Annotated in this window: 503 protein-coding genes, 6 tRNA genes and 1 riboswitch (2 of these 510 running past the window's edge); of the genes, 228 read left to right on the forward strand and 281 right to left on the reverse strand. The window is 64.4% G+C overall.

Annotated features, from left to right (window positions below; genetic code table 11):
* The 4 genes in view from G570_RS05535 to rsmI are tightly spaced (at most 31 nt apart) and all read right to left on the reverse strand, a layout consistent with a single transcriptional unit that may run on beyond the window.
* Window positions 1-159 carry the 5' portion of a DedA family protein gene (locus G570_RS05535; protein ID WP_037499971.1) on the reverse strand. Its footprint begins 453 nt before the window's first position, so only the first 159 of its 612 coding nucleotides appear in the window; the start codon lies at window positions 157-159; its stop codon lies off the left edge, out of view.
* Window positions 156-1,121: a glutathione synthase gene (gene gshB, locus G570_RS05540; RefSeq protein ID WP_037499973.1), complete on the reverse strand. Its 966-nt coding sequence runs from the start codon at window positions 1,119-1,121 to the stop codon at window positions 156-158. Before gshB ends, G570_RS05535 begins: the two co-directional genes overlap by 4 nt.
* 31 nt (window positions 1,122-1,152) lie before the next feature.
* Complete coding sequence (locus G570_RS05545; RefSeq protein ID WP_037499975.1) at window positions 1,153-1,503, reverse strand: YraN family protein; 351 nt, start codon at window positions 1,501-1,503, stop codon at window positions 1,153-1,155.
* Window positions 1,500-2,339, reverse strand: coding sequence for a 16S rRNA (cytidine(1402)-2'-O)-methyltransferase (rsmI, locus tag G570_RS05550; protein WP_037499977.1), 840 nt, complete (start codon window positions 2,337-2,339; stop codon window positions 1,500-1,502). Before rsmI ends, G570_RS05545 begins: the two co-directional genes overlap by 4 nt.
* Window positions 2,340-2,354: 15 nt before the next feature.
* Here rsmI and G570_RS05555 point away from each other — a divergent pair, with 15 nt between their 5' ends.
* The gene (locus G570_RS05555; protein ID WP_037499980.1) at window positions 2,355-3,506 is read left to right on the forward strand and encodes a penicillin-binding protein activator; all 1,152 of its coding nucleotides are present in this window, start codon (window positions 2,355-2,357) and stop codon (window positions 3,504-3,506) included.
* Here the strand turns inward: G570_RS05555 and hemW are convergent.
* A complete protein-coding gene (hemW, locus tag G570_RS05560) occupies window positions 3,503-4,678 on the reverse strand; it encodes a radical SAM family heme chaperone HemW (protein ID WP_245600259.1) in 1,176 nt (391 codons plus the stop codon). The two genes, G570_RS05555 and hemW, sit on opposite strands and share 4 nt — an antisense overlap.
* Here hemW and G570_RS05565 point away from each other — a divergent pair.
* Both G570_RS05565 and G570_RS05570 read left to right on the forward strand, forming a co-directional pair.
* The gene (locus tag G570_RS05565; protein WP_245600260.1) at window positions 4,677-5,231 is read left to right on the forward strand and encodes a CAP family protein; all 555 of its coding nucleotides are present in this window, start codon (window positions 4,677-4,679) and stop codon (window positions 5,229-5,231) included. The two genes, hemW and G570_RS05565, sit on opposite strands and share 2 nt — an antisense overlap.
* Before the next feature lie 48 nt (window positions 5,232-5,279).
* A complete protein-coding gene (locus tag G570_RS05570; RefSeq protein WP_051504063.1) occupies window positions 5,280-5,906 on the forward strand; it encodes a CAP domain-containing protein in 627 nt (208 codons plus the stop codon).
* On the opposite strand, the gene rdgB is transcribed toward G570_RS05570, so the two are convergent.
* Together rdgB and rph are read right to left on the reverse strand one after the other, a co-directional pair.
* A complete protein-coding gene (gene rdgB / locus G570_RS05575) occupies window positions 5,886-6,491 on the reverse strand; it encodes an RdgB/HAM1 family non-canonical purine NTP pyrophosphatase (RefSeq protein WP_037499985.1) in 606 nt (201 codons plus the stop codon). The two genes, G570_RS05570 and rdgB, sit on opposite strands and share 21 nt — an antisense overlap.
* The gene (gene rph / locus G570_RS05580) at window positions 6,488-7,219 is read right to left on the reverse strand and encodes a ribonuclease PH (protein WP_037499988.1); all 732 of its coding nucleotides are present in this window, start codon (window positions 7,217-7,219) and stop codon (window positions 6,488-6,490) included. Before rph ends, rdgB begins: the two co-directional genes overlap by 4 nt.
* Window positions 7,220-7,289: 70 nt before the next feature.
* On the opposite strand from rph, the gene G570_RS05585 reads away from it, so the two are divergent.
* Genes G570_RS05585 through G570_RS05605 form a run of 5 tightly spaced genes read left to right on the forward strand, consistent with a single transcriptional unit; the run spans window position 7,290 to window position 10,650 of the window.
* On the forward strand, window positions 7,290-7,847 hold the full coding sequence (locus G570_RS05585; protein WP_037499991.1) for a hypothetical protein: 558 nt from the start codon (window positions 7,290-7,292) through the stop codon (window positions 7,845-7,847).
* A 32-nt stretch (window positions 7,848-7,879) separates the two neighbouring features.
* Window positions 7,880-8,911 carry a heat-inducible transcriptional repressor HrcA gene (hrcA, locus tag G570_RS05590; RefSeq protein WP_037499995.1) on the forward strand — a complete coding sequence of 344 codons (1,032 nt, stop codon included), beginning with the start codon at window positions 7,880-7,882 and terminating at the stop codon, window positions 8,909-8,911.
* Window positions 8,908-9,456: a nucleotide exchange factor GrpE gene (gene grpE, locus G570_RS05595; protein WP_037499997.1), complete on the forward strand. Its 549-nt coding sequence runs from the start codon at window positions 8,908-8,910 to the stop codon at window positions 9,454-9,456. Before hrcA ends, grpE begins: the two co-directional genes overlap by 4 nt.
* A gap of 37 nt (window positions 9,457-9,493) precedes the next feature.
* The gene (locus G570_RS05600; RefSeq protein WP_037500000.1) at window positions 9,494-9,892 is read left to right on the forward strand and encodes a hypothetical protein; all 399 of its coding nucleotides are present in this window, start codon (window positions 9,494-9,496) and stop codon (window positions 9,890-9,892) included.
* Between the two features lie 41 nt (window positions 9,893-9,933).
* Window positions 9,934-10,650: a DsbA family protein gene (locus G570_RS05605; protein ID WP_037503887.1), complete on the forward strand. Its 717-nt coding sequence runs from the start codon at window positions 9,934-9,936 to the stop codon at window positions 10,648-10,650.
* Window positions 10,651-10,653: 3 nt separating this feature from the next.
* Here the strand turns inward: G570_RS05605 and G570_RS05610 are convergent, their stop codons facing one another.
* The 3 genes from G570_RS05610 to G570_RS05620 all read right to left on the reverse strand — a co-directional run bounded on the left by G570_RS05610 (window position 10,654) and on the right by G570_RS05620 (window position 15,133).
* On the reverse strand, window positions 10,654-11,925 hold the full coding sequence (locus tag G570_RS05610; protein ID WP_084607550.1) for an FAD-dependent oxidoreductase: 1,272 nt from the start codon (window positions 11,923-11,925) through the stop codon (window positions 10,654-10,656).
* Window positions 11,926-11,929: 4 nt separating this feature from the next.
* Complete coding sequence (locus G570_RS05615) at window positions 11,930-14,575, reverse strand: TonB-dependent receptor (RefSeq protein ID WP_156930333.1); 2,646 nt, start codon at window positions 14,573-14,575, stop codon at window positions 11,930-11,932.
* Between the two features lie 90 nt (window positions 14,576-14,665).
* Window positions 14,666-15,133: a hypothetical protein gene (locus G570_RS05620; protein ID WP_037503891.1), complete on the reverse strand. Its 468-nt coding sequence runs from the start codon at window positions 15,131-15,133 to the stop codon at window positions 14,666-14,668.
* 89 nt (window positions 15,134-15,222) lie between these two features.
* Here G570_RS05620 and G570_RS05625 point away from each other — a divergent pair, with 89 nt between their 5' ends.
* The 3 genes from G570_RS05625 (at window position 15,223) to mltG (ending at window position 17,790) form a co-directional block, all read left to right on the forward strand.
* Window positions 15,223-15,459 (forward strand): acyl carrier protein, encoded by a 237-nt coding sequence (locus G570_RS05625; RefSeq protein WP_037500005.1) that lies wholly within the window; start codon window positions 15,223-15,225, stop codon window positions 15,457-15,459.
* Between the two features lie 103 nt (window positions 15,460-15,562).
* On the forward strand, window positions 15,563-16,822 hold the full coding sequence (fabF, locus tag G570_RS05630) for a beta-ketoacyl-ACP synthase II (RefSeq protein ID WP_037500007.1): 1,260 nt from the start codon (window positions 15,563-15,565) through the stop codon (window positions 16,820-16,822).
* Between the two features lie 5 nt (window positions 16,823-16,827).
* Window positions 16,828-17,790, forward strand: coding sequence for an endolytic transglycosylase MltG (mltG, locus tag G570_RS05635; RefSeq protein WP_037500009.1), 963 nt, complete (start codon window positions 16,828-16,830; stop codon window positions 17,788-17,790).
* On the opposite strand, the gene G570_RS05640 is transcribed toward mltG, so the two are convergent.
* The 3 genes from G570_RS05640 to G570_RS05650 all read right to left on the reverse strand — a co-directional run bounded on the left by G570_RS05640 (window position 17,787) and on the right by G570_RS05650 (window position 19,986).
* Window positions 17,787-18,164: a hypothetical protein gene (locus tag G570_RS05640; protein WP_051504065.1), complete on the reverse strand. Its 378-nt coding sequence runs from the start codon at window positions 18,162-18,164 to the stop codon at window positions 17,787-17,789. The two genes, mltG and G570_RS05640, sit on opposite strands and share 4 nt — an antisense overlap.
* Entirely contained in the window at window positions 18,088-18,471 is a 384-nt protein-coding gene (locus tag G570_RS05645) for a MarR family transcriptional regulator (protein ID WP_342665225.1), read from the reverse strand. The genes G570_RS05640 and G570_RS05645 overlap by 77 nt, the downstream gene beginning before the upstream one ends.
* A gap of 120 nt (window positions 18,472-18,591) precedes the next feature.
* Window positions 18,592-19,986 carry a leucyl aminopeptidase family protein gene (locus G570_RS05650; protein WP_037500010.1) on the reverse strand — a complete coding sequence of 465 codons (1,395 nt, stop codon included), beginning with the start codon at window positions 19,984-19,986 and terminating at the stop codon, window positions 18,592-18,594.
* A gap of 50 nt (window positions 19,987-20,036) precedes the next feature.
* Here G570_RS05650 and G570_RS05655 point away from each other — a divergent pair, with 50 nt between their 5' ends.
* Window positions 20,037-20,549, forward strand: a complete 513-nt coding sequence (locus G570_RS05655) for a hypothetical protein (protein ID WP_156930334.1) — start codon at window positions 20,037-20,039, stop codon at window positions 20,547-20,549.
* A gap of 28 nt (window positions 20,550-20,577) precedes the next feature.
* On the opposite strand, the gene rimO is transcribed toward G570_RS05655, so the two are convergent.
* Window positions 20,578-21,990 (reverse strand): 30S ribosomal protein S12 methylthiotransferase RimO, encoded by a 1,413-nt coding sequence (gene rimO, locus G570_RS05660; protein ID WP_037500016.1) that lies wholly within the window; start codon window positions 21,988-21,990, stop codon window positions 20,578-20,580.
* 126 nt (window positions 21,991-22,116) lie between these two features.
* Between rimO and G570_RS05665 the strand changes: the two genes are divergently transcribed.
* Together G570_RS05665 and G570_RS05670 are read left to right on the forward strand one after the other, a co-directional pair.
* Window positions 22,117-23,433 (forward strand): UDP-glucose dehydrogenase family protein, encoded by a 1,317-nt coding sequence (locus G570_RS05665; RefSeq protein ID WP_037500019.1) that lies wholly within the window; start codon window positions 22,117-22,119, stop codon window positions 23,431-23,433.
* A 4-nt stretch (window positions 23,434-23,437) separates the two neighbouring features.
* Window positions 23,438-24,727, forward strand: a complete 1,290-nt coding sequence (locus tag G570_RS05670; protein ID WP_051504066.1) for a sugar transferase — start codon at window positions 23,438-23,440, stop codon at window positions 24,725-24,727.
* A gap of 2 nt (window positions 24,728-24,729) precedes the next feature.
* On the opposite strand, the gene G570_RS05675 is transcribed toward G570_RS05670, so the two are convergent.
* The 3 genes from G570_RS05675 to parE all read right to left on the reverse strand — a co-directional run bounded on the left by G570_RS05675 (window position 24,730) and on the right by parE (window position 28,428).
* Window positions 24,730-25,599, reverse strand: coding sequence for a serine hydrolase (locus G570_RS05675; protein WP_084607552.1), 870 nt, complete (start codon window positions 25,597-25,599; stop codon window positions 24,730-24,732).
* 192 nt (window positions 25,600-25,791) lie between these two features.
* Window positions 25,792-26,418, reverse strand: coding sequence for a DUF6445 family protein (locus G570_RS05680; protein WP_051504067.1), 627 nt, complete (start codon window positions 26,416-26,418; stop codon window positions 25,792-25,794).
* Between the two features lie 24 nt (window positions 26,419-26,442).
* The gene (gene parE / locus G570_RS05685) at window positions 26,443-28,428 is read right to left on the reverse strand and encodes a DNA topoisomerase IV subunit B (protein WP_156930467.1); all 1,986 of its coding nucleotides are present in this window, start codon (window positions 28,426-28,428) and stop codon (window positions 26,443-26,445) included.
* A gap of 125 nt (window positions 28,429-28,553) precedes the next feature.
* On the opposite strand from parE, the gene G570_RS05690 reads away from it, so the two are divergent.
* On the forward strand, window positions 28,554-29,066 hold the full coding sequence (locus tag G570_RS05690; RefSeq protein ID WP_037500025.1) for a hypothetical protein: 513 nt from the start codon (window positions 28,554-28,556) through the stop codon (window positions 29,064-29,066).
* Between the two features lie 46 nt (window positions 29,067-29,112).
* Here the strand turns inward: G570_RS05690 and G570_RS05695 are convergent, their stop codons facing one another.
* Window positions 29,113-29,790 (reverse strand): GcrA family cell cycle regulator, encoded by a 678-nt coding sequence (locus G570_RS05695; RefSeq protein ID WP_037500028.1) that lies wholly within the window; start codon window positions 29,788-29,790, stop codon window positions 29,113-29,115.
* A gap of 71 nt (window positions 29,791-29,861) precedes the next feature.
* Between G570_RS05695 and G570_RS05700 the strand changes: the two genes are divergently transcribed.
* From G570_RS05700 to queE, 10 genes are all read left to right on the forward strand, one after another.
* Window positions 29,862-30,689, forward strand: a complete 828-nt coding sequence (locus G570_RS05700; RefSeq protein WP_037500031.1) for an ABC transporter permease — start codon at window positions 29,862-29,864, stop codon at window positions 30,687-30,689.
* Between the two features lie 224 nt (window positions 30,690-30,913).
* A complete protein-coding gene (locus G570_RS05705) occupies window positions 30,914-31,426 on the forward strand; it encodes a hypothetical protein (protein WP_037500033.1) in 513 nt (170 codons plus the stop codon).
* A gap of 179 nt (window positions 31,427-31,605) precedes the next feature.
* Window positions 31,606-32,793, forward strand: a complete 1,188-nt coding sequence (locus G570_RS05710; protein ID WP_037500035.1) for an aspartate aminotransferase family protein — start codon at window positions 31,606-31,608, stop codon at window positions 32,791-32,793.
* Complete coding sequence (gene argF, locus G570_RS05715) at window positions 32,790-33,719, forward strand: ornithine carbamoyltransferase (RefSeq protein WP_037500038.1); 930 nt, start codon at window positions 32,790-32,792, stop codon at window positions 33,717-33,719. Before G570_RS05710 ends, argF begins: the two co-directional genes overlap by 4 nt.
* A 21-nt stretch (window positions 33,720-33,740) precedes the next feature.
* Window positions 33,741-34,538 (forward strand): SDR family NAD(P)-dependent oxidoreductase, encoded by a 798-nt coding sequence (locus tag G570_RS05720; protein WP_037500041.1) that lies wholly within the window; start codon window positions 33,741-33,743, stop codon window positions 34,536-34,538.
* Window positions 34,539-34,577: 39 nt separating this feature from the next.
* Window positions 34,578-35,477 (forward strand): Hsp33 family molecular chaperone HslO, encoded by a 900-nt coding sequence (hslO, locus tag G570_RS05725; RefSeq protein WP_037500044.1) that lies wholly within the window; start codon window positions 34,578-34,580, stop codon window positions 35,475-35,477.
* Window positions 35,478-35,529: 52 nt separating this feature from the next.
* Complete coding sequence (locus G570_RS13145) at window positions 35,530-35,928, forward strand: DUF3617 domain-containing protein (RefSeq protein WP_051504068.1); 399 nt, start codon at window positions 35,530-35,532, stop codon at window positions 35,926-35,928.
* Between the two features lie 140 nt (window positions 35,929-36,068).
* A complete protein-coding gene (locus tag G570_RS13990) occupies window positions 36,069-36,419 on the forward strand; it encodes a DUF3147 family protein (protein WP_037500047.1) in 351 nt (116 codons plus the stop codon).
* Window positions 36,416-37,090: a 7-cyano-7-deazaguanine synthase QueC gene (queC, locus tag G570_RS05740; protein ID WP_037500050.1), complete on the forward strand. Its 675-nt coding sequence runs from the start codon at window positions 36,416-36,418 to the stop codon at window positions 37,088-37,090. The genes G570_RS13990 and queC overlap by 4 nt, the downstream gene beginning before the upstream one ends.
* Window positions 37,087-37,719: a 7-carboxy-7-deazaguanine synthase gene (gene queE, locus G570_RS05745; protein WP_037500053.1), complete on the forward strand. Its 633-nt coding sequence runs from the start codon at window positions 37,087-37,089 to the stop codon at window positions 37,717-37,719. Before queC ends, queE begins: the two co-directional genes overlap by 4 nt.
* A 78-nt stretch (window positions 37,720-37,797) precedes the next feature.
* Here queE and G570_RS05750 read toward each other — a convergent pair whose 3' ends face one another.
* Both G570_RS05750 and lipB read right to left on the reverse strand, forming a co-directional pair.
* Window positions 37,798-38,040, reverse strand: coding sequence for a hypothetical protein (locus G570_RS05750; protein WP_037500056.1), 243 nt, complete (start codon window positions 38,038-38,040; stop codon window positions 37,798-37,800).
* Window positions 38,041-38,126: 86 nt separating this feature from the next.
* Window positions 38,127-38,786, reverse strand: a complete 660-nt coding sequence (gene lipB / locus G570_RS05755) for a lipoyl(octanoyl) transferase LipB (protein ID WP_037503904.1) — start codon at window positions 38,784-38,786, stop codon at window positions 38,127-38,129.
* A 95-nt stretch (window positions 38,787-38,881) separates the two neighbouring features.
* On the opposite strand from lipB, the gene G570_RS05760 reads away from it, so the two are divergent.
* Complete coding sequence (locus G570_RS05760) at window positions 38,882-39,682, forward strand: hypothetical protein (protein ID WP_037500059.1); 801 nt, start codon at window positions 38,882-38,884, stop codon at window positions 39,680-39,682.
* A gap of 1 nt (window position 39,683) precedes the next feature.
* Here G570_RS05760 and hemF read toward each other — a convergent pair whose 3' ends face one another.
* Together hemF and G570_RS05770 are read right to left on the reverse strand one after the other, a co-directional pair.
* Window positions 39,684-40,526: an oxygen-dependent coproporphyrinogen oxidase gene (gene hemF, locus G570_RS05765; RefSeq protein ID WP_037500061.1), complete on the reverse strand. Its 843-nt coding sequence runs from the start codon at window positions 40,524-40,526 to the stop codon at window positions 39,684-39,686.
* Window positions 40,523-40,972 (reverse strand): tRNA (cytidine(34)-2'-O)-methyltransferase, encoded by a 450-nt coding sequence (locus G570_RS05770; RefSeq protein ID WP_037500064.1) that lies wholly within the window; start codon window positions 40,970-40,972, stop codon window positions 40,523-40,525. The genes hemF and G570_RS05770 overlap by 4 nt, the downstream gene beginning before the upstream one ends.
* 170 nt (window positions 40,973-41,142) lie before the next feature.
* Here G570_RS05770 and petA point away from each other — a divergent pair, with 170 nt between their 5' ends.
* From petA to G570_RS05790, 4 genes are read left to right on the forward strand one after another with little or no spacing between them, the layout of a single operon-like run.
* Window positions 41,143-41,709, forward strand: a complete 567-nt coding sequence (gene petA / locus G570_RS05775) for a ubiquinol-cytochrome c reductase iron-sulfur subunit (protein WP_037500067.1) — start codon at window positions 41,143-41,145, stop codon at window positions 41,707-41,709.
* A 14-nt stretch (window positions 41,710-41,723) separates the two neighbouring features.
* Window positions 41,724-43,025 (forward strand): cytochrome b, encoded by a 1,302-nt coding sequence (locus G570_RS05780; RefSeq protein WP_051504069.1) that lies wholly within the window; start codon window positions 41,724-41,726, stop codon window positions 43,023-43,025.
* A gap of 15 nt (window positions 43,026-43,040) precedes the next feature.
* Complete coding sequence (locus G570_RS05785; protein ID WP_037500069.1) at window positions 43,041-43,904, forward strand: cytochrome c1; 864 nt, start codon at window positions 43,041-43,043, stop codon at window positions 43,902-43,904.
* Between the two features lie 20 nt (window positions 43,905-43,924).
* Window positions 43,925-44,461 carry an adenine phosphoribosyltransferase gene (locus G570_RS05790; protein WP_037500071.1) on the forward strand — a complete coding sequence of 179 codons (537 nt, stop codon included), beginning with the start codon at window positions 43,925-43,927 and terminating at the stop codon, window positions 44,459-44,461.
* Here the strand turns inward: G570_RS05790 and G570_RS05795 are convergent.
* Window positions 44,458-44,910, reverse strand: a complete 453-nt coding sequence (locus G570_RS05795; protein ID WP_037503906.1) for a MaoC family dehydratase — start codon at window positions 44,908-44,910, stop codon at window positions 44,458-44,460. The genes G570_RS05790 and G570_RS05795 overlap by 4 nt on opposite strands.
* Window positions 44,911-45,004: 94 nt before the next feature.
* On the opposite strand from G570_RS05795, the gene G570_RS05800 reads away from it, so the two are divergent.
* The 3 genes from G570_RS05800 to G570_RS05810 all read left to right on the forward strand — a co-directional run bounded on the left by G570_RS05800 (window position 45,005) and on the right by G570_RS05810 (window position 50,979).
* A complete protein-coding gene (locus G570_RS05800; RefSeq protein WP_245600261.1) occupies window positions 45,005-46,594 on the forward strand; it encodes a tetratricopeptide repeat-containing sulfotransferase family protein in 1,590 nt (529 codons plus the stop codon).
* A 114-nt stretch (window positions 46,595-46,708) separates the two neighbouring features.
* Window positions 46,709-49,282: a TonB-dependent receptor gene (locus tag G570_RS05805; protein ID WP_037503909.1), complete on the forward strand. Its 2,574-nt coding sequence runs from the start codon at window positions 46,709-46,711 to the stop codon at window positions 49,280-49,282.
* A 98-nt stretch (window positions 49,283-49,380) separates the two neighbouring features.
* On the forward strand, window positions 49,381-50,979 hold the full coding sequence (locus G570_RS05810; RefSeq protein WP_051504071.1) for a M20/M25/M40 family metallo-hydrolase: 1,599 nt from the start codon (window positions 49,381-49,383) through the stop codon (window positions 50,977-50,979).
* A gap of 278 nt (window positions 50,980-51,257) precedes the next feature.
* Here G570_RS05810 and ychF read toward each other — a convergent pair whose 3' ends face one another.
* A complete protein-coding gene (gene ychF / locus G570_RS05815; RefSeq protein ID WP_037500073.1) occupies window positions 51,258-52,358 on the reverse strand; it encodes a redox-regulated ATPase YchF in 1,101 nt (366 codons plus the stop codon).
* A 113-nt stretch (window positions 52,359-52,471) separates the two neighbouring features.
* Between ychF and G570_RS05820 the strand changes: the two genes are divergently transcribed.
* The gene (locus G570_RS05820; RefSeq protein WP_037500075.1) at window positions 52,472-53,272 is read left to right on the forward strand and encodes a hypothetical protein; all 801 of its coding nucleotides are present in this window, start codon (window positions 52,472-52,474) and stop codon (window positions 53,270-53,272) included.
* Here the strand turns inward: G570_RS05820 and G570_RS05825 are convergent.
* Complete coding sequence (locus G570_RS05825; RefSeq protein ID WP_037500076.1) at window positions 53,269-53,862, reverse strand: TIGR02466 family protein; 594 nt, start codon at window positions 53,860-53,862, stop codon at window positions 53,269-53,271. The genes G570_RS05820 and G570_RS05825 overlap by 4 nt on opposite strands.
* A 63-nt stretch (window positions 53,863-53,925) precedes the next feature.
* Between G570_RS05825 and G570_RS05830 the strand changes: the two genes are divergently transcribed.
* Window positions 53,926-54,543, forward strand: coding sequence for a TIGR02466 family protein (locus G570_RS05830; protein ID WP_037500077.1), 618 nt, complete (start codon window positions 53,926-53,928; stop codon window positions 54,541-54,543).
* Between the two features lie 4 nt (window positions 54,544-54,547).
* Here the strand turns inward: G570_RS05830 and G570_RS13150 are convergent, their stop codons facing one another.
* From G570_RS13150 to G570_RS05865, 7 genes are all read right to left on the reverse strand, one after another.
* Window positions 54,548-55,249: a hypothetical protein gene (locus G570_RS13150; RefSeq protein ID WP_156930335.1), complete on the reverse strand. Its 702-nt coding sequence runs from the start codon at window positions 55,247-55,249 to the stop codon at window positions 54,548-54,550.
* A gap of 4 nt (window positions 55,250-55,253) precedes the next feature.
* On the reverse strand, window positions 55,254-55,826 hold the full coding sequence (gene pth, locus G570_RS05840; protein WP_037500079.1) for an aminoacyl-tRNA hydrolase: 573 nt from the start codon (window positions 55,824-55,826) through the stop codon (window positions 55,254-55,256).
* Window positions 55,827-55,908: 82 nt separating this feature from the next.
* A complete protein-coding gene (locus tag G570_RS05845) occupies window positions 55,909-56,589 on the reverse strand; it encodes a 50S ribosomal protein L25/general stress protein Ctc (protein ID WP_037500080.1) in 681 nt (226 codons plus the stop codon).
* Between the two features lie 156 nt (window positions 56,590-56,745).
* Complete coding sequence (locus tag G570_RS05850) at window positions 56,746-57,651, reverse strand: TraB/GumN family protein (RefSeq protein WP_051504074.1); 906 nt, start codon at window positions 57,649-57,651, stop codon at window positions 56,746-56,748.
* 61 nt (window positions 57,652-57,712) lie between these two features.
* Window positions 57,713-57,916, reverse strand: a complete 204-nt coding sequence (locus G570_RS05855) for a helix-turn-helix transcriptional regulator (RefSeq protein WP_037500082.1) — start codon at window positions 57,914-57,916, stop codon at window positions 57,713-57,715.
* Window positions 57,913-58,299: a hypothetical protein gene (locus G570_RS05860; RefSeq protein WP_037500085.1), complete on the reverse strand. Its 387-nt coding sequence runs from the start codon at window positions 58,297-58,299 to the stop codon at window positions 57,913-57,915. The genes G570_RS05855 and G570_RS05860 overlap by 4 nt, the downstream gene beginning before the upstream one ends.
* A gap of 27 nt (window positions 58,300-58,326) precedes the next feature.
* The gene (locus G570_RS05865) at window positions 58,327-58,815 is read right to left on the reverse strand and encodes a hypothetical protein (protein ID WP_037500089.1); all 489 of its coding nucleotides are present in this window, start codon (window positions 58,813-58,815) and stop codon (window positions 58,327-58,329) included.
* A 171-nt stretch (window positions 58,816-58,986) separates the two neighbouring features.
* Between G570_RS05865 and G570_RS05870 the strand changes: the two genes are divergently transcribed.
* The gene (locus tag G570_RS05870) at window positions 58,987-59,859 is read left to right on the forward strand and encodes a glycine--tRNA ligase subunit alpha (RefSeq protein WP_037500092.1); all 873 of its coding nucleotides are present in this window, start codon (window positions 58,987-58,989) and stop codon (window positions 59,857-59,859) included.
* A 47-nt stretch (window positions 59,860-59,906) separates the two neighbouring features.
* On the forward strand, window positions 59,907-62,138 hold the full coding sequence (gene glyS / locus G570_RS05875) for a glycine--tRNA ligase subunit beta (protein ID WP_051504527.1): 2,232 nt from the start codon (window positions 59,907-59,909) through the stop codon (window positions 62,136-62,138).
* 52 nt (window positions 62,139-62,190) lie between these two features.
* On the opposite strand, the gene G570_RS05880 is transcribed toward glyS, so the two are convergent.
* The 8 genes from G570_RS05880 to G570_RS05915 form a co-directional block, all read right to left on the reverse strand.
* Window positions 62,191-62,601, reverse strand: a complete 411-nt coding sequence (locus G570_RS05880) for a hypothetical protein (protein ID WP_037500098.1) — start codon at window positions 62,599-62,601, stop codon at window positions 62,191-62,193.
* Window positions 62,602-62,740: 139 nt separating this feature from the next.
* Complete coding sequence (locus G570_RS05885; RefSeq protein WP_037500100.1) at window positions 62,741-63,736, reverse strand: type II secretion system F family protein; 996 nt, start codon at window positions 63,734-63,736, stop codon at window positions 62,741-62,743.
* Window positions 63,737-63,750: 14 nt separating this feature from the next.
* Window positions 63,751-64,722 (reverse strand): type II secretion system F family protein, encoded by a 972-nt coding sequence (locus G570_RS05890; protein ID WP_037500103.1) that lies wholly within the window; start codon window positions 64,720-64,722, stop codon window positions 63,751-63,753.
* A gap of 65 nt (window positions 64,723-64,787) precedes the next feature.
* Window positions 64,788-66,074, reverse strand: coding sequence for a pilus assembly protein CpaE (locus G570_RS05895; RefSeq protein ID WP_037500106.1), 1,287 nt, complete (start codon window positions 66,072-66,074; stop codon window positions 64,788-64,790).
* Window position 66,075: 1 nt separating this feature from the next.
* Window positions 66,076-66,708 (reverse strand): CpaD family pilus assembly protein, encoded by a 633-nt coding sequence (locus G570_RS05900; RefSeq protein WP_037500110.1) that lies wholly within the window; start codon window positions 66,706-66,708, stop codon window positions 66,076-66,078.
* 23 nt (window positions 66,709-66,731) lie between these two features.
* Window positions 66,732-68,126 (reverse strand): type II and III secretion system protein family protein, encoded by a 1,395-nt coding sequence (locus G570_RS05905; protein ID WP_051504076.1) that lies wholly within the window; start codon window positions 68,124-68,126, stop codon window positions 66,732-66,734.
* A 1-nt stretch (window position 68,127) separates the two neighbouring features.
* On the reverse strand, window positions 68,128-69,192 hold the full coding sequence (cpaB, locus tag G570_RS05910; protein ID WP_084607556.1) for a Flp pilus assembly protein CpaB: 1,065 nt from the start codon (window positions 69,190-69,192) through the stop codon (window positions 68,128-68,130).
* Between the two features lie 45 nt (window positions 69,193-69,237).
* Window positions 69,238-69,711 (reverse strand): A24 family peptidase, encoded by a 474-nt coding sequence (locus G570_RS05915; protein WP_037500113.1) that lies wholly within the window; start codon window positions 69,709-69,711, stop codon window positions 69,238-69,240.
* A gap of 49 nt (window positions 69,712-69,760) precedes the next feature.
* On the opposite strand from G570_RS05915, the gene G570_RS05920 reads away from it, so the two are divergent.
* Window positions 69,761-70,858: an NAD(P)/FAD-dependent oxidoreductase gene (locus tag G570_RS05920; protein ID WP_037500117.1), complete on the forward strand. Its 1,098-nt coding sequence runs from the start codon at window positions 69,761-69,763 to the stop codon at window positions 70,856-70,858.
* Here the strand turns inward: G570_RS05920 and rnhA are convergent.
* The gene (rnhA, locus tag G570_RS05925) at window positions 70,855-71,298 is read right to left on the reverse strand and encodes a ribonuclease HI (protein ID WP_037500119.1); all 444 of its coding nucleotides are present in this window, start codon (window positions 71,296-71,298) and stop codon (window positions 70,855-70,857) included. The genes G570_RS05920 and rnhA overlap by 4 nt on opposite strands.
* Before the next feature lie 9 nt (window positions 71,299-71,307).
* A complete protein-coding gene (gene ispH / locus G570_RS05930; RefSeq protein WP_037500122.1) occupies window positions 71,308-72,255 on the reverse strand; it encodes a 4-hydroxy-3-methylbut-2-enyl diphosphate reductase in 948 nt (315 codons plus the stop codon).
* 91 nt (window positions 72,256-72,346) lie between these two features.
* Between ispH and G570_RS05935 the strand changes: the two genes are divergently transcribed.
* From G570_RS05935 to G570_RS05975, 9 genes are all read left to right on the forward strand, one after another.
* Window positions 72,347-72,979, forward strand: a complete 633-nt coding sequence (locus tag G570_RS05935; RefSeq protein WP_245600262.1) for a hypothetical protein — start codon at window positions 72,347-72,349, stop codon at window positions 72,977-72,979.
* Window positions 72,980-73,070: 91 nt separating this feature from the next.
* Window positions 73,071-73,165: riboswitch (glycine riboswitch) on the forward strand.
* Window positions 73,166-73,331: 166 nt separating this feature from the next.
* The gene (gene gcvT, locus G570_RS05940) at window positions 73,332-74,453 is read left to right on the forward strand and encodes a glycine cleavage system aminomethyltransferase GcvT (protein WP_037500124.1); all 1,122 of its coding nucleotides are present in this window, start codon (window positions 73,332-73,334) and stop codon (window positions 74,451-74,453) included.
* Window positions 74,454-74,456: 3 nt separating this feature from the next.
* Window positions 74,457-74,828: a glycine cleavage system protein GcvH gene (gene gcvH / locus G570_RS05945; RefSeq protein ID WP_037500126.1), complete on the forward strand. Its 372-nt coding sequence runs from the start codon at window positions 74,457-74,459 to the stop codon at window positions 74,826-74,828.
* The gene (locus G570_RS05950; RefSeq protein WP_245600263.1) at window positions 74,813-75,574 is read left to right on the forward strand and encodes a class I SAM-dependent methyltransferase; all 762 of its coding nucleotides are present in this window, start codon (window positions 74,813-74,815) and stop codon (window positions 75,572-75,574) included. Before gcvH ends, G570_RS05950 begins: the two co-directional genes overlap by 16 nt.
* Complete coding sequence (gcvPA, locus tag G570_RS05955) at window positions 75,575-76,933, forward strand: aminomethyl-transferring glycine dehydrogenase subunit GcvPA (protein ID WP_037500132.1); 1,359 nt, start codon at window positions 75,575-75,577, stop codon at window positions 76,931-76,933. It begins immediately after the preceding gene.
* Between the two features lie 38 nt (window positions 76,934-76,971).
* Entirely contained in the window at window positions 76,972-78,525 is a 1,554-nt protein-coding gene (gcvPB, locus tag G570_RS05960; protein ID WP_174377465.1) for an aminomethyl-transferring glycine dehydrogenase subunit GcvPB, read from the forward strand.
* Window positions 78,526-78,528: 3 nt separating this feature from the next.
* Window positions 78,529-79,044 (forward strand): CcdC protein domain-containing protein, encoded by a 516-nt coding sequence (locus G570_RS05965; protein WP_037500137.1) that lies wholly within the window; start codon window positions 78,529-78,531, stop codon window positions 79,042-79,044.
* On the forward strand, window positions 79,041-79,517 hold the full coding sequence (locus tag G570_RS05970) for an ABA4-like family protein (RefSeq protein ID WP_037500140.1): 477 nt from the start codon (window positions 79,041-79,043) through the stop codon (window positions 79,515-79,517). The genes G570_RS05965 and G570_RS05970 overlap by 4 nt, the downstream gene beginning before the upstream one ends.
* The gene (locus G570_RS05975; protein WP_245600264.1) at window positions 79,510-80,157 is read left to right on the forward strand and encodes a DUF938 domain-containing protein; all 648 of its coding nucleotides are present in this window, start codon (window positions 79,510-79,512) and stop codon (window positions 80,155-80,157) included. The genes G570_RS05970 and G570_RS05975 overlap by 8 nt, the downstream gene beginning before the upstream one ends.
* On the opposite strand, the gene G570_RS13155 is transcribed toward G570_RS05975, so the two are convergent.
* Window positions 80,131-80,751: a phosphatase PAP2 family protein gene (locus G570_RS13155; protein WP_051504079.1), complete on the reverse strand. Its 621-nt coding sequence runs from the start codon at window positions 80,749-80,751 to the stop codon at window positions 80,131-80,133. The two genes, G570_RS05975 and G570_RS13155, sit on opposite strands and share 27 nt — an antisense overlap.
* 53 nt (window positions 80,752-80,804) lie before the next feature.
* Between G570_RS13155 and G570_RS05985 the strand changes: the two genes are divergently transcribed.
* A complete protein-coding gene (locus G570_RS05985; RefSeq protein ID WP_037500142.1) occupies window positions 80,805-81,218 on the forward strand; it encodes a PilZ domain-containing protein in 414 nt (137 codons plus the stop codon).
* A gap of 7 nt (window positions 81,219-81,225) precedes the next feature.
* On the opposite strand, the gene G570_RS05990 is transcribed toward G570_RS05985, so the two are convergent.
* Window positions 81,226-81,879, reverse strand: a complete 654-nt coding sequence (locus G570_RS05990) for a PilZ domain-containing protein (RefSeq protein ID WP_169731731.1) — start codon at window positions 81,877-81,879, stop codon at window positions 81,226-81,228.
* A 194-nt stretch (window positions 81,880-82,073) separates the two neighbouring features.
* Between G570_RS05990 and G570_RS05995 the strand changes: the two genes are divergently transcribed.
* Entirely contained in the window at window positions 82,074-83,030 is a 957-nt protein-coding gene (locus G570_RS05995) for an aspartyl protease family protein (protein WP_037503919.1), read from the forward strand.
* A 63-nt stretch (window positions 83,031-83,093) separates the two neighbouring features.
* Here the strand turns inward: G570_RS05995 and G570_RS06000 are convergent.
* Both G570_RS06000 and folK read right to left on the reverse strand, forming a co-directional pair.
* Window positions 83,094-83,169 (reverse strand) — tRNA-Lys (locus G570_RS06000).
* Window positions 83,170-83,193: 24 nt separating this feature from the next.
* Complete coding sequence (folK, locus tag G570_RS06005) at window positions 83,194-83,685, reverse strand: 2-amino-4-hydroxy-6-hydroxymethyldihydropteridine diphosphokinase (RefSeq protein WP_037500144.1); 492 nt, start codon at window positions 83,683-83,685, stop codon at window positions 83,194-83,196.
* 23 nt (window positions 83,686-83,708) lie between these two features.
* On the opposite strand from folK, the gene G570_RS06010 reads away from it, so the two are divergent.
* Genes G570_RS06010 through G570_RS06020 form a run of 3 tightly spaced genes read left to right on the forward strand, consistent with a single transcriptional unit; the run spans window position 83,709 to window position 86,150 of the window.
* Window positions 83,709-84,401: a uracil-DNA glycosylase gene (locus G570_RS06010; RefSeq protein WP_051504085.1), complete on the forward strand. Its 693-nt coding sequence runs from the start codon at window positions 83,709-83,711 to the stop codon at window positions 84,399-84,401.
* A gap of 7 nt (window positions 84,402-84,408) precedes the next feature.
* Window positions 84,409-85,665, forward strand: coding sequence for a diaminopimelate decarboxylase (gene lysA / locus G570_RS06015; protein WP_037500147.1), 1,257 nt, complete (start codon window positions 84,409-84,411; stop codon window positions 85,663-85,665).
* A complete protein-coding gene (locus G570_RS06020) occupies window positions 85,656-86,150 on the forward strand; it encodes a GNAT family N-acetyltransferase (RefSeq protein WP_037500150.1) in 495 nt (164 codons plus the stop codon). The genes lysA and G570_RS06020 overlap by 10 nt, the downstream gene beginning before the upstream one ends.
* Here G570_RS06020 and G570_RS06025 read toward each other — a convergent pair.
* The 3 genes from G570_RS06025 to G570_RS06035 are packed head-to-tail and all read right to left on the reverse strand — an operon-like array spanning window position 86,147 to window position 88,367.
* Window positions 86,147-86,542 (reverse strand): SMI1/KNR4 family protein, encoded by a 396-nt coding sequence (locus G570_RS06025; RefSeq protein WP_037500153.1) that lies wholly within the window; start codon window positions 86,540-86,542, stop codon window positions 86,147-86,149. The two genes, G570_RS06020 and G570_RS06025, sit on opposite strands and share 4 nt — an antisense overlap.
* Entirely contained in the window at window positions 86,542-87,393 is an 852-nt protein-coding gene (gene aguB / locus G570_RS06030; RefSeq protein ID WP_037500156.1) for an N-carbamoylputrescine amidase, read from the reverse strand. The genes G570_RS06025 and aguB overlap by 1 nt, the downstream gene beginning before the upstream one ends.
* Window positions 87,390-88,367: an agmatine deiminase family protein gene (locus tag G570_RS06035; protein ID WP_037500158.1), complete on the reverse strand. Its 978-nt coding sequence runs from the start codon at window positions 88,365-88,367 to the stop codon at window positions 87,390-87,392. The genes aguB and G570_RS06035 overlap by 4 nt, the downstream gene beginning before the upstream one ends.
* A gap of 116 nt (window positions 88,368-88,483) precedes the next feature.
* Here G570_RS06035 and G570_RS06040 point away from each other — a divergent pair, with 116 nt between their 5' ends.
* Complete coding sequence (locus G570_RS06040; protein WP_084607558.1) at window positions 88,484-90,472, forward strand: S9 family peptidase; 1,989 nt, start codon at window positions 88,484-88,486, stop codon at window positions 90,470-90,472.
* A 61-nt stretch (window positions 90,473-90,533) separates the two neighbouring features.
* On the opposite strand, the gene rpsD is transcribed toward G570_RS06040, so the two are convergent.
* Complete coding sequence (rpsD, locus tag G570_RS06045) at window positions 90,534-91,148, reverse strand: 30S ribosomal protein S4 (protein WP_037500163.1); 615 nt, start codon at window positions 91,146-91,148, stop codon at window positions 90,534-90,536.
* Window positions 91,149-91,298: 150 nt separating this feature from the next.
* A complete protein-coding gene (locus G570_RS06050; RefSeq protein ID WP_037500165.1) occupies window positions 91,299-91,610 on the reverse strand; it encodes a hypothetical protein in 312 nt (103 codons plus the stop codon).
* Window positions 91,611-91,739: 129 nt separating this feature from the next.
* Here G570_RS06050 and G570_RS06055 point away from each other — a divergent pair, with 129 nt between their 5' ends.
* Window positions 91,740-92,051 carry a chorismate mutase gene (locus G570_RS06055; protein ID WP_037503921.1) on the forward strand — a complete coding sequence of 104 codons (312 nt, stop codon included), beginning with the start codon at window positions 91,740-91,742 and terminating at the stop codon, window positions 92,049-92,051.
* On the opposite strand, the gene G570_RS06060 is transcribed toward G570_RS06055, so the two are convergent.
* The 9 genes from G570_RS06060 to murI all read right to left on the reverse strand — a co-directional run bounded on the left by G570_RS06060 (window position 92,048) and on the right by murI (window position 98,843).
* Window positions 92,048-92,773 (reverse strand): RNA methyltransferase, encoded by a 726-nt coding sequence (locus G570_RS06060; RefSeq protein ID WP_051504086.1) that lies wholly within the window; start codon window positions 92,771-92,773, stop codon window positions 92,048-92,050. The genes G570_RS06055 and G570_RS06060 overlap by 4 nt on opposite strands.
* On the reverse strand, window positions 92,770-93,249 hold the full coding sequence (gene nrdR, locus G570_RS06065) for a transcriptional regulator NrdR (protein WP_037500170.1): 480 nt from the start codon (window positions 93,247-93,249) through the stop codon (window positions 92,770-92,772). The genes G570_RS06060 and nrdR overlap by 4 nt, the downstream gene beginning before the upstream one ends.
* Window positions 93,250-93,567, reverse strand: coding sequence for a hypothetical protein (locus tag G570_RS06070; protein ID WP_037500173.1), 318 nt, complete (start codon window positions 93,565-93,567; stop codon window positions 93,250-93,252).
* 2 nt (window positions 93,568-93,569) lie between these two features.
* Window positions 93,570-94,883, reverse strand: a complete 1,314-nt coding sequence (gene glyA / locus G570_RS06075) for a serine hydroxymethyltransferase (RefSeq protein ID WP_037500176.1) — start codon at window positions 94,881-94,883, stop codon at window positions 93,570-93,572.
* Window position 94,884: 1 nt separating this feature from the next.
* On the reverse strand, window positions 94,885-95,316 hold the full coding sequence (rpiB, locus tag G570_RS06080) for a ribose 5-phosphate isomerase B (RefSeq protein WP_037500178.1): 432 nt from the start codon (window positions 95,314-95,316) through the stop codon (window positions 94,885-94,887).
* Window positions 95,317-95,373: 57 nt separating this feature from the next.
* Window positions 95,374-96,414: a M64 family metallopeptidase gene (locus G570_RS06085; RefSeq protein WP_037500180.1), complete on the reverse strand. Its 1,041-nt coding sequence runs from the start codon at window positions 96,412-96,414 to the stop codon at window positions 95,374-95,376.
* Window positions 96,415-96,482: 68 nt separating this feature from the next.
* Window positions 96,483-96,758, reverse strand: coding sequence for a YdeI/OmpD-associated family protein (locus G570_RS06090; RefSeq protein ID WP_037500182.1), 276 nt, complete (start codon window positions 96,756-96,758; stop codon window positions 96,483-96,485).
* Between the two features lie 4 nt (window positions 96,759-96,762).
* A complete protein-coding gene (gene hemA, locus G570_RS06095; RefSeq protein ID WP_037500184.1) occupies window positions 96,763-97,983 on the reverse strand; it encodes a 5-aminolevulinate synthase in 1,221 nt (406 codons plus the stop codon).
* Between the two features lie 71 nt (window positions 97,984-98,054).
* The gene (murI, locus tag G570_RS06100; protein WP_037500185.1) at window positions 98,055-98,843 is read right to left on the reverse strand and encodes a glutamate racemase; all 789 of its coding nucleotides are present in this window, start codon (window positions 98,841-98,843) and stop codon (window positions 98,055-98,057) included.
* 75 nt (window positions 98,844-98,918) lie between these two features.
* On the opposite strand from murI, the gene plsY reads away from it, so the two are divergent.
* Genes plsY through topA form a run of 3 tightly spaced genes read left to right on the forward strand, consistent with a single transcriptional unit; the run spans window position 98,919 to window position 103,137 of the window.
* Window positions 98,919-99,509: a glycerol-3-phosphate 1-O-acyltransferase PlsY gene (plsY, locus tag G570_RS06105; protein WP_037500188.1), complete on the forward strand. Its 591-nt coding sequence runs from the start codon at window positions 98,919-98,921 to the stop codon at window positions 99,507-99,509.
* Window positions 99,506-100,606, forward strand: coding sequence for a DNA-processing protein DprA (gene dprA / locus G570_RS06110; protein WP_037500191.1), 1,101 nt, complete (start codon window positions 99,506-99,508; stop codon window positions 100,604-100,606). Before plsY ends, dprA begins: the two co-directional genes overlap by 4 nt.
* 56 nt (window positions 100,607-100,662) lie before the next feature.
* Window positions 100,663-103,137, forward strand: a complete 2,475-nt coding sequence (gene topA / locus G570_RS06115; protein ID WP_051504088.1) for a type I DNA topoisomerase — start codon at window positions 100,663-100,665, stop codon at window positions 103,135-103,137.
* Here the strand turns inward: topA and G570_RS06120 are convergent.
* From G570_RS06120 to G570_RS06140, 5 genes are read right to left on the reverse strand one after another with little or no spacing between them, the layout of a single operon-like run.
* Window positions 103,082-103,837, reverse strand: coding sequence for a HesA/MoeB/ThiF family protein (locus G570_RS06120; protein ID WP_037500193.1), 756 nt, complete (start codon window positions 103,835-103,837; stop codon window positions 103,082-103,084). The genes topA and G570_RS06120 overlap by 56 nt on opposite strands.
* A 4-nt stretch (window positions 103,838-103,841) precedes the next feature.
* A complete protein-coding gene (gene dut, locus G570_RS06125) occupies window positions 103,842-104,282 on the reverse strand; it encodes a dUTP diphosphatase (protein WP_037500194.1) in 441 nt (146 codons plus the stop codon).
* Window positions 104,283-105,476 (reverse strand): bifunctional phosphopantothenoylcysteine decarboxylase/phosphopantothenate--cysteine ligase CoaBC, encoded by a 1,194-nt coding sequence (gene coaBC / locus G570_RS06130; RefSeq protein ID WP_037500196.1) that lies wholly within the window; start codon window positions 105,474-105,476, stop codon window positions 104,283-104,285.
* A 44-nt stretch (window positions 105,477-105,520) separates the two neighbouring features.
* A complete protein-coding gene (locus G570_RS06135) occupies window positions 105,521-107,194 on the reverse strand; it encodes a DUF885 family protein (RefSeq protein WP_051504090.1) in 1,674 nt (557 codons plus the stop codon).
* Window positions 107,195-107,248: 54 nt separating this feature from the next.
* Window positions 107,249-107,677, reverse strand: coding sequence for a winged helix-turn-helix transcriptional regulator (locus tag G570_RS06140; RefSeq protein ID WP_084607560.1), 429 nt, complete (start codon window positions 107,675-107,677; stop codon window positions 107,249-107,251).
* Between the two features lie 51 nt (window positions 107,678-107,728).
* On the opposite strand from G570_RS06140, the gene G570_RS06145 reads away from it, so the two are divergent.
* Entirely contained in the window at window positions 107,729-108,271 is a 543-nt protein-coding gene (locus tag G570_RS06145; protein WP_037500201.1) for an FMN-dependent NADH-azoreductase, read from the forward strand.
* A gap of 99 nt (window positions 108,272-108,370) precedes the next feature.
* Window positions 108,371-108,838 (forward strand): nuclear transport factor 2 family protein, encoded by a 468-nt coding sequence (locus G570_RS06150; RefSeq protein WP_037500203.1) that lies wholly within the window; start codon window positions 108,371-108,373, stop codon window positions 108,836-108,838.
* A 3-nt stretch (window positions 108,839-108,841) separates the two neighbouring features.
* Here the strand turns inward: G570_RS06150 and G570_RS06155 are convergent, their stop codons facing one another.
* From G570_RS06155 to G570_RS06185, 8 genes are all read right to left on the reverse strand, one after another.
* Window positions 108,842-109,696 carry an FtsW/RodA/SpoVE family cell cycle protein gene (locus tag G570_RS06155; RefSeq protein WP_037500205.1) on the reverse strand — a complete coding sequence of 285 codons (855 nt, stop codon included), beginning with the start codon at window positions 109,694-109,696 and terminating at the stop codon, window positions 108,842-108,844.
* Window positions 109,696-110,970 carry a dihydrolipoamide acetyltransferase family protein gene (locus G570_RS06160; RefSeq protein WP_037500207.1) on the reverse strand — a complete coding sequence of 425 codons (1,275 nt, stop codon included), beginning with the start codon at window positions 110,968-110,970 and terminating at the stop codon, window positions 109,696-109,698. The genes G570_RS06155 and G570_RS06160 overlap by 1 nt, the downstream gene beginning before the upstream one ends.
* Entirely contained in the window at window positions 110,970-112,001 is a 1,032-nt protein-coding gene (locus G570_RS06165) for an alpha-ketoacid dehydrogenase subunit beta (RefSeq protein WP_037500210.1), read from the reverse strand. Before G570_RS06165 ends, G570_RS06160 begins: the two co-directional genes overlap by 1 nt.
* Window positions 111,998-113,281, reverse strand: coding sequence for a 3-methyl-2-oxobutanoate dehydrogenase (2-methylpropanoyl-transferring) subunit alpha (locus G570_RS06170; protein WP_037500212.1), 1,284 nt, complete (start codon window positions 113,279-113,281; stop codon window positions 111,998-112,000). Before G570_RS06170 ends, G570_RS06165 begins: the two co-directional genes overlap by 4 nt.
* A gap of 134 nt (window positions 113,282-113,415) precedes the next feature.
* A complete protein-coding gene (locus G570_RS06175; RefSeq protein ID WP_037500214.1) occupies window positions 113,416-113,625 on the reverse strand; it encodes a helix-turn-helix domain-containing protein in 210 nt (69 codons plus the stop codon).
* A complete protein-coding gene (locus G570_RS06180; protein WP_037500216.1) occupies window positions 113,625-114,149 on the reverse strand; it encodes a DUF2975 domain-containing protein in 525 nt (174 codons plus the stop codon). The genes G570_RS06175 and G570_RS06180 overlap by 1 nt, the downstream gene beginning before the upstream one ends.
* 29 nt (window positions 114,150-114,178) lie before the next feature.
* Window positions 114,179-114,304 carry a hypothetical protein gene (locus G570_RS14070; protein WP_281169503.1) on the reverse strand — a complete coding sequence of 42 codons (126 nt, stop codon included), beginning with the start codon at window positions 114,302-114,304 and terminating at the stop codon, window positions 114,179-114,181.
* Window positions 114,305-114,458: 154 nt separating this feature from the next.
* Window positions 114,459-117,809, reverse strand: coding sequence for an amidohydrolase family protein (locus G570_RS06185; RefSeq protein ID WP_051504091.1), 3,351 nt, complete (start codon window positions 117,807-117,809; stop codon window positions 114,459-114,461).
* 110 nt (window positions 117,810-117,919) lie between these two features.
* Between G570_RS06185 and G570_RS06190 the strand changes: the two genes are divergently transcribed.
* Complete coding sequence (locus G570_RS06190) at window positions 117,920-118,195, forward strand: DUF3297 family protein (RefSeq protein WP_037500218.1); 276 nt, start codon at window positions 117,920-117,922, stop codon at window positions 118,193-118,195.
* A gap of 45 nt (window positions 118,196-118,240) precedes the next feature.
* Here the strand turns inward: G570_RS06190 and G570_RS06195 are convergent, their stop codons facing one another.
* Window positions 118,241-118,438: a hypothetical protein gene (locus G570_RS06195; protein ID WP_037500220.1), complete on the reverse strand. Its 198-nt coding sequence runs from the start codon at window positions 118,436-118,438 to the stop codon at window positions 118,241-118,243.
* Between the two features lie 225 nt (window positions 118,439-118,663).
* On the opposite strand from G570_RS06195, the gene G570_RS14075 reads away from it, so the two are divergent.
* The 5 genes from G570_RS14075 to G570_RS06215 all read left to right on the forward strand — a co-directional run bounded on the left by G570_RS14075 (window position 118,664) and on the right by G570_RS06215 (window position 121,304).
* A complete protein-coding gene (locus G570_RS14075; protein ID WP_281169504.1) occupies window positions 118,664-118,798 on the forward strand; it encodes a hypothetical protein in 135 nt (44 codons plus the stop codon).
* Between the two features lie 109 nt (window positions 118,799-118,907).
* Window positions 118,908-119,567, forward strand: coding sequence for a PspA/IM30 family protein (locus G570_RS06200; RefSeq protein ID WP_037503925.1), 660 nt, complete (start codon window positions 118,908-118,910; stop codon window positions 119,565-119,567).
* A 24-nt stretch (window positions 119,568-119,591) separates the two neighbouring features.
* Window positions 119,592-119,978 carry a PspC domain-containing protein gene (locus G570_RS06205; RefSeq protein WP_218915874.1) on the forward strand — a complete coding sequence of 129 codons (387 nt, stop codon included), beginning with the start codon at window positions 119,592-119,594 and terminating at the stop codon, window positions 119,976-119,978.
* Window positions 119,978-120,208 carry a hypothetical protein gene (locus tag G570_RS06210; RefSeq protein ID WP_037500225.1) on the forward strand — a complete coding sequence of 77 codons (231 nt, stop codon included), beginning with the start codon at window positions 119,978-119,980 and terminating at the stop codon, window positions 120,206-120,208. The genes G570_RS06205 and G570_RS06210 overlap by 1 nt, the downstream gene beginning before the upstream one ends.
* A 121-nt stretch (window positions 120,209-120,329) precedes the next feature.
* The gene (locus tag G570_RS06215; protein WP_051504093.1) at window positions 120,330-121,304 is read left to right on the forward strand and encodes a cation diffusion facilitator family transporter; all 975 of its coding nucleotides are present in this window, start codon (window positions 120,330-120,332) and stop codon (window positions 121,302-121,304) included.
* On the opposite strand, the gene G570_RS06220 is transcribed toward G570_RS06215, so the two are convergent.
* From G570_RS06220 to G570_RS06245, 6 genes are all read right to left on the reverse strand, one after another.
* Window positions 121,305-123,398, reverse strand: coding sequence for a TonB-dependent receptor (locus tag G570_RS06220; RefSeq protein WP_037503927.1), 2,094 nt, complete (start codon window positions 123,396-123,398; stop codon window positions 121,305-121,307).
* A 251-nt stretch (window positions 123,399-123,649) separates the two neighbouring features.
* Window positions 123,650-125,539, reverse strand: coding sequence for a TonB-dependent receptor (locus G570_RS06225; RefSeq protein WP_051504094.1), 1,890 nt, complete (start codon window positions 125,537-125,539; stop codon window positions 123,650-123,652).
* Window positions 125,539-125,856, reverse strand: coding sequence for a 2Fe-2S iron-sulfur cluster-binding protein (locus tag G570_RS06230; RefSeq protein WP_037500228.1), 318 nt, complete (start codon window positions 125,854-125,856; stop codon window positions 125,539-125,541). Before G570_RS06230 ends, G570_RS06225 begins: the two co-directional genes overlap by 1 nt.
* A gap of 7 nt (window positions 125,857-125,863) precedes the next feature.
* A complete protein-coding gene (locus G570_RS06235; RefSeq protein WP_037500231.1) occupies window positions 125,864-127,093 on the reverse strand; it encodes an NAD(P)/FAD-dependent oxidoreductase in 1,230 nt (409 codons plus the stop codon).
* Window positions 127,090-128,265: an acetyl-CoA C-acetyltransferase gene (locus G570_RS06240; protein WP_037500234.1), complete on the reverse strand. Its 1,176-nt coding sequence runs from the start codon at window positions 128,263-128,265 to the stop codon at window positions 127,090-127,092. Before G570_RS06240 ends, G570_RS06235 begins: the two co-directional genes overlap by 4 nt.
* A 19-nt stretch (window positions 128,266-128,284) precedes the next feature.
* A complete protein-coding gene (locus tag G570_RS06245) occupies window positions 128,285-129,439 on the reverse strand; it encodes an acetyl-CoA acetyltransferase (protein ID WP_037503929.1) in 1,155 nt (384 codons plus the stop codon).
* A gap of 38 nt (window positions 129,440-129,477) precedes the next feature.
* On the opposite strand from G570_RS06245, the gene G570_RS06250 reads away from it, so the two are divergent.
* The gene (locus tag G570_RS06250) at window positions 129,478-129,834 is read left to right on the forward strand and encodes a Zn-ribbon domain-containing OB-fold protein (protein WP_037500237.1); all 357 of its coding nucleotides are present in this window, start codon (window positions 129,478-129,480) and stop codon (window positions 129,832-129,834) included.
* 2 nt (window positions 129,835-129,836) lie between these two features.
* Here G570_RS06250 and G570_RS06255 read toward each other — a convergent pair whose 3' ends face one another.
* Entirely contained in the window at window positions 129,837-131,030 is a 1,194-nt protein-coding gene (locus G570_RS06255; RefSeq protein ID WP_037500240.1) for a CaiB/BaiF CoA transferase family protein, read from the reverse strand.
* Between the two features lie 68 nt (window positions 131,031-131,098).
* On the opposite strand from G570_RS06255, the gene G570_RS06260 reads away from it, so the two are divergent.
* On the forward strand, window positions 131,099-131,830 hold the full coding sequence (locus G570_RS06260) for a ThuA domain-containing protein (RefSeq protein ID WP_037500242.1): 732 nt from the start codon (window positions 131,099-131,101) through the stop codon (window positions 131,828-131,830).
* Here the strand turns inward: G570_RS06260 and G570_RS06265 are convergent.
* Window positions 131,827-132,474, reverse strand: a complete 648-nt coding sequence (locus G570_RS06265; RefSeq protein ID WP_037500245.1) for a TetR/AcrR family transcriptional regulator — start codon at window positions 132,472-132,474, stop codon at window positions 131,827-131,829. The genes G570_RS06260 and G570_RS06265 overlap by 4 nt on opposite strands.
* 114 nt (window positions 132,475-132,588) lie before the next feature.
* Between G570_RS06265 and G570_RS06270 the strand changes: the two genes are divergently transcribed.
* From G570_RS06270 to G570_RS06305, 8 genes are all read left to right on the forward strand, one after another.
* A complete protein-coding gene (locus tag G570_RS06270; RefSeq protein WP_037500247.1) occupies window positions 132,589-133,350 on the forward strand; it encodes a glucose 1-dehydrogenase in 762 nt (253 codons plus the stop codon).
* Between the two features lie 65 nt (window positions 133,351-133,415).
* Entirely contained in the window at window positions 133,416-134,162 is a 747-nt protein-coding gene (locus tag G570_RS06275) for an SDR family NAD(P)-dependent oxidoreductase (protein ID WP_037500250.1), read from the forward strand.
* 9 nt (window positions 134,163-134,171) lie between these two features.
* The gene (locus G570_RS06280; protein ID WP_037500253.1) at window positions 134,172-134,933 is read left to right on the forward strand and encodes an SDR family NAD(P)-dependent oxidoreductase; all 762 of its coding nucleotides are present in this window, start codon (window positions 134,172-134,174) and stop codon (window positions 134,931-134,933) included.
* Between the two features lie 10 nt (window positions 134,934-134,943).
* Window positions 134,944-136,275, forward strand: a complete 1,332-nt coding sequence (locus G570_RS06285; protein ID WP_037500256.1) for an aromatic ring-hydroxylating oxygenase subunit alpha — start codon at window positions 134,944-134,946, stop codon at window positions 136,273-136,275.
* Window positions 136,272-137,246: a thiamine pyrophosphate-dependent dehydrogenase E1 component subunit alpha gene (locus G570_RS06290; protein ID WP_037500259.1), complete on the forward strand. Its 975-nt coding sequence runs from the start codon at window positions 136,272-136,274 to the stop codon at window positions 137,244-137,246. The genes G570_RS06285 and G570_RS06290 overlap by 4 nt, the downstream gene beginning before the upstream one ends.
* 1 nt (window position 137,247) lies before the next feature.
* Window positions 137,248-138,261 (forward strand): alpha-ketoacid dehydrogenase subunit beta, encoded by a 1,014-nt coding sequence (locus G570_RS06295; RefSeq protein ID WP_037500261.1) that lies wholly within the window; start codon window positions 137,248-137,250, stop codon window positions 138,259-138,261.
* Between the two features lie 5 nt (window positions 138,262-138,266).
* Window positions 138,267-139,622 carry a dihydrolipoamide acetyltransferase family protein gene (locus tag G570_RS06300; protein WP_037500263.1) on the forward strand — a complete coding sequence of 452 codons (1,356 nt, stop codon included), beginning with the start codon at window positions 138,267-138,269 and terminating at the stop codon, window positions 139,620-139,622.
* Complete coding sequence (locus G570_RS06305) at window positions 139,619-140,149, forward strand: VOC family protein (protein WP_037500266.1); 531 nt, start codon at window positions 139,619-139,621, stop codon at window positions 140,147-140,149. The genes G570_RS06300 and G570_RS06305 overlap by 4 nt, the downstream gene beginning before the upstream one ends.
* On the opposite strand, the gene G570_RS06310 is transcribed toward G570_RS06305, so the two are convergent.
* The 4 genes from G570_RS06310 to G570_RS06325 are packed head-to-tail and all read right to left on the reverse strand — an operon-like array spanning window position 140,146 to window position 143,721.
* Complete coding sequence (locus tag G570_RS06310; protein ID WP_037500267.1) at window positions 140,146-140,442, reverse strand: putative quinol monooxygenase; 297 nt, start codon at window positions 140,440-140,442, stop codon at window positions 140,146-140,148. The two genes, G570_RS06305 and G570_RS06310, sit on opposite strands and share 4 nt — an antisense overlap.
* Window positions 140,439-142,079, reverse strand: coding sequence for a class I adenylate-forming enzyme family protein (locus G570_RS06315; protein ID WP_037500271.1), 1,641 nt, complete (start codon window positions 142,077-142,079; stop codon window positions 140,439-140,441). The genes G570_RS06310 and G570_RS06315 overlap by 4 nt, the downstream gene beginning before the upstream one ends.
* Window positions 142,079-142,369 (reverse strand): putative quinol monooxygenase, encoded by a 291-nt coding sequence (locus G570_RS06320; RefSeq protein ID WP_037500273.1) that lies wholly within the window; start codon window positions 142,367-142,369, stop codon window positions 142,079-142,081. Before G570_RS06320 ends, G570_RS06315 begins: the two co-directional genes overlap by 1 nt.
* Window positions 142,369-143,721 carry an aromatic ring-hydroxylating oxygenase subunit alpha gene (locus G570_RS06325; protein WP_037500277.1) on the reverse strand — a complete coding sequence of 451 codons (1,353 nt, stop codon included), beginning with the start codon at window positions 143,719-143,721 and terminating at the stop codon, window positions 142,369-142,371. Before G570_RS06325 ends, G570_RS06320 begins: the two co-directional genes overlap by 1 nt.
* Before the next feature lie 242 nt (window positions 143,722-143,963).
* Here G570_RS06325 and G570_RS06330 point away from each other — a divergent pair, with 242 nt between their 5' ends.
* Together G570_RS06330 and G570_RS06335 are read left to right on the forward strand one after the other, a co-directional pair.
* Window positions 143,964-146,672, forward strand: coding sequence for a TonB-dependent receptor (locus G570_RS06330; protein ID WP_281169505.1), 2,709 nt, complete (start codon window positions 143,964-143,966; stop codon window positions 146,670-146,672).
* 34 nt (window positions 146,673-146,706) lie between these two features.
* A complete protein-coding gene (locus G570_RS06335; protein ID WP_156930469.1) occupies window positions 146,707-148,599 on the forward strand; it encodes an outer membrane protein assembly factor BamB family protein in 1,893 nt (630 codons plus the stop codon).
* Here G570_RS06335 and G570_RS06340 read toward each other — a convergent pair.
* The 3 genes from G570_RS06340 to G570_RS06350 are packed head-to-tail and all read right to left on the reverse strand — an operon-like array spanning window position 148,596 to window position 151,292.
* Window positions 148,596-149,153 (reverse strand): carboxymuconolactone decarboxylase family protein, encoded by a 558-nt coding sequence (locus tag G570_RS06340; RefSeq protein WP_156930339.1) that lies wholly within the window; start codon window positions 149,151-149,153, stop codon window positions 148,596-148,598. The two genes, G570_RS06335 and G570_RS06340, sit on opposite strands and share 4 nt — an antisense overlap.
* Window positions 149,154-149,172: 19 nt before the next feature.
* Window positions 149,173-150,081 carry an SDR family oxidoreductase gene (locus G570_RS06345; RefSeq protein WP_037500282.1) on the reverse strand — a complete coding sequence of 303 codons (909 nt, stop codon included), beginning with the start codon at window positions 150,079-150,081 and terminating at the stop codon, window positions 149,173-149,175.
* Window positions 150,078-151,292, reverse strand: coding sequence for an aromatic ring-hydroxylating oxygenase subunit alpha (locus G570_RS06350; RefSeq protein ID WP_037500284.1), 1,215 nt, complete (start codon window positions 151,290-151,292; stop codon window positions 150,078-150,080). The genes G570_RS06345 and G570_RS06350 overlap by 4 nt, the downstream gene beginning before the upstream one ends.
* A gap of 127 nt (window positions 151,293-151,419) precedes the next feature.
* Between G570_RS06350 and G570_RS06355 the strand changes: the two genes are divergently transcribed.
* Genes G570_RS06355 through G570_RS06365 form a run of 3 tightly spaced genes read left to right on the forward strand, consistent with a single transcriptional unit; the run spans window position 151,420 to window position 153,534 of the window.
* Window positions 151,420-152,580, forward strand: a complete 1,161-nt coding sequence (locus G570_RS06355) for an acyl-CoA dehydrogenase family protein (RefSeq protein WP_037500287.1) — start codon at window positions 151,420-151,422, stop codon at window positions 152,578-152,580.
* A gap of 1 nt (window position 152,581) precedes the next feature.
* Entirely contained in the window at window positions 152,582-152,902 is a 321-nt protein-coding gene (locus G570_RS06360; RefSeq protein ID WP_037500290.1) for a Rieske (2Fe-2S) protein, read from the forward strand.
* Window positions 152,899-153,534, forward strand: a complete 636-nt coding sequence (locus tag G570_RS06365; protein WP_051504096.1) for an FMN-dependent NADH-azoreductase — start codon at window positions 152,899-152,901, stop codon at window positions 153,532-153,534. Before G570_RS06360 ends, G570_RS06365 begins: the two co-directional genes overlap by 4 nt.
* On the opposite strand, the gene G570_RS06370 is transcribed toward G570_RS06365, so the two are convergent.
* On the reverse strand, window positions 153,506-153,961 hold the full coding sequence (locus tag G570_RS06370; protein ID WP_037500292.1) for a MaoC/PaaZ C-terminal domain-containing protein: 456 nt from the start codon (window positions 153,959-153,961) through the stop codon (window positions 153,506-153,508). The genes G570_RS06365 and G570_RS06370 overlap by 29 nt on opposite strands.
* Window positions 153,954-154,499 carry a nuclear transport factor 2 family protein gene (locus tag G570_RS06375; protein ID WP_156930340.1) on the reverse strand — a complete coding sequence of 182 codons (546 nt, stop codon included), beginning with the start codon at window positions 154,497-154,499 and terminating at the stop codon, window positions 153,954-153,956. Before G570_RS06375 ends, G570_RS06370 begins: the two co-directional genes overlap by 8 nt.
* A 38-nt stretch (window positions 154,500-154,537) precedes the next feature.
* Here G570_RS06375 and G570_RS06380 point away from each other — a divergent pair, with 38 nt between their 5' ends.
* Entirely contained in the window at window positions 154,538-155,305 is a 768-nt protein-coding gene (locus G570_RS06380; RefSeq protein WP_037500296.1) for an enoyl-CoA hydratase/isomerase family protein, read from the forward strand.
* A 57-nt stretch (window positions 155,306-155,362) separates the two neighbouring features.
* On the opposite strand, the gene G570_RS06385 is transcribed toward G570_RS06380, so the two are convergent.
* Window positions 155,363-155,437 (reverse strand) — tRNA-Thr (locus tag G570_RS06385).
* Window positions 155,438-155,815: 378 nt separating this feature from the next.
* Here G570_RS06385 and G570_RS06390 point away from each other — a divergent pair.
* Window positions 155,816-157,126 carry a tyrosine-type recombinase/integrase gene (locus G570_RS06390; RefSeq protein WP_037500298.1) on the forward strand — a complete coding sequence of 437 codons (1,311 nt, stop codon included), beginning with the start codon at window positions 155,816-155,818 and terminating at the stop codon, window positions 157,124-157,126.
* Window positions 157,127-157,167: 41 nt separating this feature from the next.
* Here G570_RS06390 and G570_RS13605 read toward each other — a convergent pair whose 3' ends face one another.
* Window positions 157,168-158,064 carry a hypothetical protein gene (locus tag G570_RS13605; RefSeq protein ID WP_156930341.1) on the reverse strand — a complete coding sequence of 299 codons (897 nt, stop codon included), beginning with the start codon at window positions 158,062-158,064 and terminating at the stop codon, window positions 157,168-157,170.
* A gap of 94 nt (window positions 158,065-158,158) precedes the next feature.
* On the opposite strand from G570_RS13605, the gene G570_RS06395 reads away from it, so the two are divergent.
* The 4 genes from G570_RS06395 to G570_RS06410 all read left to right on the forward strand — a co-directional run bounded on the left by G570_RS06395 (window position 158,159) and on the right by G570_RS06410 (window position 160,568).
* Window positions 158,159-158,416, forward strand: coding sequence for a helix-turn-helix domain-containing protein (locus tag G570_RS06395; RefSeq protein ID WP_037500300.1), 258 nt, complete (start codon window positions 158,159-158,161; stop codon window positions 158,414-158,416).
* A 24-nt stretch (window positions 158,417-158,440) separates the two neighbouring features.
* Complete coding sequence (locus G570_RS06400) at window positions 158,441-159,196, forward strand: hypothetical protein (protein WP_037500301.1); 756 nt, start codon at window positions 158,441-158,443, stop codon at window positions 159,194-159,196.
* 218 nt (window positions 159,197-159,414) lie between these two features.
* Window positions 159,415-159,654, forward strand: a complete 240-nt coding sequence (locus tag G570_RS13610) for a hypothetical protein (RefSeq protein WP_156930342.1) — start codon at window positions 159,415-159,417, stop codon at window positions 159,652-159,654.
* A gap of 329 nt (window positions 159,655-159,983) precedes the next feature.
* Window positions 159,984-160,568 carry a tyrosine-type recombinase/integrase gene (locus tag G570_RS06410; protein ID WP_037503933.1) on the forward strand — a complete coding sequence of 195 codons (585 nt, stop codon included), beginning with the start codon at window positions 159,984-159,986 and terminating at the stop codon, window positions 160,566-160,568.
* 26 nt (window positions 160,569-160,594) lie between these two features.
* Here the strand turns inward: G570_RS06410 and G570_RS06415 are convergent, their stop codons facing one another.
* The gene (locus G570_RS06415) at window positions 160,595-161,476 is read right to left on the reverse strand and encodes a S1 family peptidase (protein WP_051504098.1); all 882 of its coding nucleotides are present in this window, start codon (window positions 161,474-161,476) and stop codon (window positions 160,595-160,597) included.
* A gap of 30 nt (window positions 161,477-161,506) precedes the next feature.
* Window positions 161,507-162,991, reverse strand: coding sequence for a TM0106 family RecB-like putative nuclease (locus G570_RS13365; protein ID WP_169731732.1), 1,485 nt, complete (start codon window positions 162,989-162,991; stop codon window positions 161,507-161,509).
* A gap of 104 nt (window positions 162,992-163,095) precedes the next feature.
* Here G570_RS13365 and G570_RS13615 point away from each other — a divergent pair, with 104 nt between their 5' ends.
* Window positions 163,096-163,386: a hypothetical protein gene (locus G570_RS13615; protein WP_169731733.1), complete on the forward strand. Its 291-nt coding sequence runs from the start codon at window positions 163,096-163,098 to the stop codon at window positions 163,384-163,386.
* Between the two features lie 123 nt (window positions 163,387-163,509).
* Here the strand turns inward: G570_RS13615 and G570_RS06430 are convergent, their stop codons facing one another.
* Genes G570_RS06430 through G570_RS06440 form a run of 3 tightly spaced genes read right to left on the reverse strand, consistent with a single transcriptional unit; the run spans window position 163,510 to window position 167,005 of the window.
* Window positions 163,510-164,364 carry a hypothetical protein gene (locus tag G570_RS06430; protein ID WP_037500312.1) on the reverse strand — a complete coding sequence of 285 codons (855 nt, stop codon included), beginning with the start codon at window positions 164,362-164,364 and terminating at the stop codon, window positions 163,510-163,512.
* The gene (locus tag G570_RS06435; protein ID WP_051504100.1) at window positions 164,361-165,665 is read right to left on the reverse strand and encodes a mechanosensitive ion channel; all 1,305 of its coding nucleotides are present in this window, start codon (window positions 165,663-165,665) and stop codon (window positions 164,361-164,363) included. The genes G570_RS06430 and G570_RS06435 overlap by 4 nt, the downstream gene beginning before the upstream one ends.
* A gap of 11 nt (window positions 165,666-165,676) precedes the next feature.
* Window positions 165,677-167,005 (reverse strand): replication-associated recombination protein A, encoded by a 1,329-nt coding sequence (locus G570_RS06440; RefSeq protein ID WP_037500314.1) that lies wholly within the window; start codon window positions 167,003-167,005, stop codon window positions 165,677-165,679.
* Between the two features lie 96 nt (window positions 167,006-167,101).
* Here G570_RS06440 and G570_RS06445 point away from each other — a divergent pair, with 96 nt between their 5' ends.
* Window positions 167,102-167,713 (forward strand): PadR family transcriptional regulator, encoded by a 612-nt coding sequence (locus G570_RS06445; protein ID WP_037500317.1) that lies wholly within the window; start codon window positions 167,102-167,104, stop codon window positions 167,711-167,713.
* On the opposite strand, the gene G570_RS06450 is transcribed toward G570_RS06445, so the two are convergent.
* On the reverse strand, window positions 167,710-168,897 hold the full coding sequence (locus G570_RS06450; protein WP_037500320.1) for a glycosyltransferase family 4 protein: 1,188 nt from the start codon (window positions 168,895-168,897) through the stop codon (window positions 167,710-167,712). The two genes, G570_RS06445 and G570_RS06450, sit on opposite strands and share 4 nt — an antisense overlap.
* 75 nt (window positions 168,898-168,972) lie before the next feature.
* Between G570_RS06450 and G570_RS06455 the strand changes: the two genes are divergently transcribed.
* Together G570_RS06455 and G570_RS06460 are read left to right on the forward strand one after the other, a co-directional pair.
* The gene (locus G570_RS06455; protein WP_037500322.1) at window positions 168,973-169,278 is read left to right on the forward strand and encodes a hypothetical protein; all 306 of its coding nucleotides are present in this window, start codon (window positions 168,973-168,975) and stop codon (window positions 169,276-169,278) included.
* Between the two features lie 13 nt (window positions 169,279-169,291).
* Window positions 169,292-169,822 carry a sterol desaturase family protein gene (locus G570_RS06460; RefSeq protein ID WP_037500325.1) on the forward strand — a complete coding sequence of 177 codons (531 nt, stop codon included), beginning with the start codon at window positions 169,292-169,294 and terminating at the stop codon, window positions 169,820-169,822.
* Here the strand turns inward: G570_RS06460 and G570_RS06465 are convergent.
* The 3 genes from G570_RS06465 to crtY are packed head-to-tail and all read right to left on the reverse strand — an operon-like array spanning window position 169,791 to window position 173,328.
* Window positions 169,791-170,714, reverse strand: a complete 924-nt coding sequence (locus G570_RS06465) for a phytoene/squalene synthase family protein (RefSeq protein WP_037500328.1) — start codon at window positions 170,712-170,714, stop codon at window positions 169,791-169,793. The genes G570_RS06460 and G570_RS06465 overlap by 32 nt on opposite strands.
* A complete protein-coding gene (locus G570_RS06470; RefSeq protein WP_037500331.1) occupies window positions 170,711-172,180 on the reverse strand; it encodes a phytoene desaturase in 1,470 nt (489 codons plus the stop codon). Before G570_RS06470 ends, G570_RS06465 begins: the two co-directional genes overlap by 4 nt.
* On the reverse strand, window positions 172,177-173,328 hold the full coding sequence (crtY, locus tag G570_RS06475) for a lycopene beta-cyclase CrtY (RefSeq protein WP_037500334.1): 1,152 nt from the start codon (window positions 173,326-173,328) through the stop codon (window positions 172,177-172,179). Before crtY ends, G570_RS06470 begins: the two co-directional genes overlap by 4 nt.
* A gap of 47 nt (window positions 173,329-173,375) precedes the next feature.
* Here crtY and G570_RS06480 point away from each other — a divergent pair, with 47 nt between their 5' ends.
* From G570_RS06480 to chrA, 14 genes are all read left to right on the forward strand, one after another.
* Entirely contained in the window at window positions 173,376-174,155 is a 780-nt protein-coding gene (locus G570_RS06480; protein ID WP_037500336.1) for a sterol desaturase family protein, read from the forward strand.
* Complete coding sequence (locus G570_RS06485) at window positions 174,124-174,522, forward strand: DUF2141 domain-containing protein (protein ID WP_051504102.1); 399 nt, start codon at window positions 174,124-174,126, stop codon at window positions 174,520-174,522. Before G570_RS06480 ends, G570_RS06485 begins: the two co-directional genes overlap by 32 nt.
* A 159-nt stretch (window positions 174,523-174,681) precedes the next feature.
* Entirely contained in the window at window positions 174,682-175,818 is a 1,137-nt protein-coding gene (locus G570_RS06490; RefSeq protein ID WP_037500339.1) for a patatin-like phospholipase family protein, read from the forward strand.
* Entirely contained in the window at window positions 175,815-177,914 is a 2,100-nt protein-coding gene (locus tag G570_RS06495; protein ID WP_037500342.1) for a gluzincin family metallopeptidase, read from the forward strand. The genes G570_RS06490 and G570_RS06495 overlap by 4 nt, the downstream gene beginning before the upstream one ends.
* Entirely contained in the window at window positions 177,911-179,413 is a 1,503-nt protein-coding gene (locus tag G570_RS06500) for an MBL fold metallo-hydrolase (protein ID WP_051504103.1), read from the forward strand. The genes G570_RS06495 and G570_RS06500 overlap by 4 nt, the downstream gene beginning before the upstream one ends.
* Complete coding sequence (locus G570_RS06505) at window positions 179,410-180,183, forward strand: hypothetical protein (protein WP_037500345.1); 774 nt, start codon at window positions 179,410-179,412, stop codon at window positions 180,181-180,183. The genes G570_RS06500 and G570_RS06505 overlap by 4 nt, the downstream gene beginning before the upstream one ends.
* A gap of 883 nt (window positions 180,184-181,066) precedes the next feature.
* Window positions 181,067-181,486, forward strand: a complete 420-nt coding sequence (locus G570_RS06510; protein ID WP_037500348.1) for an RrF2 family transcriptional regulator — start codon at window positions 181,067-181,069, stop codon at window positions 181,484-181,486.
* Between the two features lie 114 nt (window positions 181,487-181,600).
* Window positions 181,601-182,623, forward strand: coding sequence for a sulfate ABC transporter substrate-binding protein (locus G570_RS06515; protein WP_037500351.1), 1,023 nt, complete (start codon window positions 181,601-181,603; stop codon window positions 182,621-182,623).
* Complete coding sequence (gene cysT / locus G570_RS06520) at window positions 182,623-183,465, forward strand: sulfate ABC transporter permease subunit CysT (protein WP_037500354.1); 843 nt, start codon at window positions 182,623-182,625, stop codon at window positions 183,463-183,465. Before G570_RS06515 ends, cysT begins: the two co-directional genes overlap by 1 nt.
* Window positions 183,462-184,304 (forward strand): sulfate ABC transporter permease subunit CysW, encoded by an 843-nt coding sequence (cysW, locus tag G570_RS06525; protein ID WP_037500357.1) that lies wholly within the window; start codon window positions 183,462-183,464, stop codon window positions 184,302-184,304. Before cysT ends, cysW begins: the two co-directional genes overlap by 4 nt.
* A complete protein-coding gene (locus tag G570_RS06530; protein WP_037500360.1) occupies window positions 184,301-185,281 on the forward strand; it encodes a sulfate/molybdate ABC transporter ATP-binding protein in 981 nt (326 codons plus the stop codon). Before cysW ends, G570_RS06530 begins: the two co-directional genes overlap by 4 nt.
* Window positions 185,278-185,448, forward strand: a complete 171-nt coding sequence (locus G570_RS13370) for a DUF2292 domain-containing protein (protein WP_084607566.1) — start codon at window positions 185,278-185,280, stop codon at window positions 185,446-185,448. Before G570_RS06530 ends, G570_RS13370 begins: the two co-directional genes overlap by 4 nt.
* 72 nt (window positions 185,449-185,520) lie before the next feature.
* Window positions 185,521-187,971 (forward strand): TonB-dependent receptor, encoded by a 2,451-nt coding sequence (locus G570_RS06535; RefSeq protein ID WP_037503938.1) that lies wholly within the window; start codon window positions 185,521-185,523, stop codon window positions 187,969-187,971.
* Between the two features lie 42 nt (window positions 187,972-188,013).
* Entirely contained in the window at window positions 188,014-189,222 is a 1,209-nt protein-coding gene (gene chrA / locus G570_RS06540; RefSeq protein WP_051504107.1) for a chromate efflux transporter, read from the forward strand.
* 49 nt (window positions 189,223-189,271) lie between these two features.
* Here chrA and cysI read toward each other — a convergent pair whose 3' ends face one another.
* Genes cysI through G570_RS06560 form a run of 4 tightly spaced genes read right to left on the reverse strand, consistent with a single transcriptional unit; the run spans window position 189,272 to window position 194,908 of the window.
* The gene (cysI, locus tag G570_RS06545; RefSeq protein ID WP_037500363.1) at window positions 189,272-190,966 is read right to left on the reverse strand and encodes an assimilatory sulfite reductase (NADPH) hemoprotein subunit; all 1,695 of its coding nucleotides are present in this window, start codon (window positions 190,964-190,966) and stop codon (window positions 189,272-189,274) included.
* Between the two features lie 8 nt (window positions 190,967-190,974).
* Complete coding sequence (locus tag G570_RS06550) at window positions 190,975-192,765, reverse strand: assimilatory sulfite reductase (NADPH) flavoprotein subunit (protein WP_037500366.1); 1,791 nt, start codon at window positions 192,763-192,765, stop codon at window positions 190,975-190,977.
* On the reverse strand, window positions 192,762-194,135 hold the full coding sequence (cysG, locus tag G570_RS06555; RefSeq protein ID WP_169731734.1) for a siroheme synthase CysG: 1,374 nt from the start codon (window positions 194,133-194,135) through the stop codon (window positions 192,762-192,764). Before cysG ends, G570_RS06550 begins: the two co-directional genes overlap by 4 nt.
* Window positions 194,135-194,908, reverse strand: coding sequence for a phosphoadenylyl-sulfate reductase (locus G570_RS06560; RefSeq protein WP_051504109.1), 774 nt, complete (start codon window positions 194,906-194,908; stop codon window positions 194,135-194,137). The genes cysG and G570_RS06560 overlap by 1 nt, the downstream gene beginning before the upstream one ends.
* Window positions 194,909-195,121: 213 nt before the next feature.
* On the opposite strand from G570_RS06560, the gene G570_RS06565 reads away from it, so the two are divergent.
* Window positions 195,122-195,580: an Lrp/AsnC family transcriptional regulator gene (locus G570_RS06565; RefSeq protein WP_037500371.1), complete on the forward strand. Its 459-nt coding sequence runs from the start codon at window positions 195,122-195,124 to the stop codon at window positions 195,578-195,580.
* Between the two features lie 262 nt (window positions 195,581-195,842).
* Here the strand turns inward: G570_RS06565 and G570_RS06570 are convergent, their stop codons facing one another.
* Window positions 195,843-197,066 carry a threonine synthase gene (locus G570_RS06570; protein WP_037500374.1) on the reverse strand — a complete coding sequence of 408 codons (1,224 nt, stop codon included), beginning with the start codon at window positions 197,064-197,066 and terminating at the stop codon, window positions 195,843-195,845.
* A 23-nt stretch (window positions 197,067-197,089) separates the two neighbouring features.
* Here G570_RS06570 and G570_RS06575 point away from each other — a divergent pair, with 23 nt between their 5' ends.
* Window positions 197,090-197,353, forward strand: coding sequence for a hypothetical protein (locus tag G570_RS06575; protein ID WP_037500377.1), 264 nt, complete (start codon window positions 197,090-197,092; stop codon window positions 197,351-197,353).
* Between the two features lie 5 nt (window positions 197,354-197,358).
* Here the strand turns inward: G570_RS06575 and G570_RS06580 are convergent, their stop codons facing one another.
* The 4 genes from G570_RS06580 to G570_RS13380 all read right to left on the reverse strand — a co-directional run bounded on the left by G570_RS06580 (window position 197,359) and on the right by G570_RS13380 (window position 200,417).
* Window positions 197,359-197,544 carry a hypothetical protein gene (locus G570_RS06580; RefSeq protein ID WP_156930345.1) on the reverse strand — a complete coding sequence of 62 codons (186 nt, stop codon included), beginning with the start codon at window positions 197,542-197,544 and terminating at the stop codon, window positions 197,359-197,361.
* Window positions 197,545-197,970: 426 nt separating this feature from the next.
* The gene (locus G570_RS06585) at window positions 197,971-198,162 is read right to left on the reverse strand and encodes a hypothetical protein (RefSeq protein ID WP_156930346.1); all 192 of its coding nucleotides are present in this window, start codon (window positions 198,160-198,162) and stop codon (window positions 197,971-197,973) included.
* A gap of 1,314 nt (window positions 198,163-199,476) precedes the next feature.
* The gene (locus G570_RS14105) at window positions 199,477-199,797 is read right to left on the reverse strand and encodes an MliC family protein (protein WP_084607568.1); all 321 of its coding nucleotides are present in this window, start codon (window positions 199,795-199,797) and stop codon (window positions 199,477-199,479) included.
* A gap of 8 nt (window positions 199,798-199,805) precedes the next feature.
* Window positions 199,806-200,417, reverse strand: coding sequence for a beta/gamma crystallin-related protein (locus G570_RS13380; RefSeq protein ID WP_084607570.1), 612 nt, complete (start codon window positions 200,415-200,417; stop codon window positions 199,806-199,808).
* 506 nt (window positions 200,418-200,923) lie between these two features.
* Between G570_RS13380 and G570_RS06590 the strand changes: the two genes are divergently transcribed.
* The 3 genes from G570_RS06590 (at window position 200,924) to G570_RS06600 (ending at window position 203,545) form a co-directional block, all read left to right on the forward strand.
* Complete coding sequence (locus G570_RS06590) at window positions 200,924-202,297, forward strand: MFS transporter (protein WP_245600266.1); 1,374 nt, start codon at window positions 200,924-200,926, stop codon at window positions 202,295-202,297.
* 371 nt (window positions 202,298-202,668) lie between these two features.
* Window positions 202,669-203,175: a hemerythrin domain-containing protein gene (locus tag G570_RS06595; protein ID WP_425423550.1), complete on the forward strand. Its 507-nt coding sequence runs from the start codon at window positions 202,669-202,671 to the stop codon at window positions 203,173-203,175.
* 7 nt (window positions 203,176-203,182) lie between these two features.
* On the forward strand, window positions 203,183-203,545 hold the full coding sequence (locus tag G570_RS06600) for a low affinity iron permease family protein (RefSeq protein ID WP_084607572.1): 363 nt from the start codon (window positions 203,183-203,185) through the stop codon (window positions 203,543-203,545).
* Window positions 203,546-203,757: 212 nt separating this feature from the next.
* Here the strand turns inward: G570_RS06600 and G570_RS06605 are convergent, their stop codons facing one another.
* Together G570_RS06605 and G570_RS06610 are read right to left on the reverse strand one after the other, a co-directional pair.
* Window positions 203,758-204,444 (reverse strand): hypothetical protein, encoded by a 687-nt coding sequence (locus tag G570_RS06605; protein WP_037500390.1) that lies wholly within the window; start codon window positions 204,442-204,444, stop codon window positions 203,758-203,760.
* Entirely contained in the window at window positions 204,441-205,025 is a 585-nt protein-coding gene (locus G570_RS06610; protein WP_156930347.1) for a hypothetical protein, read from the reverse strand. The genes G570_RS06605 and G570_RS06610 overlap by 4 nt, the downstream gene beginning before the upstream one ends.
* A gap of 330 nt (window positions 205,026-205,355) precedes the next feature.
* Here G570_RS06610 and G570_RS06615 point away from each other — a divergent pair, with 330 nt between their 5' ends.
* The 7 genes from G570_RS06615 to G570_RS13625 all read left to right on the forward strand — a co-directional run bounded on the left by G570_RS06615 (window position 205,356) and on the right by G570_RS13625 (window position 211,112).
* On the forward strand, window positions 205,356-205,853 hold the full coding sequence (locus G570_RS06615) for an Hsp20 family protein (protein ID WP_037500396.1): 498 nt from the start codon (window positions 205,356-205,358) through the stop codon (window positions 205,851-205,853).
* On the forward strand, window positions 205,853-206,119 hold the full coding sequence (locus tag G570_RS06620; protein ID WP_037500399.1) for a DUF6894 family protein: 267 nt from the start codon (window positions 205,853-205,855) through the stop codon (window positions 206,117-206,119). Before G570_RS06615 ends, G570_RS06620 begins: the two co-directional genes overlap by 1 nt.
* Before the next feature lie 119 nt (window positions 206,120-206,238).
* Entirely contained in the window at window positions 206,239-206,655 is a 417-nt protein-coding gene (locus G570_RS06625) for a hypothetical protein (protein ID WP_051504113.1), read from the forward strand.
* 584 nt (window positions 206,656-207,239) lie between these two features.
* Entirely contained in the window at window positions 207,240-207,575 is a 336-nt protein-coding gene (locus tag G570_RS06630) for a hypothetical protein (RefSeq protein WP_037500400.1), read from the forward strand.
* 474 nt (window positions 207,576-208,049) lie between these two features.
* Window positions 208,050-210,053, forward strand: coding sequence for a PAS domain-containing protein (locus tag G570_RS06635; RefSeq protein ID WP_218915875.1), 2,004 nt, complete (start codon window positions 208,050-208,052; stop codon window positions 210,051-210,053).
* 130 nt (window positions 210,054-210,183) lie between these two features.
* Window positions 210,184-210,348 (forward strand): hypothetical protein, encoded by a 165-nt coding sequence (locus tag G570_RS13620; RefSeq protein ID WP_156930349.1) that lies wholly within the window; start codon window positions 210,184-210,186, stop codon window positions 210,346-210,348.
* Between the two features lie 539 nt (window positions 210,349-210,887).
* Window positions 210,888-211,112 carry a hypothetical protein gene (locus G570_RS13625; RefSeq protein ID WP_156930350.1) on the forward strand — a complete coding sequence of 75 codons (225 nt, stop codon included), beginning with the start codon at window positions 210,888-210,890 and terminating at the stop codon, window positions 211,110-211,112.
* 114 nt (window positions 211,113-211,226) lie between these two features.
* Here G570_RS13625 and G570_RS06640 read toward each other — a convergent pair whose 3' ends face one another.
* Together G570_RS06640 and G570_RS14110 are read right to left on the reverse strand one after the other, a co-directional pair.
* A complete protein-coding gene (locus G570_RS06640; protein WP_084607574.1) occupies window positions 211,227-211,664 on the reverse strand; it encodes a JAB domain-containing protein in 438 nt (145 codons plus the stop codon).
* Complete coding sequence (locus tag G570_RS14110; protein ID WP_084607576.1) at window positions 211,665-212,144, reverse strand: winged helix DNA-binding protein; 480 nt, start codon at window positions 212,142-212,144, stop codon at window positions 211,665-211,667. It lies immediately after the preceding gene.
* Between the two features lie 229 nt (window positions 212,145-212,373).
* Here G570_RS14110 and G570_RS13630 point away from each other — a divergent pair, with 229 nt between their 5' ends.
* The gene (locus tag G570_RS13630) at window positions 212,374-212,574 is read left to right on the forward strand and encodes a hypothetical protein (RefSeq protein WP_156930351.1); all 201 of its coding nucleotides are present in this window, start codon (window positions 212,374-212,376) and stop codon (window positions 212,572-212,574) included.
* On the opposite strand, the gene G570_RS06650 is transcribed toward G570_RS13630, so the two are convergent.
* Window positions 212,563-214,302, reverse strand: a complete 1,740-nt coding sequence (locus tag G570_RS06650; protein ID WP_084607578.1) for a sensor domain-containing diguanylate cyclase — start codon at window positions 214,300-214,302, stop codon at window positions 212,563-212,565. The two genes, G570_RS13630 and G570_RS06650, sit on opposite strands and share 12 nt — an antisense overlap.
* Before the next feature lie 401 nt (window positions 214,303-214,703).
* On the opposite strand from G570_RS06650, the gene G570_RS06655 reads away from it, so the two are divergent.
* From G570_RS06655 to G570_RS06665, 3 genes are all read left to right on the forward strand, one after another.
* Window positions 214,704-215,273, forward strand: a complete 570-nt coding sequence (locus G570_RS06655) for a sigma-70 family RNA polymerase sigma factor (RefSeq protein ID WP_037500411.1) — start codon at window positions 214,704-214,706, stop codon at window positions 215,271-215,273.
* Window positions 215,263-215,955 carry an anti-sigma factor gene (locus G570_RS13160; RefSeq protein WP_051504114.1) on the forward strand — a complete coding sequence of 231 codons (693 nt, stop codon included), beginning with the start codon at window positions 215,263-215,265 and terminating at the stop codon, window positions 215,953-215,955. Before G570_RS06655 ends, G570_RS13160 begins: the two co-directional genes overlap by 11 nt.
* A gap of 165 nt (window positions 215,956-216,120) precedes the next feature.
* Window positions 216,121-216,591, forward strand: coding sequence for a fasciclin domain-containing protein (locus G570_RS06665; RefSeq protein WP_245600323.1), 471 nt, complete (start codon window positions 216,121-216,123; stop codon window positions 216,589-216,591).
* A gap of 225 nt (window positions 216,592-216,816) precedes the next feature.
* Here G570_RS06665 and G570_RS13390 read toward each other — a convergent pair whose 3' ends face one another.
* Complete coding sequence (locus tag G570_RS13390) at window positions 216,817-217,716, reverse strand: LysR family transcriptional regulator (protein ID WP_084607580.1); 900 nt, start codon at window positions 217,714-217,716, stop codon at window positions 216,817-216,819.
* A gap of 102 nt (window positions 217,717-217,818) precedes the next feature.
* Here G570_RS13390 and G570_RS06670 point away from each other — a divergent pair, with 102 nt between their 5' ends.
* The 4 genes from G570_RS06670 (at window position 217,819) to G570_RS14100 (ending at window position 221,741) form a co-directional block, all read left to right on the forward strand.
* On the forward strand, window positions 217,819-218,511 hold the full coding sequence (locus G570_RS06670; protein ID WP_051504116.1) for an isochorismatase family protein: 693 nt from the start codon (window positions 217,819-217,821) through the stop codon (window positions 218,509-218,511).
* 407 nt (window positions 218,512-218,918) lie between these two features.
* A complete protein-coding gene (mauJ, locus tag G570_RS06675) occupies window positions 218,919-220,235 on the forward strand; it encodes a methylamine utilization protein MauJ (RefSeq protein WP_037500416.1) in 1,317 nt (438 codons plus the stop codon).
* 296 nt (window positions 220,236-220,531) lie between these two features.
* Window positions 220,532-221,131 (forward strand): hypothetical protein, encoded by a 600-nt coding sequence (locus tag G570_RS06680; protein ID WP_156930352.1) that lies wholly within the window; start codon window positions 220,532-220,534, stop codon window positions 221,129-221,131.
* Between the two features lie 403 nt (window positions 221,132-221,534).
* Entirely contained in the window at window positions 221,535-221,741 is a 207-nt protein-coding gene (locus G570_RS14100; RefSeq protein ID WP_342665226.1) for an SOS response-associated peptidase family protein, read from the forward strand.
* A 71-nt stretch (window positions 221,742-221,812) separates the two neighbouring features.
* On the opposite strand, the gene G570_RS06690 is transcribed toward G570_RS14100, so the two are convergent.
* The 4 genes from G570_RS06690 to G570_RS06700 form a co-directional block, all read right to left on the reverse strand.
* Entirely contained in the window at window positions 221,813-222,085 is a 273-nt protein-coding gene (locus tag G570_RS06690) for a hypothetical protein (RefSeq protein ID WP_037500426.1), read from the reverse strand.
* Entirely contained in the window at window positions 222,072-222,395 is a 324-nt protein-coding gene (locus G570_RS13635; RefSeq protein ID WP_156930353.1) for a hypothetical protein, read from the reverse strand. Before G570_RS13635 ends, G570_RS06690 begins: the two co-directional genes overlap by 14 nt.
* A 193-nt stretch (window positions 222,396-222,588) precedes the next feature.
* Window positions 222,589-222,798, reverse strand: coding sequence for a cold-shock protein (locus tag G570_RS06695; protein ID WP_037500428.1), 210 nt, complete (start codon window positions 222,796-222,798; stop codon window positions 222,589-222,591).
* Window positions 222,799-223,153: 355 nt separating this feature from the next.
* Entirely contained in the window at window positions 223,154-223,735 is a 582-nt protein-coding gene (locus G570_RS06700) for a hypothetical protein (protein ID WP_156930354.1), read from the reverse strand.
* Between the two features lie 163 nt (window positions 223,736-223,898).
* Between G570_RS06700 and G570_RS13640 the strand changes: the two genes are divergently transcribed.
* Entirely contained in the window at window positions 223,899-224,117 is a 219-nt protein-coding gene (locus tag G570_RS13640) for a hypothetical protein (RefSeq protein ID WP_156930355.1), read from the forward strand.
* Between the two features lie 158 nt (window positions 224,118-224,275).
* On the opposite strand, the gene G570_RS06705 is transcribed toward G570_RS13640, so the two are convergent.
* Complete coding sequence (locus tag G570_RS06705; protein WP_245600267.1) at window positions 224,276-225,115, reverse strand: DUF2306 domain-containing protein; 840 nt, start codon at window positions 225,113-225,115, stop codon at window positions 224,276-224,278.
* Between the two features lie 79 nt (window positions 225,116-225,194).
* Here G570_RS06705 and G570_RS13395 point away from each other — a divergent pair, with 79 nt between their 5' ends.
* From G570_RS13395 to G570_RS06725, 5 genes are all read left to right on the forward strand, one after another.
* Window positions 225,195-225,665, forward strand: coding sequence for a helix-turn-helix domain-containing protein (locus G570_RS13395; protein WP_169731736.1), 471 nt, complete (start codon window positions 225,195-225,197; stop codon window positions 225,663-225,665).
* Between the two features lie 334 nt (window positions 225,666-225,999).
* Window positions 226,000-227,208: a nucleotidyltransferase domain-containing protein gene (locus G570_RS06710; RefSeq protein WP_037500433.1), complete on the forward strand. Its 1,209-nt coding sequence runs from the start codon at window positions 226,000-226,002 to the stop codon at window positions 227,206-227,208.
* The gene (locus tag G570_RS06715) at window positions 227,205-228,935 is read left to right on the forward strand and encodes a ThiF family adenylyltransferase (RefSeq protein WP_037500436.1); all 1,731 of its coding nucleotides are present in this window, start codon (window positions 227,205-227,207) and stop codon (window positions 228,933-228,935) included. The genes G570_RS06710 and G570_RS06715 overlap by 4 nt, the downstream gene beginning before the upstream one ends.
* On the forward strand, window positions 228,932-229,396 hold the full coding sequence (locus tag G570_RS06720) for a M67 family metallopeptidase (protein WP_037500439.1): 465 nt from the start codon (window positions 228,932-228,934) through the stop codon (window positions 229,394-229,396). The genes G570_RS06715 and G570_RS06720 overlap by 4 nt, the downstream gene beginning before the upstream one ends.
* An 11-nt stretch (window positions 229,397-229,407) precedes the next feature.
* Window positions 229,408-230,574, forward strand: a complete 1,167-nt coding sequence (locus G570_RS06725) for an SAVED domain-containing protein (protein WP_037500442.1) — start codon at window positions 229,408-229,410, stop codon at window positions 230,572-230,574.
* Window positions 230,575-230,965: 391 nt separating this feature from the next.
* Here the strand turns inward: G570_RS06725 and G570_RS06730 are convergent.
* From G570_RS06730 to hrpB, 4 genes are all read right to left on the reverse strand, one after another.
* Window positions 230,966-231,041, reverse strand: a tRNA-Glu gene (locus G570_RS06730).
* A 40-nt stretch (window positions 231,042-231,081) separates the two neighbouring features.
* A complete protein-coding gene (wecB, locus tag G570_RS06735; protein ID WP_051504118.1) occupies window positions 231,082-232,212 on the reverse strand; it encodes a non-hydrolyzing UDP-N-acetylglucosamine 2-epimerase in 1,131 nt (376 codons plus the stop codon).
* A gap of 63 nt (window positions 232,213-232,275) precedes the next feature.
* A complete protein-coding gene (locus G570_RS06740; RefSeq protein WP_037500447.1) occupies window positions 232,276-232,557 on the reverse strand; it encodes an NADH dehydrogenase ubiquinone Fe-S protein 4 in 282 nt (93 codons plus the stop codon).
* 32 nt (window positions 232,558-232,589) lie between these two features.
* Window positions 232,590-235,046 (reverse strand): ATP-dependent helicase HrpB, encoded by a 2,457-nt coding sequence (gene hrpB, locus G570_RS06745; protein WP_037500450.1) that lies wholly within the window; start codon window positions 235,044-235,046, stop codon window positions 232,590-232,592.
* Between the two features lie 95 nt (window positions 235,047-235,141).
* Between hrpB and G570_RS06750 the strand changes: the two genes are divergently transcribed.
* Genes G570_RS06750 through G570_RS06765 form a run of 4 tightly spaced genes read left to right on the forward strand, consistent with a single transcriptional unit; the run spans window position 235,142 to window position 239,271 of the window.
* Window positions 235,142-235,651 (forward strand): CvpA family protein, encoded by a 510-nt coding sequence (locus tag G570_RS06750; RefSeq protein ID WP_037500452.1) that lies wholly within the window; start codon window positions 235,142-235,144, stop codon window positions 235,649-235,651.
* On the forward strand, window positions 235,648-236,985 hold the full coding sequence (gene cysS, locus G570_RS06755) for a cysteine--tRNA ligase (protein ID WP_218915877.1): 1,338 nt from the start codon (window positions 235,648-235,650) through the stop codon (window positions 236,983-236,985). The genes G570_RS06750 and cysS overlap by 4 nt, the downstream gene beginning before the upstream one ends.
* A 10-nt stretch (window positions 236,986-236,995) precedes the next feature.
* A complete protein-coding gene (locus G570_RS06760) occupies window positions 236,996-237,433 on the forward strand; it encodes a hypothetical protein (RefSeq protein ID WP_051504120.1) in 438 nt (145 codons plus the stop codon).
* Entirely contained in the window at window positions 237,430-239,271 is a 1,842-nt protein-coding gene (locus tag G570_RS06765; RefSeq protein ID WP_051504122.1) for a monovalent cation:proton antiporter-2 (CPA2) family protein, read from the forward strand. The genes G570_RS06760 and G570_RS06765 overlap by 4 nt, the downstream gene beginning before the upstream one ends.
* Here G570_RS06765 and G570_RS06770 read toward each other — a convergent pair.
* Entirely contained in the window at window positions 239,233-240,291 is a 1,059-nt protein-coding gene (locus tag G570_RS06770) for a 3-dehydroquinate synthase family protein (protein ID WP_037500455.1), read from the reverse strand. The genes G570_RS06765 and G570_RS06770 overlap by 39 nt on opposite strands.
* A complete protein-coding gene (locus G570_RS06775) occupies window positions 240,288-240,827 on the reverse strand; it encodes a shikimate kinase (RefSeq protein ID WP_037500458.1) in 540 nt (179 codons plus the stop codon). The genes G570_RS06770 and G570_RS06775 overlap by 4 nt, the downstream gene beginning before the upstream one ends.
* A 91-nt stretch (window positions 240,828-240,918) precedes the next feature.
* Between G570_RS06775 and G570_RS13645 the strand changes: the two genes are divergently transcribed.
* The 5 genes from G570_RS13645 to G570_RS06795 all read left to right on the forward strand — a co-directional run bounded on the left by G570_RS13645 (window position 240,919) and on the right by G570_RS06795 (window position 246,266).
* Window positions 240,919-241,059, forward strand: coding sequence for a hypothetical protein (locus G570_RS13645; protein WP_156930356.1), 141 nt, complete (start codon window positions 240,919-240,921; stop codon window positions 241,057-241,059).
* A complete protein-coding gene (locus G570_RS06780) occupies window positions 241,040-242,848 on the forward strand; it encodes a hypothetical protein (RefSeq protein ID WP_037500463.1) in 1,809 nt (602 codons plus the stop codon). The genes G570_RS13645 and G570_RS06780 overlap by 20 nt, the downstream gene beginning before the upstream one ends.
* Window positions 242,845-243,729, forward strand: a complete 885-nt coding sequence (locus tag G570_RS06785; protein ID WP_037500465.1) for a tyrosine recombinase — start codon at window positions 242,845-242,847, stop codon at window positions 243,727-243,729. Before G570_RS06780 ends, G570_RS06785 begins: the two co-directional genes overlap by 4 nt.
* A gap of 49 nt (window positions 243,730-243,778) precedes the next feature.
* The gene (locus G570_RS06790; protein WP_037500467.1) at window positions 243,779-244,720 is read left to right on the forward strand and encodes an acetyl-CoA carboxylase carboxyltransferase subunit alpha; all 942 of its coding nucleotides are present in this window, start codon (window positions 243,779-243,781) and stop codon (window positions 244,718-244,720) included.
* Window positions 244,721-244,796: 76 nt separating this feature from the next.
* Complete coding sequence (locus G570_RS06795) at window positions 244,797-246,266, forward strand: M48 family metalloprotease (RefSeq protein ID WP_037500471.1); 1,470 nt, start codon at window positions 244,797-244,799, stop codon at window positions 246,264-246,266.
* Between the two features lie 4 nt (window positions 246,267-246,270).
* Here G570_RS06795 and G570_RS06800 read toward each other — a convergent pair whose 3' ends face one another.
* Both G570_RS06800 and G570_RS06805 read right to left on the reverse strand, forming a co-directional pair.
* Window positions 246,271-246,453 carry a Flp family type IVb pilin gene (locus G570_RS06800; RefSeq protein ID WP_037500473.1) on the reverse strand — a complete coding sequence of 61 codons (183 nt, stop codon included), beginning with the start codon at window positions 246,451-246,453 and terminating at the stop codon, window positions 246,271-246,273.
* An 86-nt stretch (window positions 246,454-246,539) separates the two neighbouring features.
* On the reverse strand, window positions 246,540-247,319 hold the full coding sequence (locus G570_RS06805) for a class I SAM-dependent methyltransferase (RefSeq protein ID WP_051504124.1): 780 nt from the start codon (window positions 247,317-247,319) through the stop codon (window positions 246,540-246,542).
* A 44-nt stretch (window positions 247,320-247,363) separates the two neighbouring features.
* Between G570_RS06805 and G570_RS06810 the strand changes: the two genes are divergently transcribed.
* From G570_RS06810 to G570_RS06855, 10 genes are all read left to right on the forward strand, one after another.
* On the forward strand, window positions 247,364-248,110 hold the full coding sequence (locus tag G570_RS06810) for a ComF family protein (protein WP_037503950.1): 747 nt from the start codon (window positions 247,364-247,366) through the stop codon (window positions 248,108-248,110).
* 28 nt (window positions 248,111-248,138) lie between these two features.
* Window positions 248,139-248,396 (forward strand): glutaredoxin 3, encoded by a 258-nt coding sequence (grxC, locus tag G570_RS06815; protein WP_037500476.1) that lies wholly within the window; start codon window positions 248,139-248,141, stop codon window positions 248,394-248,396.
* A 2-nt stretch (window positions 248,397-248,398) separates the two neighbouring features.
* On the forward strand, window positions 248,399-249,220 hold the full coding sequence (locus G570_RS06820) for a carbon-nitrogen hydrolase family protein (protein ID WP_037503951.1): 822 nt from the start codon (window positions 248,399-248,401) through the stop codon (window positions 249,218-249,220).
* A 40-nt stretch (window positions 249,221-249,260) separates the two neighbouring features.
* A tRNA-Arg gene (locus tag G570_RS06825) sits at window positions 249,261-249,337 on the forward strand.
* Window positions 249,338-249,358: 21 nt separating this feature from the next.
* Window positions 249,359-249,589 carry a DUF6356 family protein gene (locus G570_RS06830; RefSeq protein WP_037503952.1) on the forward strand — a complete coding sequence of 77 codons (231 nt, stop codon included), beginning with the start codon at window positions 249,359-249,361 and terminating at the stop codon, window positions 249,587-249,589.
* 3 nt (window positions 249,590-249,592) lie between these two features.
* Window positions 249,593-250,210, forward strand: coding sequence for a GTP cyclohydrolase I FolE (gene folE / locus G570_RS06835; RefSeq protein ID WP_037500479.1), 618 nt, complete (start codon window positions 249,593-249,595; stop codon window positions 250,208-250,210).
* A gap of 98 nt (window positions 250,211-250,308) precedes the next feature.
* Window positions 250,309-251,820, forward strand: coding sequence for a PAS domain-containing protein (locus G570_RS06840; RefSeq protein ID WP_245600269.1), 1,512 nt, complete (start codon window positions 250,309-250,311; stop codon window positions 251,818-251,820).
* 68 nt (window positions 251,821-251,888) lie between these two features.
* A complete protein-coding gene (locus tag G570_RS06845) occupies window positions 251,889-253,238 on the forward strand; it encodes an FAD/NAD(P)-binding protein (RefSeq protein WP_051504126.1) in 1,350 nt (449 codons plus the stop codon).
* 165 nt (window positions 253,239-253,403) lie between these two features.
* Window positions 253,404-253,733 carry a hypothetical protein gene (locus G570_RS13165; RefSeq protein WP_051504127.1) on the forward strand — a complete coding sequence of 110 codons (330 nt, stop codon included), beginning with the start codon at window positions 253,404-253,406 and terminating at the stop codon, window positions 253,731-253,733.
* Between the two features lie 108 nt (window positions 253,734-253,841).
* Window positions 253,842-254,156 carry an OmpA family protein gene (locus G570_RS06855; RefSeq protein WP_037500485.1) on the forward strand — a complete coding sequence of 105 codons (315 nt, stop codon included), beginning with the start codon at window positions 253,842-253,844 and terminating at the stop codon, window positions 254,154-254,156.
* A 16-nt stretch (window positions 254,157-254,172) separates the two neighbouring features.
* Here G570_RS06855 and uvrA read toward each other — a convergent pair whose 3' ends face one another.
* The gene (gene uvrA / locus G570_RS06860; RefSeq protein ID WP_037500487.1) at window positions 254,173-257,085 is read right to left on the reverse strand and encodes an excinuclease ABC subunit UvrA; all 2,913 of its coding nucleotides are present in this window, start codon (window positions 257,083-257,085) and stop codon (window positions 254,173-254,175) included.
* A gap of 68 nt (window positions 257,086-257,153) precedes the next feature.
* Window positions 257,154-257,708: an RNA 2',3'-cyclic phosphodiesterase gene (gene thpR / locus G570_RS06865; protein WP_037503955.1), complete on the reverse strand. Its 555-nt coding sequence runs from the start codon at window positions 257,706-257,708 to the stop codon at window positions 257,154-257,156.
* Between the two features lie 114 nt (window positions 257,709-257,822).
* On the opposite strand from thpR, the gene G570_RS06870 reads away from it, so the two are divergent.
* Window positions 257,823-258,554, forward strand: coding sequence for a Bax inhibitor-1/YccA family protein (locus G570_RS06870; RefSeq protein ID WP_037500489.1), 732 nt, complete (start codon window positions 257,823-257,825; stop codon window positions 258,552-258,554).
* A gap of 51 nt (window positions 258,555-258,605) precedes the next feature.
* On the opposite strand, the gene G570_RS06875 is transcribed toward G570_RS06870, so the two are convergent.
* From G570_RS06875 to G570_RS06895, 5 genes are all read right to left on the reverse strand, one after another.
* Window positions 258,606-259,475, reverse strand: a complete 870-nt coding sequence (locus G570_RS06875; protein ID WP_037500492.1) for a dienelactone hydrolase family protein — start codon at window positions 259,473-259,475, stop codon at window positions 258,606-258,608.
* On the reverse strand, window positions 259,475-260,104 hold the full coding sequence (locus tag G570_RS06880; RefSeq protein WP_037500495.1) for a glutathione S-transferase N-terminal domain-containing protein: 630 nt from the start codon (window positions 260,102-260,104) through the stop codon (window positions 259,475-259,477). The genes G570_RS06875 and G570_RS06880 overlap by 1 nt, the downstream gene beginning before the upstream one ends.
* 17 nt (window positions 260,105-260,121) lie before the next feature.
* Window positions 260,122-261,804: a M28 family metallopeptidase gene (locus G570_RS06885; protein ID WP_037500497.1), complete on the reverse strand. Its 1,683-nt coding sequence runs from the start codon at window positions 261,802-261,804 to the stop codon at window positions 260,122-260,124.
* A gap of 57 nt (window positions 261,805-261,861) precedes the next feature.
* Entirely contained in the window at window positions 261,862-264,204 is a 2,343-nt protein-coding gene (clpA, locus tag G570_RS06890; RefSeq protein ID WP_037500500.1) for an ATP-dependent Clp protease ATP-binding subunit ClpA, read from the reverse strand.
* An 80-nt stretch (window positions 264,205-264,284) separates the two neighbouring features.
* Window positions 264,285-264,482: a DUF1192 domain-containing protein gene (locus G570_RS06895; protein ID WP_037500502.1), complete on the reverse strand. Its 198-nt coding sequence runs from the start codon at window positions 264,480-264,482 to the stop codon at window positions 264,285-264,287.
* A gap of 73 nt (window positions 264,483-264,555) precedes the next feature.
* Between G570_RS06895 and G570_RS06900 the strand changes: the two genes are divergently transcribed.
* The 8 genes from G570_RS06900 (at window position 264,556) to queA (ending at window position 270,384) form a co-directional block, all read left to right on the forward strand.
* A complete protein-coding gene (locus G570_RS06900) occupies window positions 264,556-265,560 on the forward strand; it encodes an NAD(P)H-quinone oxidoreductase (RefSeq protein ID WP_037500505.1) in 1,005 nt (334 codons plus the stop codon).
* On the forward strand, window positions 265,557-266,174 hold the full coding sequence (locus G570_RS06905; protein ID WP_037500507.1) for a glutathione S-transferase family protein: 618 nt from the start codon (window positions 265,557-265,559) through the stop codon (window positions 266,172-266,174). The genes G570_RS06900 and G570_RS06905 overlap by 4 nt, the downstream gene beginning before the upstream one ends.
* A gap of 86 nt (window positions 266,175-266,260) precedes the next feature.
* On the forward strand, window positions 266,261-266,953 hold the full coding sequence (locus G570_RS06910) for a DUF1013 domain-containing protein (RefSeq protein ID WP_051504129.1): 693 nt from the start codon (window positions 266,261-266,263) through the stop codon (window positions 266,951-266,953).
* Between the two features lie 31 nt (window positions 266,954-266,984).
* A complete protein-coding gene (locus G570_RS06915; protein ID WP_037500510.1) occupies window positions 266,985-267,227 on the forward strand; it encodes an exodeoxyribonuclease VII small subunit in 243 nt (80 codons plus the stop codon).
* 7 nt (window positions 267,228-267,234) lie between these two features.
* Window positions 267,235-268,128: a polyprenyl synthetase family protein gene (locus G570_RS06920; RefSeq protein ID WP_037500512.1), complete on the forward strand. Its 894-nt coding sequence runs from the start codon at window positions 267,235-267,237 to the stop codon at window positions 268,126-268,128.
* Window positions 268,128-268,625, forward strand: a complete 498-nt coding sequence (gene coaD, locus G570_RS06925; protein ID WP_037500514.1) for a pantetheine-phosphate adenylyltransferase — start codon at window positions 268,128-268,130, stop codon at window positions 268,623-268,625. Before G570_RS06920 ends, coaD begins: the two co-directional genes overlap by 1 nt.
* Window positions 268,626-268,681: 56 nt before the next feature.
* Window positions 268,682-269,359 (forward strand): peptidylprolyl isomerase, encoded by a 678-nt coding sequence (locus G570_RS06930; protein ID WP_037500517.1) that lies wholly within the window; start codon window positions 268,682-268,684, stop codon window positions 269,357-269,359.
* Window positions 269,359-270,384, forward strand: coding sequence for a tRNA preQ1(34) S-adenosylmethionine ribosyltransferase-isomerase QueA (gene queA, locus G570_RS06935; protein ID WP_037500518.1), 1,026 nt, complete (start codon window positions 269,359-269,361; stop codon window positions 270,382-270,384). The genes G570_RS06930 and queA overlap by 1 nt, the downstream gene beginning before the upstream one ends.
* Here queA and G570_RS06940 read toward each other — a convergent pair.
* The gene (locus G570_RS06940; RefSeq protein WP_037500519.1) at window positions 270,376-271,371 is read right to left on the reverse strand and encodes a sulfotransferase family protein; all 996 of its coding nucleotides are present in this window, start codon (window positions 271,369-271,371) and stop codon (window positions 270,376-270,378) included. The two genes, queA and G570_RS06940, sit on opposite strands and share 9 nt — an antisense overlap.
* A 14-nt stretch (window positions 271,372-271,385) precedes the next feature.
* Entirely contained in the window at window positions 271,386-272,141 is a 756-nt protein-coding gene (locus tag G570_RS06945) for a TSUP family transporter (RefSeq protein ID WP_051504544.1), read from the reverse strand.
* 63 nt (window positions 272,142-272,204) lie between these two features.
* Between G570_RS06945 and G570_RS13400 the strand changes: the two genes are divergently transcribed.
* A complete protein-coding gene (locus tag G570_RS13400; protein ID WP_037500521.1) occupies window positions 272,205-272,771 on the forward strand; it encodes a methyltransferase family protein in 567 nt (188 codons plus the stop codon).
* A gap of 39 nt (window positions 272,772-272,810) precedes the next feature.
* Entirely contained in the window at window positions 272,811-273,941 is a 1,131-nt protein-coding gene (gene tgt, locus G570_RS06955) for a tRNA guanosine(34) transglycosylase Tgt (RefSeq protein WP_037500522.1), read from the forward strand.
* On the opposite strand, the gene G570_RS06960 is transcribed toward tgt, so the two are convergent.
* Window positions 273,938-275,311 (reverse strand): DEAD/DEAH box helicase, encoded by a 1,374-nt coding sequence (locus tag G570_RS06960; protein WP_037500523.1) that lies wholly within the window; start codon window positions 275,309-275,311, stop codon window positions 273,938-273,940. The genes tgt and G570_RS06960 overlap by 4 nt on opposite strands.
* A 104-nt stretch (window positions 275,312-275,415) precedes the next feature.
* Entirely contained in the window at window positions 275,416-275,844 is a 429-nt protein-coding gene (locus G570_RS13175; RefSeq protein WP_156930357.1) for a hypothetical protein, read from the reverse strand.
* Window positions 275,845-276,054: 210 nt separating this feature from the next.
* Here G570_RS13175 and G570_RS06970 point away from each other — a divergent pair, with 210 nt between their 5' ends.
* Window positions 276,055-276,855: a SapC family protein gene (locus G570_RS06970; RefSeq protein WP_037503958.1), complete on the forward strand. Its 801-nt coding sequence runs from the start codon at window positions 276,055-276,057 to the stop codon at window positions 276,853-276,855.
* Window positions 276,856-277,034: 179 nt separating this feature from the next.
* Here G570_RS06970 and G570_RS06975 read toward each other — a convergent pair whose 3' ends face one another.
* Window positions 277,035-277,874, reverse strand: a complete 840-nt coding sequence (locus tag G570_RS06975) for an N-formylglutamate amidohydrolase (protein WP_051504135.1) — start codon at window positions 277,872-277,874, stop codon at window positions 277,035-277,037.
* 101 nt (window positions 277,875-277,975) lie between these two features.
* On the opposite strand from G570_RS06975, the gene cpdR reads away from it, so the two are divergent.
* Both cpdR and G570_RS06985 read left to right on the forward strand, forming a co-directional pair.
* Entirely contained in the window at window positions 277,976-278,353 is a 378-nt protein-coding gene (cpdR, locus tag G570_RS06980; protein ID WP_037500525.1) for a cell cycle two-component system response regulator CpdR, read from the forward strand.
* Between the two features lie 119 nt (window positions 278,354-278,472).
* Window positions 278,473-278,547, forward strand: a tRNA-Val gene (locus G570_RS06985).
* A 24-nt stretch (window positions 278,548-278,571) separates the two neighbouring features.
* On the opposite strand, the gene G570_RS06990 is transcribed toward G570_RS06985, so the two are convergent.
* The 87 genes from G570_RS06990 to G570_RS07370 form a co-directional block, all read right to left on the reverse strand.
* On the reverse strand, window positions 278,572-279,780 hold the full coding sequence (locus tag G570_RS06990) for a magnesium transporter CorA family protein (RefSeq protein WP_051504137.1): 1,209 nt from the start codon (window positions 279,778-279,780) through the stop codon (window positions 278,572-278,574).
* 151 nt (window positions 279,781-279,931) lie between these two features.
* Window positions 279,932-280,177, reverse strand: a complete 246-nt coding sequence (locus tag G570_RS06995) for a DUF2312 domain-containing protein (protein ID WP_037500528.1) — start codon at window positions 280,175-280,177, stop codon at window positions 279,932-279,934.
* 97 nt (window positions 280,178-280,274) lie between these two features.
* A complete protein-coding gene (locus G570_RS07000) occupies window positions 280,275-281,255 on the reverse strand; it encodes a metallophosphoesterase (protein WP_037500531.1) in 981 nt (326 codons plus the stop codon).
* A complete protein-coding gene (locus tag G570_RS07005; RefSeq protein ID WP_037500534.1) occupies window positions 281,245-281,859 on the reverse strand; it encodes a hypothetical protein in 615 nt (204 codons plus the stop codon). The genes G570_RS07000 and G570_RS07005 overlap by 11 nt, the downstream gene beginning before the upstream one ends.
* On the reverse strand, window positions 281,856-282,452 hold the full coding sequence (locus G570_RS07010; protein WP_037500545.1) for a 3'-5' exonuclease: 597 nt from the start codon (window positions 282,450-282,452) through the stop codon (window positions 281,856-281,858). The genes G570_RS07005 and G570_RS07010 overlap by 4 nt, the downstream gene beginning before the upstream one ends.
* Entirely contained in the window at window positions 282,449-282,856 is a 408-nt protein-coding gene (locus tag G570_RS07015; protein ID WP_037500548.1) for a hypothetical protein, read from the reverse strand. The genes G570_RS07010 and G570_RS07015 overlap by 4 nt, the downstream gene beginning before the upstream one ends.
* Window positions 282,843-283,064: a hypothetical protein gene (locus tag G570_RS07020; protein ID WP_037500550.1), complete on the reverse strand. Its 222-nt coding sequence runs from the start codon at window positions 283,062-283,064 to the stop codon at window positions 282,843-282,845. Before G570_RS07020 ends, G570_RS07015 begins: the two co-directional genes overlap by 14 nt.
* Window positions 283,065-283,144: 80 nt before the next feature.
* Window positions 283,145-283,309: a hypothetical protein gene (locus G570_RS13650; RefSeq protein ID WP_156930359.1), complete on the reverse strand. Its 165-nt coding sequence runs from the start codon at window positions 283,307-283,309 to the stop codon at window positions 283,145-283,147.
* Between the two features lies 1 nt (window position 283,310).
* Window positions 283,311-283,610 (reverse strand): hypothetical protein, encoded by a 300-nt coding sequence (locus G570_RS07025; protein ID WP_037500553.1) that lies wholly within the window; start codon window positions 283,608-283,610, stop codon window positions 283,311-283,313.
* A complete protein-coding gene (locus G570_RS07030; protein WP_037500556.1) occupies window positions 283,607-286,279 on the reverse strand; it encodes a DNA polymerase in 2,673 nt (890 codons plus the stop codon). The genes G570_RS07025 and G570_RS07030 overlap by 4 nt, the downstream gene beginning before the upstream one ends.
* Entirely contained in the window at window positions 286,251-286,424 is a 174-nt protein-coding gene (locus G570_RS13655) for a hypothetical protein (protein WP_156930360.1), read from the reverse strand. Before G570_RS13655 ends, G570_RS07030 begins: the two co-directional genes overlap by 29 nt.
* A 50-nt stretch (window positions 286,425-286,474) precedes the next feature.
* A complete protein-coding gene (locus G570_RS07035) occupies window positions 286,475-287,287 on the reverse strand; it encodes a hypothetical protein (protein ID WP_037500559.1) in 813 nt (270 codons plus the stop codon).
* Window positions 287,284-287,508, reverse strand: coding sequence for a hypothetical protein (locus tag G570_RS07040; protein WP_037500561.1), 225 nt, complete (start codon window positions 287,506-287,508; stop codon window positions 287,284-287,286). The genes G570_RS07035 and G570_RS07040 overlap by 4 nt, the downstream gene beginning before the upstream one ends.
* Entirely contained in the window at window positions 287,501-287,839 is a 339-nt protein-coding gene (locus G570_RS07045; protein ID WP_037500563.1) for a hypothetical protein, read from the reverse strand. The genes G570_RS07040 and G570_RS07045 overlap by 8 nt, the downstream gene beginning before the upstream one ends.
* On the reverse strand, window positions 287,839-288,540 hold the full coding sequence (locus G570_RS07050; protein WP_037500564.1) for a hypothetical protein: 702 nt from the start codon (window positions 288,538-288,540) through the stop codon (window positions 287,839-287,841). The genes G570_RS07045 and G570_RS07050 overlap by 1 nt, the downstream gene beginning before the upstream one ends.
* Window positions 288,541-288,645: 105 nt before the next feature.
* The gene (locus tag G570_RS07055) at window positions 288,646-290,349 is read right to left on the reverse strand and encodes a helicase-related protein (protein ID WP_037500565.1); all 1,704 of its coding nucleotides are present in this window, start codon (window positions 290,347-290,349) and stop codon (window positions 288,646-288,648) included.
* On the reverse strand, window positions 290,336-290,650 hold the full coding sequence (locus G570_RS07060) for a hypothetical protein (RefSeq protein ID WP_037500567.1): 315 nt from the start codon (window positions 290,648-290,650) through the stop codon (window positions 290,336-290,338). Before G570_RS07060 ends, G570_RS07055 begins: the two co-directional genes overlap by 14 nt.
* The gene (locus G570_RS07065) at window positions 290,643-290,825 is read right to left on the reverse strand and encodes a hypothetical protein (protein WP_037500570.1); all 183 of its coding nucleotides are present in this window, start codon (window positions 290,823-290,825) and stop codon (window positions 290,643-290,645) included. The genes G570_RS07060 and G570_RS07065 overlap by 8 nt, the downstream gene beginning before the upstream one ends.
* Window positions 290,825-291,022 (reverse strand): hypothetical protein, encoded by a 198-nt coding sequence (locus G570_RS07070; protein ID WP_037500573.1) that lies wholly within the window; start codon window positions 291,020-291,022, stop codon window positions 290,825-290,827. Before G570_RS07070 ends, G570_RS07065 begins: the two co-directional genes overlap by 1 nt.
* A complete protein-coding gene (locus tag G570_RS07075) occupies window positions 290,997-291,242 on the reverse strand; it encodes a CBU_0592 family membrane protein (RefSeq protein WP_037500574.1) in 246 nt (81 codons plus the stop codon). Before G570_RS07075 ends, G570_RS07070 begins: the two co-directional genes overlap by 26 nt.
* Window positions 291,243-291,848: a nucleoside triphosphate pyrophosphohydrolase family protein gene (locus tag G570_RS13180; RefSeq protein WP_051504138.1), complete on the reverse strand. Its 606-nt coding sequence runs from the start codon at window positions 291,846-291,848 to the stop codon at window positions 291,243-291,245. It abuts the gene before it with no gap.
* Window positions 291,845-292,405 (reverse strand): hypothetical protein, encoded by a 561-nt coding sequence (locus G570_RS07085; RefSeq protein WP_051504140.1) that lies wholly within the window; start codon window positions 292,403-292,405, stop codon window positions 291,845-291,847. The genes G570_RS13180 and G570_RS07085 overlap by 4 nt, the downstream gene beginning before the upstream one ends.
* A gap of 62 nt (window positions 292,406-292,467) precedes the next feature.
* Window positions 292,468-293,478 carry a ribonucleotide-diphosphate reductase subunit beta gene (locus tag G570_RS07090; RefSeq protein WP_051504141.1) on the reverse strand — a complete coding sequence of 337 codons (1,011 nt, stop codon included), beginning with the start codon at window positions 293,476-293,478 and terminating at the stop codon, window positions 292,468-292,470.
* Window positions 293,456-293,917, reverse strand: a complete 462-nt coding sequence (locus G570_RS13930) for an AP2 domain-containing protein (RefSeq protein WP_218915879.1) — start codon at window positions 293,915-293,917, stop codon at window positions 293,456-293,458. The genes G570_RS07090 and G570_RS13930 overlap by 23 nt, the downstream gene beginning before the upstream one ends.
* Window positions 293,908-295,680: a ribonucleoside-diphosphate reductase subunit alpha gene (locus G570_RS07100; protein WP_084607594.1), complete on the reverse strand. Its 1,773-nt coding sequence runs from the start codon at window positions 295,678-295,680 to the stop codon at window positions 293,908-293,910. Before G570_RS07100 ends, G570_RS13930 begins: the two co-directional genes overlap by 10 nt.
* An 86-nt stretch (window positions 295,681-295,766) precedes the next feature.
* Entirely contained in the window at window positions 295,767-295,961 is a 195-nt protein-coding gene (locus tag G570_RS13660) for a hypothetical protein (protein WP_156930362.1), read from the reverse strand.
* The gene (locus tag G570_RS07105) at window positions 295,946-296,395 is read right to left on the reverse strand and encodes a hypothetical protein (RefSeq protein WP_156930363.1); all 450 of its coding nucleotides are present in this window, start codon (window positions 296,393-296,395) and stop codon (window positions 295,946-295,948) included. The genes G570_RS13660 and G570_RS07105 overlap by 16 nt, the downstream gene beginning before the upstream one ends.
* 25 nt (window positions 296,396-296,420) lie before the next feature.
* A complete protein-coding gene (locus tag G570_RS07110) occupies window positions 296,421-296,624 on the reverse strand; it encodes a hypothetical protein (protein ID WP_156930364.1) in 204 nt (67 codons plus the stop codon).
* A 261-nt stretch (window positions 296,625-296,885) separates the two neighbouring features.
* Entirely contained in the window at window positions 296,886-297,203 is a 318-nt protein-coding gene (locus tag G570_RS07115) for a Fic family protein (RefSeq protein WP_037500581.1), read from the reverse strand.
* A 96-nt stretch (window positions 297,204-297,299) separates the two neighbouring features.
* A complete protein-coding gene (locus G570_RS07120) occupies window positions 297,300-298,088 on the reverse strand; it encodes a GP88 family protein (protein WP_037500584.1) in 789 nt (262 codons plus the stop codon).
* A 33-nt stretch (window positions 298,089-298,121) separates the two neighbouring features.
* Window positions 298,122-298,343: a hypothetical protein gene (locus G570_RS07125; protein ID WP_037500587.1), complete on the reverse strand. Its 222-nt coding sequence runs from the start codon at window positions 298,341-298,343 to the stop codon at window positions 298,122-298,124.
* A gap of 53 nt (window positions 298,344-298,396) precedes the next feature.
* The gene (locus tag G570_RS07130) at window positions 298,397-298,648 is read right to left on the reverse strand and encodes a hypothetical protein (RefSeq protein ID WP_037500590.1); all 252 of its coding nucleotides are present in this window, start codon (window positions 298,646-298,648) and stop codon (window positions 298,397-298,399) included.
* Window positions 298,641-298,838 carry a hypothetical protein gene (locus G570_RS07135; protein WP_037500593.1) on the reverse strand — a complete coding sequence of 66 codons (198 nt, stop codon included), beginning with the start codon at window positions 298,836-298,838 and terminating at the stop codon, window positions 298,641-298,643. Before G570_RS07135 ends, G570_RS07130 begins: the two co-directional genes overlap by 8 nt.
* Entirely contained in the window at window positions 298,828-299,202 is a 375-nt protein-coding gene (locus tag G570_RS07140; protein ID WP_037500595.1) for a hypothetical protein, read from the reverse strand. The genes G570_RS07135 and G570_RS07140 overlap by 11 nt, the downstream gene beginning before the upstream one ends.
* The gene (locus G570_RS07145; RefSeq protein ID WP_037500597.1) at window positions 299,195-299,395 is read right to left on the reverse strand and encodes a hypothetical protein; all 201 of its coding nucleotides are present in this window, start codon (window positions 299,393-299,395) and stop codon (window positions 299,195-299,197) included. Before G570_RS07145 ends, G570_RS07140 begins: the two co-directional genes overlap by 8 nt.
* A gap of 172 nt (window positions 299,396-299,567) precedes the next feature.
* On the reverse strand, window positions 299,568-300,641 hold the full coding sequence (locus G570_RS07150; RefSeq protein WP_037500599.1) for an ATP-dependent DNA ligase: 1,074 nt from the start codon (window positions 300,639-300,641) through the stop codon (window positions 299,568-299,570).
* Window positions 300,638-300,865 carry a hypothetical protein gene (locus tag G570_RS07155; protein ID WP_037500602.1) on the reverse strand — a complete coding sequence of 76 codons (228 nt, stop codon included), beginning with the start codon at window positions 300,863-300,865 and terminating at the stop codon, window positions 300,638-300,640. Before G570_RS07155 ends, G570_RS07150 begins: the two co-directional genes overlap by 4 nt.
* Window positions 300,865-301,254 (reverse strand): DUF3085 domain-containing protein, encoded by a 390-nt coding sequence (locus tag G570_RS13185; RefSeq protein WP_051504144.1) that lies wholly within the window; start codon window positions 301,252-301,254, stop codon window positions 300,865-300,867. Before G570_RS13185 ends, G570_RS07155 begins: the two co-directional genes overlap by 1 nt.
* Window positions 301,254-301,460 carry a hypothetical protein gene (locus tag G570_RS07165; RefSeq protein ID WP_037500604.1) on the reverse strand — a complete coding sequence of 69 codons (207 nt, stop codon included), beginning with the start codon at window positions 301,458-301,460 and terminating at the stop codon, window positions 301,254-301,256. Before G570_RS07165 ends, G570_RS13185 begins: the two co-directional genes overlap by 1 nt.
* A gap of 50 nt (window positions 301,461-301,510) precedes the next feature.
* Window positions 301,511-301,792 carry a hypothetical protein gene (locus G570_RS07170; protein WP_051504145.1) on the reverse strand — a complete coding sequence of 94 codons (282 nt, stop codon included), beginning with the start codon at window positions 301,790-301,792 and terminating at the stop codon, window positions 301,511-301,513.
* Window positions 301,789-303,024 carry a hypothetical protein gene (locus tag G570_RS13190; RefSeq protein ID WP_051504147.1) on the reverse strand — a complete coding sequence of 412 codons (1,236 nt, stop codon included), beginning with the start codon at window positions 303,022-303,024 and terminating at the stop codon, window positions 301,789-301,791. The genes G570_RS07170 and G570_RS13190 overlap by 4 nt, the downstream gene beginning before the upstream one ends.
* Window positions 303,024-305,162: an ATP-binding protein gene (locus tag G570_RS07180; RefSeq protein WP_037500606.1), complete on the reverse strand. Its 2,139-nt coding sequence runs from the start codon at window positions 305,160-305,162 to the stop codon at window positions 303,024-303,026. Before G570_RS07180 ends, G570_RS13190 begins: the two co-directional genes overlap by 1 nt.
* Window positions 305,163-305,240: 78 nt before the next feature.
* Window positions 305,241-305,435, reverse strand: coding sequence for a hypothetical protein (locus G570_RS13665; protein ID WP_156930365.1), 195 nt, complete (start codon window positions 305,433-305,435; stop codon window positions 305,241-305,243).
* A gap of 2 nt (window positions 305,436-305,437) precedes the next feature.
* Window positions 305,438-305,719: a hypothetical protein gene (locus G570_RS07185; RefSeq protein ID WP_037500608.1), complete on the reverse strand. Its 282-nt coding sequence runs from the start codon at window positions 305,717-305,719 to the stop codon at window positions 305,438-305,440.
* Window positions 305,712-306,149: a hypothetical protein gene (locus G570_RS07190; RefSeq protein ID WP_037500609.1), complete on the reverse strand. Its 438-nt coding sequence runs from the start codon at window positions 306,147-306,149 to the stop codon at window positions 305,712-305,714. Before G570_RS07190 ends, G570_RS07185 begins: the two co-directional genes overlap by 8 nt.
* Window positions 306,142-306,525, reverse strand: a complete 384-nt coding sequence (locus G570_RS07195; RefSeq protein ID WP_037500610.1) for a hypothetical protein — start codon at window positions 306,523-306,525, stop codon at window positions 306,142-306,144. Before G570_RS07195 ends, G570_RS07190 begins: the two co-directional genes overlap by 8 nt.
* Complete coding sequence (locus G570_RS07200; protein WP_037500615.1) at window positions 306,522-306,716, reverse strand: hypothetical protein; 195 nt, start codon at window positions 306,714-306,716, stop codon at window positions 306,522-306,524. The genes G570_RS07195 and G570_RS07200 overlap by 4 nt, the downstream gene beginning before the upstream one ends.
* Window positions 306,709-306,903, reverse strand: coding sequence for a hypothetical protein (locus tag G570_RS13195; RefSeq protein ID WP_051504149.1), 195 nt, complete (start codon window positions 306,901-306,903; stop codon window positions 306,709-306,711). The genes G570_RS07200 and G570_RS13195 overlap by 8 nt, the downstream gene beginning before the upstream one ends.
* Window positions 306,900-307,190, reverse strand: a complete 291-nt coding sequence (locus tag G570_RS07205; RefSeq protein ID WP_037500617.1) for a hypothetical protein — start codon at window positions 307,188-307,190, stop codon at window positions 306,900-306,902. The genes G570_RS13195 and G570_RS07205 overlap by 4 nt, the downstream gene beginning before the upstream one ends.
* A complete protein-coding gene (locus tag G570_RS07210; protein WP_051504150.1) occupies window positions 307,187-307,645 on the reverse strand; it encodes a hypothetical protein in 459 nt (152 codons plus the stop codon). The genes G570_RS07205 and G570_RS07210 overlap by 4 nt, the downstream gene beginning before the upstream one ends.
* Window positions 307,642-307,914 (reverse strand): hypothetical protein, encoded by a 273-nt coding sequence (locus tag G570_RS07215; RefSeq protein ID WP_037500619.1) that lies wholly within the window; start codon window positions 307,912-307,914, stop codon window positions 307,642-307,644. Before G570_RS07215 ends, G570_RS07210 begins: the two co-directional genes overlap by 4 nt.
* Window positions 307,911-308,267, reverse strand: a complete 357-nt coding sequence (locus tag G570_RS07220) for a hypothetical protein (protein WP_037500621.1) — start codon at window positions 308,265-308,267, stop codon at window positions 307,911-307,913. The genes G570_RS07215 and G570_RS07220 overlap by 4 nt, the downstream gene beginning before the upstream one ends.
* Before the next feature lies 1 nt (window position 308,268).
* On the reverse strand, window positions 308,269-308,694 hold the full coding sequence (locus G570_RS07225) for a hypothetical protein (RefSeq protein ID WP_037500625.1): 426 nt from the start codon (window positions 308,692-308,694) through the stop codon (window positions 308,269-308,271).
* Between the two features lies 1 nt (window position 308,695).
* Window positions 308,696-308,977 carry a hypothetical protein gene (locus tag G570_RS07230; protein ID WP_037500627.1) on the reverse strand — a complete coding sequence of 94 codons (282 nt, stop codon included), beginning with the start codon at window positions 308,975-308,977 and terminating at the stop codon, window positions 308,696-308,698.
* On the reverse strand, window positions 308,974-309,378 hold the full coding sequence (locus G570_RS07235) for a hypothetical protein (protein ID WP_156930366.1): 405 nt from the start codon (window positions 309,376-309,378) through the stop codon (window positions 308,974-308,976). The genes G570_RS07230 and G570_RS07235 overlap by 4 nt, the downstream gene beginning before the upstream one ends.
* Before the next feature lie 34 nt (window positions 309,379-309,412).
* Complete coding sequence (locus G570_RS07240) at window positions 309,413-309,652, reverse strand: hypothetical protein (protein ID WP_037500632.1); 240 nt, start codon at window positions 309,650-309,652, stop codon at window positions 309,413-309,415.
* A complete protein-coding gene (locus G570_RS07245; protein ID WP_037500634.1) occupies window positions 309,649-309,846 on the reverse strand; it encodes a hypothetical protein in 198 nt (65 codons plus the stop codon). Before G570_RS07245 ends, G570_RS07240 begins: the two co-directional genes overlap by 4 nt.
* Complete coding sequence (locus tag G570_RS07250) at window positions 309,843-310,151, reverse strand: hypothetical protein (RefSeq protein ID WP_037500636.1); 309 nt, start codon at window positions 310,149-310,151, stop codon at window positions 309,843-309,845. Before G570_RS07250 ends, G570_RS07245 begins: the two co-directional genes overlap by 4 nt.
* Window positions 310,148-310,501 carry a hypothetical protein gene (locus tag G570_RS07255; RefSeq protein WP_037500637.1) on the reverse strand — a complete coding sequence of 118 codons (354 nt, stop codon included), beginning with the start codon at window positions 310,499-310,501 and terminating at the stop codon, window positions 310,148-310,150. The genes G570_RS07250 and G570_RS07255 overlap by 4 nt, the downstream gene beginning before the upstream one ends.
* Complete coding sequence (locus G570_RS07260; protein WP_037500639.1) at window positions 310,488-310,700, reverse strand: hypothetical protein; 213 nt, start codon at window positions 310,698-310,700, stop codon at window positions 310,488-310,490. The genes G570_RS07255 and G570_RS07260 overlap by 14 nt, the downstream gene beginning before the upstream one ends.
* The gene (locus G570_RS07265; protein WP_037500648.1) at window positions 310,700-311,092 is read right to left on the reverse strand and encodes a DUF7831 domain-containing protein; all 393 of its coding nucleotides are present in this window, start codon (window positions 311,090-311,092) and stop codon (window positions 310,700-310,702) included. Before G570_RS07265 ends, G570_RS07260 begins: the two co-directional genes overlap by 1 nt.
* A gap of 164 nt (window positions 311,093-311,256) precedes the next feature.
* Window positions 311,257-311,559, reverse strand: a complete 303-nt coding sequence (locus tag G570_RS07270; RefSeq protein ID WP_051504152.1) for a WYL domain-containing protein — start codon at window positions 311,557-311,559, stop codon at window positions 311,257-311,259.
* Window positions 311,556-311,705 carry a hypothetical protein gene (locus G570_RS13670; RefSeq protein WP_156930367.1) on the reverse strand — a complete coding sequence of 50 codons (150 nt, stop codon included), beginning with the start codon at window positions 311,703-311,705 and terminating at the stop codon, window positions 311,556-311,558. The genes G570_RS07270 and G570_RS13670 overlap by 4 nt, the downstream gene beginning before the upstream one ends.
* A gap of 58 nt (window positions 311,706-311,763) precedes the next feature.
* Window positions 311,764-311,907: a hypothetical protein gene (locus tag G570_RS13675; RefSeq protein WP_156930368.1), complete on the reverse strand. Its 144-nt coding sequence runs from the start codon at window positions 311,905-311,907 to the stop codon at window positions 311,764-311,766.
* Window positions 311,907-312,131, reverse strand: coding sequence for a hypothetical protein (locus G570_RS07275; RefSeq protein WP_037500650.1), 225 nt, complete (start codon window positions 312,129-312,131; stop codon window positions 311,907-311,909). The genes G570_RS13675 and G570_RS07275 overlap by 1 nt, the downstream gene beginning before the upstream one ends.
* Window positions 312,124-312,468: a hypothetical protein gene (locus G570_RS07280; RefSeq protein WP_037500652.1), complete on the reverse strand. Its 345-nt coding sequence runs from the start codon at window positions 312,466-312,468 to the stop codon at window positions 312,124-312,126. Before G570_RS07280 ends, G570_RS07275 begins: the two co-directional genes overlap by 8 nt.
* The gene (locus G570_RS07285; RefSeq protein ID WP_037500653.1) at window positions 312,461-312,826 is read right to left on the reverse strand and encodes a hypothetical protein; all 366 of its coding nucleotides are present in this window, start codon (window positions 312,824-312,826) and stop codon (window positions 312,461-312,463) included. Before G570_RS07285 ends, G570_RS07280 begins: the two co-directional genes overlap by 8 nt.
* The gene (locus G570_RS13680; RefSeq protein WP_156930369.1) at window positions 312,823-312,993 is read right to left on the reverse strand and encodes a hypothetical protein; all 171 of its coding nucleotides are present in this window, start codon (window positions 312,991-312,993) and stop codon (window positions 312,823-312,825) included. The genes G570_RS07285 and G570_RS13680 overlap by 4 nt, the downstream gene beginning before the upstream one ends.
* Window positions 312,990-313,277: a hypothetical protein gene (locus tag G570_RS07290; protein ID WP_037500654.1), complete on the reverse strand. Its 288-nt coding sequence runs from the start codon at window positions 313,275-313,277 to the stop codon at window positions 312,990-312,992. The genes G570_RS13680 and G570_RS07290 overlap by 4 nt, the downstream gene beginning before the upstream one ends.
* Entirely contained in the window at window positions 313,267-313,653 is a 387-nt protein-coding gene (locus G570_RS07295) for a hypothetical protein (protein WP_037500655.1), read from the reverse strand. The genes G570_RS07290 and G570_RS07295 overlap by 11 nt, the downstream gene beginning before the upstream one ends.
* Window positions 313,646-313,861: a hypothetical protein gene (locus G570_RS07300; RefSeq protein ID WP_037500658.1), complete on the reverse strand. Its 216-nt coding sequence runs from the start codon at window positions 313,859-313,861 to the stop codon at window positions 313,646-313,648. The genes G570_RS07295 and G570_RS07300 overlap by 8 nt, the downstream gene beginning before the upstream one ends.
* A complete protein-coding gene (locus G570_RS07305; protein WP_037500661.1) occupies window positions 313,858-314,055 on the reverse strand; it encodes a hypothetical protein in 198 nt (65 codons plus the stop codon). Before G570_RS07305 ends, G570_RS07300 begins: the two co-directional genes overlap by 4 nt.
* Window positions 314,052-314,450: a hypothetical protein gene (locus tag G570_RS07310; protein ID WP_037500664.1), complete on the reverse strand. Its 399-nt coding sequence runs from the start codon at window positions 314,448-314,450 to the stop codon at window positions 314,052-314,054. The genes G570_RS07305 and G570_RS07310 overlap by 4 nt, the downstream gene beginning before the upstream one ends.
* Entirely contained in the window at window positions 314,450-314,620 is a 171-nt protein-coding gene (locus G570_RS13685; RefSeq protein ID WP_156930370.1) for a hypothetical protein, read from the reverse strand. The genes G570_RS07310 and G570_RS13685 overlap by 1 nt, the downstream gene beginning before the upstream one ends.
* On the reverse strand, window positions 314,610-314,945 hold the full coding sequence (locus tag G570_RS07315; protein ID WP_037500667.1) for a DUF6197 family protein: 336 nt from the start codon (window positions 314,943-314,945) through the stop codon (window positions 314,610-314,612). Before G570_RS07315 ends, G570_RS13685 begins: the two co-directional genes overlap by 11 nt.
* Window positions 314,938-315,276 carry a DUF6197 family protein gene (locus G570_RS07320; RefSeq protein ID WP_037500670.1) on the reverse strand — a complete coding sequence of 113 codons (339 nt, stop codon included), beginning with the start codon at window positions 315,274-315,276 and terminating at the stop codon, window positions 314,938-314,940. The genes G570_RS07315 and G570_RS07320 overlap by 8 nt, the downstream gene beginning before the upstream one ends.
* Entirely contained in the window at window positions 315,269-315,454 is a 186-nt protein-coding gene (locus G570_RS07325) for a hypothetical protein (RefSeq protein ID WP_037500677.1), read from the reverse strand. Before G570_RS07325 ends, G570_RS07320 begins: the two co-directional genes overlap by 8 nt.
* Window positions 315,451-315,765 carry a phage tail protein gene (locus tag G570_RS07330; RefSeq protein WP_037500680.1) on the reverse strand — a complete coding sequence of 105 codons (315 nt, stop codon included), beginning with the start codon at window positions 315,763-315,765 and terminating at the stop codon, window positions 315,451-315,453. Before G570_RS07330 ends, G570_RS07325 begins: the two co-directional genes overlap by 4 nt.
* Entirely contained in the window at window positions 315,765-316,064 is a 300-nt protein-coding gene (locus G570_RS07335; protein WP_037500683.1) for a hypothetical protein, read from the reverse strand. Before G570_RS07335 ends, G570_RS07330 begins: the two co-directional genes overlap by 1 nt.
* Window positions 316,065-316,287: 223 nt before the next feature.
* Complete coding sequence (locus G570_RS07340; protein WP_037500686.1) at window positions 316,288-316,659, reverse strand: hypothetical protein; 372 nt, start codon at window positions 316,657-316,659, stop codon at window positions 316,288-316,290.
* A gap of 22 nt (window positions 316,660-316,681) precedes the next feature.
* A complete protein-coding gene (locus G570_RS07345) occupies window positions 316,682-316,945 on the reverse strand; it encodes a hypothetical protein (RefSeq protein ID WP_037500689.1) in 264 nt (87 codons plus the stop codon).
* A 124-nt stretch (window positions 316,946-317,069) separates the two neighbouring features.
* A complete protein-coding gene (locus tag G570_RS07350) occupies window positions 317,070-317,267 on the reverse strand; it encodes a hypothetical protein (protein ID WP_037500692.1) in 198 nt (65 codons plus the stop codon).
* The gene (locus tag G570_RS13690; protein ID WP_156930371.1) at window positions 317,260-317,409 is read right to left on the reverse strand and encodes a hypothetical protein; all 150 of its coding nucleotides are present in this window, start codon (window positions 317,407-317,409) and stop codon (window positions 317,260-317,262) included. Before G570_RS13690 ends, G570_RS07350 begins: the two co-directional genes overlap by 8 nt.
* 66 nt (window positions 317,410-317,475) lie before the next feature.
* Window positions 317,476-317,958 (reverse strand): hypothetical protein, encoded by a 483-nt coding sequence (locus G570_RS07355; RefSeq protein WP_037500695.1) that lies wholly within the window; start codon window positions 317,956-317,958, stop codon window positions 317,476-317,478.
* Between the two features lie 98 nt (window positions 317,959-318,056).
* Window positions 318,057-318,770 carry a hypothetical protein gene (locus G570_RS07360; protein ID WP_037500698.1) on the reverse strand — a complete coding sequence of 238 codons (714 nt, stop codon included), beginning with the start codon at window positions 318,768-318,770 and terminating at the stop codon, window positions 318,057-318,059.
* A gap of 458 nt (window positions 318,771-319,228) precedes the next feature.
* Window positions 319,229-321,676 (reverse strand): phage/plasmid primase, P4 family, encoded by a 2,448-nt coding sequence (locus G570_RS07365; protein ID WP_037500702.1) that lies wholly within the window; start codon window positions 321,674-321,676, stop codon window positions 319,229-319,231.
* Between the two features lie 3 nt (window positions 321,677-321,679).
* On the reverse strand, window positions 321,680-322,207 hold the full coding sequence (locus G570_RS07370; RefSeq protein WP_037500706.1) for a hypothetical protein: 528 nt from the start codon (window positions 322,205-322,207) through the stop codon (window positions 321,680-321,682).
* A gap of 128 nt (window positions 322,208-322,335) precedes the next feature.
* Here G570_RS07370 and G570_RS07375 point away from each other — a divergent pair, with 128 nt between their 5' ends.
* The 12 genes from G570_RS07375 (at window position 322,336) to G570_RS07430 (ending at window position 333,352) form a co-directional block, all read left to right on the forward strand.
* Window positions 322,336-324,078 (forward strand): phage terminase large subunit family protein, encoded by a 1,743-nt coding sequence (locus tag G570_RS07375; protein ID WP_037500709.1) that lies wholly within the window; start codon window positions 322,336-322,338, stop codon window positions 324,076-324,078.
* Complete coding sequence (locus G570_RS07380; protein WP_037500712.1) at window positions 324,075-325,568, forward strand: hypothetical protein; 1,494 nt, start codon at window positions 324,075-324,077, stop codon at window positions 325,566-325,568. Before G570_RS07375 ends, G570_RS07380 begins: the two co-directional genes overlap by 4 nt.
* A gap of 3 nt (window positions 325,569-325,571) precedes the next feature.
* Window positions 325,572-326,156, forward strand: a complete 585-nt coding sequence (locus tag G570_RS07385) for a DUF4376 domain-containing protein (RefSeq protein WP_037500715.1) — start codon at window positions 325,572-325,574, stop codon at window positions 326,154-326,156.
* A gap of 45 nt (window positions 326,157-326,201) precedes the next feature.
* A complete protein-coding gene (locus G570_RS07390; RefSeq protein ID WP_037500717.1) occupies window positions 326,202-326,534 on the forward strand; it encodes a hypothetical protein in 333 nt (110 codons plus the stop codon).
* Window positions 326,531-328,666: a hypothetical protein gene (locus G570_RS13200; RefSeq protein ID WP_051504155.1), complete on the forward strand. Its 2,136-nt coding sequence runs from the start codon at window positions 326,531-326,533 to the stop codon at window positions 328,664-328,666. Before G570_RS07390 ends, G570_RS13200 begins: the two co-directional genes overlap by 4 nt.
* A 1-nt stretch (window position 328,667) precedes the next feature.
* A complete protein-coding gene (locus G570_RS07400) occupies window positions 328,668-329,069 on the forward strand; it encodes a hypothetical protein (protein ID WP_037500718.1) in 402 nt (133 codons plus the stop codon).
* Window positions 329,070-329,134: 65 nt separating this feature from the next.
* A complete protein-coding gene (locus tag G570_RS07405) occupies window positions 329,135-330,274 on the forward strand; it encodes a hypothetical protein (protein ID WP_037500720.1) in 1,140 nt (379 codons plus the stop codon).
* Window positions 330,275-330,286: 12 nt separating this feature from the next.
* A complete protein-coding gene (locus tag G570_RS07410) occupies window positions 330,287-330,679 on the forward strand; it encodes a hypothetical protein (protein ID WP_037500722.1) in 393 nt (130 codons plus the stop codon).
* Window positions 330,680-330,694: 15 nt separating this feature from the next.
* Window positions 330,695-331,903 carry a phage major capsid protein gene (locus G570_RS07415; protein ID WP_037500724.1) on the forward strand — a complete coding sequence of 403 codons (1,209 nt, stop codon included), beginning with the start codon at window positions 330,695-330,697 and terminating at the stop codon, window positions 331,901-331,903.
* 114 nt (window positions 331,904-332,017) lie between these two features.
* Window positions 332,018-332,338: a hypothetical protein gene (locus tag G570_RS07420; protein ID WP_037500727.1), complete on the forward strand. Its 321-nt coding sequence runs from the start codon at window positions 332,018-332,020 to the stop codon at window positions 332,336-332,338.
* An 11-nt stretch (window positions 332,339-332,349) separates the two neighbouring features.
* Window positions 332,350-333,042: a hypothetical protein gene (locus tag G570_RS07425; RefSeq protein ID WP_156930373.1), complete on the forward strand. Its 693-nt coding sequence runs from the start codon at window positions 332,350-332,352 to the stop codon at window positions 333,040-333,042.
* Window positions 333,043-333,058: 16 nt separating this feature from the next.
* Window positions 333,059-333,352 carry a hypothetical protein gene (locus G570_RS07430; protein WP_037500732.1) on the forward strand — a complete coding sequence of 98 codons (294 nt, stop codon included), beginning with the start codon at window positions 333,059-333,061 and terminating at the stop codon, window positions 333,350-333,352.
* Here the strand turns inward: G570_RS07430 and G570_RS07435 are convergent.
* Window positions 333,349-333,798 carry a hypothetical protein gene (locus tag G570_RS07435; protein WP_037500735.1) on the reverse strand — a complete coding sequence of 150 codons (450 nt, stop codon included), beginning with the start codon at window positions 333,796-333,798 and terminating at the stop codon, window positions 333,349-333,351. The two genes, G570_RS07430 and G570_RS07435, sit on opposite strands and share 4 nt — an antisense overlap.
* Before the next feature lie 28 nt (window positions 333,799-333,826).
* Here G570_RS07435 and G570_RS07440 point away from each other — a divergent pair, with 28 nt between their 5' ends.
* From G570_RS07440 to G570_RS13845, 17 genes are all read left to right on the forward strand, one after another.
* Window positions 333,827-334,780: a hypothetical protein gene (locus tag G570_RS07440; protein WP_037500737.1), complete on the forward strand. Its 954-nt coding sequence runs from the start codon at window positions 333,827-333,829 to the stop codon at window positions 334,778-334,780.
* Between the two features lie 78 nt (window positions 334,781-334,858).
* Window positions 334,859-335,095, forward strand: coding sequence for a toxin-antitoxin system HicB family antitoxin (locus G570_RS07445; protein ID WP_037500741.1), 237 nt, complete (start codon window positions 334,859-334,861; stop codon window positions 335,093-335,095).
* Entirely contained in the window at window positions 335,092-335,520 is a 429-nt protein-coding gene (locus G570_RS07450) for a hypothetical protein (RefSeq protein ID WP_037500744.1), read from the forward strand. The genes G570_RS07445 and G570_RS07450 overlap by 4 nt, the downstream gene beginning before the upstream one ends.
* Window positions 335,521-335,636: 116 nt before the next feature.
* A complete protein-coding gene (locus G570_RS13695; protein ID WP_156930374.1) occupies window positions 335,637-335,810 on the forward strand; it encodes a hypothetical protein in 174 nt (57 codons plus the stop codon).
* A gap of 220 nt (window positions 335,811-336,030) precedes the next feature.
* A complete protein-coding gene (locus tag G570_RS07455; protein ID WP_037500747.1) occupies window positions 336,031-340,701 on the forward strand; it encodes a phage tail tape measure protein in 4,671 nt (1,556 codons plus the stop codon).
* 37 nt (window positions 340,702-340,738) lie between these two features.
* Window positions 340,739-341,104 (forward strand): hypothetical protein, encoded by a 366-nt coding sequence (locus G570_RS07460; RefSeq protein WP_156930375.1) that lies wholly within the window; start codon window positions 340,739-340,741, stop codon window positions 341,102-341,104.
* Window positions 341,105-341,106: 2 nt separating this feature from the next.
* Window positions 341,107-341,658, forward strand: coding sequence for a hypothetical protein (locus tag G570_RS07465; protein WP_037500751.1), 552 nt, complete (start codon window positions 341,107-341,109; stop codon window positions 341,656-341,658).
* 99 nt (window positions 341,659-341,757) lie between these two features.
* Window positions 341,758-342,597, forward strand: coding sequence for a hypothetical protein (locus G570_RS07470; RefSeq protein WP_037500753.1), 840 nt, complete (start codon window positions 341,758-341,760; stop codon window positions 342,595-342,597).
* A gap of 107 nt (window positions 342,598-342,704) precedes the next feature.
* On the forward strand, window positions 342,705-343,199 hold the full coding sequence (locus G570_RS07475) for a phage minor tail protein L (protein ID WP_037500756.1): 495 nt from the start codon (window positions 342,705-342,707) through the stop codon (window positions 343,197-343,199).
* Window positions 343,196-343,669 carry an NlpC/P60 family protein gene (locus tag G570_RS07480; RefSeq protein WP_051504156.1) on the forward strand — a complete coding sequence of 158 codons (474 nt, stop codon included), beginning with the start codon at window positions 343,196-343,198 and terminating at the stop codon, window positions 343,667-343,669. Before G570_RS07475 ends, G570_RS07480 begins: the two co-directional genes overlap by 4 nt.
* Window positions 343,644-343,991 carry a M67 family metallopeptidase gene (locus G570_RS07485; protein ID WP_037500759.1) on the forward strand — a complete coding sequence of 116 codons (348 nt, stop codon included), beginning with the start codon at window positions 343,644-343,646 and terminating at the stop codon, window positions 343,989-343,991. Before G570_RS07480 ends, G570_RS07485 begins: the two co-directional genes overlap by 26 nt.
* On the forward strand, window positions 343,988-344,533 hold the full coding sequence (locus tag G570_RS07490) for a tail assembly protein (RefSeq protein WP_037500762.1): 546 nt from the start codon (window positions 343,988-343,990) through the stop codon (window positions 344,531-344,533). Before G570_RS07485 ends, G570_RS07490 begins: the two co-directional genes overlap by 4 nt.
* Before the next feature lie 8 nt (window positions 344,534-344,541).
* Window positions 344,542-345,765 (forward strand): hypothetical protein, encoded by a 1,224-nt coding sequence (locus tag G570_RS07495; protein ID WP_037500765.1) that lies wholly within the window; start codon window positions 344,542-344,544, stop codon window positions 345,763-345,765.
* A 49-nt stretch (window positions 345,766-345,814) separates the two neighbouring features.
* Entirely contained in the window at window positions 345,815-348,949 is a 3,135-nt protein-coding gene (locus tag G570_RS07500; RefSeq protein ID WP_037500769.1) for a phage tail protein, read from the forward strand.
* Between the two features lie 23 nt (window positions 348,950-348,972).
* Window positions 348,973-349,113 (forward strand): hypothetical protein, encoded by a 141-nt coding sequence (locus G570_RS13840; protein WP_169731737.1) that lies wholly within the window; start codon window positions 348,973-348,975, stop codon window positions 349,111-349,113.
* The gene (locus tag G570_RS07505) at window positions 349,110-349,538 is read left to right on the forward strand and encodes a DUF4376 domain-containing protein (RefSeq protein ID WP_037500773.1); all 429 of its coding nucleotides are present in this window, start codon (window positions 349,110-349,112) and stop codon (window positions 349,536-349,538) included. The genes G570_RS13840 and G570_RS07505 overlap by 4 nt, the downstream gene beginning before the upstream one ends.
* On the forward strand, window positions 349,535-349,894 hold the full coding sequence (locus G570_RS13845; RefSeq protein WP_169731738.1) for a DUF1353 domain-containing protein: 360 nt from the start codon (window positions 349,535-349,537) through the stop codon (window positions 349,892-349,894). The genes G570_RS07505 and G570_RS13845 overlap by 4 nt, the downstream gene beginning before the upstream one ends.
* Here G570_RS13845 and G570_RS07515 read toward each other — a convergent pair.
* From G570_RS07515 to G570_RS07530, 4 genes are all read right to left on the reverse strand, one after another.
* Window positions 349,845-350,753, reverse strand: coding sequence for a hypothetical protein (locus G570_RS07515; protein ID WP_156930379.1), 909 nt, complete (start codon window positions 350,751-350,753; stop codon window positions 349,845-349,847). The two genes, G570_RS13845 and G570_RS07515, sit on opposite strands and share 50 nt — an antisense overlap.
* Window positions 350,754-350,779: 26 nt before the next feature.
* Complete coding sequence (locus G570_RS07520; RefSeq protein WP_037500781.1) at window positions 350,780-351,604, reverse strand: thymidylate synthase; 825 nt, start codon at window positions 351,602-351,604, stop codon at window positions 350,780-350,782.
* Entirely contained in the window at window positions 351,601-351,987 is a 387-nt protein-coding gene (locus G570_RS07525; RefSeq protein ID WP_037500788.1) for a hypothetical protein, read from the reverse strand. The genes G570_RS07520 and G570_RS07525 overlap by 4 nt, the downstream gene beginning before the upstream one ends.
* Before the next feature lie 101 nt (window positions 351,988-352,088).
* Window positions 352,089-354,005 carry an AAA family ATPase gene (locus tag G570_RS07530; protein ID WP_037500791.1) on the reverse strand — a complete coding sequence of 639 codons (1,917 nt, stop codon included), beginning with the start codon at window positions 354,003-354,005 and terminating at the stop codon, window positions 352,089-352,091.
* Between the two features lie 68 nt (window positions 354,006-354,073).
* On the opposite strand from G570_RS07530, the gene G570_RS07535 reads away from it, so the two are divergent.
* Genes G570_RS07535 through G570_RS07555 form a run of 5 tightly spaced genes read left to right on the forward strand, consistent with a single transcriptional unit; the run spans window position 354,074 to window position 356,174 of the window.
* On the forward strand, window positions 354,074-354,757 hold the full coding sequence (locus G570_RS07535; protein WP_037500795.1) for an N-acetylmuramidase domain-containing protein: 684 nt from the start codon (window positions 354,074-354,076) through the stop codon (window positions 354,755-354,757).
* Complete coding sequence (locus G570_RS07540; protein WP_156930380.1) at window positions 354,757-355,101, forward strand: hypothetical protein; 345 nt, start codon at window positions 354,757-354,759, stop codon at window positions 355,099-355,101. Before G570_RS07535 ends, G570_RS07540 begins: the two co-directional genes overlap by 1 nt.
* Window positions 355,094-355,567, forward strand: a complete 474-nt coding sequence (locus G570_RS07545) for a hypothetical protein (RefSeq protein WP_037500801.1) — start codon at window positions 355,094-355,096, stop codon at window positions 355,565-355,567. Before G570_RS07540 ends, G570_RS07545 begins: the two co-directional genes overlap by 8 nt.
* A complete protein-coding gene (locus tag G570_RS07550; RefSeq protein WP_156930381.1) occupies window positions 355,564-355,857 on the forward strand; it encodes a hypothetical protein in 294 nt (97 codons plus the stop codon). The genes G570_RS07545 and G570_RS07550 overlap by 4 nt, the downstream gene beginning before the upstream one ends.
* Entirely contained in the window at window positions 355,854-356,174 is a 321-nt protein-coding gene (locus G570_RS07555; protein ID WP_037500809.1) for a hypothetical protein, read from the forward strand. Before G570_RS07550 ends, G570_RS07555 begins: the two co-directional genes overlap by 4 nt.
* Window positions 356,175-356,368: 194 nt before the next feature.
* Here the strand turns inward: G570_RS07555 and G570_RS07560 are convergent, their stop codons facing one another.
* Window positions 356,369-357,226 carry a LysR substrate-binding domain-containing protein gene (locus tag G570_RS07560; RefSeq protein ID WP_037503974.1) on the reverse strand — a complete coding sequence of 286 codons (858 nt, stop codon included), beginning with the start codon at window positions 357,224-357,226 and terminating at the stop codon, window positions 356,369-356,371.
* A gap of 96 nt (window positions 357,227-357,322) precedes the next feature.
* Here G570_RS07560 and G570_RS07565 point away from each other — a divergent pair, with 96 nt between their 5' ends.
* Genes G570_RS07565 through G570_RS07575 form a run of 3 tightly spaced genes read left to right on the forward strand, consistent with a single transcriptional unit; the run spans window position 357,323 to window position 361,478 of the window.
* The gene (locus G570_RS07565; protein ID WP_156930382.1) at window positions 357,323-358,657 is read left to right on the forward strand and encodes a proton-conducting transporter transmembrane domain-containing protein; all 1,335 of its coding nucleotides are present in this window, start codon (window positions 357,323-357,325) and stop codon (window positions 358,655-358,657) included.
* 10 nt (window positions 358,658-358,667) lie between these two features.
* Window positions 358,668-361,115, forward strand: coding sequence for a putative inorganic carbon transporter subunit DabA (locus G570_RS07570; protein ID WP_037500812.1), 2,448 nt, complete (start codon window positions 358,668-358,670; stop codon window positions 361,113-361,115).
* A 24-nt stretch (window positions 361,116-361,139) separates the two neighbouring features.
* Entirely contained in the window at window positions 361,140-361,478 is a 339-nt protein-coding gene (locus G570_RS07575; RefSeq protein WP_037500815.1) for a DUF190 domain-containing protein, read from the forward strand.
* A 130-nt stretch (window positions 361,479-361,608) separates the two neighbouring features.
* On the opposite strand, the gene G570_RS07580 is transcribed toward G570_RS07575, so the two are convergent.
* From G570_RS07580 to G570_RS07640, 13 genes are all read right to left on the reverse strand, one after another.
* The gene (locus G570_RS07580; RefSeq protein ID WP_037500818.1) at window positions 361,609-364,800 is read right to left on the reverse strand and encodes an autotransporter outer membrane beta-barrel domain-containing protein; all 3,192 of its coding nucleotides are present in this window, start codon (window positions 364,798-364,800) and stop codon (window positions 361,609-361,611) included.
* 69 nt (window positions 364,801-364,869) lie between these two features.
* On the reverse strand, window positions 364,870-367,260 hold the full coding sequence (locus tag G570_RS07585) for a TonB-dependent receptor (protein ID WP_037500820.1): 2,391 nt from the start codon (window positions 367,258-367,260) through the stop codon (window positions 364,870-364,872).
* Window positions 367,261-367,274: 14 nt separating this feature from the next.
* Window positions 367,275-368,204, reverse strand: coding sequence for a FecR family protein (locus G570_RS07590; RefSeq protein WP_037500823.1), 930 nt, complete (start codon window positions 368,202-368,204; stop codon window positions 367,275-367,277).
* A gap of 28 nt (window positions 368,205-368,232) precedes the next feature.
* Window positions 368,233-368,862, reverse strand: a complete 630-nt coding sequence (locus G570_RS07595; protein WP_051504160.1) for an RNA polymerase sigma factor — start codon at window positions 368,860-368,862, stop codon at window positions 368,233-368,235.
* 101 nt (window positions 368,863-368,963) lie between these two features.
* Window positions 368,964-370,472 carry a TadA family conjugal transfer-associated ATPase gene (locus G570_RS07600; protein ID WP_037500826.1) on the reverse strand — a complete coding sequence of 503 codons (1,509 nt, stop codon included), beginning with the start codon at window positions 370,470-370,472 and terminating at the stop codon, window positions 368,964-368,966.
* A gap of 96 nt (window positions 370,473-370,568) precedes the next feature.
* A complete protein-coding gene (locus G570_RS07605; RefSeq protein WP_051504161.1) occupies window positions 370,569-371,693 on the reverse strand; it encodes a glycosyltransferase in 1,125 nt (374 codons plus the stop codon).
* A 55-nt stretch (window positions 371,694-371,748) separates the two neighbouring features.
* Window positions 371,749-373,236, reverse strand: a complete 1,488-nt coding sequence (locus G570_RS07610; RefSeq protein WP_051504163.1) for an ArnT family glycosyltransferase — start codon at window positions 373,234-373,236, stop codon at window positions 371,749-371,751.
* Between the two features lie 64 nt (window positions 373,237-373,300).
* Window positions 373,301-373,561, reverse strand: a complete 261-nt coding sequence (locus G570_RS07615) for an ATP synthase F1 subunit epsilon (protein WP_037500829.1) — start codon at window positions 373,559-373,561, stop codon at window positions 373,301-373,303.
* A gap of 4 nt (window positions 373,562-373,565) precedes the next feature.
* On the reverse strand, window positions 373,566-373,751 hold the full coding sequence (locus G570_RS07620; RefSeq protein ID WP_037500832.1) for a glutathione S-transferase: 186 nt from the start codon (window positions 373,749-373,751) through the stop codon (window positions 373,566-373,568).
* Window positions 373,752-373,756: 5 nt separating this feature from the next.
* Complete coding sequence (atpD, locus tag G570_RS07625) at window positions 373,757-375,268, reverse strand: F0F1 ATP synthase subunit beta (protein WP_156930384.1); 1,512 nt, start codon at window positions 375,266-375,268, stop codon at window positions 373,757-373,759.
* Between the two features lie 27 nt (window positions 375,269-375,295).
* Window positions 375,296-376,183: a F0F1 ATP synthase subunit gamma gene (locus G570_RS07630; protein ID WP_037500835.1), complete on the reverse strand. Its 888-nt coding sequence runs from the start codon at window positions 376,181-376,183 to the stop codon at window positions 375,296-375,298.
* A gap of 24 nt (window positions 376,184-376,207) precedes the next feature.
* Window positions 376,208-377,737 (reverse strand): F0F1 ATP synthase subunit alpha, encoded by a 1,530-nt coding sequence (gene atpA, locus G570_RS07635; RefSeq protein WP_037503980.1) that lies wholly within the window; start codon window positions 377,735-377,737, stop codon window positions 376,208-376,210.
* 3 nt (window positions 377,738-377,740) lie between these two features.
* Window positions 377,741-378,295 carry a F0F1 ATP synthase subunit delta gene (locus tag G570_RS07640; RefSeq protein WP_037500837.1) on the reverse strand — a complete coding sequence of 185 codons (555 nt, stop codon included), beginning with the start codon at window positions 378,293-378,295 and terminating at the stop codon, window positions 377,741-377,743.
* A gap of 207 nt (window positions 378,296-378,502) precedes the next feature.
* Here G570_RS07640 and G570_RS07645 point away from each other — a divergent pair, with 207 nt between their 5' ends.
* Window positions 378,503-378,982 (forward strand): DUF1203 domain-containing protein, encoded by a 480-nt coding sequence (locus tag G570_RS07645; protein WP_037503981.1) that lies wholly within the window; start codon window positions 378,503-378,505, stop codon window positions 378,980-378,982.
* Here G570_RS07645 and G570_RS07650 read toward each other — a convergent pair.
* The gene (locus G570_RS07650; protein ID WP_218915880.1) at window positions 378,961-379,386 is read right to left on the reverse strand and encodes a GNAT family N-acetyltransferase; all 426 of its coding nucleotides are present in this window, start codon (window positions 379,384-379,386) and stop codon (window positions 378,961-378,963) included. The two genes, G570_RS07645 and G570_RS07650, sit on opposite strands and share 22 nt — an antisense overlap.
* 92 nt (window positions 379,387-379,478) lie before the next feature.
* Here G570_RS07650 and G570_RS07655 point away from each other — a divergent pair, with 92 nt between their 5' ends.
* Both G570_RS07655 and G570_RS07660 read left to right on the forward strand, forming a co-directional pair.
* Complete coding sequence (locus tag G570_RS07655) at window positions 379,479-380,528, forward strand: bifunctional transcriptional activator/DNA repair enzyme AdaA (protein ID WP_174377467.1); 1,050 nt, start codon at window positions 379,479-379,481, stop codon at window positions 380,526-380,528.
* A gap of 24 nt (window positions 380,529-380,552) precedes the next feature.
* On the forward strand, window positions 380,553-381,734 hold the full coding sequence (locus G570_RS07660) for a sulfotransferase family protein (RefSeq protein ID WP_084607598.1): 1,182 nt from the start codon (window positions 380,553-380,555) through the stop codon (window positions 381,732-381,734).
* Here G570_RS07660 and G570_RS07665 read toward each other — a convergent pair.
* The 6 genes from G570_RS07665 to G570_RS13710 form a co-directional block, all read right to left on the reverse strand.
* The gene (locus tag G570_RS07665) at window positions 381,677-383,281 is read right to left on the reverse strand and encodes a cryptochrome/photolyase family protein (protein WP_037500844.1); all 1,605 of its coding nucleotides are present in this window, start codon (window positions 383,279-383,281) and stop codon (window positions 381,677-381,679) included. The genes G570_RS07660 and G570_RS07665 overlap by 58 nt on opposite strands.
* A gap of 23 nt (window positions 383,282-383,304) precedes the next feature.
* Window positions 383,305-385,473: a primosomal protein N' gene (locus G570_RS07670; protein ID WP_037500847.1), complete on the reverse strand. Its 2,169-nt coding sequence runs from the start codon at window positions 385,471-385,473 to the stop codon at window positions 383,305-383,307.
* 9 nt (window positions 385,474-385,482) lie between these two features.
* A complete protein-coding gene (gene purC / locus G570_RS07675; RefSeq protein ID WP_037500857.1) occupies window positions 385,483-386,265 on the reverse strand; it encodes a phosphoribosylaminoimidazolesuccinocarboxamide synthase in 783 nt (260 codons plus the stop codon).
* A gap of 93 nt (window positions 386,266-386,358) precedes the next feature.
* Complete coding sequence (locus G570_RS07680; protein WP_037500860.1) at window positions 386,359-389,184, reverse strand: M16 family metallopeptidase; 2,826 nt, start codon at window positions 389,182-389,184, stop codon at window positions 386,359-386,361.
* A gap of 179 nt (window positions 389,185-389,363) precedes the next feature.
* Window positions 389,364-389,528 carry a hypothetical protein gene (locus tag G570_RS13705; protein WP_156930385.1) on the reverse strand — a complete coding sequence of 55 codons (165 nt, stop codon included), beginning with the start codon at window positions 389,526-389,528 and terminating at the stop codon, window positions 389,364-389,366.
* Between the two features lie 24 nt (window positions 389,529-389,552).
* Entirely contained in the window at window positions 389,553-389,717 is a 165-nt protein-coding gene (locus tag G570_RS13710; protein WP_156930386.1) for a hypothetical protein, read from the reverse strand.
* Window positions 389,718-389,862: 145 nt separating this feature from the next.
* Between G570_RS13710 and G570_RS07690 the strand changes: the two genes are divergently transcribed.
* The gene (locus G570_RS07690) at window positions 389,863-390,789 is read left to right on the forward strand and encodes a LysR substrate-binding domain-containing protein (protein WP_037500867.1); all 927 of its coding nucleotides are present in this window, start codon (window positions 389,863-389,865) and stop codon (window positions 390,787-390,789) included.
* 103 nt (window positions 390,790-390,892) lie between these two features.
* On the opposite strand, the gene G570_RS13205 is transcribed toward G570_RS07690, so the two are convergent.
* The gene (locus G570_RS13205; protein WP_051504167.1) at window positions 390,893-391,537 is read right to left on the reverse strand and encodes a hypothetical protein; all 645 of its coding nucleotides are present in this window, start codon (window positions 391,535-391,537) and stop codon (window positions 390,893-390,895) included.
* A gap of 268 nt (window positions 391,538-391,805) precedes the next feature.
* Window positions 391,806-393,077 carry a serine/threonine-protein kinase gene (locus tag G570_RS13410; RefSeq protein ID WP_169731739.1) on the reverse strand — a complete coding sequence of 424 codons (1,272 nt, stop codon included), beginning with the start codon at window positions 393,075-393,077 and terminating at the stop codon, window positions 391,806-391,808.
* Window positions 393,078-393,136: 59 nt separating this feature from the next.
* On the opposite strand from G570_RS13410, the gene G570_RS13715 reads away from it, so the two are divergent.
* From G570_RS13715 to G570_RS07715, 4 genes are all read left to right on the forward strand, one after another.
* Window positions 393,137-393,472 carry a hypothetical protein gene (locus G570_RS13715; RefSeq protein ID WP_156930387.1) on the forward strand — a complete coding sequence of 112 codons (336 nt, stop codon included), beginning with the start codon at window positions 393,137-393,139 and terminating at the stop codon, window positions 393,470-393,472.
* A gap of 134 nt (window positions 393,473-393,606) precedes the next feature.
* On the forward strand, window positions 393,607-395,868 hold the full coding sequence (gene parC / locus G570_RS07705; RefSeq protein WP_037500873.1) for a DNA topoisomerase IV subunit A: 2,262 nt from the start codon (window positions 393,607-393,609) through the stop codon (window positions 395,866-395,868).
* 104 nt (window positions 395,869-395,972) lie between these two features.
* A complete protein-coding gene (locus tag G570_RS07710; RefSeq protein ID WP_051504169.1) occupies window positions 395,973-397,649 on the forward strand; it encodes a putative bifunctional diguanylate cyclase/phosphodiesterase in 1,677 nt (558 codons plus the stop codon).
* 69 nt (window positions 397,650-397,718) lie between these two features.
* Window positions 397,719-397,997 carry a PilZ domain-containing protein gene (locus tag G570_RS07715; RefSeq protein WP_037500876.1) on the forward strand — a complete coding sequence of 93 codons (279 nt, stop codon included), beginning with the start codon at window positions 397,719-397,721 and terminating at the stop codon, window positions 397,995-397,997.
* Here G570_RS07715 and G570_RS07720 read toward each other — a convergent pair.
* From G570_RS07720 to G570_RS07730, 3 genes are read right to left on the reverse strand one after another with little or no spacing between them, the layout of a single operon-like run.
* Complete coding sequence (locus G570_RS07720; protein WP_037500879.1) at window positions 397,991-399,169, reverse strand: CCA tRNA nucleotidyltransferase; 1,179 nt, start codon at window positions 399,167-399,169, stop codon at window positions 397,991-397,993. The two genes, G570_RS07715 and G570_RS07720, sit on opposite strands and share 7 nt — an antisense overlap.
* Window positions 399,166-399,741 (reverse strand): CoA pyrophosphatase, encoded by a 576-nt coding sequence (locus G570_RS07725; RefSeq protein WP_037500882.1) that lies wholly within the window; start codon window positions 399,739-399,741, stop codon window positions 399,166-399,168. Before G570_RS07725 ends, G570_RS07720 begins: the two co-directional genes overlap by 4 nt.
* Window positions 399,738-400,301: a DUF1285 domain-containing protein gene (locus G570_RS07730; protein ID WP_037500885.1), complete on the reverse strand. Its 564-nt coding sequence runs from the start codon at window positions 400,299-400,301 to the stop codon at window positions 399,738-399,740. The genes G570_RS07725 and G570_RS07730 overlap by 4 nt, the downstream gene beginning before the upstream one ends.
* Before the next feature lie 48 nt (window positions 400,302-400,349).
* Between G570_RS07730 and G570_RS07735 the strand changes: the two genes are divergently transcribed.
* The 8 genes from G570_RS07735 (at window position 400,350) to G570_RS07770 (ending at window position 405,574) form a co-directional block, all read left to right on the forward strand.
* Window positions 400,350-401,078, forward strand: coding sequence for an SDR family oxidoreductase (locus tag G570_RS07735; RefSeq protein ID WP_037500888.1), 729 nt, complete (start codon window positions 400,350-400,352; stop codon window positions 401,076-401,078).
* Window positions 401,075-401,494 carry a dihydroneopterin aldolase gene (locus tag G570_RS07740; protein ID WP_037500892.1) on the forward strand — a complete coding sequence of 140 codons (420 nt, stop codon included), beginning with the start codon at window positions 401,075-401,077 and terminating at the stop codon, window positions 401,492-401,494. Before G570_RS07735 ends, G570_RS07740 begins: the two co-directional genes overlap by 4 nt.
* Window positions 401,495-401,706: 212 nt before the next feature.
* Window positions 401,707-402,375, forward strand: a complete 669-nt coding sequence (locus G570_RS07745; protein WP_037500895.1) for an energy transducer TonB — start codon at window positions 401,707-401,709, stop codon at window positions 402,373-402,375.
* Between the two features lie 52 nt (window positions 402,376-402,427).
* Window positions 402,428-403,177 (forward strand): MotA/TolQ/ExbB proton channel family protein, encoded by a 750-nt coding sequence (locus tag G570_RS07750; RefSeq protein WP_037500898.1) that lies wholly within the window; start codon window positions 402,428-402,430, stop codon window positions 403,175-403,177.
* A gap of 80 nt (window positions 403,178-403,257) precedes the next feature.
* Window positions 403,258-403,743: an ExbD/TolR family protein gene (locus G570_RS07755; RefSeq protein ID WP_037500901.1), complete on the forward strand. Its 486-nt coding sequence runs from the start codon at window positions 403,258-403,260 to the stop codon at window positions 403,741-403,743.
* Window positions 403,744-403,758: 15 nt separating this feature from the next.
* Complete coding sequence (locus tag G570_RS07760; RefSeq protein WP_425423553.1) at window positions 403,759-404,193, forward strand: ExbD/TolR family protein; 435 nt, start codon at window positions 403,759-403,761, stop codon at window positions 404,191-404,193.
* 110 nt (window positions 404,194-404,303) lie between these two features.
* Complete coding sequence (locus G570_RS07765; protein WP_037500908.1) at window positions 404,304-404,744, forward strand: ExbD/TolR family protein; 441 nt, start codon at window positions 404,304-404,306, stop codon at window positions 404,742-404,744.
* Between the two features lie 56 nt (window positions 404,745-404,800).
* Window positions 404,801-405,574, forward strand: a complete 774-nt coding sequence (locus G570_RS07770; protein ID WP_037500911.1) for a hypothetical protein — start codon at window positions 404,801-404,803, stop codon at window positions 405,572-405,574.
* A 21-nt stretch (window positions 405,575-405,595) separates the two neighbouring features.
* Here the strand turns inward: G570_RS07770 and G570_RS07775 are convergent, their stop codons facing one another.
* Complete coding sequence (locus G570_RS07775) at window positions 405,596-407,710, reverse strand: M13 family metallopeptidase (RefSeq protein ID WP_037500914.1); 2,115 nt, start codon at window positions 407,708-407,710, stop codon at window positions 405,596-405,598.
* Window positions 407,711-407,865: 155 nt separating this feature from the next.
* A complete protein-coding gene (gene msrB / locus G570_RS07780) occupies window positions 407,866-408,372 on the reverse strand; it encodes a peptide-methionine (R)-S-oxide reductase MsrB (RefSeq protein WP_425423554.1) in 507 nt (168 codons plus the stop codon).
* A 93-nt stretch (window positions 408,373-408,465) separates the two neighbouring features.
* Here msrB and G570_RS07785 point away from each other — a divergent pair, with 93 nt between their 5' ends.
* Window positions 408,466-409,134: a hypothetical protein gene (locus G570_RS07785; protein ID WP_037500917.1), complete on the forward strand. Its 669-nt coding sequence runs from the start codon at window positions 408,466-408,468 to the stop codon at window positions 409,132-409,134.
* Here the strand turns inward: G570_RS07785 and G570_RS07790 are convergent.
* Complete coding sequence (locus G570_RS07790) at window positions 409,131-410,903, reverse strand: ABC transporter transmembrane domain-containing protein (RefSeq protein ID WP_037500920.1); 1,773 nt, start codon at window positions 410,901-410,903, stop codon at window positions 409,131-409,133. The two genes, G570_RS07785 and G570_RS07790, sit on opposite strands and share 4 nt — an antisense overlap.
* Window positions 410,904-411,038: 135 nt before the next feature.
* Here G570_RS07790 and G570_RS07795 point away from each other — a divergent pair, with 135 nt between their 5' ends.
* Entirely contained in the window at window positions 411,039-412,268 is a 1,230-nt protein-coding gene (locus tag G570_RS07795) for a polyhydroxyalkanoate depolymerase (protein WP_037500923.1), read from the forward strand.
* Here G570_RS07795 and G570_RS07800 read toward each other — a convergent pair.
* From G570_RS07800 to G570_RS07810, 3 genes are all read right to left on the reverse strand, one after another.
* Window positions 412,265-412,891, reverse strand: coding sequence for a DUF4126 domain-containing protein (locus G570_RS07800; protein ID WP_156930388.1), 627 nt, complete (start codon window positions 412,889-412,891; stop codon window positions 412,265-412,267). The two genes, G570_RS07795 and G570_RS07800, sit on opposite strands and share 4 nt — an antisense overlap.
* 181 nt (window positions 412,892-413,072) lie before the next feature.
* A complete protein-coding gene (locus tag G570_RS07805; protein WP_037500929.1) occupies window positions 413,073-414,257 on the reverse strand; it encodes an acetyl-CoA C-acyltransferase in 1,185 nt (394 codons plus the stop codon).
* Between the two features lie 13 nt (window positions 414,258-414,270).
* Window positions 414,271-414,726 carry a MaoC family dehydratase gene (locus G570_RS07810; RefSeq protein ID WP_037500932.1) on the reverse strand — a complete coding sequence of 152 codons (456 nt, stop codon included), beginning with the start codon at window positions 414,724-414,726 and terminating at the stop codon, window positions 414,271-414,273.
* 170 nt (window positions 414,727-414,896) lie between these two features.
* On the opposite strand from G570_RS07810, the gene G570_RS13415 reads away from it, so the two are divergent.
* Window positions 414,897-415,952 carry a DUF2167 domain-containing protein gene (locus G570_RS13415; protein ID WP_169731740.1) on the forward strand — a complete coding sequence of 352 codons (1,056 nt, stop codon included), beginning with the start codon at window positions 414,897-414,899 and terminating at the stop codon, window positions 415,950-415,952.
* Here G570_RS13415 and G570_RS07820 read toward each other — a convergent pair.
* Window positions 415,856-417,124 (reverse strand): mechanosensitive ion channel family protein, encoded by a 1,269-nt coding sequence (locus G570_RS07820; RefSeq protein ID WP_051504171.1) that lies wholly within the window; start codon window positions 417,122-417,124, stop codon window positions 415,856-415,858. The genes G570_RS13415 and G570_RS07820 overlap by 97 nt on opposite strands.
* Window positions 417,125-417,155: 31 nt before the next feature.
* Window positions 417,156-418,184: a DNA topoisomerase IB gene (locus tag G570_RS07825; RefSeq protein WP_037500938.1), complete on the reverse strand. Its 1,029-nt coding sequence runs from the start codon at window positions 418,182-418,184 to the stop codon at window positions 417,156-417,158.
* 89 nt (window positions 418,185-418,273) lie between these two features.
* Here G570_RS07825 and G570_RS07830 point away from each other — a divergent pair, with 89 nt between their 5' ends.
* Entirely contained in the window at window positions 418,274-418,816 is a 543-nt protein-coding gene (locus G570_RS07830; protein ID WP_037500941.1) for a type 1 glutamine amidotransferase domain-containing protein, read from the forward strand.
* Between the two features lie 25 nt (window positions 418,817-418,841).
* Window positions 418,842-419,333, forward strand: a complete 492-nt coding sequence (locus G570_RS07835) for a hypothetical protein (protein WP_156930390.1) — start codon at window positions 418,842-418,844, stop codon at window positions 419,331-419,333.
* 8 nt (window positions 419,334-419,341) lie between these two features.
* Here G570_RS07835 and G570_RS07840 read toward each other — a convergent pair whose 3' ends face one another.
* On the reverse strand, window positions 419,342-419,674 hold the full coding sequence (locus G570_RS07840) for a hypothetical protein (RefSeq protein WP_051504173.1): 333 nt from the start codon (window positions 419,672-419,674) through the stop codon (window positions 419,342-419,344).
* Window positions 419,671-419,844, reverse strand: a complete 174-nt coding sequence (locus G570_RS13850; protein ID WP_169731741.1) for a hypothetical protein — start codon at window positions 419,842-419,844, stop codon at window positions 419,671-419,673. Before G570_RS13850 ends, G570_RS07840 begins: the two co-directional genes overlap by 4 nt.
* 97 nt (window positions 419,845-419,941) lie before the next feature.
* On the opposite strand from G570_RS13850, the gene G570_RS07845 reads away from it, so the two are divergent.
* The gene (locus G570_RS07845; RefSeq protein ID WP_037503989.1) at window positions 419,942-420,592 is read left to right on the forward strand and encodes a S24 family peptidase; all 651 of its coding nucleotides are present in this window, start codon (window positions 419,942-419,944) and stop codon (window positions 420,590-420,592) included.
* A gap of 1 nt (window position 420,593) precedes the next feature.
* On the opposite strand, the gene G570_RS13720 is transcribed toward G570_RS07845, so the two are convergent.
* Window positions 420,594-420,764 carry a hypothetical protein gene (locus G570_RS13720; protein WP_156930391.1) on the reverse strand — a complete coding sequence of 57 codons (171 nt, stop codon included), beginning with the start codon at window positions 420,762-420,764 and terminating at the stop codon, window positions 420,594-420,596.
* 114 nt (window positions 420,765-420,878) lie between these two features.
* Between G570_RS13720 and G570_RS07850 the strand changes: the two genes are divergently transcribed.
* The 3 genes from G570_RS07850 to G570_RS07860 all read left to right on the forward strand — a co-directional run bounded on the left by G570_RS07850 (window position 420,879) and on the right by G570_RS07860 (window position 427,353).
* The gene (locus tag G570_RS07850; protein WP_425423555.1) at window positions 420,879-421,088 is read left to right on the forward strand and encodes a hypothetical protein; all 210 of its coding nucleotides are present in this window, start codon (window positions 420,879-420,881) and stop codon (window positions 421,086-421,088) included.
* A 79-nt stretch (window positions 421,089-421,167) separates the two neighbouring features.
* Window positions 421,168-423,189 (forward strand): autotransporter assembly complex protein TamA, encoded by a 2,022-nt coding sequence (locus G570_RS07855; protein ID WP_156930392.1) that lies wholly within the window; start codon window positions 421,168-421,170, stop codon window positions 423,187-423,189.
* Window positions 423,190-427,353 carry a translocation/assembly module TamB domain-containing protein gene (locus tag G570_RS07860; protein ID WP_037500950.1) on the forward strand — a complete coding sequence of 1,388 codons (4,164 nt, stop codon included), beginning with the start codon at window positions 423,190-423,192 and terminating at the stop codon, window positions 427,351-427,353.
* On the opposite strand, the gene G570_RS07865 is transcribed toward G570_RS07860, so the two are convergent.
* The 5 genes from G570_RS07865 to G570_RS07880 all read right to left on the reverse strand — a co-directional run bounded on the left by G570_RS07865 (window position 427,350) and on the right by G570_RS07880 (window position 430,974).
* Entirely contained in the window at window positions 427,350-428,282 is a 933-nt protein-coding gene (locus tag G570_RS07865; RefSeq protein ID WP_037500953.1) for a PilZ domain-containing protein, read from the reverse strand. The two genes, G570_RS07860 and G570_RS07865, sit on opposite strands and share 4 nt — an antisense overlap.
* A gap of 23 nt (window positions 428,283-428,305) precedes the next feature.
* Window positions 428,306-428,461: a hypothetical protein gene (locus tag G570_RS13725; protein ID WP_156930393.1), complete on the reverse strand. Its 156-nt coding sequence runs from the start codon at window positions 428,459-428,461 to the stop codon at window positions 428,306-428,308.
* A gap of 97 nt (window positions 428,462-428,558) precedes the next feature.
* Window positions 428,559-429,971 (reverse strand): type I glutamate--ammonia ligase, encoded by a 1,413-nt coding sequence (gene glnA / locus G570_RS07870; RefSeq protein ID WP_037500957.1) that lies wholly within the window; start codon window positions 429,969-429,971, stop codon window positions 428,559-428,561.
* A gap of 287 nt (window positions 429,972-430,258) precedes the next feature.
* A complete protein-coding gene (locus G570_RS07875; RefSeq protein ID WP_037500960.1) occupies window positions 430,259-430,480 on the reverse strand; it encodes a helix-turn-helix domain-containing protein in 222 nt (73 codons plus the stop codon).
* Between the two features lie 155 nt (window positions 430,481-430,635).
* Window positions 430,636-430,974 carry a P-II family nitrogen regulator gene (locus G570_RS07880; protein WP_037500963.1) on the reverse strand — a complete coding sequence of 113 codons (339 nt, stop codon included), beginning with the start codon at window positions 430,972-430,974 and terminating at the stop codon, window positions 430,636-430,638.
* A 142-nt stretch (window positions 430,975-431,116) separates the two neighbouring features.
* On the opposite strand from G570_RS07880, the gene G570_RS07885 reads away from it, so the two are divergent.
* Together G570_RS07885 and G570_RS07890 are read left to right on the forward strand one after the other, a co-directional pair.
* Window positions 431,117-431,875 (forward strand): phosphocholine cytidylyltransferase family protein, encoded by a 759-nt coding sequence (locus G570_RS07885; RefSeq protein WP_037503991.1) that lies wholly within the window; start codon window positions 431,117-431,119, stop codon window positions 431,873-431,875.
* A 210-nt stretch (window positions 431,876-432,085) separates the two neighbouring features.
* The gene (locus tag G570_RS07890; protein ID WP_037500966.1) at window positions 432,086-432,499 is read left to right on the forward strand and encodes a MerR family transcriptional regulator; all 414 of its coding nucleotides are present in this window, start codon (window positions 432,086-432,088) and stop codon (window positions 432,497-432,499) included.
* 11 nt (window positions 432,500-432,510) lie between these two features.
* On the opposite strand, the gene map is transcribed toward G570_RS07890, so the two are convergent.
* Complete coding sequence (gene map / locus G570_RS07895; RefSeq protein WP_037500969.1) at window positions 432,511-433,338, reverse strand: type I methionyl aminopeptidase; 828 nt, start codon at window positions 433,336-433,338, stop codon at window positions 432,511-432,513.
* Window positions 433,339-433,385: 47 nt separating this feature from the next.
* On the opposite strand from map, the gene G570_RS07900 reads away from it, so the two are divergent.
* Window positions 433,386-434,138 (forward strand): competence/damage-inducible protein A, encoded by a 753-nt coding sequence (locus G570_RS07900; RefSeq protein ID WP_037500972.1) that lies wholly within the window; start codon window positions 433,386-433,388, stop codon window positions 434,136-434,138.
* Here the strand turns inward: G570_RS07900 and G570_RS07905 are convergent.
* The 4 genes from G570_RS07905 to G570_RS07920 form a co-directional block, all read right to left on the reverse strand.
* On the reverse strand, window positions 434,135-435,358 hold the full coding sequence (locus G570_RS07905) for a TCR/Tet family MFS transporter (RefSeq protein ID WP_037500975.1): 1,224 nt from the start codon (window positions 435,356-435,358) through the stop codon (window positions 434,135-434,137). The genes G570_RS07900 and G570_RS07905 overlap by 4 nt on opposite strands.
* Window positions 435,359-435,449: 91 nt before the next feature.
* A tRNA-Gly gene (locus G570_RS07910) sits at window positions 435,450-435,523 on the reverse strand.
* A gap of 109 nt (window positions 435,524-435,632) precedes the next feature.
* Window positions 435,633-438,260, reverse strand: a complete 2,628-nt coding sequence (locus G570_RS07915) for a TonB-dependent receptor (RefSeq protein WP_051504550.1) — start codon at window positions 438,258-438,260, stop codon at window positions 435,633-435,635.
* Between the two features lie 238 nt (window positions 438,261-438,498).
* Window positions 438,499-438,828: the 3' portion of a queuosine precursor transporter gene (locus G570_RS07920; protein ID WP_037500981.1), read on the reverse strand. 321 nt of this gene lie beyond the right edge of the window; 330 of the gene's 651 nt are visible here — the last part of the coding sequence; its start codon lies off the right edge, out of view; it ends in the stop codon at window positions 438,499-438,501.

Below are 438,828 nucleotides of genomic sequence, written 5' to 3' on the forward strand. Positions count from 1 at the left end.
GACCCACGCATAACTGAGCTTGCCCTGTCCGGCAGCAACGCCGGCAATCGACATGATGACCTCGCTCGGGATCGGCGGGAACACCGTTTCCAGGAACATGAGGAAGCCGACACCGAGGTAGCCCGACTGTTCGATCAGCCTGATAATCCAGTCGGTCACGCATTCGCCTTTCGTGCCGCGACCTTCGCTTCGATCGCGTCCCAGATCAGGGCGGGCGTGTCGCTGCCGTTGAACTGGTCGATGGCGACGATGCCGGTGGGCGAGGTGACGTTGATTTCGGTCAGCCACTTGCCGCCGATGACGTCGATACCGACGAACAGCAGGCCGCGCTTCTTCAGCTCCGGCCCGAGCGCGTCGCAAATGGCGCGCTCGTCATCGGTGAGGTCGGCCTGGTGCGCCGTGCCGCCCGCGGCGAGGTTGGAGCGGAACTCCCCCTTGCCCGGCATGCGGTTGATCGCGCCCGCGACCTCGCCGTCGACCAGCACGATGCGCTTGTCGCCGTTCGCCACTTCCGGGAGGAAGGCCTGGGCGATGAACGGTTCTTTCCAGATCGATCCGAACAGTTCGACCAGCGCGCTCATATTCTGCCCGTCGGGGCCGACGCGGAACACGCCTTCGCCCGCCTTGCCGTGCAGCGGCTTGACGACGATGTCGCGATGCTTGGCGTGGAAGGCACGGATGTCGGCCAGGCTGCGCCCGATCATCGTCGGCGGCATGAAGCGCGCGAAGTCGAGCACGAACAGTTTTTCCGGCGCGTCCCGGACGCTGCGCGGATCGTTGACCACCAGCGTCTCCGCTGCGACCCGTTCGAGCAGGTAGGTGGCGGTGATGTAGCCGATGTCGAATGGCGGATCCTGCCGCATTAGCACGGCATCGACCTCACGACCTAGGTCGAGCTTCATCGCCTCGCCCGCATCGAAATGATTGCCCTCGACGCGGCGCACCGTGACGGGCTTGGCCAGCGCATAAACCCGGCCGTTCTCATAGCTGAGGTCGCGCGCGAGATAATGATAGAGCTTATGCCCGCGCTCCTCAGCCTTCAGCATCAGGGCGAAGGTCGAATCGCCCTTGATGGCGATGGTTTCCAGCGGGTCCATCTGGACGGCGACGGTCAGGCTCATGCGCCGCGCCTAGGCCAAGACGCGGCGCTTGTCACCCGTGCCAGACGTTGGCGAGGTGGCGGGGCAGGCGGCGCGGCACGATGAAGATCGCATCGATGCGGATGTCATCGCCGGCGCCGGCGTAACGCGGTGCGAGCCGCTCGGCCGCCACTGCCACCCGTCGCAGGCGATGCTGGTCGAGGCTCCACGCCGCCGCATCCTCGCTGGCCCGCTGCTTTACCTCGACAAAGGCGACGGTCCGGCCCCGCCGCGCCACCAGATCGACCTCGCCGCCCGGCACGCGTGCGCGCCGATCGAGGATGCGCCAGCCGTGCAGGCGCAGCCACCCGGCGGCGAGACTTTCCGCCTTGCGACCGCGCGCTTCGGCCTGCTGCCGGGTCAGTCGCGGCCCCCAAGTTCGAGCGCGCGGGCATAGGCGCGCTTTTTCGGGATGCCGAGCGCAGCGGCGACATCGGCGGCAGCGCGGCTGGGCGACAGGCTTTCCAGCGCCTTGGTGAGCGCCACATCGAGTTCGGCGTCACTCGCCGCCTCGCGCTCCGGCGGCGGGCCGATGACGATGACGATTTCGCCCTTGGGCGGCGCGTCGCGATACCGCTCGGCAAGCTCGGCCAGCGTGCCCGTCACCGTTTCCTCGTGGAGCTTGCTGATCTCGCGGATTACTGCTGCGTCGCGGGTTCCGAGCCCCGTCGCCAACGCGTCGAGGCTTTCGCCAAGGCGCGGCCCGCTTTCGTACAGCACGAGACTGGCGCGGATGGCAGCGACCTCGGCGATGGCGTCGGCGCGGGCCTTGGCCTTGGCGGGGAGGAATCCCAGGAACAGGAAACGATCGGTCGGCAGCCCCGCTAGCGTAAGCGCCGCAATCGCCGCGCAGGGCCCCGGCAGCGTGTGCACCGCCAGCCCGGCTTCGCGTGCGGCACGCACCAACTTGTAGCCAGGGTCGCTGATCAGCGGCGTTCCCGCATCACTGATCAGCGCGATCGCCTTCACCGACATTTCGGCGAGCAGCTTTTGGCGCAGCCCCTCGTCGCTATGGTCGTGGTAGGCGGTCATCGGTGCCGTCGCCCCGACATGGGCGAGCAGCTTCGCGCTTACCCTTTTGTCTTCGGCAAGCACGCGATCGACCCGGCATAGCACGTCCGCCGCGCGTGACGTCATGTCGCCAAGGTTGCCGATTGGGGTGGCGACGATATAGAGGCCAGGGGGAAGGGGCTGGTGCATAGGAGAGTAGAGGACATGGCATTTTCCCTTGATGGTCGGCAAGCGCGTCGCGCATTTCTGCTGGTTCTGGCAGGCGGCGCGCTGACCCTTGCGGGCTGTCAGACCCGCCCGGGCGGACCGGTCGGACCGGAGACCGGACCGACGCCGCCACCGGTGAAGCCCAGCGAAACCCAGCGCAACATGGTCGCGGTGATCGTGCCGTTGACCGGCGGCGACGCGGCGGTCGGCCAGTCGATCGCCAACGCCGCCAACCTTGCGCTGCTCGATACCGGCGAGAAGTCGATCCGCATCACCGTCTATGACAGTGCCGGTCCGGGCGGAGCGGCCGCAGCCGCGAGCCGTGCCATCGGCGAGGGCAACAAGCTGATCCTCGGCCCGCTGCTGGCCGACGACGTTCGCGCTGCCGCGCCGGTCGCGCGGGCCGCCGGTGTACCGGTCATCGCTTTCTCGAACGATGAAGGCGTGGCGGGCAACGGCGTCTACATCATGGGGTTCACGCCCGACCAGTCGATCGGCCGGGTGGTCACCTACGCACGGGGTCGCGGTGCCAGCCGTTTCGCCGCTTTGGTCCCGACCGGCCTCTATGGCCAGCGCGCGGCGCAATCGATGATCGGCGCGGTGCGCAAGGCGGGCGGCACGATGGGCGCGGTGGAGACCTTCAATCGCACGCCTGCCGCCGTCACCGCTGCCGCCCGGCGGCTCAGCGCCAAGGGCAATTTCGACGCGGTTCTGGTCGGCGACAGCGGTCGTATCGCAGCGGTCGCGGCACCCGGGATCAAGACCGGCACCCGCGTCCTCGGTACCGAGCTGTGGGCGAGCGACAATGCGCTGGGCAAGACCGCGGCGCTGCGCGGCGCCTGGTATGCGGCACCGACCGACGTCCAGTTCGACAAGCTGACCGCCCGCTACCGCGCGCGGTACGGGCGCGCGCCGTTCCGCCTGGCTAGCCTCGGCTATGACGCGGTGCTGCTTGCGGTGCGCAGCGCGCGCAGCTGGCCGACCGGCAAGGCCTTCCCGGCGAAGAGCCTCGTCGATCCGGACGGCTTCGCGGGCGTCGACGGCAGCTTCCGCTTTGGTCGCGACGGCATTGCCGATCGCCTGCTCGAAGTCAGGCAGGTGACCGCGACGGGCGAAACCACGGTCTCGCCCGCGGCCAACCGCTTCTAAAGCGCGACCTCGGCAAGGATAGAATCGAGCAGGAGGCGACCGGCGACGGTCGTCCCGATGCGGTCGCCGTTGCGCCATAGCAGGCCATGCGAGGCGAGGCGGGTTACCGCCGCATCGGCGACCAGATCGTCGACGCCAAGTCGGTCGGCGATGGCGGCGACGTCGATTCCTTCGGCAAGGCGCAGGCCCATCACCAGCGCCTCGTGCGCCGCTTCCTCGCGGGTCAGCGCCTCTTCCTCCACCAGGCCGTGGCCGTTGCGCGCCACGGCGCCGAGGAAATTTTCCGGCTTTCGGTGCCGCACGGTGCGCATCCCCAGCCGACGCCCATGCGCACCAGGGCCGACCCCGGCATAATCGCCGTAGCGCCAGTAGGTAAGGTTGTGGCGGCTCTCCGCGCCTGGGCGGGCGTGGTTGCTGATCTCATAAGCCGGCATGCCGGCCGCAGCGGCGCGCGCTTGGGTATGCTCGAAAAGTTCGGCCGCGCGTTCGGCGTCGAGCGGGTCGAAATCATGCTTTGCCACCATCGTCGCGAAACGCGTGCCGGGCTCGATCGTCAGTTCGTAGAGCGAGAGATGTTCGGTCCCGAGGCCGAGCGCGCGGTCGAGGTCGCGGCTCCAACCCTCCAGCGTGTCGCCGGGCAGCGCATAGATGAGGTCGAAGCTCACCCGGTCGACCGCCGATTGCGCTGCCGCCAACGCCCTCTGCCCCTCGTCGGCGCTGTGGGCGCGGCCGAGGAAGCGGAGCGATGCGTCGGAAAAACTTTGCAGACCAAGGCTGATCCGGTTGACCCCGGCTTGGGCGAGGTCGGCGAAGCGCGCGGCCTCGGCGCTGTTCGGGTTTGCTTCCAGCGTGATCTCGACATCGTCGGTCGGCGCCCAGTGTCGGGTCGCCGCCGCGATCACCGCTTCGACCGTCGCCGGGTCCATCAGCGAGGGCGTGCCGCCGCCGAAGAAGATACTGCTCAGCCGCCGTCCGGGCAGCAACGCCGCTTCATGCGCCAAATCCTTGAGCAATGCCCCGCGCCACTCGGCCTGGTCGACGCTGTCGCGGACATGGCTGTTGAAGTCGCAATAAGGGCATTTGCTGACGCAGAACGGCCAGTGGACGTAGAGCGCGAGCGGGTCGCCCGTTCTTGCGGCGTTCAGCATGTCGAGGCTAGCGGTGGCGGCCATGATCCGCGCGCTCCTTACGGCGATGGCCGTCACGATACCAGTCGCCGCGCTGGCGACCCCCATTTCCGGCGTCTTGCCATGGAACGATACCCGCCCGGCCCCGCGCGGCAAGGCGCTGCTCATCGACGCGATGATGCAGGGGCACAACCTCGCCCGATCGCGCTACGGCGTCGCGCCGCTGGTATGGGACGAAGCGCTGGCCAAGGATGCGCAGCGTTATGCCTCGATCCTCGCCCGGTTTGGCCGGTTCGAACATGACCCGCAGGTCGGCCGCTATCCCAAGCAGGGCGAAAACCTGTTCATGGGCACCCGCACCGCCTACCGCTACCAGGAGATGGTGAAGGGCTGGGTCGACGAGCGGCGCCAGTTCCGCGGCGGTCGCTTTCCCTACGTCAGCAAGACTGGCGACTGGTCGGCGGTAGGCCATTACACGCAAATCATATGGCCGACGACCAAGCGAGTCGGCTGCGCCTCCGCATCCAACCAGTCCGACGATTACCTGGTCTGCCGCTACTGGCCCGCCGGGAACGTCGTCGGAACGGTGCTGCGTTAAGCATAACTGCGAGGGCAGGCTTAACCAATTGCGGCGCATTTTCGCCGCATGTTTCGCGCGCTCGTCCTTGCCAGCCTGATCGCTGCCCCAGCGGCCGCGGCCAATCTGCCCAGCCCGAACTGGCCGGCACCGGCCGATCGCGGTGAGGCGCTGCTGCGCAAGGTCGTTCTGAAGGCGCATAACGATGCCCGCCGCGACTTCGCCATGCCGCCAGTGTCGTGGAGCGCAGAGCTGGAGGCGGGCGCGCTGGCCCACGCTCAATATATGGCCGCGACCGGGATTTACGGTCACGACCAGACGCCTGGCCGCCGCAAGAAATCGGGTGAGAATCTATGGCGCGGACCGAAGGGCGTCTTTTCCTACGACGTGATGATCGGAACGATGGTCGCCGAAGCCAAGGTCTTCCGTCCAGGTGCCTTTCCCGACAATTCGGTCAACGGCGACTGGCATTCGGTCGCGCATTATACCCAGATCGTGTGGCCGACGACGACCGAAGTCGGCTGCGCGGTGGCCAGCAGCGCGACCACCGATTATTTCGTCTGCCGCTATGCACCGACCGGTAACAAGGATGGGTTGATGCTGGCGCGCGGCCTGATGCCCGCGCGAAAACCCGCCGCGCCCGCCGACCCGCTCGCCCCACTTGGCGGCGTGCAGTTAGCCCAGGGCGGCCGTTAGCTTCTTGAACGCCTCGGCCCGGTGGCTGATGGCGTGCTTTTCCGCTGGATCGATCTCAGCGAAGGTCTCGGTCATGCCGTTGGCGATGAACATCGGGTCATAGCCGAAGCCCTTGTCGCCACGCGGCGGCCAGGTCAGCGTGCCATGCACCTTGCCTTCGAAGCTTTCGATGCTGCCGTCGGGCCAGGCGAGCGAGAGGACGCAGACGAAGTGGGCGTCATGGCCCGCGTCCGGACCCGCCGCCTCGACCTCGCGCCACACCCGCTCCATCGCGCGGCCGAAGTCGCGGTTGCCGGCCTGGTCCTCGGCCCAGCGGGCGGAGAAGATGCCGGGGTTGCCGTGGAGCGCATCGACGCTGAGTCCGCTATCGTCGGCAAGGGCGGGGAGGCCGGCAAGGTCTGCCGCCTGCCGCGCCTTAAGCTCGGCATTGTCGACGAAGCTGTTTCCCGTTTCCTCCGGCTCGGGCAGGTCGAGTTCGGCGGCGCCAAGGCATTCGATCCCATATGGCGCGAGCAGGTCGCGGATTTCGCGCAGCTTGCCCGCATTATGGGTCGCGATGACCAGTTTGGGGCCGACCGCCTTCACGCTGTTTGTCCCTCTGGCCGCGTCGCTTTCAACTGCGCCGCGAAAATGTCGGTGCAGCCGATGCGGGCGAGGCGGAGCAGGCGCAGCAGCGCTTCCTCGTCGAACGTCGCCCCCTCGGCGGTCAGCTGTGCCTCGACGATGTTGCCGTCGCCGGTCAGCACGAAATTGCCGTCCGAATGGGCCGATGAATCCTCGATATAGTCGAGGTCGAGCACGGGCGTGCCGTTATGAATGCCGCAGCTCACCGCTGCGACCTGCGTGGTGATCGGATCGTCTTTCAGCGCGCCCGAGGCCAGCAGCTTGTCGATGGCGATGCGCAGCGCGACCCAGGCGCCGCTGATCGAGGCGGTGCGGGTGCCTCCGTCGGCCTGGATGACGTCGCAGTCGACCACGATCTGCCGCTCGCCGAGCTTCTGCAAGTCGACCACGGCGCGGAGCGAACGACCGATCAGACGCTGGATTTCCTGCGTCCGGCCCGACTGCTTGCCCTTGGCCGCCTCGCGGTTGCCGCGGGTGTGGGTGGCGCGGGGCAGCATGCCATATTCCGCGGTAACCCAGCCCGACCCCTTGCCGCGCAGGAACGGCGGCACCTTGTCCTCGACCGAGGCGGTGACCAGCACACGGGTCTCGCCGAAGCTGACGAGGCAGCTTCCTTCGGCATGCTTGGTGAAACCGGGTTCGAACGACAGTTCGCGCATCTGGTCGGGGGCGCGGCCGCTGGGACGCATAGGTCACTCTCCTCATAATGGTGTGGCGCGTGCCCTAGACCTTGGCCGCCGAGAATCCTAGCCTTGGGCCATGGTCAATCGCGTCAATCTGCCCCTCTTGGTTGCCGTGCTGATTTCGCTCTTTATGGCGGGATGCAAACAGCCGACCGAAACCCCGGAAGCGACTGTTGGTGACAATGCCATTGAGCTTTCGATTTCAGTTAGCGGTTTTATGGAAGGCGCCCGATCGGTAGATATCAAGCCCGGTCAATATGCTGTCTTGTTTGACGAACGATGCCCCGACCGACCGAAGCCACCCAATGGTCAAACGGACGGACAATTTTGCCTGGTCAGCATTACCGAAGAGCAGTCGCGACAGCTGGAAGCGGCAATGGCACCTTTCCTAAAGTCTGCGGTGCCGCTCTCAAGTTATTCGGTGGCGCAGTACGCCAACCGCCCCGATGGCAAGCCCTGCAAGTCTCGGGCCACAGACGGCACAATGATCGGGTTTATCTGGATGCGGGCCGATCGATCGCAAATTGCGACCTTTGACTCTAATTGCGATCCTGACGAATTCCGCGACTTCTATCGGCAGGCGCTAGCCGTGATCGATCTGGTCCCATCGGCCAGCGTATCGCGCGCCCATTGAGGGAAGCGGGGTTAGGTCCTACATCCGCCAGCATGAGCGAGCCGATCGGCGACCTGTCCAACCGCATGCGCGACATCTTCCGGCTGGTGGTGGAGGCCTATCTCGACCGCGGGCAGCCGGTGGGGTCGAAGGCGCTTGCCGGGTCGGTCAGCCTGTCGCCCGCCAGCATTCGCGGCGTGATGCAGGAGCTTGAGGAGCGCGGGCTTCTGACCCATCCGCACACCAGCGCCGGACGAATTCCCACAGAAATCGGCCTGCGCTTGTTCGTCGACGGGATCATGCATTCGTCGCTGCCGCCGGCGCGCGAGCGGCAGGCGATTGAGGCGCAGCTCAAGGACCGCAGCATCGAGGATGCGCTGGAGGCCGCCACCGCGACGCTCAGCGGCCTGTCCGCCTGCGCGGGCGTGGTGCTGGCGCCTAAGAACGAGCTTCGTCTCAAGCAATTGAGTTTCGTCCCCATCGCCGCCGACCGCGCGCTGGCAGTGCTGGTGGGCATGGACGGCAGCGTCGAAAACCGCGTCGTTCCGCTCGCGCCCGGCACAAGCCCGATCGCACTGCACGAAATCGGCAATTACATCACCGCGCGTCTGAGCGGGCTGACGCTGGGCGAAGCGCAACTCCGCCTGCGTGCCGAAATCGCGGAGCGGCGCGAGGCAATCGATGCCGCTGCCGCCGAATTGATCGCCGCCGGCCTTGCCGCGTGGAGCGAGGACCTCGACCAGCGGCCGGTGCTGATCGTACGCGGGCAAGCCAACCTGATCGACGAGAGTGCGGCGGCCGATCTCGAACGGGTGCGCAGGCTGCTCGACGAGCTCGAAGACCGGCAGGAAATCGCCCGACTGCTCGACGGGGCAAGGGACGGCGAGGGCTGCCGCATTTTCATCGGTAGCGAAAACCGCATGTTCGCCCTATCTGGCAGCAGCGTGATCGCCGCGCCCTACCGCGGGAGCGATGGGCAGGTGGTGGGCGTTGTGGGCGTGATCGGCCCGACGCGATTGAACTATGCCCGGGTCGTCCCCATGGTGGATTTCACGGCCCAGGCCCTGACGAGATATATGAGATGAGCGACGAAAAAGACTTTCACGACGAAGCCGAAGCGATCCGCGCGGAAACCGCGGCGGATGCGCCCGAACTCGCCGAGCACGACCTGGTTTCCGAGCTTCAGCAGAAGCTGGAAGAAGCCAATGGCAAGGCGCTTTACGCCGCTGCCGAATTGCAGAATTCGCGTCGGCGCATGGAAAAGGAAATGGCCGACACCCGCGCCTATGCGGTGACCGGCTTCGCCCGCGACATGCTGGCGGTGCGGGACCATCTCGACCGCGCGCTGGGCCATGTGCCTGCCGAAGCCCGCACCGATGAAAAGTCGAAGAGCTTTATCGAGGGTATCGAAGCGACCCTGCGCGAACTGGATTCGATCCTGACCCGCAACGGCGTCACCAAGGTGGAATCGGTCGGCCATCCGCTCGACCCGCACAAGCACCAGGCGATGATCGAAATCGCCACCGACAGCGCCGAACCCGGCACGATCGTCGAGGAAATGCAGTCGGGCTATATGATCAAGGACCGCCTGCTGCGCCCGGCGCTGGTCGGCGTCGCCAAGGCTGGCTGATCCGTTCGACCGTTCGCTGGCGCTGATCGCGGAAGCGATGGCGCCGGCGCGCGATCGGTGGTGGATCATCGGCAGCGCGGCGGTGGCGCTTCACGGCGCCGATCCGGACAGCATCGACGACATCGACATTGTGCTGGGCGTTGCGGACGCCGAGCGCATATTGCCGTCGCTAGGCGTAGCGCCGGCAGCCGGCGGCAGCGACGGGCAGTTCCGCTCCGCCATCTACAATCGCTGGACCAAGCCGCCGCACCCGGCCGAATATATGGCGGGTTTCGAGCTGTGCGAGGATGGCCGCTGGTCGCCGGTGACCTTTGCCACCCGCGTCGAGGTCCGCCCCGGCATCTTCGTGCCGTCGCGCGACGAACTCCACGCCCTGCTGCTGCGCTTCGGTCGACCCAAGGACTTGCGGCGCGCGGCAAGCTTGCGTTCAGCCTGACCCTGCGCAAAGAAGCGCGGCCTATTCGCATCGAGGACATGATGAAGAAACTCGCCCTGCTTGCCTGCCTGACCGTGACGACCCTTGGCGTTTCCGCTGCCGCGCAGGCCGCGCCGGCGAAAAAGGCAACCGCGGCCCCGGCCGCCGCGCACGACTGGTCGCGCACGGTGATCAAGACGGCCGAGGGCGGCTTCCAGATCGGCAACCCCGCGGCGAAGGTGAAGCTGGTCGAATATGGCTCGATGACCTGCAGCCACTGCGCCCATTTCGACGAAACCGGCTACAAGCCGCTGATCGCCAACTATGTGCGCACCGGCAAGGTGGCGTTCGAATTCCGTAACTACGTCCGCGATCCCTACGACCTGGCCGCCGCGCTGACCGCGCGCTGCGGGGGAACGACGCGCTTCTTCGCGCTCACCAACGGCCTGTTCGCGACCCGCGAAACATGGATCGGCAAGATCCAGGCCGGGCAGGAAAAGCTGAAAGCCTATGAAGGCAAGCAGCCGGTCGAGTTCTTGCCGGCAGTCGGCAGCCTTGCCGGCTTCGACGCCTTTGCCGCCGCGCGCGGCGTGCCTGTGGCCAAGGTCAAGGCTTGCCTCGCCAACAAGGCGGAGATCGACCGGCTGATCGCGATGCACAACAAGGCCAGTTTCGTCGAGGGCACCCCGACTTTCCTGCTCAACGGCAAGCCGCTGACGATCACCGTCGATCGCGAAAGCTGGGACCAGGTCGAAGATGCGCTGAAGGCGGCGCTGTAACGCCTAATGGACCTCGCGGGCCTGGCGATCGCCTTTGGTCGCGAGGGTAAAGCGGGGTTCCTTCTGCGGTGCGCCAAGCGCCAGTGAGGCGGCGATGCGGCCGACTTCCGGCCCGTGCTTGAAGCCGTGGCCGGACCCGCCGCCGACCAGCACCACATTGGCCAGGGTGGGATGACGGTCGATCAGGAAGTCGCCGTTCGAGCTATTCTCATATTGGCAGACGCGGGTTTCGGTCAGCGGCGCGCCGCGCAGTAACGGGAAGCGACGGTCGCGAAAGGCGACGATCTCGGCCAGCGCTGCTTCGGTCCGCTCGCGCGACTGGGTGTCTGGGTCGACCTCGACGCCGTGGGCGTCATGCGCGAACTTCACCCCGCGGCCTTCGAGGTCGGGGAAGCCGTAGAAGATGTCGCCGCCGTTGAAGTCGGCCCAGCCGGGCATGGCGCCGGGCAGGAAGCGGCGGTCGCCCTGCGGCGGCGCGAAGAAGAAGACTTCTTGCCGGGTCGGCACGATCTTCTTGCCCAGTAGATCGGGGAATAGCTTCGGCAGCCACGGGCCGAGCGCGAAGACGAAGCGATCGGCCGCGACGCGCTCGCCATTGTCGAGGCGAACCTCGTGCAGCCGCGCGTCGGCGGCGGGCGTAGCGACCTTGCCGGTGACGTATCGACCGCCGCCGGCGACGAAGCGCTGGACCAGCGTGCCGACCGCGCGCCGCGCCATCAGCGCGCCGAACTGGGGTTCGAAGATGCCGAACTTGACGTCGCTGAAGTCGATGGCCGGGAAGCGGCGCTGCATCTGGCCGGCGTCGAGCTGTTCGATCGGCAGGCCAAGTTCGCGGTTCACGCGGATCGACTGGGTGAAATAATCGTCCGGATTGGCACTGAAGAAGAGCACCCCGCACGGATGGAAGATCGGCAGGCCCGATACGGCGCTCAGCGTCTTCCACTGCGCCAGGCTGTCGCGTGCCATGCGGGTATAGATGGCGTCCTTGCCATAGCCGGCGCGGGTCATTCGGCTTTCGCCGCCGCTCGACGCACGGTTGTTGGCCGGCCCCGCCATGTCGACCAGCGTGACGCGGTGGCCTGCCGCCAGCAGGTGATGCGCGGTCCATGCCCCGAACACGCCGGCACCGACGACGCAGACATGCGCCTTCGACCCGGGCGCGGCGCGGGTCATCGCTGCCGTAGAAACGGCGACGCCGCCCGCTCCGCGAAGGAGCGAGCGGCGGTCAAAGTGGGGGGACAGGCCGCTGGAAGGCGAACCGTCCCCCTTGGTCATGATGTTAGCCCCGTTCCGGCGCCGGCGGCGGCGGCGGCGGCGGCGGCGGCGGCGGGGGCGGCGGGCAGGCGTCCGTCGCCAGGATCACCGATCCGTCCGCACAGGTCTGCGTCGCAGGCGGCGGAGGCGGCGGGGGCGGCGGCGGCGGCGGTGCCACTTCCACGGCCCGCGGTTCCGACAGCTTCATGCGCAGCGTCATGCCGATCGTCCGCGGCTGGCCGATGTTGTAGCCGAGACGGGCACGACCGCCACGTTCGCGATCGAACGAGAGCAGCGCATTCTTGTCGAACAGGTTGTTGACGTAGGCGATGACCGACAGGCCATTGTCGAAGTCGATCCCGGTCGACAGGTTGACGAGGTTGTAGGACGGCAGCTGCAGGTCGACGACCGTTGCGCCGGTTCCGGTCGCGCCGTTGAACGGCAGGCCCGAAATGAAGGTGCGCGGGTTGTTTTCCTGGTCCGCCGGCTGGGTGTAGCGGTTGCCGACGTGCTGGAACGAACCGGTGACGTAAATGTCGGCATTGTCGGTCAGGCGGGTCGTATAGGTCGCCGCAGCCGCCATCTGGAACTTCGGCACCGTCGGCAGGCGATTGCCGCTGCGGATACCGGTGTTGGTCGCCAGCGGTTCGGGCAGCGTGGTGTCGAATTCGGCCGAAACGAGGCTGCCGGACAGCGAGAGGTCGAGCCCGCGCGCGGGACGCACGTTGAATTCGGCTTCAAGGCCGGTCGTGTGCGCCTTCGGAACGTTGAAGACGATACGCGACGAGCAGCTGCCGGCATCGAGCGTGACCTGGAGGTCGCGGATCCGGGTGTGGAACAGCGCGGCGTTGAACGAAATGGGGCCATGCCCGTACTTCACGCCGGCTTCGTAGTTCCACAGCGTTTCATCGTCATATCCGCCCGCGAACGGACCGAAGATCGCTTCGTCAGCGTCGGAGCACAGCGGAAGGTTCAGCGGATCGTTGACGCCGCCCAGACGGAAGCCCTTGGCGGCCTGAATGTTGAAGCTCAGGTCGCGATTGGGTTCGTAGGTCAGGATGACGCGCGGGCTGATGCCGCTCGACTTGGTCTTGTCGCCGATGCGGCGGTCGCCATTGGCGAACAGGCCGCCCGAGATGAAGTCGCGCGTTTCGTTGAACTTGTACGCGCGGGCACCAGCGGTCAGCTTGAACTGGCCGAAGTCGTAGCTCGCTTCGCCGAACAGAGCCTTCTGACGTATGTCGTAGGGAAGATCGGCGTTGTACGGGCTGTTGGCCGGGAAGCCGTTGGCCAGATCGGCCGCGGTCAGCGGGATGTCCGGCGTCGGCGACGGGTTGTCCACGGCGCAGTCCGCAGGGTCGGCGGCGCAGGCCGCAGCGAAGAACGCATCGGTATAAGCGTCATAACCCGGGGTGGGCAGGCGCTGCGAATAGAGTCTCTTCACCTTCGAATAGAAGCCGCCGAACACCCACTGGAACGGGCCGCTACCGGTCGAGGCGAGACGCAGTTCCTGGCTGAACTGCTTCATGTTGGTCGTGTCGCGCAGGTTCGACGGCAGGTTGACCGCCGCCGTCGGGAAACCGAGGTCGACCGACACCGAACCCGTCAGCGCCGACGCATCGCGCGAGACGAGGATGTCGCGCTTGATGTGGCTGGTGACCGAGGTCAGCTCGACGCCGCCGAAATCGTAGGCGACGGTGAGGTCGGCGATGTCGGTCTTGTCGCGGAACGCTTCGCGCAGGCGCAGATACTGCTGGCGCTCCTCATAGATCCGCGGCGGGGTGGTGAATTCGTTCGAATAGAGGTTGAAGAATTCCTGCCGGTTGAAGCCGTCGGCGGTCACCCGCTGGTAGACGTAGCGCGGCGTGATCTTCAGTTCCGGGATCGGCTGCCACAGCAGCGAGGCGCGGAAGCCGATGCGGTCGCCGTCATTGACGTCCTTGCCCTTGGCCGGACCGACCGCGTCGACGAAGCCGCCGAACTTCTGGTAATAGCCGACGATGCGCGCGGCGAGCGTTTCGCCGATCGGCACGTTGACCGCGCCCTTGGTCGCCCAGCCCATGCCGCCGTCCTTGAGGAAATTGATATTTCCTTCGAACAGGCCTTCGACGGTATTCAGCTTGGGCTGGTTGGTGATGTAGCGGACAGTTCCGCCGACGCTGCCGGCGCCGAACAGCGTGCCCTGCGGACCGCGCAGCGTTTCGACGCGATTGAGGTCGAACAGGTCGAGGTCGGGGGTGAACAGCGACAGCGAAACGACGCTTTCGTCGAGGTAAATGCCGACCTGTTCCTTTACGCCCGGCTGGTCGCGGACGATCTGGCCGGCGGAAACGCCGCGGACCGACACCTGGCTCTGGCCCGGCCCGAGGTTCTGGACGGTCAGGCCCGCAACGTTGCGGCTGATGTCTTCGATGGTCGACGCATTGGCCTTCTGGATGTCTTCCTGCGTCTGGGCGTTGATCGAGAACGGCACGTCCTGAAGCGTCGATGCGCGCTTCGTGGCGGTGACGATGATTTCCTGGCCATTGTCGCCGGCCTGCCCATTTTGGTCGCTGTCGTTAGCGGCCTGGGCCTGGGTTTCTTCTGCCGTTTGCGCCCAGACAGGCGCGGCAACGGCCAGCGCGGCGGCACCGAACAGCAGGCTTCGAACAGCTCGCTTGCGAATGTGCATGATATTTCCCCTGTTGAATCGCACAACTGCAGGGAGACTATGCTCTTTGGCGGCGGCGAAAAGGGGGGCAATCGTTTCGGTTAACGACTGTCACGATTCGGCAACAGTGGGCCCGAACGGCAGAAGTCCGGCATCAGGCCGTTGCGCCACCGCGACACCACGGTCGGCGAGGAAGCGATGGCGAACGATTTCCGCCTGCTGTTCCAGCCCGTAGCGATCGAACGTTTGGCCATCCCGCAGCGCATAGGCATAGCGGCAGAAGGGGTGGCGCATCAGGACCAGGTAGAAGCGTCCCTTGGCCTGCGCCTGCCAGACGTGCGTCATCTCGTGGATGAACAGGCCCTGCAGCGCCATCCTCTCGCGGCTGAAATCGTCCGACCACAGCGGGCTGTCGGGATGGAAGTGGATGTTGCCGGTCGGGGCCATCACGATTCCCTTCGGCTGGAACGGCCACCATTTGCGGCGCACCAGCCGGACTCGCCCGCTGTCGACGGAATCGCCGAACATCGACCGGACAAGTTCGACCTCTCCGTCGGTCAAGGGACGTGCATCGTTCATCGCATCGCGCAAGGTAGGGCGTCACACGACGCTTGCCCAGTGGCGCATCCGACGCTAGGGCAGCGCAAATTCTAACGGAGGAAGTCCACATGAGCGAGACCGCCGATCGCGTGAAGAAGATCGTCGTCGAACATCTCGGCGTCGAAGCCGAGAAGGTCACCGAAGAAGCGAGCTTCATCGACGATCTGGGTGCCGACAGCCTCGACATCGTCGAGCTGGTGATGGCGTTCGAAGAAGAATTCGGTGTCGAAATCCCGGACGATGCGGCCGAGAAGATTTCGACCGTCAAGGACGCGATCGACTTCATCGACGCGAACAAGGGCTGATCGGGACCGATCGGCTGCCGCCCGCCCGATGAGGCGGCACGAACGGCTTCCCGTATGACGCGGGAGGCCGTTTGCATTTGAAGGGATTGCAGAGGGGAATCGCATGCGCCGTGTGGTGGTAACGGGTCTGGGTCTGGTCACGCCGTTGGGGGCGGACGTCGAAACGACATGGGCCAACATCCTGGCATCCAAATCGGGCGCAGGGCCGATCACGCGGTTCGATGCATCCGACCAGAAGTGCAAGATCGCCTGCGAGGTAAAGCCTGCCGACCATGAATATGGCTTCGACCCCAACAAGCGCGTCGACCACAAGGTCCAGCGCCAGGTCGATCCGTTCATCATTTACGGCATCGATGCGGCGGGCCAGGCGCTGGAAGACGCCGGCCTCACCGAAATGGACGAGGACACCAAGCTGCGCGCCGGTGTGTCGATCGGCAGCGGCATCGGCGGCCTGCCGGGCATCGAAAGCGAAAGCCTGCTGCTCGCCGAAAAGGGTCCGGGCCGGGTCAGCCCGCACTTCGTCCATGGCCGCCTGATCAATCTCATCTCGGGCCAGGTTTCGATCAAATATGGCCTGAAAGGCCCGAATCACGCGGTCGTCACCGCCTGCTCGACCGGCGCCCATTCGATCGGCGACGCCGCGCGCATGATCAAGGATGACGATGCCGACATCATGCTGGCGGGCGGCGCGGAATCGACCATTTGCCCGATCGGCATCGCCGGATTCGCCCAGGCGCGCGCGCTCAACATGAGCTACAACGACCGGCCGACCGAGGCGAGCCGCCCCTATGACAAGGACCGCGACGGCTTCGTCATGGGTGAAGGTGCGGGCGTGGTCGTGCTCGAGGAATATGAGCATGCCAAGGCACGCGGCGCGAAGATTTACGCTGAGGTCGTCGGTTACGGCCTGTCGGGCGATGCCTATCACGTCACCGCCCCCGACCCCGAAATGGACGGCGCCTTCCGCTCGATGAGCGCGGCGCTGAAGAAGGCGGGGATGAGCCCGTCGGACATCGACTACATCAACGCGCACGGCACCTCGACCATGGCCGACACGATCGAGCTTGGCGCGGTGAAGCGGCTGTTCGGCAATGCGATGGGCAATGTGTCGATGAGCTCGACCAAGTCGGCCATCGGCCACCTGCTGGGCGGCGCGGGCGCGGTTGAGACGATCTTCTGCATCCTCGCCATCCGCGACCAGATCGTGCCCCCGACGCTCAACCTCGACAATCCGGACGAAGGCACCGATGGCGCCGACCTCGTCCCCAAGGTCGCCAAGAAGCGCACCGTTCGCGCGGCGCTCAACAACAGCTTCGGCTTTGGCGGCACCAACGCCTCGCTGATCGTCAAGGCGGTCGACTGACCGCCATGCTCCGGCGGCTGACCTGGCTGGCGGGGCTGGCCCTGCTGACGGCGCTGGCCGCGACATGGCTGTTGTGGTGGAGCGCGGGCGAGAAGCCCGGGCCGAACCGCGTCAAAATCGCCGAAGGATCCAGCCTGTCGTCGGTCGCCGACCAGCTGGCGGCGGAAAAGCTGATCCCCGGCACGGCGACGACCTTCAAGGCCTTTGCCAAGCTGTTCGGCTCAAGCGACCCGATCCAGGCCGGCGAATTCGACCTGCCCAAGGGGGCGAGCGCTGCCCGGATACTCGACATTCTGCAACACGGCCGGGCCGCGGTGCGGCTGGTGACGGTTCCCGAAGGAATGCCGTCGATCCTGGTGCAGGAAAAGCTGGCGGCGGTGAAGGAACTGACCGGCGACGCGCCGTTGCCCGCCGAAGGATCGGTCCTCCCGAACAGCTACGACTGGCAGCCGGGTGAAAGCCGGGCAGCGGTCGTGGCGCGGATGCAGGCGGCGATGGCCAAGGCACTGGCCGAGGAATGGGCCAAGAAGGGGCCCCGATCGGTGGTGAAGACGCCGCAGGAGGCGATCATCCTTGCGTCGATCGTCGAAAAGGAAACGGGCAAGGCCGACGAACGGCCGATGGTGGCAGGGGTCCTGTCCAACCGCATCCGCATCGGCATGGCGCTGGGCGCCGATGCGACCAGCATCTATCCGATCACCAAGGGCAAGCCGCTGGGGCGGATGATCAAGCGATCCGAACTGCTCGCCGACAACGGCTACAATACCCGCACCAAGCTGGGTCTGCCGGCCGGTCCGATTACCAATCCCGGGCGGGCAAGCATCGCCGCTGTGCTCAACCCCGCCGAGACCAAGGCGCTCTACTATGTCGCGGACGGCAGCGGCGGGCACGCCTTTGCCAATACGCTGGCGGAGCATAACGCCAACGTCGCGAAATGGCGGCAGTACCGGAAGGAAAAGGGAATCTAGATTCCCACCGCGTCGGACCGGACATAACCGACCAAGCCGTCCGGCCCATAGCCCCAGGCCCATCCGCGACTGTTGTCGAGCATCCGCAATTCGGTTCCGGCATCGAGCGATGCAATGACTTCGGATGTGTCGTTGGCGGAGACGTAAAAGGGCGACGCCTTGACCAGATGTCGGACTAGCGGTTCGGCATAGTGCGAGGCGATGACCCGGCCGGCGAGCGATGCGTCGGCCAGGTCCTTGCGATAGGCGTGGGTGCGCGGATCGGGCAGCAGGCTGGTGCCGGTAAGCCCGAAATCGTCAACCAGCGGCGAGCGCCGGCTCTGCGATGCGGACGGCGCCGTTCCCGCGTTGCTGCTGTTCGTCCTGCCCGGCACGGACATATCGCTGGAATCCGTCAAGAAATTCTGCCCCGTCGTTGGTGCGGACGACAAACACGTTGCGCCTGTCATCCTGGTCTCGTTCGCGGCGCAGATAGCCCAGCGTGCCCAATGTATTCAAGGCGCGCGTGACGACCGGCTTCGATACGCCCAACGTCTGCGCAAGACCGCGCACGGTGTGCGGGCCCGGCGTCAGGTAGACGAGCATCAGAAGGGCCATTTGCCGATTGGTGAGGTCGGGCTGCCCGGATCGCACATATCCGATCAGGGCTCGCATCCAGCCCGACAACTTATTGTCGGCCATGATTGTGAAAACTCCTTTGTCGTATAGTCGACAAAGGAAACCGCGCAAACCGCCTTTGGTTTCGTGCTTTTCCAGATTTTCCGTCAATATCGGGGATTTAACCCCCGAAAATGTGGCGGATCATTTGCTCGCAAAGCGGTCCGAAAGGTAGTGGAACGCCGCGCGCAGCCCCATCGCTTCGCCGCCTTTCGGCCGGCCGGGGCGGCTGGCGGGTCGCCAGGCGAAGGTGTCGAAATGCGCCCACGGCGTGGTCGGCGGCACGAAGCGGCGCAGGAACAGCGCTGCCGTCACCGCGCCGGCCATCGGCGAATCCGCGCCGTTGGCAAGGTCGGCGATGTCCGACTTCAGCATCTCGTCATAGCCGTCCCACAGCGGCATCCGCCACAGCGGGTCGCCGACGAACTTCGCCGCCGATTCCAGCCCTGCCGCCAGATCGTCGTCATTGGCGAACATGGCGGGAAGATCCGGGCCGAGCGCGACCCGTGCCGCGCCGGTGAGCGTCGCAAAATCGATGACCAGTTCAGCCTCGCCCTCGATCGCCTTGACCAGCGCGTCGCCCAGCACAAGCCGCCCTTCGGCGTCGGTATTGTCGATTTCGACCTTCAGGCCCTTGCGGCTGTCGATGATGTCCCCTGGGCGGAAGGCGGTGGCGGAGACGCTGTTTTCGACGGCGGGAATCAGCAGGTGCAGCCGGACCGGCAGCTGCGCCGCCATCACCAGCTTGGCCAAAGCCAGCGCATGGGCGGCGCCGCCCATGTCCTTCTTCATCAGCCGCATGCCGCTGGCCGGCTTGATGTCGAGCCCGCCGCTATCGAAGCATACGCCCTTGCCGACGATCGCGACCCGCGGCGCGTTCTCCTTACCCCAGTGAAGTTCGATCAGCCGCGGCGCGCGGTCGCGCGATGCGCCCTGGCCGACCGCCGCGATCATCGGATAGCCTTGCGCCAGCGCATCGCCGCCGGTCACCTCGACCTTGGCGTGATGCACCTTTGCGACGTCGCGCACCGCGGCCTCCAGCTCGGCCGGTCCCATGTCGGCGGCGGGCGTATCGACGAGGTCGCGGACCAGCGCGGTGGCTTCGGCCTGCCTGACGATCGTGTCGATGTCCGCCGCCTGCTTGACCAGCAGCACGCGCGGCCCGCGATCGTCGGCCGGGCCGGTCTTGTAGCGGACGAGCTTGTGCTGGCCGAGCAGCCAGCCGAGCGCCGCGATACCCGCATTGTCCCCGGCCAGCCGATACTTGCCCTCGGGCAGCGCTTCGCCGAGCCGCGCGAGGCACCATGGCGTCAGCGTTCCAGTATCAGCCACGGCAACAACCACTTCGAAATCATTTTCGACCGGCAGCGCCAGAAACTGGCCTGCCGATTTGCCGTCGAACCGGGCTGCGGCCAGCAGCGCCTGCCGCTGCGGGGACTGCCGCTTGGCCCAGTCGGGGAAGCCGTCCTTGTCGACGAGATGGATGGTCCGCGCGGCTTCGCCGCGGTCGGGCTGGAGCATCGAAGCGAAATCGGTCATGATAGGGACTTAGGGCGTCGCGGGGGCGACGACCAGAGGGGAGGGCGACCATGTTTGTCATCGCGTTGTTGATGGCGGCCGCTGCGCCGTCGGAGTCCATCCTGACCGACGATGCGGTCCAGCAGTTGACGATGGTCGCCAGGAGCCGCGAGGCCGATGCGGCTGGGCGCGCCGGCATGCTGAAACGCCAGGAGCTGGAAGTCGCCCTGCGCGGCGCGCTGACGGGCCGGACGCGGGCGGTCAGCATTCCGGGTCACGGCATCTATGTCGTCTACAATAGCGCCGACGGCAAACTCTACGCCTGGTTCCCGGGACAGCCTTCGGTCGTCAGCGGGACATGGGGGGTGCAGAAATTGAGCCGCAAGGTCAGCGTCGCCTGCCAGCGGTTCGACCGGCCGGGCGCGACGCCGCGCACCGGACCCTATCTGCCGCAGGAATGCATGCCGGCGGAAAAGACGCTGGGCGATCTCGACGTCCTCGAAAGTTGGGACGGAGACCCGTTCCTGCTGTCCAGCGGACAACTGCCCTTCATCAAGCAGCCGATGGGCCTGCCCAGACCCTGACCGTCAACCCGTTACGTTCAGTCTTCGATCAGGCGACGGGGACGCCAAACAGGTCGTGCTCGTCCGAATCCTCGATCAGGACCTTGCAGAAGTCGCCGGCCTTGAGGTGACCCGCATCGCGCAGATGGACTTCACCGTCGATTTCCGGCGCGTCGGCCTTGCTGCGACCGGTCGCGCCGACATCGTGATGATGCGGCGCGTGGGGCGCATCGAAATGCTGGCGGTCGGGGCCGTCCTGTGACGCGACCTCGTCGACGCGGTCGATGATGACGTCGATCGTCTTGCCGACCTTGGCGGCGAGCTTTTCGGCGCTGATCCGGGCGGTCATTTCCATCACCCGGGCATAGCGCTCTTCCTTGACCGCTTCCGGCACCGGGTCGGGCAGGGCGTTGGCCGCAGCACCTTCGACCGGTTCGAAGCGGAACGCGCCGACGCGGTCGAGCTGCGCTTCTTCCAGCCAGCCCAGGAGATACTGGAAATCCTCCTCGGTCTCGCCGGGGAAGCCGACGACGAAGCTGGAACGGATCGCAATATCCGGACAGATGGCGCGCCAGTTCTTCAACCGCTCGAGCACCTTGGCCTCGTTCGCCGGGCGCTTCATCAGCTTGAGCACCTTGGGGCTCGCGTGCTGGAAGGGAATGTCGAGGTAAGGCGTAATCTTGCCCTCGGCCATCAGCGGGATGACCTGGTCGACATGCGGATAGGGGTAGACGTAATGCAGCCGCACCCACGGCTGCTCGCCCGCCGGCGTGCGCAGTTCGCCCAGCGCCTGCGCCAGGTCGGTCATGTGCGCGCGAACCTCGCGGCCATGCCACTCGCGTGGCTGGTGACGGATGTCGACGCCATAGGCCGACGTGTCCTGGCTGATGACCAGCAGTTCCTTGGTCCCCGCCGCGACCAGCTTTTCGGCTTCGCGCAGGATCGCGTCCGGGCGGCGGCTAACGAGGTCGCCGCGGATCGAGGGGATGATGCAGAAGGCGCAGCGATGGTTGCAGCCCTCGGAAATCTTCACATAGCTGTAGTGGCGCGGGGTCAGCTTCAGCCCGGCCTCGGGCACCAGGTCGATAAAGGCGTTGGGTACCGGCGGCGCCGCTTCGTGCACCGCGCTCACCACTGCCTCATACTGCTGAGGGCCGGTGACGGCGAGCACGTCGGGGAAGCGGGCGCGGATCACCTCGGCCTCGTTGCCCATGCAGCCGGTGACGACCACGCGGCCGTTCTCGGCGATGGCCTCGCCGATCGCTTCCAGGCTTTCTTCCTTGGCGCTGTCGAGGAAGCCGCAGGTGTTGACCAGCACGACGTCGGCGCCGGCATAGTCGGCGCTCATCTGGTAGCCGTCGGCGCGCAGTTTAGTGAGGATCCGTTCGGAATCGACCAGCGCCTTGGGGCAGCCGAGCGAAACCATGCCGACCTTCGGCGGAGTGGGAAGTTTGGTAGCCATGGGAGGCCGCGCCCTTAGCGGGATTCGCCGCGAAATGCGAGCGTTGCGACGGGGCGGTAGAATTGGTTGGCCATCATCGCTAAAGCGCGCTCAAACCACCCTCAAGAGCAGCAAGAGATTCAGCCCATGCGTATCGCCATGATCGGAACAGGATATGTCGGCTTGGTATCGGGCACATGCTTCGCCGATTTCGGTCATCATGTGACGTGCGTGGACAAGGACCAGGGCAAGATCGACGGCCTCCTGGCGGGCAGGATGCCGATCTGGGAACCGGGTCTCGACGCGCTGGTGAAGCAGAACGTCGATCGCGGCAGGCTCGAATTCACCACCGATCTGGGCGCTGCCGTGAAGGGCGCCGATGCGGTGTTCATCGCGGTCGGCACCCCGACCCGCCGCGGCGATGGTCATGCCGACCTCAGCTATGTCTATGCGGCGGTGAAGGAACTGGCGCACACGCTCGACCATCCGGTGGTCGTCGTCACCAAGTCGACCGTCCCGGTCGGCACGGGTGACGAAATTGCGCGGATCCTGAAGGAAGAAGGCGCGCCGGAAGGCACGACCGTCGCCTCCAACCCCGAATTCCTGCGCGAAGGTGCGGCGATCAGCGACTTCAAGCATCCCGACCGCATCCTGGTCGGTGCCGAGGACGAACGCTCGCGCGAAGTGCTGGCGGAGATCTACCGCCCCTTGTTCCTCAACAAGGCGCCTTTGCTGTTCACCAGCCGCCGCACGTCGGAACTGACGAAATATGCCGCCAACGCCTTCTTGGCGATGAAGATCAGCTTCATCAACGAAATGGCGGACCTGTGCGAAGCGGTGGGCGCGGACGTGCAGGAACTGGCGCGCGGCATCGGCCTCGACAATCGCATCGGCGCCAAGTTCCTTCATGCCGGGCCGGGTTATGGCGGCAGCTGCTTCCCCAAGGATACGCTGGCGCTGCTCAAGACCGCCGAGCAATATGACGTGCAGCAGCGGATCGTCTCGATGGTGGTCGAGGTCAACGACACCCGCAAGAAAGCGATGGCCGACCGGGTCAGCGATGCGCTGGGCGGCGATCTTGCCGGCAAGTCGGTCGGCGTCCTCGGCCTCACCTTCAAGCCCAACACCGACGACATGCGCGATGCGCCGTCGATCCCGCTGATCGAAAAGCTGGTGGCGGGCGGGGCCAAGGTCACCGCGTACGACCCGGTCGGCCGCGAACAGGCCGAACCGCTGCTCCCCGCCATCACCTACGCCGACAAGCCCGAACAGGTCGCCGACGGTGCCGACGCGCTGGTAATCGTGACCGAATGGGATGAATTCCGCGCGCTCGACCTCAAGGACCTGAAGGCGCGGATGAAGGGCGACTGGCTGATCGACCTTCGCAACATCTACGACCGCGCCGACGCCGAGCGGGCGGGCCTCCACTATCGCGGCATCGGCCGTCCGGGCTCGCAAGCCTGACGCGATGAACAACAGCAGCCCGGCGCGGCTGACCCGGAAGAAGAGCATCTACACGCGCCAGCGGTTCTTCCTGCTCGGCGCTTTCGTTGCCGCCGTGCTGTTACCGCTGGCGATCCGGGCGCTGCTTCGCGGCGGTGAATTCATCGAAGAGCAGACGTGGAACGCGCTGGCGGCCAACAGCCTGGCGGTGCTGCTGTCGATGTGGTTCAGGGCATCGATCGACCAATATCCGGGCAATCGCGCGTCCTATCTGCTGTTCCCGTCGATCGTCGCAGGGCATGCCTTCAACGCGGTCGCCTTCCTGTTCACGCGCGTCGGCTACGACCGACTGGTCCTGCTGCTCGGGCTGACCGGGCACCTTGTCTTTGCCTATGCCTTGTTGATGCTGCTCCGCCGCCACCAGCGGAGCGTCATCGGCATCGTGCCGGGCGGCGAAACGGCCAAGGTTCGCGACATCCCGACGATCGACTGGGTCGACGTCGAAGCGCCGTCACTGGACGCCGCGCGCGAGTGCGACGCGCTTGTCGCGGATTTCTCGGCAGAACTCGGCGATGAATGGGAGCGGTTCCTGGCCGATGCCGCGCTCGATGGCCGCATCGTCTACCAGGTGAAGCAGTTGGCGGAATCGCTCACCGGGCGCGTCGAAATCGAGCATCTGAGCGAAAACAGCTTCGGCAGCCTCGTCCCCAGTCGCGGCTATTTCTATTTAAAGGGCGTGGCCGACTGGGTTGCTGCCCTCATCTCGCTACCCGTCGCGTTGCCGATGATGCTGGGTGCGGCGGTCGCCATCAAGCTCGACGGCAAGGGACCGATCCTGTTCCGCCAAACGCGTGTCGGCCATGCCGGCAAATTGTTCACCGTCTACAAGTTTCGCACCATGCTGCCGGCCGCAGAGGCAGCCGCCGTCGACGATCGGACTGCGGCGATGACGGGCGAGCGCGACCCGCGCATCACCCGCGTCGGCGCCGTGCTGCGCCGGTCGCGGATCGATGAATTGCCGCAGATCTTCAACGTTCTGCTGGGCCAGATGAGCTGGATAGGCCCGCGGCCCGAAGCGCAGGCGCTGTCGTCCTGGTACACCGGCGAAATCCCCTTCTACCGCTACCGACATGTGGTGAAGCCGGGGATCAGCGGCTGGGCGCAGATCAACCAGGGCCATGTCGCCGACGTCGACGCGGTTCACGCCAAGCTTCAGTACGACTTCTTCTACATCAAATATTTTTCGCCCTGGCTCGACCTGCTGATCGCCGCGCGGACGGTGCGGACGATGCTGACCGGCTTCGGGTCGAAATAGGCTTAGTGGGATGCTCCGACGACCGCGGCGGCGGTGGTCGAGGGGACGACGCGGAACGGCGAGGTCACGAAATTGACGAAGCCGTCGTAGACCGCGCGGGCGGCGGTCGCGATCGTCGCCGGGCGGTTCGCGCCATATCGGGCGAAAACGGCGATGGCGACACGGCGACCGTCTGGCAGGGTCAGATAGCCGACGTCGGTGGTCAGGCCGGTCAACGTGCCGGTCTTGTGCTGCACCTTCACGCCCGACAGCAGGCCGGGGATGCGGTTCTTGCCTGTGGCACACTGCGCCATCAGGTCGAGGATATAGTCGCGGCTCGACGGGCGCAGCATCGCGCCGCTGTCCAGCTTCTGCAGCATCGTGACCATCGCCTTGGGCGTGGCACTGTCGCGAACATCCTTGAGATCGCGCTTGGCGGCAAGCAGGCTGGCGATGGTGCGGTCGATCCTGAGGCCGGTGATACCGTGCTGGTCGATCCACGCCTGTACCGGTGCGGGTCCGCCCAGATTGTTGAGGATCATGTCGGTCGCGACATTGTCGCTGTGGATCAGCATCCGCGCCATCAGGCTGCGCACCGGCTGCCCGCCGATGGTTGCGTCGAGGCTGCGGCGACCGGCTTCGACCTGGCTCATGTAATTGGCGGCGATCGCGACCTTGACGGTGCTGGCCATCGGGAAGGCATCGTCGCCATAGACGGAAACCAGCTGGCCGGTTTTCAGGTCCAGCGCAGCGACGCCGATGTTGCCCGGATTGGCGTTGGCGATCGAGAAGAGGCGCTGTTCGAGCGGCTTGAGGAAGACAGGCGCTTCGGCGGCGGCCGGCGTCGCGAAGAAGGCGGCCAGTCCAATCGCGAAACCCGTCAGTCTCTTCATTCTGCTCCCACCCCCGGTACGATCCGAAAATGCTTTCCGATCAGATCACGATCCAATGGTTAATAAAGGATGAAAGCCACCATGAGGCGCAAGAGGCGTGCGATGAGTCGAGTCGCTGTGCCGACGAGCCGTTCGCAATCAGGACGTTCTACGTCCGCGGCGGTCGTATTTCTGCGGCTGGCGGCGCTGCGCCTAAGAGCCGGTCCGCGACACGCCCGGCCCATGTTTGAAGAACATCAAATAGACCAGTCGCCCGTTTTCGGGGCAGTCGCCGAAGGACGGCCCCGCGGTGTGCCAATATTGGGCCTGCAGCAGGACAAGCCGGTTGAACCGCATCGGTACCCGCATCGACAGTTCCCATTTCGATCGGTCGAGCGCGTCGATGTCGAGGATCTGGTGCTGCAGCGTTTCGTAATCGGGGAAGCCTAGCGCCTGGACCCCCTCGACCGTCATCGGCACACGATCGGTCATCGTGGGCCGGTGGCGGTAAAATTCGGTTCCACCTTGGCAGTCCTCGTCAAGCGTCAGGTAGAGGACCCCCGTCCAGTCGCTCTCGTCGATATGGATGCGCGCGGGCGCGCCGTCGCTGGCCAGTGCCAGGCGGCAGCATTGGTGGGAATAGTCGCTGCCCCAAGGCGCGTGAACCGGCGCACCGACGATGCGTCCGATCGCCTGTTCCAGCCAGTTGATCTCCACCTTCTGATGGCTGTTTTGTCCCGGATAGCGGCCTTCCACACCGTAGTTGAAGCTCAATGCGCGCTGGCGCAACCGATACGGGTTGGGATGGAAGTCGTCGATCACGAAGACGCATGGGATCATCGACCGTCCACTCCCGCTAGTCCTTCAAGCGTCGATCGCTTCGTCATCCAGCGACGCCGCGCGGGCCTGGATGAAGTTGAAGCGGTGCTCGGGGTTCTTGCCCATCAACCGATCGACCAAATCCTTCACCGGCTGCCGGTCCTGATATTCGCTCGGCAGGGTGATGCGGATCAACGAGCGGGTCGCGGGGTCCATCGTCGTTTCCTTGAGCTGGTTGGGGTTCATTTCGCCCAGCCCCTTGAAGCGGGCGACCTCGACCTTCTTGCCCTTGAATTCATTGGCTTCCAGCTCGGCGCGGTGGGCGTCGTCGCGGGCGTATAGCGACTTCGAGCCCGAAGTCAGGCGGTACAGCGGCGGCTGGGCGAGGAACAGGTGTCCGCGCCGCACCATCTCCGGCATTTCCTGGAAGAAGAAGGTCATCAGCAGCGTCGCGATATGCGCCCCGTCGACGTCGGCGTCGGTCATGATGATGATGCGTTCGTAGCGCAGCGCAGCTTCGTCGAACTTGTCGCGCGTGCCGCAGCCCAGCGCCTGGATGAGGTCGGCGATTTCCTGGTTGGCGCGGATCTTGTCGGCGGTGGCCGAGGCGACGTTCAAAATCTTGCCGCGGATCGGCAGGATGGCCTGCGTCTTGCGGTTGCGCGCCTGCTTGGCGCTGCCGCCGGCGCTGTCGCCTTCGACGATGAACAGCTCGCTGCCTTCGGCGTCGTCATTGGCGCAGTCGGTGAGCTTGCCGGGCAGCCGCAGCTTGCGCGCGCTGGTCGCGGTCTTGCGCTTCACTTCGCGCTCGGCGCGGCGCTTCAGGCGCTCGTCCATCCGCTCCATGATCGCGCCCAGAAGCGCGCGGCCACGGTCCATATTGTCGGCGAGATAATGGTCGAAATGGTCGCGGACCGCGCCTTCGACAAAGCGCGCGGCCTCGAGCGACGTAAGCCGATCCTTGGTCTGGCTCTGGAAATGCGGATTGCGGATGAATACAGACAGCATCAGCTCGGCGCCGTCCATCACGTCGTCCGGGATGATGTCCTTGGCCTTTTTCTGCCCGACCAGCTCGGCGAAGGCGCGCACCCCCTTGGTCAGCGCCGCGCGCAGGCCCGCCTCATGCGTGCCGCCGTCGGGCGTGGGGATGGTGTTGCAGTAATAGTCCTTGGCGTCGCCCTCGGTCCAGATCGGCCAGGCGACCGCCCATTCGACCCGACCCTGCCCGTCCGGGAAATCCTGGTTGCCGGTGAAGGCGGGCGTGGTGAAGCATTCGCGGCCGGTGAGCGTCTCGGCCAGCTGGTCGGCAAGGCCGTTGTCATATTGGAAGACCGCCTGTTCGGGCACCTTCTCGCTGGCCAGCGACGGGTCGCAGCGCCAGCGGATTTCGACGCCCGCGAACAGATATGCCTTGGACCGCGACAGCTTGAACAGCCGCTCCGGGCTGAAAATCGCATCCGCCCCGAAAATCTCAGGATCGGGGGTGAAGGTGACGGTGGTGCCGCGCCGGTTGGGGGCTGCGCCGACCTCTTCCAGCTGCGACGTCGCATTGCCCTTGGCGAAGGCCTGGCGGTAGAGCTTCTTGTCGCGCGCGACCTCGACGATCGTTTCGGTCGACAATGCGTTGACGACGCTGACGCCGACGCCGTGCAGGCCGCCCGAGGTCGAATAGGCCTTGCCCTCGAACTTGCCGCCCGAATGCAGCGTGGTGAGGATGACTTCCAGCGCCGACTTGCCCGGATATTTGGGATGCGGGTCGACCGGGATACCGCGGCCGTTGTCGGCGACGGTCAGCTTGTTACCGGCATGCAGCGTCACCTCGATCCGCGATGCATGGCCCGCGACCGCTTCGTCCATCGAATTGTCGATGACCTCGGCGGCGAGGTGATGCAGCGCGCGCGCATCGGTGCCGCCGATATACATGCCGGGACGACGGCGAACCGGCTCCAGCCCCTCGAGAACCTCGATGGCGGATGCATCATAATCACCGGACGACGTGGGCTGGCTGGAGTCAAACAAGTCGGACATTATGCGAACAGCTATAGGGGGCACAAACGCCTGCTGCCAAGCGCGGGGTGTTGGCAAATTTGCCACAACCGCGCATGATCGGAACCGCTCGGGGGGAGACGGTTATGCGGTTTGTTGCATTGGCCTGGATGGCATTTCTGGCTGCGGCGGCAACGCCGGCGGCGGCACAGAGCGGGGATGGCGGGCCGCAAGGTGGCTTCACCACCCCCAACGTCGATCATTCGCTGCAGAATTCGGCGTGCGGCTCGATGGAAAGCTCGGCCAACTCGATTTGCAAGAACGGCATGGTGTTCAACAAGCAGGGCGACGTTGCGCGCAAGGACGAAGTCCGCGCCCGCGCCATGGCCGAAGTTCACACGGTGTCGCTGCAGCGCGAAGAGGCGGCGCGGAAGCTCGCCGATCGTGTGCGTGCAGGCGCCGAAGTGCCCCCTGCGCTGGTCGAGCAGGTGCGGGCCGGCCTTGGCCGCGACCTCGAACTGTGGCGCGCCGAATATGGCGTGAACGACAAGGAATGGACTGCCGCCAGCGCGCGATGGATGCGCGATGCCGCATCGCTCACCCCGGCCGAATGGGTGTTGTGGCGGGAAGCCTGGTTCGACGAGCGCAACAAGTGGCTGGCGGCGCGACCACGGCAAAACTGACCAGATAGCAAAAAGCCCCGGAAGCGATCGCTGCCGGGGCTTTCGTTTATCGGACGCGCGGACCGCCGAAAGGCAGCGGCGGCGGCGGGCGCCGGTCGCGGCGCGGCAACTGCGCCTGGTAGGCGACGCCGCAATGGGCGACGCAATAGGGATAGCCCGGGTTCGACGGCTGGCCGCAGAAATGGAAGTCGGGCTCGCCCGGGTGGCCCATCGGCCAGCGGCAAACGCGATCGTTGAGATCGAGCAGACTGGTCTTGTCGGCAACCTCGGCGCTCGGCTTGGCCGGAACCAGGCGGCGCGGCGGTGCGGGCGGGATCGGCGCCTGCATGTCGCCCGGTCCCTGGCGGATGAAGCCACCGGGGCCGACCGAGCGATACTGCATCGTCTGCGCATCGAGCGGGGGCGATGCCGGGGCCTGCGTCGGCGCGGCGGCGCGTTCGGCGCGCGGCTCGGCCGGTGCCGCAGCCTTGGGCGCCGGTGCGGGCTTGGGCGCGGGCGCAGGCTTGGCGGCCTTGGGCGCGGCGACCTTGGGTGCCTTGGCCTTCTTTTCCTTTTCCTCGCCCGCCTTCACCGGCGAAGGACGCGACTCGAGGCCAAGGCGGTGCGCCTTGCCGATCACGGCGTTGCGGCTGACGCCGCCCAGTTCCTCGGCGATCTGGCTGGCGGTCGAACCGTCGGCCCACATGGTCCGCAGCCGTTCGATGCGCTCTTCGGTCCAGCTCATGAAATCTCTTGCTCCGTCGGGTTCAAAGCCCCGGTTGTCTAAACTCGCGACAGCCGATAGGCGATTGTCGCGTGAACGACCAGACTCCATCTTGGGTATCGAAGGAACCCGGCCAACCGGTTTTAAGCGGGATCAACTGGGGCGGCCTTAAGACCCTCTATATCAAGGAGGTAAGGCGGTTCTTCAAGGTCCAGCTGCAAACCGTGTGGGCGCCGGCGGTCACGACCATGCTGTACCTGATCATTTTCACCGTCGCGCTCGGTCGCGGCGGCAAGATGGTACTGGGCGTGCCGTTCCCCGATTTCATCGCGCCCGGCCTGATCGTGATGGCGATGCTGCAGAACAGCTTCGCCAATTCAAGCTTCAGCCTGCTGGTCGGCAAGATGCAGGGGACGATCGTCGATTACCTCATGCCGCCGCTGTCGACTGGTGAATTGATCGCCGGGTTGGTCGGCGCCGCCGTCACCCGCGCCTTCCTGGTCGGCTTCGCGGTCTGGTTCGTGATGCTGTGGTGGCCCGGCGTGCACGTCGGCATGGCGCAACCGCTGTCGGTCTTCTTCTTCGGCCTGATGGGCGCGATGATGCTCGCCTTCTTCGGCTTGATCACCTCGATCTGGGCGGAGAAATTCGATCATGCCGCCGCCATCACCAATTTCGTCGTCGCGCCTTTGTCGTTGCTCAGCGGCACCTTCTATTCGGTCGACGCGCTGTCGCCTGCCTTCCGGGCGATCAGTCACGCCAATCCCTTCTTCTATATCATCTCCGGTTTCCGCCACGGCTTCCTGGGCGAAGCGGATTCGCCGGTCGCGCTCGGGGCTGCGGTGCTGGTGGCGATCAACCTCGCCTTGTTCGCGACCTGCTACGCCCTCCTCAAGAGCGGCTGGAAGATCAAAAACTGATTCGGGTTAGTGCCTGCGATTCGGGCGCAGTTTGCTGACAGGCATGCGGTCGGTTCGTCTCATGTTGCCTGCGGTTCATCATTAACCTGGGACGACATCCGGACATTACAGCCACTTGCGCCGTTTTGCCTCCTGAACGGTCGATAACGGGCGTGTTCAGCATCTCCTCAAGGCGGGGGGTGCAGAACCGTCCAATCGAAAGACCTCAGTTGAGGAGAGTGAATATGCGTAAGGTTTTTATTTCCGCCGCCCTTGCCGCTTCGACGCTGGCCGTTGCGGCCCCCGCCGCCGCCCAGTGGGCGCCGCCGCAGCCGCAGGGCTATGCCTATGGCTACAACAACTATGGCCAGGCGCGTCGCCTTCAGGCCCGGGTCGACAACCTGCAGCGCCAGATCGTCCAACTCGATCGTCGCAACATCCTGTCGAACCGTGAAGCGGCGATGCTGATGAATGAATCGCGCGGCATCGAATATCGCCTTCGGCAGTCGGCCTACAACGGGCTGAACTACCGTGAATCGCGCGAACTCGAATATCGCGTCGCCCGTCTCGAAAATCGCATCTACCGCGAAGCGCGCGACGGCAACCGTTATGGCAATTACGCCTACAACAACAACGGTTACTACGGCCGCGATTACGACCGTGACGGCATCAACGATCGCTACGACAACCGTATCGGCCGCGACCGCGACGGACGCGACGACCGTTGGGAAGACGACCACGGTCGGCATCACGACTAAGCCAGTCGGCCAGTAGGCCCGGTGAAGCGTAAGTCAGGGGCGGCTCCCATCGCGGGGGCCGCCCCTTTCTCTTTGCGGGGGTTCCGTTTGTTTAGGGGCGGCGGTATAGGCGGCGCGGGCGGTCCTGACGGGCTGCCCTTTGCCGTTGCACACCGATCAAACCAAAGAGGAATGCCCCCATGGCCATCACGCCGCTCATGCCCGTCTACCCGCGTTGCGCCGTGCGGCCGGTCCGAGGGGAGGGGCTCTACCTCTACGGCGAGAATGGTCAGAAGTATCTGGATTTCGCGAGCGGCATCGCGGTCAACCTGCTCGGCCACGGCCATCCGCACCTGACGCAGGCGCTGCAGAAGCAGGCGGAAACGCTGATCCACGTTTCGAACCTCTATGGCAGCCCGCAGGGCGAAAAGTTCGCGCAGCGCCTCGTCGACCTGACCTTCGCCGACACCGTCTTCTTCACCAATTCGGGCGCCGAAGCGGTCGAATGCGCGATCAAGACCGCGCGCCGCTATCACCATGCCAAGGGCAACGCCCACAAGCATGATCTCATCACCTTTTCCAACGCCTTCCACGGCCGCACCATGGCGACCATTTCGGCGACCAATCAGGAAAAGCTGCGCGACGGCTTCGCACCGCTGCTGCCGGGCTTCAAGGTCGTCGAATTCGACAACCTCGAACAGGCGCTGGCCGCGATCGACGAACATACCGCCGGCTTCCTGCTGGAACCGGTCCAGGGCGAAGGCGGTATCCGCCCGGCGTCGAAGGAATTCGTCCAGGGCCTGCGCAAGGCCTGCGACGACAATGACCTGATGCTGGTGTTCGACGAAGTGCAGTGCGGCGTCGCCCGTACCGGCACGCTCTACGCCTACGAACAATATGGCGTGACGCCCGACATCATGGCTTCGGCCAAGGGGATCGGCGGCGGCTTCCCGATGGGTGCCTGCCTCGCAAGCGAAAAGGCGGCGGCCGGCATGGTCGTCGGCACCCATGGTTCGACCTATGGCGGCAACCCGTTCGCCATGGCGGCGGGCGAAGCGGTGTTCGACGTTGTCGCCAATCCCGAATTCCTCGCCCATGTCACCAAGATGGGCGAGCGCCTCCGCTCGGCGCTGGAACAGATGATCCCCAATCACGATCACCTGTTCGAAAGCGTCCGGGGCATGGGCCTGATGCTCGGCATCAAGATGAAGACCGACAGCCGCGCGTTCGTGAACTGGCTGCGCGACGAGGGCATCCTGCTGGTCGCGGCGGGCGACAATGTCGTTCGCGTCCTGCCGCCGCTGGTCATCGAGGAAGCCGACATCCGCACCTTTGTCGACGAACTGTCGGCGGCCGCCGCCAAGTACAAGGTCCCCGAAGCGGCGTGAGCGTCCGGCATTTCCTGAACCTTTCTGACGCGGGGATTGAAGGAGTCTCGGCAATTCTCGGCGAGGCGATGGCGCGCAAGGAACGGCGCGCCGGCTGGCCGAAGGGCAGGGTCGATCCCGACAGGCCGCTCGACGGCTTCATATTGGCGATGATCTTCGAAAAAAGCTCGACCCGCACCCGGGTCAGCTTCGACCTTGCCATGCGCCAGCTCGGCGGCAGTGCCATCATCCTCGACAGCGGATCGTCCCAGCTTGGCCGGGGCGAAACCATCGCCGATACGGCCCGCGTGCTGTCGCGCTTCGCCGATGCGATCATGATCCGCACCGACGATCATGCGAAGGTCGAAGAACTCGCCCGCCATGCCAGCGTCCCGGTGATCAACGGCCTCACCGACCTGTCGCATCCCTGCCAGCTGCTCGCGGACATGCAGACGGTGATCGAACATCGCGGCAAGCTGGTCGGATCCAGCTGGGCGTGGGTCGGGGACGGCAACAATGTCTGCAATTCGCTGATCGAGGCGGCGGCCATGATGGCCTTCGCCCTCAGGATCGCGACGCCCGAAGGGCATGCGCCGGACGAGGCGTTCCTCGATCGCGCGGCACGCGGGCCGGGGGCCGTCGCCTTGGTATCAACGCCCGAACAGGCGGTCGCAGGGGTCGATGTGGTGGTGACCGACACCTGGGTGTCGATGGGCGAGGAAGACGCCGGCAAGACGATTGCCACCTTTGAGCCGTTCCGCGTCGACGACGCGCTGCTCGCCAAAGCTGCGCCCGGCGCCACCTTCCTCCATTGCCTGCCCGCGCATCGCGGCGAGGAAGTGACCGATGCCGTCATCGACGGTCCCCAGTCGGCGGTGTGGGACGAGGCCGAAAACCGCCTGCACGCACAAAAGGCGTTGCTGATGTGGTGCCTCGGCAAGCTATAGGCTGGGCCGAAGGAGGCCGGCATGGGCAGGCTGAGTGGAAAGATCGCGCTGGTCACCGGCGCGGCGCAAGGGATCGGCGAGGGCATCGCGCGTTCTTTCGCGGGCGAAGGGGCGACCGTCTGGGTTACCGACATCAATGAGGACGGCGCGCGCGCCGTGGCGCAATCGCTCGGCCCGGGTCATCGCGCGATGCGGCTCGACGTCGCCGACGAAGCGGAATGGGACGCAGCGATGGCCGCGCTTTTGTCCGTTCACGGCCGCCTCGACATCCTGGTCAACAATGCGGGCATAACCGGTTTCGAAGAAGGGGAGGGGCCGCACGACCCCGAACATGCCAGCCTCGACGAATGGCACCGCGTCCACCGCGTCAACCTCGACGGCACCTTCCTTGGTTGCCGCCATGCGTTGCGAGCGATGCGGCGGACGGGCGAGGGGGCGATCATCAACATGTCGTCGCGCAGCGGGCTGGTCGGCATCCCGGGCGCGGCGGCCTACGCCTCGTCGAAGGCGGCGATCCGCAACCATTCGAAGTCGGTCGCGCTTTATTGCGCGCAGCAGGGCTGGAAGGTCCGCTGCAATTCGGTCCACCCCGCCGCGATCCTCACCCCGATGTGGGAGACGATGATCGGCGATGGGCCGGACCGGGAGGAAAGGATGAAGGCCTTCGTCGCGGACACGCCGTTGCGCCGCTTCGGCACGGTCGAGGAAGTGGCCGCGCTGTGCGTCTTCCTCGCTTCCGACGAAGCGCCCTACATCACCGGCAGCGAGTTCGACATCGACGGCGGCCTGCTGGCCGGATCGGCCGCCTCGCCGGGCTGAGGTTGCCTTTCGCCACCCGAATGCCCATCTGGCGCGACAATGACCGACATTTCGCTTCTTGAAGATGTGGCGCTTGGCGTCACCGTCCCTTCGCGGCACGCCCGTGGCCGCGCCGCGCGGATCGGGCCGACGCTCGACCGCATCCTTGCCAACCACAATTATCCGCCGGCGATCGAGAAGCTGCTGGCCGAAGCGCTGGTGCTGACCGCGTTGCTCGGCTCTCTGCTGAAAGACCCGACCGGCCAGCTGACGCTGCAGGCCCAGACGGATGCCGGCGCGGTCGAACTGCTGGTGTGCGATTACAAGGCGGGGGAACTGCGCGGATATGTTCGCCACGACAAGGGGCGGCTGGCCGACGCAGGCCCGAAGCCGTCGCTCTTCTCGCTGTTCGGCAAGGGCTATCTCGCCATCACTTTCGACCAGCCGGCGACCGACGAGCGCTACCAGGGGATCGTCCCGCTGGAAGGCGAGAGCCTGGCCGAAGCCGCGCAAAGCTATTTCGCCCAGTCCGAGCAAATTCCGTCGATCGTCCGCCTGTCGGTCGCGAAGGGCGCGGACGGGTGGGTCGGGGGCGGACTGATGTTCCAGCACCTGCCCGAGGGCGAGGAAGGCCGCGAACGGCTTCACACCCGGCTCGACCATCCCGAATGGCCGCACGTCGCGACGCTGGTCGGTTCGGTGACGGACGATGAACTGACCGACCGGACGCTGCCGCTCGACGACCTCGTTTGGCGGCTGCTGCACGAGGAAGAGGAAGTCCGCACGCTCGCGCCCGTGCGCCTCAGCCGTGGCTGCCGCTGCAACCCGGACTATATCGCCTCGGTCATCGCCAAATTCCCGGTCGAGGAACAGGCCGAGATGGTCGGCGACGACGGGTTCATCCGAGTCGACTGCGCCTTCTGCGCGACCAGCTTCCCCATTTCGCCGGTCCAGGCCTGACGCCCGTCGAAGCGTTAGCGCCCGTTAACCCCACTGTGGTAAATGGGCGGCCATGAATCGCGGGACGCGAATCACGCTGGCGATCGCCGCAATTGCCGCTTCGGCCGTCGCCGTGGCGGCCGCAGGGCCGCGTGCGTTGGCGCCCGCGACGGGCGGCCTGTGGGAAGTCAGCCGCAACGCGCAGGGGCAGAATGCCCAGCGGCTATGCGTTCCCGATCCGGCCGCACTAGCCCAATATGAACATCTTGGGCAGCAGTGCACGCGCGTCGTCATCGCCGACCACGGCACGCAGGCGGTGTTCCATTACACCTGCGCCGACGGCGGGTTCGGGCGGTCCGATGTCACCCTGATCACCCCGCGCACCCTGCGGGTCGACACGCAAGGCATCAACCGGGGGCTGCCGTTCCATTACCAGCTGCACGCGCGCCGGGTCGGCGAGTGCAGCCGGTAGGCCTTTGTTAACCATATCGGCGTAGAGGTTGGGACGTGCCCTTCTTCGGCACGCTTTCCTCCCTAGGGCCTGCGAGGCCCAAACTGGGTCGCTGCGGCGGCCCTATTTTTTTGCGGCCCAAGGCGGTAGGGGCGCGCATCATGTTGTCATTCCTTGCCAAAGCCGGTTTTGCCGGCCTGACGGTCGCGCTGGTGACGGTGGTGGCCAAGCGCTATCCCGGATGGGGCGGCCTGCTCGCCGCGCTGCCGATCACATCGTTGCTGGCGATGAGCCTGCTTTACGCCGAAACCCGCGATGCCGAGCAAGTCGGCCAGTTGTCGACGTCGATCCTGGCGTTCATCGTTCCGTCGATCCCGCTGTTCATCGCGCTGCCGCTGCTGCTTCGGTCGGGCGTGAATTACTGGATGGCGCTGGCGATAGTCATGGCGGGGACGATGGCGCTCTACGCGGCCGCCTTCTGGGCGCTGCCGCGGCTGGGGGTGAAGCTGTGACGAAACAGGCCGTCATCCTGCTGTCGGGCGGGCTCGACTCGATGGTGTGCGCCGCCCTGGCGCGCGAGGCCGGGTTCGGCGTCCTTGCGCTGACCATCGATTACCACCAGCGCCACCGGGTAGAGCTGGAAGCGGCGAGGCGCATTGCCGCCGAACTGGCCGACCGGCACATCGTCCTGCCGCTCGACCTTTCCGCGTTCGGCGGATCGGCACTGACCAGCGACATCGCCGTGCCCAAGGGCGGCGTGGAAGAGGGGATCCCGGTCACCTACGTCCCCGCCCGCAACACAGTGTTCCTCAGCCTCGCGCTGGCTTGGGCCGAAGCGGCGGGCGCGCGGGACCTGTTCGTCGGGGTCAACGCGCTCGACTATTCGGGCTATCCGGACTGCCGCCCCGAATTCGTCGAAGCGTTCGAAGCGCTGGCCAACAAGGCGACCAAGGCGGGGGTGGAGGGCGATCCCTTCACCATCCATTCGCCGCTGCTGCACATGACCAAGGCCGACATCGCGCGCGAGGCCCATCGCCTGGGGCTCGACGCGGGGATGAGTCATAGCTGCTACGACCCCGCGCCCGACGGCGGCGCCTGCGGACTTTGCGACGCCTGCCGCCTGCGCGCCAAGGGGTTCGAGGAAGCGGGCCTGCCCGACCCGACCCGCTACGCGGCCCGATGAGCTACGCGGTCAAGGAAGTCTTCCTGACGCTGCAGGGCGAAGGGGTGCAGGCCGGCAGCCGCGCGGTGTTCCTGCGCTTTGCCGGGTGCAATTTGTGGACTGGGCGCGAGCAGGACCGGGCCAAGGCCGTCTGTCAGTTCTGCGATACCGACTTCGTCGGCACCGACGGTCCGGGCGGGGGCAAGTTTGCGACGGCCGACGCGCTGGCCGACCATGTCGCGTCGATGTGGGGCGAGGGCAAAACGCGCCGGCTGGTGGTGATCACCGGCGGCGAGCCGATGCTGCAGCTCGACGTCGCGCTGGTTGAAGCGCTGCATGATCGCGGCTTCCGGGTCGCGGTCGAAAGCAACGGAACCATCGCCGCCGTTCCCGGCATCGACTGGCTGTGCATCAGTCCCAAGCCGGGCAGCGAAGTCGTCCAGCGCAGGGGCGACGAATTGAAGCTGGTCTGGCCGCAGGCGGGGATCGACCCGGCCGGGCTGGAGCAGTGGGATTTCGCCAACTTCCTGGTCCAGCCGATGGACGGCCCAGCGCTGGATCGTTCGATCGAGGCGGCAATCGCGCTGGCGATGGAACGGCCGGTCTGGCGGCTCAGCCTTCAGGCGCACAAGGTCGCCGGCCTCAAATAGGTAAAGAAAAAGGGGCCGCCGGGCGGACCGGCAGCCCCTTGAAACCGTGGAAGCCGCACCAGGCAGCTTCCAGCGCGATTACATCGCGTTGGTGGTTTCGGCAGTCGCGTTGGCGTCGGTCGCGTTGGCGTCCGTCGCATTGGCGTCGGCGGCCATCGCGCCGTCGGTCGCATTCGCGGCGTCAACAGCCATGGTGTCGTTGGCGACGACGTTTTCGGTCGTCAGCGTTTCGTCGACGTTCATCGTGTTTTCGGCGGCTTCGTTCTTGCTGCAAGCCGAAACAGCCAGGGCCGCGGCGGCGACCAGGATCAGAGCACGCATTCAGTAAACTCCCTTGATTATGAGATTTGCTGTCAGGCTCCCCCTCCCGCAAATCGCGCGCAACATAGAGGCGCGATGCGGGGCGCTCAAGCGACTTGTTGGGAAACGTGCAAGCGGTTGAGAAACCGCGGTAAATTCCGGTTAAATGCTGCGTCCACGGCCTCCATGCCCTGATTCTTGCCAAGCTGCTGCAAACTGGTCACGCCGAAGTCGGCAAGGCCGCACGGCACGATCCCGCCGAAGTGGGTAAGATCGGGCGCGACGTTGATCGAAAAGCCGTGCATCGTCACCCACCGCTTCACGCGTACGCCGATGGCGCCGATCTTGGCTTCCTCGGCGCCTTCGCCTGTCCAGATGCCGATGCGCCCGGCCTCCCGCCGCGCCGACACGCCGAGTTCGGCGAGGGCGTCGATCATCCAACCTTCAAGGGCATGGACGAAGCAGCGGATATCCTTGCCCCGCTTTTCAAGGTCGAGGACGAGGTAGCCGACCCGTTGTCCCGGTCCGTGATAGGTGTAGCGCCCGCCGCGTCCGGCGTCGTACACCGGAAAGCCCATCGGGTTGAACAGTTCAGCCGGATCGGCGCTCGTCCCCGCCGTGAACAACGGCTCATGTTCGAGCAGCCAGATGAGCTCGCGCGCGTCGCCGGCACGAACCGCCGCGGCCCGCGCTTCCATTTCGGCCAGCGCGTCGGGGTAGGGCACCAGTCCCTCGCTTACCCGCCATTCGATGTCGTCAGCACTCATCGCGAGCGCCATGCCCCCGCCGCCTGGCCATCGCAAGGGCGATTGCGCCCGAACGAGCGCGGCCCCATAGGAAACCCGAACATGGGGGAGTAGCAATGTCGCCGTTATCGATCAGCAAGTCCTGGGAAGAAACCACAGCCTTCCTGGCCCGCGAATCCCGCTTGGTGGCGCCGATCGCGCTGGCGCTGGTGGCAATTCCCGCGACGGTGCAGGCGTGGATCGATCCGGCCAAGGAAGGCGGGTCGAGCGGCTTCGTCGGCCTGATCCTGATGATCGTGTCGATGGCCGGGCAGCTGGCGATCGCCCAGCTCGCCATCGGTTGGCGGGGCAGCATCGGCGAAGCGATCGGCAAGGCGTTCCGCCGACTGTGGGCGGTGATCGGCGCGGGCATCGCGATCTACGGTCCCCTCGTGCTGCTTGCCGTGTTCATGCTTGGTGCATCGCTGGGCATGGACGGCATCGCCAGGCTGGAAACCATGTCACCCGAGGAATTGGTGCGGGTCAAAGGCGTTGCCGTCACCCTGTTGCTGGTGGCGGTGTTGGGCATCTTCCTGTCGGTGCGCTTCCTGCCGATGATCGGGGTCGCGATGGGTGAGGACGCCGGGGTATCGGCGATCATCCGGCGCAGCTGGGCGCTCACCCGCGGACACTTCGGCAAGCTGTTCCTGGTGATCCTGCTGCTCGGGCTGGCCAGCATTCTCTTGTCGACCGCGATCATGACGGTGGTCGGCACGCTGGTCGCGCTGGCGGTTGGACCGCTGGAGCCGCTCAGCCTCAGCGCGCTTATCACCGGCCTGTTGAACGGCCTGCTGGCCGCGCTGGTCTCGGCGGTCTATTCCGCGCTCGTCGGACGGATTTACGTCAATCTTGCCGACCGCGGGGCACCGGCCGCCTGACCTATTTCCAGCGCGCCAGCGGCGGCAGGCTCATCAGGATCGCGTCGATGTTGCCGCCGGTCTTGAGCCCGAACAGCGTGCCGCGATCGTAGAGCAGGTTGAATTCGACGTAGCGGCCGCGGAATTCCAGCAGCTGTTCCATGTCGGCGTCGGTGAAGGGCATGTTCATCCGCTTGCGGACGATCTGCGGAAAGATGTCTAGGAACGCTTCGCCGACGTCGCGGGTGAAGGCGAAATTCTCGTCGAAATGATCTTCCAGCCGGTCGTAGAAGATGCCGCCCACGCCGCGCGACCGGGCCCGATGGGGTAGCCAGAAATATTCCTCCGCCCACTGCGCGAAGCGTTCGTAATAGGTCGGATCGTGCGCAGCGCAGGCCGCGCGCAGGCGGGCATGGAAGGCGTCGGTGTCTTCCTGATAGGGGATGGCGGGATTGAGGTCCGCGCCGCCGCCGAACCAGCGCCGCGTCGTCGTCAGGAAGCGGGTGTTCATGTGCACCGCGGGCACATGCGGGTTGGCCATGTGGGCGACGAGGCTGATGCCGGTCGCAAAGAAGCTGGGGTCGTCCTCCGCCCCCGGGATCTGCTTGGCGAATTCCGGGCTGAAGGTGCCGCCGACGCTCGATACGTTGACGCCGACCTTTTCGAAGACCTTGCCGTTCATCTGGCTGCGGACGCCGCCGCCGCCCGGTTCGCCGCTGTCGTCGGTCCGGTCCCACGGCGTATATTCGAAGGCCGCGTCGCTGCCCGCTTCGCGCTCGATCGCTTCGAACTCGGCGCAGATTCGGTCGCGCAGCGATTCGAACCAGGTGCGGGCGGCCTGCTGCTGGCTGTCGAGCGGTTTCATCGGGGCAATTCTCCGGTCTGGCGCAGTGCTTCGCCTAGGGCGAGCGCTGCCGAGGTGGCAAGGTTGAACGAACGCACGCCCGCACGGATCGGGATTCGCAGGACGGCGTCCGCCTGCTGGGCGACGTCGGCGGGAACGCCCGCGCTTTCCTTGCCAAACATCAAAATATCGTCGCGCTCGAAGGAAAATTCGTAAGGCGATTTGTCCCCCTTGGTGCTGAACAGCACCAGCCGGCCGGGTCGGGCGGCGCGGAAGGTCGCAAAGTCCGGATGGCGGCACACCTCGACATGGTCGATATAATCCATCGCCGTGCGGCGCACCCGACGGTCGTCCCATTCGAATCCCATCGGTTCGATCAGGTCGACCGCGACCCCCATGCAGGCGCCGAGGCGCATGACCGCCCCGACGTTGCCGGCGATCTCGGGCTGGTAGAGTGCAATGCGCATCCCGTTCGCGATAGTCGCGAAGCGGCTTGCCGCACAAGTCGGGCAATTTGACCATTTGCAACCTTGTGCGGAGGCGCTATCAGGCCCGCCAATCGTCCCGGCCCGAGGCTGGGTGCGATGTCGTATCCGATGCCTTTCGGCATCCGCGAAATTCGGGCTTAAGGGTGAGCATGGCCACGCTGGAAGAAAACAACGCCGCGACGGTGGAAGGCGATCACAGCCTTCGTCGCCGCGACTTCATCAATATCGCTGCCGTCAGCTTCGCCGGGGTCGGCGCGGTTGGCGTCGCCATCCCGCTGGTTCGCCAGATGAACCCGGCCGCCGACGTGCTGGCGCTGGCGTCGACCGAAGTCGACATCAGCAAGATTGCGCCGGGCCAGGCGATCAAGACCCAATGGCGCAAGCAGCCTGTCTTCGTCCGCAACCTGACGCCGCAGGAAATCCAGGCCGCCAAGGCGGTTCCGCTGAGCGAACTGCGCGACCCGCAGTCGCTGGAAGAGCGGACCAAGCCGGGCAAGGAAAACTGGCTGATCACGCTGGGCGTCTGCACCCACCTGGGCTGCGTGCCGCTGGGTACCGGCGAAGGCGAAAACCGCGGCCCGTTCGGCGGTTATTTCTGCCCGTGCCACGGCTCGGCCTACGACACCGCGGCCCGCATTCGCCAGGGGCCGGCACCGCTCAACCTGCAGGTGCCAGATTATGAATTCACGTCCGACACTGTCGTGACGATCGGCTAAAGGGAACGACGCAGATGAGCTTTGCCTGGGCCAAGCCCTACGAACCCAAGACCGACCTTGGCCGCTGGGTCGACCAGCGCCTTCCGCTTCCGCGCCTGGTCTACGGTGCGATCGGCGGCGGTTATCCGGTGCCGCGCAACCTGAACTATGGTTGGAATTTCGGCGTCCTCAGCGGCATCTTCCTGATGGTGCAGATCGTCACCGGGATCATCCTGGCGATGCACTATTACAGTTATGCCGACGGCGCGTTCAGCTCGGTCGAGCATATCATGCGCGACGTCAACGCGGGCTGGCTGCTGCGCTATGCCCACGCCAACGGCGCCAGCTTCTTCTTCATCGTGGTCTACATCCACATCTTCCGCGGCCTGTTCTACGGATCCTACAAGGCGCCGCGCGAAATGGTGTGGATGCTCGGCCTCGTCATCTACCTGCTGATGATGGCGACCGCCTTCATGGGTTACGTCCTGCCCTGGGGCCAGATGAGTTATTGGGGCGCGCAGGTCATCACCGGCTTCTTCTCCGCCTTCCCGCTGGTCGGCGAGACGGTCCGCGTCTGGCTGCTCGGCGGCTATGCACCGGACCAGGCCGCGCTGACCCGCTTCTTCTCGCTTCACTACCTGCTGCCGTTCGTGATCGCCGGCGTGGTCATCCTCCACATCTGGTCGCTTCACATCCCGGGTTCGTCGAACCCGACCGGCGTCGAGGTGAAGACCGAAAAGGACACGCTGCCGTTCCACCCGTTCTACACGGCCAAGGACGGCTGGTTCGCCGGACTGTTCCTGATGTTCTACTGCGCCGTGGTGTTCTTCGCGCCCAACGCGCTGGGCCATCCGGACAACTATATCCCGGCCAACCCGCTGGCGACGCCGGCGCATATCGTCCCGGAATGGTATTTCTGGCCGTTCTACGCGATCCTGCGGTCGTTCACCGTCGACTTCATCCTGCCCGCGAAGCTGTGGGGCGTGCTGGCCATGTTCAGTTCGATCCTGCTGCTGTTCTTCCTGCCGTGGCTGGATCGTTCGCCGGTCCGCTCGGGCCACTACCGCCCGGTGTTCAAGCGCTTCTTCTGGATCCTGCTGATCGACGTCGCCATCCTCGGCTATGTCGGCGGTGCGGAAATCAGCGCGCGCAACATCGCGCTGGGCCAGCTCGCGGCGGCTTATTATTTCGCGCACTTCCTCATCATCCTGCCGCTTATCTCGAAGTTCGAACGGCCGCTGCCGCTGCCCAATTCGATTTCGGAAAGCGTGCTCAAGGGTGATGCGCCGGAACGCGCACCTTACGGGCTCGACACGACGCCCGCAGCGGCCAACTAAGGGGATATCGGGGCCATGGTCCGCATCATTGGATTTCTCGTCGGTCTCGGTTTTGCCGGCGTCCTCCTCATCAGCATGATCGTCAACCTGGTGGGCTATTTCCAGAGCCCGCCGGAACCGACGGCCGAGCATGAATTTCACCTTCACCCGAAGGAGCTTCATCTCGCGTCGGACGGGCCGTTCGGCAATTTCAAGGACACGGCGCAGCTGCAGCGCGGCTTCCAGATCTACAAGGAAGTCTGCTCGGGCTGCCACAGCCTCAATCGCGTCGCGTTCCGTGACCTCACCGGCATCGGCTACAACGAAGGCCAGGTGAAGACGATCGCCAGCGAGTGGGCGACCGAAGTGCCGTCGATCAATCCGGAAACCGGCGAACCGGCGACCCGCAAGGCGACCCCGGCCGACCATTTCCCGAGCCCCTATGCCAACGAAACGGCGGCGCGGGCTGCGAACAACAATGCACTTCCGCCCGACCTGTCGCTGATCGTCAAGGCGCGTGAAGGCGGTGCGCCGTACGTCTATTCGATCCTGACGGGTTACCAGGAACAGCCGGCCGAGCTTCTGAAGAAGTTCCCGGCGGCCAAGACCCCGCCGGGCCTGCACTACAATCCCTATTTCGCGAACCTCAACATCGCGATGCCGCAGCCGCTGGTGTCCGACGGGCAGGTGACCTACGGTCCGGGCAATCCCAAGCCGACGGTCGACCAGATGGCCAAGGACATTTCGGCCTTCCTGGTGTGGGCGGCAGAACCCAAGCTGGCGGTGCGCCACCAGTATGGCATCGTCGTCCTGATCTTCCTGCTGATCGCCACGACGCTGGGCTTCCTCAGCTACCAGAACATCTGGGCCGGCGTGAAAGGCAAGAAGGCCGCGGCCTGAACCGACGGAAGGGTGGGACGATGACCGGCGCTGACGACCTGAAGGCGCTGGTCCGCACCATCCCGGATTTCCCGAAGCCGGGAATCCAGTTTCGCGACATTACGACCTTACTTCTCGACCGTTCGGGTTTCGCCCGGACGGTCGAATTGCTTGCGGCCAGCGTCGGCGGCCCGGTCGACCTCGTCGCGGCGATCGACGCCCGCGGCTTCGCGATCGGCGGCGCGCTGGCCGAAAAGCTTGGGGCTGGGCTGCTATTGGTGCGCAAGGACGGCAAGCTGCCGGGTGCGTCCATCGCCGAGGATTATGCGCTGGAATATGGCAGCGACCGGCTGACCATCCACGTCGATGCCTGCACGCCGGGCGCGCGGGTACTGGTCGTCGACGACCTGATCGCGACCGGCGGGACGGCCGCCGCCACCGTGCGGCTGGTGCGGCGGGCAGGGGGCAATGTCGTTGGCGCCCGCTTCGTCATCGACTTGCCGGATCTCGGCGGCAGCGCCGCGCTACGTGCCGACGGGGTCGACGCGGTCAGCCTGATGTCGTTCGACGGCGATTAGGCCGCGGCGGGTCGCCGAAGCATCAGCACGATCGAGGTGAAGCTCATCACCACCTGGTCGTGCTGGTTCTTGACCGTCATCTCGGTCCGGACGCTGCCCAGGTTCGGTTTCGACCGGGACGGCGTCACCTCGACCAGCTTGCCGTACACGTGCAGCGTATCGCCGGGATAGACCGGAACCTTCCAGCGCAGCTCGTCGCAACCGGGCGAGCCAAGGCCGGCCTGCGGGTCGCGCTGCAGGTAGCTGACCAGCACCGACATGGTCATCGCGCAGGTGTGCCAGCCCGACGCCGACATCCGCCCGAAGTGGGTCTTGGCCGCCGCCTCGTCGCTCAAGTGAAATGGCTGGGGATCATATTTGCGCGCGAATTCGAGCACTTCCTCGCGCGTGACCGCATAGTCGCCGAAATGGACTTCGGACCCGACCACCATGTCTTCGAGATATTTCATCATTGCAGGCTAGCGGATCGGTATCGTTTCGCAACCCTTTGTAGCCCGATCGTGCCCGCTTGGCGGCGGCAGGCCATCGTGTAAGGTCGGCGCCGTGAATCGACCGCCTTCCCCATCGCACTGGAATCCGCGCCTGATACAGGCCGCCATCGCGCTGCACGACAATCGCCTCGAAATCGCCGAGCCATTGCTCAAGGCGCATCTCAAGGACGACCCGTTCGACGCCAAGGCGATCCGCATGCTGGCGGAACTCGCGTGGCGGATCGGCCGGATGAAGGACGCCGAACATCTGCTGCGCCGCGCGGTCGAATTGGCTCCGGGTTTCACGGCTGCGCGTGCCCAGCTGGCGCTGGTGTTGGGGCGGACGGGGCGCCCGCAGGAAGCGTTGCCGCTGCTCGACCTGCTGTTCGAACAGGATGGCGAGGATATCGGCCATTGGAACCTGAAGGCGGCGACGGTCGCGCGGCTGGGTGATTTCGACGCCGCCATCGGCCTCTACGAGCAGGTACTGGAAAAGGCGCCCAAGCAGCCCAAGGTGTGGATGAGCTACGGCCATATGCTCAAGACCGTCGGGCGGCAGGACGACGCCATCGCCGCCTACCGCCGCTCGATCGAACTGGCGCCGCAACTGGGCGAGGCATGGTGGAGCCTTGCCAATCTGAAGACGGTCCGGTTCGACGAGGCGGATATCGCGGCCATGACGCAGGCGCTTCAAACAAGCGACCTGCGCGACGAGGACCGCTTCCACCTCGATTTCGCGCTTGGCAAGGCGATGCACGATGCGGGGCGGTCGGACGAAGCCTTCGCCCATTACGCGTCGGCCAACCGGCTGCGGCTGAAAAGCCAGCCCTATAGCGCCGACGACACGGCCAAGGCGGTCGACCGGGCCATCGCGACGTTCGATGCCGATCTGCTGCGCCACGCCACCGGCGGCTGCGACGCGCCCGATCCCATTTTCATCGTCGGCATGCCGCGCGCCGGCTCGACCCTGGTCGAACAGATCCTCGCTTCGCACAGCCAAGTCGAAGGGACGTCGGAACTGCCCGACCTGCCCGCCGTGGCGCGCAGCGTCGAAGGCTACCCGGCGGCCGTTGCCAGGCTCGATGGCGATGCGCTCCATAGCCTTGGCCGGACCTATCTCGACCGGGCATCGGTCCAGCGGCGGACCCAGCGCCCCTATTTCATCGACAAGCTGCCCAACAACTGGCTCTACGTCCCGTTCATCGCCATGGCGCTGCCGAACGCGAAGATCATCGACGCCCGGCGCCATCCGCTCGGCTGCTGCCTGTCCAACTTCCGCCAGCATTTCGCCCGCGGCCAGGCGTTCACCTATGCGCTGGCCGACGTCGGCCGCTATTATGCCGACTATGTTCGCCTGATGGCGCATGTCGACGATGCGCTGCCGGGCAAGGTCCACCGCGTCATTTACGAACGGATGGTCGACGACACGGAGGCCGAGGTGCGCGCGCTGCTATCCTACTGCGGGCTCGAATTCGAAGACGCTTGCCTGTCGTTCTACAAGACCGAGCGCGCGGTCCGGACCGCCAGTTCGGAACAGGTGCGCCAGCCGATCTACCGCGACGCGACCGACGAATGGCGGCGATACGAGGCGCATCTGGACCCGCTCAAGACTGCGCTGGGATCGGTCCTCGACGCCTATCCGGACGCGCCGAGCGGCTTTTGAGCCACGCCCCGCCGACAATCTAGGGCTGTATTGCGGTGGCGTAACACTATCCCGATTGACATCGGATTCCGCCTAGTGTCGCATGGCCGTCATATCCATCTGATGGGGGCATCGATGACTGACCGGACTTTGCGTTCCTTTACCATGGGGCTGCTGGCGACGAGCGCGCTGGCCTTCCCGGCCTTTGCGCAGGACGCTGCGCCCGCCGATCCGGCCGACACGCCGTCGACCGCTACCGCGGCGCCCAGCGACGTCGACAGCAACGAAATCGTCGTCACCGCGCAAAAGCGTGAAGAGAGCCTGCAGGACGTTCCGATCAGCGTTCAGGCGATCGGGACCAAGCGTCTCGACCAGCTCAACATTTCCAACTTCGAAGATTACACCAAGCAGCTGCCGTCGGTCAGCTTCCAGACCGCGCAGCCGGGCATCACTGTCGTTTACATGCGCGGCGTCGCGACCGGCGGCGACGGCAACCACTCCGGCTCGCTGCCGTCGGTGGGCACCTATCTCGACGAACAGCCGGTGACGACCATCGGCGGCACGCTCGACATCCACATTTACGACATCGCACGTATCGAAAGCCTCGCCGGCCCGCAGGGCACGCTCTACGGCGCGTCGAGCGAGGCGGGCACCATCCGCATCATCACCAACAAGCCCGAACTGGGCGTGACCAGCGGCCGCATCGATGCCGAGCTCAACACGGTCGCGCACGGCGAGGTGGGCGGCAAGCTGGAAGGCATGATCAACCTGCCGATCGCGGATCGCATCGCCTTCCGCGGCGTCGCATACTACCAGCGCGACGGCGGCTATATCGACAATGTCTTCGGCAGCCGCACCTATTACATTTACGACGACGACGTTCCCGACGTCACGGTCGACAACAGCGACCTCGTCAAGAAGAACTTCAACGACAATCGCGTCTATGGCGGCCGCGCCGCGCTGAAGGTCGACCTCGACGACAATTGGACGGTGACGCCGACCATCCTGCACCAGGACATGAAATCCAACGGGGTGTTTTTCTACGACCCCAACATCGGCGATCTGAAGATCGACCGCATGTTCAAGGACCTGCGCAAGGACAAGTTCACGCAGGCCGCGCTGACGATCGAAGGCAAGATCGGCAATTTCGACATCACCTATGCGGGTGCCTATCTCGACCGCAAGACGCTGACGCTGTCGGACTATACCGACTATGCCGACGCGTACGACGCCCTCTACGCCGACTACAACCCCGACTATGCGGGCCTGGCCTATTTCTATTACCAGGACAGCGCGGGCAACTACATCGACCCGCGCCAGCACATCGCGGCCAGCGACCACTTCAAGAAGCTGAGCCAGGAACTGCGCATTGCCTCGCCGGCGGACAAGCCGTTCCGCGTCATCGCGGGCGCCTTCTTCCAGCGCCAGTCGAACGACATTTTCCAGAACTACATCATCGACAACCTCGATCCGAACCTGTCGGTCAACGGGCGCCCCGAAACGCTGTGGCTGACCAAGCAGGAACGCGTCGACAAGGACTATGCGCTGTTCGGCGAAGCCAGCTATGACGTCACGCCGAAGCTGACGCTTACCGCCGGTGGTCGTCTGTTCAAATATGACAACAGCCTCATCGGCTTCTTCGGCTTCGGCCGTAATCCGGGCGGTCAATATACCGACAGGCCGTTCAACGGCGCGGGCAGTTCGCGCACCGGCGTCGCCGGCTGCTATCTCGCCGACGGCCGCACGTTGCGCGAAACTTACCTCGCGGGCGATCCGATCGTGAACATCCTGCCGGGTTCGGTGCCCGGCACCTTCTGCACCAACCTGGCCGAATTCAAGAACGGTAAGCTGGTGCCCAAGCGCGCCAAGGGCAGCGGTTTTACCCATCGCCTGAACGCGCAGTATAAGGCGTCGGACGATGTCATGTTCTACGGCACCTGGTCGCGCGGTTTCCGGCCGGGCGGCATCAACCGCCGCGGCGACGTGCAGCCTTACGATCCCGACTATCTGACCAACTTCGAAATCGGGTGGAAGACGACGCTGGCCGACGGCCGGGTCCGCTGGAACGGCGCCGTCTATCACCAGGTGTGGAAGAAGTTCCAGTTCAGCTTCCTCGGCGCGAACAGCTTCACCGAAATCCACAACGGCAACGATGCGCGCATCAACGGCGTCGAAACCGATTTCAACTATTCGTCGGGCGGTCTCAACCTGACCGCGGCCGCGGCCTATACCGATGCCAAGACCACCGGCACCATCTGCGCCGCCGACGGCGACCAGCCGCCGTGCCCGGGCAGCTTCGTGTCGGCACCCAAGGGCACGCGCCTGCCGGTGACGCCGAAGTTCAAGGCATCGGCGACGGCGCGTTACAGCTGGCCGGCGTTCAGCACGGCCAGGGCGCATGTCCAGGCCGGCGTTGCCTACCAGAGCTCGGCGCCGTCATCGATCCGCACCAACGTCCTGCTGGTGCCGTCGGGGCTGCTCAACTTCCAGAATCCGAACGAGTTCATCGGCAAGATCCGCGGCGCGACGCTGGTCGACCTGGCGACCGGGCTCGACTGGAAGAAGTTCAACGTCGAACTGTACGTCAGCAACCTGTTCGACAAGCGCAACGACCTGTCGCGCGGTGTGAACTGCGGCAGCTGCACCCGCGCCGTCGTGGTGTCGGGTACGCCGCGGACGATCGGCCTGCGGATCGGTACCAAGTTCTGACCGGTCGGCGGGTCGTCCCGCCGTTCGTCGAACAAGCGATTGACCCCCGGCCTCGCTTCGGCAGGGTCGGGGGTAATCGTTTCTGTCAGGGGACCATCATGAACCGTTTCGTCCGTGCGGGGATGCTCGCCGCCACCATTTTCGCCTCGCCCGCGCTCGCCCAGTCGGAACCCGCGCGGATCATCGACGAGGGGCTCAATCGCAGCCACGTCATGCTGACCGCGTCGGAACTGATGGACGGCATTGGCCCGCGCCTCACCGCGTCGCCCAATCTGGCGCGCGCGGAAAATTGGGCGATCGGCAAGTTTACCGAATATGGGCTGACCAACATCCATCGCGAGCCCTTCGCCTTCGGCCGCGGGTGGGAGATTGTCTCCTCGTCGGCGACGATGGTGACGCCGCGTCGGGTTGCGATGACCGCGATCCCGGTGGCGTGGTCGCCGCCGACCGACGGCACGTTGCGCGCCGAAGTCATCGTTGCGCCGATGTCGAAGCGTGAGCATTTCGCCAAGTGGAAGGGCAAGCTCGCGGGCAAGATCGTCATGGTGACCCTGCCCGACACGCAGACCGCCGACACCAAGGACCCGGTTTTCCAGCGCTACGACGATGCCGGGCTGAAGGAAGAAGATACGTTCCGCCTGCCCAACTACGATCCGGACGCGATCAATTTCCGCAAGCAGCGCCGCGACTTCCCGCGCGAACTGGATGCCTTCCTGAAATCGGAAGGCGCGGTCGCGTGGATCAAGAAAAGCTATCGCGACGGCATGCTGGTGCACGGAGAAGGCTATAATTACGGCCAAGGCGAAACGCTGAACCTGCCGGTGATGGAGGTCGCGGCCGAGGATTATCGGCGCCTCGCGCGCCTCGCCAAGACCGGCCCGGCGCCGGTGATCGAACTCAACAGCAACGTCCGCTTCATCGACGGCGACGGCAACGCCAACAATATCATCGCCGACATTCCCGGCACCGATCCCAAGGCGGGTTACGTCATGGCCGGCGCCCATTTCGACAGCTGGGTCGCGGGTGACGGGGCGGCGGACAATGGCGCCGGCAGCGCGGTCGTGATCGAGGCGGCGCGCATCCTGAAAGCCATCGGCGCGCGCCCGAAGCGCACCATCCGCTTCGCGCTGTGGGAAGGGGAGGAGCAGGGCCTGCTCGGCAGCCGCGCCTATATCGAGCGCCACTTCGTCGATCGCCCGGTCGACCAATCGTTGCGCGGCGCGGAGGCTTATTACAGCTGGACCGAGGCCTATCCGATCACCCGCAAGCCCGGCTATGGCGAGATGAAGGCCTATTTCAACATGGACAACGGGTCGGGCAAGTTCCGCGGTATCTACGCCGAACAGAATAGCGCGGCGGTTCCGATCCTGCGCGAATGGCTGTCGCCCTACAATGCGCTGGGCGCGGACCGGATCGTGATCGGCAAGACCGGCGGTACCGACCATGTCTACATGCAGGCGGTCGGAATCCAGGGCTTCCAGTTCATCCAGGATCCGCTCGATTACGAAAGCCGCGTCCATCATTCGAACCTCGACACGCTCGACCATATGCGCGGCGACGACATGCGGCAGGCGGCGGTGGTGATGGCTGGCATGCTGTTGGCCGCGGCGAACAGCGACAAGGTGCTGCCGACCATGCCGATCCCGCAAAAGCCGGTCGATACCGACCCGTTCGACTATCAGGATCCTAACAAGTGAGGTTGAGCCACCGAGCGAAGTGAGGCCGGCGCAACGCGCCGCCCGAACAGCGCGAAGAGCTGGCGAATTCCGGCCGACGGGTCGCCGCTAGGCGAGCCCGATCGACGTCACGGGATTCACTCCCGTGACGGCACTCAACCCCGAATGTCGCTGTCGGCCTGAAGTAAATTTAGGCCGTCGGTCCTGTCCGCTGGCCCGGCAGGCCGTCCGCGGTTCGCCGTCTCTCGCCTAGTGCTGGCGTCGCGCTGCGCGCGTCGACAGCACTAAGGCTCGGCGGCTCACACGTTAAACTTGAAGTGCAATACGTCGCCGTCCTTGACGACATAGTCCTTGCCTTCCTGGCGCAGCTTGCCCGCGTCGCGCGCGCCGCTTTCGCCGTTCAGCGCGACATAATCGTCATAGGCGATGGTTTCGGCGCGGATGAAGCCGCGTTCGAAGTCGCTGTGGATTTCGCCGGCCGCCTGCGGAGCCTTGCTGCCCTTTTCGACCGTCCACGCCCGCGCTTCCTTCGGGCCGACGGTGAAGAAGGTGATGAGGTGGAGGAGGTCGTAGCCCGAGCGGATGACGCGGGCGAGGCCGGTTTCGTGCAGCCCCATTTCCTCGAGGAAGGCGATGCGCTCGTCCATCTCCATGCCGACGAGATCGGCCTCGATCGCGGCCGAGACGATGACCGCGTTGGCACCTTCCGCCTTGGCCTTTTCAAAGACGGCGGCGCTGTGGGCGTTGCCCTCGGCGGCTTCGTCCTCGTTGACGTTGCAGACGTAGAGCACCGGCTTGGCGGTGATCAGCTGGGCCTGCGCGAAGACGCGCGCTTCCTCGTCGTCCTTGGGCTGGGTCAGGCGGGCGGGCTTGCCTTCGCGCAGCAGGTCGAGCGCCTGGCCGAGCACGCTGGCGGCGATCTTCGATTCCTTGTCGCCCTGCTGCCCGCGCTTGACGAGGTTGGGGACGCGCTTTTCGAGGCTTTCAAGGTCGCTCAAGAGCAGCTCGGTCTCGACCACTTCGGCATCGGCGATCGGATTCACATGATTGTCGACATGCTGGATGTCGTCATTTTCGAAGCAGCGCAGGACGTGGACGATGGCGTCCACTTCGCGGATGTTGCCGAGGAACTGGTTGCCGAGGCCTTCGCCCTGTGACGCGCCTTTTACTAGGCCCGCGATGTCGACGAAGGCGAGCTGGGTCGGGATGATCTTGGCCGACCCGGCGATCTTCGCCAGCGTGTCGAGCCGCGGATCGGGAACCGCGACCTGTCCGACATTGGGCTCGATAGTGCAGAACGGGTAATTCGCCGCCTGCGCCGCCTGCGTTTCGGTCAGCGCGTTGAAAAGGGTCGACTTGCCCACGTTCGGCAGGCCGACGATGCCGCATTTAAAGCCCATGTCGCTCTCTGATAAGGAAGATTTGCGGACCCACTATCGCGCGGGCGATGATTTTACCAGTCTTTCACTCGGCGCGCGTAATGAGCGTCGGCGGATTGGGGGAGTAAGCGCGTATGTTCGGACGGAAAGGGCTCGGCACCGCAGGCCAGAAGCAGCCGCAGGACGGCCGGGCATGGGTAGACGGCCAGCTCGCGAAATATGATCGCCCGGGATCGATGGAATTCGCCCAGCACATCGGTCTGAAACTGTTCGACGCCAGCTATCATGCGATGAAGGACGATCGCGGCGTGCGCATCGAAGCCATCGTCGCGATGTTGTCGTCGGTTGGCGGATACCTGTGCCTGCTGCCGATCCTGAAGCAGTTGAAGGCCGAAGGGCTGAACCCCGCCGACATCGGCATGGTGACCATCCGCGGCAACGACGGTCGAATCTACCAGTTCGGCGACGCGCCCAATCGCTTGCTGTGCGAACATCCGATGTCGTTGATCAGCCTGGTCTTCGGCGCGGCGCACGCACATGGCGCCGCGGTCAGCCTGGAAATGGTCAACCAGGAAATGAGCTTCATCGCCAGCCGTGTCGGCACCGACGACTATATGTCGCTCGACCTTCCGCCTGCGCACCAGGTGGATGCGCCCGATGCGTGGTTGCGCCATTTCCTGCCGTTCGTACTCGATTCGATCAGCGCCGCTTATCTGGCCGACCTGCAGCGGCAGGGCATGCCGATCGACGTCGATACCATGCCGGCCGACGCAAAATTGCCGCCGCCCTTCATGCTCGCGCGGATCGTCGCCTTCGCCATCCAGCAGGCGATCGACGTCGGGCACCAGGCGCTGGACGCCACCATGCTGGCGCGGATTTCGATGCAGTGCGCGATGCGCACCGCCAAGGTGGATACCAGCTGGCTGGACGCCTAGGCGAAGTTGAAGCTGACGCTCAGCCGTTCGCCCTTGCCGGCGTTCGGCATCACCTCGTGACGCAGCCAGCTTTCCCACAGCAGGATCAGGCCGGGGCGCGGTGCGACGCGGGCGTAGGGCTGGAGATGCTCCGGCGCATCATCGCGGCGGACCGGGGCGGCCATCATCAGGCCCGAGCGCGGATCTTCGAAGCGAATGTCGCCGCTACCCTTGGGCACCTCGACATAGAGCGTGCCGCTGAGGATCGAATGGGGGTGGATGTGGCCGCTGTGGTGCCCGCCGCCCTTCAGCAAATTGACCCACAGGCTGTCGAGCTTCGGCTTCACGTCCCACGCAAGGTCTTTGGCGAACTTGGCGGCGTGGCGGGTCAGGATTCGCTTCAGATCGTCGAACGCCGGATCGCGGCGCGGCAGGTCGTTGAGGCTGGCGTAGCTCGTGTAGCCCCTATAGCCCTTGTCCGCGCTCCATCGCTGCCCGGCGACATCGTCCTCCGCCAGCATGCGGATCGAATGCGCCAGTTCGGCCAGCAGGGCATCGTCGGCCAATTCCGCTTCGTACAGCGGCGTCGCGAACAGGGTGCGGATCGTCATTGGCGCTGCTTAGCCTCTTGCCTGCCGCCATGCGAGCGGCTTTGAAGGGGCCGAGGGCAGCAGATGGCATTTGCAATCAAGTCGATCGACAATCTCTTCCCGATGCCGATCATCCGCGTCGACATCGCCGATGCGGCTGCGCTCAATGAGCGGCTGTTGGCCGAAATCTCGGCGCGGCGCGCGGCGGAAGCGGGGGTGGCGCGCAGCAACAAGGGCGGCTGGCATTCGGCGGCCGATTTCTTTTCGCGCAAGGAACCGGCACATGCCGCGCTCGCGCTCGACCTGTTGCGGATCATGGCCGAAAGCACGCGCAAGTTCGATCCGGACGCGGATTATTCGAAGCTGAGGCTGATCCCCGACGGGTGGGTCAACGTGAACCCGCCCGGCGCCTACAACAGCCCGCACGATCATCGCAGCGCCTTTTGGTCCGGGACCTATTATGTCGACGTGCCCGACGGCGAGGGCTCGTCGGGCATGATCGAATTCTACCACCCCGGCACCCCCTTGCCGCAGGACGGCGGGATCGGTGGGCCGCTGACCGCCGAAAGCTATTGCACGCGGCCCAGCGCCGGGACGGTGCTGCTGTTTCCTGCCACGATGAAGCATTGGGTCCACCCGAACGGCGGTACGCGCGACCGGGTGACGATCGCCTTCAACGGCCGCTTCGAAGTGAAGCGGTAGGCGATCAGCGATCCGGCTGGTCGTCGAAAATAGGCAGCGCCAGGTCGCGCTGGTCCTTGGGCAGGCGCACCCAAACCGAAAGCAGCGTCGGATCATCGCCTTCGTCGACGATGGTGTGGAGGACATCGATCGACAGCGGTCCGGGCGACAGGCGGCTGGCCGTGCCGGCGCCGGTTTTTCCTGCGGAGGTCACCAACCGGATTGAGGTTGGCGATCGCGATACGATTATATCGCCGGGATAGGGTCCTGAGGGGATGTCGCTGGCTTCGACCAGTTCATCAGCCCGGGACTGGTCTACGAATGCGCGTTTGGACGGGAAATAGCGGGCGATTGCGTCAATCACTGCGAAGCGCCCCGACGTGCCGCCGATACTGTAGGCTGCGACCACCGCCGGGCCTGCGATGCCGGCGGCATCGGAATCGAACAAGCGCTCCGTCGGAATGGCGTCGGGCGTGACGATCAAAAGCGATCCGTTAGAACCGTAAAGGCCGATGCATTGCCAGCCGTTGGGAGCCAGCACTGCCGGTCCATCTTGACTGACATACAGCGTCAGACGTGCGGCGTCCTTTGGCTTCAGGCGCGGTCCGGTCGGCAGTCTTGCGGGAGCCTCCAAAGGCCCTTGCTGACCGTCCGACGCGCAACCCACCACTGGGACCGATACCGCCGTGCTGGCCGCCGCAAGGGGGATGAGGAACGGGAAGACCATGGCGTCAATCCTGCTGGAGCCGCAACGCGATGTCGCTCATGAACCGGGCGTCGTCGCCGTCGGCGAGCCATGGCGCTTCCGAGGCGATGGCGGCGAGCATGTCGGCGAGCACGTCCATCTCGCTCTTGGCGTAATTGCCCAGCACATGGCCGGTGACGCGGGACTTGTCGCCGGGGTGGCCGATACCGATGCGGACGCGGCGGAAATCGGGGCCGAGCGAGGCGTTGATCGAGCGCAGGCCATTGTGCCCGGCAAGGCCCCCGCCGACCCGCGCCTTGACCTTCATCGGTGCGAGGTCGAGCTCGTCATGGAAGACGGTGAGCGCGTCGACATCCAGCTTGTAGAATTTCAGCGCTTGCTGAACGCTGTCTCCGCTGTCGTTCATATAGGTCTGGGGTTTGAGCAGCAGCACCTTGTGGCGGCCGATGCGGCCTTCGCTGATCAGGCCGCGGAATTTCTTCGACCAGGGGCCGAAGCCGTGCACCTCGGCGATGGCGTCGAGCGCCATGAAGCCGACATTGTGGCGGTGCAGCGCATATTGTGCGCCGGGATTTCCAAGGCCTGCCCAGATCTGCATGGCGTGGGTTCCTGCCAGCAAAAACGCCCACCCTGCAAGCAGGATGGGCGTCCTTGTTCCGTAATCGGGAAGGGAAGGGGCCTTAGGCCTCTTCGCCACCTTCCGAAGCTTCGCCTTCGTCGGCCGCGGCTTCGTCGCCAACGGTCGGGACGGCGCCCGCATCGGCCTGGGTGGTGTCGCCTTCTTCCGACTTCATCGCCGACGGCGCGACGACGGTAACGACGGTGAAGTCGCGATCGTCGATCGCCGACTTGACGCCCTTCGGCAGGGTGACCTGCGAAATATGGACGCTGTCGCCGATGTCGAGGCCGGTGAGGTCGATTTCGATCTGGTCGGGGATGTGCGCCGCGTCGCAGACCAGTTCGAGGTCGTGACGGACGACGTTCAGCACGCCGCCGCGCTTGATGCCCGGGGCCGCGTCTTCGTTGGTGAAGGCGACCGGCACGTTGACCTTGACTTCAGCATGTTCGCTGATGCGCAGGAAATCGACGTGGATCGGGCGGCTCGTCACCGGGTGGAAGTCGACTGCCTTGGGCAGCGTGCGGGTGGCCTTGCCACCGACTTCGACCATGACGACCGAATTCATGAAATGGCCGGTGCTCAGCATCTTGGCGAGGAGCTTTTCCTCGACATGGACCGAAACCGGATCCTTCTTGTTGCCGTAAATCACGGCGGGTACCCGACCTTCGCGGCGGAGTTCACGGGAGGCTCCCTTGCCAGCCCGTTCGCGCGCTTCGGCGGGCAGCGTCAGCTGTTCGCTCATGTTCGCTATTCCTTCAATTATGTGCGGCCCCGCCACGCCTCCAGGGATGACCATGGGTGGACCAGCGCGCGCCAATAGCGGCGCAAGGGCCGTTTGGCAAGCGAAGGGCGCCCGCGCAAAGCCCGCGGGCGCCCCTCAAGTTTTGTCGGGCCGCGATTATTCCTTGTGCGGCACCCGGGCGCTGGCAATGCCTTTGGCCTTCAGCAGAGACTGGACGCTGTCCTTGCCCGCCAGGTGGCCCGCGCCGACCGCGACGAACACAGTGCCCGGCTGGTCGAGCCGCTTGCTGATCCAGGTGGCCCAATTGGCATTGCGGTCGGTGATCAGCACCTTGTGCAGCAGTTCGCTGTCGGCGTCGTCCGCTTCCATGATCCTGCCGACGGTTTCCGTATCGGCCTTGCCCCATGCGTCGACCAGCTTGCCGACCTTGGCCGGGACTTCGGCGCTTTCCTCGAGACCCTTTTCGAGCATGCGAACCTGCTCCGCTTCGGGCAGCGCGCCGAACAGTCCGAGCTGATAGTCCGCGGTTTCAAGCGCGCTCGTCTTCTTGTTGGCAGCCTTGGCGGCGGTGGTCAGCACCTTTTCCGCGCCGTTTTCCGGGCCCATGCCCATCTTCTGGAACTGCAGCGTGGTCAGCGTGATCGATGCCAGGAACGGCTTCATATAATCGAACGCCGTCGCCGGCAGGCCGGACTGTGCGATCGCGGCCGACAGGTTCTTCTGCCCTTGCGGCGACAGCTTCGACGGCAGCGTCTTGCCCGACAGGTCGATGCCATATTTCATGACGAGCGGCTGCAGCTCTTCCGGTTTTTCCGGCATGATGATTTCGGTCACCAGTTCGTCGGACTTGTCGAAGCTGGCCTTCACCTCGTCGTTGAACCAGTCCTTCTTGCCGTCCAGCGCATGGACGGTGCCGAACAGATAGATGGTGGTGTCCTTGTCCTTCACGACCCACACCGCCGGATCGAGGTCGGGGCGGGCAGCGGCCTTGTCGGCAGCGCAGGCAGGGGTCGCCAGCAGCGCGACGGGGACCAGGAACGGAACGAACTTCTTGAACGACATTTTACTCTCCCACTCTCAAATGCATTGATGGAAAATTCAGTGTGACGAAGCGGTTAACGGGTCAGCCGAGCGCCGCACCGTCGTCGAAAATTTCTTCGATACGCAGGTCGAACAGCCGGGCCAGCTTGAAGGCGAGGGGCAGCGACGGATCGTGCTTGCCGGTCTCGATCGCGTTCACGGCCTGCCGCGACACCCCGATATGACCGCCAAGATCGGCCTGGCTCCATCCGCGTTCGGCGCGCAGCACCCGAAGGCGATTGTTCATGCGCGGCTCCTCCACATTTCGACGTGAAAGCCGATGAAGAAGGCGGCGAGCGCGATGATCCCGATCCAGGTCGGCGTCGGCTGCCAGCTGAAACCCGCCTCCTCCAGCCGGTGCGACAAGGTCGGAAATGCTTCCGCCCAAAAAGTCACCGCAATCGTCGCGAAGAAGGCCAGCGCGGTGCCGGCGCTCCACAGGCTCCTGGCATAATCGTCGCGGAATTTCTGGCGGAACAGCACCAGAACGATGACGACCAGCATGCCGACGATGAAGCCCTGCCAAAAATCCGGCGCGCCGAACCAGTAGGCAAGGCCGAGCGTCGCCAGCAGCGCGGCGCCGCTGTGGGCCGCGACATAATAAAGCTGTTCCTTGGGCATTTTGGACATCGGATCGCAACCTTGGATGAAAGGGGTTCAGCGGGGTTCGTCTTCGCTATCGGCGAGTTCGCTCGCAGACTGGCGGTTCCAGACGAGAAAGAAGGTCGGCAGCAGGCTGGCGTAGAGGAAAATGCCCCAGAACAGCGCGTTGAAATGATCGTAGGTTCGCGGGATCCACAGGCCGGCTTCGCCGCCGATCGCGAAGTAGAGCACCGCCAGCAGCGATAGCGCCGTGAAGGTCGCATAGGCCGTGGACATGGCGCGCTGGCGCAATTTCAGCTCGAATTCGTCGAGCAGATGGACCTGCTCGCCTACGATCTTCTGAACGTGAGATCCGTAGACGGGCAGGGCGAAAGCAAGCGACGCCGCGATCACCAGCAAGCCGCTGATCTTCGCGGCCGGATGATCGACCGTCATGATGGCACCGCCGATCGGGTAGGCGGCTAACGACAGGGTGGTGAGCGCGCGTACGGCCTTGATGGACAGGCCCTTGCCGTCGCCGTTCGTGGACCGATAGAAAATCATCGTCTCATTCCGTCAGTTCATGCTGACACAATGTCAGCTTGTCCTGACTTTATGTCGCGATTCGCTGACAATGTCAACATGACCTTACATTTGGTCATGATATGCTGACTTTTCAGAGGGAAATTGGCCGCGGCATTGACGCGTTTCCGCCCTTCCGCCAAAGCCCGCCGCATGAGCGAAAAAGCGCCGCTGAGCTTCCAGGACCTGATCCTGACCCTGCACCGCTATTGGGGCGACCAGGGCTGCGTCATCCTGCAGCCCTATGACATGGAAATGGGCGCGGGGACCTTCCACCCGGCGACCGTGCTGCGTGCGCTCGGCCCCGATCCGTGGAACGCGGCCTTCGTCCAGCCCTGCCGCCGCCCGACCGACGGCCGCTATGGCGAAAACCCCAACCGGCTCGGCCATTATTACCAGTATCAGGTGATACTGAAGCCGAGCCCTGCGAACTTGCAGGAACTCTACCTCGGTAGCCTCGACGCCATCGGCATCGACCCGCTGAAGCACGACATTCGCTTCGTCGAGGACGATTGGGAAAGCCCGACGCTGGGCGCCTGGGGCCTTGGCTGGGAAGTGTGGTGCGACGGGATGGAGGTGACCCAGTTCACCTACTTCCAGCAGGTCGGCGGCTTCGACTGCAAGCCGGTCGCGGGCGAGCTTACCTACGGGCTCGAACGCCTCGCCATGTATATCCAGGGCGTCGACAATGTCTTCGACCTGAAATTCAACAATGCGGGCGTGACCTACGGCGACGTCTTCCTCGACAATGAAAAGCAGATGTCGAAGTGGCATTTTGAGGTGGCCGACACCGACGCCTTGTTCGACCTGTTCAAGAAGGCGGTCGCGGAGAGCGAAAACAGCTTGAAGAACGGCGTGCCGATCGCGGCCTATGAACAGGCGATCAAGGCCAGTCACGTCTTCAACACGCTCCAGGCCCGCGGCGTCATTTCGGTCGCCGAGCGCCAGGCCTACATCGGCCGCGTCCGCGACCTCGCCAAGGGCGCCTGCGCCGCGTGGATGGATTACAAGGGGTATGCCGCGTGAGCGCCGATTTCCTGCTCGAACTCCTCAGCGAGGAAATCCCGGCGCGGATGCAGGCCAAGGCCCGCAACGACCTGTCGCGCCTGTTCGCCGAAGGGCTGGCCGCGGCCGGCCTTACCCATGACGGCATCGTCACTTACTCGACCCCGCGCCGCCTCGCGCTGATCGCCAAGGCGCTGCCCGGCGCGACGCAGGCGGTGAGCGAGGAACTGAAGGGCCCGCGCACCAGCGCGCCGCCGCAGGCGCTCGAAGGGTTCCTGCGCAAGACCGGCCTCACGCAGGACCAGCTGGAAGATCGCGACGGCGTCTGGTTCGCGGTGATCGACAAGCCCGGTCGCGCCACCAGCGAGGTGTTGGCCGAGCTGATCCCGCAGATCGTTCGCGAATTCCCCTGGCCCAAGTCGATGCGCTGGGGTGCACCGTCGCTCTCGACCGCATCGATGCGCTGGGTGCGCCCGCTCCATTCGATCGTCGCGCTTTATGGCGAGACCATCGTCGATGTGCAGATCGAGGGCGTGGCGTGCGGCGCGACCACGCTCGGCCATCGTTTCCACCATGCCGGCCCAATCACCATCGGCGGTGCAGGCGATTATGTCGAAAAGCTGCGCGCCTGCCATGTGCTGGTCGACCAGGAAGAGCGCGAGCGCATCATCCGCGACGGCGCGCGCAAGCTGGCCGATGATGCGGGGTTCTTCCTTGTCGAGGACGAGGGGCTGGTGGTCGAAAATGCCGGCCTCACCGAATGGCCGGTGCCGCTGCTCGGCTCGTTCGACCATGACTATCTGGATGTGCCCGAAGAGGTCATCCAACTCACCGCGCGCATCAACCAGAAATATTTCGTGCTGCGCGGCGGCGACAACAAGCTCGCGCCGCACTTCATCTGCACCGCCAACATCGACGCCAGCGACGGCGGCGCGGCGATCGTCGCGGGCAACGAACGCGTGCTCGCCGCGCGGCTGAGCGATGCGCGCTTCTTCTGGGAGCAGGACCTGAAAGTCCCGCTGGAAGAGCAGGCGAACAAGCTCGAGCAGATCGTCTTCCATGAAAAGCTCGGCACCGTCGCCGACAAGGTCGAACGCGTCGCGAAACTGGCCCGCTGGCTGGTCGAGGAAGGCATCGTCAAGGGCGCATCCGCCGACGACGCCGAACGCGCCGCGCGCCTCGCCAAGGCCGACCTCGTCACCGGCATGGTCGGCGAATTCCCCGAGCTTCAGGGCGTCATCGGCGGCTACCTCGCCGCAGCCCAAGGCGAAAAGCCCGAAGTCGCCGCCGCCATCCGCGACCATTACAAGCCGGTCGGACAGGGCGACGAAGTGCCGACCGCGCCGGTGACGGTGGCGGTGAGCTTAGCGGATAAGCTGGATACCCTTGTTGAGTTTTGGTCAGCAGACGAAAAGCCGACGGGAAGCAAAGATCCATTTGCCCTGCGTCGGGCAGCGTTGGCGATTATTAGGACATTTTTGGATCGCGGAATTCGTGGATCACAAAAGGATCTGTTCCTCGAGGCACGGACGAATTCACTCCAACAGGATTTTGAGCAAACCGTTGATCGAATGTGGCCTGCCATTCTCGCTGAGCAGGATAACGCTCGCCAAAGTGTCGCAGAGTTGATGGCGGTTCAGGAGGGCGAAGTTCATCACATCGCCGCCATTTGGCAACAAATGGAAAGGCAAGAGTCGTCATTTCGCATGACGGAAGCTCAAGCGAAGGACATTGCTTCAGCCTATGCGGCTCGTGAGATGCAGGTCGAGCACCAGATTAATTGGAAAATTTGGGAAGACTTTGAAGCGTTCTTCACCGATCGCCTAAAAGTCCAGCAGCGAGAAGCGGGGGTTCGCCACGACCTTATCGACGCGGTGTTTGCGCTCGGCGGAGAGGACGACCTCGTTCGTCTGCTCGCCCGAGTGAAAGCGCTTCAGGCGTTTGTGGAGACGGGTGAGGGGACCAACCTGCTGGCTGGCTACAAACGCTCAGCGAATATCCTCAAGAAGGAAGAGTGGGATGCGGCCGTCGCCTCGACCTCCGCGGTCGAGACGGAGGAACAGGCGCTGATCGATGCCCTCGACATCGCCGAGCCCAAGGCCCGCGTGGCGGTCGAGGCGGAGGATTTCACCGCCGCCATGGCCGCGCTCGCCTCGCTGCGCGCGCCGATCGATGCCTTTTTCGACAAGGTGACGGTCAACGCTGACGATGCGGGCGTCCGCGCCCGCCGCCTGAACCTGCTCGCCCGCTTCCGCGATGCGGTTCACACGGTGGCCGACTTCTCGAAAATCGAGGGCTGACGGGCGCCGGCGTGTCCGGGGGACAGGCCGAGCACGTCAGGAGCCCCAACGGTCAGGCGCGGGTGCTGTCGTCCGGGTCGCGGTCGGCGCTGTCCTTCACCCCGTCGCCATCGCGGTCGCGGCCGAGGATGCGGTCGACGAAGCCGACCGGCTTTTCCGCCGGGGTGACGACGCCGTCATTGTTGACGTCGCGCGGATCGCCGGTGGCAACGACCGGCGCTGCGGCAACCGTACGATTGCGTTCGGCATCGCGCAGGGCGGCGGCGCGAAGCGCGTCCTGCTCACGCCATTCCTTTTCACGGGCGCTGTGCGTCGTTTCCAGTTCGCGCCGGCGGTCGACCTCGGCGTTGTAGCGGTGCTTCCACTTGCGGCCACCGCCCGAAAACAGGAAGCCGCCGACCAAGAGGCCGAGCACGAAGACCAACATGACGATAACCCATTGGTCGGTGGTGAAGTCGAGCATCGCTTATCCCCTGTGACTGTTCGTCAGGGTCAATGCGCGCCGCAATCGTTTCGTTCCCGCGAAAACGGAACCGCCGCCGGCTCCAGCGAGGGAACCGGCGGCGACCTTCTCCCCCACCAGGAGAATGGGTTGAAGACGCTTAGGTCTTGAACAGGTTGTCGCTGATCGAACAGGCCGCCGGGCCAAGGATCACGACGAACAGGGTCGGAAGGATGAACAGGATCAGCGGGACGGTCATGATCGCCGGCAGACGCGCCGCCTTTTCTTCCGCGCGCATCATGCGCTCGTTGCGGAATTCGGCCGACAGCACGCGCAGCGCCGAGGCGAGCGGGGTGCCATATTTTTCGGTCTGGATCATGGTCGTCACCACGCCGCGGATCGATTCCAGGTCGACGCGGTTGGCGAGGTTTTCGAACGCCTGGCGACGTTCGCTGAGGAAGCCCAGTTCGATCGCGGTCAGGCCGAATTCGTCGCCCAGTTCCGGATAGGCCTTGCCCAGTTCGCGGGCGACGCGGTTGAAGGCGGCGTCGACGGTGAGGCCGGCTTCGGCGCAGATGACCAGGAGGTCGAGCGCGTCGGGCAGGCCCTTGCGGACCGCATGGCTGCGCTTGGTCACCTTGTTCGACAGCCACAGGTCAGGCGCCTTGTAGCTGAGCAGGAAGGTGCCGGCGACGAAGGCATATTGTTTGAACCAGCCCCAGGTCGGGAAATAGTCGAAGACGTAGACCAGCAGCACCGCCGACGTGCCGAGCACGATCGGCAAGACCATGCGCGCGAAGATGATGAAGAAGGCCAGGTCCTTGGTGCGGATGCCGGCCTGCATCAGGCGCAGCTGGGTCTTCTTGATCTGGTCTTCCTGCAGCACCTTGAAGCTGGACAGGATGCCGCGCACGCGGTCGGCAGCGACATTCTTGTTGGTCAGTTTCTTGCGCTTGTTGGTCGACGCGACGATGCCGGCCTTCAGCTGCTCGCGGCGTTCGTTGAGCGCCTTGACGCGGCGGGCCATCGGGTCGCGCACCGTGGTCGCGGCATAGATGGCGACGAGGACGGCCATCGTGGCGACCGCGCTCAGCAGGGTCGCGACCCAGATGACGTCAACGCCGAGAAGGGTAGGTCCGGAGGTGGGAGCTGCCATGACTTATCGCTTCCTCAGATCTCGAAGTTGACCATTTTGGCCATGATGGCGACGCCAATGCCCATCCACAGCAGGCCGCCCATGCCGGCGATCATCAGTCGCTGGTCGCTGAAGAAGCCGGCCATGTAGGCAGGGTTCACCATGTAAACGAGGCCGAAGACGATGAAGGGCAGCGAGCCGACGATATAGGCCGAGGCCTTGGATTCAGAGCTCATCGCCTTGATCTTCAGCTTCATCTGGCCACGCTTGCGCAGCACATCGGCAAGGTTGGACAGGGTTTCTGCCAGGTTGCCGCCGGTTTCGCGCTGGATCGCCAGCGTGATGACGAAGAACTGGAATTCCGGCGTGCCGAGGCGGTCTGCGGTTTCCTGCAGTGCCGCTTCCATGGTGCGGCCGATCTTCATCTTGTCGGCGACCGTGCGGAATTCGTCCTGAACCGGGCCCTGGATTTCGCTTGCGACGATACCCAGCGTTTCGGTGATCGGCAGACCCGAGCGCAGCCCGCGAACCATCAGTTCAATCGCGTCCGGGAAATTGTTGGTGAAGGCGGCAATACGGCGCTTGATCAGGAAGCCGATGGCCATGTGCGGCAGGCCAAGTCCGATCATCAGGCCGATGAATAGGGCCAGCAGGAAGGGCGCACCCTTCAGCAGCAGCAGTGCCATGATGAACAGCGCCGTGCCGAGCGAGAACATCATATATTTGGAAAGGCTGATGTCTTTGCCCGTCTGTTCAATCCGCTTGCGCAGCAGGGCGGGCTTGGGAATCAAGGTCGACGCCAGGCTTTCCATGCGCGCCGCGCGGGCGGCGTTGAGCTTGCGGATCTGGGCCTGCGCGGCCGCAGCGAGCGAGCCTTCGAGGTGGCGTTCCTTGACCGCCTCCATGCGCCGCTTTGCCGCCTTGCGCGGGTTGGGGCCGGACATGGCGCTGACGCCCATGAACAGCACCGCCGCCAGTCCCACTGCCAATAGGAGGATGTAAAGCATGATCCGTCCCGTCGTCCTTCATGGCCGGCGGGCAGGCATCAGCCCGCGCCGCCGTCCGTCCTAGTTCAAGCGGCCTTGTCTTTCGGCTTGGCCAGCATGCCCTTCAAATTGCCCATCAGGCCGCCCTTGGCGCCGGCGCCATTGCTGCCTGCGCTGCTCGACTTGCCTTCCGATGCACCTTCTTCGCTGGCATGGCTCAGCACCATGTTCAGCAGCTGGGTGAAGGGCTGGCCGACCTTGCCGGTCGCGATTTCGGCGACCGGTTTGCCAAGCTTCGCAGCCTGTGCGGCGACCTTGCGATCGTCGACGAAGACGATGTCCACGTTGCGTTCGATCGACTGCTCGAAATCCTTTTTGCTGATTTCGAGCGCACCGCCGGCCGACACGCGGTTCGCCGCGACGATGACCTTGGTCTGGGGCGCATTGGCCTTCAGCCAGGCAAGAACGCGGATCGTGTCGCGCGTCGCTGCCAGCGTCAGTTCGCTAACCACCACCGCGACATGGGCGTCGTGCACCATGTGCGGATACTGGATCAGCATCTGCCGCGGCAGGTCGACGACCGTCGCTTCGAAGGCATTCTTCATTTCTTCCTGAAGCTGGAAGAAGGCCGTGCCGTCGGTCATCAGCGGCTGATTGATCGGCGCTTCGGCCGACAGCACACTGAGGCGCTCGTTGGCGCGGATCATGGCGCGTTCGATGAACAGGCCGTCGATACGGCTCGGGTTCTCGATCGCGTCGGTCAGGCCGCGGCCCGGCTCGAGGTCGAGCGCGAGCGCACCGGTGCCGAAGTGGACGTCGAGGTCCAGCAGCGCCGTGGAGCGGCTGGCCTTGGCGCCCATCAGCCACGCCAGGCTGGTGGCGACAGTGGACGCGCCGACGCCGCCGCGAACGCCGATCACGGCCGTCATGACATGCGGCTTGTCGGCCTGCGCTTCGCCGCGCGGTCCCGACAGGATCGCCTGGGCATGCGCGAAGGTGTCGCGCAGCTGGTCGACCGTGAACGGCTTCAGCAGATAGTCGTGGATGCCGCTGGCGACGAGGTCGCGATAGAGGCGGACATCGTTAACCTGGCCGGCCGCGATCACGATCGTGCCCGGCTCGCAGACTTCCGCGAGGGCGTTGATGTCGTTCAGCGGATCGGCCGATTCCGACAGGTCGACGAACAGGATGGTCGGGCTCGCCGAGACCGACAGGGACTGGACCGCGTTGCGCAGACCGCCCTTGTTCACCTTTTCGGGCGACCAGCCATGCTCGACCGCCACCGGGCGCAGCATGTCCGCCGTCGCATCGTCACAGACGAAGGCGGTGAAGGGGTCACGCAGACCCGCTCGTGCCTGGAAGGGGGCGTTCATCTTATTTATCCTCCTTGGTGGAGACGGACTGCAGCTTGCCGGAGCCGGTCGGAACCTGCTTGCGGTAGACGTCGACGGCCTTGGCGGCGGTCCGGGCATCGACGACGCCCGAGCCTTCGCGGCCGTGAACCAGGTCCTCCGGATTGGCGATCATGGCGGCATAGGCGCCGTTCACGGCACAGCCGAAGTTCGAATACATCGTGTTGTCGAGCGTACGTTCCGACCGGTCGGACCAGTTCGGGCAGTTCGGCACCGATGCGCGGGTGCGGCTGACGACGACGCGAACCGCGCCGGGTGCAACCTGTCCTTCGGTCACCGGGGCGCCGTCGCTGACCATCATGCCGTAGCGACCGGCAACCCGGGCAACGTCGCGGCGCGCCGCATCGCTGTAGGGGCCGTCGACGTAGATGCTGTCGCCGTAGCCGAGCTGGAGACCGGCGAACCAGCCGTCGAGGCGGGCCTGTTCGGTCGAACCCAGCGATCCGTCGGGGGCCGCCGCATCGAACACATAGGTCGATTTGGAAACCACCGGCACGTTGAGCGATTCCACGCCGCGGGCGGGGATGTTCGCGTCGGTATGGACGCAGCCGGCCAGGCTGGTCGCCGCGGCAAGGATGAGAAGAGTCTGTTTCATCGATATTCTCCCTTGTCCGGCGATTACATCTTGAACCCGGGCGCGACGGCCGCGCCGACCGGGGCAGGGGCCGACGCAACGGGAACGGTCCCGTAGGTCTTGCCTTCCAGCACCTGGTCGGTGGCCGACGGGGCACGGTAGCCGTTGGTCGGAAGCGGCAGCTGGCCCGACACCGGACGCACCAGATAGGGCGTGACGATGATCACCAGTTCGGTTTCCGCGCGGCGATAGCTTTTCGACCGGAACAGTGCGCCAAGGATCGGCAGGTCGCCGAGGAACGGCGCCTTTTCGATGCTGTTGGTGTTGGCGTTGCGCAGCAGGCCGGCGATCATGAAGCTTTGGCCGCTGCCCAGCTCGACCGTGGTTTCGGCACGGCGGGTGGTCAGCGCCGGGACGTCATAGCCGCCCAGCTTGATCGAGCCTTCGTTCGACAGCTCGCTGACTTCCGGGCGGACGCGCATCGAAATGCGGCCGTCGGCCAGCACGATCGGCGTGAAGGCCAGGCCGACGCCATATTGCTTATATTCGATGCTGATCGACGAATTGCCCTGGCCAACCGGGACCGGGAATTCGCCGCCGGCCAGGAAGCTGGCGGTTTCACCCGAAAGTGCGGTCAGGTTCGGTTCGGCGAGCGTCGTCACCAGGCCGTCATTTTCGGCCAGCTGGAGGGTACCCAGCAGGTCGAGGCCGAACAGCTTGCCCGCAGCGCCGAGCGTCGTGCCGGTGCTGCCGATCTTGAACGTACCGTCGGTGATCGAACCGGCGTTGCCCTGTCCGATTCCGAACTGGAAGCCGCCGGTGGTGTCCTGCGACAGCAGGTTGACGCCGATGTTGCGCGTCACCGACCGGTTCACTTCGGCGATCTTGACCTTCAGGTTGACCTGCAGCGGCGTCGCCGACTTCAGGCGGCTGACGACCTGCGTGCCTTCGCCGACATAGGCCTGCACCAGGCGCTGCGCCTCGGCGGCATCGTCGGGCGAGGCGACCGTGCCGGTAAGGAGCACGAGGCCGTTCATCGGGGTCGCGTCGATCCGTGCATCCGGCATCGCCATCCGCAGCATCTCGTCGACCGAGCCGACATTCTGGCCGACGCGGACGTTGGCGGCATAGACCACCCGGCCGTTGCGATCGGTGGCGTAGATGGTGGTTTCACCGGCGCCCTTGCCGAACACATACAGCTGGGTCGAGCTGCGCACCTGCACGTCGGCGACCGTGTCGTTGGCGACGAACAGGTCGGCCATCGGAGCGCTCAACCGCACCAGCGTGCCGGTGTTCTTCGAAAGGTTCAGCGTTTCCGACGGGCGGGCCGACTGGGCCGCGACGGCGGGGGTGCTGATTGCCACCGGGCCGAGGCCCATGGTCAGCGCGGCGAGGGCAACGCCCAGGCGAACGCTTTTCTGTTGCTTGAAGCTGGTCATCTTAGAACGCTCCCATCGCGGAGGTGGCCTTCGAAATGCGGCGACCGGCATCGGCAGTGCTGCCGCGGGTCACGGGCACAATGGTGACATTGCCGCCGCGCGACACGCGAACCACCGGGCCGGTCGGCGCCGCGACACCGACAGGTGCCTGGGCGGCTCCGCCCGTTTCGGTGGGCGAGGTACGGGTCGGGACGCTGCTGCGCTGGAAGCGCGACACATCGCCGCCGGTCACGAAGGTGGTGTTGCTGTCGGTCGGGCGGTTGGCCGCGCTGGACAGCAGCTGGCGTTCCTGGGCGGCGTTGGCGCCGGCCGGGACCTTGACGTCGCCCGATGCAATGGCTCGGTCGAGTTCGGCAGCGTTGTCCGTCAGCGACCGCAGGGTCAGGGTCAGCGTGCCGACCGACTGGGCGACCGCGATCTTTTCGGCGATGCGCGGGGTGACTTCGACGGTCACGTTGCTGGCGGTGCGGACGACGACCTTGCCGTCTTCATCCTTGTTGTCGACGCGCTGGTCGGTCGCAAGGACGCGGATGTTGCGGACGATGGTTTCCGACACTTTCAGCGCCGGGCCGTCGCCGCCGCCCCGGACTTCCTGGGTCAGGACCATGTCGACATGGTCGCCCGGGAAGATGAAGCCGGCGACGCCCGAAGACGCCGACACGGGGACGGTCACGGCGCGCATGCCCGGCCCCAGCGCCGCGGCGAGGAAGCCACGATCTTGCGGACCGACCAGGACACCATGGGTCAGCGGCTGACCGGCGGTGATCGGGTTGCGGACGACCGTACCGATCAGCTTGGTCATGTCCGCGTCAGGCGAGCCTTCCGTATAGTAGGCATCCTGGATCAGTTCCTTCGGCCAGGCCTGGAAGGAAAGGCTTTCCGCGTCGATGATGGTGCCGACCGGAAGCGCCTTGCGCGCCACCAGGACTTTCGGTCCCAGCGGAACGACGGGCGCGGCGGCGGCCTGTTCGGCCCCAGCCCCGGTGAACATGTTCTTGGCCATGAAGGCGGTGACTACCGCGATGACCAGCGCTCCAACGAGCAGCGCAACCTTTTTAACGTCCATGGCGAATACGCCTCCCCAAGTGGGTCCCCTCAATGGTCATGACCATCAGGCAAAATGGTTAAGAAAGCGTTGGGCGAGTAACCATAGTCCGCCGAACGCGATTGCGACGCCGTACGGAACCTCCGGACGGCCTTCCTTTTTGCGGATTTTCGTCTCCGCCAGCACGATGATGGTCAGCGCCCCGCCGGCCAGCGACATCATCACCAGCATCTGCAGCGTTTCGTAGGGCGTAAACCATAGCGCCAGCGCGCCGGCGAGCTTGACGTCCCCGCCGCCCATCGCGCCGACGTGGAACATCAGCGCGAACAGGACGAACACGCCGATCGCCACCCCGACGCGGATCGCGGCATCGGGCCACAGCCCGACTCCGCTGGCCCACCAGAATAGCGGCGCCATCAGCGCAATGGCGATGTTGATGCCGTCGGCGATGGTGAAGGTCTTGATGTCGACCACCGCAATCCAGACCAGCAGGATCCCGAGAACGGCGAGCAATGCGAAGGTGAATGTGGGATTCATCATCCAACCCCTCTAGACGCAAGGCCTTTCCAAACCGTAACCAGCCCGCGACATGGCCATAACCGACATCCTGATTGTGGGCGGCGGCATCGCCGGGGCGAGCCTTGCGGCGCGGCTGGCGGGCGAGCGAAAGGTCACGCTGATCGAGGCCGAGGATTTGTGCGGGCGCCATTCGACCGGGCGTTCGGCGGCCTTCTGGCAGGCCAGCCTCGGTGCGGGGACGCCCGAGCGGACGTTAAGCCTGCTGTCCAAGCCCTTCTTCGACGCAAACTGGCCGTGGGGCGACGTGCCGCTCTTGCGCCGTCGCGGCACGCTGCACCTGATCCACGAGGAGGGTCAGCGCCTGCGCGACATCGAAAGCAGCGGCGAATTTGCGCTCGACTATCTTGATCGCGCCGCGCTCGACGCGAAACTGCCCGGCCTGCGCGACCAGTGGATCGGCGCCTGGTGGGAACCGAGCTGCGCCGACATCGAAGTCGCCGCCTTCCACGCCGCCTGCCTCGCTGCGGCCCGGCGCAAAGGGGCCGCGATTCGCACCGACCATCAACTGCGCACCGCGACCAGGCAGGGCGACGGGTGGCGTGTCGAAACCAGCGGCGGCGACATCGAGGCCGGCATCATCGTAGACGCAGCCGGCGCCTGGGGCGACGAGGTCGCTGCGCGTTGCGGCGTCGGGGCGATCGGCCTGACCCCCAAGCGGCGCACGGTCGTCCAGCTGCGCATCGGGCGCGGCGATTGCCGTGACATCCCGATGGTCACCGACCTTCACGAAAGCTTCTACTTCAAGGGCGAGGGTGAGCGCAGCGTGTGGGTCTGCCCGCTGGACGAGACCCCGGTCGAACCCTGCGATGCGGCCCCAGAGGAACTGGACGTGGCGATTGCCATCGACCGGTTCGAAAAGGCGGTGCGCTGGCCGGTGGAAGCGGTCGAGCGCAAATGGGCGGGCCTCAGGACCTTCACGGCCGACAAGCGGATGCGATTCGGCTTCGACCCGGACGAGCCCGGCTTCTTCTGGTGCGTCGGGCAGGGGGGCATGGGCATCCAGACCGCGCCCGCGGCATCGTTGCTGTCGGCACGACTGATCCTTGGCCAGCCGCTGGGCGACGAATTGGCCGGTCTCAGCGCGAACGATTTCGCGCCGAAGGCCTAGCGGCGTTTCTCCGCCTCGGCGCAGGCGAGCGCGTCTGCGCGCTCATTTTCCGGATGGCCGTTATGGCCGCGGACCCAGTGCCAGTCGATTCGGTGCGGCTTCACCGCTTCCACCAGCGCCTGCCACAGCTCGGCATTCTTGACCGGCTTCTTGTCGGCAGTCTTCCAGCCGTTGCGCTGCCAGCCGTGGACCCACTTGGTGATCCCGTCGCGTACATAATTGCTGTCGGTCGTCAGGCTGACCTGGCACGGCTTCTTCAGCGCGTTCAGCGCCTCGATCGCGGCCATCAGTTCCATGCGGTTGTTGGTGGTCGGCGACTCGCCGCCCGACAGTTCGCGTTCCTTGCCGGCGGACCGCAGGATCGCGCCCCAGCCGCCGGGTCCCGGGTTGCCCTTGCAGGCGCCGTCGGTGAAAATCTCGACCAGCGGAAGATCGGTCATCGCGGCGGATCAGGCCACCAGTTCGCGCGGCAGCTTGAACACCATGTCCTCGTTGACGTGCGCCGCTTCCTCTTCGGTCACGTCGAAGCGTTCGGACAGGGCGTCGACGACTTCGCGGACCAGCAGTTCGGGCGCCGATGCGCCGGCGGTGAGCCCCAGTGTTTCGGGATAGCCGAGCCAGTCCCAGTCGATGTCCGACGCACGCTGGATCAGCCGCGCGGGGATGGCCATGCGCTCGGCCACTTCGGCGAGGCGCAGCGAGTTGCTGCTATTCGGGGCGCCGATGACGAGCATCTTGTCGGCGCGGTCGGCGATCGTCTTGACCGCGCCCTGGCGGTTGGACGTGGCGTAGCAAATATCTTCCGCCTTGGGCCCGCGAATGTCGGGGAAGCGGTTGACGAGAGCGGCGACGATCTGCCGCGTGTCGTCGACCGAAAGGGTGGTCTGCGTAAGATAGGCCAGCCGCTCCTTGCCGGTCGGGTCGAAGGCCGCGACGTCGTCCAGCGTTTCGATGAGGCTGATCGATCCTTCTTCGACCTGCCCCATGGTGCCGATCACCTCGGGGTGACCGGCATGACCGATGAACAGGATGTGGCGGCTGTCCTCGATCAGGCGCTGGGCCTGGCGGTGGACCTTGCTGACTAGCGGGCAGGTGGCGTCGAGATAGTCGAGCCCGCGCGCCTCGGCCGCCGCGGGAACCACCTTGGGCACGCCATGGGCGCTGAACACTACGGGTCGGCCGTCGGGCACTTCGTCGAGTTCGTCGACGAACACCGCCCCCATCCCGCGCAGCCGGTCGACCACGAACTTGTTGTGGACGATTTCGTGGCGGACATAGACCGGCGGGCCGTAGCGCTCGATCGACAGTTCGACGATCTTGATGGCGCGGTCGACGCCTGCGCAAAAGCCGCGGGGACTGGCGATCAGGATGTGGAGCGGGGGTTTAGGGGAAACCATGGGCGCGATGTAGGCTATTGCTTGCAGCACGCCAAGGCGCTTCCTATGACAGCGTGCAATCGACCCTGACTTTATCAAGGATATCGCCATCGTGAAGCTGCGTCTTACCGCCCTTGCCCTGGTCCTCCTCGCCACGGCCTGCTCGAGGGAAGGGCAGATCCAGGACGGCGGCATCTACATCACCCGTTCGGTGTGCCCGCAGGTCGGCATTCCCGCCGCGACCGGCGACATCACCCTGTTCAACCCGTCGAATCGCACCGATGCCGCGGCGCTGGACGTCAGCGCGACGATCACCAACCTTCGCCCCAGCTGCGACGACACCGGCGCCAACGTGATTTCGACGGTGACGTTCGACGTCGTCGCGACGCGCCGGTCGGCCGACGGCGACCGCACCGTCGTGCTGCCCTATTTCGACGTCGCCATGCAGGGCGGCTCGAACGTCATTGCCAAGCGGGTCGGCCGGGTCGCGCTGCAGTTCCCGGCAGGCCAGCTTCGCGCCCAGACGCAGGGCCAGGCCACGATCCAGGTCAACCGTGCCTCGGTCACCTTGCCCGAAGATGTGCGCAAGGAACTGACGCGCGAGCGCAAGTCGGGCGACGCCGACGCGTCGATCGATCCGCTGTCGAAGCCGGAAATTCGCGACGCGGTCGCCAAGGCCACGTTCGAACATCTGATCGGCTTCCAGCTGACGCAGGAGCAGCTTCGCTACAACGCGACGCGTTAATCCTTCACATCGGCCCTGCGGCGCGTTGACTCGGCGCGTCGGCACGGCCACAGCGATGCCGTCGCCCGGTGCCGGATTCTTCCGGCGACGGAAGGCAGACGCGGGAGAGACCTGCCCATGCCGGGGCAGGCGCCGAAGGAGCAACCGCCCCCGGAATCTCTCAGGCAGAAGGACCGCGTCCGCCCGACACTCTGGAAAGCGTTTCGCGCCGTCGTGCGCGGGACCACCGAAGGGGTAAGTCACGGACCCGCGCCGCGACGAAAGCTCTCAGGTTGCCGAGACAGATGGGGGCCCGTTTCAGCGGCGCAGGGCGGAGCCTTGTGCCATCGGGCTTTAATCAAGGGCGGCACAGATGAGCGATTCCACCGAAACTTTGGCCCAGCTGCCGCTCGATGCCTGGCATCGCGCGAAGGGCGGCCGCATGGTCCCGTTCGCGGGTTATGAAATGCCGGTCCAGTACGAAGGCATCATGGCCGAGCATCTGTGGACCCGCGAGTATGCCGGCCTGTTCGACGTCAGCCATATGGGCCAGTTGCTGTTCCATGGCCCGGACCTCGACACCGAGCTGGAAACGCTGCTGCCGGGCGACCTCAAGGCGCTGAAGGACGGCCGCCTGCGCTATTCGATGCTGCTGACCGAAGACGGGGGCATCATCGACGATTTGATGGCGACCCGTCGCGGCGAGCATTTCTACCTGGTCGTCAATGGCGCGACCAAGCATGGCGACATCGACCAGTTCCGGAGCCGTCTGCCTTCGACCATCGTCATGGATCATATGAAGGAGCAGGCGCTGCTGGCGCTGCAGGGTCCCAAGGCGGTCGATGCGCTCGACGCGCTCGTGCCCGGCGTTTCCGAACTGAGTTTCATGCAGGCGGGCCTGTTCCATTGGGACGGCAAGCCGCTGTGGATCAGCCGCTCTGGCTACACCGGCGAGGACGGATTCGAAATTTCGGTGTCGAGCCGCGACGTCGAAGCGTTGGCCGACGCGCTCTCCGCCGACGAGCGGGTCAAGCCGATCGGCCTCGGCGCGCGCGATTCGCTCCGCCTCGAAGCGGGCCTGCCGCTCTACGGCCACGACCTCGATACCGAGACGACACCGGTAGCCGCCGACCTGACCTTCGCGATCGGCAAGCGCCGCCGCAACGACGGCGGGTTCGCCGGTGCCGACCGCATTCTTGCCGAACTGGCGAGCGGCGCGATCAGCAGGCGCGTCGGCCTCAATGTCGAAGGCCGCCAGCCGGTCCGCGAGGGCGCAATGGTGCTCGACGCCGAAGGCAATGAGGTCGGCAAGGTGACCTCGGGCGGCTTCTCGCCGTCGCTGCAGCGGCCGATCGCGATGGCCTATGTGCCGGTCGCGCTGGCCGAAGCGGGCACCGCCATCACCCTTTCGCAGCGCGGCAAGCTGTTCCAGGCGACCGTCGCACCGATGCCTTTCGTCCCCCACCGCTATCACCGCAAACCGCAGGGAGCCTGATCGATGAGCCTCTATTTCACCAAGGACCATGAATGGATCCGCGTCGAGGGCGACGTGGCGACCGTCGGCATTTCCGACCATGCGCAGGCTGCGCTGGGCGATATCGTCTTTGCCGAAGTCCCCGAAGCGGGCCGCACCCTGTCCAAGGGCGATGACGCCGCGGTGGTCGAAAGCGTCAAGGCCGCCAGCGACGTCTATGCCCCGGTGTCGGGCGAAGTCGTCGAAGGCAATGCCGCCATCGCCGACGAACCTTCGCTGATCAACAGCGACCCGCAGGGCGCGGGCTGGTTCTTCAAGATGAAGCTCAGCGATGAAAGCGAGCTCGGCGGCCTGATGGACGAAGCCGCCTACCAGGATTGGTGCAAGACGCTGTGAAGCCCGACGCGCCGACCTCAACCAGCCAGTGGGACGCTGCCGACTATGCCAAGGTCGGCGGTTTCGTGCCCGCGCTGGGTCAGGCGGCGCTCGACCTGCTCGATCCGCATCCGGGCGAGGAAATCCTCGACGTCGGCTGCGGCGACGGCACGCTGACGCTCAAGATTCGCGAAGCGGGTGCCAGCGTCGTCGGCATCGACAATAGCGAAAGCATGATCGCCGCCGCCCGCGCCAAGGGCCTCGACGCGCGGCTGATGGACGCGTCGGAAATGCGATTTTCCGAGGCGTTCGACGCGGCCTTTTCCAATGCCACGCTGCACTGGATCCTTGCCAAGGATCGCGCCGCCCGCGCCATTTGGTTCGCGATTCGCCCCAGCGGGCGCTTTGCCGGGGAAATGGGCGGGGAGGGTAATCTTGCCCGCCTGCGCGAGGCGCTGGACGATGTGCTCGTCCTGCGCGGCTACGGACCACCGACCTATGCCGCCAACTGGTATCCCAGCGTCGACGATTTCGTCGAAACCTATGAGGCCGCGGGCTTCCGCGACATCGACGCCCGCCTGATCGAACGGCCGACCCCGCTGGCACACGGTGTCGCCCCCTGGGTGCTGACCTTCCGCGCCGGCTGGATGGACCGTGCCGGGGTGCCGCTGTCCGAACGTCAATCCATTGCCGACGAGGTCGCCGACCGCGTCGGAACTACCACCGCAGACTATGTCCGCCTCCGCTTCTGGATGAGGAAACCTTAAATGCGTTATTTGCCGCTGAGCGACGCCGATCGCTCGGACATGCTGAAGACCATCGGCGCGGGCAGCGTCGACGAGCTGTTCCGTGACGTTCCCGAAGAAGCCCGGCTGACCGGCCCGATCCGCGGCCTGCCGATGCATGCGCCGGAAATGGCGGTCGAACGCCACCTCGGTGCGCTGGCCAAGAAGAACATGGTCGCGGGCGAGGTGCCCTTCTTCCTCGGTTGCGGCGCCTACAAGCACCATGTGCCGGCCAGCGTCGACCACCTCATCCAGCGCGGCGAATTCCTGACCGCCTACACGCCCTACCAGCCGGAAATCGCGCAGGGCACGCTGCAGATGCTGTTCGAATTCCAGACGCAGGTCGCACGGCTGCTCGGCTGCGAGGTCGCCAATGCGTCGATGTACGACGGCTCGACCGCCTGCTGGGAAGCGATTGGTATGGCCGGGCGCGTGACGCGGCGGAAGAAGGCGATCCTGTCGGGCGGCCTTCACCCGCATTATGTCAGCGTGTGCAAGACGATGGCCAAGTTCACCGGCGACACGCTGGTGACGGCCGAACCGCGCCTTGAAGCCGCCACCGATGTTGACGAACTGATCGCGCAGATCGACGGCGATACCAGCTGCGTCGTCGTCCAGTACCCCGATATCCTCGGCCGCATCACCGACCTAGCCCCCATCGCCGAAGCGGCGCAGGCCAAGGGCGCGTTGCTGGTCGCGGTAGTCACCGAGCCGGTGGCGCTCGGCCTCATCAAGGCGCCGGGCGAAATGGGCGCGGACATCGTCGTCGGCGAAGGCCAGTCGATCGGCGTCGGCCTGCAGTTCGGCGGGCCCTACGTCGGCCTGTTCGCGACCCGCGAAAAATATGTCCGCCAGATGCCGGGGCGTTTGGCGGGCGAGACGGTCGATGCCGAGGGCAAGCGCGGCTTCGTGCTGACCCTGTCGACCCGCGAACAACATATCCGCCGCGAGAAAGCGACGTCGAACATCTGCACCAATTCCGGCCTCTGCGCGCTGGCCTGGTCGATCCACATGACACTGCTCGGCGAAAAGGGGCTGACCGAGCTTGCCAAGGTGAACCATGCCAAGGCGGTGAAGGTGGCAGAGCGGCTGTCGGCTGTCCCTGGCGTCCGCCTCGTCAACGATGCCTTCTTCAACGAATTCACGCTCGAACTGCCGGTCGAAGCGCGGCCCGCGGTCCATGCGATGGTCGAAGCGGGCGTGCTGGGCGGGGTGTCGCTTGGGCGGCTCTATCCCAGCGTCGACGCGCTCAAGAACGGACTGGTCGTGGCGGTCACCGAAGTGGTCAGCGATGCGGATATCGACGCGCTGGAAGCGGCGCTGAAGGAGGCGGTGAAGTGAGCTCGGTCAATCCTTCAGGCTGGCGCCCGGAAGCGCCAATGGCAGGTGAAAGCGCTGCGACCGGCACCACCACCGGCAACCGCGCGCTGATGCTCGAAGAGCCTTTGCTGTTCGAAATCGGCCGCCGCGACCAGACCGGCGTCGATATCGACACGGTCGAGCTCGGCAACGCGCGCCTTGGCGGCCTCGAACGCGATGGCGTCGACCTGCCGGGCCTGAGCGAACCCGAAACGGTGCGCCACTACACCCGCCTGTCGCGGCAGAACTACGCCATCGACCTCGGCCTTTTCCCGCTCGGATCGTGCACGATGAAGCACAACCCGCGCCTCAACGAGAAGATGGCGCGCCTGCCCGGCTTCGCCGACATCCACCCGATGCAGCCGCAGGAAACGCTGCAGGGCGCTTTGGGCCTGATCGACGAGCTGGCGCACTGGCTGGTGACGCTGACCGGCATGAGCGCGGTGGCGATGAGCCCCAAGGCCGGCGCGCATGGCGAGCTGTGCGGCTTGCTGTGCATCCGCGCCGCGCTGGAAGCGCGCGGCGATGCCCGTTCGGTCGTGCTGGTGCCGGAAAGCGCGCACGGCACCAACCCGGCGACCGCTGCCTTCTGCGGCTACAAGGTCGAAAATATTCCGGCCACCAAGGAAGGCCGCGTCGATCTCGAAGCATTGAAAGCCCGCCTCGGTCCCGATGTCGCCGCGGTGATGATCACGAACCCCAACACTTGCGGTCTGTTCGAACCGGACATGAAGGCGATCAGCGACGCGGTCCATGCCGCAGGCGGCCTGGTCTATTGCGACGGCGCGAACTTTAACGCGGTGGTCGGCAAGGTCCGCCCTGGCGACCTTGGCGTCGATGCGATGCACATCAACCTGCACAAGACCTTCTCCACCCCGCACGGCGGCGGCGGTCCGGGTTCGGGTCCGGTCGTGCTGTCGGAGGCGCTCGCGCCCTTCGCGCCGCTGCCGATGGTGATGAAGACCGCCGACGGCCTGCGCCTGGTCGAAGAGGAAAATGCCGGCGCAGATCATCCGCAGAGCTTCGGCCGCATGGTCGCCTTCCACGGACAGATGGGCATGTTCACGCGCGCGCTGAGCTATATCCTCAGCCATGGTGCCGACGGCCTCGCGCAGGTCGCGGAGGATGCGGTGCTCAACGCCAACTATATCCTCAGGAGTCTGGAAGACGTGCTCGACGCGCCGTTCGCGTTCAGCGGGCCGTGCATGCACGAAGCGATCTTCAGCGATAAGGGTTTCGCCGACGGTTTCTCGACCATCGACGTTGCGAAAGCGCTGATCGACGAAGGATTCCACCCGATGACCATGTATTTCCCGCTGGTCGTCCATGGCGCAATGCTGGTCGAGCCGACCGAGACCGAATCCAAGGCCAACCTCGACCAGTTCATCGCCGCGCTGCGCTCGATCGCGGAAAAGGCGAAGGCGGGCGATCCGGCGCTGAAGGCCGCGCCAATCTACGCACCGCGTCGCCGGCTCGACGAAACGCTGGCCGCGCGCAAACCAATACTTGCCTACAAGACGCCCGCGCCCGATGGTGCTGGCACCGGCCTGGGGGCCAAGTACGGCGGGGGTTAATTTATGGACGCAGCGTTTATCCAGTCAGTCATGCCGATCGTGGTCGTCGCGATCGTGCTGGCGCTCAGGATCCGGTCCATGTCGAAGGAACGGCCGCTGAAATCGGGAACGCTGTGGGTCCTGCCCCTCATCCTCGTCGCGCTGGGCGCGGTCAGCCTGTTCGCCAATCCGCCGACGGTCATCGGATGGGCGATCTGCATTGCAACCTTTGCCATCGGCGCGGCCATCGGCTGGCAGCGCGGCAAGATGATCCACATCTGGCGCGATCCTGCCAACGGCCAGCTGATGCAAAAGGCGTCGCCCGCCGCGATGCTGCTGCTGGTCGGCGTCATCGCCACGCGCTTCGCCATCCGGTCCTACTATGGGGTCGATCCGGCAGCCGGCGACCATCTGAGCGGGCAGGCGCTGCTGGTCACCGACGCGCTGCTGACCTTCGCGATCGGGTTGATCGGCTTTACCCGGGTCGAAATGGCCTTGCGTGCCAAGCGGATCGACGCGGGCGAGGAGCAGCCGGCATGAACTGGGATGCGATCTTCGGGTTCACCAATATCGTCGCGCTGATCGCGTGGGCGATGCTGCTGCTGATGCCGCGCGGGCCGAAGACGATGGCGATGATCCTGTATCTCGGTGTCGGTTTGCTGTGTTTCACCTACCTCGCGCTGATCGTGTCGATGCACGCCGGCTGGCTCAACGCCAACCGCCTGCCCGGCGCGCCGCCGCCCAATTTCCTCGACTATAATATCGCGGGCCTCCGCAACCTTTTCATGAGCGACGGCGGGCTGGTGATGGGCTGGACCCATTACCTCGCCTTCGACCTGTTCGTCGGCCAGTGGGTGGCCAAGGACGCCGACCACAAGGGCTTTTCGCGGATCGTCCAAGTGCCGTTCCTGCTCCTGATCTTCATGGTCGGCCCGGTCGGTTTCTTCATCTGGCTGCTGGTTCGTGACCGGCGCGCGCGCAAGCTTGCGCCGACCGACGGCAAGCGTGGCTGAACCCAGCCTGCCGCCCTACGGCGTCGGCGACCTGCCGGGGGCCGGCAAGCGCGAGGCACCGGCCGCGGCACGCAACATCGGACCCATCGGCGACGTCCTTGCCGACTGGCTGCCGGAAGCGGGCACGGTGCTGGAAATCGCCAGCGGCACCGGCGAACATGCGTTGGCCTATGCCCGCCGCTTTCCCGGATTGGACTGGCTGCCGACCGACCCGGACACCGAAGCCATGGCCTCGATCGCCGCATGGCGCGATGAGGGCCCATCCAACCTCCTGCCCCCGCAGCGCATCGACGCCACCGACGCCGCTTGGCCGGTCGCGACGGCCGACGCCATCCTGTGCATCAACATGGTGCACATCAGCCCGTGGGACAGCGCGGTCGGCCTGGTCGCAGGCGCTGCGCGGACCTTGCGCCCGAGCGGGCGCCTGATCCTATACGGCCCGTGGCTTGAGCGGGGCGTCGAACCGGCGCCGTCGAACATCACGTTCGATGGCTGGTTGAAGGAACGCGATCCGCGCTTCGGCCTGCGCGAGGTCGAGACGTTCGCCGACCTCGCGTCGCTTCACGGCCTACGCCTTGTCGAGCGCCGGACCATGCCGTCCAACAACCTGATGCTATTGTTCGAACGGGCGGGCGCCTGACCGGCTGCCTGCCCAGAGGAATATCCACACCGCGATCAGCGCCAGCGCCCAGCCGCCGATCACGTCGGTCGGCCAATGAACGCCAAGGAAGGGCCGGGTCAGCCCGGCGGCGATCCCCATCGCACTGGCCGCAAGCACGGCCGGAACTCGATAACGGGCGGGAGCGAGGGTGAGCGCGATCATTAGGTAGATCGCAAGGCTGTTGGCGCTGTGACCGCTGGGAAAGCTGCTGCTGCTGGTGGCGACGGCGGGAAGGTCGAAATTGGGACGCGGGCGGTCGAACAGCAGCTTCAACCCGTCCGCCGACAATCGTTCGAGCGCGATGCCCCCCGCCAGCCATCCGGCGAGAACCAACCGCCGCCGCACGACCAGCCACAGCGCCGCCAGCAGCCCGAAGCCGATGGTCGCATAGGCGCTGCCGAAAAAGGTCACCGCAATCGCGAACTGGGTCAGGCCGGGATGCGCCAGCCGCAGCTTCAGCAGCGCGGTGTTGGCGGCAATGTCCCACGGATTGGTGACGCCCCCGATCCATGCCGCCACGGCGAAGATCGCCACCAGCAGGGCAAGGGTCCAACCCGATCGAAAAATCGTCATGCGCACCGCCCCTGTTAAAGCCTGCTTTACCCGAAAAGTTTAGTTCATAACGGATGGACCAGTCCGACGTACCCCAGAATCGCAAATCGCAGCGTGCCAATGTGCTGATGCAGGCAAGCATCGAAGTGTCCGGCACTTCGCTGCCGGTCAAGTTGCGCAACCTGTCGTGCGATGGTGCGCTGGTCGAATCCGACAAATTGCCGGTCGAAGGGTCGGCCGTTGTTTTTCGTCGCGGCGACCTCGCCGTGCCGGGGCGCATTGCCTGGACCAGGACCCGCCATGCCGGCGTCAGCTTCAACCGCAAGCTGGACCCCGAACAGGTTCTGCGTCATGTGCCGCAGCCGCGCGCACGGGTCGCGCCGTCGTTTCGCCGCCCCGGCCTCAAGTCGCAAAGCCTGAGCGCGCAGGAACGCAAGTTCGGCGAGATGTGGTTGCAGAGCGGGGCGATCGCGCCGCTGGGCGACTGACCGACGCCTAATTGAGGGATTGGCGCTCGCCGCGCTGGACCTTCAGCCAGTGCACCATTTCGGCGAGCGGCAGCAGCCGGTTGAAGCTGACGCCGACATTCTCGCCGTCCGACCAGCATGCCACCCCGGCAATCGGCGCCAGGCCAGGTACCGTCAGCACCACAGGCGTTCCCGCCGCGAGGACCAGTTTGCACCGGATCTTGGCACCGCCCTGGCTGATGTCGCTGACCCATACGCGGTGCGGCGTCGCGCCTTCGCGCAGCGTCGCCGGGCAGTCCGCCTCGACCCGCGGCATGCGCGGGCGGGGGCCGGATTGCGAGGCGCTGAGGATGTCGATCACGTCAACCGGCTGGTCGAAGGCGACACCGGCATAGGGTTCCTTGGCCCAGCTCACCGTCCCGCTGACCGGTTGTCCGCACTTCAGCTCGACCGTCAATCGTCGGCCCGGTTGCAGGTCGCAATAGGAACGGATCATCATGCCACCGGCAGAGATGTTCTTGATCAGGCAAAGCTCGCGCCTGCCGTCCATGTCGAACGACCCCACGCGGAACAGCGTCATGTGCCGCTCACCGGTGCGTCGATTGGCGGCATCTTCGGTCGGGACATCGTTCGACAACGACAGGACCGTCGTTTCGAACGGTTCAACAGCGTCGCTACGCATCGGATTCGCCATCGTGCAGACTCACCTCTTCAGACCGAGCGGCAACAGGGTTAGCCCGAGGGCCTTACCAAGGTGTTGACGCATTCGCCGAATTGGAACGGCCGTTCGCAGTCACTTATGTTGCCGTCGCAACGAACCAGGCGTAGCTTGTTCGCCAACGCCGACCTGCGGCGTTGCAGGCCAGGATGACGCCGATGATCCTTTTGCCGTTCCTTTCCGTGCTGGCGGCCGCCGCTACTCCCGCGCCTGTCGCAGTGCCGCAAACGGCGAACGATGCAGACGCGCTGTCGAGGACCGACGAGGTCGCCATCCGCCGCGACGACCGCGACCGCATGACCGTTGCCGTGACGGTGAGCGGCAGCGGGCCGTATCGCTTCCTCGTCGATACCGGGGCCGAACGCACCGTCATCTCGCGCCAGCTCGCGGCGCGGCTGAAGCTCGACAGCGGTGAGCAGACGGTGCTGCACAGCGTGATGGGCCCGAACCGCGTCCAGACCGTTTTCATCCCCGACCTCAAGGTCAGCAGCGAAAGCATGTCGGTGGTCGATGCGCCGGCGCTCGAAGCGGCGAACATCGGCGCCGACGGCATGCTCGGCATCGACAGCCTGCGCTCGCAGCGCGTGACCTTCGACTTCAAGGCCAAGACCATGGCCATCACCTCCGCCCTCGAACGGCAAGGACGTGAAGATGGCGACGTTGTCGTGGTTCGGGCCAAGTCGCGCAAAGGGCGCCTGATCTTCACCGATGCGGTGGTCGACGGGGTCAAGGTCAACGTCGTGGTCGACACCGGATCGCAAGTGACGATCGGCAACCAGTCGCTCGAGGAAGCGCTGGTCAAGCGCCGGCACCTGCCGCTCACCGAGCCGATCGAGGTGGAGTCGGTGACGGGCGAGCGGATGGGCGCGCATGTGGCGACGCTGCAGCGGGTCGAAGTCGGCGGGATTCACATCGACGGCCTCGCCATCGCCTTTGCCGACGCGCACATCTTCCACCAGCTCAAGCTCGCGGACGAGCCGACGATATTGCTGGGCATGAACGCCATGCGCGCCTTCGATCGCATCACCATCGATTTCGCCGCGCGCAAGGTGCGCTTCAAGCTGCCGGGCACGAGCATGCGCGACGGGTATAGGCTGGCGCTATTGTCGCGGTAGGAAGCTGGCCGCTTTGCGAGCCAGACATTTTCATCGTCCCCCGGGACGATAAAAATGTCTGGCTGGTGAGCCGTGCTGGATTCGAACCAGCGACCTACTGATTAAAAGTCAGTTGCTCTACCGACTGAGCTAACGGCCCGTGACCAGCCAGACGCCATGCCCGTTAGCGGGCCGGGCGGCGCTTGCCAAGGCGTGCAGCGACATGGGCCGCATTTTGCCAGCCGCTGAGCCGCCAGCGGGGCGCAATTGCGGCCAACGGCCCGGCGACGAAGCTGCGCTCGGCGAGGCGCGGGTGCGGAATCGTCAGGCCATGGGCCCGGACCGGGGGGCCGTCCCAGTCGGCGATATCCAGGTCGAGCACGCGCTCGCCCCAGCGTCGTCCCGAGCGGCGCCCATATTCACGCTCGATCGCCTTCAGCGCGCTGAGCATTTCGACGGGGGCGAGGTCGCTTTCCAGCAGCAGCACCGCATTGGCAAAATCGCGGCCCGCGCCGCCGATGGCCTTGTTGAGGATGATCGGGCTGGCGTCGAACAGGCCGAAGTCCGCATCCAGCCGCGCGATGGCGGATTCGACCACGCCCGCGGGCCGGCCATATCGGCCGTGGCGGCGGTTCGACCCGATCGCGATGGCGTAAAGATGCGTTGCGCCGCTCATGCCCGCCCGCCTAGGCTGATCCGATGCTTTTCACCAGTCCCGCCGCCAGCCAGTCCCCCGCCGACCTGTCGCCCCTGCCGCGGGCCGAGCCGATGCGCGACTGCCCGCTATGTCCGCGGCTGGTCGCCTTCCGCCTGCAGTGCCGCGCCGAATATCCCGACTGGTACAATGCGCCGGTCCCCGCCTTCGGCGACCCGGACGCCTGGCTGGCCATCGTCGGCCTTGCGCCCGGCAAGCATGGCGCCAATCGGACCGGGCGGCCCTTCACGGGCGACTATGCCGGCGATCTGCTGTTCGCGACCTTTGCCCGCTTCGGCTTCAGCGAGGGCGAATATCGCGCCGACCCCGCCGACGGTCTCAGGCTGAAGGGCGCAGTGATCGTCAATGCCGTCAAATGCCTGCCGCCCGCGAATAAGCCGGAGCCGGGCGAAATCCACAATTGCCGCCCCTTCCTGCAGGAGGGGCTAGCCCAGCTCGCCAATGTCCGCGTGCTCATCGCGCTCGGCCAGATCGCGCACAACAGCGCCTGCAAGGTGCTGGGCATCCGGCCATCGGCGGCCAAGTTCGGCCATGGGGCGGAACATGATGCGCCCGACGGTCGTATCCTGATCGATAGTTATCACTGCAGCCGCTACAACACGAACACCGGCCGTCTGACCGAGGCGATGTTCCACCAGGTGTTCGAACGGGCGCTGGCGCTGCAGGCCCAAGGCTAGGGACGACATGGACCATTTTGATTTGAACGATGGCGCGTTGCATTGCGACGGCGTCCCGTTGGAAACCATCGCAGCCGAGGTAGGCACGCCGGTTTACGTCTATTCGCACGCGACCCTGGTGCGGCACGCCCGAGTGCTGAAGGAAGCGCTGGCGGCGCTTCACGACCCGCTGGTGGCCTTTGCGGTCAAGGCCAACCCCAATCCCGCCGTACTGGCGACGCTGGCCGGCGAAGGGCTGGGGGCGGACATTGTGTCGATCGGCGAATATCGGCTGGCTCGCGCGGCGGGCATGCCCCCGTCGACCATCCTCTTTTCCGGGGTGGGCAAGGACGCCGCCGAAATGGCCGAGGCGCTGGCGGGGGACGTGCTCCAGTTCAACCTCGAATCGGTCGAGGAGGCGCATATGCTGTCGGTGGTCGCGGTGGCCGCCGGCCGAACCGCCCAGGTCGCCTTCCGCCTCAATCCCGACGTCGACGCCGGAACCCATGCCAAGATCACGACCGGCAATGCCGACAACAAGTTCGGTATTCCCGCATCGCAGGCGCTCGACGCATTCCGTGCGGCCCGCGACCTGCCGGGTCTGGAGGTCACCGGAGTCACCGTCCACATAGGCAGCCAGCTGACCCGGCTCGACCCGCTGGAGGCGGCGTTCCAACGGTTGGGGGAGTTGATCTCCACGCTGCGCGCCGACGGTTTCGACCTCAAGATCGCCGACCTCGGCGGCGGGCTTGGCGTGCCCTACGGTCCGGGCCAACCCGAGCCGCCAACGCCCGAAGCCTATGGCGCGATGGTCGCGCGGGTGACCCGCGACTGGAATATCAGGCTGGCGTTCGAGCCGGGGCGCCTGATCAGCGGCAACGCCGGCGTGCTGCTGACGCGCGTCGTGCGGGTGAAGCCGGGCGAAAAGCACCCTTGGGTGATCGTCGACGCCGCGATGAACGACCTGATGCGGCCCGCGCTCTACGATGCCTACCACCATATCGCGGCGGTCCGCCCGTCCGGCCGCCGATGGACCGCCAACGTCGTCGGACCCGTTTGCGAAAGCGGCGACACCTTCGCCCTGGCGCGCGAGATGGATGCGGTCGCCCCCGGCGACCTGATCGTCTTCCGCACGGCCGGCGCCTATGGGGCAGCGATGTCCAACGGCTATAACAGCCGCGAACTGACCCCCGAAGTGCTGGTGAAGGGCGACAAGTGGGCGCTGGTCCGCCGCCGGATCAACATCGCCGATGCCGCGGCGGCGCCGGTCCCGTCATGGCTGTGATCCGCACCGCGCGGCTGATGCTGCGCCGCGCGACGATGGACGACCTCCCGGCCATTCATTCGATCATGAGCGATCCCGAGGTCATGCGCTTCTGGTCCGAACCGCCGCATCCCGACCTGGCGCGGACCGCCGAGTGGCTGCAGTCTATGGTCGACGCCGACCCTGCGACCAGCGACGATTATGTGATCGAACGCGACGGTCGCGTGGTCGGCAAGATCGGCTGCTGGAAGCTGCCGGACATCGGCTACCACATTGCCCGCGACCAGTGGGGGCAGGGCGTGGCGAGCGAGGCGATGGCAGCCTATCTCGACCGTCGCCGCGCCATCGGAACGCCGTCGCGCCTCACTGCCGACGTCGACCCGCGCAACGCGGCGTCGATCGCATTGCTCACGCGTCACGGCTTCGTCGAAACCCACCGCGCCAAAGGCACGTGGCAGGTCGGCGACGAATTGTGCGACAGCGTCTACCTGGCGCTCGACCTCTAGGTGTCGATCAGCGCGAGCAGCGCGTCGAAACTGTCCGCCACCGGCCGGATCTTCGCCGCCTCGTCGGTTGCGCCGACTTCGATGGTGACGATCTGGCCAGCTTCATTCCCTAAGGTGACGAAGGCAAAGGCATCCGCCCCGCCGCTGTCGCCGAACAGGAAATGGCCGGGGAAGTGCGCGGCGAACGCACCGCTGGTCGCGATCTCGATGACCTCCGCGGCGTCATAGATGACCAGCCACAGCGGATCGACCGACAGGCCCGCCTCGGCCCCGTCGCTCTCTGCGAGCAGCGCGAGATAGCTTGCCGGCAATTCGATCGGGCAGATCGCCTTCAGCGTTTCGATCTGCTCCGCGCTCGCGGCATGGTCGGCGCGGCTCAACCACCCCGCCATCAGATATCCTGCGCGAGGCGTCCGTAAAGCTCCGGCCGACGATCGCGGAAGAAGCCGAAGGCGGCGCGGTGGCGCTTGGCGGCGTCGAGGTCGAGCTCGGCCACCAGCACGCCGGTTTCGTCACATCCGAATTCAGCCAGCAAATCGCCGCGCTCGTCGCAGATGAAGCTGTGGCCGTAGAAGATCTGTCCATGTTCGTTGCCGATGCGGTTGGCGGCGACCACGGGAACGACGTTGCTGACCGCATGGCCGATCATCGCCCGGCGCCACAGCCGCGAGGTGTCGAGCTCGGGGTCATGCGGTTCGGTGCCGATCGCGGTCGGGTAGAACAGGATCTGCGCGCCCATCAGCATCATCGCGCGCGCGGTTTCGGGATACCATTGGTCCCAGCAGATGCCGACGCCCAGCGTGGTGTTGAGGCCGTTCCACACCTTGAAGCCGGTGTTGCCGGGGCGGAAATAGAACTTCTCTTCATAGCCCGGCCCGTCGGGAATGTGGCTCTTGCGGTAGACGCCTTCGATCTTTCCGTCCGGGTTGATCATCGCGAGGCTGTTGTAGTGATGCTGGCCGTCCAGTTCGAAGAAGCTGGTCGGGATCCAGATGCCGAGCTCGTTCGCCAGCTTCTGCATCGCGACCACCGAGGGATGTTCGGCGGTCGGCTTCGCGGTCGCGAACAGGCTCTCGTCCTCGACGCGGCAGAAATAGGGGCCTTCGAACAGTTCGGGCGGCAGCACGACCTGCGCCCCCTTGCCCGCGGCTTCGCGGACGAGGTCGGAGACGTTGCGGATATTTTCGGCGGTATCGTCGCCGAAGGCGAGCTGGAGCGCCCCGACCTTGATCTTCTGGCTCATTTCGGCACCTGCTGGCTAAGGCAATGGAAGCTGCCGCCGCCGGTCAGCACATGATCGGCGCGCAAGCCCACAACGCGGCGGTCGGGGAAAATCTCCGCCAGCGCTGCGACGGCGGCATCATCGTTGGGCGCGCCGTAGAGCGGCACCACGACGGTGGCGTTCCCGACGTAGAAATTCATGTAGCTGGCGGGGATCGGCTCGCCGTCCTCATCCTCGATCCGGCCGGGCGAGGGGAGGGCGACGACCTCCAGCTCGGCATCGAGCAGCGCTTCGGCGGCGTCGGCATAGACCTCCATGTTGGGGTCGTCGGCCTCGGCCTCCGGAATGACGACGCGGCCCGGCGCCACGAACCGCGCAAGATTGTCGACATGGCCGTCGGTATGGTCATTCTCCAGTCCGTCGCCGAGCCAGACGACGCGGGTCGCGCCGAGGTCGCGCTTCAGCCGCGCCTCGACCTCGTCCTTGTCGAACCCGGGGTTGCGGTTGGGATTGAGCAGGCATTGTTCGGTGGTGAGGAAGGTGCCCGTGCCATCGCCGTCGATCGCACCGCCTTCCAGGATCCAGTCGGCCTTGGCGTAGGGCAGGGCGGCCTCGTCGGCCAGCCGCTCGCCAATGCTGTCGTCGCCTTCGAGCTGATATTTGTCGCCCCAGCCGTTGAAGCCGAAGCCCTGCGCACGGCGGTCGGCGCCGCTGCCCATCACGATCGCGCCGGTATCGCGCAGCCAGACGTCGCCGAACGGTTCGACGATGACGCGGGCGAAGGGGCACAGGGCGCGGGCGCGGGCAGCAGCGGTTTCATCCGCCGCGACCAGCCAGATCGCTTCGCCCTGGCCATCGGCATGGACGGCGGCGGCGAAGGCGGCGACCTCTTCCTGGGCTGGCGACAGATCGTCTTCCCACAGGTCGGCGGCGCTGGGGAAGCCGATCCACACGGCGTCGTGCGGTTCCCATTCGGCGAGAGGAGGCATGGTCATGGGCCGCGCCCTAGCAAGCGCGGCCGCCGCCGCCAAGAACGGGGCTTGCGTCAGGCCGCGATTTCGCCAAGCTTCGGCTCGCTCGGTGTTTTGATTTTCGAGTTTTGGGGGGAAATATGTCCATGATCTGCCGACGCCTTGCTGCGGGTGCCGTCGCCTTGTTCGCGTCCACTGCACTTTACGCGCAGGCCGCGCCGCTGGCCGATGATGCCAAGTTGTTCGGCGCGCGCCAGAGCGTATCGAACGTCGCCATTTCGCCGTCGGGCAGCAAGGTGCTGATGCTGGCCGCGGGGCCGGGCCGCACCACCGCGGTGCAGGTGTACGACCTCAACGGCGGACCGATGACCACGCCGATCATGTCGCGCGGCGACCCGGAAAGCATCCAGTGGTGCGAATTCGCGACCGACGACCGGCTGGTCTGCCGGTACAGCGGCAATGTGCCGGTAGAGGGCGTGTTGGTCGGGTTCGCGCGGACCGTGTCGGTCAAGACCGACGGCACCGAACTCAAGATGCTGGGCCAGAACCAGAGCTTCTACGACGACGGCATCCGCCAGGACGACGGCTATGTGCTCGACTGGTTGCCCGACGACGGCGGGTCGATCCTGATGGCCCGGGTTTATATCCCCGAGGCGGGACGCACCGGTAGCAACATTTCGCGCACCAAGAACGGCCTTGGCGTCGACAAGATTTCGCTGTCGACCTTGAAGAGCAGCATTGTCGAACAGCCCGACCGGCTGGCGTCGGGGTTCATGACCGACGGTCGCGGCAATCTGCGCATCCGCATCCAGGACGAGACGTCCGACGGCGCGACGCTGACCGGCAAGACCAATTACAGCTACCGCAAACCCGGATCGCGCAGCTGGCAAACGCTCGGCAGCTGGGATCCCAAGGACGGCGATGCCAGCATCTATCCGCTCGCGGTCGAGGGGGATACGAACAGCCTGCTGCTGCTCAAGAAGCTCGACGGGCGCGATGCGCTCTATCGGATGGCGCTCGACGGAACCAATGGCCTGACGCTGGTGGCCAAGAATGCGCAGGTCGACATTGACGGCGTGTCGCGCTTCGGCCGGGGCCAGCGCGTCATCAGCTACGACTATGTCGATGATCGTGCGCGCACCGTCTATTTCGACAAGGAATTCGACGCACTGGCCACTCGCCTGGGGCGCGCGTTGCCGAATGCCGGCGCGATTAACTTCTCCTCGGCCAGCACCGACGGGCAGAAGCTGGTGATCTTCGCCGGATCGGACGTCAGCCCCGGCACCTATTATTATTTCGATCGCAAGACGGCCGAGATGTCGGAACTGGCGAAGGTGCGCCCGGCGCTTGCCAACCGCACGCTGGCGGCGGTGAAGTCGGTGACCTACAAGTCGCGCGATGGCGCCTCCATCCCGGCCTATATCACCATGCCGACCGGGGCGTCGGGCAAGAATATGCCGGCGGTTGTCCTGCCGCACGGCGGGCCCAGCTCACGCGACGAATGGGGCTTCGACTGGCTGCCTCAGTTCCTCGCCGCGCGCGGCTATGTCGTGATCCAGCCCAACTATCGCGGCTCGTCAGGCTATGGCGACGATTTCCAGAACGAAAACGGCTTCCGCAACTGGCAGACCGCGATCGCAGACATCATCGATTCGGCGGATTATCTGGTCGGGCAGGGGATCGCCGACAAGAACCGCCTGGCGATCGTCGGCTGGTCCTATGGCGGCTATGCCGCGCTTCAGTCGGCGGCGGTCGACCCGACCAAGTTCAAGTCGGTCGTCGCAATCGCGCCGGTGACCGACCTCGCGCTGATGAAACAGCAGGCCGACAACTACACCAACTCCAAACTAGTCCAGGATTTCATCGGCAAGGGCGATCATATCACCGCCGGTTCGCCGCTGCGTAACGCCAAGGCGATCAAGGTGCCGGTGATGCTGGCGCACGGCGACCTCGATACCAATGTCGAAGTCGATCACAGCGACCGCATGGCCAAGGCGCTGACCGAGGGCGGCATCAAGGTCGACTATCTGCGCTACAAGGGCCTCGACCACCAGCTGGAAGACAGCAATGCGCGGATCGAAGTGCTGACCCACATGGGCCAGCTGCTGGAACAGACGATCGGCAAATAGGCAAAAAAATAGGGCGGCTCCGGTGTCGGAGCCGCCCCATTTTCGCGTGAAGCCGTGCGGCTTAACGCGAGTAGAATTCGACGACCAGGTTCGGTTCCATCTTCACCGGGTACGGCACCTCGTCGAGGGTCGGCACGCGGGTGAAGGTGACCTTGTGGTCGCCGTCGGCGACGACATAGTCGGGAACGTCACGCTCGGCGAGGCTCTGCGCTTCCATGACCAGCGCCATCTGCTTGGCCTTCGGGCCCAGTTCGATGACGTCGTTCACGTCGCAGCGACGCGAGGCGATGTTGCACTTCACGCCATTGACGCGGATGTGGCCGTGGCTGACCAGCTGGCGGGCCGCCCAGATCGTCGGCGCGAACTTGGCGCGGTAAACGATCATGTCGAGACGGCGCTCGAGCAGGCCGATGAGGTTCTGCGAGGCGTCGCCCTTCATCTTCGAGGCGTGCTGGAAGGTCTGCTTGAACTGCTTTTCGGTGACGTCGCCGTAATAGCCCTTCAGCTTCTGCTTGGCGCGCAGCTGGATGCCGAAGTCCGACATCTTGCCCTTGCGGCGCTGGCCGTGCTGACCGGGACCATATTCGCGGCGGTTGACCGGGCTCTTGGGACGTCCGAAGACGTTTTCACCCATGCGGCGGTCGAGTTTATACTTGGCGCTGCTGCGCTTCGACATATGTCATCCTTCCAATTGTCATGCCGGCCTTGGGGCCAGCGGAACGTCCGGACCGCACCGCCCAGCCTTGCACTGGACGCGATACCCACTTCACCGGACATGCGGGATCAATTGCGCGTGGCGCGCTCCTAGTCAGGACCGATCAGAAAGTCAACGCGGGCCGGCGGCGGCCGCGTCCTGCCCTTCCATCCAGGATCCGCGCGCTTCGACGCCCAGCACTTCGCCGTTGGCCCGGGCCTGCTCGCTGACCCATTCGTCGACGGTGCGGCAAATCCGCTTCGAGGTTCGCGAGCCGGTCAACACCACGCTGCGGCACACTTCCTTGCGGACCAGCTTCTTGCCCGGGGCCGGCGCGGTGGCCGCCTCGGCGGGCTTGGAAGGGTCATCCGCTGCCGACGCGGCGGCCGGAACGGCCAGCAGCAACGGCGCTGCAGCCAGGATTTGCACGATATGACGCTTCATCTTTGCCCCCGATGGTCGAGTGGTACACCTCCGACGCTTGCCACTATAGCGCCGTTGCGATGGGGAGTCGAACATCGGCCCAGATTTGCCGGGTTGAAATGTCGGCCCGGGCAGTCGATGGGTCGGGCCATGATCGATCCCGTCAAAGATCCCGCAGACTGCACCACCATGGCCGACGTCCGCAGCGGCGTCGACGCCGTCGACCGCGAACTGGTCGCGCTGTTGCAGCGCCGCTTCGGCTATATGGACGCGGCCGCCCGCATCAAGCCGGATCGTGGCGCAGTGCGCGACCAGTGGCGCAAGGACGACGTCCACGCCAAGGTCGCCGCCGAAGCAGCCCGCCTCGGCCTACCCGTCGAGCGGCTGCGCGCGGTGTGGGAAGAATTGATGGAGCAGTCGATCGCGTACGAATTCGAACGATTCGACGCCACCCGCGCCTAGCGCCGCCGCCGCTTGTCTGACAGGGCACGGACCATGCCGTGCATCGCCTTCAACTCACGGCTCGACCAGCCGGGCTTGGTCAGCAGCGTGCGGAACGTCAGGCGCGTCGCCTCGGTCCGGTCGGGCGGGAAATAATAGCCCGCCTCGTCCAGTTCGCGGTCGATGCGGCCGATCAGGCTTTCCAGTTCGGCATGCGGCGCGGGCGGTTCGGCATCGTCCTTCCGCGTCGGCTGGACCAGCGCTTCGCCCCGCGACCATTCATAGGCCAGCAGGATCACCGCCTGGGCAAGGTTCAGGCTGCCGAATTCCGGATTGATCGGCACGGTAACGATATGGTTGGCCAGCGCGACGTCGGCGCTCTCCAGGCCCGACCGTTCCGGCCCGAACAGGATCGCCGAGCGGCCGTCCGACGCGCGGATCTGGCCCGCCATTTCCTCCGGCCCCACCACCGACATGACAAGGTCGCGGCGGCGGACGGTGGAGGCATAGACGAGGCTGCAGTCGGCCACCGCCTCGGCCACCGTGTCGAAGACCGCAGCCTTTTCCAGCACGATGTCGGCGCCGCTCGCTGCCGGACCCGCTTCCGGGTTGGGCCAGCCGTCGCGCGGGGCGACGAGGCGCATTTCGGTGAGGCCGAAGTTGAGCATGGCCCGCGCCGCCTTGCCTATGTTCTGGCCAAGCTGCGGACGGACGAGGACGATGACCGGAGCGTAGCCGCTCACAGCAATTTGTCCTGGTTGGCGGGCACGCCTTCCTTTTCGACCCGTTCGGCGATTTCGGCGAAATCGGCCGGGTCGGTGAAGTCGCGGTAGATGCTGGCGAAACGGATGTAGGCGACGTGGTCGATGGTCTTGAGGCCGGCCATCACCGCCTCGCCGATCTGCACGCTGGTGACTTCGTCGCCCTGCGTTTCCAGCTGGCGCTGCACGCCGCTGACCAGCTGGTCGACGCGTTCGGCGGTGACGTCGCGTTTGCGGGTCGAATGGCCGATTGCGCGGCGCAGCTTTTCGCGGTCGAACGGCTCGCGCTTGCCGTCGCGCTTGACCACGGTGAGGTCGCGCAGCTGGACGCGTTCAAACGTCGTGAACCGCGCGCCGCAGCCTTCGCACTGGCGACGACGGCGGATCGAGGTCCCGTCTTCGCTCGGCCGCGAATCCTTTACCTGGCTGTTGTCATGGGCGCAGAAGGGACAGCGCATCTATTTCTTGGTCAATTGCTTGTATGCGACCAGACCACCAACCAGCGCGGCTCCGACACCGACCGTGAGGATGGGCAGTAACGCGCCAGCAGCTCCTCCGAGTGCAGCACCCCCTGCAATTTTCTTGGCAGCCGGATGGCGTGCAGCATCCTTAAATTGCTCCGTGGCTTCTTTGGCGCTGTCGCTGATGAACTCTTTAGCAACGGCAAGCGTGGAGTCTCGCTGTTCAACCGTGAGGCTGGCGCCGCAAGCATCACAGAATTTTGCTTCCGGTTTCCGAGTTTTTGAGCCGCATTTCAGGCAAGTTTGTAACGCCATCGTCAAGCCTCATAGATCGGGAAACGCGCACAAAGCGCGCGGACGCGCTCGTTGACCGCCTGCTCGACCGCCGCATCGCCCGCGCCGTCGGTTTTGGCGACCCCGTCGAGGACGTCGGCGACCATGTCGGCGATGTCGCGGAATTCCGCTTCGCCGAAGCCGCGGGTCGTGCCGGCGGGCGATCCGACGCGGATGCCGCTGGTCTTCATCGGCGGCAACGGGTCGAACGGCACGCCATTCTTGTTGCAGGTGATGCCAGCACGCTCGAGCGCTTCGTCGGCATCCTTGCCGGTGATGCCGAGGGGCCTGAGGTCGACGAGTGCGAGATGGGTGTCGGTGCCGCCCGCGACGAGGTCAGCGCCGCGTTCCTTGAGCCGTCCCGCCAGCTTCCGGGCATTGGCGATGACCGCCTTGGCATAGGTCTTGAAGCCGGGCTCCAGCGCTTCGCCGAACGCCACCGCCTTGGCGGCGATGACATGCATCAGCGGGCCGCCCTGGAGGCCCGGGAAGACTGCCGAGTTGATCTTCTTGGCGATGGCCTCGTCATCGGTCAGCACCATGCCGCCGCGCGGGCCGCGCAGCGTCTTGTGGGTGGTGGTGGTGACGACATGGGCGTGGCCGAACGGGGTCGGATGCTCGCCCGCCGCCACGAGGCCGGCGAAATGCGCCATGTCGACCATCAGCAGCGCGCCGACTTCATCCGCGATGGCGCGGAAACGGGCGAAGTCGAGGTGGCGCGGATAGGCCGAACCGCCCGCGATGATCAGCTTGGGCTTGTTCTCCTTCGCCAGCCGCTCGACCTCGTCGAAATCGACCAAGTGATCGTCTGCGCGCACGCCGTACTGGATGGCGTTGAACCATTTGCCGGACTGGGCCGGGGGGGCGCCGTGGGTCAGGTGACCGCCGGCCGCGAGGCTCATGCCGAGGATGGTGTCGCCGGGCTGGAGCAGCGCCAGCATCACCGCGCCGTTGGCCTGCGCACCGCTATGCGGCTGGACGTTGGCGAATCCGCAGCCGAACAGCTGCCTGGCGCGGTCGATCGCGAGCTGCTCGACGCTGTCTGACGGGTGGCAGCCCTGGTAGTAGCGCTTGCCCGGATAGCCCTCGGCATATTTGTTGGTGAACACCGACCCTTGCGCTTCAAGCACCGCCTTCGAGACGATGTTTTCCGACGCGATCAGCTCGATCTGGTTCTGCTCGCGCTCAAGCTCTTCCTTGATTGCGGCAGCGACGGCGGGATCGGCATTGCCCAGCGTCTCGGTGAAGAAACCCAGCGGTTGCACGTCGGTCAAAGGGCGGTCGGCGATGGTCGCCATTTCAGCATTCTCCAAGCATGTCGACGCGGTGCGTGTGGCGCCCGCCGAGGAAGTCGGTGGTGAGGAAAGCGGTGACGCAGGCCTTGGCCATTTCGATCCCGATCAGGCGCGCGCCGAGCGCGATGGCATTGGCGTCATTGTGCTGGCGGGCGAGCGTGGCGCTCAAGGGCTCGCTGACCTGCGCGCAGCGGCAGGCCGGATTGCGGTTGGCGGCGATGGCGACGCCGATGCCCGATCCGCATACGGTGATGCCGCGCTCCGCCTTGCCCTGCTCAAGCGCCTCAGCCAGCGCCGCGCCGTAACGCGGATAATCGACGCTTTCATGCCCGTGCGTGCCGAGGTCGAGGATGTCGTGCCCCTGCTCGGTAAGCCATTGGGCGAGGGTGTCTTTCATGTCGACGCCGGCATGATCGGCGGAAAGGGCGATGCGCATGGCCACGCTCTAGGGCAAGCGCCGGAGATTCGCCACCCGTCAGATGCGCCTGCCTGTTCAGACTTCCGGCGTGATGCGGGGGACGAAGGCCGGATCGATCGATGCGCGAATCTGGTCGGCGCATACCGGGCAGAATTCCGCCGCCAGCGTTCGCATCTTGCAGTCGACCGTCGGCCGGAAACGGTCGGTAGGGCGATAGCCGGCGCCTTCGAAGGTGCCGACGACGGCACGGCTTCCGGTCCATTTCGTACCCGCCGGGCAGGTCAGCGCGGCTTTGTCCGGGGCGGTCACGATCTGGCGCCATGGCGTCTGGTCGGGTCGCTTGTATCGGCTGATGTTGCGCCACGGTTTGATCGGGTCGACGTAGGGACTTTCATATTCGTCCTGCAGGCCGAAGGCGTGGCCAAGCTCGTGCAGCAGGATCAGCAGCGACTGGGCATGATCGGTCGTCGCCCAGGCGATGCGCGGCTTGGCGACCGAATTGGGAATCGAACCGGCCCCGCCATATTTGGCGCTGTCGATCAGGACGGCGAGGAATTGATACTGGCCGATGGCGCGGCCGTTGGCGGTCAACGCCTTGGCCACCACGCTTCGCACCGGGTCCTCGTCCCCGCACCACAGCTGGTTGGTGCTGCCGTCGATGCAGCACTGGGTCGCGAACAGCGTCGGCTTCAACAGTTCTTGGTTGGCTTGCGACCGGTTGCAGCCGATGTCGACCACCGCGCCGCCCGCCAGCGGGATGAACAGCGCGTCGATCGCGATGATCGCCGCCAGGGATTTGAACGGTTCGATGGAAAGCAGCCCGGCCGCCACCTTTTCGGCGCGATTGAAAAACCGGTCCCGGTCGTCGCCGAAGCCTTCGCTGACGAACAGGAAGGTCGCGCCGGGCGTGGGCGGATGGCGGACCGATCGAAGGACGGCAGGTCCCGTCGGCTGCGAAGGATGCAGCGGCAGGGCGCCAGCCGGCAGCATGCCGAACAGCTGGTCGTCGGGCTTCGGCCGCATAACCTCGGTCCAGACCGGTACCGGCGCACCGTCGACCAGAGGAAAGGCTTCGATGAAATGCGAATCCGATGCAGGGCGCGGCTTGCGAGCCATAGGCTTCACTCCAGCACGGCTCGGCACCAGCCGCGACGCTTATAGCATGATTGGGCGAAGGGTGCGCGTCAGTCGCGAAAGTATTTGGCGGCGGACTCTCGCCGATGCGGGCAGCCGGGCCAGCAGCAGGGTCGGCGCTTGCCCGCCAGCACTTCGTCCTGCAGCCGGGCGAAATGCTTGGCGCGGGTCGCCTCGGTCTTGGGCGAGGTCATCCAGCAGATCCATTCGTTGCGGCCAAGGTCGGTGAGGCCGTCCCATTTCGCGCGCAGCGCCGGGTGGGCGGCGAGCACGGCCTTCAGATCATCGGGGGTGTCGTGGCGGAAGTCTGTATTCGCTTCCGCCATCGGGTCAGGCCGCCTTGACCGCCTGCAGTTCCAGCCGGTCCCAGATCTCGACCAGCGCGCCGGTTAGTTCGTCCATCATGGCTTCGGTGTGGCACGGGCCCGGCGTGAAGCGCAGTCGTTCGGTGCCGCGGGGCACGGTCGGGAAATTGATCGGCTGGACGTAGAGGCCATATTCGGCGAGCAGGATGTCGCTGATCGCCTTGGCCTTGACCGGGCAGCCGACGAGCAGCGGCACGATGTGCGTCACGCTGTCCATCACCGGCAGGCCGGCCTCGGCGAACTTCACCTTCAGCATCGCCGCATGGGCCTGCTGCGCGTCGCGTTCCTCCGACGACGCCTTGAGGTGCTTGACTGCTGCCAGCGCGCCCGCCGCGAGGACCGGCGAAAGCGAAGTGGTGAAAATGAAGCCCGGCGCATAGCTGCGGATGCAGTCGACGATATTCTTGTCGGCCGCGATATAGCCGCCCATCACGCCGAACGCCTTGCCCAGCGTCCCTTCGATGATGGTCAGGCGGTGCGCGGCTTCGTCGCGCTGCGAAATGCCGCCGCCTTGTGCGCCGTACATGCCGACGGCATGCACTTCGTCGAGGTAGGTGATCGCACCATATTTGTCGGCGAGGTCGCAGATCGCGTGGAGCGGGGCGACGTCGCCGTCCATCGAATAGACGCTTTCGAACGCGATGACCTTCGGCGTGTCCGCCGGGATTTCGAGCAGCAGCTGTTCGAGATGTTCAAGATCGTTGTGCTTGAAGACGCGCTTTTCGCAGCCCGAATTCTTGATTCCCGCGATCATCGATGCGTGGTTCAGTTCGTCGGACAGGATTACGCAGCCCGGCAGCAGCTTGCCCAGCGTCGACAGCGTCGCTTCGTTCGAGACATAGCCCGAGGTGAAGATCAGCGCCGCTTCCTTGCCATGGAGCGAGGCCAGTTCCGACTCGAGCTCGACATGGTAATGGGTGTTGCCGCCGATGTTGCGGGTGCCGCCCGACCCTGCGCCGACGTCGTGCAGCGCCTCTTCCATCGCGCCGATGACGGCGGGATGCTGGCCCATGCCAAGATAGTCGTTGGAGCACCATACGGTGATCGGCTTCGGCCCGTTGTGGCCGTGGAAGCAGCGGGCGTTGGGATAATTGCCCTTGGTGCGCAGGATATCGATGAAGACCCGGTAGCGGCCTTCGTCGTGAAGGCGGTCGATCGCCTTCTGGAAGATGTGATCGTAGTTCATCGATAACCCTCGGTTTGGCGGGCCTTTACCGCCGCTTGCGCCAGATTTCCAGCCGCCACTCGACGAACGGTTCAAAGCGTCCGGACCTCGTCCAGTCCGAAGCGGGCAAGGGCGGAGGCGAGCACCGGACGGGGCGGGGCGGTGAAGACCGCGATGCCGCCCGGCGCTTCGACCGGCCAGGGCTGGCCGCGAGTCAGATAGGCGATCCGTCGGGCGATCCCGGCACCGCCATCGACCAGCGCGATACGGGGATAGGCCGCGGCGATTTCGTCGGCGAGCAGCGGGAAGTGGGTGCAGGCGAGGACCATGACGTCCATACCTGCTGCGCCGTCCGCTTCGACCAGCGGGGCGACGGCGGCGCGGACGTCCTCGACGCTGACGGGATCGCCCGCCAGCTTGCGTTCGGCCAGCTCGACCATTTCGGCGCTGCCGTGGCGGATGACCTTGCAGTCGGCAGCAAAGCTCGCGGCGAGGTCGTCGACATAGGGCTGGCGAACCGTCGCTTCGGTGCCGAGCACGCCGATGACGCGGCTCTTCGACAATTCCGCCGCCGGCTTGATCGCGGGCACGGTGCCGACCACTGGAATGTCGAGCGCGGCACGGACATGGTCGAGCGCAATCGTGCTGGCGGTGTTGCAGGCGATGACCGCGAGGCGGGGGTGAAATCGCTCGACCAGCCGCCCGAGCAGCGCCGGCACGCGCGCGGCCAGCTCGGCCTCGCTTTTGGTGCCATAGGGAAATCCGGCGCTGTCGGCGGCATAGACGATGGGCGCAGTCGGCAGCAGGGTGCGCGTCGGCCCAAGCACCGACAGCCCGCCGACACCCGAATCGAAAAAGAGGATAGGCGCGCTGGGGTCCATCGCGCCCTGAGCTAGGGCGGCGGCGGGCCAATCGCAATATTGCGGGACCCGGATGTTCTGCTAGGCAAGGCGGCGATGCAAGGACCGATGATCTGGGCGCTGGCGCTGGGCTATTTGTTGGGATCGATCCCGTTCGGGCTCATCCTGACGCGTTTCGCCGGCAAGGGCGACATCCGCGACATCGGGTCGGGCAACATCGGCGCGACCAATGTCCTTCGCACCGGATCCAAGGGGCTGGCGGCTGCGACGCTGCTGCTCGACGCCCTGAAGGGCGCGGCAGCGGTGATCATCGCCCAGAAACTGTGGTTCGGCGCGGAGCAATATGCCGCGGCGGGCGCGTTCATCGGCCACCTCTATCCGGTGTGGCTCAAGTTCAAGGGCGGCAAGGGCGTCGCCACCTTCCTCGGAATCCTGGTGCCGCTGATGCCGATGGCGGCGCTGGTCTATGCCGTGGTGTGGATCGCCCTGCTGCTGATCGTCCGCATCAGCAGCGTATCGGGCATGGCCGCCGCCGCCAGCGCGCCCTTGTCCGCGATCATCTTCGACCAACGCCAATATTTCCCCATGCTGCTCGGTTTCGCGGTGCTCCTGCTCTGGAAGCACCAGGAAAATATTCGCCGCCTCGCCAGCGGCGACGAACCGCGCGTGGGGAAAAAGAAAGCGTGAACGCACCGCCAGCCGACCTCATCGACCGCATCCGCCTGATCCGATCGCAAGGGATCGGGCCGGTCGCCTTCTCGCAATTGATGCTGCGCTTCGGCACCGCCGCGGAGGCCATCCGCGCGCTGCCCGACCTGGCCCGGCGCGGGCGGGGCAAGGTGCCGACCATCGCCCCCATCGCCGTGGCGGAGCGCGAGGCGGAGGCGGTGGCCCGGCTCGGCGGGCGACATCTCGTGCTGGGGCAGGGGCTCTATCCGCGCGCGCTGGCCGAGCTCGACAATGCCCCGCCGCTGCTGACCGTCATCGGCGACCTGTCGCTCCTCGAACGCCAGATGGTCGCCATCGTCGGTGCCCGCAACGCCAGCGCCGCCGCCTGCCGCTTTGCTCGGGGGCTGGCCCATGACCTGGGGCGCGAGGGCGTCAGTGTCGTGTCCGGGCTGGCGCGCAGAATCGATAGTGCCGCGCACGATGGGTCGCTGGAGAGCGGCACCATCGCGGTCGTCGCCGGCGGGCTCGACATCTTCTATCCGCCCGAGAATGAGGCTCGGCAGCGGGACATTGCCGCGCGCGGCCTGCTCATCGCCGAAATGCCGCCGGGCACCGAACCGCACGCCCGCCACTTCCCCTATCGCAACCGGATCATCGCCGGGCTGGCGGCGGGGACGGTGGTGGTCGAAGCCGCGCCGCGTTCGGGCTCGCTCATCACCGCGCGGCTGGCGGCCGAGGCGGGGCGCGAGGTGATGGCGGTTCCCGGCTCCCCGCTCGACCCGCGCGCGCAGGGCTGCAACCAGCTGATCCGCGACGGCGCGACGCTGATCCAGAATGCTTCCGACGTGCTGGAGGCGGTGCGTACCCTGTCGGGCCGCGTCGCGAGTCCGGTCTACCCGTTCGACCACCATGGCATCGCCACCCCGCTCGACGCGGACGAGGATGTGCGGGCGCGGGTGGAGGGCCTGCTCGGCCCGTCGCCGGTGCCGGTCGACGAACTGGTGCGCCTGTCCGACGCTTCGGCGGGCGAAGTGCAGCTTGTCCTGCTCGAGCTCGACCTGGCCGGGCGGATCGACCGCCATGCGGGTAACAAGGTCAGCCTTGCCGCCGCTTGACGGCCTCCCCAACTAGCCGACAATCGCGCGTGTACACGTAAAGGAACGTCTCACCTGTGAAGCTCGTCGTCGTCGAATCGCCTGCCAAGGCGAAAACCATCGAGAAATATCTGGGCCCCGGCCACCGCGTGCTGGCCAGCTACGGCCACGTCCGCGACCTGCCGCCCAAGGATGGGTCGGTGAACCCGGACGACGGCTTCGCGATGGACTGGGAAACCTATCCCGACAAGGCCAAGCAGCTCAAAGCCATTTCGGACGAAGCGAAGAAGGCCGACGCGCTCATCCTTGCCACCGACCCTGATCGCGAGGGCGAGGCGATCAGCTGGCATGTGCAGGAAGTGCTGCGCAAGAAAAAGGCGCTGCCGCAGACGGTTGAGCGCGTCACCTTCAACGCCATCACCAAGTCGGCGGTGACCGAAGCGATGGCCAGTCCGCGCGAGTTGGACGAGGATTTGATCGACGCCTACCGTGCCCGCCGCGCGCTCGATTACCTCGTCGGTTTCACTTTGTCGCCGATCCTGTGGCGCAAGCTGCCGGGCGCGAAATCGGCCGGCCGCGTCCAGTCGGTCGCGCTGAGGCTGATCGTCGACCGCGAACGCGAGATCGAGCTGTTCAAGGCACAGGAGTATTGGCAGGTCGGCGCGACGTTCGAGGCCGACGGCACGCCCTTTACCGCGCGCCTGGTCCAGCTCGACGGGCAGAAGATCGACCGGCTGACCATCGGCGACGAAGGCAGCGCCAACGCCGCCAAGAAAGTGGTCGAGGACGGCCGTTTTTCGGTCGCGTCCACGGACACCAAGCCGCTCAGCAAAAACCCGCCGCCGCCTTTCACGACCTCGACGCTGCAGCAGGAAGCGGCGCGCAAGCTCGGCTTTTCGGCCAGCCACACGATGCGCCTCGCCCAGTCGCTCTACGAGGACGGGCTGATCACCTATATGCGTACCGACGGCGTGCAGATGGCGGGCGAGGCGATCTCCGCTGCGCGCAAGGCCGTCGCCGACCGCTATGACGCGGGCTACCTCCCCGACAAGCCGCGCCAGTATACGTCCAAGGCCAAGAATGCGCAGGAAGCGCACGAAGCGATCCGCCCGACCGACTTCCATAAGGATCGCGCAGGATCGGGCGACCATGGCCGGCTCTACACGCTGATCTACAACCGCGCGCTGGCGAGCCAGATGGCCTCGGCACGGCTGGAACGCACGACGGTCGAGCTGACCGACGGCGCAGGGCGCGCGACGCTGCGCGCGACCGGGCAGGTCGTGCTCTTCCCCGGCTTTATGGCGCTTTATGATGAAGGCCGTGACGATCCGACCGACGAAGAGTCGGGCCGCATGCCGCTGCTACGCAATGGCGATGCCCCGGCCAAGACCGGCGTCGAGGCGACCCAGCATTTCACCCAGCCGCCGCCGCGCTATTCCGAAGCCTCGCTGGTCAAGCGGCTGGAGGAACTCGGCATCGGCCGCCCGTCGACCTATGCCGCGACGCTGCAGACGCTGAAGGACCGCGAGTATGTGCGGCTCGAAAAGAACCGCTTCTTCCCGGAAGAGAGCGGGCGGCTGGTGACGGCCTTCCTCGAACGTTTCTTCGAACGCTACGTCAGCTACGATTACACCGCCGAGCTGGAAGAAGAGCTCGACGACGTCTCCGGCGGCCGCCTCAACTGGCAGAAATTGCTCGAGGATTTCTGGCGCGACTTCAAGCCCAAGGCGGGCGAAGTCATGGAACAGAAGCCGTCGGACGTCACGGCGGCGCTCGACGAATTCCTCGCGCCCTGGCTGTTTCCGGACAAGGGCGACGGTCACGATCCGCGCACCTGCCCGCTGTGCGGCACCGGCAAGCTCGGGCTGCGTGGCGGCAAGTTCGGCGCGTTCGTGGCCTGCTCCAACTACCCCGATTGCAAATATACCCGCCGCTTCGGCCAGGGCGAGGAGGCGGCGAGCGAAGGGCCGACCGAGCTCGGCAATGGCATCGAGTTGAAGGTCGGGCGCTTTGGCCCGTACCTCGAGCGCGACGGCAAGCGCGCGTCGCTGCCCAAGGACGTGCCGCAGGCCGACCTGACGCTGGAGATGGCAGAGAACCTCCTTTCGCTCCCCCGCGAAATCGGCGCGCATCCCGAGACCGGCCAGATGATCAGCGCGTCGATCGGCCGCTACGGTCCTTATCTGATGCACGACGGTAAATATGCCCGGCTGAAATCGACCGCGGAGGTCTTCGAAACGGGCATGAACGCGGCGGTGGTCAAGTTGGCCGAAGCGGCGGGCGGCGGCAAGGGCCGCGGCGCCTCGCGCGAGCCGATCGCGGTATTGGGCGCGCACCCGGAAAGCGGCAATGAGCTGAAGGTGCTGGAAGGCCGCTTCGGTCCCTACGTCAGCGACGGCACCACCCATGCGACCCTGCCCAAGTCGGCCGATCCCAAGGCGGTGACGCTCGATGAAGCGGTGGCGCTGATCGACGCCAAGGCGGCCAAGGGCCCGGCTACGAAGAAGAAGGGCGCCCGCAAGACCGGCACGAAGGGTCGGAAGAAAGCCTGATCCGCCGCCAGTTGAGGCCCGCTCCGTCGAACAAATGGAGCGTGCCGAACAGGTCGCCGCCGATGCCCGCAATGGCGTTGATCGCCGTCAGCGCGGCGAAGCTGCCGACCGTGGCGGTCAGCGCGCCTAGCACGCCCAGTTCCGCGCACGTGTCGCAATCGTCGGCGTCGAACGCGTCGCCGACGAAGCAGCGATAGCAGGGCTGGGCGGAAAAGAGCGCGACCTGCCCCTGGAACTGCTGCGCCGCTGCGGACAACAAAGGTGTGCCGAGCCGCACCGCCGTATCGCTGACCATCAGCCGGGTCGCGAAATTGTCGGTGCCGTCGATGATCAGATCGTGTCCGCCAAGGAAGGCGTCGGCATTGTCGGCGTTGAGCCGGTCGCTGATCGCGGTCACCCCGACGTGCGGGTTGCGGGCCATGACGAACTGGCTGGCGAGCAGCGCCTTGCCCATGCCGACCTGGCCGGTCTTGTAGAGCTGCTGGCGCTGCAGGTTGCTTTTGTCGACGATGTCGCCGTCGATGATCGTCAGATGGCCGATACCGGCACCCGCCAGCGCCGGGATCACCGCCGCGCCGATGCCGCCCGCACCGACCACCGCGACCCGCGCGGCTTTGAGCCGCATCTGCCCCGCGCCGCCCAGCTGGGGCAGCACGATGTGGCGGGCGTAGCGGTCGAGTTCGTCGTCGCTGAGGCTCAAGGCCTTATTGCCCCGTGCTGCCGAAGCCGCCGGCGCCGCGCTCCGTCTCGCACAGCTCCTCGACTTCCTCGAAGCTTGCCAGCGTCACTGCGGCCGGGACGAGCTGTGCGATGCGCTCGCCGCGGCGGATGGGGAAGGGCTCGCTGCCATGGTTGATCAGCAGCACCTTCAATTCGCCGCGATAGTCGCTGTCGATCGTGCCCGGCGTATTGGGCACGGTGATCCCATGCTTGAAGGCGAGACCGGAACGGGGGCGAACCTGGATTTCATAGCCTTCGGGGATGGCGACGCGAAAACCGGTCGCGACCGCGTGGCGCTGGCCGGGAGCGAGATCGAGATCTTCTGCCGCGACCACATCCATGCCCGCCGCGCCGGGGGTGGCGTAGCTTGGAAGCGGCAGGCCCTCGCCGTGGGGCAAACGCGAAATGCGGATCGAAATCGTCACTCAAAACTCCTCGGAAATACGGTCGATCAAATGGCGCGCGACATCGTCCTTGGCCGCTTCCGGCCAATCCTCGACGCCGCCAGCGCTGACCAGGTGGATGCGATTGTGGCTGCCGCCCATGACGTCACCAGACACGTCGTTAGCGACGATCCAGTCGGCCTTTTTCGATTTGAGCTTGGCCTGTGCGTTGGCGACGACATCGTCGGTCTCGGCGGCGAAACCGATCAGCAGGCGCGGGCGGTCGGGATGGGCGCCCAGCGTCTTCAAAATATCGGGATTGGGCGCGAATTTCAGCTCGGGCGGGCCGCCGCCCTTCTTCATCTTCGACGTCGCGGGGTTTTCGATCCGCCAGTCGGCGACCGCCGCGACCATCACCGCGACATCGGCAGGCAGCGCGGCTTCGACGGCGTCCATCATCTGCTGCGCCGTCTCGACGTCGATCCGCGAAACGCCGGCGGGGGTGGGAAGGGCGACGGGTCCGGCGACCAGCGTGACGCGCGCACCCGCGTCCGCCGCCGCCTTGGCGATGGCGAAGCCCTGCTTGCCGCTGGAGCGGTTGGCGATGACGCGGACCGGGTCGATTGGCTCATGCGTCGGGCCGGCGGTCACCAGCACGTGGCGGCCGGCCAGCTTGCCGCTGGTGACCGCGATCTTGGGCCGGTCGCCCAGCATCGGCTGGATCCGCGCGAAAATATCGTCGGGCTCGGGCAGGCGGCCCGGGCCAAATTCGCCGCACGCCATCGGCCCTTCGTCGGGGTCGAGCACGGTGATGCCGTCGGCTTTAAGCTGGGCCACGTTGCGCTGCGTTGCGGCGTGCTGCCACATGCGGACATTCATCGCCGGGGCGATGACCACCGGCTTGTCGGTCGCCAGCAGCAGAGTCGTCGCCAGGTCGTTGGCGATCCCGCCCGCCATCCGCGCGATGAGGTCGGCCGTCGCTGGGCAGACCAGCACCAGGTCGGCCGAGCGCGACAGCTGGATATGCCCCATCTCGCTTTCGTCCTTGAGGTCCCACAGCGAGGTGTAGACCGGGCTTTCGGCCAGCGCGGCGAGGCTCATCGGCGTGACGAAATGCGATCCGCCTTCGGTCAGCACCGGCGTCACCGCATGGCCCGCCTTGCGGATGGTGCGGATCAGTTCGGCGGCCTTGTAGGCGGCAATGCCGCCGCCGATGATGAGGAGGATACGGGCCATGGCTCAACCGCCTAGCGCGTCAGGCCGCGAAGAGTCGAGCCGTCTCAGCGCAAGCGGTCGGGCAGCTCGCTTTCGACGATCGCGATCGGCACGATCCCGGCGGCATAGATGGCGTCGAAGGTTCGCTTCAGGTCGAACGGCTTGCCGCCGACATCGGCCTGGTGCGACGCATCCGCCAACATGCGGTCGAGCGCCAGCTTGCCGATGATGTAGCTGGGGCCATATCCGGGCTGGCGCGCGTAGAGCAGCTGTTCGAAGCCGACCAGCTTGCTCTTCGCGTCCGACCAGCCGCGCGGGGTCCACGCAGCGTGGAATTTGCCGGCTTCGTCGAGCCCGATTTCATTGGCCTGGACGCGCAGCGACGCCAGCCCGCGCGCGGCGCGATTGGCGAGCAACGCCCACACCAGCTCGCGCCCGTGCGGCAGGCTGTCGTACACGCCCTGCTGCATCGCCACTTCCTCCATTGCCGTGGCGAAGCCTTCGGAGCGGTCGGAGTAATTGTTGAACAGCGGCGCGACCGCGCGGATCGGATTAGCGTTGGGCTCATGCTTCATCCGCGCCAGCTCGATCCAGTGGAACTGGTGGCTCGACAGCGGGACGACGTCGAGCGCCGTCACATGGGTGAAGAAATTGCGCTGCGCCGGCGGGGTGTAGGGATTGAGCTGGGCCAGCAGCGCCGAGCGGAAATAGGGTTTGTCGCTGATCACCCCGGTATCGACCCACAGCCGGTAGAGTTCATCGGCGCGGGCCTGGCTGCGCGCGAAATAGGCGGCCGGATCGCTGACCTCGGCGATCGGCGGTGCGGCGCGGTTGCGGGATTCTTCCAGCCGTAGCGATGCCAGCGACCGGTCGAGCTCGCGCTGCAGAAGCACCTTCTGCTCGTCGAGCGTGTAGGGGCTCAGCAGGACGTTCTTCAGATACCAGTCGTAATTCTCCTTGCCGACGCCCGACGGGCCCTGGTGCCTGGGCGCTTCGGCGCGGACCCAGTCGGCGAAGGCGGCGCTGGCGGCCCGCGCCTGCTCGACCGCCTTCAACAGCGCCGGGCTGGCGCCCTTCAGCGAAACGCTGCGCACCCCGTCGAGGTCGCGCAGGCCCAGTTCGCCTTTCTGCCACGCGGCCAGCGCCTCGGCCTGTTCGGTGAAGGCGCGGTCGCCGTAGGTCCAGAAGTCGTGCGCGGTACTCGGGGCGAGGTTCGCCTTCGCGGCCTCCAGCAGCGCCGGAACCGCACCCAGCTGCGCCGCCAGCTTGGCATCGTCGGCCTTCGACAGCGGGAAGCGATAGGTCCACAGGTCGATATTGGGCTGTGCCGAGGGCCCTTCGTGCGCGGGCACGTCGCTCATTTCGGCAAAGACGTTGGCGTAGAAGGTCGGGTCGCGCTCCCACGGCTTCAGCACGCGCAGGAAGAAGTCGAGGCCGTTCATCTCGGCTCCGATCAGGCGGGCGTCGTTGCGATCGGACAGGCTCGCGCTGCTCAGGTCGACCGCGGCCAGCCGGGCCTTGAACCGCGCAAGCCCGTCCGCCTTTGCCGCGATCGCCGCAGGTCCATAGTCAGCAACGCGGCGCACCAGTGCCGGTTGGTTGAACGCGCGCCAGTCGTTGAACAGCGCGACCAACTGCGCGTGGGTCGAGGCAGGCGCGGCGGCGATCGGCGGGGCCGGCGCGGCGACGGCGGGCAGTGGGCTGGCGAGCAGCAGGAGCGAGACAACGAAGCGGCGCATCGGCACGACCTTTCGATGGAAAGATCGGCAGATTAACGCCTCGCGGCGCGAAGGCTAGGCCTCGTCTTGCGCCTTGTCGTAACGTTCCTGCGCGGCGCGAATGCAGTCGATATGCGCCATTGCCCAAGCGCCGAGTCCCTGAACGGGTTCGCGCAGCGAAATGCCAAGCTCGGTCAGCTCATAGTCGACGCGCGGCGGGATGGTGGGCGTGACGTGGCGGCTGATGAGCCCGTCGCGCTCGAGGTTGCGCAGCGAAAGGGTCAGCATGCGCTGGGAAATGCCCTCGATCGCGCGCTTCAGTTCGGAAAAGCGCTTGGGGCCGTTCGACAGCAGCATGACGATCAGCATGCTCCATTTGTCGCCGACGCGATTGAGCACCGGCGTCACCGACCGGCAGATCGGGCCGTGAATTGCAGCGGCTTCCTCTGCGGTCACATGGCTGTGACTTGGTGACAAATTTTTGCGTTCTTGTGCGTGGTCCATGGATGGTTACTTAAAGCGTCCCGGTAACAAATCAATACCAAGGACAAGAAGATGACCATCCTTCACCTCGACAGCAGCATCACCGGCGACAACAGCGTGTCGCGCCAGATTTCCGCCGCCACGGTGGACCAGCTTTTGAAGGCCGACCCGAGCGCGACCGTCGTTCGCCGCGACCTCGTCGCCGACCCCCTTTCGCACCTGACGCTCGGCGGTTCGGGCGATGAGGACATCCTCGACGAATTCCTTGCCGCCGACACCATCGTCATCGGCGCGCCGCTCTACAATTTCTCGGTGCCCTCGCAGCTGAAGGCGTGGATCGACCGCATCGCGGTGGCCGGCAAGACCTTCAAATATGGCGACAACGGACCCGAAGGCCTGGCCGGCGGTCGCCGGGTGATAATCGCCGTGTCGCGCGGCGGTTTCTATGCGCCCGACAATGCATTCGAACATGGCGAAAGCTATCTGAAGGCGCTGTTCAACTTCATCGGCATCGAACCCGAATTCGTCCGTGCCGAAGGCGTCAACTACGGCCCCGACCAGCGCGAAGCGGGCATCGCCCATGCGCTCGGTGAAGTGGAAAAGCTCGCGGCTTGACCTGACTGCTCCGGGGGCGCAGCGTCGGGTCCGTCCCGCACGCTGCGGCCCCGTGCCGGACAGCTTCACCGTCGGCCGCTTGGGAACAGGGGGTTGATCATGAAGATGTTCGCGCTGGCGGCTTGTGCCGCCGTCCTTGTCGCCGTTCCTGCCGCTGCGGCACCGGTCGATGACGCGGTCGCCACCGTCACCACCACGCTGGACAAGTTCAACGGCGGCGACGTCGCCGCCTTCATCGCCGCGCACCGCGACGGCGCGGTCATCATCGACGAATTCGCGCCGTTCGCATGGGGCGGCAGCGGGTCGGTGCAGGCCTGGCTCGACAGCTACGGAAAGGACGCGGCTGCCCACAAGATCAGCGACGGACGGGTCGACTATGGCAAGCCGCTGCAGGCCAACAGCGATGGCACCTCCGCCTATATCGTGCTGCCGACCGTCTACCGCTTCAAGCAGGACGGAAAGCCGATGGCGGGGAAGAGCACGATGACCTTCGTCATGGTCAAGACCGGCAAGGAATGGAAGATTTCCAGCTGGAGCTATGCGGGCGCTACCGCCGTCCCCGAATAAGGCTCAGCCGAAGGCACGCTGCCGTCTGGCCCGGCGGACGCCCTCCGCCAGCCAGCCGATGGCGATGCCGAATCCGATGAGGTGGCTGGGGCCTGCCCCGGCGATCGGCATCGGAAAGGCCCAGAAGACGGCTGCGATCGCCACGACAGCCAAATAGGCGGCAAGGGCCAGGTCGGCCGGGCTGCCCCGGCTGGCCAGCGCCCAGACCGCAAGCCCGATCGCGCCCGCATGGAGGGCCATGGCGGGCAGGCCGCTCAGCGCCGCGATGCCGACCGTGCCCTCGACGAAGGCGACGGGTGGCGGCGTCTTGATCCCCGCGACCAGCAGGCCGGCAACCGCCAGCGTCATGGCGCCCACCGCGACGATGATCCGCCGCCGCGACCAGCCGCGTCGCGAGTTGCGGCTGGCGCCGATCATCAGCACGGCCACGCCGACCGCCAGCGCGAACGACGTTGCGGCGTCGGGCTGCAGCGCGATCAGCAGCAGCGGCAGCAGCACGAAGGCGCGCCAATGGCGGCCTTCGCGGCTGGCGACGATGGCCAGGATCAGGGGGCACAGGACCAGCGCGGGCTGGACCATGAACGGACCAAGCGGCAGCCAGCGTGTGACCCCGTCCAGTTCGGTCCCGATCGCCAGCACGGCGGCGAGCAGGATGCAGCACAAGCCGAACAGGATCGCCGCGCCATGCCCCCTGTGCGCGACCTTGTGGGCCAGCCAGCCGAGCAGAAGGCCTGCGAGATAGGCGACCACGTTGCGGCTGGCCATACCGGGCAGCGCGCCGACATTCCACAGGAAGGCCGCCCCGCAGGCGACGGCTGCAGTGCCGAGGGCGAGCGGTGCTGCCCCCGAAATGCCCATCAGGCGCTCAGCAGCCGGATCGGGTTTTCAATATAGGTCTTCAGCGTCTGCAGGAACTGTGCAGCATCCCATCCATCGACCACGCGGTGGTCGCAGGATAGCGACAGGTTCATCACCTTGCGCGCTTCGAGCTCGCCATCGACGATCACCGGGATTTCCTGCAGCTTGTTGACCGCGATGGTCGCGACCTGTGGCGGGTTAATCACCGGGGTGGACGCGATGCCGCCCATCGGCCCCAGCGAGCTGATGGTGAAGGTCGGGCCCGAAAGCTCCTCGCGGCTGGCCTTGCCGGTGCGCGCGGCGTCGCTGAGGCGCGAGATTTCGCGGGCGAGCTGCCAAACGCTCATGCGCTGTGCGTCGCGGATCACCGGGACCATCAGGCCGCCGTCGGTCTGGGTCGCGACGCCCATGTGCACCGCGCCGTGGCGGGTGACGACATTGGCATCATCGTCATAGGTGGCGTTGATCATCGGCCAGTCGGCCATCGCCTTCGACATGGCGGTGATGAGGAAGGGCAGCAGCGTCAGCTTGGGATTGTCGCCGCGATCGCGGTTCATCATCGCGCGCGTGTCTTCAAGGTCGGTGACGTCGAATTGCTCGACCAGCGCGAAGTGCGGGATCTTGCGCTTCGCCGCCTGCATATTCTCGGCGATCTTGCGGCGCAGGCCGACGACCTTGATCGTCTCGTCCGCGCGGGCCGGGGCACCGCCGCCGACGCTGCCGCCGTTGTAGAGGAGATAGGCGTCGAGGTCCGCATGGCGGACGCGGTCGCTGGTGGTGCGAACCTGCGACAAGTCAATGCCGAGGTCGCGGGCGCGCTGGCGCACGGCCGGCGAAGCGAGGACCTTGGCGTGGCTGCCAGCGGATTTGGGTTCAGGCGCGGGTGCGGGCGCAGGCTCGGCCTTGGGCGCTGCAGCAGTTGCGGTGACCGGAATTTCCTCGGCCTGCGCCGGGGTCGGCTCGACGATGCCGTCGGCCAGCGGCTGCTGTTCCTCGGTCTCTTCCACCGCCGGAGCCGCCGCTTCCGCGCCACCTTCGGTTTCAATCTCGACGAGCACCGACCCGATCGCGATCTGGTCGCCGACTTCGCCGGCCAGCTTCACCACCTTGCCGGCGACCGGGCTTTCCATTTCGACCGTCGCCTTGTCGGTCATCATGTCGGCCAGTTGCTGGTCTTCCTTGACCATGTCGCCGACCGCGACGTGCCAGGCGACGATTTCCGCCTCGGCGATGCCTTCCCCGATGTCGGGGAGCTTGAACTTGTACGTACCCATCAGGCGGCCATCACTTTCTTGAGTGCGTTCTTCATCCGGATCGGGCCGGGGAAATAAATCCATTCATAGGCGTGCGGGTAGGGCGTATCCCAGCCCGTCACGCGCTCGACCGGCGCTTCGAGGTGGTAGAAGCAGCGCTCCTGCACCAGCGCGGCGAGTTCGGCGCCGAACCCGCTCGTCTTGGTCGCTTCCTGCACCACGAGGCAGCGGCCGGTCTTCTTGATCGACTCCTCGATCGTCTCGATGTCGAGCGGCACGAGCGTGCGCAGGTCGATCACTTCGGCGTCGATGCCATTCTCTTCGACCGCTGCGAGCGAAACATGGACCATCGTGCCGTAGGTGAGGATGGTCAGCGCCTCGCCTTCGCGGACGATGTTCGCCTTGCCCAGCGGCACGGTGTAGTGGCCATCGGGCACCGCGCTCAGCGCGTGCTTCGACCAGGGCGTCACCGGCCGGTCGTGATGGCCGTCGAACGGGCCGTTGTAGATGCGCTTGGGCTCGAAAAAGACCACCGGGTCCGGGTCTTCGATGGCGGCGATCAGCAGGCCCTTGGCGTCATAGGGATTCGACGGGATGACCGTCTTGATGCCCGCGATATGGGTGAACAGCGCCTCGGGCGACTGGCTGTGCGTCTGGCCGCCGAAGATGCCGCCGCCATAGGGGCTGCGGATGACCATCGGCATCGTCCATTCGCCCGCGGTGCGATAGCGGATGCGCGCGACCTCGCTGACGATCTGGTCGTAGCCGGGGTAGATATAGTCGGCGAACTGGATTTCGATCACCGGCTTCAGGCCATAGGCGGCCATGCCGACCGCGGTGCCGACGATGCCGCCTTCGCTGATCGGCGCGTCGAAGCAGCGGGTCTTGCCGAATTCCTTCTGCAGCCCAGCGGTGGCGCGGAACACGCCGCCGAAGAAGCCGACGTCCTCGCCAAACACGACGATGTCCGGGTCCTTGGCCATCATCACGCGGTGCGCGTCGTTGATCGCCTCGATCATGTTGCGACCGGTGGTTTTTACTTCGCTACTCATTTGGGTTCGTGTCCCAGAAATTCGCGTGCCTCGGCCAGCGACTGTTCGCACTGTTCCTTGAGGTGCCACGGCGTGTCGGCAAAGACGTCGTCGAACATCGACGGGATATTTTCGAAGCCCTGGTCGGGCAGGGTGCCGACGGCCTCGGCCTCCTTCTGCGCAGCCCGCACGGTGGCGTCGAGTTCGGCGTCGAGCGCGGCGTCGCGTTCGTCGTCCCATTCGCCCAGCGCCACGAGGTGCGCCTTCAACCGGGCGATCGGATCGCCCAGCGGCCACTGCTCCGCCTCGCCCTTGGCGCGGTAGCCGGTGGGGTCGTCGGAGGTCGAATGGCCCTCGGCGCGATAGGTGAAGAATTCGATCAGCGTCGGGCCGTTGTTGGTGCGGGCGCGTTCGGACGCCCACTTCACCGCCGCATAGACCGCCAGCGCGTCGTTGCCGTCGACCCGCAGGCCCGCCATGCCGTACCCGACCGCGCGGCTGGCGAAGGTCGCCTGTTCGGCGCCGGCAATGCCGCTGAACGAGCTGATCGCCCACTGGTTGTTGACCACCGCCAGGATGACCGGCGCCTGGTAGACGGTGGCGAAGGTCATGGCGTTGTGGAAGTCGCCTTCCGCCGTCGCGCCGTCGCCGATCCAGCCCATGCAGATGCGGCTGTCGCCCTTGATCGCGCTGGCCATCGCCCAGCCGACGGCCTGCGGATATTGGGTGCCGAGGTTGCCGGAAATGGAGAAGAAGCCGTGCTTCTTGTCCGAATACATGATCGGCAGCTGGCGCCCCTTCACCGGGTCTTCGGCGTTGGAATAGATCTGGCACATCATCGTCTTGAGCGGATAACCGCGCGCGACGAGCAGGCCCTGCTGGCGATAGGTCGGGAAGTGCATGTCTTCCGGGTCCATCGCGGTAGCGGCGGCGACCGCGATCGCCTCTTCGCCGGTGCACTTCATGTAGAAGCTGGTCTTGCCCTGGCGCTGGGCGCGATACATGCGGTCGTCGAAGGTGCGGACCGTCTTCATGTCGCGCAGCATCTTGCGCAGCGTATCGGGGTCGAGCTTCGGGTCCCATGCACCGACCGCATTGCCGCTATCGTCGAGCACGCGGACCAGGTGGGTGACGAGCGGGAAGGTCTCTTCCGCTTCCGCCGCGACGTCGGGCCGCGGCGCTTCACCGGCGGGCGGAACCTTGATCGACGAGAAGTCGGGGGTATCGCCCGGCCGGAACGGCGGTTCCGGGACGTGTAGGGCCAGCGCCGGCCGGTTGGGGCGCTTCGTTGCGTCGTTCATCCTCACCTTTCCTGCCGCGTGTCACCATGGTCGGCGCCGCAGCGATATGGAATCGATGACCCCCCTAGACAGGTTCGGCCCGGGCCTCAACTGGTGAAGCCCGGACCGGGGTGGGGAACGCTAGGGAAGGCTGGTTATTCGGCCGCTTCGAAGCCCAGGATGTCGCCCGGCTGGCAGTCCAGCTCGCGGCAGATGGCGTCGAGGGTCGAAAAGCGGATCGCCTTGGCCTTCCCGGTCTTGAGGATCGACAGGTTGGCCAGCGTGATGTCGACGCGTTCGGCCAGTTCGGTGAGGGTCATGCGCTTGGCATAGAGCTGGTCGTCCAGCTTGACGGTGATGGTCATCAGACGGTTCCTTCCAGCTCTTCGCGCATCGCGGCGCCGGTGCGGAACACGCGAGCCAGGATGAACAGGATGAGGCCGAGGATGATCGCGCCGAGGCTGATGCCGACTTCGGTATGCGCCTTGTCGGTGAACTGCTCGATCCAGTGCGCGACGAGGCCCAGCGTCCACATCACGGGCTGGCTGGCGATGGCGAGCCAGCCCATCGAGCGCAGGCGGTCGGCGTTGACCGGGTTGAACGGATCGCCTTCGCCGACGGAACCGATGATGCGCAGCAGGTGGCGCAGGAAGAAGAAGCCGAGCGCCATGACGGCGGCGACAAGGATGAGGATGGCGAGGATCGCGTTGACGCCGTTCGCCGGGATGCCCTCGGCGGCGAGCTTGGCGACCAGGTCCTGTCGCTGGACGGTAAGGATGGCGCCGACGCCCAGGACGACGGCGCCGCCGGCAAAGGCGCAGATCCCCATCAGGAAGCCGATCAGGATGCGCGCGCTGTTCAGCAGCGGATCGGATTTGAATTTCGACATGGTGGTCCCCTGAAATAACGGGTTGGCGGTCAGGCGAAGCTGATGATCGCGACGCTCGACGCGGTGCCGACGGGAAGGGTCATCAGCCACAGCGTGGCGGTGAGGGCGAAGGCGGCCATGAAGCTGGCGGCGGTGCGGGCAGTGGTAAGTGTCATTGTTCGTTCTCCGATAATTCCAATATCGAAATTCAATAAGTCCGATTCGCCTTATTGTCAATCAATAATATCGAAAAACGATATTTTCCTTATCGCTCAACGAAAAAGGCGGGTGGTTTCCCACCCGCCCTTCGCGCGCTCAACCTTGATCGGCTCAGTCGTCCTGATGCGCCTGGTGCGGCAGTCCGTTGCCGGTGCCCGCGGTGTAGCTGCCGCCCGCCTGTTCGCTGAACCAGAAAGGCTTGAAGCCGGTCGGGCTGCCAGCGCTCTGGCCGGCGACGATCTGCAGGTTGCGGTCGAACAGGCGGCCGCCCTGCATCGTCATCGCGACATGGTCTGAGTTGCGGATGTTCTCGAGCGGATTGTCGTCGAGCACGACGAAGTCGGCGAGCTTGCCGGCTTCGAGGCTGCCGAGGTCCTTGTCGAGGCCGAGCGCGCGGGCCGGGTTGATCGTCCCGGTCTTCAGCGCGTCGAGGTTGGACATGCCACCCAATGCAAACATCCACATGTCCCAGTGCGCTCCCAGCCCCTCGCGCTGGCCGTGCGCGCCGATCGACAGCGGAACGCCAAGGTCGTTGACCTGCTTGGCCATGCGCGCGACGTTGATGACATTGTCCTCTTCGGGCGGGTTCATCACGCGGCGGCGGGACCGGGCGTCGAGCAGCGGGCGCGGGACCCATTTCGACAGGATCGGTTCTTCCCAGACATTGGTGTGCTGGTACCAGTAATTCTCCCCGAACGGCCCGCCGTAGGCGACGACCAGCGTGGGGGTCCAGGCGGTGCCGCTGCCTTTCCAATATTGCAGCACGTCGTCGTAGATGTGCTGGACGGGCAGCGAATGTTCGATCGTCGTGTGTCCGTCGGCGATCATCGTCATGTTCATTTCGAACAGCGACCCGCCTTCGGGCACCACTTCCATGCCCAGCTGGCGGGCGGCTTCGATGATCATCTGCCTTTGTTCGCGCCGCGGCTGGTTGTAGCTTTTGACCGACCATGCGCCCGACGCCTTCAGCCGCCGCAGGTGCGACAGCGCATCGTCGAGGCTGTTGATTTCCACCGTGAACGGGGTGGTTGCGCCGTAAAGGATGGTGCCGGTCGAAAAGATGCGCGGCCCGAGGATCTTGCCCGCTTTCTGATATTCGCTGGCGGCGAAGATTTCGAACGTGTCGTTCGACGGGTCGTGGACGGTGGTGACGCCATAGGCGAGCGCCGCCGCGTGGACCCAGTTCTGCTGCGGGATGATCCGCTCCGCCCCCATCGGCCCGTGCCAGTGGGCGTCGATCAGGCCGGGGATGACGGTCTTGCCGCTGGCGTCGACCGTCTGCGTGCCCGCCGGAATGGCCACCCCCGCGCCGATCGCTTCGATGCGGTCGCCGTTGACCAGGATGGTGCCGTTTTCGATCACCTCGTCGCCGCGCATGGTGACGATGCGCGCGCCGGTCAGCGCGACGCGGCCGGTGGGTTTGGCCTCGGCGGCGGCGAAGCTGAGGTTGGCCAAAAGCGGCGCCGTGGCCTGCTTGCCGCCCTTGAAATCGCCCGCGCCGGCTAGCGTCTGGCCGTAGACGGCGGGACCCTGCGTCCAGAACAGCTGGCGGCTGTTGCCCGCCCAATGCAGCCAGTCGCCGGCGTCGGCGCTGACCCGCGATACCGGCAGTGCCTTGGCATCGGGCCCGACCTCGAGTGAGCGGCCCGACCGCACGAACGGCATGACATAGGCCTGGTAGCGTTCGACCCAGCCGACATATTGCTCGTCCGGTGACACGGCGAACTCGCCGGCATTGTCGGTAATGAGGTGCGTGACCTCATCTTTGCCGTCGACGCCGACCGATTTCAGCAGGTGCTTGTCGTCGTCGCCATCGGCCGTGAAGAAGACGCGGTCCCCCGTCACGCCGAAATGCGGCAGGCTGCCGGCCTTGGCGATACGCTTGCCCGCCCCGCCGCGCGTCGAGACGACGTAGAGACCCGGGTCGCGGCCCCACAGCGGGGTCGTCAGGAAGCCGTCCGACGACTTGCGATAGGTGATGAGGCTGCCGTCGGGCGAGAAATTGGGCTCGAGATAATGGCCCGGCTCGCTGGTGACGACGCGGCCTTCGCCGCCGGCCGACCCGACCAGCTTTATCCGGCCCGCCTTGTCGTCGTCCCATGCGACATAGGCGATGCTCTTTCCGTCGCGCGACCAGGCGGGGTAGCTTTCGAATTCCGCCGCCTTGGTCAGCCGCCGCGGCGCGCCGCCCGCGACGTCCTTCACATAAAGATGGCCCAGCGCTTCATAGACGACGCGCCGCCCGTCGGGACTGGTCTTGGCGAAGCGGGCCATCTTCACGTCGAAGCTGGCCGGGGCGACGTCCTTCTGCTGGCGCACCGCGTCCTCGACGAAGCGGGTGCCGGTGACGTGGAAGGGAATGTCGCTGACCTGCCCGCTGGCGACGTCGACGCGCTTGATGCCGCCCTTGGCCCAATAGACGATCGACTTGTTGTCGGGCGTCCAGCTCATCCCCGGATAGACGCCTTGCACCGCCCAGGTTTCCTGCATGTCGCGGTCGAGCCCGCCGGTCAGCGGCGTGATGCGGCCCGACGCGAGGTCGAGCAGCATGATCGTCGATTCGTAGCGGATGCGGCGGATGAAGGCCAAGGTCTTGCCGTCGGGCGAGGGCGTCGGGCGGATCGCGCCGCCGGGGCCACTGACCAGCGTTTCGATGTCGCCGCTCTGCCGGTCCAATCGCTGGATGACGTAGATCTGGCCGTTAACGTCCTTCGAATATTCGAAGGTGCCGCCGGGCGTCGCGTCGTCGCTGAAATAAAGGTAGCGGCCATCGGGCGAGAAGACGGGCTCGTTGCTGTCCTTCTGCTTGGTGCGTGCCTTGGTCATCTGCACGCCGCCGCCCTTGGCCGCGCCGCCCTTGTGATACAGCCACATTTCGCCCGCGCCGAGCGAGCGCGCGGAGGTGAAATGCTTGCGGGCGACGATGTAATTGCCGTCCGGGCTCCATTCGGCCTGGTTCAATAGGCGGAAGTCTTCCTTGGTGATCTGCCGAGTGGCGCCGCTTGCGCGGTCGATGACCCAGATATTGTCGCCGCCGCCGCGATCCGACGTGAAGGCGATTTCGCGCCCGTTGGGCGAATAGCGCGGCTGCATGTCCCACGCGTTGCCGCTGGTCAGCGCCTTCGCGTCGCCGCCGCCGATCGGGATGGTGTAAAGATCGCCCAAGAGGTCGAAGGCGATTTCCTTGCCGTCGGGGGACACATCGAGGCTCATCCACGTGCCGGTGCGGGTATCGATGGCGACGTCGCGGCCGGGACCGTGGCGGGCGTCGACCGACCATTTGCCGTCCTTCTTCGCCTCGGCGGTCGGTGCGGCGGCGATGTTCGCCGGCTGCGGCTGCATGATGGGCGACGCTTCGCCCGGGGTCGGCGGCGGCGGCGCGACCGGCGGGGTCGGCGCTTGGGCCAATGCGCCGGCCGACGCGATCAACGAACATCCAAGGAGGAGGGCAAAGCGGCGCATGGAGGTTCCCCTGTCTGAAATCGGCGCGGACCTTGGGACGATGCGGCGGTACTGGCAACCGCCATTGGTCGAATTGACGCGGGGTGGGGCCAGCGGCTAGGGCGCGCACCATGACCGAAAAGACCCAGCTTCCCGACCGCCTGGCGATGGACCCGCGCAGCAAATACTTCGACGAAGAGCTGCTGATGAAGGGCGTCGGCATCCGCTTCAACGGCAACGAAAAGACCAATGTCGAGGAATATTGCGTCTCGGAAGGCTGGATCAAGGTCGCCGCCGGCAAGAGCCGCGACCGCTACGGCAACCCGATGATGCTGACGCTGAAGGGCAAGGTCGAACCCTATATCGAAAGCGAAGAAAAAGGCTCCGGCGACACCGCCGAAGCCTGATCCTTACGCATACGCATACATATTACGCAGTAACTGGCAGGGCGCTTAGGCCGATACGCGGCGCGCCTTGCGATATTCGTTGAGCTTCTTCACGCCATAGCCTGCGGCCAGCACGAGGCCGAGCGGGCCGAGGCCGCGACGGGCGATGATCGGGACCGCCGCGCCGATCAGCGCGCCGGTGGTCTTGTTGTTCCGGCCGGCGAGCTTTTCGCCCGCGATGGCGCCCAAAATCTTGGCAAGCATCACATGTCCTCTCGAATGGGGTCTTGCCGCTAAAGCGCGCGAGGCGGCCTGATGTTCCGCCGCGAAAAATCTCCCAACCCGTGGTGGGAATTCCCGCCAACTTTCTCCCCGATGAACGGTCTCTCGATAAAAAACGGCAGAAAACCGGAATTGGCACGGCTCTTGTAAAGAGTGAGCCGTGGACCTGAGGTTGTTCCGACGGTCCATGAAAAGGGAGAATGAACCATGTCTGGTCTGAAGTTTCACCGTCATCTGCTTGCGGCCTTTGCGTCGCTCCTGATGAGCACGATTGCGGTTGGTGCCGCGATTTCGCCGACCCCGGTGTCGGCCGCCAATGTGGAAGTTGTCACCTATGCCTGAATTTGAACCGATCGTGGCCCGTCCCGCCGTCCGTATTGCGCGGCAGGAACAGCAGGTTCCGGAAGAAACCGTGCGCTTCGCACCGCTCGCCGGTATCCTGTCGGGCCCGATCTTCACCCGCACCCGCGACATCATTGCGGCGAACGTGACGGAACTGCTCGACCGGTCGGAAGACCCGGCCCGCATGATCCGCATGATCATCGTCGAAATGGAAGAAACGCTGGTCGAGGTGCGGGCCACTGCCGCCCGGTCGATCGCCGACATCAAGGAAATGCGCCGGGCCGTCATGCGCCTCGACGACATGCAGGCAAACTGGACCGAAAAGGCGCAGCTGGCACTGGAAAAGGGCCGCGAGGATCTTGCCCGCGCCGCGCTCCAGGAAAAGCAGAAGGCGGCCGAAATGGCCGAAAGCCTGCACGCCGAGGTCGCCCAGATCGAACAGGTGCTGCGCGGCTATGAAAAGGACATCCAGCGGTTGCAGGCGAAGCTCGCCGAAGCCCGCGCCCGCCAGAATGCCATCGCGTCGCGGATGGAGAGCGCGATGACCCGCGCCCGCACCAGCGAAGTGCTGCACGGCAGCCGGACCGAGGAAGCCTTCGCCAAGTTCGAGATCCTCGAACGCCGCGCCGACTTCGCCGAGGGCCGCGCCGACGCGCTGGCGCTGACCGGCCCGAAGAGCCTGGAAGAAGAAATTGCCGAACTCCGCGCCGAAGAGGCGGTGGATGCCGAACTGGAAGAATTGAAGGCCGCCTTGGCCGCCAAGAACTAAGCGACGCGAAAAGGGGAAAAGACCGTGTCCAACCGTTATTCGATGAACCGCCGTACCAAGAAGCTTGCCGGTGTCTGCTCGCAGCTTGGCGACGTCTTCAACATCGACCCGACCTTCCTGCGCATCGGCTTCGTCGCCGTCGCGATCCTGGTCAGCTGGAAGCTGGCGCTGCTCGGCTACATCGGCGCCGGCGTCTACCTGCACGTCCAGAAGAACCGCGCCAACGAACGCTTCGATCGCAAGTCGGATTTCGACCGCATGGGCGATGTCGGCAAGGGTCGCACCTCGATCCACGACCTGCGCACCAAGCTGGACGAAAACGATCGCCGCATGATGGCGATCGACCATCACCTCAACACCCAGAACGACGAGCTGGCGCGCGAAATCGAAGCGCTGCGGGAGGGCAAGTGATGACCGACGTTTCGACCCTGATCCTGGCCGCAACCTCGCTAGTCGGCCTCGCCCTCGCGGCGGTGGCGAGCCTCAAGGGCTGGCAGGCCTATCTCGACTACAAGCGGCTCGAACTGGCCAGCCATGTCGGCGATGCGCATCTGCCCCCCGCCGGCGGCCGGATCGAAATCGCAGATCTTCGCGAACGTGTCCGCAAGCTGGAAGCGATCGCAGCAGGCATCGACCTCTAACCCCCTCCGCAAGAAGCGCTCCACCCCGCGCTTCTCTCCTGACGGGCGGTCCTTCTTTCGTGAAGGGCCGCCCATTTTTGTCGGCTTGTGCCGTTCCGCGGTTCGGCTAGGCTGAACCGATATGGGCGTGGGACATCATCAGCACGGGCATGATCACGCCCACGGCAGTCATGGGCATCACGGTCACGGTCATCACCATGCCCCGGCCGACTTCAGCCGCGCCTTCATGATCGGCATTGCGCTTAACCTCGGCTTCGTCGCGGTCGAGGCGGGGTACGGCTTTGCCGCCAATTCGATGGCGCTGCTGGCGGACGCCGGGCACAACCTCAGCGACGTGCTGGGGTTGGCGGTTGCCTGGGCCGGTGCCGCACTGGTCAAGCGCAGCCCAAGCCCGCGCTTCACCTACGGCCTCAAGAAAAGCTCGATCCTCGCCGCGCTTGTGAACGCGCTGCTGCTGCTGGTCGCGATCGGCGGTATCGGCGCGGAAGCGATCCGCCGCTTGGTCGAACCCGAAAGCTCGAACGGACAGACGGTGATGATCGTCGCGGCGGTGGGCATCCTGGTCAACGGCATCACCGCCTGGCTGTTCGCGCGCGGCGGCAAGGACGACATCAACATCCGCGGCGCCTATCTCCACATGATGGCCGATGCCGCCGTTTCGGTCGGGGTCGTCGTGGCGGGCGCGCTCATCCTGTGGACGGGCGCGAGGTGGATCGACCCGGTCACCAGCCTTATCGTCGCGGCGGTCATCCTGTGGGGAACGTGGGGCCTTCTGGTCGAAAGCACGTCGATGACGCTGGCGGGCACGCCGCGCGGGATCGATCCCGAACTGGTCGGGCGCGCGCTCGAAAAGCTGCCGGGGGTGACCGGCACCCATCACCTGCACATCTGGTCGCTGTCGACGACGGAAACCGCGATGACCGTCCACCTGCTGGTTGGGGACGAGGTCGATCGCGACGTCATCTTGCGACAAGCGAACGCCTATGTGCACCAGATGTTCGGCATCGACCATTCGACCATCCAGGTCGAACGGGCCTCGGACAGCGACGATTGCGCCGGCGGCCATCCGCACGCCCGCGACTGCGGGCACGGCTGATCAATAATCGAAGCTGAGCGTCAGCCGGACGTCGCGCCCGGCGGCGGGGGCATAATCCTTCAGCAGGCTGGTGGCGTGGCGGACGGTCACATCGAAGATATTGTTGGCCGCCAGCGACACGGTCAGGTCCGGGCGCCGGTCGAACGGCTTCCAGTCCAGGCTGGCGTTGACCAGCGTATAGGCCGGGGTTTCCAGCTCGTTGGTCGCGTTGCGATTTTGCTGCCAGGCATGTTCGACTTCCAGCCGACCGCCGACCGGTCCGGCCTTGCCGACCAGCGCGCCCTGCACGCGTAGCGGCGGGATCAGCGGCGCCGGGCCGAAGCCGCGGATCGTCGCAAAGGTCGCGTCGGCGGTGCCTTCGGCCTCCCATTCGATGCCGCCCGCGCTGCCCAGCGGGACATGCGCCTCGGCCTCGAACCCGCGGTAACGGGCGCGACCCTGGCGGGTTTCGTAGACCGGCAGATCGTCTTCGATCATGCCGGTCGGCGCCTGGTAGATGAAGCTGGCGTAGCGGCTGGCATAGAAGGTCACCGATCCGTCGAATGCGTCGCTGCTGTGCTTCAGCGTGGCTTCGACCCCGACGCTTCGTTCGGTCTTGAGGTTCGGGTCGCCGACTTCGAAGCTGGCGTTCCCGCCGTGCGGGCCGTTGGCGTAAAGCTCTTCCGCCGATGGCGCACGCTGGCTGCGGGTCAGGTTAAGCCCGAGGCTCCACGCGCGCGACAGGGTGTAGCGTCCGCCCGCCGACAGGCTGAGGGTCGAAAAGCTGCGGTTGAGGTTGGGATTGTCCGTCACGATATTGGCGTCGGCGGTCGCTTTCGAATGTTCGAACCTCGCGCCCGCTTCTACCCGCAGCGGGCCTTTTTCGATGTGCTGGACGGTGAACAGGCCGACGCTCTGCTGCTGCACCGGCGGAAGATATTGTTCGTCGCCGTCGATGTGCTGGCGAACATTGAAATATTGCACGCCAGACGCGCCGCCCCAGCCGTCGGCCGTGTCGCGCTGGTCGAGGTCGAGGCGTGCGTCGCCGCCCTTCGAATAGACCTGACTGCCGATATCGCCGTCGGCGCCGATTTCCGCGTGGCGATAGTTGGAATAGCCGCCGCGCAGGCGCACCTTCTTTAGGAAGCCGTCGAGCGGTATTTCGGCGCGCGCGTCATAGCGGGTCTGGTGGACGTCGATATGAGTGTCTTCCGCCTCGATCGCAGGATCGAGCGAGTAGCGCACCGGCACCCCGTAATTGGCGGTGCGGCGGCTGACCGATGCACCGATGTTGAGGTCGCCGTCGACATAGGCCAGCGCCCCAGCCGCCTCGAAGGTGCGGCCGTCGCTGTTGGGCAGCTTGCCCTTGAGGTCGGCCAGTGCCTGAATGTCGGGATCGCCGCTGGCCAGTGCGGCATCGCGCAGCGGCTTGGCCAGCACATGGCCGCCGATGCGCAGATCGTCGTTCCTGGTCCAGCTGACGTCGCCATGGGCGACGAGATGCGCGCCCAGTCCGACGTCGACCGCGCCGCTTGCAAGCCGTTCATTGGCCGCGGTTCCGTAGCCGAGCAGGCCCTTGGCCTTGACGCCGTCGTCGGGAACGGCGCGCGGAATGCGGCTGTCGATGACGTTCACCACCCCGCCGACTGCCGACGAGCCGAACACCAGTGATGCCGGGCCGTGCAGCACTTCGATCGATTGGGCGGTAAGGGGGTTGATCGCGACGGCATGGTCGCTGCTGGAAGCCGAGACGTCGAGACTGCCGATCCCGTCGACCAGTGTGCGGATCCGGTCGCCCGACAGGCCGCGCAGCACCGGCTTCGAAACGTTGGGACCGGACCCGGTCGTACTAACGCCCGGCTGGCTGGCGAGCGTCGCGCCGATGGTCGGTCGCACCGTCGCGAGCAGCTCTGCACCCGACAGGACCTTGACGTCGCCCAGCACGTCGTCGGTGCGACGGCGGTGGGCGGTGACGACGATGTCCTTGTTGTCGTCGGCCGGCACGCTTGCAGACGCATCGGCCGCGGTGGTGCCGGTCTCCGCCAGATCTTCGGCGAGGGCCTGCTTTGAAACCAGCGCCGCAGCGAGCGCAAACAAGCAAATCTTCGGGGTCATCATGCTTCCGCTATAAGGAGTCGACGCTCTCTAGGGCATGATGATACAACATCGCAATCGCTGCGCCGCACAATTGGTCGCGGCAGCCATGTCGTTTGTCGAAGAGGATTGCGGGTCCCGGAAACGAGTAAGGCCCGGTAACCGAAGTCACCGGGCCTCCATGGTTCGCGTCCGAAGATTTGAACCACGTAACTAAAACGACGCAGGCCCGTCATGGTTCCGCGCCTGTCAAAAAAATTTCCGAAAAAAATTCATGGCGCCCGGAATTCGACGTTAAGCCAAAGCGCGCGTGGCGCGCCGAGGTCGATCGAGCCTGCCTGGTTTCGGGTGACGGTGCGACGGTCGAAGGCATTTTCGAGCCGCAGCCTGACGGTTGTGATGCGGCCCAGCTGGCGGCTCGCCACCGCATCGACCGTGGTCGCAGCGGGCAGGCGGTCGAGGTTCAGATCGTCGTCGAATGCCGCGCCCTGATGACGCAGGGTGACCGCGATGCCGCTCCGCTCGTCTTTCCAGCGTAGCGTGGCCGACGCGGTAAAGGCAGGCACCTGCGCCGGGCGCAAGGGCCCGATCCGCGCGCGGAGCCAGCTCAGCGCCCCGTCGAATCCCCATGGTCCGCGCTCGACCGACAGGCCTGCTTCGATACCCTTGGTGGTCAGCGCGTCGACATTTTGGCGCTGGCGCAAGCTAGGGCTCAGGGTAACGTTGGCGATCGCGTCGTGGAGGCGGTTGGCAAACAGGCCGATGTCGGCCCGCACGCCGGGCAGCGGGTGCCAGCGCACCCCGGCTTCCGCGCCGACCACCCGTTCCGGCTTCAACGCGGGGTTGGCGAGTGTGGTGACGGGGAAGACGGTGAAACTGCGATACAGTTCGTTGAGCGTCGGCACGCGGATCCCGCTGCTCGCCGCTGCGTGCCAGTCGAGGGCCTTGCCGCTTTGGCCGATCGACACGCGGCCGGTCAGCGCCCTCCCGCTGCGCCGGTCGAAGGGGGTGGTGCTGAGCAATAGGCCCCCGCCGTCGCGCACGATGCTGCGGCCATCGCTGACGCTCCAGCGGGTGAGCCGCATCGACCCGCCAAGGTCCAGGCCCGCCATCTCGCCATTGGCTTCGGCAAAGGCGCCCAGTTCGGCGATCCGCCCGCCATTGGCGCGGATCGCTGTGACGGCGCCGGTGCTGGCGGACAGCGCCCGCTCATAGGCCGTACCGTCGGTCCAGCGCCCGTCCGCACCGACCGCCAGCCATTTGAATGGCCGCCACTCGGCCATCGCGCCCGCGCCGGTCGCCGGTGTCCGATACTGGTCGAGGACCGGCACGAAGCGCGTGGCGCTGACGACCACATTGGCGAAGTTGCGGCGCTGGCCGTAGACGGCAAGCGTCAGATCGCGGGCCGCGCTGACGTAGCGCAGGCTGGCGTCAATTCCTTCCGACAGGCTGTCCGCACCCTTGAACCGCAAGGTCCGTTCGTCGCGAAAGGCGGCGGCCCGGAATTGCAGTTCGCTGCCGTCCAGCGGCGCGACGAAGCGGCTTTCGACCGAACGCGCATTGAAGGCCGCGCGGGCGCTGGCGGCGACACGCTGGTCGGCCGGCGTCGTCCAGAAGCCGCGGCCCTTGTCCCAGCGCGCGTCGAGGGTGGCGACACTGTCGCCCAGTCGGCCGGTCGCGCCGCCGCCCAGTTGCATCGCATGGCCCGTCGAAACGGCGCCGCCCGCCCGCCAGTCGGGCCGGTCGGCCAGCGCCAGGCTGTCGATGTCGATCGTGCCCGCCACCGCCGAGCCGAACCGCCCGCCGCCCGCGCCCTTGACGATGCTGATGCGCCCGATGCGGTCCGGGTCGAGCGCCGACAAGGGCACGAAACCGAAGAAGGGATCGGCGATGGGGATGCCGTCGAGGAGGACCAGCGTCCGGCTGCTGGCGTTGCCGCCAAGCCCGCGCAGGGTCAGACCCTGCGCCGACGGGTTGGACGAGCGGCTGTCGCTGCGGCGGAAGCTCTGCAGGCCGGGAACGGTGGCGAGCGCGTCCTCGATCCGGCCCGACGCAGCGTCGTCGAGGGTCCGGCGCGCAATGACGACCGCGTCGCGCTCGTCCGCGCTCGGCCGCTGGCCGGTGACGACGATGACCGGCGGCTCGGCCGCGGTTGGCAGCATCAATCTTCGGGCGCGACCGTGACCGACAAGCCGTCGAGCGCGTCGCTGACCGGGATCTGGCACGACAGGCGGCTGTTGGCTTCGCGCGCGCCGCTCGAGTCGAGCAAATCGTCTTCGTCCTCGCTCATCGGCGGCAGCGCCGACAGCCAGTCTTCGTCGACATAGACATGGCAGGTGGCGCACGACAGGCAGCCCCCGCACAGTGCCAGCACTTCGTCGACGCCGTGGCTGCGGAGGTTTTCCATCAGCGACTGGCCGTTGGTGCCTTCGAACGATTTGGCATGGCCGTCGCGGGTGGTGACGTTAATGGTGGGCATGGGGGTGTCAGGCTTCCTGCTGCAATAGGGACTTCAACGGGGTGTCGGCATCGGCGAGGGCCGCCGGGTCGATCGTCGCGCCGGCCTCGACCAGTGCGCGGCCCTGCACATAATCCTTGACGCGATTGACGCAATCCAGCGCGATCACCGCGCCGTCGCGAAGATAGATGACCGAAAAGCTGCGCGTCGCCGGATCGCCGCGCAGCACGGTGGCGTCATGGCCGATCGACAGGCCTACGGTCTGCAGCTTCAGGTCATACTGGTTCGACCAGAACCAGGGTGTAGCGGCATAAGTCGCGTCCTGCCCGCAAAGCTGCTTCGCCACCGTCGTCGCCATGTCGTTGGCGTTCTGGACCGATTCGATCCGCACCGGCAGGCCCGCGGCGAAGCGGCTGCGATGCAGCGCGCAGTCGCCGATCGCGAAGATGTCGGGCAGGGTGGTGCGACAGCGATCGTCTATCGTGACGCCATTGCCGCCATCGGCGCCTGCCTCGAGTAGCGGCAGGATGGCGGGGACGATGCCGATGCCGACGATGACGACATCGGCGGGGATGACGCTGCCGTCGCCCAGCCGGACGCCTTCGACCTTCGTTTCGCCCTCGATCGCTTCGACCGTCACGCCGGTGCGCAGATCCACCCCATGGGCACGATGTTCGGCCTCGTAGAAGCTGCTGAGATGTTCGCCCGCGACCCGCGCCAGCACGCGCGGCAGGGCTTCCAGCAGGGTGACGGGATGGCCGAGCTTAGTCAGCACCGCCGCCGCTTCCAGCCCGATATAGCCGCCGCCGACGATCGCCACCCGCGCGCCGTCGCCAAGGTCGGCCGTCAACGCGTCGACGTCGGCGCGGGTGCGGATCGAATGGACTTGGGGAAGGTCGCTGCCCTTGCAGCCCAATTGCCGGGCATGGCCGCCTGCGGCCCAGACCAGCTTGCCAAAGATGAGCGCTTCGCCGGTGTCGGCGTGGGCGACGTGCGCCTCCGCATCGACCGCGACGATCTTGCGCCCGGGGAGCAGGTCGATCTGCTTTTCCGCCCAGAATGCGGCGGGGCGGATGGCAAGGCTGTCGGCTTCCTTTGTGCCGGCCAGATAATCCTTCGACAGCGGCGGTCGTTCATAGGGCAAGTCGCGCTCTTCGCCGGCCAGCGCGATGCTGCCTGCATAGCCCTGCTGGCGCAGCGCGATCGCGCATTGCGCCCCGGCATGGCCGCTGCCGACGATGAGAACGTCGTGGTTCACAGCGCCTCGATGATCGTCGCGTTGGCGATGCCACCGCCTTCGCACATGGTCTGGAGCCCGAACCGCTTGCCGCGCGCCCGCAGCGCATGGACCAGCGTCGCCATCAGCTTGGTCCCGCTGGCGCCGAGCGGATGGCCGAGCGCGATCGCGCCGCCATTGACGTTGAGCTTGTCCGGATCGGCGCCGAGGTCGTGTAGCCACGCCATCGGCACGGGCGCGAAGGCTTCGTTGACTTCGAACAGGTCGATGTCGCCAAGGGCCCGGCCGCTGCGATCGAGCACACGGCGGGTGGCGGGAATCGGCTCCATCAGCATGATCACCGGGTCGCCCGCGGTCACCGCAAGCGCGTCGATCCGCGCGAGCGGGGTGAGGCCATGCTCTTTCAGCGCGCGTTCCGATACAACCAGCACGCCCGACGACCCGTCGCAGACCTGGCTGGCATTGCCCGCCGTGATCGCGCCGTCTGGCACCAGCGTCTTCAGCGAGCCCAGCCCCTCCAGCGACGCGTCGCGGCGGATGCCTTCGTCATGCGCGTGGCGGATCGCATTGCCTTCCTTGTCGACGCCGTCGACGACGACGATTTCGCGATCGAAAGCGCCCGCGTCGGTGGCAGCGACGGCCTTGCGGTGGCTGTCGAGCGCGAATTGGTCGAGCTGGCCACGCTGGAAATCATAGTTGCTCGCGATCATTTCCGCGCCGGTGAATTGGCTGAACTGGTCGACGCCGTAGCGGTCCTTGATCGACTGCGGCCAAGGACCGATCCCTACGCCGGCCTGCGCGGCGAGGATGGTCGGGGTGCCCATCGGCACGCGGGTCATGCTTTCGACGCCGCAGGCGATGACCACATCCTGCGTCCCGCTCATCACCGCCTGCGCCGCGAAGTGCAGCGCCTGCTGGCTCGACCCGCACTGGCGGTCGATGCTGACCGCCGGGACGCTGTCGGGCAGGTTGGACGCCAGCACGATATTGCGGCCGATGTGGAAGCTTTGTTCGCCGACCTGGCTGACGCAGCCGGCGATGACGTCCTCGACGGCCGCGGGATCGATGCCGCTCCGCTCGACCAGCGCGTTGAGCACCGCCGCGCCAAGGTCGGCCGGATGCCAGTCGCGCAGCGCACCGCCGCGGCGTCCGCCGGCGGTCCGCAAGGCTTCGACGATATAGGCTTGGGCCATGGTCAATCTCTCCGTGTGATCAATTCGTAGCGAGGCTGCTGGGTCCGCCAAGGACCAAAGTCGCCTGGCTCGATAGGGTCCCGCCATTGCCATGGGCAAGGGCAAGTTCGGCGCCTTCGATGGAATTGGCGGCGGTGCCGCGCAGCTGGCGCACCGCCTCGACGATCGCGAACAGCCCGTACATGCCGGGGTGGCAGCAGCTCAGGCCCCCGCCGTTGGTATTGACCGGCAGCGCGCCGCCGGGCGCGATGGCGCCGCTGGCGACGAACGGACCGCCGTCGCCCTTGGCGCAAAAGCCGAGGTCTTCGAGGAACAGGATCGTGTTGATGGTGAAGGCGTCGTAGAGCTGGACGACGTCGATTTCGCCCGCGACGACGCCTGCCATTTCCATTGCGCGCGGACCGCTTTCCGCGGCGGCGGTGCGGGTGAGGTCGGGCATGCAGCTGATCGCGTGATGATGCGTCGCCGCCGCCGCGCCGAGCAGCGCGACGGGCTGCGCTTTGAGGTCGCGGGCGCGGCCGGCGCGGGTCATGACGATCGCCGCCGCGCCGTCGGTGACGAGGCAGCAGTCGGCCTTGCTGAGCGGCGTCGAAATCATCCGCGAGGCCAGGCAATCGTCGATGCTCAGCGGCCCGCGCTCCACAGCCTCGTCATTGGTCGCCGCCCACTGCCGCGCCGCTACCGCCACGGCGGCGAGTTGTTCCCGCGTGGTGCCGAACTCATGCATGTGCCGCGCGGCGGCCAGCGCATAGCCGGTGAGCGGAAAGATCGGCTTGTAAGGCTCTTCGTAGGGCGAGGGCCGGGCAGGGGTCGACAGCTTGCCCCCGCCGCTTTTCTGGTTCGACCCATAAGTGAGCAGCGCGACGTCGATCAGGCGGGCGTCGAGCATCGCGGCCGCAGTCATCGCATGGCTCATCGGGGCTGACCCGCCGGTGCGGTTGCAGTCGGTGAAGGCGGGCTGGATGCCATAATGTTCGGCCAGGCTCAGCCCGGCGAACATGTCGTCGGGCAGGCAGCAGAACAGCGCGTCGACGTCGGACAGCGCGAGGCCGGCGTCGTCGAGCGCGCGCTTGCCCGCCGTCGCCGCCAGCTCGATCGAGCTCCAGCCCGGCATCGCGCCGATGCCGAAGGTCGCCGCGCCGACGATGGCATTCGCGCCCGGCCGCCAGCTCATCCGTTGACCCCGCAGGCGTGCCGCCATAGCCTTGGCGCATGGACGGCCCCGAACAGCAATGGCGCGACGCGCTCGCCGAAGGACGGTTCCTGCTGCCGCGCGACAAGCAAAGCGGTGCCTGTTTTTTCCCGCCGCGCGTCGTCGCACCGGGCAGCGGCAACGACTGGGAATGGGTCGCGGCCAGCGGCAATGGCAGCGTCCATTCGATCAGCGTCGTCCATCCGCGTCCGCCCGAAGCGCCCTATGCCGTCGTTCTGGTCGACCTCGACGAAGGCCCGCGCCTGATGAGCCAGGTCGACGGCATCGACCCTGACGCCATCGCCATCGGCATGAAGGTCGTGGCGCGCATCGACCATGATGGCGGCGAGCCGGTCCTGCGCTTCGATCCCGCCTGACGTCACTTCAGCGCTCCCGCAGCCCTGAGCGCAGCGGCGTCCAGTCCATATTCCGCCAGCACCGCGTCTCCGTCCGCGCCCAGCGGCGGTCCCGGATCGCCCACCGCGCCCGGCGTTTCGGAAAAGCGGGTCGGGATTCCCGGGAAGCGCATCCGGTGCCCGTATTCCTCCCGCTCGACCCAGAAGCCCGCTTCCTCAAGATGCGGATCGTGGAGCAGGCCGGTCGGGGTCAGGATCGGCATCGCCGGCACTTCGATCTGGCGGAACAGGTCCATCCATTCGTCGGTCGTGCGATCGATCAACAGGTCCGACAGCCGCCCCAGCACCGTCCCGATATTCTTCGTCCGCTCGGTGATCGACGCGAACATCGGGTCCTTCGACCAGTTGGGATTGCCGATCGCGTCGAAAAAGGCCTGCCAGTGCCGATCGGTGTAGATCATCAGCGCGATATGGCCGTCGCGGGTCCGATAGGGTCGGCGTTCGGGCGCGACCACGCGGGGGTAAGCGGCCGGCCCCATCGGCGGATCGTAGAGCGAACCGTTGAGATGCTCGGCATACATGAAGCTGACCAATGTCTCGAACATCGGCACTTCGATTTCCTGGCCCTTGCCGCTGCGTTCGCGCTCGAACAGCGCGGCGATGATGGCGTAGGCGCCGGTCAGGCCCGCGACCTTGTCGGCGACGACGGTGGCCAGATAGGCGGGCTCGCCGCCGTTCAGATGCTTCTGGAGGTCGGTCAGTCCCGACGCCGCCTGGACGATATCGTCATAGGCCGGATAGTCGCGATACCGCCCTTTCTCGCCGAAGCCGTAGAGGTTGGCGTAGATAATGCGCGGGTTGCGCGCCCGCACCGCGTCGCCGCCGAGGCCGAGCCGCTTGATCGCCGCCCCGCGCATCGAATGGATGAAGACGTCGGCCTGTTCGACCATCGTCATCAGCGCCTCGACCGCCTCGGGTTTCTTGAGGTTGAGCGCGATGCTCCGCTTGCCGCGGTTCAGATTGACGAACATCGCCCCGCGCAGGGGTTCGGTCGCGGGCGGCAGGTGGCGGGTGGTATCGCCGGTCGGCCCTTCGACCTTGATCACGTCCGCGCCCAGGTCGGCGAAGATCTGCGTGGCGTACGGCCCCATCAGCACGCTGGTGAGGTCGAGCACCTTGATGCCCCTGAGCGGTCCTTGTCCGCGACCCCCGCTCATGCCGCGGCCCTTGCCAGCGGCATTCGGCGCGATACCCTCGCGCGTGTAGGCAGGTACAGGATCGCACCATGCAGGCGCACCTCATTGCGGCGGGCAAATATCACGACATCGACTTCGCGCGGCTGGAGCTGCTCAAGCTCCTCGCCGAGGTACCCGAAATCCGCACCAGCGTCGGCTGCAGCTATGCCGATAGCGACCGCATCGCGGCCTGCGATATCCTCGTCACCTACACGTGCGACCTGGTTCCGACCGATGCCGAGCTGCCGGCGCTCAAGGCGTTCCTCGACAAGGGCGGACGCTGGATCGCGCTGCACGGCACCAATTCGATCATCCGCTTCGCCGCCGACGGCAAGGCGACCACGCCCAACGAAGCGCCAGCGTTCATGGAGATGCTCGGCACCCGCTTCCTTGGCCACCCGCCGATCGAGCCTTTCCCGGTGCGCATCGTTCGCCACGACCATCCGGTGACGCAGGGGCTGCGCGATTTCAGTGTCGAGGACGAGCTGTACGTCAGCGAACGCACCGCCGACATCGACGTGCTGATGGCCGCAAGTTTCGAAGGCGAATGCCCCGACTTCGCCGACGCGCTGGCCGCCGATCCCGACGTGCCGATCCTCTACGAACGGACGGTCGGGCAGGGGGCGATCCTCTATTGCACGCTCGGCCATTGCCGCGGTCATTACGACCTTCGTCCGCTCGCCCGTTTCTGGCCCCATCCGCAGCGCTGCGCATGGAATTACCCGGTGTTCACCGAGATCCTGCGCCGCGCCATCGGCTGGGCCATGCATCGTCCCGCCTAGCCCTTCTTTTTCTTGGGACGGAGCGCGAGGATCTGCGCTTCCAGATTGTCGAGCACCGGGTCGATCATCGCTTCGTCGCAGCCGTGGATCAGGCGGTTGATCGCCATGCCCTCGACCGTGTTCTGGGTGAGTGCGAGAGCGAGGTCGAAGCTCTTGCGGTCCTGCTGCCATTCGGGGAACAGCTGGATCGCAAGTTCATACCAGCGCTGGCGGAACTGCTCCTGCGCGGGCTCGAGGATCCTGGCCAAGTCCTTGTCGGTGCGCGAGGCGATCGCCAGCTCGACGAAGGCGGTAAAGGTCTGGCTGAGCAGCTGCTTCCAATAGGTATGGACCAGCGTGTGGACGTCGGGCGCGGGATTATCGACCGCGCGGCGGAAGGCGCGCAGGCGGCGCTCCATCAATTCGCCGATCGTCGCTTGCATCAGCGCGCCGCCATTTTCGAAATGATGCAGCATCGCGCCGCGCGACATGCCGGCTTCCGCCGCGACCTTCAGCGTCGTGGTGCTGCTGTAGCCATATTTGATCAGGCAGCGGATCGTCGCCTCGATCAGCCGGGCGCGGGTCTGGGCGCTTTTCAGCGCCTGCTGGGTGGGCTCGGCGACCGCCCTTGCGGCGGGGGCCTTGCGAGCGGCGGTGCGCGCCATCTTCAACCTTCCGATGCGAAATTAAAAACAAACATGATTGTTTTTGCTTTGACAAGTCAAGCCGGGTTCGGGCCATAAGCGGTTTGACGGAAAGAACAAGCAGGAGTGGCAGTCATGGGCCGGGTCGATGGCAAGGTGGCGTTGGTGACGGGCGGCGCGTCGGGGCTGGGCAAGGCGGATTGCCGCCGGTTGGCCGAAGAGGGCGCGAAGATCGTCGTCGCCGACATCGATGTGGCGGGGGCGCAAGCGCTGGCCGCCGAACTGGGCGATAAGGCGATTGCGGTGAAGCTCGACGTTTCCTCGCCGGACGACTGGCAGGCCGCGATTGCCAAAACCGCAGAGGCGTTCGGCGGGCTCAACATCCTCGTCAACAATGCCGGCATCGTGGTCGTCGCCGACCCGGAGGAAACGACCATCGAACAGTTCCGCAAAGTCCAGGCGGTGATGAGCGAGGGCGTGTTTTTGGGCGTCAAATATGCCCTGCCGCTAATGGCCAAATCGGGTGCGGGGTCGATCATCAACATGAGCTCGACCGCCAGCCACCTGGGTTATCCGCCCTTCTTCGCTTACTCGGCGGCCAAGGGTGCGGTGCGCTCGATGACCAAGTCGATCGCCATGCACTGCCAGCAGAAGGGTTATCCGATCCGCTGCAATTCGGTGCATCCGGCCTCGATCGAAACGCCGATGATCCAGGGCGCGATGGGCCGGCCGGGCGAGGAGCATGAGGTGCCGGACGGCGTGCTGCCGGCCGGATCGATCGGCGCGCCGAAGGATGTCGCCAACCTTATCCTCTACCTCGCGTCCGACGAATCGCGCTTCGTCACCGGCGCCGAAATCCTGATCGACAACGGCCTGACCATCACCCCGGCGGGCTGAAGAAAAAAACAAGCAGGACTGTTTTTTTCTTGAACCGCGACGAAGGGTGAAGCAAGGGTGAGGGGATGAGCGAGAAGCGCACCGCCGTCGTCCTTGGCGCGTCCAGTCCGGGTGGACTGGGCGAGGCCGTCGCGCGGCGGCTGGCCGGTGACGGTTACCGCGTCGCGGTGGCCGGGCGGCGGATCGAGCCACTGCAGAAACTCGCGGCCAACATCGGCGGAACTGCGCACGCCTGCGACGTCACCGACGAAGCTTCGATCGAGGCGCTGGCAGCGGCGGTCGGGCCGGTCCATGCCGCGGTCAATGCCGCGGGCACGACCGACGTCGGCGGCATCGCCCGGATCAAGCGCGAGCGGATCGAGGCACAATTCGCGATCCACGTCACCGGCAACCTGCTTTTCATGAAGCATTTCGTGGCGCAGATGGGCGCAGGCTCGAGCTTCACGCTGTTTTCCTCGCTGACTGCGCGCGTGCCGGGTACGGGGCTGGCCGCCTATGCCGGGGCCAAGGCCGCGCTCGACCATATCGTACGTATCGCGGCGCTCGAATTCGGGCCGCGCGGGATCCGCGTCAACGCGGTCGCGCCGGGCTTTTCGCGCACGCCGATGACCGAGGCATTTTTGTCGGACGATCGGATCGCCGCTATCTACCGGAATGAAACCGCACTGGGCGGGCTGGTGACGCCGGAGCAGGTCGCCTCGACGGTCAGCTGGCTGGCATCGGACGATTGCTTCGCGACCGGGGAAATCGTCCATGTGTCGGGCGGCGCGCAATTGCTGCGACTGCCGACCGGCGCGGAACTGAAGGGCTAGGAGAGAGCGATGGATCTGGGGCTTCAGGGCAAGAAGGCGATCGTGGTCGGCGGCGCGCGCGGCATCGGCTATGCCATCGCCGAGGTGCTGGCGCGCGAAGGCTGCGACCTCGCCATCAGCGCGCGCAGCGCCGACGCGGTCAAGGACGCGGTCGCCAGCCTGAAACGCTACGACACCAAGGTCGTCGGCGGCGCGGTCGATGTGAAGAAGCCCGACGCGTACAAGAAATGGGTCGAAAAAGCGGTCGATCAGCTGGAAGGCTGCGACATCCTCATTCCCATCACCTCCGCCGGCGGCGGGCTGGGCAGCGAGAAATATTGGGAAAAGGCATTCGAAGTCGACGTGATGGGCCCGGTGCGCGCGGTCGACGCGGTCCTGCCGCACATGGTCAAGCGCCAGTCGGGTTCGATCGTCCTCATCGCCACCACCTCGGCAGGCGAAGCGATGGGCGGGCCACAGCCGTACAATGCGATGAAGGCCAGCCTCATCACCTGGGGCAAGCAGCTGGCGCTCGCCAACGGCAAGGACGGCGTGCGCGTCAACGTCGTGTCCCCCGGCCCGATCGAATTCGAAGGCGGCAACTGGGAAATGATCAAGGACACGATGACGAAATTCTACGACGCGACGCTGCGCCAGCAGCCGCAGGGCCGCTTCGGCAAGCCCGAGGAAATCGCCCGCTGCGTCGCCTTCATCGCCTCGCCCGCGGCGAGCTGGGTCAACGGGTCGCACCTGATCGTCGACGGCGGCTTCACCAACCGGACGCATTTCTGAGGCGCGATAGGTGGACATCAAGCGCCAGGTCAGGATCGAGAGGGTCAGTCCCAAGGCGGCCGGCAACGGCACGCCGGTCGACAAGGCGCCCGATCCCGGCCTCGGCTACGACCTCATTCCCGCCGAACGTTACACCAGCCGCGATTACATGCAGCAGGAATGGCAGCATGTTTGGTCGAAGGTCTGGCTGTTGGGCGGGCGGAGCGACGACATACCGGAAACCGGCGATTACATCTGCACCGATATCGGCAAGGAGAGCGTGCTGATCGTCCGTCAGCCCGACGGGTCGGTGAAGGCGTTCCACAACGTCTGCCTGCACCGCGGCAACCGGCTGCGGCCCGAAGGCATCGGCAAGGGCGCGGAAAATTTCCGCTGCATGTACCACCATTGGGCCTACGATCTCGAGGGCAAGATCGAGCATATCCCCGACCTGTCGAGCTTCCCCCAAGGCTGCCCGCCGGGCGCGCGGATCCAGCCGCTGCCTGCGGGCGAATGGGGCAGCTTCGTCTGGTTCTCGCTCAATCCGGATGTCGAGCCGCTGCAGGATTATCTCGACCCGCTGCCGCGCCACCTCGACCCCTATCATTTCGAGCGGATGCGCTGGGTGCGCGACATCACGGTCGAATGGAATTGCAACTGGAAGGCCAGCGTCGACGCCTTCAACGAAAGCTATCACGTCCAGGGCATCCATCCGCAGCTGATGTGGTACCTCGACGACGTCAACCTGCAGATCGACTGCTACGACCGGCACAACCGCTACCTCATCCCTTTCGGGACGATCAGCCCGCGAAAGGCGCTGCCCAGCCAGATCCCGCCGCCGATCATGTACATGATGGAAAAGGCCGGCATGGACCCCGCCGACTGGGAAGGCCCGATGACCGGCATCCGCAAGGCGATCCAGAAACAGATGCGGAAAGGCGCGAAGAAGAAGGGCCGCGACTATTCGGAGCTGAACGACGACCAGCTGACCGACGATTATCACTATATGATCTTCCCCAACGTGACGCTGAACACGCACGCGGACGATTTGATGCTGTTCCGCCAACGGCCGCACCCCGACGATCCTGACAAGATGTTTTACGACATATGGATGTTCGAGCTGCCCGATGCCGAAAAGGACGATCCGGAGCGCGAGCATCGCCGTCCCAAGCACCAGTTCTTCAAGCATGGCGACAAGTCGATCGGCCTCGTCCTCGACCAGGACGCGTTCAACCTGCCCAACGTCCAGAAGGGCATGCATTCGAGCGGCTTTCCCGGCCTGTGGCTGGGCGACCAGGAATTGCGCATCCGCCACTTTCACAAGGTCATTGACGATTATTTTGCGAAAGGGGGAGCGGCATGAGCCAGCTCGGCCGTGAGGCGCTGCTCGACGCGTACGAAAAGATGGCGACCATCCGCGCCTTCGAGGAGCGGCTGCACGAGGAGATAAAGACCGGCGAAATCCCGGGCTTCACCCATCTTTATTGCGGGCAGGAGGCGGCCGCGGTCGGCGTCTGCGCGCATCTCGACGATGACGACTATATCGTCTCGACGCACCGCGGCCACGGCCATTGCATCGCCAAGGGATGCGACGTCGTCGGCATGATGAAGGAAATTTACGGCCGCGCCGATGGCCTGTGCAAAGGCAAGGGCGGGTCGATGCACATCGCCGACGTGTCGGTCGGCATGCTGGGCGCCAACGGCATCGTCGGGGCGGGCGCGCCGCTCGCGGTGGGCGCGGCGATCAGCGCCAAGATTGACGGCCGTGGCAAGGTGTCGGTTGCCTTCTCCGGCGACGGCGCCTGCAACCAGGGCACGACGTTCGAAGCGATGAACATGGCGGTGGTGACCAGGGCGCCCGCCATCTTCGTGTTCGAGAACAACCATTATTCCGAGCATACCGGGGTCGATTATGCGGTCGGGACCGCGGGCGATATCGCCAGCCGCGCCGAGGCGTTCGGGATGAAGGTCTGGCGTGCCGACGGCTGCGACTTCTTCGCCACCTATGACGCGATGCGCGACCTGCTCGACCATGTCCGCGGCGGCGGCGGACCGGCCGCGATCGAACTCGATACCGAACGGTTCTACGGCCATTTCGAAGGCGACCCGCAGCGCTATCGCGGCAAGGGCGAACTCGACCGTATCCGCGAACAGCGCGATTGCCTCAAAGCCTTCCGCAAGACGGCGGGCGAGCGGGGCCTGCTCGACGCTGCCGACCTCGACGCGATCGACGCGAAGGTTGCTGCGCTCATCGACCGCGCCGTCACCGAAGCCCGCGCCGCGCCGCCTCCCAACCCCGACGACGTCCATGCCGACGTCTATGTGAGTTACTGACATGGCGGTGATGACCATCCGCGACGCGATCAACGCGACCCTCCATCAGGAGATGGAGCGCGACGATAGCATCATCGTGCTGGGCGAGGATGTCGTCGGCGGCATGGGTACCGCGGGCGGGCCGGAAGCCATCGGCGGCATCTGGGGCGCGACCGGCGGGCTCTACGCCAAGTTCGGCGCCGACCGCGTCATCGACACGCCGATTTCCGAAAGCGCCATCGTTGGCGCGGCGGCGGGCGCGGCGCTGGCCGGCAAGCGCCCGGTGGCCGAGCTGATGTTCGCCGATTTCGTCGGCGTTAGCCTCGACCAGCTGTGGAACCAGATGGCCAAGTTCCGATACATGTTCGGTGGCAAGACGCGCTGCCCGGCGGTCATCCGCCTGATCTACGGCGCGGGCATGAACACGGCGGCGCAGCACAGCCAGTCGGTCTATGCGATGATGACGTCGATCCCCGGCCTCAAGATCGCGCTGCCCGCGACGCCCGCCGACGCCAAGGGCCTGCTGACCGAGGCGCTACGCGGCGACGACCCGGTGCTATTCTTCGAACATAAGGCGCTGTTCGGCGCCAAGGGCGAAGTGCCCGACGGCGAATATCGCGTGCCTTTCGGCCATGCCCGCATGGTGCGCGAGGGCGGGGACGTGACCATCGTCGCCTGCGGGCGGATGGTGAACTTCGCGCAGAAGGCGGCGGACAAGCTGGCGGAGGACGGCATCGGCTGCGACCTCATCGACCTCCGCTCGACCAGCCCGATGGACGAGGAAGCGATCCTCGACAGCGTCGAGGAAACCGGGCGGCTGGTCGTGGTCGACGAAAGCCCGCCGCGCTGCAGCCTTGCCGCCGACATCGCCGCGCTGGCCAGTTTGAAGGCCTTCACCGCGCTCAAGGCACCGCCGCAGATGGTGACCGGCCTGCACACCCCGATCCCGTTCGCGCGCGAATTGGAACGGGCGTGGCTGCCTTCGCCCGCGAAAATCGAGGAGGCGGTGCGCACCACGCTCGCCTTCCGGAGCTAGGCCGCATGGCGCTCAAGGCCTTCACCATGCCCAAATGGGGCATCGAAATGTCCGAAGGCATGATCGGCGAATGGATGGTCGCCGAAGGGGAGGCGTTCGCCAAGGGCGATGTGCTGGCGCTCATTGAAACCGACAAGATCACGAACGAGGTGGAGGCGGAGGCCGACGGCCGCTTCCTGCGCATCGTCGCGGCAGCGGGCGAGACCCATCCGGTCGGCGCATTGCTGGCGGTGCTCGGCGAGCCGGGCGACGAGGCCGGACTCGACGCCTTCGTCGGCTCCTTCAAGGCCGCCGACACCCGATTCTCCACGGACGACGACGATGCACCCGCACCGGCGCCCGCACCTGAGCCCGCGCCAGCGCCGGCATACGTCATTGCCGACACCGTCGCCATCAGCCCCGCCGCCCGCGCCCGCGCCAAGGAAGCGCGGCTCGACTTGTCGAGCCTAAGCGGCAGCGGTCGCGGCGGGCGGATCATGCTGATCGACGTCGACCAGGCGCTCCGCCCCGAAGCGCGGCCGAACCTGAAAGGACCCTATCCCGACACCGGCGGCATGGCCTTCGCCTCGCCGATGGCGCGGCGGCTGGCGGCGCGGCATGGGGTGGCGCTGGAAGGGTTGAAGGGCAGCGGTCCTCGCGGCCGCATCTGCAAGGCCGACGTGCTCGCCGCGGCGGGCGTGTCCGCGACCCCACCGTCAGGCGAGGTCGAGATCGTCGCCATGACCCCGATGCGCAAGGCGATCGCGCGGCGGCTGACCGAGGCCAAGCAGAATATCCCGCATTTCTACCTGCGCCGCCGCGTCCGCGCCGACCGGCTGATGGCCGCGCGCGAAAAGGCGGGCAAGGTCGCGAGCGTCAACGACTATCTCGTCCGAGCCGTCGCGCTTGCGCTGCGCGAAGTGCCGGCGGTCAATATCCAGGTGCATGGCACCGATATCCACCGCCTGCCCACCGCCGACATCGCCGTCGCGGTGGCGACCGACAAAGGACTGCTTACCCCGGTCCTGCGCGCGGCAGAACGCTTGTCGCTGACCGAGATCGCCGCCGCCACTGCCGACCTCGCGGCGCGGGCGCGGGCGTCGAAATTGCGCCAGGAGGAAATCGACGGCGGCAGCTTTTCGCTGTCCAACCTCGGTCCCTATGGAGTCGAGCAATTCGATGCGATCATCAACCCGCCGCAGGGCGCGATCCTGGCGGTCGGTGCGGCGCGGCCCGAACCGATCGACGAGGATGGTGCGATCCGCATCGTGCCGGTGCTGCACCTCTCGCTGAGCTGCGACCATCGCGCGATCGACGGCGCCGACGGCGCGCGCTTCCTGGCCGCTCTTGCGCGGCTGATCGAACAACCGGAGGCGCTATGATCCTGCCCGGCGCGAAGATCATCCAGATCGCCTGGGTGGTCGACCATCTCGAGACCGCGGCGGAGAAGATATCGCGCTCGATGCAGTGTGGTCCGTTCCTGATGTTGCGCCACATCCAGCTCGACGATCCGCACCATCGCGGGCGGCCGCAGCGGACCGACTTCAGCCTGTGCCTCGCGCAGGCCGGCGACGTGCAGATGGAGTTGGTCGAACAGCATGACGACACGCCGTCCGTCTATCGCGATGCCTTTCCCGACGGCCCGCCGGGCGGCATGGCCTTCCACCACGTCGCGGTGATCGTGCCCGACGTGTTCGCCGAAACGCAGCGCTACAACGACCTCGGCTTCCAGACCGCGTCGAGCGGTCGCTTCGGCAGCATCGATTTCACCTATGTCGACACGCGCACCGCGGGCGGCTTCATGGTCGAGGTGCTGCCCGACGTGCCCGAAATGCACGCCTTCTTCGGCAAGGTCCGCCGCGCGGCGGACGAATGGGACGGCAAGGCGCCCTGGCGCGAATTCGCCTAGCTAAGCGAGCGGTAGAAGCCCAGTTCCATATCGCTCGCCAGGCAGTCGAGGATCGGCGGCACCAGCCGGTCGTGGAAGTCGATCCCCATATGATGGTCGAACGCCGCCTGGTCCTTGAACGTCGCGACGCAATAGAAGGTGTCGGGGTCGTCTTCCGACTGTAGCAGCTCATAGACCTGCGCGTCGGGCTCATGCTGGAACACCAGCCCCTTCAGCTCGGTCTGCAGCGCGATGAATTCGTCGCGGCGATCGGGCTTCACGACCAGCTTGGCGATAAACGACTTGGCACTCATGCATCGGCTCCCTGGGCGAGTTCGGCGGCGAGGTCGTCGCGCAGCTTGAACTTCTGGATCTTGCTGGTCGACATCGGCCATTCGCGGACGAAGCGGACGTGGCGCGGCATCTTGAAGCGGGCGAGTTGGCCGTCGCAATGGGCGATCAGCTCGGCCTCGGTCGCGCTGGCGCCCGCGTTCAGCTCGACGAAGGCGGCGGGGACCTCGACATAGCGGGGGTGGGGGATGCCGACGACCTGCGCCAGCTTCACCGCCGGGTGGGTTTGCAGCACCGCTTCAATTTCCGCCGCCGCGACATTTTCGCCGCCTACCTTCAGCATGTCCTTGGTGCGGCCGTGAAACATGATGTGGCCATGCTCATTGATCGACCCGATGTCGCCGGTATGCAGCCAGCCATCGCGGATGCTTTCGGCGGTCTTTTCCGGCGCGTTGTAATAGCCGGCCAGCATGTTCGGCCCGCGCGCGACGATTTCGCCCTGCTCGCCGGTCGCCTTTTCCTCGCCGGTTTCTGGGTCGACGATCTTCACTTCCCAATCCTTCAGCGGCACGCCGAGGCGGTAGACGCGCTGGTCGTAGGGGTCTTCGGGCCGGCTGGTGCAGATCGTGCCGCTGCCTTCGGTTAGGCCGTAGGTGCCGACCTGGATGGTATGCGGCATGGCAGCGGTCATCTTGTCGCGAATCCAGTCCGGCTGCACCGCGAAATTGCTGTTCATCAGCCGGACGCTGCTGAGGTCGGTGGTCGCGAAGCGCGGATGTTCGATCAGGTCCTGCATGATGGTGACGAAGCAGGGGAAGGCGTGGGTCGCCTTCTCGCGCTCCAGCATCTCCAGCGCCACGCCCGCATCGAACGCGGGAATGGTGAGGTAGCTGCCGCCGCGATCGATGACCGCGACCATCGGCAGGATGCCGGCAATGTGGAAGATCGGCAGCGGCGACCAGAAACGGTCGCCCTGTTCCATGCGGTAGCGGTCGGCGAGGTTGCGGCTGTTGCCGACGATGCCGCGGTGGCGGATCAGGCAGCCCTTGGGATTGGCGGTGGTGCCCGAGGTGTAGAGGATGAGGCCGGTCGATTGCGGATCGGTGGCGTCGATGCGCCGGTCGATCTCCGCTTCCTCGACCGCGTCGCCCGCGGCCAGCGCCTTGTCGCGCGGTAAGAGGCCCTCGCTGCACGGCTCGTCGATGCAGATGACCTGCCGCAGCTTCGGGGCCTCGGGCAGGGACAGGGAACGGGCATCGCCGGCGGCTGCGAGAGAGGGGAGTGCGCTGTGCAGCCGCGCGGCGAAATCGAGGTTGTCGGCGACCTTGCCGGTGGTGATCAGCGCGACGAGGTCGGCGTCCTTGACGAGGTAGGCGAGCTCGCCCGGCTGGTAGCGCGCGTTGACCGGCACCGCGACCGCGCCGGCCATGGCGATGCCGAACAGCAGCTCGACGAATTCGGGGCGGGTGGTCAGCAGGATGCCGACATGTTCACCCGGCCGGACGCCCAGCCCGACCAGCGCCTTCGCCCAGCTCCGCGCCGCGGCGTTGAGCTGATTGTGGGACTGGCGACGTTCGGGAAAGACCAGTGCGTCGCCGTCGCCCGCCGCGGCGGCGCTGTCGCGCAGCAAGGCGCCGAGGGTCAAAGAGGTGCCGGTCATCAGCCCTTCACGTCGTACAGCATTTCGCGGACGTAGCCGCCGTCGATGATCTCGATCATCCGCGCGATGATGCCTTGCGTCGCGGGATTGGCCTGGTGCGCCTTGTCCGCCGCTTCGTCGGTAAAGCTTTCGTACACCGCGTAGCCCCCGTCCTGGTCGAGTCGGTAGAATTTATAGGCCAGCGTATCGGCCTCGGCCGCGGCATGCGCTTCCATCTGGTCGATCAAGGCGACGAATTCGTCGTCATGTTCGGTCTTGATCCGGAAACGCGACAGGAAGCTGTAGGCCATTACTTCTCTCCGGAAAGGTAGCGGTCGAGTTCGGTATGGAAGTGGCGCAGCCGCCCTTCCTGGTAGCTCCAGAGCGGGCCCTTGAAGCCGCGCGACTTGGCGCCCTGTTGGACGATCGGCAGCAGTTCGCTGTCCTGGTCGAGCACTTCGCCAAGTTCGGGCGGCACGCCCAGCGGCACGCGGGCGATGTCGGGGCGGATCATGCCGGTCGTATCGACCTCGTCGCCAAGACCCATCCACGCGGGTGCCTTGTATCCAGGCGCGTCGACGTGGCGGAACAGGATGAGGTTATCGTAGGTGAACTGTTCCGGGTCGGTCGGGTGCGGCAGGAAGCGGTGGATGAACAGCGCCTCCGGGTGGCAGCCGATCTGCACGTTGGGGAAGATGCCGTAGATCGTGCTGTCGCTCAGCTGCGTGTCCGAGAATTTGTCATAGTCGAGGCCGTATTTGGCGGCCCGTTCCCGCTTCGCGGCCTGGATTGCGGCGCGGCTGTCCTGCGCGGTGCCTTCGAAGCTTTCGGGATCGATCCCCGCGTCGGCCAGCATCATCTGGATGCCCGGGTTGACCGTTTGCTGGTCGGGGTAACGCGGGCTCGGCTGGGCGAAGGGCACGAACTGGCGGCTCATGCCGTTGGGGTAGAGGTCGATCTGGGTGCGGTCGTCCATCACGCATTGCGTTTGCGGGTGCACCGAATGGAGGTGGTAGAGCTCGTAAAAGGCGTCGACCCCGCCCTTCCAGTTGGCGCCCCAGTCGGACTGTTTGTGGTGGATGACGTTCATCGACGCCGGATCGTAGAGCGCGAGGTGGTCGGCGACCGGGCCCAGCCATTCGCGCACCGGCAGCAAATCGTCGCGCATGGTGATGAACACCAGCCCCGCGACCGTTTCGCAGCGGACCGACGTCAGGTCGGTGCCGTGGCACAGCACGGCCGGTTCGAACGTTTCGGCATCGGTGACGCGGGTGTTCTGGCCGTCGAGGTCGAACTGCCAGCTGTGGAACGGGCAGGTGAAGCCGTCGAGCGAGCCGAAATCGCTGAGCACCAGCCGGCTGCCGCGGTGCGGACAGACGTTGTAGTGCGCCTTGATCGTGCCGTCCTCGGCGCGGACGACGATGAAGCTTTCGTGGCCGATGTCGAAGCGCACGAAATCGCCGGTCTCGCGCAGGTCGGCCTCGACCGCGGCGAGCAGCCAGGTGCGGGTCCACACCCGGTCCCATTCGGCCGCCATGATGTCCTTGTCGTAATAGCGTTTGGGATCGGGCCGCGCGGTGCCGTTGTCGATCTCCGGCGCGCGATCGTTGAAGGGGTGGGGCGCACCGATGTGGATGTCCCAGCCGCGAAAACCCACGGTCATATCGACTCTCTCCGATCCTTCTAATTGCGACTTATAAAAAACAATCATGACTGTTTTTCAATAGGCTATGGGACACGCCACCGTAAGGGCGCGACGAACGGTGTTGCACCGCTACCCGACCATGACAGAAAAAAACAAACATGATTGATTGTTTATCGGACATGTGCCAGCTTCGTCCCGACCTCGATCGACGAGGGTCTTTCGGACGCCGCGCATAAGATGCGGCGCCGGGGAGAGGGAGGATGAAGATGGTGCCGAATCGTCTGCTGAGTTCGTGCGCGTTCCTGGGCCTGATGGCCCTGCCGACCACCGCCATGGCGCAGGACGCCGCGCCGCCGCCGGTTGAGCCGGCCGCGACTTCGCCGACCGACCAGCCGCAGGCCGAGCCGGCGCAAGGCGGCATCAACGACATCGTCGTCACGGCGACGCGCCGCGATACAAGGCTGCAGACCACCCCGATCGCGGTGTCGGCGATCGATTCGAACCTCATCCAGCAGGCCAGCCCGAACAATATCGGCGACCTGGCGCTGTTTGTCCCCAACTTCTCAGCCGAAACCATCACCGGCTTCAACGCCGCCAGCTTCGCGATGCGCGGCGTGGGGCAGAACAACATCATCGTCTATTTCGAACCGCCGGTGGTGGTGCTGGTCGACGACTTCGTCATGCCGTCGGTCCAGACCCAGCTGCTCGACACGTTCGACGTCCAGCAGGTCGAAGTGCTGCGCGGTCCGCAGGGAACCCTGTTCGGCAAGAACAGCTCGGGCGGCGCGGTCACGGTCCGCACGAAGCGCCCGCTGCTCCACAAGACCTTCGTCGAGGGCGAGCTCAGCGCCGGCAGCTTCGGCACGCGCCAGGCCAAGGGCGCGTTCAACCTGGCACTTGGCGACATCGCCGCGCTGCGCGTCGTCGCCGGATATGAAAAGAGCGACGGCTATTACAAGAACAAGGCCTGCTACGGCCCCGTCTACAACCTCAGCGACGATCCCGAAACGGCCGCCTTCGATCCCGCTTTCCCGTCGAAGTTCGACGGCGTCCAGGGCTGCCTCAACGATGGCCGGGTCGGCGGCAAAGACGTCTTCAACGGCCGCGTGAAGCTGCTGGTCGAACCGACCGACAGCGTCCGCGCGCTGTTCCAGTATGAAATGCTGCGCGACCGGTCGGATACCGTGCCGTCGGTCAACGAGAATGAGATCTACACCGGCAATGTCGGTTTCCTCACCGACTTCCTCGGCCTCAACGTGCCCAATGGCAGCAACGATCCGCTCAACAACAGCGGCATCACGCTGCGCAACGACACGTTCCAGCGCAACATCCAGCGGATCAACGTCGACGGGCTGTACGCCAACCTCGACTTCGACGCGCAATATGGCACCTTCACGTCGGTGACCGGCTGGCGCAAGCAAAGCTCGCGCCTGCCCAACAGCTATGCCGGCGTCACCGCCGTCGCGCCCGACGGCGATCGCCTGTCGGTGTTCGACGCCAGCCGCGACGACGACCGCAAGACGTTCCAGCAGGAATTCCGCTTCGCCAGCAAGCTCAACGGGCCGTTCGATTTCGTCGTCGGCGCCTTCTACCAGCACGACGCAGTCGATTTCTGCGTGTCGCAGCTGCTGGGCTTCCTCGACCTCGTGTCGGGTCCGCTGCCGTTCGGCAACTGGAACGATACGCCGTACATCCTGTGCAATGCGCAGAAGGCGAAATCGACCGCCATCTTCGCCGAAGGCAATTACAAGATCACCGACCGGCTGACCTTCACCGCGGGCGTTCGCCAGACGTGGGACAGCAAGGTCTGGCGCGGCCGCCAGCAGGTGTTCATCCCGCAGCTTGAAGGCGGCTTCGACCTCGGCATCTCGATCGACCACCCGCTCGACGCCAGCGTCTATAATTACCCGGCCGGCGTCATCAAGCTGAACGACAAGTCGAAAAAGCTGACCTATCGCTTCAGCCTGGGCTATCAGGCGACCGACGACGTCTTCCTCTACGCCACCCATTCCACCGGCTATAAGGGCGGCGGGTTCAACGATCAGATCGGCGGCTTCGCACCGTTCACCGACGCCAATACCGGCGTCACCGACTATGACGCGTTCCGCGCGGCCGCCAAGGCGACCAAGCCGGAAACCGCCAGCAGCTGGGAAGCGGGCGTCAAGGCAGACTTCGCCGACCACCGCGTCCGGGCCAACGTCACCGGTTTCTACGTCAAATACAATGATTTGCAGAAGCAGCTGAACGTCCCGCTGGTCGTCAACGGTGCACCCAACCAGGTCACGATCTTCGTCAACGCAGCCTCGGCGACGGTCAAGGGCATCGAAGCCGAACTGACCGCCAAGCCGACCGACGGGCTGACGCTGCGCGGCGTGGTCGGGTATCAGGACGCCAAATACGGCACATATGATGCGCCGGGCGCGGGTTACGACCTCAGTTCCTCGCCGCTCGATCGCGCGCCGAAATGGCAGTGGACGCTGGCCGGCAACTATGTCGTGCCGATGGGCGGCCACAAGCTGGTGTTCGATGCCAGCGTTGCGCATCAGGACCGCAACCTGTTCACCCAGTCGATCACCGATCCGCAGGGCAATACCTACCTCAATGCGCGCACGCTGGTCGACGCGTCGATCACGCTGGCCGACATTGCCGATCGCTATTATCTGCGGCTGATCGGGCAAAACCTGACCGACAAGCGCTACCGCACCGCATCGCAGAACGTCGCCGGGCTGTGGCTGAACAGCCAATATGGCCCGCCGCGTTACTTCGGTGTCCAGGCCGGCTTCAAGTTCGGCATGGACCGGGCTGCGCCGCCGCCGCCGCCGCCGCCGCCTCCGCCGCCGCCGCCTCCGCCGCCGCCGGCGACGCAGACTTGCCCCGACGGATCGACGATCCTGGCGACCGACGCCTGTCCGCCGCCGCCGCCACCTCCGCCCCCGCCGCCGCCCCCGCCGGAACCGGAACGCGGCTGAGGATCGTCAGGTAGGGAGTATCAGCGTGCCGACCATGTGCCAGCGCCTCGGGGCAATCATCCTTGCTTCGGCGCTGGCCCTTGGCCTTTCCGCCTGTGCGCAGGGCACCCCTTCGTCACCCGATGCGGGCGGTGACCGGGTCAAGTCGCGCGATGAATTCCAGAGCCGGATCGGCACCGCGATCGATCCGGAAAAGCATCCCGGCAAGGCGCTGTTCGAAGCCAATTGCGCGGGCTGCCACGATGGCGGCGTCTACAAGGCACCGAGCACCGTCTGGCTGGAGATGATGGCGCCCGACGCGGTGCTCGACGCCATGAACAACGGCGTGATGAAGGCAATGGCCAAGAACCTGTCGCAACAGCAGCGGGTGCAGGTCGCCGAATATCTCGCCAAGGTGTCGCTCGCCGATTACAAGCCGCCCGCGCCGCCGCCGGCCTGCCCGACGCCGCAGCTTGCCGGCGGTCCGCCGCCCGCCGCCGTCGGCTGGGGGCATGACAACAGCCGCTTCATCCCCGCGTCGGTCGCGGGGCTGGCCAAGGGCGACGTGCCGCGGCTCAAGCTCAAATGGGCCTTCGCCTATCCCGGCGCCGTTCGCGCGCGCTCGCAGCCGTCGATCGGCTGGGGCACGGTGTTCGTCGGCGGGCATGACGGCACGCTCTACGCCTTCGACCTTGCCACCGGCTGCGCCCGCTGGACCAGCCGCAAGTCGGCGGAGGTTCGCACTGCCATCGTTGCCGATGCGGCGACCAAGCGGCTCTACTTCGGCGACATTCTAGGCCGCGCCTATGCGGTCGATGCAATGACCGGAAAGACCTTATGGTCGGTGAAGGTCGATGACCATCCCAACGCCACCATCACCGGCACGCCAACGATCGGCGGGGGACTGCTCTACGTTCCTGTCTCCTCGCTCGAAGTGACAGCGGCGGCCGATCCCAAATATGCCTGCTGCACCTTCCGCGGATCGGTCGTCGCGCTCGATCCGGCGACCGGCGCGATGAAATGGCGCGCCTACACCGTGCCCAACCCGGCCAAAAGCCAGGGCAAGACCCCTGCAGGCACCGACGTGATGGGCCCGTCGGGCGCGCCGGTGTGGAACAGTCCGACCTATGACTCGGCGCGCGGCCGGCTCTACTTCGGCAGCGGGGAGAATTATTCCTCGCCCGCCGACGGGAACAGCGACGCGGTGATCGCGGTGGATGCGCAAAGCGGCAAGCGGCTGTGGATCGCGCAGCTGACCGCGAAGGACGCGTGGAACGTCGGCTGCATGGTCGGCAACGACAATTGCCCGACCGAAAAGGGCCCCGACCTCGACGTCGCGGCCTCGCCGATCCTGGTCAAGGCGGGCGGCAAGGACGTCATCGTCGCCGGCCAGAAGTCGGGCGTCGCCCATGGCATCGACCCGATGACCGGCAAGATATTGTGGCGCACCCGGCTCGGCCATGGCGGGACGCAGGGCGGGGTGCATTTCGGCATGGCCGCCGAAGGCAGCCGCGTGTTCGTGCCGATCAACGACATGGCCGACACTAAGGACGGCCGCACGTACGACGCGAAGATCGCCGGCCCCGGGCTGCACGCGGTCGACGCCGCGACCGGCAGGATTTTGTGGCGCAACATTGCCAGGAACAATTGCGGCGATACGCCCAATTGCGATCCCGGCATCAGCGCCGCGGTGACCGCCATTCCCGGCGTCGTATTCGGCGGCCACCTCGACGGCATGCTCAACGCCTATGACAGCGCGACCGGCAAGATCCTGTGGGCCTACGACACCAAGCAAGAGGTCAAATCGGTCAACGGCGCGACCGGCAAGGGGGGCGGCATGTCAGGGCCGGGCCCGACCCTGGCACAGGGCTATCTGGTGCTGAATTCGGGCTATGGCCTCTACTACCACATGCCCGGCAACGTGCTGCTGGTGTTCTCGGCCAATTAGGCCGGGGCGAGGGCGCAGACCGGTTCGCGTTCGACAAGGTCGAGGACGAAGGCCATCTTGGCCATCCCGCCGATGAAGCCCGCGACCACCGCCAGCTCGCAAATCTGTGCATCGTCGAAGTGGCGCTTCAGCCGCGCGTGAAGATCGGGCGTCAGGCGTCCCGCGCCGTTGGTCATCACCATCTCGTCGGCGAAGTCGAGCACCGCGCGCTCGGCCTCGTCGAAGCTGGCGCGGTCGCCTTCGATCGAGGTGATGGCCGCATCCGAATAGCCCGCGCCGCGGGTGCCCACGACATTCTGCAGATTGCAGCTGCGGCAGCCATGGGCGAGGCTGAGGCGCAGGCGCAGCAGCTGCTTGTATTTCTCCGCCACCCGGCCCCCGAAGAAGATCCCGCCGTAGAAATCCTGCATCACGAATTTCAGCAGCTCCGGCGCCGCGGCCATCGCTTCGATGAAGGCGGGTTCGCCGGTCAGGCCGTTGAGCATGTCCCACGCCTGCTGGAAATCCGCGGGCAGCGCCTCGCGCGGGGTGCGGGTCATCGGGGTATCGGGCATCGCGCCGCCTCCTTGCAGGTCAGGCGCCGCCGGGCACCTTGAAATAATCGGGCATGCCGCCGGGCCACACCACGCCCCATTGCGCCATGCCGCCGTCGACCGTGATCACTTCGCCGGTGACGAAATTGCCGCTCGGCGCAGCGAGGTAGACGACCGCTTCGGCGACGTCCCAGCCGTTGCCCAGCTTCTTCATGGGATTGGCCTCGTGAAAGCGCTGGAGCGCTTGCGGCGGATAGACGCGGAAGCCTTCGGTTTCGATCGTGCCTGGCGCGACGCAATTGACGCGGATGCGGTGCGGCGCCCATTCGGTCGCGACCGTCTTCGACAAATAGATGACGCCGGCGCGCGCGGCGCAGGTGTGCGCAGCCTGCGGCATGCCGCGTTCGACATTGGCGACGATGTTGACGATCGACCCTTCCTGGCCCCGGTCGCGCCAGCGCCTGGCGGCTTCCTGCATCATCCACCAGGTGCCGTTCAGATTGAGGTCGATCACCGCCATCCAGCCCTTGCGGCTGAAGTCGATGGCGTCCTGCGGGAATTGCCCGCCGGCATTGTTGACCAGGCAGTCCAGCCGCCCGAAGCGCGCGAACACGTCGTCGAGCATCGCCTCGACCGCTTCGGGTTCGCGGATCGACATCGGCACCGCCAGCACGTCACCGCCGGTGGCTTCGTCGATCGCCTTCTTGACCGTATCCAGTTTGTCCTCGGTCCGGCCGCAGATCACCACCTGCGCGCCCAGCCGCGCGGCGAGGAAGGCGGTCGCCTTGCCGATCCCGCTGCCCCCGCCCGACACCAGCACCACCTGGCCTTTCAGCAGGTCGGGCCGATAGACGGTGTCGCGCGTCGCCAATTGTTCGAGCGTCAGCCCGAACAGGCGGTCGTCGTCACGAGGGTCGGCGCGCGTCGCCGTCGCGGTGGGGCTGGTCATGCGGGATCGACCCACTGCTCCAGTTTGGGTTCCACGCGCAAGTCGGCAGGCACGCGGTTCAGACCGATCTTGCGATCCAGCTCCTCATGATAATGGTAGATGCGCCGTTCCTGGTAGCACAGCGTCATTCCCTTGAAGCCGGGGCTTTCGAGCGATTCCTGGATCTGCGGCGCGAACTGCAGGTCCTCGTCGAGGATGCGTTCGAAATTGGCGATGCGCTTGTCCCACAGCGGGCTGCGGCCTTCGGGGCCGAAGGGCGGGCTGAACCAGTGGCATTCGATCCGCATCGTTCGCTTCGACGTCGGCCAGAACACCAGCATCGGCATCCCCGATGCCGAGGGCGGCATGACGATGTTGGGGAAGATGTAATAGCTGACGTTGCTGGTCCGCGGGATTTCGGTGACGGTCGGGATTTCCGGCATGCCGATGGTGCCCGGATCGACCCAGTCGGGGCGGCGGTTGGGGGTCGTCATCCGGCTATGCCCGCCCGGCCACAGGGTGATGGTCGTGCCGCGATGGTCGAGGAAGCGGTCGACCGTGTCCTGGTGGATCGATTTCAGGTGATAGACCTCAAGGAAGGCGTCGAGCAGCACCTTGACGTTGCATTCGACGTCGTACCCGCGCGAATCCACCAGCGTCAGATTGTCCGGCTGGAACTGCTGCAGTTCCTTCGCCACCGGGCCGAGCGAGGTGACGAGGTCGTCGGCGTCGGGATCTTCGTTCACGAAAATCCAGCCGCCCAGCGTTTCGCAACGGACCGGGATCAGCGACTTGCACGAAAAATCCAGCCCGACGAAGTCGCGCTTGTCGCGCACCGCGACCAGCTTTCCGTCGAGCGTGTAGCTCCACCCGTGATAGCCGCAGACGAAGCCGCGATCGTTGCCCTTGTCGGCCTTGACCAGCGGCGCGCCGCGATGGCGGCAGGTATTGTAATAGGCGCGGATCGTCCCGCCCATGTCGCGCGCGATCAGGATCGGCGAACCGGTCGACCGGTTGAGGATCCAGTCGCCGGGGTTGGGCAACTGGTCGCTGTGACCGGCGTATAGCCAGCTGCGCTTCCACAGCCGTTCGTCCTCCAGATCGAGGAAGTCGGAATTGGTGTAACGGCCCGCCGGGATGTCGGGCAGTTCCGGAAATCCCTCGGGCGGCGCCTTGCGCTGCGCTTCGAAGGCCATGCCTTCGCGGATGCGTTCGATGGTTGCCGAATCCACCCTGTTCCCGTCCTTTGCCTGTTCGCCCCGAAGGCTAGCGCCAATGCAACTAAAAAACAATCATGTTTGACTTTTTTATGGCGAAAGGGGAAAGCGGAACCGACGACAATCGCAAACCGGGGCAGTCATGGATTTCCGCCTTTCCGACGAACAGCAGGCCCTGCGCCAGGCCGCACGCGATTTCGCCCGCAGCGAACTGCCCGAAATCGCCGCCGTGTGCGAAAGCCAGAACCGCCCGCCCTCGCGCGAACTGGTCCGCCGCTATGCCGAAATGGGCTTCCTTGGCATCAACGTGCCCGAAGAATTGGGCGGTCTCGGCCTCGGCAATCTCGATGCGCTGATCGTCCTGGAAGAATTCGCCAAGATCAGCTCGGCAGTCGCTTTTCCGATCTTCGAATCGATGGTCGGCCCGGTCCGCGCCGTCGAACGCTTCGCCAGCGACAGCCTGAAGCAGCGCATCGTCCCCAAGGTGTGCGCGGGCGAGATGGTGGTCGCGGTCGCCATGTCCGAACCCGAAGCGGGCAGCGCGCTGACCGACCTTCGCACCCGCGCGCGGATCGAGGGCGACGAAATCGTCATCAACGGCACCAAGCGCTGGTGTTCGGGCGGCGGGCATAGCGATGCCTATGTCGTCTATTGCCGGCTCAGCGACGATCCGGGCGCTAAGGGCATCGGTGCGGTGCTGGTCGAACGGACGGCGCGGGGGTTGAGCTTCGGCCCGAACGAGAACCTCATGGGTTTTCGCGGCGTACCCTCGGCCGATCTCAACTTCGACGATTGCCGCGTGCCGCTCGATAATCTCGTCGTGCCCGCGGGCGGGTTCAAGAAATTGATGGAAGCTTTCGACCTTGAACGGTGCGGTAACGCGACGATGGCGCTGGGCCAGGCTTCGGGCGCGCTCGAGGACGTCATGGAATATGTCCAGGACCGCAAGCAGTTCGGCAAGGCGCTGGCCGAATTCCAGGCGGTGCAGATGAAGCTCGCCGAAATGCAGATGAAGGTCGAAGCCGCGCGGCTCCTCATCTGGCGCGCCGCGGCCAATGCCGAGGACGGCCTTCCTTCGGTGCTCGACTCGTCGGTCGGCAAATGCTTCGCCAACACCATCGCGCGCGAAGTCACCGGCGATGCGATGCAGCTGATGGGCGCTTATGGCTATTCCAAGGAATTCCCGATGGAACGGCGGCTGCGCGACAGCTGGGGCTGGGGCATCGCCGGCGGCGCGATCGACATCCAGAAAGTGAATATCGCAAGCGCCATGCTCGGCCGCCGCTTCGACCAAAGGCGCTAGCGTGGCGAAGACCACCGTCTGCGCGCTGGACGATATTCCGGACAACGGCAATCGCGCGTTCGATGTGGGCGGCACCAAGGTCCTGCTGGCCCGAACGTCGATGGGCCTGTTTGCCGTCGGCGCGATCTGCAGCCACCAGTATAGCGAGCTGGAAGGGGCCAAGCAGAAGGCCTGCTTCCTCTTCTGCCCGCTTCACGGCCTGCGCTTCGACCTGCGCAGCGGCAAGCCGGCGGGGACGCTGACCGACCAGCCGCTGCCGACCTATGCCGTGGGGATCGAGGACGGGATGGTCTGGGTCGATCCCGACAAGGCTGGGGCATGAAGATCCTCCACGTCGCTGGAAGCCCTCGGAGTCGATCCCGCTCGCGGCGGCTGGCAAAGGCGTTTCTCGACGCACTCGGGGAAGAAGATGTCGACACGCTCGACGTGTGGACCGCGACGCTGCCCGACCTTGGCGGCGACACGGTCGAAAGCCGTTATCGCCTGATCCACGGCCTGCCGGTCGAGATGGATCATACGCGCCGCTGGGGCGAAATCCGCCGCGTCGCCGACCATGCCATGGCCCATGACCTGTGGCTGATCTCTACGCCGATGTGGAATTTCGGCCTGCCTTACCGGCTGAAACACTGGGTCGACTGCATCGTCCATCCCGGCATGACCTTTACCAACGACGCATCGGGCGCGGTGACCGGGCTGGCAAAAGGCAAGACCGCGGTGCTGGTCGGGGCCGGGGCGCTGGACTTCACCGACGGCGTGCCCGAAGCGGTCTACGACCACCAGATGCGCTACCTCGACCTTATCCTGCGCTTCATCGGGATGGAGGACGTGCATATAGTCCGTGCCGCGCCGACCTTCGGGCCGGAAGAAACGGTGGCGGCGGCGGAAGCAAAGGCGGAGGCCGAGCTTCGCGCCATCGCCGAGACGATCAGGACCCGCGCCGGTGCACCAGGTTGATCGACTTGAACGACAGGATGGTGTCGCCGCGATCGTTGACCATTTCGTAGGCAGTGATCGCCGTGCCGCGGTCGGTGCGCCGTGTCGACGGATGAAGCTCGAGGATCTCCGAACGCACCTTGACCCGGTCGCCGGCGCGCAGCGCGGTTTTCATGCGGTAATCGTCGAAGCCGACGCCGCAGACGAAATCGATGTCGCTGTTGATGCCATGGTCGAGCTGGCGCCAGATGGCGAGCAGTTGCACCCCGCTGGCGACGACCTGTCCAAAGGTCGATGCCTTGGCCGCTTCGGGGTCGGTATGGAACCATTGCGGGTCGTACTGGCGGGCGAAGTCGACGATTTCCTGTTCGCTGATTTCCCGCCAGCCGGATTCGCGGGTTTCGCCCACGGCAAGGTCCTCGAACTTGCGGGGCGGACGTTCATGCATCGCGATAATCCTTCCAGCCCGGCAGCCCTTCGGGATAGTCGGCCGGCCGCCGGTCGCCATAGGCGCGCATCCGGTCGGGCTGGCCCAAGATGCCGGGATATTCGGCTAGCGGGACGTAATAGAGGAAATGCAGTTCCCGCTCGGCGAACAGCCATTCGCCTTCAACGCGACGATAGCGGTCGTGGTAGCGGAGCGCCGTCACCATCGGCGTGTCGTTGCGATACAGTTCGGCATGCGCCGACAGCAGCCCTTCCGCCGCGTCCGGATCGTCGCCGAAGCGGATCCAGTGGTCGTGGCTGACATGGTTGGATGGCCCCAGCACCGCGAACCGCCCTTCATACTGGCGCACGATCGCATCGCGCCCGACGGCATCCATCACGCCGTCGCGGCTCCGCACCCGCGCATCGTCGGTGAACAGGGCGGCGACTGCGCCAAGGTCATGGTCGTCGATCGCGAAGCAATAGCGGGCGGCGAGGGCGCGGATCGCGCTTTCGGCTTCCAACCGGTCGATCCGGGCGGCAAGATCGGGCTCGTGCACGACACGATCATGGCGGGGCATCACGGAAAGGGCAATCGATGAGCGAACGGGTGTTGATCGAGGTGACGGACGGCGTGGCGCGATTGACGCTCAACCGCCCCGATGCCGCCAACGCCATCGATGTGCCGATGGCCGATGCGATCATGGAGGCCGCAGTCACGGTCGCCGAAGACCGCGACGTGCGCGCGGTCGTGCTGACCGGTACGGGCCGGATGTTCTGCGCGGGCGGCGACATCATGGCCTTTGCCCAGGATCTCGACCAAGCCCATGCCGTCATCGCCCGCATTACCGCGCCGCTCCACGCCGGCATCGCGCGGTTGGCGACCATGGACAAACCGCTGGTGATGCTGGTCAACGGACCTGCCGCGGGGGCAGGGCTGGGCCTCGCGCTGCTGGGCGACATCGTCGTCGCCAGCACCGCCGCGCACTTCACGTCGGCCTATACCGCCATCGGCATGAGCCCCGATGCCGCGACCAGCTGGCTGCTGCCGCGCGTGGCAGGCCTGCGCCGGGCGCAGGACATGGTGCTGACAAACCGCCGCGTCCTGCCGGAAGAGGCGCTGGCGTGCGGCATGGTGACCGCGGTAGCGGCACCGGACGAGGTGGAGACGGTCGTCGCGTCCTACCTCGACAAATTGCGCGCCGCGCCGCCCGGCGCACTGGGCGTGTCGCGGCGGCTGTTGGCAGAAGCGCTGTCGAGCGGCCTGTCGGGCCATCTCGAGCGCGAAGCGGCGGGCATCGTCGGCCGCGCCGGGTCGGACGACGGCAAGGCCGCGATCCGGGGTTTCTTCGATCGGAAGGAGTAACGTGCGGCGGAAGATCATCTTGGAAGACCAGTCCCCCGGACTGGCCTTTCAAGATGATGGTGCCGGCTGAGGGATTTGAACCCCCGACCTTCGGTTTACAAAACCGCTGCACTACCACTGTGCTAAGCCGGCGCTCCGTTTGCCCCGATAGGGACAGGCGAGGTCGGCTTCAAGGTCCAACGCCCTCTGGCGGGTAACGAAATTCGACTTCGCCCGGATTACTGATCACCTAATTGGACAGCGGGTAAGCTGGGTCGACCGGGAGCGCTATAAATCGGGTTATAGGACTTTGAACGACGGGTGGCCGGTTAGATCGACCAAATGCGATTTTCTCGCCGGGGCGAATCGGGCGGCATCTTCCACAAAACTCGCCAGATTATTTGCCGGAATTGGAGCCGAAATTGCATAAGAAAAGCGGCATAATTCCGCTTCCACTATGCCGAAAATCCAACCTTATCCCACTGAAAGATAGTGCTTTTTGGTCCATCGGACTGACCATATACTAATGGCATGAAGATTGACCGACAACTTAATCAGCAGCAGCGAACAACACCGGTGCCAATTCGCCCCGGTCTATCGCTCTATCGCCAACCGAAACGACCCGGTGCCGGAAGTCCATATTGGTACGCTCGTGCGAGGATTAATGTCGGTGGAAAGAAGCTCCATACGAAGTCGACCGGAACGACCGACATTCGGCTCGCTGTAGAGCGGGCTGAGGACCTCTACACCGAGCTTCAAATTCTCAAGCGGGGAGGGGCGGCGGTTGCCCAGATTACCAGCGGTAAGCTGGCCGAGCGTTGCTATCGGTTCGATGTGGTCGCCGACGGATTCCTAGATGCCCTTTTGGGTGCTGCTGGTAACGACGAGCGACGACAGCAACGATATCGGGATCACCGAGCCATCTTGACGGCCCCCAATGGCCTGAATGCATTCTTTAAGGGGCAGGACGTGCGGACCATCACTCCTGGCAAAGTTCGGGACTACCTTCGTTTTGCAGAGAAACGAAGCCGCAAGGGGTCGCTCCGGCCCACAACCCAACGGAACATGCTTGCCACGCTTCGCCTTGTGTTGGGCTATGGTGTCGATGAGGGGCTTTTGGATCGTGTTCCCAAGATGCCTTCCGTTCGGATGATCGATAATCCTCGGCCAAGTTTCAGCCGTGACGAGCTGGATCACCTTGTCGCTACCTGTCGTCGGCTTGCTGACGAGGCCAAAAGCGAGAGCGAGCGGAATCGGTGGCTGGAAATGCTAGACTTCATCGACTTCATGGTCGGGTCGTTTCTACGCCCTAGCGAGTGGGTCGATCTCACCCATAGCCAGATCAAGATCGTCGAGAGCGATCAAACTCCTCACCTCGAAATTGCAGTGGCAAGAGGCAAGACAGGTAAGCGCAAGGTCTGTTCGATGCCTGAGGCTGTTACAGCTTATAAAAGGCTCGTGGGTCGCCATGGGGGCCAGCCGTCGGAATTCGTCTTTGTAAGGGGACGTAATTCCCGAGACGGGGCCATTGCATGGATGAGGAAGCTATTCGAATCGCTGCTCGAAGCTGCTGACCTTGAAAACGACGAGTTCGGAGCCAAGCGGGTCATTTACAGCCTTCGCCATACGGCATTGTCGCTTCGGATCATCGAGGGCGACAAGGTCAACCTCATCCTGCTCGCCAAGAACGCTGGGACGAGTGTCGAGATGCTCGAACGCTTCTACCTCAGTCGCCTCACCCCAACGGACGATCTTCAGAATCTCCAGAGCAGGAGGCGGTCTCGGCCCAAAATCACCGGAACACACTCGAGCGTCCTGCTGTGCACCATGGCGTTCAATTAGCGGTTGGATTTACCTGACGACGATTGGTTCAGAGCGTGGCGTCAGTTCGGCAATCGAATCGTTACCCGGTGCCCAATCAGACCGGATGGAACGTTGGTGGGCCAGCATTGGCGAATTCTGATGCCAATTTGCTCGTTGTCGCCGAAGTCGGAATTGACGTTTGCCGGACCTTCCGACCTGACATCAAACCCAACTTGAGGGGTCGCCCCTGAACCACCCAGACCCGACGATGTAAGGCAATCTGCCAACTCTGCCCGAAGCTCCTCGCTTTGCTGTTTAAAAGCGACCGCCTTTGCCATTTCGGCCGACTTTGCTTCAATTCGCATCTGGAGCTCGTCCGATGTGGCTGAGCATTGACCGAGAACGTCCTTGATTGCTCCCGATTGCTGAAGGTCGATAAATGCATCACCACTTGCTGTTCGGATTGCCAGCCTCACTCGGTTAGCAAGGGCCATTCGGACAGCCAAAAGGCTGCCTTCGCCCGCCGTCATGTTCAAAGCTCTTGTATCAGCTAACCAATCGAGATCTCGGCCTACGTCTTTGGCTGTTATGCGAACTTGGTTGGGAAATCTCCGGTCGGTTTGTATCGTCGCTTGTTCGGGTGAAGCTTCATCCAATCGAATTTGCACGGCAGCACTTCGCCCGAAGACTCCAACGTCGTCAGTTCGGTCGGATAGGTCGAAGACATACTCCAAGGACTTTCCCGACATGCAGCTGACCGAAACCTTAGCTCCGTTCAAAACACCGTTGGTTTCGACCCCTCTCTCGTCAGTTAAGCGGTCAACAATTTGGGTGAGTTTCCATTCCCCATCGCTTTCGACGCCATCCGGTTGCCCTGCCATCGATTCCGTTGGCTTGACACTAGGTTCCTGCATCTCAGTTGGCTTTTGACAGGCGGTGGCGAGCAAAAGAACAAAGGCGAACGGAGCCAATTTCATCGCCACCCCCAAAGAAAGCCGGCAAAATATCCAGAAAATGCATATGTAGTTTCAGCATGTAGCTCAAGGCCAGTCGCTTTTGACTGGGGAGCAAATGCCGAAGTCGATCTTCACCGATGCCAATCAGGTGGTGGTCGATGCTCTTGTTTCGGCCCGAAAGGCAGCAGGTCTTCGGCAGGAGGATCTGGCTAGTAAGCTGGGCAAAAACCAAAGCCTGATTAGCAGAATTGAAAGCGGTCAACGGCGCCTCGATGTCGTGGAGTTTTATGCTGTAGCCACGGCTATCGGGGCCGACCCGGTCGAATTGTACGGGAGCATCGTCAAATGCCTTCCCCAGAAGGTCGAGATTTAGGCGAGTTGAATCTATGATGGCGGAATGAATGGCGACTGGACAGAAGATGCTCGGCTCCTGTTGGCAAGGGCCAAGCTTCATCTAGCGGAACTGCACAGAATCATTGGCGACACCGATCACGAGCTGTTTTCGATCGATGAAACGAAGAACGAAAACGGTACTTACACCTATGCCGTTGTCGTCAATTCAGGTCGGCTAAAAATGGCTAAACCCGTGGCTGCTGACGTCGCCAACAATCTCGTCCATACCCTTGACCAGGCAGTGGGGGCACTTGCCCGACTTCGTGGCCACGATCGGAATCGAGATATCTATTTCCCTTGGTCGTTGGACGATGCCAATTTCCGAGCATCGCTAAATCGTCTCGAACCCTTCATCGGGACAGAAGCAGTCGACCATGTGCTTGAAGCGAGGGAACGTAACCGAACCAGACTCCCTCATGCCCAAATGGTCAAGGAGGTTTCGAATTCCGGAAAGCATTGGTCGCTAATTCCTTCGAACGCTACAGTTCGGGCAGTTGCTGTTAATCGACCGGGGCAGGGACAGAAAATTTGGGACGTTAGGGATGACGACCTTGAGGACGGCCATTATCCGTTCTTGAATTCTGACGTTCCTATGACGGGAGTGCCGTTCCAATTGCTGGTTGGTATTCGATTTTCCGGGGTCGACCCGCTTGTGGCAGCTAGTCCCGATATGATTTTCGATCAGACGTTGCACTTTGTTGAAGACATGGTCGTAACCCTTTGTGGACCGGACGTTGGCCAAGACGAATTGGGTCTCTAACTTTAGGCAATTCTCAGCCAAGGCCTTCGGGCGACGCCCGCAAAGCTGGAAGGGAATTTAGGGTCGGGAACGTTGTCGAGAAGGGGACTCAGTCGGCCACGGCATCTCTAGAAGCTGATCGTTTCGACCAATAGCGCTTCGGTTCCGTCTTTCAGGATGTAGTTGACCCAAGGGCCAACGATGGGCTCGATTTTGACATCCGGCATAGCCCATTCACAATGCTGCCACTGATCCCGGATCATCTTGTCCATATCGACTGGGTCGATGTGGTCAGGGCATCGAATGGCTCCATGCAGATGAAGGCGTTTGGTTTGGCCGTCACCTTCAAGGCTGGCGAAGCCCGGAATCAGCTTTCCATGTCGCCGATAGGCATGGGGGAACGCTTGTTTGCTCAACCGACGAACGAGCTGGATGAACGCTTTGCCATATTGGACTTCGTCGCCTTGCACCCAAGCTAGGTCCTTCCCGTTGAACGTGCTGATCCTTTGCTTCAACGTCATAGTCATTGCTAGGTTGGGTTCGATCCTCCCTAGCCAATTGGCAGTCACATGTCGGTTAAACTGTCGGTTTGAATTAAGTCTGATTGTGTTCATGGAATATTTATCGGTTGATCGACAGCAGAAATGCTGACGAAATAAGAGTCATTATTAAATCGTGATTTCCAAATGAGTCCGTCCAACCTGTTGAAACTGGTTGTGGAATTACTGGACCAATTCGGCCTTTAGGCCAGACTCATTTGAAATTATATTTGGTGGCGATTTTCCTAATAACCGCAAGGGGATTCTTGATGGCTGGAAAGCAGGCCAAATTGCTGACGCTCGCCCAAGTTCGGTTGGTCGAAGCCCACCTGACGACGACCCGGCATCCCGATCGAAATCGGGTCATCTTCCTTCTGTCGCTGAGGGCCGGATTACGTGCGAAGGAAATCGCTGGACTCACGTGGGGCATGGTCACCGATGCCGAAGGTCGGCTCGGCGATGTCATCCGGTTACCCGACGCTGTCGCCAAAGCCGGGTCGGGAGGAGCATTGCCAATGGCCAAGGACCTCCGACTCGCCCTAGGCCGATTGTGGGAATCGGCGAAATTACCGCAAGCGGATTTTCACGTCGTTAGGACGGAGCGATCGACCAAGACCTCGGCCCAAGCGATCATCAACATGTTCCGGGGCTGGTATCGGGCCCTTGGGTATGAGGGCTGCTCGAGCCATTCGGGACGACGAACCTTCATCACAATGACGGCAAGGAATATTGGTCGCTTCGGAGGCAGCCTTCGGGACGTACAAGCCTTGGCCCGCCATCGGTCCCTGGCCATGACTCAGCGGTATATCGAGATCGACAGCCGAGCGATGATCAGGGTGGTAGATGGCTGGTAGGGCGAAATCTTGATGATAAGGTCCGTTCATTCGGCGCTAGGCAGTTCGGTCGCTTCGCTTGCGGCGATTTGGTCGAGGCGAGCTTCAACTAGATCGTCGATGTCGGTCATCATGGTTGACCTCATCACTTGGCCTAAATGCATCATCGCAGCCACCTCGATCCTCGGCTGGCTACCAAGGACAATCCGACCCTCATTGTTGATTATCGGGCCGGCATACAGAATGCCGAGGAAGAAGAAGCGCCCTTTGCCCATCATGTAGGTGTTGGTTTTTCGGTCGACGAAGCCGTTGGCATTGTACATGAAAACTGGAGAGCCGGATGAACCCGGAAAGCAGGCCATATCGACGAGGAACTCGTCCCGTCCTTCATAGCGTTTGGATAGTGGGGTGGCGGTCGTTCCTCGCCGGACGATCGGCAAGTTGTTGGCTTGGTCATAGATGCCCCGTGGGCAGCCGATCATCAGCACCTCCTCAAAGGCATCGAAAAGCGACCAATCCTCCTCCGAGGGAATGGCTGCTGCAGCAATGGATTGAATGAATAGTGGTGTGCCTGCACCCACGGCCTCGTTTATGATCGCAGTGAAATTCAGGCCCACCAGGTCGATCGCTGGATTGGGATGGGGAAAGACGTCTACGGTCGACAGTTCAATTCGGCAGTTCGCAAATTGTCCTGACGGCTTATCCGACGTGCTAGCGTCGGCCATATGGACGATGACGACTAAGGAATCAGCCCCTTCAAGGACATGCTTGTTCGTTACGAGAAGGAACATGCTTCGATCATTCACCGCTCTGCTCTGCCAAAAGAACCCGGTGCCCGAACCAACGGCACTGCCCTGCCGGACGGTGTTAATTTTGACGGTGCAGTAAAGCATCCGCTCGGCGAGCGTCATCTCAAGGACTTCGGTCATAATTGGCCTCGGTATGGTGGAAATTAATAGTCAAACAGCCAATCGGCGAATGCCGTCGAGGAGCACTGCCGTGGCTCGGCAATCGTCCTCGTTGTAATCAAGAATTCGCTGTTTGATGGCATGATCGCCAGATTCAACAAATCGCTGGTACCATTCAATCGAGGCCGCTCCAGACGGATCGGTGTCACGCCATGCAAACCCGAGAAACTTGGCCAGAGTTTTGATGGAATGGTCGTTCGTCGGCCATTCGGTCGCCCGAAAGACGACGTCAAAATAAAGGTCGACCGATCGAGGTGGTGTGAAAAGCGCTTCGACATCGTCGGCTGAACAGACATCGGGATAACGTGCACAAAGCTTTCGGTACATGGTCCGTTCGTATTTCGAATAGTAATAAACGGCAGCATCTGGACGGTCTTTCAGCCATGCCATTGCATTTCTGAAAGCCTCTCGCTCACCTTCAGCGTCGTTAGTTTCAGCGAAAAAGGCAGTGAAGGTTTCAGTGGCCGGGTCCTGATTTCGACGCTCCACAAAGCCGTGAAGGTAGACGATGTCATTCATAGGGTCGGCTTCAATGTCGAAGAAGATTTCGAGCTCGACAGGCGGTAACTCTACAACATCTCGAAGGAATGGAGCTGCTCCACTTTCGGTCAGAAGTCTTGCTCGTCGGTGGAACAATCGGAGCCTGTCGGCACCCAACCTTGGGATGCTGGTCTTAGACCCATCTATGAACGCCTCCGGGTCACAAGCTGCAAAATCGGAGAGGGAGGTCAGATGATCGCTCATGCCGTCCCGTAGAGCCCGACCGAGGTAGGGGATCAGAGTCAGATCCCCGGCAGCTGTTAGTTCACCCCTGCAGAAGCTGTACCAATGGCAAAGCTTACAAGCCGATGCCAAAGCCCCACGGGTTGGACTTCCGCCTAGAATTGCTCTCACCGATCCCAAGGCACCGACGTAAACGTCCCACCAAGTCTCGGTCGTCCTGCTGTGACGGGGACTGTCCAAATCGTAGGGGACGTGGTCACCCTTTACGTCCCAGATTTCAGCATGGTGGCCGATGCCGAAGCCGAGTTGAAGGAGGATGTCGGTGTAAAGGGCAACTTGGACAGCATAGTGAGGTTTCAGCTTGCCGTCGTCTTCGTCAGGGTCCCCTTCTTCGCCACGGCCCGATTTGATGTCGGCTGCTATATATCCCCCGTCTCGCTTGATCAGCAGGTCGGGTTCGCCCAGCAAATCGCCAGCAGCAATTCGACCGCCATATATGAGCGGAATTCCATTCTTCATGGCTGAAATGGTCGCTGCTTCCCGGTCCGATGGGGGTAGCTCCCGGACAGAAACGAATTCACCTTCCTTTAGTCGTCCAACTACCTCGGCCTCGTAGGACGTGCCTCGCTCCCAAAGCAGTTGGACGAATGGGCTGATTTCATCCCGATCAGACGGATCACCAAATTGGTCGAGGTGAACTCGATGAGAGCAAGCTACAAGGTCGTAAAGATGTGCTGCAGTTACTATCGGCATGCTCGCTCCCCAGAACATTGGACGTTATAGTCGCATCTGACCGAGCGATGTCAGAATTAGCCCGATAATTTGGAGGCAAGCAAGTCATGAGAATTATGAAGGCGATGGTTGCCATCGCCGAACAAGGCCTTTGCGAAATGGACGTCATTGAACACGACGGGGAACATTGGCTCGTGCCGGAATGGCTCCAGCACACAAAGGAAGGCTGGATGACCCCAATCCGAATCATTCGATTGATTGGGCTTCAGCATCAGCGAGGAACAGTTTGGGGTGATTTTCTCGTCAATGACCCCATTCCCGAAGCCGTGATTGAAGGTCGTCTGCCGAAAGGTCCAAGTCGATATACGGTTGTGGAGCGCCCTGATATTCGGGTGCCGACAGGTGGGGTCCAATAGGTTCAGAGCGCTATAATCGGCTCAATAGACGATCTGAAAATCAAGCTTTATCAACGATCTGACCAAGTTACAAAACCGCTGCACTACCACTGTGCTAAGCCGGCGCGCCGCCCGCCCTTTGCGTCAAGTGACGCCGAACGTCCAGCCCTCGGTTCGCGCGACGTGCGGGGTAAGGCCCGGCGGATCGAAGGCGGCCGGGTCGTCGAGCGCGCGCAGCATCCCCGCCGCCGTCACCAGCGCATCCGTCTCATGATCGCTTAGCCAGCGGCTCGCTGCCATCGCCGGAACGTCGAACGCCGCCAGCGCCTGGTTGAGCGAGTCGAGGTCGCGGAGCTTGCGGCCTGAAAGCCCCGCGCGGCGGATGAAGGCGCGGCCGTAAATCTCGACGATCGCGCTGCGGCCCGGCTCAGCCGGGTCGAACGGCCACACCGGGACGTGCGCCGCCGCGCGGTGGAGCAGGCGCATGCCCGCGAAGCTCGCCTTGGCGACCTGCGCTGCACCGATGGCGTCATAGACCGTCGCCGCCTTGCCCCCGCCGCCGGCGTTGAAGCGCTGCTCGCACTGGCGAAAATGCATGTAGTCCGCCTTCCGCCCGTCGGCCGCGCCGAAGTAGAAATGGCGGCGGTGTGCTCGCTCGAGGAAGCTCGCCGCGCCCAGGTCCTCGTCGTCGCTCAGCGCGTCGACATAGGCCCAGAAGGCCTTGGCCTCGCCCGGCACGCCATGTTCGCCCGGAAGGTAGGCGCCCCGCTCCGCGAAGGGCGGGGCGAAGCTGAAGTCGAACCCGAACAGGGTGGGCTCGCGGGCCGCTTCCCCGACCAGCCAGTCGAGCACCGCCTGCCGCGACCAGACATGCCCTTCACGCACAAGGCGCGGGGGGTTGCCCTCCCGCGCCTCGGCAATGGCGATGCCCTTGTGACGGCTGCCCTTGGCCCCCGACCAGTCGATCGCGACCGTGCGGGTGAACCCTTGGCGGCTCACACCAGCGGCGGCTGGCTGTCGTCGGCCGGGGTCGCTTTCTTCAGCCGCGGCGGTACGCGCGGCGGTACCGGGGGATTGGCGCTATGGTGCCATTCCTCCAGCAGCCGCGCGGCATAGTCGCGCCCGCCAAGGCCGAAGGCGATGGCGCTGGCCACCGCGACCGACCCCAGGATCAGGCCGAACGCCAGCATCACGATCTGGTCGGCGAGGCCCATGAAGGTCAGGCCGATGGCGGTGAACAGTGCGATGATCGCATATTTGACCACCGTCTGCGCATAGCCGCCTTCGCCGGTCGAGCTACCGACCAGGTTGGAAATGATCCGCGCCAGCACGAAGCCGACGACGATCACCAGCGTGCCGAAGATGACCTTGCCGCCCAGTTCGGTGACTTGGATCATCAGCGCGGCGGTCTGGTCGCCGCCAAGGCGATGCAGCGCCTCGATCCCCGCCACCAGCAGGATGGTGGTCATCGCCAGCGATCCCATCACCCGCGACGGCGAAATGCTGCGCGGCATGGCGCCCAAAGAATGGACATAATTGTCGAAGCCGAGGCTCGGCAGCACGGTTTCCAGCAGGCTCTTGACCCACTTGGCGATCAGGAACGCGATCGCCAGCCACAGCAGCGCCGCGAGCACGTTGGGGATCGCCAGCGCGATCATGTTGAGCATGTTCTTGGCCGGTTCGCTGACGGCGTCGATCTTCAAAATGTCGAGCGCGGCGATGGCGGCGAAGATGATGATCACCGCCGACACCGTCATGCCGACCGCGCGGGCGATGGTGCTGCGGACAGGGGCGACGCCTTCACCCGCGACGCCGGCGGCGTCGACGGCCACCGGCTGCTCGCCGAGGTTGAGGCCGGCGCGGCCCGCCAGCTTTTCGAGGTTGAGCGCGCCCAGCGCCGCCTCGACGATATGACGCACGATCCGCGCCAGGATCAGGCCTGCGAAGAAGAACAGGCCGGCGCCGAGCAGGCGCGGCAGGAAGGCGAACACTTCGTTGGTGAGCGCGGTGACCGGGGTCAGCACCCCCGACAGGCCGAGCGGCTGCAGCGCCGCGATCAGGCCGACCAGCCACACCAGCCAATAGCCGAGACGGCCGAGTTCGGTCCCGATGCTGTCGCCGCCGATGCCCGGATTGCGCTTCAGGATCGGCAGGCGGTCGATCAGCTTGGCGACGCCCCACTGCACCGCCTTGGCGACGAAATGGGTGACGATGAGGATCAGGACGGCGAACAGGACCTTGGGCCCCCATTCGACCAGCTGCTGCTGCCAATAATGGGCCGGTTCGGTAGTTTGGTACATGACTCTCCCCTTCAGTCCTTCGCCTGCCGTTCTCGCCGAAGCCCGTCCCAATAGGCAAGACGTTCCGCGATCTTGGCTTCGAACCCGCGATTGACGGGCTCGTAAAATGCTTGCGCCCCCATGCCGTCGGGCCAGTAATCCGCGCCCGAAAAGCCGTCGTCGGCGTCATGGTCGTAGGCGTAGCCGCTGCCGTAGCCGATGTCCTTCATCAGCTTGGTCGGCGCGTTGAGGATGGACTGCGGCGGCATCAGCGACCCGGTGTCGCGGGCGGAACGCCACGCCGCCTTCTGCGCCTTGTAGGCGGCATTGGATTTGGGGGCGGTCGCGCAATAGAGGCAGGCCTGGACGATCGCCAGTTCGCCTTCGGGCGACCCGAGGAAGTCGTAGGCGTCCTTGGCGGCAAGGCATTGCACCAAGGCCTGCGGATCGGCGAGGCCGATGTCTTCCGAGGCGAAACGGACGATGCGGCGCAGGACGTAGAGCGGCTCTTCGCCCGCCACCAGCATCCGCGCCAGATAGTAAAGCGCCGCCTGCGGATCGGACCCGCGCAGCGATTTGTGGAGCGCGGAGATAAGATTGTAATGTCCCTCGCGGTCTTTGTCGTAGACCGCAACGCGCCGCTGCAGCAGCCGGGCGAGCCCGGCCGGGTCGAGCTTCTCCTCCAGCCCGAGATCGAACAGCGTTTCGGCCTGGTTGAGCAGGAAGCGCCCGTCGCCGTCGGCACTGGCGACCAGCGCGGCGCGAGCATAGTCGTCGAGCGGAAGCGGCTGGCCGGCCAGCGCCTCGGCGCGGTCGAGCAGCTGGCTCAGCGCTTCTTCGTCCAGCCGGTGCAGGATCAGCACCTGCGCGCGGCTAAGCAGCGCGGCATTGAGCTCGAAGCTGGGATTCTCGGTCGTCGCCCCGACCAGCGTGATGGTGCCGTCCTCGACGAAGGGCAGGAAGCCATCCTGCTGGCTGCGGTTGAAGCGATGGATCTCGTCCACGAACAGCAGGGTGCGCTTGCCGGTGCGGGCGAACTCCTTCGCCTCGGCAAAAGCCTTCTTGAGGTCGGCGACGCCCGAAAACACCGCCGACAAGGCGACGAAGCGCAGGCCGACCGCATCCGCCAGCAGCCGCGCGATGCTGGTCTTGCCGGTACCGGGCGGTCCCCACAGGATGATCGAGCTCAATTTCCCCGCCGCAACCATCCGCCCGATTGCGCCCTCGGGGCCGGTCAGATGTTCCTGTCCCACCACCTCGTCCAGTGCGCGCGGGCGCAGCCGGTCGGCCAGCGGACCGTCGGGGGAAGGGGCGCCTTGAGCCGCCTTGGCGGCGCTGTCGTCGGCGAAGAGGTCGGCCATCTGCGCTGTCATAGGCCGACCAAAAAAAACTTTCACCTGCCCTTGTTTGCGATAGCACTAAGATATATCTTCGACCTATCGTAAGAAAGGAATAAAATGCGATTTCACTTCCACCGCGGCCACGGCCGCCATCATGGCCTTCACGGCCAGTTCGCCATGCCCGGCCGGTTCGGCTTCGACAGCGGCGACTTTCATTTCGACTTCGGCGAAGGCGGGCGCTTCGGCCATGGCCATGGCGGCCGTCGCGGCCGTCGCCGCGTGTTCGAAAGCGGCGAGCTAAGGCTGACGCTGCTCAAGCTGCTCGCCGACCAGCCGCGCCACGGCTACGAGCTGATCAAGGCGATCGAGGAGATGACCGGCGGCGATTATGCCCCGTCGCCCGGCGTGGTCTATCCGACGCTCTCGATGCTCGAAGACTTGGGTTACATTGCCGAAACCGCGTCGCCCGATGCCAAGCGCGTCTATGCGGCGACCGACGCCGGCCGCGCCCACCTCGCCGACAATGAGGCCGAGGTCGCAGCGCTGATCGAACGGCTCGGTGCGATCGGCAAGCGTCGCCAGGCGCCCAAGCCCGAAATCGGCCGCGCGGTCGCCAATATGATGGCGGCGCTGCGCAATCGCGTCGGGCGCGACGGCTGGACCGACGAACTGCTCGGCGAGGTCGTCGACATCCTCGACGAGGCGGCGAAGAAGATCGAGCGGATCTAGCTCGGCAGCCAGCGCGGGCCGAAGCTGGCCTGCAGCCGCTGGCGTCGTTCGATGACCCGGTCGTACAGCTTCAGCATCACCGAATTGATGTTGTCCCAGTCTCGGGTCCTGGCGAATTCGATGCCGGCGGCGCCGTGGCGCGCGCGAAGGGCCGGGTCTTCGGCATAGCGCTTCAGCGCCGCGCCATATTGGTCGATCTCCATCGGGTCGACCAAGGTGCCCGACACGCCGTCCTGCACCAGGCTGGTGGCGCCAGTGGCGGCCGCGGCGATGACCGGCAAGCCCGACGACAGCGCTTCCTGCGTCACATTGCCGAACGCCTCGGTAATCGACGGGTTGAGGAAGACGTCGGCGCTGGCCAGTGCCCGGCCGAGGTCGGTGCCGGTCTGCGACCCGACGAACACTGCCGACTTCGGCAGATGCTCTTCGAACCAGGGGCGAGCAGGGCCGTCGCCGATGACCAGCACGCGCAGCGGCACCTGCATCCGCTCGGCCGCCGCGATGGCGTCCGAAAAGACGTCGAGACCCTTTTCCATGACGATGCGGCCTAGGAAGGCGACGACCATTTCGCCATCGCCGATGCCGTGGCTGCGCCGCCATTCCATGTCGCGGCGCGCCGGATTGAATTGGTCGCGGTCGACTCCGCGGCTCCAAATGGTGATGTCACGGTGCATGCGCTGGGCGCGCAGCACCGCGGCGGTCGAATCCACCGGTGCGACAATCGCGTCGCAGCGGCGATAGAAGCGGCGCAGCAGCGCACGCAGCGCCGGTTCGAGCAGCCCCAAATGATAATATTGCAGGTAGGTCTCGAACCTCGTGTGCACCGACGCGACCACCGGGATTTGCTTGCGCCGCGCCCAGCTGACCGCGCGATGGGCGACGACGTCAGGGCTGGCGACATGGACGATGTTGGGCGCAAAGGCTTCGAGGTCGGCCAGCGCTTCGCCATTGAGCGCGATCGGGATCCGATATTCCTCGCGCCCCGGAATCGCGACGCTCGGGACGTTGACGAGGTCGCCGGTCGGCGGGAAGGCGGGATGCTCGACCACCGGGGAATAGACGCGGACGCTAGCGCCCTGGCGCAGCAGATATTCCACCAGCCGGTTCAACGCCTGATTCGCCCCGTCGCGGACATAATTATAGTTGCCCGAGAACAGGGCGATGCGGAGCTCTTCCGGCTTCATGGGCAACGCCCTTAGCGGCAATGGGGGTTTTCCGGCAATGCTTGCGCTTCCGCGCGACTGTGCCACAGTGGGTCCATGAGCGAGACGATCGACGATATCGACGACGAAAACGAAGATGGCGACGACGCGCTGACCATCGTCGACGAGGCGCTGGTGGCGGGCAATATCGCCAACACCAACGGCCTGCTGGTGATCATCGCCAAGCTGGTCGCCAAGGGCATTTTCGATGCCGACGACCTGCGCGCTTTTTCCGACAGCTATTCCAAGCCGCTCGACCATGAAAATATGCGCGAGAACGAGCTGATCAGCCAGATGCAGGACCAGATGGAAGCGACGCTGGCCCAGCTGATGCATTTCCTCGCCGACAAGGGTCACGACTGATATAGGCGCGGCCATGTCGTTGATTCTGGGATTGCTGCTGTTCCTCGCCACGGTCGCCTTCATGGAAGGCTTCGCCTACGTCATGCACCGCTGGGTGATGCACGGCCGGCTCGGCTGGGTGCTGCACGAAAGCCATCACCGCCCGCGCACCGGGTTGTTCGAACTCAATGACCTCTACGGGGTCATCTTCGCAATGCCGTCGATCTTCCTGATCTGGATGGGGGTGCAGGAGGACTGGGGCTGGGTCGCGACGTCGATCGGGGTCGGCATCGCCGCCTATGGCGCCATCTACTTCGGCTTCCACGACGTCATCGTCCACCGCCGTGTGCAGCACCGGATCGTGCCGCGCAGCGACTATTTCAAGCGCATCGTCCAGGCGCACCGGATGCACCATATCGTCGAAAGCCGCGAAGGCACGGTCAGCTTCGGCTTCCTCTACGCGCCGACCATCGATGCGCTGAAGGCCGAGCTGGCGCGCAACGAGGAAGCGCGGGTGCGCACGCCGCGCGGGCCTAAGGCCGCGTCCACAATCCTTCGCGACTGACCTTCGGCGCGGGCAGCAGGGCGTCGGCGAACGCCCACAGCACCAGGCCGAACTTCTCCGCCTTCGACACTGAAATCCTTTTATCCCATGCCCGTTCGCCAAGCTCCGCCGCACGGACCGCGACTTCGCCGTAGATGCGCGCGGCGCTGAGGACGGCCCAGCGGCTGCGGAACGGCAGGCGTGCCGCACCGACCCGGCTCGACCGGCGATACAAGGCGGCAAGGTCGGTCAGCTTGCGCGTCACGCGGGCGAGGGCGGAGCGGTGCGCCGGATCGGTCAGGTCGGCGCCGGCCAGCCCTTCTTCCGCCAGCCACTGGCGCGGCAGATAGGTGCGCCCGACCTTCGCATCCTCGACCACGTCGCGCGCGATGTTGGCGAGCTGGAAGGCGATGCCGAGGTCGCTCGCTCGGTCGAGCGTGTCGCGGTCGGATGGGTCGACGCCCATGACATGCGCCATCATCACGCCGACCGCGCCGGCGACCTGGTAGCAGTAGCTGAGCAGGTCCTCGCCCGTTTCCGGCTGCCACCCGCTCGCGTCGCGGGCAAAGCCGCCGAGGTGGTCGTGCGGCAGGTCGGCGGGGATATGGGTTTCCGCTGCCACCGTCGCCAGCGCATCGAACGGGACATATCCCGTCGCTTCGCCCGCCAGCGCCTTGTCGGTTTCGGCGCGGATGAAGGCCAGCCGCTCTTCGGGATTGTCGGTCGCCTTGGCATCATGGCCCAGCGTCTGGCCGTCGGTAATATCGTCGCAGGCTCGGCACCAGCAATAGAGCAGCCAGCTGCGCTCGCGCGTTTCCAGCTCGAAAATCTGGCTGGCGAAGCGAAAGCTTTTCGAGCCCGCCGCGATGGATTTTCCAGCCGCTTCTACCAGGCGGTCGCGGTCGTCACTCATCCCAGCATCAGCTCCGCGGTCGCTTCGGCCGATCCGACCACGCCCGGAATGCCCGCGCCCGGATGGGTGCCCGCGCCGACGAAATAGAGGTTTTGGATGACATCGTCGCGGTTGTGCTGGCGGAACCAGGCCGACTGCCACAGCACCGGTTCCAGGCTGAACGCGCTGCCGAGATGCGCGAACAGGTCGTGCTGGAAGTCGCTCGGCGCATAGTGGAAGCGGGTGCGGATGCGGCTGCGGATATCGGGGATCAGCCGCTTCTCCAGTGTGTTGATGATCACCTCGGCATATTTCTCGCCCTCTTGCGCCCAATCGACCGGCGCCTTCTTCATGTGCGGCACCGGCGCCAGCGCGTAGAAAGTGGAGCAGCCCTCCGGCGCCATCGACGGGTCGGTCGCGGTCGGGTGGTGGAGGTAGAGCGAAGGATCGCTCGCCAGCACGCCGCGGTCGTAAATGTCGCCGAGCAGCCCGTCGTAGCGCGGGCCGAACAGGATCATGTGGTGCGGAATGTCGGGCGAGGGGCCTTCCAGCCCGAAGTGCAGCACGAACAGCGAGGGCGAGTAGCTTTTGCGCTTGAGTTGCTTCACGCGGTTGGGCCCGCGCGGATGGTCTTCGATCAGGCCGTAGCTGGCGACCACGTCGCCGTTCGACGCGACCATGTCCGCTTCGCCGCGCCAACCGGACGCGGTGCGTACCGCGACCGCCTTGCCGTCCTTGACGTCGATCGCGGTGGCAGGGTCGGCGAGGCGGATGGTGCCGCCCAGCCGCTCGAACAGCGCGACCATGCCCGCGATCAAGCGGTTGGTGCCGCCCTTGGCGAACCAGACTCCGCCGTCCCGCTCCAGCTTGTGGATCAGCGCATAGATCGACGAGGTTGTCATCGGATTGCCGCCGACCAGCAGCGTGTGGAAGGATAATGCCTGCCGCAAATGTTCTTCGCGCACAAACTTTGAGACAATGGAATAAACCGATCGCCATGCCTGGTATTTGGCGAGCGCCGGTGCGGCCTTGAGCATATCGGTAAAGCTCAGGAACGCCTTGGTGCCCAGCTTAACATAGCCTTCTTCGAAAACCCCGCGGCTATAGTCGAGGAAGCGCTTGTAGCCTTCGACGTCGGCCGGATTGAGCTTTTCGATCTGCGCGAACAGATATTCGTCGTCGTTCGTGTAGTCGAACCGTGTCCCGTCGGGCCAGTCGAGCGCATAGAAGGGCGTCACCGGCACCAAGTCGACGTCGGTGGCGATGTCCTGTCCGGACAGCGCCCACAGCTTTTTCAGGCAATCAGGATCGGTGATGACCGTCGGGCCGCCGTCGAACACATGGCCGTCGCGTTCCCAATAATAGGCCCGCCCGCCCGGTTTGTCCCGCGCCTCGACAATCGTGGTGGAAACGCCTGCCGATTGCAGGCGGATGGCCAACGCCAGTCCGCCGAACCCGGAACCGATGACAATCGCCGTCTTGCTCACATTCGCTCCATGATGGCGCTTAGGCCGCGGTGGATAGGGATGGGCGGCTTGCCGACCAGGATCCGCAAGCGGTCAAGGACGGTAAGTCGGCCGGCATAGAAACGCGCGATCAGCGCCGCCGGCAAGCGGTAGAATCGTTCGAGAATGCGAAAGCGTTCCGTCGGCGCCGCGCCGAGGAACAGCATCCGGACCAGCATCCGGTCGTAACCGCCGCGCGACCAGGCGCTGCGGGCAACTTTGCGGGTCTGGGCGGCCAGCGATCCGTCGAGCGTCGCGTCACTGGCCAGCCAGCTGGCAAAGCGGACGGCATCGGGCAGCGAATAGCTGGTCAGCTGGTGGAACAGCCCGGCCCGAACCCCGCCGCGCGCCAGCGGGTCGTCTGCCGGCCAAAAGCGGTCGAAATCGCCGTCCATCACCACCGGCAAAACCCCGGTTTCCTCGCGGCTTACCCGCGATACCTGCCAGCCCTTGGCGGCGGCGTAAGCCGCGATCCGCCGCGCCAGTTCGTCGCGGTCGAGGTCGGGCGTGTCGCTGTAATAAGTGTCCTCGACGAACAATTCGGTCGGCGAAAAGGGCAGGCAGTAGACGAAGCGATAGCCGTCGGACTGGTCGACGCACGCGTCCATCACAATGGGGCGTTCAAGCCCGTGACCGGCCGGGATGCTCAGCAATTGCCCGCAGAATTTCTGCCAGCCGCAGCGCATCGCCGACGGTGCCGCACCAAGTCCGCGGCAATCGAGCACCGCGCCGGCGCCGATCGTCCGCCCGTCGGCCAGCAGCACTTCCTCCGGCCCGGCCTCGACCACACGGACGCCGACCAGCGCATCGTCGCCCAGCGCGGCGCGCACTTCGCGGTCCAGCGCTTCGCTCTCGATCGAGCGATAGGGTTCGTCGATCTGGCGGCGATGGGCGGGGAAGCGGACTTCGTAGCTGCCCCAGCGGTGCGCGATCAGCGGTTCGACCAGCGGCTTGTCGGCGTCGGCGATATCACTGTCGAAAAAGGACCAGACGTGATTGCCGCCGAAGCTCGTCCCGGCCTCGACCAGCGCGACGCGAATGTCGGGCCGCTCGCGCTTCATCGCCAGCGCGGCCAGGCCGCCGGCCAGTCCGCCACCCAGGATGATGAGGTCGTATCGGTTGGCGGCCATCGCCGAACGCTCTAGCGGGACACAGCCCTTCCGCCTAGGGGTAAGGCGTGACAAGCGCGATCATCCTGTCGGCGCTGGCGATGACCCTGATCGTCGCGGTGCGATATCTCATCAGCAGCGGCATCTTCGCCGCGCTGACCCATCGCCGCTTTCCCGGTCGGCTGGCGGGACAGGCAAAGCAAGTGCGGATGGAAATCGGCTGGAGCCTCGCGTCCGCGGCCATTTACGGCATTCCCGCCGGGGTCGTCGCCTGGGGTTGGCAGGACCGGGGCTGGACGAAAATCTACACCGACGCCTCGGCCTATCCGTGGTGGTGGATGCCTCTGTCGGTGCTCGCGTACCTCCTTGCGCACGACACCTGGTTCTACTGGACCCACCGCCTGATGCACCGCCCGGCCTGGTTCAGGGCGATGCACGCGGTGCATCACGCCAGCCGCCCGCCCACCGCATGGGCGGCGATGAGCTTCCATCCGTGGGAAGCGATCAGCGGCGCGATCGTCATCCCGCTGCTGGTGTTCCTCATCCCCATCCACGTCGCGATGCTCGGCCTCGTCCTCACCATCATGACGGTGATGGGCGTGACAAATCACATGGGATGGGAGATGTTTCCGCGGGGGCTCGTACATGGGCCGTTAGGAAATTGGCTGATAACGGCGAGCCATCATGAACTTCATCACCAAAAATACCGCTGCAACTACGGCCTCTACTTCCGCCTCTGGGACCGCCTCTGCGGCACCGACGAAGGCCTGGGCCAATTCGCGCCGGCTAAGCCTCGCGCTGCTCGCCCTGCCGCTGGTGGCGGCGAGCCCGGCCGGGCCGAAGGCTGACCTTACCGTCAGCGTGGAAGGGCTGCGCAACGATCATGGCGCGGTGATGCTGTGCCTCACCCGTCGCGGCGAGGCGCAGTTCCTGCAATGCAACCAGGATCCGGCGAAGGTGTCGCGCGTCGTCCCCGCCGGCCAGTCGAAGGCGATCCTGTTCGAAGGGCTGGAGCCCGGCGACTACAGCGTGATGATGGTCCATGACGAAAATCGCAACGGCAAGCTCGACAAGATGATGGGCATCCCCAAGGAAGGCTTCGCCTTTTCGCGCAACCCCGCGATCCGCATGGGCCCGCCGCACTATGCCGACGTCCATTTCATGCTGACCCCCGGCGCCCACCGCCAGGTGCTACACGTCAAATATCTGCTGTAATCGGCCAGCGCACGCCAAGTTGCGGCAACTTCTGTGCCGCTTAAATTGAACTTGAATCAATAAAATACTATGGTCGCCGCGCCGAATCGCCCGCGAATGCTTGGGGGCGTTTGCGCATGAGACTGGCGATACATTCGATCGATTGCCGACCCGCGCGGCGTGGCTAGCGCGGCGCGGGAGGCGCATCGCCGCAAGGTGGGGCTCGCCCTGTCGGGCGGCGGGTTTCGCGCCGTGCTGTTCCATGTCGGCGCGCTCTGGCGCCTCGCTGAACTGGGCATCCTGGCGCAGCTCGACCGGGTGTCGAGCGTGTCGGGCGGATCGATCGCCGCGGGACGACTGGCATCCTGCTGGGCGCAATGGGCCGCCGACCCGACCGTCGAGCGCTATCGCGCGCTGATCGCCGATCCGCTCGACCATTTTTGCACCCAGCATGTCGATGCGGTGGCGATCAGCCGCGGGGCGCTATCGCCCTTCCGCACCGCCGCCGACGTGCTCGAGGAAATTTACGCGCACGACCTGTTCGACACGACGCTCGACCGGCTGCCCGACCATCCCGCCTTCATCTTTTGCGCGACCAATATGCAGACCGGCCGCCTGTTCCGCTTTTCGAAGAAGCGACTTGCCGATTACCGCCTCGGTGAAATCCGTTCCCCGGCGCTGCCGCTCGCGCGGGCGGTCGCCGCATCGTCGGCCTTTCCGCCGATGCTATCGCCGGTCATCCTCAAGGACCTTGGCGATTTCCAGCCGTGGGACGGGGCCGACCTCAACGGCGATCCGCACTACACCCGCAAGATCGTCCTCGCCGACGGCGGCGTCTACGACAATCTCGGTCTCGAGCAGGTTTGGGGCAGGACCGACTTTTGCCTGGTCAGCGATGCCGGCGCGCCGTTCGCGGTCGGACCCAACCCGGGCAATGACTGGGTTCGCCAGCCGATGCGCGCGCTCGATATCGCCACCGACCAGAGCCGGGGCCTGCGCAAGCGCTGGTTGATCGACATGGCCAACGCGGGCCGGTTCAAGGGCGCCTATTGGGGCATCGACACCGACATCGCCGACTATCAGCTCAGCGATACGATGCCCGCCGACCCCAATGTCGTCGACCCGCTGGCGCGCATCCGCACGCGGCTCGACCCCTTCGGCGACGCGGATCGCGGGCGGCTGACCAACTGGGGCTATGCGCTGGCCGACGCGGCGATCCGTAAATATGCGCCGGGCCTCATCGCGCATACCGCGCCGCCGGCCTGGCCGCGTCCGGCTTACCGGCTTTTCCATGCCGCCAACGGAGCAACGCCATGACCAACGGCAGCAGCTGCCTCATCCCGCGCCCATCGATCCGTCGCCTTCGCGTGTTTGCCTTCGATCCGCAGGCGTCGACCGAGCTCGATACGGCGGTCATCAACGATGCAATGGTCGAACTGCCGTGGGAAGGCGACTGGGAAGACCCGGTCACCCCCGGCCCGGTCAACGAATATGTCGAAGTCGTCGACTACGATCCCACCAGCCGCTGCTTCTACTGCCCGCTCGATCTCAACGACCCCAACCTGCTGGCGCAGAACGGGCTGCCGCCGTCGGACGGCAATCCGCAATTCCACCAGCAGATGGTGTTCGCGGTGGTGATGAAGACAGTGCGGGCGTTCGAACGGGCGCTCGGCCGGCAGATCTTCTGGATGCGCGAAGGGGCGCAGGCCAAGGTGACGTCAGGCACCCGCCGCGAAGGCGACTATCCCGATTTCGTGCGCCGCCTGCGCATCTATCCGCACGCGATGCGCGAGGAGAATGCCTTTTACAGCCCGCAAAAATGCGCGCTGCTGTTCGGCTATTTCCGCGGCGCACCGGCGCGCGACGGGCGGGGCGGGGGCTGGGTGTTCACCTGCCTCAGCCAGGATATCATCGCGCACGAAACGACCCACGCCATCCTGCACGGTTTCTGGCGGCGGTCGGTGGAATCGACCAACGTCGACTCCTTGGCTTTCCACGAAGGCTTCGCCGACATCGTCGCGCTACTGCAGCATTTCTCGTCGCGGCAGGTGGTCGAGCATGAGCTGGCCAAGTCGGGCGGGACGCTGCGGTCGGTCGGACTATTGACCGGCCTTGCCCAGCAATTCGGCCGCGCGACCGGCCGCGAAGGACCGCTCCGCTTCGCCTTAAAACTGCTGATTGACGAGGAAAAGGCGCTGGCCGAAAACAAGCCGCTCGACCCCGACCGGCATCGCGACGTCACACGGCCGCACCAGCGCGGGCAGATCCTGGTCGCGGCGGTGTTCGATGCCTTCGTCACCATCTTCGAAAAGCGGACCGACGACCTGTTCCGGATCGCCGGACGCGTCCGCGGCGACGGCGTGGTGCTGTCGGCCGAACTGGTGACGCGGCTGGCCGAAGAGGCCGAAAAGGCGGCGGACCAGGTGCTGCGGATGTGCATCCGGGCGCTCGATTACCTGCCGCCGGTCGACGCCAATTTCGGCGAATATCTGCGCGCCATCATCACCGCCGACACCGACCTGGTGGCCAACGACCGACTGCATTACCGGACCGCCTTCGCCGAAGCCTTTTCCAAGCGCGGCATCCGTGTCGAAGGGCAGAGCTTCTCCTCGACCGAAACGCTTTGCTGGGAACCGCCGGAGCCTTTTTCGGGCGGCCGCAAGGATGCGACCAAGACCGCCGAAGCCTCCCTTTTTGAAATCCTCAGCCATCTGCAATTGTCTGTCAGCTACGGGCCGCAAGCCAGCGACGCGGCAGCGCACTGGATCGGCGGCGACATGGAAAGCGGGCCCGACGACCTCAGCGGCCAGCATTTCTTCGGCGGCGAGGCCTATCAGCGCGCCGGCGCCAAGCGCAATCTTCGCGACCTCGCCATGATGGTGGTGCGCGCCAACCAGGCGAAGATGCACAGCTGGCTCAACGCTGACAGCCCGCTCGACCCCGATTGGGAACGGCTGCTGGGCATCAAGTTCAAATTCGATCCCAAGATGCAGACCATCCGCAAGGATCCGCGCAGCGACAGCCTGCGGTTCGAGGTGCAGAGCGTGCGGGTTTCGCGCCGCGATTCCCCCGACGGCGAGACGCTTTACCAGCTGATCGTGCAGGTCGTGCAGTCGCGCCGCGGCTATCTCGATCCCGCCGTCCAGGCCAAGGCCGACCGCGGCGAGCTCGACCTCAACGACGAGCATAACCGCCGCGGCGATTTCACCTTCCGCGGCGGGGCGACGCTGATCGTCGACCTGCGCGACGGGCGGGTGACGCGCGTCATCCGCAAGCGGATCGACGACGAACGGCGGCTGAAGCAGGTGCGCGCCTTCAAGCTGGGCGATCCCAATGCGCTGCGCTTTGACGACACGCCGCGCAGCGCCGTCGCCGAACCCTTCGCCATGCTGCATCGGGGAGACGATCGATGAGCATCAAATCGGTCAAGGTCCGGATGTACAAGCAGCTGCTGGGCGACTGCTTCCTGCTGACCGTCGAAGGCGAGGAGGGCAAACCGACCTATGTCCTCATCGACTGCGGCATCCTGCAGAATGTCGACGGCGCGAAGGAGCGGATGATTGCGATCGCGAACGACATCCGCGACACGACCGGCGGCTTCGTCGACCTGCTGATCGTCACCCACGAACATTTCGACCATGTCAGCGGCTTCGTCCATGCCAAGGACATCCTGCTCGATCCCGACATCGTCAAATATGGCGAGGTCTGGATGGCCTGGACCGAAAACCCCGACGACGATCGGGCGCGGGAACTTCGGCAGAGTTTCAACGACCGCAAGCTGGCGATGACCAATGTCGCGCTGGCGCTGGGGGAAAGCGGGCACGGCGACCTCGTCAATCCGATGCTGCAGGACTTGCAGAAATTCATCGGCCCGCTGGAGCCCGCGCCCACGGGATTGTCGGTCGCGCCGCAGGGCCGGTTGACGGTCGCGCGGGTGATGGACGAGGTGAAGAAGGCCGCCGCCAAGGTCGCCTACCAGCTGCCCGGCGCGGTGACCGCCATCCCCGGCAAGGCCTCGCTGCCTGCCGCGATCCTGGCACCGCCCAAAATCGACAGCCGCCTGTTCAAGGATTTGCCCAGCAAGGGCGATGCGCGCGAAACCTACCTGGCCGAACAGCACCTCCAATTCTCGCTGCTCGGCCTTGATCCGGACGGCGACGGCACTGCGCTCGATCGGGCAACGCCGTTCGCGCCGCGCTTTTCCAAAAACCTCGAACCGAACGCCGACAGCGCGACCAAATGGGGCAAGGAGAAAGGCAATGCGCGGGCCTGGGTCCATGCCCATTATTTCGCGCAGCACGACGCCGAACATCGCGACCAGCATTACCGCATGATCGACGACGTCTGGGCGGGATCGGCCTCGTCGCTGGCGCTGAAGCTCGACAGCGACACCAACAACACCAGCCTCGTCGTCGCCTTCCGTTTGCCCGACGGGAAGTTCCTGCTGTTCGCGGCCGATGCGCAGGTCGGCAACTGGCTGTCGTGGCACGACCAGAGCTATGCACTGGACGGCGAGACGCTGAGCGCGTCGGACATCCTAAGCCGCACCATCCTCTACAAGGTCGGGCATCACGGCAGCCACAATGCCACGCTGAAGGCCAAGGGACTGGAGCTGATGGTCGATCCCGACCTGTCGGCCATGATCTCTACCGTCGAGACCATCGCCGAGGAGCAGGGGACACCGCCCGGCTGGCAGATGCCATACGACGGGGTGCGCAACGAATTGCTGCGACGCTGCAAGGGCCGCGTGCTGCGCGGCGACCGGATGTGGGCGAGCGACGACGACACCAAGCCATACCGCCCCGATGCCAGCTTCCAGGGCAGGCTCGACGAGGCGCACGACCTCTATGTCGAACTGCAAGTCTATCCCCGCGAAAAAACCCGCAAGGCCAAGAAAGGAAAGGGCAAATGACGACCAACACCTTCGACAAACAGGCGACCCTGCAATTCATCGCCGGACTCGACATTCCGGAACGCGGCTTGATGGGTGCCGCCGATCCGCCCGACCTCGGCTTCGACGCGGCCAAGAAACAGGCGCTGACCGTCGGGTCCGACGTCATCTCCTTCGACGAGGGCGTGCCGGCCGAATTTCGCGAGGCAGTGTCGGACAGCGCGCTGCTCGCCCAGCTGGCGGTCGAAAAGAAGCTCGGCCGGGGCGGCGATCCGATCAAATATTTCGACGATTATTTCGCCATCCTCGCGCAGCTCGGTTGGGTCACGCAAATCTGGGACCAGGCCGAATATGAGCTCACCACGAAGGGCGCGACGGTGCACGAAGCGATCATCAAGGTGGTCGAAGCCTTCCTCGGCGATATCCACGGTGCGGCGGCGCTGGTGAAACTGACGCTGGAAAGCCTCGCCTCGATGGACGAGGATTCGAAGCAGATCCGGCTTTTCCAGCGCAATTCGCAAAATGCCGAGATCGGCCGCTTCCAGTTCACCATGGTCCACCAGGACGACACTGGCGGCCTGTTAGCCGAAGTCATGGCCTTCGCGCTCAACGCCGAGGAAAAGATCACCAAGATCCTGTTCTTCGATCTTACCAAGGCCAAGTCGAAGCTGCGCCGCAAGCAGGGCACCATGTCGCTCAATCGCACGCAGCTGGGCGCGGTCCTGCCGGCAATCCGCAACAAGGTGAGCGCCCACATCGCGGCCAACGTGGCGGCGATCGACGTCGATTGAATGGTGCCGATAGGCAGGCGCGCTCGCCGACGCTGGTGACCCCTACGGGAATCGAACCCGTGTTTTCGCCGTGAGAGGGCGACAACCTGGAGGTCCACGGACGTTGACGAATTTGTACGGATTCCCAGATTTCCGGTAAAAATGACGAAGTCCGCTATTGCGCTCGGACCATTTTTTCGCGACACTTATTACCGAAGTTTTACCGAGATTTGGGGTTGGGGCTTTGGGACGGGCGGTTCGGGACTATAGATTGGAGTGCCGCTCTTCGCGTCTAAAGCTGGCCGTCCGAAGCGAGCCATACTGGCGTCTCATCAGTGAAGGATGCCATTTTGGCTACTTCAAAGGGAAGCGTGTCGGAAAGTGGGTCTGACCGTTTTTGGCCCAAAAAGGACCCTACGGCTTTATCTGGCCGAAAGCGGACAGTCAGCTTTTGGGAGCAGTAGTACGAAATCGGAAAGCCTAGCGCCAGTGAATGGCAAGAATCTGGCGGCACCCAGTGATCGTGGCGACCTGATTTCTTACCCGCTCGCTATCTTGCCACCGCTATTGCCTACTATTGCTTCGACGCGATAGCGCCCTGCTGCAACGTTTGCGCTGTAGCGGCAAGCCATCGCTGCGTTCGCTATCCACAAGCGGCCGGCGGGATCTGGATTTAAATTTCGCTCACTGTTGTTACTCGCCATAGCTGCGAAATGGATCAACCGAGCTCTAGTTCCCTGCCTGCGCTAAGCCGTATTTGGGCCGTTAGCGGACCGCCGGCTGTTCCGCTCGATCGACCCTTTTCAGTTATCGCACCAACCTGGCGGCAAAGACTGAGCGTCATGGCGGTTGCAATTCCGAACGAGCGAGCCGAGTTTGCGCGGACGAAGGAGAAGCAATCGAGATGTTATCGCAGAAGGCGCGTTACAGCATTAGGGCCCTGCAATATCTCGCGAAGCGCTATGGTGAAGGGTATGTTCCCCTGAAGGACATTGTCGACGATCAGAACATCCCTGCCAAGTTCCTGACCGTCATCCTGTCCGAATTTTCCCGAACCGGGATTGTGGCCACCCAGCGGGGCCGCGAGGGAGGCTATCGCCTGGCGATCGCTCCAGTCGATATTCGCTATGGCGATATCGTGCGCCTGACGCGCGGCTCATTGGCGCTCGTCCCTTGTGCAAGTCGATTTGCCCATGAGAAATGCAAGAACTGCGTTGAAGAGAAACGGTGCACCCTGCGGCACCTGATGCTGAAGGTGCGTGACGATACAGCAGCCATCCTCGACCGCATAACCCTGGCAGACCCGATCGCACCCATCGAATGATCAGACTGGCGCTTTTGTCGATCGGGTGAACGAAATCCTATTGTCTATTGAATTAGTTGACATATCAAAAGCGCTCCCGGGCCCGATTCGCGGGCCCTGAAAAGGGCGACACCAATGCGATTCCTCGTGGCAGTGCCGGCATTCCTCTCCGCGATGACCTTGGCGTCATGCAGCGATGGCGACCGTAGTAAGAGCTCTCCGACTTCGGTCGAAATTACGAACGTATCCTACGATCCGACCCGCGAACTCTATCAGGCGGTCAATGCGGCCTTCGCCGAAGACTGGAAACTCAAGACCGGTCAGACGGTGACGTTCCAGATGAGTCACGGGGGTTCCGGCAAACAGTCCCGCGCGATCATCGACGGGCTGGAAGCGGATGTTGCGACTCTGGCGCTGGCCTATGATATCGACGCGATCGCCGACAAGGCGAAGCTGTTGCCTGCAGACTGGCAGAAAGCGCTGCCGAACAACAGCGCACCCTACACCTCCACGATCGTATTCCTGGTCCGCAAGGGCAATCCCAAGGGGATTCGCGACTGGGGAGATCTAGCAAGGCCGGGTATTGGTGTCATTACCCCCAATCCCAAGACAAGTGGCGGCGCGCGCTGGAATTTCCTGGCGGCCTGGGCTTACGGCAAGAAAACGGGTGGCAGCGACGCCGCAGCCGAAGCGTTCGTGACCAAGCTCTTTCGCAACGTGCCTGTCCTCGACAGCGGTGCGCGTGGTTCGACCACGACTTTTGTCGAACGCGGTATTGGCGATGTCTTGCTGGCATGGGAGAATGAGGCATTTCTGGCGGAGCAGGAACTGGGCAAGGGCAAGTTCGAGATTGTCGCGCCGAGCATCTCCATTCTGGCCGAGCCGTCGGTCGCGGTGATCAGCAAGAACGCCGAAAAGCACGGAACGACGAAAGTCGCCGATGCCTATCTGCGTTTCCTTTATACCCCGGCCGGGCAAAGCATTATCGCCCAGAATTTCTATCGGCCTCGCGATACCCAAGTCATGTCGCAGTTCGGCAAGCGGTTCCCTGACATCGACATGGTCACGATCGATCGCGATTTTGGCGGGTGGAAAGCGGCGCAGGCCCGATTCTTCGCCGATGGTGCCATCTTCGACCGGATCATGGCGGAAAAATAATGGCCTTGCCTAAGCGGATCCGACACGGGTCCATCCTGCCCGGATTCGGGCTCAGTATGGCCATCACGATCAGCTGGCTGACGCTGATCGTGCTGATCCCCCTTGCTGCCGCCATCCTGAAGACGCTCGGGATGGGCTGGAATGAATTCGTGCGGGTAGGCTTCTCGTCGCGGGCGATCGACGCCTACCAGCTCAGCTTCGGCACCGCCGCGGCCGCCGGGGCATTCAACATGCTGTTCGGCTTGCTCCTGGCATGGGTGCTTGTCCGCTACCAATTCCCCGGACGCCGGCTGGTTGAAGCTCTCGTCGACCTTCCGTTTGCCCTGCCCACAGCGGTTGCTGGTATCGCATTGACCACTCTTTACGTGCCCAGCGGCTGGGTGGGCCGCTTTGCCGAGCAGGCGGGCGTCCAAGTGGCGTTCACCCCGCTAGGCATCACCCTGGCGTTGATTTTCGTCGGCATCCCGTTCGTCGTGCGTTCCGTGGAGCCGGTCCTGCGCGATGTTGCTGCCGACCAGGAAGAAGCCGCCCTGACCCTTGGCGCGACACGATTTCAAACCTTCTGGCTGGTCCTTTTGCCCACTCTGGCGCCGGCATTGCTATCCGGCTTTGCGCTGGCCTTCGCACGGGCAGTCGGTGAATATGGGTCGGTGATTTTCATTTCGGGCAACATGCCCGGGAAGACCGAAATCGCCCCCCTGCTGATCGTCACCCAGCTCGAACAATATGAATATTCGGCGGCGACGGCCAACGCGGTCATCATGATGGTCATAGCGTTCGGCGTTCTGCTGACCATCAACTCATTGCAGCTGATGCTCGCCCGACGCGGAAAGCGGTCATGATGCACCAGCCGAACATAAGGCGCAGCCCAGCCCAGATTCTGCTGCTCACGCTGGCACTAGCACTCGTCTTCCTATTCCTGGTGCTTCCGCTCGTCGTGGTGTTTGCCGAAGCCTTGCGCAAGGGGGCCGGGCCCTTCATCTCCGCCATTCAGGACCCCGACGCCATTTCGGCGATCAAGCTGACTTTGCTGGTGGCCGCGATCAGCGTGCCGGCCAACACGGTCTTCGGGCTCGCCGCATCATGGGCCATCGCCAAATATCGGTTCCGCGGGCGCGGCCTGCTCCTGACGCTGATAGACCTGCCGTTCGCGATTTCCCCGGTCGTGTCCGGGCTGGTGTTCGTCTTGCTGTTCGGTGCCCAGGGACTGTTGGGACCGTGGCTACAGCAACATGACATCAAACTGATCTTCGCCGTTCCGGGAATCGTCCTTGCGACCATCTTCATCACCTTCCCGTTCGTGGCGCGCGAACTCATCCCGCTGATGCAGGAACAGGGCCAGCACGATGAGGAGGCGGCATTGTCGCTGGGGGCCAGCGGATGGCAGACCTTCTGGAAGGTCACGCTGCCTAACGTGCGATGGGCGCTGCTTTATGGGGTCCTGCTGTGCAACGCCCGGGCGATGGGCGAATTCGGCGCGGTATCGGTCGTTTCCGGGCACATCCGGGGATTGACCAACACCATGCCGCTACAGGTGGAGATTCTCTACAACGAATATAATTTCGTCGGAGCTTTCGCTGTCGCCTCGCTGCTCGCTCTTCTGGCCCTGCTCACCCTTGCCGCTAAATCCGTGCTGGAATGGCGCAGCGGGGTGGCACTCAAACGGTTGTCTGCCGCATGATCCGCCTTGCCAATATCTCCAAGAGTTTCGACCGCCAACCGGCCCTTCACGACGTCAGTCTCGACATCGAGCCGGGTGAATTCGTCGCCCTGCTGGGCCCCTCGGGATCAGGCAAGACCACCCTTCTGCGCATCATCGCCGGTCTGGACCGGCAGGACAGCGGTGCGGTCTATTTCGATGGGAATGACGTCAGCGATCTGTCCATTGCCAATCGACGGATCGGCCTGGTGTTCCAGAATTACGCCTTGTTCCAGCATATGAAAGTGGCCGACAACATCGCGTTCGGGCTGAATGTGCTGCCTCGTTCGAAGCGGCCCAAGCGTCCGGAAATTGCCAAGCGCGTGGCCGATCTGCTGAAATTCGTGCAGCTCGACGGACTGGGCGGACGCTACCCGGCACAGCTTTCCGGCGGTCAGCGACAGCGGGTCGCCCTGGCACGCGCGCTGGCGATCAATCCGCAGCTTCTGCTTCTCGACGAGCCGTTCGGTGCCCTTGATGCCCAGGTCCGCAAGGACCTCCGGCGCTGGCTGCGCAAGGTCCATGACGACACCGGCATCACGACCGTCTTCGTCACGCACGACCAGGAAGAGGCAATGGAAATGGCGGACCGGGTCGCGGTGTTGAGCCATGGGCGGCTGGAGCAGTTCGCCACCCCCGAAACCATTTACGCCCAGCCCGCGTCAGCCTTCGTGTCCAAATTCGTTGGCGAGACCAACATCGTTCGGGACGGCACGACGGCCTTGCACATGCGGCCTCACGAACTCGTCGAGGCCGCCAACGGCCGTTGGGCAGTTCGTGTCACGGAAGCGTTTCAGCGCGGAGGCGTCTGGCGGGTCGAAGGTCTGCTCGCCGACGGTGATGGACAGACACTCATGGAAATCGACCTGCCGCTTACCCGGGCGCGCCCTGATGCAGGCAGCATCGTAAAGGTCGATCCGATTGATTTTCGCACCTTCCCCCTTGGAGAACCGGCATGATGAATGTCGATAATCGCGAGCCCCTTTTCCAGGAAGTGTTTGACAGCCTGAAGGAGGCGATGGCTGGCCTTCGCTTCGGTACCGTGTCCTTGACAGTCCATGACGGACAGGTCGTCCAAATCGACGTGACCGAAAAGAAGAGGTTGGCTCTCAAGCCCAAACGCTAATCCCCAACCGGACCAACGCCGACCGGACCGCCGGAGGCATCGCAGTCCCGACCCATCCAGGAAGGTATGACGATGTACTCCATGATTGCCCTTGCGCTGTTACAGTCCACTGCGCTTTCGAGCGAACCAGTCCCACTCGCCGAAGACCCGGCTGCCGAGACCCGGCCGGAAAGCCCAAGCTCGGCCGGTACCGGCGCGGTCGATGACGGGGCTATCGTGGTGACAGCCCGTCGCCGGACCGAAACTGTTCAGGACGTCCCGCTGGCGATATCGGTCGTCGGCGGCGAGCACATCGACAACACCGGGAGTTTCAACGTCGGCCGCCTCCAGCAATTAACGCCGACGCTGCAATTCTACTCATCCAACCCGCGCAACACGGCTGTCAACATTCGTGGCATCGGCGTGCCATTCGGTCTGACCAACGACGGTATCGAGCAAGGCGTCGGGATTTACGTCGATGACGTCTATTATGCGCGCGTTGCGTCCGCGACGTTCGACTTCCTCGACGTCGACCGGATCGAAGTCCTGCGGGGTCCGCAGGGCACCCTGTACGGCAAGAATACCACCGCCGGCGCCATCAACATCACGACCCGCCAGCCGACCTTCGATTTCGAAGGGCGGGCAGAAGTTTCGATCGGCAATTTGGGTTTCAAGCAGGCCAAGGCCGCCGTATCGGGTCCGTTGTCGACAACCCTGGCAGCCCGATTGGCACTCTCGTCGACCAGTCGGCGCGGGACGATTTACAACGTCGCCACCGGCAATTGGGTCAATGAGCAGGACAATCTGGGCATCCGGGGACAATTGCTGTGGCGCCCCAACAGCGATGTCAACGTGACGCTCCAAGGCGATTTCAGCACGCAGGATCCCGAATGCTGCACGCAGATCTATGTTGGTACGGGGGCGACCCAACGCGCGTTGAACCGGCAATATGCCGCGCTCGCCGTGGCTCAGGGCTATGTCGTTCCCAGCACCAACGCATTTGACCGCGTCACCGATGTCGATGCCGATCTCAACGCCGGCAACAAGATCGGGGGAGTCAACCTTCGCGTGAAATGGGATGTCGGCCCCGGCACCCTGACCTCGATCACCGCCTGGCGGTTCTGGGACTGGAAGCCGGCCAACGACCGGGATTTTACGGGCCTGCCCATCACCACTCAGTCGCAGAATCCGTCCCAGCAGGATCAATGGACCCAGGAATTCCGCTACGCCCAATCGGGTCGCAACATCGACTTCGTGGTCGGATCATTTTTGTTCAAGCAAAAGGTCCGGACGCAGGGTACCCAAGTCCAGGGACCGGCCGCGAGCCGCTGGCTGATCAATCCCTCAAGCCCGCTGTCGGCCAACCCCGCCGTCCTCGATGGCTTGACCGCGGAAAACGATATCCGACTGGACAACACCAGCTTTGCCTTATTCGGCCAGCTGAGCTGGAAGTTCAACGAGGTGCTGACCATCCAGCCGGGCGTTCGCGTCAATTATGACAAGAAGAGCGGGCTCTATGATTCAGTGGTTACCGGTACTGCGTCCGATGGAACCCGGCAGCTGGTGCTGTTCAGCGGTCCCTATTCGACCGACCCCTGGATCGTGGCACAGCGCGCCGTTCTCTCGCCGCAACGGTTCGAGCCGAAATTCTCCGACTGGAATTTCAGCTATGATGTCACGGTCAGCGCCAAGCTCGCTCGCGATGTCCTAGCCTACGCAACCTACGCACGGACGTTCAAATCGGGGGGGATCAATCTCAATGGGGTGCCCAATGACGCCGCCGGTAACCCGCTGTTACAGGCCGGTGCGGTGGACCCGGAATCGGTCCGCCATTTCGAGGCCGGCTTGAAAGCGCAATTCTGGAACCGAAAGGCGACGCTCAACGTGGCGGCGTTCCGCACCGACATATCCGATTACCAGGCGTTGGTAACCAATGGCCAGCTGGGCGTGCTGCGCGGCTATCTCGCCAATGCCGACAAGGTGCGGACGCAAGGCTTCGAATGGGATTTTTCCGTCCGGCCGAGCAAGCGCTTCAACCTCTATGTCAACGGCAGTCGCACTGATGCGACCTATCGCAAATTCGTGGATGCTCCATGCCCGCCCGAACTGTCGGGGGGCGGGACCAGCACGCCAGTTGCTCCCCCGGGCACACCCGGCAACAGCCCGGCCAATTGCGACATTTCGGGACAGCGCCTCCCCGGGGTTTCCAAATGGTCTTTCTCTTATGGGGCGGAGGTCAACGCGCCCGTGACCCTCTTCGGCAAGGACGGTTCGGTCTATCTGGGCTTTGACGGCAACTCGCGCACCCGCTTTTCGTCCAATCCCAGTCCGTCGGCCTATACGTGGATCGACGGATACTCCCTCAGCAATTTCCGCTTGGGGTTCCGTACCGACTCCGGATTGGACATCTACGGATGGGTACGCAACGCCTTCAATACCGACTATTATGAGCAATTGGCGGTCGCGAGCGGTAACACAGGGTTGATCGTGGGGCAGCCGGGCGATCCGCGGACGTGGGGTGGCACCGTGCGAATTCAGTTCTGATGATTGGCGGGCGCGGGCTTCGTCGGGGAGAGGAGCTGACAGATGTCGGATGATCGGATCGGTGCCACCTCGTCGCGCCAAACGCTCCCTGCCCTTTTCTGGCGATTTCTGCGCTTCGGCATGCTCGCATGGGGCGGGCCCGTTGCGCAGATCGCGATGATCAAGCGTGAGCTGGTCGACGAAGAAAAATGGATTTCGCCGTCCAAATTCAACCGGCTGCTGGCGGTCTATCAGATCCTGCCCGGACCCGAAGCCCATGAGCTTTGCGTCCACTTCGGCATGCTTAAGGGGAAGCGTTTGGGCGGCTTCGTCGCGGGACTGGGCTTCATGTTGCCAGGCCTGGTTCTGGTCCTTGGCCTGGCCTGGCTCTACCAGCGCTTGGACTTCGACCAGCCGATCGTGGCGGCATTGTTGACCGGTCTCCAGATCGGGGTCATCGCACTGATCGTTCGCGCCTTGCACCGGATCGCCGGCCACGCGCTGGGCAATGGCGTGCTTTGGACGATGGCGATCGCCAGTGCGGCGCTGACATGGCAAGGCCTGAGTTTTTGGATCTTGCTTCCCTTGGCGGGATTGATCGCTGCAACAGTAAAGGACTGGCGGATCGCGGCACTGCTGGCCGTATCGGCAATCGTGCTTGTTGCCATGATGCCGGTCTCGCCGTTCGCTGGGTTCTCCTCCTCTGCCCACGAAAGTCCAACGCAAGCGCCAGCAAGTGCCAGCCTGCTCGCGCTCTTTCTATCGGGTCTGAAGGCTGGTCTCCTGACGTTCGGTGGCGCTTACACTGCAATTCCCTTCATCCGTGACGATGTGGTCGGCAGAGGCTGGCTCAGCGAGAGCCAATTCCTGGACAGCATTGCCCTGTCCAGCATCATCCCGGCACCACTGGTTATCTTCGCGACGTTCGTCGGCTTTGTCGCCGCCGGCCTCGGCGGCGCGTTGGCTATGACGGCCGGCATGTTCCTTCCGGCGTTCGCCTTCACCCTGCTGTTTTACGACCAGCTGGAGCGCGTCATTGAGGATAGTCGGCTGCATGGCTTCCTCGAAGGCGTTGCAGCCGGCGTGGTGGGGCTCATTGCCGTCACGGCATTCGAATTGGCATGGGCTTTGGCAAGGTCGATCCCTGCACTTCTCCCGGCAATCCTCATCTTCGCCGCCGCACTCGGATGTCTAATATATTCGCGGTCCAGGATTGCGGTGCCTGCGGTGGTGGTCGGAACCGCGCTAGCCGGGGTGGTGGCGTTCACCTGATCGATTTTTGCGAACGTCTACGCCTGCGGCCACGTAGTTCCTTTCAGAATTATGTCTCTTCAATTCGGGCAAGGAAATCGCCAAATCGTTCGCCGGAGTCACGATCCTTTGCAAATTTGGAAATGTTCTCCGCAAGGATCGCTACAATGCGCTCTTCCCCGACATTATCCGCGACCATCCGGTTTAGGCGGTCGCCGACGTGGCTGCCGCCGAGCCAGAGGTCGTATCGACCGGGCCCGCGACCAGTCAGGGCGATTTCCGCGATATAGGGGCGTGAGCAACCATTAGGGCAGCCGCTCATACGAATGGTGATGGGTTCCTCAGATAGGCCCTGGTCGGCGAGCAGGGCCTCGATCTTGCTGTTCAGCAAAGGCAGATAGCGCTCTGCTTCCGCCATCGCCAAAGGGCAGGTCGGAAGCGCCACGCACGCCATCGAGTTGCGCCGCAATCCGCTGGGTTCAGCGCCTGTACCCACACCATGTGTGGAGAGGATCGCATCGATGCTATCGCGGTCCTCCGCCGCCACGCCTGCCACCACTAGATTCTGGTTCGGCGTCAAGCGGAACTGGCCCCGATGGACTGACGCAATGTTTTGCAAGGCGGTTAGCAACCGCTGCCCACGCCTGTCCGAAATCCGCCCATTCTCGATGAACAGGCCGATGTTCCACATGCCGTTGTCGGTCTGGTACCAGCCGATGCGATCGCTGTTCGAGTCAAAGGAAAAGGGGCGGGTTGGCTCCAAAAGGGTGCCGAGCCGCTGCTCAATCTCCCCCTTGATGAAGTCTAGACCCTTGTCGTCGACGGTATATTTGAATCGCGCTCGAGGGCGGGAGGCGCGGTTGCCATAGTCGCGCTGGACGCCGATCACCGCGGTCGCGGTGTCGAGCAGCCGGTTTTTGGGGATGAAGCCGATCACATTGCCCAGGCGCGGATAGGTGTTCGGGTCGTTGTCAGCCCGGCCCATCCCACCGCCGATGACGACGTTGAAGCCCTCGAGCCCGATTTTGTCGCCAATGGCGATGAAGCCCAAGTCCTGAGTGTAAATATCGACGTCGTTCGATGGGGGTATGGCGAAGCCTATCTTGAATTTCCGGGGCAAATAGGTTGGGCCGTAGAGCGGCTCTTCCTCTTCCTCCGACGTCGCGATCCGCTCTTGGCCGAGCCAGATCTCGTGATAGGCGTTCATCCGCGGGATGACATGGTCGCTTAGCGCCTTCGAAAGCTCGGCAACCTCGCGGTCGAGCGTAGAGTCAGTCGGATAGGCGGTCGCCATCACCCCGCGGGCGTCATCGCCACAGGCCGCGATTGTGTCGAGCAGCACTGAATGCAGCCCTTCGATCGTCGACCGGATCTCTTCCTTGATGATCCAGTGAAACTGGAAAGTCTGGCGTGTCGTCAGACGGATCGTGTCGCCCCCATGGACGCGGGCGAGTTCGTCGACCTTAAGCCATTGTTCCGGCGTGCAGACTCCTCCGGGCAGGCGGACACGGATCATGAAAGTGTAGGCAGGTTCCAGCTTCTGCCGGCGCCGTTCGTCGCGGATGTCGCGATCGTCCTGCTGGTAGATGCCGTGAAACTTCATGAGCTTGTTGCTCTCGAAGGTCACGCCGCCGGTGATCCGGTCGAGCAGGTCGAAGCGGATTTGGCCGCGGAGGTAATCGCTCTCGGCCTTGATTGTCTCGTCGGCTGACAGCCGGTCGAGCGGCTGAGAGATGTCCGTGCTGCGGTCGATAGTGTCGGTCATGCCTGTTCTCAGTATACGTCGCGCTGGTAACGGCGGTCGGCGGCGAGCGTGCGCACATAGTCTTCGGCCGCCTCGCGGCCCTTGCCTCCTTCGCGTTCGACAATGGCAATCAGCGCTTCGTTGACGTCTGGAGCCATCGCCGCGCTGTCGCCGCAGACATAAAGATGCGCGCCTTCCTCGAGCCAGGAGTAGAGGTCGCGCGACCGCTCGGCCATGCGATGCTGGACATAGGTTTTTTCACCATCGCGCGAGAAGGCGACGTCGAGCTGCGACAGCAGGCGATCGGCGAGCCACTTCTGCAGCTCGAGCTGGTACAGAAAGTCGCTGCGGAAATTGCGCTCACCGAAGAACAGCCAGTTGCGTCCCTTGGCCTCACGCACCTCGCGTTCCTGCAGGAAGGCACGGAACGGCGCGACCCCGGTGCCGGGACCGACCATGACGACCGGCACATCGTCGGCGGGCAGGCGGAAGTTGGGGTTCTCCTGGATGTAGACCGGGACTGTCTCGCCTAGCGGCAGCCGGTCGGCGATCTGGGTCGAGGCGACGCCGCCGCGCGGGCTACCATACAATTCATAGCGGACTGGCGCGACGAGCAGATGCGCCTCGTCTCCCACAAAAGCCTGGCTCGATGCAAGCGAATAGAGCCGCGGCTGCAGCGGGCGGAGACTGGCAACAAGGCTCGCCGCATCGATCCCAGGAACCGGGAAACGCTCCACGATGTCGACGACATGATGGTCGCGCAAAAACGCGGCGCGATCGGCCAGTGCAGTCTTCAACGCCCTCAGTTCGGACGCATCGCTGAGCTCCGACCATTGATCGAGGAAACGAGGAGTGGCTGCGACGATCTCAAGCCGGTGGGCGAGCGCGTCACCCAATGTCAGGGTCGTATCTTTGACGGCAACTTCGTCATTCGCCGAAAGGCCAGTCGCGGCGAGCAGCGCTTCAACCGCATGCGGATTGTTGGTAGGCAGTATGCCGAGCGCGTCGCCTGGCTGGTAGGCAAGGCCGGACCCGCCAAGATCGAGTTCGACATGGCGCGATTCTTTGGTGGAATGGCGGCCAACAATTGGAATATTCTCAACCACCGTTGCCGTAAACGGATTACGGCGATCATGGACCGGAGCGACCACGCGTAGCGGTGTGGCGACGCTAGCCGGCACGGTCGAGGGCGCGTCTGTCGCCAGCAGGTCGAGCACTGTCGTACGCCACGACGCCGCAGGCTCGTCATAGTCGACGTCACAGTCGATCCGATCGGCCAGCCGGTCTGCCCCCAATGCCTCAAGCCGCGCATCGATCCGCCGCCCGGCCTCGCAGAATTTCTCGTAAGTGGAATCGCCGAGCGCAAGCACGGCGAAGCGCTTCCCCTCAAGCCGAGGTGCGCGCGGCCCCTCGATCCATTCGAAGAAACCCAGCGCCGACGCGGGCGGGTCGCCCTCGCCATGAGTACTGACAACGAACAGCAGGTCGTCCTCGTCCTTCAGCTCGCGCTGCTTGTAATCGGCAAGGTCGAGTTTCCGCGCATTGAGTCCGCGACCGGCCGCTTCGTCCAGTAAGGCCGCAGCGAGCGCGCGGCTGTTGCCGGTCTCGCTGCCGGTCAGGATGGTGAGCGAACGGGCGGGGGGTGCCTGAGGCGCAGTGAGCGTGATGCCGCCGATACGCGACAGGCCATGGTCGAGCCCTGCAAAATAGCCGCTGATCCAACGCGCCTGCTGGGCACTGATCGTCGCGGCAAGCCGGTCGAGCAGCTGCCACTGATCGATGCTGAGGACGCCGTCGCGGACGGGAATTTCGGCGGTCATGACGCAAGGCCTTCTTGCTGGCTGGCGGTGGCGAGCGACGCGCGCAGATGGTGGCGCGCGACCCAGCCGATGATGACCGTGACCGGCGCGCCGGGGGGGAAGTCGGCCATGGTCCGGTGAATGTCGCTCACCCGGGTCGCGGTTGAGGCCTCTCCGGGAAGCGTGGCCGAGGCGATGGCCACCGCTGGAGTCGAGGGATTGAGACCTGCAGCAATTGCGCGCGTAACGAACTCAGCCAACGTTTTGCGCGGCATGTACAGGACGGTGGTGGTTTCGGCATCGGCGACCGAGCGCCAGTCGATATCGGTCGGCAGCTTGCCGTCCGAGCCATGACCGGTGAGATATTGCACGCGGCGGGCATGGTCGCGCTCGGTCAGTGACAGACCAAGCGAGGCGGCGGCCCCCTGCGCCGCGGTGACTCCCGGGACGATTGCGACCGGCACGCCAGCCGCCTGGCAGGCGACGAGTTCCTCGGTCGCGCGGCCGAAGATTGACGGGTCTCCGCCTTTCAGCCGGACGACGGTTTCGCCCGCCAGCGCGAGCTCGACAATGCGACGGTTGATCTCGGATTGGCGGGTCGAGGGTCCATGACCGCTTTTGCCTACCGGCAACCGCTTCGCCTCGCGCCGTGCCAGTTCGAGGATCTCAGGGCCAACGAGTTGGTCGTAGAGAATGACCGTCGCCCGTTGCAGCGCGCGAACCGCCTTCAAGGTCAGCAGTTCGGGATCGCCCGGACCCGCACCGACCAGCGTCACCGACCCAACCTTTTGCGGAACGCCCTGCAACAGTGCGACATAGTCGTGATCGTTGGGTTCACGCTCAGGGTCAGCCCAGGCAGCGTCGGCGAAGCGGCGCCAGAAGGCCCGTCTACGCTCGAAATCCCTGGCGTCGGTCTTGAGCCGGGCGCGCCAGCCCTTGGCCGTGGCGGCCCAGCGCGAAAGTCCGCGCGGCAGCACGCTTTCGATCTTGGCGCGGATCGACTGGCCGAGCACCGGCGCCGTGCCATCGGTCGATACCGAAATCACCACAGGGGAGCGGTTGATAATCGTTCCGAACTGGAAGTCGCTGAGGTCGTCCCGGTCGACAATCCCAACAGGCACGCCGGCTTGGCGGGATGCGGCGGCGAAACGCCGCGCTTCGGCTTCAGGCAGGTCCGCAACCGCGATCGCGGCCCCGGCGAAATCAGCACTGGTCCATTCGTCCCCGCCGCGTTCCACCAGATTGCCGCCCGCCGCGCGAAGCAATTCGGCTTTCCAACTTGCACCCGCCGAACCGCCGACGACCAGCGCCTTGCGGCCCTTCAGCTTGAGGAACAGCGGCAAGGTAGCAAGCGCGGCGATGGGCGGCGGCGCGGAGACCGGCGTACTCATCATCGGTCTCCGGCCGCCGCCGGTTCACGGCGCACCACATGGAGGCCGCATTCGCGTTTCGAATCCGCTTCCCACCACCAGCGTCCGGCACGTTCCTCTTCACCCGGCTGGATGGCGCGGGTGCAAGGCTCGCAACCGATCGACGCGAAGCCCTGAGCGTGCAGCGCATTTATCGGTACGTCATTGGCGGCACAGAAATCCTCGACCTCACGGCGTGTCCAGTCAAACAGCGGCGCGGCCTTGATGAGATCGCGGTGCGCGTCCCACTCGGCGAAGCGGGCGGAGCGGCGCGCGTGCGACTGGTCAGCGCGAAGGCCGGTGATCCATCCTTCCGCACCCGCCAAAGCCTTTTCGAGCGGCGCGACCTTGCGCGCGTGGCAGCAGGCCAGGCGCGCGCTTTTCGACCATTGAAAGCCGTTGGCGCCGAAGCGGTTGTTGAGGTCGGCTAGGTCGGCAGGCTCAGGGTGGAGCGAGCGAAAGCGAATGCCGTAGCGCTCTTCGGTTTTGGCCCAGAGCTCGTAGGTTTCGGGGAACAGCCGACCGGTGTCGATCGTAACGAACTCGACGTCGAGCCCTGCCTCGCAAATCATATGGAACAGCGCCTGACCCTCCATGCCGAAGCCGGCCGTGAATATCAGCCGTCCGGGAATGGTTTCCCGCATCGCGCGCAACCGGTCGATCGGGCTGGGTTCAATTTTGTTGAGGTAGGCAAGCCTCTCGCCGACAAGGACGGGAATGGCAGGCGTGACATCGGTGGCAAAGATGGCCGTCATTGAACCTCAAAAACCTCCAGATTAGAATAATCTTCCAAGCCCAGTATCTATGACCGATTGTTTGACCCTTGCTTCAAATCCGCCTCGATGCGATGGTTGGCCTCAAATCTTTAGAGGGAGCGCTTGCGTCAAGTCGGCCCCCCCAGAAAGCATGATAGACGAGGCGGTGAAGGCCAAATTTAGGAAAATATACTCAGATTTTGGAAAAGTTGAGTGGACCGTACCGATCATAAAATCCTCGAAATCCTCCAGCAGGATGCGTCGCTTCCGGTCTCCGAGATCGCCGAGCGCGTGAACCTATCGCAAACGCCTTGCTGGCGCCGGATCCAGAAGATGGAAAAGGACGGCATTATCCAGCGCCGGGTCGCCATCGTCGATCCGGACAAACTGGGATTGGGACTGACCTTTTTCGTCGAGATCGAATCCCGCGATCACTCGCGCGAATGGTCTGATCAATTCATCGCGTTCACAACCGCCTTGCCGCAAGTCATGGACGTTTACCGAATGGCTGGCGACGTAGACTATTTACTTCGCGTGGTGGTCGGATCCACTGGTGAGTTCGACAAATTCTATCAGCGTCTGATCGGGAGCGTCGCGCTAAAAAATGTCACGTCACGATTCGCCATGGAACGAATAAAAGTCTCGACCGCCTACTCTCTTTTGCACATCTGACGGCTCTTTCAGATTAACCATGTGTTGCATTATGAGGTGGAGAGGTGCGGCCGCCCCCGAGTTTACGGCCCCGAAGTCGGACCTATTTGGCCATTTCGAGACCGACTTCGGGTAGAACGCAATTGCTTGACGGCTCGACCGGCCAAGTTCCGGCTACGGTCCTCCAGACCTTTCTACACTAGCCGGGCGATTGCGCTCTTCAATCGTCTAGCCTCGGCTTTGGGTCGATTGCGGACATAGTCATGCGAAGATCCAACCCTCGCTAAAGCACCGAAAGGTCGATCTCGCCATGCCGGTCGAGCACGTTCGTTGTCGGCGGCATCTGATATTTCAGCCCCGTCGCGCAATTGAACAGAACGACCTTTTCGTAAGGCTCGACGAAACCTTCGCGCACCGCCGCGTGGTAGGCGGCCAGCGTCGCGCCGCCTTCGGGGCATAGCAATAGTCCGTCCTTGCGTGCGGCGGCATCCACCGCCTTCAGGATCGCGGGGTCGCCGACCGCCATCGCTCGGCCGCCGCTTTCCCGAACCGCCCGGAGGATTAGGAAGTCGCCGACTGCTCGGGGCACGCGGATTCCGGCTGCGACTGTCGCCGGGTCTTCCCAGCGCTCTGCATGTTCCTTGCCCGCTTCGAAGGCGCGCACGATGGGGGCGCAGCCGGACGCTTGAACGGCGTACATTCGCGGGCGCTTCGAGCCGATCCATCCGAGTGCCTCCATCTCGTCGAACGCCTTCCACATGCCGATCAGGCCGGTGCCGCCGCCGGTCGGATAGAAAATCGCGTCGGGTAGCTCCCACCCTAACTGGGCCGCGAGTTCGAAGCCCATCGTTTTCTTCCCCTCGATCCGATAGGGCTCTTTCAGCGTCGAGAAATCGAACCAGCGGCCCTCTGCGGCGCCCCTTCCGATGATCGCGCCGCAATCGTCTATCTGGCCGTTGACCCGCCACACCCGCGCGCCCTGCGCGGCGATTTCCCGGACGTTCACTTCCGGCGTTTCCTCGGGGCACAGGATCACCGTTTCGATCCCGCACCGCGAGGCATAGGCGGCGAGCGCGGCGCCGGCATTGCCGTTGGTGGGCATGCCGATCCGCTCAACGCCGAGCTCGCGGGCCATCGACACCGCCATCACCAGCCCGCGCGCCTTGAACGATCCGGTTGGAAGCCTGCCCTCGTCCTTGATCAGCACATTGGTACCGCCCGAGCGGGGGATAAGGACCAGCGGCGTTTCGATCTCGCCGAGCGATACGATGCTTTCAGTGCGGCGCACCGGCAGCATCTCGCGCCAGCGCCACATGTCTGTTGGCCGCGTCTCGATCAATTCACGCGACACGCAAGCCCGGATTGCATCGAGATCGTAGCGGACGAGCAGCGGACGGCCGACGCGGGACAACCCCTGCAACCGATCCGCCTCGAACCGCTCCCCCGTCATCGAACATTCGAGATGCGTGACGTAGGTCCGCCGATCAGCACGAAGATTTTCGTTCATGAGGTCGGTGTAGGGGGAAGGGCGTGGCGGTCAATGACTGCTACGTTTGGGGGGGCGGACATTCGTTAGATGCCGAAGCTATAAACGCGGTCACAGAATCAATTTCAGAGGCGGAGGTCGGGCACCAGGACGCGCTACCGTGGCGGGAAGGGTTCGTCGGCCAGACCGGACCGCTGGACAAAGCTAACGACCGCGGCGACGGCATCAACCACATTTACCGCATCTGCCTTCAGTTTCACCGCGAAGTGCTGGCGAAGGTGAAGCGACAATGGGGGCAGGTTTCTTGACGCGGTCAGCCTGCTCTTTCTGCCATGGCGCGGCAAAGGGCGGACCAGCGAAACGCGTCGGCCGCCTTCTCGAAATCTTCTTCCGCGATCGCTTCCTCGTTGAATAGCTCGGCTAGCGTTTCCCAGATCGGCGGGACGTTTTCGGCTTCGGTAGGGGAAGGATCAGAACGCCGTTTTACAAACATACTCATTCAGACCGGATCGGTGACCGTCCGGCACAGGTCCAGCGGCCTTCCACGAAAGGTCCGTTGATCGGGACGAACGGCCGTTGGTCGGATCTTGCGGGGTTTGGTCGCAAAGGAGTTGGAACTCGCCCCAGCATAAATACTTACGGCCGCATGATTGGACCAAACTCGCCTCGCGAGCGTGCTGCCAAGCAGTGCCGATGGATCGTCACGGCCATGGTTGGCGTCGGCCTGGCGCTAATGCTGGGCCTGCTCGCGGTAGAATATTATCGATAAGCGAAAGGGCTGGCGGCAGGGTACTGCGTTGGCCCTTTGATCGAGAGCGATGAAGTGTCGCGGATTGGCGAGCGAACTGCAACCGTTTGAAGTGCTGGCATGACGGGATTGGTCCGCAAAGCAAGTTGAAGCTTAGGAGAAGGCCAGAATTGGCCGCTAACTGGCTTGGTGTGTCTTTCCGGCTTCGAGAATAAGCTGAATCTCACGGTTACGAGCCTTGCGTTCGTAATCGAGCGCAAGTTCTTCTAACTCTGCTTTTTTTAAGGCTATCGGCTCTACCGCCGCCATGTTCCTTGCCACTGCGGCTAGCTGCCGAAATTGCTCGACCTGCAACATACGCAATCTCACTCAACTGGCTTCGGCAAATGTGTTGTAGGCTTAATGGATGAACATAGCAAAAATGTGAAAGGCCTAGCGACGGGGACTTTCGCAGCTGTTACATAGGGGGTATCGTCCGCCTCACCCTTTGCTTCCCCGAGGTTTGCCAAGGGCTACGTCCGAAACGTCGGCGGATGGCCACCATATCATATCGCTAAACGGAGCCAAGTGCTCACCGTGCGGGACTGGTACGCGAAGCAGTGTTCAGTGCTAACGAAATGCTCATGACGGTATCGAAAAGTTGGGAACACGCGCGGGTCGGGTTTCTGCTCCCCCCACAGTGTGACAGCAGGGAATGCCAAAAGGGCGAGGCGCCGTTTTCGATGTCTATCGTTTTGATATGCCGGGGTGGTAATTGTTTACGTCGAGCGATTTATAGCAGGTGTGCCGCGAATTTTTTTGCCAAGCTGCGGTTGAGCGAGAAAATGCCGCACTGAAGCAAGCAGCATCAGCGCGGCTTATGTCTCATGAAGGGAAGGCGTAAACAATCAGCCGACTCGGCTGCGGTATTTTAGGGATATGCTGATCGGTGGTAATCAGCCAGAGCCGCACAATCGACATCCCGCCAAAGATATGCGCCGAATTGTCCAAGGCCTCCACATTGCCTAATTCAGGGGCTGCCCGGATGCTTAGCACTGTTTGGAAACGCATCAGGAATGCGAAAGGGCCGGCCACAGGGGTGAACCGACCCTTTCATCGGGGGTAACCGCATTGTTCAAGAACTCAGCGGATAGCTAGAGTGTATCAGGTGATGAAAAGAGCTTAAATAGTCCATCGCTCAACTAGACCTGTTCGGGCACCCGTTCGACATCGGATACCTGACCTTCCAGCCCGACTCTTAACAGAAAGGCGCTTAATCACGTGACTTTCTCTCAGCCGATAGCTTGGCCAGCTCCAGCGCTTCAATTCGACGTAGAGCCTGAGCGTCGTAGTGGTCTGCAAGCTCGATTAGTTTCTGGCGGTCTGCGGGGTCGATCGTCGTTCCTGCGACATTCCGAGTGATTTTCGCCAGCTTTCGCCAATGCTCTACGCGATCCATGTCATACCGAGATTTGACCTAGAGTTGCCTGCCAAATTCACCAGGAATGACGTCAAATCAAGTGCCTTGATAGTCCTACAAGCAGCGATCGAGGTCGAAATGTGAGTTGGCGGCGAAACTCGCCGAGATGATATGGGACGGTCATTCAGAACATGACGGCGAAGGTCCGATCTAGGTCGAAAGCGAACATCGTGCTCAAGTGTTGAGGCTCGGTAGCGCTTGACTGTTCGCCCTGACGGCCGGACTTATCCGGGCAACAAAACCTGTCGACATTGGTAGGGAGCTTCCCTTGTCAGACCGGTCCAAATGGCTTCGCTACCCTTCGTCCTCAATCGGTAACCGCCGCTTTGATACGACAAACCAGACGCCGACGGCTCTTGTTTGAGCCTGATTGCTCGGCTTCCGTCCACGGATACCCACGCCTCGGAGCCTCTGTAGTCGACCCTCAGCGACTTTGGTGGCTGGCATTCATAGAAGACGCTGGTCCCGGGCCCGTCCACAGGCGCGCAGCCAAGTGCCGCGCCAAGGATAACGGCGCCCACGCCCCGCCACACGAATTTGACCATTACAAACCTCAGTAGCCAGTATTGCTGCAAAGAACGTCGGCAAGATAAACTCGGCCTCTAACTGTTTCGAGAGATTGTCGCGCTGAAGCCCGCCACCCCATCGATGCGCAGAAGCGGTCCGCAGTTTCGGCCGCGCAACTCGCGTTCGCCGATTGGCTACGGCAAGCCAAAACGCGATATCCATTTTGAGCTGGGGCCGGGTAGAACTGCGCCGCCATGCCACGCAGCGACTGGTTGCTGCCAGGTTCACCGGGAGAACCGTTCCACCCCGTCGGTCGGATCGACTGTACCTGCCGGCCTCTCAGAGGCGAGCCGAGCATGATTGTGTCGCGGTCATAGGTGCGACAGGGTCCCCGATAATTGGTTTGCTCGCAAAGCTCCCAACGACCGCTTTTAACTCGAATACTGTTGACTCGCCACGCCAGCCCAAGGTTTGGGTTTGGTCCACTGACAAACACAGCAGGGCCCTGGAAATTGATGTCGCGATAAAAGGTCGCTTCGGGTCCCTGAGGTGGACGAGCCATTTTGTCGTCTTGCGAAATGGCCGGCGCTGAAATGGAGGAGGCGACAATCGCAAAAGCGAAGGTGCAGGCGCAAAGGGCACTCGAAAATCGACGCATGGGTTGCTCCTTCAGGTTGGCACGCTGAACGCAACACTCACTGATACGCTAGACTGCACTCGCTTGACCAAGAAAGCCAATCTGGCTGCAACTAGAGTTGCTGGGCCGTCAGGGCCTATCAAAAAAGCCGTGCGGCAGGCTTAGCTTCAAATTGTGCAGTTTAATGTCATTGCCGTCATTAACGATTCGGACCTCAAATCGCTTTCGTACCGGGGGATAAGCCGGATCACTGTCGTCGAGCACTAAGTGGCAAGGAACATATTCCTGACTGGTGTCCTCGGCTGTGCGCCGAACAAGGCATTCGGCAGTAAAGACCTGTAAAGTTGGGCTGCCATAGCTCTTCGCCGTATAGGAAGTCGAAGTGGTTGAAATGCTGCGGATGGCAATGTCGCCCGACCGAAAAAAGTTCGCTCCGTTGGCGGTTGAGCCATTGCGTTTTACAGCGATAGTCGAGCCCCTCCAGTTCCACAGTTTGTCGCCCCATGGACCCAGAAATGTACGTTGGCATGGCCGCGATCATCATCGGCGTTCCGTTGGCGATCTATGGTGCGCTGCCTGCCAATCATATGGCGCACGACAGCCATTACGGCACGCTGTTTGAAGCTTCGGACACGACCACGCTCAATCGCTGGCACGCGACCGTCCTAATCGTCCTGATCATCGGGCTCGTGATTGATGTTATGAAGCCGGCCACCCTCGGGTTCGTCCTACCTGGGCTGCGCGGGGAATATGATATCGAAAAATCGACCGCCGCCTACCTGCCGTTCGTCGCGCTGACCGGAACCACCGTGGGATCCTTCCTGTGGGGTTGGCTGGCCGATGTTTATGGCAGGCGCTCGACGATCCTGCTGTCGACAATTCTGTTCGTCAGCACCTCCATCTGCGGGGCCATGCCGGCCTTCCAGTGGAACCTTCTGATGTGTTTCCTGATGGGCTGCTCGGCAGGCGGGATGCTACCGGTGGTATACACGCTGCTGGCCGAGATTATGCCGCCGCGCCATCGCAGCTGGGTGCTGGTGCTGGTCGGGGGGATCGGGCTTGTAGGCGGCTATCTTGCCGCCAGCGGCGCCGCGTACCTGCTTGAGCCGACCTATGGCTGGCGCGCTCTTTGGCTGCAGGGTTCTCCAACGGGACTGTTGCTGCTTGCGCTGGCGCGCTGGATCCCGGAATCGCCTCGCTTCCTGCTTGAACAGGGCCGTACGGATGAGCTTAAGCAGATGGAGATGCGCTTCGGCATCGCCCGTCGCCGTCCGGTGGAGGTCCCTGCCGATGCCGCTGTTGCAGCTCAGCGCCATGGCAAACTTACCGCTGCGTTGGTCATCACCGCGCTGGCATGGAGCTTCGTCAACTTCGGACTGCTGCTATGGCTGCCGGCCGACCTTGAAGCCCGCGGCTTCAGTGCGTCGGTTGCAAGCAGCATCATTGCCAAGTCCACGCTGCTGGCGCTGCCGACCATTGCTATCGGAGCGCTGCTCTATAGCCGCTGGAGCAGCAAGAAGACACTGGTACTGACCACCCTGCTTACGCTGGCAGGGCTCGGCGGGGCTATCCTTCCTGCTCAAACGTTAGCGCTAGAGCCGGTGCTGATTACCGTCATCACCCTGCTGGTGGTAGGCACCAACGGCTTGATTGCGGTACTGCTGCCCTACACCGCGGAGAATTACCCGTTGGGAATCCGTGGCCGCGCGACCGGGGTGGTTGCAGGTGCCAGCAAGGTCGGCGGCGTCGCGGTCCAATCCTTCGCGCTGGCCGGACTAATTCCGACACTCGGCGGTGCGGCGCTAGCGCTGATAGGGCCCGTAGCGCTTTCAGCTGGCCTAGTCGCCTACGCTGGCCGCGAAACTCGTGGCCGCTCGCTACGCGAATTGGAGGCAGGCTGACGTATAGCCGTAGAGGGCCGTTTGCTAACTGGCGCATTGCGGCCATACGGCTAATGTCCGCAATGGGTCGTTTGCCGCCACCGGCCGATCGGCGCTCAGGTCACGGCAAGTTTGGGTGGAAAGCAGTCATTCCATGCGACGCTCCAACTGACCGGATATGGCCGATAGCTGACTGTCTGCTTCGACGCGCGAATATGCCAATTCCAGCCGATAGGTCAGATTAGATCAGAAACAACGACCCACCCCGATATGGAATGCGCGCACGCACAGCCTCCTCTCGGTGTTTACGAGCAAGATAGCTCGTTCACTGTCGGGAACTCGACGAAACTTTGGTCACTCTTTTGCATTGGTTCGGCGAGAGGAGAAGTACCGTGGCTGAGAAGATGGATGCTGTAGCGCTGCTAAAGTCCGACCATCGCAAGGTAGAGGAGCTGTTCGCCGATTTCGAAAAAGCGAGCGGCAACGGGCGCAAGGAGAAGATCGCGAACCAGATCTGCCTTGAGCTGTCCGTGCACGCGACGATCGAGGAAGAGATTTTCTACCCGGCCTGTCAGGGCAAGGTCGATGAGGACCTCTTGAAAGAGAGTTACGTCGAACACGATGGCGCCAAGGTGCTGATCGCCGAAATCCTGAATGGGGGGGCGGACGACGAATTCTACGACAGTAAGGTAAAGGTCCTGAGCGAGGAAATCGAACACCACGTCCAGGAAGAGGAAAAGCGGATGGAAGGCCTGTTCGCACAGGCCCGCAAGGCCGGCCTCGATATGGACGCGCTGGGTGAAGAGCTCGCAGCGCGAAAGCAGGAACTGACCGACAAGTTCAAGGCGGAGGGAGTGCCGACGCCAACCCTGACGACAATGAACACAGCGGAGGTCTAATGCCGCCATGCTGCATCGGTGGTTTGAAAAAGTCACAGCCGGGTGCGCTCGTTTCACAGGCCGACCTGCTATGTTCGCCCTTTGCCTGCTGCTCGCCGGCGTGGGCATAGGGGCCTATTTCTCCAACAACGACCATTTCCTGAACGGCGCAAATCTGTCGATAAGCATTGTCACGCTACTTCTTTTGCCAATCCTGCAAGCGACGCAGAATCGGGATGGAGCAGCTTTGCAAGCAAAGCTTGACGAGCTTATCAGCGCCAACCGCCGCGCGCGAAATGAGATGATCGGGATTGAACGGGATAGCGAGGACAAGATCGAACGGGAGCGGCCAGACAGGGCGACGACCCGAAACCAAGGCAACAGTGAGTGACTATTTGTGAATGCTGACCAGGGCGAAAGGAGCCGGACCAAGGTCGGTATTCGTGGAGCTAGGTCCGTTTCCGCTTGTGGCCGAAAGCTTACCGGCGGCTTTGGGGTAAAAGCCTGCCATTTCCTGTCGTTTGCTATGCAAACCGAGTTCTGACTTAACCATGCCGTGGCCGACGTAAGGGCTACATCGCTTTTGCGGCAACGCTGGCCGTATCATTGGCATAAGTAGCCGTTAAACTTGGTTGACGGGCTTAGATTAAACTCGGGCGTGAATTGAAATGAAATCTCTCGCTCGGTTCCATCCGCGAACTTAGTGATCTGGTGCACTCTAGTTCCGTCGTAAGTGACCGAAACATCGCCGGGTCTTATACCGAGAGGCCCGTTGGAGACGAACGACAAAGAGTGCCGATCGGCGGCAAGGGTGAGGTCCTCAAAGCCTTTTGAAAACACTCTTCTCAGCTTTACGCCGGGGATGAGCCAGCACGCGCCGAAATAACCTGCACCCTTCGCGAGGAACGCTTCTTCAAAGGTCGGCACCGTAGAGGTTCGGTTCAAAGTGTAGGTTCGTCCGGGCTCCTTTCGAGCAACTGCAATCGTGAATACATCAGTGAAGGGTAACACCACCTGCAATTTAATGGTGCCGGCGCCGGCGGATGTCAGGATTTCCTTACCGTCGGGACTGAATAACGTCAGGCTGGCGGGGCCGAAGCCCTTGAAAGTGTATGTCTCCTTGGCGCCGGACTCGCCGACGACGTAATAGATGTCAGCTGCCGGCTTCGTGGCTGGCGCACCTTTGGCCGCGATTCCGACCTTCAGCTCGGTCGCTCCCATCAACTGGCCAGACACGGGCGAAGCTAAGACTGCCGACGGGGCGATCAAGAGCGCAAGCGAACGGATCATTGGGCGCTCCCGCGCTGCCCGAGTTCTTGCATGAATTTGGCAAGCTTTCTCAGCGTGTCGGCCTGGTTGCGGGCAGCGTCCGCGACTCGCCTCGCGTTAACCGCGGCGGCATCTTTCTGAGCTTCAAGGATGGCTGCATCATCTTTTGCGCGATTGGCGATGGCAGCCGCACTGTTTCCGACTGCAGGCATAGATGGGCCACTAGAGCCGGGGGTTGCGAAAACCAATCCCCTCTCTGGCCGTTTGTCAGGGTCGCCGCGATCAACTGCAGCAGGCTTACCCCCGAGCCAGCCGGTCCGAACGAACTTGTAGCCGCCCTCGCGGGCCCAATATTCCTCCTTCTGCCAGTTCTCCTCGACAAGCTTCATGCTGTTTTCGCGGCTACAGCCTTGGATCTGTGGCCGATCACCGTTCGGGGCGACAAACGCTTCAGCGAATTCCACTGGCCACTGCCCACTATCCAAAGCCGTGAAGTCCTCGGTTTCCTCGCCAATCTCGATAACGCCGGTCACCATGTCCACATGTCCAAGCCCGGTGATTTTGCACCAGGCGTATTGCGTGGCGTTCGCTTCACTGGCCATGACGGCAACCCCTGCGGCTAGAAGCGCCCAGTAGGCTTTCACGTTCGGTTGCCCCCCAATTCTCAAGCGTAGGAAAGATAACAAGGCTAGCCGGGAGGACAAGCTTAACCTCGCCGTTACTCGTGATCGCTCAAGTTGAGAGAGCGGATTTTGGCCGAAAGCGGACAGTCTCCTTCGGGGCGCTATAGGTCGATTTGAGACCTGAACGGACCCCTTGAAAACCAAATTGTCGAAATTATTTCCCCGCCGCCGGGTGCCAAGTCGGGCCCGGTGACGGGCCTCGGCCTGGTGCCGATGTCCGCCAGTCGCTTCAGATGGAGGACATGGAAAATGCCAAGCGCTTTCGATTTCGCGCCTTTCCGGCGCTCCACGGTTGGGTTCGACCGGCTGTTCGAGCTGCTGGAGAACAGCGCTTCGGGTCAGTCGCAGGACAACTACCCGCCTTTCGACCTCATCAAGCTCGGTGATAATCAGTTCCGCATATCGCTTGCGGTGGCCGGGTTCACGCAGGACGAGATCGACATCACCGCGCATCAGAATCAGCTCATCGTCAAAGGTCAAAAACGTGAGGACGATGCCGCGACCTACATTCACCGCGGCATTGCCAACCGGTCGTTCGAGCGCCGCTTCGGCTTGGCCGACCACATCATGGTGACCGGCGCCGATTTGAAGGACGGCCTGTTGTCGATTGAGCTCAGCAGGGAAATCCCGGAGGCGATGAAACCGCGCAAGATCGAGATCGGCGGCGGCGGGACCCGCCGGCTTGACGCTCCTAAGCACGATGTCGAACGGACAAAGAAGTCATCGAAGCAACTCCAAGACGCTTGATGCTGCGCAGGCCCCGGCGTTCCCGGGGCCTGCCCTCTCCCGGAACGATCGAGGTGAGGTACTTTTTCAACGTTCATGCGGCCGACGGCACAATCCCCGATCTGGTGGGAATGGACCTCCCGCACACCGAGGCTGCAAAAGAATATGCCGACGCCCACGTTGTCGACCTTTGGCAAGCGCGCATCTTGGCCGGCAAGCCACCTTACTTTGGCTGGCTGGAGGTGGTCGACGAATTCCAACGAGCCGTTTTGAAATTGCCTCTCTGATGCCGGGCCGCATTCTGGATCGGCGGCCGGACCTGGCCGAAAGCGGATCGTCCGCATTGGGGACGCGACCGTCGAGATCGGTCATTGCACGTGCTCGGCACCCGGCTCATATTTGGGCGATGGCAACGAACGATTTCAGTCAAACCCAACTGCGCGAGCAGCAACAAAACGCGGCGAATTTCAAGTGCAGGCTGATCGCAGAATCCGGTGGAATGATGAATGCCGACGAAATACGCGTGATATTGGATCTCTCCACAGTTGAGGAGGTTCGTAACTGCGTAGCAGCTCGAGAGGTATTAGCCGTTGATGATAACGGGGAACTCCGCTTTCCGGTTCTCCAATTCGACGGACGAAGGGTCCGACCAGGATTGATCGCCATTCTTAAGGCGGCGCCCGATACGAGCGGATGGCGCCTGCTCCAGTATTTGCTTCGATCTGAAGATGGATTGGCCGGTGACAAACCCATCGATCTTATTCAGGGATCTGGAAAAGATATCGAGCGAGCGGTTCGATTTGCGAAGCGCCTAGAGGACTGATTTTGGCCGATAGCTGACCGTCTGCTTGCGGGGAGCCCCAGAGAATTTCAGCGCAGCGTGTGAGCGGGAGTTTCGTTTACACCGGTAGGCCAACGCCGATCAACCTTGGCCGAGCCCAAGTCCTTCGAATTGGTTGCATCGCGGGCCGAGTAAGTCCAAACGCGATTGCGTGGAATCCACATTTTTCCTTGCAAAGTTGGTTGCCCGCCTGCTGATCGCAGTTGCGCTGCTGAGCGCATCAGGTCCCAAGTCCCAGGACGAAATTCGGGGACATACCGCGGTGACGGTCTGCGGGACTTCGGCTACCTTGCCCGTCGCCACGCGGAACCCGTTCTCGTTAGCGCTGTCAAAAAAAGAGCTTGGGTCCAAAAGCGTACCGGCGGGCGGCGACGGACCGTTAGCGATATTGGTCGAGGGAAGTTCACCAAGCGACCGCCAGCGTATAAAAACAGCCGCTACAAAGTCCTTTCGGATATTTCTCCCAGGCATAGCAGCCCCAATTTACTGGGCGCGGGGGCCCCCGCAGGCGGCATTCATTCAATTCCTTTTTTCTCTGAACTGAACAGGCCCTCCGGTTCTCGCCGGTGGGTGAGGACCTTTTTATGTCAAATTTTGAATCGCGCGTGCGCCTTGCCAAGGACGGCGAGGGCCTTCAACGTACCGAGCTGTTGCTCGAGCGTTATCCAGATATCGATGATGAGCAGGCTCGGCTTGCCGCCGACTATCTCAAAAATGCCGCTGCGCTTGACCTCGGCCTATTGTCGGCCAACAGGCAAGCTTGGGCAGCGGTGGAAGCACTAAAACACGACCGGCCCGATCTTTTTCGATCATCATTTCAGGGCTTGTTTGTCGGGGCCTTGGTTGTCGCGGTCAGCTTACTTATTGTCATCTGGCTCGGACACGCTGGCATGAATCTTTGATGTGTTCGGTTCAGGGCCATTGTTAACGACTCAAATCCTAATGTTGCTTTTAGGACATACCGCTAAGGGAACTGATACAGCTCAATTGCTGTATTTTTGGCTGAAAGGACTGAGCGCCGGTCTGTGATCGACTTTCTTCAGCTCCTCAAATGAAGCAACTTGGTTTGCACGCAACTATGGCGGGGGCCGAACGTTCATGTCGCTCGGCCCCTTTCGCATCCAGGCCTCCCCAAGTTGCGCGGGGCCGCTTTCTGTAAGTGGCGTCGGGTCGGCTGCGTATTAGTCGGCCCATTTGCCTGCTGCGCATCTTCCGTAATTGGCCCGAAAAAGGAACAGGCCCGAGCCGACACCTAGCGATCGTAATGGCCGAGCGACCCCGCTGGGCCGGACGTTGCGACCCTAATGGGATTAATTGATGGCTTCGGCCAGTCCGAGCCGCTAGTGAAAGCGAGGGCGGGCATGGTGAGAGTATTCGTGGAAGAACTCGACCGTCACGCTCGATTGGCTCTGCCCATTTTTCGTCAACTCTTCGATCTGATGGACGAAGGTTTCTGCGTCATCAAGTTCCTCGACAGCGAGTTCGGACCGGATAGCGATTACATTCACATCGCTGCGAATGCCGCTTACGCGCGCCACGCGGGAATTCCGAATGTGGTCGGGCAGAAACTCCGCGAGATGGTTCCAGATGAAGCGGATGCGTGGATAGCTCGCTACGGGAAGGTCCTGGAATCGGGCGAGCCCATCCATTTTGAGCAAGAGCTGGTCGCGACCGGCCGCTGGCTTCGTCTGAGTGCATTCCGTCTTGAGCCAGCCGACAGCAAGCTCGTCGCGGTACTTTTCCAAGACATCACGCGTGAGCGTGCCGCTAAGCAGGAGCTCGAGGGGGAAAATCTACATCTTAGTGAGCGGATGGAGGAGGCCGTAAAGGAGCGAGAGCTTTTTGCGACGCTGGTTCAATCCTCGGATGTCGCAGTGTTGGTCGTTGACCCCGATCTTAACATCGTCGCAGCAAATGAAGCGGCTTCGAAAGAGTTCATGCAGCGCTTCGATCGAACGGTCGAGGCTGGACATAGTCTGGTCGAGCTTTTGTCGGCCGCTCCCGATAATTTGAAGCAAATGTCGGACCGCTGGCGACGCTCACTAGCTGGCGAAGAGTTCGAGGTCGTAGAAAGTTTCAAAGTCGGCGGCACGACACGGCACATCGAGCTGCGTATGCGGCCACTGCGAAACTCGAAGGGCGATATCGTAGGAGCGTATAAGTTTGGCCACGACGTGACTGCGACAATAGCTGAACAAACGCGTCGAGAGGCGGCTGAGGATGCCCTTCGGCAATCACAGAAGATGGAAGCAATTGGGCAATTGACTGGTGGTCTCGCCCACGATTTCAACAATCTTCTTACTGCCATATCAGGATCGTTCGAACTGATCGAAACACGATTGCAGCAAGGCCGCATCGAGGCCGTCGAGAAATATCTCATTGCAGGTAAGAGCGCTACGCGGAGAGCTGCCGCCCTGACGCATCGTCTTCTTGCTTTCGCCCGACGGCAGACGCTCACTCCATCGCCCACCAATCTCAATGATGCGCTTGCTGATCTTTGCGATTTAATACGTCGGACCGTAGGGCCGGAGATCGAGGTTGAACTTGTTGCGACAAAGGGAATCTGGACGACGTTGGTCGATCAAAATCAGTTTGAGAACGCTATTCTAAATCTTTGTATCAATGCCCGGGACGCCATGCCTGGAGGAGGGCAGCTGACGATAGAGACTGGTAACAGATGGGTCGACGACGCGCAGTCTGCCAAGTTGAACATCGGAAGTGGCCAGTATGTCTCGGTTTGTGTCAGTGATACGGGCACGGGCATTCCCGAAGAAATACGCGAAAGGGTATTCGACCCCTTCTTTACCACCAAACCCATGGGAGAGGGGACCGGCTTAGGTCTGTCCATGGTTTATGGCTTCGCGAAGCAGTCCGACGGACACGTGGCGATCTATTCCGAGGCAGGCAGTGGCACCATGGTCTGCATTTACCTCCCTCGTCATCTGGGCAAAGTAACGCAAGCCGCGCCGGACAGGCCGAGCGCCGAAGTCCACGCGCTAACCAATTCGAAGGTGGCGTTAATAGTGGACGATGAGCCCACGGTACGCATGTTGGTGGCCGACGCTCTCCAGGAAGTTGGAATTGCAACATTAGAGGCTGCTGACGGCATCGAGGCTCTGAGCGTTGCAAGCAAGACAGAAAATATAGACATTCTAGTGACAGATGTCGGCCTGCCAAGAGGGATGAACGGTCGACAGATCGCGGATGCTATTAAACAGGAGCGTCACGACATCCCGGTGTTATTCATCACCGGTTACGCGGAAAACGCAGCGTTCAACCATGGCCACATACGGCACGGGATGGAGATTCTCACCAAGCCATTCTCAGTTGATGAGCTTCAAAATCGGGTCCGGCGTTTGCTTAGCTCAAGCAAAGCCTGAAGAGGCTGACACATGCGCACGGGTTCGACTGGTAAACCGAACACATCACTTCGGGCGACCTCCATTAAGTCCTATATATCTAGGTCCTCGCGACCTTGCCGATTTCCAAGTAAAACCATTGGTCGGGCCTATGGAACGAACTGAATTAATGGAGAAGATGCGGAATCGCATCAAGCTGTGTCGCAATCTGGCAGCAAGCACTGGTGATCCAAGAACCGCCGCGGAGTTGCGCCTAATGGCCGACGAGGGCGAGCGGGATTTGGCGCGATTGCAAGCCGATGGCCTGAACAATTAGGCGCCACATCGATCGCGCGTTAAGGAACGAATTATCGATCAAACTTGGCGAACGCCCATTACGGCCGGACGTTATCCATAGTGGGGGCATTGGCGAGCAACGATTAAATCCAATCGCGTTCAATGGGCTTCTCGAAAAATGGAGAAGCCTAATGAAAGCCGTCCGATATTTGGCCGTATTCGTAGCGTCGGTCACACTTGCCGCTGTTCCTGCCGCCGCCGGCCCTGCTCAACCGCACGGCAATCGATGCACGATCAATGTTTATGTGCCCGGGTTGGGGACAACGGTCATCAACTACGCTCCATGGTGGGCGGACGTTTGTTGGCATTAGTGGAGAACGAGGGCCAAGGGGCGCGCCCTTAATTGATGAGTCACCCTGGGTTGGCGACCGAGGCCCAGACGTCGATGAGAAGTCGCGTTGAATTTTTAATTCGGCAGTCTCGGTCGCATTTCGCTCCCACCGCTCGCCTTGTCGCGCAGAAGCTGTCGTTCGTGGATTGGCAGTGGGGTTTCATTCTGAAACCATTTAGAGCCACCTTATGAGTACCAGCGTGTTAGAACCGGGCGAGTTGTGCTCGCTACCAGAGCAGATTTTAGGCCCGCCATCCTTTCAAGTCATTGCCGAGATTTTCCGCAACGAAGCCGAAAATGCCACTACCTGGCGCGAACGCGAAAACGCTTTGGTTTGGGTAAATTTGGCGATGGCCTGTTCGGAATATTACGGCGAAAAATTGCCTCTGAAAGATTCCAGTGACGAGGCATAATTTGTCCAAATCGGCGCGAATAATTCCTTGGCCTATCACCGGGAATCTATATTAGCGCGTCTACAGCGTCCGAATCTTGGCGGCTGGCATATCGAAGCGAGATGCCAGCCGCCATTAAACTAAGCGATGGCGCTCCAGTCCATTTCCGCTGACCCTGACCAACTCGATCAAGGTCAGGTCAAACTCCTCCAGGTTTCTGGCCAGCGTTTTGAGTTTGGAAATTTCCGTGCTTGCCAGAGGCGCTCCGCCTGGATCGCTATAGCCTAAGACAATCGCCGAGGCTCCGAACTTTTGAGCTCTTCGAGCCAGCAAAAAATCCTTGAATGGAATTCGGTCAAAGCTTCCTACTGCCATCAGCTCTATCTTGAGTAGCTCAGATCTGTCGTTGAGGTAGCAACAATAAACGCCTGGATAGTCCTTATAAAAAGAGGATGAGACAAAATCGATCAGGTGCTTCGGCGACCAGACGGAATCCACTCCCACACGCCATCCAATATGTTGGAGGGTCGCAAAAATCGATTTTTGACGACCTCTATCGAAAATCGCGCCCACTTAGCGCGGCTCCAGAAATTTATGGTGCATTGCCAACAAGCACGCCGACATACCCTCGCAGCCTTGCTCCGTGATTTCTATGAACGATGATCTCATGTCAGTCGGATTTGCCCGCTTTCTCGCCAGGCCCATCGACACCAGTTTGTCGATCCAACGGAGCGCAGTAGTGGCGGGAACGCCGCTCTCGTCGCAAATTTCCGATATTCGCAGGCGGTATCCCTCGCCTTCGGCAATATACAAAGCCAGCATAAGGTCCCATCCCGGCTCGCCGAACAAATCCGAGTGAAGAAACGTTGACCTGTAATTCCTTGCGCTTTTCACCCTGCGGGCAAGTTTTACGGCCTCAGGCGGCTGGGACGAGCTCACTATTCCCAGATTAGAACTGGCTTCAGACGGGAGGGAATGCTGAAGAGCGCGGAACAAACGCGCCATTGCATCGAGATCTGCGCGAGTAATGTTGGGATTTATTGGCCGATTCATCTTACAACACCACTTCTAGCCAAGGATGGCTAGTATGAACCGAGCCGGACCAACATATTGCCGCATTAGATATTTACAACCCGTTCGGTCCATTTTGGGTCTAAAATGTTGACTTTCCTATCGCGGGACAGCGTGTCGGCTGGTCGACAAAGTGACTTCTTTTGCAGCTGAGATTTAGTATGTTGTGCCTGGGTGTCGCGAGGATTGCGCTTCGCTCAAGGGGTGAAGCATGGGTAACTCGGTCGCATCCGTTTCTGCCGGATCTAAACTAGAAGAAGCGCTCAATCTTATGGTGTGGGCGCTCGCACTGCTCGATGAATCTGGGTCTGAAAGCTTCGCAGCAGTCAACCTGGATTTGGCGATCAACCAGCTGCGTGACGAAATTCATGAGCCGGTCGCACAATCGAGTCTGTCTGAGTTACGCGGCTAACCTCAGCTGGTCCCGTCCTTCGCGCTTAGCGGTGTAAAGCGCTTGATCGGCCCTCGCCAACACGAAGGCAATGTCGGGCGACGACACGTCGGTTATTCCTGCGGATATAGTGAATTTTATATGCTTGGGGCCATAAAAGGTCACTGCGCTTGCCATTTCAATCCGTAAGCGCTCGCAAATTTCAAAGGCTTGGTCAGCTCTGAGGCCGTCAAAAAGGATGGCAAATTCTTCGCCTCCGATTCGCGCAATCAGGTCATTCTTACGCATGGTCCGCCGTGCGACTTCGGCAAACGTTTGAAGAGCACAATCTCCGCCTCCATGCCCGTAACGGTCGTTGATGGATTTGAAGTGATCGATGTCGATGATCGCTACCGATCGAATGCCGGCGACTTGTTTATCAAATTCCCGCTCGAACGCCCGTCGGTTGGCAAGCCCGGTCAGGCTGTCCGTCGACACTTCTCTCACAAGTGCTTGCTCATCGATCTTTCGCTCGTCGATATCTCGCACGATGCTGATCACGCTCTCTACGCGCCCGTTCTCGTTCATGATGGCGCGTGAAACGGTTTCAAACCACCTAGACTCACCGTCGACCGTATCGGCCATATACTCGTATCTGAAATTTGCGCCGCGAGAGGCCAGAACCTGCTCATGACATTGGGAAACATATTCTTGCCAACCCGCGTCAACGAGGCACAACGCATTCAATCCAATCAAGGAAGATGTTGTACGGCCTGTTAAATCTCCGGCTGACTTGGAGGCGTAGATTATCTTGCCGTCCGTCTGCATGTGCAACACCACATCCGTGCTGTGGTCCAGGACTGTCCTGAATCGCGCTTCGCTTTCTCGCGCAGCTCGCATCAGTTTGCGTCGATTTCGAAGGTCAGCCGCGACCGGTAAAATGGTGAGGACGACGGAAGCCAGATAGAACTGGAAGAACTGTACCTGGGTCGCTGCGTCTCTGGCTGCGAGCGCCACCGGCCCGTGGCTTATTGCAGTAAACAGACCGCCGACAACACCCAAGGTTGCTACGGACAATGCAGGGAGCACTCGACCATGTCGGAAACAAATCAGCGTCAGAGGGCCGAGCGGAAGGAAAAGCAAAGGCCAGCGTGATTGGGCGAACGTGAACAGTGTCGTAGCGAGGAAAATGAGATATAAAATGACTTGCTCATGCGTGGAGTGAGATTTTGCTGAAAGCAGTGTCTTCCTTACTTCCCCCGTCCAGATCAAAAGCCAGATCGGCGTAAACGTCAGGTTGCCTAGCGAGTGACCAACGAACCATGTTCCCCAAGATGTGACCAAACTGGCTTTGCCGGCTGACCACAAGACGATGGCGCCCAGAGTTGCGCCAGCCATCGGTGCCAAGACGCCTACTTTTATGACGAACGCGCCAAACCAAGATAGCGAATCTAGAGTTTGCGATGCTACGCGACGACGCATCAAGCTAGCGGCCAAAAAGCCTTCGGCCATGTTGATGAGCGCCAGCGGTACTGACAGCTCCCACCCCAACCCGAACATGCCCGTTGCCAGCGCACTCGATATTCCACAGAGCGTCAGACTGGCTGACCAATGATGCCGCGGAAGGCTGACCAAGGCCGAGGATAAGTAGGCTGTGGCGAACCAGAGCGTGGCAAAACCGCCTCCGAATCTCGTGAAGGCAATCGTCATGGAGGCTACGAAGAAGTAGCCGACTGCAATCGCCAATGATCGAGGAGCAACGGTCGTCATGTCCGCTGGATGAAGGTTTCACGTTGAATATGAGTTGGCGATCAAACCATTCTGGATTGAATCGAATTGCACGCGAACGTTGAGCTAGCGGGCAATATGTTCGCCGCAAAGCGCCGCTATCGACGACCGGATGTGCCCCCGCCAATGTCCGCTTCTCTTTATTAGTCGCCGCAAAATATGAGATCTCGTTGGCATCCAGAGGCTCGGCTGTTCTTGGCCGAAAGCGGACGGTCTGCTTCAAAGTCTGATTCTGGCATTTTCGGCCTCGCGCAGCCCCAATCCTACGCGCGGCTAGAATGCCAGTAATATGGCAGACCGCCTAATCCACGCATGCGTCACCCTTACGAAAGCCCTTCGCCTTCACGCTTGCCGCGCTTTGACGTTGCCACTACGCCTTTCCCATGGGTCTCGTCCGACGCTCAAGCGATGTCAGCGCCGCCGAAGTCGATCGCGCTCTGACGGCCGTTCAAGAGGGCAACCGGAACGCTCTCGCTGCGCTTTATCGGCTGACGGCGCCGAAGCTTTTTTCGGTCTGCCTGCGTATCTGTCGTGACTATCAAGCGGCGGAAGACACGTTGAACGAGGTGTATCTCAATGTCTGGCGACGACGCGTCGCGTTTGATCCCGCGCGCGGGACTGCAACGGCGTGGCTTTGCACCATTGCGCGAAGTCGCTCGATCGACTGGGTGAGGCGCCATGGTCGGCCAATGGAATCCGATCTTGCGCTAGCCGATGTTCCCGATCCGCATCCGAGCCCGGAAGACAGCGCTGCCGCGGCACAAGAGACGAACCGGCTGCATTTGTGTTTGGAAAAGCTCAAACCCGTCCAGCGAAATGCCATCCGGACGGCTTTTTTCGAGGGCGTGACCTACGCCGAGCTCGCCGAGCGCCAGAACGTTCCCTTGGGCACGATGAAGACTTGGGTTCGCCGTGGCCTGCTGAAGCTAAAGGATTGCCTCGATGGCCGATGATCTGCGTCCGGACAGCGTTCTCGCCGCGGAATTGGCGCTTGGGCTCCTGGAAGGCGACGAGTTGTTCGATGCCCAACGTCGATCGCGCGATGACCTTGATTTCGCCAATGAGGTCGAGCGCTGGCAGCGTCATTTTGCAACTTGGTTTGGACAAGTGCCTGATGCAGAGCTACCGGCGGACGGTTACGATCGGCTGCTCCGGCTTGCCGATCCGTCCGCAGCAAACGACAACCCGGCTCGGCCCTGGAAGATTGCAACCGGCCTGTCGGGCGCGCTCGCGGCGGGCCTTGCGCTCCTGCTCCTCGTCCGGCAACCAATCCGAACGGATGTCCCACCGGCCGCGACGCCGAGCGCTGTCGTCGCCGCGGCACTCACGGCGCAAGACGGCGTCACGAAGATGCCGGCGGTCATTGATGTCACAACCCATCGACTGCGGATGCCGGCCGGTCTTGACGTCCCGACGGGCAGATCCGCGCAACTCTGGGTGATCGTCGGGGAGGCCAGCCCCGAGCCGATCGGTATTCTGGCGCCGTCCGCAGAAGGGATGTCGGCGACGATCCCGAGTACTGTCACCTTGCCCGCGGGATCGGTTCTGGCGATTTCAATCGAACCAGCGGGCGGTTCGCCGACGGGCCGGCCGACCGGGCCGGTCGTTGCGAGCGGTACGCTCACCCCGGTTTAATTTTCTCGACAAGTGCATCCGTCGAATGGGACGCCCCGTATCCTCTCCTGAGCTGCCCGTCGGCTCGCTGACAAAGGGAGAAGATCCATGAACGTTCGTTTGAAACTCGCCGCGCTTTCGGTTCTCGCGATTTCGCTTTCCGCGCCCACGATTGCCGCCAACCCGATGGTCGGTGGAGCCGCCATGTATCCCACGAAAACGATCGTTCAGAACGCGGTCAATTCGAAGGATCACACGACGCTGGTGGCCGCGATCAAGGCTGCGGGATTGGTGGATACGCTCAACTCCGCCGGCCCCTTCACCGTCTTTGCGCCGACCAACGCGGCGTTCGCCAAGTTGCCGGCCGGGACCGTCGAAACGTTGGTGAAGCCGGAGAACAAGGCGCAATTGACGTCGATCCTGACCTATCACGTCGTTACGGGACGGCTAACTGCCGGCCAGATCCAGGCGATGGCGGCCAAGCATGGCGGTACGGCCACGCTCACCACGGTTCAGGGTGAAAAGCTGCAAGTCAAAAAGGGCAGCGGCTACTGGTGGGTCATCGACGCAAAAGGCGGCAAGGCCAAGATCACCATCGCCAACGTCATGCAGTCCAATGGCGTCATCCACGTCATCGACAGCGTCCTCATGCCGTAGCGTTCAATGGCCAACGATTGCCCCCGTTGGCCATGCCGGGCGGGCACCTCCTCCCGCCCGGCACTTATCGGTGCAGGTCGTGCCGAGACGGACTTTGTCAGAGATTGGCCGAAAGCGGACCGTTTTCTTTCGGGAAGCTGAGTGGCATTTCCTGCCGTTCGTTCAGGAAATTGTTGAATGGCCGAAAGCGCCCCATGGCAGTCATTAGCTGAGCCATGCGCACCTTTAATCGGCTGTCTCAGTTGAAATCCATACATCCGCACGCTTGAGGCGCCGATGAAGCCGGTCGATAATAGCTCGGACGGCCGGAACTGCCCCTCGCCCCGGTGGCATCACAGAATAAAAAGGGACCTCGGGGGTTCGCCAATCGCCAAGTATCTGCTGAAGCTTGCCCTCGCTAACTAAGGGCGAAGCCAGGAACAGCGGTAGAAGCGCAATGCCGACGCCCGCCGAAAGCAGCATTGCGAGTTGCGCTTCTGGATCGTTAGCAACCGCCCGCACAGGCCCCGAAATTGTAATCGACTCTGTATCTCTCACGAGGTGCCAATCAGGTGCGGCAGGCGAAGCCAGCGTGAAGCGCCCAAGAGAGTTTAAGTCGTCGATCCCGATAGGTTCCACTTCGGCCGGCAAGAACAGGCCGGTCTGAACCGAACCTAAGCGTCGGACCACGAGTTCGGGATTTGTCGGAACCACTACCCAGATCGAAATATCGAAGGCGCCTCGAAGTGGATCTTGAGGCTCCTGATTGAGAATGAGCTCAACTCTCAGTTCAGGAAATTGCCTGACAAGGTTACCCAGCTCTGGAGCAATCATTCGCTGGCCGAATAAGCGCGGCGAACTCACACGGACTAGACCTCGTGGCTCGCTCACAGCAGCTTCCGCCGCGCTAAGTGCTGCGATGGTCGCAAGGCGAGCCTGCTCGGCCGGACCCTGCAACGTCTCTCCGAGAGCAGTTAACCTGAGCCGGCCCGCCGCGCGGTCAAACAATCGACCGCCAACGCTAGCCTCAAGTCGCGCCAGCCTCCTACTTACGGTTGCTTTTGGCAGCCGCATCTCTCGGGCAGCGGCCGCCAAGCTGCTTGCGTTCGCAACAAGACCAAAAATGCGAAGATCGTCAGCATTCACGAGGTCGTTCCATTTTCGAGACGAACTGTTTCGATTAGCTCTGCTACCTGAACGCTTCCTGATGATGCAAACGAAGATTGATCGTTACGGGAGCTGACCACCATGAATGAGCTAGCGAAGGCCCCACGTCTGAAATCCGAGAACGCAATCTTCCTTCCGATCGATTACATGCATGGGTTGATGAGTGCATGCCGGTCGATCGATCCCGGTCTATTGAAGAACAATGCGCTCGCCTTGGCCAAGGTCGCCAAGCTCTTCAACCTCCCAGTACTGGGAACCGGCGATCGCTCAGGACGCACTTACCTGGGGGCAGAAATGGAGGAGCTCGAGCAGTTCTTTCCAGCAATGGAGTTCATCAATCGCTCGACGGTCGGCGCATGGGACGCACCAGGTTATGCCGATTGGGTGCGAAATACAGGCAGGCGGCAGTTGATCATGGCCGGGATCACAACTGAGCAGTGTGTCACCTTCACTGCCCAGCCGGCGCTCGCTGAAGGATATCAGGTCTATGTCGTACTGGACGCTTCAGCCTCGCTCGACGATCGAGCCGAACGCGCAGCCGTTGCAAGACTCACTGCATTGGGGGCGGTAGTCACGACGTGGTCACCCCTTGCGGCGGAACTTCTGGGAGATTTTGCAAGACCCGAGGCAGCTGGGCTGATCAAGATATACTCAGAGCATCAGGGGAGCCTGCGAATGGTGGAGGATGCGTTCCGTGTGGCCACCTCAGCTGTCATTGCTGACGTCGGTGCCGAGAACGCTCGGCAGGCAACATACGAGCAGGCTCGAAGCTAGCCATAATTCAGTTGCCGCTACCTGATTTGCGGCATCTATCATGCGATCTAACTGTGCGTCTGATGTCGGCTTCCCACCCAGTCCGGCCGTAACTCGTCAGGGAACCGATAAGCTCGCCAGATGTCGCGACCTGGCCGAAAGCGGACGGTCCGCTTTTCGGGTTGGCCAGGCGCCATTCCTGCCGTTCGTTCAGAATAACGGCGAATCGCTGAATCCGACCCATTTCGGCCATTAGGAATGGCCTTGGGGGGGCGGGGGAGGTGTGAAAGTTGAGAACCCTGGGGAGCTGGACTCCGACCGCCCCCCCTCCAATTCATAAATCGCGACTTTTGCTCTCGCTGTTCGCCACTTTTCTAATTGTCTGGGACGGCGCTGCCCAACGCTGAAATTTTTGGTAGCGTCAGCGAATGGTCATGCCCGAAATACTGGAGTTGAAAGACGCTCTCGTCGGCGAAATCGCAGAGGTTGGGGACTGGATAGTCGCCAATTTGGAGACCTCGATTGCCTGGCCTGTCACCTATCAAAAGCAGGACTTTGACGGTCGGACTTTCTTCCTCATTCCACTTGCCAACGACCATTATCCGGCGGTCGCCCTCAAGCGGGGCGAGGATAAGCTCAATGACGCGAAATCCGCGATCCTCAGATTTACCAGTGCAATGTCGTGGGTCGAAAGCTCGGGCGCGATCGTCGTTGGTTTCACCGGGGGTAGGCGACCAGTTCCCCTGCGTCGCGAAAAGTCATTCGGTCATACCATCACGCGCGACCTGAACCTTACAGATTTGGCTGAGGGATTGGATGAGAGGCAGGGCCTCGCTCTGGCTTTGATGCGGGAAGGACGTGGACTCACCCATCCGGCATACGCCTTCTTGTCGTTCTATCGCGTACTGGAGGCAGCCATGCCGGACGGAAAAGTCCGAAAGCAGTGGCAAACGGACAACATTGACGCGATCATGGACCGGCAGGGGCTGGAAGCCCTTGAGGAACTAAAGAAGGCCGGCATCAAAGATGTCGGAGGCCACCTCTATAAATCGGGACGCATGGCAATCGCCCATGCCCAATCCGATCCCATCATCAATCCAGACGATGCGTCCGATTTTGATCGAATTGCTGGCGAGCTTCCTGTGATGAGAGGCCTCGCGGAGCTGGCGATCGAGAGGGTGCTCGGCGTCAAAACTCGGAGCACGATTTTCAGGGAGCACCTCTATGAGCTTGCCGGGTTCAAGGCGCTCATTGGAGCCGAAAGGTGTGCATCAATCGATTCAGGCGAAATAGGCAGAGCTGGAGAAGGTATCGAATTACCGCTGATTGATGTCGAACTCCGCCGCAAGGAGCCGTTCCCGCCTTTGCATGGCATGCGTCCGGTTGAGGCCCATCAGGAGAATAGGAGGCTGGAACTCTGGTATCGATCAGCAGACGATCTGGTGGACATGCGATTTGCTCTCGACTTTGCCGAGGAGCGGCTGACATTCGATTGGATGAACGACATCCGGGCGGGCGATGATGGGTCTGCGAGGGCCGCGGAAAATGCAGCAGCCCTCAATCGGTTCATTCTGGAATATGTCGGGAACGGTGAGCTGCATATCTTTAATAGCGATGATCGCTCCCTGCTTTCCCGGGTCGATGCGTTCATCCCCTGCAATTACTGGGCCGACCATGACGGCCTGAACAAAAAAATCGAAGATTGGAATGCCGAGGCTGCCCGTAGAAAAGAGGCCGGACTCTGAACCAGCGCTCATCAGGGGAAGGCGGGAACCGTCAAGCAAAGCGGCAGGGCACCTCCACGATCGGGCCGCTCATCCGCTATTCCGGCAAGGGCATTTTCAGTCACGGCGAATGGCAAAAGGAGGGAGACGGGCAATATGAGTCCGCTCGCATTCTCAGGGCCGCATGGCGATGGAGGCGGCGTTCCTTTTTCCGTCAGCTCAAGACATCGATGCGTCCCCCGGGCTATGGTCGGTCGCTGGTTCTGATTGAGGGGCTGCCTAGGTCGTCGGTCCTGCTCCTCAGCTATGCTGCCGAGATGTATCTCAAGAGCGGCGCCCTCAGAGCCTATGGGCATTGCCCTCAGGCACTATTCAAGCGCGACCTCAGGAAACGCTTTCGACATAAGCTGATCGTCCTGGCAGAGGAGGTGGAGTTTCCGCTGGACGACAAGGCCCGCAATCATCTGCAGTTGATGACCGATTTCATCGAGGAGGATGCCCGCTATCCGATCACCCCTCAGGAAGGGGGCGAATATACCCGGCAATGGAACGCCCGGACAGCGGCCGCGCAGGACGACAATGCGTTCCGGGAGTATTGCGCCCTCGTGAAAGCGATCGACAAGCATGTCAGCCGGATCGACCAAGACTCGAGCAATCCGTCTGTTTTTCAGGGCCAGAGCATCGGAGCTGACGGCTTTCTGGTTCAAAGGATCGGCGGAAACCTCACCCCGCGAGTGACCTACAGACCAAGCAGCAGCCTGATCGAGGCCGGCGAGACATCCCCGGCAGACATCAAGGCGCTGTTGGATCCAGACAGGCATGAAATCCTGCTCCATTATTGGGATGAATCCGTGATCATCGAGGATCAGCCGAGGGCCGGAAAGACAATCGTCCATCCTCCGAAAATAACGGCATAGGCGGGCGCGATATGTGCAACCTCTATCGACTGTCGAAAGGCCCTGCCGAAATCGCCAAGCTCTTTGCGGCCCGAACCGATCCTCCGGGCAATGCCGGCGAGATGGTCTATCCGGTTATCCCGAGCTGGTCGTCGCGGAAGGTCGCGTCCGGCAAATGACATGGGGCTTCCCGCTCGCCATGAAGGGCAAGAGCGGCCAGCCGCTTAAGCCAAAGCCTGTCAACAATGCCCGGACCGGCAAGCTAGACGGCGGGTTTTGGCGACCGAGCTTCCAAGCCCGCCGATGCCTAATCCCGGTGACGGAGTTTGCCAAAGCCGAAGGCGAAAGAGGGGCGATAACGCGGACTTGATTCGCGTTGCCGGACGACGGAGCCCTCGCGGTCGCAGGGATATGGCGGGAAACGGTGGAATGGGGTCCGGCCTATTCCATGGTGATGACCGAGGCTTGCGCCCAAGTCGCCGGAGTCCATGACCGAATGCCTGTTATCCTCCGTCATGAGACTTGGCCGGATTGGCTCGACAGTCCGCCCGATGATGCGCGGCTCCTATGCCAACCGTATCCCGCCGACGTGACCATCCGCCAAACCGCCAACCCGCGGGTTAGGCGTTAATGGCCGCAATGGGTGGAAAGCTGCCGCTGGTAGGCAATGCGATCGATGGTTATGGAACTCGCTACGCAAGTTTAATGTCCGGACGAGGGGTCAACTCTCATCGGCGCCTGTGCATCCCGCTCCAGTGCTGCGTTGAGCTGGTCGGGATCAAACACGAGCATACGCGTCGATCCAAGGCTGTTCACGTAGATATAGGCTGCCGTGCGGCGATAGCCGGTGTGGCTCCCTGCAAGTATCTCGACTTCGTCGATCTCGACGTCGTAGGTGCCAGCAGGCAGTTCGCCGACATCACTGTTCAAGCTGAACGGACTGCGGAAGGTGATCGTCGACTTAGTTGTTCGCATGCGATTGGTGTCCTGCGACAATCGGCATCGAATTCCGACTTCCGACCGGCCCGGTTGATCGCTTCGCGGCAGCAATTGCGTCTTTCAAGTTTGAATAGCGATAACCACCCCAGTCGAATACTGTCAGTTGCACCGGCACGATGCCGTAACGCTGCAACTCGTCCGGCGGAGGCGATGGAAGCGGGGCGATCGGTCCGCCTTCATTTTCCCAAACGTCAACTTCCACGTTCAGAAGCGATAGAGCTGATTTTGCGCTTGTCACTTTATCGGCCTGACGCGACGCCATCTCCTCCTTAGAAGTGAAGAACATGCGAAAGTGGCGCAGCGGGGACATGATTTCCTCAAGCAAAGGCGACAAGCAGACCCGCTGCCACGAACATCATGGTCAGCGTTGCGGGCCACATAATCTGGGCCCAGGTTGCTCGAAAGGTGTGGGGGATCATTCTTAAGATCCTTGATTACGGCGAACGGACGGAGGTTTCCCTCCGCCCGACCCCCCGAGACTAAGCTATCTGAAGCCCAACTGCACAAGCATTGCCATTGGCATCCTTGCCATTTTCATAGCTCAGCCGCTGTTCAACAGCCGGGTCAGTCTTGCTGTCCCATTTCAGAGCGCTGCGATCGAAGCGCAACGGATTTCCACCCTTTTCAGGCTGGATCATGCCAGAGCCCTTGACGGCGTCGAATGTGGTGATCTTGCCATAATTGGCCATGATTAATTCCTTCTGGGTGGAACGTGCCGAAATGGCCGCTCCCAGCTAGGAGACGTCCACGAAGGAGAAAGGGTTGGTAAAGTCCTTGGACCGTCGAAAATCGACTGGTAGCTACTGTTATATTGGTGATGACTTCAGCGATTGTAAGGCCATACAGGAAATAAACCCGAGGTCGATCGCGAATGTCCGCAATGGGTCGAAAGCGGACATTCTCGCCATCCTGAACGAATGACCTTTCTCGGAACCCACAATCCGAGCCACAACCGACCGAGAAGGGCGCAAAGCGGCTATACGGCTAATGACCGCAATGGGTGGAAAGCGGACATTCGATGCAGCGGCAAACCCTGCCGCTTAATCACTTGCCTGCGGGATCGGCGACCGCCTCATTCCCGATAAACCCGAAGTTTTTGAAATCGCCGCGCGCCGTTGCAAACATTATCACAGCGAGCAAGCTGGAGTATCGTTTGTCAAAGTCTCTAACGTTGGTTTGACCTCTCGATGGATCGAAGACGATTGTCTGTCCCGATACTCTAAGGGCTGACCCCGGCGCTAACCCGCTGTGCCGCTCCAATGCCTGAGCGTAGAGTTCTAAGCTGGCGAAGCTATTTCTATCCGGAAAGTTCTTCAGAAGTCCGCGCTTCTTCACCTCCGCTGTCGCACTTTCGAGCATTTGTGGGCGCAATATTTCGCCTTCGTAATCCGAATACGCCTTCTGCATGCTGCCATCGGCAAAGCTCACGATCTCGTGCTCAACCGCTTGGCGAATGCACGGAAAATGCTCCTTCCGCGCGCCAGCAGCGGACGTAATCACAATCTCGATGCTTTGAAGGTAGTCCTCATATTTTACGGTAAAGCCACCTCTGCTTAGTCCGCACTCAACTAGGCGCTGCTCAATCACTTGCTCGTGTGCTGAGGGCGGGGTGGCGGCCATCGTCATGCCAAGCAACCTGCTCTACTACAGCAATGACCGCAATGGGTCGGTTGCCGACTCTAGCTTTGAATATCCGGCCATCGAAGCGGCGCAAAAGTCTTGGTAGATCGATCACTAGCATGGGCCTATCTCACGAACACGAAGTCGGGCTGAACCTGAGGAGCTCCGAATGAAGCAACCTGAAACAGATGAGGTCTTCCGCAGGCGATTTTTTTATGCGTGCAACCTCGCATTTAAAAATATGACCCCCGAGGCGCAGGAGCATGTTCTGAAAACTGCTACTTTGTCCGAATTCCTTCTTGAGCTCGCGCAGTGGATACCGATTGGTACCCAAGAGCCGGACGAAGAACCGGGCAAGCTGACCAAGAGTGATAAGCTCGACTGCTGACACTACCGAACGACCGCAAATGGCCGAGAGCGGACGGTCTGCTTTTCGATAAGCGACGCATATTAGCGGACAACTACGTAGCAAGGCTGTCTGTCGAGTTAGACATATAAGCGAGATTCCAGGCCCACCGCCGCCAAGCGCAACCTGCATAGGCGAGCTTAAATAAAGGGCTTCCACATCACAAACCACGCGCCGGCGCTGCCAACGACAACGATCGTTGCGCTCGTCGCGAGCAGCGCGGTCACTCCGTACCGCGCAACCTTGTTAGGTCGCTCTAGAGCTCGAAGGTAGGCTTCGGCTATGGCCAGCGGTAACAGCGAATTACCGAACGCGATGAAGAAGTCGAAGGGGCCATCCATGGACGGGCCGATGCCCACTCCGCCTGTCGCAATCCCCCAAACCATGTATCCCACTCTCATGAACCACACCGCACTCGCGACCGCAAAGAGCCGCAACGCCCATCGCCTGTGCTGTGCATAGTTTCTGGCCCTAGCCGATCGCCAGGCCAAGCCAGCAAAGGTCAGCATTGCGACAGCGTCTGCTGAAATGCCGACAGCACCAATGGTCGACAGGTAGGTCCCTCGCCCCCATACGAGCCAGAGGCCGCCAACGGCGAGTATCATTGCCGTGACCATGTAGATGCGGCCGATCCAACGATGCACTGACGGTGCTCGAATCCGGATTGCGGGCACGAGTTGTATCACACCTCCCGCGGTGATCACGGCGGCCAAGAGTACATGCATGGCGAAGAACAGGTTCCCAATCGTATCGCCGACCTTGAAACCGTCGATCAAGGGCTTGGCGTTCCAGTGAGCCCACTCGCCGCGAAGGGTCGTTGGATAGTAGAAAGCCAAAATGAAGGTCAGAAAAAGTCCCTGACCCGTAGCGATGGCGGCAAAGCAACCCTGCGCCGCGCGCTTGATCCACCGGAGTGACCTTGCATTTTCATCAGACGGCGATTGGGATGGCATCGAAAGCGAATCTGATGGTTTTTTCACGGGCAGCTCCTTGTGCCTAGCAGAGGCCCCTGTATTATCCGGGTATCACACCGAAGCGATGATCGTGGGAGACATAGGCATGATCGCAGGTTGCATGGTTCCCGAGGAATGGTCGGCGCAGAATGCATCAGAGCGGACCGCCCGCGCGCTGGGAGCGATCGGCTATGTTATTTTCGGGATGGTCGCATCGGCACGGCGCCGACGGGCTAAAAATCCCCGGCCGTCCCTAATTCTGAGGGTTGAACGCGAACTATTGGCATCGCTGTCCATTGGCTCGCCGACAATTGTCGAAGTTGCGTCTGCGATAGGCTGCACACGGCAGACCCTCTATCGGCAGTTGAAAGCGTTGGGCACCAGTTTCGATGAAATCCGCACTGATCTGCTGCGCCGACATGCCCTTAACCTGCTTCAAGTGGAGCGGCTCTCGATTAAAGAAGTGTCGTATCGGCTCGGGTTTTCGGAAGCAGCTGCCTTCTCGCGGGCGTTTAAGCGCTGGACCGGAACATGCCCCACCAAAGCTTCACGCCAGCAGTCTCGCCAACAGTCGTAATGCGAATGCGCTGTTCTTGAATGCGTCGGGAAGTGGCCGATAGCTGACTGTCTGCTTCTGAACTCGAAATTAGGAAAAGCTGCCGTTGTGTAGCCCACCGTCGGACCAATTTCGTTTCCCGCCGAGACGACGCTGGACGCTAGCTGTTTTTGCGTTCGAGGAAACATTTTCACTGGCCGCCCATGGACCTTTGCTTGGGCACAGCGCCAATCCACGTCTTGATCTGTCCGCTCACACGATCGAGTACGATTTTGGTTCGCGAACTTGTCGCCCGAATTGAATGTCTGTAGGAACAAAAAGGGAAAACCGATTCATTTGGAGGAAGCTCCTCGTCATGTTAGCGACTGCGTCTTCTCGCCGTTTTATTGATGCTCTAGTCAATGAGCTCAGTATCAGCGACACACGTTACGAACAGGCCAATGAAAGCTATCAGTCCCTCGGACGCTGGCTGAACCGTCCTGAATCAGCGATCACGCAATTTGCTCCGGCGGTCTACGTTCAGGGCTCGTTCGGCCTCGGCACCGTGATCAAGCCGCTCAACCTCGACGAAGAATATGACATCGACGCGGTCTGCGAGCTCAAGGGTCTTACCAAGGCCGATCTGACCCAAGAACGCCTCAAGATTCTGCTCGGCCGCGAAATCGATGCCTATCGCAGGTCCAAGGGCATGGTGAAGCCGTTGCGCGAAGGGCGCCGCTGCTGGACGCTTAACTATGCCGACGGCGCGCAGTTTCACATGGACATCGTTCCGGCGCTGCCGAACGACCAATACGTCCGCAAGATGCTCGAAGCGCGGAGCTTGGACGCGCAATGGTCCGGCACGGCGATTGCGATCACCGATAACGAGCGTTTGGACTATCAAACCCTGACAGAAGACTGGCCGCGCTCGAACCCGAAAGGCTATCTCGAATGGTTCAAGTCGCGCATGATCGTCATGCTCAACGAACGTAAGAAACGGCTTGCCAAGTCGATCAGCGCAAGCGTTGAGGACATCCCCGACTATCGCGTACAAACGCCGCTCCAGGCGGCGATCATGATCCTGAAACGCCACCGCGACATCATGTTTCAGAAGGACGAGATCAACTGCTCGCCGATCTCCATCATCATCACGACGCTGGCGGCGCACGCCTATGCGGGTGAGGAGGAGATTGCCGACGCGTTGCTCTCGATCCTGTCGGGAATGGATCGCTATATCGATCGCGACCGGGACAACACGGCGATCATCCGAAATCCGAGCGACCCTGTGGAGAACTTCGCCGACAAATGGGCCGAGTTTCCCGAACGCGAGCGCTCCTTCTACCAGTGGCTGCGACAGGCGCGTGACGACTTTGCCAAGGTGGCCGGCATGGACAGCGCGCAGATGATCATGGAAACGCTCTCCCCGCATGTCGGTGTTGAGCTGGCGAAACGAGCCAAGGACCGCTCGTCTGGCGGTCTGAGATCATCGATGCTGCGCGGCGCGGTGGCCGCGTCAGCGGGCGCTGCCGCGCCCTCGTTCGCTGCGACTCCGCGCGTGCCGAGCAAGCCGAAGGGCTTTGCATGATTTGGTGGACTTCGCTGCCTAGCCGGGCGCGAAGCGAACGCCTTGCCATCGCCGAACTCGAGGATCGCTGCGCTTGGTTGGACAAGGTAAGCTGGCGTCTGACCAAGGACCTTACCTTGTGCGCCGATTTCGAAATCGATCGCAACGGTAAGGGCATTCCGCTCACCATCGCCTATCCCAGCTTCTTTCCCGACATGCCGCCGCAGGTTAGGCCGCGGGAGAAAGTGCGGCTTTCGGGGCACCAATATGGCGCGGGCGGCGAACTGTGCCTCGAATACCGACCGGACAACTGGGACCCGTCCTATACCGGTGCCATGATGATCGAAAGCGCCTTTCGCCTGCTTGCAGGAGAGACCGGGCCGCCTGGCGAAGAGGCGGGAGTTCCCGACGCGCACCGCACGACGCTCGGCCAGGACATCCGCAACACGAACCTGCGCTTCGTGCTGCCCGAAGATGCGCGCGGGGCGCTTGCCAAAATCCCTTTGGCCAAAATTGTCGACGCCGAGATCGTCGAGCATTTCGCCGCGGAACGCTGGTTGGCGCATCCGTGGCGCATCGGAAGCGAGGGTGAATACTGGGACGCTGCCGGGCGCATGCCGAAATTCCGGATCCGCAAGGGGGTCTTTGTTCGGCTCGACGCCTCGTTCATCCGCAAGGTGAAAGCCGAGTACGACTTCGTTGATGCGATCATCTCGGTCGCGGGCCGCGCGGACCTGTCCGAGAGGCTCGTGCAATCAGCCGACGAACTTGTCGTGATCGTAGAATGCGACGGCACCGTCAAAATGATGTCGCTCAGCGCGGGAGAGGGCCGAAGGAGCGTCTACGACTATCGGACCGTCTGCGCCCCGAATGCCGCCGACCGGCTGCCGCAGGCCTACAAAAGGCTCGCCCAAGCATCCGTCGCGGTCGTCGGGTGCGGTTCGGCAGGCTCGAAGATCGCAGCGTCGCTTGCACGCGCGGGGGTGGGCAGGTTCGTGCTGGTCGATGGCGATGTCCTCTTTGCCGAAAATCTCGTGCGCAACGACCTCGACTGGACGGCGGTTGGTCTCAATAAGCCCGACGCGGTAAAAGCAAGGATAGTCGAGCTAAATCCGTCCGCCGCGGTTCGCTCGTTCCGCGTCGGGTTGGGGACTCAGGAAAGTTCGACGCAGACCGATGCGGCGCTGGTCGCCATCGGCGGCTGCGATGTCATCATAGACGCTACGGCGGAGCCGCAGGTCTTCAATCTCTGCGCCGCGGCGGCGCGTAACGAGAAGAAGACGCTTGTCTGGGGCGAAGTGTTCGCCGGCGGGATCGGCGGCCTCATCGCTCGGCTTCATCCGAACCGCGATCCGATTCCCCACGCCGCGCGCAGGCAGATCCATCAATGGTGCGACGATCGCGGGGTAGATCCGCCGCCCGGCAGCGCTGTGCAATATCGGCTCGACCTGCCGGATGGGGCACCCCCGGTCATTGCGGACGACGCCGACGTCACCGTCATAGCCAGCCATATGTCGCGCATGGTGCTCGACGCGCTAACCTCTGAGGAAACACACTATCCGCAGTCGGCCTACGCGATCGGCCTAAAGACGGGTTGGATTTTCGAAGCGCCATTCGATACCTGGCCCATCTCGCTGGTACCCGAAGGTGAATGGGGCCCGGAACGGGATGCAAATCTGACTGAGGAGCTTGAGGCCCTTGCGAGCGAGTTGTTTCCCGGGGCCGAAGATGCCGGCAAGAAATCATGAGGGTCGCGTTTCCCAAGCCGCTTCGTAAGCGACTGCGGCGCGAGCTCGCGCGAGCCGGGCGCGTCGAGATCGGCGGCGTTCTCATGGCTGAACAGCTTGCTCCCGGGGAGTTTCGGCTGGTCGATTTCACCGTTGACAGGCAGCAGGGCAGCGCGGCGCATTTCGTGCGCTCGGTCGAGGAACATCAACGCGCGCTTGAGGAGTTCTTCGAGCGAACCGGACACGACTACGCGCGCTTCAACTACATTGGCGAATGGCATTCCCATCCCAATCATTCGCCTGTACCGAGCCGCGAAGATGTGGCCTCAATGGAGAGTCTCGTGCACGGCGAACGCGATATTCCGTTCGCCTTGCTGATGATCTTTCGCACAAGATGGTGCGGTCTCGCGCTGAGCGCGACGCTGTTCGAGCGGACCGGCCCGCCGCGACCGGTATCGGTGAATCCGCGCAAAGGGAGATAAAGAGAAAACCCATGGCGGAGACGGCAAGGAAGGCGAAGAGGACTAGCATCCCTGCAAAGGTGCGATCTGCCCTGTGGGCGCGCGCTGCCGGGCGGTGCGAGTATCGTGGATGCAACGTCGATCTAGTGGGAGATTTGATCGCGGGCAAAGAAGACGGGCTCTATGGCTTCATCGCGCATATCGTCGCCGACGCGCCCGGCGGTCCGCGCGGCGATCCGGTCCGCTCGCCCCTGCTAGCCAAGGAGCTTTCCAATCTGATGCTGATGTGCGCGCGCCATCACAAGCTCATCGACAGTGACGCCGAAACCGAGCATCCCGAAGAACTGCTGGTGGGGATGAAGAAGGCGCATGAGGAGCGCATCGAAACCAATACCGGCATCGACGAAGAGCGCGCCTCACATGTCATTCGCTTCGGCGCGACCATCGCCAGCAGCGAAGCGCTTGTCTCGACACAGGCGATCTTCGCGGCAATGATGCCCGAGCGCCACCCTGCGATGCGCCAGACGATCGACTTGGAGATGCTCAACCAGGCCTATCGCGACAATGAGCCCGAATACTGGACGCTGCAGCGCCGAAATCTCGACCGGCTCTTCGTGGAGAAGGTTGGTGGAAGGATCGAGCGACAAGAAATACGGCATCTGAGCGTCTTCGCGCTGGCTCCGCAACCCTTGCTGATCGAACTTGGCCGACTGCTTTATGACATCGTTCCGACGACCGTCCATCAGTTGCACCGGGAGCCGCCGACTTGGCAATGGCAGCGCGACAAGCCGGTGTTGGAGTTCGTTCGCGGCGAACCGACCGAGGGCGCGGACGGCGAGATCGCCTTGAAGCTCGCGGTGAGCGCGACGGTGACCGACCAGCGAATCTACGACGTCCTGGGTGAGAATGCCGCAATCTGGTCCTTGTCGATCGCTGAGCCGGGCAACGATGTGGTCCGCCAGCCCGAAGATCTTGTCGCGTTCCGCTCAGCCCTGCGCAAACTCTACAATGACATCAAGGCACGGCATGGCGAGGACACGGTGATCAACCTATTTCCAGCACTGCCCGTTTCCTTGGCCGTTGAGACCGGACGCGTCTGGATGCCGAAGGCGGATCTACCGCTACGTATTTACGATCAGACGCGCGGGGCGGGCTTTGTTGAAACGTTCACGGTCGGTGAGACCCATCGCGCAAAGTAGACGGTCGGGATCGTACGACTTGGCAGGCGGTTTGAGGTTGATCGATCCAGCTTTCGGGAATTCGACGAAAGTGATCGAGTGACCAATTTGGGCGCATTTCGGAAATTCGCGATCATCCTGAACGAATGGCCGGTTTCGGGTTGCGCGCGACCGCCCCGCGCCGGCGACCATGGGCGCATTCCAGACGCAACTGCAGCTTTAGTACTCAAATACCAAGACCCGTGGAGTGCACGTTGCTCCAGCCGATAGCCACTGCCTCGAAGAAACTGGTGACGGCTCGTGCGAGTCGGTCAGACCGCTACGCAGCAGGCGCCATCTGAACGACGTAACGGGATATTACCCGATTATTACCGAAGTTTTGATCCTCCGGCACATAAGCCATTGAAAACGCTGGTGACCCCTACGGGACTCGAACCCGTGTTTTCGCCGTGAGAGGGCGACGTCCTGGACCGCTAGACGAAGGGGCCTTGGCGGTGGCGGGCAAGATGGGCTTGCCCGCCCCGACAATCAAGCGACGCCGGCGACCGGCTCGCGGGCGCTATGACGGTCGAGCCAGGCGCGGGTCAGGCCCGCGATGCGCGGGGCCGACCGGCCGTCGCCGAACGGCATCGTCGGCCGCGCCATCGCTTCCAGCTCGCGGTGATCGCGGCGCAGCGCGCGGACCGTCGCGGCAATCGACTTGGGATCGGGTTCCAGCATCCGCGCGTTGCCGCTGGCCAGCGCTTCGGGCCGTTCGGTGCGGCGGCGCAGGACCAGCATCGGCACGCCCAGCGCGGGGGCCTCTTCCTGCATGCCGCCCGAATCGCTGATCAGCAAGTCGGCCCGCCGCATCGCTGTCACCAGCGCGTCGTGCGACAGCGGCGGCAGCACGCGGATCGCCTCCTGGCCGCGGACAAGCTCCGCCATCGCCTGCGCGACCGTCGGGTTGGGATGCAGAACGACGTCGATCGTCACGCCCCGATCGCCGGCGAGGTCGTTCAGCGCATCGGCCAGCCGGGCGAGGCCGTCGCCCCAGTTTTCGCGCCGGTGACAGGTCACCAGCAGCTGGAACTTGCGCTTGGGCAGCAGGCGAAACCGCTTTTTCAGCGGCAAGGGCCCGACCAGCGTTGCCAGCGCGTCGATGCCCGTGTTGCCGGTGACATGGACCTCGCCCGCCACGCCTTCGCGGCGCAAATTGGCGGCATTGCCTGCGGTCGGGGCGAACAGAAGATCGGCCAGCCGGTCGATCTGGACGCGGTTTTCTTCCTCGGGCCAGGGAAAGCGAGGATCATGGCTGCGCAGCCCCGCTTCGACATGGGCCAGGAACAGGCCCTGTTCGCGCGCGGCCAGCGCGCCGCCGAGCGCGCTCGACGTATCGCCCTGCACGATCACCATGTCGATCCCGCGGAGCGCCAGCACCCGCGTCATCGCGCTGCGGACGAGGTCGGCATGGATCGTCGGGTCAGGCAGGCCTTCGCAGCAAAGCGGCACGGAATCGAACCCGTCGAGGTCGTGCCCCGCCAGTTCCAGCCCGGGATGCTGCCCGGTGACGATCAGCAGCGGCTTCAGCCCCTGCGCGGCCAGCGCACGGGCAACCGGACTTAACTTGATGGCTTCGGGACGAGTCCCAATAACAAGCGCAATGGACGCGTGCGCCAAAATCCCCCCTCATTCGGCGGGATCAATTTGCGACAATCCAGTGAAGATTACAAGTCTTGCTGGTTAACGGAAATTATCTGCGTAGGCCTGGATCTTTAGCTTGACTGGTCCGGCGGGCACGATGTGGGTCTCAAGGCCCTTTTTCTCGGCGTAGGCCAGCGCTTCTTCCTTGCTGTCGAAAGAAATACGCAGCTGGGTATTGGTGTCGCCGCTTCCGGCCCAGCCGGTCAGCGGGTCGGGCCGCATCGGCTGCTGCCGTTCAAATTCCAGCGTCCAGCGGCCGGCCTTGGCCTTGCCCGACTGGGTGGTCTTGCGCTGTTCTTCGATGATGCGTGCGGTGGCCATGGGCGAGCGATTGGCGCAACTGGCTCGCAGAATCAAGAGTGGCCGGACGCGCGCTTGGTGCGCAGCGTCGGCGGGGCGGCGGCGGGATCGTCGGGCCAGGGGTGCTTGGGGTATCGGCCGCGCATTTCCTTGGCGACCTCGCGCCAGCTTCCGGCCCAGAAGGCGGGCAGGTCTTTGGTGGTTTGGATCGGGCGATGCGCGGGGCTGGTGATCGCCAGCGTCAGCGGCACGCGGCCCCCGGCGACGGTCGGATGATCCTTAAGGCCATAGAGCGCCTGCGCGCGCACTTCGACGGTCGGGCCACCGGTTGCGGCATAGTCGATCGGGTGCGACGATCCGGCGGGCGAGTGGAAATGGGTCGGGGCGAGTTTGTCGACCGCGCGGCTGCCTTCGTACCCGAGCAGGCCGTCGAGGGCACTCCGCAGCGCGCCGGCGTCGATGGCGTCAAGACGTCGCTTGCCCGCCACCAACGGTGCGAGCCAGTCGTCGAGGCTGGCGATAAGCGCAGTGTCCGAAAGGTCGGCGATGCTGCCGTCATGCTGCGCGGCGAAGGCGGCGCGCTGGAGCAAGGCGTTCGCGCTTTCGCTCCACGGCAGGATCGACAGGCCGTGGCGTCGCACCGCGTCGACGAGGCCGCGCTCAACCGCTGGCTGGTTGGGCCTGGGGTCGGGCGCGCTCGACAGGCGGATGGCCCCGAGGCGCTTGCCCTTGGTCGCGCTGATCGCCGCGGTGGCGGGGTCGAACCGAACGTCGGTGAAAGCCTCGATGCGGTTCCCGTAAAGCGCTTCGATATCGCTCCACGCGATCGGCGCGGCGGACATGATGCGCGCGCCTGAGGCTGCCCCCGCGACCTCGGCGACGGCGAGCCATTCGCTGCTGGCGAGCGGCGAGGCGGGGTCGAGGCGGAAGCCGCGCCCGCCGACCGACTGCCACTGCTCTCCGCTGGCATCGCGACGGCGCGACAGGCGATCGGGGAAGGCGAGGGCGACGGCCTTGGCGAGGTCGTGGGACTGCCCGCTGCTGCCGCCCGCGCGCTTGGTCCAATTGTCGGCCATGCGCCGCGCGGCCGTGGCGCGGGGCGAGCGGTCGCCGCCCCACCGCCGCAGGCGCAGCTCGAGGTCGGCGTCGTTGCCGCCGATGCCGCGTTCGCTGAGCAACGCGGCCGCGTCCGCCGCCGCCTTGGCGAACCCCAGTCGCCCCGCCTCGATCATCATGTGCGCGAGGCGCGGCTCGAGCGGCCAGCCGGCGATGGCGCGGCCATGGTCGGTGAGGCGACCTTGGCAATCGAGCGCCGCCAGCCGCGTCAGCCGCTCGCGCGCCTCGGCCAGCGCGGGCACAGGCGGCGGGTCGAGGAAGGGCAGGCGGGCGGGATCCTGCTCGCCCCACAACAGGCAGGTCAGCAGCAGGCTCGACAGGTCGGCTTCCAAAATCTCGGGCGGGTCGTGGGCGGGCAGGGCGGCGGTCGCGGCCTCTTCCCACAGCCGGATCGCCACGCCCGGTGCCTGCCGCGCGGCGCGGCCCGCGCGCTGGGTGACGGCGGCGCGGCTGGCGCGTTCGGTGACGAGGCGGGTGAGCCCCGCACCGCGGTCGTAGCGCGGGCGTCGCGCAAGCCCGCTGTCGACGACGATGCGGACATGGTCGAGCGTCAGGCTGGTCTCGGCGATCGCGCTCGCCAGCACCAGCTTGCGCGTGCCGGGCGCGGGCGGGGCGAGGGCGGCACGCTGGGCGGCGGGATCGACCTGGCCGTGGAGGCGGTGGAGGACGACGTCGGCGGGAAGGTCGCCTAGCGCGGTCGCGGTGCGCTCGATCTCCGCCACGCCGGGCAGGAAGGCGAGGAGCGAGCCGTCATGCTCGGCCAGCGCCTTCTTGCAGGCCGCCGCCACCTGCGGTTCGATCTTCGCCGTCGCGTCGCGGCCGATGTGGTGGAGAGTGAGCGGGAAGGTCTTGCCCTCGCTTTCGATCCGCGGCGGATCGCCCATCAAACGCGCGAAGCGTTCGCCGTCGAGCGTCGCCGACATGGCGAGGAGCCTGAGGTCGGGCCGCAATCCCTCCGCCGCATCCAGCGTCAGCGCAAGCGCGAGGTCGCTGTCGAGGCTGCGTTCATGCACTTCGTCGAACAGTACCGCACTGACCCCGGCCAGTTCGGGATCGGCCTGCAGGCGCGCCAGGTAGACGCCATGGGTCATGGCGATGAGGCGGGTGGCCTTGCCGACCTTGCTGTCGAGACGCGTGGCATAGCCGACCGTCTCGCCCGCCGCCTCGCCCCGTTCGCGGGCGATATATTCCGCAGCCGACCGCGCGGCGAGCCGGCGCGGCACCAGCAGCAGCACCTGTCCCGCGCACCAAGGTTCGCCCAGCAGCGCGGGCGCGACCCGCGTCGTCTTGCCTGCGCCCGGCGGCGCGATCAGCAGCGCGCGCGGCCCGCCCCGCAGCGCACCGAGCAGGTCGGGCAGCACCTCGTCGATCGGCAGGGCGGGGCGGGAAACCATCGCACCGGCGCATGGCACAGGCGTGCGAATTTGTGCAACTGCGTACATCAGGCCCCTTTGCAGCCGCGCCTCCCTCCGCTAGCGCTTCGCCCATCATGACCGCGCTCGACATCTTCGTGTTGCTGCTACTGGGCGGCGGAGCCCTGGTCGGCTTCGTGCGCGGTTTCACCTATGAAGTGCTGTCGCTGGTCGCCTGGGTGGTCGGCATCGCGGCGCTCAAGCTGTTCCACACCCCGCTCGCCGAACGGCTGGTGGACAGCGTCGGCACCCCTGCGGGGGCGTCGGCGCTGGCCTTTGCGCTGCTGTTCCTGCCCGCCTTCATCGCGACCAAGCTGTTCGCCCGCGCGGTCGGGGGCAGGGCGCGGCGATCGCTCCTCGGCCCGTTCGACCGGCTGCTCGGCGGCGGGTTCGGGATGCTGAAGGGCCTGATCGGCGCGACGCTCTTCTTCCTGCTCGCCAACCTTGCGACCGACATGGTCTATGGCGGCGAGGCCAAGCGGCCCGAATGGATGACCGACAGCCGCACCTTCCCGCTTCTGAACGCCACCGGTCGCGCCATCGTCGACTGGGTCGAAACCCGCCAACATCCCGGAGTGAAATTGTGATCCGCCTGCATGACACCATGGCCCGCGAAAAGCGCGAGTTCGTGCCTGCCGACCCCAAGCGGATCACCCTCTATTGCTGCGGCCCGACCGTCTATGGCCGCGCCCATATCGGCAATGCCCGCCCGGCGGTGATCTTCGACCTGCTGCGCCGGGTGCTGGAACATGCCTATCCGGACGCCGAGGTGATCTACGCCCGCAACGTCACCGACGTCGACGACAAGATCATCGCTGCCGCTGAGGCTGAAGGTGTCGGCTATCGCGTCATCACAGAGCGCTACTACCAACATTATCTCGATGACATGGGTGCGTTAGGGGTCAACCCGCCGACGTTCGCTCCTCGAGCAACTGCGTACATTCCGCGGATGATCGATATGATCCAGCGCCTCATTGATGGCGGATACGCCTACGAGGCGGAGGGTCATGTTCTTTTCTCAGTGCCGAGCGACTCGGAATATGGAGCCTTATCGCGCCGCGACCGCGATGCAATTATCGCCGGTGCACGCGTCGAAGTTGCACCTTACAAACGCGATCCGTCGGACTTCGTACTGTGGAAGCCAGCTGGTGATTCCGCAGAGCAAGTCGCGCTCAGCTTTGAATCGCCATGGGGTCGTGGACGTCCCGGCTGGCACATCGAGTGCTCGGCAATGATCGAGGGTTTCGGTGATCGCCAAGATGCAGGACATGTTGAGACGATCGACATTCATGGCGGCGGGCTCGACCTCATCTTCCCGCACCACGAGAATGAGATCGCGCAGAGCCGCTGCGCGCATGGCGGCAAGCCGCTTGCCCGTTACTGGGTGCACAACGGCTTCGTCGACATGGGCGCGGAGAAAATGTCCAAGTCGCTCGGCAATGTCGTGACGCCCGAGGCGCTGCTGAAAGAGCATAAGGGCGAAGTGCTGCGCATGGCGCTGCTGTCGGCGCATTACCGCCAGCCGCTGCCGTGGACCGAAGTCGGCATCGCGCAGGCCAAGGCCACGCTCGACGGGCTCTACCGCAAGGCGGGCGATGCCGCGCCGGGCAAAGTCGATGCGGGGGTCGTCGAAGCCCTCTACGACGACCTCAACACGCCGCTGGCGCTGTCCCGGCTCGGCCAGATCGCCGAACCGGCGGTGCTCAAGGCCAGCGCCAACCTGCTCGGATTGCTCACCGAGAGCGAAGACGGCTGGTTCCGCGGCGACGGCGATGCCCGCATCGACGGGCTCGTCGATCAGCGCAACGCGGCCAAGAAGGCGCGCGATTTCGCCACCGCCGACCGCATCCGCGACGAGCTGAAGGCGGAAGGCATTTTGCTCGAAGACGGGCCGCAGGGCACGACTTGGCGCCGCGCATGATGCCTGCGTCATGCGCCCCATCACCGATCGTGCCGTGAGCGAGCCGCTCTACACGCGCGACATCCTCCGCCTTGCGGCGTCGATCCCCGGCATCGTGCCCTTCGCCGAGCTTCCAAACGCCGTCGACGTGCGCTCGCCGACCTGCGGCAGCCGGGTCGCGATGGTGGTCGAGACCGATGCCGACGGCCGCGTCACTGCGCTGAGGCAGGCGGTCGAGGCGTGCGCCTTCGGGCAGGCCGCCGCCGCGCTGGTCGGGCAATATGCAGAGGGGAACTCGCTCGCCGAAGCCCGATCCGCCGTCGACGCGGTCAGGGCCTGGCTCGGCGGAGCGGACGGCGAACCCTGGCCCGGCATGGCCGTGCTGGACCCTGCACGCAGCCGCAGCGGCCGCCACGGTGCAATCCTGCTTCCCTTCCGGGCCCTTGTCGCGGCATTAGAGGCGCAATGACCGCGCTCCTCCTCGCCGCCGCGACCGCCGCCGAAACCGCCAAGCAGACCGGCTTCATGCTCGAAGCCGGGGCCATCATGCTCGGCACCGCACTGGTGTTCGTCATGCTGTTCCGCAAGCTCGGGCTGGGCGCGACGCTGGGCTATATCGTCGGCGGGGCGCTGATTGGGCCGCAGCTGCTGGGGCTGGTCCGCGACCCGGAAGAAATGGCGGCGGTCAGCGAAATCGGCATCGCGCTGCTGCTGTTCATCGTCGGCCTTGAACTCCACCCCAGCCGCCTGTGGCGCTTGCGGCGCGACATCTTCGGGCTTGGCCTGGCGCAGGTCGTGCTGTCGGGCTTGGCGCTGAGCCTGTTCATCCACCTCGTGCTGCAGGTGACGCCCGAGGCCGCGCTGGCGATCGGCCTGCCGCTGGCGCTGTCGTCGACCGCGCAGGTACTGCCGATGCTCCGGTCGGAGGGGGCGCAGAACACGCCGCGCGGCGAGCGCATCTTCTCGGTCCTGCTGTTCCAGGACCTCAGCATCGTGCCGATGATCACCATCATCGCGGCGATGAGTCGGGTGCCGCCCGACCCGAGCCAGCCGACCGGCCTGACGCTGGCCGCCTACACCGTCGGCGCGATCGTCGGGCTGGTGCTGGTGGGGCGGTTCATCCTCAACCCGATGTTCCGGCTGATCGGCCGGCTCGGCGAGCGCGAGCTGTTCGTCGTCGCGGGCCTGTTCACGGTCATCGCGTCGGCGGCGCTGATGCATTTCCTCGGCCTGTCGGTCGCGCTGGGTGCGTTCGTCGCCGGCGTGGTGCTGGCCGAAAGCCCGTATCGCCACGAACTGGAAAGCGACGTCGAGCCGTTTCGCTCGATCCTGCTCGGCCTGTTCTTCCTGTCGGTGGGCATGCTGCTCGACCTCAAGGTGATTGCCGAGCGGCCGCTGTTCGTGGTCGGCATCGCGGCCGCCGTGATCGTGATCAAGGTGGCGATCATCGCGCTGATCGGACGGGTCGTGCGCCTTCCGTGGCGGCGCGGGGTGAGGGTCGGGCTGCTGCTCAGCCAGGCGGGCGAATTCGGCTTCGTCCTGTTTCCGCAGGCGGCGACGGCTGGCCTGATCCTGCCCGAAGCGGCATCGCTGTTCGGCGCGGTCGTCACCCTGTCGATGATGACCACGCCGTTCCTCATGCGCCTGACTGACCGGCTCGATCGCCGCAGCAGCGACGACGACACCCGCGAAGGACCGGAAGAAAGCCCGGACACGCCGGTCATCGTCGTCGGCTATGGCCGCTTCGGCCAGACGGTCGCGCAGATGCTGATGGCCAAGCGGATCAGCGTTACCATCGTCGATACCGATGCCGAGATGATCGACGTCGCCGGCAGCTTCGGCCAGAAGGTCTATTTCGGCGACGGCACCCGGCTCGACCTGCTGCGCCTTGCTGGCGCGGAAACGGCGCGGGCGATCCTGTTCTGCAACGACAATGGCGAAAAGGCGCTGAGCAAGGAGGCGCTGGAACGGGTGCTCGAAGCCTTCCCGCAGGCGCGGGTGATGGTGCGAACCTACGACCGGGTGCACATGATCGAACTCGACAGCCTCGACCTTGCCTATACCCAGCGCGAACTGTTCGAGAGCGCGGTCAAGTTCGGGCGGGCGGCGCTCAAGGACGCCGGGATTGCGGGCGACGAGATCGACCGGGTCGAGCGCGAATATCGGCTGCGCGATTGCGAACGGCTGGAACGGCAGGCCTCGACTGGCAATTTGCGGGCTGGCCTGGAACGCAGCTTCGGGCCCGACCGGGCGCTGGACGATGCGCCGTCAGGCGGCGTCGGCGAGGAAGGCGCCCAGGGCGCCTGAATCGACCGCCGGGTCGACGAACGCCCGGCCGATCCCGCGCGTCAAAACCAGCGACAGCTTGCCGCCGAGGTTCTTTTTGTCGCGCGCCATCCAGTCGAGCAGCGAAGGTCCCCTGACGCCGACCGCGGCCAGCGTGACCGGCAGCCCGCAGGCGGCCAGGTGCGCGGCGACCCGCTCCGCATCCGCTGCCGCGCACAGGCCGAGCCGGGCCGAGAAGCGATGCGCCAGCGCCATGCCCAGCGCGACCGCTTCGCCATGCAGCACCTTGCCGAGGCCCGCTTCACTTTCGATCGCATGGCCAAAGCTGTGGCCGAGGTTGAGCAATGCGCGCTGGCCCTTCATGTCGCGGACGTCGCCTTCGACGATGCGGGCCTTGGCGCGCAGGGCGGTTTCGATCGCGTGCAGGCGCAAATCGCGGTGGCCGGCGATGACGCCGCGGCCATTGGCTTCGCACCAGGCGAAAAAGGCAGGGTCGTCGATCAGGCCATATTTGACGATCTCGGCATAGCCCGCGCGAAGCTGCCGCTGGTCGAGCGTGTCGGTGAGGTCGGGGTCGACCACCACCAGCGACGGGACGTGGAAGGTCCCGATGAGGTTCTTCTCGCCGAAGGCGTCGATCGCGGTCTTGCCGCCCACCGCGCTGTCGGCCTGCGACAGCAGGGTGGTCGGGATATGCACGATCGGGCAGCCGCGTTTGAACAGGGCGGCGGCAAGACCGGCGAGATCGCCGACCGACCCGCCGCCCAAGGCGACGACAGGGGTCGTGCGGCTGGCGTTATGCGCCGACAATCGTTCGAGCAGGCGGTGGAGCACCGGCCAGTCCTTGGCCTCCTCGCCGTCGGGCACCAGCGCCACGTCGGCGCCAAGCGCTTCGGCAATGCGCGACCCGTGCAGCGCGAACACCCGCTTGTCGGTCACCAGCAGCGGCGTTTCGCCGCGGGCGAGGTCGCGTATGCGCTCCAGCCCGGCCTCGATCGGGCCGATCAATATGTCGTAACCCCCGGCCGCGATGACGGTCATTTGGCGAGGCGTTCCTGCAGGGCGTCGATGATCGCCTCGACCACTTCGCCATGGGCGCCGGTGCCGCTGCGGATATGGAGATGCGCCTCGCTGTAATAAGCGTGGCGTTCGTCCATCAGCTTGGTCAGCTTTTCCTCGCGGTTGCCGCCCTGCAGCAACGGGCGGTTGTCCTTGCGGCCGGTGCGTTCGGCCAGCACGTCGATCGGCGCGTCGAGCCAGATGGTGATCGCGCGCTGGTTGAGCAGTTCGCGGGTGCGCGGGTCGTTGAACGCCCCGCCGCCGGTGGCGATGACGCGGACCGTCCCGTCGATCAGCCGCGCGACCAGCCGCCGCTCGCCGTCGCGAAAATCGGCCTCGCCATAGCGTTCGAAGATTTCCGCGGTAGTGGCGCCGGCCGCATCCTCGATCGCTACGTCGCTGTCGACGAAATCGAGGCTCAGCCGCTTGGCCAGGCGCCGACCGATTGTCGACTTTCCTGCGCCCATCAACCCCACCAACACGATGGGACGGTCAAGAAGGCGGATCAGCTTTTCCACTTTTGCGCGCTATATGTTCCGGCGGGGCTATACATCGGGGACCTAGGTCGGGCAAAAGCATGCCCGAACCGTGCCGACAAGCGGAGAAATCATGCCTCGCGGAATTATTGTCCTTATCGTCCTTCTCCTGCTGCTGGTCGGCGGGACCTATTTCCTGTCGACCAGCGTCCATGAACAGCCGACCCAGACGATCGAGGCCGATGTCACGACCGATGCCGCGCCGAAAAGCTAAAATCCTTCTGGCGGCGGGTGCCGGCGTAGCGCTGGCGCTGACCATCCCGGCGATCGCGCAGGACAAGCCCGAATCGATCCTGCCGCCGGGCTTCGGCGATCCGGCCACGCCGCCGCCGCCGCCGGTCAACGCGCCGACCTTGCCGCAGCCGACGCGCCCCGCGCCGGCGCCATCGGGCGCAGCCGAAGGCGGGGCGGTGCAGGAAAGCAGCACGCTCGCTCCCGGCGACGAGCCGGTCGAGATGGAACAGCCCAAGCAGGTCGAACTGCCCGCCGCCGCCCGGCACGACCCGCGCACCGCGGGCGTTTTGTCGCCGGTTGCGCTGGGACTGGGCGCCCAGCCGTTCGGCGCTGCGCATGGCAAGGCGCTGCAGACCCTGCTGCGCCGCAACCAGGCACCGCTGGCGTCGCGCTGGGTGCATATCGGCGTACGCAACGCCCTGATCGCCGCCGCCCCCGCGCCTGGCGGCATCAATCCCTACGACTGGGGTGCCGAGCGGGTGTGGATGCTGCTGCGCATGGGCGAGGCCGATGCCGCGCGGCTGCTGCTGTCGCAGCTCGACAATGACGAAGCGACGCCGAAGCTGAAGCAGATGGCGATCCAGACCGCGCTGGCGACCGGCGACCCGTCGGCGATGTGCCCGTATCGCGACGGCGTCGAAAAGGTCGAACCCAATGTCGCGTCGCTGATCCAGGCGATGTGCGCGTCGCTCTATGGCGAGCCCGAACGCGCCGCCGCCGACATCCAGAACGCGCGCCGCCGCGGCAAGCTGAGCGGGATCGACATCGCGCTGGCCGACAAGGTGGTCGGGGCGGGTGCGGAAACCGCCCGCGCCGTCACGATCGAATGGGAACCGGTCCAGCAATTGAACAGCTGGCGCTTCGGCCTTGCCACCGCCACCGGCCTGCTGCCGCCCGAACGGCTGATCAACGATGCGTCGCCGACGATGCGCAGCTGGCTGGCGCGATCGCCGATCTTTTCCGCTGAACAGCGGATCGCGTCGGCGCGGATCGCCGCGGCGCTCGGCGTCTTTTCCAGCGAGGCGCTGGTCGACCTTTATTCGGCCGCCTACGACGCGACCGATCCCGACACGCTGGGGTCGACCGATTACTGGCAGCTGCGGCTGGCCTATGTCGGCGAGGACCAGGATGCGCGGATGGACGCGATGCGCCAGCTGTGGGGCAAGGGCGAAGGCCTGACCGACCGTTGGGCGAACCGCGTGCTGCTGTCGCGCGCGGCGCGGCGGCTGACGCCCAGTTCGGACCTTGGCCCCGACGCCGACCGGATCCTCGAATCGCTGTTCGCCGGCGGCTTCGACCGCGAAGCGGCGCGCTGGATCCCCGCGCTGGAAGACATGGACGACAAGGACCGGATGCAGGCCTGGGGCCTGCTCGCGGTCGGCGCGCCCGACCCCCGAGCGCTCGGCATCACCGAAGGCAAGGTCGGCGATTTCGAGGATGAGGACGGCAGCGAGCAGCAGCGGGCGACCGCGGTGCTGGTCGCCGGCCTCGCCGGCCTCGGCCGGATCGATGCCGAAGCCGCGACGTCGCTCAGCCGTTCCTACAGCCTCGGGCTCGGCAACCAGACCGGCTGGAGCCGCCTGATCGACGACGCCGCCAAGCGCGGCCAGTCGGGAACGGTGTTGCTGTTAGTGGCATCGGCATTCCAAGGCGGCGACCTGGCGGCGGTGAAGCCCTTCTACCTCTACCATTCGGTCAAGGCGCTCAAGGCGACCGGGCAGGACTATCTGGCGCGGATGATCGCGACCGAGGCGGTCGCCCGGGCGTGAACGAGAGCGACCGCGCGCTGGTCGACCGCTTCTGCGACATGATGGCGGCCGAAGTCGGCGCGTCGCGCAACACGCTTCTCGCCTATCGCAGCGATTTCGAAGCCGCCGCTGCGGCGCTGGGATCGATCGAAAAGGCCGGGCCCAAGGAGCTGGAGCGACTGGGCGAGGCCTGGGCCGACCTTGCGCCCTCGACCGTTGCCCGGCGGTCCTCGGCGCTGCGACGATTGTTCGGGTTCCTGATGGACGAAGGCTATCGCCCCGACGACCCGTCGGCGGCGCTGCCCAAGCCCGCGCTTCGCCGCCCGCTGCCCAAGGTGCTCGACACCCACGAGGTCGAGGCGATGTTTGCAGAGGTCGAAGGGCGGGCGCAGAGCGGGCAGCCGATCGCGCTGCGCAACCTCGCCCTCCTCGAACTGCTCTACGGTTCGGGCCTGCGTGCGACCGAACTGGTCAGCCTGCCGCGGCGTGCGGTGCGGCAGGGCCAGCCCTTCCTGATGCTACGCGGCAAGGGAGACAAGGAACGGCTGGTGCCAGTCAGCGAACGGGCGGCGGGCGCGGTCGCCGAATGGCTGAAGCATGTGCCCGTCGACAGCATCTGGCTGTTCCCGTCGGGCAAGAAGCATCTGTCGCGGGTGCGGCTGTTCCAGCTGGTGCGCGACATGGCGGCGCTGGCGGGAATCGCGCCCGACCGGGTCAGCCCGCATGTGCTGCGCCATGCCTTTGCGACCCACCTGCTGGCGGGCGGGGCGGACCTTCGCGTGCTGCAGGCGCTGCTCGGCCATGCCGACATCGCGACGACGCAGATTTACACCCATGTCGACGCCGCGCGACTGGTCGAGTTGGTCAACGCGCGCCATCCGCTGGCTGACCAGCCCCGTTAACCCCTTGGCGTTGACGTAGGGTCAGGACCCGCTTAGGCCCCGCGGCGACATGCTGACCTATCTCGACTTTGAAAAGCCGATCGAAGAGCTGGAAACCCGGATCGAGGATCTGCGCGATACCGCGGCCAATGGCTCGATCGACCTTGAAGGCGACATCGCCAAGCTGGAGGCCAAGGCGTCCAAGCTGCTGCGCGAAACCTATTCGAAGCTGACGCCGTGGCAGAAGACCAAGGTCGCCCGCCATCCGCAGCGTCCGCACTTCAAGGATTATGTCGCGGGGCTGACCGAGGAATTCGTGCCGCTGGCCGGCGACCGCGCCTTTGCCGACGATCCCGCGATCATCGGCGGCCTTGCCAGGATCGACGGGCGCAAGGTCATGCTGATCGGCCATGAAAAGGGCGACGACACCGCCAGCCGCCTGAAGCATAATTTCGGCATGGCCAAGCCCGAAGGCTATCGCAAGGCGATCCGCCTGATGGCGCTGGCCGACAAGTTCGGGCTGCCGGTCGTCAGCCTGGTCGATACCTCGGGCGCCTTCCCGGGCGTGCAGGCCGAAGAGCGGGGGCAGGCCGAAGCCATCGCCCGGTCGACCGAACAGTGCCTGGCGCTGGGCGTTCCGATGGTCGCCGCCGTGGTCGGTGAAGGCGGTTCGGGCGGAGCCATCGCCATCGCCGCCGCCAACCGCGTGCTGATGTACGAACATGCCGTCTATTCGGTCATCTCGCCCGAGGGCTGTGCGTCCATCCTGTGGCGCACCGCCGACAAGGCCGCCGATGCCGCCGAAGCGATGAAGGTGACCGCGGGCGACCTCAAGGCGCTTGGCGTCATCGACCGCATCGTCGAAGAGCCGCTGGGCGGCGCGCACCGCGAACGCGCCGAGGCGATCGCATCGCTCAAGAAGGCGATTTTGGAAGAGCTGGACGGCCTGTCCAAGCTCAATCGCCAGCAGCTGATCGACCAGCGTCGAAAGAAGTTTCTGGCGATCGGATAAATACGGCGGCGGAACCATCGCCCCGCAATTTCCGTTCAGGAACCCGAAATTCGGATTCCCTGATGGAGATTTTGTGATGCGTCGTAAGACCGCCTTGTTGACCGCCGCCGCGCTGGTCGCCGTGCCCGTGATGGCGCAGGCGCCGGCCAATTACCTCAGCCAGCGCGACGTTGCCGAAGCGGCCAAGCAGCACCCGCAGGTCGTGCAGGAATTCGGCGGCGCCGAAACCGGGCCGCGCGCCGCCTATGTGGAAGGCGTCGGCCGCAAGGTCGCGGCCTACAGCGGCACCGCCAACGCCGGGCAGGTCTACCATTTCACCACGCTCAACAGCGCGGTCGAAAACGCCTTCGCGGTCCCCGGCGGTTATGTCTACATCACGCGCCAGCTGATGGGTATCATGAACGACGAAAGCCAACTGGCCTTCGTCCTCGGCCATGAAACCGGCCACGTCGCGGCGCGCCACGCCCAGACCCGCCAGAAGGCGGCGACCAAGAACAGCATCCTCGGCATCCTTGGCGTGCTGGTCGGCGGCGTCGTCGGCAACAACGCGTTCGGCAACCTGATTTCGCAAAGCGCGCAGCAATTTTCCAAGCTCAACACGCTGAAATTCAGCCGCGAGCAGGAATATCAAGCCGACGTGCTGGGCATCCGCTACATGACCGCCGCGGGCTACGACCCGGCGGGCAGCGCGTCGATGCTGTCGCAGCTCAGCCGCAACAGCGCGCTCGAATCGCGCATCCAGGGCGACGCCAACCGATCGACCCCGGAATGGGCGCAAACCCACCCCCTGACCGAAAATCGGGTCACCCAGGCCAGCCAGGTCGCGCGCCAGACCGGCCGCGTCGGCACGGGCCTGCGTAACCGCGACGTCTTCCTCGACCAGCTTGAAGGCGTCTACGTCGATGACGATCCCGCGCAGGGCGTGATCGACGGTCGCAGCTTTACCCACCCCGACCTGAAGATGAGGTTCTACGTGCCGACGGGCTTCCTGATGCAGAACAGCTCCAGCTCGGTGGACATCCAAGGCTCTTCCGGCCAGGCCCAGTTTTCGGGTGGACGCTATGACGGCAATATCCAATCCTACGTCGCGCAGGTTCTGCAGCAGCTGACCGGCGGCAAGCAGCAGGTGCCGATGGGGCCGATCCAGCGGACGGTCATCAACGGCATCCCGGCCTATGTCACGCAAGGCCGCGCCAACACCTCGTCAGGCCAGGTCGACGTTGGCGTCGTTGTCTATGAATGGGATCGCGGCAGCGCCTATCACTTCGTGACGCTGACGCAGGCGGGGCAGGGCCTGAACCCGTTCCGATCGATGATCGAAAGCTTCCGCCGGATCACCGATCAGGAGGCGACGAGCATCCGCCCGCGGATCATCGACGTGGTAACGGTGCAGCGCGGCGACACGCTGCAGAGCCTGTCCTCGCGGATGGCCTATCCGGATTATCGGCTCGATCGCTTCCTGGCCATCAACGGGCTGGCTTCGAACAGCCAGCTGGTGCCCGGCCAGAAGGTCAAGGTCGTGGTGTACGGGACGCGCAGGCGCTAGTCCCCTACATCGCGTTCTCGATCCTGTTGTCGAGCCGGCCCCACATGCCGTTCGATCCGCCCCCAAGGCTCCGCAAGGAGACCATGATGGCAATGATGATCAAGGCCGCGATGAGCCCATATTCAATAACGGTCGCGCCGCGCTTGTCCGAGCGCAGGTTGCGACTCAGTTTACGGATAGCGATCACGCCACCCTCCTCTGGTCTTGGTCCACGCCGTAGGGTCTGACCATAAAACATTAAGATAAGATTGGTGAGGAAGGGTTAATTCGCGCCTAGCCCTGATCCTTGGTCCAGCCGAGGAAGTGGAGGATGTCGACCGCTTCCGCGGTGCGGCCCTCGACCGCGGCCGATTCGAAGGCGGCGGACGCTTTGGCCCAGCCAGTGCGCGTCAGCGGCATGCGAACGCTGTCCATCATATTCGTCGCGCCCATTGCGCGCAGGTCGCGGACGAGGTCGGCGAGCGCGCGATAGCGTAGCGTCACCCGGTCGATATCGACCACGGGCTGGTCGAACCCCGCTGCCGCCAGCAACGCGGTCAGCGTTGGGCCGTCGATGCGCGGATGGACGCGGGCGACCACCCGCCCGCCGTCGCGGTCCGCGGCGATGAGGCCGGCGCGCAACTGCGGCAGTAGTTCGCCGCCCGCCATCGCACCGATCAGGCAGGCACCGGCGCTCATCGAGCGGCGCAGCAACTGCAGGGCAACGGGCAAGTCGTTGACGGTGTCGAGCGTGCCGACGGCCACCACCAGGTCGTATCGGGCCTCGCCGAAGTCGTATCGGTCCTCGTCGCCTGCCGAGCCGCCCGCGTCGGCGGCGAACAGGCGGCCGGGATCGACAACGTCGACACTGCCCGCAAGCTGTTCCAGCGCGGCGCGCCAGCGGGGGGTCGGAACGCCGACCAGCAGCGCCCGGTCGAACGGGCGGGCGATCGCCTGCACCCGCTCCTGACAGTCTTCGAACGCGCGGTCGAGCAGGAACAGGTCGACGCCCTGTCGCCGGGCGCGGTCGCGGCGCAGGCGGCGCAAGTTTCGGTCGAAGGGTTCGCGAGTCACGCCGCGGCTTGTGCGTCGGCGAATTCACGGCGACAAGTCCGATGATGGGTGTCGGGCTTTGGTCACCATTGAAAGGCATGGCGCGGGTCGCGGTCGACTTCGCGCTGCCGCCGCGCTGTGCGGGGTGCGGCACCGTGGCGGACGAGCCCGATGCCTTTTGTCCGACCTGCTGGCCGTCGCTCGACTGGATCGGGCAGGGCGGGTGCGAGCGCTGCGGACTGCCGCTGGCCGCGACCGAGGCGGCGATGTGCGGGCGCTGCCTGGCCGATCCGCCGGGACTGGACCGCATCCGCGCGGCACTGGCCTATGACGAATTGCCGCGGCAGGTCGCGCTGAAGCTGAAATATGGGCGTAAGGTCGGCCTTGCGCGGACGATGGCGCGCTACATGGCGCCGTTGAAGGGCGAGCGGCCGGGCGAAGCGCTGGTGATGCCGGTGCCGCTGCATCGCAGCCGGTTATGGACGCGCGGCTTCAATCAGGCCGGGCTGGTGGCGCGCGAACTGGGCCGGATTTGGAAATATCCGGTCGATCCCTACATGCTTGAGCGCACCCGCAAGACGCCTCCGCTGAAAGGCATGAGCGGATCGGAGCGGAAGCGGACGGTCGCGGGGGCGTTTCGCCTGCGCGACGGCGTGTCGGTCAAGGGCCGCGACGTCATCCTGGTCGATGACGTCTTCACAACCGGGAGCACCGCCGAGGCTTGCGCCAAGGTGCTGCATCGGGGCGGGGCGCGGCAGGTGGAGCTTATTTGCTGGGCAAGGGTGGTGCATCCGGCGCAGTTGATGCGTTAGGGTCGGCAAGGACGAGAAGGAGGGCCGTGTGGCCAAAGTGGAAATTTACCTCAAGACGACCTGCCCCTACTGCATCCGGGCCAAGCGGCTGCTCGACATGAAGAAGGTCGAGGCGATCGAATATAATATCGATTACGGCGGGCCGAAGCGCGACGAGATGATCCAGCGCGCCGGCGGCCGATCGACCGTTCCGCAGATCTTCATCGACGGAAAGCATGTCGGCGGATGCGACGAGCTGATGGGCCTCGAATATGAGGGCAAGCTGGACCAGCTGCTGGCCGCATGAGCGTGCGGATCGCCCTTTATCAGGCGCAGAGCGGGATCGACCCCGCGGCCAATGCGGCGCGGCTGGTGAAGGCGGTCGAGGATGCCAAGGCGGGCGGCGCGGCGATGCTGTTCACCCCCGAAATGTCGGGAATGCTCGACCGCAACCGCGAGCGGGCGTGGGAGACGGCGAGGCCCGAAGAGGAGGATGTCGTGCTGGCGGCGGTCCGCGATGCGGCGGCGAAGGCGGGCATCTGGGTGCACCTCGGTTCGGTCGCGCTAAAGGTCGGCGGCGACAAGCTAGCCAATCGCGGGTTCGTCATCGACGGCAGCGGCGGCATCCGCGCGCGTTATGACAAGATCCACCTGTTTGACGTCGACCTGCCGACCGGCGAGAGCTGGCGGGAGAGCGCGATGTACCGGGCGGGAGAAGGTGCGGCGATCGTGCCGGGCACACCGGTCGGCAAGCTGGGCCTCACGATCTGCTACGACCTGCGTTTCCCCGAACTGTTCCAGCGGCTGAGCGATGCCGGGGCCGATACGATTGCGGTGCCGGCCGCCTTTACCGTGCCGACGGGCAAGGCGCATTGGCAGGTGCTGCTGCGCGCCCGGGCGATCGAGGCGGAAGCGTTCGTCGTCGCCGCGGCGCAGGCCGGGCATCATGAGGACGGGCGCGACACCTATGGCCATTCGCTGGTCGCCGATCCGTGGGGCGAGCTGGTGGTCGAGATGGGCGGCGAGCCGGGACTGGCGTTCGCCGAATTGAACATGGCCCGCATCGCCGACGTGCGCGCCCGTATCCCGGTGCACCAGCATCGGCGCGCCATCGCCCCGCTCTCCGATTGACCGCTTCCAAGCCGCAACGTAACGGTGCCAGCGCTGGCATGGCCCCGTAGCTCAGCAGGATAGAGCATCAGATTCCTAATCTGAGGGCCACTGGTTCGAATCCAGTCGGGGTCACCAGCGGCCAAGGAGGCGCTTTCGATGTTCGACCGGCTGTTTCACGACCATCCCCGATCAATCGGCATGAGCTATGGCGAACATGGCAAGGGCGCGGCTGCGATCGGGCTGGCAATGATCGTCGGCGGGGTCGCCTGCCTGGTCCATGCCGCCGTCCCCGGCCTGTTCAAGGATACCGCCAGCCGGATGTTGGGAAAACTGCACCGCGACACTACATCGCGCAGTGCCCGCCATTTTCCCGATTTCGAGATCTGACCCATGAGCGATTTGCCCAGCCCCGACGACGGCGACCTGATCCGCCCCCAGCCCAAGATTGCCGTCCCCGACGACGTTTCAGACGCGGTCAGGACGTTGATCCGCTGGGCCGGCGATGATCCCGAGCGAGAAGGGCTGCTCGACACACCGGCGCGCGTGGCGCGGGCGTGGAAGGAATATGCGCGGGGCTATGAGGAGGATCCGTCCCATCACCTGACGCGGACCTTCGAGGAGGTCGGCGGCTATGACGAGATCGTGCTGCTGAAGGACATCCCATTCCAGTCGCACTGCGAACATCATATGGCGCCGATCATCGGCAAGGCGGCGATCGCCTACCTTCCGCGCCATCGCGTGGTCGGCATTTCCAAGCTGGCGCGCGTCCTGCACGGCTTCGCCCGGCGGCTGCAGGTGCAGGAACGGCTGACCGCGCAGGTCGCCGATTGCATCTGGAGCCACCTGGAACCGCGCGGGGTCGCGGTCGTGATCGAAGCCAGCCACGCCTGCATGAGCGCGCGCGGGGTCAACACGCCGGGCGTGCTGATGACCACCAGCCGGATGATGGGCTGCTTCCGCGACGACGAGCGCAGCCGCAAGGAAGTGCTTGCCCTGATGGGATATTGATTACGGTTAGTGTCTGAAAAGACACGAATAACCGCTTGGCATTGCTATACCGATGCGCTAGCGCAACGATCGTCATTCCATTGTATCGGGGGCGCGTTGTGTTTGGGTCCGTTGAGGGTGACGAGGGATCGATGGAGTGCGGTCTGCCCGATTCCGGGCGCTTGGAAATCCTGTCGGCCCACCAGCCTGAGTCTCTGCTCGACGATGCCGAGCTGACGGCGATGACCCGTTTTGCCGCAAAGCTGTGCGGCACGGAAACCGCGCTGGTCAGCCTGGTCGCCGACGATCGCCAGTTCTTCCTCGCGCGCGAAGGACTGGATGCCAGCGAAACGCCGCGGTCGATGAGCTTCTGCCAGCACGCGATGGTCCTCGACGAGGTAATGCAGGTGCCCGACGCGACGCTGGACGAGCGGTTCGCCGACAACGCACTGGTCACCGGCGCGCCCTTCATCCGCTTTTATGCCGGCGCACCGTTGGTGTCCGAAGACGGCGCGCCGCTGGGGGCGCTGTGCGTGATCGATCCGGCGCCGCGCCTTCAAGGATTGACCGACCTGCAGCGCGACGGGCTGAGCGTCCTTGCGATCGCGGTGATGCGCCGCCTGAAGGAGCGGCGCGCGCTGGCGGAGGCCGGCAAGGCGCTGGCGGAAAGCCGCAACCGCTTCGACGCGCTGGCCGATGCGATGCCGCAGATGGCCTGGTCGACCCCGCCCAACGGCATGACCGATTATTTCAACGCCCGCTGGTATGAGTTCACCGGGGTGAAGGAAGGCGAGCACGACGGGACGGGCTGGCTGGACGCGCTGCACGTCGACGATCGCGACGTGGCGAACGAGGTGTGGACCAAGGCGGTCGAAAGCGGCGAGCCATACGAGGTAGAATATCGGCTGCGCCGCCACGACGGCGAATATCGCTGGACGCTGGCGCGGGGCCTGCCGATCAAGGACGACGACGGCAAGGTCGTTCGCTGGTTCGGCACCAACACCGACATCCATGAGCGCAAGATGCTGGTGGAAAGCCAGAAGCTGCTGAGCCGCGAGCTCAATCACCGCATCAAGAATATCTTCAGCGTGATCGGTGCGCTGGTCAATTTTTCCGCCCGCGAGCATCGCGACCATGCCCCGCTGGCCGGCGTGATCAGCGAACGGATCGCGGCATTGGGCAAGGCCCACAGCTATGTCCGGCCAGAAATGGAGGGCGACAGCGGGCCTGCGGTCACCTTCCGCCGTTTGCTCGACGACCTGATCGAGCCGTATCGCGACCTTGCCGGGCCGCGGCTGACGATCCGCGGCGAGGATTTAGCGCTGGGCCAGGAGAGCCTGACGCCGCTGGCGCTGGTCTTCCATGAGCTGGCGACCAACGCGGTCAAATATGGTGCGTTGTCGGCGGAAGACGGGCGGGTGACGGTGGAGGTTCGGCGTGACGGGGATAATGTGCTGCTCGACTGGAGCGAACAGGGCGGCCCGGCGCTGACCGGCGAGGGCGGCACGAACGGCTTCGGCAGCCAGCTGGTCGATATCAGCATCCGTCACCAGCTGGGCGGGCGATACGAGCGCCATTGGCACGAGGGCGGCCTGAAGGTCAGCATCGTCGTCCCGGCGACGCGGATTTAGGTCCGAACCCTTCGGGTCGGCGTATCCCGCGCAGGGACGGACGCAGCCGCGCTGGTCAAATCATGCAAATGGGGGAAGCCACGCAGGCGATGGACGGCGATCGAACTATCATCATCATCGGCGGGGGCTTTTCCGGCGCCGCGCTGGCGATCCAGCTGGCGGCGCGCGGCATCCCGTCGACGATCGTCGAAGCCCGGGGCCAGGTGGCGCGGGGCGCGGCCTATTCGACCCGGGACGACGAACATCTGCTGAATGTGCCGGCGGGCAAGATGAGCCTGTGGCCGGGCCGGCCGCACGATTTTGCCGAGCATGTCGAGGAAGACGGGCTGGGCCCGCAGGATTTCGTCAGCCGCCGCCGCTTTGGCGAATATGTCGCGGCCGAACTGGCGCGGGCGGCGACGGTCGGATGCGTCCGCGTCGTGCGCGACCGGGCGGTCAGCGCACGGCCCGACGGCGAAGGCTGGAGCGTAACGCTGGCCAACGGCGATCGGCTGGACGGTGCCGGACTGGTGCTGGCCAACGGCAACCAGCCGCCGTCCCCGGTCCCGGTCGACGGCCTGGCGGATGAACGGCGGATCGACAATCCATGGAGCCCCGAAGGACGGGCGGCGATCGCGCGACTGGCGCAGAGCGGCGCGCCGCTGCTGCTGCTCGGCACCGGCCTGACGATGGTCGATGTCGCGCTGACGTTGGACCGCGCAGACTATGCCGGCCGCGCGACGGCGCTGTCGCGGCGCGGCCAGTTGCCGCGGGCGCATGTTGCGCAAGCGCTGACGCCGTTGCCGACCCCGATCGACGAGGTGCCGGCGTCATTGGCGGCCATGGTCGGCTGGCTGCGCGCCCGTGCGGAGAAAGCCGACGACTGGCGCGCGGCGATCGACGGGATGCGGCCGGTGACCCAGGCGATCTGGCAACGGCTGAGCGTGTCGGAGCAGTCGCGCTTCCTGCGCCACTTGCGGCCGTGGTGGGACGTTCACCGCCACCGCATCGCGCCGCAGGCAGCGGCGGTGGTGGAAGCGATGGTCGGCGACGGCCGGCTGGAGATCGTCGCCGGGCGGGCGGTCCGGGCGATCGAGGCCGACGGGCTGGCGCGGATCGAGGTCGCGCGGCGCGGCGGCGGCACGGGCGTGGTCGAAGCCGCCGCGGTGATCAACTGTACCGGACCCCTGGCGAGTTTGGCCAAGGCGGACGATCCGCTGCTGCAGCAGATGCTTGGCGACGAACTGGTGATGGTCGATGAACTGGGGATCGGCGTGAAGGTCGACGAAGGCGACCGGCTGGCGGGCCTGCAGCGCGCATGGGGCATCGGCCCGGTGACCAAGGGCAAGCATTGGGAAATCACCGCCGTGCCCGACATTCGCCTGCAGGCGGAGCGGATCGCGGGCGACATCGCGGCGAACCTAGCTGTAACCGTTTAACCGATCTGGCACAAAACGTTTGACATCGTCACGCTCATCTGGCACTAAACAGGAACAGTGAAGAATTGCGATGCGGCGGGACTGCCTCTAGGCCTCCCGCCGTTTTCGTTGGGGCTGGTGACGTCATGGCGTCGCCGGCCTTTTTGTTTGGGCGGGAGCGGGCGGATGGCGAAGCGGCGGGTGAAGAGCGATCGCTGGAGCGCCCGGGCCGAGGCGATGTTCATCGCGACGCTGGCGGAAAGCTGCAACGTCACCATGTCGGCGGCTGCCGCGGGCGTGTCGGTGAGCGGTGCTTATCGGCGGCGGGCGAAGGACGCGGCGTTCCGGGGAAAGTGGGGCGAGGCGCTGGCGACCGGCTATGCGCAGCTGGAGCTTGAAATGCTCGAGCGGGCGCTGAAGGGCAAGGACAAGGCGGTCACGATCGCGGGCGAAAGCCGGATCATCAGGGAATATGACGACCGCGTCGCGCTGGCGCTGCTGAAGATTGCGACCTGAGCGAAGGTCGAATAGGCAGGTGACATGAACGGGTATCGAGTTTTGTTTGCCGCACTGGCGCTGGCTGGATCAGGTCCATCATTCGGCCAGTCGGCCAGTCCGGACCGAATGATCTTCTTCGACTGGGGCAAGAGCGAGTTGAGCGGCGACGGCAAGGCAACGCTCGACCGAATTGCGACAGAATTTGCCGCCAGCGGCAAGGCGCAACTGACCCTGAGTTCGCATAGCGATCGGTCGGGAAGCAGCATCGTCAACCTGGCAATGTCTCGAAAGCGGGCGGAGGTGGCTGCTGCCTATCTAGAATCAAAGGGCATTGCGCCCGCCGCCATCCGGATCGTCGCCGTTGGGGAAGCGGACCAGCTTATTCAAACCGACGATGGCGTTCGCGAAATTCAAAACCGTCGGATCGACATCCAATTCTGATTGGCGCGACGTATAGTCAGGCCAGTTCCAGCTCCGGCTTCTCAACCTTCGCCCGTTCGAGCAGGGGCTTCAAATATTGGCCAGTGTAACTCGCCGGATTGGCCGCGACTTGCTCGGGCGTACCCTGCGCGACGATCTCTCCGCCGCCGACACCGCCGTCGGGCCCAAGGTCGAGGATATGGTCCGCGGTCTTGATGACGTCGAGGTTGTGCTCGATCACGACGACCGTATTGCCCTGCTCGACCAGCGCGTGGAGCACCTCTAACAGCTTGCGCACATCTTCAAAATGAAGGCCGGTCGTTGGCTCGTCGAGGATGTAGAGCGTGTTGCCGGTGGCACGGCGCGAGAGTTCCTTGGCGAGCTTGACGCGCTGCGCTTCGCCGCCTGACAGCGTGGTCGCCTGCTGCCCGACCTTGATGTAGCCGAGGCCCACCTCAGCGAGCATCGCCATCTTGTCGCGGATGCCGGGTACCGCCTTGAAGAATTCCACTGCGTCGTCGACCGTCATGTCGAGAACGTCGGCGATGCTTTTCCCCTTGAATTTCACTTCGAGCGTTTCGCGGTTGTAGCGCTGGCCGTGGCATACATCGCAGGTGACATATACGTCCGGCAGGAAGTGCATTTCGATCTTGATGAGGCCGTCGCCGCTGCAGGCTTCGCAGCGCCCGCCCTTGACGTTGAAACTGAAGCGACCGGGCTTGTAACCGCGCGCCTGGCTTTCCGGCAGGCCGGCGAACCAGTCACGGATGTTCGTAAACGCGCCAGTGTAGGTCGCCGGGTTGGACCGCGGCGTGCGACCGATCGGCGACTGGTCGATGTCGATGACCTTGTCGAGATGTTCGAGGCCACTCACCTTGTCATGCTTGCCCGCGAGCAGCCGTGCGCCATTGAGCTGGCGCGCCGCGGCAGCATAGAGGGTGTCGATCGTAAAACTCGATTTGCCCGATCCGCTTACCCCCGTAATGCAGGTGAACGTACCAAGCGGGATCGACGCGGTGACATTCCGCAAATTGTTTTCGCGGGCACCGTGCACCGTCAGTTTCTTGCCGCTGCCTTTGCGACGCTTGGCGCGGATGGGGATCGAACGGCGGCCGGAGAGATAGTCCGCCGTAAGGCTTTTCTCGCAGGCCATGAGCTCGTCCAGCGTACCCGCGCAGACCACTTCGCCGCCGTGAACGCCGGCTCCGGGCCCCATGTCGATTACATGATCGGCCGTGCGGATAGCGTCTTCGTCATGTTCGACGACCAACACGGTGTTGCCGAGACCGCGAAGGCGTTTCAGCGTTTCGAGCAGCCGGTCATTGTCCTTCTGGTGAAGACCGATCGACGGTTCGTCGAGGACATACAGGACGCCCGAAAGCCCCGAGCCGATCTGGCTGGCGAGGCGAATGCGCTGGCTCTCGCCCCCTGACAGCGTGCCGCTGGTCCGGTCGAGGTTGAGGTAGTCGAGCCCGACGTTGTGCAAAAACCCCAGGCGCTCGTTGATCTCCTTCAGGATCGCCTTGGCGATTTCGCGCTGCTGCGGCGTCAGCTTTTCCTCAAGATTGCCGAACCATTCGAAGGCATCGACGACCGAGCGACGGGCCGATTGGCTGATATCCTCGCCGGCGATCTTGACCGACAAGGCTTCTGGCTTGAGCCGCGCGCCGTGGCAGACCTCGCACGGATGCGAGGCCTGATATTTCGACAATTCCTCGCGCATCCACGCGCTTTCCGTCGACAACATGCGCCGCTCAAGGTTGCCGATAACCCCTTCGAACGGCTTCTTCACCTCATAGCTCTTGCGACCGTCAACGAAGCGTAGCGTAACCGGCCTTCCCTGTGTTCCACGCAAGACGACGCGCTGGGCCGTTTCGGGCAAATCCTTCCACGGCGTATCGAGCGAAAAGCCATAGGCGCGTGCGAGGCTTCCCAGGACCTGCATGTAGTAAGGCGATGGCGGCTGGCTTTTCGCCCACGGCACGACCGCGCCCTTCTGGATGCTTAGCGCGTGATTGGGGACCACCAGGTCCTCGTCAAATATCAGCTTCTCGCCAAGACCGTCGCAGGCGGGGCAGGCACCTTGCGGTGCGTTGAACGAGAAGAGGCGCGGTTCGATCTCAGCGATCGTGAAGCCGCTGACCGGGCACGCGAATTTCTCCGAAAAAACGATGCGACCGGGAACGCCGAAGTCCAGCTTCATGCCCGACTGCTGGTCGCCATCCTTGGGCGGATCGGCCGGATCGAGGTAGGCGAGGCCCTCGGCCAGCTTGAGCGCGGTTTCGAAGCTGTCGGCGAGGCGGCTTTCTATTCCTTCGCGGACGACGATGCGGTCGACCACGATTTCGATGTCGTGCTTGTATTTCTTGTCCAGCGCGGGCGCTTCCTCGATCGGATAGAATTCACCGTCGATGCGGACGCGCGTGAAGCCCGCTTTCTGCCATTCGGCCAGTTCCTTGCGGTATTCGCCCTTTCGGCCACGTACAACCGGCGCAAGCAGGAAATGACGCGAGCCTTCGGGCAGCGCCATGACGCGATCGACCATCTGGCTGACCTGCTGCGCTTCGATCGGAAGGCCGGTGGCCGGCGAATAGGGAACGCCGACCCGCGCCCATAACAGGCGCATATAGTCATAGATCTCGGTGACCGTCGCGACCGTCGATCGCGGATTGCGGCTAGTGGTCTTTTGCTCAATCGAAATGGCGGGCGACAGGCCGTCGATGTGCTCGACGTCCGGCTTTTGCATCATTTCGAGGAACTGCCGGGCATAAGCCGACAATGATTCCACGTAGCGGCGCTGCCCTTCGGCATAGATGGTATCGAACGCCAGGCTCGACTTCCCGCTGCCCGACAAGCCGGTGATGACCGTCAGGCTCTCACGCGGGATGTCGATATCGACGCCTTTGAGGTTATGTTCGCGGGCACCCCTTACGGAGATGTGAGTCAGCATAGCGGCCAATATGTTCCATATTTGTTCACGCGCGACAAGAGGCCGCGTCGGACGAAAAGCGGTTTCGGCTAAATGGGGTTCCCTGCCGCCGAATCAAGCGGATAGCGGGCGATGGGCTCGTAGGTTGCGCCGTGCTTGCCGAGAATGCTTTCGTACAGCGTGACGTGCCCAATACGCTGGCTTGGTGACGTAAGGTCCGCGTGCTCTTCCAGCCATCGCTGCGCATCGTCCGACCGGTTGCGGCGGCGGGCTAGCGTGATGTGGGGCAGATAGGCGCGGCCCTCTGGCTGCAATCCGCATTGCACCAGCAGTCGATCGATTTTTCGGTGGAGCGCTTCCAGAGGCTCGCGGGGCGTAACGCGGGCGAACAGCGCGGACCGGGCGCCGTGATCGAAAATCCCTACGCCTGACAGCTGGACCTGCGGTGCCGGTGCGCGCAGCGTCTGCAGCGCCTGGGCAATATCCTCAGCCATTCTCACTTCGACTTCGCCGATGAACCGCAGCGTGATGTGCAACTGGTCGTCGTCCTGCCAAGCCCATCCTGCCGGTCCACGATACATCGCCGACAGGCACATTTTCCTGACGTCGGGCGGCGGGCGAAGGGCGACGAACAATCGATGCATGTCCATGTCGCTAGTCGAAATGGCAACGGCCCGCGACGGGTTTTCCTTGAACAAGGGGCGAACATTGCCGATATATTGTCGGTGAGGGCTCTTTCCTTCGCATAGGGAGTGGAAATGCAGAACCAGTTTGACGAACGGACCACCGGCGGCTTCGGACAGCCCGGCACGGTTAGCGTTCCCCGCGCAGCCCGGGACGAAGGCCTGCGGTCGTACATGCTCAAGGTCTACAACTACATGGCCTCGGGCGTTCTGCTGACCGGTATCGTCGCCCTGCTGTTCGCCAACAGCAGCCTGTTCGTGCCGGTGATGACGTCGCCGCTGCGCTGGCTGGTCGCGCTTGCGCCGCTCGGTTTCATTTTCGCGATGAGCTTCGGTTTCAACCGCATGAAGGAATCGACGCTCCAGATTCTGTTCTGGTCGTTCGCCTTCGTGATGGGCCTGTCGATGTCGACCATCTTCGCGGTGTATACCGGAACGTCGATCGCCCAGGCCTTCTTCGCAGTGTCGGCCGGTTTTCTTGGCCTCAGCCTGTGGGGCTATACGACCAAGAAGGATCTGTCGGGTTTCGGCACCTTCCTGATCATGGGCCTCGTCGGCCTGCTCGTCGCGATGGTGATCAATATCTTCCTGCAGTCGAGCACGCTGCAGCTGGCGATCAGCGCCATCGGTGTCCTGATTTTCGCGGGGCTCACCGCCTATGACACGCAGAAGATCAAGTCGATGTACGCTTATGTCGCGGGCACCGACATGATGGGCAAGGTCGTGATCATGGGGGCGCTGAACCTCTATCTCGACTTCATCAACATGCTGATGTTCGTGCTGCGCCTGTTCGGCGACCGCCGCTAAGCGCTAGGCACTTGCCAACTTGGGGCCCGGTGGAGCGATCCGCCGGGCCTTTTATTTGAGGTTCGCGCGGAAGAAGGCGAGGGTGCGTTTCCACGCCAGGTCGGCAGCCGCCTTGTTATAGCGCTCCGCCGACGTGTCGTTGTTGAAGGCGTGATTGACCCCGGGGTAGTCGAATACCTCGACCTTCTTGCTCGCCGCCTTGAGCGCGGCGACCCACGGCTTGCCGGTCTGCGCGACGCGCGTGTCGAGGTCGGCATAGTGAAGCAGCATCGGTGCCTGTACCTTGACCGCTTCCCTGGGATCGGGCGCCGGGCCGTAATAGCTGACCGCCGCCGAAAGGTCGCGACCTGCCGCAACGGCCAGACGATCGACGAAGGCGCCACCCCAGCAGAACCCGACTGTCCCCACCTTTTTGCCGGTAGCCTTTTTCAGCGCCTTCAGGTGTGCGACGGCGTGAGAGACTGATTGTCCGAGGTCGAGCTTACCAATCATGTCGCGGGCGACATTTTCGTCGCTGGGGGTGCCGCCCAACGGCGACAGGAAATCGGGCGCGATCGCCGGAAATCCGGCCACGGCCAAGCGGCGGGTGACGTCGCGGATATGGTCGTTGAGCCCACGATTTTCGTGGATCACGATGACCGTCCCCAGTCCCGACTTGCGGACAGGCGTGGCGCGGTAGGCCCGGTAGGTCGGGATGCCGGGCAATGGCAGCTGGATCGACTGCGCCTTGATGCGCGGATCGCCTTCTGCAACCAGCGCTGCCGCGGCGGGCGACGCAGCGATGGCTGCGATCATCAGCTCCGCGGCGGCGGCGCTGCCGGCGATCGCCGTCATCCTTGCGATGAAGTCGCGGCGATCCATGCCATCGTGCGTGAAGCGGTCATAGAGGTCGATGGCTTCCTGGCTGATCCGGTCGTTCATCACGCGTCCTTCCTGGCGTTCATCTCGGCGATCAGGCCCTCGTCGATGGCCTTGCCGCGCCGATAGGCCTCTCGCGCCGCCAGTCGGTCGGCATAGTGCTTTAACGGCGGCAGCGGGGTCATCGTGCCGAACTGCGTGCCCCACAGAACCTGGCTGCCGACATAGACGTCGGCAGCAGTGAAGCGCGATCCGCAGACATAGTCGTTGTTCGCCAGATGATCGGCCAGCGTTACCAGCGCTTCATCGTACGTGCCGTAACCGAACATGCGGCGTCGCTCGGGCGACGGGTCCCAGCCGTTGGCATGGTTGGTCACCGCCTGCTCGATCGGGCCCGCCGCAAAGAACAGCCAGCGATAATAGCCCGCCTTTTCATCGTCGGTCGGGCCGAGCCGCTTTTCGGGAAAGACGTCCGCCAGATAGGCGATGATGGCCGCGCACTCGGTAATCGTGCGCCCTCGATGCACCAGCGTCGGCACCTTCATCATCGGATTGACCGCGCGATAGGCCTCGTCGTGCATCGTCGCATAGTCTACGATGTGCGTATCGTAAGGCTCGCCAACCTCCTCCAGTATCCAGCGGACGATCTGACCGCGGCTCATTGGGTTGGTGTAGAAGGTCAGCGCAGCCATCAACGGTCTCCTTTTGCCTAGCGACGATCTCCGGCGCTTTTGTCGCGGGCGGCGCGGAATTCGCTGTCCGCGCTCCAGTTCGGCCATTCACGGCCATTCGCAAGGCGCATGCCCAGCGCGTGGAGCAGCCGGGCGTCGTCGACCATCCCGCTGAAATCCCAGTCTGGCGACCATTCGTCGTCGGGCTGGTGATAGCGCTTGGCGGTATAGTCCTTGGCGATCGCCTCACCGCGCGCCAAGCCTCCGTTCACCAGGTCGCCACCCGACTTGAACGAGATGGCCGGCACGCCGACCTTGGCCATGGTGAAGTGGTCGGAGCGGTAAAAACCGCCCGTCTCCGGATGCCGGTCAGGGGTGAAAGTCCGCCCAAGCTTCGCGCCCTCCTCGACCAGATCGTCGAGCAGGCCAAGCTTTGCAGTGCCGGAGATCGAAAAGTCCTTGGCCTGGCCGAAAACCCCCATCGAATCGGTGTTCAGCACGCCCACCGTCTTGCCCAGCGGATAGAGCGGGTTCGCCGCATAATATTCGCTGCCCAGCAGGCCCTTCTCCTCGGCCGTAACGGCAAGGAAAACGACCGACCGCTGCGTGCGCGGTTCCGACGCGAAGGCGCGGGCCTGTTCGATCAGCTGTGAAATGCCCGTCGCATTGTCGAGCGCGCCATTATAGATGGCGTCGCCGTTCGCGTCGGGCTGCCCGATGCCCAGATGATCCCAGTGCGCGGTGTAGAGTACGGTCTCGTCGGGATGGGTCGTGCCGGGAAGCAGGCCCACGACATTCTGCGACGTAATCACCTGCGCGTCGGCGTTGCCGTGCGCCGTGAACCCCGCCTTGAGCGCGACGGGCCTGAAATCCTTGCGCTTGGCCGCCGCTTTCATCGCGTCGAACGTCGTGCCCGACGCTTCGAACAGCTTGGCCGCCAGGTCGCGCTGGATCCAGCCTTCGACCGGCGGATGCTCCGCTTTGGGATCGGCGCGAACGATGTCGAACATCGTGTTGGTGTTGCTGTTCTTGACCGTCGCCCAGCCATAGGATGCCGGTTCGGTTTCGTGGATGACCAGAACCCCGGCTGCACCCTGACGGGCACCTTCTTCATATTTGTAGGTCCAGCGGCCGTAATAGGTCATCGCCTTTCCGCCGAAATCGCCTTCGCCCCCTTCGAAGTCGGGGTCGTTGACCAGCATGACCAGGACCTTGCCCTTCAGGTCCATGCCCTTGAAGTCGTCCCAGCCGCGCTCGGGCGCTTTTACGCCATAGCCGACGAACACCATCGGCACGTCGGTCATCGCGATTTGCTTGTCGCCGTTGGTCGGCGCTCGGGCGGCAATCTCATTGCCCTGCGTCAGGTCGATCTGCTGGCCGCCGATATGGACGGCAAGGTGCGGCGTAGCGGCCCAGTTGGACTGCAGCAGCGGAACCGGTTGCGTCCAGGTGCGGCGACCGTCGACCACCGCACCGCCGGGATGGAGGCCCGCCTTGGCGAACTGGTCGACGATATAGGCCACCGTTTTCTGCTCTGCGGGCGAATTGGGTGCACGGCCCTCGAACGCATCCGATCCGAGGACTTGCACATGTTGCGAAAGGGCTGCCGGATCGAACTGGAACGGGGCCGCTGCCGGCGCCAGGGGCGCCGTTGCAACGGTGGTGCAGGCGGTTCCGGCAAGCGCGGCAACGGCGATCAGGGAAAGGCGGGACAGGCGCATGTTGGCTCCTCAGGCAATCGGGGGTCGCCTGCAGATTAGCGCCTGTCCCGCTGTTGGCTAGGCCTCCGGTGCTGCGGTTTTCTTGCCGCGACCGGCCGACGCCGATTTCTTGGCCTTTGCGGCCCCTTTCGGCGCCTTCGGAGGGGCAGGGACGATCTCGAATGACGGCTGCCCGTCCTTCAGATGCACCTTGACCTCGCCGCCGTCGACCAGCTTGCCGAATAGCAGCTCCTCGGCCAGCGGCTGCTTGATCTTTTCCTGCACCAGCCGCGCCATCGGCCGTGCGCCGTAGAGCTTGTCGTAGCCCTTCGACACCAGCCATTCGCGGGCATCATCGTCCAGTTCGATATGGACGCCGCGGTCGGCCAGCTGCAGTTCCAGCTGCAGGATGAACTTGTCCACGACCCGCGCAACGACGGCCGGCGGCAGGTAACCGAACGGCACCACTGCATCCAGTCGGTTGCGGAATTCCGGCGTGAACATCTTCTTGACCGCGTCTTCCTGCGCATCCTCGCGGCTCATCGCGCCGAAACCGATGCTCTCGCGCGCCATATCCGCCGCGCCGGCATTGGTGGTCATGATGAGGATGGTGTTGCGGAAATCCACCGTCTTGCCGTGGTGGTCGGTCAGCTTCCCGTTGTCCATCACCTGCAGCAGGATGTTGAACAGGTCGGGGTGCGCCTTTTCGATTTCGTCGAGCAGTAGCACGCAATGCGGATGCTGGTCGACCGCATCGGTCAGAAGGCCGCCCTGGTCATATCCGACATAGCCCGGGGGTGCGCCGATCAAGCGGCTGACCGAATGGCGCTCCATATATTCGGACATGTCGAAGCGCTGCAGCGGAATGCCGAGGATCGACGCCAGCTGGCGCGCGACCTCGGTCTTGCCTACGCCGGTCGGACCGCTGAACAGGTAATTGCCTATCGGCTTGTCCGGGTCGCGCAGGCCCGCGCGACTGAGCTTGATGGCCGACGACAGCTTCTCGATCGCCAGGTCCTGGCCGAAGACCACGCGCTTCAAATCCGCTTCCAGCGTTTCGAGCACGCGCTTGTCGTCGTTCGATACCGACTTGGGCGGGATGCGGGCCATCGTCGCGACGACGGCTTCGATCTCCTTGGTGGTGATCGTCTTCTTGCGGCGCGAGGGCGGCACCAGCATCTGCATCGCGCCGACCTCGTCGATCACGTCGATCGCCTTGTCGGGCAGCTTGCGGTCGTGGATGTAGCGCGACGACAGCTCGACCGCCGACTTTATTGCGTCGCTGGTGTAGCGGACGCCATGGTGCTGCTCGAACGAGGAACGAAGGCCGGCAATGATCTTGATCGTGTCCTCGATCGTCGGTTCGTTCACGTCGATCTTCTGGAACCGGCGCAGCAGCGCGCGATCCTTTTCGAAGTGGTTGCGGAATTCCTTGTAGGTGGTCGAACCGATGCAGCGGATCGCCCCCGACGACAGGGCAGGCTTCAGCAGGTTCGATGCATCCATCGCCCCGCCGCTGGTCGCGCCCGCACCGATGACGGTGTGGATCTCGTCGATGAAGAGAATGGCGTGGGGCAGCTTTTCAAGCTCCGACACCACCGCCTTAAGCCGCTCTTCGAAGTCGCCGCGATAGCGCGTGCCCGCCAGGAGCGCGCCCATGTCAAGCGAATAGATGGTCGCCGGCTTCAGCACGTCGGGTACGTCGCCTTCGATGATCTTGCGCGCGAGGCCTTCCGCAATCGCGGTTTTGCCGACGCCCGGATCGCCGACGTAGAGCGGGTTGTTCTTCGACCGGCGGCAGAGGATCTGAACCGTGCGGTCGACCTCGGCCATGCGACCGATGAGCGGATCAACCTTGCCGGTCCGCGCCTTTTCGTTGAGGTCGACGGTAAACTGCTGCAGCGCGCTTTCCTTCTTGTCGCCCTGCTTGGTTTCGGTCTTTTCCTCGGTGCCCTGCGGCGGCGTGGGCTCGCTGGTGATTTCGCCCTTGCCGACGCCGTGGCTGATATAGGTCACCGCATCGAGGCGGCTCATGTCCTGCTGCTGCAGGAAATAGACGGCATAGCTTTCACGCTCGTTGAACAGCGACACCAGCACATTCGCGCCCGTCACCTCGTCGCGCCCCGACGACTGGACGTGCAGGATCGCGCGCTGGATGACCCGCTGGAAGCCGCTGGTCGGGGTCGGATCGGTCGCACTATCCGACACCAGCGCGCCAAGCTCGCTGTCGAGGTACTGCTTGACCGTAGCCTTCAGTTCTTCGCGGTTGACCCCGCACGCCGTCATCACCTGGCTGGCATGCGTATCGTCCACCAGTGCCATCAGGAGGTGTTCAAGCGTCGCATATTCGTGGCGACGCTTCGACGCTTCGCCCAGGGCATTGTGGAGGGTGGTTTCGAGGTCACGCGCAAAACTGGGCATTCGGGGCTTCTCCTTACCCGTCCAATGTCGTGAGAGAGGGCGACCCGATCAAGGGCCGTGCGGCGCAAAGGTCGGTCAGGCTACCGTTTGAACAGCGCATCGGCGGCGCTTTTGTGTTGGTCGACGGCGGACATATGCTGCTCGACGCGCTGGATTTCCGCCTTGAGCGTCTCGATCCGCTCGGCAAGCTCGTCCTGCGACAGCGGCCCGAGGTCTTGCCGGACGAGTTGGCTGAGCGGGTCGCTCGGCCGGCTGGAGAAGAAATCATCATCGTCCATCACCGCCAGCGTTGACCCGCGCCGTCCCCAAGTCAATAAGTTTGCGCTCAATCGTTGGAACCGGGGCCAGTCGATGAGTGAAGTAATCCCAGACGTCATGCGCGCCATTGAAATCGCCGCGCCGGGCGGACCTGAAAACCTCAGATTGACCGAGCGTCCGACGCCCCGACCCGGCAAGGGCGAGTTGCTGGTCAAGGTTGCGGCGGCGGGGGTCAACCGGCCTGACGTCCTGCAGCGGATGGGCGTTTATCCCCCTCCGCCGGGCGCGAGCGATATTCCGGGGCTGGAGATTGCCGGAACCGTGGTCGATGCGGGGCCGGGTTCGACCCATATGATCGGGACGCGGGTGTGTGCGCTCGTCGCGGGCGGCGGCTACGCCGACTATTGCGTCGCGCCCGCCGGAACCTGCCTGCCGGTCCCCGAAGTGCTGCGCATGACCGAGGCCGCAGCCATGCCGGAAACGCTGTTCACCGTCTGGGTCAACCTGTTCGAACGCGGCTTCGCGGCGGACGGGGATACGGTGCTGGTTCATGGTGGGACCAGCGGCATCGGCACGATGGCGATCAAGCTCGGCACCCTGCTCGGGCTGGACGTCATCGTGACCTGCGGCAGCGACGAAAAATGTTCCGCGGCCAAGGCCTTGGGTGCCATCCATGCCATCAACTACAAGGCGCAGGATTTCGTCCAGGAAGTGCAGGTCCGAACCGGCGGCAAGGGTGTCGCGGTCGTCCTCGACATGGTCGGCGGCGACTATGTCCCGCGCAACCTGCAGTGCCTGTCCGACGATGGCCGCCATGTGTCGATCGCCTTCCAGCGCGGGCCCAAGGCCGAAGTGTCCATCGTCGACATCATGCGCCGCCGCCTGACGCTGACCGGATCGACGCTGCGCGACCGCGACATCGCCTTCAAGACGATGGTCGCGGACGAGTTGGCGCGCACGGTCTGGCCCTATGTCGAGGGCAACCGTCTGAAACCGGTGATGGACCAGGTCTTCCCGCTCGAAGCCGCGGCTAAGGCCCACGCGCGGATGGAATCCGGTGACCATGTCGGCAAGATCGTGCTACAGATGACCGCATGAGCGGGATGATCCTCCACGAATATGCCGCCTCCGGGAACTGCTACAAGATCCGGCTGACCGCCGCCCACGTCGGCGTGCCCCTCGAGCGGCGCCAATATGACATCATGAAGCGCGAAACCCGGACCCCGGAATTCCTCGCCAACGTCAATCCCAACGGCCGCATTCCCGTTCTGCAGGACGGCGACCGTTTCCTGGCCGAAAGCAATGCAGCCTGCTTCTACCTCGCCGACGGCAGCGATCTCATCCCGGCCGACCGCTACGACCGCGCCGACATGCTCCACTGGATGTTCTGGGAGCAGTATAACCATGAGCCCAATATCGCGACGCTGCGCTTCTGGAAGGGCTGGGTCGGCCTCGACGCGCTGACCGATGCCCAGCGCATGCAGATCGTCGGCAAGCGGGAGGCGGGCCTCGCCGCGCTCGACCTCATGGATCGTCACCTTGACCGGCATCGCTGGCTCGCGGGCAACCGTTTTACCGTCGCCGATATCTGCCTGTTCGCCTACACCCATGTCGCCGACGAAGCCGATTTCGACCTAGAGGCTTACCCGGCGATCGTGCGCTGGATGGAAGCCATAATGTCGATGCCGCAACATATCTCGCTCGACGCCTAGACTCTTCGGCCCCGCCGGATTAAATCGCGCTCCATAGTCGGCCGCTCCGGGAAGGGGCGGCCTCATCTGTTTCTAGGGAGTGCCATATGGCCCAGCCGCTCATGCCGCATGCGACCGCCGCCTGGCTGGTCGACAATAGCTCGCTCACCTTCACCCAGATCGCGGAATTCTGCGGTCTCCACGTGCTCGAAGTGCAGGCGATCGCCGACGACACTGCCGCGACCAAGCTGACCGGCCGCGACCCGGTTCGTTCAGGCGAACTCACGCACGAGGAAATCGAGCGTGGTCAGGCTGATCCGGATTACGCCCTCAAGATGATCAAGGCGCCCGACGCGGTCACCCGTACCAAGGGCCCGCGCTATACCCCGGTGTCGAAGCGCCAGGACAAGCCGGACGGCATCGCTTGGATCATCCGCAACCATCCGGAAGTGTCGGACGGCCAGATTTCGAAGCTGATCGGCACCACGCGCACCACCATTGCGGCGATCCGCGACCGGTCGCACTGGAACATGGCCAACATCCAGCCGAAGGACCCGGTGACGCTGGGCCTCACCTCGCAGCGCGAGCTCGACGCGGCGGTGGCCAAGGCGCAGAAGGCGGCCGGCATGGAAGCGCAGGGCGATACCCGCCTCGACAGCGACCGCGAAAGCCTGATTACGCAGCTGCGCGCCGAGCGCGAGCAGCACGCTCGTGACGCCGAAGCCGCGCTGGCGGCGGAAGCGGGCATCGATACCTCGGATGAAATCGTCCCGGGCATCAAGGACCCGTTCAAGCATTGATTAGCGTCGGCTGACCCGCCAGAGTTGCGCCATGAGCGAAAACGACATCGAGCAAATGAGTTTCGAGGCGGCGTTGGCCGAGCTTGAAACCATCGTCCGCACCCTGGAGCAGGGGCAGGCGCCGCTGGATGAATCGATCGAGCTTTACCAGCGCGGCGACCGGTTGAAGCGGCACTGCGAAGCGCGGTTGAAGGCTGCCCAGGCGCGGATCGAAAAGATCGCGCTAGGGCCTGATGGCCAGCCGAGCGGAACGTCGGCGTTTGATGCAGGCTGAGCGGGCGATGGGGGCCGTCGATCTCAAGGCCGAAGCGGCGCATGTGGCCGGGCAGGTCGATGCCCTGTTCGAACAGTATCTGGCCGATCCCGGCGACGGCCGCGACCGCTTGTTCGCAGCAATGCGCCATGCCGGCGTCGGCGGAGGCAAGCGCCTCAGGCCGCTGCTGACCGTCGCGACGGCGCGGCTGTTCGGCATCGCTGAAGATCGCGCCGTGCGCGCCGGTACGGCCATCGAGGCAATCCACGTCTATTCGCTGATCCACGACGACCTTCCTTGCATGGACGACGACGACCTGCGCCGCGGCAAGCCGACGGTGCACAAGGCCTTCGACGAGGCGACGGCAGTACTGGCCGGCGACTGTTTCCACGACCTGGCCTTCGAAATCCTGGCCGATCCGGCGACCCATGAAGATCCCTTCGTCCGGTCCGACCTGGTGATCGAACTGGCGCGCAAGTCGGGTCCGCACGGTATGGCCGGCGGCCAGGTTCTCGACCTCGTCGCGGAGGGCCGACAACTCGGCATGGGCGAAATCACCCAGCTGCAGCGGCTCAAGACCGGTGCGCTCATCGAATATGCGGTCGAGGCCGCCTGCATCATGGCCAAGCTCCCGCCGGAAGGTCGAACGTCCTATCGCGGCTATGCCCACGACGTCGGGCTCGCGTTCCAGATTGCGGACGACCTGCTCGATCATGCCGGCGACGAAGAGGCGGCGGGCAAACGCCTTCACAAGGACGCGGATGCGGGCAAGGCGACCTTCGTGTCGCTGCTGGGTGAAGAGCGCGCGCGGCAGCAATGCGCGATGCTGGTCGATCAGGCGATCGGCCACCTGCACGGCCATGGTGAGGAAGGCGACCTGCTTCGCGCCATCGCCCGCTACGTCAACGAAAGGGACCGCTGATGTCCGGCCGCACACGCATCGGCGTCTATCCCGGGACCTTCGATCCGATCACGCTGGGCCATCTCGACATCATTCGCCGCGGGGCGCATCTCGTCGACCGGCTGGTCATCGGCGTGACGACCAACCCTTCCAAATCGCCGATGTTCACGGTGGAAGAACGACTGGCGATGGTTCGCCGCGAAGTGGCCGACATCGATCATATCGAAGTGGTCGAATTCGATTCGCTGCTGATGGACTTCGCCGAGGGGCAGGGGGCTTCGCTGATCCTCCGCGGGCTGCGCGCAGTCGCCGACTTCGAATATGAATATCAGATGGCGGGCATGAACCAGCAGCTCAACGACCGTATCGAAACGGTCTTTCTGATGGCCGATGTCTGTCTGCAGCCGATCGCGTCAAGGCTAGTGAAAGAAATCGCCCGTTATGGCGGCTCGATCGACAAGTTCGTGACGCCGGCCGTGGCCGCGGATGTGACCGCCAAGCTCGGCTCGTCGAAATAGGGTGGCATAGCCCATGTGGACGCGATAGGGCGCGGCCAGTGGGGCGGGAGGTCTGAATGACGAAGAACCTGTTTGCGTTGTCCGTTCTGGCTGTGTCGGCGCTGGTCGCCGCGCCTGTCGCTGCCAAGAAAAAGCCTGCCGAAGCGCCCGTCGCCGCCGTGTCGCCCCTAGTGGTTCCGGCCGCGGTCGCCGCCGATCCGGCCAACAAATGGACGCTTGAACTTTCGAATGGCGGCCGGGTGGTCATCCAGCTCCGCCCGGACATCGCGCCCAACCACGTCTACCGCATCCAGCAGTTGACGACGCAGGGCTTTTACAACGGGCTCAAGTTCCACCGCGTCATCGCCGGGTTCATGGCCCAGGGCGGCGATCCGCGCGGCACCGGGGAAGGCGGGTCGCCGCTTCCCGACCTCAAGGCCGAATTCAACAACATCCCCCACATGCGCGGTGTGGTGTCGATGGCGCGCGCGGAGAGCCCGGATTCGGCCAACAGCCAGTTCTTCATCATGTTCACGCCGCGCTTCAGCCTCGACCATAAATATACCGCCTTCGGGCGCGTGATCGAAGGCATGGCGGCCGTCGACAATATCGCCATGGGCGAGCCGCCGTTGGATCCGACCACGATCGTTCGAGCCAGCATCGGCGGACCGTTGCCGGCCCCGCCTGCAACCGCGGTCGCTGCGCCGGCACCGGCGTCGGCACCAGCCCCGGCAGAGACCCCGCCCGCCCAGTAATGCGCGTCGACCTTTTCGATTTCGACCTGCCCCAAGACCGGATTGCGTTGCGGCCCGCCCGGCCGCGCGATTCCGCGCGCATGCTGCTGGTCGACGGGGGTCGGATCGAAGACCGGATGGTGCTCGACCTGCCGCAACTGCTGCAGCCGGGTGACGTGCTGGTTTTCAACGACACCAAGGTGATTCCAGCCCAGCTTGAGGGTAAGCGCGGCGACGCCAGCATCGGCGCGACCCTCCACAAGCGCGAGCATCTTCGCAGTTGGTGGGCCTTCGTCCGCAATGCTAAGCGGGTGCGCGACGGCGATGTCATAGACTTCGGCCGTGGCGTTGAGGCATCCGCCGTCCGCCGCGACGAGGCGGGTGCGATCCTGCTTCATTTTCACGGCGACGAGCCGGTTGAGGTCTTGCTGGAACGGGCGGGTCAGATGCCGCTGCCGCCGTACATCGCCAGCAAGCGCGGCACCGACGAGGCCGACCGGGCCGATTACCAGACCATGTTCGCGCGCGAAAAAGGGGCCGTCGCGGCCCCGACCGCCGCACTGCACTTCACCGACCGCCTGATTTCCGCCCTAGACGAACGCGGCGTCAGCCGGGAGACGCTGACCCTGCACGTCGGCGCAGGCACCTTCCTGCCGGTCAAGGCCGACGATACCGACGATCACAAGATGCACGCCGAATGGGGCCGCATCGACCAGGCGCTGGCCGACCGTCTCAACGCCGCGCGGGCAGCTGGCGGCCGCATCATCGCGGTCGGCACGACGTCGCTGCGACTGCTCGAGAGCGCCGCGGGCGACGACCATATTGTCCGCCCGTTCGAAGGCGACACGTCGATCTTCATCACGCCGGGCTATCGCTTCAAGGCGATCGACGGGCTGATGACCAATTTCCATCTGCCCAAATCGACGCTGTTCATGCTGGTCAGCGCGCTGATGGGGCTCGACACGATGCAGGCGGCCTACGCCCATGCCATTGCCGGCAATTACCGCTTCTACAGCTACGGCGACAGTTCGCTGCTGCTACCCTAATCGCCCCCCGCGCACGTCGAGCCAGTGCGACAGGTCGCGGTCCAGCAACCGGCCGAGATGCGCGATGTCATCCTTCAGCGTGTCGCGAATTTCCTGCTGGACGCGAAGCGGGATCGGCTGCTTGACCGCGGGAACCTTGTTCCAGCGCAACAGCCGCTTGCGGATCGAAAAGATGCGCGTCGCGACGGCATCCTCTTCATCGCCCGACAATGACTTTTCCCGCTGGGCGAAATGCTTGCCCGCAAGATAGGTGCGCGCGAACTTGGGCGGCCGCTTCAACAGTCGCTGGAGCCAGAAATAGCGGAAGCTCTGGCCTCCACGTTTCGATTTCAGCTCTATCCCGTCGACCGGCTGGAAGCCGAGGAAATCGATCAGCCGGAGATATTGTCCGGGCGAGTCCGACACCAGGTCGTCGAATACCGATACGAAGCAGCGATCGCGACCGATCAGGTCGAACATTTTCTGGGTGTAGGTGCCGAGCTTGCCGCCTTCATCATACCGCAACCAGCGCGGTTCCAAGCAACTGGACGGGATGCGGCGTCCAGCCGCACGATCGGCGACGGCATCCCATGCCTCTTCGAAGCTTGGGATGTTTTCGTCGCCCGTTACGCGCAGCCGTTGGTGCAGCGAGGGCAGCATGCTCATCGGATCGCGAACGGCGATGACGAACTTGGCATTGGGCCAGAACCGCAATGCCGGTACCAGTCGTTCGGGAATGTAGAGATAACTCACCGACCCATCGAGCCCGGCGGCTTTCTCTTGGCCCTCGCACTGGCTGTAGAAGCGGTCGAGGAACTCGCGCTCGATCAGCTCGCGGGCGGCCGCATCGTCCATCGCCGTCAAATCATATTGGGCGAAGAAATGCGGTTCCTTGACGAAAGGGAAGCAGATTTCGGGCTGTTGCTTTAACCATGACGACAGGGTGGTGGTGCCGCAGCGCGGACCGCCGACGATGAACACCATATTGGGAAGCTGCTCGATCCGCATGGCGGGGGCTTAGTCTAGGCCGAAAAATATTGCCACAGCAGCTTCGCGGTCAGGCCGAGCGACAGGGTGACCAGCAGCGGTCGGATGACCTTCGCGCCGAATTTCATCGCGGTGTGGCTGCCCAGGTAATTGCCGATCATCGCGCCGCCCGCGATCGCAAAGCCCAGCGTCCAGACGATCTTTCCGCCGATCGCGAAAAACAGGACGCTTGCGACGTTGCTGGTGAGGTTGAGCAGCTTGGTGAGCGCGGTCGCACGGGTCAGGCCCATGCCGCGCAGCGCCACCAGCGAGGTCGAGAAGAAGCTGCCAGTGCCCGGCCCGAAAAAGCCGTCGTAGAAGCCGATCGCGCCGCCCACCGGACCATATGCCCTTGCCGACAGTCGCACATGGGCGTCTTCGTCGGTCATTCGCGGCGACAACAGGACATACGCCGCCGACGCCATCAGCAGGACGGGGATGATAAGGCCCAACATGCCGGGTTTGAGTTGCTGAACGGCCAGCACGCCCGCCGACGCACCGACGAACACCAGCGCCACCTTGCCCAGGCTGGGCCGGATGTCGAACAACCCCTTGCGATAATAGTTGGCGGTCGCGATCGACGTGCCGAACATCGATTGTAGCTTGTTGGTGCCAAGCGCCTGGATCGGCGTGATCCCGGTCATCAGCAGCGCGGGCATCATGATCAGCCCGCCGCCGCCAGCGATACTGTCGATGAAACCGGTCAGAACGCCGATCAGCGCCATGATCAAATAGGTCGAAGGCTCGAGCATCGAAGCCAATTGGACGAAGATCATCTGTATTGTAAATATAATACAGCCGGCTAATGTGCCTGAATGATGCAGTTGATCGCAATTTACCTGTTACTGGCGGTATGGGGCGCCAGCGAAATCATTGTTTTTCGGTCCGACCGTCAGGCCGGGCGCGGGCAGCGACAGGACGGATATAGCCGTCCATTGATCTTCCTTGCGATGAACGTCGCCATCACGCTCAGCATGACAGCGACATTTATGCATTGGTGGCGACTACCGGGTGAGTGGTGGACATGGTGGCTGGCCGGGTCGACGCTCGTTGCAGCGGGCATAGGTTTCCGCTCAAGGGCTGTTCGGCATCTGGGTCGTCATTTTCGAACCCATGTCACGATCATGGACGATCACGAATTGATCGAAGACGGGCCATATCGCCGCGTCCGCCATCCATCCTACACCGGAATGCTGGTGAGCTGCATCGGCTTGGGGGTGGCGATGGGCAACATGGCAGCCATCCTTTTGTTGACGTTGCTGCCCATGGCGGGGCTGGCCAATCGAATACGCGTCGAGGAGCGCGCCTTGGCGAAGGCGTTCGGCCGCGAATGGGAAATCTACCGCGCCCGCACGGCAGCGCTGGTCCCGGGTCTGTGGTGAGTTGACCTTGGGCGTCCCAGTCGTCACTGGACGCCCGCAATGACCCGATTTTCCTTCCAGATCGCCGCCACTGACAGCAAGGCGCGGACCGGCACGCTCGCCATGAAGCGCGGCGAGATCCGCACGCCGGCGTTCATGCCGGTCGGTACCGCCGCGACCGTCAAGGCGATGAAGCCCGAGGCCGTTCGTGCGACGGGCGCCGACATCATCCTTGGCAATACCTATCACCTGATGCTCCGCCCCGGCGCGGAACGGGTCGCCAAGATGGGCGGGCTGCACAAGTTCATGAACTGGTCGCGCCCGATCCTGACCGACAGCGGTGGCTATCAGGTGATGAGCCTTTCCGACCTCACCAAGGTCACCGACGAAGGCGTTACCTTCCGCAGCCACTTAGACGGGACGAAGCATATGCTGAGCCCCGAACGTTCGATCGAGGTGCAGCGGCTGCTGGGCAGCGACATCGTCATGCAGTTCGACGAGCTGGTCCGCCCGGACGTCAGCGAGAAGAAACAGCGCATCGCCATGGAGCGCTCGATCAAATGGGCGCAGCGCAGCCGCGATGAGTTCGACCGGGGCGGGCAGCATGCCGAAGACGCCGCCATCTTCGGTATCCAGCAGGGCGTGCTGGATGAGGGTCTGCGTAAGCAATCGGCCGATGCGCTGATCGACATCGGCTTCGATGGCTATGCCGTCGGTGGCTTGGCGGTAGGTGAGGGGCAGGAAGCGATGCTCGGCTGCCTCGACTTCGCCCCGGACCAGCTGCCGGCCGAAAAGCCGCGCTACCTCATGGGCGTTGGCAAGCCCGACGACATCGTCGAGGCCGTTCGGCGCGGGATTGACATGTTCGACTGCGTGCTCCCGACGCGCTCCGGTCGCACCGGGCAGGCCTTCACCGCCGACGGCCCTATCAACGTCCGCAACGCCAAGTTCGCGGAAGACCCGCTACCGCTCGATCCGGAATGTGGCTGCCCGACGTGCTCGACCTACAGCCGCTCCTACGTCCATCACCTGGTCCGCGCAGGCGAAATCCTCGGCGCGATGCTGATGACCGAGCATAACCTCAGTTTCTACCAGCGCATGATGCAGGGGCTGCGCGACGCCATCGCCGCGCAGAATTTCGATGCGCACGCCAACGCCTTCCTCGACCGCTATCGGCGGAAAGGCGCCTAAAGCGCGCTGAAGTTCAGGAAGCTGGGAACCGGTCCGTTCCAGTCGCCGCTGGCGTCGTCCGCCAGCGCCGCTTCACGCGGTTCCTCGTTGCGCGGCCTTGCTTCGCGGCGCGGTTTCTCCTCGCGACGCGAGCGTTCATCACGCTTCGGCTTTTCTTCCCGGTCGGCCTTGTCTTCGCGCGACGCAGGCTTGGCTTTGGCGGGCTTCGCCTTGGCTTTTGGAGCTTCCTCGACCTCCTCAACCTCGGGTGCGGCAGCCTTGCGACCTTCGAACCGCGGCAGCTTGGTCTTGGTCAGCTTCTCGATCGCGTCGATGGCGTCGGCGTCGCTGCTGGTGCCGATGGTGTAGGCGATGCCCTTGGCACCCGCACGGCCGGTGCGGCCGATGCGGTGGACATAATCGTCCGGCTGCCACGGCACGTCGAAATTGATGACATGGCTGACGCCCTTGATGTCCAGCCCGCGCGCGGCGACGTCGGACGCGATGAGGATGTTGATCTCGTCCGCCTTGAAGCGGTCGAGTTCGGCGATGCGGTCCTTCTGTTCCATGTCGCCATGGATCTGGCCGACGCGGAAGCCCGAGCGCTTCAGGCTGGTCGCCAATTCGCGCACTGTGGTCTTCTTGTTGCAGAAGACGATGGCGTTCTTCAGGTCGCCGCGCAGGATGTCGCGCAGCGTGTCGCGCTTCTTCGGGCCCGGCACGATCACTAGGCGCTGATCGATGTTCTCGTTGGTCTGGGCGGCTCGGGCGACCTCGATCGACTTGGGGTCGGTCAGGAACTTGTCCGCCAGCTTCTTGATCGGTGGCGGCATTGTCGCCGAAAACAATAGCGTCTGGCGCGTCTTCGGCAGGCGCGAGCAGATGGTTTCGATGTCCGGAATGAAGCCCATGTCGAGCATGCGGTCGGCCTCGTCGATGACCAGCAGGTCGCAGCCGGTGAGCAGGATCTTGCCCCGTTCGAACAGGTCCATCAGCCGGCCCGGCGTGGCGATGAGGACGTCGACGCCCTTTTCAAGCGCCTTGACCTGGTCGCCCATCTGCACCCCACCGATCAGCAGGGCCATCGAAAGCTTGTGATACTTGCCGTATTTCTCGAAATTCTCGGCCACCTGCGCGGCGAGTTCGCGCGTCGGTTCCAGGATCAGGCTGCGCGGCATGCGCGCACGACTGCGACCTTCGGCGAGGATGTCGATCATCGGCAGCACGAAGCTGGCGGTCTTGCCGGTTCCGGTCTGGGCGATGCCGATCAGGTCCTTGCCCATCAGGACAGAGGGGATGGCTCCCTTCTGGATCGGGGTCGGAATATTGTATCCGCTGTCGTCGACGGCGCGGAGCAATTGATCGGAAAGGCCGAGGTCGGCGAAGCTCATTCAAATTCCCGGATAAAGAAAAGGCGCCGGAATTGGTCCCGCGCCGCGTGGCGCGCTACTCCCGATGGGGTGAAAATGTCAAGTTTTGCCCGTATCTACGGTGGTTATTCGGCGATCTTTGGCGTCAGTTTGCGAAACTTGTCGATACGGCAGGTGCCGCCGATCCGCGATCGAATGACGTCGCGCTTGGCACATACCATCCCGTTTTCCGGCTGCAGGTAGAACTGGCCGTAATAGTCGAGCGCCTGACAGTCGCTGTCCATCTTGGCCCGCACCCGGCTGCGGTCGCGAAGGACGAAGTCGATCGAAGACGCACCCGACAGCAATGCCCCTGCGATGGCGCCCGCCGGGATGCATTTCGGGCCCTTGTGCTCATCCCAGACGATGGGGACCACCGTCCTCGGGCGTATCGGAATCCGAAAGATGACCTCGTCTTGGATCACGACGCGCCGCACGACCTCCGGCTGCACATTTGACGGAGCGCCGAGGCCGAACAGGGACGGGAAAAAGCCCAATGCGGTGAGGAGGATCATGCGGTCGGTACCATTGCGGAAGCCGCTGTGGGCGGCAACCCTTGAATAGGCGATGAATTGGTCGCCATACGTCGGACCTGCGGCCCGGTCGCGCTGGCGCAAACGCCTTGCGAATTGCGAGGGTCCTCACTAGAGGCGTTGGCACAAAATCCCAGCAGTCCGATCGGCGGCAAGATTCGCCTCGGCCCGCTACTCCAGGAGACTGAACAGATGGCGAGCCAAGCGCCGAATACCCTTCCGCTTCTTTACAATGCCCTTGAACCGCTGAACCGCAACCAGCACGGCAATTTCAAGGTTCGTCGCACGACCGGTATCCCGGCGGTGAATAAGGCTCATGCCATTCCGCTGACGGTCGACGAATTCGCGCTGGCCCAGCGTTTCTACCCGATCGTCTTCTCGAACGGCGACAATCCCGTTCCGCTGGCTTTGATGGGCCTTCATGAAGGTACCAACACCTTCTTCAACGACGAAGGCCAGACGATCGACGCCAACGTCTACATCCCGGCCTATCTGCGCCGCGTTCCGTTCCTGCTTGCTCGCCTGACCGACGACACGGACGAACTGTCGCTCTGTTTCGACCCGACCTCCGACGCCGTCGGCGAATTCGACGACGGTGAAGCATTGTTCGACGGTGACGAGCCCAGCGAATCGACCAAGGCGATCCTGCAGTTCTGCGAACAGTTCGAACAGGCCGGCCTGCGCACCCAGGCGTTCTTGAAGGAACTGAAGGATCACAACCTCCTGATGGACGGCGAAGTCGCCATCCAGCCGGAAGGCGCCGACCAGCCCGCCATCTACCGCGGTTTCCAGATGGTCGACGAAGAGAAGTTCCGCGAATTGCGCGGCGACGAACTGCGCAAGCTCAACCAGAATGGCGGCATTGCCCTCATCATGGCCCATCTCTTCTCGCTGTCGGTGATCCGCGAAGTGTTCGCGCGTCAGGTGCAGCAGGGCACCGGTCCGGAAGGCTTCAACGCCGAACAGCCCGCTCCGGTCGGCGCGGACGCCTAACGGCCTGGCGACGGCCCCTAGGGCCGCTTCTTGAAACGGCGCGGCGACCCACCACATCGGGTCTGCCGCGCCGTTTTTCCGTTCCCCCCTTAGGCGGATTTGCGGTCGGCACGCACTCCTTTTGGATGCGTTCCTCCCTGACCCCTCGGCCATCCCGGCCTATGCCGGGATGGCCTTTTTTATTCCGCTGCGACGTCCCATTGCCGGCTGGCAAGATGCTCGCCCAAGCTGACGGCAATGGACGACAGGATGGCAGCCAAGCGGTCGAACGTCGCCGCCGGGCTGCGCTGATCGGCCGCAAGGTAGAGCGACCGGTCGATTTCGATTTGTAACGCGTGGCGGCCGTCTGATGGACGACCGTGGCGCTCGCTGATCGCGCCGCCCGCATAGGGATCGTTCAGCGCGACGGTGAGGCCGGCGTCCCGAAATGCGCCTGCGGCTGCCTGCGACAGCCACGATGCCGCACTGCTGCCGTGGCGATCGCCGATGACGATGCGCGCCTCGCCCGGCCGCCGGGCGGGCATCGAATGCATGTCCAGCAGCAGGGCCTGGCCATGGTCGATGGCAAGCTGGTCAAGCATCGTTTCGACCGCCCGGTGATAGGGCCAGTAGATGCGATCGAGCCGCCGCTGGAACTCATCCCGCTCGATCGGCTGCCGCCAGAGCGCACCATGTCGGCGGGTTCTCGAGGCAATGATGCCGAGTCCGTGCTGCGCGCGCGGGCCCACCGGTAACGGCGCAATGTGACGGATGGCGGCCGGATCGACCTCGTCGGGCCGGCGATTGCAGTCGATGACGGCGCGCGGCACCGGCTGGACCACCCCGCCGATCCCGGCAGCGAAGGCTCGCCACATCAACCGGTCGACCAAGGGGTCCTCAAGGGTCTCCAGCGCACGCTGCCCCTGGGTCGAGCGGGCGATGACGGCCGGATCATACGCCCGGCCGGCATGGGGCACCGACAGCATCACCGGCAGGCCGATGCGGGGAGGGTGGATGATCGGTATTGTGTCCTGGGTCATCGTGACGTCGCGGCCACGCTAGGCGTACCAATTCAAGACAGCAACGACGGACCTGCGTCGAGGCGCTGGAAAAACGGGCGCTTTGGGGGCATAGAGGGTCGATGATCAGGATCCTCTTGGCCGAAGACGATACGTCGATGCGCGAATATCTGCAGCGTGCCCTGCAGCGCGTCGGCTACGAGGTCGAGGCCGTGGGCTGCGGGACGGAAGCGCTTCCGCTGCTCGAAGCGGGCCGGTACGATCTTCTGCTCACCGATATCGTCATGCCCGAAATGGACGGCATCGAACTGGCGCAGAAGGCCAGCTCGATCGACCCGGCCATCCGGGTGATGTTCATCACCGGCTTTGCCGCGGTCGCTCTTCAGGGCGGTCGTACGGCGCCCGAAGCCAAGCTGCTGTCGAAGCCTTTCCATCTCAAGGACCTGGTGGCGGAAGTTGACCGCCTGTTCCAGACCGAGGACCAGCACGGACGTCTCTAACCGGTCGGCTGCGGACGCCCGGCGACACTTTCGTGCCGAACCCCCCTTGCGGGATCGCCAAAGCCCCTCTAAAGGCCCCCTCCAGATGCCCCGCCGCTGACGCGGACGGGTCCCCGGGTGGGCGTGTAGCTCAGTGGTAGAGCACTGTGTTGACATCGCAGGGGTCGCAAGTTCAATCCTTGCCACGCCCACCATTTTCTCCCTTAGAAACCAGTAACTTAGGCCCGCTTCAGCGGGATGACCTTTTCGGCCTCTGTCACTGCGGTGTCACTAAACGCCCCCGGAGCCAGGGCTTCGATCTCGTTGACGATCTCGCCGACGATGCCCTTGACCAGCTGCAGATACGACGGGCTGAACGGCGCGTAGAGCTCCGACACGGCATCGACGACGCGGTGGCCGAGCCATGCTTCGAGCTGGTCGAGCGGCTTGTCCCGAGCCTCGAGCCGCTGGCGGACGAGGTGAGCCATCGACCGGCGGATCAGCTTCAGGCCGCTGGCGCCGTCGCCCGGCAGGCCGAGCTCCGACGACATCGCGGCCATCGACTTCTTCGCGCTGCCGACCACGAGGAAGCCCTTGTGGTTGAACAGCCACTGGCCGCGCTCGACGATCGGCACCGTCGCGCGGACCTTCTTCGTCTGGCGGCGGCCGGCGGGGTTGAGGTGAACGATGCCGTGCTGGGCGTCCCACTGCTTGCGGCGCGGGTCGATCGACAGCTCGTGGGCGGCGTCAGGCCGCGCCATCGTCAGCACGCTGACGCGCAGGAACGCGAGCAGGTTGTCGCGGCGCTTCTTCGGCGTCAGCGCGTAGGCGAACATGGCGGCGAGATCATCGATCGTGGCGCGGTAGCTGGGCGTCCGGTTGAGGGTCTTCACCTGGATCGTCTTGAACTGCGGCTCTTCCTTGACGCAGCGCATGGCCGCGGCGAGCTGCAGGACGCTGTTCTCGACCGTCGAGAGCGCGCGATCGCGCACGTTGCCAGCTGGGCTGACGACGGGGATTTGCTCGTTCCACGCGCGGAAGCGGGCGATCCACGCCTCGTCGACCTGGCTGCAGAAGATGTCGGGGCGGGCTTGTGTCTCAAGGAACGAGACGATGTGGTCGAGCCGGGCGGCGATGGCCTTGTAGCTGGGCTTCGACTTCGAGGTCGCGAGGTGGACCTCGATCGCTTCGAGGACGGTGAATTGCTTGCCGGTGTCGTAGGGTCGGCGGCACGTTGGGCAGCACTCGACCCCCTTGGTCAGCTCGAGATATTTGTCGTCGAGCTTCAGCTTGCCTTCTTCAATCGAGAGCGTACCCGTTGAAGAGTATCGGTTCCCTCCGGCGGTTGGGTCATACCAGGTGATCTCGAGGCTTGGCCGGCCTGGCCGTTGGACGAGCTGGAGGTTCCCCCGCTGATAGTGGACTGTCGCAGATTTCTTTCGAGGCATGTTTCCCTCTGCAGTTCAGCGGCTTTCGCCTGGATGAGCTCACCGACACCGATCGCGTTCAGCAGATCGAGTGCGTCCGCTTCGAGGCGGATGCCCTTCGCCTTATCGGTCTGGTTCGACCAATGACGAGCGATGTCGGTGAGCGCAACCATTAGGCGATGCCCAGCGCGTTGCGATAGGTTTCGAGGAGCGCGTCGATTTCCTGCCGCTTGTGCGGTTCCATCGCGCGCAGCTTGACGATCGTCTTCATGATGGACGTGTCATAGCCGTTGGCCTTCGCCTCGGCGTAGACGTCCTTGATGTCGTCGGCGATGCCCTTCTTCTCCTCTTCGAGGCGCTCGATGCGCTCGATGAAGAGCCGAAGCTCGTCGGCTGCGACGTTGGTCTCGTCAGACATTCAAATCTCCTTGTTGATGACGAGGGCTTTGCCGCGAGTGCGGCGGGGGTCTCAATGAGGAAGGGGGCAAGTGACCAAGTCACTCGCCCCCTTCGTGTCAGGCCGGATGGAGACGTTCGTCGATGAACTCCCGGACGTAGCCGGGCACCTCCTTCAGGTGTTCGTCGAGGATTGCTTTCCAGTCGAACGTGCCGAGCTTGTCGGCGACCGACGGCTCGTCGTTCTCAAGCTCCGATATGCGCTTGCCAGTGAGCTGCAGACAGTCGAGGCCGATCGGGAGCTCGTCGCCATCGCGGAGCAGGACGCGGACAGCCTTGTCACGCAGGTCTGCAGGGTCGGCAGCGGCGAGCTCTTCGACGGTGAGGGTGACATAGAGGTCTCCGTTCGGGTCTTCGGCGTGGGTGTAGGGCTCCAGCGAGCCGGTGCAGGTCACTTCGACGCCGCCCAGCTTGTAGTCGCCCTCCAGATGCCAGTGGCCGGTGATGATGCGGGCGTTGGGGAAAAGCTCGCGGATCAGCTGCGCGGGCACCAGGTAGGTGTCGTCGCCGCCGAAGCTCTCCAGATCGTGGTGCAGGACGACGAGCGGGACGTGCTCGCTCTCTCCCATCGCCTCAATCTGCTCGACGACGGGCTTGCCCCACTGCCACGGTACGCACGCGATCTGCTCATAATCGCCGCAGTCGATGAAGGTCGGCTTGTCGACGACCCAGATGTTCGGGTGATCGTCGCCGATCAGGCGACGGAAAAGCTCCCACGCGCCGATCGAGCCCAGCTGGCGGCTGCGGTCGTGGTTGCCAGCCATTGCGACGTAGGTGCGCTTCGGGTTGTTCTGGGCGGCGTTGAGATAGGCGTCGGTGGCCTCGAGGATCGTGGTGAGGCTCACCTGCGGGTGGTCGAACAGGTCACCGACCATGATGTTGATGTCGCAGTCGGTGGCCAGCTCGTCCTTGAACTTCTGGAGCTGACGTGCTTCGCGCTCACCGCGTCGGTCGAGGGGGACCCCCGTCTCGAACTTGCGTCCGAGATGGGGGTCGCCGATCAACCAGACCGTGACGCCGGAGGGGGTTTCAACTTCCATGCGGTCTCCCTTCAGGAAATTCCCAGCGGTCACAGACCGTGGTGTCGGAGGCGGGATAGGTGACGGGGATGAAGATGGTCCCGCCGCTGCCGTCGATTATCGGCTGGAGCATCACAAACTCGTCCGAATGTTCGACGTGCGATTGGAGGCAGCGTCCCTTGTCGACGCAGCCCGCGAGGGTCAGGCCAGCCGCCGCGGCGGCCGCCAGACCAAACCGGCCGACTTCGCGCCGGCCATTGGTGAGCGTCACGAAGCAGTCCTCGTTGGGGAGGAACTCCCGCCACGTCGGCATCCACGGCCCGCGGAAGGACAGCACCCAGGTGCGGCCTTCGTCGCTGTCGACCTTGTGGAAATCGCTGCGGCGCGTGACGAACGGGCGCCAGCTGGGCTCGTGACGGCGAACCGAACCATCGAGCATGGTCTCGGTCAGGCCGCCCTTCAGCACCCAGCTGATGCAGTTGAAGGCGTGATTGTGGAAAGCCTCGCGGCTCTGGCCGTCGAAGCGAAGCAGCACTGCCGAGCAGAGCCGCTTCGCCTCGAACAGCCAGTAGCCGGTCACGGTGCTTTCCGCGCCGCCGTCCTTCTCGCGGAAGAACGCCCTCATGCGGCCTGATCCTCGGGCGGGAGGATTTCGTGGAAGATGCCGTTCTGCGCGCTGAACAGCTGCTTGAGCTGGTAGACGCAGTCGAACAGCGCGTTGTGCTTGTCACCGGCCGGCGGCGTCACCCACGAGAGATCGGGTTCCTTGCCGTCCTGGCGGAACAGGCCCGCCTGATACGAGCGCAGGTCGCGCGCCTCGTTGAACCTGAACGGCATCGGCATGCCATACTGGTCCATGTAGCTCTGGATGAACCAGAAGTCGAAGGTGCCCCGGCTCCAGAAGCGGAGCTGGCCGTGGCGGCAGACGAACTCCCAGAACTCGCGGATCACGAGGCTGGGCTCTTCGGCGGCGGCGAGGATGCCGCGCAGGATTTCCGGCTTCTGCTGGCCCCACCAGCGCCGCGTTCCTTCGTCCCAGAAGCGGTTGGCGGGCAGTTCGAGGCAGCGGTTGAACGGCTGGCCGACGGCGCCCGTCTTCAGATTGAAGGGCAGCGCGGCGAGCTGGATCATGCCGGTGTGGTAGGGGTTGGTGCCGGTCGTCTCGATGTCGACCATCAGGTCGGTCAGCGGCTCGTCAGACAGGCGAGCGATCATCATAGGGTCCACGGGGTCAGGTCCTTGAATTTGACGGACTTGGCGCCGTCGGCACACAGGGCAGCGAACTGCTGCTCCCGCATGACGAACCACTCGCCGAGGCCGTAGCTGAAGATGTAGAAGTCGTAGCGACCGCCGACGCGGGCCATCTTGAGCGCCGCAGCGCGCTGCGACGGCCGGATGTCAGCGAACGGGAAGCTCGTCGCGCTCTGGACCGACTTGACCTCCGCGTAGAAGGTCTGCTGGTCCTTGGTGACGAGATAGTCCGAGGGCTTCGGGAAGTCGCCGACCTTGCGCCCACCGTTCAATCCGGTGAGCGCCTTCTTGTCGGGGAAACGGTAGAGATCGTCAGCGCCTATGCGGAGCTCAAACGCCTTTTCCGCCGCGGTGCCGTCATTCGACGCCATCGTCGTCCGCATCCTTGAACGCCATCACAAGCGCGAACAGCGTCAGCAGGACGAAGAACATGCGGCACCCGGTCGTCCATGCGGCCGGGTTCATGTCCCAGCTGACGAAGGCGGTGACGAGGTAGGCGGCGGCGACGATGATGGCGCTCGCGAAAAGCACGGCGAGTGCATAGATGGAGCGGCTCACCTGCTCCTGGTTGTCGTTCATAAATGGGGGTTCCTCATATCGTTGAGGAACCCCAGTAAGCTCACGGAGTCCGACGCTGCACGGACATAGGCGGGAGTGACTTAGTCAGTCGGCTCGAGGATGCGATCGCCCACCAACCAAGGGCCCTTGTCGGGGTCGGCGAGCGTGCCGATAAAGTGCCAGGTCGAGCCGTTGAAAGCCGCCGGCTCCCAATCGTCGCTCTCGTCGTTGAATTTCGTCCAGTAGAAGCCGGGTTCGCGTTCCAAATTATTTCCTCTTGAGGCTGACCCGCTGGCTGCGGGCCGCGAGCCTCGCCACGGAGCGGCGGGGCACGACATATTCGTTGGTCAGGATCATGGGGGCGCGCCCTTCGACGACGCCCCCGGTGTGCGGGATGGTTTTGTTCTCGGTGGCGAAGTCGATCAGCTGCTTGGCCGCTTTCTCGACTAGCTGCTTCGCCATGTTGCCGATCACCTTGTCGGTGAAGTCGGCAACCGTCTTGCGATCGAGGCCGGTCTTCTCGACCAGCTCGTCGATCAGCTTCTCGTGTTCAGCGGTGCGCGTCATGCTGCCATCCTTGCATCTGCGACGAACTTGACGACACGAGCCACGATGTCGTCGGTGAGAGCCGACCCCTCCAGCTCTTTGGCGATCAGTCCCTCGATATGCGGGGCTTCGTCAAGTTCGATCTGGCTGAAGGCCGGGTTCTTCTCGTCGTAGGGCTTGAACGTCCGCCCGACCGAGACCGTGCAATGCAGCGGCAGCGTCGGGTAGAGGTCCTTGTGGTCAGTCATGCACCAGCGCAGGACCGGAATGAACTCCGGCACTAGGTCGCGATGGACCGACCAGACGAGCTCGTCGTGGATCGGCACCATGAAGCGGACCTTGCCCTGCCAGCCGCGACGTTCGATCTCCGCGAGCACCCGCAGGATCGCCCGCTTGGCGAGCGCGGCGCAGCTGCCCTGAACCTTGCCGTTGACGGCCTGGTTCTTCGCGCGGCTCTGGATGCGCTTCAGCGCCAGCTCGGCGTAGGCCAGCATTGCGGGGGACGCCGAGATGTCGGCGAACTTCCGCATCATGCAGGCGTGCCAGGCCGGCGTGGCTTCGAGGCGAACGCGGCGATGGTGGTCAGGCAGCTGCACGAAGCCATATTCCACGGCCTCCTGCTGCGTGCGGACCCGCCACGCCTCGGCGAGAGGGAAACGAGTGCGGTAGCGGTCGACCGCTTCCCACATCTCGTCCGGGGACCAGCCGAGGTTCATGCCGACGGTCGAGAGCGAGCCGGAATACCAGTAGTTGAAGTTGGCGCCCTTGCCGACCGGCGTGCCGCGGGTCAGCTTGTGGAAGTCCTTGGGCGTCATCTCCTGGCCGGTGAAGATGTGCTTCAGCACACGATTGTTCGGGTTCCGGCCGAACTTGAACTCGCGATATTCCTCCTCGGTCAGGCCAGGGAGTGTCTTCACCGCGAGGCAGTCCGCTGCGGCGCCCGAGTGCAAGTCGCCGTAGGGCAGCTGGCCGAACACTTCGCGAAAGCCGTGGTCACCGCTCTTCTCGCCGATGTCGACCAGCTCAATCGACGACCAATCGGCCGACACGACCAGATGGTCCTCGTCGTCGCCGAGATAGAAGCCCCGGACATATTTGCTTTCGGAATACTTCGAGATCGCCATGACGTTCGGGAACGAGATGGCCATGCGGCGCGTCGCCAGCATCGAGGACAGCGACGGGTAGACCCGACTGGTCTCGGGGTCCATCAGCTGCGTGTAGGGCGTCAGGTAGAGCTTCACGGTCTGCTCGACGTCCGCCATGCGCTGATAAGCCTTGAGGACCTCGATCGCCCGCTCGTCGCCGGCCTTCTCGGCCTTGAGCAGCATCTTGCCGCGCGCTTCCTTGTCGGTGCTGATCTCGCCGTCGAGATAGACGAGCGGCAGACCCATCAGGTCGTGCAGGATCATCCGCATGCCCTGGTAGTAGACCGGGTTGAGGCGGTTGGCGGGGGTCTTGACGCCGCGCTCGTTGGCCCACGCGTCGCCGACCGGGTTGGCCGACTGGATCAGCTGCTCGAAATCGTCGGCGCTGTTGGGCGAGTTCGCCCAGTCCTCGATCCGCTTCCGCAGCTTCTTCCAGTTGTCCTTCGAGGCGCCTGTGTCCTTGTCGTAGCCCTCATACCATTTGCCCTGCTTCTCGATGAGCTTGGCGTTCGGTTCGTCGGGGAACGGCAGGTAGGCTTTGACGAGCGGCTTGAAGCTGCGGAGAACGTCGGCCATCGCCGCGCGCTCCATGTCGCGACGGGTGTAGACCTCGGAGAGGTCCAGCCGCATGCCTTCACGCCAGCTGTCGGCGAACACCTTCACCATCGGATTTTCCTGGGTGAGGAAAGTCTTCAGGAGCTCGGGGTTCGACCGGAGCATGTCGTCCTTGAGGTGCTGGAAGACGCGGACGGCCCAGTAGGCGTCGTCGGCGCCGTATTCCACGACCTGCTCGCCGGTCAGCTGGCCCATGTGGGTCGCGCCGGCCTTCTTCAGGACCTCGTCGTAAGTCGTCATCTTGAACCCGAACAGGCTCTGGACGAGCTTCTTCAGGTTGTAGCCGAAGGCGATCTCGCTGACGAAGCCGTTGTAGCTGTGCGCCGCGGTCGAGGTCTTGCCGATGAAGAGCGACAGCAGCTCCTGCTGCTCGCTCGACAGGCTCCGGCCGCGCGTCTCCGGATCGTAATTGGCGAAGGCCCGCTCGATGTTGCGGGTGTGCTTCGCGAAATTGGTCAGCGGCGTCGCGTAGAAGATCTGCGGATCGTACTCGTCGGGGCCGTGGTGGCTCACCGCCAGCTGCAGGGTGCAGAGGACGTTCGCCAGCTTCACGCCGAGGCACTGCTGGAACATGCACAGTTCGAACGGCGCGTTGTGCGCGAGGATCAGCGCGTCTTCGCGGATCGCCGAGAGCAGCACGTCAGCCTTGCGGCGCGGCAGGCGGTTCTCGACGTCGGCGTGGGCCAGGTTGACATACCAGGCGGTGTCCGACCCCTCGGCGTAGAACGAGAAGCCGGTCATCGTCGTGCGGCGATGATCGAACACCCACCGCTTCTTGTTGCGGTAGTTCTGGATGCCCTCGTGGGCGGTGTCTTCGTCGGTGGTTTCGCAGTCGAGACCAAGGACGACGGCGGTCTCGAGATCGTCGAGCGCCTGTTGAAAGTCCGCTTCGGAGGACCGCTTATCTAGCAGTCGGCTGGCAATATGCACGCAGGTATTCCTCATACATTTCTTCGAACCGACCGGTGGTCAGCGCGATCTCTTCAGCGGCATCGAGCTTGTTCTCGACGACGACGTTGGCCAGCGTGGTGGCGGCCATGTTCATGAGCGGCAGGATGATGTCTTGGGCCGTCACGCCTTGCTCGGCGGCTTCGCGGACGGCGCGGTCGATGATTTGGTGGAAGGTCAGAGGAAAAATCTCCGGAAGAGGTCGTTGGCGGCCTCGCGGTTGAGGACGCCCGGCTTCATCCCTTTGTTGAGGGTGTCCTCGGGAACCGGGATGAAGCGGGTGATGGAAATGGCGCGGCGGGCCTCGTCCAGCATGGCCGGATCGAGGAGCAGGTTGCGAGCCCGGGTGGGCAGCTTGAGCTGGGCGACCAGCTCGGTGTTGGCTTCGTCGACCGCGCGCTGCAGGAGCCGCCGGTCGGGCAAGGAAAGGCTGTCCCAGCTCTTCAGGCCGAAGCCCGGGACGCCCTTGATGTTGTCCGACTTATCGCCGACGAGCGCCTTGAACAAGGGGATGTGGTGCGGCTCGCAGTTCGGGATGCCGGTCGGCCGGATGCCGTCGATGATGACGTTCCGGTATTGCATCAGCTGCCAGTAATCGAGGTCGTTGGAGTAGACCTTGACCTTGAGGTCCGCCGACTTGCCGTAGACGTTCCCGCCGACCTGGCGGCTCACGAAGCGGTGGACGAGCGCGCCGACCACGTCGTCGGCTTCCCAGCCGTCGCACTCGACCTGGATCGCGTTCGAGTGGGTCAGCGCCTCACGGAACACGCCGATCTGGGCGAAGCGGTCTTCAGCCATCGGCGTGCGCTGCGCCTTGTAGTCGGCGTAGATGTCGCGGCGGCGCTGGTTGTGGTTGCGCCCGTCCCAGCACCAGATGTGAACCGCGCCGTCGTTGCACAGTTCGAAGCGTCGGCGAAGGCCGATGCGCTCGTGACCGACCTTGTCGAGGTCGCGCAGCATGACGTTGTTGCCGTCGTAGATATGGATCATTGAAGTGCTCCGAGAGCGCGCAGCTCCTTGCGGACGTAACCGGCCGTGTTCTTCTCGGCACGGCGGTCGCTGTAGCTGCAGGAGAGGATGACGAAACGGCTCTTGCCGCCGTATTTGATGACAGCGCGGGAGTGGCCGCCGCGCTTCGGCTTGACGAACTCTACCTCGACACCGGGAATTGGGTCGGTCAGCTTCAGGACGGCTTGGCGTTCGTCACGCATGGGTGGTGATCTCTTTCTGGAGACGCTCGACGGCGTCGAAGAAGATGGCATCGTTCCGGAGCAGCTCGCGAGCGCGGCGCCAGCCGGTGTGGATCGAAGAAGGATCGCAGCCGTAGAGCTTGGCGATCTTGGGCTGGGACCAGCCTGCCTCGGTGTTTAGGACGTGGGCGACGGCCCAGCGGGCGCGGGAGATGTTGCCGTTGCGGCGCTTCGGGTTCTGGATCGATCCCTGCGGGATGTCGAACCAGCGTTCGGCAAACGTAATGAGGCGGGAGCCAAGCTCCCGCCTCACGTTGGCGGCCACGGCGGGGGAAGTGACCGCCAGCTGCATTACGCGAGCAGCTCGAAGTTGATCACGCCCCATTCGTTGTTGTTACGGTTGGTCTTCTTCTCGTGAACGAGCTTGACCTTCACCGTGTCCTGCAACAGGTCGGGGTTCGACTGACGCAGACGGCGCATGAACGACTGGAACGGCTTGAAGCCGGTGACCGACGGGGTCAGGCCAACGCGGGTTTCCGCGTCAATCTTCACCGACGAGCCCTTCTTCGGGTCATCGAGGTCGTCGACCAGGACGCACGGGATTTCCGCGGTCTGGTAGATGCCCGAGGACTTCTGGTTGATCCGGGCGAGGCGATCGACCTCGGCCTGGAAGTTCTTGCCGTCGGGCGTCGAGACGCCGTCGTAGCTCTTGATGAAGGTGGTGTTGCCACCGCTTTCGAAGCGCGCCGAGTAGATCGGCAGGACTTCGGTCAGGTCGATCTCGACGATCAGCTCGTCGATCAGACCCTGCATGGTGTCGCCGACCTTGAAGCCTTCCGCCTTCACGCGGAAGTATTCGTCGACGTCCATGCCGCCGCTGTCGATGAAGTCAGCCATCGACGGCTTGGCGAGCGCCCCGACACTGTTCTGGTTTGCGGCGGTCGGCAGAACGGCCGGGGCGGTCCCGACGCCCGGCACTGCCGGAGCCTGGAAGTTGCCGGCGGCGGCCTCGGCCTGAGCCATCACGTTGTCGAGAGCAGAAGCATTGGTCATATAAATGTCTTTCGTTTCTGAATTGGAGCGACGTTGCTCGAAAGTCTCATTGAGCCTCGGCGCTCTAATTTTCCAATGTTGTTGAAGAAGTGACTGAGTCAGATGCTACCAGAATTGGAGCACCTTACGGGTATCATCGACGCGGGCCGCGAGCTGCGACTTGCTCGACAGGATGTCGAGCTTCCGGAAGTCGATGGAGTTGCGATAAACCAGCGACGAGACGCGCAGGATAGTCGTGCGCGACCCGCGGCTGGCGCGGCGGTATGCTTGGACGAAGTTCACGTCCTTGTAGTCCCAGGAGACGCCGACGACGTGGTCAGCGCGCTCCCAATTATAGCCCACGGCCACAGTGGGACCGGAGCCGACGATGGCGTCGAGCTTTCCGTTGCGGAAATCCCGATCAATCGCACCGCGCATGGCGGTGGAGACGTTGGCGTTGATGAGCCCGACCTTGAGGCCGCACTCCTGCAACCGGACGACGCAGCGTTCCTGCTCGGCCTGCGCCGCGGAGAAGACCAGCAGCGGCCGGCCCTCAACGGCGTATTCCATCAGGCGCCGGTCCTTCGCGGTCACCTCGCCCTTGGCCAGCCCCATAGTTTCGGGGTGGGCCATGATCTGCGTCGCGCGGATCACCGCGACGCCCGGCAGCGAGCCGTCGAGGATGCGGCCGTCTTCGAGCTCGAGCATCGCCTGCTCGTGGAACTCGTCGTAGGCCGCCTGCTGCTCGGGGAACATGTCGAGCGTGGTCTCTTCGATCGGCGTGAAGTAGACCGGTTCCTTGCCGTAGACCTCTTCGAAGTCGTGCCTGACGGCGTGGCGGCCGAGGATGCCCTTGAGCTTTTCCTCGTTCTTCCACGTCTCGACCTTGCCGAAGTCGTTGATCCACGCGGCGTGCTCATGGTGGAACCCGGGCAGGCCACCATAGTAGCGCGGCTCGATCGCGTGGATAACGGGGAAGGCGCTGTCGAGCCGGCCGTCGATCAGGGTGCCGGTCATGCCGAGCAATCCCTGGCAGTGGTTGGCGACATGGTAGAAGCTGGTCGTCTGCTCGGAACCCGGCGTCGAATAGCCCATGTGGAGCTCGTCGATCCCGAAGCCGCCAATCGTCGGCCAGACCTTCAGCAGCCGCTCGTAATTGTTGCGGAGGAAGGCGAAGGTGCAGATGAACACCTTCGGATCGTCGACGTGCTTATATTTGCGCGGCGCGACCTTGATCTTCGGCGACTTGATAAGGTCCGCCGCTTCCTCTTCGACCTTGACCTCGTCGAACATCGGCTTGCCGTCGGGACCGGCCAGCACCTTGACGCGGATGCCGGGCAGATCGTTCGCCGCGAACGGCGCCTTGCTGCCGAGCGGCCGCATCTGGCCGTCGTCATTGACCTCGACGATGTCGTCATCGGGGCGGTGGGTCTTGATCTCGTGCGCCGTCGTCGGCGGGCCGACGATGGCGAGGTCGTGATCGAGGATGCGAACGCGCGGCGTCCGGATCGTCTTGGTCCGCCAGAAGGTCGGGCCGGTCCAGCTCTTCTTCAGCGGCTCGAAGTCGCTCTCGAGGATGACGACATCCTCGGGGGCGAAGTCGGTGAAGCGGAGCAGCTCGTCGCGGTTCTTCTCCATCAGCGACTTCGGCATCGCCCAGATCGTCCGCCAGCCCTTGCGCGCCCACCAGTAGTAGAAGAGCACGCAGGCGGTCGGCGTCTTGCCGGTGCCGGGGTCGGACAGGTTGAGCGACTTGGGGTTCGCGATGTGGAAGCCCAGGTCGGTGACCTGGTAGCCACGCAGGGTCGGCTTGGCGTTATTGTCGTTCATGGGCCATCCTGATCAGGGCGATGATCGCCGCGAGCGCGCCGATCTGCTGGCGCTCCCATTGCTCGTGGGCGAGGTGATCGAAGACAGCCTCGGTGACGCCGCACTCCCAATAGGGGTCGGACTTCTCGAGGCGGTCATACATGTGTTCGGGAAGCGGCTTGCCCTTCGAGCCGTCGCGCTTCATCCAATAGAGCGTGTCGACCCCGGCATCGTCGTCTGTCGACCAGCCGTCGCCGCGTGTGAACCACACGTCGGCGATGACCGGCAGGCCGCCGAGGATCGTCGCGGGGCCGCTAGGCACCGAGCACCTTGTCGATTTCGTCGATCAAATTGTGCGCGGCATATTGCAGGTCGTCGACCGGGGTGTGTCCGTCGCCGAAGCCGTGGCTTTCGACAGGGTTGCCGCAGCAGCACACGCCGCTCTCAAGCGGCGCGCTGATGAGGAACTCGCGGATGCGCTTGAGAAGGTCCTCCATCAGCGCATCCTCTCGACAATACGGGCGAGGATGATGGTCACGTCGTCGATGTTCTTGACCGCGCCGATCGCGCGCATCAGGGCGTCTTTCTTGTGACGGTCGACGATGGTCATCATCCCCTCGCCGGTTCGCTCGCGCTCGGCGCGAACCTCGGCGGCAGATGGCAGGGTCTCAAGCAGTTCGAGAACGCGCGACATAATTTCTCCACAGCCCCCAGATGCTGACCCCGCCGTAGAAGGCGTTGATCATCAGGGTGGGCAGATTGAATTGTTCGAAGAGCGACGACAGCACGAGCGCCGCCGCGACGATGTTGAGAACGAGGTAGGCCGGGCCGTCAGAGACGACCCGGCCGGTTACGAGCAGCCCGTAGTTCAGCATGCCCAAGAGCACGCCGATCATGCCGGCTGCGACGAGCACTTAGCGGTTGTCTCCGTCGCCCTGGAGGACGCCGCGCGCCTTGCGGTCGAGCAGCTTCTCGGCGTTGCCCGCCGCGATGGTCGACAGGTCGGTGCCGAGCAGCGCCGCCTTAACCACCAAGTTGGCCAGTTGGTCGAAGAGCAACGCCTTGAGCTCTTCGCGGCGGGCGTCGGACAGACCCTGCTCGGTCAGCGTTCCAGCTTCGACATTGATCTGGATCGCGCCCAGCCCGTCGTCGCGGACGGCCTTCCCGACCAGCTCGGCGAAGCGACAGGCGACCTTGGCGCCAACCAGCGCGTGGGTGTATGTCGAGCCGACATGGCCTTCCAACCCGAAGGTGAAGCCTTCGAGATCGTCCCTGCCCGCGACCTCGGCGAGCGTCGTGCCAAGTTCACGGGCCTTGGCTGCGAGATACCACAGTTCATCGCCGACTTCCTTGGTCAGTGCCTTCACCGGCACGAACGGTTCGTCGACGAGGTGCCCGGCGAACTCGCCAGCTTCGCCCGCGCCCTTCAGCGCGACATACATCAGGCCGAGCGGGCCGCCCTGGCCAGGGTAGACGGCGGTCGACAGGGCGGCCGCTTCATATTCAGAAAAGGTTTTCAACGGGAAAGCTCCTCATAGCGTTCGAGAAAGCGGTAGGTGGCCAGATCGGCCGGCCACGGCGTCAGGTCGACGCGCGGCTTGAGGTGGCTGACGTCCCCGACGTAATCGAGGATCGCCCAGTTGCTGTGGTCGTTCGGAAGGAGCTCTTCCTTCTCGAGCTTCAGCATCTGGTCGTCGACCAGGCGAACCTCGGGCGGCAGCGGGTAGCTGAAGTTGAACAGCCGAGACATCGCGCCCTCGATGCGCGTCTCCAGCTCCTTGAAGCCGGGGATTTTGCTCTTCATCGGGCGGGGGATGTCGTTCGTGAACGCCTCGGCCGTGTCGTGCATGAGGGCGTCGAACTCGAAGCCCTCGGCGACGATGTAGCTCGCGTTCACCGCGTGCTGCGCCACCGAGTAGAAGTGGCGGCACTGGCCGGCGAAGCGGCAGATTTTCCCCAAGCCCTCGGCGATGTCCTGGACGGCGACGTCGGAGAGGTGGGGATTGTCGTAATCGAACATCACGCCCGAGAAGAGCCTGATGCCCGCCGACAGCGGGATTGTGACGGGTGCGTTCATGTGTGCTCCAAATGCAATGGAGCCCCGGCAGTTAGGCCCGCCGGGGCTCCATGTCTCAAGCGTCAGGGCAACTGACTGGGTCTCTTGTCGAAACGGCTCCAGCTGTCCTGCCAGTTGCCGCTCACCGCCGCCTTCGAGTATTCCGTCGCGCGGTTCTCGAAGAAGTTGGTGTGCTCGACCCCGTTGAGCAGCGGGATCAGCCACGGCAGCGGATGCTCGGTGATGCCGAAGATCGGCGCCATCTTGAGCTGCTGCAGACGCCAGTCGGTGATGAACCGGACATAACGCTTCACGTCGCCCGCGGTCATCCCCTCGACCGGCCCCATCGCGAAGGCCAGGTCAACGAAGGCGTCTTCCATCTCGACCACCTTGACGGCGTGCTCGCGGATGCGCTCGATCACCGTCGGCGTCAGCGCGCCGGTCTCGCGAGCGAACTCGTGGAACAGGCGGATGATGCCTTCGCAGTGCAGGCTCTCGTCGCGGACGGACCAGCTGACGATCTGCCCCATGCCCTTCATCTTGTTGAAGCGCGGGAAGTTCATCAGCATGGCGAACGAGGCGAAGAGCTGCACGCCCTCGGTGAAGCCACCGAACATCGCCAGCGTCGTCAGGATGTCCTCGTTCGAGGACATGCTGAACTGCTGCCCATAATCATGTTTCTCCTTCATGGCCTCGTATTCCATGAAGGCTTGGTATTCGGCTTCCGGCATCCCGACGGTATCGAGCAGGTGGCTGTAGGCCGCGATGTGGATCGTCTCCATCGCGCTGAACGAGGTGAGCATCATCTGCACCTCGGTCGGTTTGAAGACGCCCAGATACCGCTGCATGTAGCAGCTGGCGACGTCGATGTCGGCTTGGGTGAAGAAGCGGAAAATCTGCGTGAGCAGGTTCTTTTCGGCGGGAGTGACGTTCTGCGCCCAGTCACGCACGTCCTCGCCAAGGGGGACTTCCTCGGGGAGCCAGTGGATCTGATTTTGCAGCTTCCAATAGTCGAACGCGAAGGGATAGCGGAACGGCTTGTAGGCCGTCGATGCGGTCAGCAGACCGGGCTTAGACACGGGCAAATTCTCCATGATATTTGTGGGCGGCTGCGGTGTAGGCCGCGTGGGCCTCTTCCGAGGTTTCGAAGGTTCCGAGGTAGTGGCGTGCGCCGTTGTCGTCCCTGATGCGGGCGCTGAAGCGCCCGCTGGGCTTTTCTTGAACCCCTTTGAGACCAACCGAGTTGGTCTTTTTCATGCAGCTGTTCTGGGCGTTCCGGCGCTGGACGGTGACACGCAAGTTTTTGCGGCGGCAATCAAATGTATCGCCGTTCACATGATCAACCACTGTTCCCGGTTTTGCTTTGAGCAGCCAACGATGAAGGTCGACGTGTCCTTCACCGCGGATGAACGATCGGAAATAGGCCCGTCCATCCGCGTGTCTGCTCTCGGTCCAATTGTAGAAGAAGGCGGCACGCCAATCCCCGTCATCGACGAGAACGGGCGTGCCGGAGGAGGCAAATATCACTGACACGCAAGACACTCGTCGAAGTCGATCGGGGCCGCGATCACCTTCGGCTTATCGAGCGTGTTATCGGCGTCGACAGACCCCGCGAATGCCGCCCGCTTGGCGGAGCGGCTTCTCAGGTAGTAGAGGGACTTGATGCCCAGCTCCCATGCACGGAAGTGGAGCATCAGGAGCTGCCACACGTCGACGTTCGGCGGGAGGAAGATGTTGTTCGACGCCGCCTGGTCGATGAAGTCCGTACGATCGGCGGCGAGCTCCAGGAGCCAACGCTGGTCGATCTCGAAGCTCGTCTTGAAGACGTCAGCATCAGGCAGATCGAGATGCTGGACCGAACCCTCGTGTTCGAGGATCGAGTTCCAGACCGCGTCGGTGTTCTTGCCCTCGGTCTCGAGCACGCGCTCGAGGTGCGGGTTCTTGACAACGTAGCTGCCCGACAGCGTCTTGTGGGTGTAGATGTTCGCCGGGATCGGTTCGATGCAGGCGCTGGTCCCGCCGCAGATGATGCTGATCGACGCCGTGGGCGCGATCGCCATCTTGCAGCTGAACCGTTCCATCACGCCAGCATCGGCAGCGTCAGGGCAGGGGCCACGTTCGCCGGCCAGCACCAGGCTGGCGCGATCGGCGGCGGCGCGGATGTGGCGGAAGAAGCGCATGTTCCAGCTCTTGGCCATCGCGCTTTCCATCGGGATGCCGCGCGACTGCAGGAAGCTGTGGAAGCCCATGACGCCGAGACCGACCGAGCGTTCGCGCGCTGCCGAATAGGCGGCCCGGGCCATGCTCGGTTCGGCGCGCTCGATGTAGTCGGTGAGGACGTTGTCGAGGAAGCGCATGACGTCTTCGATGAACTGCTCGTCGCCGTTCCACTGATCCCACGTTTCGAGGTTCAGCGAGGACAGGCAGCAGACGGCCGTGCGATCGTTGCCGAGATGGTCGCGGCCGGTCGGCAGCGTGATCTCCGAGCATAAATTGCTGGTGGTCACCTTCAAGCCAAGCTGGCGGTGATGCTCGGGCATCGCCTTGTTCACATGGTCGATGAAGACGATGTAGGGCTCGCCGGTCGCAAGGCGGGTCTCGACCAGCTTCTGGAACAGCGTGCGGGCGTGGACTTCGCCGCGCTTCGACCCGTCGCGGGGCGAGCGGAGCGGGAACATCCGGTCGTCGCGGACGGCTTCCATGAAGGCGTCGGTGACCAGCACGCCGTGGTGCAGGTTCAGCGCCTTGCGGTTGAAGTCGCCGCTGGCCTTCCGGATTTCGAGAAACTCTTCGATCTCGGGGTGGTCGATCTGGATGTAGACCGCCGCCGAGCCGCGCCGCAGCGAGCCCTGGCTGATCGCGAGGGTCAGGCTGTCCATGACGCGGACGAACGGAACGATGCCGCTGGTCTTGCCGACGTCGCCGACCTTCTCGCCGATGCCGCGGACATTGCCCCAGAAGGTGCCGATGCCGCCGCCGCGCGAGGCGAGCCAGACGTTTTCGTTCCAGGTGTTGACGATGCCGTCGAGGCTGTCGTCGACCGAATTGAGGTAGCAGCTGATGGGCAGGCCGCGGCCGGTGCCGCCGTTCGACAGAACGGGCGTGGCGGGCATGAACCAGAGCTTGGAGATGGCGTCGTAGAGACGCTGGGCGTGGGCGTCGTCGTCAGCGTAGGCCGAGGCGACACGGGCGAAAAGGTCTTGCGGGCCTTCACCCGGAAGCAGGTAGCGGTCCTTGAGGGTCTCCTTGCCGAAATCAGTCAGCAAGGCGTCCCGAGAATGGTCGATCTGGACCATGCGGCGGTTCTCCTAAATAGGCGTGAACCGACGCTAGTAAGCGGGGGCGGGACGAAGTGTCCCACCCCCATTGACGAGTGACTGGGTTACTTGGCGGTGGTGGACCGCTTCGTGGCGTAGTGCTGGTTAAGCACGGTGTTGATCCGCGCCACCATGCGCGGGGGAAGCTGCTTTTTCTTGAGCTCTTCCAGGTCCATAATAGCAGCGCCCCGAGCGAGTTGTCGCTCGGAGCGCCTGAAACGATGGACTGCTTTGAAGTAGGTGGTCAGATGTTCAAGCAACGGCGCACCTTTTCGAATTGCTCCGCGGACAGAAGATTGCGGAGCATCATGACCGTGAAGTCCTGACCTGTCGAGGCCGCGAGGCGCTCGAGTTGCGATAAACGGAAGTCGTGCTGGCCACCGCGCTGCGAGGCCAGCAGCTGCTGGGCCTGCGTGAGACCCGTATCGCGCGACACCTCGAGCTGGTGCCGGCCGGGGGCGTTGCGGTAGTCGTAGACGACGTTCGCCATATTGTTGCGGAAGGTGCGACTGGCATCAGACAGCCGCGGCGGCGTAGATTGCGGATCGGGGGTATACTCGATGCCGTATTCGGCAGCTAGGCGTCGAGTGGCCTTACGGCAGTAGTCAGGCTCAAGGCCCTCCAGCTCGGCGATTGCTGCGACCGGGCGGCCTTGACGCATTGCCGTGATGATGCGTTCATCACGTTCATCCAACAGGGTTTTCCGCTGATCGCCCCTGCTAACTTCTGTCCGTTTCTCCACTCCAAACATCTCTTAGAAACACCTCTTCGTACACTTGCCTCACCAGCGCCGACGGTTCCACGCCGACGAGCCCCGCTCGTGCCTCTTTCAGGAGTCGGATTTTCTCCACATCCGACCCGATCTCGATGGTGGTCATGGTCTCCAACCACGCCTCCACCAAGGCTTCGAGCATTTTCATCATCAGAACATCCTTGGACATTTCACCCACCTCTACGATGGGTGCATAACGACACACTGATTGGTCTGACAATTCAAATTTCATTATTTGGTCTTGGGTCATAGTCTCCCTAAACCAGCGGATATGACTCCGCGTCACCGGATCGCCGAAGTGACCAGGTCACATGTTACATCTTTTACAGAGCCCCTCCCCGGGCTGGGTTGGGGCTTTGCGAATAAACTGCTGTGGGGACAATGAAATTTTCCCGCACGTTGCGGTTAACGGTCAGTCGTTTCGACGAACGGCCTGATGGAGTTCGACGAACAACGGGACCGCTTCTGCGGCGATGGCAGGGCGCAGCCGATAAAAGCACGTCCTGCCGAGTTTGCGACAGTCGAGAACGCCCGCCCGATACATCTTCGCCAGCCGGCGGCGAGCGGTGTCGTCGCTGATCTGGCCAATACGCTGGGCGACATAATCCGTTGTGATCTCGGGGGTTTCCGACAGATACGCTTCCAGCGCCACACATCCCACGGTGAAATTCACCAGTAGGCGGTGGAGCCTCAGCGTATTGTCGAGCCGGCACCCGACGATCTGCCGCATCGCAGCTAAATCGTTTCGCATGGTGCTCCTGCTTCAAAATGGACATAAATCCCTCGCTAGGTCAATGGTCGTTCACAAATTATCAACGCCAAAATCCTACATCGCAAGGAAATTCGTTCTCTTTTCGTTCTCATTCACGAAACCGGAACGATCGGCCTTGGCAAAGTTTCCTTTCGCTTTCAGACCCACCACCACACCGCGAGGGTCGGCAGGGCGGAAGTCGTGTTCATCGCCATCGATCACCGGTCGGCCGAGGTGTTGAGCCGGGAGTTCCTGAAAGAAGACCGACGCGATGTTCATGCCGCGAGCCATCTCGGCTGCGACATCTCCCGCGTTTATCTCGCTCTCGCTGAACGTCAGATGATAGTTGGCAGGCGGCGTGCGCCCCGGGATTTTGGTGTAATCGTAGAACGACACCTCCGGGAACAGGTCGATGATGTTGTCGGCGGTGCGGCCGATCTTGGCCGCCACATCCGGGAACAGGATGAAGCGGCGCTTCTCCCAGACGATGTCGCTAGTGCCGTTGAGGCGGACGCCGGGTTTCATGCCCTCGCGGCCAGCCTTGCGGACGTGGGCCGCGATCTCGAGCGCCAGCAGGTTGAGGAACAGGTTGCGGTCACGGAAGAAGAGGTCGGTCTTGGCCACCCTCGACTTCGTCTTGGCGTCGAGCGTCACCGGGTTCCCGGCGAAGTGCAGACACGCCGCGCTGCAGCCAGGGCTGCGCTTCGGGCAGGTCTCCCTGCCCGACATGTTGCCTGGCGCAAGGTGGAGCACGGCGCCGAGCACGCCCACCTTCTTATTCTTCGCGACCTTCGGGTTTGCGTCCGGACGGGACAGCAGCGATCGAAGCCCCGCGCGGTCGCGGAGCTGCTTCAGTGATGACATGGAAATTGGTCCCCTGGTTCGGGGTGATCGGGTCTAGTCGGTGATAAAGCTGACGAAGGCGGCACCCTGCGGGACGCCGGCCTCATCGGCCGACGACACCTTCAGCTCGGCCCGCGCGGGCAGCTCGCCTTCGAGGGGTTCGGGCAGGTCGACGCCGAAGTAGCGGCCGTCTTCCAGCTCGAGGATCAGACGACGATCGCCAGCCATCTCAACGGTGGCGAACGTCACGGTGGTGGGCTGGGTGCGCTTGGTCATGCCCGCCGTCCTGCCGCGTGGTGGCGGCAGGACGGAAGGATAGACCGGTCAACCTAAGTCAACCGCACCCGTGCTTCGACCTCTTCGAGGCGGTAGCGGGTGTCGTCGTGCGGCAATTTATTACCCTTGCCGGCCCAGATTTGGACGATTGCGACGAGCCAGTCGTCGTCGCCATCGCCGAGCGGCTTGCCCATCAACGCGCTGAAGGTTTCGAGCGACGGCTTTTCGGGCCACCACGCTTCGAGGTTGTTGTCGGGTTGGTCGTAATTGTTCGCGACCGAGAAGAGGCACCAAATCTTATTCATCTTGGATTTCCTGCCAGAAGGCGAACACATCCGGGGCGTCGTTGTTGTAGATTTCGAGGTCGTCCAACGAGTAGCGACCGCGGTCCTTGAGGAACCAGTCCTTCATCTCCTCACGGGTGCCGGAGAAGACGACGGACTGGCCCTCGTAGGGTTCGTGGTGGAAGACCGAGTAGGTCGGCTCAGTCGACATCCATCTCGTTCCGATGAAAGCTGTCATCGAGCGACGGCGTGTCGAGCGGGGGCTCTTCCGGTTCGGGCGTGCAGCTGAAGCAGTAAGGGTCGCTACCCTCGCCGTGATCGATGAAATCCGAGCATTTCTCGCAGATGCGTTCGGTCTCACTGTAGCCGTCGACGCAGAAGCCGCCGCTGGCGTCGATCACGATGGCCGTGTCACCGACCTCACGATCTTGGTCGTTCCAGGCTTCGATTTCCATCGCGGTCGGCGACAGGCCGGTCTCGACATAATCGTCGGCACAGCGACGGGCGGCGGCGGCGTCGGGGGCTTCGACCTCGACGATGATGAAGGACTTCACGTCCACCTTGAACTTAGGCACGGGCAATCACCTCGTTGTCGAGCTGGACCTCGACGATCTTGACTTTGCTGATGTGGTCCTCGTCGACGCCCATGCTCATGATGTGCTCGGCGAAACCGGCGTTGGTCATCGGGCCGTCGTAGACGCCGGCCGTGATGATGAATTTGGCGGTGACCTCGTAGACGACGTCGATACGGTCGTGGGTGCCGGTCATAACCCTGACGGCAGTCCATGAGCGGCCTTGACCGTGAGCGGCCCATTGCCACTGTCATGATAGGTTGTGCCGATGTAATTTCCGTGTCGGTCGTAGTTGACGCGGCTAGATAAGCGGGGGTTGGTCAAGCCCCCGCAGGCACAGTAGCAGCGATAAGAGATGGTGCTCGTCATCACAGCGTCCTCTCAGCACCGTGGAACTTCGTGACGACCGGGAAGCGCGGGACGCCGTCCGGGGTCAGGGCGAAGAACCGGACGGTTACGACCTTGTGCTGCTCACCAAGAAGGGAAGCCGCGCGCTCACGAGTTCCGCGGATGCCTGCTCCGAAAACGCGACCATCAGGAAGGCGGCAGCTGACGCGCTTTGCGACGCCCGCCCAGTTGCCGTTGCCCTCGTCGATCGAAATGACCTCATATTCCGCATCCTGGAACTCCTTCCGCTTCAGCAGGCTCTTCGAACGCTTCTGCTCGTAGAGCGCGTCGAGGCGGACCATCTGGCCTTCGTAACCGGCTTCGAGCCAGCGGCCGTAGAGCTCATCAAGCTCCACCGCGCTCTGCACCAGGACGGTTTCGACCGGGACGATCCAGCCGCAGGCGAGCGACTTGAACATCGTCGCCAGATCGTCCGCGCGGAAGCGGAACGGGCTGTTGCCGACCGAGGGCACGTCGTAGACGTGATACTGCATCACGGCTTCCGCCTTCTCGAGGTCGGCCGCCGACGGCTTGGCCTTGCGGACGATCGAGCTGATCTCGCCGAAGTCATCCTTCAGGTCGTGGTTGTAGAGCTCGCCGTCGAGGATCAGGCCGGGGTTGGCCTCGAACAGCGGCGCGAGCGCGGCGTGGATATGCGGCACGGCGGTGATCGGCTTGCCCTGGCGGGAGAACATGCCGTCCTTGGTCGTGATGCAGCGGATGCCGTCCAGCTTCGGCTGGGCGAAGACCGGGAACGAGGTCGGCGCATATTCCTTCGCCAGCATCGGCTTGAAGAAGTGCGCGCCGCCGTCCGTCGCCTCGATCGTGCGATGATATTCGCGCGTCAGCTTGTTGTCGTAGGCCGACTTGATCTCGAAGTTGGCCTGCGCCTCGTCGGTCGACTGGCTGGCGGCTTTGGCCTGCGTCCAGCCGGTCACCGCGAGGGTGCCGTCGACGAGGCCGGAGTGGACGCGGTAGCGCGAGCCGTCCTGCTCGATGAACCAGGTCCGGAGCCGGCCCTGGCTATCACGCTTGTAGATGCGATCGTGGTTCATGCGTTGTGCCCGTGAATTTTGGTGGTGATCTTGCGGATTTCGTCCGCAGCTTTGGCCAGGCTCGCGCCTGCCCGAGGGTTGGGGTTGGTCGGCGCGATCTTGCCGTGCTCGAGGGCGTCAGCCGCGGTGTCGAGGAAGCGGGCGAAAACGCCCGCCGCCCCGCCACGCTTGATGCGGATGACGATCTCATCGCTCTCGAAGTCGCGAGTGACGTTGACGGCCATCAGTTCAGCTTCGGCCCGAGGGTGCTGACCGCCAGCGAGGTCTCGGTCAGCTCGATTTGGATTTCGAACGCGGTGTCGAGACCCGGGATTTCATCGAGCGCGATGCCTTCGCAGAAGTCGTCACCGCCGCAGAGGCTGCGGGCAGTTTCGTAGAAGTCGTCATCGACGCCGGGGTTGCACCCCTTGGCGTAGACGACGACACACTTCTCACCTTCGCCGGTCAGCTGCCGCGGATCGGTCGGGGCCATGAGGTAGGCTCCTTGATCCTTGACCAGCATCAGGCTCGGGGCGACGGGTTCGCCGTAGACCGATTGACCTTCGGGGTTCGCCCGCGAGTGCGCGATGATCGACTTCAGCGTGTCGTCGACGGGGAAGACGAGCAACCCCATCAGCCGACGTCCTTGTCGCCGGCCAGGTCTTCGAGCCAGCCAAGCCCTTCCTCGACGGCGTCCGGGTCGGCGCGCAGTCGCGTCTGGATTTCCTTGGCGAGGCCGCGACCGCGGTCATTGAAGAGCTCGACGATGGCGACGAAGACGTCGGCCGCCTGCTCGTCGGTGAGTTCGTAGGTGTTGTCGATGATGTTCTGGACGTTCATGTTGGTCTCCAGTTGGGGGCGAGGCCATGACTCCTCGCCCCCGGTCGGCGTCACGCGACGAGTCGGATTTCGAACTCTTCGGTGACCTGCAGCGGCCGGAGCTCCAGCGTCTTGCTGTCGCTTTCCAGCCAGAGGCGTGCCCCACACGGCAACGGATCGTGGGGGCGGTAAACGAACTTGCCGACGACCTGTCCGTCGACGACGAGCTCGACTTCATGGGCGCGCTTGGCGCCCTTGTAGTTGCGAACGATGATGGGCGGCTCCAGCTCGCCGTCAGTGCGCTTGCGGTTGGCCGCGATGGCGCACTGGGCGACGTGCAGGACCTGCTTCACTCGGTCGGCCCCAGCAGCCAGCGCCAGAAGCCCTTGCGGGTCTCTTTCTGCTCGACGTGGAAGTCGACGAGATCATACTGGGCTTCCTTGGCCCGCCCATCCGGATGCCAGCCGCGGGTGACCCAACGGCCACACTCCAGAACCTGGCCGACCGCACCGGTGTCGAACACCTTGTCGACCCGCGCCAGCGAGCCGTTGCGGAGCCGGAACTTGACGCCCTCTTCGGGCTCGACCGTCTCGACGACATCATCCAGCAGCTCGACAAGGTCGAACGGATGGTTGTCCTGACAGTCCGAGAAGAACCCTCCCTCCGTCCAGGTTTGCTCTTCCCCGTCGAGCCTGCCGGAGATCGGGTAGTAGAAGTCACCCTCATCAATCGCATCGATATAGGCGATCGAGCCGCCGCGGGTCCGATAACGCTCGCCGACACGGATGTCTTCAAGGCCGTCGGCGTCGTCATGACTGTAGCTGTAGTCGTAGCTCGACACCGGGCTCGGGAAGAAGTCCTTCGCCTTGGCCGGCGGGATTTCGCCGACGACCTCGTAGCGGCAAGCGCGGCCCTTCGAGACGTTGTAGTCGCGCGGGAACGCGACGACGTCCTTGGGGTGCAGCTTGACGACCAGCACGCGCCGGTTGCCGTTGTAGGCGCCGAACGCGGGGAGGTAGGCCGTCGAGCAGAAGTGCAGGCCGTAGCTGCAGGTCCGATCGGGGTCCTCGTCGCACTCGTTACGCGGCTGCTCGACGACGTTGCCGATCGAGTTGTCCATCGTGCCGGTGTGGCAGTCGGTGTAGTCGGCGTTGACGATCTTCCACGCGAGGATGTCGCCCTCGGGGGTGATCGGCAGACCCGACCGGTCGCACCAGTCGTAGAGACCCTGCACCGCGCGGCGGCTCGGGTTCTCCATGACCTTCTCGAAGAAGGCCATCAGCGGCTTGGCCATGCCTTCCTGCCCTTCGTCCATGAAGTGCAGGATGCGGCGGGTGAGCCCGCTGTCGATCGCACGGCCCTTGTAGTAGAGCGTGCGGTCGACGAGCTGGATTTCGCCCTGCATGTAATCGGCGATCGCGGCCGGCAGGTCCATCAGTCGATAGACCTCGTTGTCGTTACCGGCCTTGAGGGCCGTCACCACCTGGTCGAAGGCGGCGTGGGTGTGGGGCATGGTCTTCGGGACGAAGTCCTTGCCCAGGATCGTGACCGACGTGTCGGACAGGGTGTAGTGGACGTTGCTCATTACAGGTTCTCCTGGAAGAGGCGCATGTCGTCCTCATCCATGATGTGAGACAGAGCGGTGAGGAGGCGCGCGGCCTTCCACTGCTTGCTGCGGAACTGCGTGTTGAGCTCTTCCGGCTTGATGCGGCCGGGGAGCTTGGCGGTGACGAACTGGGCCAGCTTCAGCTGATGCTGGTCCAGCGGTTCGACGTAGGTCTTGTAGATGCTGAAGATGCGACCGAGCGGCTTCTTCGAGGTGAAGTCGGTGCCCGGGTGGCGGCGGAAGAAGTCGAAGAGCCAGCGGAGGCTGGAGTTGCTGACCGCGAGGCGAGCCGCGAGGTCCGGATATTTGGCCAGCTCGGCCTTCTTCCGGTTCTCGAACTCGACCGCATAGTCGGTCCAGTTGCCCTTCGGCAGCTTCTTGGCGTCGCCGGAGTTGACGAACGACAGCTCGCTCCAGCGGAGCAGCCCCGAGTCCACCTTCTCACGAAGGTCGTCCGGGATGTTGAACGTCTCCATGACGACGAGGATGCCGGTCTCCGGCTGGTCGGCGTAAGCGATCTCTTCCACACCGTCCTTGCCGTAGGCGCCGGGGTTGATGTTGTTCGAGTTACGGCGCCAGTCGTAGCCACGGGCGGTGGTCCCGTCGTAGCTGAACATCCGGACCTTCGGACGGTTCAGGTTCTTGCTGTAGGTCCGCTCCATGACCGGCTCCGGCAGCGAAGACGTCAGCACGACCTGGTCATGCGGCGGGTAGCCCATGCCAGCGACGATCTCGGCCGGCGTCAGCTCGACGTCGACGTCCGGACGGATGACCATCAGGCGCCCGCCGTTCTCGTCGGCGAACTCCTTGATCTTCTTGATCGCCTTGTGCTTCGGGGTCTGCGGCAGGTCGTCGATCACCAGCGCGGCGAACCGCCCCGGCTGGAAGCCGTGCTTGCCGGGATATTCGAACTTGGCCGACCCGATCTGCTTGATCGTGCCGCCACGGCCGCGGCGCTCCCGGCGAGCGTCGATTTCCCAGACGGTGAAGCCGCTGACGTCGACCAACTTCTTCTCACCCCAGCTGGTCTCGCGCTGGGCGAGCATCGGAAAGGCCAGGCTGGTCTCGAGCTTCGCGCCTTTCCACTTCGCATGCTCCGACAGGAACTTGGCCCGTGCGCTGTAGTGGTTGTCGCCGAGCTCATTATGCAGGGCGACGGCGGCTTCCCACGGGCTGTCGATGTGGTCGAACATGGTCGAGAAGCTCTCGGCCACCTCTTCGATCACCGCCTCACAGGCGAGACGGATCGCCTCGATCGTGCGGTCGTCATAGCTGAGGGCTTCACGCGACAGCGCGACCGAGCAGGTGCCGATCGGCAGGCGCAGGTCCAGGCCGTATTCGAGCAGCTTGCGGGCGGCGCTGTCCTCGGGGAACTTGTAGGTGAGGTTGCTCGCCGACACCGGGTAGAGGATGCCACCCATGATGACGTTGAGCGCGCCTGCGTTCTGACGCATGCCCCAGGTCTTGCCCTTCGAGACGTAGGCCGGCGGGGTGAACCCGCCGCCGACGGCGTTCTTCACCTCGGGCAGCGGCTCGAAGTAGCGCAGCGCCTCGAACGCCGCTTCCTCGAACGTGGTGAAGTCTTCCGGCTTGACCGGGAAGCTCACCTCGACGCCGTTCGGCTGGTCGGTGACGCGCTGGCCGAGCAGGCCGATCGCCGGGATGCCGTCGTCGTCCTTGAACACCGAGTAGGCGCTCTCGACGCCGTCGAACCTTGAGGTCACGGTGTATTGGTCGACATAAGCAAATGGCGATTTGCTGCCGATGCCGAAGCCGCCGATCGCTTCGTTCGAGCTGTCCTTGGTCGAGCCGTCGGCGTAGCACATGAACGACGTCATCATGAAGTCGTGGCTCATGCCCAGGCCGTGGTCGCGGACGCGGAACACGGGGTCGAGCAGGGTTGGGAGCCACACCTCGATCGGCAGGTCGGGCTTGCCGGCCATGACGTGGCTGTCCAGTGCGTTGGCGGCCAGCTCGCGGCAGATGGCGCGCGGCTTGTTGGCGTAGGTCTGGTCGGCGAAGAAGTTGAAGATCTTCGGCGACGTCTTGATGGTGGCTCGGGCGACCTGCTGGACGCCGTTCGTCACAATGGTGCGATTTTCTTTGTCGAGAAGCATTTTGGCAATATCCTGTTGATCCGGTGGGACGACTGTCCCACCGGGCGCGGTTTGTTGAGATGCTGTGGAGGAAGTGACTTAGTCGGTTGCGAGACGGGGCCGGCGGGTCAGGTGCCAGTCCAGGTGATCCGCACTGAGCGGCTTCTCATTGTCGTTGTCGAAGTCGCTATCGATCGTGTCGCGGCTGAAGTTCTTGACTTGGGAGCCCATGAAAAATGAGCGACGGGCGTGATAGGCTGAGGTCGACGACGGACGGGTCATGATGACGTTCACGGCTAGTCCTCGTCGCCCGTCTTGAGGACCAGCTGGCTTTCCAACCACTCGCCACCGTCGACGTCGATGAAGACGCGCTCCATGACGTAGCCGCCGTTGGTGGCGTCGCGGGTGACCTGCTTCTGGCCGTCCCAGTCGACGTCGGTGCCGGTGCCGTCGTAGTCGAAGTCGTAGGTGCCGTCGTCCTTGCGGGTGACGGTCCCTTCGCGGATGCCGCACGACCCGGGGATGGTCTCGAGCGTGCGGTCGATGAGGCGCCCGTTCGGGGCGTAGAGGTCAGCCACGGAGCAACGCCTCGAGGCGGGCCGTCGTGTCTTCGATCACGACCCGGTCCTTGAAGATCGCCACCGCGCCGCCGCCGAAGGCGTCGAGCCGGTCGCTGCTGCAGTCATTGGCATACTGGAAGCCAATCGGCAGCTCGGGCTGCAGCACGACGCGCAGCACGTTGGCGATCGCCCACGGGTTGGCCTGGTAGCCACTGATGACCAGCTCACCGCCGCCGTAGGTGGCGTCGGCATCGCACGAGAACCAGAGGTCGTCGGCCGCCTGATCGTAGATGTTGGCGGCGAAGTCCTCGATCGGCCCGAACGCTGCGCGCAGCTCATCGGGATAGGGCTCGTCGTCGCCGGAGAAGTTCAGCGCCAGGTCGACGAGGGCGGCCTGCTCGGCCGTGCAGGGCACGGCGAAACAGAGCTTGGTGAAATAATCAGCCATAGATGACGTCTCCGAAGAGGCAGCACTGGAGGAAGACGTCGTGGGTGTCCGCGTCGTCGTTCTCGCTCGTCATGTCGGCGAAGTGCCGGGCGTATTTCTCGGCCATGACCCGAAGGCCGTTGGTGACCGAGGCGGGCTCAAGGGTGTAAAGGGCGTCATCGGGCACCGCGATGGTGACCTTGAAGTCCTCGGCGAAGACGTTGCGCTTGCTGTTGCCATACCAGACGACGCCGTCGTCGGGCAGCTCGGCGTAGGCAGGGCGCAGCAGTTCGACCCGGCCGCGGCCGAGCCAGTAATTGGAGCCGCCCTCGAACGCGCCGACAATCATGTCCTGGACGCGCTGGGGGTCAACAGAGATGGTGGTTTGGTAGGTCATTCGGACAGGTCCACAGTTTCAAAGGAACCGATCATGAGCCCGAGGTCGCCTTGAAAGGTCTCGGCGACTTCGAACACATTGGCGGAATTGGCGGGGTCATTGTCCCGCTGGATGATGAGGGCGCGAGCCGCGGCCTCGGTTGCATTGTCGGCGTCGATGTCGATCTCCCACCGGACGCGGAAGTTAGGCATCCGGCGCCTCCAGCTTGTCAGCCTCGGTCACCAGCTGCGCGGCCAGTTTCCTGGCCTCTGCCGGCGAGATGCAGCCGCCCCCGGCGTCGCCGCCGCGGGGGCCGTAGAGTGAGAGATGGATTTCGGGCTTGTCGTAATTCGCCCAACCCAAGGTGGTGACGGCGGCGTAGCCGCGGCGGTTGGTCATGCGACCAGCTCCATTTCGTTGATGTTGACCCACCAGCGGCCCCAGTCATGTTCCTGGACGAAGTCGTCGTCATCGCCGTAGCGGTCGACGAGGTCATCCCAATTCTCGGCAGTCGGTTTCAGGTGGACGAGCAGCGGGTGGTTAGCGTTCTTGATTGCCCAATAGGCCTTCAGGAACATCTCGGTCAGCTCGACGGCTTTCGCCGTCGCGCCTTCCAAGGTGGCGTGCACCGATTGCGGGTAGAAGGGGTCGAAGGGGTGCTCCCCGTCGACGATGTAGACGATCACTGGCCAACCGCCACGACCGGCCGGCCGTCGCCGCTGCAGCAGATCAGCTTCTCACCCGGCTCGAGCATCGAGATGGCTTCGTGATAGGTGGCCTCAAACGTCGACATCCCGTCGATCGAGTAGAGGCCCTTCGCTTGATGGGCCGACACCGACCAGTCCCCGTAGAACTTGCCGTCGTAGACGACCAAGCCGTCATCGACCGGCAGGAAGATGTCGAACTCATCGCGCACGACGGCGTTCGCGTGGCGGGCACGGAACTCGTTGTCGCGCTCGATTTCCTCGGGGAACATGATGGCGGTCTCGGCGCGCGGCAGCGCGAACTTGATGTCGCAGCCGTAGGTGCCGTGGACATATTCGACCGGGCCGATCGTCGGGCCGTTGAAGCCCCAGCCGTCCATGTCGCTGTCCTTGGCGTCGCGGCCGTGGAAGAGGTGCAGGTAGAGCTCGGCCATCATTCGCTCTCCGAGATGTCTTCGAGCGTGAGCTCCTGGTCGGCGATCGTCATGGCCGGCGAGAGGTTGAACTCGTCGCTTTCGGCCAGCTGGTCGAACGGGGCACCGGTCATGGCGACGCCGTCGCCCAGCCACTGGTAGTCGCTGTGAAATTCGATGCCGGTGTTGCCGTTGGTGATTTCCTTCAGCTGCGACAGCGCGTCTTCGGCGCTCTCGGCGTTGAAGTAGACGGTGGCGTAGAGCTGGATGTCAGCTTGGAAGAGTTTGGTCATAGCGTGCAAATCTCCGCGTTGTTGCGGGCACGTTCGATCGCGCCGTGGGCAAGCAGGAGTTGATGGGCGAGGGGCAGCTGTTCGAACTGCTCCTCGATCTTGAGGGATGCGTCGAGGTAGGATGGCAGCACCGGGGCTGGCACTGCCCGCGGTGCTGCCTCGGGCGCCGAGCCGCCCGATAGGAAATCATTCTCGACGCTCGCGGCGCCGATCTGGTCATAGAGGCCGTTGATGAAGTGCATCAACCCCGCCTTGTCGGTCGGGATGTCGATCTGTTCGAAGTCGCGGTCGATCGCCTTGGCGTCGGCTTGGGTGCCGCGCAGGGTGTTGCCGTTGCAGAGGTAGAAGATCACGTCAGTCGACCAGCTCGAATGGCGGCAGCGGGGCGGCCGCCTTGTCGAAGTGCTCGAGCACCTTTTCGTACGAGCCGAGCTCTTCGATCTCGCCGCGGGACAGGCACGGGCCGTTCTCGCCGGTCGTCTCGAAGGTCTCGCCGGTCGCGGCGTAATAGCGGCGGTTGATGCGGTCCCAGTCGGGGCCGCTGCCGCAGCTGTAGTCGTAGTCGAGCCCGCGCTCCTTCGCGAAGTCCTCGAGCTCGTCCAGGTCGCCGAAGTTGACGCTGTCCGAGGCCAGCTGCTCGCCCAATTCGTCGATGACGGTTTCGCCGCCGCACATGTCGACGGTCAGATATTTGTCGTTCACGAGCTCGAGCAGCTCGGGGGCGTGCTCGCGCTTCAGCTTTCCGCCGAACTGGATGCCGGCGTAGATATATTCGCCCATGTCAGGCTCCTGCGGGCGGCCAGATGGTCTGGCCGTCGATGATTTCGTCGGGACCGTCGAAGGTCGGCAGGTCCCCGTCGATGAAGATGCCGAGTGCCTCGGCTTCGGAGTGGGTAAGATCGCGCTCGTCGTCACCCGATTGGATGGCGATGACGTCCCACACCCTGACGATGTCACCGTTCGGCAGGCGGACGCCCGAGCCGGTCTCGGTCAGTTCCGAGCCGACCGGAGCGACCAGCGCGCCGCGCAGCGCCCAGTTGAAGGTGACGCTCTGGTCGCTCATCCCGGCACGCTTTCATTGAAGATGGCCAGGCCTTCGAGGACCTTTCGCTTGAAGGCATGCAGCTCGTGGTTCTCAGCCGTGAGGCGTTCGAACTCGGCTTTCGCCTCGGCGATGACCGCCGGGTTGGGCCACTGAGAGGCCAGGCGGCCGGCCAGGTCCCACTCATCCATCGAGCCGTCGTCGGTCGACATCGACCAGTCGAGGACCATGTTAAGCGGGCCGATGATCCAGCTGCCATGATGGAGCTTCACCCGTTGGCGGATGAAGTCGGTGACGCTGCCCTTGAACTCGGTCTCGCGACCGTTCGGGTGGCGGATGACGATGACGGTTCCCTCGGGATTGCCGACGCCGTCGAAGGTGGCGTTCTCGAGGGCGGCGGACTCGCGGGCGTCTTCGAGCATCTCGACGACGCGCGGCGGGAGGCGGTGTTGGGCTTCACTCATCGTCGGGTCCGATCTGAACTTCGATCTGCCAGCCGACCTGGGCGAGAGGCAGCAGCTCCTGCTTGATGAGCGTGGCGAGCTCATCCTCGAGCAGGTCCTGCATGTGGTCGGGCAGGTGGATCGCGATGCTGACCGAGAGGTCGGTCTCGGTGGTTTGCTGGGTGGCGTTCATGAAAGCGCCCGACTGCGTCGACGCGGGCACCCCGGTCGTGATCTGGAGGTAGTCGCTCACCGACCGACCCCCAACCGCAGGCGGCGCTCGGCTTCCATGACAAGCTGTTGGAGCCGCTCGATTGCGTCGTCATAGGTGGCGGCCTCGTCCTCGCCCCGCCCGGCGAGGGTCGTGTCGACATAGATGTCGGCGTCGGCGGCCGCCCGCAGCTGGTCGGCGAGGTCTTCGTTGGAAAGTTGTTCGTATTGGGTCATAGGATGTCGCACCTTTCTTGATACCAGCGGTCGAGCTGGCGGCCGGCGGGGGTGCCCACTAGGGCTTCGATCGCGGTCTGGACTGGCGATTGGAACGGCAGGCCGTCCTCGAGCTCCGTGCAGCTGTCGAGATGGAATTGGTCGTCGAGATATTCCCGGAGCGGCGTGTCTTCCCGGCCGTAGGCCAGGCGCATCTCCTGCGCGGCTTTGCGCTTGGCCTCGGCGGGGCCGCGCGCGGTGATGGTGAAGGACGAGGTGGCGAGCATTTCGCCGTCCTCGTGGCACTCGATGTAGTAGCGGTTCATAGCTCATCGGCCTCCGTGTCGGGGTGGACCTCTTTGGCCTCGTCATAGAGGGGGCAGTCGGCGCTGCAGGGGTTGAGGCGGTAGTCGCTGTTGTCCCGACCACAGTGCTTGCACTGGCCGTTCTCGTCGTTGTCGGCGATCAGCTCGAGGTCGCTTGGGTCCCCGGCGAAATAGACTTCCCGCTCCATGTTGGTGCAGTCGTCGCGCTCGAACCTGAGCATGCCGGTCTGGCCGAACTGGCGGGCCTTTTTCACCGCGGTTTCGATCGCTTCTTCGGGGTTGTCGGCTTCGACGCGCCAGGTGGTGGTTTCGGTCACGTCGCGCGTGACGGGGACGTTATAGGTCGGCATCGACTGTGTCCTTTTTCTCATAGCTGAAGACGACACCGTGGACGTCGCCGTAGCGGTCGGCGTCCCACGAGAAGCTGCCCTCGGCCGGGAGCGCGAAATGGTTGCGGATGATGATTTCGACGTCTTCGAGGTCGAGTTCGAGCTTGGTTCGCTCGATCGTCGTGATCGTGCGGGATTTGGTGACCTTGACCTCGGCCATCAGAGGCGCCCTTCCGGCCGCAGCTGACTGACGATCAGCTGGTAGAGGTTCGGTGCGTTGTTCGGCAGGTTGGCGAGACCGCAGCCGAGGCTGGGCTCGTCGGTGCCTGGCAGGACCGGCACGACCACGTCCATCGTGCGCGCCATCGCCTTGACCATGAGGATTGCGGTGACCAGCGCCTGCTGGTCGCGGGCGTTGCCGTCTTCGAAGAAGGACTCGAGGCGGTTGTCCGGTTCCCGCTTGGTCGGGACGCCGAAGGCGTTGGGTTCGCAGCGGATGATGGCTTGGCCACCGAAGCCGCGGCGCATGAGGTTGTCGCCGAACAGGAAGACGTGCAGCGGGTTACCGCGGCAGAGGTCGGCGCTGTAGTGGCCGTCGAAACTTACGAGCATGGAGAGCTCCTGCAAGACGCGCCCAATCGTCCGCGGTGTTGTGCCACGGGTGCATATTGAGGGCGCGGATCATGTTGTTGGTCGGGACGCCGGGTTTGATGTTGTCGGCGTATCGCTGGATGTCGTCGTCGGTGGCGCCGGCCGCGTGGGCTCGGGCAGTGGCTTCACGCAGCGATAGCATCGAGCTGCGCCACCATGTGCGGCAGCTGCTTGTCGTTGAGCGAGTAGCCGTCGCGCGGCTCCTCGAAGGTCAGCGGGAGGACGGTCAGGTCCTCGATCTTGTCGACGGTGAACAGCTTCCAGCCGAGCTCGCGCTGGGTGCCGCCGGCTGGCTGGAACCCGCGCATGCTCATCTTGCCCTTGCTGGTAGCGCCGAGGGCGTGCGGTTCGACGAGGCGGTTCTCGTTGTCGTAGCGGAAGGAGATGAGGTTCTTGCCGTTGATGGCTTTTTCGATGAGGTCGATCATTTGATGCTGGCTCCCGGAAGGAGTTGGAAGATGCACCCGAAGACACGGGTGGCGAGGCCAAGGGCGAGGGCGGCGTCGGCCGCCTGGCGCCAATCGCCATAGGGTTTGGTGACCGGCTGGCCGGCGAAGTGGAGGGTGTAGGTCATGACCCTTCCTTTCAGAGGTCGGGCGGGTTGGGCAGAGGGAACGGAGGTAGTGACCAGGTCACTTGCTGTGGGCGCGCTCCCAATAGGCATGCAGCCCCGGCTGGGTGATCTGGTCGTAGGGGTTGGGCGTGCTGCGCCGGGCCTTGCGGCCGCGGCGCGCGGCGACGGAATAGCTGATGCTGTCGAGCGTCGACTTACGCATCAGACTTCGTTCGCGAACGTGATGTCGAAGCCGTCTTCCTTGATGGCGACGATGATGGTGTCGGCCTGGGCCGGGTTGTCGACCACGCCGCAGTTGCCGACGGCGTCCTCGAAGTGGGTCTCCCACCAGTCCAGCGGGCAGGGTTGGTCCGAGCGGGCGTCGGCGACGGGGGTGAAGACGGTCACGCCGCGGGCGCGGGTGACGATGAAGCCGGTGTTACGCATCGAGCAGTTCCTTGAACGGCATTGATTTGAGGTCGTCGATAATCAGCCCCTCGACGGCGCCGGCCAGCAGGTCGGCGCGGCCGTGGATCAGGCAGATGGCGTTGTCGAGGTCGATGTATCGACGGGGGAGGCGGAGGTTGATGCCGGGGTTGGGTTTGCCGTCACGGGGTGCGACGTTCGTCCCTTGCTCGGTCCACACGCCGACCGCGTCGTAGTCGTCGTAGATGGCGACGCCCATGAACACGGTCTGGGAGTCGCGCGGGCGGCGCATTTCGCGCAGGATTTCGACCTGGCAGCGACCCCCGACGGTTTCGTAGATTTTGCCGACTTCAAGCATCGAGCAGCTGCCTGATCTTGGGCAGGTTGGCGAGGCGGGCGAAGGGCAGCACGAAGCTGACCATCTCGCCGTCGTCGTGGACGTCCTCGCAGCCGAGGTCTTCGAGGTCCTGCGGGTTGAAGTCGTCTTCCGTTTCGATGCGGAGGGCGATGCCCACCACATTGTCGCCGGTCAGCGCGTGGAGCGTGGCCGCGGCGCTGTTCAAGAGGAACGAGATGCTGGTGGTCCGCGCCTCATCGACGCGCGTCGGATAGTTGGTGAGCTGCGCCAGCAGCCACCACAGCTCCTCGTCGGTTGACGGGACGAAATGGCCGGCTTGCGGGCGGCTCGCGAAGAGCTTCTTGAAGCGTTCGATCATCGGTTCGACCCGACGAAGGCGAGGACGAGGAGGACGCGCCAGCCGGCGTACGACGACCAGAACCACTGCAGGTCCCACATGATGAAGCTGGTCACGAGGCTGGCGATGGCGCAGACCATGAAGAGCCAGAGGGCGAAGATGCCGAGGGCGGCAGAGCCGGTGTTCAAAGCGAAATTCCAATCTGCTTGAGGGCGTCGGCGAGGTCGAGCTTCCCGCCCATGTCAATGCGCTTGCCCATGTGGTTGATGACGAAGTGGACGGGGTCGACGCCGATCATGCGGGCCGTCGTCTGGGCGACGTCCATGTGGTCGGCGATCGTGCCGTAGGACGACCGATCGAAGTCGTGTCGCGAGAGCTCGTAAAGCGCGCTGCCCCCGTCGAGGGCGTCGGCCATCGTCGGGTAGCCGTTCCACGGGCTGTAGGTCTCGAGCTTGATCTGGCTATTGGGCATCGGACCATGCTTTCTTGAACGCGGCGTGCGCCGGGCGGACGTCGTGGAGGTCGAGGCGCTGCAGCAGGCAGTGAGCGTATTCGACCTGATGCGGCATCAGGATGGTGCCGACGGCGAGCTGGGCGAACTCGCTGGCGCGCGACTTGACGTCAGGGTTGTCGGTCGTCGTCATGATGATGTCGTGCGCGGCCGTCGACAGCGCCTCGGTCCAGCGCACGCCGAGCTTGCGGCGCACGTCCTGGCCGAAGTCGCCAGCGATGACGAAGCTGCCATCGTCGTTGAGGTGGAGGTGGGCCGGGGTCGACGCCGGCGTCGGCTGGTCCCAGATGGTGGGTCTGCCCTCGATGAGGGAGAAGTGGACGGGGAAATTACGCATTGCGGGTCTCCAGGCTGGCACGGGCCAGCAGGTTGTGGGCGAGGTGAAGGTGGGCGATCGCCTCCTCGACGAGGTGGGCGGCCGGTTCGGGCAGCTCCGAGGAGCAGAAGGCACGGGGCAGGCCGCGATATTCGCGGGTGCTGATCGTGCGGGCGAGGTCGATGACGGTCTCGGTGTCGTCGTTCAGCTGGCGGACGTGGTCCGTCACCAGAGCACCGAGACCGCGGTGACGTGGGCGAGGTTGAAGAAGACGTCGTTGTCTTCCCGGTCCTTGAAGTGCGGGCCGGGGTAGACCCAGACCTCGATGTCGGTTTGGCCCATCAGGTGGATCATCAGGGTGTAGCCGGCGCCGCCGTGCTTCTCGTCGTTGGCGAAGGCGAGCGCCTGGTCGAGGACGCTCATCCGCGCTGCATCCCTTCGCTGTTCAGCAGGTCGACGATCTCGTCGGCCGGGACGGCTTCGGTGGGGTCGTCCGGGTCACCGTCGGAATAGTGGATCGCGCCGTCGACCACGCTCCAGCGCGGGACCTCGAGCGTGACCTGCTGGCTCTCGTCATTCCACGGCTCGGCGCAGATGAAGTAGCCGAGGCGGTTCACATAGTGCCGGCCGGGCGCGATCCACATCGTGCCGTCCTCGTCCATCAGCGTCCAGACGAGGTGCGGGTCGGTGGCGTGGACCTCGGTGATCTCGTCGCCGAAGGTCTCGAACAGGGTGCCGTCGTAGGAGGCGTGCTGGTCGAGGTGGTTCTTGATGGGCTGGTAGGTGTCCAGCCACTCGAAGTAGCAGAGTTCTTTCATCAGAGGGTCACTCCTTCGTCGAGGCAGAGCGCGCGGCGGGCGTCGAGCACGGCGCGCAGGTGTTCGTGGTCGATCCGCGGCAGCGGGTTGTTGAGGGTGCGCGGGCCGGAATAGGTCCGGTGCCCGGGCGCGGGCTTGGCGGGCGCGCGGGTGAAGAACTCAGTCCGCATTGGCGATCGCCTTGTCGATGAGAGCGAGGACGTCGGCGTGAGTGGTCTCGGGGTCGTCGTTGAATTGGAGGTGGTTGCGGCCTGCGAAGTTAGAGAGCCGGTCGGCGGCGTCGCGATATTCCCCGAAGCGATACGGGTTCGAGGTGTTGACCTCAGGGTGCAGCTCGTGGGCGGCGCGGATGAGGGCGCCGTCCAGGCAGAAGCAGCGGGCAACCGGCTCGGTCGGGTCGATGAAGTACCCGTTGTCGTCGCGGGCGAAGCTGTCCTTCGTCCAGTGCTCGGGGTCGGCGAGGATTTCGCGGACGCGGATGAGGAGGTCAGGCATCGGCGATCGCCTTGTCGAACACGGCCAGCACGTCGGCGAGGGTGGTGGTGTCGGCGTCGTTGAACTCGGTCACGAGGTCGAAGGTGGTGTCGCGGTCGGCCGTCGGGTCCAGCGCACGGGCGAGCGCGAGGCTTTCCGGCGTCTCGGTGAGCAGGATGTCGGCGGTGCGGTTGACGACGCCCAGCGCGCCGAGCATGCAGAAGTGACAGGTCTCGGCGTCGGCATAATTGTAGTTCATAGCCACGCCGTGTGGATCGGCGGCGTAGCAGCCGCCTTGGGTCCACTGACCCTTGGCGAGGATTTCGCGGGCTTTGATGAGAGTGTCACGCATCGATTTGGTCTCCAAAGGCGAGACGGACGAGGCGGTGGGCCTCGGTCTCGTCGGGGTTCATGCTGTCGGCCATGTCACCGCGGGCGCGGTGGGTGATGTAGGCAAGGTTGGGCTGGCCCTGCTTGCTGAAGGTGCGCTCGGCACGCTTCAGCTCGCAGGCGAGGAAGGGATTGATCAAAGACCGAGCACCTCGACGGGCTTGGTGGTCGACAGCGCGAAGAGGAAGGTCTCCTCTCCGGCGTAGACCGAGCGGTGCTTGAGGTGCGAGACGTGGAAGCTGCCCTTGACGCGCCGGCCGTCCTCGAAGCTGAGTTCGTAGAGGTCGGAGCGGCCGGTCACGGCGTCGGACAGTGCCTGGTCGCGGGCCTGCTTGCTGACGAACACACCGGTCCCGGCGAGGGTCATCTTGCCAGGCGGGTTGTGGGTGACTTCGTCGGTCTTGAGACCGGCGATGGTGTGGCCGTCGCGTTTGACGAGGTAGGCGGTCATCAGATGGCCTCCTTGCGGGCGCGGGCGACGGTCTCGATCTTGCGACAGGTGGGGAAGGCGTCCCCGTCCCAGTTGACCAGCACCTTCTGGTTTTCGCAGTCGAACCCGATGAGACGGGCGCGCAGGCTCACGACCTGGCTCTCGGCGAGCTCGTTGACGGTGAGGGTGTCGGGGTTCGCGACGACGGCACCGTTGTGGACGACGATGACGTTGTCCCAACGGTGCTCGCGCTCGTTGAGGAAGTTGCCGGTCAGGATGCCGATGGCGCCAATCATGGCGGGGATGATGAAGCGGTGCATGGGGTGAACTCCGTCCTATAAGGATTTTTCTTACTAACTTATTTTCTTAGACTCTATAACCAGATGAATTAAAAAGAGTAAGAGAAACAGTTAGTTAGACTATCCTTGGGTGAGGGGGATTTGATGGGATTTGGGAAATTTCCCAACTGTCCGCTCCCAGAAAGTGGGAAATTTCGCTAACAGTTGGGATTGGGGACAAGTGACCTAGTCACTCGAAAAAATCCTATAAGGCGCGAGTCCGACCACGGGCCGCAACCAGCCGCACACCGGTCAAAGGGTCGAAAATGACGTTTCGCCGCCACCGCCAGACCTTTTTCGGGTGAACACCCAGTTCACGGGCAATGGCCGCGGCCGACCTCTTGTCGTTCTTGAGGTCGAGCTGCGTCCACAGCGGCGCGGCACCGGCATAGTCCGGACACACGGCGGCGATCATCTTCAAACCATCTCCTGGGAGGAGGCTTTCTGCGAGCACCTGGCCCTCGGCCGGGTCGGCGGCGTCGATCATATTGGTCAGACCCTTGCGGGCCTTGGGACCGATGCCGCCGAGCGCGTAGACCCACTCTATAGGAATACCGGGCGTCGTCGCGAGCAGCACGAGGTCTGCCCGCGACGGGCGCTTAAGCAGTTTCGAGAGCAAGGTTGATGATCGGCCGTTCGATTTTCATGACCATCGCCTTGGACCGGCCGAGGGCGCGGACGAGGCTCTGGGTCGTGAGGACAGGGTAGCGCGCGGCCTCCAGCAGGTCATACATGCGGTTGGCGTGGATGGCGAAGCCGGCGTCGTCGCCGGCACGGCCGCACCGCAGCGCCTGCTTGGCCTGCCACTCGGCGAGGCTCGCGACCTTGGCGATCGGCAGGGTGGGAATGAGGGTCGTGTTCATGGCAAAGTCCTCCTGTGGCCGGGCGCACGAGCGGCCGGCGAATGTTGAAACGTGGTTGGTTGGTGACGCTGGAACTGTCCTAAAATCCGGCGGGCGTCATCCACCGGTAGGGCAAGTGACTAGGTCACTTGATGCGAGCGAGATCCTTGCGGAGCGCGCGAAAGACGAGGGCCGAGGCGGTGCCGTAGGCGACGACGTTGAGGCCGCAGGCGGCGAGGATCATCAGGGGCGGGCGCTCGAGCGCGACCACGACCGAGACCACGACCGTGGCGAGGCAGAGCAGCGCCATCGCGCCGCCGACGAGGATGACGAGCTTACGCATCGGCCAGGACTCCGCCGAAGGCTACAAAGAGACCCTTGGCCCAGCGGGCCTTGGCGGCCCATTTGGCCGAGCCGTAACGGCGGGCGAGCGTGTCGTAGTGCGTCCAGTCCGCGAGCGCCTGGGCGCGAAGAATTTCCATCATGTCGTTCACTCCAATAAAAAACCCCGCCGAAGCGGGGTGAGGTTGGTTTGGGAAATTTCCCAAAATTCAGTCGATAACCTTGGCCATCTTGCGGTCGAACGCGGCCAGCGCCTTGCCCAAGGCCTTGTCGGCTTGCTTGGCGCGGATGGCGGCCGCCTCGGCCTTGGCGGCTTCGGTGGCGCGGGCCAGCCGGTCGCACTCGGCCGCAATCGCTTCGGGCGAAAGCGGGTCGAGCTTCGCCTTGACCGGCAACGGGGCGCGCGGCGCGGGTTGGCGTTCGTGCCGCTCGATGAACGGTTGCGGCTGGACGGCTTCGAGCGACGTTTTGAACGCTGACAGGAAGGCGCGCGACTTTGCGATCGACTGGAAATAGTCGCACTCGGCGCGCGGCCGGCCCTTCACAAGCGGCGCGGGCGTCGGCTTGCGATAGCCGTTCCTGTTCTGGCGCGCCTCTTTGCGCGACGGTTGGCAGGTTTCCATTTCCCGCCGGTCGCGTTCGGCAACCCACGGGTTGCCAAGGCGGGCGAATTGTTGCGCGTTCGTGTCCATAACGGCCTCCAGATAAAGCAGGGTCAGGGGAAGGGGCGGCGCGCGTCCCTTGCCATGACCCTGCTTTGGGAAATTTCCCAAAGCAGGGTTGCGGGCGATTAACCGTTGACGGCTTCGGCTTCGGCTTCGCCTTCGGCTTCAAGGGCGCGATTTTCCGCCGCGCGGATGGCTTCCATCAGGGCGAACAACGCCTTGTCGGCCGCAATGACTTCGGCAACGTCGGCTTCGGCAAGGCGAAGCGCCAGTCGCTCGGCCATGACGGCAAGCGGAGTCGTCGCAACCGCTTCGCCCGTCGCTTCGCCTTCGCCTTCGCCTTCGCCTTCGCCTTCGCCTTCGCCTTCGCCTTCCGCTTCGCCCTTGTCGGCCTTGGCGGCTTCGCGGCGCATCGCGGCCATTTCATCGCGCAAGGCATAAAGCGACTTCGGCGCATCGGGCGATGCGGTGATGAACGCCACCAGTCGCGGCTTGAACGTGTCGGCGATGCGGCCCGCTTCGGCTGCTTCAATCATTTCCAGACACAGCGTCGCTGCCTTGCGGACGGCATCGCCACCCTTGGCATAGCGAAGCGATGAGAGGCTATCGCCCGCCTTGCCGTTCGGCTTTTTCGGCTTGAACGTGGCGAGCAAGGCAGCCGTCAAGTCGCCTTCGGTCATCGCCTTGGTGTAGAGGCCGAACAGGGTTGCTTGCCCCCATGCCGAACGGGCATTCTCGCTAGCGACTTCTTTCTGGCGTAGGGCTTCGGTCGTGACGGCATAGTCGGCTGCATTGAAAGCTTCAGCCGAAAGGGCAATGGTGCTGGTTTCATTGGTCATGGTATCGTTTCCTTTTCCGTTGCTGCCTTGGGAAATTTCCCAAAGGCCGTTGGCATGAGACGGGCACGCGCCGAGGCCGAGCGAGAGGACAGTCCCGCGCGCTTCAGACATAGCTAGCCCCAACCCCTTCGGGGTTTGGGTGGGCGTTGCGCCTCGCTGTGTGTTCCGTCTCATGCGATTGTTCTGACAGAAACAGTGACCACTAAAAGAAAAACTTCTCATGCCATAGTAACACACCCCGATAGGTGACTAAATGACGTGTCAAGCACTAAGAAACCTTTGTTTTCAGGCACTTAGGCCGGAAGGGTGCCACCTTTTTTGCCCCAGATTTTTTCACTTAGAGGGAGATCATGCCCCAAATATCCCGGGGAAATTTTCGCGTTTTTCTAATCCACAACTACGAAAAAGGGGCCGAGAACGTGTCTCGACCCCTTGTTTTTGTTCAAAACCGCGCTGTTTTAGGCAGCTTTGGCCAGAGTAGGCACAGTAACCTTCAATCCGACGACTTTGTCGCGCGTCACGAGCATCTCGTCCTGATATTCGATCACCCGGTAGCCCAGGCCCTCGAGCATCGTCTTGAACCGCTCGAAGGTGACGCCCATGCCGCGGCTGACATCCTTCATGTAGAAGAGATACTGGTCGAACACCGTGCGGCAGTCCGCGACCGAGGCTTCGTCCGGACGGACGCGCTCGCACGACTGCAGGAACGCGGCCACGCTGTTGTTCGAGCGGAGCACCAGGTTCTCCAGCCGCTTGTGCGACTTGGGCAAGGTATATTCCCGCTGCTCCAGCAGACGCTTCAAGCCGTCGACCGCCCACGCGGCGATCGCCTCGCGCTCTTCCGAGATCACGACCTCGGCGAAGTTCAGGATGCGCTCGCTCTCGGGGACCTTCCTCGTGAACTCGAAGATGATCCAGCGGCGGATGAAGCCATCCGAGGTGTCGCGCGAGCGCGGCAGGTGGTTCGAGGCGAACCAGTGCGCCGCCATCGGCGGGAACGTGAACCCGTCCTTGCCCTTGTATTCGGTGTCCTGGCGCTCGCCGCAGACGATCCCCTTGAACCGCTCGCCCGCGATCATCGCGTCTTCCGGCAGCTCGCCGCAGACGTTGAGCACCTTGCCGACCAGAGCCGTCAGCGCGAACCGCTCGCCCCATTTGTGCGGGGGTAGGGCGCAGACCGCGTTGTCGGGCATCATCGCGTCGAGGATTTCCAGCACCTGGCTCTTGCCGGTCTTGCCCGGGCCGTAGAGCAGGATCGCGCGCTGATACTCCGGCGCGATGCCGAACATGGTGGCCGCGATGACCTCCTGCAGCGCCGCGACCTTCTCGTTGTAGTCGGCGTCATCGCCCCACGCGCTCTCCAGCATGCCGAGGAAGCGGTGGCACTCGTGGCGGCGCTCGGGGATGTAGTTGAACGGCAGGGTGAACGTCTTGCCGAAGTGCGGCGCGTGGTCGTGCAGCTGCAGCGACATGTCGAGGAAGCCGTTGGCGAAGTTGATGCCGAGCTCCGGATTTTCCTCCAGCGGCATGTTGACCAGCGCGCTGATCGTCTTGACGATCGACGCATAGTCGTTGTGGCGCCGCGCCAGCGCGTTGCCCTTCACCCGCTCCGCGATGTGGCGGTAGATGTCGTTGTCGTCGAGCATCCCGAAGCACGACCCGTTCCACTGCCAGAAGGCACCCTGGTCGTGACGCAGCTCGCCGCCGCGCGAGATGTCCTCGATCACCATGCGGGCGATCGCCTCATGATCTTCCGCCGCCCCGTCGCCGGAGCCGACGCGGGCCATGACGAACATCTTCTTGAGGGCGGGCTTCGACATCTTCACCGCCCCGAGGGCATTGACCAGCACCGGGATCAGCGCGTCGAAGTGGTGCTCGGCGAACTGCTCGTCCTTCGCGACCTGAGCCACCAGCTCCTCGACCTTGGTCAGCGCCCAGTCGTCGTCGGCGGGCTTCGCCGAGACCTGCTCGTTGATCCAGTCGCGGGCGCGGGAGAAGGTCCAGCGTTCCGCCTTGTTCTTCTCGGCGATCGCCGCGATCGTCGGGTGGGCCAGCTGCTCTTCGGTGAGACCCGCGTCCCAGCCTTCCGGCAGCGTACGGCCGCCTTCGATGTCCTTCAGCAGGAACTCGAGCAGTTTCGCGATGCCCTTCTGGGGGTCCATGTCATCACCCGCGACGCCCGCGGTGAAATTCTCGACCCAGTGGTGCATGTGCTGCATCGCTTCCGACAGCGACCACTTCTCGTTCTTGTCGAGACCGAACACGACGCGCGCCAGGTAGCCCGCGTGGCGGACCAGCTGAATATCACGCTCGCCGGCCGGGACGACGTCGAGCGGCTTCGAGCGCCCCTCGTGGGCGAGCGACACGCCGCCCTTGACGCCGAGCGCCTCGCGCAGCTGCGTCTCGATGGTCACCGGCAGCACCGGGATTTTGTCCATCACCTCCCACAGGTTGGTGTTGGCGGTATACGCCTCGCCCGTATCGGGGTGGATCGACGGCGGCAGCACCATCTGGTTGCCCAGACCGAGGAACTCGCAGATCATCCCCTCGTCCGAGCGGATTTTGAAGTTCTTCTGGCCCTGCCAGCGGTAAATCAGCGCGCAGCCCTTCGCACCGACACGGCGCCACGGGGTCATCGGGAGGCAGTCCTCGATGATCTCGACCAGCTCGGGGTCGGTGGTGTCGATGTCGATCGCGCACAGGCCCGAGGCAGGACCGAACGGCAGGCCGATGTTCGAGCGGGGGTAGGTTTCCAGCCAGTGGCCGCGGACGGCCGCGGACGGCATGTTGGTGCCATACTGGGTCCACTCCGACAGGATCGGAGCCTTGCTGCGGACCTTGAGCGGCATGGCGGGGAGACCCGCCTCCCAGTAGAGCGGGGCAAATTCACGGAAGACGTTGGACATGGGTTAGCTCCGGAAGGGCTCGAGGCGCTTGAGAAATTCGTCCCGCTTTTCGTCGGGCACGAGGTCGTCGAGGATGCCGACGACGGTGGACTGGAAGGTCGCGACCTTGCGGACGGATGCGAACCGCTCGCGGATGGAGACCAGCTTCTCCATCAAGGTCGTCTGGGTCTTGATGATCGTCAGCTTGGTCGACGTGTCGAGGTTCTTCAGCTCGCCGTCGGCATCCTTGCCCAGCTCGCGCAGTTCCTTGAGCAATTCCTTCGCCTCGGTTTCGAGCTCGACCGCGTCATCGTCGGTGATCTCGCCCGACTTCTTGGGCCGGCCGACCTGGCCGCGGGTGGGCTTGTCGATATATTTCTCGACGATCACCTCGATCTCCTTGGGCTGGAACAGCTTTTCGAGGAGCGCGACAGTGTCGTTGTCGTAGGGGCAGTCCGGCTTGCGAAGGAACCCGGGGGTTGCGTCGCACTGTGCCTTGAGATCGGCGAGGCCAGACAGCACGCCGAGGCGAAGGGTGGGGTAGTTGCTCATGCCCACCCTATGCCCCTCGGCCGGAAATTTTCTCCAGCCAACTTTTTGAAGTGACTCAGTCAGTCACCGTCCACCACATCTGATTTCCACCTTGTTCAACCACCCCGTTCTCGGCCTTAGCGTGGTGGATGTTCGAAGAGCTCTACCAGACTGTGAAGGCGCGCTACGGCGCGGGCGCTTCGAACCAGTCGATGAGCGACTGGATCAGCAACAACACGACGATCAAGCGGGCCACGCCGTTCAGCTTCGACAAATACGAGTTCCAGCGCGCGATCATCGACGACATGCACCCCGACCTGTCGGTCATCAAGTGCTCGCAGGTCGGTCTGACCGAGGTTCAGCTCCGCAAATATCTCGCGATGCTGACCCGCCAGGACAACCTCTCCGGCATCTTCACCCTGCCGAACGAGGACATGTTCAAGCGCGTCTACAAGACCCGTCTCAAGCCGATGATGGACCGCGACGAGATCTTCAATCCGCCCACTGACACCAAGCCGATCCGGTCGACCGGCCTCGTCCAAATCCGCGACAGCTTCGGCTACATCACCGGCTGCGGCGAAGACGACGCGACCTCGATCCCGGCCGACTTCCTGTTCCACGACGAGCTCGACCTGTCGCCCGAGGACATGATCGGCCTCTACCAGTCGCGTCTGCAGAACTCGGACATGAAGATCACGCAGAAGTTCTCGACCCCGACCTTCAAGGGCTTCGGGATCGACAAGAGCTACGCGCTCACCGACCAGCGTGAATATCTGGCCCGCTGCGGCAGCTGCAACCACTGGCAAATCCCGGTTTTCAACCGCCGCTTCGTCCACTGCGAAGAAGCCGACATGCTGGACGTCAAGGACCTGACGGACATCACGGCCGAGCAGATCGCGCTGATGGCGCTCGATGAGACCTATGTGAAGTGCGAGAAGTGCCACGCGCGGCTCGACCTGGCGAACCCGGAGATGCGCGAGTGGGTGGCCCGCCACCCGGGCCGCACCGCCTTCCGCGGCTACTACGTCCGCCCGTTCAGCGCCGGCCGGCTCAACCCGGCCTATGTCTTCGGCCAGCTGGCGAAATACCGGACGCAGGGCTTCATCCGCGGCTTCTACAACACCGTGCTCGGCGAGCCCTACAACTCGGCCGACGCGCAAATCCAGCGCGACGACGTCGAAGCCTGCATGAAGGGCGGCGAAATTCCGAACGTCGGGGATGACACCCCGGTGTTCCTCGGGGTCGACGTCGGCTTCCAGTGCCACATCACCCTATCCTACGACGACCCGGTCACCTTCGAGCCGGTCTGGGTCCTGTTCGAGACCGTGCCTTACGCCCGCCTCGAGACCCGGATCGCCGAGCTGCGGATGGTCTACAACGTCGTGCAGGGCGCGATCGACCGCTTCCCGTTCACGCCGACGGCGGACGCCATCCGCCAGCACACCGGTGGCGTCATCATGCCGATCCAGTGGCGTGGCGTGGCCGGCCTGGCGCCGGTCAAGGACGAGCTGGGCGAGCTCACTCACTACAGCGCGAACCCGACCCTCATCTTCGACCGCATGCAGGCCGTGATCGGCCAACGGAAGATGGTGATCCGTGGTTACACGCATTTGAAGGAGACGCTCATCACCCACGTCTGCGACATGGTGCGCGACGAAAAACCCGACGCCAACGCGGAAGCGGTGTGGAAGAAGACGAGCGGCAACGATCACTTCTTCCACAGCATGGCGTTCAACATGCTTTCCCGGAGGATTTGCGAGCACATGTATCACACGCAGAGCGGCTCCGAAGGCAGTTCCTCCACCATCGTCGGCACCGTTGTCGGCGCAACCACCCAGGGCCGCCCGCTGCTCGGCAGCGCGGCCCGTAGTTCGAGGCTTGGACGCGAATGAAGCTCAACCCGGTCAAGCTGATCCTGCCGAAGGGCAAGGGCGTCAAGGGCGGCAAGTCCTTCACGCCGACCTACAACCAGCGTCAGCCGCTCCTGAAGGCTCCGACCTACCGCGAGCACCTCCAGGACCTCTACAACTCGCGCCTGTCGAGCGACAGCCGCGACCTTCTGAGCGCCGCGGTCAACCAAGACCCGGACGTCTCGGCCGCCGTTCACGCCTACCTCACGATCGCGGGTAGCGCGGACCTCGTCATCTATGCCTTCGACGACAAGGCCCAGCTGGACATGGAAGGCGTCAAGCTCGGCCGGGCGCTGCTCGACCAGCTGACGACCGTCTCGGATTACTCGGTAGGCTATTCGGCCAAGCCGCTGCTCTCGTCGCTGTGCGAGAGCATCCGTTATTTCATGATGCTCCGCGGGATGGTCGCGGCCGAGCTCGTCTTCGACAAGCAGATGGTGCCGAGCGAGCTGCGGCTCGTCGACCCGGCATCGCTGATCTGGAACGAAAAGACGCCGGGCGTCTTCGCACCGGTCCAGAAGCCGAAGGGCTCGCAGGTCGAGATCGACCTCAACATCCCGACCTTTTTCACGAGCCGGTTCCACCAGAACCCGACCGACATCTACACCTTCTCGCCCTTCGTCTCGGCCATCAACACGATCGCCGCGCGGCAGGAAGTCATCAACGAGCTCTACCGCATCATGCGGGTGGTCGGCTATCCGCGCCTCGACTTCGAGGTGCTGGAAGAGGTGCTGCAGCAGAACGCTCCGGTCATCATCCGCAATGACCCCAAGAAGATGCGCGAGTTCGTGGACGGCGAGATCGCCAAGCTGACGACCGCCCTGCAGACCATCCGGTCGGACCAGGCGCTGGTCCACTCGAGCGCGGTCAAGGCCAGGGTCATCAACGACAAGAACCCCGGCGCCGGGATGCAAATCCAGCAGATCATCGACGTGCTGGACGCGCAGAACCAGTCGGCGCTCAAGGTCATGCCGGCCGTGATCGGCAAGGCGGATGGCGGCCAGGTGGCCGGCACCGAAGCGCGCCTGTTCGCGCTCGGCGCCGACAGCATGAACCGCGCCGTCGCGGGCGTCCTGACGCAGTCGCTGACCCTCGCCGCACGCCTCGCGGGCTATCAGGGCCGGATCGAAGCGCGCTTCCGCCCGGTCGAGCTCCGGCCGGAGCTGGAGCTGGAGCCGCAGAAGGTGATGAAGTCGTCGCGCCTCAAGCAGGACCTGTCGGCCGGCCTCATCACCGACGACGAATACCACATGGAGATGTATGGCCGCCCGGCACCGGAAGGCGCGGAGCAGCTGTCGGGCACCAACTTCCTGACCCCGAACGCCGGGGCGGCGAACGTCGACGTGACCGACATCTCCCCGAACCAGGACGCCCACGGGCGCTCGCTCGCCCCGCCGGGCGGCAAGTCGGCCAAGTCCAACGCGAGCAAGCCCGCTGCGGCGCCCCAGACGAAAACCGCCAAGAAGGAATAGACGATGAGCACGATGTGTCGCACCCTGATCAACCCGACCTACGACCGGGCATGGATCGCCAAGCAGGCTGGCATCCCCAGCTATGCCGAGACGCTCGATGAGGAAGGCTTCTGGGTCTACTCGGCCTCGGACGCCGAGCGCGCGATGGAGATCATCAACGACTATCCGGTCCTGTATCTCGCCAAGGCCGGCCCCGAAGCGAAGAAGCTGATCGAAGCCCGGGCGGCCAAGGCGTTTCTCGACGGCTTCGAAGTCAGCCAAGGCCCGCTCGCCGGCCACCGGCTGCAGTGCCGCGACGCCGAAGACCGGACCAACTGGCTGTCCAGCCAGGTCAGCTATTCCGCGGCGATCGGGCTCGGCCTCGGCGACGAGCCCGGCGCGACGTTCCGCACGGCCGCGAACGAGACCCTGCAATGCACCTACCGCGAAGGCTCGGCCGTCCTGCTAGCGATGGGTAAATGGGGTGCGGGCATCATGGGCCGTGCGTGGCAGCTCAAGGACCAGGTCAAGTCGGCCGGTAGTCTTGCCGAGCTGCAGCTCGTCATCGACGACATCGACAATGGTTGGCCGACAACCGCGGCGGTGTAATCCTCTTTCCTAGAAATCGACCATGCCTCTGGCGAAAGCCGGGGCATGGTTGAGCCCGAAGCCCTCGTAGACAACAACGGCGACATCCACCTGCACGGCCGGCAGGGTGCAGTCCTTACGGTCGAGTTCACCGACATCACGGGCGCGCTCCGCAACATGGTCGGCACCACGGTGATGTTCGAGGTTGGCCCCAACATCAACGTCGCCCTGACGAACGTCGTCGGTCAGCCCGCGCAGATGCAGCTGACGCTGACCCAAGCGAACGTGAAGGCGATCTACCAGTCCAAGATCAAGGATTTCATCTTCCTCGAGACCAGTGCCGCGCAGCCGACCCCGCTGTGGACCGGCGTCTGCTATGTGACTGGGTGGGTTGAATGACCCAGATCACGCAGCAGGTCCTCGAAAAGGTTGTCGTCCAGCCGGGCAAGCCGCCGATGCGCGTCATGGTAGCCTACGGCACGGGCGCGCTCTCGGTTCTCGACGACGCCAGCGCCGCGGCTGACCGCACCTGGTCGGCCCAGAAGCTGATCGCCCAGTTCGCCGCGAAGGCCAACGCGGCTCACACCCACGCAATCGCAGACGTCACCGGGCTGCAGGCGGCACTCGACGGCAAGCTCGCCGCCGCAGGCGGAACCGTCACCGGCAACCTTACGGTCAACGGCACCTTCACGATGGGTGGCACGACCCTTTGGTCGACCTTTGGCCGCCTGTTCGTCGATGCGAACGCCGCGAATTATCGGGCCGTCAAGCATAAGTTCCAGCCCGCCGACGGGTCCACCACCTGGCTGCAAGCGGGCAGCGACGGGGTGATCATCGACGGGGGTGGGGCCTATAACCAGCCTTCGCTGAAGATTTCGAACAATGGCTCGGGCTACTCCGGTATCCAGGTCAGCCAGCAAGGCCAGGGTCGCACCCGCACGGTCGGATCGGTCACCGATTACCAGGCCTTCACTGACAGCTGGTATAATGGGACCGCGCTGTTCCTCGTCAACGGGACGCAGTTCTACGACACCGGCGCGGCCCATTACCATTTCCAGGCGGGGATGGGCGGCACGCTCCCGGTGTTCCAGCTGAAGAACGTCGTCAACGGGGCGACGGGCGATTTCCTCCGGGCCGTCGACAGCGCCGACGCGATCAAGTTCCGCCTCAAGGCGGACGGGGCCGCCGAGTTCGCGAGCGTTCAGGTCAACGACGTCGCCTACGGTGCGGGCTGGGCGGGCTCGCTGCTCGCCCCGACCCGCAATGCGGTCTACAACAAGATCGCGGCCCTTGAAGCGACCGTCAACGGCAAGATCGACAGCTCGCTGATCGGCGTGCCGAACGGCCTGCTGCTGACCGACGCGACGAACAAAATCCCGGCCAGCTACCTGCCGAGCTACGTCGACGACGTCCTCGAATACGCCAACTCGGCGGCCTTCCCGGCGGTGGGCGAGGCGGGGAAAATCTACATCTCGCTGAACGACAGCCACATGTGGCGCTGGTCGGGCAGCGCCTACTTCGACATGACCGCGGCGGCGTCGGGCGGCACGACCGCGACGTCGACCGACAGCCTGGCCGAAGGCGCGACCAACCTCTACTTCACCGTCGGGCGCGTGCGCGCGACGGCGCTCACGGCGATCGATGTGGCAACGACCGGTGCGGTCAGCGCAACCGACACGGTCCTGTCGGCGATCGGCAAGCTCGAGGCCACCAAGCTGTCGAAGGCTGGCGGCACCATGACCGGCCTGTTCACGTCCAAGGCGTCGGCTGCCGGCGGCGCGGGTGTGAACCACCCGCACGGCGCGGACCCGACGGCCCCCAACAACGGTGACTTCTGGTCGACGACCGCTGGCTTCAAAGCCCGGGTCAACGGCGTCACCGTGACCTTCTCGGTCAACGGCCACACCCACGCCTGGGCGGACATCGTCTCGGGCAAGCCGACGACCCTCACGGGCTACGGGATCACCAACGGCGCCGCGCTCGACGCGACCGAAAACGTCTTCTCGGGCATCGGCAACTTCATCACGCCGAACGCAGGCACAACCGGCGGCCTTCGCCTGCGCGCGAACGCCACCTTGGGCTATGCGATCCAGCAGATGCTGTCTTCGGACGGCGCCACGCAGTGGGGCTACTGGCGCTACAACGCGACCGGCGACGCCGACTGGTATGGCACTGGCGGCCTGAAGTGGAATGGCAACAAAGTCGCGCTCAACAACCCGCAGCTGCCGGCCAACCAGGCGACGCCCGCGACGCTGACGCCCGACTTCGCCTACGACCAGATCAACGTCACGGCGCTGGCGAACGCTATGAACGTCGCCAATCCGACCGGCACGGCTGTGGACGGTTGGGGCATGGCGCTTCGCATCAAGGACAACGGCACCTCGCGCGCCATCACTTGGGGCTCCCAGTATCGCGGCATCGGCGGCGCGCTGACCGCGGCGACGACGGCTGGCAAGACCATGTATTTCCCGATGATCTGGAACGCTGCTGACAGCAAGTTCGACGTGTTCCCGCCGCAGATCGAACCGTAACATGATGCCGATCCAGATGCTGCTGATGGCCAAGCGCGCATCGACAGCCCTCGACACCCAGACGGTTGTGGCCGGTTCGGTCGGCACGACGCCGAACCGCACCCGTGGCTTCACCTTGGGTGGCGTCGGCACCTGCACCGACGGCACCAGCGCCCTTTACGGCGAAGCGACCATCAACGGCATCTACCACGACGAAGCGACGAACTCGCTCATCTTCGAAGTGGCGGGCGTCCGCGCCAACAGCGGCTGGACGACCATGACCATCAAAAATGGCGCGACTGTCGTTGCGACCGTCACGCGCGCGTCGGCGACATTCACCTCTCCGTCCTATTCGCGCTGGACTTGGGCAGGCGTGGCCAACCCCTGGACCAACGGCCAGAGCCGCACGGTCGAGTTCACATAAGCGGTGGATCGCGGTTGACGGCTCTTTCCTCGAAGGGGCCATCCCCCGCCGCGTAGGCGCAGGGTATGAAGCGCCTCGAACTCACCCCCGAGCTGATCTCGCTGATCCACGACCGCGTCGGCCCCGACGTCGATACGGACGGCATCGCCGTTTTTGAGAGCATCTCGCTCAACAACCTGCCGCTGCCCGGCAAGAAGGGCACGATCTGGGAAGGCGCGATCGCGACCCCGCTGACGCTGCGCCAGATCGCCGACCACATCAACAATGGCGGCCACATCCCGCTGGTCATGAACCATGACATGTCGGGCGTGCCCAAGGGCCGCGTGTTCCAGGCGGGCATCGACTACAGCTCGAGCGGCGACTTCGAGCTCCGCACCCTCTTCTACCTCGACAAGACCGAAGCCGAGATGGCGGCGAAGATCGATGCCGGCTCGATGGACGAGGTCAGCATCTCGTTCCTGCCCACCAGCTACCAGTGCTCGGAGTGTGACTTCGACTACCTGGGCGAGGGCGCGAACTGGGAGAACTTCTACACCCGCACCTGCTCCAACGACCATGAGGTCGGCAAGGATGGCGTCCATGTCCGCATGGTCGGCCTCGCTAGCCTCATCGAGTTGAGCTTGGTTGCCCGCGGTGCAGCCGACAAGCCTAAAATTGTTGGCCGCTCCACGTCAAAGCTCGCCCCCGCGTCTGCACAGCGTCTCGCTGCCGCAGGCTTCGAAATCGACGGTCTGGTTTGCCAGGCGTCTCGTGGAGAAAGCACACCGATGGACACGAATAAGCTCACTGCCGACCTCATCGACGCCAAGACCCAGGTCGGCGTCCTGACGGCTGCGGCGACGGCGCATGAAGCGCAGCTCACCGCCGCTCACACCGCACGCGACGAAGCTCTCGGGCAGGTCGCGACGCTGACCGCCGAGCGCGACGAGCTGCAGACCAAGCTCACGGCCGCCGAAGGCGAAAGCCGCACGGCCGACGCTGAAGCCGCCGTCACCTGGCTCACCGCCTCGCTGACCAAGCTGCTCACCGCGGCTGGCAAGACGGCCGAGAACCTGCCGACCGACGTTGCCGCGCTCACCGCCGCGATCGACGCCGAAACGCAGGGCCTCACCGCGCTCATTCCGGCTGGCGGCGCTTCGCAGCAGGCCGGTGGTGATGACACCGCTCCGAAGGCCGACCTCTCGGCTTTCAAGACCCGCAAGTAAGGGAGACCTAGAATGTACGATCCCCGTAATGTTGTCTCGTTCGGTTTCCCGCTCGACGACTTCACGTTCACCTACAACCTGGCGGCCGGCACCGTCCTCGCCGACGTCGGCAAGGCGCTGTCGATCGACCCGACCGGCGCGAGCAAGATGAAGCTCGCCGGTGACGGCGACACCATCCGTGGCCGTCTGACCACGTTCGAAGACCGCACCCAGCAGGGTGCGGGCCTTAAGGGCGCTGTCCAGCGTCGCTTCAAGGAAAAGCTCCCGGCTGCGGCCGCGCACGGCATCGTGCCCGGTGACAGCGTCGTGGGCGCGGGCGGTGGCCTCGTGAAGAAGGCTGCTGGCGCGAACAACACCCTCGTCGTTGAAGCCGGCGCCGACTTCGTCGTCGTCGAGCTCCTGTAAGAAAGGCTCAAGAAGATGAAGACCCCGTTCCTCCTCGACCTCGCCCGTAACCGTCAGGCGGCCGACGTCGTCCTCGCGGGCCTCGACAGCCAGAACCCGGCCGAGAGCCTGGCCGCCGGCCAGACCCTCGTTGCCGCGGCGAAGAACCACGGCCTTGCCATGCGCGATTACCTGCGCCTGGCGATCGACCCCAATGCGGGCGAATACAAGGGCTCTGGTCTCAACGGCTACGAAGTCGCCCTCCATCACCTCGGTCTGCCTGTGCAGGACGACATGGACTCGGGCATCCTGCTTCAGGCGGCCGCCGAGACGTTCCAGTATCGCCCCGGCACCCGCGCGCTGTTCCCGGAAGTCGTCGATGACGTCGTCCAGTGGCGCTACCGCCAGGACCAGATCGAGCGCGTCGATGGCATGCTCGCCGGTAGCCGCGGTTCGGACGGCGTCGAGCTGATCACCAAGATCATCGACGACAAGGCCGACGACTACCAGGCCACTGGTGTCATCGCCGAAGGCGCCCGCATCCCGATCCGGTCGCTGAAGACCGACCAGAAGTCGGTGACCTTCCACAAGTTCGGTGGTGGTTACGAGTTCACCTACGAGTTCGAGCGTCGCGTTTCGCTCGACGTGGTGACCCCGTATGCCAACCGCGTGAACCGCGAGGCGGGTCTCGGCCAGGTGGGCATCGTCACCGACCTGCTCATCAACGGCGACGGCGTGAACGGCGCGGCCTCGGTGACCAACGCTTCGGCGCTGGGTGCCGGCTATGTCGACCACGCGGCCATCAAGGCCGGTCGTATGAACTGGGAAATCTTCCTGAAGTGGCTGATCAGCCGCGCGCAGAAGGGCCTCCCGGTTGACACCGTGGTCGGTAACTGGGACATGTTCTTCGAGTGGGAGCGCATGTTCGCGACCCCGACCGGCCAGGGCATGACCATGACCGACATCCTCGCCAAGGCTGGCGTGGAAACGGCGATCGCCAACCCGCGCTTCAACGCGAAGGTGAACTTCGAAGTCAGCTCGAGCGCCCCGGCCTCGAAGCTGATCGGCTTCATCCGCGGCGAAACGGTCGAAGAGCTCCGTGAAAACGGCTCGGACATCGAAGAAAGCGTCCGCGCGATCGAGAACCAGAAGGTTCGCTACGTCAAGACCGAGAACAAGGGCTACCGCCTGGTCTTCGGTGACACCCGCGACATTCTGAACCTCGACGCGGTGGCTGCGGCCTAAGTCCGCTTCCTTCGGGAACTAACAGGAACCCCGGGCCGTGAGGCCCGGGGTTTTCTTTTGCCTAATCCACAGTCCAATCTGGGCCGTCTTGGCCGCCCATGCGTAGGTCGCGACATGAAGGAAATCACCGTCAAAACCAGCGGCAACTTCATGCTGCTCGATCGCACCTCCGGTCACGAAATTCTGCCCGGAGTTCCTACCACCGTCCCGCACACGGACTTCATTACGGAACGCCTCGAGCTCGGCCAGCTGGTCGAGACGGACGAGGAAGGCGTGACGGCACCGCCCGCAGTGCCGCCGGCCGATCCGATACCGACGAAGGCCGAGGCCGAAGCCGAAGCCGAAAAGGAAGCGGCTGCGAAGGCCGAAGCCGAAAAGGAAGCGGCTGCGAAGGCCGAAGCCGCCAAGGAGCCGACGAAGAAGGCCGGTAAGTAATGCGCTCGGGCGTGCCGCTTTCGCAGCTCGTCGAGTTCGACCAGGGCTTCCCCGACGGGGACATCCTCTGGAGCCTGCTCGACGCGCGTGGCCTGACGGTCGCGAGCGGAAGCGTCACGCCCGCCGCGGACAGTGTGTCCGCCATCATCTTCGTCTCGGGTGACGACAACACAATCGAACCCGGCCTACTGGCCAGCCCGCGCGAGCTGGCGTGGGTCTACACGGCGGGCGGTATGGTCGTGAACGGCCGCCGCCGCTACCGCCTCGAAGCCTTTCTTCCGCTCGGCCTGTCGGAAGACGGCGTCCGCCGGAAGCTGGGCGTCGAGCCTCACGAGCTGGGCGACGAAGCGATCGACCTCGTCGGCGCTTACGGGCGCTTCCGCGAGACGGTCGGAGCCGACAACCTCACGGCAGTCGAGCTGGCCGGCGGGCACGACGCCCTGCTGGTCTGCGACGCCATCGAGGCGTTCGCTGCCATCTCGCTTATCCCGTCGCTGCAGGTCAGCCTGGCCGCCAAGGAAGCGTCGGGCACCAACCAGTTCCAGCGCGCCACCATCAACTGGCAGCTGATCCGCGCGCAGCTTGAGGGCTACATCTCCGACGGCACCCTTGCCGCGGCGCCCGAGCTTGACCCGACGCTCAACACGGGCGCGCTCCTCGTGGTCGTCGTTCGCGATGACCCGGTGACAGGCACCACGGCGTAAGCTACACCCCCGCGCCATGAAAGCGCATATCCTTGTCATCGCCCTGGCGCTTGCTGCCTGTCAGCAGGAGCCCCACCAACAACCTGTCTCGGCCGAATGGACACAGAGCGAGCTCGCCTTGATCTCGCATGAGATCCAAGGCGGGATGTCGAAGCAGGATGCGGAGGCTTTCGTGCGAAAGGTGCGGGAGGTCCGCGCGCAAAACGCAACAGACCCGGCAGTCGCCCACCGGGTGGCCGAACGCCAGAAAGACCTGGATAAGCTCGCTGCGATTGCCTGCAAGGAAGAGCCCTACCGCAGCGGTTGTTAAGTCCCGGTGCGGAGGACCTCGACGCCGATCGACCGGTAATTCCGCACCTGCGTCTGGCCCATCGGCAGGACCTCGCAGTGGACGCAGACCAGCTCGTTGGTCTGCTCGACCTCGCCTGCGATCTCCTCGACCAGCGCGATCTTGCGCTTCTCGCCGAAGCGCGAGTGGATCATGTCGATGATGTCCGCCTCTTCGAGCAGGTTCGCGTCGTCGACGGTGGAGATGGTGAGACCGAACCGGACCAACCAGAGACCGCTATTCTCTTCGAACGAGAAGCCGTTGACTCCGAGCAGCGGCACGCGAGGCATCTTGTCCTCGTCCATGCGGCTCTCCCAAGCCCAGTATTGCAGATCGGCCTGCCCCGGCACGGTGGACTGAATGTCCTTGACCAGCTCGTTCACCGCACGGAGGACGGATTTGTAGAGGGTGCTGTAGAGCTTCGACATCCCTCTGCGGTGATTGAAGGGTTTTCGCATGTCCAGCTTCCGCCTGCGGTTCAGGTTCAACCAACAGTCGAAAGCCTCGACGAAAGGCCTCGGCGGGACGCGTGGCGGCGACAACTTCTCGCGCGTCATCGTCGAGGACGTGGCCTTCTCCTATTCGGAGGGTCTCTTCAAAAAGCTGAAGGCCGACATTGGCGGGCGCATCCACGGGGATGTGGACAAAGAGCTCGCCCACATGGCACGCATGTTCATGAGCGGCGTCGTCGGCATCGCCGGGCGCAACCGGGGCGCCACCGGCATCCTCACGGCCAAGTCGCCGAAGGCTGACATGTTCAACGAGAGCCTCTACGTCCCGGTGCGGTCGGTAGCCGGCACCTGGCCGCGTCGCAGCCCCGACTATCTGAAGTGGCGGAAGCGGCGTGAGGACGGGGGAGACCCGAGCTGGTTCCACCGTAAGGGCAACGTGCTGGCGAAGCTCGCCTCGGCGAAGACCTGGACCAGCGCCTACGGCGGCATCACCGTGACCGTGAAGCGGCACACGAGCTTCGGCCCGTCTGACCCGGCCGCCCGCGGCTTCAACACACGCCTCGGCGGGACCCGCGGCGGCAACGCGCGCGTCGGTGTCGCTACGATCCGCGTCGATGCAATGGGCGGGATCACCCCGGCGATGCTCCCGGCGACGGGGGGCGGCGCGCTAGGCGACTTCGGGGCCAACCCGCGCAGCAACGGTCTGCTCGACAAGCTCGGCGACGACATTGCCTACCGGCTCGGCGGTGACCCGCTGCGCGTCCCGTTTCGCCCGACGGTCCAGCCGTTCCTGGCGTTCTTCCTGACGCGCCAGCTGCCGAACGCCGTCTTCAAGCGCATCGAGCAGGGCCTCGACGGCAAGCTGCTCAACGACAACACCGGCTCGGCCGGTCGCGCGTCGAAGGGGCGTTACTCGGAACGGTCGCTGTCGCTCAAGGATTACTCGCCGCGGCGGTAATCCACAGGACGTCATTCACCGGCAACCACTGGCCACCGTAGGGCGGGTTCACCACTCGCAACCGGCCAAGGAGCCACAGTGTCCAAAAAGACCCATCGCAGTTTCACCCTGCGCGTCGATACCGACTTCTACCTCACGCTCGCCGCGTCGGCGCAGGCCGAGGGCATCCCGCTCAACCAGCTGGCCAACCGGCTCCTTCGTCTCGGCATGGACAAGCACGTCTCGCTCGAGAAGGCCATCACCTCGCTGCTCCTCGACCGCATGGTTGACGACCCCGAACTCAAGGCCGCGATCGCCGCACAGGTGCAGGCATGAGCGCGATGACGGCCGGCGAGCTCAAGCGCCCGAGCCTCACGATCAGCATCAAGCTCGAGGACGAGACCGAGCAGACGATCAAGTGGACGTACGGCTTGTCCCAGGACCTCCAGCGCGTTCTGCCCGACCCGGCCTCGGTCGTCGATGTGATCATGTCCGACCCGGTGACGCGCGACTACATCATCCGCCGCTGCATGACGCCGCTGAAGCGCATGGTGACGGACACGGACAAGGACCTGCTGGCGTTCGAGGATTGCAAGCTCGACGACCCGGATGAGGTCGAGAAGCTGGTCCGTTGGGTCGCGGAGCACCTTCTGTATTTTTTCGCCATCTCGGCGGGGGGTCTGAAGAAGATCGGGGAGGCTCTCAAGGCCGCGACCAACCCGGGCCTACCCGACCCCTCGAAGACTGGTTCGCAGGACTAACCTTCGAGGACAGCATCTGCTGGGCCTACGGGGTTGATGAGGGGGACCTCGAAGACCTCTACTGGCGACTGAGCTTCTACGAGCTCGTCGCCAAGGCCCGGCTGAAGCTGGGCGAAATGCACGCAGTCCAGCTCTGCCACTACTCGGCGTTCGCCAAAGTGGTGAGCCAGGCGCTGGGTGGTGACGACGGGGACAGCAGCGGGCGTGACCCCGATCGGGTCAACCTTGCCGACGCGCCCACCTACGACGCTGCGATCGCAAACATCAACGCCGCGCTGGGATTTGGTTGACGACTTTTTCCGGGACGTCGCCAAAACCGCGGGCGTAGATGTTCGCAGCACAGGCTGCGAAAGGAGGTGATCTCGCCATCTACCCGCCGCTGGTTCCCCAGCCAGCCTCGGGTCAGACCTTTGGGAGCTGCCAGGCGTCCACCACGATTTCTAAGCGTGGTGGACGCCTAATCCACAACCCCACCGTGAACTAGGCACCTCACTCCTGTTGAGAAGCGCCATGAGCACCAATGGCGCCGTCGAGGCTGATGTCTTTCTGGGTGTGGACGGGCGGCAAATTGATGCCGCCTTCGCCAACATCAATAAGCACCTGTCGCAGATGCAGGGCCAGATCAATGGCATGGGTGACAAGCTCAAGTCGACGCTGAACGGCCTCGACGCCCAGATGCTCAAATCCCTGAGCAACCTGAACAAGGCGATCTCGACGCTCGACGCCGCACAGAAGAACGTGCAGCGGTTCAACCCGGCGGTCCAATCCGGCCAGAGCTGGGCCAAATACCAGGCGGACCAGAAGCAGGCTCGGGCGGACGAACGCAAGCACATGCGCGAAGTCGACGCTGCTTACCAGCAGCGCGAGCGGCAGGTGGCCAACGCCGCCGACCGCCGCGCCCGCCAAGAGGCCCAGATGTGGGCGCAGCGGGACCGCGCGGCCCAGACCGCCGAAGCCAAAGAGGAGCAGCTGGCTGAACGCCGCTGGGCTGTCGCCCGCGCGCGTGAGACCCGGCTCGAGCGTGAGCGCGAGCAGTCGATGCAGCGCACTTCGCGCCTCGCCGAGCAGAACAATTTCAAGATCGCCCGCGACAAGGTCCAGCAGGAAGTCAAGGCCGCCAGCGGTCTTCGCGAACTGGACAACCAGCGTCTCGTAGCCGCCGACCGGCTGAACCGCGCCCGCGCCATGCTCGGGAAGTTCGGCGCCGAGGAAGACCGCCAGCTCCTCCAGATGATCCAGCTGGAGAAGGAACGGCTGGCGCTGGCTGAAGCTCGGATCAAGGCCGACCGGGCGGCGGCGTCGAGCCGCTTCAAAAGCGACGCGGCCGTTGACGGCCGGCTCAACGTCCGCACCGGCAAGACTGACGAAGCGCAGCTCGCCTCGGCGCTGGGGCTCGGCCAGGCCCGTGCCCGGCAGGCCCAGCTTGAGACGCAGATCGCAAACCAAATCCAGCGTGCCCGCACCCTAACCGGGGAAGAGAAAGTCGACGCGGAGCGTGTGCTCAAGGTCGACGAAGCCCGGCTTCAGGTCATCAAGTCGCGCGTGCGCGAGCTTGAGCGTGAAGCGAAGGCGATGGTCCAGTCGGCGCAACCCAAGCCCGGCATGTATGGCCCGCCGACCCCTCCGGGTTTCAAGCCTCCGGGTGCCCCGCCGGCCCCGCCGAGCGGCGGGGGGCTGGGCGGTCTCTTCGGCAGCGGCGGCATCGGCGGCATCTTCCTCCGCACCGCGGCCTATGGCGGCGCGGCGGCGGCCATCTACGGCACCATCGCCGCGATCAAGGACGGCATCACCGCCTCGATCCAGTTCCGTGACGAGATCGCCAAGATTGGTGCAGTTGCGGGGCTGACTGCGTCGCAGCAGGACAAGCTCGCCAGCTCGATCCAGAGCGTCGCCAGCAACTCGCGCTTCGCCACCGACGAAATCGCCCAGGCCACGATGGTCATGGCGCAGGCAGGTTTCTCTGCCAGCGACATTACCGACAGTCTGCAAAACGTGGCGAACCTCGCGGCCGCGTCGGGCACCAGCTTCCAAGAAGCAACCGACGTCGTCACCGGCGCGATCGGCGCGTTCCAGCTCCAGACCTCGGAAACCGCGCACATCGCCGACACCCTGACGAGCGCGCTGAACACCACCAAGCTGAACATCCAGCAGGTTGCGCTGGGCATCCAGTATGCGGGTGCGACGGCCTATGAGAGCAAGGTCAGCTTCGAAGAACTGACGGCCGTCATGGCCACGATGGCGCAGGCCGGCATCCGGTCGGGTTCGACGATCGGCACCGGCGTCCGCCAGTTCCTGGTCGATCTGCAGACGCCTACCAAGAAGATGACCGCCGAGATGACCCGTCTGGGTCTCACGATGGAGGACCTGAACGTCAAGACCTTGGGTCTGCCCGAGGTGCTGCGTCGTCTCGGTGAGGCGGGCTTCGGTTCGGCAAGCGCCTACGGCTCGCTCGAAACCCGAGCGGCCGCGGCCTACCTGGTCCTGAAGAACAATCAGGGTCTCCTACAGGAACAGATCACGCTGCAGAACAGCCTCGGCGCCTCGGCCGAAGCCGCGGCGAAGGGCTCGGAGTCGCTCGCCGCCGAGTGGCAGCGTTTCAAGAACCAGCTGAACGAGTCCGTCGACCGTCAGATCAAGCCCGCGACCGACGCGCTGCGGGACATGCTTCACATGTTCAATGAGATGGGTGCGAACGAAGACCTGCGCCGGATGCGCGAAAATCTTCGCAACCTTGAGGAGGGCAGCGACGCCTGGATCGCGCAGATCGACGCCATCGAGGCCTACAAGGAAGCCCTCCGGGGTTCGGTTGAAATCGAGGAGGCGCACGCCGAGGCACTCGACGCAGCCAACACCCGCGTCAACGAAGCGAAGGATGCGCTCGACGCGCAAGAAACCACGATCCAGTCGTCGAGCGACGCGATCTCGCGTCTCGTCCAACGCCAGGTCAGCCTCAAGGGGAACAGCGCCGCGCTTGCCGCCGAGACGGCGACGCTGGAGTCCCGCTTCGAAGGTCTGGCCTCCCAGCTGTATGGCACCGCCGCGAGCTACGAGAACCTGATCCTCGCCATGCAACGCTACCGGAAGGAAGCGATCGCAACCGGCGCGCTCAAGTCGGCCGAGCTGTCGATGGCCTACGACCAGAAAGCGCGGGCACAGGGCGACAAGGCCGGGGCTTACGCCAACCGCCTTATTGCCAACGGCACCTACCAGTCGCTTCCCAAGGATGTTCAGAACGCCATCGTCAGGTTGGCGAACAACCCGCGCGGTCCCGAGGCGAACACGTTGGGCATGCTGATCAGTGACTACGCCAACAAGCGGGGCACTGGTCTGAATAAAATCCAGCAGGGGGACCTGCGTGCCTACGCCCTGAACGCCACCGGGGCGGGGCTCTCGGCGGTCTACCGCGATCAAGCCCGCAACCAGAGCTACATCTACAACCACCTCGGGTCGAAGAAGGGCCAGGAGCTGCTGGCCGGCGTCGACAACATGGCCAAGATGAGCGAGGCCGATAAGAAGAAGTTCTTCGACGGCCTGCTCGCCGGTGCCGGGAACATGAACAAGTCCGAGAGTGTCCGTGGGGCCTATCAGCTGCTGGCCAACATGGCGCAGGGTCAGCTCGGCGCCGATCAGGCGGCACCCAGCGGCGGCAGCAAGAAGAGCGGCAGCGCCGCCAGCCGCGCGGAGCGCGAGCAGGACCGGCGCAACCAGAAGATTGCCGACATGCGCCTCAAGGCGACTGAGGCGGAATTGAAGAACGCGCTGAAGGGCATCACCGACAAGGGTGGGGACGTCAGCGGCGACGGCGGGGAAATCACCGTCAGCGCCGGTCGCGGTCTCACGAAGACGCAGCTGCTCAAGAATATGGATCGGGTCGACAAGGCCCTCGACAAATGGATCGAGGACCGGACCAAGCAGGTCAAGGCCCAGATCGACAGCGCCAACATGAGCCCCGAAGAAGGCCAGCTCATGATGGACGAGCTCGCTCGCGAGATCGCCGAGAAGCGTGAAAGCACGGCGCGCGAGATGGAAAAGGGTCTCGTCGACGCGATGGACGCGATGGTCGAGACCATCATGAACGTCAAGGAGCGCGCCGAGCAGGCGGCCGACCAGGTCGTCGCGCTAGCGGACGCCCGTCTGCGCGCTTTGGATCGTTCGGCTCTGAAGGGCCAGGTGCCGGATTACGTCCGGGCCGGCTACGAACGGATGGCCGACCGGGCCAAGGAGAACCGTGACGCCCAGCAGATCGGCATCAACAACAAGACGATCGAGTCGCTGCAGGCGAAGCAAACCTTCTGGCAGGACATCTTCGACGAGGCGAAGGCGCGCGGCGCCATCGTCAATCTGCAGGCTGCGGACGACAAGCTGGCCCAGATCAAGGACCAGATGACGCAGCTGCAGATGCAGAACGAAGTCCTGCAGACCAGCCTCCAGACGAGCGGGCTCGTGCCGCAGTCGATCGGCGAAAGCTGGAAGGCTGTCGTTGACAACTGGCGTGACGCCAACAAGGGCGCGGGGGACCTCTCCAACGTCATCCGCATGAACCTCGGCGACGCGCTCAACACTGTGCAGGGGTCGATGGAGGAGTTCCTCGGCAACGTCATCTCCGGCACGATGTCGATGCGCGAAGCCTTCCGCTCGATGGTCCAGTCGATCATCCAGTATCTCATCAAGCTCATCGTCAAGATGCTTGTGGTGAAGGCGCTGCAGGCGGCGCTCGGCGGCGGCGGGGGCGGCACCGGCGAGGGCAACGGCATCGGATCGTTCGGCTCGTCGTCGCCCAGCTTCTCCGGCTATGTCGGGATCGGCAGCTCGCTCGGCCATTTCAATGGCGGCGAGATCGGGCGCTCGAACGGCGGCATGGTCGAGAATGGCGTGCCGAGCCGTGACAGCGTCCGCACCAAGCTGGCCAAGGGCGAGTTCGTCCAGCGCAAGTGGGCGGTCGACAACGTCGGCCGGGACTTCATGGCGGACCTCAACAATCGCGGGAAAGCGGCCCTCACCGGCGTGACCCCCAAGATCGTGATGCCGCCGCCCGCCCACCAGGAGATGAAGGTCTACGTCGTCTCCGAGGAGAGCAAGCCGCAGATGGGGCCGAACGACGTTCTGGTAACCGTCGCCAACGACATCATCAAGGGCGGCAATCTGAAGCAGCTCGTCAAGCACGTTTCGCAGGGAGGTTAATTTGGCAGGCCTATTCGACTTCTGCCCGGGACGGATCGTGCCCACGATCAAACCGCCGCCGGCGCAGGGCAAGGCCGTATCCTTCAACGGCTGGCAGTTCTCGTCGCGCCCGACGGTGCCCTACCAGAAGGTGTTCGTCCTGAAGCTCCAGGGCATGCGCTGGTATCTGCAGGACAACGGGATGTTCAACATGTCGGTTGACCCGCATTTCAATGCACGGCGGCTCGAGCTCTTCTACGAAGAAAACGGCACCTGGGACAATTTCGACTTCCCGCACCCGCACCTCGGCATGCTTCGCTGCCGCTTCAAGGAGCCGGTCGAAATCCCCGCCGCCGTGCCGAACTCGAACGGCTTCATCGATGCCTTCGAGATCACGCTTGTCCACCACAACCCGGGGTTCTGATCATGGCTAGTCTCGCGCGCGTCGGCCGCCGTAACGAAATCCCGCTCTCGATCGTCGAGGGCGGGAGCGGAATGATCCACGGTGTCGTCTCGGAAGCCGACCAGAAACAGATCCCGGTCTACGCCTTCGTGAACCCGCGCCACGTCCTGCGGACGAAGCCGTCGTGCCCGCTGAAGACCGGGATGGTCATCAAGACGCCGCACGGCGATCACTTCATCGTCGGCACCAACGGCCCGTCCGAGCAGCGTGAGGGAACGCTGTGGCAGAGCTGGCGCCTGTTCGAGGCGACGCAGCTGGTCCACTGGCAGCGCCGCACCCAAGTCGAGGACAAGGTCACCGGCCTAAAGCGCGACGGCGTGCTGCAGGATATGGGCATGATCTGGGCGGCGGTCGAGCCGCTCGACCGCGAGGTCGGCGACTTCCGCATGAGCGCGAGCTTCGAACAGTCGCGCGTCATCACCGGCCGTCCGATCAAGCACGATGACCTGATCGACAACCGCAAGGTGTCGCGCGCCGAACCCTCGCTCGGTGTCATCATCGGGGTCGTGACCTAACGGTTGATGGCGGTTGCCGCGCTTCTTCGTGAAACGGGCAACCGTCGCTCGCAAAGGATGGCTTCGAACAGTTTCGCCTACCCTTGAGGAGCACCCGCCATGTCGGCACCGAAGAAGAACGCTTTCATGCTCTCCAGCGCCACTCTGATGATGTGCCGCTATGGGGACACCCCCGTTTTCGATCTCACCCCGGCGCTGCATGGCGTGGGCCTGTCGGAAGAGATCGCCGTCAACCTGGACAGCTCGAACGTCGACCTGACCGCCGGCATCGCGCAGGCGATCGTCGACAGCCAGCGCGTGAACGTGCAGGCGGGCATCACCGGCACGGTGAAGGAATACAGCCCCGAGAACCTGCTGCGCGCACAGGGTCTCGCGACCGGCGCCGTCACGACCCTTCGTGGTAAGCTGACCGCCCCGGCCGCCGCCGCTGCTGTCTCGCTGTCGGTAGCGACCGACCCGATCCCGGGTGACCCGTCGAGCGACATGGGCACCGCCGCAGCTGCCGTGAAGGCCGGCTCGGTCGTGCTGATCCAGGACCCGGCGACGCCGGAACTGGTCTTCCCGGCCCGCGTCAAGGCGGACTCGACCTATGCGGCCGGTGTCCACACTATCTCGATCGCCGACACGCCGCTCCCGGCGGGCATGTCGTTCCCGGTCGATGCGAAGATTTGGGTCGTGACCGAGATGGCGGTCGGCGCGATGGGCAACACCGATCTCTTCTCGGTGAAGATCGTCGGCACCCTGTCGAACTTCAATCGCCCGATCGTCGCGGTCTTCCCGAAGGTCCAGGTGACCAAGGGCTTCAACCTGACCTTCTCCGAGAAGGAATACGGCACGATGCCGTGGGAAATGCGCCCGCTGCTCCTGTCGGCCTCGGAAGCCACCGGCCGCCTGGCCGAGATCGGCACCAAGGCGCCGGGCAAGGTCTACGCCGCGTAACCCGACACAATGTTGGAAGGGGAGAGGGGGCCGATCGGCCCCCTCTTTCATGCCTAATCCACAAGCGTTCCTAGTCCACCACGCTGCCTCACCAATACAGCGCGGGTGTGACCAGCACCCCCATCGAACATATCCAAGACGCCCACAAGCTAGTCGCCGACGCGGAAATCGATCTGTTCGAGCTGACCCCGATCGGCGGCGGGACGGTCTACTTCAAAAACGAGAACGAGGTCACCTGGCAGGGCAATCTCTACGAGGGCCTGCCGGTCAGTTTCGACGGCATCAAACGGTCGTCGCAAGGCACCGCGCTGGCTCCCAAGATGAACATCGGCGACGGCACCGTCGATCTGTCGCCGTTCAAGCCGCTCGTGTTCGACGGCTGGCTGGATGACGCCACCGTCCGCCACATCATGGTCCTGCGTGAACATGTCGAGGCCGACGTGCCGATCTTTCAGGAGCGGTTCTACCGCGTGAAGCGGCTCGAGGAATACCACCGCATGTGGATCGCGATGCAGCTGGCTACCGCCTCGGACGCGCTCGGCTTCACTTTGCCGCACCGCCAGTATCATCCGCCGGCCTTCCCCGCGGTGGCGCCGCAATGATCGTCTACCAGCCCTTCATCGGCCGCCCGTTCCTCTACGGCGTTCGCGATTGTTACGCGCTCGTGCGCGACATCTACGAGGCGAGCTTCGGTCTCAAGCTCACCAATTACGCCCGGCCCACCAACTGGCGTGCCGACACGGTCGATCTCATCAATTCGCTCTACGCCCACGACGGCTTCCAGATGGTCGTGGACTGGACCGCCAAGGACCTCCGGCCGGGGGACATCCTCTGCATGGCCGTGGGCGAGCGCGCGGCGAACCACATGGCCGTCTACGTCGGCGACAACAAGGTGGCCCACCATCTCTGGGGCCGTCTGGCCTCGGAAGACCCTTACCGCGACTTCTTCCGCAGCACGACCTGTTTCGTCCTGCGCCACCCGGACGTGCCCGACCTTCGTCCCGTCCTCCCCGTGACAGACATCAGGAGCCTTCTTCGTGAACGCTATGACGCAATCCGTCCTGCTGACTGAGCTGGCAGGATCGCTGGAGTTCGGCCAGCCCGAACGCTGTGGTGTGATCACCGCGGCGGGCGAGCTGCTGGAGATCGAGAACATCCACACCGACCCGGTCAAGGGGTTCCACATGGACCCGCTCTCGTTCCTGAAGGCGATCGAGGACGGCGCGACCGCCACCTGGCACACACACCCGGCCGCCGATCCCAACCTGTCGGAAGACGACCGGCAGGGCTTCGCCCAATGGCCGGAGCTGACGCACCACATCGTCGGCATCCGCGACGGTGAGCCGACCGTCCACAGCTTCGCCTTCGTCAACGACATCCTGGTGACAGTATGAAGATCGTCCTGCATGGCGAGCTCGCCAAGCGGTTCGGCCGCGAGCACACCATCCAGACCAACGTGCCGGCCGAGGCACTGGAAGGATTGTCGCGCCAGTTCGCGGACTGGCCGCGGGAGATGGCCGTCGACGTCGTCGGCTATCGCACCGAGGAAAAGCTGCGGACGCCGACCACCGACAAGGAGCTGCACCTCATGCCCGCCATGCACGGCGGCGGCGGCGTGGTGAAGATCGTCATCGGCGTGGTCATGATCGTTGCGGCCATCATCCTTCCCAAGGGTCCGTGGACGCCCATCCTGATGTCGATGGGCGCGAGCCTTATCATGTCCGGGGTTTGCGACCTGCTGATGAAGGCACCCACGGTCGACAAATCGAACGACCCTCCGGCCTCCAAATATCTGGGCATCAATCGCAACACTGTCGCGATCGGAACCTTCATCCCGCTTGCCTACGGCCGCAACAAGATTGCCGGCCACTGGCTCTCCCTGCAGTCGGACTCGAACCAGCTGGTCGCGACGTCCTTCCCGGCCACCACCAGCTAGGATCACCCATGACAATCGACGAACGCCTGAAGGACTACGCCACGCCCGCACAGGCCCGCTACATCGACGCCGTCAACGAGGCTGGCAGTAAGCGGGCTGCGGCTCGCCTGCTGGGCGTCCACCGTCGCATGATCGACAAGGGTCTCGCGGCGGTCGAGCTGAAGGCCAGCCGCGCGGGCTACGCGCCCTCGCACGGTCTCGACTATCCGGCGCCGCCGGGGCGCTTCGTCCCCAAGACGACGGTCCACTTCAAGAACGGCCAGAAGGTCGAGGAGTGGGTGCGGTTCGCGATCGACGACGAGCAGTTCATCGGCTCGGTCAAGGACGCGATCACGGCGTTCTGCGAGGAAGCACCGAAGATCGAGCCGATCGGCACGGTCCCCAGCGCGCTCCAGTGCAACTCCGACGTCATCCCTTGGATCAACATCGGCGACGCCCACTTCGGCATGATCGCTCACGCCAGCGAAGTCGGCTTCGACTTCAACCTGCAGATCGCCGAAGCCGAGATGAAGGCCGGGATCGGCCAGGTGATCGACGAGCTGCCCTATTACGACCGCCTCGTCATTCAGGACATGGGCGACTTCACCCACTACGAGAACACCAGCAAGGTCACCGAGCGCAGCCGTCACTCGCTCGACGTCGATGGCACCATGCCGCAGCTGATCGAGGTCTACACGCGCACGATGCGCTGGATCATCGAGAAGGCGCTGACCAAGGCCAAGGTGGTTGACGTCATCATCAACCAGGCGAACCACAGCCGGTCGAACGACTGGTGGATGGCCCAGCTCCTGCGCGCGGTCTACGGCGAGAGCGGGCGCGTCAACGTCATCGACAACAGCTCGCCCTTCATCGCCTACCGCATGGGCAACGTGCTGGTGCTCTGTCACCACAGCGATCTCGTGAAGCCCAAGGGGCTGGCCGACATCATGACCTGCGATTTCCGCAAGGACTATGGCGAGACGCTGTTCCACTACGTCGACATCGGCCACGTCCACCACGAGATGGTCGTCAAGCAGCACCCGTCGGTGCGCGTCGAGAGCTTCAACCAGCTGGCCCGGCCCGACAAATATGCGTTCGAGGGTGGCTGGCGGAACCGCAATTCGCTGACTGTCGTCTTCCGTTCGAAGACCTTCGGCGAGATCGGCCGGCGCGTGCTGCCGATCGAGGAGCTGCAGACGCGGCTCTACGGCAAGCCGCTGGAAGCGCAGCGTACGATCCACCGCGTCGCCTAATCCACAACACCACCGTGAGCCACCGCCGCGGCGGCGGCATAGCCTCGCCATGCTGAAGATGATGCGTGGCGCAGGTGGCGGTGGTAAGGGTGGCGGCGGTGGCGACTTCACCCAGAAGCCCGACAACCTCCGTTCGGCCGATACCTTTGAGGGCCTGCTCGGCCTGTGCGCCGGTCCCATCAAGGGACCGGTTCGCGGCCTGAAGTCGATCCGCATCAACGGCACCCAGATCGAAGGCGAGAACGACGAGGAAAACTTCGAGGGCGCCGTGGCGGTTTTCGCCGACGGGGACCCCATGAAGTTCCCGCAGATCGCGGACCTCAAGCTGGGCTCGGCAGGCGCCCCGGTGAACGTCGGCGTCGACATCAGCAACACCTATCCGGCGGGGACACCTGGCCCGTGGGTCTCGCGCACGCTGAACAACACCAACGCCGAGGCGATCGACCTCCGCTTCATCGTCAACCAGCTCTACAAGCAGACGAAGAGCGGGGTGTTCGAGAACGTCCTGCATCTCGAAATCGAGATGAAACCGAGCGGCACCGCGACGTGGATCAACCCGTTCGCCTCCAACGGCAACACGACCCCCGATTACAACCTGATCGGCTACGACACGACCGGCAAGGACAGTGGCCCGCTCAAGGTCATGGCGACGATGGCGGCGATGGACCGGCACACGGTCGGGCGTTCGACAGCCGACGGCATCTACCTGGCCGTCGCGGGCAAGACCTCCAGCCCCTATGTGACCGAGCTGCGCGTCAAGGTTCCCAACCAGGGCGTCTACGCTAACCGGACGTGGGACGTCCGCGTCCGCCTGCGCGAGCCGGAAAGCATTGATGCTGACCCCAATTTCGAGAAGCGGCTCGTTTCGTGGGAGTCGATGGCCGCGGTCTACGCCGGCCGGCTCGGCGAGCATGAGGACTGGCGGGCGCTCGCGTGGCTGCAAATCTACGGCAAGGCGAGCGACAACTTCAACGGCCTGCCCGCTATCGACGGCATCTACGACACGAAGATCGTCAGCGTTCCGCCGTTCGCGGTCTACAACCCCGACACGCGGGTCTACACCGGCGCGACGTGGGACGGCTCGTGGACGAAGGCCTACACCAACGACCCCGCGTGGGTGATCTACGATCTCGTCACCGACAACATCTCGGGGCTGGCCGCGTTCGTTCCGACGGCGACACTCAACAAATGGGACGCGCTCGAGCTTTCCAAATGGTGCTCGACGCAGGTCCCGGACGGGAAGGGCGGGCTGCACCCGCGCTTCTCGCTCAACATCTACATCGACCAGTCGCAGCGGTCGGACGAGCTGGTCCGCTTCCTCGCCGGGTCGTGCGGTGCCACCGCCTGGGACAACGGCAACGGCGAATGGCGCGTTCGCGTCGACAAGCCGCAAATCCCCGCCGCGATCTTCACGCATGAGAACATCGAGGGCGAGTTCGCCTACAGCCACACCGACGTCGACACCCGGTTCAACGAGGTCACCGTCGTCTTCCTCAACGAGGAGTTCGACTATCGCGAGGACTGGATCAGGGTCCAGCATGACGCGGACATCGCCAAGCACGGCCGGCGCCCGACGCGCCTGGTTGCTGTCGGCTGCACCAATCGCCAGCAGGCGCTGCGCTGGGCGGTCCAGCGCATCCGCACGAACCTCAACGAGTTCCGGATGGTCACCTTCACGACCAACCGGCAGGGCAAATATCTGGAGCGGTTCGACCACATCCTCGTCGCCGACGGTTCGCTCAACGAGGTTGGCGACAGCGAGGTGCGGCGCACCACCGGCCGCATCGTCGACAAGATCGGCTCGATGGTCGAGGTCCGGGACCCGATCCGGCTCGAGGTCGGCGTGAACTACAAGCTCCGCACGACCATGCCGAACCCGGACTACAACCCGGAGCCCACGGCCGAGCCGACCGACCCCACCTGGTCGCAGCCGACGATCACCGTGACACGCGACATTCTGAACGATGCCGGGCAGCGCGGGGACGTCACCGAGCTTTATCTCGACAGCCCGTTCCCGGACACCGTCGCCGAGAACGCCAACGTCGCGCTCGAAGCCGTCGGTCTCCCGTCGATCCCGCGCGTCTATCGCGTGCTCGACATCGACTACAACAGCGACAACGAGCACATCTCGATCGCGGCCATCGAAGTCGACACCGGCAAATGGGCCGCAGCCGACGAGGCGACGGACGACAATCTCCAGCAGGTGCTCGACGATACGGTCCCGCCGGTCGTGCTTCCGGTCGGTGGCATGTTCACGCTGTCCACCTTCACCGGGGAGTTCGGCATCAAGCGCATGCTGATCGCGAACTGGGAGCGTCCGGACAGCGCCAGCTTCGACAAGTATCGCCTCGAATATCGCTTCAACCAAGGCCCGTGGCAGGACATGGGCTACCAGCGCGACGATTTCTGGGAACTGGCCGAGCCGCAGGTCGGCCGCCACGAGCTGCGCGTCTATGCCGTCGCCCGCCGCGGCTTCGAAAGCCTGCCGACGGGTGACAACATCGCGGTGCCCGACCTGCCCAGCAGTCTGGCGGTGAGCTACGGTCCCTCGGCGGTGACCGCGCTCTACGACTACACTGGCGCGACGCCGCAGGACCTGCCCAAGGACTTGCTCTACAAACTGCAGGCCAACGGGATCGAGCTGGCCGAGGTGTCGTGGGATTACCGGGTCACTGACGGCAGCGTGAACGGCTTAACGCCTGCCTCCGGCTGGCATGCCCTGCCGCAGGAAGGTGGTATTGGCACGCTCACGCTGACGAGCGTCGAAGTGACGGACAGCCAGGTCGAGGTCCGGGGGACCGCCGCGGCCGGAGGTTCCGCATCGGAAGCCGTCGCTGTCACGAGAGCACTGGCCGATCCGCCTGCGAGCGCGGGCGTCGGCGCCACGCAGTCCAGCGGTTTCAACGTCATCAACACCCCGGGCTCCAGCTTCCAACCGGTCACGGCTGATTTGGACGTGTCGATCGGCGCGGGCAAGACGCAGGCCAACATCAACATCAGCCTGGCCCCGTTGATGAGCAAGCTGTCGGACAACGACGGGCCTTGGGACATCGAATACAAAGTGCAGCGCCTGGTCGGCGGCGTTTGGACCGACGTCGGTGCGCTCCAGCACTCCAGCCCTGACCCCTACATCGATTACCTCGCCACCGGCACCGGTGGCGGGGGTGGAGGATTGATCCCTTGACCCGTAAAACCTTCGCCGGGAACATGAGCGTCGTCGTGAACGACACCGGCTTGCCGTCGAGCACCACCCAGAAATATCGGGTGGTCGCGCGGATTGCCACGAACAACCCCAGCGCGGGCGCCAGCCTGTCGCTCACGGGCAAGGTGGAGATCACCGTCCCGTGACGCGCTATCTGATCGAGAAGGACGGCGAGCGCCAGAACGTCACGAGCCTCGACGGCTACGACGATTGGGTCTTGGTCGATGAAGTCGATTGGCAGACGCCGGTCGAGGTCCGCCGCGAGAACCGCTGGCGGGAGGTCAAGGTGCTGCGCGCCGAGCGCGAGGACGCGCCGATCGAGACCTCGATTGGCCTCGTCCAGGCGGACGCAGCGTCGCGCGAGCGGCTGCGCTCGCTGGCCTTGTTGCCCGAGGTCGAGCTGAAGACGGCGGACAACCGGATCGTCACGCTGCCTGGCGCTGCTGTGGCGGGGGTGAACGTCATGATCGCCGAACGGCTGGCCGCCATCCACGCCCGCGCGCAGCAGCTGCGCGAGGAGATCGAGGCGTCGGACGATCCCGAGGCCATCGACATCGAGGCGGGCTGGTGAACGACGAGCCGCTTCTGTTGGAGGCGCTCTGCGACGAGCGCGAGGGGCGCGGCCTGTTCCGCGTCTACCAGCCGTTCTCGTTCACGACATCGTGGGGGTTCGTGGTCGTCGTGCCTGCGGGCTACGTCACCGACCTGTGCTCGGTCCCGTCGTTCGCCCGCGCTTGGGTTCCGACGTCTGGCCGCGTCTCGAAGGCGGCGGTCCTGCACGATTGGCTGCTGGATCAGGGCTGCAGCGAAGCCCATCGGGTGTTCAATGAGGCGCTCGAGGTGGCCGGCGTGAAGCCGACCACCCGTCGCATCTTGGTTACAGCTGTTCGGCTGTGGGCTTGGTATAGACGTTTTCAGCGCGCATGATGTCGTCGATCGCCGCGTAGAGATCGTCGAGCGTGCCGTGGTTGCTGATGACATAGTCGGGATTGAGCAGGTCCGTGCGCTCGCTCGGATGCACACCCCACATCGACCCGAAGACGTCGTAGAGGAACTTGCCGAGCTTGTGCTTGAACGCCACCGGACCCTTGCCCGGGCGTTCGATCATGATCGTGAAGCCCTTCAGCTCGTCCTGGATCGCCCGCTCTTCGTTCGGAAAGCGAACGCTGTCGTTCATCGACCGCGGCACGCCTTCGCCCTCGACCGCCCAGCAGCGCGCCCACAGGTCGTTGTTGACCAGCTCGCGCCCCCACTCGGTGCCGAGCGTGATCTGCGCGCGACGACTGGTGATGCCGAGGCACGGGATCACCTCTTCCTTCAGGTCGCCCGTCAGGTAGCGATCGATCAGCACGTCATCCATCTTGAACCGCCGCAGCAGCGTGCGGAGCATGTCGCGCAGCGGCTCGGCGATGTGCCGGCGCTGGTAGCCATACTGGCTCTCGATGTAATTCGCCGCCTCGGTCTTGCCCGTTCCGGCGAAGCCCGACAGCCCGATCGCCGACGGCCCCATGAACTGGTAGCGAGCCCAGCTGTCGTCGCTGCCCGGCGTGCTGACGTAGATCGAGCCGTCGAAGCCGGTCGTGCGAGCCGCCAACGCCTCGCCAATGGCGACGGTGTCGTCGAAGTTGCCCTCGTCGAGGTTCGCAAGCAGCGCCAGCCGCTCACGATCCGCCTCGGCGTGGATGCCGGTGAAGTCCGCGTAGAAGCGGGGAGCCTGACTGGCGAAGGCCGCGAAGCCTTCGTCTATGCCAGCGTCGACGCCCTTTTTCGGTGCAGGGACGGGCATGGCGAACCCGCCTTGGTTCGCCGCGCTCATACCGCCACCTCCGCTTTGATCGGAGGATGCGGATCGTAGCCGATCAGCTCGAAGTCCTCGAACGAGTAAGTGTGGACCTCGTTCACCGTCTCACGGATTTTCAAATAGGGCGACAGGCGAGGCGTGCGCGCCAGCTGTTCAACCGCCTGTTCGACGTGGTTATTGTAAAGGTGGACGTTGCCGCCGGTCCAGATGAACTCGCCTACCCGCAGACCGACCTGGTCTGCGATGATGTGCGTCAGCAGCGCGTACGACGCGATGTTGAACGGGACCCCGAGGAACATGTCCGCCGACCGCTGGTAGAGCTGGCAGTTCAGCTTGCCGTCATTCGTCACGTCGAACTGGAACAGGCAGTGGCACGGCGGCAGCGCCATCTCGTCGACCTGCGCCGGGTTCCACGCCGTGACGATGTGGCGACGGCTGTCGGGGTTCTCGACCAGACTGATGATCACGTCGTCGATCTGGTCGATCACGCCGTCATCGCAGAAGCCGATCGGACCCGCCGGCCAGCTGCGCCACTGCGCGCCATAGACCGGACCAAGCTCGCCGTTCTCGTCGGCCCACTCGTCCCAGATATGCACGCCCGCTTCCTGAAGGCTGCGGACGTTGGTCTCGCCGCGCAGGAACCAGAGCAGCTCCTCGACGACGCCCTTCCAGAAGACACGCTTCGTGGTCAGCAGCGGGAAGCCCTGCTGCAGGTCGAAGCGCATCTGGGCACCGAAGAGGGCGCGGGTGCCGACGCCAGTGCGGTCGGTGCGCTTCTCCCCGTCCCGAAGGACGCGGAGCAGCAGCTCGCTATAGGTGCGGTCGTGCTGGCTCACAGCTGCACCTCCGGCCGGAAGTAATCCGGCTGCGCGGCCACCTTCTTGCGAAGCGGGATCGAGCAGAGGAACTTGACCGAGCCATCGCGGTGCGTGGCCATCGTGTGGGTCCCGGCGCAGAAGCGTTCGCGGGCCAAGGCCACGCCCGGCTCCTCGTTGTCCCAGCGGTCGGCGCAGCGCGAGCTGGCGACGAAGAACGGACGCAGGTCCGGACGACCTTCACCACCCCAACGCTCGACGTTCTGGACGGCAGCGTCGGGGTTCTCGTCGATCACTTCCCAGACGTCCTTGACGTCAAAGCCCAGGTTGTTGGCGACTTTGTAAGGCGAGCGAACGCGACGATACTCGGCGATCACTTCGGCCTTCTGTTCGGGGGTAAGCAAAACGGGTCTCCTTTGTTGCGGAGACCCGTTTGCAAATCCCGACTCTTCAATGCCATCGAAGAGGATGTTGTGACTAGGTCACAAGGACAGTTGGCTAAGGGTTAGAGGACGATTTCCTCGTCGAAGTTCTCGAGCCGCTTGTGGCTGATGACCACGACCTGCTTCAGCTGGTCCTTGAGCGACAGGAGCGCGTCGACGATCGACTGCGCGTTATCGACGTCGAGGTCGCTGTCGATCTCGTCGCCGATGAACAGCGGCATCACGCGGCTGACCAGCACCTGGCCGAGCGCGAGACGCAGGGCGAGGTTGACCATCGTGGCGTGGGCGCCGTTGAAGGTCGAGACGTCCTGCCCGTCGACGGTGATGTTCATGTCCTCGTCGACGACGATCTGATGCAGCGGGCGCTTGGCGTTGACCGTCATCTGCTGGACGATGGAGCTGCTGACGCGCGAAAGCGACGGCGCGAGGAACGCCTTCAGCGTGCGGCGGGCCTCGACGAGACCCTTGGCACCGGCAGCGAACGCTTCCGACCGCTGCTGCTTGTCGGCGATCTCGGCGGTGAGCTCGTCGAAGCGAGCCTTCTGCTGACCGTAGCTCTCGACCTGCGTCTCGTAGACGCGCGCAGCGACGAAGGCAGCATCCAGCTCGGCCACGGTGGCCTTCAGCTTCGGCAGCTCGTGCAACGCCTGCTCGGCCTCATGCGCCGCGGCGAGCCGCGCCATGTGTGCTTCGCTGTCGCGGGCATAGATGTCCCACTGGCGATCGAGAGCACGCGCCTTGGCCAGCTCGGCCGAGCGATCTTCCAGCTGCGGCAACGCGTCCAGCTCGGCCTGCATCGTCGCCTTGTCGGCGGCGCGGTCGAGGGCGCGCACGCCGTCCTGGATTTCCTCGCGCGACAGGCGCTCCGCACCAGCCGGTTCGACCAGCGGTTCCGACCAGCGTTGGATGCGATACTCCTGGTCCATGATCTGTGCGCGGGTCAACGACGGCTCCGGCAGCGCGGCAAGCGCGGCGCGGTCGATCGTCGGGTCCGAAGGGTCGAACTGATGGGAGCACTGCGGGCACTCCACGCTGTCGTGCGCCAGCTTTTGCTTCGCTTCGATCAGCGAAAGCTGGTCGTTGAGAAACTTCGCATCGTAATCCGGCTGCGGCCCGCGACGCTTCACCTCGGCATCGTATTCCAGCAGCGCAGCGGCGGCCTCGAGCGCCTCACGGGTGTGGGTCGCGTCGGGGATGCGTTCGATGCTGGAGTAGAGAGCCTTGTAGCGGGCCTCGTTCTCGACGCGCGCCTTCTCGTGCGCCTCAAGGTCTTCGATGCTGACCGCCAGTTCCTCGGTCGGCTCGACCGGCGCGGCGCCGACGGCGGCGATGGTGCGCTCATAGTCGGCGCGCTTGGCGGTGATTTCCTTCGCCTCGGCCAGCTCGACCGCGATGTCGCGCGACGGGGCATAGCCCGCCGGCTTCAGCGGCTCGACCGGAATGGTCAGCGAGCGGGTGAGGGCGTCGGCCTCGCGGCGCAGACCGTTGGCCTCGTCACGGCACGCCTTCTCGACGGCTTCCTGCGCGGTCAGACCGACGACCTCGTCGATCAGTTCCTTGCGCTTGGTCGGCGTCAGGCGGGTGAGGCGCTCGCTCTCCTTCTGGTTGGCGACGCAGACGACGTCGAACACCTCAAGGCCGAAGCCGAGGATGTCGATGATCTTCTTGTTCACGGCGTCAGCGCCGACGGCGAGCTGCTCTTCGTCGAGGACGAGCTTCTCTTTCTTGCCGCGCGTGACCTCGTAGGTCTGGCCGCCGACGACGAACGTCAGCGCCATGTCGAGCGACTTGTAGTCGGACGCGGGGCCGCGCAGCGCCTTCTTACCGAAGAGGCCGTAGCGGATCATTTCCGAGATGAAGGATTTGCCGGTGCCGTTCCGACCCGAGACCGCGGTGGCCCCCGGTTGAAAGCTATGGTCGCCGGAAAGCGAGATGCCGTTGGTAGGGAACGAAACGGCGTAGCGAAGGTGGTTGATCATGATGCCTCCTGAAAACGCCTAGCCAACCGCCGCAACTCCCGTCGCGGCATCTGACCAGGTGACTTGCGATGGATGTGTTCGAACTGCAGACCCGGCTTCAGAGCGCAGGGTGCTATGCGGGGAAAATCGACGGCGTTGCGGGTGCAGTGACCCGCCAGGGTGTCATTGATTTCATGACGCTCGGGCCCGATTACAAGCTCGAGGACACGGATTTCGATGTGGCGGCCGGCGCGCTCGGCGTGCCTGTCAGCTACGTCAAGGCACTCTACGAAGTGGAGAGCTCCGGTTCCCCGTTCATTGATGGCCGGCCGGCCATCCTGTTCGAGCCGCACCGGTTCAGCCGGGCGACGGGCGGGCGCTTCGACGCCAGCCATCCGCACATCAGCTACCCGGCGTGGGACCCGAAGCGTTACCCGCGCACGCAGGCGGCACGCTACGACCAGCTGGCCGAGGCGGTCTGCCTGGCGCCCGACGCTGGCTTTGCGTCGGCGAGCTACGGCGGGTTTCAGATCCTCGGCGAGAATTATCATCGCTGCGAAGCGCGCGACCCGATGGCCTTCGCGTGGCAGGAAAGTCAGACGACTGCCGACCAGCTCCACCACTTCGTGCTGTTCATCCAGAGCGACCGGGTCCTGTGGGACGCGCTGAAGCGCGCCGACTGGGTCACGGTGGCGAAGCGTTACAACGGCACCGCCTATTACAAGAACCGCTATGACGTCCGTCTGGCGCAGGCCGAGCGGGGTGCTCGGTGATGAGCGAACCGGTCAAGCAGGTGCAGAAGGGCATCAGCTGGAACATCTGGGCGCTGGCGTCGGTGCTGCCGCTCCTGTTCGGCATCATCATCTGGCAGCTGATGGGGCTCGACCCCGAGAGCGCGTGCAAGCTCGTTCAGGCGCAGGGCCAGCCCCCGGGCAAGTTCTGCTTCGACCTCATCACCCAGCAGAACCACATCAAGGGCTGGACCATCTGGCTCCTGATCGGAACCGTCGCCTCGTTCGTTCTGATTGTCCTCGTCGCAGCCGTGAAGGCCGTGGTGAGCCTCGTCGGACCCGGCGGCCTGTCGCTCAACGTAAATTCGGGAAACAAGGATGCTTGAGAAACTCACGCTCGACGCCGCATGGGGCTTCGTGAAGAAGACCTGGCCGTTCATGCTGATCGCGCTCGCCAGCGCGATGCTGCTGATCACGCAGCACCAGCTGTCGACGGCTCGTAAGAGCCTCGTCGCCGAAGCATCGTTCCGCAGCGAGCTGGCCACCATCTTCGGCTCGAAGACGACCGACACCGCCTCGCTGCTGGGCGTCGCGCACGCTCGCGACAAGGAGAAGACCGAGTTCGCGACCACGCTCACGCGCATCAGCAACGAGAGCTTGGCCAACAAGAAGCGCGCCGACGCCGCCGACGCCGCGCTGAAGAAGGAGCAGGCCGAGAACGCACGCAAGTTCGCCGCGGCCCAGCGCACGATCGCCGACCTTCAGGGCCGCAAGCCCACCGGCAACCGCGATGCGGACTGGAAGGTCATCGAGGAAGACAGCAAGGCGGCTTGGAAGGGATGGCGCAAGTGAAGAAAGTCCCCGTCACCGTGGCCGTGTTGGCGCTAGGCGCCTGCACCCCGAAGCAGGTCATCGTCGAGAAGCCCGTCGTGACCTATGTCGAGAAGCCTGTCGCCTGTCCGTCGAAGGAAGAGCGGGCTCGCCTGAAGGCGCTGCGGCCGACGCCGCTGCGCGAGCAGGACATGCCGGCCAGTGCGGTCGAGCGCAACGCGAAGGCCCAAGCGCAGCTTGGCCGGTATGAAGCCGAGGGTGGTTGGGCCGATCAGGTCGACAGCGCCCTTGACCGGTGCCAGGTCCAGTGAGCGCGCCCTCGGTCCACGACGCGATGGCCCGCGCCGACAGTGCCCACCAGCTCATCGAGAGCCACGAGGACATCTGCGCCGAACGCTACGCACACATCCACACGGCGATCGGCGGGGTGAAGGAGACCGTCTCGACGATGGTCAAAATCCTGGCGTGGGGTGGCTCGACGCTGTTCGGCCTGTTGATCCTCATCATCGGCTTCCTGTCCACCCGCGCGATCTCGACGGGTGATGCGGAAGTCGCGCAGCTGAAGACTCAGATCGAGCTGCTGAAGATGCAGCAGCCGCCGGCCGCGGGACAGCCCCCGAGCAAGTGACTGTGTCACTACCGTGTCACTAAAACGGGCGGTGTTCCTCTAAGGTTCACCGCCCGTTCTGGTATGTTGGAACATGGGAAATGGCGGTTTTCTGCGCGAAAACGCGATAGGCCCAGTGTTGACATCGCAGGGGTCGCAAGTTCAATCCTTGCCACGCCCACCATTTTCTCCCCGGAAATAGTCATAAAATCGCGTCACGCGCCGCGCTCCAGCGCTTCGACCATATGCTGGCAGAAGCGCCGGGCGGTGGGTGAGGCATGGGGCGCTTCGATGAGTGCAATTTCAGTATCTTCGAGCGGCGGAAGGACATTGCCGTCGAGGGCGACGAGGGGCGACGCGCACATTTCCCGCGGCAGGACGGCGACACCGAGGCCGGCCCTCACCGCTGCCTGCGTGCCGGCAAGGCTGGTGGACGTATAGGCGCAGCGCCACGCAATACCCGCAGCGTCGAGCGCCGCCATGGCGCGGTGGCGATAGACGCAGGGTTCGGGCGACACGATCAGCGGCAACGGCCCGTCGCCGGGGAAGCTAATGCGGTCCCGGGCGGCCCAGATCAGCGGCTCACGCCAAACCCTCATGCCATCGATCGCGACTTCCGGCTCGCGCTTGATGAGGACGAGGTCGAACCGGCCATCCCGAAAGCTTCGTTCGAGGTTCAGCGTCAGATCACAGGTGACCTCCAGTTCGACCCTTGGATGCGCGTCGGCGAACTCGGCGAGGACAACCGGCAGATGCATCGTGGCAAAATCTTCGGGCACCCCCAGCCGAACCAGCCCTTCCATGTCCGGCTCGGAAATGTCGGCCAGCACGGCGTCGTTCAACCGCAACATCTGCCGGGCGTGGGGCAGCAATCGCTCCCCTTCGCGGGTCAACTGGAGATGGCGCGGGCCGCGTTGCATGAGCGGGCGGCCGACCTGGTCTTCCAGCCGCTTGATCTGCAGGCTGATCGCGGACTGTGTACGACCGAGCCGCTGCCCGGCACGCGTGAAGCCGCCGAGATCGGCGACGGTGACGAATGACCTCAGCAGGTCGATGTCGAGATTGCGAAGCATTGCATCATTTACATCACTCATCATTCACATTTCAATAAGTCGTTTCTCAAATGGAGGGAAATTGCGCAAAGGCGGGCGACCGAAAGGAACCTAGCCTTGCCGACATCCGCCATTCCCTTTTCGAACCCTGCGCGATCAATCGAGCTGTTGGCCGTTTCGGCCGGTCTGTATCTGGCCGCTTTGATCGCCGCCCTGGTCGCGTCGGGCCTCGGCCTGTTCAGCTCAGGGCTGTCGGCGATCATGGCGATGTTGACACTGTTCGTCGCCGCGATCGTCAGCGGCTTTTCGACGCGATATCTGCGCGCGGACGCGGCGCGCGGCGCGTTCGCCTGGAAACTGGCCGCGATGGTCGGCGCAACCCTGTTGTTCGTCACTGCGAACGACGTGGTCTTGCTGGCGATTGGATGGATCGGCGCGGGCGCGGCGATGGCCGCGCTGATCGGCCATGTCGGCGGTTGGGAAGAGGCGAGGATCGCGCGCCGCCGCGCGACGCTTCATTTCCTCGTCGCCGACCTTGCCCTGCTCGCCGCGCTGTCGCTGCTTGTGTGGGATACCGGCACATGGCGGATCGACCAGATGCTGACGGCGATTTCGGCCGGGTCGATGCGCGTGCAATGGTCGGCGATGCTCTTGGTCGTCGCGGCGTCCGTCCGTTGCGCGCTGCCGCCCTTTTCACGCTGGCTGACCCGATCGATGGCCGCGCCGACGCCCGTTTCTGCCTTGATGCACGCCGGCTTCGTCAATGCCGGCGGTTTCTTGCTGATCCGCTTCGGACCGATGCTCGAACAAGTGGCTGGCGCTCAGTTGCTTGCGATCGGGATCGGTGCCTTTGCTGCAATTTGGGGGTCGGCCATCATGCTCGTCCGCCCTGACGTCAAGCGTTCGCTGGCGGGATCGACGGTCGCCCAGATGGGTTTCATGGTGATGAGCTGTGGCCTCGGCGCCTATGCTGCCGCCTGCTGGCACCTGATCGCCCACGGATTGTTCAAGGCCTGGTTGTTCCTGTCGTCGGGATCGACGATCGGTCGCCCTATCGCTGCCGGTGCCGACCGCTCGCCGGCGCCGTTAGCCCTGGCAGTGGCTGCAGTGACCGGCGTCTGCCTGGCAGCGTGGGCGATTGGCGGAGAGCCGCTTGCGCCGACGACGGTTCCAACTCTGCTCGCGATCGCAACGGCGGCGGCGGCAATGCCGATGCTCGGCCGGGATCCGTTCGCGCTGCTTCCCGCGGCCGTGCTCATCCTGCTCTATGTCGCCGGGCTCGCCGCAGTCGAAGCCGCGCTGGGCCGGCCGGTCGGAACGGCGCCCGGCGGGAACGGCCTGACCGCGCTGCTTCTCGCCCTCTTCTTTGCCTGCTGGCTCGGCCAGTGGGTGCTCATCCGCAACGGCCGCGGTTTTCCGCCGCGCCTCCACGCCCGTTTGCTCAACAGTTAGGACCCCGTCGATGACCCAAGTCAGCAAGATAGTCGCGGCCGACAACGGCACGGCCCACGCCAGTCCATCCTCTCTAGCGCTGAAGGTCGAGCTGGCGGCGCGGACCGTGGCACCGCTGTGGCCGCTGGAAAGCGCGATTGCGGTGAATCCCCTGTCGGGCTTCGAGGACATGCCGTTCGAACAGGCGCTGGGCGATGCAGCCCGCCTGTTCGGTACGCGCGCCGGCCTCGACCTGCGCCTCTGGCGCCGCCTGAGCGCGATGGGTCGACCGACCCGGGAGGCCGTCCGGCAGGAATCGATCCGCGACCTCGGCGGCCTTGAACGGGCGTTCGAAATGGTCGGGCCCGATATCACGCTGGTCGATTGCCTGATGGCCAGGCTCTACGACCTTCCGATTGCCGACGCGCTTGCCCATGATGGCGATCCTTCCGCTGAGCGGGTGGCGGAATGGTGCGCTGCCTATTTCGCCAAGGGCGTGGCGGCCATCCCGCTTGGCGCACAGGCGCCCGGCCTGTTCGCGGCGGCCCTTCCGCTGCTCAAGGCCAGCTTTTCAAATCCTCTGGTCAAGTCCGTTCCGGAAACGCCGATGGCGGCCGTCCGCTGGGCGCTCTATCGCCTGGCGATCGAACCGGCCGATCAGCAGCGCTTCTTGCGATCGACGGTCGCGCGGATGCCCGGCTGGGCGGGCCATATTCGCTGGCGCGACGAACAGGCCGACGACGACCGCAGGCAGGAGCGGCCGAGCGGCATGGCCGATCTCATCGCCTTGATCCTCATTAGCGACCTGGCGGTTGGCGCTCGTCCGGTAGAGGCAATCGACAAGCGCGTCGATGTCCGCCGCCAACTGGCGGCGCATTTCCAGATCGCGGCTGACCGTTTCAGTCCGGCCGTCCGCGACCTTTGCGAACGGGACGACGCCGGGCTGGCACTGATCTTCCAGCAAGCGGCGGAGCGCGAATTTGCCACGCCGCTGGCGAAGTCGATTGCGGCCAAGGCCAAGACCGCCATTGCGGACGAAGCGAGCCCTGATGCGCAGTTGCTCTTCTGCATCGATGTCCGGTCAGAGCCGATGCGACGCGCGCTGGAAGCGCAAGGCGCGTATCAGACCGTCGGCTATGCCGGCTTCTTCGGCCTACCGATCGCGGTTCGCGAACCGGGCAGCCCTCGCACGCGGCGATTGCCGGTGCTGGTCGGCCCGCAGCATGAACTTGCGCTGGCGCCGGTGCGGGGAGCGGAGGAGGACGCCCGCGACTACCTTGCCGCGCGCGATCGCGACCGGTCGCTCCGCGCCCTCTTCAATCGCCTGAAGAGCGGGCTTGCGACGGGCTTTTCGACTGCCGAGACGGTGGGCGGCGGGGCCGGCCTCTGGATGGCGCTGCAAACCTTCGCGCCGGGCCTGTCCGCCCGCTTGCGCCGCGGCATGGGCGGCGATCCGCAGGCACTGGCACCGGCGATCGACCGTCATGCGGGCGGCAGCGGCCTCACGGCCGGCGAACGGCTGAGCTATGCGCGCGCCATGTTCGCGCTGACCGGCATGAAAGCGACAGCGCGCCTCGTGGTGCTGCTTGGCCATGCCGGGGAAACGGTCAACAATCCCTACGCCAGCGCGCTCGATTGCGGGGCCTGCGCGGGTCATGGCGGGGCCGCCAACGCACGCGCCATGGCGGCAATCCTCAACGATCGCGACACCAGGGCGGCACTCGGCATCGCGGCCGACACGCACTTCGTCGCCGGGGAACATAATACCACCACCGATGACGTTCGCCTGTTCGACCTGCAATTCCTGCCCGAAACGCATAGCGGCGACCTCGAGCGGCTGCAGCAATCGCTGGCGGCCGCCGGCGAGGCGGTCCGGACCGAGCGCGCGCGAAAGCTCGGCCGGACCGAACAGGACCTGCGCCGCGGGGCGGCCCACTGGGGTGAAGTGCGACCCGAATGGGGGCTGACCGGCAATGCCGCCTTCATCGTCGGGCCGCGCCGTCTTACGCGTTCGATCGACCTCGACGGGAGGGCGTTCCTGCATGATTACGACTGGCGCATCGACGGGCAGGGGGAGGCGCTGGCGACCATCCTCACGGCGCCGATGGTCGTGGCCCAATGGATCAACTGCCAATATCTGTTTTCGACCATCGACAACGACCGCTACGGCGCGGGCGACAAGACCGTGCACAACCCCGTTGCCGGGATCGGGGTGGTCCGCGGCAATGGCGGAGACCTGGCGGTCGGCCTGCCGCGCCAGACGCTGTTTCACGACGACGGCACGCCGGCGCACGTGCCGCAACGCCTGACGACCATCGTCTACGCCCCGATCAAGCGGGTCGAGACGCTGGTCGAGCAGCAGGCGGTACTGCGCCGCCTGTTCGGCAACGGGTGGGTCCGCCTGATCGTCATCGATCCGCAAACCGGACAGGTCCGCCGCTGGGCCGACGACCGTGAACTGAACGAGGATGCGGCCTGACGCCGCATCGAAGGAGTAGCCGAGATGAACGAGATGACCCGACCCATGCTTCACCTGATGAAGAAGATCGAAGTGGTGGTCCAAGCCGCCGACATCAAACTGGTCGAAACCGTGCTGCGGGACGCCGGCATCGCCGGCTGGACCATGATCCGCGATGTGGCCGGAATGGGCCACCATGGCTTCCACCAGGGACGCACCATCTTCAGTGACGAAAGCGGGTTGGTGATGTTCGTCGGGGTCGCCCCGGCCGACCATATACGCAACGCTGCCGACAACCTTCGCGACCTGTTTCACACCCGCGCCGGCGTGCTGTTCATGTCCGATGTCGAAGTCATCCGGTCGGACTATTTCGTCGCTGCCTGACGCCTGAAAAAAGTCGGGCGCGGCAAATACGCGCCGCGCCCGACTGCCGAAGGTGGGGTGAACACCATCGGCTGGAGAGAAGGTTGGCCGGCGCGCTAGGTCAGAGGGGTCTCGCGCGCCGGCCGGCGGGTTAAAGGCCGAATGCCAACCCCACCCGCACATTGATTGCTGCACGTCCCTCACGCTGTTCGCCGCCCAGTTCGCCGATAAAGCGCATGCCGGGGCCGCCGCCGATCGCGCGCAGGCGGGCAAGCCAGCCGCTTTCGCGATCTTCAGGGGTGAGGGTAAAATCGCTTCCACCGTTGAAATGCGCGACCGTATCGCCGAGCGCGCCGCCGACGATCTGACGGCGCCCGAATTCGGCTTCCAGCGCGAAATAGCCGGAGTCCTTATACTCAGGTCCGAATTCCATCCCGACCGCCAGCAGCCCGTTCACGGCCAGCTCGTCGCTCTTGCGGCTATTGACCGTGAGGTCGAGCGCATCGCCGCCGCCGCTTTCATGGTGGCCCTTTTCGGTCAGCCGGTAATATTCGACCGTCGCGCCCGGACGGATGTAAAGGTTGCCGGTCCAGAACTGGTGCGACACGTTGCCCGTCGCTGACACCAGCGAGCCCTTCCATTTCGATTCCATCGTGCGCTCGACCAGCGTGCCGGTCGCATCCGAACTGAAATAGCGCGTGCCGTCGAACGAGACATGCGACCAGCCGCCACGCACGCTGGCCTGGAAGCCGTCCTTGACGAAGCGCCAGTGGGCGGCGAGCCCGATCTGGTTGAGCCGCACTTCATTGTCGGTCGCCCGGTCGCCGTCCTTGCCGTAGATGTAATTGAGGCCAAGCCCGAAGCGACCCATGCCGGTCTTCAGTTCGGCACCCCCTGATGCGCCCCATCCGCCGACCTTGAATCCGGCCGTCGACCCCAGGTCCTTCGACGAACCCCAGGCGAACTGGCTGATCCAGTAACCGACCTTGCCGTCCTGCTTGTACGGCGCCGACGGATCGGCCAGCACACGCGCGGCAGCGCGGTCGCCCGCGGTCGCTGCCTCGAACGTGCCGCCTGCGTGATCGGGCAGCATTTGCCGGACGTTGGCGATGAATTCGTCGCCGCTGCGGATGGCTAGGATGCTGTTGCCGATGGCATTGTCCTTGGCCAGCGCCGCATAGATCGCCGGATAGGCGGCGGTTTCCGAGGCGTTGAGGCCAAGGTCGACGGCGCTCTTGCGGGCGATGGTGACGTTCAGCTGGTTTCCGGTCACCGCCAGCGTGCCCTTGTACAGGAACGGCAGCAGGTCGGTGTTGGTGGCAAGGTTGCCGGCGCCGGTCAGCGTTCCCGCGGTGAGCACGGTGTACGTGCCCTCGGCCTGCCCGATATTGACGACGCTAAGCTGCAGCTTCGAATTGGGATCGAAGTTGGCAGTTCCGGTGACAGTGAGCGCACTGGCGTTTCCGGCCGTCTTGTCGAGCGTGACGCCGAAGGTCCCGCCGCCGGTGACGTTGAGCGACGACACGGTTGCCGCCTTCACCAGGTTGAATTTGCCTCCCGACACGTTGACCGCAAGGCCCGCGCTGTTGGCGAGTTGCCCGGTGAACACCGACGTGCCGGCGATCGACAGGCTGTCGGTGCCGCCGCCGAAATCGGCGTTGCCGGTGAAGGTCGAGGTTCCGGCCAGCGAAAGCTGGTCGTTGCCGCTTCCGAAGCTGACGTTGCCTGCCGCCACGGTATCGCCCGAAAGAAGATAGCGGTTGTTGCCTCCGCCCATCGTGACATTGCCGGTCAGCTTGCCGTCGCCAAGGTCGAGCAGGTCGTTCCCGCTGCCGAACTTGACGTCGCCCGTGATGGTCGGTGCTGCGAAGGTCGCAGCGACGACCGTCTGGCGAATGGTGGCGCCCGTGGTGTTGGCTGACAGGTCGATCGCGACGTTCTTTCCAGCGCCGCCACCGGTGGCGCTGATCTGGCCACTGTTTTCGACCAGGGTAGTAGTGCCCGACCGATCGATGATGGCGATCGCGGTGCCGTTGCTGCCGCTGACGGTGGCGCCGATCTTGCCGCTGTTGCGGATCGTCGGCAGCGACGCGCCGGCGTCGATCGCCACGGCGGTCGCGACCGAATTGGCGGTGTTGCCGCTGCTCGCGCCGATTTCACCGGCATTGCGCAATTCGCCCGTGTTGGCGCCGCTGCCCAGGCGAATGGCCGTCGCCGCTCGGTCAAGCGACAGGGCCTGGACCTTGCCGTTGATGCCGACGCCGTTGGCGATGGTGACGCTGTTGCCCATGCCGCCGATCTGGATCGCATTGCCATCGACGCCGCTATAGACGCCGGTGCCGAGCACGCTGCCGTCGACGATCAGGCCGAAGGAGGTGGACGTGCCCGGGACCGGGCCAAGCGTCACCGTCTGGCTGGTCGATCCGATGCGCAGGGCCGCGGCGGAGCCGTAGGAAGCGACCGCCGCGCTGCCTTCCTTGCTGTCGTCGATGCCGTCGCCGTCTTCGTCGTTGTTGGTCGGGCTGGTGTCTTTCGGCGGCACCGCCAGGATGACGCCCTGGGTGACATTGCCCTCGATCGAGATCGCCGGGCCACCCTGGAGCAGGTCGTCGGCGTCAAGCTTCGACGGATCGGCAGGTGCGGTGGTGTAGCGGTAGCCCGTGGCGGAGATCTTGCCCTGGATTACCATCGCCCCGGTAACGTCGCCGAGCGACTGGACGGCGATCGAATTCTGGCCCTGCGCGCTGATGTTGCCGGCCAGCCGGACTTTGCCGGTGACATCGTCGAGCGACACGCCGACGCTGTTGTTGCCGAGAACCGAGGTCGTACCGTCATGCGTGAAGTTGCCGGTCAGCGGGCCGCCAAGGACGATCCCGCCGCTGTTGTTGCCTTCGACGGTGATGGTGCCGGTGTTGACGATGTTGCCGGTGAATGCCCCCAGCGTATGGATGCCGAAGCGGCCCGACCCAAGCGCGAAAGGTCCGTCGAGATCGCCGTCATTGTCGGTATCGGTCGGTGTGTAGGGTTCGTCGACCTTGATCGTCCCGCTGTTGTTGATGCCGCTGGTGACCCCGGCATTGGCCAGGATGCCGGTTGCGCCGTTGATGTTGCTGATCGCGATCCCGCCCTGGTTCTGGACGACATGATTGGAATCGATCGTGACCGCGGTCGGGCTGGTGGCGGTGATCGTACCGGCCGAGGTGATGGTGATAGCGTCTGGATTGCCGGCATTGACGGTGCTGGTGCGGACCGGCGCGGTGGTGGCGGTCTGGATCTTGGTTTCGGCAAAGGCAGGTGCCGCGACTGCAACGGCGCAGGTCGAGGCAAGCAATAAACGGCGCATGTAGGTCCCTTTTTGACTGGCGTTCAGCCAATCAGACGGAGCCCTTCGCCGTCGGCCTTGGAATTATTTTTAAAAGCCCCAGTCGAGCCCGATGCGCACGGTGCGCGGGCGCAGCGGGGTCAGCTGGTTCGTATCGTCGAGCATCGGCGCCCCGAAGGCGAAGCGATTGCCGACCGAATCGGTAAGGTTGGTGACCGAAAGCGACAGCGCACGGTTGCCGTCCTTCACGCGGACCAGCAGGCCGCTGTCGAAATAATCGCCCTGCCGCTCGCCAAGTCGCGGGCCTACGCCGAGGCGCGAATGGCCGACGTAGCGGGCGTAGAGGTTGGCCGTGAGCTCGCGGCCCTTGGCCAGCGGCTGGACCCAGTCAAGGCCGACGCGGCCGATGATCCGCGCGATGTTGGGAATGCGCATCGTCTCACCGGGACGCAGCATGCCATTTCCGGCCGCGATCGAGGCCGCGGCGATGATCGACTGGAAGGCCAGGCTGGGATTGGTGATCTTGCCGTCGTTCCACGCCGCGCCCGCCTCGATCCGCCATCCGGGGGCAAATTTCCACCCGCCGTTGAGGCTCAGCGACCAGATGCGCCCGTCGCCGATATTGTCGGTTAGCGGCAGGCCCGACGGATCGAGATAATCCGCCTGGATGTCGTTCCAGCGGGTTCGGGTGACGCTTCCGGTCAGGTCGACCCGGTCGCTGCGCGGCTTCCCGAAGCGGAAGCCCGCCTCGGCACTGGCGAGCAGGTCATGCCGGTAGAAGCGCACGTCGCTGGCCGAAATCGACAAGCCGCCGGGACGAAAGCCTTGCTGGTAGCGGGCATAAAGCGTCAGCCCGTCGAACGGCCGCGCAACCAGTGACGCGGAGGGCAGCAGCCGCCTTTCCGTTCGTTCGGGATCGACCGACGCGACCTTGGCGAACAGGGTAGGGGCGATGTGCTCGCCCGATCCGTGAAGGCGCGAAATGGTGTAACGACCACCCAGCGACGCTTCGATGCGATCGGTCAGCGCGACACCGACCTCACCATAAAGCGTCGTCTCGGACAGGCGGTTGGTGACCCCCGAAAGGTCGGTTTCGATGCCCTCTTCGGTGATCGATCGATCGACGGTGTAGCGATTTTCGATGAGGCTGACCCCGGCCAGCCAGCTCCAGCCATCGCGCATCGGGCGCCACAGGCGGGTTTCGCTGCTGAACTGCCGGGCTTCGCTGCGCTGGTCGAGTGCGCGGATCCTGCCGTCGGCCGAAGCGTCGAACCGCTCATGCACGTCCTGCCGCGTCATGCCCGTGGTCGAGCGGAACCGCAGCGGTCCATCGTCCTTGCGCGCGACAAGGCTGCCGAGGGCGAATTGCGAATCGAACGGCTGGCGGATCAGGCTCCTGCGGCCCAGCCCGTCATCGACGTCATCGGCATATTGGCTGTCGCGGCCGTGGATCCGCTGGGCGGCGCCGGTCAGGTCGACCGACCAGCCGGGGGCAAGCTCTGCCGATACGATCGCGCGCCCGCCATCGACGCGCACCCGGTTTATGTCATTCTGGCGAGTCTGGACATTGTCGACATAGCCGCCGTCGATCGCATGGTATCCGGTGACGCGGATCGCCGCATCCTCGGCCAGCGGCAGGTTCAGCGTTGCGGCCAGATCGTAGCTGGCATCGCCATGCTGGGTGGCGGACGCGCCGGCGCTGGCGATCACCTCGCTCGCCTTGGAATTGGGCATGGTTGGCCGCAGCAGGACGATTCCGCCAAGCGCACCCGCCCCATAGAGCGTGCCCTGCGGACCTTCGAGAATTTCGACCGTGTCCATGTCGACCATTCGAAGGTCGGGATCGGGGCCGCTGTAGCCGGTGCGCATGTCGCCGAAATATTGGCCGACTGGCGATTGGGTCGGCCCGCTGAAACTGGAATCCGCAATGCCGCGGATGAACAGCTTGTTGCGCCCGGCGCCGAGGTGGGTCGATGAAACGCCGACGGTGCGCGCTTCGATCGCCTCGGTCCCGACCGCGCCGCGGCCGCTGAACTCACTGCCGCGAATGCGGGTCCACTGACCGGCGAAGTGCTGCAGCGTGGTGTCGCGCTTGCTCGCCGTGACGACGATGTCGACCGGCTTGTCCGGTGCCTCGACGATCGGCGCGATCGGGGCCATGTCGCGCGATGCAACCCGCACCACCTTGGCTTTGGGCGGCGCACGGCGGGGCGACAGGATAAAGGCGGTGTTGCTGATCGACTGCAGCTCCAGCCCGGCGGAATCGGCCAGCTGGCGCAGCGCGGCTTGCGGGGTAAGGTTTCCGCGCACCGGCCTCGCCGGGCGCGACGTCACGTCGCCTTTCAGCGAAACGCTGACCCGGGTCTGCTTTCCGATCGCGAGCGCTACCGCCCCGACCGTTGCCCCGCGGGCATCGACCGGCTGCGCCGCTGCAGCGGCGAGAGCGGAAGAGGGCAGGGCGGCGACAGCCAGCCCGACCATTAGCGAACGAATTGCTAGCCCCCCTCCTTAAATTTCCATTCGCCCCCGGCCCGTTCGATCCGGACCCCCAGAAGAGGGCCGAGCGATGCGGGATCCTTGCGAATTTGATCGATCGACAGCGTACCGCTGAAGCGACGCCGCGCCATAGCGTCACTCGTTGAAAGGGCCAACCCTGTCGACCGATGAAGGTCGGCGGCCACTTGCTCCAGGCTTGCGTCGACATAGGTCAACTGACCCGTCGTCCATGCGCCAGCGTCGGCGGTGGACGACGCGACGGCCTTCAGTTGCCGCACGCCGTCGGCAGCCTCAAGCATCTCGCCCGCCTTGACGGTGACCTTTGCGCCCTTGGGGTCGGCCATCACCGAGCCCTGCTGGACCAGCAGACGGGTCTGGCGGCCATCGCGAGCGACCTCGAAGATGGTCCCGATATCGACGAACTGCAGGTCGCCGGCGCTGACCTCGACATGTTTCTTGCTGGCGATCTTCAACAGCAACTGTCCCTTTTCCAGCGCCACGTCGCGTCGGCCAAGGCCACTCAACTCTACGCTTGTGTCGCCGTTAAGGATCAACTGGTCGCCGTCGCCGAGCGCGATCGTCCGTGTTTCGCCTGCCGCCGTCGCATAATGGTCGGCGGTGAAGGCGGGTGCGAAGACGAAGGCGCCGGCCGCCGCCATCGCCGCGAACGAGGCGGCGACCGCCCATCGCGCGGCAGGATAGCGTCGTGGGGCAGAGGGAGACGTCGCAGGCGCGACAGCGGGCGCCGCCTCGGCCAGCAAATCGTCCATGTCATGCAGGTCGCCGGCAGCCGCATGGTAGGCGTCGGCATGCGCGGGGCTACGCTCGAGCCAGTCGGTGAAGGCGTCCCAGCCGTCGAAGGCGGGATCGCCGGTTTTCACCAGCCAGTCGAGCGCTTCTTCGCGCAGCGGGCGTTGGTCGGGGATCATTGCGGCCTCATCACCTGCCAAGACGGAGTCATGACGCATCCCCCTTATTCCAGCGCACCCTGAGGTCCGACAGCAGGCGGTAGGCCTGCCGCAAGTCGCTTTCGACGGTGCTGATGCTGACCCCGAGTTCGGCCGCCAATTCACGCTGGGACTTGCCCTCGACCCGGTGGCCGATGAGGATCCTGCGCGCCCGCTCGCCAAGATTTGCCAGTTCTGCCGCGAGGTCGTCGACCCGCTGCCGGGCGTCGATGGCCTGGTCGGGACGCACCTGATGGTCGACGGCTTCCGCAAAGCGATCGTTGGCGTCAGCCCAGGCGGCGTCGCGTTTCAGGGACTGCTGGCGGGCGCGGCGCCAGTCGATCATCAGGTTGGTAGCAGTTCGGTAGATATAGCTTAACGGCGATGCCACAGGCCGGTTCGCGGCCTCAAGGCGGATGGCCAGTTCCTGAATCAAATCCTCCGCCTCCTCGCCGGCCCCGTGGGCGGCGAAATATCGCACCAGCCGGGCGCGATTGGCCTCTAGGACGGTCAGGAGTCCCCCCGGACTGTTCACAAAGTCGGCCTTCTCCCAGCCGGACCATTCCGGCGATACGATCGGCACGATCGTGCGATCGCGTTGGCGCACCGCCTGATATTGGCGAGGCCATGCCAGCGTCAAGGCGCAGGGCAGGGGGAAAAGACGGGCAGGTTGAAACGGAAGACGGCGGCCCCTCAAGGAAGCCGCCGCCCGGTAACCCTTAATCGCTTGGTGCGATGCCCTTACAGGCAGCTTTCCAGATAGGGCTGGTCGAAGCCGAACTGCTTGGCCTTCTCCAGCGTATAGGGACGCAGACCCATCGAGCGATATTCGCCGATGATCTTCCCGTCGGCGGTCTCGTCCAGATATTCGAACTTGAACAGTTCCTGCGTGACGATGACCTCGCCTTCCATCCCGATCACCTCGGTGATGTTGGTGGTGCGGCGCGAACCGTCGCGGAGGCGCTTCACCTGCACGATGAGGTCGACCGAGTCCGCGATCTGGCGCGAAATGGCTTCCTTCGGGATCTTGATGTCGCCCATCATGACCATGTTTTCCATACGGGCGAGGCATTCGCGCGGGCTGTTGCTGTGCAGCGTCGCCATCGAACCGTCGTGACCTGTGTTCATGGCGGCCAGAAGGTCGAAACACTCCTGGCCACGAATTTCGCCAAGGATGATGCGGTCAGGGCGCATACGCAGGGCGTTGATGACGAGGTCACGGATGGTGATCGCGCCCTGGCCTTCAAGGTTCGGCGGACGAGTTTCCAGCGGCAGCCAGTGCGGCTGCTGCAGGCGAAGTTCGGCTGCGTCTTCGATGGTGATCACGCGCTCGCCCGGGTCGATCATCTTCGACAAGGCGTTGAGCATCGTCGTCTTACCCGAACCGGTACCGCCGGAAATGACGATGTTCATGCGGCTGGCGCCGGCGATCTTCAAACAAGTCGCCATCTTTTCCGACATCGACCCGAAGCCGCGCATCATGTCGAGCGTGATCGGCTTTTCGGAGAATTTACGGATCGAGATGGCCGTGCCGCGCAAGCTGAGCGGCGGGATGATGACGTTGACGCGGCTGCCGTCGGGCAGGCGGGCGTCGGCCAGCGGCGTGGTCTGGTCGACGCGGCGGCCGACCTTGTTGACGATGCGCTGGGCGATCTGGAACAGATGTTCCTCGTCGCGGAACTGGATCTTGGCGATCTCAAGCTTGCCCTTGCGTTCGACGAAGGTCTGGTCGGGACCGTTGACCATGATGTCGCTGACCGCCGGATCGCTGAGCAGCTCTTCGAGCGGCCCCAGGCCGAGCAGTTCGTCGACCAGCACCTTTTCCAGAGCGAACTGCTCGCGGCGGTTGAGGGTGATCTTTAGCTCGGCCAGCACCTCGATGATGATCGGGCGGAATTCTTCGGCCAACTCGTCCTTGTTCAGCGTTGCCGCCGCTTCCGGGTCGACGCGTTCGAGCAGGCGCGGCAGCACCTGTTCCTTGATCTTGTGGACCGATGCCTCGAAGCCTTCCTGCTTCGACGACGCGGCATCGCCGCTGGCGTTCTGGCGGTTGTTGAGCTTGTCCATCGCACCGCCCGGCGTGGCGGGGGCGGAGGGGGCTTCTGCTGCCGGCGCTTCGGCTTCAGGCTCGTCGAGCGGCGGGAATTGCTCGCCGCCGCCGCCGCCCGGGCCGCCCTTCATGGGGCGTGCGACGCCGAAGCTCGGACGTGCTCCCGCACCCAGGTTATTGCGCTTGCCGAATGCATTCATGACAGACGATTCCCATTCACTTTCAGGAAAATCACGATGGTGAATAAGGTGAAAACTTTGAGAAAACCCTAATTCGCCCCGATCTTCCCTTCCCCCCTATCGCTTGCGCCAGGTCAGCCAGCCGCTTGCGACATAATTCCAGACCGATCCCACGACCGCGCCGGCGATCCCCGCCAGCGCCACGCCGTGCCAGGTTTCGTAGACCAGGCTGCCGATCCCGACATTGCCCACCGCGCCGAGCGCGCAGACCGCGTAGAAGCTGGCCAGCCCCTTGGCCCAGGCCCAGCCCTTCAATTGGCGGTCGCGGTAGGTGAAGCGGTTGTTGAGCGCGAAGTTGAAAGTCATCGCGCCGATGACGGCGAAGGCTTGCGCCAGCGTGAAGGCAAACCCCGCCGCATCGAACGCAAGGAACAGCAGCGAAAGGTGGACGCCGACGCCCAGCAATCCGACCGCGCCGAACTGGATCAGCTTCACCGGCACGAACCGACCGACCATCTTGTCGAGCAGCAGCTCGAGATATTCGAGCGCGACCATGTCATCGAGCTTGGATTCGCCATGCTGGCGCACGCCGAAGGTGTAGGGGACTTCGGTCAGCGACAGCTTGCGCGGCGCCGACGCGACGAGGTCGAGCAGGATCTTGTAACCCACGCTGCTGAGGTTCGGCGCGGCATCGAGCAGCACGTCGCGGCGCACGGCGAAGAAGCCGCTCATCGGATCGCTCAGCGGCGTTTTCATCACCGGCGCGGCCAGCGCGGTGGCAAATCGGCTGATCTTGAGGCGCTTTTCGTCCCAGTCTCCGGTCGACCCACCGTCCGAATAGCGCGTTCCGATCGCCAGTTCGCTTCCGTCGGCGATCGCGCGATACAGGTCGGGCAGGATGCGTTCGTCATGCTGCAAGTCGGCGTCGATTACAGCGATCACCGGCGTTGTCGACGCCAGTGCGCCTTCGACCACCGCCGACGAAAGGCCTCGGCGGCCGATGCGGCGGATCATGCGCACGCGGCGGTCCGCCTGGGCGATCTGCGTCAGGAGTTCGGGCGTTCCGTCGCTCGACCCATCGTCGACGAAAATGGCTTCCCATTCGATCCCTGCCAACGCCAGCGCCAGCTTGTCGAGCAGCGGCTGGACGTTGCCGACCTCGTTCAAGGTCGGGACGATGACGCTAAGCTCAAGCGGGGCATCGCGCGTCGCGCTATCAAGGTCGATGAACTGCTGCAGCATGGAACGGACAAACCCTCTTATGAAGGGCGCCACCCAAGCAGTTTAAGGTAAAGGCCTAGTTAACCGGAGGGCCGGAAAGATCGCTCCGCTGCCAAATGGTCAGATTATCCAGCGACGCATTTTGGTCGGGCGGGAGATGCAGCACGGGGCGGTAGCCTTGGCTCAGCCGATCGTTCAGCAGTGCCTCGACCGATTTCAGTTGCCGTCCCGGCTGGGCCGTCCTGGTCACGATTACGGCCGGCTTTGCATCGAGGATGCGCCGAAGCTCGACCAGCGTATCCGTCCCGACGGCCCCAGCTTCGGTGATCAGGCTGATGTGGTCGGGGAACAGATATTTGGTCGGTCGGCACTGCGGGAAATCGACGTACAGGCGGCTTGGACCGTCGAATACATAGACGCATCCGCCCTGCATCGATGCGGCCACGGTCGTGCGGCTACGGGCATAGGCTTCGGCCTCATGACGATTGCTGGACGCATCGAGGATCGATCCCTGGATCAGGCAAAACACGGCATAGGCGGCGAACCACAGCCTGCCGGATGCACCATTGAAGAACGCGGCCGCAAGCACGCAAAGGGGCGGAAGTAGCGGAAGCGCATAGTGGTCGAAGAAAGACGGGACGCTGAAATAGCCGAATATCGCCGCTGCCATCCAGGCGATGACCAGGCGCGTCGATGCTTGGCTGCGATGGTCACGCCACCGTTTCCATCCGCCGATGGCGGCCATGATGAACAGCGGGAACAGGTAAAGCATCAGCAACGCCGCCCCGGCGAGGCGGGCGATCGCTTGGAAATTTCGTCGCTCGAAAATCGAGACGTAGTTGGCATAGATATAGGCGTCGGCCGCCGCTTTCCCGTTCAACCAGTAGGGCAGGAAGCATAAAAGCGTCGGGAGCAGCGCCACCGCGATCATCGTTGCCGCCGTCAACGCGAACGGGACGGCCGCGGTCCCGCGCCGCCAAAGCAACCACAGATAGCCGAGGCCGATCATCCCCCCTTCGACGAAACTGGTCGGCTTCACGATCATAGCCAGGCCGCACAGCAGCATCGATCCCATTGCGGCGGCCAACGGCGGTTCCTGGCGCTCGGCCGACCGCAACAGCACGAGGAAGGCCCCGGCGATGAACAGGTTGTAGAAGACGGGCGATTGCCCATTCTGGCCGCCGTAGAGCGGCAGCACGATCAAGTAGGTGAGGGCGGCCATCAAGGCGGCGCCCGGTCCCGCAATCCGCATGGCGATCTGGCGGACGACCATGGCCGTCGCAGCCGCAAAGCTCGTCGCGACGAGGTTCAGGACCAGCACCGAGCTGCCGCCGATCGCGGCAATGCCGGCATAGATCAGGAACAGCCCGAGCGGCTTCCTGTCCCAAATGTCGATGTATGGCCAGTGACCGCGCAGCAGTTCCTGCCCGCCGAGCAGGTAGAATTGGTCGTCGACATGCGCGATCGGGTTCCACCAGCTGACGATCCGCGTCGCCACCGCGACAAGGACGATCAGCAGGGCGGCGACGCTCGCGCGGCTGGTGGCTCGATCAACTGACGACATGATTCCCCGGTCCCCGGCGCGTCGAAGCGCCGTGGCCGTGCATCCGTCATGCGGTGGATTTTGTCTAGACTTGTGCGCTTTCGGCGAGGACGGTGAGGCCCTTGTCGCCGACTTCGGCGAAGCCGCCCGAAACCTTGATCGTTTCCGGCTGGCCGCCCGCGGTCTTGAACACCTGCAGGTCGCCGTCCTTCAGCACGGTCATGAAGGGCGCGTGGCCGGCCATGACGCCGAAATCGCCCTCGACGCCCGGCACCACGACCATGTGGACTTCGTCCGCACGGACGAGCTTTTCGGGGGTCACCAGCTCGAAATGAAGGTCGGCCATTGTTCTACTTCTTCCCGTGCGAGGCCGCGTCGAACGCCGACGTGGCCTTTACGAACTTGTCCCGGCAGCCCGGGTTGCAGAAGCCGACGACCTCGCCCTTGTAGAGCGTCAGGCTGTCGGCCTGCACCGGGTCGCCCGACCATGGGCAAACCCGGTTGATGCAGTCTTCGAGGCGGAGGGTATCCGCCATCGAAATTAAGCGTCCTGCGCCAGCTTTTCGGCCTTGGCGACGGCTTCTTCGATGCCGCCGACCATGTAGAAGGCCGCTTCCGGAAGATGGTCGTACTCACCGTCGACCACCGCCTTGAACGACTTGATGGTGTCTTCGATCTGCACGAACTTGCCCGGAATGCCGGTGAAGACTTCGGCGACGTGGAACGGCTGCGACAGGAAGCGCTGGATCTTGCGGGCGCGGGCCACGGTCAGCTTATCTTCTTCCGACAGTTCGTCCATGCCGAGAATGGCGATGATGTCCTGCAGCGACTTGTACTTCTGCAGCGTTTCCTGGACCTTACGAGCGGTTTCGTAGTGATCCTGGCCGACGGTGCGCGGTTCAAGAACGCGGCTGGTCGAGTCCAGCGGGTCGACCGCCGGGTAGATGCCGAGTTCCGAAATCGCACGCGACAGAACGGTGGTGGCGTCGAGGTGGGCGAACGAGGTCGCCGGCGCCGGGTCGGTAAGATCGTCGGCCGGCACGTAAATGGCCTGCACCGAGGTGATCGAACCCTTATTGGTCGAGGTGATGCGTTCCTGCAGCGCGCCCATGTCGGTCGACAGGGTCGGCTGGTAGCCCACGGCCGAGGGAATACGGCCGAGCAGCGCCGACACTTCCGAACCCGCCTGGGTGAAACGGAAGATGTTGTCGACGAAGAACAGCACGTCCTGGCCTTCGACGTCGCGGAAATATTCCGCCTGCGTCAGGCCCGACAGCGCGACGCGTGCGCGGGCGCCCGGCGGTTCGTTCATCTGGCCGAACACGAGCGCGACCTTGGAGCCTTCGCTGGTCGGGTTGCCGTCGGCGTCCTTGGCGATAACGCCGGCGTCGAGGAATTCGTGATAAAGGTCGTTGCCTTCGCGGGTCCGTTCACCGACGCCCGCGAACACCGAGGTGCCGCCGTGGCCCTTGGCGATGTTGTTGATCAGTTCCTGGATGAGAACGGTCTTGCCGACGCCGGCGCCGCCGAACAGGCCGATCTTGCCGCCCTTGGCGTAGGGGGCGAGAAGGTCGATGACCTTGATGCCGGTGACCAGGATGGCGTTGTCGGTCGACTGATCGACGAAGGCCGGGGCCGGGGCGTGGATCGGCATGGTCTGCGTGGCACCGATCGGGCCGCGTTCGTCGATCGGCTCGCCGATGACGTTCATGATGCGGCCGAGGGTCTTGGGGCCGACCGGCACTTCGATCATAGAACCGGTGGCGGTGACGCGCTGGCCGCGGGTCAGGCCTTCGGTAGAGTCCATGGCGATGGTGCGGACCATGTTTTCACCCAGGTGCTGGGCGACTTCGAGGACCAGGCGGTTGCCGTTGTTGTCGGTTTCCAGCGCGCCGAGGATCGGCGGCAGTTCGCCGTCGAAGCTGACGTCGACGACGGCGCCGATGACCTGCGCGATCTGGCCGACGAGGTTGCCCGCGCCCGGCGTGGTGGTGGCGGCAGCAGCCTTCTTCGGCGCGGCCTTCTTGGTCTTGGTTTCAGCGGCGGTGGCCATGGTCGGTTTCCTTGCCTTCGGTGTACTTTAGAGCGCTTCGGCGCCCGAGATGATTTCGACGAGTTCGGTGGTGATCGCAGCCTGGCGCTGGCGGTTGTACTGGATCGACAGCTTGTTGATCATGTCGCCCGCGTTGCGCGTCGCATTGTCCATCGCGGTCATCTGCGACCCGTAGAAGCCGGCGGCGTTCTCGAGCAGGGCGCGATAGATCTGGATGGCGACGTTCTTCGGCAGTAGTTCGGCGAGGATCGCTTCCTCGTCGGGTTCATATTCGACCGCGGCCGAGGCGACAGTCGACTTGTCGTTGGCGGCCGGAGCGGCAGGCACGACCGGGATGATCTGGTCGACCTTCGGGTCCTGCGCCAGCACCGACTTGAATTCGCTGTAGGCGAGATGGGCGACGTCGAACTGGCCGCTGTTGTAGCGGTCGGTGATGTCGTCCGCGATCGCCTGCGCGTCGGCATAGGCCGGGGCCTTCATCGCGCTGGTGTCGTACTGCGCAACGATCGCCTTGGGGAAGACGCGGCTGATCACTGGGCGACCCTTGCGACCGACGATGTAGAACAGCACGGTCTTGCCCTGCGCTTGAAGCTCTTCGGCCTTCTTGCGCGCGGCGCGGACGATGTTGGTGTTGAACGCACCCGCCAGGCCGCGGTCGCCGGTGGCGAGCACGATCAGGTGAGTTTCGTCCTTGCCCGTGCCGGCGATCAGCTTGGGCGACTGCGGACCGACGGTGACGCGGCTCGCCAGCGAGCTGACGACGTCCGACAGGCGGGTCGCATAGGGACGGCCGGCTTCGGCGTTCTGCTGCGCACGGCGCAGCTTGGCCGCGGCGACCATCTTCATCGCCTTGGTGATCTTCTGCGTCGACTTCACCGAGCCGATGCGAAGCTTCAGTGCCTTGAGGCTGGCCATGGCCTAGCTTCCCCTACGCTCCGATTACGCGAACTGCTTGGCGAAGGCGCCGAGGGCGTCCTTCAGCTTGGCGGCGGTGTCGTCGTCCAGCGTCTTGGTGTCGCGGATCGTCTTGAGCACGTCGGCATGTTCGCTGCGCAGGTAGCTCAGCATCGCCGCTTCGTAGCGGGTGACATCCTTGACATCGACGGCGTCGATGAAGCCGTTGGTGCCGGCGTAGATCGAAGCGACCTGTTCTTCGACCGGCATCGGCTGGTACTGCGGCTGCTTCAGCAGCTCGGTAAGGCGCGCACCGCGGGCCAGCAGCTTCTGGGTCGACGCGTCGAGGTCCGAACCGAACTGGGCGAAGGCGGCCATTTCGCGATACTGGGCCAGCTCCAGCTTGATCGAGCCGGCGACCTTCTTCATCGCCTTGGTCTGCGCGGCCGACCCGACGCGGCTGACCGACAGGCCGACGTTAATCGCCGGGCGGATGCCCTGGTAGAACAGGTCGGTTTCAAGGAAGATCTGGCCGTCGGTGATCGAAATCACGTTGGTCGGAATGTAGGCCGACACGTCGCCCGCCTGGGTTTCGATGATCGGCAGCGCGGTCAGCGAGCCGTTGCCGTTGGCATCGTTCAGCTTCGCGGCGCGCTCGAGCAGGCGCGAGTGGAGATAGAAGACGTCGCCCGGATAGGCTTCGCGGCCCGGCGGACGGCGCAGCAGCAGCGACATCTGGCGGTAGGCGACGGCCTGCTTCGAAAGGTCGTCATAAACGATGACGGCGTGCATGCCGTTGTCGCGGAAATATTCGCCCATCGCGGCGCCGGTGTAGGGCGCGAGGAACTGCAGCGGGGCCGGTTCCGACGCGGTCGCGGCGACGACGATCGAATATTCCATCGCGCCATTTTCTTCGAGCGCACGGACGATCTGCGCGACGGTCGAGCGCTTCTGGCCGACGGCGACGTAGATGCAATAGAGCTTTTGGCTCTCGTCGTTGCCCTTGTTGGCTTCCTTCTGGTTGATGAAGGTGTCGAGCGCGACGGCGGTCTTGCCGGTCTGGCGGTCGCCGATGATCAGTTCGCGCTGGCCGCGGCCGACGGGAACGAGGGCATCGAGCGCCTTAAGGCCGGTCTGCACCGGTTCGTGCACCGACTTGCGCGGGATGATGCCCGGCGCCTTCACTTCGACGCGGCTGCGCTTTTCGGCGACGATCGGGCCCTTGCCGTCGATCGGGTTGCCGAGCGCGTCGACCACGCGGCCGAGCAGGCCCTTGCCGACGGGCACGTCGACGATGGTGCCGGTGCGCTTGGCGGTGGCGCCTTCCTTGATGGCGCTGTCCGACCCGAAGATGACGACGCCGACGTTGTCGGCTTCCAGGTTCAGGGCCATGCCCTTGGTGCCGTCTTCGAATTCGACCATTTCGCCGGCCTGGACGTTGTCGAGGCCGTGGATGCGGGCGATACCGTCGCCGACCGACAGCACGCTGCCGACTTCGGAGACCTGGGCATCGGCGTCGAAGTTCGCGATCTGGTCGCGGATGACGCGGGAGATTTCAGCGGCGCGGATGTCCATCATTTAACCTTTCATCGCCTGGGCGAGAGTGTTGAGCTTGGTACGGATCGAGGCGTCGATCATCTGGCTGCCCAGACGGACGACAATGCCTCCAAGAAGTTCGGGATCGACCTTGGCGTCGATCGCCACGTCGCGGCCGACGCGAGCCTTGAGCCTGGTCTTGAGCGCGGCGACCTGGTCGTCGCTCAGCGCATGGGCCGAGGTCACTTCGGCGGTGGTTTCACCGCGGTGGTCGGCGGCGAGGCGGCGGACCAGCTTGACCACATTCTTGAGCTCGGAAAGGCGGCCATTGTCGGCCAGCACGCCCAGGAACTTTGCAGTGATCGGGTCGAGGCCCATCGTCGGAACCAGGGCGCGGACCGCCTTGCCGGCATCGGCGCGACCGATCAGCGGCGAGGAGGTGAGGGCCTTGAAGTCAGCCGATTCGGCGATCGCCGCCTCGATCGTGTCGAGGCTGCGGGTGACCGCATCGATCTGCTTTTCGTCACGGGCGAGGCCAAACAGCGCGGTGGCGTAGCGCCCCGCTAAGCTGGCCTGAATGCCGCCGGAATTCTCCACGCGCCTAAAGCTCCAGACAGAGTGTTTTGTTCACCATGCTATGAATGGGGCACAGCGGAAAAACCGCGTGCCCCCCATGGGTTGGCGCGCCCCTAGCAAGGGTGTCGATTCGATGCAAGGCGGCTGTCACAAGTTTGGCCGCAAGACCCGGGAAGCACGGCCTGAGGAGACGGCCTATCAAGGGCTCAACAGCAGATGGAGCCAATCATGACCTATCGAATTCGCGGCCTCGACCCCGCCCGCTTCCTTCCCCTGTTCGATCTCGACGAGGTCGAGCTGAAGCGGGCCGAAACGGTCCGCGTCACCGCCGACGCCGACCGCGGCTTTCCCTGCCGTGTGTCGCTCGAAGATGCGAGGGCGGGCGATACGCTGGTGCTGACCAATTATGTCAGCCACGATGTCGCGACCCCGTACCGCACCGCCTACGCCATCTACGTTCGCGAAGGCGTCGCGCCCGCCGATTATGTCGACCAGCTACCGCCCGTTTTCGCCGGTCGTCCGCTCAGCCTGCGCGGCTTCGGGGCGGACGGGATGCTGAAGGAAGCGCGCCTGGCCGCGGCGGACGCGGCCGAACCGGCCATCCTCGACCTCCTCGCCAATGACGAGGTCGCTTACATCGACGCGCACAATGCAGCCCACGGCTGCTTCGCCGCGCGGATCGAACGTTACGACAGCGCCTTGGTGTAAAAGTGGGTGAAGGGCGTGTCGGCATAATCGCCGAACGGCCCGCAGCGCACGAACCCCTCTCGCTGATAAAGGCGGTTGGCGGCATCGAACAGCGGGCTGTTGCCCGTCTCCAGGCTTAGTTGCTCCACGCCCATCGACCGCGCGACCGCCGTCAAATGGTCGAGCATCGTCCCGCCCACCCCGGTGCCCAGCGCATCGGGGTGGGTGCGCATCGATTTCACTTCGCCATGTTTGTCCTCAAGACGCTTCAGCGCCCCGACGGCGAGCAGCGTGCCCGCCGCGTCGCGCAGGGAGAAAAAGCGGATCGCCTCACGCCTCAACCCGTCGATCGGCAAAACATGACAGGCCTCCGGCGGCGAATCCGCGCGCATCTCTGCGAAATGATGGGCCAAGAGGTCGCGCACGTCGTCGCGGTCCAGTTCCCCCTCGAAAAAGCTTTGAACGCAATCCATGGGAAGCGGTGGCTAGGACCGCCGCCTATGCTAAGTCCATGCTGATGCGAACATTTGACATCGACGAGGCGTGGGCCGCCTTCGAGACTCGCGACCGGACCAAGGACGGCCGCTTCGTGGGCGCGGTCAAAACGACCGGCATCTACTGCAAGCCGAGCTGCCCGGCGCGCCGCCCGAAGCGCGAGAATGTCGAGTTCTTCCTCACCGGTGCCGAGGCGCTCGCCGCCGGCTATCGTCCCTGCCTTCGCTGCAAGCCCGACGAGGTCGGTCGCGATCGCGAGGCCGTGGCACGGGCGGTCGAATTGATCGAGCGCGCGGAGGAGCCGCCCCAGCTGTCCGATCTTGCTGCGGCGGTCGGCTATGCCCCGCACCATTTCCAACGGCTGTTCACCCGCGACATGGGCGTGTCGCCCGCCGCCTACGCCCGCGCCATCCGCGCCAAGCGGGCGCAGGGCCATCTCGATAAGGACAAGAGCGTGACCGAAGCCATGTACGACGCCGGCTATGCCGCGCCCAGCCGCTTCTACGCCGACGCAAAGGACCGGATGGGGATGACCCCGTCGGCCTGGCGCGACGGCGGGCGAGGGGAGACGATCCGCTATGTCGTGAAGGACAGCCCGCTCGGCCCCCTTCTGATCGCGGCGACGCCCAAGGGCATCTGCCGCCTGTCGTTCGACGAAAGCCCCGACGGCCTCAAGCGCCGCTTCCCCAATGCCGCGGTGATCGAGGATGATGGGACCATTGCCGACTGGGCCGATCAGGCGCTGGCGCAGGTCGAACATCCCACGGCCCACAACCTGCCGATCGACGTGCGGGGCACCGCGTTCCAGGAACGGGTCTGGCAGCAGCTGCGTCGCATCCCGCTTGGCGAGACCTGCAGCTATGCCGACATCGCCAATGCGATCGGCGAACCCGGCGCCACCCGGGCGGTCGGCACGGCCAACGGGTCCAACCCGGTCGCGATCCTCGTTCCCTGTCACCGTGTCATCCGCAGCGACGGCAGCCTCGGCGGCTATGCCGGCGGCCTCGATCGCAAGGTAAAGCTGCTTGAGGCCGAAGGCATCCCCACCGGCCAGCAGAGCCTCGACCTGTAGCGAGAAACGCGATAGCCTCCCGCCATGAGCAGGGGGGTAAGGCGTACCGACCTCAACCGGCGCTTCGGGGCCATGCTCGAACGCGCATGGGACCGCGGCGCGGCCACCCGCCCGTCGCTCGATCCCGCCGACATCATCGCCATCGCTTCGCGCAAGGAAGGCGGCCCGCCCGCCGACGGTCCGTGGCGCACGCGGCTCGACATCCTCTGCGCCGCGTTGCGGGACGAGGCCGACCTCAACCCGATCGGTCTAACCTCGGCGCATGTGCAACTGGTCAAGCTCGTCCGCGCCCGCATTCGCGCGGCGGCCTATGTCGCTCGGCATCCTGGCGCACTCGACATCCCGATCGAACGGCCGCTGGTCATCGTCGGTCAGATGCGCTCGGGCACCACGCGCATCCATCGCCTGCTGGCGTGCGATCGGGATTTCGAGGTCAATCGGCTGTTCGAACAACTCGACCCGGTGCCCCATCGCGGCATCGATCGGCGGCCCGTCAATGCGTGGATCACCGGCAAGCTGTTCGCCCTGATGGCGCCCGAACTTTCCGCCATCCATCCGACCTCTCCGCTGGCGGCAGAGGAGGATTTCGGGCTGCATGCATTTTCGATCTGGGGCGCCTTGTTCGAAGGCCAGTGGCGCGTGCCCAGTTTCGCCGCCCATGTCGAACAGGCCGATCCTGCCGACGTCTACCGAGATTTTGCCACGCTGCTCCGGATCAACGCCCACCGCCGTCGGCGGCCCGGACCATGGCTGCTCAAGGCCCCCCAGTTCGCGCAGGAGCTTGACGCGGTGCTGGCGGCCTTTCCCGATGCCAGGCTGGTCGTCCTGCGTCGCCCGCCGGCCGAACTGGTCGCTTCAGGGGCCAGCCTGGTCTGGCACCACAGCCGGGTCCAGTCGGACGCCGTGACCCGCGCGGAAATCGGCCGCGAATGGCTGCGCAAGACACGCCTGCGCGGGGAACGGATGGACGAGGCGCTGGCCCGCCATCAACGCCAGCCGCAGGTCGAACTCGACTATGCCGATGTCTCGCGCGACTGGGCCGGCGCGGTCGACCGCATCTACCGGCTGTGCGACGGTCCGCCCGACCCGGCGACGTGGGCGCGGATGGATCGGCTGATCGCATCGTCGACGGCCCACCACGGCCATCGCTATTCGCTCGAAGACTTCGGCCTCGACGCCGCCGCGGTCGACGCCGCTTTCGCCTGACGCGCCCAGCCGGGCTTGGCGGGCTCCAGCGTTTTCAGGAAGGCGGCGGCGCTGGCGCGATAGTCTTCGCGCTTGTCGACACTCATCCGCTCCCACGTCGCATAGGGATTGCGAAGGCGGGCGTTGCCGCGCAGCTTGCCCTCGTTGCGCGCCAGGAAGTCCCAGTAGAGCGCGTTGAAGGGGCATGCGTCAGGTCCGACCTTCTGCTTCACATCATAGCGACAGCCCGCGCAATAATCGCTCATCCGGTCGATGTAGGCACCGCTGGCGGCATAGGGCTTCGATGCCATCCGGCCGCCGTCGGCATGCTGGCTCATGCCGATGACATTAGGCATCTCGACCCATTCATAGGCATCGGCATAGACGACGAGGAACCAGTCGCTGACCTCAGCCGGGTCCACACCCGCCAGCATGGCGAAATTGCCCAGCACCATCAGCCGCTGGATGTGATGGGCGTAGGCATTGTCGCGCGTCGTCCGCACGCAGTCCGCAAGGCACGCCATGTCGGTCTCGCCGGTCCAGTAGAATTCGGGCAGCGGGCGCGTCGCCTTCAGATGGTTGGCCCGGCCATAGTCGCGGCCTTCCCACCAATAGATGCCCCGGACATATTCCCGCCAGCCGATGATCTGCCGGATGAACCCCTCGGCGGCGGCGAGCGGCACGCGCCCCTTGCGATATTCTTCCTCGGCGCGCTGGCAAACCGCCAGCGGGTCAAGCAGGCCGAGGTTGATCGACGTCGACAGCAAGGCGTGGTGCATGCTGTCCTCGCCCTTCAGCATCGCATCCTGCGTCTCGCCGAAATGCGGCAGGCGGTGGGTCAGGAAATCGTCGAGCGCCGCTTCGGCCTCCGCCGCGGTCACCGGCCAATCGAACCCGTCGAGATCGCCGAAATGATCGCCGAACCGCGCCGCGACCAGGTCGATCACCTCGCGCGTCAGGTGATCTTTCTGGAAACGCGGCCGGTCGGGAAAGCGGGTGCCGGGCGCGGCGGCGGCGCGGTTTTCGGCGTCGTAGTTCCACTTGCCGCCCTCGAGTTTACCGTCGGCGGTCATGAGGAGGCCCGTCTTGCGCCGCATCTCGCGATAGAAAAACTCCATGCGCAGTTCGCGCCGCCCGGCCGCCCAGCCAAGGAACTCCTCGATCGAACAGAGAAAGCGCAGGTCGGGCAATATATGGACCGGCAAGCCGAACGCCTTGCTCCACCGCTCGATCGCCTCGCGCACCCGCCATTCGCCGGCTTCGACGATGCGGATTGCGTCAGGCCGATGGCGGGCGACGGCGCGCTCCACTTCGCCCGTGAAACTGCCGCTATTGTCGGGATCGTCGAGCGACACATAATCGACGACAAAACCGCGCGCGCGAAGTTCGTCGGCGAAATGGCGCATGGCCGAAAAGATGAGCGCGATCTTCTGCTGATGATGGCGGACGTAGGTCGCCTCGTCCCACACCTCCATCATCAGAACGACGGTGTCGGCGGGATCGCAGCCATCGAGGCTGGCGATTGAGTGGCTAAGCTGGTCGCCGAGGATGGGCACGAGCACGGTCATGTGCGGCCCAACGCGCGAGAAGGCTAAACGAAACTATAGGGGTCGACGTCGACCGCGACACGCACCTTGTGGCTCCATTCCAACTTCCCCAGCCAGTCGCGGATGACGTCCTGAACGTCCAGTTTGCGCTCGGCATGGACCAGCAGGCGCTGGCGATGGCGGCCGCGCAGCATGGCGAGCGGGGCGGGGGCGGGCCCGAAGACCGCCATGCCGTCGATCTTCGGTGCGGCGTTGCCGATGCGCTTGGCGACGCCTTCGGCCTCCGCCTTGTCCTCGGCCGATACGATGATCGCCGCCAGCCGACCGAACGGCGGCATCGCCGCTTCGCGCCGCGCTTCCGTCTCCGCGGCGTAGAAGCCCGGCGCATCGCCCGACACCAGCGCCTCAATCACCGGCGCCGACGGGTCATGGGTCTGGACCAGCACACGGCCCGGCTTGTCGCCGCGCCCGGCGCGCCCCGCGACCTGCTGGATCTGCTGGAAGCTGCGCTCGGCCGCGCGCAGGTCGCCGCCCTGCAGGCCAAGGTCCGCATCGACCACGCCGACCAGCGTCAGGTTGGGGAAGTGATAGCCCTTGGTAATCAGCTGGGTGCCGACGACGATGTCGATCTCCTGCGCCTCCATCGCCCGCACGAATTCCGCGGCGCGGGCAGGGGACCAGATGGTGTCGCTGGTCACCACAGCGGTGCGCGCCTCGGGGAACAGTGCCGCCACCTCGTCGGCGATACGTTCGACGCCGGGACCGCAGGCGACCAGGCTGTCCTCGTCACCGCATTCCGGGCATTGCTTAGGCGGCGGCATGACATGGCCGCAATGGTGGCAGGCCAGCCGGTGCATCAGCCGGTGCTCGACCATCCAGGCAGTGCAGTTGGGGCACTGGAAACGGTGCCCGCAGGTTCGGCACAGCGTCAGCGGCGCGAAGCCGCGGCGATTGAGGAACAGCAGCGACTGCTCGCCCGCGTCCAGATTGGCCTGAAGCTCCGCGACCAGGCTCGGCGCCAGCCAGCGCCCGCGCGGAGGCGGGTCCTGCGTCATGTCGATGGCGCGCAGTTCGGGCATTTCCGCAACCCCGTGCCGCTCGGTCAGCTTGACCTCGCGATAGCGGCCGATGTCGACCATATGGCGGGTCTCGATCGCGGGCGTCGCGCTCGCGAGGATGACCGGAATTTCCTCGAAATGGCCGCGCATCACCGCCACGTCGCGGGCGTGATACTGGACCCCTTCTTCCTGCTTGAAGCTCGTCTCATGCGCCTCGTCGACGACGATCAGGCCGAGGTCGCGGTAGGGCAGGAAAAGGCTGGAGCGCGCGCCCACCACCACCTTGGCCTCGCCGCTGACGATCGCCCGCCACGCCCGGCGCCGCTGGGAGGAGCGAAGGTCGCTGTGCCACGCCACCGGCTCACAGCCGAAGCGCGCGGTGAAGCGCGACAGGAAGGGCTCGGTCAGCGCGATTTCGGGCAGCATCACCAGCACCTGCCGGTCCTGCCGCAGCGCCTCGGCGATCGCTTCGAAATAGACTTCGGTCTTGCCCGAACCGGTAACCCCGTCGAGCAGGATCGGGTCGAAGCCCTTTCCGATCGCGCCGGTCAGGCTGGCGGCCGCGGCGGTCTGCTCGTCGTTCAAGGTTGGCGGCGCGAACTCGGGGTCGGGCAGGGGGAAGGGCAGGTCGGCATCGACCTCGATCCGATCCAGCGCCCCGGCATGGACCAGCCCGCGCATCACGGCTTCGCTGACCCCGGCATGATCCGCCAGTTCGCGCACCGTGCCCTGCCGCCCTTCCAGCCGCTGCAACGCCTGTTCGCGCTGCGGCGTCATGCGCGGCGGGATGAGGCCGGTGGCGCGATATTCGATCATCGTCCGTCCGCCTTCGAGCGCCGAGGACGAGGGCATGATCATCCGCAGCACGGCGGCGAGCGGGGAAAGATAATAGTCTGCCGTCCATTCGGCCAATCGCCGCAGCGGCGCGGCAACCGGGGGCACGTCCACCAGCCCGGCGAGCGGCCGCAAGCGATTATCGCCGACCTCTTCGGACGGCAGCCGCTCCGCCTCCCACGCCACGCCCAGCAGCTGGCGCGGCCCCAGCGGCGCGACGACCACGCTGCCCGGTTCGACGACCATGCCGTCGGGCACGCGATAGTCCAATGGACCGAGCGCGGCGTTAAGCGTGACGACCCTTGCGCGTGGTAGGGGCACTAGCGCCCCTTACTTGCCGCGCTTCTTGCGGTGGCTGTCGAGGTCGAGCACCGGATTGTCGTCGCCTTCTTCCGGCAGCAGGCCGAGACGGCGGGCGACTTCCTGGTAGGCGCCTTCGACATTGCCGAGGTCCTGGCGGAAGCGATCCTTGTCGAGCTTTTCGTTCGACTTCATGTCCCACAGGCGGCAGCCATCGGGGCTGATCTCGTCGGCCAGAATGATGCGCGCATAGTCGTTTTCCCACACCCGGCCGAACTCCAGCTTGAAGTCGATCAGGCGGATGCCGATGCCCGCGAACAGCCCGCACATGAAGTCGTTCACGCGGATCGCCATGTCGGCGATGTCGTTCATCTCGTCCTGGCTGGCCCAGCCGAAGCAGGCGATATGTTCGTCGGCGATCATCGGATCGCCCAGCGCATCGTCCTTGTAATAATATTCGATGATCGTGCGCGGCAGTTGCGTGCCTTCCTCGATGCCCAGCCGCTTCGACAGCGATCCGGCCGCGACGTTGCGCACGACGACCTCGATCGGCACGATCTCGACCTGGCGGATCAACTGTTCGCGCATGTTGATGCGGCGGATGAAGTGGGTGGGGATGCCGATCGTCTGCAGCGAGGTGAAGATATATTCGCTGATGCGATTGTTGAGCACGCCCTTGCCCGCGATGGTGCCGCGCTTCTGCGCGTTAAACGCGGTCGCGTCGTCCTTGAAATACTGGATCAGCGTGCCGGGTTCGGGACCCTCGTAAAGGATCTTGGCCTTGCCTTCGTAGATCTGGCGGCGACGGGACATGCTGGGGAAGACTCCGTGACGGAAACGAATGAGGGGCGGCTATAGGCGAGCCGCCCCCGCATCGCAATCGAACTGCCGCCCAGGGCGGCGGCGTTACTTGGCGGTGCTGCGAACGTGGACCAGCCGCACCTTCGCCGGGTCCAGATATTTGACCGCCAGCGCCTGCAGTTCCTTGCCCGTCAGGGCCTGGTAGACTTGCTTGCGGGTGCGGAAGCGGTCGAGGCGGTCGGCCTCGCTCTGCGCCTGGGCGACGAATGTCATCCAGGTTCCATTTTCTCGGTCGGTCTTGGCGATCTGTTCGAGCAGCGGGTTGCGGGCGCGCAGCAGCAGGTCGTCGGCCGCCGGCCTGGCACGGAGCTGCTTCACCGCGTCGATCACCGCCTTTTCGACTTCGCCGATCCGGTCGGGTGCGACCACCGTTGCGACCGAAAAGGTGCCATAGCCGTCGAACACGTCGGACATCGCGCTGGTCACCGACACGCCGTAGGACGCGCCCAGCTTTTCGCGGACGCTGTCGGTCAGCATCAGCTCCAGCACCTGCGCCAGCATATTCATCCCCGCTTCCTCGCGATAATTGCGATCGTCGGTCGTCGGCCAAAATGATGCTGAGATGGCCTGGTCGGCCGGCCCGTCATGTGTCAGTTCGATCGGCGCCTTGTCGGCGCGGAAGGAAAGCTTGCGTGCAGCCGAATAGTCGGGCTCGGCCGCGGCCCGAGCTGGGAGGGCGCCGAAGCTCTGCGCCACCGCGGCGAACGCCTTGTCCTCGTCGATATCGCCGACGATGCCGATTTCGATCGGCGCGGTCGCGACGATCGGTGCCAGCGCGGCCTTGGCCTCGCCAAGGTTGCGCGCGGCAAGCACGCTGGAATCGGGGATGCCGACCCGCCAGTCGTTTGTCAGCAATGCGTTGGCCTTGGTCTGGAGCACGCTTTGCGCCTGCGACCGCAGCTGCTTGTCGATTACGGGCACGATGTTGGCCCACTGGCTGGCGGCTTCGGGCCGGAAGCCGGGATCGATCATATAGGCGGCGCTGACCTTCAACTGGGTGCCAAGGTCGGCGGCGGTGGTCTGGCCTGCCGCCACGATCGCGTCGTCGCCCAGCGCGACGCCCGGGCTGACCACCTTGCCGGCCATCAGCGTCCGCAATTCTTCCAGCGAATGCTTCGACGTTCCGCCGATCGCCGACAGGACGGTCAGTTCGAAGCCCAGGCCCGGCTTGTCGGCGGGCAGTGCCAGCAGGCCGCCGTCCATCCGGACGCTGTAACGCACCTTGCCGGCTTCGAAGTCGGTCTTGCGGATGTTCAACCGGACATTGTTCGCAAATCGGATGGTGCGGATGCCAAGATCGGCAATGCGCTTGTCCTCGACCACCGTGCCGGCAGGCCCGAAACTGTCGTAGGCGAAGGCCAGCGCGCTTTCCGCGGCCGGTTTTGCCACCGCGACCTTCTGGCTGGCGGCGAACTGCGCGGCGATGGTCGCGGGTTCGATGGTGGCCTTGTCGCTGATGTGGATCAGCGGCTGGCTGCCCGTCCACAGCCGGCGGAAGGCGGCATTGACCTCGTCCAGCGTCACCGTGGGCGCGATCCGGTTGAAATTCTCCAGCCGCCATGCCGGCGTCGTGACGAAATCGGGCTCGCCGACCGTGTTCAGGATGGCGTCGGCCAGCGCTGCGCTTTCGCGGCTGTTGGCCTGTTCGGCCTGCGTGCGAACCGCCGTACCGGCTTCCGCGATCTGGCGGGTCAGTTCGGCCTGGGTGAAGCCGAATTCCTTTGCCCGGCGAATTTCCTGTTCGGCCGTGGCCAGCGCCTGCGACCAGTCGCCGTCCTTGGCGATGATCGCCAGGCTGCTGACCAACGCGGCATTCTCAAGGTCCTGGTTCGACGAAAAGGCGGTAATGAACGGCGACGCCGGCGCATTGACGATCCGCGTCAGGCGCTTGCTGAAGATGGCGTTGGCTACTCCTTCCACCAGCTTGCGGCGACGATCGGCCTGCGTGTCGGCGGGGTTGTCCCAAGGCCGGGTGACCGCGAGTTGGGCGCGGGTCGGGACGGCCGGGTCGACGAAGGTGTCGATCGACAGGGCGCGAGCATGATCGACCTTGCCGAACGGCAGCGGCGCGCCGGCCGGGCCGACGCCCTTCCAGTCGGCGAACTTTGCCTTGATCTTCGCCTCGATCTCCGCCGGGTCGGCGTCGCCGACGAAAACCAGCGTGGCGTTCTCCGGCCGGTAGTAGCGGCGGTATAGCGCCTTGATCCGCTCGGCAGGCGCGGTCTTCAGCACCTCTTCGGTGCCGATCGGCAGGCGGTTGGCGTAAGGCGCTTGCGGCGCGATGAAGCCCAGCTGGTCGACGATCTGGCGCAGCTGGAAACCGTCGCGACTGCGCCTTTCGCCCAGAATAACGCCGCGCTCGCGATCGACCGCCGCCGGAGCGAAGCTGACTTCGCTCGCCGTTTCGCGCAGCAGGAACAGCGCCGTGTCGACGCGCGCGGCGTCCGCTTCGGGCAGGTCGAGCATGTAGGTCGTGTTGTCGAAACCGGTCGACGCATTGGTGTCCGGACCGAAGGCCAGCCCTTGGCGCTCCAGGATCTTGACCATGTCGCCTTCGGCCACATGGGTGCTGCCGTTGAACGCCATATGTTCGATGAAATGGGCGAGGCCGCGCTCGTTTTCGGCTTCGGCCAGCGATCCGAATTCGAAGCGAAGGCGTACGACGGCGGCGCCCTTGGGCGTGGCGTTGCGCATGATCGCGTAGCGCATGCCGTTGGGCAGGCGGCCTAGCTTGATCGACGGATCGGCGGGAACGTCGGTGGTGGCGATGCCCCAGCCGTTGGCCGATTGCGCCTCGGCCGCGGCGGGGATTGCGATGGCAAGCGCCGCGACGGCGGCCAGCAGGTGACGACAGGATCGGGCGCGGGCCATTGGGAAACCTCTCAACCTTGGGGATCGAGAGGGGGTGAAGGCCGGCCGGGCCTTACACTATGCGCAGCCGACGAACGGCCTTCGCACTTCGACCAACGGCGGCTTGACGGTCAGGGAGGCAGGCGGGGAAGCGGCAACGCGGGGCAAGTCGGCGCTGCCGCTTTCGTCCGTCGGGCGGGTCAGCAATGGCCGCAATCCGCCATGCGTTCGGCACGGGCGCGGCTCCACGGCGTATCGACCGACCGCGCGCCGAGGCCGCGAAGCCCGTCGATCAGCGCTTCGCCGATCAGCCTGAGGCCGAGCGAGAAGCTGTCGGGGCGGTTGTGGTTCACGGGATGCATCATGGTCTTCCTCCTTTCCTCGAGGGTTCACAGGCCGCGCGGATGGCGGCGGTTGATGGTCCAGGGCGCACGAAACTGGATGTCGTGGAGCGCGGCGAAACCCGACATGATCGTCGACCCGAAGGCGGCGATCGCCTTGTTCAGTTCCGCGCGGCCAGCCTGGTAGTCGCGATCGAACATCTCATCACGCATGACGTCCTCCTTTTTTGCGATAGCGCCGGCGGCGGGCTTGATGGGGAGAGGGCACCGCCGGCGCTGATCCCCATTTATGGTTTCGCAGCCGTCACGGCCAATGGAATGATGGACATGATCCATAAGTTGGACTTATGATGTCGGGATGACCCGAAAGATGCCCCCCCTTGCCGCGGTCCGTGTGTTCGAGGCGGCAGCGCGGCTGGAGAATTTTACCGCGGCGGCGAACGAGCTGGGAATGACGCAGGCGGCGGTGTCGTATCAGGTGAAGTTATTGGAAGAGCGGCTGAAAGCGCCGCTGTTCCTGCGCGAACGGGGGCGGGCGGTGCTGACCCCGCTGGGCGCCAAGCTGCTGCCCGGCCTGACGCAGGCGTTCGACACGATCGAGGCGGCGTTTGCGAGCCAGCGCGAGGAGGATGAGGCGCTGCTGACCATCGCCACCACGCGGACCTTCGCCAATGCGTGGCTGGTGTGGCGGCTGGGCGCGTTCCAGCTCGACCATCCCGACCTTGGCGTGCGGCTGGTGACCGACGGCAAGCTGGCCGACCTCAATGCGGGCGAAGCGGACATCGCGATCCGCGCGGGGCAGGGGCAGTGGGACGGGCTGGAGGCGGAGCGGCTGCTGCCGATCGATTATACCCCGATGTGCAGCCCGGGCTTCCTCGCCAGAGTCGAAGCGCAGCTGGGGCGCAAGGTCGAGCCTGCCGACCTGCCGACCCTGCCGATGCTGAGCCCGCAGGACGATTGGTGGGACAATTGGCTGTGCGCCGCGGGCGTGGCGAGCGAGGGGCGGCCCAAGCGCGGCGGCCTTCGGCTGGACAGCCAGGCTGACGAGGCCAATGCGGCGATGTCGGGGCAGGGGTTCGTGATGCTGACCCCCTATTTCTGGCGCAACGACCTGGCCGAAGGCAAGCTGGTCCAACCCTTCCCGCTGACCACCGAGGGCAATTTCGGTTACTGGCTGGCGATGCCGCCGGCGCGGAAGTCGGTGCCGAAGATCCGGCGGTTTCGGGAGTGGCTGCTCCGCGAGATCGCGAAGGGCGCCGAGGTGCACCAGGGTCCGCGTGGATAGCGCCGCCTTACCATGCTCGAATGTCCCCCGGACATTCTGCGCGTGGTAAGTTCACTATCGGCTCACGAAAGTGGCCTTTTTGGGGGTTTTGCGTGAACTTAAGCTAGAGCGTGCGGATGCGGGGGAGGCGGGGTTTGGCGTTCTTCGCGATGAAGTCTTCGCATTCCTTCACATAGGCCTGGCGCTGCGCCTCCCGCTCGGCGGCGATGGCGGCGCGCTCGGCGTCCTGCGCGCTCCATTCCTGCTTGCGCCGCCAGCGCGACTGGGCGGCGCGGCGCAGTTCGTGGTTGTCGCCCGCGCGGCCGGAGAGGAGGGCGATGGCGAGACGGTCGTTGGGGCGATAGTCGACCCGCACCAGCCGCCCCTTGCGGAACACCGGCACATAATCGCCGCCCTCCAGGCTGCGCGCGATCGAGGTGCCGCGCAGGTTCCACATGCCATGGTCGATGGCCATGTCCCACGCCTTGGCGAAGCTTTCCGCCCCCGGCTTGTCGAGCAGGGCATAGGCCGAGCGCGCGCTCATCCCCACCATCTTCGCGGCACGGGTGGGCGAGGGGACGCGGGCGAGCATGGCGATAAACGCCCGCTGCCGGTTTTCATCCCACCCCTTGCGGCGGCGGCGGAGCAGGGGAACGGGATCGAACAGGATGACCGGAAAGCCTTCGGCGTCGAACAGCATCTCCAGCGGCTCGCGATTTTCATCGATCCAGAGGGGGTGGCGGTATGGCGGAGGGAGGTCGTCTTCCATCGACCATGATATGCCGGAACGAGGGGGGTGTAGGACAGCACGAAATGCCGAGGGCAAAGGAGCGATTGCGCGAGCAATCGGGAGTTTGGCCGAGAGACATTGAGTGCCGGCCGACCTGCCGCCATCTGGCGGACAGGATCGACGTCACGGATTTACTCCGTGACGGCCTTCTCCAGGGTCCTCAATGATAATCGGCCACGCAAGCGGAACGATCTCAGATTTAACCGCAAATCATCGATACTACGCTGCGAACGGCTTGCGGAATGGCTCAGTGTCCCGCCGCCTTCAGTTCACGATCAAATTGCATCGCCATTTTGAGGAACTCCTTCTTGAAAGCCATCTCAATTGCGGCACTGTCAATTGATGTGTAGTCGGATCGGTACAAATATTGTTCATCGAAACTTGCTACAAGTTCGATACCAATGATTTCGACACGAATTTTCGCTCTACGGGAGACCGTATAATCTAAAGAATATGCGAAACCCAACTCATTTGTAAGAACTCCAACTTTCCTACCAGCATTTGCTTGTTGGTTAACAAATCTCGGAGATAATTTAACAGCAAGCTGACTATTAATTGAAGAAATGGAATTCATTGCAATCTGCATCGCATTTAACTTGTCATTATCGATCATAGATTGAGGAGATTGAAAAGTACTCATGAACCCCTCGATTTCGAAATCCTCGTCTTCAATCATTGATCCGAGCTTGCTCAACTCGTCAATAAGTTCCTCAGAGCTAGAAAAACGATTGGCCATCTCGTACGAAAAGGCTCGATCGAATATTCCTAATATCAACCTGTCGTCTCGCCTATCCCAATCAAAAAACCCCTTTGCGTCATCGCGCTGATGCGGAAGTCGTCCGCTTTCGTCGCGTAGAGTATAGGGGTATAAACCAGTGATCAGGTAGTACAGAACGCCTGCAGCAAATGTGACATCACTAGCAGGGTCTTGCTTCGCCCGACTTCCCGCTCCCAACTCTGGAAGTCTTAGAAAGCGATTACCTAGCTCCTGCCCTGTTTCGGTGTTGTGAGTGTCATCATCGCTCTTGAATGCGAGTCCGAGGTCCAAAATAGTAGGGCGCTGCTCTCGTTCGTTAAGAACGATGTTGTCAGGCTTGATATCTCGATGAACAATTCCGTTTGAATGCAGGTAGGAGATCGTCTCGAGTAATTGAAAAACAATATTGACCGCTTCCACTGTCGGAATCGGAATATTTTCTAACTCCGATAAATTCGTCCCTTCGACAAATTCGGTAATTATAAACAATTTCACGGACCTATCTTCGTGGAGATGCGCATTGGATAGGATTAGGCGTGGAATGCCTGGTGAAGAAAGGGAGTCGTAAGAGGCTGCTTCGCGATAAAACCGCCGCCGTCTCTCGGCCGTTTTTTGGTCTTTTAAGACTTTAAGGAACGCGGTCGACGAATTTGATCGATTTGATACGATGTAGCCGAATCCTTGGCCGCCAGCTTTCAGCTGCAGCGAGATAGCCCATTCTTCTTTCCAGTCAGATACGTCGGCGAATGTCGAGGTACTCATTGTTTGCCTCGTTTTGTGATGTATTGAAGTGAGTAAGAACATGTCATCTTGCAAGTATTTTGAAAGCAGAGATCAATCTTGATTTCCAATCTCGCAGGATTCCTGCTTTTGCACGCGAGACAGAGGCGGTGGCGATGAAGCATGAATTCCACCGACCTCAGAACCATCTACGGAACTCCGCAAGTTATCCAGTCACGCTGGCAAACTCTCCGACCTATAAATCGCCCCACCGCCCCCTCTCACCCCTCCTAGCCACTGCGATCATCGCCTGCTGGCCGCTGTTCGTGTGGTTCCTGCTGGGAAAGGGCTATGCGCCTTCGGCCCGCCGCGCGGCCTTCATTTACGCGTGGGCCAATTTGGCGGCGGCCTTGGCAGGCGCTGTGTTCGCACGGTGAAAATCCACCCTTCGACAGGCTCAGGGTGAGCGGAAATTTTTGCTGGGTTCCCGCTTTCGCGGGAATGACGATATGGGCTGATGGATTGCCGCGCTACGCTCGCAATGACGGTGGCGGGTTGCTAACCCCACCACATGGACTCCTCAGACCTCTCCGTAATTGATTCGCCCTTCGACGCCGAACTCAGCAACCGCTACCTCGTCTACGCGCTGTCGACGATCACGGCGCGGTCGCTCCCGGACGTTCGCGACGGGTTGAAGCCGGTGCATCGCCGCCTGCTGTGGGCGATGCGGTCGCTGAAGCTCGATCCTGCGGGGGCCTACAAGAAATCCGCCCGCGTGGTTGGCGATGTCATCGGCAAATATCATCCGCATGGCGACCAGTCGGTCTATGACGCGATGGTGCGGCTCGCGCAGGCCTTTGCGCAGCGTTATCCGCTGGTCGACGGGCAGGGCAATTTCGGCAACATCGACGGGGATAATGCCGCCGCCTACCGCTATACCGAGGCGCGGCTGACCGCGACGGCGATGCGGCTGATGAGCGGGCTCGACGAAGGGACGGTCGATTACAAGCCGACCTATAACGGCGAGGAAGAAGAGCCCGAGGTGTTCCCGGGGCTGTTCCCCAACCTGCTGGCCAATGGCGCGAGCGGGATCGCGGTGGGGATGGCGACCAGCATTCCGCCGCACAACGTCGGCGAGCTGATCGAGGCGGCGACGCACCTCATTGACAATCCGCATGCCGAGGACCGGGCGCTGATGGACTTCGTCCAGGGGCCGGACTTTCCCACCGGCGGGCGGCTGGTCGATAGCAGGAGCGCAATCGCGGAGGCCTATGCGACCGGGCGCGGGTCTTTCCGCATCCGCGCGAGCATGGAGAAGGTCGGCGAGAAGGGCGGGGGCTGGACGCTGGTCGTCACCGAAATCCCCTATGGTGTGCAGAAGGGCAAGCTGATCGAGCAGATCGCCGAGCTGATCGCCAACAAGAAGCTGCCGATCCTCGCCGATGTTCGCGACGAGAGCGCGGAGGATGTGCGGATCGTGCTGGAGCCGCGCAGCAGGACGGTGGACGCGGAATTGCTGGAGGAGAGCCTCTACAAGCTGACCGAGCTGGAGGTGCGCTTCCCGCTCAACCTCAACGTGCTCGACAAGACGCGGACGCCCGGCGTGATGAGCCTGAAGCAGGCGCTGCTGGCGTGGCTGGAGCACCAGATCGAGGTGCTGGTGCGCCGGTCGACGACGCGGATCGGGAAGATCGACGACCGGCTGGAGATCCTCGAGGGGATGCTGAAGGCGTTCCTCAACCTCGACCGGGTGATCGAGATCATCCGCACCGAGGACGAGCCCAAGCCGGTGATGATCGCGGAGTTTACGCTCACCGACCGGCAGGCGGAGGCGATCCTCAACATGCGGCTGCGGTCCTTGCGGCGGCTGGAAGAGATGGAGATCGGCAAGGAGCGCGACGCGCTGGTCAAGGAGCGCGAGGGGCTGGCGGCGCTGGTCGAGAGCCCGGCGCGGCAGCGGACGCGGCTGAAGCGCGACCTGGCGGCGCTGAAGGAAGCCTATGCCAGCGACGAGCGGCGGACTTTGCTGGTCGAGGTGGGGGCGCCCAAGGAGCTCGACTGGAGCGCGATGATCGAGAAGGAGCCGATCACCGTCATCCTGTCGCAGCGCGGCTGGATCCGCGCGATGAAGGGGCATGTGGCGAAGTCGGAATATGCGAGCCTCAAGTTCCGCGAGGGCGACGAGCTGTGGGGCGAGCCGATCCATGCGCAGACCACCGACCGCATCCTCATCGCCGGGGACAATGGGCGGGTGTTCACGCTGGGCGGCGACAAGCTGCCGGGCGGGCGCGGGTTCGGGGAGCCGGTTCGGCTGACCATCGACCTGGAGGCCGAGGCGGAGATCGTCGCGATGGTTGTGGTGCGGCCGGAGATGCGGCTGCTGGTGGCGTCGACCGACGGGCGCGGGTTCGTGACCAGCGGCGAGGCGGTGATGGCCGAGACGCGCAAGGGCAAGCAGCTGATGAACCTGCGCGACAAGGCGAAGGTGGCGTTGCTGAAGGCCGTGCCGGCGGGGGCGGATTCGATCGCGGTCATCGGCGAGAACCGCAAGATGCTGGTGTTCAAGCTGGACGAGCTGCCCGAGCTGGGCCGCGGGTCGGGCGTGCAGTTGCAGCGGTACCGCGACGGCGGCCTCAGCGATGCGATGGCGTTCGTGCTGGCCGACGGGATCAGCTGGCCGCTGGGCGGGGAGAGCGGGCGGATTCGCTCCGAGACCGATTTAACGCCGTGGCGCGCGATCAGGGGCGCGAGCGGGCGAATTGCGCCCAATGGCTTTCCGAGGAGCAACCGGTTCGAAGCGGTCCCGGACGCGTCCGTTAACGCGCAATCGTGACGGATAATTAACCTCTCCCGTTTAACTCGGGACACATGACGGCTGCCGCGCACCGCTCGGCCGCGCCCCGAGGCGCGAGCTATGCGGCCCAGATCGGTTCTCCAATGAACCGCGATTTCGCGGACGCTACCGCTTTGCTCGACGCCCTGCCGATCGCCGCCTGCATCTTTGGATTGAAGGACGACAAGCTGTGGGGCCACGCGGTCAACGCCCAGTTCCTGAAAATCGCCGGCGCCGATGGGTCGGAAGAAAGCCGCCGCAAGCTGATCCACAACAATTTGCGCAACGGCGGCGGCGGGGCCTTCGTCGAAGCCTATCTGCGCGATCCGGTCGCATCGCCCGACGAATGCGACTGGGTCGAGGATGACGGGGTGGGCAGCCGCCACTTCAAGCTGAAACTGGCGCCGCTGGGACCGGATTCGAACGGCGAGCCGCGCTGCCTGATGAGCATGGTCGACCGCACGGTCGAAGTGCAGCAGGAAAAGACGCTGCGTGCCGAAATGCTGCGTGACAGCCTGACCGGCCTGCCCAATCGCCTTAGCTTTACCGAGATGGTCGAGGCCAAGGCCGAAGAAACGCCGCGCGAGGCGCAATATGCGGTGCTGGTGGTCGACCTGCTGCGCTTCTCGCGCATCAACGAGTCGATGGGCAGCATGGCCGGCGACGAACTGCTGATTACCTTCGCCCGGCGGCTGATGAGCGCGCTGCGCACCGGCGATGTGCTGGCGCGCACGGGGGGCAATGAGTTCGGTATCCTGGTCACGCTGAAGCGCGGGGTCGAGGATGCACTGGCGGCGGCCGAACGAATCCAGCAGGTGATGAGCGCGCCGTTCCGGCTGAGCGAGCTGGAGATCAAGGTCGAATGCGCGATCGGCGTCGAAATGATGCGCGCGGGCGTCGAGGCCGAAGAATTGTTCCGGCACGCCCAGTTCGCGGTGAAGCAGGCCAAGCAGGTCGGCAAGCCGCAGGTCTATGAAGCCAAGGAAGCCAGCGCTGCCCGTCGCCGCTTCTCGATCGAGACCGAGCTGCGCCGCGCGCTCGAAAAGGACCAGCTCAAGCTGTTCTACCAGCCGCTGATCAATTTGAAGAGCGGCGAGGTCAGCGGGTTCGAGGCGCTGGCGCGCTGGACCCACGACGATCGCGGCGAAATCAGCCCGACAGAATTCATCCCCGTCGCCGAAGAAAGCGGCCTGATCCTGCAGCTGGGCCGCTGGGCGATGGACAAGGCAGCGCAGACGATGGCGCAGTGGGACGCCAGGGCGGGCGAGGCGCTGCCGCTGTATGTCGGGGTGAACCTCAGCGCGATCCAGGTCGCGCGCGACAATATCGCCGATGTGGTGGAAAGCGCGCTCAAAGGGGCCGGGCTGAAGGGCGAACGCTTCACGCTGGAACTGACCGAAAGCTCGATCGTCCAGGATCCGGGCCGCGCGACCCGCGTGTTCGAAGCGCTGAAGGGCCTCGATACCACCGTCGCGATGGACGATTTCGGCACCGGCTATTCCAGCCTCGCCTACCTCCAGCGGCTGCCGATCGACGTGCTGAAGATCGACCGCAGTTTCGTCACCGGCATGATGCACGACCCGGATTCGGTCGCGATCGTGCGCGCGGTGCTGAGCCTGGCCGATGCGCTGGGCATGTCGACCACCGCCGAGGGGATCGAAACGGTCGAACTGGCGACGACGCTGGCCGCGCTGGGCTGTGCGTCGGGACAGGGTTTCTATTTCGCCAAACCGCTCGAAGCCGATGCGGCGTTGGAATATTGGAAAAGCCGCAGGCGTTAACTCGACATTTCCCGGTTGCGTGCTAAGTCCGCCGTTGCGGAGAGATTGTAGCCAATTTGGGGGTGGGTCATGCGAACACCCGGCCACGTCAAACGCGCGCCGCGGATCGATGCCAATATCGGAGCCGATGTCACCGACAGCGAGGGGCACAGGTTGCCCGTCACGATCGTCGACATTTCGAAGGACGGGTGCCGGATGGAAACCGACGGCACGTTGATCATTGGCGAATTCGTTGAAATCCACCTGGACGACGGGACCGTCCATCGGGCGCAGATCCGTTGGGCGCTGGGCGACGAGGCGGGCGCATCCTTCCTCGATCCGGCACGACTGCCCGAAGAGGGTTATTGAGCTGAGGCGACCGCGGCGTCGACGATCGCATCGAACGCCGCACCCTCGGGGAAGCCTTCGGCCACCCACCGATCCTCGATCGCGCGCAGGGTCTTGGCGATGCGCGGGCCCTGGTCGATGCCCCGCGCCATCATCTGTGCGCCGCCAACCGGGAGGCGCGGGACGGGCCAGTCCTTGAGCGCGGCTGCATCTTCGGCGTTTCCGGCCAGGAGCAGGCGGTCGACGGCCTCCGCGCTGCCGATGCGATAGGCGAGGGCGCGCGGATTGAGGCCGAGGTCGGGGTCGGCTGCGCTGGCTAGGCGTTTCTTGGCCTTGTTCGAAAATTTGAGCCGCGCCGCGACGCGGTCGGCGGTGGCCGGGTCCGGCGGCAGCAGCGCGGCGAGGCGGCGAACCGGGTTGGCCGCGATCGCCGCCGCCCGTTCGGACGCGATGAGGCCGGCCAACCGCTCGGTCGTGGCGATTTCCGGAATGACCGGCGCGAACAGCCCGCGCGCATGCATCAGCGCAATAGTCGGCGAGGGATCGGCCAGCGACAATAGCTTGAGCAATTCGTCCGCAATTCGTTCGCGCGACAGGGCCATCAGGTCGTTGGCGCGGGCGGTGCAGGCGTCGAGGGCGTCGGCATCGGGCGCGCCATCACCATAGCGGGCGTGGAAGCGGAAGTAGCGCAGGATGCGCAAATGATCTTCGGCGATGCGCTGCAGCGGCTCGCCGATGAAGCGGACGGTGCGGGCCTTGAGGTCGGCCATGCCGCCGAAATAGTCGTGCACCTCGCCGGTGAAGGGGTCGGCGTAGAGGGCGTTGATGGTGAAGTCGCGGCGCGAGGCGTCGGCCTGCCAGTCGTCGGTAAAGGCGACCGTGGCACGGCGGCCGTCGGTCGACACGTCGGCGCGCAGCGTGGTGATTTCGACCACCGTGTTGGACGACACGGCGGTGATGGTGCCATGTTCGATGCCGGTCGGGATCGCCTTAATGCCGGCGGCCTCGAGCAGGCGGATGACTTCTTCGGGTGTGTGGGTGGTGGCAAGGTCGAGATCGCCCGGCTCTTCGCCCAGCAGAAGGTCGCGCACCGCGCCGCCGACGAAGCGGGCGATGCCTTGGTCGGCGTGGAGCGCCTTCAGCAGGCGGCGAATGCCGGGGCGGGCGAGCCAGGCCTGGGGATCGAGCTTCATGCGAGGCGCTTCGACAGGTTGACCAGCATCGCCGCGGTCGCGCCCCAGATGCGGCGGCCGTTCCAGTCGATCTGGTAGTAGTGCCGCTGTCGGCCGCGAAACTCTGCGCTCATCCGTTGCTGGTTGGCGGGATCGAGCACAAAATCAAGCGGGGCTTCGAACCAGTCGGCGACTTCGGCCGGATTGGGGGCAAGGTCGAGGTCCGGGGTGACGAGGCCGACCACCGGGGTCACTTCGTAGCCGGTGACGGTGCGGTAGGGGTCGGCAAGGCCGAGCACCTCAACCTCGTGCGGCGGCAGGGCGATTTCCTCATGCGCTTCGCGAACGGCGGCGGCGACCGCGTCCTCGCCCTCGTCGATGCGGCCGCCGGGGAAGGCGACCTGGCCGGCGTGGGTGCGCATGTCGGAGCGACGCACGGTTAGGATCAGGCCGGGCGCGGGGCGGTCGGTGATGGCGACGAGGACCGCTGCCGCGCTACCGACGTCGGGCATCCCTTCGACAAGGTCGCCGGGCCACAGGCCGTCAGGCGCGGGGGCCGCGAGCGCGGCGCGGAGGCGGGTCTCGAAACTCACGCGAGCGGGAAGAAGCGGCCGTCGGACCAGATGCCGGGCGGATCGCGGCCTTCGGCCAGCGCGATCTCGGCCAGCTCATAATAGAGCGGGCGGGCGAGCTCGGCTTCCAGCCCGTAGCGGACGAGGACGCGCGGCGAGGGGCCTTCAGGCGTGTCGACGACTGTCAGCGGATGGTCGGCGCCAACTATCAGCGCGTCGCCGCTGTCGAGCGTGAGGCCGATGCGCCGCGATTCGCCGCTGCCCTCCATCGTCATCTGCGTTGCGCGAAACGGGGTGCGGTCGACCTCGATGGTCAGCTTTTCGACCGGGGTGACCAGGACGTGGCTGCCGTCCGGCTCGCGGCGCAGGACCGTCGAGAACAGGCGCACCATGGCGGGGCGGGTGATTGGCGTGCCCTGATGGAACCAGGTGCCGTCGCTGGCGATTCGCATCTCGCTGTGACCGCAATGGTCGGGGTTCCAGCGGTCGACCGGCGGCGGCCCGCCACGCGCGTCGATCGCGGCGGCGAGGGCGGCGAGGCTCTGTCCGGCAGCTTCGAGGGGGACATGGCGTTCGGGCATCGCCAACCATGTAGGCGAGCGGCAGGCGGGATGGTAGGGGCGTGAACGATGGAAAACAGGGTCGCAATCGTAACTGGCGGGGCCAAGCGGGTCGGCCGCCAGATCGTCGAGGCGTTGCTGGCCGACGGCTGGCACGTCTTCGCCCATTGCCACAATGCGGACGACGATGTGCCGGCCAGCGCGGGGAAGGTGGCGGCGGACCTGTCCGACCCGGCGATCGGACGGATATTGTTCGATGCCGCGGCGGCGACCGGGCCGGTGGGCCTGCTGGTCAACAACGCCGCCAAGTTCGGCGACGACCGGCTGGGCGCTGCCGATGCCGACGAATTCGATTCGCACATGGCGGTCAACGCCCGCGCGCCGATGCTGCTGATCGACGAACTGGCGCGGCGGCACGGGAGCGGCGAGGCGCTGGTGGTCAATATCCTCGACGCCAAGCTGGCGGCGCCCAACCCCGACTTCCTGAGCTACACCCTCAGCAAATATGCGCTGGCGGGCTTGACCGAAATCGCCGCCCGGGCGCTGGCCGGGAAGGGGATCAGGGTCAATGCGGTGGCGCCGGCGCTGATGCTGCCGTCGGGCGAGCAGGACGAGGCCAATTTCGAAAAGGTCCACCGGCACAACCCGCTGAAGGTGGGCGTCGAGGTGGCCGACGTGGTGGCGGCGATCCGCTACCTTATTGATTCGCGCGTGATGACGGGCCAGACGCTCGCGCTCGACGGCGGGCAGCGCTTCATGGCGCTGGACCGCGATGTTCAGTTCCTGGAGACGAAATGACCGACCGAGTGGTGAAGCTGACCGGCATGGTGCCCGACCATCTGAAAGTGCGGCAGACCAAGCTGGTGATCGAATCGCTGGAAGTGCCGACCGACATCGGTTTCCACGATTTCGAAGTCGGAAGCCCGCAGCGGCTGCATGTGTCGGTCGAGCTGTGGCTGGACGACAATGCCCCGCCGCCCGACGACAACCCCGACATGGCATGGAATTACGATTTCCTGCGCGACGAGGTGATCCGGCTGGCGACCGAACGGCGATACAACCTTCAGGAAACGCTGGTTCATGCCATCTTCCAGCGCATTGCCGCGTGCCGCGGGGTGGAGGCGATCCGGGTCCGCAGCGTTAAACCGGACGTTTACCCGGACGTGTCGGCGGTGGGTGTCGAGATCGCGTCCTTCAAGGGAATTACGCCGTAAACTGCGGTGAAACGACGCGTGGGTGCCATGAATCGGCGCCCGAAGTGCCACAATCGGAACAAAATTCGTTGCGCCGCCATTTAGCGTTCATTAAGGGTGGCCGGTATCTGCCGATGATATGTTGATACATTGGCGGTTTTCGTGATTGCCGGAATGCGTCCCCCACGCGGTCCGACATGCGCGAAATCCCTATACAGGAGACTTGCGGTTTAATGTCCTACGCCAATCGCAAACAGATGGGTTCGAATCGCACGGCATCGATCGTGATCGTCGCGCTCATCCACATTGTGCTCGGATATGCCTTGGTGACGGGCCTTGCCTATAACGTCGTCAAGAAAGCAGCCGAGGACTTGAAGACGTTCGACGTCGAAGACGAACCCCCGCCCCCGCCGGAAGAGCCGCCGCCCCCGCCGGAAAACCAGCCGACGCCGCCGCCGCCGCAGGTGGTTGCACCGCCGCCGATCGTTCGCACGAACGTGTCGACGCCGCCGGTTGTCGCGACCCCGGTCGCACCGCCGCCGGTGATTACGGAAACCGCGCGTCCTGCGCCGCCGGCTCCGCCTGCGCCGCCGAAGCCGGTGGTGTCCCAGGCCGCCAAGGCCAAGGGCAACCTGCTCGCGCTGTTTTCGGACGACGACTATCCGCAGTCGGCCATCCGCAACGAAGAGCAGGGTACGACCGGCTTCCGCCTGACCATCGGTCCGGACGGTCGTGTCACCGACTGTTCGGTAACCTCGTCGAGCGGTTCCGCCGCTCTCGACCAGGCGACCTGCAACATCCTCAAGCGTCGCGCACGCTATTCGCCCGCCAAGTTGGCTGACGGTAGCTCGACGACGGGGACCGATTCGGGCCGCATCCGCTGGGTGCTTCCCGCCGAATAATCGTCAATTCGCGTTACGCTGAACCAAACCATTCAATAGGAAAGTCCAAACCATGCAACTTCTGACTGCCGCCGCCGGTGCGAATTTCGGCATTTGGAACGCCCTCAACGAAGGCGGGATCATCAGCTGGTCGGTGTTCATCATCCTGGTGACCATGTCGATCGGCTCGTTCTACATCCTCTTCACCAAGCTGCTCCAGCAGCAGAAGATCATCAACCAGGGCAACAAGGTCCGCTCGTCCTTCTGGAACGCGCCGAACCTGCGTGAAGCTTCGACCAAGCTGGAAGCCAAGAGCGCTTACCGTGCGATCGTCGAAGACGCGCTGCTGGCCCAGGAACAGCATGGCAAGCTGACCGACCCGGTCGACCAGCATGACTGGATGGCGAATTCGCTGGCCCGCGCCCAGGGCGGCATCAGCGCCCGTCTCGGCGAAGGCCTGGCCTTCCTCGCGACCGTCGGTTCGACCGCGCCGTTCATCGGCCTGTTCGGTACCGTCGTCGGCATCTACCGCGCGCTGATCAAGATCGGTGCGGCGGGTGACGCGTCGATCTCGACCGTCGCCGGCCCGGTCGGTGAAGCGCTGATCATGACCGCGCTCGGCCTCGTCGTCGCGGTTCCGGCCGTGCTCGCCTACAACTGGCTGATCCGTCGCAACAAGTCGATCATGGAAGATCTGGCCGCGTTCACCAACGACGTCCACGGCTTCCTGATGTCGAACGGCGCCGTGAAGCCGGTCCTGGCCGCGCCGACCAAGCCGGCGCAGGTTGCCAAGCCGGCTCCGACCGCGACGGCTGCTCGCTAAGCGACGCTTGATTATACCCGGGGGCGGTGGCCGCTACCGCCGTCCCCGGATTTTAGAGTTTCAAGAAGGAAACCCACCTCATGGCAATGAGCGTTGGACAGAACGACGGCGACGAAGACATCCCGATGTCGGACATCAACACCACGCCCCTCGTGGACGTGATGCTGGTTCTGCTCATCATCTTCCTTATCGCCATTCCGGTCGTCATCCAGACCGTGCCGATCGAGCTGCCGAAGGTTCGCAACGAAATCACCGAAACCAAGCCGGAGAATGTGTCGCTGACCGTTCGCGGCGGCGCCGGTGGCAATTGCGAAGTCTATTGGGGCCTCACCCCCGTGACGAGCAAGGAACTGCTCGACAAGGGCGTGGACGCGCTCGAAAAGCAGATCGCCAAGGTCGGTGGCGTCAACAATCTGACCGAAGAAAATATGCCCGAAGTGCACATCCGCGGCGACGTCAACACGCCGTACAAGTGCATCGGCGGCGCGGTCTTCACGATGCAGCGTGCGGGTTTTGCGCGGGTCGGGTTCATCTCCCAGCCCAAGCCGAACGTCGCGGCGCAGTAAGAGGAGCTAGCCACCATGGCGATGCAAACAACCGGCTCGAACGCTGCCGGCGAGCCCATGATGGAAATCAACACGACGCCGCTTATCGACGTCATGCTGGTTCTGCTCATCATGCTGATCATCACCATCCCGCCGCAGACCCACGCCGTGAAGCTGGACTTGCCGCAGGATGACCCGAACAACACGCCGCCGCCGATCGACCCGGTCAAGAACAAGGTCGTCATCACGGCCGCGGGCCAGGTGCTGTGGAACGGTGCGCCGGTGAACCTGGTGCAGCTTCGCCAGTATCTCGACGTGACCCAGCAGATGGACGTCATTCCGGAACTGCACCTGCAGCCGGAACCGAACGCCCGCTACGAGCTGGTCGACGAAGTTCTGGCGGTCACCAAGCAGGCCAAGGTCAGCAAGATGGGGTTCGTTGGTAACGAAGCCTATATGTCGGCCTTCTAAGCCTGACGGCACGCAACGAGTTGAGGGCGGTCCCGCGAGGGGCCGCCCTTTTCTTTTGAGTTGCGGACGCGTAATAACATGTTACAACATATCATTTTCGATGTGAGGAGATGATGATGGGAGCAGGCGCAGCGATCCGTCGGGATGGTCCATCGGCAGGGGTGGTCGAGCCGATGATGGAGATGAACACCACGCCGTTGATCGACGTCATGCTGGTCATGCTGATCATCACCATCCCGCCGCAAAGCCACAAGGTCGGAATGGACTTGCCCGGCGATCCGCCGCCGTTGCCCCAGCCGCTGCAACTGGTGAACGACCTGACGCTGTCGAAGGAGGGGACGGTGGCATGGAACGGCATGCCGGTCAGCGACGCCGACCTGCGCAGCCTGCTGGCCGCGAGCGCGGCGCGGACGGAGCAACCTGAAATCCACTTCAGGCCCGACCAATCGGCGCCTTATGCCCGTGTCGACCAGATATTGGCGATTGCGGCCCAGTCGAAGGTCAAGCGGTTCGGGTTCGTCGGCAACGAAGCCTATGCGTCAAGTTTCTGATCGGCTCGTCGCAGGCGTAATCGCTTTTCAACCAATCGAGGGCTAGCGGTGGCGGCATGGACATCATTGCCGCCCACCGCGACGGGCTGACCCAGAAACTGGACCTTGAATGTGCCGACTTGGCCGGTCGGGCGCGCGATTTCGGCCAGCGCGCGATCGTCCTCCACCATCTCTACGACCATAGCCTGGGCGGCCATTGGTGGGCGCTGCTGGAAGCCGTGCGGCAGATGGAGATCGACCGCGCGCTGCAAGCGCTGGAGGGCAAGGCCCGCGCCTGGTGGCGGGGCCGCAAGTCGCAGGAGACCGCCTTGGAGGCGCTGGCCGCGCTTCGTACAGCGCTGGGCGACGAGCAGGCCCGGCGGACCGCGATCGCCTATCGCACCTATCGCATGGCCGGCACGCCGGCGCTGGCCGACGCACTTTGCGACGGCGAGCATGCCCGGCGGCTCGTCGATCTCCATGCGCGGCGCCGGGACGGAGAGGCAATCGACCCGGCGAGCGCGGTATCGCTGGTCGAGGCGGTCGAGGCGGACATCGGCAGCGATCCCGACGGGGCGGTCGCGACGGCCTGGGCCGCGGTCGATGCGACCTTTGTCGGGAAAGCAGCGCGCGCCGCCTTGCAGCGGCCAACGCCGGAGCAGCTGGTGGCGCGTCACGCCAAGAAGGGTTGGGCGAAGCTGGAACGGACGCTGCGCGAAGACCCGTTCCTGCCGGCCGCGTTCCGCGCCAATCCGGCACAGCATTTCTATGCGCTGCAGCACGGCCTGGCCGACCGGCGGCGCAAGGAATGGGTCGAAGGCGTCGGGAAAAGCGAAGCGCTGGCGGCCTGAACCGCCAGCGCTCCATTCAACTTACCAGATGCGCACGCGCTGCTGCGGCGGCAGGTAAAGCTTGTCGGTCGGCTTGACGTTGAACGCCTTGTACCAGGCGTCGACGTTGCGCACGACCTCGTTCACCCGGGCGAAATCCGGGCTGTGCGGATCGGTCTGGAGCTGCTGGCGCAGCGCATCGGGACGGGTCTTGTCCCGCCAATGCTGGGCGTAGGACAGAAAGAAGCGCTGGTCGCCGGTCAGGCCGTTGATCACCGGCGCCTTCTTGCCGTTCAGCGAGAGGTGATAGGCGCGGTAGGCGATCGAGATGCCGCCAATATCGCCGATATTCTCGCCCAGCGTCAGCTTGCCGTTGATGCAGGTCTTGCCGTCGTCGATCGGGCAGACCTTGCCATATTGTTCGACCAGGCGGGCGCCCAGCTTGTCGAAGGTCGCCCGGTCTTCGTCGGTCCACCAGTTGTTGAGCGCGCCAGTGCCGTCATACTTCGAACCCTGGTCGTCGAAACCGTGGCCGATTTCGTGGCCGATGGTCGCCCCGATCGCGCCATAGTTGACCGCCGGATCGGCGCTGAGCGCGAAGTTCGGCGCCTGCAAATAAGCGGCGGGGAACACGATCTCGTTCGCCGGCGGCATGTAATAGGCGTTGACCGTTTGCGGGGTCATCAGCCACTTGGTCTTGTCGACCGGCTTGCGCAGTTCGTCGAGATCCTGGCTGCGCTGCCATGCACCGACCGCGATCGCGTTGGCGATCGGGTTGTCGGCCGAGATGGCGACGCCGTCATAGGTCTTGAATTTCGACGGGTAGCCGATCTTGACCCCGAAGGCGTCGAGCTTGGCGCGGGCCTTGGCCTTGGTCGCCGGGGTCATCCACGGCAATTCGGCGATGTTGAGGGCCATTGCCTTGCGCAGGTTGCCGACCAGCTGTTCCATCGCCACCTTGTTGGCCGGCGGGAAGTGGCGATCGACGTAGATCTTGCCGATGGCTTCGCCGAGCAGGGCGTTGGTCGTGGCGACCGCACGCTGCCAACGGTCGCGCTGGGTTTTGCGGCCCTGCAGATATTGGCCGTAGAAGGCGAAGTTGGCGTCGTCGAATTCGGTCGGCAGCATGGCCGCTGAGCCGTTGAGGAACTGCGTGGTCATCCACGCCTTCCACGTGTCGAGCGGCACCGTCGGGATCAGCTTCATCATGCCCGGGAAGCCGTCGCCGAGCTTCGCGGCCTGTTCCTTGGTGAGGCCGGCATTGGCCAGTTCATCGGCCGTCGGGGGCACGCGAACGACGTTGAAGGTGTCGGTCGGCAGGTAACCCGCGGCCTTGAGGTAATTGTCGAGCGGGAAGCCGTTCGACATCGCCATGACACCGGCATAGTCCATGCGGTTGGTGGTCAAGGCGGGATTGCGCGACAGGGCGCGGTCCCACGCCAATTCGGCGAAGCGATGTTCGAGGTTGTAGACCGCCTGGGCCGACACCTTGGGGTCGGTGTAGCCGGCCTTGCCGAGCAGGAAGGTCAGATAGTCGATGTACTTGGCCCGCATTTCCTTGTTGCGGTCGTTGTCGACGAGATAATTGTCGCGGTCGGGCAGGCCCATGCCGCCGGTGCCGACGAATACGGTGTTGCGCGTCGGTGCACCCGGATCGATGCTGACCCCGCTGCCGAAGGGAGAAGGGATGCCGGGCTGGCCGAACAGGGTCGCCAGCTCCGCATAGTTCGAAACGCCCTGGATGCGATCGAGCCACGGCTTGGCCGGCGCCAAGCCGCGGGCATTGATGCCGGCGAGATCGTTATAGGCGGTGAAGGTGTCGGCGACCTTCTGCTGCAGGCTGCCCGCGGGCGCCTTGGCCGCGACCGCTTCGTCGATAATCTGCTTCACCTGACGCTCGGCGCCGAGATAGAGGTCGTAGCCGACGCCATAGCCCGGGAACTGCGGCGGGATGTCGAACGACTTTTCCCACTTACCGTTCACATAGGCGTTGAAGTCGTCGCCCGGCTTCACGCTCTTGTCGATGTCGCCGAGGTTGAGGCCGCCCTTGGCCCAGACGAACGGGTCCGGATCCTTGACCGGCTGCTGCTGGGCATGGGCCGCGCCGGCGATGAGCACCGCGCCGCCTGCCAGCAAGGTCGATTTCCAACGATTCATTGCATTCACCCCTCTGTTGAGTCCGCGGACACAGGGTAGGGCGATGGAAGACCGCGTCGTGCGGCGATTGACGAACGACCGCCACGTTTCGGCAGACGGTTGAAGCCACGCTGCCTAAGTCGTGCAGCCGACAAGCAATTTTGGAATGCTGCGGATCAGGCGGGGCGGAAACGAAGCGAAAGGCCGTTGATGCAATGGCGTTTTCCGGTCGGGCGCGGGCCATCGTCGAAGACATGGCCGAGGTGCCCGCCGCAGCGGCGGCAATGTTCTTCGGTGCGCAGCATGCCGAGGCTGAGGTCGCGGTCGTACAGGACGGCGTTAGGCAGCGCGGCGTAGAAGCTGGGCCAGCCGGTGCCGCTGTCGAACTTGGTGGTGGACGAGAAGAGGGGCAGGGCGCAGCCGGCGCAGACGAATGTGCCCTTGCGATGCTCCTTCAGAAGCGGGCTGGTGAAGGGATATTCGGTGCTGGCTTCGCGCAGGATGCGAAAGCGCTCGTCGCCAAGGCGGGCGCGCCACTGCGCCGGGGTAAAGCTGACTTCGTAGCGCGCCGCGGCGGTCGACGGGCGCGCCGCCAGCGTCATCGCGCCGAGCAGTCCAATTCCGCCCAAGCCAAGGGCGGCGCGGCGGTCGAACGGGGTGGCGCTGAGCATGATCGTCTCCATCGGTGTCGACTGCCATTCGCGCCGGCAGCCGGAAAAGTTTCAGTTGCCAGTCGAGCACGTCCGCGCTTTCCTGCCGATGAACGGAGGCGGGGCATGGACTTTTACAAGCTGATCCAGTCGCTTGACGAACTGCTTTACGAAGTCCTGAGCTGGCTGCTCTTCTACCCCATTACCGTATGGCGCATTCTTACAAGGCCGGTGCGGACCATGCTGTCGGTCGAGAGCGAATTGGCCGAGAGCGAGGAGATGCAGTTCGACGATATCGTCGGGCCGCCGCTTTTCCTGTTCCTGAGCCTTCTGCTGATCCACGCGGTCGAATTGGGCGCCGGGACCGGGGACGAGTTGATCAAGAGCAGCAGCGGCCTAAGCCGCTTCATTACCAGTGACTCCAACCTTATCGAGTTTCGCGCGATCATGTTCGGACTGTTGCCGCTGACCGCTGCGCGGCGGCTGGTGAAAGCGCGAGGCGGCCATCTCGACAAGCAAAACGTGCGCGCGCCCTTCTACGCGCAATGCTACGCGGCGGCGCTTTACGCGCTGGTTTTCAACCTGATCCTTACGATCGGCGCATCATGGCTGAAGGCCAAGCCCCATTATTGGCTTCCGCTGATGTTGCTGGCCAACATCTGGCTGCTTGCCGTCGAAACCGCCTGGTTTCGGCGCGAGCTGGGTTGTTCGCTCGTCCGCGGATTTGGACAAGCATTGCTGATGTTCCTTCAGTGGTGCGCGCTGTTGCTGCTGTTCGGTTTTTTCTTCCGCTAGGCGGCGGCGCCGTCGAACTGCAGCCGCGCCAGCTTGGCGTAGAGGCCGTCTTTGGCGGTCAGCGAGGCGTGAGTGCCTTCCTCGACGATGCGGCCGCCGTCGAGCACGATGATACGGTCGGCGGCGCGGACGGTGGCGAGGCGGTGGGCGATGACGATGGTCGTGCGCTGACCCATCAGCCGGTCGAGCGCCTGCTGCACCAGTCGTTCGCTTTCGGCGTCAAGCGCGGACGTCGCTTCGTCGAGAAGGAGTAACGGCGCGTCGCGGCGCAGCAGGGCACGGGCGATGGCGATGCGCTGGCGCTGGCCGCCCGAAAGGCGCGCGCCGCCTTCGCCCATGTAGGTGTCGAGGCCGTCCGGCAGCTTGCGCAGAAATTCCTCGGCATTGGCATCGCGCGCGGCGGCCCAGATGTCCTCGTCGGTCGCGTCCCAGTTGCCGTAGCGCAAGTTGTCGCGGGCACTGGCGGCGAAGATGACGACGTCCTGCGGGACCATGGCCATGCGCTGGCGGACATCGGCGGGGTCGGCATCGCGAAGGTCGACGCCGTCCATCAGCACGCGCCCGCCCTGTGGGTCGTAGAAACGCTGGGCGAGTTGGAAGAGCGTGGTCTTGCCCGCGCCGGACGGGCCGACGACCGCAAGCCGCTCGTTCGGGCGGACGTCGAGCGTGAAGCCTTCCAGCGCCGAGGTGTCGGGACGGGTAGGATAGTGGAAGGTGACGTTGTCGAACTGCAGCCGCCCTTCCGCCGGGGTCGGCAGCGGCACGGGATTGGCGGGCGGCGCGATGTCGGGTTCTGCCGACAGCAATTCGTGCAGCCGCTCGGATGCACCAGCGGCGCGGAGCAGGTCGCCATAGACTTCGCTCAAGGCCCCGAATGCGCCTGCCAGCAGGCCTCCGTACAGGACGAAGGCGGCGATGGTGCCGCCGGTGATGCGGCCTGCGGCAACGTCGATCGCACCTTGCCAGATGACGAAGGTGATCGCCGAGAACATCAGCGCGATGATGATGAAGGTCATTACCGCGCGCAGGCCGATGCGCTTCTTTGCGGTGGCGAAGACGCTTTCGGTGGCGTCGGTGAAGCGCTGCGCTTCGCGGCCTTGCTGGTTGAAGGCCTGGACGATCTTCATCGCGCCGAGCACTTCGCTGGTGACGGTGCCGACGTCGGCGATGCGATCCTGCGTGCGGGTCGACACCGCACGGACCTTGCGGCCCAAAAAGACGATCGGGAAGACGATCAAGGGGACGCCGAGCAGGATCATGCCGGCGAGCTTCGGCGCCAGCCAGACGAGGATGCCGGCGCAGGCGACGCCCATAACGAGGTTGCGCAGCGCGACCGAAATGGTGGTGCCGACGACCTGTTCGATGATCGTGGTGTCGACGGTGATGCGGCTGGTGATTTCGGCCGGGCGGTTTTCCTCGAAGAAGCCGGGGGCGAGGCGCAGCAGGTTGCGGTGGACGGCGAGGCGGATGTCGGCGACGACACGCTCGCCCAGCCAGCTGACGAAATAGAAGCGCGTCGCGGTCGCCAGCGCCATGACGATCACCAGCAGCAGCAGATATTCAAACCAGCGACCGATCTCGCCTGATCCGGAAAAGCCGCGGTCGATGATCAACTTGAAGGCGTAAGGCACGCCCGAGGTCGCGGCGGCGGCGACCAGCAGGGCGATGGCGGCGGCGACGATATGACCGGGGTAGCGCTTGGCGAACCCCCAAACCATGCCGAGACTGGAAATCGACTTGCCCTTGGGCGCATTCTGGACGGTGGCCATGGCGCCTGCCCTAGCAGTGTGGCCGCATTGCCTCAATCACCGCATTGCAGCGTGTGCGGCGCAGCATTTCGGTTGATAGGGGCGCAAAGCAGGCCCACAACCGTCGCCACGTGCTGAAGCAATCAAGGAAAATAAATGCTCTATGACGCCTATGAGGTGCAACGCTCGCTGCTGACCGGCGCGAGCAAGCTGGCGAACCTCGGCGCGGGATGGCTCAACAATCCGACCAATCCCTTCGGTTACAGCTCGATGGGTCCGATCGTGGCGGCGGGACTCGGTGTCTTCGCCCATGCCAGCGCGCCGCGCGGCAAGCCCGAATTCGGCATCGAAAGCGTGATGGTCGGCAAGAAGGAAGTCGCGGTCGATGAGGATATCGTGCTGCGCAAGGACTTCGGCCAGCTCAAGCGGTTCAGGAAGCTGTCGGACGAGCAGGGGGAGCCGCTGCTGATCGTCGCGCCAATGTCGGGCCATTATGCGACCCTGCTGCGCGGCACGGTCGAACGGATGCTGCCGAAGCATGACGTCTACATCACCGACTGGCGCGACGCGAAGATGGTGCCGCTGGACGCGGGCAAGTTCGACCTCGACGACTATGTCGATTACGTCATCCTATTCTGCGAGGCGGTGAAGGAAACCACAGGGCAGCGACCGCACATGCTGGCGGTGTGCCAGCCGTCGGTGCCGGCCTATGCCGCTACCGCGATCATGAACGGCGACAAGAACCCGGCGCGGCCCAAGACGCTAACCATGATGGGCGGGCCGGTCGATACGCGCAAGGCGCCGACCGCGGTCAACACGCTGGCGACCGAACGGCCGCACGGCTGGTTCCAGCAGAACGTGATCGCCACCGTGCCGATGATCTACCCGGGTGCGGGGCGGAAGGTCTATCCGGGCTTCCTGCAGCTGGCGGGCTTCATGACCATGAATCTGGGCAGCCACCTGATGAGCCATTGGGAGATGTTCAAGCACCTCGTCGTCGGCGACGATGAAAGCGCGGACGCGACGCGCAAATTCTACGACGAATATCTTTCGGTTTGCGACATGACGGCGGAATTCTACCTGCAGACGATCGACGTCGTGTTCCAGACCCACGCGCTGCCCAAGGGCGAATATATGCACCGCGGCAAGCGGGTCGATCCGGGCGCGATCCGCGACACCGCGTTGATGGCGATCGAGGGTGAGCGGGACGACATCAGCGGCATTGGCCAGACCAAGGCCGCGCTCGACCTGGCGGTGAAGCTGCCGGCGGCGAAGAAGCAATATCTGATGGCCAAGGAAGTCGGCCACTACGGCATCTTCAACGGCCGCAAATGGCGCGAGAAAATCGCGCCGGTGCTCGAGAAATTTATCGCGGCGAACGCCTAGGCGGTAGGCGGCGTCACGTCCTTAATCGGGCGGGGCGGAGCGACCTTTTCGAGGAAGCCCTTGATCGCGCGGCGGGCGGCGACGACCAGCCAGATCGAAAGCACGACCAGGCACAGCGCGACCAGCGCGGCGGCGACCGGGTTGGCGATGGCCAGCGCGAGGAGGCCGCCGGTGGCGACGTCCTCCGCGGTCGAGACCAGCACGTTGCTGAAGGGTTCGGGGCTGACATTGACCATGGCGCGGGCGCCAGCCTTGCCGGCATGGGCCATGAAGGCCGCGCCGCCGCCGAGGAGGAAGCTGGCGACCTGCCACGTCGGATCGGCGCTGTCGACGATGGCAAGGCTCAGCAACGCGCCGCCGAGCGGGCGGATGACGCTGTGGATGCCGTCCCAGATGGTGTCGACGTAAGCGATCTTGTCGGCGAAAAATTCGGCGAAGGTGCCGACCGCCGAAATGGCGAGGATCCAGTTGTTGGCGAGAATGTCGAGCCCATGGAGATGTTCTGGCAGCGCGACATAGCCGAACTTCATCGCGAGGCCGGTGACGAGCGTCACGAGGTAGAGGCGCCAACCGGCGAGGAGGCTGGTGGAGGCGGCGAGCGCCATGAGTTCGACTGGTGACAAGGCGGCGACCCTCCTTACGCTTGGGGGTGGAAGGGTGCGGGAGAATGGGCGTTGGCGCAAGGGGCCGTCACGGGGAGCAAGTCCCCGTGACGTCAGTCCTCCGCTTCGCGAGGCTGGCCGGCCCTCGCCGTCTCTTGGATAAGCCGCACTCGCTTCGCTCCGTTTGGCTTATCCGCGGCGGCTACAGGACCTCAAACAATCCCGCGCCGCCCATGCCGCCGCCGATGCACATGGTGGTAACGACGTAGCGAGCGCCGCGGCGCTTGCCCTCAATCAATGCGTGGCCCGCCAAGCGCGCGCCGCTCATGCCGTAGGGGTGGCCGATCGAGATCGCGCCGCCGTCGACGTTGAGCAGTTCATCGGGGATGCCGAGCTTGTCGCGGCAGTAGAGGACCTGCACTGCGAAGGCTTCATTGAGTTCCCACAGGCCGATGTCGTCCATCTTGAGGCCGTAGCGTTCGAGCAGCTTGGGCACCGCGAAGACCGGGCCGATGCCCATTTCGTCGGGCTCGGTGCCCGCCACCGCCATGCCGATGTAGCGGCCGAGCGGTTCGAGGCCGCGCTTTTCGGCGACGCTGGCGTCCATGACGATGCAGGCCGAGGAGCCGTCGCTGAGCTGGCTGGCGTTGCCCGCGGTGATGTGGGTGTTGGGGCCGAGCACCGGGTTCAGCGAAGCGAGGCCTTCGAGCGTGGTGTCGGCGCGGTTGCCTTCGTCCTTCGACGCGGTGATTTCGCGCTTGGAGACTTCGCCCGTTTCCTTGTCCTTGACGGTCATGGTGACGGTGGCGGGGACGATTTCGGCGTCGAAGCGGCCTTCGGCCTGCGCGGCGGCGGTGCGCTGCTGGCTGCGGAGGGCATATTCGTCCTGCGCTTCACGGCTGATGCCGTAGCGCTGGGCGACGGTTTCGGCGGTGCCGAGCATCGGCATGTAGACGTCCTTGTGCATCGCGACGAGCGAGGGGTCGCCGCCGATCCGCATTTCGGGGGTCTGGACGAGCGAAATGCTGTCCTGGCCGCCGGCCGCGACGATATCCATGCGGTCGATGATGACCTGCTTGGCGGCAGTGGCGATGGCCATCAGGCCCGATGCGCACTGGCGATCGATGGTCTGGCCGCTGACGCCGACCGGGCACCCGGCGCGCAGCGCGACCTGGCGGGCGATGTTGCCGGCCTGGACGCCCTGGGTGAGGACGCAGCCCCACACGACGTCGTCGATCTCGCCCGCTTCGATGCCGGCGCGTTCGATCGCGGGGGCGAGGGAGAGGGCGCCGAGTGTCGCGCCGGGGGTGGCGTTGAACGCGCCCTTGTAGGCGCGGCCGATCGGCGTGCGGGCGGTGGAAACGATGACGGCGTCGCGAGCGGACATGAAGGTCTCTCCCTTAGGTGAAAATGAGGCCGAGCCACTGGGCGGTGAGCGCAGGCCGCTCCTCGCCTTCGATTTCGACCGTGACGGTGTGTTTCAAAAGAAGCTGGCCCGGCGCCTTTTCGTCGGCGGCGTCGAGCGTGAAGTGGCCGCGGACGCGCTTGCCGGACTTGACCGGCGCGAGGAAGCGGACGCGGTCGAGGCCGTAATTGACGGCCATTTTCGTGGTGTCGGGCACCATCATCACGTCGGCGGCCATGCGGCTCAAGAGCGACAGCGACAGGAAGCCGTGGGCGATGGTCCCGCCGAACGGCGTCTGCGCGGCGAGCGCCGGGTCGATATGGATGAACTGATGGTCCTCGGTCGCGTCGGCGAACTGCTGGATCCGGTCTTGCGTTACCTCGATCCAGCCGGAAACGCCGACCGTCTGGCCGACTTTTGCGCGGATGTCCTCAATGCTGGCGATGGGCATGTCGAGGGTCGTCCTAGGCCCCTCGCGAAGCCGCTGGCAAGCCCTGTTGCGGTGACGCTACGGCAAGCTGGTCAACGCGCGGAAACCATCAATTGCTTTGACAGATGCGAATCCGATTGCCGATAGTCGGCAACGCTCGGGAGAGGGCGAACAGACGATCGGGGGATCCAGTGAAGAAGTATGTGATGACGCTGGCTGCGGCCGGCCTTTTCGTGTCGGCCGTGCCTGCGATCGCCGCGGCGCGGGTCGACCCGGCGGCAGAGGATGCGCTGAAGGATGTGCCGCCCGCGGAGCGGGAAAAGGTGCTGGCGTTCGAGCGGGCGCTGCATCCGCAGAGCGGGGTGGTGAAACTGGCCGGCGGCAAGGCGTCGCTAAACCTTGGCGACCAATATTATTACCTGCCTGCCGAGGACGCGAAGAAGGTGCTGGTCGATGCGTGGGGCAACCCGCCGGAAGCCGCCAGCGACGTGCTGGGCATGGTGTTTCCTAAGGGCGCCCACTTTTACGACGGCACTTGGGGCGCCGTGCTGACCTACGACGACAGTGGTCATATCGACGACAAGGACGCGGCATCGGAAGATTATGATTCGGTGCTGAGCGACATGCGGTCGGGCGAGGCGGACGAAAATGCGGCGCGCAAGGAGGCTGGATATGGCGGCGTCCACCTGGTCGGATGGGCCCAGGCGCCGACGTACGACAGCGCATCGAAAACGCTGATCTGGGCGCGCAACATCAAGTTCGACGGTGAGCAGGTGAACACGCTCAACTACGACGTGCGCAAGCTGGCGCGGACCGGCGTGCTGAGCATGAACATGGTCACCAGCATGGACCGCATCGGCGAGGTTCGCGAGGCGGCCAAGGAGCTGGGGCAGACGGTCCAGTTCGACGCCGGATCGCGCTATGCCGACTTCGATTCATCGACCGACCATATGGCGGATTACGGCCTTGCCGGGCTGGTCGCGGCTGGTGCCGGGGTGGCGGTGGCCAAGAAGGTCGGACTTCTCGGCATACTGCTGCTGTTCCTCAAGAAAGGGCTGGTTCTGGTGATTGCGGCCGCAGCCGGCGCCTTTGCCTGGATCAAGCGCAAGCTCGGTTTCGGCGGTAGCGAAGAGGTGGCCGACGACTATGGCTATGACGAAGCGCCGGTCGAGCCCTTGCCTGAAGCACCCGATGCACCCGAAGCGCCCGCAAGCGCGGACGCGTCCGACACCGGCGCGACCGGCTGAACGGTCGCATAGGGCATGATCATCGTCCCGTCCGGCGCAGCGGTGAAGGTCGTCTGCGTCGGATAGGCGAAATCGATCCGGTCGGCGGCAAAGCGCTTCATGATGCCAAGGATAATGTCGGACTTGTGCCGCGCCAGCGTGTCGGCGTCGGTCGAGCGGTCGTCGTAAACCAGTTCGCAGTCGATCGAACTCGGCCCGAACTGGGTCGCGACGCAGCGCACCAGCTTGCAGGTCTTCAGCGGCTTCAGGATCTCGGTCATGACCTCGGGCAGCCGCTCGATCACCTCGGGCGACGTCTGGTAGGTGAGGCCGAACGGCAGCCACGTCCGGCGGACCTTGGCTTCGGCGACGTTGGTCAGTTCCTGGTCGAGCAGCTTGGTATTGGCGATGATCAACTGCTCGCCGCTCATGGCGCGCAGGCGGGTGGTCTTCATGCCGATGCGCTCGACCGTGCCGACGCTGCCCGCAGCTCCGCCGTAGCGGATGATATCGCCGCGCCGGAACGGGCGGTCGAAGACGATCGACAGGCCTGCAAACAGGTCTGAGAAGATGCCCTGCGCGGCGAGGCCGATGGCAATGCCGCCGACGCCGAGGCCAGCGACAAGCGCAGTCACGTTGACCCCCAGATTGTCGAGGATGACGATCGCGGCGATGGCGAAGGCGGCGACGCTGACGAGGACGCGGATGATGCCCATTGCGTTGCCGAGCGTCGAGGCCCCTGGATCGTCGCCGACACGGCTGCGGATGATGCCGATGATGAGCTCGCGCGCCCAGATCGCCATCTGCAGCGCCCAGCAGATCGTGAAGGCCACATCGACGACATGCGCCAGCTTGGGCGGGACGGCGGTGTAGCTGACGACGATGTCGATCGCCGCGACGACCATGAACAGGATGCCGGTCTTCGACAGGACGTTGCCGACCACCCCGCGCCAGCCTTCGCAGGTCGGGTCCTGATCGTGGATGCGGCGACCGAGCGTGCGCAGCAGCAGCATCAGGCCGACGATGCCGGTGGCGACAAGTGCGCCGACCGCGAGTCCGTTCAGGTTGCCGGCGATCCAGTCGATGGTTCCGGTCACCGGACGGTCGATCTTTTCAACGTGGCTCGCCAGCTTCCCGGCGCGATCGGTGATGGTCGGATTGGCGGCAGCCGCGGCCGAAGGGATCAAATTCATGCCGGATAATGGGCCGGAAGCGTCGGAAGTTTCAAGCGGCCTTGGCCAGCGGCGCAGGCGCGCTCTTGCGGCGCGCCCGCTTCGGCCGGGCCTTGAGGAATTTCAGGAAGCCGGTCTCAGCGGTCGACAGGCGCTTGCGCGGACGCGGGCGTGCCATGCCGTGGAGCGGGTCGCGCGGGTCGGCCTGGACCGCTTCGATCAGGCGCGGGTGGACATAGGATTTGCGGCTGATCGCGGGCGTATTGCCTAGCGCTTCGGCGACCGGCTCGAGCACCGACTTCAGGCTGAGCTTTTCCGCTTCGGCGGAATCCAGCAGCTGTTCGAAAAAGATGACGCTGGCGCCCCATGTGCGGAAATGCTTGGCGGTGAAGTCGCAGCCGGTCGCCTCGCGGATATAGGCGTTGACGTCGGCGCTGGTGACGGCGCGGGGCGTGCCGTCGTCGCCTTCATATTGGAACAGCATCTGGCCCGGAAGGTCCTGGCAGCGCCTGATGATCCGCTTCAGGTTGGCGTCGGTCAGCCGCACTTCGTGGATGATGCCGTGCTTGCCCGTGAATTTCATCGCCAGCGACGCGCCCTTCTTGCGGACATGGCGGGTGCGCAAGGTGGTGGCGCCGAAGCTTTTGTTGGTGCGGGCATATTGTTCATTGCCGATGCGGATATGCTCCTTGTCGAGCAGTCGGACGACCGCCGCGATCACCGCTTCGCGCGTCAGGCTACGCTTGCGCAAATCCATTTCGACCTGCGCGCGGAGCTTGGGCAGCGCTTCGCCGAACTCAAGGCAGCCCTCATATTTCGACGCGTCCTGCTTGGCGCGGTAGTCGGGGTGGTAGCGATATTGCTTCCTGCCCCGCGCATCCTTTCCGGTCGCCTGGATATGGCCGTTGGCGTCCTTGCAGAACCAGGCGTCGGTGTAGGCCGGGGGCAGGGCGATGGCGTTGAGGCGATCGATCTCGTCGCGGTCGGTGACACGCTTGCCGCTCTCGTCGAAATATTGCCAGTAGCGACCGTGCTTGGTGCGGGTATAGCCGGGTTCGCTGTCGCTGCTGTGGCGGAGCATCTTTTAACGCCTTCACTCGTTGGGGTGAGTTGATAAATCCACAGCGGCGCGCCGGTTCCGCCCGGGGCCACCCAAACGAAGGAATAAACATGCCCGCCATCGGCGACGCCAAGATATTGATCATGGCCAGCGATCGTTTCGAGGAGAGCGAATTGTTCGGCCCGCGCGAGATCCTGCTGGGCAAGGGCGCGCACGTCACCATCGCCGCGCCGGAGGTCAAGGAGATCATGGGCACGGTGCGCGACGAGCCGGGCAAGACGATCGGGGCCGACATCGCCATCGCCGATGCGACCGCCGCCGATTTCGACGCCCTGCTGCTGCCGGGCGGGGTGAGCAATCCCGATCACCTGCGCACCAACGAAGCCGCGCTGGCGCTGATCCGCGAATTTGCCAACACCGGGAAGCCGGTGGCGGCGATCTGTCATGCGCCCTGGCTGTTGGTCGAGGCCGACCTCCTTCGCGGGCGCAAGGCGACGAGCTGGCCCTCGATCCGTACTGACCTCAAAAATGCCGGTGCGAATGTGGTGGACGAAGCGGCCGTGACCGACGGCAATATCGTGACCAGCCGCAATCCCGACGACGTTCCAGCCTTCACCGAGGCGTTGATCGCGGCGATCGAGGCCCGCGCCTAAACCAGCTATTTATCATTTCCCCTTAATGCTGGCGGCAATGGAAGGGTTCACACCGAATCGCGCGGACCGGTTGGTCGAGTGGGTCGCATCGCTGCTGTTCGCGGCGCTGGTCGGCTATGCCTGCTTGTTGACCGGCGGACCCAAGTTGGGCGCGATGGGCGTGGCGGCCGGGTTCATGGTGGGATCGAGCCTGTTGGCGCGCATCACCCCGGACGGACAACAGGCGTTTGCGTTCGAACCTGCAGCGTTCGACGATCCGGCGCACGATGAGCCGGAGGAGTTGCTGCTCGACGACCCAATCGCTCAGCCAACCGAGGATTCGCGCGTCGTTGCGCTGTTCGGCACCGTCGACAGCTCGCCCGCCGCGCTGGTGGCGCGGATCGAGGATTATCTCGGCCGCGAACCGGATCGCGCCCCCCGTGCCATGCCGGCAGTCGACGAGGCGGCGCGGCCGACAGCCGATGCGTCGGCCGCCCTGCACGCCGCCCTGTCTAATATCCGCGCATCTCTGCGCTAGGACATTTCCTATTCCGCGATGGTCAAAGCCTCGATCTCGAGCGTGATCGCACCGTCGCGGTGCTCGACCGGCGGACGGGCAAGCTGAATGTCGGCAACGACGTGTCCCGACAGGTCGAATTCCTCTTCCCTCAGTCCGGCATGGAGGCGCGCGGCGATCGCCGCCGCGTCCGGCGCGGGGATCCGCAGTTCGATTTCGTGGCGTTCGCCGACAAAGGTCAGCGATTGCCAGTCGACCGACTTGAATTCGGTCAGCAGGATGCGGCTGCGATCGACTCCTGCCCGGTTGAGCAGGGAGCGGAGCAAGGCCGCGGCGGGGGGCGACATGGCTAGTTTCATCATCGTGCGGACTCCAGATAATTCAACACGCGGGCGACGGTGACCGGACGCTGCTCGCGCCCGTTGCGCAGGTCGAACACGAACCGCGGATCCCCCACCGCGTCTCGTCCGAAACGGGTCGGTGCGACGTTGCTTGCCCGGAGATATTTTTCGACATTGTGAAGTAGGTGCACGATTGGACTTCCCCGCTAACTCTACGACTCGGCGCACCCCTGTGTCTCAACGCATTTCCTACTTGTCTAGGAAATTTCCTAGGATTATATCGTGAACATGCTGCCGAATCCTCGAGAATATCTGGAATCCCTTTGTGCCGAGCGAGGGGAAAACTTCGCCGCCCTGTCGCGGCTGGTGGGCCGCAACCCGGCCTACATCCAGCAATATGTCCGCAAGGGCACGCCCAAGTCGCTGCCGGAGCGCGAACGGCGCATCCTGGCGCGCTACTTCGACATCCCGGAGGCCAGCCTGGGCGGCGCGGATGGGGAAGGGGCGACCGACTTCGGAGCGCTCGTTCCGGTCCAGCGGGCGGAAGTGTTCGCCTCGGCCGGTCCTGGCGCGATGCCCGACGCCGAACGCCGGCGTCCCTATTTCGGGTTCGACCAGCAATGGCTGCGCCGACTGACCGCCAGTCCGGCGGAGCGACTTGAGGTGATTCGGGTCGAAGGCGATTCGATGGCGCCCACGCTCAATGCGGGCGACGACATATTGGTCGACCTCGGCGATGCGGGCGAGCGGCTGCGCGACGGGATATACGTGTTGCGGGTCGACGGGACCCTGTTGGTCAAGCGCCTGGCCATCCATCCGGTCGGACGTCGGGTCACGGTCCAGTCGGACAATCCGGCCTACGGCGATCTGCCCGATTGCGGCCTCGACGAAATCCAGTGCATCGGCCGCGTCATCTGGGCCGGGCGCAAGGTCGCCTGATCTAGCGGCGGCGGTCCCACAGCCAGGTCAGCAGCGCCAGCACGACGCCCGCCGCAAAGCCGTAGAACATCCACATGACGGGCTCGCCCCTGCCGATGCCGTAAAGTGCGCCGATCACCGGGCCGAGGAAAAGGAAGATGCCGCCGGCATGCATGGTCTTGCGTGGTTCCATGTCCGGCGCCTTGCCAGAAGCGGTGCTTATGCGCCAGTCCGCGAAACATGGTTGACGCTTCGTTGACCGCGCTTGTCCGCCGAATGGCAAGCGGCGCGGGCGTAAGGCGGGGCTATGGACATGCCCTTCATTTCCGGTCGCGCCGCGCTTGAGGATGCGGCGAAGCTCATCGAAACCTATGGCGACGACGCCGGGTTCGAGGCGGCTGCGCGCGCCGAAGATAGCCGCGACCGAGGCAATGTCATCCGGTTCTGCCATTGGCGCCAGATCGAACGCGTGATCGCGACGCTGAGCGCCGACGAGGTCGGCGGCACCATCCACTAATCCGGACCGACACGGTCCTGCGCGGCGTGCATGCGCACGAGTGCTGGCGCGCGCGCCAGTCCGTGCTAGGCTGACGCCGATGGGAAGGCGTGGGTCGAGGCGGGTGGCCGCATCCTTGTTGCGTGCAGGCACGGCCGGGCTGGCGCTGCTGGCCGCGCCGCTACACGCCCAGCAGGCGCCCGCCAGCGATCCGGCAGAGCTCGATCCGGCGGCGCCGATGGATCCGATGCCCGACCTCGACGTCGAATGGCCGGACATGTCGGTTCCCGATCCCGCGCCGATGCCCGCGCCGGGGGAAGCCGATGAAGGCCAGGCCGAAGCCGCCTTCGACGACAGTGCGGACCAGATCAGCGATATTGCCTCGACCCAGCGCTATCGGTGGGAGCTGAAGGGGCTCGGCGGCATCGATACCGACGGGGCAATCCAGAAGGCGTTCGAGCAAAGATCGACGCTGCGGGCGGAGCGCAAGGAGCAGGCAAACGCCGCGCAGATCGACCGGCGGGCGCGCGCCGATGCGGAATTGTTGGCGGAATTGCTGAGGTCGCAAGGATATTATGACGCGTCGGTCGATACCGACATCCAGCTGAAGAGCGACGGCGTGCTCGTCGAACTGCTGGCGACGCCCGGGGCGCGCTACAGGTTCGCGCAGGTCGACCTGCCGGGGCTCGACGCCGCCGCGGGCGAGGAAGCGGGCAAGCTGCGCGACGCCTTCGCCGTCCGCGAAGGCGACCCGGTGGTGGCGCAGAACGTCATCGATGCGGGCATCGCGTTGCAGGTCGCGCTAGGCGCCGAGGGCTTCGCGACCGCCAAGGTCGGCGACCAGGATATCGTCGTCGACCATGACACCCAGACCGCGCGGCTGGTCCTTCCGGTCACGCCGGGACCGGTAGCCAAGTTCGGCCAATTCAAGGTGTCGGGCGAACCCGCCTTTTCGGCCAAGCATCTGGGCGTCATCGCGCGGTTCGACGAAGGCGATCGCTACAACCAGCCCGATGTCGACGATCTGCGCCGCGCGCTGGTCGCGACAGGGCTGGTGGGGTCGGTCGAGGTAACCCCGGTGCCGCGGCAGAACGGCGAAGTCATCGACCTGGACGTCAAGCTGACCCCGGCGCCGATGCGGACCATCGCGGGCGAGCTGGGGTACGGCACCGGCGAAGGCTTCCGGGCGGAAGCCAGCTGGCAGCATCGCAACTTCTTCAACCCGGAGGGCGCGTTGACCGTCCGCGGCGTCGCAGGCACGCAGGAACAGGGCGCGTCGCTGACCTTCCGGCGCAACAACTGGCTGCGCCGCGACCAGGTGCTGAACGCCCAGTTCCTGGCCAGTCACATCGATCGCAAGGCTTATGAGGCGAAGACCATTTCGCTGTCCGGCGGCTTCGAACGGCAGAGCAATTTCATCTGGCAGAAGAAATGGACGTGGAGCTTAGGCGCCGAGCTGATCGCGTCCGACGAACGCGACACGATCGAAGCGACCGGGGCGGAGCGGCGGCGGACCTTCTTCATCGGCGCCATCCCCGCGAGCCTGGGCTATGACGGCAGCGACGACCTGTTGAACCCGACGCGCGGGTTCCGGTTGAGCGGGCGTATCAGCCCCGAAGTCAGCCTGCAGGGCAGCGCCTTCGGCTATGTCCGGGCGCAGGTCGACGCCAGCGCCTATCGTCCGGTGAGCGAGCGGGGGGTGGTGGCCGTTCGCCTGCGTTTCGGCACGATCCTGGGCGCGACCCGCGATCGCATCGCGCCGTCGCGCCGTTTCTATTCGGGTGGCGGCGGATCGGTACGCGGCTACGGCTACCAGCAGCTCGGGCCGCGCGACATCGACAATGCCCCGATCGGCGGCCGCAGCCTGTCGGAGTTCAGTTTGGAAGCGCGGGTTAAGTTGAAGGCGTTCGGCGGCAATTTCGGGGTCGTGCCATTCATCGACGGCGGGTCGCTGTCGACCGAGGCCACACCCGATTTCAAGCAGTGGCAGCTCGGGGCCGGCATCGGCCTGCGCTATTACAGCAGCTTCGGCCCGATCCGTATCGACGTCGGCACCCCGCTCAATCCCCAGCCCGGTGACGGGCGGGTCGCGGTCGTGGTCAGCCTGGGCCAGGCCTTCTAGATGCCAACGGACCGCCAGGCCGATCGCATCGTCGTGCAACCGCGCAAGCATTGGGCGCGGCGACTGCTGAACGAATTGCTGGTGCTGTTGCTGGCGCTGCTGGCGCTGGCCGGGATCGGGCTGGTCTTCCTCGACACTGCGCCGGGCCACCGGTTCATCGTCGACCAGGTCGGCAAGCTGGAAACGGCGACGGGACTGAAGATCGGCATAGCGCGGATCGAAGGGTCGATTTTCGGCAAGGCGAAGCTGAAGGGCGTGACGGTCAGCGACCCGCAAGGCGTGTTCCTGACTAGCCCCGAAATCAGTGTCGACTGGGCGCCCGGCGCGTGGCTGTACAACAGCCTGCACATCGACAGCCTCGATGCCCGGCTGGTGCGGCTGGAACGGTTGCCCAAGCTGCGCAAAACCGGTCGCAAGGGGCCGATCCTGCCCGGTTTCGACATCCACATCGGCGCGCTGAAGATCGACCGGCTGGAATTGGCGAAAGGGTTAACCGGAACGGCGCGTGCGGGATCGGTGGCGGGGAGCCTCGACGTGCGTGCCGGCCGGGCGATGGTCGACCTCAAACTGGCGCTGATCGACGGTGACAAGCTGGCCGCGCGGCTCGATGCCGAGCCCGACCGCAACCGCTTCGACCTTGACGTGAAGGCGGTGGCGCCTGCCGACGGCCTGCTGCCCGCGATCGTCGGGCTCAAGCGACCGATCGACCTTGCCATCGACGGTGACGGCACCTGGACGCGCTGGCGCGGGGCGCTGAAGCTGCTGGTCGACGGCAAGCCGCACGGCGCGCTCGACCTTGCGGCCGACAGCGGGACCTATCGCCTGTCGGGGACGCTTGCGCCCGCACCCTTCCTAAAAGGTCGGCTGCAACGGCTGACCGCCCCGTCGATCCGGGTGAACGGCACCGCGACCTTCAAGGACCGCGTCCTCGACGGCGAACTGGCGCTGGCGTCGCCGTCGCTTCGGGTGGTCGCGCGCGGCGCGGTCGACCTCGCGGCCGGCGCCTATCGCGGCCTGCGCTTGGGGCTCGACCTGCTGCGTCCGCCGGCGCTGTTTCGCAACATGACCGGGCGCAACGTGCGCATGCTGTGGACGCTCGACGGGCCGATGGACCGCGCGGCCTACAGCTATCGCCTGACCAGCTCGCAGGTCGCGTTCGACAATACCGGCTTTATCGACGTGCGAGCCGAAGGGCGCGGCAAGCTGTCGCCATGGCCGATGAAGGTGGCACTGATGCTCAAGGCGCGGGCCATCACCGGCGTCGGCGACGTGGCCGGCGGCATCCTGGCCAACATCAGCGTGAAGGGGATGCTGGACATCACCCCGAAGCTGGTGCGCGGCGAGAAGCTCGTCCTCAACAGCGCCAAGGTGAACGGCACGCTGTCGCTGCTGATCGATCTCAAGACCGGGCGGTTCGACGTCGCCATTTCGGGCGGCCTCAAACGCTATCTGATCCCCGGCATCGGCATCGTCGATGTCACCACCGACCTCAAGGTCGTGCCGGGCCCCAACGGGCATGGGTCGCGGGTGACGGGAAGCGCGGTGGCGCAGGTGCGGCGGCTAGACAACAGCTTCTTCGCTTCGCTGACGGGCGGGCTGCCGAAGATCACCTCCAACCTCGATCGCGGGCCGGACGGGATCCTGCACCTCACCAACCTCCAGCTCTCTTCGCCCAAGCTGCGTCTGTCGGGGCAGGGCTACCGTCGCAAGGACGGCACCTTCTTCATCGAGGCGCGCGGCACCCAGGCGCAATATGGTCCGGTACGGCTGACGCTGGACGGGCATATCGAGCGGCCACGGGTCACGTTGCTGCTCGACCGGCCCAACGACGCGCTGGGACTGCGCGAGGTGACGCTGAACCTCGTACCCACCGCACAGGGCTTCGATTACAGTGCGAAGGGCGGGTCGCGGCTCGGGCCGTTCACGTCGAACGGGGCGATCCTGCTGCCCAAGGGTGCGCCCACCGTCATCGACATCGCCGCGCTCAACGTCGCCGGGTCGACCGCAACCGGTCGACTGAGATCCGATCCGGGCGGGTTCAACGGGACCCTGACGGTGGCAGGGGGCGGACTCGCGGGAACGCTCGGCTTCTCGCCGCAACAGGGCGCGCAGAAGATCGATGTCAGGATGGCGCTCAACCGACTTTCGGTGGGTGGCCAAGATCCGCTTTCGGTGCGCATCGGACGGATCGACGGCTCTGTCCTGCTGGCGGATGGGCGGATGAGCTTCGACGGGACGATCGACGGGCGAGGCGTGACCTTCGATGGCGTCGTGCTGTCGCGGATCAACGCCACCGCGCGAATGACCGACGGGGCGGGCAAGGTGGTGGCGACGCTCGCGGGAACGCGCGGCACCGAGTTCGACCTTAACCTTGCCGCCGACGTGACCCCGCAACGGATCAGCATCACCGGGCGCGGCACGTTGGCGCGGCGGCCGATCACGCTGGCCAGCCCGGCGGTGCTCAACGCGACGCGCGACGGGTGGGAGGTCGAGCCGACCCGCATCCATTTCGCCGGCGGGCAGGCCACCCTGTCCGGCCAGACCGGGTCGCGGCCCGAAATCAACGCCGAAATCCAGGCCATGCCGATGCAGCTGCTCGACATCGTCTGGCCCGGCGCGCGGCTGGGCGGGATCGCCAGCGGCCATATCGACTACCAGTGGGTCGGCCAGCCGATGGGCAGCGCGAACCTGCGCATTCGCCGCCTGACCCGCGCCGGCCTGGTACTGGCGTCGCAGCCGATCGACCTTGGCGTCAACGCCGTCATCCGCGACGGGCGCGCAGCGCTTCGGGCGGTGGCGGTGAGCGGGGGCAAGACCATCGGCCGTGCGCAGGCACGCTTCGCGCCGCTCGGTCGCGGGCCGATCGTGGCCGAATTGATGAATGCGCCGATGCAGTTGCAGGCGCGCTATGCCGGGCCAGCGGATACGTTGTGGCGATTGTCGGGGATCGAGATTTTCGACCTGTCGGGTCCGGTCGCGGTCGGCGCCGACATCAGCGGTCGGCTGGTCGATCCGCAAATCCGCGGCTCGATCCGCGCGCAGGGCGCCAGGATCGAAAGCGCGGTGACGGGGACAGTCGTCGAAGGCCTGAACGCCAGCGGCCGCTTCGACGGGTCGCGACTGACCTTCGGTTCGATCCAGGGAACGACGCCGGGCGGCGGCGCGGTTACCGGTAACGGAACGGTGGATTTCTCCGGCGGCGGGGTCGGCCTCGACCTCAATTTCCAGGCGACAAAGGCACGGCTGCTTGCGCGCGACGATATCGCGGCGACGGTCACCGGACCGCTGTCGATTAAGTCGCAGGCCGCGGGCGGGGTGATTAGCGGGACCTTCAAGCTGGACGGCGGCCGCTTCACGCTGGGCCAGGCGAGCGCCGCGGCGTCGGTTCCGCGGCTTGCGGTGCGCGAGGTGGGCCTCGACAGCGACATGGTCATCGAAGCCAAGCAGTTGGCGCCGTGGCGACTGGATTTCGACGTCGACGGCGGACCGCTGACGGTACGCGGGCTGGGCATCGACAGCCGCTGGTCGACCAAGCTGAAGGTTGGTGGCACGGCCGATGCGCCGAGGCTCAACGGGACGGCAGAACTGATCCGCGGAGACTATGACTTCGCCGGGCGCAATTTCCGCCTGTCTAAGGGCACCATCCGCTTCCGCGGCGAAAGCCCGCCCGATCCGCTGCTCGACATCAGGGCGGAAGCGCAGGTGCAGGGGTTGGACGCCAGCGTGGTGGTGACGGGCACCGGGCTGAAGCCGGAAATCCGTTTCGCATCGGTCCCGCAGCTGCCGCAGGACGAACTTCTGTCTCGGATGCTGTTCGGTACGTCGATCACCAATTTGAGCGCGCCGGAAGCGCTCCAGCTGGCCGCCGCGGTGACGTCGCTGCAGTCGGGTGGCGGCGGGCTCGACCCGATCAACGCTGTACGGCGCGCGGTTGGCCTCGACCGGCTGCGGATCCTGCCGGCCGATATCTCGACGGGGCAGAAGACGTCGCTATCGGCAGGCAAATATATCGGGCGCAGGCTGTTCGTTGAGGTGATCACCGACGGGCAGGGCTATTCGGCGACGCGGATCGAATTCCAGGTGACCCGCTGGCTGTCGTTGCTGTCTTCTGTGTCGACGATCGGCCGCACCAGCGCCAACGTCCGCATCAGCAAGGATTATTAGCGCTTCATATAACCTTCGAGCTCGGCCTTCAGCTCTTCGAGCGAGGCGCGCTGCCACTGCTGCGCCCAGGGGCTGTCCGCCTCGGTCGCGGTGCGCAGGAAGCCCGGGCGGGCCCAGCGCTGCGGCGTGACGGTCGGTTTGGCCAGCGCCAGCTTCTTGAGGTCGAACGTTTCGCGGAACGTAAGCCCGGACTGCCCGCCGCGCGCCCAGGCGACGAAGGCGAACACCTGTCCCGCTTCGCCGAGGTCAAGGTATAGTTCGACGCCGACGGGATATTCGACTTCGCCCTCGATCAGGGCGCCGGTCGGCGAAATGTTGCGCAGGCGGACGCGGTCCGACGAGTGATTGTAGAGGACGTCGCCCATCCAGATCAGCGGGTGACGCTGGGCATCGCGGCGCGCCTCCTCCGGCTGCTCGGGCAGAATGACCGCTTCCTCCTCGACCGCCGGCGGCTCGGGCGCCTTTCCGGCCTTGAGGTCGGGAAAGCTGCGACGGATGACGTCGAGCAGCAGTTCGTCGCGAACGCCATGGTCGCAATCGATCTGCGTTTCGTGCGCGAATTCCAGCCCGAAGCGATCGCGCCGGATCCAGCGAACGGCACACTCGATCGGCGAGCCGTCACCCAGGATAAGTTCGACCCGCTCCCACAGCCGCGGCTCGAAATCGCCGCGAACCATTGCTCCGCCGGCCGATAGGTTAACCAGGTCGACCTCGACCCGTTCCCCGCGGAAGTCGAGCGCGGCTTTCTCGTCGTTCAGCCGATGACGGTCGTTCCAGCGATGGTCCTGGGTCCGTCCGCTGTCACGCGCGACGCCCACCGACGACAGCGCGTCCGCTTCGCTGCCCTTGCCCGCCTTGTCGGCGAGTAGTTGCTCAGGCTTGCCCGGGGTTTTCCCGGCTAGCACGGCGGCGCGGAACTGGTTGGTCAACGGCTTCTTCCCCCGGGTACAGGTCAGTCGAACGGCGTATCGCGGACCAGTCGGTCCTCATGCTGCCGGGCGAACGGACGGCGGCGCTCGCTTGCACCCAAGGCCGGCAGGCGCGGGCCGGGCAGGCTTCGCGCGAAGGACGGATCGATGGCAAGCTGGCAGCCCATGCGTGCGAGCATGCGCGCGAAGGCGTTGCCAAATGGTTGATGGGGCAAAAATAAGGGCGCCCTCCGTCATCGGGAGGGCGCCCACTACAACGGCCTGTGATCGGGGGGATCAGGCGCTGTAATACATATCGAATTCGACCGGCGACGGCGTGGTTTCCCACCGCATCACCTCTTCCCACTTGAGCTCAATATAAGCGTCAATCTGGTCCGCCGTAAAGACGTCGCCCTTGAGCAGGAATTCCTTGTCGCTCGCCAGCGCGCCGAGCGCTTCGCGGAGCGAACCGCAGACGGTCGGGACATTGACGAGTTCGGCGGCCGGCAGGTCGTACAGGTTCTTGTCCATCGCCTCGCCCGGGTGGATGCGGTTCTGGATGCCGTCGAGGCCAGCCATCAGCAGCGCGGCATAGGCGAGATAAGGGTTGGCCATCGCGTCGGGGAAGCGGAATTCCACGCGCTTGGCCTTTTCGCCCGCGCCATAAGGGATGCGGCACGAGGCCGAACGGTTGCGCGACGAATAGGCCAGCAGCACCGGCGCTTCGAAGCCCGGCACCAGCCGCTTGTAGCTGTTGGTGGTCGGGTTGGTGAAGGCGTTGAGCGCGCGGGCGTGCTTGATGACGCCGCCGATGAAGTAGAGCGCGGTTTCCGAAAGGCCCGCATAGCCGTTGCCGGCGAACAGTGGCTTGCCGTCCTTCCAGATCGACATGTGGGTGTGCATGCCGCTGCCATTATCCTTGGCGATCGGCTTGGGCATGAAGGTCGCGGTCTTGCCATAGGCATGGGCGACCATGTGCACGACATACTTGTACACCTGCATGCGGTCGGCGGTTTCGACCAGCTTGCCGTAGGTGAGGCCGAGTTCGTGCTGGGCGGCGGCGACTTCATGGTGATGCTTGTCGCAGGGCAGGCCCATTTCGATCATGGTCGAGACCATCTCGCCGCGGATGTCGACGGCGCTGTCGACCGGCGCGACTGGGAAATAGCCGCCCTTGGCACGCGGACGGTGGGCCAGGTTGCCGCCTTCATACTGCTTGTTGGTGTTGGTAGGCAGCTCAATGTCGTCGATTTCGAAGCCGGAGCCGGCATAGCCGTCGTGGAACCGGACGTCGTCGAACATGAAGAATTCGGCTTCCGGGCCGACGAACACGGTGTCGCCGATGCCGGTGGCCTTGAGATAGGCTTCGGCGCGGGTCGCGGTCGAACGGGGATCGCGGGCGTAAAGCTCGCCGGTGCCCGGCTCGACGATGTTACAGACCAGGATCAGCATCGGGGTCGCCGAGAACGGATCCACATAGGTGGCGTCGAGGTCGGGCATCAGGATCATGTCGGATTCGTTGATCGCCTTCCAGCCGGCGATGGACGAACCGTCGAACATGAAGCCGTCGGTCAGCATATCCTCGTCGATGACCGACGCGACCATGGTCAGGTGCTGCCACTTGCCCTTGGGGTCGGTAAATCGCAGATCGACATATTCGATCTCGTTTTCTTCGATCATTTTCAGGACTTTGGACGCTGCGCTTGCCATGATGTCTATGCTCCGGAGGTGAACAGAATCACCCGCAGGCCCCCCTGCAGGTTTGTTGCAGCGAGCGATTCCAGAAGGGCGTTACGGAGTCACGACTGGGGTGAAGATTTCACGGGGATATGTCATGCCTTTGCGATGGAATCATTCTACGTCGTGGTGCAGGACCTTTTCGAAGCGTTCTACGATGCAATCGATAGGCGGTTCGGTCGACTTGCCGCTTGGCTAGTGACGCTGGCGGCCGTTCCTGTCTTCTTTGTTGGTAGCTATGTTCTGTTAGTCTGGCTGACTCAATAAACCCGCCGCTGCGCCTGCACGAGCATCCTAAGCAGCATCGCGACCGGGCGGGGGACGCCGACCTTGCCTTCCAGCCACAGGCTGACCGCCGAGCGGCTGACGCCGATCGCGCCGGCAAGGTCGGACTGGGTCTTGTAGCCGAGCGCGCGCATGTGGCGGCGCAGCTCCTCCGGCGACATGGATGCCTTGAGATTCGGGTCCTCGGCGTCGGTCATTGCAGGACGTGGTAGCGGAGGGATTTGGCGAACGGAAGCGCAGACCGGCCTGACGTCAATTCAGGCAGTCGGTCCTGTATGCGCTGCGACAGGCCGTCCGATCCTCGCCGTCTCTCGCGCAACGACGCTCGCTTCGCTCCGTTTCGCTCGGCGGCTCAGATGGCGTCGTGCCCGCGGTCTCCGGTGCGGATGCGCACCGCCTGTTCAACGGGAAGGACGAAGATCTTGCCGTCGCCGATGCGCCCGGTCTTGGCCGCGGCCTCGATCGCTTCGATGGTGCGGTCGACCAGGTCTTCCTCGACAACCACCTCGATCTTCACCTTGGGCAGGAAGTCGACGACATATTCGGCGCCGCGATAAAGCTCGGTATGGCCCTTCTGGCGGCCGAAGCCCTTTACCTCGGTCACGGTGATGCCCGACACGCCCACTTCGTGCAGCGCGTCCTTCACATCGTCGAGCTTGAACGGTTTGATGATGGCTTCGATCTTCTTCACGGCCCGCCTCGCTAATGGATCTCGCGGCGATATTAGGCACAGCCGGAACGCAAACGCCATATTTTCATGCTGCAGTGCGAAATCTTCAACAGGCGAGGGGTTGTCAAACCGCTGCCGCAATTGGTCGGCAGACGCGCAGGCCATGAAGAAAGCCATCATCCTGTCGGCGGGCCAGGGCTCGCGTCTCGGCCACCTGACCAGCGACCGGCCCAAGTGCCTGATCGAGTTCAACGGCCGCACGTTGCTCGACCGCCAACTCGATGTGCTGGCCGCCAACAGGGTGGAGATGGCGACCGTCGTCACCGGCTTTCGCGACGATGCGATTGAAGCCGCGCTCGACCGTCGCCGCGCGGCCGGAGAGGGGCCGGAGGTGCGGACCGTCTTCAACCCCTTCTACAAAGTCGCCGACAACCTCGGCTCGCTATTCGTCGCGCGCGACGCGATCGATGGCGACACGCTGGTGTGGAACGGCGACACGCTGGTCAGCGATGCGCTGATGGCGGCGGTGGTGGCGAACGATCGAGACGGCATCTGCGTCACCGTCGACCGCAAGGACAGTTATGACGACGACGACATGAAGGTCGTCCGCGACGAGGACAGCGGCCGCCTGCGCGCCATCGGCAAGCGCATCGCGGCGGGGGTCAATGCGGAGAGCATCGGCCTGCTCGCCTTCCGCGGCGACGGCGCCGCCCGCTTCCGCGCGGCGATCGAACAAGCCATGCGGACCAAGGAAGGCACCACCATTTGGTACCTGCGCGTCATCCACCACATCGCCCAAACGAGCGACGTGTGGACGTTCGACATCAACGGCCATGAATGGGGCGAGGTCGATTTCCCGGAGGATGTGGCGGCTGCCGCGGCACTGACCAAGCGGTGGGATGACGCCGTTCAGCGAGGCTGACCGAGGCTGCCGGCGAAGAGCCGCCCCGCCAATGGCAGGGCGGCGAACGGTTAATTTAGCAATTGCAGGGCTTGCAGTTGCAGGGGCTGCAGTTGCAGCCCTTAGCCTTGCAGCGACACGGGTTGCAGCCACAGGCGGCGGTGTTCTTCGTTTCCATCACATTTTCTCCTTCTGTCCAACAGCGGACAAAAGGCTTATGGCATCCGTACCATGGTACGGAATCAAGCGAAAAATTCAGATACGATCGGCGGTCTTGCCAAGGCAGTCGGTGTCAACGTCGAAACCGTCCGTTATTATCAGCGGCGCGGATTGCTGCCCGAGCCGCCGCGCGTCGGCGGCGAAGTGCGGCGATACGGTGCCGAGGATGTGCGGCGGCTGAAATTTATCCGATCCGCACAGACCGCCGGCTTCACCCTAAGCGAGATCGGCGAACTGATCGAATTGGACCGGTCCGACGATCGTGCGCGGGTTCGTGAGATGGCAGCGGACCGGGTCGCGGCACTGGATCTTCGGATCGCCCAGCTGACCGAAGCGCGTGACGCGCTCAGTCGGCTCGCGAGGGCCTGTGCCCATTCGGCGGCCGGACCTTGCCCAATCCTGGATGCGTTTGACCGCGCGAACTGAACGACGCCGACTTAATAGGGCGGGCGGTCGAGGCCCCTCGGGCTCTTCGTGAATATCTCGTGCCCGGTTTCGTTGATGCCGATGCTGTGCTCGAACTGCGCCGACAGCGACCGGTCGCGGGTGACCGCGGTCCAGCCGTCGTCGAGCAATTTGCAGTCGGCGCGGCCGATGTTGATCATCGGTTCGACGGTGAAGAACATGCCGGGGCGAAGCTCGGGCCCGCTGCCGGCGCGGCCGGCGTGGACGACTTCGGGGCTGTCGTGGAACAGGCGTCCGAGGCCATGGCCGCAGAAATCGCGGACGACGCCATAGCGATGCTTTTCGGCATGGGTCTGGATGGCGTGGGCGATGTCGCCGATGGTGTTGCCGGGCTTGGCCTGTTCAAGGCCAAGCATCAGGCATTCATAGGTCACGTCGACCAGCTTCTTCGCCTTGATCGGAACGTCGCCGACGAAGAACATGCGGCTGGTGTCGCCGTGCCAGCCGTCGAGCAACGGGGTGACGTCGATGTTGACGATGTCGCCGTCCTTCAGCGCCTTTTCGCCGGGAATGCCGTGGCACACGACATGGTTGATCGAGGTGCAACAGCTCTTGGTATAGCCGCGATAGCCGAGGGTCGCGGGCACGCCGCCGGCGTCGACCGTCATCCGGTAGACGATGTCGTCGAGTTCCTGAGTGGTGACGCCGGGAACGACATGCTTGGTCAGCTCGTCGAGGATTTCCGCCGCCAGCCGCCCGGCCTTGCGCATACCTTCGAAGCCCGCTTCGTCGTGGAGCTTGATCACATGGCTGCGCGGTTCGGCCCGGTCTTCAGGCCCGACGTGGATATATTCGGTCATGCGGCCTAGATAGGGTGCGACGGCGGAAAAGTCGAACGGAGGCGTGCGTGGGCAAGGTGTGGACGGCGGGACTGGTGGTAATCGGGGACGAGATCCTGTCAGGCCGGACGCAGGACAAGAATATCGCGCAGGTTGCCAGCTGGCTGAACGTCCAGGGCATCCGCCTGCGCGACGTGCGCGTCGTGCCCGACGTCGAGGAGCGTATCGTCGAGGCGGTCAATGCGCTTCGCACCGGCTACGATTATTGCTTCACCACCGGTGGCATCGGGCCGACGCACGACGACATTACCGTCGACGCCGTGGCGAAGGCGCTGGGCGTCGAGGTGATCGTCCATCCCCAAGCGCGGGCGATCCTCGAACGCTATTACGAGACCCGCGGCGGGCTCAACGAAGGGCGACTGCGGATGGCGCGGGCGCCGCAAGGCGCGGAACTGATTCCGAACAAGATGTCGGGCGCGCCGGGGCTGAAAATCGGCAATTTGTTTCTGATGGCAGGCGTCCCGCACATCACGGCGGGGATGCTCGACGCGCTCACCGGGACGCTTGAGGGCGGGCGGCCCTTGGTCAGCGTCACGCTCGGCGCCTTTGCGCCGGAGAGCGAGGTGGCCGAACTGCTCCGGACGACCGAGAAGGCCAACGAGGGCGTGTCCATCGGCAGTTACCCGTTCTTCCGCGAGGGGCGGGTGGGGGCCAATTTCGTGGTCCGGTCGGAAGACCAGGGGCAGGCCGATGCGGTGGCCGGTACGCTGGCGGCGGGACTGGCCGAGGCGGGATATGAACCCGTTGCCGGCGGAATTTAGGCCGCGCGGCGGCGTGGTGTCTTGGCCAGCGTGACCATGGTGATCAGCGCAAAGACCACGGCGATGGCGAACGGTGCGCCGGGCCAACGGAACGGGGCGCTGTCGCCGGTGAAATAGGCGAGCGCCGGGTTGTAGAGCAGCGGCGCAAACACCGCGCCCAGCGCCATGACGCTGCCGCCGATGCCCTGCACCTCGCCTTGTGCATCGGCCGGAACGCGTTGCGACAGCATTGCCGACAGCGAAGGCTGCACCAGCGACTGGATCGCGATGATGACGATGAACATGAGCGCGATCGTGCCGCTGTCGATCAGCATGTATCCGGCAAAGCCGCAGGTCGCGCCCACCAGGCCAATCTGCGCGGTCCGGCGCTCGCCGAAACGCGCCACCATCCTCCCGGTCAGGAAGAACTGGCAGAAGGCCATGGCGATCCCCACCGCCGCCAGCGACGCCCCGATGCGGCCGCTTGACCAGCCGAAATTGGCGATGGTGTAGTAGGACCAGACCGACGGGTAGACGAGGCTGGCGATCTGCCACACGAAATAGGTGACTACGACCCACGGCAGTCCCGGGATCGATCGCACGACCGCGATGGCGCCAAGCGGGTTGGCGCGGCGCCAGTTGAACGGTCGGCGCAGCTCGGACTTCAGCGTTTCCGGGAAGACGAACAGTCCGTAAAGGAAGTTCAGCCCGGCCAGCAGGGCTGCGGCGGCGAACGGGATGCGGTGGCCGAATTCGCCGAGCAGACCGCCGATCGCCGGGCCGACGACGAAGCCGATGCCGAACGAGGCGCCGACCAGCCCGAACACCCGCGCACGCTGGGCGGGCGGGGTGATGTCGGCCAGCGCGGCCTGGCACGGGCCATAGGTGGCGCCGAACAGGCCGGCGAGCGCACGGCCGAGGAAGAAGAGCGGCAGGCTGTTGGCGATGGTTAGCAGCGCATAATCGATCGCATAGCCGGCCAGCGCACCGAGCAGGACGGGACGGCGGCCGAAGCGGTCGGACAGGTTTCCGACGGTCGGCCCGGCGACGAATTGGACCACCGCGTAGAGGAGGGCGAGCCAGCCGCCGATCTGCGTCGCGCGCGGCAGGTCGATGTGGCCGACCTCCATGATCAGGCGCGGCAGCGTCGGGATGATGATGCCGAAGCCTATCGCGTCGATCAGCACCGTGACGAGGATGAAGGGGGCGGCGTGGGGGATGCGGGCGGCCGTGCTGTTCATATCAACCGCCTGTGTCTGGGAGCCAAAGTCGCCGCCGGACCATCAGTCCGGCGCGCTCCAAAATCAAGACAGCCCCCGGCAGTCAGGATTTTGGAGCGGGTGAAGGGAATCGAACCCTCGTCGTAAGCTTGGGAAGCTTCTGCTCTACCATTGAGCTACACCCGCCCGAAGGCGTGGCCGGAGCGGTGCCACGCAGCCCCGCGACCGTCAAGCGCCCAAAAGAAAACGGCGCCGCCCGAAGGCGACGCCGCAATCTTTGTTATGGCGCGAAGGCTTAGAAGCCGACGCTGACCGTCACGCTGGCAGTGCGCGGCGCACCGATCTGCACGAACGGCGGGTTGCCCCAGTTGATGCTGCTCGAGATCGACTGGGCCAGGCCACCGCCGAAACCGCCGACGTAGAACTTGTCGAACAGGTTGTAGACGTTGAACTGGACGTAGGTCTTCTTCAGGCCTTCGTCGAAGTAGCCCATGTTGACGCGCGCATCGAGGTTGACCAGCCAGTAGCCCGGGGCAGCGTTCGGGAAGATCTGCTGCTGGGTCGTGACGCCGATCTTGCCGCGATACAGCGGATCGTTGTTGTCGAAGATGTAGCGCTTGCCGGTGAACTTGGCGGTCGCGCCAAGGTCGATCGGGCCGAGCGTCGCCAGGACCGAGGTGCCGAAGGTGTGCGTCGGGGTACCCGATTCACGCTTGCCGGCAGTCTGGGCGTAGATCGGGGCGCCGAGCACGGTGCAGCCGAAGGTCTGGTTGGCGGCCAGGATCTGGGTCGCGTTGCATTCTCCGTTCAGCACGTCGTCGATGATCTTCGAACGGTTGATCGAGCCGAAGGTGTAGAGCGTCAGTTCCTTGATCGGCGAATAAGCGATCGAGGCGTCGAGGCCCCACTTATTCACGCGGCCGAGGTTGCGGTACACGGTCTGGTTCAGGTCAGGATCGTAGGCCGAGGCCAGACGGTCGTTGAACTTGGTGAACCAACCGGACAGCTGCGCCTGCACCTTGGTCGAACGGAAGCGGAGGCCGAGGTCCCAGCTGTCCGTCGTTTCCGGCTTCGGCTTCGCCGGGGTGGTGCCCTGCGGGTAGTAGAAGCTGTTGTACAGGTTGTCCGTACCCGGGACCGACAGGCCCTTGGCATAGCTGGCGAAGGCCGACAGGTTGCGGGTGATGTCATAGACGAGGCCCAGGTTCGGCAGCAGCTTGTGATAGGTCAGCGTGCGCTTCTGCGGCGGCGCATAACCGGTCACGACGCCAGTGGTCGAATTGTAGCTGTACGGGTTGGCCAGCGCATAAGCTGCGATGTCGGCCGGGTCGCCGAGGCAGTCGATGAAACCGCCCGCCGAGGTGGTGAAGCAACGCTGGTCAAGCTGGCGCTTGAAGAACGGCGCACGGACGCCGACGTTGACCGTCAGGTCGCCGAATTCGCCGCGATATTCACCGGCGATCTGGTGAAGGATCGCATAGCTCTGGCGGTCGCGCTTCTGGACGGCATTGCCGTTTTCGTCGACCAGCGGGCTGTTGACCGGGAACACGTCGATCGGTTCGCCATTCGCCTTGACACCCAGCAGCTGGCCGGTCTGGCGGTGGTTGGCGTGATCGTAGGTGTACGACAGGCGGACGGTGTTGCTGTCGTTGATGTCCCAGCGCAGGCCCGAGATGACGCCGACGCGCTTGGTGCGGGTCTGGCTCGGCGCGAGCAGGGTGACGCCGTTGAAGTTCGAACTGGAGCAGCCCGAGCCGGCGGGCGAGCAGGTGTCGAGCTTGTCGCCGTCACCGTTGAGGTCGGCACCGAAGTAGTACTGACCGCCGATGAAGCCGGTGTACTGGACGCCGCCGATAGTGCGGAAACCTTCACGGCCGGTGATGGTGCCGCCGCCGTTGGCCTTCACATACTGGAAGCTGGGGTCGACGGTGAGGACGACGCCCGGCGCCAGGGTGAAGCGCGACGAGCCGCGGATGTTGCCGGTGTTCGACGGGTTGTAGCGACGGTCGAATTCGGTGCCACAGGTGTTGGCGACATCGGCAACGCCGTTCTGCGCGACGTCGGTCGTGCACGGGTAGTTGATGTCATATTCGCGCTGGTCGGCAGTGCGCGGGAAGCGGTTGTTCGTGCCCGAACCGACGACGCGCGGCGCCGGGTTCGTCGCGCTCTGCGTGGTGTCCCAGCGCAGCGGCAGCGAGCCGAAGAAGTTGTTGCGGTTCTGGTTATAGTGGCCGGCAAGGGCGATGAAGTCGCCGTTGTTGCCCAGCGGCTGGTACACCTTGGCGTTGTACTGCTGCTTGTTGACCTTGCCATAGTTGTTGAACGGGTTGTCGTTCTTGGCGGTCGAGGCCGAAACCCAGGCGCGGGTGCCCGACGAGGTCAGCTCGCCGGTCTGGAAGATGCCGAAGAAACGGCGGAAGTCGAACTGACCGACCGAGAAAGACAGGCGGCCGCCCATCTTCTTGTCCGGGGTGATCGAGCGGTAGTTGACGGTGCCGCCGACGGCCGACGCGGTCGGGCTGTCGACGTCGGTGGTGCCGAGGTTGACGTTGACCTGTTCGATCAGCTCCGGATCGAGCTGCTGGTTCGAATAGATGGCGTAGTTGCCCGAATCGTTCAGCGGGATGCCGTCGAAGGTGAGGCTGATGCGCGACGAATCGAAGCCGCGGATGGTCAGCGTGCCGCCCGACGAGCCGTAAGCGTCGTTGTTCTGGAAGCTAACGCCCGGAACCAGGTTCACGGTGTCGAGGATGGTCTGGCCGGGGTTCTGGCGCGCGATCATTTCCTGCGTCAGGACGGCCTTGGCCTTCGACGTGTCAGGAGTCTGGACGCCGCCGACTTCCTGGGTGCGAGTGCCGGTGACGACGATTTCCTTGTCGAAGTCGACCGAGCCGGTCGACTGGGCAAAGGCGGCGGTCGGCATCACGACGGCCGTCGAGCAAAGCAGAATCAGTTTCTTCACGTTGAACCCCAGTAAAAAGAGTTGCCTAATCCGTTAGGCACACGGGGCGGCTAGGGGCAGAATAAGACAAAAAGGTGACCACCCTGTCGGGCATCACCTTTTTCAAATTGCCGTTGCAAAAATCCCACTCAGCCGACGCCACCCCGCGCGACTATGCGGGGGCCATTAGCAAAAATATGCGTCTTTACAAGCCTGTCAGTTAGGCGGGCTGGGCGTCCAGCTTTCGGCCGATGCCGACGAACAGGTAAACAAGCGCCGGGACGAGCACGATCGACAATACGACCTTCGCGATCATCTGCCCGACGAGCAATTCAGTGATCGGGAAAACGCCGTAGAAGGCGATGCTGATGAACAGCAGCGTGTCGACGATCTGGCTCAGCACGCTCGAGATGCCAGCGCGGAGCCACAGGAGCTTCCCGCCTTCGCGGCCCTTGAGCCAGCTGAAGATGGTGACGTTGAGGAAGGTCGACGTCCCGTAGGCGACTATTCCGGCCGCCCAGATTCGCGGGGTGCCGGCCATCATCAGGTT

Source organism: Sphingomonas jaspsi DSM 18422, assembly GCF_000585415.1.
GTDB lineage: Bacteria > Pseudomonadota > Alphaproteobacteria > Sphingomonadales > Sphingomonadaceae > Sphingomicrobium > Sphingomicrobium jaspsi.

Bases quoted from the DNA above. Each gene is read 5' to 3' on its own strand.
- gshB (WP_037499973.1), bottom strand. From the start codon at position 1,121: ATGAGCCTGACCGTCGCCGTCCAGATGGACCCGCTGGAAACCATCGCC.
- rsmI (WP_037499977.1), bottom strand. From the start codon at position 2,339: ATGCACCAGCCCCTTCCCCCTGGCCTCTATATCGTCGCCACCCCAATC.
- G570_RS05555 (WP_037499980.1), top strand. From the start codon at position 2,355: ATGGCATTTTCCCTTGATGGTCGGCAAGCGCGTCGCGCATTTCTGCTG.
- G570_RS05565 (WP_245600260.1), top strand. From the start codon at position 4,677: ATGATCCGCGCGCTCCTTACGGCGATGGCCGTCACGATACCAGTCGCC.
- hemW (WP_245600259.1), bottom strand. From the start codon at position 4,678: ATGGCCGCCACCGCTAGCCTCGACATGCTGAACGCCGCAAGAACGGGC.
- G570_RS05570 (WP_051504063.1), top strand. From the start codon at position 5,280: ATGTTTCGCGCGCTCGTCCTTGCCAGCCTGATCGCTGCCCCAGCGGCC.
- rph (WP_037499988.1), bottom strand. From the start codon at position 7,219: ATGCGTCCCAGCGGCCGCGCCCCCGACCAGATGCGCGAACTGTCGTTC.
- G570_RS05585 (WP_037499991.1), top strand. From the start codon at position 7,290: ATGGTCAATCGCGTCAATCTGCCCCTCTTGGTTGCCGTGCTGATTTCG.
- hrcA (WP_037499995.1), top strand. From the start codon at position 7,880: ATGAGCGAGCCGATCGGCGACCTGTCCAACCGCATGCGCGACATCTTC.
- grpE (WP_037499997.1), top strand. From the start codon at position 8,908: ATGAGCGACGAAAAAGACTTTCACGACGAAGCCGAAGCGATCCGCGCG.
- G570_RS05600 (WP_037500000.1), top strand. From the start codon at position 9,494: ATGGCGCCGGCGCGCGATCGGTGGTGGATCATCGGCAGCGCGGCGGTG.
- G570_RS05605 (WP_037503887.1), top strand. From the start codon at position 9,934: ATGAAGAAACTCGCCCTGCTTGCCTGCCTGACCGTGACGACCCTTGGC.
- G570_RS05610 (WP_084607550.1), bottom strand. From the start codon at position 11,925: ATGACCAAGGGGGACGGTTCGCCTTCCAGCGGCCTGTCCCCCCACTTT.
- G570_RS05615 (WP_156930333.1), bottom strand. From the start codon at position 14,575: ATGCACATTCGCAAGCGAGCTGTTCGAAGCCTGCTGTTCGGTGCCGCC.
- G570_RS05620 (WP_037503891.1), bottom strand. From the start codon at position 15,133: ATGAACGATGCACGTCCCTTGACCGACGGAGAGGTCGAACTTGTCCGG.
- G570_RS05625 (WP_037500005.1), top strand. From the start codon at position 15,223: ATGAGCGAGACCGCCGATCGCGTGAAGAAGATCGTCGTCGAACATCTC.
- fabF (WP_037500007.1), top strand. From the start codon at position 15,563: ATGCGCCGTGTGGTGGTAACGGGTCTGGGTCTGGTCACGCCGTTGGGG.
- mltG (WP_037500009.1), top strand. From the start codon at position 16,828: ATGCTCCGGCGGCTGACCTGGCTGGCGGGGCTGGCCCTGCTGACGGCG.
- G570_RS05645 (WP_342665225.1), bottom strand. From the start codon at position 18,471: ATGGCCGACAATAAGTTGTCGGGCTGGATGCGAGCCCTGATCGGATAT.
- G570_RS05650 (WP_037500010.1), bottom strand. From the start codon at position 19,986: ATGACCGATTTCGCTTCGATGCTCCAGCCCGACCGCGGCGAAGCCGCG.
- G570_RS05655 (WP_156930334.1), top strand. From the start codon at position 20,037: ATGTTTGTCATCGCGTTGTTGATGGCGGCCGCTGCGCCGTCGGAGTCC.
- rimO (WP_037500016.1), bottom strand. From the start codon at position 21,990: ATGGCTACCAAACTTCCCACTCCGCCGAAGGTCGGCATGGTTTCGCTC.
- G570_RS05665 (WP_037500019.1), top strand. From the start codon at position 22,117: ATGCGTATCGCCATGATCGGAACAGGATATGTCGGCTTGGTATCGGGC.
- G570_RS05670 (WP_051504066.1), top strand. From the start codon at position 23,438: ATGAACAACAGCAGCCCGGCGCGGCTGACCCGGAAGAAGAGCATCTAC.
- G570_RS05675 (WP_084607552.1), bottom strand. From the start codon at position 25,599: ATGAAGAGACTGACGGGTTTCGCGATTGGACTGGCCGCCTTCTTCGCG.
- G570_RS05680 (WP_051504067.1), bottom strand. From the start codon at position 26,418: ATGATCCCATGCGTCTTCGTGATCGACGACTTCCATCCCAACCCGTAT.
- G570_RS05690 (WP_037500025.1), top strand. From the start codon at position 28,554: ATGGCATTTCTGGCTGCGGCGGCAACGCCGGCGGCGGCACAGAGCGGG.
- G570_RS05695 (WP_037500028.1), bottom strand. From the start codon at position 29,790: ATGAGCTGGACCGAAGAGCGCATCGAACGGCTGCGGACCATGTGGGCC.
- G570_RS05705 (WP_037500033.1), top strand. From the start codon at position 30,914: ATGCGTAAGGTTTTTATTTCCGCCGCCCTTGCCGCTTCGACGCTGGCC.
- G570_RS05710 (WP_037500035.1), top strand. From the start codon at position 31,606: ATGGCCATCACGCCGCTCATGCCCGTCTACCCGCGTTGCGCCGTGCGG.
- G570_RS05720 (WP_037500041.1), top strand. From the start codon at position 33,741: ATGGGCAGGCTGAGTGGAAAGATCGCGCTGGTCACCGGCGCGGCGCAA.
- hslO (WP_037500044.1), top strand. From the start codon at position 34,578: ATGACCGACATTTCGCTTCTTGAAGATGTGGCGCTTGGCGTCACCGTC.
- G570_RS13145 (WP_051504068.1), top strand. From the start codon at position 35,530: ATGAATCGCGGGACGCGAATCACGCTGGCGATCGCCGCAATTGCCGCT.
- G570_RS13990 (WP_037500047.1), top strand. From the start codon at position 36,069: ATGTTGTCATTCCTTGCCAAAGCCGGTTTTGCCGGCCTGACGGTCGCG.
- queE (WP_037500053.1), top strand. From the start codon at position 37,087: ATGAGCTACGCGGTCAAGGAAGTCTTCCTGACGCTGCAGGGCGAAGGG.
- G570_RS05750 (WP_037500056.1), bottom strand. From the start codon at position 38,040: ATGCGTGCTCTGATCCTGGTCGCCGCCGCGGCCCTGGCTGTTTCGGCT.
- lipB (WP_037503904.1), bottom strand. From the start codon at position 38,786: ATGAGTGCTGACGACATCGAATGGCGGGTAAGCGAGGGACTGGTGCCC.
- G570_RS05760 (WP_037500059.1), top strand. From the start codon at position 38,882: ATGTCGCCGTTATCGATCAGCAAGTCCTGGGAAGAAACCACAGCCTTC.
- hemF (WP_037500061.1), bottom strand. From the start codon at position 40,526: ATGAAACCGCTCGACAGCCAGCAGCAGGCCGCCCGCACCTGGTTCGAA.
- G570_RS05770 (WP_037500064.1), bottom strand. From the start codon at position 40,972: ATGCGCATTGCACTCTACCAGCCCGAGATCGCCGGCAACGTCGGGGCG.
- petA (WP_037500067.1), top strand. From the start codon at position 41,143: ATGGCCACGCTGGAAGAAAACAACGCCGCGACGGTGGAAGGCGATCAC.
- G570_RS05780 (WP_051504069.1), top strand. From the start codon at position 41,724: ATGAGCTTTGCCTGGGCCAAGCCCTACGAACCCAAGACCGACCTTGGC.
- G570_RS05785 (WP_037500069.1), top strand. From the start codon at position 43,041: ATGGTCCGCATCATTGGATTTCTCGTCGGTCTCGGTTTTGCCGGCGTC.
- G570_RS05790 (WP_037500071.1), top strand. From the start codon at position 43,925: ATGACCGGCGCTGACGACCTGAAGGCGCTGGTCCGCACCATCCCGGAT.
- G570_RS05795 (WP_037503906.1), bottom strand. From the start codon at position 44,910: ATGAAATATCTCGAAGACATGGTGGTCGGGTCCGAAGTCCATTTCGGC.
- G570_RS05805 (WP_037503909.1), top strand. From the start codon at position 46,709: ATGACTGACCGGACTTTGCGTTCCTTTACCATGGGGCTGCTGGCGACG.
- G570_RS05810 (WP_051504071.1), top strand. From the start codon at position 49,381: ATGAACCGTTTCGTCCGTGCGGGGATGCTCGCCGCCACCATTTTCGCC.
- ychF (WP_037500073.1), bottom strand. From the start codon at position 52,358: ATGGGCTTTAAATGCGGCATCGTCGGCCTGCCGAACGTGGGCAAGTCG.
- G570_RS05820 (WP_037500075.1), top strand. From the start codon at position 52,472: ATGTTCGGACGGAAAGGGCTCGGCACCGCAGGCCAGAAGCAGCCGCAG.
- G570_RS05825 (WP_037500076.1), bottom strand. From the start codon at position 53,862: ATGACGATCCGCACCCTGTTCGCGACGCCGCTGTACGAAGCGGAATTG.
- G570_RS05830 (WP_037500077.1), top strand. From the start codon at position 53,926: ATGGCATTTGCAATCAAGTCGATCGACAATCTCTTCCCGATGCCGATC.
- G570_RS13150 (WP_156930335.1), bottom strand. From the start codon at position 55,249: ATGGTCTTCCCGTTCCTCATCCCCCTTGCGGCGGCCAGCACGGCGGTA.
- pth (WP_037500079.1), bottom strand. From the start codon at position 55,826: ATGCAGATCTGGGCAGGCCTTGGAAATCCCGGCGCACAATATGCGCTG.
- G570_RS05845 (WP_037500080.1), bottom strand. From the start codon at position 56,589: ATGAGCGAACAGCTGACGCTGCCCGCCGAAGCGCGCGAACGGGCTGGC.
- G570_RS05850 (WP_051504074.1), bottom strand. From the start codon at position 57,651: ATGTCGTTCAAGAAGTTCGTTCCGTTCCTGGTCCCCGTCGCGCTGCTG.
- G570_RS05855 (WP_037500082.1), bottom strand. From the start codon at position 57,916: ATGAACAATCGCCTTCGGGTGCTGCGCGCCGAACGCGGATGGAGCCAG.
- G570_RS05860 (WP_037500085.1), bottom strand. From the start codon at position 58,299: ATGTCCAAAATGCCCAAGGAACAGCTTTATTATGTCGCGGCCCACAGC.
- G570_RS05865 (WP_037500089.1), bottom strand. From the start codon at position 58,815: ATGATTTTCTATCGGTCCACGAACGGCGACGGCAAGGGCCTGTCCATC.
- G570_RS05870 (WP_037500092.1), top strand. From the start codon at position 58,987: ATGAGCGAAAAAGCGCCGCTGAGCTTCCAGGACCTGATCCTGACCCTG.
- glyS (WP_051504527.1), top strand. From the start codon at position 59,907: ATGCAGGCCAAGGCCCGCAACGACCTGTCGCGCCTGTTCGCCGAAGGG.
- G570_RS05880 (WP_037500098.1), bottom strand. From the start codon at position 62,601: ATGCTCGACTTCACCACCGACCAATGGGTTATCGTCATGTTGGTCTTC.
- G570_RS05885 (WP_037500100.1), bottom strand. From the start codon at position 63,736: ATGGCAGCTCCCACCTCCGGACCTACCCTTCTCGGCGTTGACGTCATC.
- G570_RS05890 (WP_037500103.1), bottom strand. From the start codon at position 64,722: ATGCTTTACATCCTCCTATTGGCAGTGGGACTGGCGGCGGTGCTGTTC.
- G570_RS05895 (WP_037500106.1), bottom strand. From the start codon at position 66,074: ATGAACGCCCCCTTCCAGGCACGAGCGGGTCTGCGTGACCCCTTCACC.
- G570_RS05900 (WP_037500110.1), bottom strand. From the start codon at position 66,708: ATGAAACAGACTCTTCTCATCCTTGCCGCGGCGACCAGCCTGGCCGGC.
- G570_RS05905 (WP_051504076.1), bottom strand. From the start codon at position 68,126: ATGACCAGCTTCAAGCAACAGAAAAGCGTTCGCCTGGGCGTTGCCCTC.
- cpaB (WP_084607556.1), bottom strand. From the start codon at position 69,192: ATGGACGTTAAAAAGGTTGCGCTGCTCGTTGGAGCGCTGGTCATCGCG.
- G570_RS05915 (WP_037500113.1), bottom strand. From the start codon at position 69,711: ATGATGAATCCCACATTCACCTTCGCATTGCTCGCCGTTCTCGGGATC.
- G570_RS05920 (WP_037500117.1), top strand. From the start codon at position 69,761: ATGGCCATAACCGACATCCTGATTGTGGGCGGCGGCATCGCCGGGGCG.
- rnhA (WP_037500119.1), bottom strand. From the start codon at position 71,298: ATGACCGATCTTCCGCTGGTCGAGATTTTCACCGACGGCGCCTGCAAG.
- ispH (WP_037500122.1), bottom strand. From the start codon at position 72,255: ATGGTTTCCCCTAAACCCCCGCTCCACATCCTGATCGCCAGTCCCCGC.
- gcvT (WP_037500124.1), top strand. From the start codon at position 73,332: ATGAGCGATTCCACCGAAACTTTGGCCCAGCTGCCGCTCGATGCCTGG.
- gcvH (WP_037500126.1), top strand. From the start codon at position 74,457: ATGAGCCTCTATTTCACCAAGGACCATGAATGGATCCGCGTCGAGGGC.
- gcvPA (WP_037500132.1), top strand. From the start codon at position 75,575: ATGCGTTATTTGCCGCTGAGCGACGCCGATCGCTCGGACATGCTGAAG.
- gcvPB (WP_174377465.1), top strand. From the start codon at position 76,972: ATGGCAGGTGAAAGCGCTGCGACCGGCACCACCACCGGCAACCGCGCG.
- G570_RS05965 (WP_037500137.1), top strand. From the start codon at position 78,529: ATGGACGCAGCGTTTATCCAGTCAGTCATGCCGATCGTGGTCGTCGCG.
- G570_RS05970 (WP_037500140.1), top strand. From the start codon at position 79,041: ATGAACTGGGATGCGATCTTCGGGTTCACCAATATCGTCGCGCTGATC.
- G570_RS13155 (WP_051504079.1), bottom strand. From the start codon at position 80,751: ATGACGATTTTTCGATCGGGTTGGACCCTTGCCCTGCTGGTGGCGATC.
- G570_RS05985 (WP_037500142.1), top strand. From the start codon at position 80,805: ATGGACCAGTCCGACGTACCCCAGAATCGCAAATCGCAGCGTGCCAAT.
- G570_RS05990 (WP_169731731.1), bottom strand. From the start codon at position 81,879: ATGCGTAGCGACGCTGTTGAACCGTTCGAAACGACGGTCCTGTCGTTG.
- G570_RS05995 (WP_037503919.1), top strand. From the start codon at position 82,074: ATGATCCTTTTGCCGTTCCTTTCCGTGCTGGCGGCCGCCGCTACTCCC.
- folK (WP_037500144.1), bottom strand. From the start codon at position 83,685: ATGAGCGGCGCAACGCATCTTTACGCCATCGCGATCGGGTCGAACCGC.
- G570_RS06010 (WP_051504085.1), top strand. From the start codon at position 83,709: ATGCTTTTCACCAGTCCCGCCGCCAGCCAGTCCCCCGCCGACCTGTCG.
- lysA (WP_037500147.1), top strand. From the start codon at position 84,409: ATGGACCATTTTGATTTGAACGATGGCGCGTTGCATTGCGACGGCGTC.
- G570_RS06020 (WP_037500150.1), top strand. From the start codon at position 85,656: ATGGCTGTGATCCGCACCGCGCGGCTGATGCTGCGCCGCGCGACGATG.
- G570_RS06025 (WP_037500153.1), bottom strand. From the start codon at position 86,542: ATGGCGGGGTGGTTGAGCCGCGCCGACCATGCCGCGAGCGCGGAGCAG.
- aguB (WP_037500156.1), bottom strand. From the start codon at position 87,393: ATGAGCCAGAAGATCAAGGTCGGGGCGCTCCAGCTCGCCTTCGGCGAC.
- G570_RS06035 (WP_037500158.1), bottom strand. From the start codon at position 88,367: ATGACCATGCCTCCTCTCGCCGAATGGGAACCGCACGACGCCGTGTGG.
- G570_RS06040 (WP_084607558.1), top strand. From the start codon at position 88,484: ATGTCCATGATCTGCCGACGCCTTGCTGCGGGTGCCGTCGCCTTGTTC.
- rpsD (WP_037500163.1), bottom strand. From the start codon at position 91,148: ATGTCGAAGCGCAGCAGCGCCAAGTATAAACTCGACCGCCGCATGGGT.
- G570_RS06050 (WP_037500165.1), bottom strand. From the start codon at position 91,610: ATGAAGCGTCATATCGTGCAAATCCTGGCTGCAGCGCCGTTGCTGCTG.
- G570_RS06055 (WP_037503921.1), top strand. From the start codon at position 91,740: ATGATCGATCCCGTCAAAGATCCCGCAGACTGCACCACCATGGCCGAC.
- nrdR (WP_037500170.1), bottom strand. From the start codon at position 93,249: ATGCGCTGTCCCTTCTGCGCCCATGACAACAGCCAGGTAAAGGATTCG.
- G570_RS06070 (WP_037500173.1), bottom strand. From the start codon at position 93,567: ATGGCGTTACAAACTTGCCTGAAATGCGGCTCAAAAACTCGGAAACCG.
- glyA (WP_037500176.1), bottom strand. From the start codon at position 94,883: ATGGCGACCATCGCCGACCGCCCTTTGACCGACGTGCAACCGCTGGGT.
- rpiB (WP_037500178.1), bottom strand. From the start codon at position 95,316: ATGCGCATCGCCCTTTCCGCCGATCATGCCGGCGTCGACATGAAAGAC.
- G570_RS06085 (WP_037500180.1), bottom strand. From the start codon at position 96,414: ATGGCTCGCAAGCCGCGCCCTGCATCGGATTCGCATTTCATCGAAGCC.
- G570_RS06090 (WP_037500182.1), bottom strand. From the start codon at position 96,758: ATGGCGGAAGCGAATACAGACTTCCGCCACGACACCCCCGATGATCTG.
- hemA (WP_037500184.1), bottom strand. From the start codon at position 97,983: ATGAACTACGATCACATCTTCCAGAAGGCGATCGACCGCCTTCACGAC.
- murI (WP_037500185.1), bottom strand. From the start codon at position 98,843: ATGGACCCCAGCGCGCCTATCCTCTTTTTCGATTCGGGTGTCGGCGGG.
- plsY (WP_037500188.1), top strand. From the start codon at position 98,919: ATGCAAGGACCGATGATCTGGGCGCTGGCGCTGGGCTATTTGTTGGGA.
- coaBC (WP_037500196.1), bottom strand. From the start codon at position 105,476: ATGGCCCGTATCCTCCTCATCATCGGCGGCGGCATTGCCGCCTACAAG.
- G570_RS06135 (WP_051504090.1), bottom strand. From the start codon at position 107,194: ATGCGCCGCTTCGTTGTCTCGCTCCTGCTGCTCGCCAGCCCACTGCCC.
- G570_RS06140 (WP_084607560.1), bottom strand. From the start codon at position 107,677: ATGGACCACGCACAAGAACGCAAAAATTTGTCACCAAGTCACAGCCAT.
- G570_RS06145 (WP_037500201.1), top strand. From the start codon at position 107,729: ATGACCATCCTTCACCTCGACAGCAGCATCACCGGCGACAACAGCGTG.
- G570_RS06150 (WP_037500203.1), top strand. From the start codon at position 108,371: ATGAAGATGTTCGCGCTGGCGGCTTGTGCCGCCGTCCTTGTCGCCGTT.
- G570_RS06155 (WP_037500205.1), bottom strand. From the start codon at position 109,696: ATGGGCATTTCGGGGGCAGCACCGCTCGCCCTCGGCACTGCAGCCGTC.
- G570_RS06160 (WP_037500207.1), bottom strand. From the start codon at position 110,970: ATGGGTACGTACAAGTTCAAGCTCCCCGACATCGGGGAAGGCATCGCC.
- G570_RS06165 (WP_037500210.1), bottom strand. From the start codon at position 112,001: ATGAGTAGCGAAGTAAAAACCACCGGTCGCAACATGATCGAGGCGATC.
- G570_RS06170 (WP_037500212.1), bottom strand. From the start codon at position 113,281: ATGAACGACGCAACGAAGCGCCCCAACCGGCCGGCGCTGGCCCTACAC.
- G570_RS06175 (WP_037500214.1), bottom strand. From the start codon at position 113,625: ATGACCATCACCGTCAAGCTGGACGACCAGCTCTATGCCAAGCGCATG.
- G570_RS06180 (WP_037500216.1), bottom strand. From the start codon at position 114,149: ATGTCGAAATTCAAATCCGATCCGCTGCTGAACAGCGCGCGCATCCTG.
- G570_RS14070 (WP_281169503.1), bottom strand. From the start codon at position 114,304: ATGACACTTACCACTGCCCGCACCGCCGCCAGCTTCATGGCCGCCTTC.
- G570_RS06185 (WP_051504091.1), bottom strand. From the start codon at position 117,809: ATGCGCCGCTTTGCCCTCCTCCTTGGATGTTCGTTGATCGCGTCGGCC.
- G570_RS06190 (WP_037500218.1), top strand. From the start codon at position 117,920: ATGACCGAAAAGACCCAGCTTCCCGACCGCCTGGCGATGGACCCGCGC.
- G570_RS06195 (WP_037500220.1), bottom strand. From the start codon at position 118,438: ATGCTTGCCAAGATTTTGGGCGCCATCGCGGGCGAAAAGCTCGCCGGC.
- G570_RS14075 (WP_281169504.1), top strand. From the start codon at position 118,664: ATGTCTGGTCTGAAGTTTCACCGTCATCTGCTTGCGGCCTTTGCGTCG.
- G570_RS06210 (WP_037500225.1), top strand. From the start codon at position 119,978: ATGACCGACGTTTCGACCCTGATCCTGGCCGCAACCTCGCTAGTCGGC.
- G570_RS06215 (WP_051504093.1), top strand. From the start codon at position 120,330: ATGGGCGTGGGACATCATCAGCACGGGCATGATCACGCCCACGGCAGT.
- G570_RS06220 (WP_037503927.1), bottom strand. From the start codon at position 123,398: ATGACCCCGAAGATTTGCTTGTTTGCGCTCGCTGCGGCGCTGGTTTCA.
- G570_RS06225 (WP_051504094.1), bottom strand. From the start codon at position 125,539: ATGCTGCCAACCGCGGCCGAGCCGCCGGTCATCGTCGTCACCGGCCAG.
- G570_RS06230 (WP_037500228.1), bottom strand. From the start codon at position 125,856: ATGCCCACCATTAACGTCACCACCCGCGACGGCCATGCCAAATCGTTC.
- G570_RS06240 (WP_037500234.1), bottom strand. From the start codon at position 128,265: ATGGCCCAAGCCTATATCGTCGAAGCCTTGCGGACCGCCGGCGGACGC.
- G570_RS06245 (WP_037503929.1), bottom strand. From the start codon at position 129,439: ATGAGCTGGCGGCCGGGCGCGAATGCCATCGTCGGCGCGGCGACCTTC.
- G570_RS06250 (WP_037500237.1), top strand. From the start codon at position 129,478: ATGGACGGCCCCGAACAGCAATGGCGCGACGCGCTCGCCGAAGGACGG.
- G570_RS06255 (WP_037500240.1), bottom strand. From the start codon at position 131,030: ATGAGCGGGGGTCGCGGACAAGGACCGCTCAGGGGCATCAAGGTGCTC.
- G570_RS06260 (WP_037500242.1), top strand. From the start codon at position 131,099: ATGCAGGCGCACCTCATTGCGGCGGGCAAATATCACGACATCGACTTC.
- G570_RS06265 (WP_037500245.1), bottom strand. From the start codon at position 132,474: ATGGCGCGCACCGCCGCTCGCAAGGCCCCCGCCGCAAGGGCGGTCGCC.
- G570_RS06270 (WP_037500247.1), top strand. From the start codon at position 132,589: ATGGGCCGGGTCGATGGCAAGGTGGCGTTGGTGACGGGCGGCGCGTCG.
- G570_RS06275 (WP_037500250.1), top strand. From the start codon at position 133,416: ATGAGCGAGAAGCGCACCGCCGTCGTCCTTGGCGCGTCCAGTCCGGGT.
- G570_RS06280 (WP_037500253.1), top strand. From the start codon at position 134,172: ATGGATCTGGGGCTTCAGGGCAAGAAGGCGATCGTGGTCGGCGGCGCG.
- G570_RS06290 (WP_037500259.1), top strand. From the start codon at position 136,272: ATGAGCCAGCTCGGCCGTGAGGCGCTGCTCGACGCGTACGAAAAGATG.
- G570_RS06295 (WP_037500261.1), top strand. From the start codon at position 137,248: ATGGCGGTGATGACCATCCGCGACGCGATCAACGCGACCCTCCATCAG.
- G570_RS06300 (WP_037500263.1), top strand. From the start codon at position 138,267: ATGGCGCTCAAGGCCTTCACCATGCCCAAATGGGGCATCGAAATGTCC.
- G570_RS06305 (WP_037500266.1), top strand. From the start codon at position 139,619: ATGATCCTGCCCGGCGCGAAGATCATCCAGATCGCCTGGGTGGTCGAC.
- G570_RS06310 (WP_037500267.1), bottom strand. From the start codon at position 140,442: ATGAGTGCCAAGTCGTTTATCGCCAAGCTGGTCGTGAAGCCCGATCGC.
- G570_RS06315 (WP_037500271.1), bottom strand. From the start codon at position 142,079: ATGACCGGCACCTCTTTGACCCTCGGCGCCTTGCTGCGCGACAGCGCC.
- G570_RS06320 (WP_037500273.1), bottom strand. From the start codon at position 142,369: ATGGCCTACAGCTTCCTGTCGCGTTTCCGGATCAAGACCGAACATGAC.
- G570_RS06325 (WP_037500277.1), bottom strand. From the start codon at position 143,721: ATGACCGTGGGTTTTCGCGGCTGGGACATCCACATCGGTGCGCCCCAC.
- G570_RS06330 (WP_281169505.1), top strand. From the start codon at position 143,964: ATGAAGATGGTGCCGAATCGTCTGCTGAGTTCGTGCGCGTTCCTGGGC.
- G570_RS06335 (WP_156930469.1), top strand. From the start codon at position 146,707: ATGTGCCAGCGCCTCGGGGCAATCATCCTTGCTTCGGCGCTGGCCCTT.
- G570_RS06340 (WP_156930339.1), bottom strand. From the start codon at position 149,153: ATGCCCGATACCCCGATGACCCGCACCCCGCGCGAGGCGCTGCCCGCG.
- G570_RS06345 (WP_037500282.1), bottom strand. From the start codon at position 150,081: ATGACCAGCCCCACCGCGACGGCGACGCGCGCCGACCCTCGTGACGAC.
- G570_RS06355 (WP_037500287.1), top strand. From the start codon at position 151,420: ATGGATTTCCGCCTTTCCGACGAACAGCAGGCCCTGCGCCAGGCCGCA.
- G570_RS06365 (WP_051504096.1), top strand. From the start codon at position 152,899: ATGAAGATCCTCCACGTCGCTGGAAGCCCTCGGAGTCGATCCCGCTCG.
- G570_RS06370 (WP_037500292.1), bottom strand. From the start codon at position 153,961: ATGCATGAACGTCCGCCCCGCAAGTTCGAGGACCTTGCCGTGGGCGAA.
- G570_RS06380 (WP_037500296.1), top strand. From the start codon at position 154,538: ATGAGCGAACGGGTGTTGATCGAGGTGACGGACGGCGTGGCGCGATTG.
- G570_RS06390 (WP_037500298.1), top strand. From the start codon at position 155,816: ATGAAGATTGACCGACAACTTAATCAGCAGCAGCGAACAACACCGGTG.
- G570_RS13605 (WP_156930341.1), bottom strand. From the start codon at position 158,064: ATGAAATTGGCTCCGTTCGCCTTTGTTCTTTTGCTCGCCACCGCCTGT.
- G570_RS06395 (WP_037500300.1), top strand. From the start codon at position 158,159: ATGCCGAAGTCGATCTTCACCGATGCCAATCAGGTGGTGGTCGATGCT.
- G570_RS06400 (WP_037500301.1), top strand. From the start codon at position 158,441: ATGAATGGCGACTGGACAGAAGATGCTCGGCTCCTGTTGGCAAGGGCC.
- G570_RS13610 (WP_156930342.1), top strand. From the start codon at position 159,415: ATGCTGCCACTGATCCCGGATCATCTTGTCCATATCGACTGGGTCGAT.
- G570_RS06410 (WP_037503933.1), top strand. From the start codon at position 159,984: ATGGCTGGAAAGCAGGCCAAATTGCTGACGCTCGCCCAAGTTCGGTTG.
- G570_RS06415 (WP_051504098.1), bottom strand. From the start codon at position 161,476: ATGACCGAAGTCCTTGAGATGACGCTCGCCGAGCGGATGCTTTACTGC.
- G570_RS13365 (WP_169731732.1), bottom strand. From the start codon at position 162,991: ATGCCGATAGTAACTGCAGCACATCTTTACGACCTTGTAGCTTGCTCT.
- G570_RS13615 (WP_169731733.1), top strand. From the start codon at position 163,096: ATGGTTGCCATCGCCGAACAAGGCCTTTGCGAAATGGACGTCATTGAA.
- G570_RS06435 (WP_051504100.1), bottom strand. From the start codon at position 165,665: ATGTACCAAACTACCGAACCGGCCCATTATTGGCAGCAGCAGCTGGTC.
- G570_RS06440 (WP_037500314.1), bottom strand. From the start codon at position 167,005: ATGGCCGACCTCTTCGCCGACGACAGCGCCGCCAAGGCGGCTCAAGGC.
- G570_RS06445 (WP_037500317.1), top strand. From the start codon at position 167,102: ATGCGATTTCACTTCCACCGCGGCCACGGCCGCCATCATGGCCTTCAC.
- G570_RS06450 (WP_037500320.1), bottom strand. From the start codon at position 168,897: ATGAAGCCGGAAGAGCTCCGCATCGCCCTGTTCTCGGGCAACTATAAT.
- G570_RS06455 (WP_037500322.1), top strand. From the start codon at position 168,973: ATGAGCGAGACGATCGACGATATCGACGACGAAAACGAAGATGGCGAC.
- G570_RS06460 (WP_037500325.1), top strand. From the start codon at position 169,292: ATGTCGTTGATTCTGGGATTGCTGCTGTTCCTCGCCACGGTCGCCTTC.
- G570_RS06465 (WP_037500328.1), bottom strand. From the start codon at position 170,714: ATGAGTGACGACCGCGACCGCCTGGTAGAAGCGGCTGGAAAATCCATC.
- crtY (WP_037500334.1), bottom strand. From the start codon at position 173,328: ATGGCCGCCAACCGATACGACCTCATCATCCTGGGTGGCGGACTGGCC.
- G570_RS06495 (WP_037500342.1), top strand. From the start codon at position 175,815: ATGACCAACGGCAGCAGCTGCCTCATCCCGCGCCCATCGATCCGTCGC.
- G570_RS06500 (WP_051504103.1), top strand. From the start codon at position 177,911: ATGAGCATCAAATCGGTCAAGGTCCGGATGTACAAGCAGCTGCTGGGC.
- G570_RS06505 (WP_037500345.1), top strand. From the start codon at position 179,410: ATGACGACCAACACCTTCGACAAACAGGCGACCCTGCAATTCATCGCC.
- G570_RS06510 (WP_037500348.1), top strand. From the start codon at position 181,067: ATGTTATCGCAGAAGGCGCGTTACAGCATTAGGGCCCTGCAATATCTC.
- G570_RS06515 (WP_037500351.1), top strand. From the start codon at position 181,601: ATGCGATTCCTCGTGGCAGTGCCGGCATTCCTCTCCGCGATGACCTTG.
- cysT (WP_037500354.1), top strand. From the start codon at position 182,623: ATGGCCTTGCCTAAGCGGATCCGACACGGGTCCATCCTGCCCGGATTC.
- cysW (WP_037500357.1), top strand. From the start codon at position 183,462: ATGATGCACCAGCCGAACATAAGGCGCAGCCCAGCCCAGATTCTGCTG.
- G570_RS06530 (WP_037500360.1), top strand. From the start codon at position 184,301: ATGATCCGCCTTGCCAATATCTCCAAGAGTTTCGACCGCCAACCGGCC.
- G570_RS13370 (WP_084607566.1), top strand. From the start codon at position 185,278: ATGATGAATGTCGATAATCGCGAGCCCCTTTTCCAGGAAGTGTTTGAC.
- G570_RS06535 (WP_037503938.1), top strand. From the start codon at position 185,521: ATGTACTCCATGATTGCCCTTGCGCTGTTACAGTCCACTGCGCTTTCG.
- chrA (WP_051504107.1), top strand. From the start codon at position 188,014: ATGTCGGATGATCGGATCGGTGCCACCTCGTCGCGCCAAACGCTCCCT.
- cysI (WP_037500363.1), bottom strand. From the start codon at position 190,966: ATGACCGACACTATCGACCGCAGCACGGACATCTCTCAGCCGCTCGAC.
- G570_RS06550 (WP_037500366.1), bottom strand. From the start codon at position 192,765: ATGACCGCCGAAATTCCCGTCCGCGACGGCGTCCTCAGCATCGATCAG.
- cysG (WP_169731734.1), bottom strand. From the start codon at position 194,135: ATGAGTACGCCGGTCTCCGCGCCGCCGCCCATCGCCGCGCTTGCTACC.
- G570_RS06560 (WP_051504109.1), bottom strand. From the start codon at position 194,908: ATGACGGCCATCTTTGCCACCGATGTCACGCCTGCCATTCCCGTCCTT.
- G570_RS06570 (WP_037500374.1), bottom strand. From the start codon at position 197,066: ATGAACGAAAATCTTCGTGCTGATCGGCGGACCTACGTCACGCATCTC.
- G570_RS06580 (WP_156930345.1), bottom strand. From the start codon at position 197,544: ATGAGTATGTTTGTAAAACGGCGTTCTGATCCTTCCCCTACCGAAGCC.
- G570_RS14105 (WP_084607568.1), bottom strand. From the start codon at position 199,797: ATGGTCAAATTCGTGTGGCGGGGCGTGGGCGCCGTTATCCTTGGCGCG.
- G570_RS13380 (WP_084607570.1), bottom strand. From the start codon at position 200,417: ATGCGTCGATTTTCGAGTGCCCTTTGCGCCTGCACCTTCGCTTTTGCG.
- G570_RS06590 (WP_245600266.1), top strand. From the start codon at position 200,924: ATGGCCGCGATCATCATCGGCGTTCCGTTGGCGATCTATGGTGCGCTG.
- G570_RS06600 (WP_084607572.1), top strand. From the start codon at position 203,183: ATGCTGCATCGGTGGTTTGAAAAAGTCACAGCCGGGTGCGCTCGTTTC.
- G570_RS06605 (WP_037500390.1), bottom strand. From the start codon at position 204,444: ATGATCCGTTCGCTTGCGCTCTTGATCGCCCCGTCGGCAGTCTTAGCT.
- G570_RS06610 (WP_156930347.1), bottom strand. From the start codon at position 205,025: ATGGCCAGTGAAGCGAACGCCACGCAATACGCCTGGTGCAAAATCACC.
- G570_RS06615 (WP_037500396.1), top strand. From the start codon at position 205,356: ATGCCAAGCGCTTTCGATTTCGCGCCTTTCCGGCGCTCCACGGTTGGG.
- G570_RS06620 (WP_037500399.1), top strand. From the start codon at position 205,853: ATGCTGCGCAGGCCCCGGCGTTCCCGGGGCCTGCCCTCTCCCGGAACG.
- G570_RS06625 (WP_051504113.1), top strand. From the start codon at position 206,239: ATGGCAACGAACGATTTCAGTCAAACCCAACTGCGCGAGCAGCAACAA.
- G570_RS13620 (WP_156930349.1), top strand. From the start codon at position 210,184: ATGGAACGAACTGAATTAATGGAGAAGATGCGGAATCGCATCAAGCTG.
- G570_RS13625 (WP_156930350.1), top strand. From the start codon at position 210,888: ATGAGTACCAGCGTGTTAGAACCGGGCGAGTTGTGCTCGCTACCAGAG.
- G570_RS14110 (WP_084607576.1), bottom strand. From the start codon at position 212,144: ATGAATCGGCCAATAAATCCCAACATTACTCGCGCAGATCTCGATGCA.
- G570_RS13630 (WP_156930351.1), top strand. From the start codon at position 212,374: ATGGGTAACTCGGTCGCATCCGTTTCTGCCGGATCTAAACTAGAAGAA.
- G570_RS06650 (WP_084607578.1), bottom strand. From the start codon at position 214,302: ATGACGACCGTTGCTCCTCGATCATTGGCGATTGCAGTCGGCTACTTC.
- G570_RS06655 (WP_037500411.1), top strand. From the start codon at position 214,704: ATGGGTCTCGTCCGACGCTCAAGCGATGTCAGCGCCGCCGAAGTCGAT.
- G570_RS13160 (WP_051504114.1), top strand. From the start codon at position 215,263: ATGGCCGATGATCTGCGTCCGGACAGCGTTCTCGCCGCGGAATTGGCG.
- G570_RS06665 (WP_245600323.1), top strand. From the start codon at position 216,121: ATGGTCGGTGGAGCCGCCATGTATCCCACGAAAACGATCGTTCAGAAC.
- G570_RS06670 (WP_051504116.1), top strand. From the start codon at position 217,819: ATGAATGAGCTAGCGAAGGCCCCACGTCTGAAATCCGAGAACGCAATC.
- mauJ (WP_037500416.1), top strand. From the start codon at position 218,919: ATGGTCATGCCCGAAATACTGGAGTTGAAAGACGCTCTCGTCGGCGAA.
- G570_RS06680 (WP_156930352.1), top strand. From the start codon at position 220,532: ATGTATCTCAAGAGCGGCGCCCTCAGAGCCTATGGGCATTGCCCTCAG.
- G570_RS06690 (WP_037500426.1), bottom strand. From the start codon at position 222,085: ATGCGAACAACTAAGTCGACGATCACCTTCCGCAGTCCGTTCAGCTTG.
- G570_RS13635 (WP_156930353.1), bottom strand. From the start codon at position 222,395: ATGTTCTTCACTTCTAAGGAGGAGATGGCGTCGCGTCAGGCCGATAAA.
- G570_RS06695 (WP_037500428.1), bottom strand. From the start codon at position 222,798: ATGGCCAATTATGGCAAGATCACCACATTCGACGCCGTCAAGGGCTCT.
- G570_RS06700 (WP_156930354.1), bottom strand. From the start codon at position 223,735: ATGACGATGGCCGCCACCCCGCCCTCAGCACACGAGCAAGTGATTGAG.
- G570_RS13640 (WP_156930355.1), top strand. From the start codon at position 223,899: ATGAAGCAACCTGAAACAGATGAGGTCTTCCGCAGGCGATTTTTTTAT.
- G570_RS13395 (WP_169731736.1), top strand. From the start codon at position 225,195: ATGATCGCAGGTTGCATGGTTCCCGAGGAATGGTCGGCGCAGAATGCA.
- G570_RS06710 (WP_037500433.1), top strand. From the start codon at position 226,000: ATGTTAGCGACTGCGTCTTCTCGCCGTTTTATTGATGCTCTAGTCAAT.
- G570_RS06715 (WP_037500436.1), top strand. From the start codon at position 227,205: ATGATTTGGTGGACTTCGCTGCCTAGCCGGGCGCGAAGCGAACGCCTT.
- G570_RS06720 (WP_037500439.1), top strand. From the start codon at position 228,932: ATGAGGGTCGCGTTTCCCAAGCCGCTTCGTAAGCGACTGCGGCGCGAG.
- G570_RS06725 (WP_037500442.1), top strand. From the start codon at position 229,408: ATGGCGGAGACGGCAAGGAAGGCGAAGAGGACTAGCATCCCTGCAAAG.
- G570_RS06740 (WP_037500447.1), bottom strand. From the start codon at position 232,557: ATGGCCACCGCACGCATCATCGAAGAACAGCGCAAGACCACCCAGTCG.
- hrpB (WP_037500450.1), bottom strand. From the start codon at position 235,046: ATGGTTTCCCGCCCCGCCCTGCCGATCGACGAGGTGCTGCCCGACCTG.
- G570_RS06750 (WP_037500452.1), top strand. From the start codon at position 235,142: ATGACCGCGCTCGACATCTTCGTGTTGCTGCTACTGGGCGGCGGAGCC.
- G570_RS06760 (WP_051504120.1), top strand. From the start codon at position 236,996: ATGCGCCCCATCACCGATCGTGCCGTGAGCGAGCCGCTCTACACGCGC.
- G570_RS06765 (WP_051504122.1), top strand. From the start codon at position 237,430: ATGACCGCGCTCCTCCTCGCCGCCGCGACCGCCGCCGAAACCGCCAAG.
- G570_RS06770 (WP_037500455.1), bottom strand. From the start codon at position 240,291: ATGACCGTCATCGCGGCCGGGGGTTACGACATATTGATCGGCCCGATC.
- G570_RS13645 (WP_156930356.1), top strand. From the start codon at position 240,919: ATGCCTCGCGGAATTATTGTCCTTATCGTCCTTCTCCTGCTGCTGGTC.
- G570_RS06780 (WP_037500463.1), top strand. From the start codon at position 241,040: ATGCCGCGCCGAAAAGCTAAAATCCTTCTGGCGGCGGGTGCCGGCGTA.
- G570_RS06790 (WP_037500467.1), top strand. From the start codon at position 243,779: ATGCTGACCTATCTCGACTTTGAAAAGCCGATCGAAGAGCTGGAAACC.
- G570_RS06795 (WP_037500471.1), top strand. From the start codon at position 244,797: ATGCGTCGTAAGACCGCCTTGTTGACCGCCGCCGCGCTGGTCGCCGTG.
- G570_RS06810 (WP_037503950.1), top strand. From the start codon at position 247,364: ATGGGTGTCGGGCTTTGGTCACCATTGAAAGGCATGGCGCGGGTCGCG.
- G570_RS06830 (WP_037503952.1), top strand. From the start codon at position 249,359: ATGTTCGACCGGCTGTTTCACGACCATCCCCGATCAATCGGCATGAGC.
- folE (WP_037500479.1), top strand. From the start codon at position 249,593: ATGAGCGATTTGCCCAGCCCCGACGACGGCGACCTGATCCGCCCCCAG.
- G570_RS06845 (WP_051504126.1), top strand. From the start codon at position 251,889: ATGGGGGAAGCCACGCAGGCGATGGACGGCGATCGAACTATCATCATC.
- G570_RS13165 (WP_051504127.1), top strand. From the start codon at position 253,404: ATGGCGAAGCGGCGGGTGAAGAGCGATCGCTGGAGCGCCCGGGCCGAG.
- G570_RS06855 (WP_037500485.1), top strand. From the start codon at position 253,842: ATGATCTTCTTCGACTGGGGCAAGAGCGAGTTGAGCGGCGACGGCAAG.
- uvrA (WP_037500487.1), bottom strand. From the start codon at position 257,085: ATGCTGACTCACATCTCCGTAAGGGGTGCCCGCGAACATAACCTCAAA.
- thpR (WP_037503955.1), bottom strand. From the start codon at position 257,708: ATGCATCGATTGTTCGTCGCCCTTCGCCCGCCGCCCGACGTCAGGAAA.
- G570_RS06870 (WP_037500489.1), top strand. From the start codon at position 257,823: ATGCAGAACCAGTTTGACGAACGGACCACCGGCGGCTTCGGACAGCCC.
- G570_RS06875 (WP_037500492.1), bottom strand. From the start codon at position 259,475: ATGAACGACCGGATCAGCCAGGAAGCCATCGACCTCTATGACCGCTTC.
- G570_RS06880 (WP_037500495.1), bottom strand. From the start codon at position 260,104: ATGGCTGCGCTGACCTTCTACACCAACCCAATGAGCCGCGGTCAGATC.
- G570_RS06885 (WP_037500497.1), bottom strand. From the start codon at position 261,804: ATGCGCCTGTCCCGCCTTTCCCTGATCGCCGTTGCCGCGCTTGCCGGA.
- clpA (WP_037500500.1), bottom strand. From the start codon at position 264,204: ATGCCCAGTTTTGCGCGTGACCTCGAAACCACCCTCCACAATGCCCTG.
- G570_RS06895 (WP_037500502.1), bottom strand. From the start codon at position 264,482: ATGGACGATGATGATTTCTTCTCCAGCCGGCCGAGCGACCCGCTCAGC.
- G570_RS06900 (WP_037500505.1), top strand. From the start codon at position 264,556: ATGAGTGAAGTAATCCCAGACGTCATGCGCGCCATTGAAATCGCCGCG.
- G570_RS06905 (WP_037500507.1), top strand. From the start codon at position 265,557: ATGAGCGGGATGATCCTCCACGAATATGCCGCCTCCGGGAACTGCTAC.
- G570_RS06910 (WP_051504129.1), top strand. From the start codon at position 266,261: ATGGCCCAGCCGCTCATGCCGCATGCGACCGCCGCCTGGCTGGTCGAC.
- G570_RS06915 (WP_037500510.1), top strand. From the start codon at position 266,985: ATGAGCGAAAACGACATCGAGCAAATGAGTTTCGAGGCGGCGTTGGCC.
- G570_RS06920 (WP_037500512.1), top strand. From the start codon at position 267,235: ATGGGGGCCGTCGATCTCAAGGCCGAAGCGGCGCATGTGGCCGGGCAG.
- coaD (WP_037500514.1), top strand. From the start codon at position 268,128: ATGTCCGGCCGCACACGCATCGGCGTCTATCCCGGGACCTTCGATCCG.
- G570_RS06930 (WP_037500517.1), top strand. From the start codon at position 268,682: ATGACGAAGAACCTGTTTGCGTTGTCCGTTCTGGCTGTGTCGGCGCTG.
- queA (WP_037500518.1), top strand. From the start codon at position 269,359: ATGCGCGTCGACCTTTTCGATTTCGACCTGCCCCAAGACCGGATTGCG.
- G570_RS06940 (WP_037500519.1), bottom strand. From the start codon at position 271,371: ATGCGGATCGAGCAGCTTCCCAATATGGTGTTCATCGTCGGCGGTCCG.
- G570_RS06945 (WP_051504544.1), bottom strand. From the start codon at position 272,141: ATGCTCGAGCCTTCGACCTATTTGATCATGGCGCTGATCGGCGTTCTG.
- G570_RS13400 (WP_037500521.1), top strand. From the start codon at position 272,205: ATGATGCAGTTGATCGCAATTTACCTGTTACTGGCGGTATGGGGCGCC.
- tgt (WP_037500522.1), top strand. From the start codon at position 272,811: ATGACCCGATTTTCCTTCCAGATCGCCGCCACTGACAGCAAGGCGCGG.
- G570_RS06960 (WP_037500523.1), bottom strand. From the start codon at position 275,311: ATGAGCTTCGCCGACCTCGGCCTTTCCGATCAATTGCTCCGCGCCGTC.
- G570_RS13175 (WP_156930357.1), bottom strand. From the start codon at position 275,844: ATGATCCTCCTCACCGCATTGGGCTTTTTCCCGTCCCTGTTCGGCCTC.
- G570_RS06970 (WP_037503958.1), top strand. From the start codon at position 276,055: ATGGCGAGCCAAGCGCCGAATACCCTTCCGCTTCTTTACAATGCCCTT.
- G570_RS06975 (WP_051504135.1), bottom strand. From the start codon at position 277,874: ATGACCCAGGACACAATACCGATCATCCACCCTCCCCGCATCGGCCTG.
- cpdR (WP_037500525.1), top strand. From the start codon at position 277,976: ATGATCAGGATCCTCTTGGCCGAAGACGATACGTCGATGCGCGAATAT.
- G570_RS06990 (WP_051504137.1), bottom strand. From the start codon at position 279,780: ATGCCTCGAAAGAAATCTGCGACAGTCCACTATCAGCGGGGGAACCTC.
- G570_RS06995 (WP_037500528.1), bottom strand. From the start codon at position 280,177: ATGTCTGACGAGACCAACGTCGCAGCCGACGAGCTTCGGCTCTTCATC.
- G570_RS07000 (WP_037500531.1), bottom strand. From the start codon at position 281,255: ATGGAAGTTGAAACCCCCTCCGGCGTCACGGTCTGGTTGATCGGCGAC.
- G570_RS07005 (WP_037500534.1), bottom strand. From the start codon at position 281,859: ATGAGGGCGTTCTTCCGCGAGAAGGACGGCGGCGCGGAAAGCACCGTG.
- G570_RS07010 (WP_037500545.1), bottom strand. From the start codon at position 282,452: ATGATGATCGCTCGCCTGTCTGACGAGCCGCTGACCGACCTGATGGTC.
- G570_RS07015 (WP_037500548.1), bottom strand. From the start codon at position 282,856: ATGGCGTCGAATGACGGCACCGCGGCGGAAAAGGCGTTTGAGCTCCGC.
- G570_RS07020 (WP_037500550.1), bottom strand. From the start codon at position 283,064: ATGAACGACAACCAGGAGCAGGTGAGCCGCTCCATCTATGCACTCGCC.
- G570_RS07025 (WP_037500553.1), bottom strand. From the start codon at position 283,610: ATGACGCGCACCGCTGAACACGAGAAGCTGATCGACGAGCTGGTCGAG.
- G570_RS07035 (WP_037500559.1), bottom strand. From the start codon at position 287,287: ATGATCCATATCTACGACGGCAACAACGTCATGCTGCGCGACCTCGAC.
- G570_RS07040 (WP_037500561.1), bottom strand. From the start codon at position 287,508: ATGCGTGACGAACGCCAAGCCGTCCTGAAGCTGACCGACCCAATTCCC.
- G570_RS07045 (WP_037500563.1), bottom strand. From the start codon at position 287,839: ATGCAGCTGGCGGTCACTTCCCCCGCCGTGGCCGCCAACGTGAGGCGG.
- G570_RS07050 (WP_037500564.1), bottom strand. From the start codon at position 288,540: ATGACCAATGCTTCTGCTCTCGACAACGTGATGGCTCAGGCCGAGGCC.
- G570_RS07055 (WP_037500565.1), bottom strand. From the start codon at position 290,349: ATGAACGACAATAACGCCAAGCCGACCCTGCGTGGCTACCAGGTCACC.
- G570_RS07065 (WP_037500570.1), bottom strand. From the start codon at position 290,825: ATGGAGGACCTTCTCAAGCGCATCCGCGAGTTCCTCATCAGCGCGCCG.
- G570_RS07070 (WP_037500573.1), bottom strand. From the start codon at position 291,022: ATGTCGCGCGTTCTCGAACTGCTTGAGACCCTGCCATCTGCCGCCGAG.
- G570_RS07085 (WP_051504140.1), bottom strand. From the start codon at position 292,405: ATGAACGCACCCGTCACAATCCCGCTGTCGGCGGGCATCAGGCTCTTC.
- G570_RS07090 (WP_051504141.1), bottom strand. From the start codon at position 293,478: ATGGAGAATTTGCCCGTGTCTAAGCCCGGTCTGCTGACCGCATCGACG.
- G570_RS07100 (WP_084607594.1), bottom strand. From the start codon at position 295,680: ATGGTCCAGATCGACCATTCTCGGGACGCCTTGCTGACTGATTTCGGC.
- G570_RS07110 (WP_156930364.1), bottom strand. From the start codon at position 296,624: ATGATGAAAATGCTCGAAGCCTTGGTGGAGGCGTGGTTGGAGACCATG.
- G570_RS07115 (WP_037500581.1), bottom strand. From the start codon at position 297,203: ATGCGGCAGATCGTCGGGTGCCGGCTCGACAATACGCTGAGGCTCCAC.
- G570_RS07120 (WP_037500584.1), bottom strand. From the start codon at position 298,088: ATGTCATCACTGAAGCAGCTCCGCGACCGCGCGGGGCTTCGATCGCTG.
- G570_RS07125 (WP_037500587.1), bottom strand. From the start codon at position 298,343: ATGACCAAGCGCACCCAGCCCACCACCGTGACGTTCGCCACCGTTGAG.
- G570_RS07130 (WP_037500590.1), bottom strand. From the start codon at position 298,648: ATGAATAAGATTTGGTGCCTCTTCTCGGTCGCGAACAATTACGACCAA.
- G570_RS07135 (WP_037500593.1), bottom strand. From the start codon at position 298,838: ATGTCGACTGAGCCGACCTACTCGGTCTTCCACCACGAACCCTACGAG.
- G570_RS07145 (WP_037500597.1), bottom strand. From the start codon at position 299,395: ATGACCGGCACCCACGACCGTATCGACGTCGTCTACGAGGTCACCGCC.
- G570_RS07150 (WP_037500599.1), bottom strand. From the start codon at position 300,641: ATGAACCACGATCGCATCTACAAGCGTGATAGCCAGGGCCGGCTCCGG.
- G570_RS07155 (WP_037500602.1), bottom strand. From the start codon at position 300,865: ATGGCCGTCAACGTCACTCGCGACTTCGAGAGCGATGAGATCGTCATC.
- G570_RS13185 (WP_051504144.1), bottom strand. From the start codon at position 301,254: ATGGGGTTGCTCGTCTTCCCCGTCGACGACACGCTGAAGTCGATCATC.
- G570_RS07165 (WP_037500604.1), bottom strand. From the start codon at position 301,460: ATGAACGTCCAGAACATCATCGACAACACCTACGAACTCACCGACGAG.
- G570_RS13190 (WP_051504147.1), bottom strand. From the start codon at position 303,024: ATGAGCAACGTCCACTACACCCTGTCCGACACGTCGGTCACGATCCTG.
- G570_RS07180 (WP_037500606.1), bottom strand. From the start codon at position 305,162: ATGCTTCTCGACAAAGAAAATCGCACCATTGTGACGAACGGCGTCCAG.
- G570_RS07190 (WP_037500609.1), bottom strand. From the start codon at position 306,149: ATGGCTGATTATTTCACCAAGCTCTGTTTCGCCGTGCCCTGCACGGCC.
- G570_RS07195 (WP_037500610.1), bottom strand. From the start codon at position 306,525: ATGACCTACCAAACCACCATCTCTGTTGACCCCCAGCGCGTCCAGGAC.
- G570_RS07200 (WP_037500615.1), bottom strand. From the start codon at position 306,716: ATGCCTAACTTCCGCGTCCGGTGGGAGATCGACATCGACGCCGACAAT.
- G570_RS13195 (WP_051504149.1), bottom strand. From the start codon at position 306,903: ATGACCAACCGCCGCGGCTACGCCGCCGTCACCACCTTGGGTTGGGCG.
- G570_RS07210 (WP_051504150.1), bottom strand. From the start codon at position 307,645: ATGATGGCCGAGCTCTACCTGCACCTCTTCCACGGCCGCGACGCCAAG.
- G570_RS07215 (WP_037500619.1), bottom strand. From the start codon at position 307,914: ATGACCAAACTCTTCCAAGCTGACATCCAGCTCTACGCCACCGTCTAC.
- G570_RS07225 (WP_037500625.1), bottom strand. From the start codon at position 308,694: ATGGGCGAATATATCTACGCCGGCATCCAGTTCGGCGGAAAGCTGAAG.
- G570_RS07230 (WP_037500627.1), bottom strand. From the start codon at position 308,977: ATGAGCGACCAGAGCGTCACCTTCAACTGGGCGCTGCGCGGCGCGCTG.
- G570_RS07235 (WP_156930366.1), bottom strand. From the start codon at position 309,378: ATGCTCGAAGACGCCCGCGAGTCCGCCGCCCTCGAGAACGCCACCTTC.
- G570_RS07245 (WP_037500634.1), bottom strand. From the start codon at position 309,846: ATGACCCAATACGAACAACTTTCCAACGAAGACCTCGCCGACCAGCTG.
- G570_RS07250 (WP_037500636.1), bottom strand. From the start codon at position 310,151: ATGAACCGCTACTACATCGAGTGCCACGAGGACGGCGAAATGCTCGCC.
- G570_RS07255 (WP_037500637.1), bottom strand. From the start codon at position 310,501: ATGCCGACCTATAACGTCCCCGTCACGCGCGACGTGACCGAAACCACC.
- G570_RS07260 (WP_037500639.1), bottom strand. From the start codon at position 310,700: ATGGCCGAGGTCAAGGTCACCAAATCCCGCACGATCACGACGATCGAG.
- G570_RS07265 (WP_037500648.1), bottom strand. From the start codon at position 311,092: ATGCTCGTAAGTTTCGACGGCCACTACAGCGCCGACCTCTGCCGCGGT.
- G570_RS07270 (WP_051504152.1), bottom strand. From the start codon at position 311,559: ATGATCGACCTCATCGAAAAAGCCATCAACGGCAAGAACCTCATCTCC.
- G570_RS13670 (WP_156930367.1), bottom strand. From the start codon at position 311,705: ATGACCTACACCCTCCACTTCGCCGGCCAGCCGGTCACCAAACCCTAT.
- G570_RS13675 (WP_156930368.1), bottom strand. From the start codon at position 311,907: ATGCGTAAGTCGACGCTCGACAGCATCAGCTATTCCGTCGCCGCGCGC.
- G570_RS07275 (WP_037500650.1), bottom strand. From the start codon at position 312,131: ATGCGTAACACCGGCTTCATCGTCACCCGCGCCCGCGGCGTGACCGTC.
- G570_RS07280 (WP_037500652.1), bottom strand. From the start codon at position 312,468: ATGCTTGAAGTCGGCAAAATCTACGAAACCGTCGGGGGTCGCTGCCAG.
- G570_RS07285 (WP_037500653.1), bottom strand. From the start codon at position 312,826: ATGATCGAACGCTTCAAGAAGCTCTTCGCGAGCCGCCCGCAAGCCGGC.
- G570_RS07290 (WP_037500654.1), bottom strand. From the start codon at position 313,277: ATGCCCAATAGCCAGATCAAGCTCGAGACCTACAGCCCGTGGAACGGC.
- G570_RS07295 (WP_037500655.1), bottom strand. From the start codon at position 313,653: ATGCGTAATTTCCCCGTCCACTTCTCCCTCATCGAGGGCAGACCCACC.
- G570_RS07305 (WP_037500661.1), bottom strand. From the start codon at position 314,055: ATGAGCGTCCTCGACCAGGCGCTCGCCTTCGCCAACGACGAGAAGCAC.
- G570_RS07310 (WP_037500664.1), bottom strand. From the start codon at position 314,450: ATGAAAGAACTCTGCTACTTCGAGTGGCTGGACACCTACCAGCCCATC.
- G570_RS13685 (WP_156930370.1), bottom strand. From the start codon at position 314,620: ATGCGGACTGAGTTCTTCACCCGCGCGCCCGCCAAGCCCGCGCCCGGG.
- G570_RS07315 (WP_037500667.1), bottom strand. From the start codon at position 314,945: ATGCCTGACCTCCTCATCCGCGTCCGCGAAATCCTCGCCGACCCCGAG.
- G570_RS07320 (WP_037500670.1), bottom strand. From the start codon at position 315,276: ATGCGTGACACTCTCATCAAAGCCCGCGAAATCCTCGCCAAGGGTCAG.
- G570_RS07330 (WP_037500680.1), bottom strand. From the start codon at position 315,765: ATGACCGCCTACCTCGTCAAACGCGACGGCCACACCATCGCCGGTCTC.
- G570_RS07335 (WP_037500683.1), bottom strand. From the start codon at position 316,064: ATGCACCGCTTCATCATCCCCGCCATGATTGGCGCCATCGGCATCCTG.
- G570_RS07345 (WP_037500689.1), bottom strand. From the start codon at position 316,945: ATGAACACGACCCTCATTCCCACCCTGCCGATCGCCAAGGTCGCGAGC.
- G570_RS07350 (WP_037500692.1), bottom strand. From the start codon at position 317,267: ATGCGTAAGCTCGTCATCCTCGTCGGCGGCGCGATGGCGCTGCTCTGC.
- G570_RS13690 (WP_156930371.1), bottom strand. From the start codon at position 317,409: ATGATGGAAATTCTTCGCGCCCAGGCGCTCGCGGACTGGACGCACTAC.
- G570_RS07355 (WP_037500695.1), bottom strand. From the start codon at position 317,958: ATGGACACGAACGCGCAACAATTCGCCCGCCTTGGCAACCCGTGGGTT.
- G570_RS07360 (WP_037500698.1), bottom strand. From the start codon at position 318,770: ATGACCAATGAAACCAGCACCATTGCCCTTTCGGCTGAAGCTTTCAAT.
- G570_RS07365 (WP_037500702.1), bottom strand. From the start codon at position 321,676: ATGTCCAACGTCTTCCGTGAATTTGCCCCGCTCTACTGGGAGGCGGGT.
- G570_RS07370 (WP_037500706.1), bottom strand. From the start codon at position 322,207: ATGAGCAACTACCCCACCCTTCGCCTCGGCGTGCTGTCTGGCCTCGCC.
- G570_RS07375 (WP_037500709.1), top strand. From the start codon at position 322,336: ATGTTCGAAGAGCTCTACCAGACTGTGAAGGCGCGCTACGGCGCGGGC.
- G570_RS07380 (WP_037500712.1), top strand. From the start codon at position 324,075: ATGAAGCTCAACCCGGTCAAGCTGATCCTGCCGAAGGGCAAGGGCGTC.
- G570_RS07385 (WP_037500715.1), top strand. From the start codon at position 325,572: ATGAGCACGATGTGTCGCACCCTGATCAACCCGACCTACGACCGGGCA.
- G570_RS07390 (WP_037500717.1), top strand. From the start codon at position 326,202: ATGGTTGAGCCCGAAGCCCTCGTAGACAACAACGGCGACATCCACCTG.
- G570_RS13200 (WP_051504155.1), top strand. From the start codon at position 326,531: ATGACCCAGATCACGCAGCAGGTCCTCGAAAAGGTTGTCGTCCAGCCG.
- G570_RS07400 (WP_037500718.1), top strand. From the start codon at position 328,668: ATGATGCCGATCCAGATGCTGCTGATGGCCAAGCGCGCATCGACAGCC.
- G570_RS07405 (WP_037500720.1), top strand. From the start codon at position 329,135: ATGAAGCGCCTCGAACTCACCCCCGAGCTGATCTCGCTGATCCACGAC.
- G570_RS07410 (WP_037500722.1), top strand. From the start codon at position 330,287: ATGTACGATCCCCGTAATGTTGTCTCGTTCGGTTTCCCGCTCGACGAC.
- G570_RS07415 (WP_037500724.1), top strand. From the start codon at position 330,695: ATGAAGACCCCGTTCCTCCTCGACCTCGCCCGTAACCGTCAGGCGGCC.
- G570_RS07420 (WP_037500727.1), top strand. From the start codon at position 332,018: ATGAAGGAAATCACCGTCAAAACCAGCGGCAACTTCATGCTGCTCGAT.
- G570_RS07430 (WP_037500732.1), top strand. From the start codon at position 333,059: ATGAAAGCGCATATCCTTGTCATCGCCCTGGCGCTTGCTGCCTGTCAG.
- G570_RS07435 (WP_037500735.1), bottom strand. From the start codon at position 333,798: ATGTCGAAGCTCTACAGCACCCTCTACAAATCCGTCCTCCGTGCGGTG.
- G570_RS07440 (WP_037500737.1), top strand. From the start codon at position 333,827: ATGTCCAGCTTCCGCCTGCGGTTCAGGTTCAACCAACAGTCGAAAGCC.
- G570_RS07450 (WP_037500744.1), top strand. From the start codon at position 335,092: ATGAGCGCGATGACGGCCGGCGAGCTCAAGCGCCCGAGCCTCACGATC.
- G570_RS13695 (WP_156930374.1), top strand. From the start codon at position 335,637: ATGCACGCAGTCCAGCTCTGCCACTACTCGGCGTTCGCCAAAGTGGTG.
- G570_RS07455 (WP_037500747.1), top strand. From the start codon at position 336,031: ATGAGCACCAATGGCGCCGTCGAGGCTGATGTCTTTCTGGGTGTGGAC.
- G570_RS07465 (WP_037500751.1), top strand. From the start codon at position 341,107: ATGGCTAGTCTCGCGCGCGTCGGCCGCCGTAACGAAATCCCGCTCTCG.
- G570_RS07470 (WP_037500753.1), top strand. From the start codon at position 341,758: ATGTCGGCACCGAAGAAGAACGCTTTCATGCTCTCCAGCGCCACTCTG.
- G570_RS07480 (WP_051504156.1), top strand. From the start codon at position 343,196: ATGATCGTCTACCAGCCCTTCATCGGCCGCCCGTTCCTCTACGGCGTT.
- G570_RS07485 (WP_037500759.1), top strand. From the start codon at position 343,644: ATGACGCAATCCGTCCTGCTGACTGAGCTGGCAGGATCGCTGGAGTTC.
- G570_RS07490 (WP_037500762.1), top strand. From the start codon at position 343,988: ATGAAGATCGTCCTGCATGGCGAGCTCGCCAAGCGGTTCGGCCGCGAG.
- G570_RS07495 (WP_037500765.1), top strand. From the start codon at position 344,542: ATGACAATCGACGAACGCCTGAAGGACTACGCCACGCCCGCACAGGCC.
- G570_RS07500 (WP_037500769.1), top strand. From the start codon at position 345,815: ATGCTGAAGATGATGCGTGGCGCAGGTGGCGGTGGTAAGGGTGGCGGC.
- G570_RS13840 (WP_169731737.1), top strand. From the start codon at position 348,973: ATGAGCGTCGTCGTGAACGACACCGGCTTGCCGTCGAGCACCACCCAG.
- G570_RS07515 (WP_156930379.1), bottom strand. From the start codon at position 350,753: ATGCCCGTCCCTGCACCGAAAAAGGGCGTCGACGCTGGCATAGACGAA.
- G570_RS07530 (WP_037500791.1), bottom strand. From the start codon at position 354,005: ATGATCAACCACCTTCGCTACGCCGTTTCGTTCCCTACCAACGGCATC.
- G570_RS07535 (WP_037500795.1), top strand. From the start codon at position 354,074: ATGGATGTGTTCGAACTGCAGACCCGGCTTCAGAGCGCAGGGTGCTAT.
- G570_RS07540 (WP_156930380.1), top strand. From the start codon at position 354,757: ATGAGCGAACCGGTCAAGCAGGTGCAGAAGGGCATCAGCTGGAACATC.
- G570_RS07545 (WP_037500801.1), top strand. From the start codon at position 355,094: ATGCTTGAGAAACTCACGCTCGACGCCGCATGGGGCTTCGTGAAGAAG.
- G570_RS07560 (WP_037503974.1), bottom strand. From the start codon at position 357,226: ATGCTTCGCAATCTCGACATCGACCTGCTGAGGTCATTCGTCACCGTC.
- G570_RS07570 (WP_037500812.1), top strand. From the start codon at position 358,668: ATGACCCAAGTCAGCAAGATAGTCGCGGCCGACAACGGCACGGCCCAC.
- G570_RS07575 (WP_037500815.1), top strand. From the start codon at position 361,140: ATGAACGAGATGACCCGACCCATGCTTCACCTGATGAAGAAGATCGAA.
- G570_RS07580 (WP_037500818.1), bottom strand. From the start codon at position 364,800: ATGCGCCGTTTATTGCTTGCCTCGACCTGCGCCGTTGCAGTCGCGGCA.
- G570_RS07585 (WP_037500820.1), bottom strand. From the start codon at position 367,260: ATGGTCGGGCTGGCTGTCGCCGCCCTGCCCTCTTCCGCTCTCGCCGCT.
- G570_RS07590 (WP_037500823.1), bottom strand. From the start codon at position 368,204: ATGATCCCCGACCAACGCCCGCTGCGCGAAGAAGCGCTCGACTGGCTG.
- G570_RS07600 (WP_037500826.1), bottom strand. From the start codon at position 370,472: ATGAATGCATTCGGCAAGCGCAATAACCTGGGTGCGGGAGCACGTCCG.
- G570_RS07605 (WP_051504161.1), bottom strand. From the start codon at position 371,693: ATGCTGCAGCAGTTCATCGACCTTGATAGCGCGACGCGCGATGCCCCG.
- G570_RS07610 (WP_051504163.1), bottom strand. From the start codon at position 373,236: ATGTCGTCAGTTGATCGAGCCACCAGCCGCGCGAGCGTCGCCGCCCTG.
- G570_RS07615 (WP_037500829.1), bottom strand. From the start codon at position 373,561: ATGGCCGACCTTCATTTCGAGCTGGTGACCCCCGAAAAGCTCGTCCGT.
- G570_RS07620 (WP_037500832.1), bottom strand. From the start codon at position 373,751: ATGGCGGATACCCTCCGCCTCGAAGACTGCATCAACCGGGTTTGCCCA.
- atpD (WP_156930384.1), bottom strand. From the start codon at position 375,268: ATGGCCACCGCCGCTGAAACCAAGACCAAGAAGGCCGCGCCGAAGAAG.
- G570_RS07630 (WP_037500835.1), bottom strand. From the start codon at position 376,183: ATGGCCAGCCTCAAGGCACTGAAGCTTCGCATCGGCTCGGTGAAGTCG.
- atpA (WP_037503980.1), bottom strand. From the start codon at position 377,737: ATGGACATCCGCGCCGCTGAAATCTCCCGCGTCATCCGCGACCAGATC.
- G570_RS07645 (WP_037503981.1), top strand. From the start codon at position 378,503: ATGACCTATCGAATTCGCGGCCTCGACCCCGCCCGCTTCCTTCCCCTG.
- G570_RS07655 (WP_174377467.1), top strand. From the start codon at position 379,479: ATGCGAACATTTGACATCGACGAGGCGTGGGCCGCCTTCGAGACTCGC.
- G570_RS07660 (WP_084607598.1), top strand. From the start codon at position 380,553: ATGAGCAGGGGGGTAAGGCGTACCGACCTCAACCGGCGCTTCGGGGCC.
- G570_RS07665 (WP_037500844.1), bottom strand. From the start codon at position 383,281: ATGACCGTGCTCGTGCCCATCCTCGGCGACCAGCTTAGCCACTCAATC.
- purC (WP_037500857.1), bottom strand. From the start codon at position 386,265: ATGTCCCGTCGCCGCCAGATCTACGAAGGCAAGGCCAAGATCCTTTAC.
- G570_RS07680 (WP_037500860.1), bottom strand. From the start codon at position 389,184: ATGGCCCGCGCCCGATCCTGTCGTCACCTGCTGGCCGCCGTCGCGGCG.
- G570_RS13705 (WP_156930385.1), bottom strand. From the start codon at position 389,528: ATGATGCATCCCGTGAACCACAACCGCCCCGACAGCTTCTCGCTCGGC.
- G570_RS13710 (WP_156930386.1), bottom strand. From the start codon at position 389,717: ATGCGTGATGAGATGTTCGATCGCGACTACCAGGCTGGCCGCGCGGAA.
- G570_RS07690 (WP_037500867.1), top strand. From the start codon at position 389,863: ATGACCCGAAAGATGCCCCCCCTTGCCGCGGTCCGTGTGTTCGAGGCG.
- G570_RS13205 (WP_051504167.1), bottom strand. From the start codon at position 391,537: ATGGAAGACGACCTCCCTCCGCCATACCGCCACCCCCTCTGGATCGAT.
- G570_RS13410 (WP_169731739.1), bottom strand. From the start codon at position 393,077: ATGAGTACCTCGACATTCGCCGACGTATCTGACTGGAAAGAAGAATGG.
- parC (WP_037500873.1), top strand. From the start codon at position 393,607: ATGGACTCCTCAGACCTCTCCGTAATTGATTCGCCCTTCGACGCCGAA.
- G570_RS07710 (WP_051504169.1), top strand. From the start codon at position 395,973: ATGAACCGCGATTTCGCGGACGCTACCGCTTTGCTCGACGCCCTGCCG.
- G570_RS07715 (WP_037500876.1), top strand. From the start codon at position 397,719: ATGCGAACACCCGGCCACGTCAAACGCGCGCCGCGGATCGATGCCAAT.
- G570_RS07720 (WP_037500879.1), bottom strand. From the start codon at position 399,169: ATGAAGCTCGATCCCCAGGCCTGGCTCGCCCGCCCCGGCATTCGCCGC.
- G570_RS07730 (WP_037500885.1), bottom strand. From the start codon at position 400,301: ATGCCCGAACGCCATGTCCCCCTCGAAGCTGCCGGACAGAGCCTCGCC.
- G570_RS07735 (WP_037500888.1), top strand. From the start codon at position 400,350: ATGGAAAACAGGGTCGCAATCGTAACTGGCGGGGCCAAGCGGGTCGGC.
- G570_RS07740 (WP_037500892.1), top strand. From the start codon at position 401,075: ATGACCGACCGAGTGGTGAAGCTGACCGGCATGGTGCCCGACCATCTG.
- G570_RS07745 (WP_037500895.1), top strand. From the start codon at position 401,707: ATGTCCTACGCCAATCGCAAACAGATGGGTTCGAATCGCACGGCATCG.
- G570_RS07750 (WP_037500898.1), top strand. From the start codon at position 402,428: ATGCAACTTCTGACTGCCGCCGCCGGTGCGAATTTCGGCATTTGGAAC.
- G570_RS07755 (WP_037500901.1), top strand. From the start codon at position 403,258: ATGGCAATGAGCGTTGGACAGAACGACGGCGACGAAGACATCCCGATG.
- G570_RS07760 (WP_425423553.1), top strand. From the start codon at position 403,759: ATGGCGATGCAAACAACCGGCTCGAACGCTGCCGGCGAGCCCATGATG.
- G570_RS07765 (WP_037500908.1), top strand. From the start codon at position 404,304: ATGATGATGGGAGCAGGCGCAGCGATCCGTCGGGATGGTCCATCGGCA.
- G570_RS07770 (WP_037500911.1), top strand. From the start codon at position 404,801: ATGGACATCATTGCCGCCCACCGCGACGGGCTGACCCAGAAACTGGAC.
- G570_RS07775 (WP_037500914.1), bottom strand. From the start codon at position 407,710: ATGAATCGTTGGAAATCGACCTTGCTGGCAGGCGGCGCGGTGCTCATC.
- msrB (WP_425423554.1), bottom strand. From the start codon at position 408,372: ATGGAGACGATCATGCTCAGCGCCACCCCGTTCGACCGCCGCGCCGCC.
- G570_RS07785 (WP_037500917.1), top strand. From the start codon at position 408,466: ATGGACTTTTACAAGCTGATCCAGTCGCTTGACGAACTGCTTTACGAA.
- G570_RS07790 (WP_037500920.1), bottom strand. From the start codon at position 410,903: ATGGCCACCGTCCAGAATGCGCCCAAGGGCAAGTCGATTTCCAGTCTC.
- G570_RS07795 (WP_037500923.1), top strand. From the start codon at position 411,039: ATGCTCTATGACGCCTATGAGGTGCAACGCTCGCTGCTGACCGGCGCG.
- G570_RS07805 (WP_037500929.1), bottom strand. From the start codon at position 414,257: ATGTCCGCTCGCGACGCCGTCATCGTTTCCACCGCCCGCACGCCGATC.
- G570_RS07810 (WP_037500932.1), bottom strand. From the start codon at position 414,726: ATGCCCATCGCCAGCATTGAGGACATCCGCGCAAAAGTCGGCCAGACG.
- G570_RS07820 (WP_051504171.1), bottom strand. From the start codon at position 417,124: ATGAATTTGATCCCTTCGGCCGCGGCTGCCGCCAATCCGACCATCACC.
- G570_RS07825 (WP_037500938.1), bottom strand. From the start codon at position 418,184: ATGCTCCGCCACAGCAGCGACAGCGAACCCGGCTATACCCGCACCAAG.
- G570_RS07830 (WP_037500941.1), top strand. From the start codon at position 418,274: ATGCCCGCCATCGGCGACGCCAAGATATTGATCATGGCCAGCGATCGT.
- G570_RS07835 (WP_156930390.1), top strand. From the start codon at position 418,842: ATGCTGGCGGCAATGGAAGGGTTCACACCGAATCGCGCGGACCGGTTG.
- G570_RS07840 (WP_051504173.1), bottom strand. From the start codon at position 419,674: ATGATGAAACTAGCCATGTCGCCCCCCGCCGCGGCCTTGCTCCGCTCC.
- G570_RS07845 (WP_037503989.1), top strand. From the start codon at position 419,942: ATGCTGCCGAATCCTCGAGAATATCTGGAATCCCTTTGTGCCGAGCGA.
- G570_RS13720 (WP_156930391.1), bottom strand. From the start codon at position 420,764: ATGGAACCACGCAAGACCATGCATGCCGGCGGCATCTTCCTTTTCCTC.
- G570_RS07850 (WP_425423555.1), top strand. From the start codon at position 420,879: ATGGACATGCCCTTCATTTCCGGTCGCGCCGCGCTTGAGGATGCGGCG.
- G570_RS07855 (WP_156930392.1), top strand. From the start codon at position 421,168: ATGGGAAGGCGTGGGTCGAGGCGGGTGGCCGCATCCTTGTTGCGTGCA.
- G570_RS07860 (WP_037500950.1), top strand. From the start codon at position 423,190: ATGCCAACGGACCGCCAGGCCGATCGCATCGTCGTGCAACCGCGCAAG.
- G570_RS13725 (WP_156930393.1), bottom strand. From the start codon at position 428,461: ATGCTCGCACGCATGGGCTGCCAGCTTGCCATCGATCCGTCCTTCGCG.
- glnA (WP_037500957.1), bottom strand. From the start codon at position 429,971: ATGGCAAGCGCAGCGTCCAAAGTCCTGAAAATGATCGAAGAAAACGAG.
- G570_RS07875 (WP_037500960.1), bottom strand. From the start codon at position 430,480: ATGACCGACGCCGAGGACCCGAATCTCAAGGCATCCATGTCGCCGGAG.
- G570_RS07885 (WP_037503991.1), top strand. From the start codon at position 431,117: ATGAAGAAAGCCATCATCCTGTCGGCGGGCCAGGGCTCGCGTCTCGGC.
- G570_RS07890 (WP_037500966.1), top strand. From the start codon at position 432,086: ATGGTACGGAATCAAGCGAAAAATTCAGATACGATCGGCGGTCTTGCC.
- map (WP_037500969.1), bottom strand. From the start codon at position 433,338: ATGACCGAATATATCCACGTCGGGCCTGAAGACCGGGCCGAACCGCGC.
- G570_RS07905 (WP_037500975.1), bottom strand. From the start codon at position 435,358: ATGAACAGCACGGCCGCCCGCATCCCCCACGCCGCCCCCTTCATCCTC.
- G570_RS07915 (WP_051504550.1), bottom strand. From the start codon at position 438,260: ATGCCGACCGCCGCCTTTGCCCAGTCGACCGGCTCGGTCGACTTCGAC.